Source organism: Nocardia sp. CA-145437 (genome assembly GCF_050956485.1).
In the GTDB taxonomy this organism is placed as follows: domain Bacteria; phylum Actinomycetota; class Actinomycetes; order Mycobacteriales; family Mycobacteriaceae; genus Nocardia.
Genome location: NZ_CP191204.1, coordinates 4,882,178 through 5,337,739 on the forward strand (window position 1 = coordinate 4,882,178; position 455,562 = coordinate 5,337,739).

Genomic DNA, 455,562 nt, shown 5'->3' on the forward strand with positions numbered 1-455,562 from the left:
TGCTGCTGCGCAGCTCGCTGGCCGGGTTCGGGCACTACGCCATCCACCGTGCCCAGAAGGGCATGAACAAGATCTACACGAATGCCTTCGACTTCAATTACGTCGCACTGGCATTCGTGACCGCGGACGGCCACGCCCTGCTGCACCACCCGCACACCCAGAGTGAAGTCGACATCAAGAAGAACGTCTTCACCATGATGATGCGGATCCCGCGGCTGTACCGGGTGCCGATCCACACCCTGCACAAGTTCGGTCACACCGTCACCGGTATGACCTTCCGCCTGCTCGACGTCTGCCGCCTCACCCGCAAGGTGGGCATCAAGGACATGTACGGCACCTGGGGTGGGGCGCTGCCGCACTTCATCGGGTCCTTCGGCGCGCGGTTCCTGCTGCTGGGCGAGCTCATCGCCTTCACCGTGGTGGGCGACTTCTGGGCCTGGGCCCTGCAATTCGTGATCACCCTGTGGGTCTCCACCTTCCTGGTGGTGGCCAGCCACGACTTCGAGGTCGAGACCGAGGAACTCGAGCACAACTCCGAGGACTGGGGCGTCGACCAGATCGAACAAGCCTACGACCTCAAGGTGGTCGGCAACCGCTACCTGGACTGCTTCCTGTCGGCGGGCCTCAGCTCGCACCGCGTCCATCACGTACTGCCCTACCAGCGCAGCGGTTTCGCCAATATCGCCACCGAGGACGTGCTGCGTGAGGAGTCGGCGAAGTTCGGCGTGGAATGGCTTCCCGCCAAGAGCTTCTTCACCGACCGCTTCCCCAAGCAGATCCGCACCTACATCCTCGCGCCGTCCGACGACGCGGTGGAGCGCAAGTGGGGGTTCGTCAAGGAGCACTTCTCGCCGCTCGCCCTGAAGACCTGTGTCGTCTACACCGCGCAGGGCTTCACCGGAATCGGCACGGTCTGAGCCGATTCCGAACACCGCGGCGCGCCGGAACATGCGCCGGCCGCACCGCGCGTTTCACCAAAGAATACGAGGGGAGTCATTCGTGTCCATCACCATCGACGAAGGGGCCGCCCGGCCCGCCGCCCGGTTCGCGGGAGGCGAACCCGGCTACGACTTCGCGCCGACCCCGCTGCCGCCGGCCCCGCCGACCACCGTCGGCGTGATCGAGTCCATCGCCACCGGCGCGCCCGCGCAGATCTTCGCGCAGGCCGACGCCGCCGCCCAGGTCGCCGGGCTGTTCACCGATCCGGCCCAGCAGGCCCGGATCCCGCGGATCTACCAGAAGACCCGGGTCACCACCCGCCACCTCGCGGTGAACCCGATCGACCCCGAATTCCTGTCCTACAGCCGGGAATCGGGCACCATCCGCGACCGCATGAACACCTTCTACGACCACGCGGTGCCGCTGGCCGTGGACGTGGCCGGCCGCGCCGTCGCCCACCTCGAGGACCCGGCCGCCGAGATCGGCATGCTGGTCTTCGCCACCAGCACCGGGTTCATCGCACCCGGCGTGGACGTGGCCGTGGTCAAGCAGCTGGGCCTGTCCCCCACCGTCAACCGGGTCGTCGTGAACTTCATGGGGTGCGCCGCGGCCATGAACTCCGTACGCGCCGCGACGGATTACGTGCGGGCGCACCCGGACAAGAAGGCGCTGGTCATCTGCATCGAGCTGAGCTCGGTCAACGCCGTGTTCGACGACAATGTCAACGACGTCATCATTCACAGCCTCTTCGGCGACGGCTGCGGCGCGGTGGTCATCGGCGCCCGGCAGGCCCACCAGAAGCTGCCGGCCGGATCCATCGTGATCCGGGACAGCTTCAGCTACCTGTTCGACGACGCCGAGGACGGAATCGTGCTGGGCGTCAACGACAACGGCATCACCTGCGAGCTGTCGGAGAACCTGCCGCAGTACATCCTGCGGGGCGTGGACCCGGTGGTGACCGAGGTGCTCGCGCGCCAGGGCCTCACCAAGTCCGACATCGATCTGTGGGCGATCCACCCGGGCGGCCCCAAGATCATCGAGGAGTCGGTGCGCTCGCTCGGCCTCGGCGCCGAAGAGGCCGCCACCAGCTGGGACGTGCTCGCCGAGTACGGCAACATGCTCAGCGTCTCGCTGATCTTCGTGCTCGAGCAGATGGTCGCGCAGTCGGCGTCCCAGCCGATCTCGACGGGCGTGGCGTTCTCCTTCGCGCCCGGCGTCACCCTCGAGGGCGTCGTGTTCGACGTCATCCGTTCCTGACCAGCCCGACCCGTCCAGTCCAGAGAGCCAGCAGTCATGCAACTCATCAGATTCCTCATCTCCATCTCGTGGATGCGGATCGCCGGCGTCATCGCCTCCGGTCTCGTCTGCGGTGCGGCCAATACCTACCTGGTGACATTGATTCGGGGAGTGGTGTCACCGGAACCGCATCCGGGCGTCACCGTCCAGGCGTTCGTCGCGACCGCCCTGGTCATCCTGATCAGCGGCGTGATCTCGCAGGTGCTGCTGATCCGGCTGGCGCAGGACGCCATCTACCGGCTGCGCGCGGACCTGAGCTCCCGCATCGTGTCCGCGCCGCTGGAACACCTGGAGCGGCTGGGCCAGCACCGGCTGATCGCCACCCTCACCGAGGACGTGCGGGCGCTGTCGCAGGCGGTGACGGCCATCCCGAGCATCTGCATCGATCTGGCCACCATCGTGGGCTGCTTCGTGTTCCTCGCGGTGGTGTCCGGGCCGATCTTCGCCACCACGGTGGCGGGCACGCTGCTCGGAATCGCCTGTGTGGAGCTGGTTCTCAAGCGGGTGCGGGCGCTGTACCAGTCCGCGCGGGAGAACGAGGACGGGCTGCTGCGCTCCTTCCAGGCGGTATCGCTGGGCATCAAGGAGCTCAAGCTGCACCGCGGGCGGCGGCGCGACTTCATGGACAAGCACCTGCTCGGCTCCGCGGAGACGTTGCGGGCGCAGAACATCGACGCCGGATCGAAATTCACCGTGGCCCAAGGGTTCGGGCAGCTGCTGCAGCTGGCCACCATGGCGCTCATCCTGTTCGGGCTGGCGCGGGCGCTGGAACTGCCGCAGAACGTGATGGTCGGCTACGTGCTCGTCACCACGTTCCTGGCGATGCCGATGCAGAACTTCATGCACCGCATCCCGGACCTGCTGCGCGGCGACGTGGCACTGGCGAAGATCCGGTCGCTCAATCTGTCCATCCAGACCGCGCACGACGAATCGCGGCTGCCCTACACCGAGCGCGCCGCGGTCACCGCGGCACGGCTCGAGCTCAACGACGTCGGCTACAGCTACCTGACCGAGGCCCCGCCCGCGATCCCGCCGCTGCCCGGCACCGGACCGCACCCCGGCCCGGGTCCCGGGCAGCGCCCCGGCGGCGGCCGGCCGCATCCCGGCGGCCCGCCTCCGGGCCACGGTCCGCAGGGTGTCGACCGGCCGGATGTCAACGGGCACAGGTTCGTCGGCCACGGCGGGCACCCGCTGCCCAACGGCGGACCCATGGCCCCGCCGCAGGCCGACGGCTCCGGCTTCCACCTGGGCCCACTCGATCTGACCTTCGAACCCGGCCAGATCAGCTTCATCGTGGGCGGCAACGGCAGCGGCAAATCGACGCTGGCCAAACTGATCACGGGCCTCTACGTCCCGCAGCACGGCCATCTCACGCTCAACGGCGAGACGATCGACCACACGAACATCGAGTGGTTCCGGCAGAACAGCTCGGCGGTCTTCACCGACTTCCACCTGTTCGAGGACTACCTCGGCTTCGAGGACGGCATCGACGACGAGGTCCGCAAGTACCTGAAGGAGCTTCGGATCGATCACAAGGTGACCGTGGAGAACGGCCGGCTGTCGACGATCGACCTGTCGCAGGGGCAGCGCAAGCGCCTGGCGCTGTTGACCGCGCTGCTCGAGGACCGGCCGATCTACCTGTTCGACGAGTGGGCCGCCGATCAGGAGCCGAAGTTCCGTGACGTGTTCTACCGCGAGATCCTGGTCTCGCTGAAGAACCGCGGCAAGACCGTCATCGTCATCACCCACGACGACCGGTACTTCGACTGCGCCGACCAGCTCGTCAAACTCGACTTCGGGCACATCGCCGAGGTCAAGGAACACGAGCCGCCGCTCGCGGCCGCCGAGTAGGAGCGAAAGACGAAGGCCCCGTACCGATTCCGGTACGGGGCCTTCGCGCTGTCGGACGGTCAGCGCAGCGCGGCGGCCTTGCGGCGCGCCGCGGCGGCCTTCTTGGTGGCCGCGGCCTGAGCCTCGGTCTTCGGGGCGGCCTTCTTCGCGGGCGCCTTCTTGGCCGCCGCCTTCTTCGCGGGCTTCGGCTCGGCGAGGGCGGCCGGCTGCGCCGCGAGCACATCCTTCAGGAACTGGCCGGTGTAGCTGTCCGGCACCGCCCCGATGTCTTCCGGGGTGCCCTGGGCGATGACCATGCCACCGCCGGAACCGCCTTCGGGGCCCATGTCGATGACCCAGTCGGAGGTCTTGATGACATCGAGGTTGTGCTCGATGACGATCACCGTGTTGCCCTTGTCGACCAGGCCGTTGATGACGGTCAGCAGCTTGCGGATGTCCTCGAAGTGCAGGCCCGTCGTGGGCTCGTCGAGGATGTAGATGGTGCGGCCGGTGGAACGCTTCTGGAGTTCGGCGGCCAGCTTCACGCGCTGCGCCTCGCCGCCGGACAGCGTCGGGGCCGACTGGCCCAGGCGGACATAGCCGAGACCGACGTCCACCAGCGTCTTGAGATAGCGGTGGATCGAGGTCACCGGTTCGAAGAAGTCCGCGGCCTCCTCGATCGGCATGTCCAGCACCTCGGCGATGGTCTTGCCCTTGTAGTGGACCTCGAGGGTTTCGCGGTTGTACCGCGCGCCGTGGCAGACCTCGCACGGGACGTACACGTCCGGCAGGAAGTTCATCTCGATCTTCAGGGTGCCGTCACCCGAGCACGCCTCGCAGCGGCCGCCCTTCACATTGAAGGAGAACCGGCCCGGCTGATAGCCACGCACCTTGGCCTCGGTGGTGGCCGCGAACAGGGTGCGGATCTTGTCGAAGACGCCGGTGTAGGTGGCCGGATTCGAGCGCGGGGTGCGGCCGATCGGCGACTGGTCCACCTGCACCAGCTTGTCCAGGTGATCGAGGCCGTTGACCCGGGTGTGGCGGCCCGGCACCTGACGCGCGCCGTTCAGCTTGTTCTGCAGCACGGTCGCCAGAATGTCGTTGACCAGCGTCGACTTACCCGAACCGGAGACGCCGGTGATCGAGGTGAGCACGCCCAGCGGGAAATTCACGTCGATGTCGCGCAGGTTGTGCTCGGTCGCGCCGACCACGGTGAGCTGCTTCTTCTTGTCGATCGGCCGCCGCACCAGCGGCAGGTCGATGCGCTCGCGCCCGGAAAGGTAAGCGCCGGTGAGGGAATCCTTGTCCTTCAGCAGCCCCTCGTAGGGACCCGAGTACACCACCTGACCGCCGTGCTCACCGGCCAGCGGGCCGATGTCGACCACCCAGTCCGAGGCGTGGATGGTGTCCTCGTCGTGCTCGACCACGATCAGCGTATTGCCGAGACTCTTGAGGCGCGTGAGGGTTTCGATCAGGCGGCGGTTGTCGCGCTGGTGCAGGCCGATGGACGGCTCGTCCAGCACGTACAGCACGCCCACCAGGCCCGACCCGATCTGGGTGGCCAGGCGGATGCGCTGCGCCTCACCGCCGGAGAGAGTAGCGGCGGCGCGCGAGAGCGTCAGATACTGCAGGCCGACGTCGAGCAGGAAGCCCAGGCGCGCCTGGATCTCCTTGATCACCTGCGCGGCGATGGCGGCCTGCCGGTCGTCGAGGGTGAGGGTGTTCAGGAAGTGCGCGGCATCGCCGATCGACAGATCCGAGATGTCGGCGATGGAGCGGCGTTCGGTGCCGGCCGACAGCGTGACCGCGAGGATCTCCGGCCGCAGACGCGCGCCGGCGCACACCGGGCACGGGATGTCGCGCATGTACCCGTCGTAGTGCTCCTTCATCGCCTCCGACTCGGTGGCGTCCATGCGCCGCTGCAGGAACGGCATCACACCCTCGAAATCGGCGTAATACGAACGCTTGCGGCCGTAGCGATTGGTGTAGGAGACGTGGACCTGCTCGGAGCTGCCCTCCAGCACCGCCTTGCGGGCCTTGAGCGGCAACTGACTCCACGGCGTGTCCATGGAGAAGCCGACGGCCTCGGCCAGGCCCGACAGCAGGCGGGTGAAGTACTCGGCGGTCTGCCCGCGCGACCACGGGGCGATGGCGCCGTCGGCCAGGCTCAGATCCGGGTCCGGCACAACGAGATCCGGATCGACCTCCTTGCGAATACCCAGACCGGTGCAATCCGGGCAGGCGCCGTAGGGCGAGTTGAAGGAGAACGACCGCGGTTCCAGGTCCTCGATGTCGAGGGGGTGCCCGTTCGGGCAGGCCAGCCGCTCGGAGAAGCGCCGCTCCCGATCGTGGGCGTGCTCGTCGCGGTCCACGAAGTCCAGCACCACGATGCCGTCGGCCAGCCGCAGCGCGGTCTCGATCGAATCGGTCAGGCGCTGTTTGGAACTCGGCTTCACGGCGAGACGGTCGACGACCACCTCGACATCGTGCTTCTCCTGCTTCTTCAGCTTGGGCGGATCGGTCAGCGGATGCACCACGCCGTCGACCCGGACCCGCGAATAGCCCTGCGCGTTCAGCGACTCGAACAGGTCCACGAACTCACCCTTGCGGGTGCGCACCACCGGCGCGAGCACCTGGAACTTGGTGCCCTCCGGCATGGCCAGCACCTGATCCACGATCTGCTGCGGGCTCTGCTTGGCGATCAGGTGACCGCAGACCGGGCAGTGCGGGGTGCCCGCGCGCGCGAACAGCAGACGCAGGTAGTCGTAGACCTCGGTGATGGTGCCGACCGTGGACCGCGGGTTGCGGTTGGTCGACTTCTGGTCGATGGAGACCGCCGGGGACAGGCCCTCGATGAAGTCCACGTCCGGCTTGTCCATCTGCCCCAGGAACTGCCGGGCGTAGGCCGACAGCGACTCCACGTAGCGGCGCTGTCCCTCGGCGAAGATGGTGTCGAAAGCCAGCGAGGACTTTCCGGACCCGGACAGACCAGTGAAAACGATGAGACTGTCACGGGGTAGGTCGAGATCGACCCCTTTGAGGTTGTGCTCCCGTGCTCCGCGCACCGTCAGGCGATCCGCCACCTGGCCATCCTTCCAACGTTCCGGCATCCAGACATACCCCCGACGCCATGCTAGGGGCACCCACCGACAAGTTTGGATACCAGAGCTGAAACGCTGGTCACAGTGTGTTTATTGCGACGGGCGAGGGTGATGTCGCCCGCACCGGCTCAGGCCGACTTCTCGGTGATCGCCCCGGCGGCGCCGGCCGCGCTGGGCAGCGCCCGGCGCACGCAGCTCGCGATCACCCGCGGCTGCCGCGCCCGCTCCCGATCGCGGGCGCGATCCTCGGACCCGGCCGCGGTGACCAGGGCCAGATCGCCGTCGAAGCGGCGGTACAGCAGCCGCCCGCGGCGGACATCGGCGTCGATGAAGAAGAGGTACGGCAGCCCGCCCAGGCACAGCCGGGCCACCGCCTCGTCCTCGAGCAGCATGGGCACGCCGTCACGCGGGCGGCCCAGCGTGCGCACCCCGAGCGGCCCGGTCCAGCAGACCACCGCCTCGGATCCGGTGTCGGCGTCGATGAACAGGTGCGCGTCGTAGTCCATGGCGTCGAGCACGCGCGCGGCCGCCGCGGGTGTGGCCACCTGTAGTCGGCAGTCCTTGCGCCGCACGATCGGCCGCGGCTCGGTGATCGCGGACAGCGACGGCCGCGCGGGATCCGGCCAGGGCCGGGACAATTCGTCCGGCGGGCAGCCCAGTCGCAGGTCCAGCCGTTCCAGTGCGAAGGTGGCGGCGAACCGTCCCGGCCCCGCGACCTGTACCCGGAACGCCTTCCCCAGCGCTCGGACACTCGCCTGCACCAGGGTGGTGCCGTCCTCGGGATCGCCGTGGTCGGGATCGGGCCAGTGCAGGCGTGCCCGCACCGGCCCGCCGACTCCGTGGCGGCGCAATATCCTGCCCAGTCCGCGCACCACCCGGGTCACCTCCCCCGACGGGACGGGCCCGTGCGTGGTCACCACGAAATCCGGATCGATTCCACTCGACCACACATCGAACGCGCCCATAGCCGACCCCGCTCTCCCTGTATCCGACCCGGCAACCGAACTCCATGGCAACACACGTCACCCGGGCCCGACAGTGCCGAAAGTCCCGAAACAGACCACTTTCGGGGAAAAGTCTCCGACAAAAGATCTCGGGCCGCCGATCATCCGGGAGATTAGGGACCTTCGGCGGTATCCCGTTGCCGCGCCGCGAGTTACGTTGGCCGGGACCGTCCGCGCACGCGCGCGGACCGACCGCGCATCACCGACATCCTGGAGGCCGTCGTGATCAAAGTCTTCCTGGTCGACGATCACGAGATCGTCCGCCGCGGTCTGACCGATCTGCTGGAAGAGGACCCCGAGCTGACCGTGGTCGGCGAGGCCGGCGACGTCGCCCAGGCGCTGGCCCGGATCCCGGCGCTGCGCCCCGACGTGGCGGTGCTCGACGTGCGCCTACCCGACGGCAACGGCATCGAACTGTGCCGGGACCTGCTGGCCGACATCGACGATCTGCGCTGCCTGATCCTCACCTCCTACACCGACGAGCAGGCCATGATGGACGCCATCCTGGCCGGCGCCAGCGGCTACGTGGTCAAGGACATCAAGGGCATGGAGCTGGCCAAGGCCATCAAGGAGGTGGGCGCGGGCCGCTCGCTGCTGGACAATCGCGCGGCCGCCGCCCTCATGGCCCGGCTGCGGCGCAGCACCGAATTCGACGGCCCGCTGGCCGGTTTGACCGATCAGGAACGCAAACTGCTCGACCTGCTCGGCGACGGCCTCACCAACCGGCAGATCGCCGAACGGATGTTCCTGGCGGAGAAGACGGTCAAGAACTATGTGTCGCGGCTGCTGGCCAAACTCGGGATGGAACGCCGTACCCAGGCGGCCGTGCTGGCGTCGAAATTGCGTACAGGACAACCACGTTCGGCATGACAACCGCACGGCAACCTCGGCGCGCATAGAATCGCGCTGACGTGGCGTATCCGCCGGACCGCAGGACATACATGCACGACACTCCCCGCACCGGCCCTTACTCGGTGCGTGAAACGCTGTCGCAGCTGCGATTACGCGAGTTGCTCACCGAGGTCAAGGACCGAGTCGAACAGATCATCGACGCCCGCGATCGGATCGACGGGCTGGTCGAGGCGATGTTGCTGGTCACCTCCGGGCTCGATCTGGACCAGACGCTGAGCACCATCGTGCGCGCGGCCACCATCCTGGTCGACGCCCGCTACGGCGCGCTGGCGGTGCTCGGGCACGAACAACAGCCCAGCCAGTTCATCTTCCACGGCATCGACGAGCAGACCCGGGTCAAGATCGGGGCGATGCCCGAGAGCCACGGCGTGCTCGGTCTGCTGCTCGACAAGCCCGAACCGCTGCGCCTGGACGATCTGACCCGCCATCCCGCCGCCGTCGGGTTTCCCGAGCACCATCCGGACATGCGCACCCTGCTGGGCATGCCGGTGCGCATCCGCGGTGAGATCTTCGGAAACCTGTATCTCGCCGAGAAATCCGGCGGGCACCCCTTCACCGAGGACGACGAGGTGCTGCTGCAGGCGCTGGCCGCCGCGGCCGGCATCGCCGTCGACAATGCCCGGCTCTACGAGCAGGCCCGCACCCGGCAGGCGTGGATCGAGGCCACCCGCGACATCGCCACCGAATTCCTGGCCGACACCGAACCCAGCAAGGTGCTCGCGCACGTAGTGGCGCACGCGCGCGAACTCACCGCCTCCCAGCAGGCGCTGCTGGCCGTGGTCGCCGATCCCGAGGAAGCGCCCGAGCGGGTCACCGAGCTGGTGGTGGCGCAGTGGTCCGGGCCGGGCGAGCCGCCCGCCGGGCACGCGGTGCGCACCATCGAGACCGCCGTCGGCCAGGCCCTCACCACCCGCACCCCGCTGCGTTTCGACGACGGCCGCCACATCGACCTGGGCACGCCGATCGCCGATATCGGCCCGGCCCTGGTGCTGCCGCTGCACACCCCCGATTCCACCCTGGGCGTGCTGATCACGCTGCGCTCGGCCGAATCCGCGCCCTACTCGGACGAATTGGTGGAGCTGATCGCCGCCTTCACCGATCAGGCCGCGCTGGCCATGCAGCTGGCGGTGGCACAGCGGCGCATGCGCGAACTCGACATCCTCACCGACCGCGACCGCATCGCCCGCGATCTGCACGACCACGTCATCCAGCGGCTGTTCGCCATCGGGCTGGCGCTGCAGGGCACGGTGCCGCGCGCACGGGTGCCCGAAGTGCAGCGCCGGCTCGCGGACTCGATCAACGATCTGCAAGACGTGGTGGAGGAGATCCGCACCTCGATCTTCGACCTGCACGGCGGCGACGGGCACAGCACCCGGCTGCGCCAGCGCATCGAGCGCGCGGTCAAGCAGCAGACCACCGCCACCGACATCCGGGCGCTCATGCACATCACCGGGCCGCTGTCGGTGGTCGAGCCCGCGCTCGCCGATCACGCGGAAGCCGTTGTGCGCGAGGCCGTCTCGAACGCGGTCCGGCATTCGGGGGCCGACACCATCACCATCGACATCGGGGTGGCCGACGATCTCACCATCGTGGTCGCCGACAACGGCCGCGGGATCCCGGACTCGATCACGCCCAGCGGGCTCACCAATCTGGCGCGCCGCGCCGAGCAGGCGGGCGGGCGGCTGGCGGTGTACCCGCGCCGCGCCGACAGCGGCGACGACGACGAGGACATCACCACCACGGGGACCAAACTGCACTGGTCGGTGCCGCTGCACTGACCGTGTCACGCGACCGCACCGACCGTGTCACGCGATCGCACCGACCGGCGTCACACGATCGGGCCGAGCACCACCGCACTGTTGTTGCCGCCCATGCCGAGCGCGGTCTTGAGGGTGAGGCCGCGGATGCCGGGTTCCACACCGTCCACCAGGCGGGCCCGTGTGGGCGCGACGATCGGCGCGGACACCAGCACACCGCGCTCGTAGCCCATGGCCGCGGCGGCCACCTCGATCCCGGCCGAGGCGGCCTGGCAGTGCCCCGCCAGCGGCTTGAGCGCCGTCACCTGCGGGCGGTCGTCGAAAATCCGGGCCAGCAGCGCGGTTTCGGCCGCGTCGCACTGGGCGGTGCCGGAGGCGTGGGCGCTGAGGCAGGCGATCTCCTCGGGGCGGACGTCCGCCGCGGCGAGGGCGAAGTGCACACAGTCGAAGATCTGCTCGTACGAGGGCTCCACCGAGACGACGTGGTAGGCGTCGCTGGTCATGGCCCCGCCGAGCACCGCCGCGTAGGGGCGGTCGGCGTCGCGGGTGAGCATCAACGCGACCGACGCCTCTCCGAAGACGAAGCCGCGACTGCCCTCCTGGAACGGCCGGCACGCCTCCAGCGGATCGGCGTCGAAGACCGCCGCGCCCAGATTCACGAACGCCTGCACCATGTCCGGGGAGGCCGACAGGTCGGTGGCGACCACCAGAACATCGTCGGCCAGGCCGTGGTCCATCCATAATCGGGCGGTGACCAGGGCCACGTTGAGCGAGGAGCAGGCGGCGCTCACGTTCATGGCCGGGCCGTGGAAGCCGAACTCGCTCATGAGCATCGACACCGGGGTCGAGGGGATCAGCCGCAGATAGTCGCGTGAGCGCCGCTGCCCGCCGTCGACGGTGAAGAACTCCTGCCACTCGTCGAGGTTGCCGAGCACGATCGCGTGCAGCAGTCCGACGGTCCGGCCGGGCCTCCAGCCGCGGCCGCGGGCGTCGGTGACCGCTTCGCGCGCGGAGTCCAGGACCGCGCGGAGGTAGCGGCTCGGCGGTAAGTCCGGATCACCGCCCTCCGGCACGCGGGCAATCCACCCGTGCCGATCGCGTCCGGGCCCGTACCCTGGATGTAGCCGGGCTGCGGATTTGCCGCTCAGCAAACCCTCCCAGAGGGTTTCTCGGCCCCAGCCGTACCCGGTCACGGCACCGATACCGGCAATCGTCATATGATCTTGATGCTGACCGTCGGCAATCGGGACGGGGATAGTGCCAGGCATTTACATCGCTCCTCTCCGGTAATTCATTCAATACGGTCGGCAAGCTGCAGCAGCAAATTTCCAGATAACAGAATGGTGCCGTGCTCCATCGACGTGTTCCGCACCGACGATCAGGGGGTGAACGAAATGGTGGGTAACGATCGGGCAAACCTCCCGGCCGACGCCGAACAGCTGGCCCAGCGCTACCGGTCCCTGGTGGACTACAGCCCGGACGGGATCGTGGTCCACGAACGCGGAATGATCGTCTACGCCAATCCGGCGCTGCTGCGCATGCTGGCGGCCGCAGAACCCGAGGACGTCATCGGGCGGCCCGTCACCGAGTTCGTCGCGCCGCCGTCGGTCGCAGCCATGCTCGACCGCATCCGTCGGCTCACCATCGCCGGCAACGCCTCCGACCCCGCCGAGATGACCCTGCTGCGCTGCGACGGGCACTCGGTGGAGGTCGAGACCGTGTCGGTGCTGACCGCCTGGCACGACCATCTGGCCTATCAGGTCGTCGTGCACGACCTGACCCCGCAGCGCCGCGCCGAGGCCGCCCAGCGGCGCGCCGAGCAGTTCTTCACCTCCGTGGTGTCGCAGCTGGACGAGGGCGTGGTGGTGATCGGCCGCGACGGCCGCATCGAATCCGCCAATCCGGCCGCGCGCCGCATCTTCGGCTACGACGCCGAGGACCTGATCGGCACCCACATCGACGACCTGCCACTGTGCCTGCTCGACGCGAACGCCCAGCCCATGCCCTCGACCTGGTATCCGGTCATCCGCACCCTGGCCACCGGCGAGGACGTGACGCGGTTCGTGTTCGGGCTGGACCGCCCCGACGGGCAGCGGCGCTGGCTCTCGGCCAACAGCCGCCTGCTCAACCCCGAGGACCCGAACTCCCCGGCGGTGTCCTCGTTCAACGACATCACCGAATTCCGGGCCAGCCGAAGGCAATTGGAGTACCAGGCCACCCACGACCCGCTCACCGGGCTGGCCAACCGGTCGCTGGTGCTGTCGAAGCTGGCGGCGGCGCTGGGCACCACCGAGACGCTGCCGGTGTCGAGCGTGCTGTTCATCGACCTGGACGGGTTCAAGACCATCAACGACACCCTCGGCCACGCCATCGGCGACACCGTCCTGCAGATCGTGGCCCAGCGGTTGCAACGCGGGCTGCGCGCCGACGACGTGGTGGGCCGCATCGGCGGCGACGAGTTCCTGGTACTGCTGTCCGGGCGCACCCTGGGCGACGATCTGGACGCCCTCATCGCCCGGCTGCGGCAGGCCACCTCCGAGCCGATCGTCGCGCGCGGACACCGCATCCAGGTCGACGCCTCCGTCGGCGTCACCCATCTGCACGCCGGCGACACCCGCACACCGGAAGCCGTGCTGCACGACGCCGACCTGGCCATGTACCGGGCCAAGCCGCCCAACCACCACAACAGTCCGCTGGCGCGGCGCACCGACAGCACCCACGCCTCGTAACCCGGACACCCACGCCTCGTCACCTGGCGATACGGCGCGGGCAAGCAAGGCGCACTAGACTCGACAACTCTGTTCTCGATGCTTCGCGCGCCGTCCCCGCACGGCGGACGTGGTGAACAAGGAGTTCCGTCTTGCCCGACCTCACCGAGGAGCGTTCTGTGCCCGATTCCGCTGACGCGGCATCTCCGGACCTGGAACGCGAGCAGCAGTACCTCACGAAGCTCTACGAACAGCTCGACGGCATGCGCGCCTACGCCCAGCGGCGGCTGCGCACCGTGCTCCTGGAAACCGGCGGCACCCCGCAGGCGCGCAGTGAGCGCGAGTCGTTCACGCAGCTCTACTCCGAGGATCTGTCCAAGTACGACGCCGCCGAACACGGCCTGTGCTTCGGCCGCATCGACATCGCCCCGGGCGAGAACGACGGCGACGGCGAGAACCGCTACATCGGCCGCATCGGCATCCTCGACGAGAGCGCCGACTACGAGACACTGCTGCTGGACTGGCGCGCTCCCCTGGCCCGGCCGTTCTACCTGGCCACCACCGCCGCCCCCGACGGGGTGACCCGGCGGCGCCACATCCGCTCCCGCAACCGCAAGGTCACCGGGGTCAACGACGAGTACCTGAGCCTCGAGGCCGCCCAGGCGGCGGGGGTGATCGGCGCCGACGGCGGGGTCGGCAGCGAGAGCGCGCTGCTGGCCGCCCTCAACGCCGCGCGCACCGGGCACATGAACGACATCGTCGAGACCATCCAGAGCGAGCAGGACGCGATCATCCGCTCCGAGCACAAGAGCGTGCTCGTGGTGCAGGGCGGGCCCGGCACCGGCAAGACCGCGGTGGCGCTGCACCGCGCGGCCTATCTGCTCTACACCTACCGCCAGCAGCTGGACAAGGCCGGTGTGCTGATCATCGGGCCGAACTCCACCTTCCTCGACTACATCGGGCAGGTGCTGCCCTCGCTCGGTGAGACCGGCGTGCTGCTCTCCACCGTCGGCAACCTGTACCCGGGAGTGCAAGCGACACTGGAGGATTCGCTGCGCGCCGGGGAACTCAAGGGTTCCCTCGACATGCTCGAGGTGCTCAAGAAGGCGGTGCGCGACTGGCAGGACGTGCCGCGCGAGACCATCCCGCTCTACTTCGACGGCCACCAGCTCGAACTCGACCGCAAGATCGTCACCAAGGCCCGCGGCCGCGCCCGCTCCTCGCGCCGCCCGCACAACCTGGCCCGGCCCATCTTCGCGGCCGCGGTGGTGGACGCGCTCACCGATCAGCTCGCCGCCGCCATCGGCTCGAACCCGCTGGGCGGGCGAAACCTGTTGAGCCAGACCGATCTCACCGAGATCCGCGACGAGATGCGCGCCGACGCCGAGATCCAGCGCGCCATCGCCGGACTGTGGCCGATCCTCAGCCCGCAGGAGGTGCTGGGCGGGCTGTGGGCCGACCCCAAACGCCTGGCCAACGCGGCCGGACAGCTCAGCGCGGCCGATCGGGCCGAACTGCGGCGCTCCGACAGCGGCGAGTTCAGCGACGCCGACGCGCCGCTGCTCGACGAACTGGCCGAACTGCTCGGCATCGACGACAGCGAGGAGCGCGAGCGCGCCCGCCGCCGCTGGCGGGCCCAGCTCGCCGAGGCGCAGGACGCCCTCGACATCCTGACCGGTTCCGCGCCACAGGATCTCGAGGACGACCTCGACCCCGAACTGCTCATGGCCTACGACCTCATCGACGCCTCCCAGCTCGCCGAGCGTCAGCAGGTCCGCACCCGCCAGACCACCGCCGAACGCGCCGCCGGGGACCGCACCTGGACCTACGGGCACGTCATCGTGGATGAAGCGCAGGAGCTTTCGGCCATGGCATGGCGGATGGTCATGCGCCGCATCCCGAATCGGTGGATCACCGCGGTCGGCGACGTCGCCCAGACCGGCGATCCGGCGGGCGCCTCGTCGTGGCAGCAGGTGCTGGAACCGTATGTGGCCAAACGCTGGAAGCTCACCGAGCTGACCGTCAACTACCGCACGCCCTCGGAGATCATGGCGGTGGCCGGGGACGTGCTGGCCGCCATCGATCCGGCCGCGCCCGCGCCGCGCTCGGTCCGTGACTCCGGCTTCGATCCGGCCGCGACCCGGGTGACGGCGGGTGAGCTGGCCGACGAGGTCAAGCGGCTGATCGCGGCCGAGGCCGAGCATCCCGGCACCACGGCGGTCATCGTGCCGCACGACCTGGCCGCCGAACTCGGTCACCTGTCGGATGATTCGACGCGGGTGCTCACCGTCCACGACGTGAAGGGCCTGGAATTCGACGCGGTGATCCTGGCCGAACCGCACCGGATCCTGAGCGAATCGCCGCGCGGACTCAACGACCTGTACGTGGCGCTGACCCGCGCCACCCAGCGGCTGGCCGTCGTGCACACCGAGGACCTGCCGGAGGTCCTGCACCGGCTGGCGTGACCCGCCCGCGAACAGCGAAGCGGCCGAGCCCGGTGGGCTCGGCCGCTTCGTAGGAACGGGGGTTCGGGGGCCAGGCCCCCGATTTCCTCCCGGGTGTGGGGCGGCAGCCCCACTCAGCGCACGGTGTGCACGATCAGCACGTCGCAACGCGACTTGCGGGCCACGTCCGAGGGCACCGAGCCGAGCAGGCGACCGGCCAGGGTGTTGAGGCCGCGGTTACCGACAACCAGCAGGTCGGCCTCCACGTCCTTGACCAGGTCCAGCAGCGACTCGACCGGCTCGCCGACGACAGGCTTCTCCACGACGTTCACCGCGCCGAGGGCGACGGCCTTGTCGCGGGCGACGCGCAGGATCTCACTGGTGGGCGCGGAGCCGCGCACCTGGTAGGCCTCGTCCTTCAGCACGTCCGCGGCCGCGGCGACATCGCGGTCGTCGGTCGGGAAGTAGGCGCAGGCGATGTACAGCGTGGCGCCCTCGTCGCCGGCCAGAGCCGCGGCCCGCTCGACGGCGACGTACGACGAGTCCGAGCCATCGGTACCGACGACGATCGTCCGGTAGGCGGTCATTTCTCCTCCAAGTACAAGGGTCGGGGCCGCGGAATCCTCGACAGTGGGGTTTTCACCGCGGCAACTTCGCCTGACAATAGCGGCATAACCGGCGGAAATATTCGATATCGCAACACATCACACTGCGTGGCGGGATCGGCGACTGTGACATTCCCGGCGCTCCCCGAACACGGCCCCGGCTACCAGCGAATTTCCCGGCGATCGCGACGCGGAACACACAATGTCAACAGCCTTGCACGCCTGGGAGATTCGTCACAAGCCCGAAATGTCCGCGGGCCGCTCGTTGTGTCACGTCACAACGAACGGCCCGGGAATCAGTGACTTCGATTTGCCGGTCGCCGCGGATTTCCTAGGAGAGGTCGAAAAGCGGTCCGGTGAGCGTCAATCCGAGATCGTGGCCGACATGGGCGAAGAAGGCGAACAGCATGAGCGACGCGCCCGCCAGCGCGATGTCCTTGTTGAAGTGCACCATCTCGCCCTGCTTCGCCTCGGGATCGGTCTCCTTCCAGAAGGCGTGCATGAGGAAGGCGGTCGGTACCAGGAACAGGATCAGCAGCAGTGCCCCGAGGTCGGCCCAGACGCCCAGCAGCACGCTCAACCCGCCGGCCAGCAGCAGAACACCCGAGGCGGGCACCGCCAGGGTAGGCATCGGTATGCCCTTGAACTGCGCGTACTGCGCCATCGACGCCCGCTGCGCCAGATGCCCGAAGCCCGAGCCGAGGAACAGCAATGCGAACAGGATCCGTCCGATCAACACCAGCACGTCCATGGCCCGCTCCTTCGATGGTCGATATGCCATTGGGTGACATGGCAACCAACCTCATCAGGTCCACCGCTATTCCCGTACCAGCCAGTTTGTCAGGATGGTAGCGAGATGCGGGCGTATTCGAGCGGAGGCATTCCGATCTCCTTGGCGAACTCGTTGGAGAAGTGCGCCTGATCGAAATAGCCGAGCTCGAGGGCCAGCGCGGCCAGGTCCGAGGTGCGGCCCTCGGCCAGCAGGTGCGCGCCGTCCTGCAGCCGATAGCGGCGCAGGACCCACTTCGGGCCCGCCCCGACATAGCGGCGAAAGAGGCGCTGCAGGGTGCGGACCGGGATACCGAAACGCTCGGTGACCTGGTCCACCCGGGTCAGGTCGCGATCGTGCTCCATGGCCTCGATGATCGCCAGCACCTGGCGGTAGGCGCTCTGGTCGCCCTCGACGCCCTGAGCCGCCACCAGGAAATCCTCGATCAGCTCGCGGCGGAGCAGCGGGTCGCCGGTGGCGAGCACGGCCTCGGCCAGAGTGTCGGCGGCGGGGAAGATCTCGGCCGCCGGGACCGAGGTGTCGCTGAGCGCGCCCACATCCAGCCCGGTGAACGCGCCGAAGCCGCCCGCCCGGAACTTCACCCCGAACGTCTCACCCGCCCCGGCCAATTCGCGCACGTACTTGGTGGTCCACACGCCGGTGACGAAGGCGCCGGTGCGTTCGTGGGTGCGCTCGAAGGTCAGGTTCACGCACGGGTACGGCAGCACCTCCGCAGAGAACGGCGGCTCACCCCGGCGATCCCAGCGGACCGCCCAGTACCACTCGACATAGCGCGACACCCGTTCGCCCGCGGGCAGGCGAGCGTGGTTGTTGGCAGCGTTCTGCTGGCGCGGCCGCAGGATGCCCTTGGCGGTCTCCGGCGGCGGCACCGGCCGGGGCGCGAACCGGTTTTCGGGATTGTCAGCGCTGGTCATCGCCGCTGTCGCTTTCTTACAAGACCATCGCGGCCGCGCCGAGGAAGGTAGTAGCCATGAGCGACACAGTGAATCCGATCCCGCAGGACTACCACTCCATCACCTGCTTCCTGGCCGTCCCCGACGCCAATGCGGCCATCGACTTCTACAGCGCCGTGTTCGGCGCGAAGGTGCTGAGCCGCAACGATCTTCCCGACGGCCAGGCCGCGCACGCCGAACTGCTGATCGGCGACTCCACCATCCAGGTCGGCATGCCGATGCCCGACGAGGGCCTGCGCGCGCCCGCCGACGACTGGGTCCACACCAGCGTGGTGCACTACTGCCCCGATGTGGACGCGGTCTCGACGTTGGCCACCGAGAACGGAGCTCGCTTCGTCTCCGCGCCGCAGACCTTCGTCACCGGCGACCGCTACGGCCGGGTCATGGATCCGTTCGGCCACCGCTGGATCGTCATGACCCGCGTCGAGGACGTCTCCCGCGAGGAGGCCGAACGCCGCGTCAACGAATGGATGGCGGAGCAAGCCTGAGCACCGGGAGTGGGTGCGCGGAGTCCCGACGGGCCCCGCGCCCCACACGCCCGTGGAAGCGGGTCGCGTAACCCCTTCCGGCCGAAGCGTTCCCGTCACGACAGACCGGCGGCGTCCATGCCGCGTAGTTCCTTCTTCAGGTCGGCGATCTCGTCGCGGAGGCGCCCGGCCAGCTCGAACTGCAGTTCGCGGGCCGCGTTCATCATCTGCGCGGTCATGTCCTTGATCAGGTCGGCGAGTTCGGCGCGCGGCATGTTCCGCACGTCGCGGCCCTCGTAGACGCCGGCGCTCACCGCGCGTCCGGGCTCGCCCTGGGCGCGGCGACCGCGGCTGGCATTGCGGCCCGAGCCGCCCACCTCGACCTCGGTCTCCTCGGCCTCGCGGTACACCTGGTCCAGAATGTCGGCGATCTTCTTGCGCAACGGTTTCGGATCGATGCCGCGCTCTTCGTTGTAGGCGACCTGCTTGGCCCGGCGGCGCTCGGTCTCGTCGATGGCGTGGCGCATGGAGTCGGTGATCTTGTCCGCGTACATGTGGACCTCACCGGACACGTTGCGCGCCGCGCGGCCGATGGTCTGGATGAGACTGGTGGAGGAGCGCAGGAAGCCCTCCTTGTCGGCGTCAAGAATGGCGACCAGCGACACCTCGGGCAGGTCCAGGCCCTCGCGCAGCAGGTTGATGCCGACCAGCACGTCGTATTCGCCCAGGCGCAACTGCCGCAGCAATTCGACGCGGCGCAGGGTGTCGATCTCCGAGTGCAGATACCGCACCCGCACACCGAGTCCCAGCAGATAGTCGGTGAGGTCCTCGGCCATCTTCTTGGTCAGCGTGGTGACCAGGACGCGTTCGTCGCGTTCGGTCCGCAGCCGGATCTCGTGCACCAGATCGTCGATCTGCCCCTTGGTCGGCTTGACCACCACGTGCGGGTCCACCAGGCCGGTCGGGCGGATCACCTGTTCGACGAACTCACCTCCGGTCTGGCCCAATTCGTACGGGCCGGGGGTGGCCGACAGGTACACCGCCTGCCCGATCCGCTCGGCGAACTCCTCCCAGGTGAGCGGCCGGTTGTCCACCGCCGACGGCAACCGGAAGCCGTACTCGACCAGGTTGCGCTTGCGGGACATGTCGCCCTCGTACATGCCGCCGATCTGCGGCACGGTCACGTGGGATTCGTCGATGACGAGCAGGAAATCGTCGGGGAAGTAATCCAGCAGAGTGGCGGGCGCGGAACCCGCGGGCCGCCCGTCGATATGCCGCGAGTAATTCTCGATACCCGAGCAGAAACCGACCTGCTTGATCATCTCCAGGTCGTATTGGGTGCGCATCCGAAGCCGTTGCGCCTCCAGCAGTTTGCCCTGCTTCTCCAAATCCGCCAGCCGCGTCTCGAGTTCGGCCTCGATGTCGCGCACCGCGCGTTCCATACGGTCGGGACCCGCCACATAATGGGTGGCCGGGAAAATCCGGACCATATCCACCTGACGCACCACATCACCGGTCAGCGGGTGCAGATAGTAGAGCGCCTCGATCTCGTCGCCGAAGAATTCGATGCGCACCGCCAATTCCTCGTACGAGGGGATGATTTCGACGGTATCGCCGCGCACCCGGAAACTACCGCGGGTGAACGACATGTCGTTGCGGGTGTATTGCACGTCCACCAGCAGGCGCAGCAGCCGGTCCCGATCGATCTCGGTGCCCACCTCCAGCTGCACCGACCGGTCCAGATAGGACTGCGGCGTGCCGAGGCCGTAGATGCACGACACCGACGCGACCACCACGACGTCGCGGCGCGAGAGCAGGCTCGAGGTCGCCGAGTGGCGCAGCCGCTCGACGTCGTCGTTGATCGAGCTGTCCTTCTCGATATAGGTATCGGTCTGCGCGATGTAGGCCTCGGGCTGGTAGTAGTCGTAGTACGAGACGAAGTACTCGACCGCGTTGTTGGGCAGCATCTCGCGCAGCTCGTTGGCCAGCTGCGCGGCCAGGGTCTTGTTGGGCGCCATGACCAGGGTGGGCCGCTGCAACCGCTCGATCAGCCAGGCCGTGGTCGCCGACTTACCGGTACCGGTGGCGCCGAGCAGCACCACGTCCTTCTCCCCCGCGCGGATGCGCCGCTCGAGTTCGGTGATGGCGGCCGGCTGGTCACCGGCCGGAACGTGTTCGCTGACCACCTGGAACTGGCTGTCGGTCCGCTCGACCTCACCGATGGGCCGATGCTCCGAATGGGCCAGCGGCAGGTCGTCCGGGATCTCGGTTGCGAAAGCCATGGCACCAGCCTAGGACGGACCACCGACAAGAACACCCAGCCGCTCGCCTGTTCACCGAGGCGGACCCGGCCGTGACCCGGGTCACGATCGGCAGGGCCCCGGGTCACGGTCGGCAGGGCCCCGGGTCACGATCGGACTCGTCGCCGCGCGATGGCTGCCCGCGCGGAGCCCACCCGTCCAATCGCGCGACGGCTCCGAATTCTCTAGTCCGGTACTCATTTCGGTAAAGGACTTCTAATGTCTGAATTGACCGTTACCCCAACGGATTTCAGACCGTCCATGCCGATCGGTGTCGCGTAGATCTCAGTCCGTTCACGACGGTTTGAATCCCAGGTTCCAGGTGTACTCTGAGCTCGCTGGTCGCACGATTCGAGAGAAGGCATGGCGATGACCGGTTTGTTTACGCCACAGCGGAATTCCACCAATGGCGCGCGCCCGCACCGGACGACCGACGACACCCCCGCGGTGTCCCCGCATCGCCCCAGACTCGAGTATTTCAATCTCGCGGATCTGTCGTGGACCGATTATCGCGGGTTTCTGCACCCCGTGGAGCGTTTACAGGCCGAACCGTTCGGTCTGTATATCGAACGGACAGTGGACAATCCGCGGTACCACTACGTCGAGTCCTGGCTGCTGCCCGAACTGTCGCTGCGCGCCACCGTGTATCACCTGCGCCCGGGCCACGATCGGACCCAGACCCACTACCTCGACATCGGCGAGTACGGGCCGTGCGAGGACAAGAAGTGGCGCGCCGAGAGTCATTACCTACACGTGGTGGCCCGGCCCGGCCGCGCGCCCGAACTGCTCGGCATCGACGACCTGCTGACCGCGCACGCGGCCGGGCAGTTCGACACCGCGCAGACCCACCGGGCCATCGAGCGGGCGGCCTCCGTGGTCGACGGCCTCGGCGCCTGCGGGCACGATGTCGACCGGTGGCTCGCCACCAAGGGCGTCACCCTCACCTGGCTCTGACCCCGGGAACGCGAACGCCCGGTCCGGATGGATCCGGACCGGGCGAGGTCTTGCGGGTATCTCCGCCCTCCGACTAGCCGGAGATGCTCGGCAGCAGGCCGTTCAGACCGCCCGACAGACTCGGGAACAGGCTGCTCGAGCCGCTGCTCAGGCCGCAGCCGACGCTGCCGGTGCTGGTCAGCGGGTTGGCCTCGGCCACGTCGACGTCGATCGACTTCGAGATCAGGGTCTGGGTCACGGTCAGCGTGTGCTTGCCCGCGGTGCTCGGAGTCCAGTTGATGGTGACCTTCCCGCTCAGCAGCGAGGGGGTGACCGGGCTGCCCGGCAGCTCGGCGCCGTTGTCACGGAAGGCCACCGACAGCAGCCGGTCGACGTCGATGGACGCGGTCAGCGTGTAGGAGCAGCCGACATTGTGGCTGGTGCCGGAAACCTCGAGGCCGGTCGGCCACGCACCGGCCTGGGGCGCGGCCAGGACGATGGTCCCAGCCACCGCGCCGAAGGTCGTGAGGCCCATGCCGACCCGGCGGGCACGGGTTTTCTGTTCGCTCATGCAGGTATTCCCTTACGGTTGAGGCCCCGCCCACGAAACGGCGGGTCGTCGTGCGCGACGATACAGCGCAACCGAACCATAGCGAAACACGCGCGCTTCAAATAGAGTTTTCGGAATATTCGCCCCGCTCCGCACCGGATTCCAGCAATCTGCGAGCGATGCCACCCCCGCTCCCCTGGACGACCGCCGCTCGACACGCGATGCTGAATGACATGACTCGGGCGCCCGCGGTGGATCTGCACCGACCCAAGGTGGAGTACTTCAATATCGACGAGCTCACCAATATCGATCCCAAGGGTTTCGTGCGGCAGGTGGAGCGCTACCAGGTGGAGCCGTGGGGGCTGTACATGGCCCGCACCTCGGACCATCCCGAGTTCCACTACATCGAATCCTGGCTGCTGCCCACGGTGTCGTTGCGCGCCACCGTCTTCCACTTCACCCCCGCGCATCTGCGCGACCAGGACTACTACATCGACATCGGCGAGTTCGCGCAGGTCGGGCCGAAGCGGTGGAAGTCGGTGGACCACTACCTGGATCTGGTGGTGCGGCAGGGCAGAGAGGTGGAGCTACTCGACGTGGACGAGCTGCTGGCCGCCCACGCCGCCGACTACCTGACCCTGGCCGAGGCCCAGCAGGCCATCGAGTCCGCCACCGCGACCATCGACGGAATCGCCGCGCACGGACACAGTTTCGAGGACTGGCTGGCCGCCCAGGGCATCACACTCACCTGGATGTAGACCGAGAAACCAGGGGCCGTCCGCACCGAGGGGTGCCGACGGCCCTTCTCGTCGGCTAGGCGCCGATGATCAGGTTGACCGTACGACCCGGGTCGGCATTGGCGTGCAGCCGCTCCCCCGCCGCGAGCTCGACGCCCGCGGCCGGCGGATCATTCGCGGCGACCGGCGGAAAACCGATGTCCGCCAAGCGATCCCGGAGCGACTCCGGGTCCACCCCGGCCGCGACCGTGATCCGGATGTCGAGGACGTCGGCCGCGGGCTTGCCGGCCACGGCGGTGGCCCCGACGTGTTCGATGCTCGCCGCGTCGGCCGCGCACGCCAGCGCGAGGCGGGCGATCACCCGCCGCGCCTGCGCGGGCCATTCCGGATTCGCTTCCACCACGGGCAGTTCCGGCCGCGCGGCGGGCGTGCGGGTGCGCAGATTGCGTTCGAAGGGCACGAGGCGCTCGTCCCACAGCCGGTGCACCTCGGCGTCGATCAGGCCGGTCGCGCCATTGTTGTCGAGCAGAACGTCGGCGGTGGCGCGGCGCTGGGCGTCGGTGGCCTGGGCGGCGATGCGGGCGCGGGCGTCGGCCTCGTCGATGCCGCGGAACTCCACCAAGCGGCGCACCCGGGTCTCCTCAGCGGCGTCCACGATGACCACCAAATTCATGAACGGCGCCAGGCCGTTCTCGACCAGCAGCGGAATGTCCTGCACCACAATGCCGTCGGCGGGCGCGGCGGCGATGAGCGCGGCGGTGCGCTTGCCGACCAGCGGGTGGGTGATGCCGTTGAGGGTGGCGCGGGCCTCGTCGGTGGCGAAGGCCTTGGCCGCCAGAGCGGGCCGGTCGAGGCTGCCGTCGGCGGCGAGGATGTCGTCGCCGAACGCGGCGGCCAGGGCGGCCAGGCCCTCGGTGCCGGGGGCGACCACCTCGCGCGCGATGACATCGCTGTCCACGAGCACGGCTCCGCGCTCGGTGAGAATGCGGGCCACGGTGGACTTGCCCGCGCCCATGCCTCCGGTGAGACCGATTCGCAACATTCGACCAGTCTCGCACCGCCGCCGGTTCCGGCGCGTGCCAGGGTTACTCGGCCTGCCACGATTACCCACTCGACCCGGTCGTTTCACCTGCAAGCACAGTCCTTGCCCGTTCCGTGATGCCGGTGAGATCATTTCGCAACTTTTCCGGCCAATCCCGACCGTTTGTCGGCAACATTCCGACACGCCGGGGCACACGCCCCGCAAAATTCGGTGACGCACACTTTTGTTCGGCTATCGTTCGCCGCAGGCGATCTTCAGGCCGGTTAACACGCAAGAGAAGGAACATCAGTGAGCACCAAGAACCTCCAGACGGGTCGCCACCGTCTGGGCCTGGCGGGCAACGTGCATTGCATCGAGATCCCCGCCGTCGCAGCCGCTCTCGCCGAGCACGGACGGTCCTGGCTGACCGCGCTGTTCAGCCCGGCCCGGCACAGCGCGACCGCCAGGCGAAAACAGTCACCCGAGTCCGGCGTCGTCCGCCGCTGGGTGCCTGCCACCGTCGGCTGATTCCGCCGGAATCTCCAGCACCGCTCCCTGATTCGCCACATACATACGCAGTGGCTCGGTCCGAACCGGACCGAGCCACTGCGTTGTGCGCGTGTCTCCTTACGCGGCAGCGGAATTACACGAGGCCGCTGGGCTTGCGCCGAGTGCCGGGATCCTGACGCGGCATGGAGTTCGGCGGCACCGGGTACGGGGTGCCGACGGTCGCGGTCCCGAGGGCGATGTTCGGACCGCACTGCGCGATGGCGTCGTTGACCTTCCGGTCCGCCGGGGCGAACACGGGCTTGGACGCATCGGGGCCGGAACCGAAGTCGAAGGCCGAGGTCATGTCACCGGTGACGCTGCGCCGCCACGCGGTCAGGTTCGGCACGTCGACTCCGAAGCGGCGCTCCAGGAGTCGCAGCTGCGAGGTGTGGTCGAAGGTCTCCGAGGCGACCAGGCCGCCCCGGCTGTAGGGCGAGATGACCAGGCCCGGTACGCGGTAGCCGAGACCGATCGGCCCGGTGATGCCCTCGTGCTTCTTGTCGATCGGCACCGTGACGTACTCCCCCGGCGTGCCCGCGGGCGCGGTCGGCGGGGTGACGTGGTCGAAGAAGCCGCCGTTCTCGTCGTAGCTGATGATCAGCGCGGTCTTCTCCCACACCGCCGGGTTGGAGGTGAGGATGTCGAGCACCTGCATGATGCCGACCGCGCCGAAAGCCGGTGGCAGCGCCGGGTGTTCACAGTTCAGCAGCGACGGGATCACCCACGACACGGCGGGCAGCTGGTTGGCGGCGACGTCGGCGGCGAAGTCCTGCGGATACGCCGGGGCCTTACCGCGCCGGGCCAGTTCGGAATTCGGGTCGGCGGCCTGCTTGAAGCAGCCCATCATGCCGTCCAGGATCACCGACGACAGCGGACCGACGTCCCGGTTGTTGTAGATCTTCCAGCTGACGCCGGCATCGGAGAGGTTCTCCGGCATGGTCCGCCAGCTGTAGGCGTTCTGCGGGATCAGGGTCGGCGTCTCGAGCAGCGGGCCGCCGTTGTGACCGTCGGGGTCGATCGTGGCCGACATCCAATACAACCGGTTGGGGTCGGTCGGGCCGAGCACCGAGCAGTGGTAGTTGTCGAGCAGGGTGAAGGCATCGGCCAGGTCCCAGTGCACCGGAATGTCGGCCTGGGTGTAGTAACCCATTGCGGCGGGCGCGTTTCCGGGGCCGACCGAGGCGATCGACATGGGCATCCAGCCGTCGTTGCGGCCGTCGTTCCACGCCTTGTGCATGGCCGCCCAGCTGTGGTCCGGGTCGTTGATGCACTCACCGTCGAGGCTGGCGCCGCGGGTGGTGTCGAGGCGGAACGGGTTGACGAAGCCGTCCGCGGTGGGGCCGACGCCGGGGGTGTAGCCGTACTGGTTCCAGGCCGGGGACGGGTCGTCGAACCCGCGCACGCCGGACATGGTGCCGAAGTAGTGGTCGAAGGAACGGTTCTCCTGCATGAGCAATACGAAGTGCTCGATGTCGCCGAGGCCGCCCATGCCCGCCGGGTCTGCGGCGTAAGCCTTTTCGATGATCGGTCCGGCGACCGACGCCAGCGCGCCGGCACCGCCCGCTGCCATGGCTTTCGCCAGAAATTCCCGCCTGTTGACTCCGGCGAACACGCCCATGCTCCGGTGGTGCCTTCCCGCTAGAAGTGACAGTGAAGGGACGGCGCCGACACGGATCGGTCGCACGTCCAGTTCGTATCCAACCCGCGCATCATGACAGCGCAGCGAACCGCTGGTAAACGAAAGTCCCCTGGTCGAGGACCAGGGGACTTTCGTTATTATCGCTTAACGCGGATCAGCGAATCAGGCGTTGCCCGACAGCTTCTCACGCAGCGCGGCCAGCTGCGCATCGCTCGCGAGCGAGCCACCGGCCGGCGCGTCCGAGGACGAAGCGGCAGCCTGCGAACCGGACTCCGAGGAGTAGTTCTGCGGTCCACCGTTGGCAGCCTCGGCGGCGGCGTCGGCGGCCATCTTCTCCATCTGAGCGGTGTGCATCTTGTGGCGACGCTCGGCCTCGGCGTACCGGGTCTCCCACTCCTCACGCTGCTTCTCGAAGCCCTCGAGCCATTCGTTGGTCTCGGAGTCGAAGCCCTCGGGGAAGATGTAGTTGCCCTGGTCGTCGTAGCTGTCGGCCATGCCGTACTTCGACGGGTCGAACTCGGCGGTGTAGTCCTCGTTGGCCTGCTTCAGCGACAGCGAGATCCGGCGACGCTCGAGGTCGATGTCGATGACCTTGACCATGGCGTCGTCGCCGACGGCGACAACCTGGTCCGGGACCTCGACGTGGCGCTCGGCCAGCTCGGAGATGTGCACCAGGCCCTCGATGCCCTCTTCGACGCGCACGAACGCACCGAACGGAACCAGCTTGGTGACCTTGCCCGGCACGATCTGACCGATCGCGTGGGTGCGGGCGAACTGACGCCACGGGTCTTCCTGGGTCGCCTTGAGCGACAGGGAGACACGCTCGCGGTCCAGGTCGACGTCGAGAACCTCGACGGTGACCTCGTTGCCGACCTCGACAACCTCGGACGGGTGGTCGATGTGCTTCCAGGACAGCTCGGAGACGTGCACCAGACCGTCCACGCCACCCAGGTCCACGAAGGCACCGAAGTTGACGATGGAGGAGACCACACCCTTGCGGACCTGGCCCTTCTGCAGCTGGTGCAGGAACTCGCTGCGGACCTCGGACTGGGTCTGCTCGAGCCAGGCGCGACGCGACAGGACCACGTTGTTGCGGTTCTTGTCGAGCTCGATGATCTTGGCCTCGATCTCCTTGCCGACGTACGGCTGGAGGTCACGGACACGGCGCATCTCGACCAGCGACGCCGGGAGGAAGCCGCGCAGACCGATGTCCAGGATCAGGCCGCCCTTGACGACCTCGATGACGGTGCCCTTGACGGCCTCGTCCTTCTCCTTGAGCTCCTCGATCGTGCCCCAAGCCCGCTCGTACTGAGCGCGCTTCTTCGACAGGATCAGGCGGCCTTCCTTGTCCTCCTTGGTGAGAACGAGGGCCTCGACCTCATCGCCCACGGAAACGACCTCATTGGGGTCGACATCGTGCTTGATGGACAGTTCGCGAGACGGGATCACGCCTTCGGTCTTGTAACCGATGTCGAGAAGGACCTCATCGCGATCGACCTTGACGATCGTGCCTTCGACGATATCGCCGTCGTTGAAGTACTTGATGGTCTTGTCGATGGCGGCGAGGAAGTCCTCGGCAGTGCCGATGTCGTTGACGGCAACCTGCGGCGAGGTGACAGTGGTGGGCATGTGTTGGGAGGCTCCGGACGGATTGTGGTCGGTAGTGGACATGTGGACTTTCGGTTTTGCTGCGAACAGCGGGCAATGGATCTAACGTTGCACAACGCTGCCGTGGCTGTAACTTCCAAAGACAGCTTGCGGACTCACAGCACGATTATCTGCTCTACGCGGTCTCGAGAAACCGGGTACAGAAGACACTCGCGGAAAACAGCGTACGCGACGGGTGTTGTACCAAGCAAACATGGGTCTCATCGCAAGCCTCGCTAGGGTGTGCCCATGTCCGAAGATCACTCTGCCACCCCCGACGACGTCCGGCACGCCCAGGCCAATGCCCTGCTCGGCACGGTGGGAGTGACCCGCGCCAAGGTCGATTCGGAGTCGAGTCAGCGCGCCAGCCGCAAGTGGTGGGACGCCGACGCGGCGGCCTATCACGAGACGCACGCCGACTTCCTCGGCGTGGACTCCCCCGCCGGCGAGTTCGTGTGGTGCCCGGAGGGGTTGCACGAGGGTGACTGGCATCTGCTCGGTGATATAGAGGACAAGCGGATCCTGGAGATCGGCTGCGGCTCGGCACCCTGCTCGCGCTGGCTCGCCTCGCACGGCGCGCACCCGGTCGGCCTCGATATCTCCCGTTCCATGCTCGACCGCGGTCTGGCCGCGATGGCGGCGGGCGGACCCCGCGTCCCTTTGATCCAGGCGGGAGCCGAGGATTTGCCGTTCGCCGACGAATCGTTCGACCTGGCCTGCTCGGCCTTCGGCGCGGTCCCCTTCGTCGCCGACTCGGCCCGGGTGATGCGCGAGGTCCACCGCGTCCTGCGTCCCGGCGGCCGCTGGGTCTTCTCCGTCAATCACCCCATGCGCTGGATCTTCCCCGACGATCCGGGCCCCGGCGGCCTGCGCGCCACCATCCCCTATTTCGACCGCACTCCTTATGTGGAGGTCGGCCCCGACGGCGAGCCCACCTACGTCGAGCACCACCGCACCATCGGCGACCGCGTCCGCGAGATCGTCGCCGTGGGGCTGATCGTGAAGGACATCATCGAACCCGACTGGCCCGAATGGCTCGACCGCGAATGGGGCCAGTGGAGCCCTCTCCGGGGCGAGATCTTCCCCGGCACAGCTATTTTCGTCACAGAGAAAGCGAACTGAGACCGACGGACCCGACGGCCGGAACGGGACCGAGCCGCGGCGTGCGCGGCTGGTCCCGTCCGGGGGGCTACCGGATCGACAGTGCCGAACCGGTGTCGTGACTATTTGGGTTCGCGGCCCGCTTGTCTGAGAGCCATCCGGAGCGCGTACTCGATCTGGGCGTTGATGCTGCGCAGGTCGTCGGCCGCCCATTTGGCGATGGCGTCGTGGACGGCCGGGTCCAGGCGCAGCAGCACGCGTTTCGGCTCGCGTTTGGCGGCGGACATCAGGCGTAGAGGGTGCCGGCGTTGACCACGGGTGCGGCGGAGCGGTCCCCGCACAGCACGACCAGCAGATTGGACACCATCGCCGCCTTGCGCTCCTCATCCAGGTCGACCACGCCCTGTTCCGCGAGCCGGTCCAGCGCCATGCCGACCATACCGACCGCGCCTTCGACGATGCGGCTGCGGGCGGCGACCACCTGGGCGGCCTGCTGGCGGACCAGCATGGCCTGGGCGATCTCCGGCGCATAGGCGAGGTGGGTGATGCGGGCCTCGATGATCTCGATGCCGGCCAGTTCGGTGCGGGCGCGCAGCTCCGCGGTCAGTTCACCCGCGACCTCCGCGCCGTCGCGCAGGCTCGAGGTGCTCGCGTCGTCGGTCTGGTACGGGTGGGTGGTGGCCAGGTGCCGGACCGCGGTCTCGGACTGGGTGCGCACGAAGTCCTCGTAGTCGTCGACGGCGAAGGCGGCCTTGTAGCTGTCCACCACCTGGTAGACGACGACCGCGGCGATCTCGACCGGGTTGCCGTCCAGGTCGTTGACCTTCAGCTTCTGGGTCTCGAAGTTGCGGATGCGCAGCGAGATGCCGCGGCGGCTGGACAGCGGGGTCACCCAGTGGAAGCCGGACTCGTCGACCGAGCCGATGTAGCGGCCGAAGAACTGGATCACCTTGGCCTGGTTGGGATTCACCGTGATGAAGCCGCTGGCGGCGAGCACCGCGGCCAGGATGGTGACCGCCAGCGCGATGCCGATGACGGTCCGCGCACCTCCGGTGGCGCCGCCGCTGCTCAGCGCGTGCGACTCCAGCACGATTCCGACCACCAGCAGGATGAAGACCCCCAGCAGGAGGAACCCGTTCAACCGGAAGGCCCGACGCATCTCCATGACACTCTCCTAGTATCGAAGTGATATCACGACGATAGCGCGGCCGTGCCGGCGCGGCAAGCGTGAAAGCAGCGTGCACCGCCGCGCAAAGGTGCGGCGGGGCACATGGTTTCGGGTCCCGGCCGATCAATTCGGGCGGATATTGCGGTTGTTGCGGAACAGGTTGGCGGGGTCGTACTTCGTCTTGAGCGCGGCCAGCCGGTCGTAGGTGGCGGGGCTGTACCCGGCGCGGGTCTGCGCCTCGTCGGCCTGGTCACCACTGCCGTAGAGGAAGTTGAGGTTGTGACCGACGGTCCACGGCCGCACCGTCTTTCGCGCCAGCGCCAGCTGATCGCGCACCGCGTCGGCGTTGTCCGGCCGCGGCATGGCCAGCACCCGCGCGATGTACCGCGCGTCGCGGTGGTCCATCGAGATTCCGTGCGGGCCCGGGCGGCTCAGCGCCCCGCCGAGGTGCCGGAATCCGGCCACCGTGGGCAGCGCGGCCTCGGGTCCGGTCGCCGCCAGGAAAGCGTCGGCGGCATCGGCGGGCAGATCCGAGAGCAGCGCGTTGGTGGCGGTGTAGGCGTGCGGGTGATCGGGATCCCGGTAGATGGCATGGCTTTCCGCGTAGGGCATCATCCGCAGGTCGTCGGTCACGCGCTCCCCGACCGCGCGCAGCGGCGCGACGAGGCGCTCGCCCTCGGCCTCGGTGCCGGTGAAGGCGACATTGATGGTCGCCACGTACCGCCCGCGCAGGTGCGGGGGCACCTGCGGGAGGTCGGGGAAGGTCAGCATGGTGATGGCCGAGGTGACGGTCTCGGGCGCCTGCCGGGTCCACCGGCGCCAGGCCTGCAGCGCCGGGGCGACCAGCGCGGTGTCGAACTGCAACTGGCCGCCGTAGACCCGGGTGACGGGCAACAGGTCCAGTTCCAGCGCGGTGACCACGCCGAAGTTGCCGCCGGTGCCCAGCACCGCGCCGAACAGCTCGTCCCCGGGCGTCAGGCGGCGCAGGCGACCGTCGGCGGTGACGATCTCGACGGCCCGCACATGCTCTGCGGCGTAACCGTATTCGCGAGCCAGAATGCCGATGCCGCCGCCGAGGACGTAACCGACCACACCGACCGAGAGCGAGGAGCCGTTCAGCGGCGCCAGTCCGTGCGCGGCGGCCGCCTCGATCAGGGCTCCGGCCCGCACGCCCGCCCCGACGCGGGCGGTGCGCGCGTCCGCGTCGACGCGGATGTCGGTGAGGCGGCGGGTGGTGATGAGCACGCCGCCGTCGGCGGCGACCGACAGGCCGTGCCCGGTGGCCTGCACGGCGACCGGAAGTCCCTGCCGCGCCGCGTATTCCACCGCGGCGCGGACGTCCTCGGCGTGGGCCGCGGCCACCACGACGGCGGGCCGGTGGGTGTAAGCGGTTTGGAATCCGGCGATCTCGGCGTCGTAGCCGGTGTCGCCGGGTTGGAAGACGAGTCCGGTGGTGGCGGGCAGTTCGGTGATCGCTGTCTTCGTCATGCCTCCCACCCTGCTCGCCTCGGAACAATAACTCCAACAGATAGTTCTTCTCGAGGCTAGAATCATCAGTTATGGAGCTGCGTCAGCTGCGCTACTTCGTCACGGTCGCCGAGGAAGCGAACTTCACCCGCGCGGCGGCCCGCCTGCACCTGGCCCAGCCCGGCCTCAGCGCGCAGATCCGCCAGCTGGAACGCGAACTGGGACAACCCTTGCTGGATCGGACCAGCCGCTCGGTCACGCTCACCCCGGTCGGCGAGGCGGTGCTGCCGATCGCCCGCGCGGCCCTCGAACATGTCGAGCGCATCACCCACACGGTGGACGAGTTCACCGGGCTGCTGCGCGGGCATGTGCGGGTCGGCTTGATCTCCGGCGCGGCGGGCGAGGAGATCGACATCGCGCAGGTGTTGTCCGACTTCCACCGCGATCACCCGCAGATCGGCATCTCCCTCACCGAGGACACCTCCGACGCCATGTACGGCGCTCTGCGCCGCGGCGAACTGGACATCGGCCTGCTCTCCATCTCGGAGGATCTGGACCCGAGCATCGGCACAGAGCTCATCTACGAGAGCACCATCGTGGCGGCCGTGCCGGCGGCGGCCGAGGGCTTCGGCGCCCGGATCACCCTGGCCGAACTGTGCGAGCACCCGCTCATCTGCCTGCCCACCGGCACCGGGTTGCGCGCACTAGTCGAAAACGCCTGCGCCGCGGCCTCTCTGGTACCCGATGTGGCGTTCGAGGCCGCCGCACCCCCGCTGCTCATCCGGCTGGCCGCCCACGACCTCGGCATCGCCGTCATTCCGAGAATTCCGGCGGAGGAGGCCGCTCGCCTCGGTATCCGCACCCTGGAGATCGATCCGGCGATGTGCGGCCGCCTGGTGCTGGCGTGGAGCACCGAGCGGCCCCTGAGCCCGGCCACGAAAGTCCTGCTCGGCCAACTCCGTATCGCGCTCGCGAGCTGGAAGTCGCCGGGTCAGGCGAATACGGCTCGCAGACCGCGGTCCCGCACGGCCTGAATCCCGACCAGCGCCAGCAGTACGACACCGGTCACGATGTGCTCGATGGCGTCGCTCCGGTGATTCGGGAAGCTGAACATCACGACACTGTGCGCGAACAGCGCCCAGATCCCGACCACGAATCCGCCTCCGACAGCGGCGATCACGCAGTACCAGGCGGCCCAGCGCTTGCGCAGGGCGGCGAGCAGCGCGGGGGTGAACAGCAGCAGGCCCGCGAGCCCGTGCCAGCCGTTGTAGTCCATGCCGAGAACCGGTGTGGCCGGGGCGTGTTCGCCCATCGCGAAGCTGGGTTCGGTGATCCAGCCCACGATCGCCCACACGATGTGAACGACTCCGACCACGAATACCGCCCCTTGCAGAAAGCTCCCTCGCGCCCGCGCCACCGGACGCTCCCCTGTCGCCGTCATCGCCATGTCGCCGCCTCCCAACGGTGCGACCGAATATCTACTACAAACTGTAGTTGACTTGACGGCTCCGCGTAAGTGCCATCACATAATTACCTAAACTTCCCTATTGCTACTCCACACAGGGAACGTTAGGGTAGTTTTCGTGACCGATCGTCTCTACTCCGTCGAGGAAGTCGCCGAACGCCTCGGCCTGCACGTGCGCACTGTCCGCGGGTACGTGCGCGAAGGAAAGCTGCCCGCCACCCGCATCGGCAAGCAGTACCGCATCACCCGGGCCGATCTGGAAGCCTTCACCGGCCTGCCCGCACCCGAGGCCGGATCGACTGCCCCGCAACGGTATTCGGAGGTGTCCAGCATCGTCGAGGTCGACGCCGCGGATCCCTCGATCGCCGACCGGGTGAGCACGCTGCTGACCGCGGCGGCGGGCACCCACACCGGAGACGGGCAACCGCTGCGGGTGCAGACCTTCTACGACCGCGAACGCGCCCGGCTGAAGGTCATTCTCGTCGGCGGCCTGGGCGATACCGCCCGGCTGCTCGAATACATGGAAGGAGTTCTCGCGTCGTGAACGCGATCTACAAGTCCGAGGCCGGACGGGCCGCCATCCAGGCCCGCTATCAGGAACTGGTGCGCCGCTGGCCGGTCGCGGTGGAGCAGTTGCACATTCCGACCCGGGAGGGCGACACCTTCGTGCTGGCCTCCGGCCCGAAGGACGCGCCGCCGGTGATCCTGCTGCACGGGTCCGGGGCCAACTCCGCCACCTGGCTCGGCGACATCGCCTCCTGGGCAACCGATTTCCGCGTCTACGCCGTCGACATGGTGGGCGAGCCCGGCGGCAGCTCCGAGTCCCGCCCGGTGCTCGGCTCGGACGCGGTCGCGTCGTGGCTCGACGATGTCCTTGCCGGACTGGGCGTTTCCGCGGCGGCCTTCGTCGGCATGTCACTGGGCGGCTGGACCGCCCTGGACTACGCGGTCCGCCGGCCCGACGCCGTCACCAAGCTGGCGCTGCTGTGCCCCGGCGGGATCGGCAAGCAGCGCTTCGGCTGGATCTTCAAGAACCTGCTCGACCACCTGTTCAGCAACCACGACCTGCGCCGCTCGGCCGCCATCGTCACCGGCCTGAACCTCACCGACCACGCCGAGATCCTCGACGACGTGACGCTGACCTTCACCCACTTCAACCCGCGCACCGGCAAACTGCCCATCTTCACCGACGCGCAGCTGAGCGCCCTCCCGATGCCGGTCCTGGTGATCGTGGGCGCGGACGACGTCATGTTCAAGTCCGCCGACACCGCCCGCCGCGCACAGCAATCCATCCCGAACGCGACCACCCGGGTGCTCCCGGGCGTCGGCCACGCCATCCTCGGTCAGACCGCGCCTGTCCTGGAGTTCCTCCGCACATAGCGAATCAGGGAGCCCCCGCACCGAGGGCTCCCTGATCTCGTTGCGGACCTAGAGGATTCGTGAGAGGAACGCCTTGGTCCGGTCCTGCTGGGGGTTGGCGAGCAGCTCGCGCGGATCGCCCGCCTCCACCACCACTCCGCCGTCCATGAAGGCCAGCTGGTCGGCGACCTCGCGGGCGAAACCCATCTCGTGGGTGACGACCACCATGGTCATGCCCGAGGCCGCGAGTTCCCGCATGACACCGAGCACCTCACCCACCAGCTCCGGGTCCAGCGCCGAGGTGGGCTCGTCGAAGAGCATCAGCTTGGGGTCCATGGCCAGGGCGCGGGCGATGGCGACACGCTGCTGCTGACCGCCCGACAACTGGGCGGGGTAGGCGTCGGCCTTGTCCGCCAGGCCGACTCGGGCCAGCAGGTCGCGGGCGCGGGCCACCGCGTCGGCCCGCTTGAGCTTCTTGACCTGGGTCGGCGCCTCGATGATGTTCTCCAGCGCCGTGCGGTGCGGGAACAGGTTGAAGTGCTGGAACACCATGCCGATATCGCGGCGCTGCTTGGCGGCGTCGCGCGGGTGCAGCTCGTAGAGTTTGCCGTTCTTCTCGCGGTACCCGACCAGATCGCCGTCCACGTACAGGCGTCCGGCATTGACCCGCTCGAGATGGTTGATGCAGCGCAGGAAGGTGGACTTGCCGGAACCGGACGGGCCGATCAGGCACAGCACCTCGCCGCGCTTCACCTCGAGGGTGATGCCCTTGAGCACGTTCAGCGCGCCGAAGCTCTTGCACACCCGGTCGGCGCGCACCATCGGCACCGCCGAGGGCGGCAGCGAGCCGTCGATCAGCGGCGTGGATTCCTTGGAGAACGACATCGAATCCTCGGACATGTTCACCTATCCCGTTCCGCCGGCGACCTGCGCCTGGGCCAAGGCGCGCAACTGTTTCGCGGTCAGCTGCCGGGAGGAACCGCGCGAGTAGTACCGCTCCAGGTAGTACTGGCCGATCATGAGCACGCTGGTGACGGCCAGATACCAGGTGGCGGCGACCAGCAGCAGCGGGATCGGCTGGAAGTTCACGCTGTAGATGTCGCGGGCCCGGCCGTAGAGGTCGGTGGTGAGCGGAATGGCCGTTACCAGCGAGGTGGTCTTCAGCATGGAGATGAGCTCGTTGCCGGTCGGCGGGATGATCACCCGCATGGCCTGCGGCAGCACCGTGCGGGTCATGGTCTGCGACCACGACATGCCCAGCGCCACCGACGCCTCGCGCTGCCCCTCGCCCACCGAATTGATGCCGGCGCGCACGATTTCGGCCATGTAGGCGGCCTCGTTGAGCCCCAGGCCGATCATGGCGAAGAAGAACGGCGCCGACCAGTGCTGCACATCGAAGTGCGCCAGCGACGGCCCGAACGGCACACCCACGGTGACGGTCTTGTACAGCGACGGGAACAGGCCCCAGAACACCAGCTGCACATAGACAGGCGTCCCGCGGAAGATCCACAGATACGCCCACGCCACCGAGCGCAGCACCGGGTTCGGCGACAGGCGCATGACCGCCAGCAGCACGCCGAGCACCACGCCGATCAGCATGGCCAGCACGGTCAGTTCCAGAGTCACCAACGCGCCCTGGGCGATTCGCTTGTCACCCAGGTACTTGAAGTAGGTGTTCCAGTGGTAGGCCTCGTTGGTCTTGGCGCCCCAGAGGAACAGGGCCAGGGCGATCAGGATGATCGCGGCGGCGATCCACCGGCCCGGCCGTCGCAGCGGAATCGCCTTGATCGGCTCGGGCTCGGAGCTCTCGACCGGCATCGAGAGGTGGTTCGTGTCCTGCGACATAGGAGGTCAGCTGGCTCCGTTGATGACGGACTTGGTGATCGCGCCCTCCTGGACACCCCAGTTGTCGGCGATCTTCTTGTACTGGCCGTTGTCCATCAGGTACTGCACGGCTTCCTGCAGCACCGGCGCCAGCGTGGAGCCCTTCTTGACCGGCCAGCCGTACGGCGCGGAATCGAAGATCTTGCCCGCGGGCTCGATCTTGTCGCCCGCCTGCTTGATCGCGTACGCGGTCACCGGGGAGTCGGCGGACATGGCGTCGACCTGGCCCTGGACCAGCGCGTTGGCGGCGGCGGACTGCTCGTCGTAGGCGACCTTCTGGATCTCCGGCTTGCCCGCGGCGACGCACGCCTTGGACTTGGCCGGGATCTCATCGGTGTCCTGAACGGTGGTGCGCTGCACCGCGACTCGCTTGCCGCAGGCATTGTCCGGGTCGACGGTCTTGCCCTTCTGCTGGGCCCACTGGCTGCCCGCGGAGAAGTAGGTGACGAAGTCGGCGGTGGCCTCGCGCTCCTTGTTGTCGGTGAAGGAGGACATGCCGAGGTTGTAGGTGCCGGCCTCGATGGAGGGGATGATCTTCTCGAAGTCGGCTTCCTTGTAGTCCGCGTTCAGGCCCAGCACCTTGGCGACCGCGTCCATCAGGTCGACGTCGAAGCCGACGATCTTGCCGCTGGACGGATCCCGGTACTCGTTGGGCTGATACGGAACGTTGACGCCGACGGTCAGCTTGCCGGAGGACTTGATGTCGGAGGGCACCTTGGCCGCGATGGTGTCGACCTTGGCCACGTCGACCTTGGCCACCTCGGGACCGCTGGACTCCGAATTACTGGTACACGCGGTCAGTGCGAGAGCGCCACCGGCGACGACGACAGCGGCTCGCAGGGCACGCCCGCGAAAAGAGTTACGAACAGACACAGCAGTCCTCCACAGTTCGGGTGCGCGACATCCGTGGGTCGCCCGCCGTTTGAAATGTAAGCGAGTGACACCGTCCGCGTCGGCCGGTAACCGAAGATTAATCGGCGACACGCCAGAGCGGGGCCGAACACGCCCGGCCCGGAATGCGCGCTCACCAGCGGTGCAGCCGTGCGCGCACCTGCTCGGTGAATTCGGAGGTAGAGGCTAGCCCACCCAAATCGGACGTTGCAACACCAGCCCGCAACGTATCAGCAACCGAGCGTTCGATGCGGTCGCCGACCCGGCGCAACGCGCTGTAGCGCTGGGTGCGACCCATCCAGTGCAGCATCGCCGCCGCGGAGCCGAACAGCGCCACCGGATTCGCGCGATTACGCCCCGCCAGGGTCGGGGCCGCGCCGTGTACCGCCTGCGCCATGATCTGGGTATCGGAGCAGTTCACCGAGGCGGCCATACCGAGCGAACCGCTCAATTCGCCCGCCAGATCGGACAGGATGTCGCCGAACAGATTCTCGGTGACGATCACGTCGTAGTCGCGGGCCGCGCGGACCAGATGCGCGGCCGCCGCGTCCACGTGCTCGTCGTCGATCTCCACGTCCGGGTAGTCCGCGGCCACCTCATAACAGATGTCGCGGAACATGCCCATGGTCATGGGCAACACATTGGCCTTGTGCACCACGGTCAGCTTCTTGGAACGCTCCGACGCGATCTCGAACCCCAGTCGCGCGATGCGTTCGATCGCGGCCCGGGTGAACACGCCGACCGACAGCGCGACATCCCGCGACGGCTGGAACTCGCCGGAACCGGCGGCCATATTGCGGTCGGCGTAGAGGCCCTCGGTGTTCTCCCGCAGGATCAGCAGATCCATGTCCTGGGCCAGTGCGCGCACGCCTTCGAGGCTGCGGGCCGGGCGGATGTTCGCGTAGAGACCGAAGCGCTTGCGGACCGCGCCCGCGGGCGGCAGGCCGGTGCGGTGTTCGGGCGCGTAGGAGGCGCTGTCGTGCGGGCCCATGATCCAGGCGTCGAGTTCGGCCAGCGCGGCGAGCGTCTGTTCGGGCACCGGGTCGCCGTACTGTTCGATCGCCTCGTGCCCCAGCGGCAGCGGGACCCACTCCACCGGCGGCAGGCCGGTGGTCTCGAAGGCGTCGTCGACCACATGCCGGGTGGCGCGGACGATTTCGGGGCCGATGCCGTCACCCTCCAGCACGCCGAGCCGGATTCGAGTGTCGCTGTCGCTCATGGCAGTCATCCTCGCGCAAGCCCCGCCGCCGTCGTGCTCCGGCACACGCTGCCACGCCTGTTTCGAGACCTGGACGGGGATCGCGCGTAAGTTCAGGACACCATGGTGCAATCGGTGGAACTGGTGCTCGACGAGGCGTCCGAGGCCGCGGTGCGGCGGCAGTGGGCGGCGCTGAGCGAACTCGGCCTGCACACCCCCGGGCCCTGGTACCGGCCGCACATCACCATCGCGGTGGCCTCCGAGATCTGGCCCCGGCTGGACAAGGTCTTGGCGCAGCAGGACTTCCGGCCGTTCCCGGTGCGCCTGGGCGGACTGCTGGTCTTCGGATCCCGTGCCGCCGTACTGGTTCGGGCGGTGGTGCCATCCGAACCGCTGATCTCCTTGCAGCACAGGCTGTTCCGGGTCATCGCCGACTGCCCCGGCATCCCCGGCAATGTCCGGCCCGACAGCTGGACCCCGCACGTCACCCTCGCCCGCCGGCTGAAACCGGGCCAATTCGACGCCGCGCTGGGCGCGGTGGGCTGGGACAAGGACGTGCGGGCTACCGTGGAGGGTATCCGCCGGTGGGACGGTGACCGGCGCGCCGAATGGTCGGTGACCGCCGGTGACCGGCCCGCCCGGTGACGCGGGGAAGATAACCGCAGGGCCCGGTGTTGGACCGGGGACATCGATACGAGAGGAAGCCATGGCCACCCAGACCCTGACCGAACAGAACTTCGACGAGGTAGTCACCGGTAACGACGTGGTTCTCGTCGACTTCTGGGCCTCGTGGTGCGGTCCGTGCCGCAGCTTCGCCCCCACCTTCGAGAAGTCGTCCGAAACCCACCCCGACGTGGTGCACGGCAAGGTCGACACCGAGGATCAGCAGGGACTGGCCGCCGCGGCCAACATCCGCTCCATCCCGACCATCATGGCGTTCCGCGAGGGCGTGCTCGTCTTCGCGCAGCCCGGCGCGCTGCCCCCGGCCGCGCTCGAGGATCTGGTCACCCAGGTGAAGGCCCTCGACATGGACGAGGTGCGCAAGCAGCTCGCCGAGCAGGAATCCGCCAAGTAGCCGCCTCCCGCCGCAGCATCAGCGCCGCGACTCCCGAAGGAGTTGCGGCGCTTCGCTTTTCACGGAGGGATCAGAAGTGCGAGCCGAGGTGGTTGATGCCCGCGATCATGGCGCGGATGGTCGACTCGGCGGCGTCGTCGGCGAGGGCGGCGCCCCAGCCACGGCGGCCGTTGAACTCGCACTGCACGAAGGTGGCGGTGCCGTCCTGAGTGCGGCGCTGATGGAAGGCGAGGATTTCCACCGGGTAGCCCTCGTCGTAGAGCGCCGAGGTGAGCGCGGCCACCGGGCTGCCGGTCGCCACGACGGTGCGCAGGTGGGAGGCGATTTCGAGGGTGGCCGTACCGGCTCGGTCGCCGATCGGCGTCCAGTCGCTGAGCTTGACCGGGCCCATCGGGTCGCAGTAGCGGTCATGGAACTCGGCGGGGGTCAGTCCGGCGCATTCGGCCCGCAGGCTCGCGGGGGCGGCGGCGATGAACATGGCGGTATCCAGGGTGATGGTCATTGAACTAGGTCTTCCCGACTTCTTCCGAAGAATTGACAGAGGGGACCAGCAAAAGAAAGTGTCATCGGCCGCAGCGAGGGGCCGGTCCGAATCAGACCCCGCTACGGCGGAGAACTACGAGTACCCGATCGCCGGCCACATTCGCGGTAAGCGAAATAAGCGCTGCGCGGTCGCGGTCTGCGACATCGAGCGCTGCGCTGCGGCTGTTGGCGGGATTCGGCACGGGGTCGAGCATAGGGGGGCGCTCACGCAATGGCAACCACATTCGTGAGGGACCCACGAGTAACTTCGTCGCAGGTCACCGCCAATGCGACGGGCGCCACACGGCCTCCGGCACGGCCGCGAGCAAACACTGTGGGCCCGGCAAACATCCGATTCGTGAACATCCCCAGGTCGACGCAATTCCGGCAACCCGAACAGCGGGTGGCGAGCGGGTGCCCAAGCGCGCGCGGACGGCGTCCGAGACGCGGACGGCCCGCACCGAAACCCGGTGCGGGCCGTCCGCGTGTCGCGCGACTCGCGAGTGCGTGTCGAGTTCCCTAGTGCGCGGCCGAATCCCAGCTGCGGCCCACGCCCACCGACACCTCCAGCGGCACCGACAGTTCGATGGCATTGGACATGTGCTCGCGCGCAAGCGATTCCAGTTGCTCCCGCTCCCCCGCGGCGACCTCGAAGACGAGTTCGTCGTGGATCTGGAGCAGCATGCGCGATTTCAAGCCCGCCGCCCGGATCGCCTGCTGGGTGTCGATCATGGCGACCTTGATGATGTCGGCCGCGGTGCCCTGGATGGGGGCGTTGAGGGCCATGCGCTCGGCGGCCTCCCGGCGCTGCCGGTTGCTGGAATCCAGATCCGGCAGGTAGCGGCGGCGGCCGAACAGGGTCTCGGTGTAGCCGACCTTGCGGGCCTGATCGACGGCGTCGTGCAGGTAGTCGCGGATGGCGCCGAAACGGTTGAAGTAGATGTCCATCTGGACCTTCGCCTCGTCGGCGCTGATCTTCAACTGCTGGGACAGGCCGTACGCGGACAGACCGTAGGCCAGGCCGTAGGACATGGCCTTGATGCGGCGGCGCAGCTCCGGCTCCACCTCGGCGATCGGGATGTCGAAGGCCTTGGAGGCGACGAAGTTGTGCAGGTCCTCACCCGAGTTGAAGGCCTCGATGAGGCCCTCGTCCTTGGACAGGTGGGCCATGATCCGCATCTCGATCTGGCTGTAGTCCGCGGTCATCAGCGACTCGTAGCCGGGGCCGACGACGAAGGTGTCGCGGATGCGGCGGCCCATGTCGGTGCGGATCGGGATGTTCTGCAGGTTCGGCTCTGTCGAGGACAGGCGTCCGGTGGCGGCGACCGTCTGGTTGAAGGTGGTGTGGATGCGGCCGTCGTCGGCGACCGACTTGAGCAGGCCCTCGACCGTCACCTTGAGGCGGGTGGCGTCACGGTGCTCGAGCAGGTGCTGAAGGAACGGGTGCTGGGTCTTCTCGTACAGCCCCTCCAGCGCGTCGGCGTCGGTGGTGTAGCCGGTCTTGGTTCGCTTGGTCTTCGGCATGTCGAGCTTGTCGAACAGCACCACCTGCAGCTGCTTGGGCGAGCCCAGATTGATTCGCTCGCCGATCTCCGCGTAGGCCGCCTCGGCGGCCTCGGCGACGCGGTCGGCGAACTCGCGCTGCAGCTGCTCGAGCTGAGCGGAGTCGACCGCGACGCCCGCGGCCTCCAGGTCGGCCAGCACGCTCAGCAGCGGCAGTTCCATATCGCGCAGCAGCGCGGTGGATTCGATGCGCTCGAGTTCGGTGTCGAAGGCGTCGGCGAGGTCGTAAACCGCTCGGGCGCGCAGCATCTGGGCGTTGGCGACCTCGGCGTCGACCTCGTCCTCGTCGTCGAGCAGCGACAGCTGGGTCTCCCCGGCATTGTCGACGCGCAGTTCCCGGCTCAGATAGCGCAGGGACAGGTCCTCCAGATTGAAGGTGCGCTGGCCCGGCAGGATCAGGTAGGCGGCCAGCGCGGTGTCGCTGGTGAGCCCGGCCAGCCGCCAGCCGCGACCGCGCAGGGCGTGCATGGCGTTCTTGGCCTCGTGCAGCGCCTTCGGGATCTCCGGGTCGGCGAGCCATGCGCCGAGCGCCTTCTCGTCCTCGGGCGTCAGCGTGTGGACATCGATGTAGGCGCCCTCGCCGTCGGCGGCGGCCAGCGCGACGGCCTGGGCGTCACCGGTGACCGGCGAGCCGTTGCCGACCACGGAAACCCCGTGCCGCGCACCGGGTCCGGCGTGCTCGGCCAGCCAGGCGGCGACGGTGCCCGCCGCCAGCGCGCTGCCGCTGATCTCGAACCCGGACTCGGCCTCGGGCTCCACCGGGGCCAGGGTGTCGAACAGGCGGTCGCGCAGCACGCGGAACTCGAGCTCGTCGAACAGGCGGTGGATCTTGTCCCGATCCCACGGCTGCATGGCCAGCTGCTCGGGGGTGTACGGCAACGGCACCGTCTTCACCATCTCCGTGAGCTGCCGGTTCAGCACGACGCTGGACAGGTTGGCGCGCAACGCGTCTCCGACCTTGCCCTTCACCTTGTCCACCTGGTCGACCAGCGTGGCCAGATCCCCGTATTCGCGGATCCACTTGGTCGCGGTCTTCTCCCCCACGCCCGGAATACCCGGCAGATTGTCACTCGGGTCGCCGCGCAGCGCCGCGAAGTCCGGGTACTGCGCCGGGGTGAGCCCGTACTTCTCCTCCACCGCGGTCGGGGTGAACCGGGTCAGCTCGGAGACGCCCTTCTTCGGGTAGAGCACGGTGACGTCGTCGTTGACCAGCTGCAGCGAATCCCGGTCGCCGGTCACGATGAGCACCTTGAACCCCTCCGGCACGGCCTGCGTGACGAGGGTGGCGATGACGTCGTCCGCCTCGTACCCCTCGATGGCCATCACCGGAATCCCCAGTGCGCCCAGCACTTCCTGGGTGGTCTCCACCTGCCCCTTGAACTCGTCCGGCGTCGTGGCCCGATTGGCCTTGTACTCGGGGTACGCCTCGGTCCGGAACGTCTTGCGGCTCACGTCGAACGCCGCCGCCACGTGCGTGGGCTTCTCGTCCCGCAGCAGATTGATCAACATCGCCGTGAACCCGTACACCGCGTTCGTGGTCTGCCCACTCTGCGTCTTGAAGTTCTCCGCCGGCAGTGCGTAGAACGCCCGATAGGCCAGCGAATGCCCATCCAGCAGCAACAGGGTCGGCTGCTCCCCGGACGGCGACACGGACGCGGCAACAGGGCGCTGATCAGTAGAGGCAGGGGTCACCCGCAAGAGTCTAGGTACCGACCCCGACATCCGTGGGCAGCGGGCATACTCGGCCCGTCGCCCCAGGTCAGCGAAACCGATTTCACCCAGGACCCGCTACCTGGTAGCGTTGCCCCCGCCAAGGGGTGTAGCTCAATTGGCAGAGCAGCCGTCTCCAAAGCGGCAGGTTGCAGGTTCGATTCCTGTCGCCCCTGCTTGAAGGTTCGGGCCGGTCACCGGAAGGTGACCGGCCCGAATGCTTTTCGGGGTGGGTGGGGTCAGCCGACGCCGAGGTAGGCGGACTTGACGGCGGGGTCGGTGAGCAGGGCTCGGCCGTCGCCGGTCTTGGTCACCTCGCCGGTTTCCAGGATGTAGGCGCGGTCGCTGCGAGTCAGGGCCTGCTGGGCGTTCTGTTCGACCAGCAGGACCGTGGTGCCCTGGGCGTTGATGTCGGCGATGATCCGGAAGATCTGCTGGATCACCATGGGGGCCAGGCCCATCGACGGCTCGTCGAGCAGCAGCAGCTGCGGGCGGGCCATGAGGGCGCGGCCGATGGCCAGCATCTGCTGCTCGCCGCCGGAGAGGGTGCCGCCCACCTGACGGCGGCGCTCCAGCAGGCGCGGGAACAGCTCGAAGACCCAGTCCAGGGTTGTCGCGTAGTCCGCCTTGGACGCGAACGGCCGTGCGTGGCACCCCATGTCGAGGTTCTCCTGGACCGTCATGCCCGGGAAGACGCCGCGGCCCTCGGGAGCCTGGATCAGCCCCGCCACCACACGTTCGTGGGCCTTCATGCGGGTGATGTCGCGGCCCTGGAACATGATGCGGCCGCGGGTCAGCGGCAGCAGGCCCGACAGGGCGCGCATGGTGGTGGTCTTGCCCGCGCCGTTCGCGCCCAGCAGGGTGACCAGCTCACCCTGACCGACTTCGAGCGAGATGCCGTGCAGCGCTTGGATTCTGCCGTAGTTCACGACCATGTCCTCGACGGTCAGCAGCGGCTCGCCGGTCGAGGTGGCGGGCGCTGCGGAACCGGGCGCCTGCTTGGTGAGGTCCGGAACCGGTTCGGCGGCAATGCTTCGCGCCTCGGCGGCGTCCTCGGCCGACTCGGCGTCGGCCTCGTCGGGCACGCCCAGGTAGGCGTTGATCACCGCGGGGTCCTGGCGGATCTGCTCCGGCAACCCGTCGGCGATCTTGCGGCCGAATTCCAGCACCACGATGCGGTCGGTCACGCCCATGACCAGTCGCATGTCGTGCTCGATGAGCAGCACCGTGTAGCCGTCGTCGCGGATCTTGCGGATCAGATCCATGAGCGCGGACTTCTCGCTCGGATTGAACCCGGCGGCGGGCTCGTCCAGGCACAGCAGTTTCGGCTCGGTCGCCAGCGCGCGGGCGATCTCCAGGCGGCGCTGATCGCCGTAGGAGAGGTTGCGCGCCTTCTCGACCGCATGCGCCGCGATGCCGACGTACTCCAGCAGCGCCATGCCCCGCTCGAGCGCGTCCTTCTCCTCCTCGCGGTGCCGCGGGGTGCGGAAGAGCGCGCCCGGGACCGAGGTCTTGTGCCGGGCGTCCGCGCCGACGACCACGTTCTCCAGCGCCGTCATCTCCCCGAAGAGCCGGATATTCTGGAAGGTGCGCGCGATGCCCAGCCGGGTGATCTCGTTGCGCTTGGTCTTGGTCAGCGGCTTGCCGTCGAAGTAGACCGTGCCGTCCGACGGGCGGTACACCCCGGAGATGGCGTTGAAGCAGGTCGTCTTGCCCGCCCCATTGGGCCCGATGAGTCCGAGGATCTCGCCGCGGCGGATCTCGAAGCTCACATTGTCGAGCGCGGTGAGGCCGCCGAACCGCATGGTGAGCCCGTCGGTGCGCAAGAGCGGCGCGCCGACCTCGGTCTCGATGTCACGGTGCGGCGCAACGACTTCCGCGACCACCTCGGGGTCCTTGTAGACGGGCAGCACCTCGGTGACGTCGAGCATGCCCGCGCTGGGCTCGACCTCGGGCCGCGCGTACCCGGCCGCCATGTCCTCGTTGTCGAACAGCGCGTCGCCCGGCCCCGTCACTGTCCAGCTCCCGTCGTCTGCGCGGCCACCGCGGGCCGTCGCACCGCCCGATACACCTGCCGCCCGTAGGTCAGCAGTTTCTGCCGCGCCGGGAACAGCCCCTGCGGCCGGAAGATCATCACGACCACCAGCGTGAGACCGAAGAACAGATACTTGTAGTCGCCGAGGGACTGCCCGCCCACGTTCACGCCCATGAACCGGTTGGGCAGGTACACGATCAGGAACGCGCCGACGATCACGCCGAGCTTGTTGCCCTGCCCGCCCAGCACCACCGCGCACAGGAACAGCATCGAGTTGATGACGTTGAACCCCTGCGGATTCACGTACTGCACCTGACCCGCGTACAGCGCGCCCGACAGGCCGCCGATGGCCGCGCCGATCATGAACGCCCACAGCTTGAACTTGAAGGTGGGCACGCCCATGATCTCGGCCGCGTCCTCGTCCTCCCGGATGGCGACCCACGCGCGGCCCACCCGGCTGCGCTCGAGATTGCCGACCAGCATGAGCACGGCGACCACCAGGACGATGCCCAGCCAGTACCACCAGGTGCCGGAGTTGGCCCGGTCCAGCACATTCCAGGTGTGCACGTCACCGAGATTGCCGGAGGAGAAGTAGCCGCCCGGATGGGTGTCGGACTCGCCGACATGCGGGTACTGGATGCGGGACAGGCCGAGGCTGCCATTGGTGATCTCGGGCAGATTGTCGGCCAGCAGCCGGACGATCTCACCGAAGCCGAGGGTCACGATGGCCAGGTAGTCGCCGCGCAGACGCAGCGTCGGCGTGCCCAGGATGAGACCCGAGATCGCGGTCGCCAGGATCGCGATCGGCACACAGGCCAGCCACGCCCACTGCGGATCGAGCCAGCCGCCATTGGTTTGATTCCACGGACTGTTCGGACTGGTCAGCAGGCCGACCGAGTACGCCCCGACCGCGTAGAAGCCGACATAGCCCAGGTCGAGCAGACCCGCCTGTCCGACAACCACATTCAGGCCGATGGCGATCAGCGCGTACATGGCGAACTGCGCCATCACCCCGCCGAAACTGGTGCCGGGCGTGTCCAGCAGTGGCAGCTTGAACAGCGGCAGCGCGGCCATCACGATGACCGCCGGAATGCCGAACGCCCACTGCGCCGGTCGCGAGAGCCCGGCCCACCAGGTGCGGATGGCGTCGCCGACGCCGCGTCCCGCGGGCGAGCCCTGCGGTGCGGGAGCCGTTTTCGTGTCGGTCATGCGCGCGCCCTCCCCAGGCTCTCCCCGAGAATGCCGGTGGGCCGGACCATGAGCACCGCGACCAGCACCACGAACGCGACCACGTCACGCCACTGATCGCCGAAGAGCACCTGGCCGTAGTCCTCGGCCAGGCCGAGCAGCAACCCGCCCAGCAGCGCGCCGCGCAGGTTGCCGATACCGCCCAGCACCGCGGCGCTGAAAGCCTTGATGCCCAGGATGAATCCGCCGTTGTAGATGATGCCGTTGGGGATCTTGAGCGTGTACAGCAGCGCGGCGGCGCCCGCCAGCACACCGCCGATGAGGAAGGTCAGCATGATGACCCGCTCCCGGGAGACGCCCATCAGCGTCGCCGTGTCGGGGTCCTGGGCCACCGCGCGAATGCTGCGGCCGAATTTGGTGCGGTTGATCAGCAGTTCGGTGGTGAGCGCCAGCGCCACCGCGGCCAGCACGATCACCAGCGCGACATTGGTGACCGACGCGCCGAAGAACTTGAACTGCTCGGTGGGCGTCACCAGCTGGATCGGCTGCTGCGCATTGGTGCCGCCGAGCTTGTTGCCGGTGAGCTTGGGCAGGATGTAGTGCACGAATTCCTGCAGGACGAACGACATTCCGATCGCGGTGATCAGGAAGATCAGCGGTTTCGCGCCGCGTTTGCGCAGTGGCCGGTACGCGACCCGCTCCAGCGCCACCGCGGCCGCGCCGGAGACCAGCATGCCGAAGACCATGGCCGCTGCGAGGTAGACCACGGTCAGTCCGACACCCTGGGAGTACGTATCACCGCTCGCCGCGAATCCGAACACCATCAATCCGACCAACTGGCCGAAGGTGCCGAGCATGAATACTTCTGAATGGGCGAAATTGATCAGGCGCAACACACCGTAGACGAGTGTGTAGCCGACCGCGACCAGGGCATAGATCGAGCCGTAGGTCAGTCCTTCGACGGTGAGCCGCCAGAATTGATCGGCGACGCCGGACAGATCGAACTTGATGGACCCGCTCGCGAGGAGGGTCACATCGGCCAAAGCGGGTGCAGACATTCGTTACTTTCCGCTGTCGTGGAAAACAGCGTGTGCCGAAACGAATTCGGCACACGCTGTTCCGATTAACGGTGATCGCTACTTGACCTGATACATCCAGATCAACGCGTTGGCCAATTCACCGGTGGGACCCCACTTGTACTGACGGGCCAGACCCTGGCCGTCGTAGCCGCGCACGTATTCGACCAGGTCGGGGCGGGTGACCTTACCGGCCTCGATGCCCTTGAGCACGATCGTGGTCAGGTCGTAGCCCTCGGTCGAGTAGGTGCCGGGCTCGTAGTTGTTGAACGCCTTGTACGCGGAGGCGAACTTGTCACCGGCCGGACCACACGGGCAGGAGAGCAGCGCGTCCTTGGACTTGCTGCCGGCCTGCTTGGTGAACTCGACGTCCTTGGTGCCGTCGTCAGAGATGAAGGTCGCGGTCACGCCACCGTCGCGCAGCTGGCTGACCAGCGGCGCCGCTTCGGCGTAGTAGCCGGAGTAGAAGATGCCGTCCGGCTTGGCGGAGGCCATCTTCGACACGGTCGCGGAGAAGTCCTTCTGCTTGGCCTTCACATTGGCCGCGCAGCTCGGGTCGGCGATCGGGCCCAGGCCCTCGGTGACCGTCTTGGCCAGGCCGGTGCCGTAGTCGGAGTCGTCGGCGATGACGCAGATCTTCTTGAACTTGCCGGTGCCCTTCAGGTATCCGGCCACGGCCGGGCCCTGGATGCCGTCATTGCCCAGACCGCGGAAGAAGTTGGTCCAGCCGTTGGTGGTGAGGCTGACGTTGGTGGCCGACGGCGTCAGCGACAGCAGGTTGGCCTGGTTGAGGATCGCGCCCGTCGCCTTGGTCTCACCGGAGAAGGTGGGGCCGATCAGCGCCACGATCGACGGGTCGCTGACGATGGTCGGAATGACCTGGGTGGCCTTCTGCGGGTCACCCTCGGTGTCGAATTCCTTGACCGAGACCTGGCAGCCGGGGTTGGCCTTGTTGTGCTGGTCCAGCGCCAGCTTCACACCGCGGATGATGTTGAGGCCGAGGTTGGCGTTGTCGCCGGTCAGCGGGCCAGCCATCGCGATGGTCTGGGGGGCGCACTTGCCCTTGCCGTCACCGGCGGGGTCGGCGGCCGCGCTGGAGTCCGTGACCGGGACCTCCTTGCCCTGCGAGTCCACCTGCACCAGGGGCGAAATGGTCAGATTCGACCCGCCTCCGCCCGAATTGTCCGTCGATTTGCTACTGCAGCCGGCACTGCCCAATGCGAGTACGGCCGCGGCCCCGACGACAAGCATCCTGACCGTGCGACTGTGCCGCATGGTCGACGTGCGCGTCATTGAACCAAGCACGATTCACCTCATGTTCTGTGCGCCCCCGGGGTGACCGAGGAGGGCCGCCCCATCGATCGGCCCGCACAGAAACATAGTCGGGCCACGTTAGGTCCGCATCACATTCGAATCATCCATGTGACATCGCAACTAAAGTGGAACGCCCTGTTGTTACCGCACTGTAAATTTCCTCAGTGCATTAGTGGCAACAACAGGGCGACGACCCGGCAAATGCGACTTACTTCGGCGCGAGGTTCTCCAGCACCACTTCCGCGACCGCCTTCATAGTGGTGCGTCGATCCATGGCGGTGCGCTGAATCCACTTGAACGCCTGCGGCTCGGATAGCCCCTGGGTCTGCATGAGCACACCCTTGGCACGCTCCACCAGCTTGCGCGTCTCGAGCCGGTCGGTGAGGTTCGCAACCTCGCTCTCGAGCGCGGCGATCTCATGGAATCGCGATGCGGCCAACTCGATGGCCGGCACCAGATCCGACTTGGTGAACGGCTTCACCAGGTACGCCATCGCCCCCGCGTCGCGTGCCCGTTCGACCAGGTCACGCTGGCTGAAGGCGGTCAGGATGACCACCGGCGCAACGCGTTTCGACGCGATCTCGGCCGCCGCGTCGATGCCGTCCCGGCGCGGCATCTTCACATCCATGATCACCAGATCCGGACGCAGCTCCACAGCGAGGTCCACGGCCTGCTGACCGTCACCCGCCTCACCCACCACGTGATAGCCCTCCTCGGAGAGCATCTCCACCAGGTCCATCCGGATGAGCGCCTCGTCCTCGGCAACCACCACCCGCTTGGGGGCGGACGCCGCAGCGTCCTTCTTCGAACCGCCCCCTGCTGTCGTTCCCATAGATGAACCCCTGTCGCTTCCGAAATCCGATACCCGATGCACCTCGTCTTGCGCCACCCACACAGGACCAGCACGCACCCGAGTCTCCCAAAGAGTACCGTTCACCCGGCCCTACAACCCACGTACCCAGCGCAAACCGACCAGTATCACAACCTTGTAGTCCCCCGACCCCCTCGATTAGTTGGTTTGCACCACTACCCGCTATCATTTCTCTCCGGTGCGCCGAGTTGGCGGAATTGGCAGACGCGACGGTCTCAAAAACCGTTGCCCGGAAGGGCGTGTGGGTTCGATTCCCACACTCGGCACCAAGGTCGAGGGCCGTTCCGATGATCATCGGAACGGCCCTTTTTCTCTGCTTTTCCATGCGGTCCGCGGCAGCCCGAATCACTCTCCGAGCCAAGAAGTTCCCGCTTGCTCATCGGCCCGATGGTCTCGCTCCCGGAACCGGGACGCTCGGGTCGGCGCGGAGCGGCGGGAGGGCGGCGGCGCAGATCGGGGCGAAGAGGGCGCGGGCGGCGCGGGCGAATTCGGTTCGGGTGCTGCCCAAGTGGCGCAGGGCGGGGCCGTGGTCGAGCAGGACGACCAGGATGGCGGCGTGCAGAATGGTCCACCAGGCTGCGCGGATGAGGGGACGGAACGCCGGCGGGGTCGAGGCGAAGCCCAGGCGTAGGCGGTGGGTGTGGAAGGGGATGTGGCGTTGCTCGTCGGCCAGGATGAGGGCGGCCGTGCGGGTGGTGAGCGGGTCGCGGGCGCCGTCGCGCAGGGTCCGGTAATAGGGGACGGCGATGACCTCGGCGACCGACAGCACCATGAGTTCCAGGCGCAGGCCCAGTCCCCGGCGCAGCCGGACGAAGATCGCGTCGGTCCAATGACCGGATATCGGCTTCTTCCCCGCCGCCCGCAGGAGGTTCAGCAGCAGGCGCGCGTGGTTGCGTTCCTCGGCGACGAACAGCCGGACCGCCGCCGCGTACACCGGATCACCCGCCCCGTCGGCCTTGGCGATGAGATGCGCCCCATCGCCCGACTCCCCCACCTGAAAGCGTCGAATGCTGCGCACGAGGTCGGGATGCAGCGTCACCCCACCGGCGCTGTCGGGATCGCCCGCACGGGCCCGGGCGCGCGCCTTGGCCTCGAATTCCGTTTTCCACCGGGTGAATTCATCCGAGTCGCGCATACGAGCCTTCCGATCTCGACTACTGGGCCGTTCCCGAACCGACTCTAGAAACCGGATGTGCGGACCGGGCGGACACCGAGTGGAGATTCTGTGATGGCGCGCCAGGCGTCGCCGACGATCTCATCGATCGTCGAATGGATTGGCTTCCACCCGGTTTCGGCGGTGATCGTGGACGGGTCGACGATCAGGGTGGGCGGTTCCGAGGCCGGGGGGCGGTGATCGAGGGCGAGGGGCACACCGGTTACCCGCCGGACGGCCGCGGCCACCTCGAGGATTGTCGTGCCGCGGCCGCTGCCGACGGTGTAGCGGGTGGCAGTGCCGGGATGCGGCGGGGTGTGCAGGCTCGCGATGAACGCGCGGGCCGCGTCCTCGACATGGAGGTAGTCGCGGGTGGCGGTGCCGTCGCCGTTCACGGGCAACGGCGAATCGGCTACCGCCGCAGCCACTGCGCGCGGGATCAGGCGGGAGAGGTCGCGGTCGGATCCGCCCGCGATGTTCGACAGGCGCAGAATCACGGCCGACAATTCGCCGGTCCGGGTCGCGGCCTGGATCGCCAGCTCGGCCGCCAGTTTGCTCTGGGCGTAGGGGTGAGGCGGGGCGTCGGGGAGGTCTTCGGTCATGGGCTGGCGGTCCGGGGCCCCGTAGATCGCGGCGGTCGAGGCGAAGACGATGGTGCCGACGGCGGCGGCGGACATGGCTTCGAGCACGGCGAGGGTCGCGGTGGTGTTGGCGCGGAAATAGCGCAGGGGGTCGGCGATCGATTCGCGGGCGCGGGCCAGCCCGGCGAGGTGGCAGACCGCGTCCACGGAGTCGACGGCTCGCGCGAGGGCGGCGGGGTCGAGCAGGTCGGCCGGACGGACCTCGGCCGCGCCCGGGATGACGGTCCCGGGGGTGCGCGCCATGGCGATGGGTTCGTGGCCGGCGGCGTGCAGGGCCGCGATGACGGCGCGGCCGAGGTAGCCGGCGGCTCCGGTGACGAGTACGCGCACCGGGTCATTCTGACAGGGCAAGGGAGACCGGTCGGGATTGATCTCGGGGAAGCGGTGTCGCGGGGGTGGTGTGTCACGCATGATCGGTGAGCCGTAGTCGACACAGCAGTATGGAGGGCGCATGCGAATCCCGATGACCTCGATGGCGAGAGCCGGATGGGCCAGGATCGGCGCGGGGGTGGTGATGGCCGCGCTGGTGGGGGGATGCGGGGCGCAGACCGATGGGCACGCGGTGCCGGAGACGACACCGACGGGGGTGACCACGACGATGCGGGATACATCGAGCACGACGAATTCGGCGAAGACGACAGCGAAGGCGGCCGACGGACTGCCGGCGGCGGCGAACGGGACCGATCTCGGGGCGTGCGCGAAGGGCAACTGCGAAATCCGGGTGGACGGGCCGACCACGATTCCGGTCCCGGGGTTCTCGCGGATCGGGGGCAGCGTGCGGATCGGGGAGATCAGCGCGTTGTCGACCACGGCGTCCACGACCGTATTCGGGTTGCCGGTATCGGGGTCGACCGGCGTCGGCGGCACCATTTTCCTCAATGGCCTGACCGTGAAGATAGTTGCCGTCCAGGGCAGCTCGGCGGTGCTGCGGCTGAGTACGTCCTAGCCGGCGACCCGGGTCGTAGACTCGGGAAGTAATGGGCCGCGTTTCGAACCGCGAGCACGGGAGTGACGTAGACCCGCACAGATCACCGAGAAGTGCGGAGGCCACGAATGCCGGTGAAGAGGATGACCGCGGACCTGTCCGACTATCCGGACCTGGTCGTGATCTTGCTCGGTATGCGCGTGCACAAGCCGCGGGGAATGCTGCGATTGCTGGGAATCGGACCCAAGCTGTACAAATCCCATCACGATCGGCCCGACGGGTTGTTGTCGCACGAGGACGTGGTGTGGTCGATGTGGCCGCCGCATTGGGGCGCCCGGCAGTATTGGCGCGATCTCGACAGCCTGGAACGCTGGACCCGCTCCGAACCGCATCGCGAATGGTGGCAGCGGTTCCTGCGTGATTCCGGTGGCACCGGATTCTGGCACGAGGCCTATTTCGCCAGGGGCGGAATCGATTCCGTCTACGACGATATGGCCGCAGCCACCGGGCTGGGCCGATTCGCGCCCACCGTTCCCGCCCGCGGACGGCTGTTCTCCACCCGCGGCCGCACCCGGGGCACCACATCCGAAATCGCGCCCGCGGTAACGGAATCCGCACTATATGGAACGACCGACAAATAGCGGTCCAGGTATTGATTCGGCGTGCGTGAAAAGGCATGCTGATCTTCCACGCCGAGTCACCCACCGGACGCTCCGGTAAACGAGAGTCGACAGCGAGTGAGCGACATCCGGCCACCGCGTGAACAATGCGGTTGAAACGTGTGATTCGGTCACGGAACTGTTTCGAATCGACAACGGCGGGCATAGGTTGTCCGCATGCACGTCCTGTTCGTCTGCAGCGGAAATGTTTGCCGATCCGTCATCGCCGAACGCCTCACCCTGGCGGTGGCCGCCGACCACGGACTACGAGAGCTCACCGCCGAGAGCGCCGGCGTGCGCGCCCTGGTGGGCTTCCCCGTGGAACCCCTGGCCGCACAGACGATTACCGGCCTCGGCGGTGACGCCTCGAACTTCAAGGCCCGGCGGCTCAAGGCCGAGATGGTGCACCGCGCCGACCTGGTGCTCACCATGACCGAGAAGATCCGCGACCAGGTCCGCGAACTCGTGCCCGCCGCACTCCCCCGCACCTTCACCCTGCTCGAGGCGTACCGGATCGCGAAGGTCAGCGGTGCGCGCACCGTGGTCGGCCTGCACGCCGCGCGCGACGACCTGGCCTATGTCGGCCGCGAGAACATCTCCGACCCGGTCGGGCTGTCCCCGCAACAGTATTGCGATGTCGGCGACAAGATCGCCGAGGCGCTGGTGCCGCTGCTGCTGGCGATGCACGCGCATCAGCATCCGCAGGCCACGCTGCGTCCGCGCAGCGCCGCCGACGGACAGCCGGCGCTGCTGGTGATAGACGGCGGACGCGGCGAATCTCCGCGACCGGCCGCGCCATCACCGCGACCGGCCGCGCAGTCGCCCCATCCGGCACCGCGCCCGGCCCGCCGCGCGGCGGAATCCGCCGGATAGCAGGCGATCCCGGCAAACCGGCCGGTCGGAGTCTGCGTGTCAATACACCTTGCTGCCGCGATGGTCCGGTAAGGGATTACACTCTCGCGCGGAACACTTATCCGTTCCGCCGAACGCCACTGCCGGTGGTTCGACACAAGAACAGGACCAAGGACATGCCGAAGCGCATTTCGGATGTTTCGCTCCATGTTTACGTGACACCTCACACCCTGCGCCGCGTCACCGAGACCGTGTGCCGGGTGGTCGACGAATACGTCGCCGATCGAGATATCTTCGCGTGGCGCTTCACCCTCCCGGTGGAGTGCGACGATCCCGCCCACACGGTGCTCGAAACCCAGTGGCGGCTGGATCATCCCGCCGCCGAGCCGGGCGAGCGCCGCACCTACGAGATCGCGCTCAGCCTCGTCGGGGAAGCCCGCCAGCTCACCAAGGCGGGCATCGCCAAACTGGAGCAGCGGCTGCTGCTGGAACTCTCCGCGGGCGAGCCGATCCCCTACATCGTGCACGCCCTGCAGCGCGAGAACTTCGACCTCGAAGAGAACCGCGAGTTGATCTGACTCGCAGGGCTCTCAGGGGCCCTGAATCCCCCGGGGATTTCGGGACTCGGACCTCGGGACGCACATCGGGCCGCACCCCGAAGGGCACGGCCCGATGTCCGGTGTCCGTATCTCAGCGACGTGCCGGGAAGTGGCGGATCACGCCTTCCTGGACGGTCGTCGCCAGCAGGTCGCCGTTGCGGGCGTAGAAGTGCCCGCGGGCCAGGCCGCGCGAGCCCGCCGCAACCGGCGACTCGGTCGCGTAGAGCGACCAGTCGTCGAAGCGGAAGGGCCGGTGGAACCAGATGGAGTGGTTCACCGTCGCCGCGATGATGCGGTCCCAGCCCCACGACAGGCCGTGCGTGGTGATGATCGAGTCCAGCACCGTGGTGTCGGACGAATACGCCAGCGCCGCAACGTGAATCAGCGGATCGTCGGGCAGCGCGCCGTCGGTGCGCATCCAGACCCGGTTGTGGCCGAGGCTCTCGCCCTTGCCCTTGAGGACCCACGCCGGATCGTTGGTGTAGCGCATCTCGATGGGATGCGGTGCGTCCACGAACATCTGGAGCTTGTCCTCCATGCCCGCGAACGACTCCTCCACGCGCGGAAGGCCTTCCGGCCCCGGCACCTCGGGCAGGGGCGTGCCGTGCTCGAGCCCCTTGCCCCAGTCCTGGAAGGCCGCGAGCATGACGAACAGCTCCTGCCCGTCCTGGTACGCGGTCACCGTGCGGTTGGCGATGGAGCGGCCGTCGCGATGCCGATCGACGTGGTACTCGATCGGCTGCTTCGGGTCGCCGCCACGCACGAAGTGCGCGTTCACCGCGTGGATCGGCCGTTCCGGTCCCACGGTTCGGCCCGCGGCGATGATCGCCTGGGCGACCAGCTGGCCGCCGAACGTGCGGCTCCACACCTTCTCGGGGTGATGTCCGAGGAAGATGTCGGGGCCGTTCTCCTCGAGATCCAGCAGACGCAGCAGCACCCGCAGATCATCCGACAGCCCGGCCCCCTCGGGGTCCACGACGACGTCCGTGGACGTCTCGTCCAGCGACGCACTCAAATTAGTGGTCCTCCTCGCCGATGCGATGCACGTGGATCAGGTTGGTGGACCCGACAGTACCCGGCGGGGAGCCGGCCACGATGACCACGAGATCACCCTTGCTGTACCGCCCGATCGACAACAGCGCGTTGTCGACCTGGTGGATCATCTCGTCGGTCGTGCCCACCGGAGGAACGATGAACGTTTCCACGCCCCACGTCAAGGCCAGCTGACTGCGAATCGCGGACTGCGGGGTGAAGGCCAGCAGCGGCAGCGGAGTGTGCAGGCGAGCCAGACGGCGCACCGTGTCACCGGACTGCGTGAACGCCACCAGCGCTTTGGCATTGAGGCGCTCGCCGATGTCGCGGGCGGCGTAGGAGATGACACCGCGCTTGGTCCGCGGCACGTGGGTCAGCGGCGGAACCCGGGTCGAGGACTCGGACTCCACCGCGTGCACGATGCGGGCCATGGTGCGCACGGCCTCGATCGGGTAGTCACCGACCGAGGTCTCGCCCGAGAGCATGACCGCGTCCGCGCCGTCGAGCACCGCGTTGGCCACGTCGGAGGCCTCGGCGCGGGTCGGGCGCGAGTTGGTGATCATGGATTCCAGCATCTGGGTGGCCACGATGACCGGCTTGGCGTTCTCACGCGCCATCTGCACGGCACGCTTCTGCACCAGCGGCACCTGCTCGAGCGGCAGCTCGACGCCGAGGTCGCCGCGGGCGACCATGATGGCGTCGAAGGCCAGCACGATGGCCTCCAGATTGTCGATGGCCTCGGGCTTTTCGAGCTTGCCGATGACCGGCACGCGGCGGCCCACCCGGTCCATGATGTCGTGCACCAGCTCCACATCGGAGGGCGAGCGCACGAAGGACAGCGCGATGAAGTCCACGCCCAGCTTCAGGGCGAATTCCAGGTCGTCGATGTCCTTTTCGGACAGCGCGGGCACGGACACGTCCATGCCGGGCAGCGAGACGCCCTTGTTGTTGGAGACGGGGCCGCCCTCGGTGACCTTGCAGACCACGTCGTTGTCCTCGACGCGCAGCACGGTCAGACCGACCTTGCCGTCGTCCACGAGCAGTCGGTCGCCGGGCTTGGCGTCCTTGGCCAGGTGCTTGTAGGTGGTGGAGACCCGGTCGTGGTTGCCGATCATGTCGTCGACGGTGATCCGGACTTCCTCGCCGGTGTTCCACACCGTTTTGCCGTCGCCCTCGAACCGGCCCAGCCGGATCTTGGGGCCCTGCAGGTCGGCGAGGATGCCGACCGCGCGACCGGCGGTATCGCTGGCCGCACGCACCTTCTTGTAGTTCTCGGCATGATCGGAGTGCTCGCCGTGGCTGAAGTTCAGGCGCGCAACGTCCATGCCACTTTCGACGAGCTCACGAATCCGGTCCTCGGATGACACTGCGGGTCCGAGGGTGCACACAATCTTCGTTCGTCGCATCACGCGTTCAACCCTAGACCTGTGGTAAGGCTCATGCCGACCCCGGCACACACATATACGGTTCTCGTAAGCACCCGTTCAGCTACTGCCTGGTCACCGTGCGACGTGCCTGGCCAAACGGGTCTCCAAGTGGGTTTGGAAGAATCCCAGGATGAGGCAGACAACCCAGTAATAGATGGCGGCCACGCCGTAGAGGGCGAAAAAATCGAAGGTGGGCGCGGCGGCCATCTGGGCGGTGCGCAGCAATTCGGTGACCAGGATGGTCGACGCCAGCGAGGTGTCCTTCACCAGTGAGATCAAGGTGTTGGACAGCGGGGGCACCGCGATGCGGGAGGCCTGGGGCAGGATCACCAGCCGCAGCGCCTGGGCATAGCGCATGCCGACCGAGTACGACGCCTCCCACTGTCCGTGGGCGACCGAAAGGATCGCGGCCCGAATGATCTCCGCCGCGTACCCGCCCACATTGAGGCTGAACGCGATGATCGCCGCCGGGAACGGCTCGAGCACGATGTCGAACGCGGGCAGGCCGAAGAAGATGATGAACAGCTGCACCAGCAGCGGCGTGCCGCGAATGATCGAGATGTACACGCGTGCGGCCGCCGACAGCGGCCACACGCTCGACATCCGCGCCAGCGCCACGAACAGCGCGATCACCAGCCCGATCGCGAAACTGATCGCGGTCAGCGGCAGCGTCTTGCTCACCGTGGCCTCGAGCATGGGCCACAGGTTGTGCCGGATCAGCGCCCAGGTGGCGTCGTCCATGTCGAAATGCCCCGCGCCGCTTACTTGCTGACGTCGGTGCCGAAGTACTTCTCGGAGATCTTGGCCAGGGTGCCGTCGGCCCGCAGCTCGTCGAGGGCCTTGTTCACCTGATCGGTGAGGGCCTGGGAGTCCTTGCGGGCGGCGAAGGCCTGCTTGGAGGTCTCACCGGTCTTCCCGGCGACCTGCACGATGCCGGCGCCCTGCTGCTTGGCGTAGGCGTTCACCGCGAGGGTGTCGTTGACGGTGGCGTCGGCGCGGCCGGTCTTGAGCAGCTGCACGGCCTCGACGAAGCCGGGGATGGCCTCGACCTTGCAGCCCGCGCCGCGCGCGACCTCGGCCCAGTTGCTGGTCTCGGACTGGGCGCAGGTCTTGCCGGACAGGTCGGCGAGGGCGTGGACGCCGCCATTGCCCGTCTTGGTGACGATGACGCCCTCGGAGACCGTGTAGGGCTGCGAGAGCGAATACTTCTGCTCGCGTTCGGGTTTGACGGTCACCTGGTTGGCGATGAGGTCCACGCGCTTGGATTCCAGGGCCGCGAACAGCGAGTCCCAGGGCGCGGTGGTGAACTCGACCTTCTTGCCGAGCTTGTCGCCGACGGCCTTGATCACGTCGACGTCGTAGCCGGTGAGGCTGCCGTTGTCCTGGTACGTGAAGGGAGAGTAATTGCCCTCGGTGCCCACCTTCAGGGTGTTCGCGTCGTCCTTGCTCGAGCTGCAGGCGACGAGCCCGGCTGCGGCGACGACGGCGAGCAGGGCGGCGGCTAGCTTGTGGCGCACGACGTGGACCTCTCCTCGGGCGTGTGGGTGAACACGCGACAAACAACCGACAAAGGGTACGCCGCGGACCGACCGGGCGGCACGGCAACCATCACGATGCGCGGAAACCTGGATCCGGCTCCGGCCCGATGATATGTGCGAACGGCCGCCACCCGGTAGAGTGACGGCCGCCGATGGGCGGAGTGTCGCGCTCAGTCGCGCAGGGGACGCCCCTGGAGATCGGGCACCTTGCCGGTGAGGATCAGGATGCCGTCGATCAGCGCCCAGATACCGCAACCGCCACAGGTGACCAGCTGCAGCACGCCGATCGTGGTGTAGCCCAGGTAGAAACGGCCGATCCCGAAACCGCCGGCGAGCAGCTGCAGCAGGCCCGCGGTCAGCTTGCTCTTGTCCGACAACGGAACTCCGAACGGATCCCGGCCGAACGGGGCCTCCGGGTCCCCGCCGTAGGGACCGTACGGGCCGGGCGCGGCGAACTGCTGGGGCTGCTGGCCATAGGGCTGACCCGGCTGCGCGAACTGCTGGGGCTGGCCGAACTGGTCACCCGGCTGGCCGAATTGCTGGCCGGGCGCGGCGAACTGCTGGGGATCCGGATAGGGCTGCTGGCCGTAGGGCTGTCCGTACTGCGGGCCCGTGCCGGGCGCGCCGTACTGCGGGCCGTCCTGCGGCGGCTGTTTCTGGAAGGGGTCGGTCACGCAGGAATTATCGCGCGTCGTCGCGGATTCGTTGCCGGGCGAAGCGAATCGACCGCTACATGGCGCTGAGTGTGCGCGCGTAATTCACCTGGTGCATGACCATCGGGAAGGTGGATTCGTTCCGCACCGCGATCATCGCCGAGTGGAACCGGCCCGCGCTGTTCACGGTGACCTGCACGTATCCGGCGACCACCTTCTGCTTGATGAGCAGGAACAGCAACCCGAGGAAACAGAAGGGCAGGAACAGGATCGCCAGCACGATGGCGTACGGCGGGGTCCGCTCCGAGGATTGTGACATATCGGTCGCGGTCCAGATCGCCCCGCGCAGCGGGAAACTGCCGGACGGGGTGGTGATCAGACCCTCCGAGACCGCGATATCGCCGATCGCGATCAGGAACCCGGGCTGTTGCGGCACCGTCGCGGGCATCGGAGCCGGGAGGCCGTACTGCTGCCCCGACGGTCCCGTTCCCGGTGGACCGTACTGTGGCCCACCGGGAACGGGTTGCTGCTGATACGGACCGGTCACTCGCCCCTCCTGGCATGCGTACGGGTCCTCCCGCCGACCCGTTCCCCCTACGGCCGCACCGGCGGCCGTCGATGATGCCCGATTGTCTCCCGAATCACCGCGCCGCGCTAGGGGATTCGCGCGATTCCATGATCAGGAATCGCTCTTGCTGTCCGCCTTGTCCGCGGTGTCGGACTTCTTGGCGACCTCGACCTTCTCCGGCTCCTCGGCGGCCTCCGCCTTGTCGGCGGGCTCCGCTTCGCCGGCGGGCTCGGCCTTGCCGGCGGATTCGGATTCGGCCTGGTCGGCGGATTCGGTCTTTGGGGTGGAGTCGGCGCCGGACTTCTCGTCAGCGGGCTCCTTCGCCGCGGCATCCGTGCCCGGAATCGCGGGTTCGGTCGCGGCGGCCCCGGCCGCTCCATAGGCGCGCAGGGCGCCGAACTGCCACGGCCAGGGGCGTTCCGCGCCCGCCCGCACCTGCGCGGGAGTCTCCCGGCCCTTGGTGGCGAGCAGGAAATAGGCCACGGCGCAGACGAAGACGATCGCCGAGGTGAAGGTGTTCACGCGCAGGCCCGCGATGTGGGTGGCCTCGTCGTCGCGCAGCAGTTCCACGAAGAACCGGCCGAAGCAGTAGATGGCCACGTACAGGGCGAACAGCCGGCCGTGGCCGATGCGGAACCTGCGGTCCACGTACAGCAGGATCGCGACGCCGAGCAGGTTCCACAGCAGCTCGTAGAGGAAGGTCGGCTGCACGACGTGCACCACCACGCCGTTGGAGACGCCGTTCATCGGGTCGGAGCCGCCGTTGGCGTCGAAGCGGTCGAAGATCTCCAGGCCCCACGGGAGGGTGGTCTCGCGGCCGAAGAGCTCCTGGTTGAAATAGTTGCCCAGGCGTCCGATGGCCTGCGCCAGCAGCACGCCCGGCGCGATGGCGTCACCGAAGGCGGGCAAGGGGATCCGATAGTGGCGGCAGCCGATCCAGGCGCCGAACGCGCCCAGCAGCACCGCACCCCAGATGCCGAGCCCGCCCTGCCAGATCGCCCACCAGTGGGCATCGGCCTTGCGATGCGGGCCGAAGTACTTCTCCCAGTCGGTGGCCACGTGGTAGAGCCGACCGCCGATCAGGCCCAGCGGCACCGCGAACATGGCGATGTCGAGCACCGCGCCGGACTCGCCGCCGCGGGCCACCCACCGCTTCTCCCCCAGCCAGATGGCCGCGACGATGCCGATGATGATGCAGATCGCGTAGGCGCGCAGCGGGAACGGCCCGAGGTACCACACGCCGCGAGGCGGGCTGGGAATGTAGGCCAGGACATCGGCGCCGGTGCTCTCGGCAAGGGCTCGTATGGTCACGAGTCCCCACCGTAGCAGTGTTTGATCTGCCCTCCGCTTCGCTCCGGGCGGGTTCGCGGCCCTGGAGGTCTCGTTCTTCCCTCCCTCCGCTCCCCCGCTTCGCTCCTCCGCTCCACTCAGTCCAGAACGAGACGGGCCGCGAACCACCGAGTGATCCGCGGCCAAAAAGAAAGGTGTATACCGAATTCGGTACACACCTCTCGAAAAGGTCCTTCGGCTAGGAAGCGACCGCCGCCGAGCGGACGCCCTGCGCCAGCTCCTCGGTGAGCGCCCGGATCGCGTCCAGGCCCTGCGCCGCCGCCGACACCAGGGCCGAGCCCACGATGACGCCGTCGGCGTAGGAGGCGATCTCGGCGGCCTGCGCGCCGCTGCGCACACCCAGGCCGACGCCGATCGGGATGTCGGAGTGGGCGCGGATGCGGGCGCACAGGGCCGGAGCCATGGACGACACCGCGTCACGCGCGCCGGTGACGCCCATGGTGGAGGCCGCGTACACGAAGCCCTTCGAGGCCTCGAGGGTCTTGACGAGCCGCTCCTCGGTGGAGGACGGCGCGACCAGGAAGATGCGGTCCAGGTTGTGGGTGGAGGACGCCACGAACCAGTCGTCGGCCTCCTCCGGAATCAGGTTGGGGGTGATCAGGCCCAGACCGCCCGCCGCCGCGAGATCGCGGGAGAAGCTGTCCACGCCGTACTTCAGCACCGGATTCCAGTAGGTCATGACGACGGCCTTGCCGCCCGCCTGGGAGATGGCCTCCACGACCTTGAACACGTCGCGCACCCGCACGCCACCGGCCAGGGCCTGCTCGGCGGCGCGCTGGATGGTGGGGCCGTCCATCACCGGATCGGAGTAGGCCACGCCGACTTCGATGATGTCGCAACCGGATTCGACCATCGCCTTGCACGCGTCGATCGAGCCCTGCACATCGGGGTAGCCCGCGGGCAGGTAGCCGATGAGCGCGGCGCGGTTCTCCTCACGGCAGGCCGCGAAGGTGTTGGCGAGACGGGACTGCTGGCTCACTTGTCGTCCCCCTCGGGCTTGTCGAACAGCCCGAACCACTGGGCGGCGGTGTCCATGTCCTTGTCGCCGCGGCCGGACAGGTTCACGACGATGACCTTCTCCGGGCCCAGCTCCTGCCCCAGCTTGATCGCACCCGCGACCGCGTGTGCCGACTCGATGGCCGGGATGATGCCCTCGGCGCGGGACAGCAGCATGAGCGCGTCCATGGCCTCGGTATCGGTAATCGGGTAGTACTCGGCGCGCCCGGTGTCCTTGAGGTAGGCGTGCTCCGGGCCGACGCCCGGGTAGTCCAGACCCGCGGAGATGGAGTGCGAGTCGATGGTCTGCCCGTCCTCGTCCTGGAGCAGGTACGAGTACGCGCCCTGGAACGCGCCGGGGGTGCCACCGGTGAAAGTGGCGGCGTGACGGCCGGTTTCGACACCGTCGCCGGCGGCCTCGTAGCCGATCAGGCGCACGCCCGGATCGTCGATGAAGGCGTGGAAGATGCCGATCGCGTTGGAACCGCCACCGACACAGGCGGTTACCGCGTCGGGCAGCCGGCCGGTGTGGGCCTGGATCTGCTGGCGCGTCTCGATGCCGATGATGCGCTGGAAGTCGCGCACCATGAGCGGGAACGGGTGCGGGCCCGCGGCGGTGCCGAAGCAGTAGTAGGTCTGCTCGGCATTGGTGACCCAGTCGCGCAGCGCCTCGTTGATGGCGTCCTTCAGCGTCTGCGAACCCGTTGTCACACTGATGACTTCGGCGCCGAGCAGGCGCATGCGGGCCACGTTCAGCTGCTGGCGCACGGTGTCGACCGCGCCCATGTAGATGACGCACTCGATGCCCAGCAGCGCGCACGCCGTGGCGGTGGCGACGCCGTGCTGGCCCGCGCCGGTCTCGGCGATGACGCGGGTCTTGTTCATGCGCTTGGCCAGCAGCACCTGACCGAGCACGTTGTTGATTTTGTGAGAACCGGTGTGGTTCAGGTCTTCCCGCTTCAGGAAGATGCGCGCGCCGCCCGCGTGCTGGGCCAGGTTCTTGCACTCGAACACCGGCGAGGGCCGCCCGGTGTAGTCGCGCTGCAGCCGGTCCAGCTCGTCGAGGAAGTTCGGGTCCACCCGGCACTTGTCGTATTCGGCGGTGACCTCTTCGATCACGGCCATCAGCGCCTCGGGCACGTGGCGGCCGCCGTACACGCCGAAGTGGCCGCCCACGTCGGGTTCGTGACTCTTGTGCGCGACACCGTCGCTGGCCTGAGGCAGGCCGAGAGTGTTCTTGCCGGACAGCTTTTCGGTCTGAGTCATCGCTTCTTTCACCGTCCCCGGCGAACCGGTTTCGGGCAGGACGGGTGGGTTCCGGCGGTCACCAGCTCGGCCACCGCGGCGCGCGGGTCGCCGCTGGTCACCAGGCCCTCGCCGACGAGCACGGCGTCCGCGCCCGCCCCGGCGTAGGCCAGCAGGTCGGCGGTGCCGCGAATGCCGGACTCGGCCACGCGGATCACTTCGCTGGGCAGACCGGGCGCGATGCGCGCGAACACATCCCGGTCCACCTCGAGGGTCTTCAGATTGCGGGCGTTCACGCCGATCACGCTGGCCCCGGCCTCGAGCGCCCGGTCGGCCTCTTCCTCGGTGTGCACCTCGACCAGCGCGGTCATGCCCAGCGATTCGGTGCGGTCGATGAGCGCGGACAGCACGTCCTGCTCCAGCGCGGCCACGATCAGCAGGATCACGTCCGCGCCGTGCGCGCGGGCCTCGTGGATCTGGTACGGGCCGACGATGAAGTCCTTGCGCAGGACCGGGATGTCGACCGCGGCGCGGACCGCGTCCAGGTCGGCCAGCGAACCGCCGAAGCGGCGCTGCTCGGTGAGCACGCTGATGATGCGGGCGCCGCCGTCCTCGTAGGCGCGGGCCAGGTCGGCGGGGTTGGGGATGTCGGCGAGCGCGCCTTTGGAGGGGCTGGCCCGCTTCACCTCGGCGATGACGCCGATGCCCTCGGCGTGCAGGGCGGCCTTGGCGTCACGCGGGGACCGCGCCGCCGCGGCGGCCGCTTTCACGGCCTGGAAATCCAGAAGGGCTTCCCGCGCGGCCACGTCCGCACGGACCCCGTCGAGAATCGAGTCGAGTACCGTCATCTGGCTCGAATCCTTTCTGGGGAGACGGACTTGCTGCCTGAGAATCCCCCCAGGCGCTGTCTCACCGCTGCTGATAAAGAGTAAATGGCTATGTTCCCGGTCTTGACGGCGGGGCTGGAAGCGGCGACGCTGCCGCTGTCCGGCCCAGCTCAGTGGCGTTCCCCGCGCGCACCCCCGGAACCCGGATCATCCTGCGCGGCAGAGTGATCGGCGTCGTCGGCGGTCGGATCCAGGCCCTCGTCGAGCGCGTCCCACAGCACGCGGCCCGACAACTGCTCCGTGGACGGCGGCTGTGACCCGGATTCCGCGGGTCCCCGGTCGGCGTGACGCTGGGCAACCTGTTCGGCCGCCGCGGACTTCCGCACGGCCGGGCTGTCGTACTTGCCCGACATGCGGGCCGTCTCGCGGGGCATGCGCACCAGCAGCAGCCCGGCCACGAACGCGGCCACCGCCCCGACCAGCGTCAGCACGGCGGGCAGCGACGCGGTGGTGACGGTTCCGGGGTGCTCCCAGCCCCGCAGCTCGGCCAGCCGGGCGGCCCGGTCACCGGTCCTGCCCTGATGGATCAGCAGGGCGTAGGCGGGCACCGCGGCCACCGCGGCGAGCACCGCCACCACCACACCCACGCCGCGCCGCCACCAGCCGTGGGTGGCGAACACGGCCGCGATGGTGGCCAGCAGGACCAGGGCCAGCGGGGTCAGCGCGCCGAACCAGGTGCTGCCGTTGAGGTGGGCGGTGCGCGGCGGGCCGAGCTCGCTGGTCACCTCGAGGGTCACCCACGTCATCCGCGAAGCCGCCCACAGCAGGGCGGCGGCTATCGCCAGCAGGGCGACGGCCGCGAACGGCCGGGGCCGCTGACGCGCGCCCTCGGCGACCGCGGCGTGGGCATCGGCCTCGGCTTCCCGCGCGTCCGCTTCGGCCGCTCGCGCATCGGCCACCGCCCGCGCGGCGTCCGCGGCGGCCTCCGCCCGGTCTGCCGCACCCGCCCCGCCGGACCGTTGATCAGCTTGTGGCGCAACCGGTTTCCCGGCGACCGCGTCGTCTCCCGATGGCACGGCAGGGGTTTTCGACGGCCGATCGGGGTCGGGCTCGGTCATTGCCCGGCGCCGTTCGGCCGGTAGGCGCGGACCGTCTCCGCGGCGGCGACGGCCTTGAGCACCGCCATGGCCTTGTTGCGCGATTCGACGTCCTCGTACTCGGCGTCGGAGTCGGCGACGATGCCCGCGCCGGCCTGCACGTAAGCGGTGCCGCCCTTGAGCAGTGCGGTGCGGATGGCGATCGCGGTGTCGGCGTCACCGGCGAAGTCGAGGTAGCCGACCACGCCCGCGTACACGCCGCGGCGGGTGGGCTCGAGTTCCTCGATCAACTCCATGGCCCGGACCTTGGGCGCGCCGGAGAGCGTTCCGGCCGGGAAGCAGGCCTGGACCGCGTCGAGCGCGACCTTGCCCGCCCGCAACCGGCCCGACACCGTGGACACCAGGTGCATGACGTGCGAGTACCGCTCGACGTGCCGGTACTCGGTGACCCGCACGGTGCCCGGCTCGCAGACCCGGCCCAGATCGTTGCGGCCCAGGTCGACGAGCATGAGGTGCTCGGCGTTCTCCTTCGCGTCCTCGAGCAGGCCCTTCTCCAGCAGGAGATCGTCCTCCTCGGTGGCCCCGCGCCAGCGGGTGCCCGCGATCGGGTGCGTCGTGGCGACGCCGTCCTTCACCGTGACCAGCGATTCGGGGCTGGAGCCGACGATGGAGAACGCGGTGCCGCCGGAGCCATCCGGGATGTGCATGAGGTACATGTACGGGCTCGGGTTGGAGGCGCGCAGCATGCGGTAGAGGTCCAGCGGGGTGCCGTGGTAGTCCATCTCGAAGCGCTGCGAGAGGACCACCTGGAACGCCTCGCCCGCCTCGATCTCCTTGACCAGGCGGCGCACGCCCGCGCCGAACTCCTCGGAGGTGCGCTGGCGGCGGTAGTCGGGCTCGGGCCGGTCGAAGACCGAGACCGTCGACTCGGCGGGCACGGCCAGGGCCTCGGTCATCCGGTCCAGGCGGGCGACCGCGTCGTCGTAGGCCTCGTCGACGCGCTCATCGGTGCCGTTCCAGTTCACCGCGTTGGCGATCAGGGTGATCGCGCCCTCGTGGTGATCGAAGGCGGCCAGGTCGGTGGCCAGCATCAGGACCATCTCGGGGACCTGGAGGTCGTCGGTGGCCAGGCTGGGCAGCCGCTCGAGCCGGCGCACGGTGTCGTAGCCGAGGTAGCCGACCAGGCCGCCGGTCAGCGGCGGCAGGCCGGGCAGTCGCTCGGTGCGCAACACCCGCAGCGACTCGCGCAGCGCTTCCAGCGGGTCGCCGCCGACCGGCGCGTCGGCCGGGGTCTGCCCGAGCCAGGCGGCCTGGTCGTCGACCACGGTGAGCGCACTGGGACTGCCCGCGCCGATGAACGACCATCGCGACCACGAGCGGCCGTTCTCCGCCGACTCCAGCAGGAAGGTGCCGGGCCGGTCAGCGGCCAGTTTGCGGTAGGCGGACAGCGGAGTCTCGGAGTCCGCCAGCACCTTTCGGATCACCGGGACCACGCGGTGATCGGCCGCGAGCGACCGGAACTGCTCCCGGGAGGTGGTGGTGTCGATTGGCAAACCATGGGCGCCGTGCATTGCCCCATCATTCCAGGCCCACCGGGCGGGATCTAAATCGCTCTCCCCGCCCAGCCGACCGGGCCGCTGCGGCGAATACCTGAAGCGGTCTCACTACGCTCGCGGCGGTAGCACGCGGTATCCCCCATTTTCGAGAGGAGATCAACACAGATGTACCCCTCGCAACCGGTGGCTCCGGAGGGTCCACGGCACGCAGCTCCGCAGATGGCCCCGGGCGTGATGCCCGGCCAGCCGCCTCGGATGATGCATATGAACCCCGGCGGTAAGTACTCCGCCATCTCCTCGTTCGTCACGTACGTGAAGGCGCTGGAGTCGCTGGATCCGGGCAACTTCCCCGATGAGTACGCCGAGCACACCGACCGCATCAAGGAACTGAAGCCGTTCCTGCGCGCCCACGGCATCCTCGACGTGATGAACATCAAGAACCCGGAGGTCGCCGCCCTGATCGGGGCGTGACGCCGCACCGACACCGCGTGTCGGGGGTGGTTGGGGCTCCGGGGGCCGACCCCCGGACCCCCAGGCAGGGACGTTGCCGACAGGCCGGCGGTGAGCACCCGCCAAGCCCCGTGCCCGGCAAGGGATTCCAGCCGGACGGTGACCGCGCCCCCGGATAGCTCGTGCACGATGAATTGGGGGTAGGGTACGAGCATGAAGGTCGGTCAGCTCGCACCCAATTTCGAACTATCGGATCAGTCCGGCACCCCGCGTTCGCTCGAGTCGCTCCTCGCGGACGGCCCGGTGGTGCTGTTCTTCTATCCCGCGGCGAACACGCCGGTGTGCACCGCCGAGGCGTGCCACTTCCGGGATCTGGCAACGGAATTCAAGGCCGCCGGGGCAAGCTGCGTGGGCATCAGCGCGGATTCGGTCGAGGTGCAGTCGGGATTCGCCGAGAAGCAGGGTCTGGGCTATCCGGTGCTCTCGGACCCGGGCGCGAAGGTCGCCGCGGAGTTCGGCGTGAAGCGCGGCCTGCTCGGCGCGATCGTGCCGGTCAAGCGGACCACCTTCGTGATCGACCCGGATCGGACCGTGGCCAAGGTGATCAACAGCGAGATGCGCGCCAACGTGCACGCCGACGAGGCCCTGAAGTTCCTGCGCGAACGCTGAGGAACAGCTCCCGCTCGGCGCCGGCCGCGCGCCCCGTCGCGTCGGTGCTTCGCCCGCCGACAATTCGGACATACGCTGAGCGCATGACTACGGCCGGCACCGAGCAGGAGCGAAAGTCTTCAACCTTCGTCACGTGGCGCAATCGCATCATTGCCGCGGTCGTGACCCTGGCGGTGTTGTGGTTGTCCTATCTGATCCTGGCCGCGTTCATTCCGCGGTGGTGGGCGCAGCGCCTGGGGGAAATGGTCGGTTCGAGTTTCGCCAAGGGCATCTGGTACGGCCTGTTGATGGGCCTGATATGCACGGCGGTGCCACTTTTCCTGTTCCTGGCGGCGGGCCTGTCCTGGCGTAAACGGGCCGGAAAGTTCGTCGCGGGCGGGGCCGCCGTGCTGGCGCTGGTCCTCGCCGTCCCGAATTTGATGACGCTGACCATCGTGTGGGGAAACTCCAATGCCGCGCACGCCGGGGAACGCATTCTCGACGTCGACGCCCCGGGATTCCGCGGCGCCTGTTTGGCGGGCGCGATCATCGCCGCCGTGCTGTTCTTGCTGGTCGCATTTCTCTTGCTGCGCAGGCGATTCCGCCGCCACCGCGCCGACAAGCAGCGAAACGAACCGGAAAAGCCGAGCGTGTCGCCGGAAACTCCGGCAAATCCTCCCGAAGTCGGCACGAACTAATTCCGCGCGCAACACGCGTGATCGATGTCACGTCATTCAGCAACACCGTGACTGACGAGCGAAGTCGTGGCAAACTTTGACGTGCGAGTGACTTGTTCGATGCCGCGACACGGGCTCTCGAACGGTCGGGGACCAACCGTCACTCGGCTGGTACGAGAGGGCGCGCACGGTGACCAAGTCGATGAATCCCCAAGAACTGCGAGCTTGGCGAACCTTGATCGCGCTCACCACCCGACTGCCCGCCGCTTTGGATACCCAGCTGCAACGCGAGTCCGGGATTACCCATTTCGAATACTTCGTGATGGCCTTGCTCTCCGAAGAACCCGATCACCGCTTGCAACTCAGCGACCTCGCGCAAAAGGCAAACGCATCGCTATCACGGCTCTCGCACGTGGTGTCCAAACTCGAGCGGCTCGGCTGGGCGCAACGCGTGGCGCTGACCGGCCGTCGCGGGGCCCAGGCCGTGCTCACCGACGCGGGATATCGCAAGGTCAGCGACGCCGGACCCGGCTATCTGGAGTGCGTGCGCGGCCTGGTGTTCGACGGCCTCGACGCCGATCAGACCGAACAGCTGCTGACACTCGGGGAAACCCTGGTGGCGCAGCTCGACAAGGGCATGACCCGCGGGCTCGGCCGCTCGGGGCGGCCCAGCTCGTATCTGGCTCTGGATCCCGCCGAATCCGACTGAGGCTCAGCCCTCGTCGGACAGCAGCCGATCGCCCTGCGACAGCAGTACGTCGGTGTCGAAGCAGGTGTGGGTGCCCGTGTGGCAGGCCGCGCCCTCCTGGTCGACCAGGAGCAGCACGGTGTCGCCGTCGCAGTCCAGCCGCACCTCGTGCACGTACTGGGTGTGGCCGGAGGTCTCGCCCTTGACCCAGTACTGCTGCCGCGAGCGCGAGTAGTAGGTGCCCTTGCGGGTGTCGAGGGTGCGGGCCAGCGCCTCGTCGTCCATCCACGCCATCATGAGCACGTCGCCCGTGCTCTTCTCCTGGGCGATGGCAGCGAACAGGCCGTCGGCATTGCGCTTGAGGCGCGCGGCGATCGCGGGATCCAGGCCGCTCATCGAACCGTGATTCCTTCCGTGCGCATGGCGTCCTTGACCTCGCCGATGGTGAGATCGCCGAAGTGGAAGACGCTGGCGGCCAGCACCGCGTCCGCACCCGCCTGCACGGCCGGGGCGAAGTCGGCGACCTTGCCCGCACCGCCGGAGGCGATGACCGGCACCGACACCGCGGCGCGCACCGCGCGGATCATGGTCAGGTCGAAACCGGCCTTGGTGCCGTCGGCGTCCATCGAGTTCAGCAGGATCTCCCCGACGCCCAGTTCGGCGCCGCGCACGGCCCATTCCACGGCGTCGATGCCGGTGCCGCGCTTGCCGCCGTGGGTGGTGACCTCCCAGCCGGACGGGGTGGGGTCCTGGCCCGCGGGCACGGTGCGGGCGTCGACCGACAGCACGATGCACTGCGAGCCGAACCGCTCCGACATCTCGCGCAGCACCTCGGGGCGGGCGATGGCGGCGGTGTTCACCGACACCTTGTCCGCGCCCGCGCGCAGCAGCCGGTCCACGTCCTCGACGGTGCGCACGCCGCCGCCGACGGTGAGCGGGATGAAGATCTGCTCGGCGGTGCGGGTGACCACGTCGATCATGGTGCCGCGGTCGCCGGTGGAGGCGGTGACGTCGAGGAAGGTCAGCTCGTCCGCGCCCTGGGCGTCGTAGGTGGCGGCGAGCTCCACGGGATCGCCCGCGTCCCTGAGGTTCTCGAAGTTGACGCCCTTGACCACGCGCCCGGCGTCGACGTCCAGGCACGGGATCACGCGTACCGCGAGTGTCATTTCTCTGCCTCGAATGTCATTGTTCTGCCTCTCCTCGGACCCGATCGGCGGTGTCGGCGATCAGTTCCAGTAGTTCCTCGTGCACGCCGGGCGCGGCGGCCAGCACCGAACCGGATTCGATGGTCCAGTCCGCGCCCAGCAGATCGGTGACGACCCCGCCCGCGGCCCGGACCAGCACCACGCCCGCGGCGTTGTCCCACGGGTGATGTCCGAACACCACGGCCCCGCCCAGAATTCCGGACGCGGTGTAGGCCAGGTCGATGCCGGTGGAGCCGTACATGCGCTGCCGTCCCGACAGCCGCGACAGCGCGCCCAGCAGGTTGAAGCGGAAGATGCCCGGAATCCGGCCCGCCCCATCGATATTGAAGCTGCCGAACCCGATCATGGCGGTGGCCAGTTTGGCCGGGGCCAGCCGCGGCAGCGGGGTGCCGTTGAGCAGCAGCGGCCCGCCGTCGACGGCCGCGTAGCGCTGGCCCAGGATCGGCAGCCAGGTCAGGCCGATGACGGGGACGCCGTCACGCACCAGCGACAGCAGCATCCCGCACATCGGGCTGCCCGCCGAGTAGTTGAAGGTGCCGTCGATCGGGTCGAGCACCCACGCGGTGCCGGAGGTCAGCTGCGGGCCGCCGAATTCCTCGCCGTGCACCGGGATTCCGGTGCGTTCGGCCAGACGCTGCGAGATGGTGCGCTCGAGTTCCAGGTCGAGTTCGGTGGCGAAGTCGTTGCGCCCCTTCTCGACCGCGCTCGGCGCCCCGATGCCCTCGACGAAACGCGGTGCGGCGGAGTCGAGCACCGCGCAGGCGATGCCGAGCAGTTCGGCGAGTTCGGCGGCCATCGGGGGTTATCGAACCGCGGCCAGGGCTTCGGGCAAGGTGAACCGGCCCGCGTACAGGGCCTTACCGATGATCGCGCCCTCGACGCCCTCGTCCACCAGGGTGGCGATGGCGGTCAGGTCCTCGAGCACCGAGATGCCGCCCGACGCGATGACCGGCGCCTCGGCCGCGTTCGCGACCTGGCTGAGCAGATCCAGGTTCGGCCCGGTCAGGGTGCCGTCCTTGGACACGTCGGTGACCACGTAACGCGAGCAGCCGTCGCGTTCGAGCCGCTCGAGCACCTCCCACAGGTCGCCGCCGTCGGTGACCCAGCCGCGGCCACGCAGCCGCCACTCGCCGTCGATGAGCTTCACGTCCAGGCCGACGGCGACCTTGTCGCCGTACTCGCCGATGGCGCGGGCGCACCACTCCGGGTTCTCGATGGCCGCGGTGCCGATATTGACGCGCGCGCAGCCGGTGGCCAGCGCCGCCTTCAGCGACTCGTCGTCACGGATGCCGCCGGACAGCTCGACCTTCACGTCGAGTTCGCCGATGACCCCGGCGATGATGTCGCGATTGGAACCCTTGCCGAACGCGGCATCGAGGTCGACAAGATGCACCCACTCCGCCCCCGCCTGCTGCCAGGCCAGAGCGGCGTCGCGCGGCGAACCATAACTGGTTTCGCTGCCCGCCTCCCCTTGAACCAGGCGCACAGCTTCACCATTGGCGACATCGACGGCAGGTAGCAGCACAAGACTCACGGGGTAAGCCTAGTGGTTGCCCGGTGTCACACCGTTCGCAGGGTGAACCGAGTCGCGGCGGGGCGGCCACCACGCTCGGCGGCCCTCCGTCGCGATTTCACCGCCGGGCGAGCCAGTCCGCGAGCCGGGTCGGGGCGAGTTCCGCGCCGGGGCCCGGCACCAGGCTGTCGGGACCCAGGAGGGTGCCGAAGTATCGGGCCTGCGGGTCGGTGACCACCTCGCGGGGGTCGGATCGGGCGGTCAGCACGGTGCGAATCCACTGGTCGAGGCCGAATTTCTCGGGTCCGCCGACCTCGAGCGCGCCATGGCGAGGCGAGTCCAGCGCGGCCCGCGCGGTCGCGGCGGCGACATCGTCGGCGGCCATCGGCTGGACGCCGCCGTCGGACAGCCGCACCACGCCGTCGACGGTGGCGGAATCGGCTATGCCACCGGCGAATTCGAAGAATTGCGTGGCGCGCACGATCGTGTACGGGAGGCCGGAACTCCGGATCAGTTCCTCCTGCGCCGCCTTCGCTTTCAGGTACCCGGACTCCGGCAGGTCGCCCGAGCCGACCACCGACAACGCGACGTAGTGGCCGACGCCCGCGCTCTGCGCGGCGTCGAGCAGGTTGGCGGTCGAGATGCGGAAGAACGCCATGACGTCGTCGTCGGCGAACGACGGCGAATTGGAGACGTCGACGACGACGTCCGCGCCCTGCAGCGCCTCTTTCACGCCGACACCGGTCACCGTGTCGACGCCCTTGCTCGGTGAGGCCGGAACTGCCTGGTGGCCACTCTCGCCCAAACGGTTGACGACATTCGACCCGATCAGGCCGGTGCCGCCGATGACGACAATCTTCATGTCCGTTCCTTCCGTTGTCGCGTTTGCCTCGGCCTCCACCATCCCACCGAGCGGTTGTTCAGCTGCCTCCGGCGTGCGATTCGAGGATGCGATTGAGGGTCAGGACGAAGTTCGCGCGTTCGGCGGCGGTGAACCCGGGCAGGAGTTCCCGCTGCGCCGCTTCCAAACGTTCGTCGAGCTCGGTGAGGTGGGCTCGGCCGGCACGGGTGAGAGTGAGGGTGTTGCGGCGGCGATCGGCGGGGTCGGGGGTGCGGGTGACCAGCCCGCGGTCGGCGAGGTCGTTGACCGCGGAGACGACGTCACTGCGGTCGATGCCGGTACGGCGTCCGGCATCGGCCTGACTGAGCGGGCCGTGCTCGTCGAGGGTGGCGAGCAGGGCGTAGTGGTAGCGGCGGGAACCGGTGGGTTCCAGGGCCTTCTCGGTGCAGCGGTTGGCGATGATCGCGGCCTGGCCCAGGAGGCGGGTGGGCAGGGCGCGCAACCGGCCGGAGGCTCCTTCGGGCGCGGTGTCCATGACAGCGAATCTACCAACACTTGTTGGGAGCACCCACGATCGGTTACATTGGTGACACCAACGTTGGATCGACCAACAATCTCGTCGAAAGACTCTCACCATGAACGCGATCGACATCAGCACCAGCCGAATCCAGGACCTGGCTGACAAATTCGAGATCACCGAGCTGGTCCACCGCCTCGGCCGCGCCCTCGACGAGGGCGACTGGGCCGAACTCGCCACGCTCTACACCCCCGACGCCACCGCCCAGACCCCGGGCGGCCTGGCCGTCGGCCGCACCGCCCTGGTCACCCAGGCCAGCCGAAACCACTCCCCCGACAAGCACATTCAGCACATCATCACCGGAATCATCGTCGACCTGGACGGTGACACCGCCCGCGTACGCGCCAACCTCCTCGCCGTCTTCGCCTGGGGCCCCGCCCAAGACCCCACCCTCGGCTCCCAACCCCGCCTCACCCTCGGCGAGGTCTACCGCTTCGAGGCCGTCCACACCCCCGACGGCTGGCAGTTCGCCGGCGTCGCCTCCTCCCCCGTCTGGTCCGTCGGCGCCCGCCCGACGCGGGAGTGACCCACCTCACCGGCGGTGCTGTCAGGAATCCGCGCGCTGTCTCGTTCAGAGGGCACGCGAACCAGACAGGAGCGAAATCATGCAGCACCGCATCGTGGTCCTGGGGGCCGGCTACGCCGGCGCCTTCACCGCCGGATACCTGGCCCGCACCCTCCATTCCCGCGACTTCGAGATCACCGTGGTCAACGCGGAACCCGATTTCGTCGAACGCCTGCGGCTGCATCAGCTCGCGGCCGGGCATGCGCTGCCGCACCGGCCGCTGGCGGAGGTGTTCGCGGGCACCGGCATCCGGCTGCGGGTGGCGCGGGTGATCGGTGTCGACGCCGACCACCGCAGCGTCGCCATCGCCGACGCCGAAGGCACACACCGCCTCGAATACGACACTCTGCTCTACGCGCTCGGCAGCACCGCCGCCGTGCACGACGTTCCGGGTGCCGCGGAGCACGCGTTCGACGTCGCCGGGCGGCCGTCCGCGCTGGCTCTACGCGCCCGTCTGGACGAGCTCGGCGAGCACGGCACGGTGCTCGTGGTCGGTGGCAATCTGACCGCGATCGAGACCGCCACCGAGATCGCCGAAGCCCGTCCAGGACTGCGGGTCCAGCTGGCCACCAGCGGTGAACTGGGCGGCTGGCTGGGTCCGAAGGCCCGCCGTCATCTGCTGCGCGCGTTCGATCGATTCGGTATCAGGATCCACGAGCACACCGGCATCGCGCGGGTCGAGGCGCGGCGGGCCGTCGCCGACGACGGGACCGTCTTCGCCTCGGATGCGATCGTGTGGACCGCGGGCTTCGCCGTCCATCCGATCCCCGCCGACAGTGGCCTGGCGGTGGAAGCCAACGGGCAGATCACGGTCGACCGGCAGATGCGGTCGGTCTCGCACCCGGAGGTGTACGTCGCGGGTGACAGCGCCTTCGTCATCGGCGAGAACGGTCGTCCGCTGCCGATGTCGTGCGCGTCGGCGGGATTCACCGGCATGCAGGCGGCGGCCGCGATCCTCGGCGACCGGACCGGGCGCACCGTCAAGGCGACCACCCTGAGTTACGTCGGCAACCACATCAGTCTCGGCCGCGAGGACGCGATCTTCCAGCTGGTCGACGGTGCCGGGCAGGCCAAGCCCGGGGCCCTGTGCGGCCGACCGGCGGCGCTGGTCAAGGCGGTGATCGTGGCGGGCAGCGGCTGGAGCATCAGCCACCCGACCTTCGGAATGCCAAGCCGCACACGCCGCTTGGCGCCGGCCCGCCCGCACCCCGTCGATGTGGTCGCCACCTAGGGTGAAGCTCATGGATGCCGCCACCGTGGCGTGTTTCGAGGCCAGTCGCAACCGGCTGGCCTCCCTCGCCTACCGTCTGCTCGGCTCGGCCGCCGACGCCGAAGACACGGTGCAGGACGCGTTCCTGCGGTGGCAGGCGGCCGACCGGGACTACATCGAGGTCCCCGAGGCGTGGCTGACGACAATCGTCACCAACCTGGCGCTCGACCGTCTCCGCTCGGCGCGGGTCCGCCGCGAACGCGCGGTCGGCGCCTGGATGCCCGAACCCTTGCTCGACGGCGACCCGATGCTGGGCCCCGCCGAAACCGCCGAACAACGCGAATCGGTGACCGTGGCGGTCCTGCTGCTGATGGAGCGCCTGACGCCGCTCGAACGAGCCGTTTACGTTCTGCGCGAGGCCTTTTCCTACACCCACGCCGAAATCGCCGACATCCTCGCCATCACCGAATCCGCCAGTCAGCAGCACGCCCACCGAGCCCGCCGCCGAATCACCGTCTCCGCCGACAACACCGGCGGCGACCCCGCCGCCGCCCGCGGCATCGTCCAGGCTTTCGTCGACGCCGCCACCTCGGGCCGCACCGACCACCTCGTATCCCTGCTCACCGCCGACGCGACCGCCACTTCCGACGGCGCGGGCGGTTCGGCGCCGAAGCTGATCCACTTCCTCACCCCCGAACGCGTAGCCATCGCTGTCCGAGCCGGCTTCACCCCCACACCCGCCAAACTCCGCCAGTTCAATGGCTCCCCCACCATCCACACCGCCGTCCTCAACGGCTGCCCCGCCATGCTCATCACCCTCGCCGACCGAATCCTCAGCGTCACGATCCTGGAACTGCGCGACGACAAGATCGCCGCCCTGCACGGCATCAGCGCCCCCGCCCGCCTCCACCGCCTCACCGAGCGCTGGCGACGCCGCGACCACGACGCACCACTCGTAGAGCTGTGGGGCCGGACTCCCGAGTAGCGCGGCCGTCGTGCCTACCCGTGTCGTGCCACGTCCTCGCACAGGACGCTCGGCCAGCGAGCGAGATCGGCCGGTGTGTGCGCCACCTCCAGGGTGGCCTTCGGCAGCAGGTCCACCAGCGCCTCGGCGGTCGACACCGGATGGGCGGGGTCGTCTATCCAGGCCAGCACCGTGGTCGGCACGTCGATCGCGGCGATCGCCTCGGGGGCGGGCAGGTCGCTCATCGCTGCCCCGCGGAACAGTGCGGGCAGTAGGTGCTCGGCGACATCCGGCACGGTTTCGGGCGTTCCGACGGTGGCCGGCGGGCGAGGCGCGGTGAGATCGGCGCCGAGGAAGGCGGCGAGTCCCTGCTCTTCGATCAACTGGGCGTTCTTGCGGTAGATGTCGGCCTTCGCGGCTCGGGTGCGCCAAGCGGTCGCGGGCACGAGCAGGGTGAGGCCGGCGAATCTGCCGGGATCGCGGACAGCGGCATGCAGCAGTGTCCCGGTACCCATCGACGGACCGACACCGTGCACCTGTTCACCGGGGAACCAGTGGTCGAGCACGTTCAGCAGGTCATCGGCCAGAACCGGCCACCGATAGTCCTCGGGGACGGCACGACCCGTCGAGTGGCCGTGGCCGCGCGCGTCGTACCGCAGCAATCGGGTTCCGCTGAGTCCGCGGCCGAGATCGAGGTCCATCAGGCGGTCGCGGTGACGGCTGGAGGTGAGGCCGTGGAGTTGGACGACCGGGTGGCCACCCTCGTCGCTCAATTCCACGTCGATGTCGGCGCCGGAAACGCGGAAGGTCGGCACGGTGGCTCCAGGGTGCTGGTGAGACGGCGATCGCTCGAGAAGGAGCCTAGGATACCGTCATGCGGCTGACCAACGTCGCGCACCTGCGCCTGCCGTTCGGCCGCCTCCTGGGCTTCGACGTCACCGTGGGGCGGGTGGGCCGGTCTCTTCCCGTGTCCTTCGACCAGCGACGCCATGTCGGCGCCGGCGACCGAGCGGGATCCTGGATGGCGTTGTCCTTCAAGCTCTCCGCGCCGGTACCGCCCGACGAGCTCGCGGCCGCCTGGCTGGCGGTGATCGAGCGGCACGGCACGCTGCGGTCGGTCTTCGTGCCGGGCGCGGACGGCGAGCCTCAGCTGTACGAGGTCGATATCCTCCCCGGCGGCTGGGTCGAGCATGTGATCGCTCCGGGGCAGGCGGTCAATGATGCGCTCCGCGCCGTGCTCGACCGTGCTTGTTCACCGTACGGTCGTCCGTCGCATCGGCTCTGTGTGCTCGAGACCGCGGTCGGGCCGACCGTGGTGGTCGCCGCCGACCACTCGCACGTCGACATGTGGTCGATGCTGGTGATCGCGCGTGACCTGCTCGCCGCGCTGGCCGCGGTACAGCAGGGTCGTTCACCGTCGTTGCCGCCCGTACCCGCCTTCGCGGAGCACACCCGCGCGCTGCGGGACCGCCCGCCGGCGCCCGCCGAGGTGCACCGCCGCTGGGCAGAGGTGCTGGCCGGCAGCGGCAATGTGATGCCACGGTTCCCGCTGTCGCTGGGTGAGGCGACATTGCAGCAGGAGCGCGTGGAGGTGCGCGATGTGCTCGACGTCGACGACAGCGCCGCCTTCTCGGCGCAGGCCCGCGACGACGGCGTCTCGACCTTGGCGCTGGTGGTGGGGGCGATGACCGAGGTGACTCGCGAGCTGGCCGGCACCGCACTGCGGGCGGTGTTTCCGGTGCACAGTCGGTATGACACCACCTGGCACGACTCGGTGGGGTGGTTCATCACCAACTCGGTGCTCGAGTCGGCCGACTCCGATCCCCGTGCCAGTGCCGAGGCGGTGAAGGAGGCCGTCCGGATGGGGTCCTGGCCACTGGAGGACATCCTGCGTCCGTGGGGCGGGATGCCCGAGGCGCCGGGGATGTTCGCGATTTCGTGGCTGGACCTGCGCCGGCTGCCGGTGCGAGTCGACGCGACCGGATTGGAGGCGCAGTACGTCGGCGCGACGATCCGGACCGACGGCGTGATGCTCTGGTTCGTCCTCGACGAGACCGGGCTGCACCTGCGCTGCCGGTACCCGGACACTCCCGAGGCCCGGCGGCATGTCGGCGCCTGGCTGGACACGCTGATCGCCCGGCTGCAGGCACGGGCGCGGGCTTCGGTCGGTGGCCGGCTCCGACTCGGCGACCGGATCTATCGTGTGCAGCGGGCGGCGCGGGCCGACGTTCCGGCGCTGGTCGCACTGCTCTCCGATGACGAGATCGGCCGTGCCCGCGAAGGTTCCGACAGTGCCCGCTACGAGGAGGCGTACGACGCCATCACCAGGGATCCCTCGCATTATCTGGCCGTGGTCCGGGACGAGGGCGACCGGATCGTCGGCACCATGCAGCTCACCATCATTCCGGGCCTGTCCCGCGGCGGCGCCACCCGCCTCCAGATCGAGGGAGTTCGGGTCGCCGCCGCGGAACGCTCTCACGGCATCGGGACCGCGATGCTCGAGTGGGCGCACGACCACGGCAGGCATCGAGGTGCGACACTCGCGCAGGTCACCACGGACCGGGTCCGCACGCGGGCGCACGCCTTTTACGCGCGGCTCGGGTACGACAACAGTCACGTCGGGCTGAAGCGGGCGCTCTGACCGATTCGCCGCGGAACCCGGGGGTTTGGACGAGCGTGGTCGATCAGATCGAGTCGACCCAGTTGCGGAGGAGGTGGGCTCCGGCGTCGCCGGACTTCTCGGGGTGGAACTGCGTCGCGGCGAGGGGGCCGTTCTCGACGGCGGCGAGGAAGGGGACGCCGTGGTCGGCCCAGGTGAGTTTGGCCGGGGCGATCTGGCCGCCGCCGTCATCGGTCCAGCCCCAGTGTTGAGCCGCGTAGGAGTGGACGAAGTAGAAGCGGGTGTCGGCGTCCATGCCCGCGAACAGGACGCTGTCCGCGGGAGCCTTGACCGTGTTCCAGCCCATGTGCGGCAGGATCGGCGCGTTCAAACGCTCGACGGTTCCGGGCCATTCGGCGCAGCCGTCGGTCTCGACGCCGAACTCGACACCGCGCTCGAACAGGATCTGCATGCCGACGCAGATGCCCAGGACGGGGCGGCCGCCGGAGAGGCGTTTGCCGATGATGCGGTCGCCGCGGACGGCGAGCAGGCCGGACATGCAGGCGGCGTAGGCGCCGACGCCGGGGACCACGAGACCGTCTGCGTTCAAGGCGGTTTCGGGGTCGGCGGTGATGATGACCTCGGCGCCGGTGCGGGCGAGGGCGCGGCTGGCGGAGTGCAGGTTGCCGGAGCCGTAGTCGAGCAGGGCGATCTTCTTGGTCACAGCGAACCCTTGGTGGACGGGACCCCGGACACGCGCGGGTCGTATTCGACCGCCGCGCGCAGTGCTCGCGCCACGGCCTTGTATTCGGCCTCGGTGATGTGGTGCTGGTCGCGGCCGTAGAGCACCCGCACGTGCAGGGCGATGCGCGCGTTGAGCGCGATCGACTCGAACACGTGGCGGTTGATCACCGTCGAATAGGACGCGGTCGGGGCGACGCTCGGAATGATGGTGTGCAGCATGTGATCCGGCTCGCCGGTGTGCACGCAGTACGGCCGGCCGGACACGTCGACGACAGCGTGGGCGAGGGTCTCGTCCATCGGGATGAAGCAGTCGCCGAAGCGGCGGATGCCCTTCTTGTCGCCGAGCGCCTGGCCCAGGGCCTGGCCGATGACGATGGCGGTGTCCTCGACGGTGTGGTGGGCCTCGATCTCGATGTCGCCCTTGGCCTGGACGGTGAGGTCGAAGCTGCCGTGCTGGCCGAAGGCGGTCAGCATGTGGTCGTAGAACGGGACGCCGGTGGAGATGTCGGTCTTGCCGGAGCCGTCCAGGTTGAGCTCCACCACGATGCTGGACTCGCGGGTGGTGCGCTCGACCCGGGCGATGCGGTCGGCGGGACGTTCGGTGGTCATCGGGCGATCAGCTCCTCGGACGCCAGTTTCGCGCTGACGCGCAGGAATTCGTCGTTCTCGGCGGCCAGGCCGATGGTGGTGCGCAGGTAGCCGGGGATGCCGACATCGCGGATGAGCACGCCCTCGTCGAGGTAGTGCTGCCAGGCGCGCGCCGCGTCGGCGAAGCGGCCGAACAGCACGAAGTTCGCGTCGGACGGGATCACGTCGTAGCCCAGTTCGGTCAGCGCCGCCATCACGCGGTCGCGCTGCGCGGCCAATTCATGGACGCTGCCGAGGGTTTCGTCGGCGTGCCGCAATGCCGCCCGCGCCGCGGCCTGGGTGACCACGGACAGGTGGTAGGGCAGGCGCACCAGCAGCATGGCGTCGATGACCGCGGGCGCGGCCACCAGGTAGCCCAGCCGCCCGCCCGCGAAGGCGAACGCCTTGGACATGGTGCGGCTGACCACCAGCTTGGTCGGGTACTTGTCGATCAGGCTGATGGCGCTGGGCGCGGAGGAGAACTCGCCGTACGCCTCGTCGACCACCACGATGCCTGGGGCGGCGTCGAGGATGCGCTCCAGGTCCGGGATCGGGATGCTGTGCCCGGTCGGATTGTTGGGGCTGGTCACGAAGACCACGTCGGGGTTCTTCTCCCCCACCGTGAGCACCGCGTAGTCGATGTCGAGGGAGAAGTCGCCGTTGCGCTTGGCCTCGATCCACTCGGTGTCGATGCCCTCGGAGATGATCGGGTGCATCGAGTACGAGGGCACGAAACCCAGTGCGCTGCGGCCGGGTCCGCCGAACGCCTGCAGCAGCTGCTGCAGGATCTCGTTGGAGCCGTTGGCCGCCCACACATTGGCCAGGTCCACCGCGACGCCGGTCTGCCGGGTCAGGTAGGCGGCGAGGTCGCCGCGCAGGCCGACCGCGTCGCGGTCCGGGTACCGGTGCAGGTCGGCGGCGGCCGCGCGCACGGACTCGGCGACATCGTCGACCAGGTCCTGGCTCGGCGGGTGCGGGTTCTCATTGGTGTTGAGCTGGACGGGCACCGTCAATTGCGGTGCGCCGTACGGGCTCTTGCCGCGCAGGTTGTCGCGCAGCGGCAGGTCGTCGAGCGAGATGGTCGAGCCGGGAACGGTCACGGCGCCTGCTTCCAGGCCGGCCTCGGCGCTCACCGCAGCTCTCCGAATCGCGCCTGCACGGCCTGGCCGTGCGCGGGCAGGTCCTCGGCATTGGCCAGTGCGACCACGTGCCCCGAGACGTCCTTCAACGCGGCCTCGGTGTACTCGACGACGTGGATGCCGCGCAGGAAGGTCTGCACGCTCAATCCCGAAGAGTGCCGGGCGCATCCGGCGGTGGGCAGCACGTGGTTGGAGCCGGCGCAGTAGTCGCCCAGCGACACCGGGGACCAGGCGCCGACGAAAACCGCTCCGGCCGAACGCACCCGGGCGGCCACGCCCGCGGCGTCGACGGTCTGGATCTCGAGGTGCTCGGCGGCGTAGGCGTTGACCACGCGCAGGCCCTGCCCGATGTCGTCGACCAGCACGGTGCCGGACTGCTTGCCCGACAGCGCTTCCGCGATGCGGTCGTGGTGCTTGACCACGGCCATCTGCGCGGTGAGCGCCGCGTCCACGGCGGCGGCGAGTTCGACGCTGTCGGTGACCAGGACGCTGGCGGCCAGCACATCGTGCTCGGCCTGGGAGATGAGGTCGGCGGCCACGTGCGCCGGGTCGGCGGTGGCGTCGGCGAGGATGGCGATCTCGGTGGGACCGGCCTCGGCGTCGATGCCGACCAGGCCGCGGCACAGCCGCTTGGCGGCGGTCACGTAGATATTGCCGGGGCCGGTGATCAGGTCGACCGGTTCCAGCTGCGCGCCGTCGGTGTCGATGCCGCCGTAGGACAGCAGCGCCACGGCCTGCGCGCCGCCGACCGCCCACACCTCGGTGACACCCAGCAGCTGCGCGGCCGCCAGGATGGTCGGGTGCGGCAGACCGCCGAACTGGGCCTGCGGCGGGGAGGCCACGACCAGCGACTCCACGCCGGCGGCCTGCGCGGGGACCACGTTCATGACGACCGAGGACGGGTAGACGGCATTGCCGCCGGGCACGTACAGCCCGACCCGCTCGACCGGCACCCACCGCTCGGTGACGGTGCCGCCGGGCACCACCTGGGTGGTCTTGTCGGTGCGACGCTGGTCGTCGTGGACCTTGCGGGTGCGCTCGATGGCGACCTCGAGGGCGGCGCGGACGGCGGGATCCAGCTCGGCGAGGGCCTTGTCCAGTTCCACGGCGGGGACGCGCACCGAGGCGGGCGTCACACCGTCGAACTTGGCGCTGAATTCCAGCGCGGCCTCGACGCCCCGATCGCGGATCGCCTCCACGACGGGCCGCACATGATGCAGCACCGAGTCCACGTCGACGCCCCCACGCGGCAGAGCCGCGCGCAGTTCGGCAGCAGTGGGAGTACGTCCGCGCAGGTCGACGCGGGCGAGCTCGATGCGGCTGGTCATAGCGCTGTGCAGTCCTTGTCTGTGCTGATTCGAGGGGGGTTCGCGACGCAGCCGAAACCGCTTGCGACCAGCTACCAGCCTATCCGGTCACCGCCACCGCTTTCTCCGCGCACCACCCGAGCGCCCGCTATTCGTGGGCGACCGCCGCCGACCCGGTGCTTTCGCCGCGTCCGCCCCGCTCGGCGCGGTCGTCGCCGAAGCGGGTCGCCACCACGTGTTGCTGGGCGAATGTCCAGGCATTCTGGGTGACGAAGTACAGCAGGATCGCGATCGGCATGACCGGTCCGACCACCAGCGCGCCCGCCGGGAACACCCACTGCGAGAGGGTGTTCATGATGCGCGCGGTCGAGGCCGCCGGGCCGTCGGCCGGGGCGGGCTGGCGGGCGATGGCGGCGCGGGCGGTGAAGTGGGTGGCGATGGCGGCGATCACCATGAGCGGAATCGCGACCGCGGCAATGGTTCCGAACTGCGAACCCGCCCCGGACAGCGTGGCCGCCAGCGGCGCGCCGAACAGTTTCGCGTCCAGGAACGACTGGACCTGCCCGGCGCCGAACACGTAATTCTGGGTGTGACCGGGCTGGAAGGACCGCAGCACGTGGTAGAGCCCGATGAACACCAGCGCCTGGCCGATGATCGGCAGGAACCCGGTCAGCACATTGACCCCGGACTCCTTCTGCAACTCCTGCATGGCCAGCGCCTGCTGCTCGCGGTCGCCCGCGTGCTTGCGCTTGATCTCCTGGATCTGCGGCTGCATCTCGGCCAGCTTCCGCGAGAACCGCAGTTGCGCCACGAACGGCTTGATCAGCAGTGCTCGCAGGGTGAGCACCAGGAACACGATGGCCAGCACCCAGGCCAGACCACTGGTCGCGCCCAGCACGGACGCGAAAGCGGTGTGCCACAGCCACAGCACGGCGGACACGGGGTAATAGATGAAATCGAGCACGGGAGAACCTCGCTGCGCGGCGCCCGCACACGCGTGCGGGCGAAGGGAATTCGGGACGCGAAGCACCCGACCCGGCTACGACCGCACGGCCGTACGCGGGTCAGGCCGCGAGAACTCCCGGCGCTCGCGGCCGCGGCCGCCCCGGCGCATCCGGATTGCTCTGCCGCAGAAAGGCTCCCCGCCGCCGCTTCCCGGCCGATTCCGCCGGTCCGGCACTCACCCCGGCCGCCCGCAGCGGCCCGCGCGCGGACAACACCGCCGCGGTCACCGCGACCAGTGCGACCGCGCCGAGCACGATCAGCGAATCGGGATGTGCGGCACCCAGATACAGCACCGCCCACGCGGAGACCACGAGCGCGCACACCAGCAACGCCGCCGTCCGAATCCGCGTGATCATGCGCCCGACAGTACCCGCGTTCCTCCCCCGCGGCACCCTGTGTTTCGCACCGCGGGCGCCCCACGTGTCTCGTTTCAGCGAGCGTTGAGGCGTGCGAGCTTGTCGGGATTGCCGATGGCGCGGATCGCGACCACGTGGTTGTCATGGGACTCCAACGCGATCACGACCATGACCTGGCCCGCGAGTGACACGACCACCCCAGGCTCACCGTTCACCGCCACGACCCGGAAGTCGGCGCCCGCTCCGAACAGTGTTCTGGCGAGCGTGACGCCGACCAGCTCGGCGCCGACCAATGGTCCGAGGGGGGCGCCGGCGACTCGCCCTCCGGAGTCGAATTCGCCGACCACGTCGTGAGCGAGTACCTCCATCAGTGCCGCCAGGTCGCCGGTGGTGCAGGCGTGCGCAAATCTCTCGGCGACCGCGCGCGCCTGTACTGGTGAGACCTCGAACCGAGGCTCAGGGTTGTCGCGCAGCGCGGCTCGAGCACGACTGGCCAGCTTCCGGGCCGCGGCCGGTGAGCGGCCGACCACCTCGGCGATCTCCTCGAAGCTCACTCCGAAGACATCGTGGAGCACGAACGCGACGCGTTCGGCGGGGCTGAGAGCGTGCAGCGCCGCCAAAAGCGCCAGGCGCACGCTGTCGTCGAGGGTGACCTGATCTGCCGGGTCGGGATCGGCGCCGACCGGCTCGACGAGCGGTTCGGGCAGCCACGGCCCGACGTAGCGGGCCCGGGTGCGGTCGGCGCGCAGCCGGTCGAGGCAGACTCGGCCCGCAACGGTGACCAGCCAGCCCTCGACATCGTCGATGCCCTCGCAGCCGTGGCGGGTGAGCCTGGCGAAAGTCTCTTGCACGGCGTCTTCGGCGTCGACGAGGGTACCGAGCATGCGGTAGGAGGCGTCGAGCACCCGCCGCCGGTGCAGGTGCCAAGCCTGCTCGATGATGTCGCTCATACATACCTCCGACGAATGAGCCCGGTGAAGTGTGACCGTCACACACGACCCCGCCGACACGTCCTTAGAGATATGACCCTTACTACCAAACCCGCTCGGCCTGACTGGCTTAGTACGCAGGATTGGCCCCACCCGCTATACGCGTTCGAGCTCGACGGGCGCCGCGTCGTCTACACCGATACCGGCGGTGACCGTCCGGTCCTGCTCATGATCCACGCCGGACTCTGGTCGCTGCTGTGGGCTGATCTGATCAGCCACCTCGAGGACCGGTACCGGTGCGTGACCCTCGATCTGCCTGGAACGGGCCTCTCCGATCCCGGCGAGGCCACGGTCGCATCGGCCGCCCACACGATCACATCATTCATCGACCATCTCGACCTCGACGCCGTGACACTGGTCGTACACGACCTCGGGGGCCTGGCCGCACTCGCCGCTGTCCACGATCGAGTCGACCGCGTGGCCGCACTGGTGGCCATGAACACCTTCGGCTGGCAGCCCCGCGGCATGCTGTGGCTCGCACTGCGATTCTTCGGCTCGGAGCTGATGCGGGAGGTCGACGCATGGCTCGGGTTGCTCGCCTGGGTGAGTGCGACAAGGTTCGGTGTCGGCAGACGATGGAACCGCACCCGTAAGACCGCGTGGCGACGTGGTCTGCGCGACCGCGACCGTCGCCGGTTCTTGCACCGAATGTTTCGCGACGCGGCCCGCGACCGCGCCACCGCCGCACGCGCAGCAAGCACGGTCACCGCACTGGCCGGCCGACCGATGATGACGGTATTCGGCCGACTCGGCGACTACTTCTTCTTCGTCCGCCGTTGGCGGCGTCTGTTCCCGTACCTGACCAGGGTCACTGTCCCCTGGGGGCTGCACTTTCCGATGGCCGACAACCCGCAGCTCGTGGCCGAGGCCATCGACCGCTGGCACCGCAGCCATGTGGGCCGTGCTCAACGGTGAATCCAGATCCCACTGCCCGGAATCCAGGTGGCGTGGCGGTGGTGCGGTGCCTTTGTTGGATGGGAAGCTGAAGTGGCGGGTGGCTGTCGGTTCGCATATGGCAGAACCTCGGCCTCGGGTGCTACGAGTCCGGTATGAGGTGCCCACCCGACATCGGTACTTCAGGGCGTGATCGTCTTCTGAAGTTCACGTCAACCTCTGAGGGCGTACGTGTTTCGGACCCGCAGCGGTTTCGCAGGGGATGACCGCGTCGGGACGATGGGGAGCGCAGGGGCACGGCAGCGCAACCGCTATTCGGCGACGAGGCGGCGGATGATCATGGGCTCGGCGAGGATGCCCTCCAGAACGCCCGCCACGTGCTGGAAGTGGTCGGTGGCGAAGTGCTTCTCGAGGGCGTCGGCGTCCTGCCATTCCTCGACCACGACCATGTGGGCGGAGTCGTTGGGGTTGGTGAAGGGCTGGTAGGCCAGGCAGCCGGGTTCGGCGAGGGACGGTTCGATCATGGATTCCAGGGCGGTGCGCAGGCGGTCTTCGTTTCCGCCGGTGACGCGCAGCTCGGCGACGACGTGCAGGGTCATGGGGAGCTCCTCGGGGTCGGTGTGGGTCTTGGTCGTGGGGTCGGTGGTCGTGGGGTCAGTGGGTGATCGGGCCGTCGCCCGCGCCGGTCGTGCGCAGGGCGCCGGCGATGGCGTCCAGGTCCGCGGGGGTCAGTTCCAGTGTGGCGGCGTCGATCCAGCCGTCGATCTGGTCGGGGGTGCGAGCGCCGACGATCGCACCGGTGACGCCGGGCCAGGTCAGGGTCCAGGCGATGGCGAGGGCGCCGACGGTGGTGTGGTGGGCGGCGGCGAGGGGGCGCAGCGCCTCCACCAGGGCGAGGTTGCGGTCCAGGTCGGTGGTGAACTCGGGAAAGCCCTTGCGCCAGTCGTCGTCGGGCAGGTTCGCGACGCGTTCGGCGGAGAAGGCGCCGGTCAGCAGGCCGGAGTGCTGCGGCTGGTAGACGATGCCGCCGGTGTGATGGGCTGCGGCCCAGGCCAATTCGCCCGCGGCGGCGCGCTTGATCAGGGAGAACTGGGGCTGGATGGCGTCGACGTGGGCGATGGATTCGGCGATTTCGAGCTGTCCGACGTCGTGGTTGGACAGGCCGATGGCGCGGACCTTGCCCTCGGTGACCAGGTCGGCCATGGTCTGCCAGTACTCGTGCAGCGGGGTGACCACGGCGTCGGCCACGCCGTCCGGGTCCGAGAAGTCCAGGGAGGCACCGGTGTCGGGCCAGTGCACCTGGTAGAGGTCGATGCGTTCGACGTCCAGTCGCCGCAGCGAGTCCTCGATCTCGCGACGCACGCTGGCGGCGGCCATGATCCGCCGGGGCGCGGCGGCGCGGTCGTTCTCGTCCCAGACCAGTCCCGCCTTGGTGAAGACGAAGGGCCGGTCGGCTTCGGGCAGGTCGCCGATCGCCTTGCCGACCACTTCCTCGGAGTGGCCGAGCCCGTAGACGGCGGCGGTGTCGATCCAGTTCACGCCCGCGTCGAGGGCGCGGCGCAGGGTGGCGATCGATCCGGCGTCGTCCTGCGCGCCCCAGGCGTAGCGCCAGCCCGCGCCGCCGAGTGCCCACGCGCCGAAGCCGATCCGGCTGACGCGCATGTCGGTGGTCCCGAGCTGACGGGTGGGAAGGGAGGTCATGCTGTGCTCCTCGGGAGTCGGTGTCCGCCGTGGTGTGCGGCGCTGAGCACTACAGTCGTCCGATCCGGGAGCGGCAGACAGTGCGGCGTCTGCCTGGGCACGCCATGACCAGGATGAAACCCGGGGCCCGCGTGGTTACCTGGTTCCATGACCCTGGACCGTCGCGCCGAACTCGGTGAATTCCTGCGCTCCCGTCGCGCCCGGCTGCGCCCGGAGGAGGTGGGCCTGGTCACGCACGGGGCGCGCCGCCGGGTGCCGGGACTGCGGCGCGAGGAGTTGGCGCTGCTGGCCGGGGTGAGCGTGGATCATTATGTGCGCCTGGAGCAGGGACGCAGTCTGCAGTTCTCGGAGTCGGTGCTGGACGCGGTGGCGCGGGCGCTGCGCTTGAATCAGGTCGAGCGCGATCACCTCTATCTGCTGGCCCGCCCGTGGTCGGGTGAGGAGCCGCCCGCCGCGCAGCGGGTGCGCCCGGGTCTGCGGCGGCTGCTCGACGCCGCGCACGACGTGCCCGCCTACATCGTGGGCCGCGGGGTGAGCGTGCTGGCGTGGAATCGCCTGGCGGCGGCCCTGATCGGCGATTTCGGCGCGATCGCCCCCGAGCAGCGCGACTTCCTGCACCTGGTGTTCCTGGACGAGGGCGCGAAGGAGCTCTACGAGGACTGGGACGACAAGGCCGCCGATACGGTGGCGTATCTGCGGGTGGACGCCGCCCGCAATCCCGGAGACCCTCGCATCACCGCGCTGATCGACGAAATGAACTCCGCAAGCCCGGAATTCGCCGCCCTGTGGGAGCGCCACGAGCTCAAGGACAAGACGCACGGCCGCCACATCTATCGGCATCCGATCGTGGGCCGCCTCGATCTGGGCTACGAAACCCTGCGCCTGCCCGACGATCCCGATCAGGCCCTGGTCGCCCATCACGTCGAGCCGGGCTCCCCCAGCGCCGACGCCCTGCGCCTGCTGGCTTCGCTCGCCGCGGATCCGGCCACACAGCACTAGCCGACCCGGGCACGACCTCCGGAAAGCACTGCGCCGCACCGGTGATCCGGTGCGGCGCAGGCGGTTCGAGCGATCGGGCTACTTGGTGTCGCTGTCGATCAGCAGGGAGCCGCCGCTGTCGACGACCCGCAGCGTCACCGACTTGCTGCCGCTGTTCTTGGTGCTCAGGCTGGCCAGCGAGATGTCCACGGAGCCATCGGGATTGTTGCTGTCGGTGCCGCGCGCGCCCTCGATGGTCGAGTAGCGGCTGACCGGGTTGTTCGTCCAGTAGGTCTGGAACGCCGAGGCACTGCCGTACACCTGCTGCGCGGCCGGGGTGAGCCGGGTCCACGCCTCCTGGTACCGCTGCGAGGTGAGGGCGTCGTAGAACTTGTCCACGGCGTCCGCGCCATTGCCCACGCTCACGGTCGAGGCGCTCTTGGTCTGGCCCAGGCCCGAGGGCGTGCCCTTGGTGGAGCTGGCCGAGGTCGAGGCCTTCACCGAGGTGGTGGTCCCGCCCGCACCGGGCGAGTCGCCCGAGCCGGAGTCGCTCATCATGCCGTAGACGATGCCGCCGGCCACCACGACGACCGCGGCCAGCAGGATCCACACCAGCTTCTTCTTGCCGCCCGGCTCCGAATCCGGTTCCGGCGCGGGGTGATTGCGGGTCGGCGGGCCGCCGTTGGGCACCGGCCGCGGCGGCGGGGTCTCGAGCAGCTGGGCCTGGCTCATGGCGCCGGTCGGGATGTCGGCATTGGCCGACGAACGGCGTTCCATCTGCCGGGTCTGCTGGCGCGGCGCGGTGCCGCCCTGCGGGGTGACCGGGCCGGAGCGGCGGCCGGCGAACACCCGGGCGGCCTCGGCGTCCGGGCCGACCTCGGCGAATTCCGCCATGATGTCGCGCACGTCGAGCATGCTCGGCCGGTCCTCCGGCTCGAAGCTGAGCAGGCTGAGCAGCAGGTCCGACAGCGGCCCGGCATTGCGCGGCTCGCTGATCTGGCCGTTGGCCGCGGCGTAGAGCAGTGCCAGCGGATTCGGGTTGGTGCCGTAGGGCGGTTCGCCTTCCAGCGCGTGGAAGAGCGTGGCGCCGAGGGCGAAGACGTCGGCGGCCGGGGTCGGTTCCGCGCCGCGAGCGACCTCGGGGGCGAGGTAGGCGGCGGTGCCGGAGATGAGCCCGGTGGCGGTGAGGGTGACGTCGCCCTTGGACTTGGCGATGCCGAAGTCGGTGATCTTCACCGCGCCGTTGTCGCCGAGCAGGATGTTGCCGGGCTTGACGTCACGGTGCACGATGCCGGCGCGGTGCGCGGCGATCAGCGCGGAAGCCACCTGTTCGCCGATGCGCGCGCACTGCGGCAGCGGCAGCGTGCCCTGCGCGGACAGCACCACGGCGAGGCTCTGCGAGGGCAGGTACTCCATGATCAAGCACGGGTCGCCCTCGTGCTCGGTGATGTCGAAGACGACGATGGCGTTCGGATGCTGGAAGCGGGCCGCGTTGCGCGCCTCGCGCGCGGCACGCTGCTTGACGATGTCCTTGTCCGCATCCGACAGGCTCGGCTGGGTGAGGATCTGCTTGATCGCGACGGATCGCTCCAGCCGCTGGTCGACGGCTCGCCAGACGACACCTGTGCCGCCGCTACCAATCCGTTCGACCAGGCGGTAATGCCCTGCGATCACTTGGCCGGTTTCGATGGCACTACTCCGAGGTTCTTCGAGATGACTGTGACAATGCGGTTGCCCGCGCGTTTCCCCGCATGAGTGTAGCGGGCGACGCGCGGATCGCCGACGTCAGCGTGAGATATGGCGGAGATCTCGATGAGATCTGCGCCGCCCGTCAGCGACCGGCCCGTGACCCCGCTGACGTATGCGCTGGTCGCGACCCATACATGACCAGACATAGACCGATCGGTTTGGTGCGTGTTTGCTCCCACACACCAACCGAGTTCAGCTACTTTTCACCGCCGCGGGCCACTCCGCGCGAACCAACCGGGCGGCGTCGGCGGCATCGAGCTCGATATCGAAGACCTCCGCGAGCACCTTGGGCAGCTCGGCGACCTCGAGCTCGCGCACCTCCTCCGAGCCATCGGGACGGTGCGTGGTCCAGGTGGTGCCGTCGATCTGGTGGTGCACATCGGGCAGGAAGCGCTGCACGAAGGGCCGCAGGGTGAACGGCGAACGCGCCGCGGTCGACACGTAGTGGTTCCCGACCGCGAAATCGACGCGGTACTGCGGGGTGATGGCGAAGGTGTGCCGGTCCACCCAGCCGTCCTTCCCGAACTGGTACAGCGTCCACAGCTCGCCGCCGACCGCGTCGGTGGTCCGCTCCAGCCGGAAACGCCATGCGCCCGCGGCGAATTCACCGCGGTCGGGGGCCAGTTCGATCGGCTCCAGGGGACCCCAGCCGAAACCGACGTCGCACAGCCACAGCCGGTCGTCGTCGGCGGCCTTGACCCGCAGCAGCGCGTGGGTGGCCGGGCGCAGGCCGGTCGCGCCGAGGGTGACCCGGCCGGACATGGCGGTGAATTCGAAGCCGAGCCGCTCCAGCGCGGCCGCGAACAGTCCGACGTTCTCGTAGCAGTAGCCGCCGCGCCGCCGCCGGATCAGCTTGTCCTGCAGCGCTTCCGATTCCAGGGGGATGCCACGGCCGAGGATGATCTCGAGGTTCTCGAACGGGATCGTGGTGGTGTGGGCGCGCACCAGGGCGCGCAGGGTCTCCAGGGTGGGCGTGCGCGCACCGGTGAATCCGATCCGGTCCAGGTAGGCGTCGAGGTCGAGCTCCGCGCCCAGCCAAGTGTAGGTGGGGTCCGCCGGTGTGTTCATCACTGCCTTCCTTCGCGCCCGATTCGCGTGGATCATCTGTCTTCCGAGGTGATCAACGGTAGTGGGCGCGGCTGTGTTCCGACGCGACCGGACCGCCGGGTCAGGCGTGGACGCGCGCGAGGGTACGCAGGCCCTCGCGGTAACTCGGATAGCGCGGCGCCCAGCGCAGTTCGGCCCGGGCCTTGGCATTGGACGGGCGGAGGGAGAAGTCCAGCATCTGGGCCGCCGTCAGCGGGGAGGTGATGCGCATCAGTCGCGGGGGCACCCGCAGCGGCGGGCGCGCGCCGACGGCCTCGGCGGCGGCGTCGAACATGGCCTCCCAGGTGGCGGGCTCGTCGTCCACGATGTTGTACGCCTGGCCGGGAACGCCGCGTTCGAGGGCGGCCACGGTCGCGGCCGCGGCGTCCTCGACGTGCACGAAGCCGGTGTGCCCGGTGGTCGTGCTGGGCAGCGGGAACAGTCGCCGCCGCAGGGCGCGGGTGAAGGACGCGGACGCGCCGGGTCCGTAGAAGACGCCGTAGCGCAGCGCGATTCCGTCGATGCCGGGCGCCCGCCAGGCGTGGCATTCGGCCTCGTGCAGCGCGCCGATGAGGCCGTCGTTGACGTCGCCGGGGATGCGGCCGAAGGGGTCCTGCTCGGTCACCGGCCGCGGGCCGTGGTCGCGCATGCCGTAGCCGAAGATCACCGATTGCGTCAGGTACCGGCGCGCGCCCGCGCGCTGGGCCAGTTCCACCAGGTGCTTGCCGCCGGTCTCGCGTAAGGCGTTGGTGCGCAGCAGGCCCGGCGAGTGGTAGTGGGTGGGCGGCGAGTTCCGGTAGGCGGTGAGCTCGTGGACGACCGCGTCGGCGGTGAGCCGCTCGGTGGCGCGCAACAGCTCCGAGCGGTCCATCACATTGGCGACCAGCGGGGTGGCCCCCAGCGTCCGCGCGACCTCCGCGCCGCGGCCGTCGCGGGTGAGCGCGTACACCTGGTGTCCGCGGGCGCGCAGCGCCATCACCAATGGCCGCCCGATCGCCCCTGTCGCTCCCGCCACCACGACTTTCATTGCGCTTCATCCCGTCTCGCCCTGCCGATGCCGGGCCCGAGCCTAGTGTTCGGCGCGCGATCGTGTGGCACGGCGGTCGGCGCGCGCGGGGCGCGACGGCGGACGCGGTGACCGCTCGCGCGCGGGACCGGTTGTCAGGCGGCGCATTTGGCGTTCGCAGGGGCAGGCGGAGCGGTGTTGACTCCCGCGCCGACGTCGATCGTGTAGTCGTGATCGCCGCCGAGGGGTTCGGTGCCCTGCAGCAGTCGCATGACGGCGCAACCGGATTCGAAGAACACCGGATTGATGCCGTGGTCGCCGGGCACGACGCGGCCGTCGAGATCGCGGCCGCTGACGACGGTGTACATGGACACCCGCTTGCCCGCGAGCGTCAGCGCGGCGCGCATCTCCACCGAACTGATGTAGGGCACCACCGTATCCGCGGTGCCGTGCACCAGGATCGCCCGCTTGACGTCGATGCGGCCGGGCATGAGTACCGGGGAGCGATCGATGTAGGCCTGCGGGCAGGTCAGCGGAATACAGCCGCCCGCATCGCGTTCGATCTCCGGCCGCAGTTGCTTGCCGGCCAGGCCGGCTTCCAGCCAGGCGGTGAGATCCCCGGCGTGGCCGAAGGTGTCGACCCAGTAGTCGTAGGTGCCGGGCGGGGCGTAGGCGGCGGCCAGCCCGCTGGTGACGCCGCCCTGACTCCAGCCCCACAGCACGGTGGGGCCGAGGCCGGGGTGTTCGCCGCGATACCACTGGGTGGCGGCGACGGTGTCGCGCCAGCCCGCCCACACGTTCCACTCCCCTGTACGCCACGGGCTGTTGCCGGAGCGCTGGTCCATGGTGAGCAGGGCGGCGCCGGTGTTCTCGACGATCGAGGCCATGTAGTCGGGGAAGTCGCTCGCGCTGCCGTCGTGGCCGTGCACCGCCACGATGAGCGCCCGGGCTCCGCCCTCGGGTTCGTAGACGCGGCCGGTGGCGGTCTCGCCGTCGACGGTGAGGCTGATCGGCCGCATGGACACGCCGTCGTCGGCCGCGCCCGCGATTCCCGGTAGCCCGACCATCACCGCCGCCACCACGCCCGCGACCGCACCGATTACCCGCAACCCTCGCCGTTGAGCACGCACGTCCGGCATCGTCGCACGTCCGGTCGGTCCGGTCGGGAACCCACGCCGGGCCGGTCGGCGCGCCGGAACCGATGTGGCGGGGTGTGCCCGAATCAGGCTGTCGGCGGCTAGGATTCGACCATGCGTTCGATGGATGCCGCGGAGCGGCGGGCTCGACTCGGGGTGCGGCACCGGCTGGCGTCGACGGAGCGCGGCGAGACGGTCGAGTCGATCGTGCGGTCTCTGGTCGTCTTGCACGCGACCGACCCGGCCACCGTGTACCTGTCCGTCGCGGCGCGCTCGGCGGACCTGGAGACCGGCCACGTGGAGAAAGCGCTCTACGACGACCGGACCCTGCTGCGCATGCTGGCCATGCGGCGCACCATGTTCGTCGCGCCCATCGATCTGGTGCCGGTGCTGCAGGCCGCGGTCGCCGACGCGCTGGCGCACAAGCAGCGCAAGACCTACGGGCGCTATCTCGAACAGTCCGGCGCGGTGCCCGGCAATGTCGTGACGTGGTGGAACGCGGTCGAGTCGAAGACCCACGACGCCTTGCTGGCCCGCGGCGCGGCGACGGGAGCGCAGCTGAGCAAGGAGGTGTCCGAGCTGCGGACCCAGGTGGACACCGCGCCGGGCAAGCCGTACTCCAAGCCCACCAATATCACCACCTGGGTGCTGGTCACGCTCGGTTGCGAGGGCCGGATCGTGCGCGGCCGGCCCAATGGAACCTGGTCCAGCAGCCAATACACCTGGGCGCCCATCGAATCCTGGCTGCCCGACGGGATCGCGGCCATGCCGGTCGAGGAAGCTCGCGCCGAGCTGGTCCGGAAGTGGTTGCGCGCCTTCGGTCCCGCGCCGGTGAGCGATCTCAAATGGTGGACCGGCTGGACCCTGGGCGAAGTCCGCAAGGCGCTGGCGCTGGTGGACACGGTCGAGGTGGACCTGGGCGGGGAGACCGGTCTGGTGCTGGCCGACGATCTGGAACTCACGCCCGCCCCGGAACCGTGGGCGGCGTTGCTGCCCGCGCTGGATCCCACGCCGATGGGCTGGCAATCGCGCGACTGGTATCTGGGGCCGCATCAGCCCGCCCTGTTCGACCGCAACGGCAATATCGGCCCGTCGGTGTGGTGGGACGGCCGCATCGTCGGCGGCTGGGCGCAGCGACCGGACGGCGACATCGCCTGGCGGCTGCTCGAGGATGTCGGCGCCGCCGCCGAGCGCGCCATCGCCGCCGAGGCGGACCGGCTGCGCGGCTGGTACGGCGAGGTCCGCCCGATCCCTCGCTTCCGCACGCCGCTCGAACGCGAACTGTCCGCCTGACCGTCCGGCCCCGCGCGCGGCGCGCCCGATGATCACGGTCGCGCCGAACGCGGTTGCTGTGCGCGAGTATTCGGAGAATTTCTGCGGGCCCCGCCTCGGTGGACTGTTACTGTCGACGATGTTGTTCGCACGATCCGGGCCCGGCTGAACCTTTGGTTCACTCCGCGAACGCGGGAGGTCCACGGGTTCGGCATTTCTTCGGAGTGTGTGTCATGGCGTTCTCGAATCGGCTGGTTTCCCCGGCTGCCCCGCGCACCGATCCGGCCGCCGCCGCGCCCGCCGGATCCTCGGACGCACGGCCCGCACCGCATCTCACCGGGCTGCCGGGAGGGCGCGAGGAGCAGTGGGGTGATGCCTTCCGCGATGCGGCGCTGGGCATGTGCGCGGTATTGTCCGCGACCGACGGCCGCATCGATCCGGCGGCCCGGATGCGGGTCGCGCAGATGGCCGGGGAGCACGAGGTTCTCGGCCGCCGGCCCGCCGAGGACCTGCGCAACCGGTTCGAGGACAACTGCGCCCGGCTCATCATGGATCCGGCGTTCGGCCACGCCTACGTGATGGCCCAGATCGCCAAGGCCACCGAGTTTCCCGACCAGGCCGCCGCCGTGCTGCGCATCGGATTGACGGTGGGGCGAACCGATGGCGAACTCGGAGCACACGCGGCCACGGTGATTCGCGAGGCATGTCAGGTGCTGCGGGTGGACCCGCGCGAATTCGGTGTGTAAAGCCCCCCTGGCTTTTGCTGGACATTGCCCGGAGCCGTCGCGCATTCTTGGATCGTTTGCTGCCCAGCGAGGGGATCCACTCTGCATGGCGATCCAAGGGTTTCTCAATATCCTGCTCGACACCGTCCACCCGAATCGGGGCTGGCGGTACTGCGGATGGTGCGAAGGCACCGGGGCCGCAGGCTATTCCGAGGCGGGTTCGGCCATCCTGTGCACCGGCTGCGGGGGCATCGGCTGGCTCGTCGACCCGCCCCTTCCCCGGGCCTGAACCGGCTCCGAGCAGCGATGCGGCCCCGGGCGAACAGCACCCCGGGGCCGCGTCGACGCAACGGTTGCCGCGCTACATGTCCAGTCCGAGATCGAGCACCCGGACCGAGTGGGTGAGCGCGCCCACGGCCAGGTAGTCGACGCCGGTGTGCGCGTAGTCGGCGGCCATGTCCAGCGAAAGCCCGCCCGAGGACTCGAGTTTGGTGCGCGGCGACCGGGTGTTGCGGCGCTGCACCGCCGCCTGGGTGGCCCACAGCGGGAAGTTGTCCAGCAGTACCAGTTCCACGTCCTCGGCGAGCACGGCGTCGAGTTGTTCGAGGCTGTCCACCTCGACCTCGCACTCGATGTCCGGGTCCAGCTCCCGCACGGCGCGCAGCGCGGCGACCACCGAGCCCGCGGCCACCACGTGATTGTCCTTGATCAGCGCGGCGTCGCCGAGACCCATACGGTGGTTCACCCCGCCGCCGACCCGCACCGCGTACTTCTGCAGTGCGCGCAGGCCCGGCAAGGTCTTGCGGCTGTCGCGGATCCGGCATTCGGTGCCCTCGACGGCGTCGACCCACTGGGCGGTCGCGGTGGCGATGCCGGACAGGTGGCACACCAGATTCAGCAGCGTGCGTTCGGCGGTGAGCAGCCCGCGCGTCGGCGCGACCAGGCTCAGCACGGTGTCGCCCGGCTGGACCCGGGTGCCGTCCGGCACCCGCCCGGTCACCTCGTAGTTGCCCGCCCCCAGCACCTCGTCGAGCACCAGCAGCCCGACGTCGAGCCCCGCGACGGTTCCCGGCTGCCGGGAAGCCATGCCCGCCTTGGCGATCGCGTCGGCGGGCACCGTCGCCAGGGTGGTGATGTCGGGCCCGTACCGCAGATCCTCATCGAGGGCGGTGCGGATGAGCGCGAGCATTTCGTCGCGGTCCAGTCCGGCGTCGAGAGCCATTACTGCACTCCTAGATCGATGCGTTGTCCTCCGCGCCGGGTCCTATCGCCCGGAGCGGCAGTGTTGTTCGCGGCGGCGGCCGTCGGACCCGGTGCTCCGGCGTGGTTCACGACGCGGCCGGGACGGCGACCTCGTCCCACGAGGGGGTCGGCGCGCCATCGGTGACCAGCTTGGGCCGTCCGTCGGAGCCGAGCCGCACGGTGGTGCTGCGCCGCAACTCCTCCCGCGGTTCCGGATAGTCGGAGCGGGTGTGGCAGCCGCGGCTCTCGGTGCGCGCCGCCGCCGCGACGAGCAGCGCCCGGGCGGTCAGGGTGAGCGCCGAATCCTCGAGCTCGCGGAGGACGGTGGCCGCCGAATCGGCGCCGTCCGGCGCGGTCGCGGGGCGGTTCAGCGCCCATTCGACGGTGATCTCGGGGGCGTCGTTGTCTGCGATCAGGCCGACCAGGCGCAGAATGGCGGCGCGCAGGCCGTCGCCGTCGCGGACCACGGCGGCGTGCTCGGTCATCAGCTCCTGCAAGAGCTTCCGGTCCGCGTGCGGGAAACGCAGCGGGCCGACCTCGGTGATCGGCTCCGCCATACCTTCTCGTTCCGCGGCCGCCGCGCCCGCCCGTTCGCCGATCACCAGGCCCTCCAGCAGGCTGTTGGAGGCCAGGCGATTCGCGCCGTGCAGACCTGTGCGGGCCACCTCGCCCGCGGCGTAGAGGCCCGGGACGGTGGTGCGGCCGGAGGTGTCGGTGAGGACGCCGCCGCACTGGTAGTGAGCGGCGGGGGCGACCGGGATCAGGTCGGCGGTGGGGTCGATGCCCGCGGCCAGGCAGGAGGCCGTGATGTTCGGGAAGCGTTGCGCGAAGCCGTCGATCGCGCGGGCGTCGAGATAGACGTGGTCGGCGCCGAGCTCCTGCATGCGGGCCGCGATGGCACGCGAGACCACATCGCGCGGGGCCAGGTCGCCGCGCGGGTGCACGCCCGCGGTCACCGAATTGCCCTGAGAGTCGACCAGCGTCGCGCCCTCGCCGCGCACCGCCTCGCTGATCAGCGGGCGGCGGCCGAGACCGCCGGGGGTGAACAGCACGGTCGGATGGAACTGCAGGAACTCCAGATCCGAGACCAGCGCTCCGGCCCGCAGCGCCAGCGCGATACCGTCGGCGGTCGCGCCCGCGGGGTTGGTGCTGCACGCGTAGAGCTGGCCGAGGCCGCCGGTGGCGAGCAGGACCGCGGGCGTGTGCACGATGCCGAAGCCCTGGTCCGACAGCGCGATCACGCCGCGCACGCCCTCGGGTCCGGTGACGATGTCGAGGACGGCGGCCCCGAAGATCACCGGCAGTCCGGCGGCGTTCAGGGCCCGCTGCACCTCCGCGCCGGTGGCGTCGCCGCCCGCGTGGATGATGCGGCGGGTGCTGTGCCCGCCCTCGCGGGTGCGCGACACCTCGCCGTCGCGGCCCAGGTCGAAGACCGCGCCCAGGTCGGTCAGCGCGTCGACCGCCTGCTGACCGCCCTCGACGATGGACCGCACCGCCTCGACGTCACACAGTCCGGCCCCGGCGACCACGGTGTCGTGCACATGGGATTCCACCGAATCCCCGTGTGGCGCGACCACCGCGATCCCGCCCTGCGCGTACTGGGTCGAGGTGTCGGTGGGTCCGCCCTTGCTCAGGGTCAGCACCCGCAGCCCGTGCCGGGAGGCCGTGCGCGCGGCGGTCAGCCCGGCCACGCCACCACCCACCACGACGAGGTCGGCCTCGGCTTCCCAGGTGACCGAAATCGATGTGTTCACCATTGCTCATCCCTCCCCCGACGGGGCGGGCGTGGCTACTCGCCGCCGCCCGGGTTGCCGATCTCGATCATGCGCTGCACCGAATTGCGGGCCAGGGCGGCGGTTTCGGGATCGACGTGGACCTCGTCGCGGTTCTCCACCAGGCAGCGGAGCAGGGCGGCGGGGGTGATCATCTTCATGTACTTGCAGGACGCGCGGTCGTTGACGGCCTGGAAGTCGATGCCGGGGGCGGCCTTGCGCAGCTGGTGCAGCATGCCGACCTCGGTGGCGACCAGCACCTGGCTGGACTTGGCGGCCTTGGCGGCGTCGATCATGCCGCCGGTGGACAGGATGTGCACCCGGTCGGCCGGGAACTCACCCGCGCCCGCCAGATAGAGAGCCGAAGTGGCGCAACCGCATTCGGGGTGCACGAACAGCTCGGCGTCGGGGTGGGTGCGCGCCTGCTCGTTGAGCTCGTCGCCGTTGATGCCCGCGTGCACGTGGCACTCGCCCATCCAGATGTGCATGTTCTCGCGGCCGGTCACGCGCTTGACGTGCGCGCCCAGGAACTGGTCCGGCAGGAACAGCACCTCGCGGTCGGGGTCGATGGAGGCGACCACGTCGACGGCGTTGGAGGAGGTGCAGCAGATGTCGGTCAGAGCCTTCACCGCGGCGGTGGTGTTCACGTAGGAGACCACCAGCGCGTCCGGGTACTCGGCCTTCCAGGCGCGCAGTTCGTCGGCGGTGATGGAGTCGGCCAGCGAGCAGCCCGCCCGCTCGTCCGGGATGAGGACCGTCTTCTCCGGGCTGAGGATCTTGGCGGTCTCGGCCATGAAGTGCACACCGCAGAAGACGATGGTGTCCTCGGGCGCCTCCGCGGCGATCCGGGACAGGGCCAGGGAGTCGCCCACGTGGTCGGCGATGTCCTGGATCTCCGGCAGCTGGTAGTTGTGCGCCAGGATGGTGGCATTGCGCTCGCGCGCCAGCCGCTTGATCTCCGCCGCCCAGTCGGGGGTGGCGTCGACGCCGGTGTACCCCGACGGCCCGTCGGCGATTCGCTCGGTCAGCGTGCCCACTGCTGCAGCCATGGCATGGCTCCTTCTCTCATGCGCCCGGCAACTTCGCCGATTCGCATCCACACGGTTTTCGACTTAGAATCGAAAACGTGGCCCATCGTAGCACCATCCACGAAACGCTCACCGCCGTGTTCCAGGTTCGTCGCTTCCCGGAAACCATCAGTGCAGGTGAGAGCGCTAGGGACCGGCGCAGCGCGGTCACGGATCGGTGCCCGCCCGGGCAGCGCACCGAACTCGCGGTGCTGTTGTGGGAGCGCGCCCTCGACCCCGCCAAGGACACCTGGTCACTTCCCGGCGGCCGGTTGCGCGACGGCGAGGACCTCGACGCCTCGGCCGCGCGCCAGCTCGCCGAGAAGGTCGATGTGCGCGAGCTGACCCATCTGGAACAGGTGTGGGTGTTCAGCGATCCCGACCGGGTGCCCGGCGACCGCCGCATCGCCTCGGCGTACCTGGGGCTGGTGCCGCTGACCGCCGAACCGGTGCTGCCGCCCGACACCCGCTGGCATCCGGTCTCGAACCTGCCGACCATGTCCTTCGACCACGGCACGGTCGTGCGGCACGCGCGAAACCGGCTGGCCGCCAAGCTCTCCTACACCAATATCGCCTTCGCGCTCGCGCCCGCCACCTTCACCATGTCCACGCTTCGCGAAATCTACTGCGCGGCATTGGGATACGACGTGGACACCACGAATCTGCAGCGCGTTCTGACCCGCCGCAAGGTGATCACGCCCACCGGCAAGACCGCCTCCCCCGGCCGGACCGGCGGCCGTCCGGCCGCGGTCTACCGCTTCACCGACTCCGAGATCCGGGTGACCGACGAGTTCGCGACCTTCCGCCCGCCGGCCTGAGGCCCCCCATTTTTGGTGGCGGCGGCCGGGGTAACCCGAAAAGCGCTGCGCCCGATAGCGGAATGAACAACCAAGATCACTATCGAAGGAGTGCCATGTCCGCATCCGTGCGCATCGGAACCGCCCTCGCCGGGGCCGCCCTGACCGCGGCCGCCGTTTCGATCTCGGGATCCGCGGTCGCGTCCGCCGAGGCCGTGGTGGCCGATCCGAACGCCTACCTCGTGGGCGACACGGTGTACTTCAGCTACGGCAACCTCGCCAGTTGCGCCATCAAGCCCAACGGGGACGTCGGCTGCGACGCCACCGGTTACGATCTGCGCTGGTACGGCCTGCCCGTCACCAACCTCTCCATCGACGCCGCCTTCCTGCCCGCCCACCCCGCGATCGGCCCCATCGGCGTGCACGGCCGTTCCGGCAGTCCCGCCCTCTCCGGCGGCGGCCCCACCCCCGGCTCGAATTCCCCCTACGGCCCCGACGCCACCCTCTCCTACGGTGGCGCGACGTGCAGCGGCAGCGGCTTCCGCGGCGCGATCTCCTGCACCTCCAAGGGACACCACTTCACCTTCGGCTTCGTCACCGACTACAACTGAGCCGCCGCCCCTTACGCTGGCCCGCACCAAGATCTCGACATCGCCGACCCCGGCGCCATCCGCCGATCGGGCTACCACCGCACCATGGGCAGCGGGCGCAGCGGATGGGTGACGGCGTACGCGACACCCCGGCGCGCCAGGAAGGCGTGGAATCCCTCGTAAGGGAGTTGGGCCACAACGGATTCGACGTCGGCGCGGGCCAGCGGACGCCGGAGCAGGCCGTGACTGGCGTCGATCCGGTCAGCGATGCGGAAGGTCTCGACGAGGCGGTCGTCGACGGCGCGGAGCCGGTGATGGTCGAGGACCAGGCGGCGCGCGGTGCCGACATCGGTGATCCCGAAATCGGCGGCGTGCGCGGTGGCCAGGTCGGCCGAGGGGGCGAGATAGTCCCAGGTCCCCGCGGTCCAGACGCCGAGGTCGTGCACGGCCCACGCCAGAGCCGCGACATCGGGGACCGGCTCCCCCAGCAGCAGCCGCTGATAGTTCAGGCTGCGCAGCACGTGATTGCGGTAGGCGGGGAGCGACGCGCCGAGCTGGTCGCGGTGCCGGTCGAGCACGGCATCGACGATCGGATGATCGGTCTGTATCCGCATGGCTCCCCCTGGTGTGTCATCCGGGCTGCAGCGGACACTACACCCGGCATCGCACCGCGGCCCCGCACTCGGGGCCCTGTCGCTGACCTCATCAAGGCCAACCGTCGGCATAGGCTGGGCGTATGCCACGGAGTACTGCGAGCACCGTTGACGACTACCTCGGTGAGCTGGCCGCGGATCGGCGACCGGCCCTGACCCGGCTGCGCGACCTGTGCCGGGGCACCCTCACCGGATTCCACGAGGACATGGACTTCGGCATGCCGGTCTACGAACGTGACGGCATCGCCGAGATCGCCTTCGCCAGCCAGAAGCAGTACATCTCCTTCTATCTCATGCGGAGCGATATTCGCGAGGCCTTCGCCGACCACCTCGACACCCGGAACATGGGCAAGGGCTGCCTGCGATTCCGCACACCCGAGGCCATCGATTTCCCGCTGCTGCGAACGATCCTCGAGGCGACGGCCGCGAGCCGCGGCACCATCTGTTGATCGGGCTACCGGCGCACCCTGGGCAACGGGCCCCGGCGAGCGACCCCCGAAAATCTGGGTCCCCGAAAGTCCTTGTGAAACAACGGTTATTCAAAAATACTTCTCGCCCATGAACATCACGAAGATCGGTCACCACGCCGCGCTGGGGGCCGCGCTCGCGGCTGCGGCGGTGCAGCTTTCCACCGGGTCGGCCACGGCCGCCACGGACACCATCCCGATCTGGTTCGGCGCCGGCGCCGACCCGCTCGCCTGCCAGGCGACCACACTGAAATGCGAAATCGACGTCGAGGTGAACGACGTGACGACGCCCGTCTCGATCGTCATCAACGGCAAGACCATGGTGACCGCCCTGCCCGCGCCCAGCGGGGGCACCCCGGGGCTCGGCTTTCTGGTCTACCAGTGGATTCCCGATACGGCGGGCTCGAACACGATCACCGTCACGCAGGGCAGCCGAACCCACACCGTCACCATCCCCATCATCGACAACAACTCGCCCGAGGCGTTCATCCGGCGCAACCAGGACGCCGTGCGGCGCTTCGCCTGTCAGTCGGGCAGCAGCACGCTCTCGGCATGCTCGAGCGGCGGCGTCAAATGATCAGCTAATCGTCACGGGAACGATCGCGATGCTTGGTGGTGCGCCGGTAGCGGCGGCCGCTCGGAATCGGCTGGGACGCATTGGATCTGCGGAGCTCGTGGCGCTGCCGCCACGCGGTGAGATCCGGGCGCTCGGCCCGCTCGGCGGCAGCGGCCGGTGCGGGCTTGCCCGGCGGTGCGGTCTTCATGGGTTCCCCCCAAGTGGTGCTGATCCGTGGACTCGAACACGGTAGGGGGTACAACGCACGAGATCCAGCGAATATTGCCGGAATCGGAGTCAGCGGGTGGCGGGTTCGGGGGCTTCGAGGGGATGGTGTCAGGACCGGGCGACTCCCCCGAATTCATCGTCGGGGAAGTCGCCCGGGTTCATCGGTGGCGGACCGGCTACGCCGGCATGGTCGCCGCCCGGTCCGGGTCGGTGACCGGGTCCAGCTTTCGGACTCGGATCGTCAGTGCGACCACGATTGCCGCGATTACGAAGAAGCCCGCGCCCCAATAGAATCCGACGTCGTAGCTGTGGATCGCCGCGCGGGCCGGCAGGTCCGGGGTGAAGGGGTGGCTCTGGGCGTAGCGGGTCGAGACCTGTACCGCGATCGTGGTGAGCAGGGCGGTTCCGATCGAGGCGCCGATTTGCTGGACCGCGTTCAACAGGCCGCTGGCCACGCCGGCGTCGCTGTCGTCGATCGCGTAGAGCGCGGTGGCCTGCATGGCCACGAAGATCTGGGCCATGCCGAGCGCGATGATGATCTCGGCGGGAAGCACTGCCGCCCAGTAGGATTGGCCGACGCGCAGCTGTGCCAGGTAGATCAGCCCGCCCGCGCCGAGTTGGGCGCCGGCGAGCATCAGCACCCGGGGTCCGACCTTGGGTAGCAGCTTGCTGGCGACCCCGGCGGAGAGGACGATGCCGAACGGGAAGGGCAGGAACGCGATTCCGGCCTTCAGCGGCGAATAGCCCAGCGTCTGTTGGAAGTAGTAGCTCAGGAACAGGAAGACCGCGTACATGGCGACCGGAACCAGGAGCGCGACCAGAAATGACCCGCCCCGGTTGATTTCACCCGGAATACGGAGGGGCAGTAGTGGATTGGTGACCCTGGCCTCGATGGCGACGAAGGCCAGGAGCAGGAGCACACCGACCACCAGCAGTGCGACGGTGCCGGCCGCGCCCCAACCGGCTTGCGCCGCACGGTTGAACCCGTACACGACGCTCGCCAGTCCCGCGGTCACGACGACCACGCCGGGCAGGTCGTAACCGCCCGCCCGCCGCACGGGCACGTCCCGGACGACGACCAGCACGGCCGCCGCCGCGGTGGCCAGCGCGATGGGAATGTTCACCAGCAGGCACCAGCGCCAGGACGCGTACTCCGTCAATGCTCCACCACCGATGAGCCCGACCGCGAATCCCGCTCCGGATACGCCGCCGAACACCGCGAAAGCCTTGGCCCGTTCCTGTGCCGCGGTGAATGTCACCGACACCAGCGACAGCGCCGAGGGCGCCAGCAAGGCCGCGAACAGACCCTGCAGCGCCCGTCCGGCGAACAGCATGCCGGGACTCATCGCCGCACCGGCCAGCACCGAGGCCGCCGCGAATCCGACCAGGCCGATCAGGAAGATTCGCCGGCGTCCGACATAGTCCGCCAGGCGACCGCCCAGCAGCAGCAGGCCACCGAACATCAGCGTGTAGGCGGTGAACACCCACTGCTTGTCGGCGTCCCGGATGCCGAGGTCGGCCTGCGCGTAGGGCAGCGAGATCGTCACGATCGTCGCGTCCAGGACGACGAGCAATTGCGCGATGGACAACACCAGCAACGCCCACCAGCGACGATCGGACGCCGCGCGTACTTCGGACATCATCACCCTTTACTCATCGGTTTCATGCGACTGCGCGATTGTTGAAGGTCCGCCCGGGCAGGCGGCTCGCCACGAGATCCACCGCGGACCCGAGCACGCCGATCACGAGAATGATGGCCACAACCTGGTTGTAGGCCAGCTGATCTCGGGCATTGAGGATCTGGTAGCCCAGCCCCGACCGCACACCCAGCATCTCCGCGGGAACCAGCACGATCCAGGCGGTGCCGAGCCCCAGGCGCAGGCCGGTGCGGACGTGATCGCGCACGGCCGGAATGATCACGACGCGCAGTTGCTCCACGCGCGTCGCGTGAAAGGACCGGGCCACGTCCAGGAAGCCGCGATCGATCGCGTGCACCCCGGACACGGTGTTCAGCAGGATGGGCCACACGGCCGCGGCCGCGACCAGGAAGTAGACCGGCTGATTGCCGATCCCGAACAGCGCCACCGCGATCGGCGTCCACGACAGCGGAGAGATCATGCGCAGGAACTGCACCACCGGCGTCGACGCCTGTTCGATCCGGGTGTTCAGTCCGATCAGCAGACCCATCGGCACGCCGATCACCGTGGCAATGGCCAACCCGATGATCAAGCGCCACAGGCTGATTGCCGCATCCGATACCAGCACGCCGCGCCGATACAGATCGACGATCGCGGGCAACACCCGTTGCGGGGCCGTCTGACGCAGCAGCGAATGCTCCGCCGACAGCACCGATGTCGCCAGCCACCAGAGCAAGACCGTGACGATGATGGCCGCCACCGCGGGCCACGCCTTGGCGAAGGCCGATCGGGATGCCACGCGGACGGTGGTATCGGAAGGAACGAGGGTCGAAGTCACAGCAGTTCCACCTGTTCAGCTCTCACGAGGTCGGCGGGCAGCCCCAAGGCCTGTGGTCCTCCGTGCGCGGCAATCGAATTCAGCACGAAGGTGTCGTCCACCAGCGCCCGGTGCACCGTGTTCGGATCCAGGTCGTCCAGAAAGCGGCGGTCCCCGTCGACCACCGTGTCGTGCATGGCCTCGACAAGCTTCCGGGTGAAGCTGGGATAGGGGTACGGCTGGAATCCCACCAGGTGCGGTGACCAGTCGGGATGCCGCAATGGGTAGGGCGGTGCGGGGTAGGTGAGCGCGGTGCGCACCGCCGGGAGGGGCTGGGGAAGGTAGCTGCCGGAGGTCAACGCTCCGGCAGCCCGATTCCGGTCCGCACTGATCTGCGCTTGCGCGGAAACCACCGCATCCGTCACCGCCTGCACCGCGGCCCGCCGCTCCGCGATCACGTCGTCCCTGGTGACCAGGACACAGCAGGCGTGGTCACGCCACACGTCGCCCAGGAAGGTGTGGATTCGCCCGATCTTCTTGATCTGCGCGATGGCATTGAACGGGTCGGCCACCGCGTACCCCGCGATCGACCGATTCGCCAGGGCGGGAACCATGTCCGACGGACTCATGACGATGAGTTCGACGGTGCGTTCGGCTCTCGAGGCACTGCGCCGGACCACCGGCGTGATGTCGTGCGCCCGCAGCAGTTGCTGGAGGACGATATTGTGAATCGACCACCAGAACGGGATCGCGACCTGGCTTCCCACCAGCTGTTCGAGATCCGTGATGTCCGGTGCGACAGTGAGTGCCGAGCCGTTGGTGTGATTCCAGCCCAGCACTCGCACCCCGGCCCCCAGCACGCGCTGGAGTTGCAGGGCCATCGGCATCAGCAGATGAGCGACGTCGATCTGCCGGGAGACGAACGCCTCCGCCAGCCCGGCCCAGCTTCGGAACAACACGGGCTTACCACCGCTCACCCTGGAGGAGTAGAGGCCCGCCGAGTGCGCGATCAGCAAGGGCGCCGCATCGGTGATCGGCAGATAACCGATGCGCAGCGCATCCTCGTGCCGCCGCCCCGCGGTCGCCGCGCTGCGGGCGAGGTCCGCCGTACCGAACAGCCCGGCGGCGACGGTGAGTCCCGTCGCCCCGGCCAGCAGGTACCGTCTCGAAATATCTGTCAAGGAACCGCAACCTCGTCCGGGTGGTACTGCTGGAGGATGTCGTCACGCAGCGCCGGAGTATCGCCGCCGGTCCGCACGTCCCGCCATTCCCGGCGGATCCGGCCGTGATCGAGCAGCACGATCCGATCCGACAGCGCGATCGCCTCCTCCACGTCATGCGTGATGAGCACGACCGTGGCCGCGAGTTCGGCGACGAGTTCGGAAAGCCACTGCTGCAGATCGATTCGAGTCGCCGGGTCCAGGGCACTGAACGGCTCGTCGAGCAGGAGCAGCCGCGGCCGGGTCGCGGCCGCCCGCAGCACCGCCACGCGCTGCGCCTGGCCGCCCGACAACTCGTCCGGATAGCGGCCGGCCAGGCCGTCCAACCCGAATCGCCGCAACAGCGTCATCGGATACGCACCGTCGAACTCGTCGCGATGAGCGGTGAATCGTTTCGCCAGCGAGATGTTCTCGATGACGGTCAGCCACGGCAGCAGCAGGGATTGCTGAAACACCACCCCGGTGCGCGGACGACCGCCGTCCGCGCTCCAGCTCACGGTCCCCGAGGTCAAACTCTCCAGCCCGGCCACAACCCGCAGGAGCGTGGACTTTCCGCTGCCGCTCGGGCCGAGCACGGCGAGAAACTCACCGCGCTCGACCTCGATGTCCACGCTGTCCAGCACGAGATGGTCGCCGAACTTCTTCGTTCCGTGTTCGACGGTCAGTTCCCGGACACTAGGCACGTTTCACGCCGGTGAGCCGCGTATACATGCCGCCGTGCACGCTGTCGACGACGACGTCGCTGAGCCCGTCACGGAAGACCCGCTCGAACGGCTCGAGCTTCTTGTAGTGCGAGCCCACGATGAAGGACTTCAGGAAGTTGTAGCCATTGATGGCGGGGTACCCGAATCCACCGGTCCGCGGCAGCGCATCGATGATGCGAACAGTGGTGCCCGGCTTCAGGTTCGCGAGCAGTTCCGCCAGCTTCTGCGACGGGTCCGGAACACAGCTCATCGCGATGCAGCTGAAGACCACATCGACGTCACGCAGCAGCGGCGTGGTCGCGATGTCGTCGACCACGAGCTTGACGTTGTTCCACCCGTTCGCCACGACCCGCTTCTCCGCCTTGGCGAGAATGGCCGCGTTATTGTCCAACCCGACGACCCGGCCCGACGGGCCGATCGCCTCGATCAGCGCCGGGAAGGCAAGTCCGGTACCGCATCCGAGATCGGCCACCGTCTTACCGGACAGGTCCAGTCCGGCGACCAGGGCCGGGTGCAGCTTGTCGATGCCGCCGAGCGACAGGACCCACGCGGTCCGGTCGTAGATGGGCGCCGCAATATCGTACCGCTCTGCCACTTTGATCTAGTCCTCTCTCAGATTTCTTTCCGGCTGAAGGCTTTCAACGTCGCGTCAATCGAACGCGGAAGCCGCCCTTGAATGTCGGTGCCAGACCGGTGTCCTCGCGCATCACGAAGTTCGGCGGAATGTCGACCTTGTACTGGCTCAGGATCAGGGCGACGAGGTAGGGCGCGATCAGGTATCCGAGTTGGGCGCCGGTGCATCGGTGCGGGCCCGCGCCCCACGCGAGGAAGTGCAGCAGGCGTGGCTGATCGACCCGTTTGCTGTGGTCGTAGAACCGATTGGGATCGAAGGTGTCGGGATCGGTCCACCACCGCGGATCGCGGTGGATCGTCGAGATGGGGGCTCCCAGCATCGTGTTCGGCGCGATGTCGAGCCCTTGGAAATTCGCCCCGGAGGCGGTGAATCGCAGCAGGAGCGGAAACCCTTGCATCCGGATCGATTCCTCGAAACAGGCTTTCACCCATCGCAGACTGCGCACCGACTCGATGGTCGGTTGCGACAGATCGACTGTGCCGCACTCTTCCACCAGACGATCGGTCGCCTCGGCGTCGAGGAGGGTGCGAACGACCGTTTGGGTGATGGCGCCGGCGGTGGTGCCGTACGACGCGCTGGTCATGGTGGCGACGTCGAAGCACAGGTCCCAGAAGGTCATGGGGGTCTTCAGCTTCTTGTACCCGAGCACCATGCCGTCCAAGACATCGCCATAGGTTCCCAGCGCCGGTGAGTTCTGCCGCTCGACAACCCGGTTCTTGACGATCCTCGCCGCGGAAAGCACCGTCCACGGCCGAATTTTGTACGGGCCCCACGGACGCACCAGATTCGGCGGATCAGCGATCTTCAGCGTCGATCCGAGGAACTTGGTGAAGGTCGCCATACCCTCGTGCAGTTCCTTCATCTCCTTCGGAGTGAAGTCCTCGGTGTACGTCTGCTTGAGCACGCCGCGCAAGAGGGTCTGAAATATGACTTCTTGCAGATCGGTCACGCCGTCGGCATCGGTCGCCGCGGCGATATTCGCATCCAGGGTCTGCAGGTAGGCATCGACATTGGCCTGAAAGGTGTTCTTCAGGCCGTCCCGCGTGACCAGCGGACTGACGATTCGGCGACGCTCCCGGAAGATCTCGCCCTCGATGAACGACAGCCCGTTCTGCCGTTTCGCCAGCGCCGGATGATAATTTCCGAACTTGCTGTAGTCGCCGGACGTGTCGTCCATCGCCTTGTGCACGTCTTCCGGATTGCCCAGTACGACGAGGTCGCGCAGTGGGAGCTTGATCCGGACGACGTCGCCGTACTGCCGGACCGCCTCGCGCAGGAACTTGTTGCGATCCTTCGAGAACTCCGGGTACGAGCCCATGATGCGATGGCCCGGCGGGCCAGGCAGATGCCCATTCGAGAGACGACGGCTGGTGATGCTGGTGACGGAGTGCACCTTCGGTGCCTCGACATGCGGGCATTGATTGGCCATGGAGAATCCTTCTACTTACGGAAGACGTACGCACGGACCAGGCCGCCGTGGTACCGCGCTCGGTTGTCCAACGTCAGCCCGGCGCTCTCGCAGCGGGAGATCGTGTACTCCGCGCCGCGATCCGATTCCACTTCCTCGGTCATGTGGGCGACGGGATCCAGACCGAATAGTCCTGCGACCCTGCGGATCACGAGCAAGCGGAGCTTCATGAGCTCGAGCAGCAGCTTGTTGTCCGGCAGTGCGAGCTCGATCAGGAGAAAGCGTCCGCCGGCGCGGAGCACCCGGGTCGTCTCCGCGAGCGCGGCCGCCGGGTCATCCATATCGTCGAGTGCGAAGCACATGACGACGGCGTCGAAGGTCGACGACTCGAAGGTCAAAGCCTCCGCGCTGCCGCACATCTGGTCGAACTCGCTGCGGGGGTGCTCCCGCCGCAGCCGCGCCAGCTTGCGTTCGGCGACCTCCAGCATCTGCTCATTGAGATCGACAGCGCTGTAGGAGATCGGGAATCGATACTCCGCGACCAGCGCGGACGCGATCTCGGCCGTCCCCGCGGCGACATCGAGCACCCTCGCACCGGCCTCGAGCCCGAGCATGCGGACCGCCGCGCGGCGCAGCCTCTTGTCGCCACCCAATGTCATCAATGAGTTGACCAGGTCATAGCGCGGGGCTATTTTCGTGAACATTGCCTGAGGCGTGGCAGGACGTGTCCCGACCATTCAAATCCCTCCTCTCCGATCGACTGGGCACTTCATTCGCTTCGCCCGACCCGGCGCATGGCTTGAACAGCCGCGTCGGCGCCGACGGCCTTCACCATCGACCAGGCCCCGGATCTCGCGGATTTGCCGTCCCGGATCCAGCCCGACAGCAGACCCACGACCTGACGAACATGGATGCGCCCGGCCAGCGCGGGGGCCTCCACCGCGGGGATGCGCGCGTCGATGAGCGTCGGGCCGTCGGTGTGCAGCGCGGCTCGGAACGCGGCCCCGAATTCCTCGGATGTCCGCGCCGTCACCCCGGTGAGCCCACAATGCCGCGCGAAGCTCGCGAAATCGAAGGGCGCGAACTCCGAGGAGGTGTCCGGCCAGCCCATGATCCAGCTCTCGAACTTGATGGCCGCGAGCGCGCCGTTGTTGAAAACGACGATGACCGTGGTCGATTCGGCGTTCGCGACATTGCGGAGCTCGGCCAGCGTGATGCCGATCCCGCCGTCGCCGACGATCGCCACCGAGATGTCCTTCGGATTGCGCACCGCGACATCCGCCGCCGCCGGCACCGCGAATCCCATGGTGGCGAACGACGCGGTCCACAGATATCTGGTCGCCGACCGGATGTGGCGGTACGCCCACAGGGTGTTGATGCCGACATCGACGCTCAGGGTGGAGGCCCGATCCGCCTGCGCGAGCTCATGATCGATGATCTGTGACGCTGTCACCGCGAGCAGCTGGCGCGAACTCTCCCGCGGCCCCTTCGATGGGGGCTTGCCGACGCGGACGACAGTGTCCACGTCGACAGGATCATTCGAGGTCCCGATCAACGCCTCCAGCACCTCGCGCGCGTCGCCGAGCAAGCCGATCGATTCCGGCGGGAGGCGGAGGAAGGTCAGCGCGTCGGCATTGATGGAGATCACCGGGCCGTCGCCGGCGAGCTCGAAGGCGGAGCCTCGCCAGGACACACCCACCAGAATCAGGACCTGGCTCTGACGAATGTTCTGCATCGCCACGTCGTGGCCGGATGTGCCGACCAGGCCGTCGCAATGATCCCCGACGACATCCGCGGCCAGCGCGCCCATCGTGCAGTAGAGCGGGGCTCGGGTGCGTGCGGCCAATTCGAGGAGTTCCCGTCGTGCGCCCGCCGCACCGCGACCGACGATGATCGAGACGTTCTCGGCCGCCGCGAGGAGTTCCGCCGCTCGCGCGATCTCGTCGGGTGCGGCCATCGTGCTGCCGGGAAGTCCGATCAATGACGTCGGAATGCTCAGTGCGCCGGCGCTGTTCACGAGCGCCGCGCTGTTGCCTGCCGCCAGCGCCGCATGGGAAACGTGAATATGCGTCACGCCCTTGCCGCCACCGGCGACGGTCAGCAACGCGTCTCGAAGGCGGGTCGAATCCTGCTCGGTGCCGTCCAGCACCACCGATATCGCCGAGATCTCCCCCAGCACGTCGACCGGATCCAGGAACCAGCGGTCGATCTCGAAGGAGATCAGCAGCACCGAGGCGCTGTCGAACGAGGCGTCGTAGAGCCCGTTCAGTTGCGCGAGCAGTTCCGCGGGAGAGGTCACCAGGGCGCAGGCGGTCGTGCCGGCGGCCTTGAACGCTGCGGTCGCCCGCATGGCCGCCGCCTGTGTGTCGGCGACGGTCCGCAGGTCCAGGTCCGGACGCGCGGCACTGGTCAGACCGAGTCGCGCGCAGCTGGTTCGCGTCAGATACACCGAGTCGATGCCACGGTCGGCAATCGCGCCGAGCAGATCGCTCGCGAACTCGACGGCGTCGGCGCGAGGCGTCGTATCGGTGAGCGCCGCTTCCATCTCCAGCGCCGAGGTGAGGATCACCGCGGGACCCTCGGCCTGCCCGGCCGCTGCCAATCGCGACGCCAGCTCGCTCGAGTCGGTCGCCCAGAACACCGGGATTCCGAAGGCTCGCGCCAGATCGCTGATCGTCGCGCCGGATTCCGCGGCGCAGATCACCGTGACGGGAACCGTGTATCGCGCGGCGGTGGACAGCTCCGCGATGTACTGGTCCAGCGACGCGAGTTCGGTCAGCGCGTAGGCGCGATCGCCGGCCGCCAGCGCCAGGCCCATCGACATCGGCAGCGCCGAACCCTCGGCTGCCAGATTCCACGCACTGTGGATGTCCGCGTGCTCACTCAGGTATCGGCGCGACAGTCGTTGTATCGGACCGGGATCGACGGCGACAGCGGCTCCCGCCAGCAGTCGCGCGAGCACGGCCCAGCCCTCGGGCGCATCCGCGTTCTGCGGGATTCCCGACGGCCGCTCCGATGCCGCCGGTGCGCCCCGGCGGCTCGATACCGCCTCGGTCAAGGACTCCAGAATCGCCGGAATATCGCCGGCGATGCCGATCCTGCGGCATCCGGTGTCGAACCCGGAGGTCGCGAGATCGGTGATTTCGATCAGGATCTGCGCCGAGGGGTAGTAGCGCTCCACACCGACGGTCGGCCGGCCGATCAGCACAACGCTGTCGTCAGCCGCCGCGGTTCGCTCATCGTCGACGGGAGATACCAGCGCCTCCGGGATTCCGGATTCGGGCAGCGCCCGCAGCGGAACATCCAGTGCCTGTGCGAGCAACCGGGCCTGCTCGACGGATTTCCCGCTGCCGGAACCCAAGACGATCGGCGTCGGGTTCGCGCAGAGGTGGTCGGCGAGGTCGTCGATGCGCTTCTTGTCGACCCTCGTCGGGCTGCGCCGGTCCAGCCGATACGGGCTCGGCTGTTCCCGCTCGCCGACCGGTGCGATCAGCAGGTCCGAGGGGATGGCGACGTGCGCCGAGGTCTGCTCGAGCCGGATGCCGAGCATGATCTGGTCGAAGACGCCGATCTGGTCGGCCGACATGATGTCCGCCGATCGCCACGTCCCGTCAGCGAACAGTCGCGAGGAATCGATCTCCTGGAACGACTGCGTCCCGATATCACCCAGGTGCACCTGTCCGGAGATCGCCAGCACCGGCACGCGGTCGTAGCGCCCGTCGTAGACGCCGGGCAGCAGATGCGTCGCACCGGGACCGGCCGTGCCGAAGCACACCCCGACGGTGCCCGACCGGCGGGCGTAGCCGACGGCCATCCACGAGGCCGCGCTCTCATGACGAACCGCGATCAGCCCGATCTCCTCTCGCCGACCGACCGCGTCGACAAGGCAATTCACCGATTCCGCGGGCATTCCGAAGATGTAGCGCACATCGTTTCGGACCAATCGATCCACCAGTGCGTCGGCGAACCGTGGCCGGCCCATCAGGTCGGCCCCGAGATGCGGATTCATCTGTGGCATGCGGTTGCCTCCATTCGGCTGTATCCATCCGCGAGGACTTCGACAACGTGATCCATGTGTTCCGGTGCGGGCACGGTGATTCGGACGCCGAGGTCCGGATATTCACGTACCGCGATCCCTGAGCGGGAGAAGCAGTCGACGAGCGGGGCCGGATGCCGCATCGGCACCCACAGGAAATTGCCGTGCGATTCGGGAACGGAAAGTCCGTGCGCGCGAGCCGATTCGATGAACTGCGATCGGCAATGAACGACCCGATCGACCTGATCGGCCAGCTCATCACTGACATCCAGGGATGCGATGGCCGCGGCCACCGCCAGTCGATTCACTCCGAAAGGCATGGCGACGGTTCGGCAGGCGCCGATCAATCCCGCGTCTCCGACCGCGTATCCCACGCGCAGACCCGCCAGACCGTACGCCTTCGAGAAGGTACGCAGGACAACAAGATTCGGGTGTGCGGAAGTCAGCCGGAAGGTCGCCGAGGCATCGACGGTGCGATCGAAGTCGATATAGGCCTCATCCACCACGACGACCGTGTGCCGCGGAACCGCGCTCAGGACCATCCCGATCTCGTCGAGCGACACTCGCTCACCCGTCGGGTTGTGGGGCGAGCAGATCAGGATCGCGGCCGCATCGTCCCCGGCCGCCGCCACCATCGACTCGACCGGCTGCCACCGGCTCTCGGTGCCCCGCACCGGAACCGCCGTTCCACCGGCATCCACCACAACACGCTCGTAGGCATCGAAGGCCGGTACCGCGAAGACAACCCGGCCGCCATCACCGGCGACCCGCCGCATGATGTATCCGAGCACGCCCACACTGCCCGGTCCGACGATGACCTGGTCGGGGTCGAAGCCCGCGAAGCCGGCGATGGCATTCCGCAGCGATCCGTAGGCGGCCGCAGGGTAGTCGGCCGCGCGATCCACTTCGGCCTCAATTGCTTTGCGGACGCTCGGCAATGGAGCGAAAGGCAGTGCATTGTTCGAAAGGTCCAGGGTGACAGCAGAATACTCGGTCTCTTCGTTCGAGCGATACTCGCTCCACATCAGACGACATCCTTCTTTCTGCGGGTATCGAGCTTCAGCGCATCCATCAGGAAAATGATGATCAGCGAGCCCAGCACGATGCTGATCGAGGAAATGGACGGGTCGACCAGCAGAATCCAGGTCGACAGATATCCCGTCGATACCACCATGTCGGCACGCAGCATGTTGTTCGCCGAGTGGGCGTCATCGCGCAGGATCATCCGCGCGCATTGAACGCAGACGATCGGGAACCACACCAGGATCAGCAGGTATTTCGCCGCGAATTGTCCACTGGCCACCAGGAATACCGGTCCCAAGTAGACGGCGATCGTACCCGCCGCGGCCACGATCGCCGCCTGCTTCCGCGTTGGGCTGAGTGTCGCCGAGGTCTTCAGTCCGGCGCTCTTGTCGCCGTAGTAGTCGGGCAGGTTCTTCACCAATCCCTTGGCCGCGAACCAGAGGAACAGATACGCGGCCATGAGGATGAACGGCCAATTCCCGAGCACCGCCGGGCCATGCTTCGCCACCGCGGGAGCCATCAGGAACGGAAAGGCGACATCCAGCGCGAACAGAGCGATCGACGACACCGGCCGCGCCTTCACCCGGAACGGCCGCAAGGAGTACTGGTGCGCGATGACCACGCACACCGCGGTCAGCACAACGAAAATCGGGCTCACCAGCGCCGCCAGCGCCAGCATGATCAGGCATACGGCGTAGGAGCTGCGCAGCAGCCGCCGACGGCCGTAGAGACCGAGCAGGTACAGGCGGGCCGGAAGATTCTCGTTGTCTTCCGCGACATCCGAGTACCCGTTGAACAGATTGGCGACCGCGCTGTACAGGAAGGTGATCGCAAAGCCGATCAGAACATCCAGGTCGATCGACAGGCCCAGCATTTTGCAAGAAAGGCAGAACGCCAGCATTCCCGGCAAGCAGGTGCGCGGGCGAGCGAATGAAAGGAACAGCTCGAGCCGTGCTCGAATTCCTGCCGTCAACCCCTCGGACTCATTTACCCAATCGAGTCTCTCTTCTGCCGGCTTGCCCAGAAATTCGTCAAGTGTCGGTATCGAAATAGCACACCCCATCGATCCTTATACGGCGTATCGCGATTCCAGTGCTGCGAGCCTACAACGGAATCCGATGTAGCCCAAGGGTGTTCAACCGCTACCTTCGTCAGTTGCACAGGCTTTTGTACAACCAAAACGGTGAGCAATTCACGTGATCACCCGCGGGCGGGGTATATCAGACAGTGTCTCGTCACGCAGAGAGGTTGCAATGCTGATCGACTTCGTTCCCGACAAGAATCTGTACCCCTTCGAGTCCCGCTGGTTCGACTCGTCCGCCGGCCGGGTGCACTACATCGACGAGGGCTCCGGACCGACAATCCTGTTCTGCCATGGCGTTCCGACGTGGAGCTTCCTCTACCGCCACGTCGTGAAGGAACTGCGGAGCCGGTACCGCTGCGTCGTCATCGACTACCTGGGCTTCGGATTGTCCGAGCGCCCGGACGATTTCGGCTACACGGTCGCCGAACACACCGCGATCCTCGGCGAGCTGATCGATCACCTCGAGCTCGACGACTTCATCGTGATGGGACACGACTGGGGCGGCCCCATCGGACTGGGCGCCGTCACCACCCGCGCGGATCGACTGCGCGGCATCGTGCTGGGCAACACCACCTTCTGGCCGCCCGAAGCCACGGCGAACCAGATCTTCAGCAGGCTCATCCGCACCCCGATGATGCAGCGCCAAGTCCTCGAGAAGAACTTCCTGGTCGAGCGCGTCCTCCTCGGAGAGCTGGGCCGCAAGCTCACCCCCGCGGAGATCGATCACTACCGCTCGGTGCAGCCCACGACCGAAGCCCGACGCGGACTCGGCGTGATAGCCAAACAGATTCGCGACGCCCGCCCGCTCCTGGAGCAACTCTCCCGAGACGTCCCCGCCATCCTCGCGGACAAGCCAACCCTGCTGGTGTGGGGCATGCGAGACATGGTCTATCGCCCGAAGGGCCACATCCCCCGCATGCGAGCGACATTCACCGACCTGGAGGTAGTCGAACTGCCCCGCGCCCAGCAGTTCATTCAGGAACACGCACCGGACGAGATCGCGACCGCGATCGCCAAGCGATTCCCCTGATCCTGGCGACGAGATCGACGTGGGCGGCGCTACCGATCGGTAGCGCCGCCCACGTCGATCCGGTTCGACTGCCCGGTGTTTCAGCCCGCCCTAGCTCTTCTTACCCGGCGCCTTCATACCCGACTTGAACCCGAGCCCACCCGGCTTGGAGACGGGCGGCTTGGCAGCGCCATTGCCTTCGGACGTTCCGTTGACGTCCGGGGTGCCGTCGCTCTCCGAGGCGGCCGGAGCCGGTGCGGCCGGAGTCTCCGGAGCCGAATCGGCCGGAGCAGCGGGCGCTTCCGCAGCCACGGCGGCGGCCGGGGCCGCAGCACCCGGAGCCTTCGGGCCGGGACGCTTCAGACCGGACTTCATGGCCAGGCCCTTGGGCGCGATGGACGGCTTGGCCTCGGCGGCCGGAGCCTCAGCGGCAGCCGCTGGAGCCCCGGCCGGAGCCGCGGCCTCGGCGGGAGCCGCAGCGGTGGAAGCGGTTTCAGCCTTCGCGCCCGGGGCCTTGGCGGCGCCCTTCATGGCCAGACCCTTACCGCCTGGGGCCTTGAGGCCGCCCTTCATTCCGAGTCCGCCCGGCTTGGCGGTCGGGGCCGCCGGAGTCTCGGCCTCGGGAGCCTCAGCAGCGGAGGCGGTTTCGGCGGCAGCTGTGGCGGTCTTCGCGCCCGGGGCCTTGAGCCCGCCCTTCATGGCCAGGCCCTTGCCGCCGCCCGGCGGCTTCAAGCCACCCTTCATACCCAGGCCGCCACCGGCCGCAGCGGCCTTCGGCGCGGCCTCGGCCGGAGCCTGCGCGACCGCGACCGCGGCCTTGACCGGCTCCGGAGCGGGCTCCGGCTCGGGCTCGGCCTTGGGGGTCTGGATGACCTTCAAGTTCTCGGTCAGGGTCGCGGCGTCCACACGGTTGATGGACTGCAACATCAGCTGCGCGACATCGACGACCTCGACGCCCTGACCGACCTCGCCGCCGTCCTTACGGGCGGTCACACCGTCGGTCAGCATCACCCGGCAGAACGGGCAACCCGTCGCGATCATCGACGGCTCGTTGCCGCCCTTCAACGTGTCGAGCGCCTCGTCGACCCGGTCGATGTTGATGCGCTTGCCGAGCTGCTCTTCCATCCACATGCGCGCACCACCGGCACCACAGCACATGGAACGTTCGGCGTGACGCGGCATTTCGACCAGAGTCGAGCCCGACGCCTCCATCAACTCACGCGGCGCGTTGTAGATCTTGTTGTGCCGGCCCAGATAGCACGGGTCGTGGTAGGTCACGTTCTGCGCGACCGGCGACACCGGCACCAACGCCTTGCCCCGCACCAGACGGTTCAGCAGCTGAGTGTGGTGCACCACCTCGTAAGTGCCACCCACCTGCGGATACTCGTTGTTGAGCGCGTTGAAGCAATGCGCACAGGTCACGACGATCTTCTTCTTGGCCTGCTCGACACCCTCGAACACCGAGTTCAGCAACTCGATGTTCTGCATCGCCAACTGCTGGAACAAGAACTCGTTACCCGCGCGGCGAGCCGAATCACCGGTGCAGGTCTCCTCCTGCCCGAGCACCATGAACTTCGTACCCGCGGTCGCCAGCAACTCCGCGACAGCCTTGGTGGTCTTCTTCGCGCGGTCCTCATACGCACCCGCGCAACCCACCCAGAACAGATACTCGTAGCCGTCGAAGGAGTCCGCGTCCTTACCGAAGACCGGAACCTCGAAGTCGACCTCGGAGATCCAGTTCAGGCGATCCTTGGCGTTCTGACCCCACGGGTTGCCCTTGTTCTCCAAGTTCTTGAACAAACCCGCCAGCTCGGAGGGGAACTCCGACTCGATCAACACCTGATAGCGGCGCATATCGATGATGTGATCGACATGCTCGATATCCACCGGGCACTGCTCCACACAGGCGCCACACGTCGTGCACGACCACAACACCTCCGGATCGATGATGCCGTTGACATCCTCGCCACCGACCAACGGACGCTCCGCCTCCGCGCGCGCCGCCTCGGAAGCCTTGGCCTTGTCACCGGCCAGCAGGTATGGGGCCTTGGCGTAACCATGATCACGCAGCGACATGATCAACAGCTTCGGCGAGAGCGGCTTGCCCGTGTTCCAGGCCGGGCACTGCGACTGGCAACGACCACACTCGGTACAGGTGGTGACGTCGAGGATGTCCTTCCAGGAGAAGTCCTCGAACTTGCCGACACCGAAGGTGTCATTGTCCGGATCAGCGGTCTCCATGTCGATCGGCTTGCCCTTGGACATCATGGGCTTGGCCGCACCCAGGGCGACGTCGCCGTCGGCCTCACGCTTGAAATAGATATTGAAGAACGCCGCGAACCGATGCCACGCCACACCCCAGTCGATATTGCGACTGACCACGACCACCCACACCAGCGCCGCCATCAGCTTGCAGAACGCGAAGACCGAGACCGCCCCGGCGCTCGACGGCAGCACCCTGGCGATATTCATGCTGACGAAGTCGCTGGCGGCGTGCGATTCCCCGGTGTAGCTGATGACGAACGCCTTGACGCCGACCATGCTGATGCCCTCGGCGACCACGATGAACTCGACGAAATACGCCGCGAGGAAGTTCGAGCCGGAGAACCGGGACAGCCGCTCGGGCCGGCGCGGGTGGTTCAACTGCCGAATGATCACCAGCGTCAGCCCGCCGATGATGGTCCCGAGGCCGAGCAGCTCGTCGAGGAGGTGGTAGGCGAGGGTGTCACCGACCCACGGCCACGTGAACGTGGGGCTGAAGATCTGCCCCTGCGCCTGGAAGACCGTGACGAACCCGATCAGGAAGCCGACCATGACGAGCCAGTGCGCCCACCCGACGGTCCGGAACTTCACCATGCGCGTATGCGCGGCGAATTCCTTGACCATGGTGGCGAATCGCGGCAGGAACGGCCCGAACCGGTCGGGGGCCGGCTGCCCCAGCCGGATGGTGCGCACCATCTTGCGTATCGCCAAGACAAACCCAGCCCACGCTGGGACACCGATCAGTATGGAGATGATGCCCAGCGTTATTTGCAGGGGGCTCATGCAGTGGCCTTTCACTTACGAAGGGACGCAATGTCGTTCGTCGGTCGACGCACCATAACACGCTCTAAGTTACTCGTGGGTAACAACACGCGATTACCGCTACTCGCGAGTAGACCGACTGCGCCGCGCGTAGGCGGCCGGGTCGATACCGCGCAGTCTGCACAGCTCGGCGAGCCCACCGGTCAACAGCACGTCCGCGTTCGCCAGTGCGTGCACGGTTTCCGCGCCGAGCACCACCATGAGCTGCCGGATCTGAGCGATCCACGCGTCGATGGCCTCGATCAGCGCGTCGACGCCCGCCGCTTCGAGAATCGACAGGAAGTGTCCCGAGACCCCCACCGCCCGAGCGCCGAGCGCCAGGGCGCGGACGACGTCGAGCGGAGTTCGCACCCCGCCGGAGGCGAGCACGGTGACCCCGCGCAGCGCGGCCACTTCGGCCCCATCGACCAGGCACGCCGGGGTGGACAGGCCCCAGTCGGCCAGCAGGCCGAAGTCGGCTCGACGCCGCCTGGCGTTCTCGATGAGCGCGAAATTCGTTCCGCCGTTGCCTGATACGTCAACGATCCGCACGCCGAGGTCTGCCAGTTGCGTGACCGTATCGGCGCTGATCCCGAATCCGACCTCCTTCACGATCACCGGAACGCCGAGTGATTCGGCGAGGCGGGCGATATTGCGCGGCCAGGCCGAGAAGTCCCGATCCCCCTCCGGCATCACGATCTCCTGGATCGCATTGACATGCACCTGGAGTGCGTCGGCCCGCAACAGCTCCACGGCGCGTGCCGCCATCTCCGGTGTGGCATTGGCATTGACATTGGCGATGACGTAGCCGTCCGGATTCTGCTCGCGCAGCACGCGATAGGTCCCGGCCACCGAGCTGTCCGCCAGATAGGCGCTCATCGAGCCCGACGCGATCGCCAGGCCGGTCTCCCGCGCGGCGATCGCCAGCCCGCGATTCACCTCGCCGGTGCGGGCGCTACCGCCGGTCATGGCGTTGATGTACAGCGGCACCGGCCACGTCGCGCCGCCCACCTCGGTGGCCAGCGAGACGGCCCGCTCCGCGGTGCCCCGCACGGCATGGTGAACGAAGGCGACATCCTCGAACGGGGACGGGCGCTGCCCGGCCAACGACTCCCGATGCTGCGCGACGGCCAGGCGGACATGATCGTCCTTGCGGGTGGCATAGCTCATCTGATGCTCTCTTTCCTCTCGGGTACCCGGAGATTCAGCGGTTCGATTCCGCCGGCTCGCCACCGTTGCCGCAGGGCCGGTACTCGGGCGGGATCGATCAGGGCGATCCCGCAGTCGCCGCCGCCCGCGCCGGAGCTCTTCGCCACCGCGCCGAGTTCCTCGGCCAGACACCGCAATCGAGACAGTTCGGGGCTTTCGATGGCCACCCCGGAGGCCGCGGCCAGATCGCGGAGCAATCGGCCCGCCGCGCTCAGCGCGAGTTCGATCGCGCGATCGTCGCCCGCTCGGCACGCCGTCGCGAGTTGTTCGACACACCGATCGCTGGCGGCGACGAACCGCCGATACACCGAACGATGCTGTCGGGCGGCTTGTTTCATCGCCGCGACCAGGGCGCTCGAACTCGCCGGTCGTCCGACCCAGCCCACCTGCAGCGACAGCTCCCGGGGCGACGGCAACGACCGTGCGGCCAGGTGTTTCCACGGTTGCCGCAGCAGCGCCCCGAGGTCGAGGTCGCGCCGCGCCAGTGCGCTGATCAGTGCCGCGCGATCCGGGGTCCGGTAGTACACCCAGCCGCCCCGCGCCGAGGCCGCGACATCGCCTCCTGAGCAGTGCGGATCCACCGAAAAGACCGACAGCAGAGCCAGTTTCAGTTCGGTGGCGGCATCCAACGGCAACCCGTACGCCCGGGCGGCGGCCCGCACCGCCGCGACGGTCACCGCCCCGGAGGAGCCCAGCCCATATTTGCGTCCGGTCTCGGCATCGTCCAGCTGGGAATCGATATCCAGGGCGAAGCCGACCGGCCCCCGCCCCGCCCCGGCGGCGTAGCGATCGACCATGGCCAAGGCTGCCAGCACATGCGACAGCCCGGCCGCATCGGCCTCCGTCGCCGAGACAGGCTCGAAACCCGCCTCCCGGTGGACGAATTCGATGGAACGTCCCCGGGCATGATCGGTGGTGATCGTCCGGACCGCCGGGCCGATCGACGGCGTCGGAGTCAGGCGCACCCGCACATAGCGATCGACGGCGATCAGCACTGCCGCGCTGCCCGGCTCCAGGACCGCGTATTCGCCCGCGATGTACAGCTTGCCGGGAACGGCGACCGTGATCATCGATGTCCGCTGCCGGAGAGGGCGGCGCCCGGCCCGGCGGTGGTGACCACGACCCGCTCCGCTCCCCCGGCCACCTCGGCGACGGCGGCCGCCACGGCGGCGCTGTCGCGGGAATCGCACAGCACCTTCACGTTCGGACCCGCGTCCATCGTGGCCCACGCGCCGATTCCCGCGGCACGCAACTCCAGCACCCGGTCCAGCACCCGGAAGGTGCCGGGGGCGAAATACCGCACGGCCGGCCGAGCGCCCAGCATGGTCGCATGCATCCCGAGGGCGTTCGCCTCGGCGATTTCCCCGACGGTCGCCAGGTCGCCCTCGCCCAGCGCCCTCCGCATGCGATCCAGGTCCCGGGCGGATTCCTCCACCCACGCCGGGTAGAACGGCGAGGTGGCGACGGTCCGCCGCATGGCTTCCCTGCTGGGAACCGCCTTTTCGCGGGTGTCGACCAGCGCGACCACCAGCGCCGGGTTCAGCAGCGGCGCGTCGATCGGCTCGGCGAAACTGCTCAGATCACCGGACTCGCCGTCACCCGCACCGCGCCACCACACCGCGAAGCCGCCGAAGATCGATCGGGCCGCACTGCCGGACCCGCGCCGCGCGAGCCGGGACAGCGCGCGGGGATCGGGATCCAGCCCGTAGGCGGTCGCGGCGGCCAGCGCCAGTGCGGCGAAACCCGCCGCGGAGGAGGCCAACCCGGCTCCGGTCGGCACGGTGTTCACGGTATCCACCGCGGTAGGCCGACGGTCGCGCGACAGCTCACGCACCAGATCCAGAAACCGCGAGACCCGCTCCGCGAAGGCCTCGGGCGCCGGTGCTCCGGCGAAGGTCACCCGGTCGGCGGCGAGGTCCGGCCGCACCGTGACCGTGGTCGTGGTGGGGAATTCCCGCAGGGTCAGCGACACGCTGGTGGTCATGGGCAGGTGCAGGGCCTCGTCTCGCTTGCCCCAGTACTTGATCAAGGCGATGTTCGGATGCGCGACCGCTGCCACGGAATTCATGCGCGCACCGGTTTCAGCGGAACCTCGAAACAACGATGCGCGCCAGCGGCGAGCAGCGCCGCGCGGGTAGCCGGAGCATCGGTGGTCAGTGCGATGACGCAGCCGCCGAGTCCGCCGCCCGAGAGTTTCGCCCCCAGCGCGCCCCCGGCCAGCGCGGCGGCCACCAGGTCGTCCACGGCCGGACAGCTGACGCCCAATCGCACCAGAATCCGTTGTGTCGCGGTCATGGCACGGCCCAGCGCGGCCAACCGCCCGAGCCGCAGATCCTCGGCGGCACCGAGGGTCAGGTCCCCGGCCTGCTCGAGCAACTCCGCACCCACCGCGCCGAGCTCGCGGAGTCGCCCGCGCACGGTCGCCACCGCCTGCCGAGTGCTCCCGGCTATCCCGGTGTCGGCCACCACCAGGACCGCGCGATCCGCGCTGTCCGCCACCGGAAGTGACCGCGCCACCCCGTCCTGGAACCACAGCGGCCCGCCCGCGCCGATCACCGTGCGCGCGTCGACGCCGCTGGCGTTTCCGTGCGCCAACGTCTCCGACTCCTGAATCAGCGCGAAAAGGGTTTCGCCGGAGAGCTGCCGATCCCACAGATCGGCCACCGCCGCGATGATGGCCGCGGCGACGGCCGCGCTGGAACCCAATCCGCGCTCGCTGGGGATATCGCTGTCCACGGCGACGGCCAGGCCGTCCTCCGGAACCCGGAGATGCGCGCAGACCGCCGCCATCGCCTGCCGCGACACCGCCGTGTCGCCCAGCCGCGCGGCGGTTCCCCTGGATCGATAGGCGGTGGCCCGCACCCCGATCTGCGGCACCGGCAGCGAGATCGCCGGACGGCCGTACAACACCACATGTTCACCGAGCAGAATCAGTTTGGCGGCCGCCCGGCCCTTGCCGAGCGTGCCGCAATCCGAGGGTTTCGCATCCATCCTCATGCCTGAATCGGGTGACATGCCTCGTACATTCGCGAATGCTCGGTGACGGCTCGCAAACGGAACCCTCCCGCGCCGTCCACCTCCAGCACCGTCGACGAACCGTCTTCGGGCAATTCGAAATCCCTTATCGCACGATACCTTTCGTAGGAGATCGACTCCCGTCGCGCGATGGCGTCCTGATTGGACGAGGTCCGCAGCCGTTGCCGGTATCCCGGCACCATCGACAATCCGAAGAACTCCGCGACACATCCCGATCCGTAACTCAGCATCCCGACCGAGCGGCCACTCAAATCCTCGGCGTGGTCGAGCAACGACAACAGGGCCACATACAGCGAGGCCGTATAACTGTTGCCGATCAGGCGGTTGTAGCTGGTGGTGTGTGCGAGATCCGCGTCCAGCCGAGCCATCTGGGCGTCGATACCGTGGATCTCGAGCAGCCGCGCGTGGGCCTTGTAGGCCATTTTCGTGAAGGGCTGGTGATAGCAGAAAGCCGCGAAATCCTCGATCGCACGACCGCCACGAGCCTCGTAGTCCTTCCACGCCTGTTCCGCCGCTTCGAGATACAACGAGACCGACAGCTTGCCGTCGACCATCGGTGTCGAACGGTAATTCGGCCGCCAGAAATCCTGCACATTGGCGGTGTACAGACCCGACGTGGGTTCCAGGACGGCGACGGCCGGATCCGCCGACACCAGCATGGCGACGGCGGCCGCACCCTGCGTGGCCTCGCCCGCGGAATCGACATCGTATGTCGCGATATCGCTGGCGAGCACCAATACCCGCTGCTCGGGGTCGCGATGCACGAGCCCGGCCGCGAACTGCAGCGCCGAGGTGCCGCCGTAACACGCCTGCTTCAATTCCACCGCCCGGGTCGAGGACGACAGTCCCAGCAGATCCTGCACGTAGACCGCGGCCGCTTTGGACTGGTCGATCCCGGTTTCGGTGGCGAGCAGAACGGTGCGAATGTCCCCCGCGTCGTGCTCGGCGATGATCTGCTTCGCCGCCGCGGCGGCCATGGTGACAATGTCCTCGTCCGTCGCCGGTACGGTCTGCGTGGTCTGCCCCAGGCCGACGGTGTACTTGCCGGGATCGACGCCGTGCCGCTCCGCCAGGTCCTCGAGGCTCAGCGCGTAATGCCCGGTCGCCAAGGCGATATCGTGAATTCCGACGGTCAACGCCACGTCAATTCCCTCCATCCGATGGTGAGCGTTCGAAATTCAGGTGTGTCCGCATCAATTCCCCCGAGTTCGTCTGGGCCGCCATCAGCGACAGTTCGCCACACAGGACCGCCGCCGCGGTCACCACGGCGAGACGCCGGGAGTTCTCCCCCGTCGGACGGTCGTCGCGGCATCCCAGCCTGGCCAGATTCGCGGCGGCGAAATCGAGACCCTTTCCGTTGCCGACGGTTCCGACGATGAGGTTCGGCAGCGTGCACGAGAAATAGAGATCACCGTCGCGGTTCTCGGCGTGCGTGATGCCCTGCGAGCCTTCGACGATATTCGCCGCGTCCTGGCCGGTGGCCAGGTAGACGGCCAGCAACATGTTCGCGTAATGCGCGTTCGCGGAACGGATTCCGCCCGCCAGGTTCGTTCCGATCAGGTTCTTCCGGACATTGAGCGCCGCCACCCGCCGCGCGGTCGTATGCAGATCGTTCTCCACCACGGCACGAGGGATCAGCAATTCGGTCACCACGTTCTTCCCGCGGCCCAGGATGCCGTTGACCGCGGACGCCTTCTTGTCGGTGCAGAAATTCCCCGACACGGATTCGTAGCGCAGGCCCGGGAACGTTCGCACGACGTACGCGAGGAGAGCATCGGCGGCCAGGGTCGCCATATTGTGGCCGGACGCGTCGCCGGTGGAGAACTCGAATCGCAGGAACAGCAGATTGCCGGCGATCTGGTGGCGGACCTCCAGCAGTTCGGCGTACCGGCTGCATTCGGACACGATCCGGCGCAGCTCACCCATCGAGTCCGCGAGACTGCGCGCCGCCGCCAGCGCGGTACCGGCGTCGTCGGCCTCGAGCAGCACCGACCGGGTCATCCGCTCGTCGACGAGCGTGGCCACGATGCCGCGCGCGCAGCGCCTGGTGATCTTGGCGCCGCGCGCCACCGATGGCCACAGTGGCGATTCGTATGTGGCCAACGGGATTTCGACCGGCTCGTCCACCACATTACCGGTGATCTTGACCGGCCCCACCCATCGGAGCGGGACGATTGCCGCGTCCATTTCACCCACTGTCGAAAATAGAAGGTCCCGAGCAAGACGATCGGGTGAGCTGTCAGCCGACGAGCAAATCTCTGTGATTGCGATTTACATGTACCGCAACCGAAGTCGGCCACGGTATTACCGCACATGTCGATCGTCACGACAAGGGCCGAACGCGAGTTGCCGATCTCACCGGGAGAGACGCCGCGGGTGTGAGCCGTCACAATTGTGTGAACGCTCACCCCGTACCGGGCGGTAACCTGCGGCAATGCATCGAATCACGCTGTGCAACTGCGGCTTTCACCCAGTTGCACAGCCCCGGGACGGGCGCCGGCGGGCGCGAGTCGGCACCGCCTGGCATGGTGGAGGGCGGGGGGACGATCACAACGGCTGTGTTCGCAATCCCGAGCACCCTTGCCGGAATGATGCACCTGCGGTAATTTTCGATCAGGCCCAGGGGCACAACGCATTTGGAGCATTTCTAGAACGTGAATCGCGTCAAGACATCCCTAGAGATTGTATCGCTGGTCACCGCCGGATCCCCCAGATCCGAGGGTGAGGATCATTCCCACATCGAACGGTTGGTCGAGGCCGAATGGCCGTTGCCGCCAATTCTCGTTCATCGGCCCACAATGCGGGTTATCGACGGATTTCACCGCACCTCCGCCGCGCGACTGAAGGGATTCACACATATTGATGCATATCTGGTGGACGGTTCCGAGGAACTCGCATTCATAGTCGGGGTCCGCGAGAACACAACCCACGGCCTGCCACTGTCACTCACCGATCGGCGGACCGCCGCGGAACGGATCATGCGGACGCATCCGCATTGGTCGGATCGTTCGATCGCTACCACCGCGGGACTGTCGGCGAAGACCGTCGCATCGATCCGGGGCCGCATCCACGACGATTCACGGTCCAGCCATCGCCTGGGCAGCGACGGCCGCCTGCGACCGGTCGACACCAAGTCGGCGCGGCGGACCGCCGCCGAGCTGATCATGGCCCGGCCCGATGCCTCCCTGCGCAGCATCGCCCAAGAGGTCGGGTTGTCCCCCTCGACCGTTCGAGATGTGCGCACCCGACTCAAACGCGGGGAGGACCCCCTCCTCCACACGAACGAAAACCGTAGTCTCACTGCACCATCCGAGCCGGAGAGCAAACTCTCGGAAACTCTCGATCGGCTCAACTCCCCGCTCAATCCCGAGAGGCCCGCCGATCTCGGCGCCCTGCTGGCCGTTTTGTCCAGGGACCCCGCACTACGTATGAGTGCCAGCGGCCGCGACCTCCTGCGGTGGATGCATCAGCGCGCGGTGAAGAGCAGCGATCTCGAGCAGATCGCCGACGCCATTCTCCCCCATACGCGGGACCACATCATCGAATTCGCGTACCAATGCGCGGTCAATTGGTCGAATATCGCACGGGATCTGCAAGGTCGCTCGGACGCAGCGCAGAACAACGAATCACTGGAGTAATCGAAATGTCAAAGATCGCCATTCTCACGAGCGGCATGCAGTACGACATCGTCGGAAAGAATCCGGAGCGTCAGGCTGCCATAGCCGCGGCGACTCCCCATGTGACGGGATTCTTGTCCGCCATGCGGAAACGCGGTTACCCCGTCTTCCACCTGCAGCTTCTCAACGAGCCCGACGATCCCCTCGCCGAGCGGTACGACGGGCGCATCCCCGCCCTGCGAGGCACGGAGGGCGCCGATGTGATTCGCGAGTTCCTCGACCCCGACGACATCATTCAGGAGCGGAGCAAGGACAGCGGTTTCTACGAGACCGATCTGCACGAGCGACTCCAGGCGGTCGGGGTCGAGACCCTGATTCTCATCGGCCTGCAAACCCAGATCTGCATTCAGACGACGGCGGCCGACGCGTTCTTTCGCGGATACATCGTCGGGGTGCCGAGCGACTGCGTCTTCTCCGCCGTCGAAGCCGACCGGCTGCGTGCGCTCGAATGGCTCGAGGGGTACTGCGCCACCGTTGCCGATTCCGAGGAGATCATTCGGACGCTGGATGAGAACGGCGGACTGCCCCGGAAGGAAACCAAGACACCGTGACTCTCGCGACCCAGCAGATTCAACTCGACCACGGCACGGGTGCGACATTGTCGGGCGAACTCGTGGCATTCATCGCGGAAACGTTGGGCGACGTCTACATCGGCGAGATGGAGGACAGCGCCGTCCTCCCCGTCGAGGGCACCCGGATCGCGATGACCACGGACAGTTTCGTGGTCGATCCGCCCTTCTTCGGCAATGGCGATATCGGGAAGATCGCGGTCTGCGGGACCGTCAACGATCTCGCGGTCTCGGGGGCCACCGCGCGCTATCTCACGCTCGGATTGATCCTCGAGACGGGACTGCCGTTCGATCGCCTGTTCCGCGTGCTGACCTCCATTCGGGAGACCGCGCGCGAAGCCGGCGTGCAGATCGTGTGCGGCGATACCAAGGTGGTGCGCGCGGGGGAAGCGGATCAGCTGTACCTCAACACCAGTGGGGTCGGTTTCTTCGCCCGCGAACCCCTGCGGATGGATTCCGTGCGCCCCGGGGACGCGGTCATCCTGTCCGGCCCGATCGGTAATCACACCGTCCATCTGCTGTCGATTCGCGAAGGCCTGGGCTTCGAAAGCCGGGTCCTCAGCGACTGCGCGCCGCTCAACACCATGATCGACCGATTGTTCGCCACCGTGCCCGCCGGGTCGATCCACTCGATGCGCGATGTCACCCGGGGCGGACTCTCCGCGGTGCTGCACGAGTACTCGGGCAAGCTGGACAAGACCATCGTGGTCGAGGCGCCGGCCCTGCCCATCCAGCACGAGACCGCGATGGCGGCGGACATGCTGGGGATCAATCCGCTGCACTGCGCCAACGAGGGTTGCGTGGCGATCTTCATCGATCCCGCGGCGACCGATGCGGTCCTGGCCGCACTGCACGGGCACGAGTACGGACGGCACGCCGTGGCGATCGGTGAAGTGACTGCGCGAGAGGGCGCTTCGGTGCTGTTGCGGGATTCCGCGGGTCGCGAGTCGGCGCTCCAACCGCTGCTCGGCGCAGAGCTGCCCCGGTTGTGCTGAGTCGTCATGACCGAACAAGCAACCTGGCAGATCAGGGTCACCGGTGTCGTTCAGGGCGTGGGCTATCGCCCGTTCGTCTACAAGCTCGCCCATGAACGGCAACTGGCCGGATGGGTTCGCAATGATCCCGAGGGCGTGCTCATCGAGGCGAGCGGCGTCGAGTCCGTGCTGCGGCTGTTCAGCGAGGAATTGGCGAGCAAGGCTCCGGAACTGGCGAGGGTCGACAGCGTGGTCACCCTCGGCAGGTCGGCCGGACGGTCGGAGGCCACCGGCTTCGACATCGTGCACAGCGAGCACACCGGGGCGAAAGTGGCTCTGGTACCGGCCGATACGCACGTGTGCGCCGACTGCCTGGCCGAGCTGCGCGATCCGGCCGACCACCGTTATCGCTACCCGTTCATCAACTGCACGAACTGCGGTCCCCGGTATTCGATCATTCGCGCACTGCCCTACGACCGGTCGCAGACCACGATGCACTCCTTCGTCATGTGCGAGCGATGCGACCGCGAGTATCGGGATCCCATGAGCCGGCGCTTCCACGCTCAGCCCAATGCCTGTGCGGACTGCGGACCTCGCCTGTTCCTCGCCGACCGGCAGGGAACGGTCATCGAGGGCGAGGACGCATTGCGCCGATGCGCAAGGGAATTGACGGCGGGACGGGTCGCGGCGATCAAGAGCGTCGGCGGTTTCCACCTCGCCGTGGATGCGCGCAACGCCGAGTCGGTGGCCTTGCTGCGCGAGCGTAAGCGCAGGGATTCGAAACCCTTCGCCGTCATGGTCCGGGATCTGGCCACCGCTCATCGGATCGTGGAGTTGTCCGCGGCCGAGGAAGCGGTGCTGAGCTCGCCCGCACGGCCGATTCTGCTCGCGCGCAAGCGTTCCGGCGCGGTGCCCGAGAACGTCGCCCCGAGGAATCCGAATCTGGGTCTGATGCTGCCCTCGGCGCCGCATCATCACCTGCTCCTGGACGAATCCGGCCTGGACACGGTGGTCATGACGAGCGGGAACCTCTCCGGCTATCCGATCGCCTATCGCAACCAGGACGCCCTCGGACAGCTCTTCGAGATCGCCGATGTGATCCTCTACCACGACCGTGAAATCGAGATCAGGGTCGACGATTCCGTGGTCCGGTTGTCCGCGCACCCCGAATTGGACGGCCCCCTGCTGACGTTCCTGCGCAGGGCGCGCGGTTACGCGCCGTACCCGGTGGAGGTCGGGCGGCCGCTGACGCCACTGGTCGCCTACGGCGCCGAACTCAAGACGACGGTGGCCCTGTCCGCCGGTTCCCGGGTCTTCCTCAGCCAGCACATCGGCGACCTGAAGAACGACGAAACCTTTGCCTCGCACCGTAAGACGGCGGCGCACCTGGCATCGCTCTACGATCTGCGGCCCGCCGCAGGCGTTTACGACATGCACCCGCAGTTCCGCACCAGCAGTTCCCACGAAGGCATCGGTGAGCCGGGCGAGCCCGTGTTCGTCCAGCACCATCATGCCCATATGGCCGCGTGTATGGCGGAGAATCGGCTCACCGGGCAGGCCATCGGTGTGGTGTTCGACGGGGCCGGCTACGGCACCGACGGCGCCATCTGGGGCGGGGAATTCCTGGTGGGCGGTTTCGACAAGGTCGAGCGGGCAACCCATCTGCGGCGTCTGGCACTGATCGGCGGCGACCGCGCGGTCCACGAACCGATCCGGACCGCGGTGTCGGTCGCCGTGGACACGTTCGGCGATATCGATACCGCCGTCAAGGCCTTCCCGGCGCTCGGTCGGCTCGAGCAGGAGCGTCGGCAGGTGTATTCGACAATGCGGGCGCGAGGCATCAACTCCCCCGAAGTGTCGAGCATGGGCCGGCTCTTCGACGCAGTGGCCGCCCTCCTGGATATCTGCTCATACGCCGAGTACGAAGCCCAGGGCCCGATCGAGTTGGAGGGCCTGCTCGAGCGCAACCTCGACATGGCCGATGGATACGAATTCGACTACACCACAACCGAAGTCGACTTCAGACCTGTCATCCGCGCCATCGCCGAAGACCTGGCCGCCGACCTACCCCTCCCCGAGATCAGCCGCCGATTCCACTCGAGTGTCGTCACCATGGTCCGCCGCCGGTGCCACGACATCTCCCGCCGAACCGGCATCCGCCGGGTGGTGCTCTCCGGCGGCGTCTTCCTCAACGAATTCCTCCAGATCAACTGCCTGACAACGCTCACCCGCGACGACTTCGAGGTCCACACCCACCGCCAAGTCCCCCCGAACGACGGCGGTCTGGCCCTGGGCCAACTGCTGGTCGCCGACTACCGGCACACCATCGGAAACGGCCGCCCGGGGTAATTCAGGCACCGCACTACGTGGTCAGCGGGGGGCGTCGGTTTCGGGGGCTTCGAAGGGGACGACCGGGCCGCGGGGTGCGAGAGGCTGGGGCGCAGCGGAATTGCCGGGGTACGGGCCGTAGAGGATGGCGGAACCGTATGGGGGCGGGGCGATGACGGCCGGTTCGGGACGCGGGCCGCCGAAGGGCAGATATTCGCCGGTGCCCAGATCGTCGGAGGTGCTCAAGGCGGCCAGCAGGAGGATCACGACGGCGGCGGCGAGCGGCTGGGCGATGAGGGCTGCCCAACCCTCCACGGAGGGAGCGAATTCCACGATGGTGTGAATGGGCGGGTGGGTCGGCCGGACGTGACGCTGTTCGGCCACCGCCTCGCCGACCACCTTGGTGAGGAACGCGCCGACCGCGGAACCGAGGATGATGCCGGTCAGCAGGACCGGGCCCCGCACCCGCCGCCAGCGCCAGGCCGCGACCGTGCCGAGCACCCCGAGCACGATGCCGATCAGCACGTAGATGGCGAGCGCGTCGAAACGGTGCAGGCTCTCACCGGTCAGGGCGGTGCCGCGGTCGGGTTCGACCACCAGCAGTTGTTCCGCCGGAGCGAGATACGCCCAGGCCACCCCGGCCAGGGCGCTCACCGCGGCGAGCGCGGCACACACCGCCGCCGCCGCACGCACTTCCCGCATCAATACCTCGACGCGTAGTCCGCCCGGCTCGGCGGCGAATGTGGCTGCCACTAGCGGTGTTCCAGGCTCGTGGAGTCGAGCACCCCGTGGCGCGAGCACTTGGCCCACCAGCCGTCGGGGCTGACCTGCACGATCATGCGGCGACCGCATTGCTCACAGAAGCGCGGCGGCTCCAGGCCCAGGGCCGCAGCGGGGGGTACCGGATCGTCCAGCCCCGGCACGACTCGCTTGCCCGTGAAAGGGTTGTAGCGCTCCTCGATGTCCACGACCACCTCGATGGATCCTTCGCGTATCGAACTCGGCGGGTAGATCAGGTCCAGGGGACAGTCGGCCCCCGTACCCCTACCGTACGAGACGGGTTCGGGGCCTATGCCCCGAACCCCCTTTTTTATCTCAGTGGTTTTCGCTCAGAGGGTTTCGTTGAGCGCCTTGATCGGCATCTTCAGCTCGCCGAGCAGATCGATGTCGGACTCGGCCGGGCGGCCCAGGGTGGTCAGGTAGTTGCCGACGATGACGGCGTTGATGCCGCCCAGGATGCCCTGCTTGGCGCCCAGGTCGCCGAGGGTGATCTCGCGGCCGCCGGCGAAACGCAGGATGGTGCGCGGCATGGCGAGGCGGAAGGCGGCGACGGCGCGCAGCGCGTCGGCGGCCGGGAGCACCTCGAGGTCACCGAAGGGGGTGCCCGGGCGCGGGTTGAGGAAGTTCAGCGGCACCTCGTCGGGCTCCAGCGAGGCCAGGTCGGCCGCGAATTCCGCACGCTGCTCCAGGGATTCGCCCATGCCGAGGATGCCGCCGCAGCAGACCTCCATACCGGCCTCGCGCACCATGCGCAGGGTCTCCCAGCGCTCGTCGTAGGTGTGGGTGGTGACCACGTTCGGGAAGTGCGAGCGCGCGGTCTCCAGGTTGTGGTTGTAGCGGTGCACGCCCATGGCGGCCAGCTGGTCCACCTGCTCCTGGTTCAGCATGCCCAGCGAGCAGGCGACCTGGATGTCGACCTCGTTGCGGATGGCCTCGACGCCGGCGGCGACCTGCGCCATCAGGCGCTCGTCCGGACCGCGCACCGCGGCCACGATGCAGAACTCGGTGGCGCCGGTCTTGGCGGTCTGCTTGGCCGCCTCCACCAGCGAGGGGATGTCGAGCCAGGCGGCGCGCACGGGCGACTGGAAAAGGCCGGACTGCGAACAGAAGTGGCAGTCCTCGGGGCAACCGCCGGTCTTGAGCGAGATGATGCCCTCGACCTCGACCTCGGGGCCGCACCACTTCATGCGGACGTCGTGCGCCAGGCCGAGCAGCTCCTCGAGCCGCTCGTCGCCGAGCCGCAGGACCGCGAGGGTCTGCTCCTGGGTCAGGCCGACGCCGCGCTCGAGCACCTGCTCGCGAGCGATGGCGAGAATGTCATCGCCTGCGTTGGTACCGGCTTCGGTGGTGACGGCTACCTGGGTCATGTCCGCGGGAATCCCTTCGTCCGGCCGTGTGACCGAGCAACTTGAACGGTGTTCAGGGTAGGCTAGCAGCCCGGAACGTGAGCCGGAACACGAGAGGGTCGGAATCTTCAGTGCAACTCCATCGCACGGACGTGGTCGACGGGGCCATCGCCATTCTCGACCAGTACGGGCTGGCGGATCTCACCATGCGCCGCCTGGCCACCTCGCTGCACGTCCAACCCGGTGCGCTGTACTGGCACTTCCCCAACAAACAGGCGCTGCTCGGCGCGGTCGCCGACCGCATTCTCGCGCCCATGGACGAACCGGTCCGGGCCGAGGAATGGTCCAAGCAGATGGCCGAACTCGCGCACCGGCTGCGCGAGAGCCTGCTCGCCTACCGCGACGGGGCCGAACTGGTCTCGGCCACCTACGCGTCCCGCCTCACCACCAGCAAGGGCCGGGAACGACTGGCCAGCGCCGCGATTCGCGCGGGCATGACGCGCGAGGAGGCCGAACTGGCCGCCTACACGCTGCTGTACTACGTGCTCGGGCAGACGGTGGACGAGCAGTCGCGCATCCAGATGGATTCCGCGGGCGCGCTCACCGAGGAGAACTCGCCGCTGTACGACATGCCCGACGCCACCGCGCGATTCGACTTCGGGTTGCAGCTGTTCGTGAGCGGCGTGCGACATCTGCTCGGTTCGCGAATCCGCTGATACGCGCGATCGACCGCGAATCGAGTTTCGGCGCGGGCGGATCGGGGCCGGACCCCGGGATGTACCGACCAGTCGGAACCGGCGAAGGTTCCGGACGGTAGGGTTCCCCTCGTCGATATCGGCGGGTGCGGGAATCCGGTGGGAATCCGGAGCGGTCGCGCCACTGTGAGCACCGGATCCCGGTGCGAGTCAGACCTCCCCCGCCGCGCAACACTCTGGAGAGGCCGCGTCATGCCCGAGGAGCTACCGCGATGAGCCGCGCGCGGACCTCGCTCGCCCTGCCCGTCATGGGGGCGCTGCTGGTCGTGGCCATGATCGTCGCGACGGGCTTCGGCGCGGAGACGATCCCGGTGCGCGAGGTGCTCGGAGTCCTGCGCGACCGGCTGACCGGGACCGCGCACAGCGATCTGGGGCTCGACACCATCGTGTGGCAATTGCGGGTGCCGCGAACCGTTCTCGCCGCCATCGTCGGCGCGGGCCTGGCGGTCGCCGGGGCGGCCATGCAGACCCTGGTCCGCAATCCCCTCGCCGACCCCTACCTGCTGGGCGTCTCCTCGGGCGCGGGCGTCGGCGCGGCGGCGGTCATCACCTCCGGGGTGTTCGCCGGAGCCGGACTCTGGGCGCTCTCGGCGGGCGCGCTCGCCGGGGCCTTCGCCGCCGCGGCCGCGGTCTTCCTCATCGCCGTGGCCCAAGGCGGCCTCACGCCACTGCGTCTCGTGCTCACCGGCACGGTGCTGGGCTCGGCCTTCGCCGCCTTCAGCAGCTACCTGATCTTCCGCAGCAGTGACCCGTCCGCCGCGCAGTCGGTGCTGTTCTGGCTGCTCGGCAGCCTCTCCGGCGCGGACTGGACCCGAATCCTGTTGCCCGGCTGCGTGGTCGCGGCCTGCCTGACGGCCCTGCTGCTCGCCGCCAACTGGCTCGACGCGCTGAACCTGGGCCCGGACACGGCCGCTTCCATCGGAGTTCCGGTGCGCGAGTTGCGCATCGCTCTCTTCGTCCTGCTCGCGGTCCTGGTCGGCGTCCTGGTCGCGGTCTCCGGCGGCATCGGCTTCGTCGGCCTGGTGGTCCCGCACGCCGCCCGCCTGCTGGTCGGGCCGCGCCACCGCGTCCTACTGCCCGCGAGCGCCCTGTGCGGCGCCACCTTCCTGGTCGTCGCCGACGCCGCCACCCGAGTCCTGGTCCGCCCCACCGAGATCCCGGTCGGCGTCCTCACCGGACTCATCGGAGCCCCCGCCTTCCTGCTCCTCATGGGCCGCCGCACCTACCGATTCGGCACCGCATGAGGCCCGGCCACCCGGACAACGCCGCTCCGGAGACCTCCGAGGCCATCGCCGCAGCGGACCGCCGCGACGCGCTCACGACGAGCGGGCCGAGCAGCCGCGACCTCCCGGCCCCGAATGCCCTGGCGCCACGACAGCGCCGGCGTGGGTGGCGGAACAGCGCGATGCGGCGACACCACCCGGCCGCGGAGAGCCCCGGCGCGCTCCAGGTGTCAGCGCTGGCCTGCGCGGCGGGGCGACGCACGGTTGTCACGGACGTCGACTTCACGGTGTCACCGGGCGAAACGGTGGGAATCGTCGGGCCGAACGGTGCGGGCAAGACCACGCTGTTGCGGACGCTGGCGGGTTTGATCACGCCCGCCGCGGGCGAGGTCGTGGTGGATGGCCGTCCGGTGCACCAGGTTTCGGCCCGGGAGCGGGCCCGGCTGGTGGGTCTGGTCGGGCAGGACGAGGTGCCGCCCACCGATCTGCTGGTCGGTGAGCTGGTGGCACTGGGCCGAACGCCGTATCTGCCGCCGTGGGGTGCGGGCGGCCCGGGCGAACGGGCGGCCGTCGAACGGGCATTGCGCCAGGTGGATCTGGCCGGGTTCGAGGCGCGCGCGGTGGGGCGGTTGTCGGGCGGCGAACGGCAGCGGGTGCTGCTGGCGCGGGCGCTGGCGCAGGACACGCCGGTGCTGCTGCTGGACGAGCCGACCAATCATCTGGACATCACCCATCAGCTCGAATTGCTGGCGCTGACCAGGGAATTGGCGCGGACCGTGGTGATGAGCCTGCACGATCTCACCCTCGCGGACCGGTTCTGCGATCGGGTGCTGGTGCTGGACGCGGGCCGGGCGCGCCCCCTGGAACCTCCCGGCGCGGCGCTGCGCCCCGAAGTACTCGCCGAGGTGTTCGGCGTACTGGCACGCCGGGTGCCCGACCCGGACTCGGGCGGCACGCACCTCGTGATCACCGGACGAAAGGCGAACTCGTGAACAAGATCCCGGCACGCACCATCCGGACCGATGCGGCACACGCGGCGCGAGGGGTTCGTCACGACCGGGCGGGCGGCGACCGGCGCCGGACTTCGGCCGTGGTCGCCCGCGGCGCCCGGCGAGCGCTCGCGGTGGCGGCCGTCGCCGGGGCTCTCGCCGCGTGCGGGTCGCCGCAGGCCGCGACCGGCAATCTGACGGTGCGCAATTGCGGTGTGGACCAGCAGTTTCCGTCGCCCGCCCAGCGGATGTTCGTCAACGACGGGAATCTGATCTCCATGGTGCTCGCGCTGGGGGCGGCGGAGCAGACCGTCGCGGTATCGAGCCTGAAGCGGGACGCCGACACGCTGCGCAAGCATTACGGGGACGGAGTCGATCGGCTGAATTCGGTCGCGCCGGACTATCCCTCGCGGGAGACGGTACTCGCGCAGCGGCCGGACGTGATGGTGGCGGGCTGGAACTACGGGTACTCGGAGTCGGCGAATCTGACGCCGGAATCGTTGCGGGCGGCCGGGGTCGCGCCGTACGTGCTCACCGAGAGCTGCCGCCGGCCCGGCGGCGAGCGGGGCGTGGTGGACGCCTGGACCGCGCTGCGCACGGATCTGACCGCGCTGGGCGCGATCACGGGGCGCGCGGACCAGGCCGCGCGGGTCACCGGGGATCTGGATCGCCGACTGTCCACGCTGCTCGCCGCGCCGCAGCCGGAGCGGCGGCCGACGGTGTTCCTGTTCGACAGCGCCTCCGACACGGTCTTCTCCAGCGGGCAATACGGTGCGCCGCAGGCGATCCTGGAGGCGGCGGGCGCGCGCAACGCTCTCTCGGATGTGGCCGACACCTGGACGGCGGTGTCGTGGGAGCGGCTGGCGGCGGCCGACCCGGACGCCATCGTGTTCGTCGACTATCCGCCGCAGACCTTCCAGCAGAAGGTGGATCTGCTGCGCGGCAAGCCGGGCATCCAGAATCTGCGGGCGGTCACACAAGGCCGGTTCCTGAACCTGCCGTACGCGCTGTGGACCAGCGGGCCGTTGAACATCGACGCCGCCGAGCAGGTGCGGGCGCAGCTGGAACGCTGGAACCTGGTGCCCGCCTCGGGAATTCGTCCGGCCGCCGACGACGCGGTGCGCTAGGGCCGACGACGCGGTGCGCCAGGGCCGACGACGCGTGGCGCCAGGCCGACCGCGCCGATCGCTGAGCCGACCACGCGGCACGTCGACGCCGATCGGCTCAGTGGCCGGCCGCGGCCGCCCCGGACTGCTCCCGCCACAGCTGCCGCACGAACGGCACCACCTGCTGGTCGATGACGGTGTTGTACTCCTGCGGCCGTTCGATCGGGTTGGCGTGCCCCGTGGTTCGTGTGGTCACCACCAGCAGGGTCCCGCGCACCCCGCCGACCCGGTCGATGAGCACCTGGTGCGAGTACTCGACGTCCACCACCGGATCGTCGTACGGGTCGTGCGGCCGGATGAACACGATGGCCGGGCGGGGTTTGCCCGCCGCGGGTTTGGCCAGCGCCCGCAGGTCGTCGACCGCGCCGCCCGCCACGATGGCCTTGAACTGCGCCTCGATCAGCCCGTTGCTGGCGGCGTCGGTATTGAGGATCTTGGAGCGCAGCACGTCGTCGACCGCGCGCCGGAACTCGCCGCCGCGGATCACGTAGCGCCCACCGACGAAACGGTCATGGCGCGCATACACTTCCACGACCAGCCGCAGCATCCGGCTCTCCCGCGCCCCGGGCACCCAGCCCATCCAGCGCAGCATCTCCTCGCCCTGGTCGCGGCTCTCGGGCCGCACCGCGTTCAGATCCACCGGCGTGCAGTCCAGGATCACCGCCCGCACCCGGGTGCCGCTGTCCTCGTGCAGGTGCTTGGCGATCTCGAGCGCGATGACCCCTCCCATGCTGTGCCCGGCCAGCACCACGTTCGGCACCTTGGCGGCGTCGGTCACCTTCACGATGAGATCCGCGATCACCTTGGTGTCGATACCGGTGTTGTCGTAGCGGACCGCCCACACCGATCCCAGCCGCGACAGCGACGGCAGCGCCCGCGCGGTGTCCCCGGCGTCGAGCACGCCCAGCCCGACCAGATCGAAGACGGCGGTGTCGGTGGCCTGCAGTTCCGCGGGCGCGGCGATGGGCAGCACCGACGGTTCGGTGCGGGCCAGCCGATCCTGTTCGGGCAGCACGTCCAGGCCGATGTACTCGACGAACGCACCCAGCGCGACCAGCGGAACCAGGCCCAGTCGCAGGGCCAGCAGCCGGGCCCGCCGGAAGCGTCCCCAGCGCGCGCCGAGCCGGGTGGACCGCAGCCGGGCGCGCCGTCGCCGATCGTCGTACTCGGCGGCGCCGGACGGATGCGGGAACCCCGGCAGGGCCATCAATCCACTGTACGAATTTCCGGCTCGTCATCCAGGCTTGTGCCGCGCGTCATCTGCTGATAGCGCGCGCTTCACCCGCGCGTGCCGCGGCGTGGATCAGTGCCCCTCGGCGCGTTCGGCGAGGGTGGCGAGATTGTGCAGGGCCGTGCGGAAGCCGACCTCGTTGTCCTCCGGGGACAGCCCCGGGGGCAGATTGTCGTGCTGAGCGGTGACGCGGGTGCCGCCGGGCGCGTCGTCGAGTGTGTAGGTGACCGTCATCTCGCCGGTCAGTTCCGGATTGTCGGTCTCGAACTCGATGGTCTGCACCACCTCGCGGTCGGGGACGACGCGGGCGAAGACCCCGTGAAAGGTGTCGGTGTGCGGGCTAGTCTTGCCGGCCTCGGTGGGCAGGTCGTAGGTCAGTGAGATGCGGAACCGCCCGCCGACGCGGGCATCGAATTCGTGGACGCGGCTGGTCATTCCGTCGGGCACCATCCAGGTCCGCACCGAATGCGCGTCCAGGAGGGCGCGGAAAACGCTGGGACGCGGAGCACCGACGAACTTCTCGACTCGAGTGGAAGGCACGGGCGCCACCCTACGCCCGATGTGACCAAGATCACGACAGCCCCGGCGCATCCGCGCCCGCGTCCTCCGGCACGACCGGCAGCGTGCGGGTGGCCAGGGTGCCGCCGCCGGGCGCGGGAACCGGTGTCACCGAACCGGAATGGACCGCGGCCACCCACGCTCGTGAGGAATTCGTCAGTCCGGGCGGCCACCGGTCAGGGTCGCAGATACCGATCGGTCCAGTCCGCGTCGAACCAGCCGGGCGCGGCCGCGGTGAACTCGGGTCGGTCCCAGGCCCCGCTTCCGGCGGGCAACGAACCGACCAGGTCGACGCCGGTGACGGCGGGCAGATCGATGCGATTGCATTCGGAGGCGAGATCGGGTGCGGCGGGCCAGGATCCGATGACCAGGCCCGCGCAGTCGACGCCCGCCGCGGCCAGCGTGCGGGTGGTCAGCTCGCTGTGATTGAGGGTGCCCAGCCCGGCGGCGGCCACCAGCAGGACGGGGGCGCTCATCTTCTGGGCCAGGTCCAGCAGGGTGAACTCGCCCATACGCACCAGCAGCCCGCCGGCGCCCTCGACCAGGATCAGGTCGGCGTCGGCGCAGGACTCGATCCCGGCGACCGTCTCGGCCAGGGTGAGCAACGGCTGACCGCAGCGGCGCGCGGCGGTGTCGGGAGCCAGCGGGTCGGGATAGCGCGCGAATTCGAGGGTGCGGGTCACGCCGCTGAGCCGGGTGATGTCGGCCAGGTCGCCGGGTTCGCCGGGCGCCATGCCGGTCTGCGCGGGCTTGACCACCGCGACCTCGGCCCCGGCGGCGCGGGCGGTCGCCGCCAGCGCGGCGGTCACGATGGTCTTGCCGACATCGGTCGAGGTGCCGGTGACGAACAGCAGTGTCGCGGTCATACCGAAACGGCCTCCCGCCCACGGGCTTCGGCCAGGACCTCGCCGAGAACAGTGGCGATGGTGGCCAATTCGGCCTCGGTGAGATCGGCGCGCGCGGTCAGGCGCAGGCGCGAGGTGCCCTCGGGCACCGACGGGGGACGGAAGCAGCCGACGCTGAGGCCGCGCGCACGGCAGGCCTGGGCGGCGTCGAAGGCGACCTGCGCCTCGCCGAGCACGACGGAGACGACCGCCGACTCCGGGTGCCCGACACCGGCGATGCGGGCCAGGTCGGCGGCGCGGTCGAGGACCCGCTGGGCCATCTCGGGCTCGCGGCGCAGCAGTCCCAGCGCCGCGCGGGCCGCGCCGACGGCGGCCGGAGCCAGGCCGGTGTCGAAGATGAAGGTGCGGGCCGCGTCGATCAGATGCGCGCGCACCCGCTCGCTCGCCAGCACCACACCGCCTTGCGCGGCAAAGGCTTTGGAGAGGGTCGCGGTGATGATCAGGTCCGGTTCGCCGGCCAGCCCGCACTCGTGCACCAGGCCGCGGCCGCCGTCGCCGCGCACACCCAGTCCGTGCGCCTCGTCCACGATCAGGACCGCGCCATTGGCCCGGGTGACACGATGTAGCTCGGTCAGCGGCGCCAGGTCGCCGTCGGCACTGAACACCGAATCGGTGAGCACCAGCGCGCGTTCCTCGGTGCGCTGCGACAGCAGCCGATCCACGGCCGCGGGATCCTTGTGCGCCGCGATCTCCACCCGCGCCCGCGACAACCGGCAGGCGTCCACCAGGGAGGCGTGACTGCCCTCGTCCGAAACCACCAGCGCCCCACGTCCGGCCAGCGCGGTGACCACGCCGAGGTTGGCGGCGTAGCCGGAGGCGAACACCAATCCGGCTTCCGCGCCCACGAATTCGGCGAGTTCGCGCTCGAGCTGCTCGTGTTCGACGGTGGTCCCGGTGACCAGTCGCGAACCGGTGGAGCCGGTGCCCCAGTACCGCACCGAGGCGACCGAGCCCTCGACGACCTCGGGGTGGCGCACAAGCCCGAGGTAGTCGTTGGAGGCCAGGTCGATGCTCGCCGCGTCGGAGGTGCGGGGTCGCAGTTCACGGCGCAGTCCCGCGTCCACGCGTTCGGCGGCGCGGGTGTCGAGCCACTTCAAGGGATCGGCAGTCACAGCTCGGAAGCATACTTGAACGCCGTTCAGGAGGCCATGGGTGTCGGTGGACGGCGCTATGCTGGAGGATCGTAAGGAGGCTGCGCGATGCCACGATGGGCAATAGTGGTCGAGCAGACGACCGGCTTCGGCGACTCCAAAACCTGGAGTCCGAAGATCCTCACCGAGGTGGTGGGAACCCGCGAACAAGCTCTCGCCAAGGTCCCTGACCTCGTCTCGAAATTCATTCCCGATCATCCGAAGTTGATCAGCCGCCGCACGATTCTGCGCGACGGCGACACCTTCATGCTGATCGCACGTGGCTGGTCCGATGACTATCACTGCGTGTTCAAGGTCTGGGAAGTCCTGTCAGACAGCGACAATGCAGACAAAGCACGCGAGAAACGGGTCAACCGCTAGGAATTCGGCATCCCGGCGGTCGTTCAGGATCAGGCCGCGGCAGCCGCGAGCATGGCGGCGGTGATCCGGCGGACGTCCTCCGAGGTGCTGATGAACGGGGGCATGGCATAGACCAGGTTGCGGAAGGGCCGCAGCCAGGCTCCCGCGTCGACGGCGGCGTGCGTCGCCGCGCGCATGTCCACCGGGTGGTCGAGCTCGATCACCCCGATGGCACCGCGCACCCGCACGTCGGCGACGCCGGGCAGGTCCCGCGCCGGGGCCAGACCGGAGTTCAGCTCGGCCTCGATCCGGGCGACCTCGCCCCGCCAGTCGCGCGAGAGCAGCAGTTCGATCGAGGCGACCGCCACCGCGCAGGCGAGGGGGTTGCCCATGAAGGTCGGGCCGTGCATGAGACCGCCGTGCGAGCGGCTGATGGCCTCGGCGATCTCCGTCGTGGTCAGGGCGGCGGCCAGGGTCAGGTAGCCGCCGGTGATGGCCTTGCCGACGCACATCACGTCGGGGCGGACGCCGGCCTGGTCGGCGGCGAAAAGTGTTCCGGTGCGGCCGAATCCGGTGGCGATCTCGTCGAAGACCAGCAAGACGTCGTGTTCGTCGCAGAGGCGGCGCAGTTCGGTCAGGTAGCGGGGGTCGTGGAAACGCATGCCGCCCGCGCCCTGCACCACGGGTTCCACGATGACGGCGGCCAATTCGTGGGCGTGCTCGGCGATGGTCCGTTCCAGTTCGGCGACGTACTCCGGCCGGAAGTCCGCGGGGGGCGCGCTCGCGAAGATCTGCGGGACCAGCACGTCCGACCACAGCGAGTGCATGCCGCCCTCCGGGTCGCACACACTCATGGGGGTGAACGTGTCGCCGTGGTAGCCGCCGCGCCAGGTCATCAGCCGATGCTTCCCGGGCCGGCCCAGCGCGCGCTGGTACTGCAGGCACATCTTCACCGCGACCTCGACCGACACCGAGCCGGAGTCGCAGAGGAACACCTTGTCCAGCCCCTCGGGGGTGAGCTCGACCAGCAGTCGCGAGAGCCGCACGGCGGGTTCGTGGGTGAGCCCGCCGAACATGACGTGACTCATCCTGCGCGACTGCGCGAGCAGCGCCGCGTCCAGCACCGGGTGCTGGTACCCGTGCACGGCCGCCCACCAGGAACTCATGCCGTCCACCAGTTCCCGGCCGTCGGCCAGGGTGAGCCGGGTGCCCGACGCCGAGGCCACCACCAGGGGTTCGGTGCCGGCCGGGAAGCCGCCGTAGGGATGCCACACGTGGGCGGCGTCGAGGGCGGTGATTTCGGCGGGCGACAGCGCGGCCGATGCCGTCAGGGGGTCGGTCAATGCCACAGGTGGTCCTTCGAGCAGCGGGCTTGAACGGTGTTCAAGTTACCAGAACCGCCGTACGACCCGGCAGGCGCGGGCCGATAGGGTTCCCGGTATGGCTCCCGCGACTCCCGGCACCACCGGGCTCGGTGTCTGGCCGGGGACCGCCTATCCCCTGGGCGCGACCTACGACGGCGCCGGGACGAACTTTTCCGTGTTCTCCGAGGTGGCCCGGCGGGTGGAGCTGTGTCTCATCGACGCCGAGCACCGGGAGACCCGGATCGAGCTCGAGGAGGTCGACGGGTACGTCTGGCACGCCTACCTGCCCGGGATCGGCCCCGGGCAGCGCTACGGATTCCGGGTGCACGGCCCCTTCGAACCGGCCGAGGGCCTGCGCTGCGATCCGAGCAAACTGCTGCTCGACCCGTACGGCAAGGCGTTCGAGGGCGACTTCGGCACCGCCATCGCGCCCTACAACTACGGGCAGAACTCGCTCGGGCACACCATGACCGGGGTGGTCATCAACCCCTGGTTCGACTGGGCCGACGACCGCGCGCCGAGACGGCCGTACCACGAGACGGTCATCTACGAGGCGCACGTGAAGGGCATGACCGTCACCCACCCCGAGGTGCCGCCGGAACTGCGCGGCACCTTCGCGGGCATGGCGCACCCCGCGATCATCGACCACCTGCGCGGGCTCGGCGTCACCGCCGTGGAACTCATGCCGGTGCACCAGTTCCTCGACGACCGCATCCTGCTCGACCGGGGACTGCGGAACTACTGGGGCTACAACAGTTTCGGCTACTTCGCACCGCACCGCGGCTACGCCGCCGGCGCCTCCCCCGCCGCCGCGGTCACCGAATTCAAGGCCATGGTGCGCGCCTTCCACGCCGCGGGCATCGAGGTGATCCTCGACGTGGTCTACAACCACACCGCCGAGGGCAACGAGTTCGGGCCGACCCTCAGCTTCCGCGGCCTCGACAATGCCGCGTACTACCGTCTGGTGGACGACGATCCGCAGCACTACATGGACTACACCGGCACCGGCAACAGCTTCAATATGCGGCATCCGCACGCGTTGCAGCTGATCATGGATTCGCTGCGGTACTGGGTGCTCGACATGCACGTGGACGGCTTCCGATTCGACCTGGCCGCCACCCTGGCGCGCGAATTGCACGACGTGGACCGGCTTTCCACCTTCTTCGACCTGGTGCATCAGGATCCGGTGGTGAGTCAGGTCAAGCTGATCGCCGAACCCTGGGATGTCGGGGAGGGCGGCTACCAGGTCGGCAACTTCCCGGTCGCCTGGACCGAATGGAACGGCAAATACCGTGACACCGTGCGGGATTACTGGCGCGGGCAGCCGGCCACCCTGGGCGAGTTCGCGTCCCGGCTCACCGGCTCCTCGGACCTGTACGAGGCGACCGGTCGCCGGCCCAGCGCCAGCATCAACTTCGTCACCGCGCACGACGGGTTCACCCTCGCGGACCTGGTGTCCTACAACGAGAAACACAATGACGCCAACGGCGAGGGCAACCACGACGGCGAAACCTACAATCGCTCCTGGAACTGCGGCGTCGAAGGCCCCACCGACGACCCGGAGATCCTGACCCTGCGGGCCCGGCAGCGCCGCAACCTGCTCGCCACCCTGATGCTCTCGCAGGGCACCCCGATGTTGTTGCACGGCGACGAGTTCGGCCGCACCCAGCACGGCAACAACAATGTCTACTGTCAGGATTCGCCGCTGTCGTGGATGGACTGGACTCGCATGGACACCGAGGCCGAGCTGCTCGAATTCACCAGGCGCACCGTCGCCCTGCGCGCGGCGCACCCGGTGTTCCGGCGGCGGCGCTTCTTCGATCCCGCGCCCGCGCCGGACGGGCTCGGTGACATCGCCTGGTTCACCCCCGGCGGCGCGGCCATGACCGACGCCCACTGGGAGACCGGTTTCGCGCGCTCGCTCGCGGTGTTCCTCCACGGCGACGGCATCGGTGAACCGGGCCCGCGCGGGCAGCGCGTCACCGACGACTCGTTCCTGCTGTGCTTCAACGCCCACGACGAGGCCCTCGACTTCACTCTGCCCGACGCCCGGCACGGCGACACCTGGACGGTGGCGCTGGACTGCTCCACCCCGACCGGCGAACCGGCAGGCAGCGACCCGCACGGCGCGTCGTCCACGCTGCAAGTGCCCGCACGCTGTCTCGTCGTGCTGCGCCGTACGGCATGATCGGTAGCGACATGACCAGCTCGCCCGAACACACCACCGGACCCATCGCCCGCCAGATGCCCGTGCGCAGCACCTACCGCCTGCAGCTGCGGCCCGACGCGCTCACCTTCGCCGACGCGCGCGGTATCGCCGAATACCTGCAACAGCTGGGCATTTCGCACCTGTACCTGTCGCCCGTCATGAGCGCGGCCCGCGGCTCCACCCACGGCTACGACGTCACCGACCCGACCACGGTGTCGGCGGGACTGGGCGGGCCGACCGGGCTCAAGGCGCTCGCCGACGAGGTGCGCAGCCGCGGTATGGGGCTCATCGTCGACCTGGTGCCCAACCACGTGTCGGTCGCCGATCCGCGGCAGAACCAGTGGTGGTGGGAGGTGCTGCGGGACGGCAAGGACTCGCCCTACGCCACCTGGTTCGATATCGACTGGACGTCCGGCAACGGCGCGGGCGGGCGGATCGCGCTGCCGGTGCTGGCCGGGGAGAACGATCCGGCCGCGCTGACCGTGGACCGATCCGGGCCCGAACCCATGCTGGCGCTGCACGATATGCGCTTCCCCATCGCCCCGGGCACCGACGGCGAGAACGCGCTGCGCATCCACGACAAACAGCACTATCGGCTGGTCAACTGGAAATCCGGGCTGTGCGGGTACCGGCGCTACTTCACCGTCGGCGGGCTGGCCGCGCTGCGCCAGGAGGACCCGGCGGTCTTCGAGGCCACCCACCGCGAACTGGCCGCCTGGTGCGAGCACGACCTCATCGACGGTGTGCGCGTGGACCATCCCGACGGGCTCGCCGAACCCGCGCAGTACCTGCGGCGATTGCGGCAGCTGATCGGGCCGCAGCGGCTGCTGCTGGTGGAGAAGGTGCTCTCCAACCGTGAGCCCCTCGACGCCACGCTGCCCATCGACGGCACCACCGGCTACGACGCGCTCGCCGACATCGGCGGGGTGCTCATCGACCCGGACGGGGAGAAGCAGCTCACCGATCTGTCGCGGCAGTTCACCGGCCACGGCAGCGACCGGGCCTGGTTCACCGAGCAGGAGCATCGGATTCGCCGCGCGGTCGCCGAGACCATGCTGGTGCCGGAGGTGCGGCGGCTGGTCGCGGCGGTCAAACGCGATGCCCGCGCCGACGTGTTCGACACCATGGCGCTCACCAACGCCGCCATCGAGGTGCTGTCGTTCATGCCGGTGTACCGCACCGACTACGCGCCGCTGGCCGGGATGGTCGGCGCGGTGGTCGCGGAGGTGACGCGCCGCAATGCCGAACTCACCGCGCCGCTGCAGGTGCTGGTGACCGCGCTCGCCGTGGGTGGCGAGGCCGCCACCCGCTTCCACCAGGTGGGCGGGGCGATGAGCGCGAAAGCGGTGGAGGACACCATGTTCTACCGCGCCGCCCGGCTGGTGTCGCTGCAGGAGATGGGCGCCGATCCGGCCCGGTTCGGCTGCTCCCCCATCGAATTCCATCTCGCCAACGCCGAGCGCGCCGCCCGCTGGCCCGCGACCATGACCGCGCTGTCCACCCACGACACCAAGCGCGGCGAGGACGTGCGCGCCCGCATCGGCATGCTCTCGCAGGTGCCCGACATCTGGGCGCGGTCGGTCAGCACCTGGGAGGAGATCGCACCCGGGCCCGACGGCGCGACCACACTGTTCCTGCTGCAGAACATGTTCGGCGTGTGGCCCGCCGACGGACGGCCCGCCGCGAGCGTGCCCGGGCTGCGGGAACGGCTGCACCAGTTCGCGGAGAAGGCAGTCCGCGAGGCGGGCACCCAGTCCTCGTGGGAGGAACCCGATATCGAGTTCGAGACGGCGGTGCACCGCTGGATCGACGCCGTCATCGACGGACCGGTCGGCTCGGAACTCGGGGAATTCGTCAACGATCTCGCCATCCACGCCTGGACCGACTCCCTGGCCCAGAAGCTGCTGCAGCTGTGCGGCCCCGGCATCCCCGACATCTACCAGGGCTGCGAACTGTGGGAGGACTCGCTCGTCGACCCCGACAACCGCCGCCCGGTCGACTTCACCCACCGCTCCCTGCTGCTCCAATCCCTCACCGGCACCCCCGATCTCGACCCCACCGGCGCGGTCAAGATGTGGATCGCCGCCTACGCGCTGTGGCTGCGCCGCGAACGCCCCGACTGCTTCGTCGGCGGCACCTACACCCCCCTGTTCGCCTCGGGCGACCGCGACCACCACCTGCTCTCCTACGCCCGCGGCCGCACCGGCGAAACCCCCGAGATCATCGTCGCCGTCACCCGCCACAGCATCCGCCTCGACGAGGCCGGCGGCTGGGGCGACACCGTCCTCGACCTCCCCCAAGGCCACTGGACCGACCGCCTCACCGGCCACACCTTCTCCGGCCGCGCCCGCCTCGAAAAACTCTTCGCCCGACTCCCGGTCGCCCTGCTGGTGCGCTGACACCCGACCCACCCAGCTACCGCGAGAACCGCGGCGGCCTCGTCGGTCCGCAGCCTCGAAACCGACTGCGCGGCCAGCGGCTCGGGCACACCACAGCCGCAGCCCGCGGAGATCGGCCATACCAGGGCTGCCGAGGTCTGCGATCCGACCACTCCGTAATAGGCGGAGGCGCGCTGCTCGCTCTGGTTCTCAGATACCGACTGTGCGGCAGGGGGGTTGGGGGGTACCGTCGCCGGCGGTGACGGGCCAGGTCATGGCGGCGGAGGTTTGCGGGCCGAACACGCCGTCCTTGGTGACGGCGTGGCGGTCCTGCGCGGCGAGCACGGCGCGCTTGGTGTCCGGGCCGAAAACCCCTTCGGTATCGTTGATCACGGCGCTGTAGCAGGCACGCAGCGCCGCCTGCAAGGTCTGGACACCCGTCAGCGGGCCTTGGGCGGCGTCCTTGGTGGAGAGAATGCACCGTCGACCGCCGTCGGCTGTGGCGGGGACGATGACGTGCAGGCCGGGGGCCACCGGCACCGGAGCGGAGTTCAGGCAGCGCGCGGTAATGGGCGGCGGCGTGGTCGCAGCGCTCGTGCTCCCATCCGACCCGGAATTCCCATGCAGGACACCGGCGATCACGGCCGCCCCGGCCACGGCGCCGACCGCGGCCGTGACAGCGATGCGCCACCAGGCCGATCGGCGCGGCTCATCCGGTCCACCCCGCCCCGAACTCCCGAACCCGCCGGGGTGCTCCGGCTCGTCGTCCCAGAGCGGATCCACGCCTTCGTCGGCCGAATCGCTGACGCGAGTACGTGTCGGATCGGCCTCCGCGTCATCGGTCGACCGCGCCACGCTCCCCCGGGCCCGCGCGGCGCTCGGGTCCGCATGCCGGAGCGGATCGGCGTCCACCGGTGCGTCAGTGCCGACGACCGATGGTCCGGCACCGTTCTCGCCGTGCGGCCCAGCAGCATTCGGGCCCCGGCGGCCGATCGGATCCGCCTCCGGCGGGCCTGCGGTGCTCGCGTCCACGGTCTGCGCCGAATCGGCGGCCAGCAGGCGGGCCATGTCGGCGTCGAGGGACTGCGCGGGTGGCGATTCGGGGCGGACCGGGCTCGATTCGGTGGGGGCGGTGTCGAGTACGGCCGAGCGGACGAGGGGGGCCGGGATCGCCGGGCGGGAGAGCGGGTCGGAGTCGCGCAGGCGCAGGGCGGCTTCCGCGGCGGCGGCCAGGGCGCCGCAGCCGGGGTAGCGGTCGGCCGGTTGCCAGGCGGTGGCCTTGGCCAGCACCACGCCGAGCAGACCGGGCAGGCTCGGATCCGTTGCGGGGATCGGGATCTCGCGCGGAAGGTGGCCGGTGGTGAGCTGGTAGAGGGTGACGGCCAGGGCGTGGACGTCGGCGGGCGGACCGACGGTGCGGCCCGCGCACTGTTCGGGTGGGGCGTAGGGCTGGGAGAAGGCCCAGCGGCCGGTGGCGGTCTGGGTTTCCTCGGCGGCGAGGCTGCGGGCGATGCCGAAGTCGCCGATCAGGACCCAGTCCGCGCCCGCGGTGCCGGTGGTACGGAAGATATTGGCGGGCTTGACGTCCCGGTGGACGACCTGGTGGGCGTGGGCGTAGTCGAGGGCGGCGGCGACGTCGGCGACCATGCGGACCGCGCGGTCGGGGTCGATGCCGAACGGGTTGGCCTCGATGAGATCGGCCAGGTCGCCGCCAGGGACGTACTGCATGGCCATCCACAGCGTGCCGTCCGCGTCGCCGAAGTCCTTGACGTCCACGATGTTCGGGTGTTGCAGATTGGCCACCAGCTGCGCCTCGCGGCGGAACTGGGCGGTGCCCGCGGTGCCGGTCTTCATGGGGGTGAGCAGTTTCAGCGCGACGGGCATGTCCAGCGCCCGATGCCGGGCCAGGTAGACCGTGCCCATCCCGCCCGCGCCGAGCCGGCGCTCGATGACGTATCCGGCGAAGACCGACCCCGCGGCCAGCTCGGTTGCGTCCACCGTCCGCGCACCTCCTCCCGGAGCCCGCCGATTGGAGGAGGATAGCGCCGTCACGCCGGTCCGGCAGCCCATTATCAAGCGGCGGATTCCGCCGACCCGCTCCCCTCGTCGATGCTGACCGGATGCCGGGGCAGTGGAACCAGGTCGATGGACTCGATCAACTCCGGCGGGACCGGACCGGGGCGGCGCTCGCACCAGCGCCGAATATTGGCCGGGCGGTAGCCTTTTCGATCCCCGACGGTGGAGGCCAGGAAGCTGTCCTGGTCGCCGGGCTGCAGCAGTTTGCGCCACGAGTCCCAGTAGAAGCGCGGGCTGCGCCAGGCGGTGGTCATGCGGGCGACATTGAGGATGCGGAAGCCCGGGCTCAGCGAATCGTGCAGGTGCGGGGCATCGAACGGGCAGCCGCGCAACAGGTCGTCGAGTCGATCGTGGTCGAAGGCCAGGCCCTCGGCCTCGGCTTCGGCGATCATCCAGCGCAACGGGATGTCGGACAGGCCGCAGTCGGCGTAGCCGCCGCCGATATCGCAGTGCACGCCCTCGAACCAGACCTGCTTCACCCGGTCGGGCCGGTCGGCGTAGAGCCCGCGCTGCTCGTCGGGGACCTCCCACAGGCAGGGTGAGAAGGCGCGCCGCCGCTCGTCGATGGCCAGTGCCTGCCGCGCGCACCGCACGATGTGCGAGAGCCGCACATCGTGGAAGCGGTGCAGGCGCGCCGTGATGCCGGGGACGCCCATCGCGCCCACGGTGTCGAAGACACCCAGGAAGTTGATGGTCGGGGCCTCGGGGTGGGAGTTCCGGGCGCGGAACTCGGCCCATTCGGGCGGGTCCGGGTCGTCGGCGTGCTTCTTGCGCGTCCGGTAGATCTTCAAGGCCTTGGGGTACCGGCCGCCGATCATGGCCTGGTAGGTCAGGATGCCGAGCCGGTTGATCATCCCGGCCAGGCTGCGGGCGGTGTACGCGCCGCGGCTGAAGCCGAAGATGTAGATCTCGTCGCCGGGTTCCCAGTTCAGGGCCAGCTGCCAGTAGGCGGCCGACAGGTTGGCCTCCAGGCCGAGCCCGAAGGCGCCGCCCATGAGCTTGTCGGACATGAAGCCGCGGGAGCCGGGTCCGGGGACATAGTTGATGCGCTGGCCGACGCGGTTCCCGTCCTGATCCGTCCCGGTCAGCCGGACCGTCTCGGCGATCTTCACGATATTGGACACCGCCGAGTTCGATTCCGCCTGCCAGGTGCCGTCGCAACACACCACGAGTCGTTTCATGAACGTCAGCCTCCCGTTCTGACCGTCCGGTTTCCTGCGTAGCGAACTACTCGAATAATCGCCGCCCCGCCGCACGGCCGTTAACCGTGTGCGCGCCCCAGGAATCCCCGCACCAGCGCCGTCGACACGCTGGGTTCGGCCCGCGATCGGTCATGAATCGTTCACCATCGGCCTGGCACCGTGAGCCCGTGTCCCACCGCAGCGCACCTTTCCGCGCATCATCCACGGCTCGGCGGCGGGATATCCGCCGCACGCCTGAGAACCCCACGGGGGCAACCGGTCCCGTGTGATCCGGACGAGGGGTCGGATCACACGGGTCACCGGGTCAGGTCAGGTACCGGTACGCGGGCGAGTTCGGGTCCAGCCGCTGGCCCTGGATCGGCGAGGCCTCCAGCCGCGCGATCAGCGGCTCCAGGCAGTCCGGGCTGCCCAGTTCGATGCCGACCAGCGCGGCCCCGGTCTCCCGGTTGTTGCGCTTGACGTACTCGAACAGGGTGATGTCGTCGTCGGGACCGAGCACCTCGTCGAGGAAGCGGCGCAGCGCACCGGGCTCCTGCGGGAAGTCCACCAGGAAATAGTGTTTCAGGCCCTGATGCACCAGCGAGCGCTCGATCACCTCGCCGTAGCGGGAGATGTCGTTGTTGCCGCCCGACAGCAGGCACACCACCGTCGAGCCCGGTTCCACGTCGATCTCACGCAGCGCCGCCACCGACAGCGCGCCCGCCGGCTCGGCCACCACGCCCTCGTTCTGGTACAGCTCCAGCATGGCCGTGCAGATCGCGCCCTCGTCCACGTGCATCATGCGGAAAGTGCCCGCGCCGGACTCGGTTTCGGTGCTGGTCAGTAAAGGCAGCGAGGCGTGCGAGCGGACCAGGCCGCCGAAGCGCGACACCGCGGTGTAGGGCACCGCGCCGATCCGGCGCACGGCCGCGCCGTCCACGAACGGATCGATCTCGGGGAGCGTGACCGGGCCGCCCGCCACCAGCGCGGCGGTCATCGACGCCGCGCCCGTGGGCTCGACACCCAGGATCGCGGTCTGCGGCGACCGCTCGCGCAGATAGGTGCCGACCCCGGCCAGGCAGCCGCCGCCACCCACCGGCACGATCACCAGATCCGGTGCGCGGCCGAGCTGTTCGAGGAATTCGGCGGCGATGGTGCCCTGCCCGGCCGCGGTGCGCGGGTCGTCGAAGGGCGGGACCATGGTGGCCCCGGTGCGGGCCACATCGTCGGCGGCGGCCGCGGCGGCCGCGTCGTAGGTGTCGCCGACCGCGATGAGTTCCACGAATTCCGCGCCGTGCACGCGGATCCGGTCGCGCTTCTGCTTCGGGGTGGTGCGCGGCACGTAGATGCGCCCGCGCACGCCCATCGCCTTGCACGCGAAAGCCACGCCCTGGGCGTGGTTTCCGGCGCTGGCGGTGACCACGCCGGCGGCCTTCTCGTCGTCGGTGAGCTGCGCCATCAGGTTGTAGGCGCCGCGCAGCTTGTAGGACCGGACGGCGGTGAGGTCCTCACGCTTGAGGTAGATCTCCGCGCCGGTCAGCGCCGATAGCCTCGGAATCCGCTGCAGCGGCGTCGGCTCGATAATGTTCGAAATTCGCTTGGCAGCCGCGTCGATCTCGTCCGCCGTCAATTCGGGCAGCGGACCGGACACTTTCTCTGCTACAGCAAGCGGATCAGACACCCGAACATGCTAGCCGGGTGCGTGCGTCCCGGTGGAGGCAGCGCCCATTTCGGGGCCGCCTCCGGGATCGGGACGGCGTGTCAGGCGCGTGGCGTGAGGACGAACAGCGGGATCTCCCGGGTCGTCTTCTTCTGATAGGAGTCGTAGTCGGGCCATACCTCGGCGGCCCGCTTCCACCACACCGCCTTCTCGTCGCCGGTGACCTCGCGGGCGTCGTAGTCCTTGACCACGTCGCGGTCACGCAGTTCCACGTGCGGGTCGGCCTTGATGTTCCAGTACCAGACCGGATGCTTGGGTGCGCCGCCCAGCGAGGCGACCACCGCGTACTCGCCGTCGTGCTCGACGCGCATGAGCGGGGTCTTGCGCAGTTTGCCGGACTTGTTGCCGCGGGTGGTCAGCAGGATGACCGGCACACCCTGCAGGGTGGCGCCCGTGGCTCCCCCGGAGTTCTCGTACTTCTCGGCCTGCTCGCGTGCCCAATCGGACGTGCTGGGTTCGTACTCTCCGTGAAGTGGCATACGACCAGCAACGGCCCGGGCTCGTGTGTTGTTCCCGACAGAAAGTTTCGGTTGCCCGAACTTTGGTTCGACGTCTACCCTGACCATATGGCAGTGGTTCACCCTACGGACACCGAACGCGCGGTCGCGCGCGTCGCGGCCGTGGATATCGCCGGGACGGCGTGGCCGGTCTACAAGCTGGAAGCCTTGTTCGCCGGTGTGGTGGTCGCCCTGACCCTCGCCCTGATCACCGGGTCCGCGCAGGCCGCGGTGCTCGGCGCGGCCGTGATCGCGGCCCTGCGGTGGATCGCCGGTTCCATCCGGCGCTGATCTCGATCCGGAATTCCCCGGTTTCGAACCGGACGTCAATCCGTTTGGTCGGCCCACTCATACGGCCCACTTCTACCCATCAACCGGATCGCACCGCTGAATCAGATGGGGGCACCACGCGCGCGGCACTGGCCACCAGTGCCCTGCCCAACGGCAACCTCGGGGCGATCCGCCGGGCAGGGGTGGGTGAACGCCGGCCCGTGCCGGTCAGCCGGCCAGGCAGCCCGGGCCGAGCAGGGCTTTGAGGTCGCCCATGAGGGCCGAGGACGGCGAGACGCGCAGGTTGTCGGCGACCTTCAGTTTGGTGGTGCGGTCGCGGGAACCGACGTGTTTGATGTGCACGTCCGCGGTGCCGGGGTGGCGGGACAGGACGCGCTTGAGTTCGCCGATCTTGTCGGGGGTGCACAGGCGGGTGGGGATCACGACCTGCAGCGGCTTGTCGACGCCGATCGAGGAAAGATCCGGCACCACAAGGTCGTTGGCGATCAGCGAGACCCGGTCGTCGCGGGCGTTGACGCGGGCCTTCACCAGCACGATGGCGTCCTCGGTGACGTCCATGCCGTAGACCGAGTAGGACTGCGGGAAGAACAGCACCTCGATGCCACCGGTCAGATCCTCGAGCTGCGCCGAGGCCCAGGGCAGGCCGTTCTTGTTCACGCGGCGGGTGACATTGGCGAAGATGCCGCCGATGGTGACCTGCGAACCGTCTTTGACGTCGCCTTCGAGGATGGCCGGGATATTGGTGTCCGACTGCGCCGTCAGCACGTGCTCGACGCCGTTGAGCGGATGCCCGGACACGTAGAGGCCCAGCATCTCCCGCTCCAGGGCGAGCTTGTGCTTGGTCTCCCATTCGTCGTCGGGGACCTTCACATTGAAGACGCTCGCGATCGAGTCGTCACCCTCGTCCAGGCCGCCGAAGAGGTCGAACTGGCCGATGGCCTCGGCCTTCTTGGTCGACATGCAGGCGTCGATGGCGTCGGAGTGCACCAGCAGCAGACCCTTGCGCGGATGCCCGAGCGAGTCGAAAGCGCCTGCCTTGATCAGGGATTCGGTGACCTTCTTGGTGCAGGCGATGGCGTCGATCTTGTTCAGGTAGTCGGAGAAGTCGGTGAACTTCGACTTCTCCTTGCGCGCCGCGATGATCGAGGCCACCACGTTCGCGCCGACATTGCGGACCGCGCCCATGCCGAAGCGAATGTCATTGCCCACCGAGGCGAATTCGAGTTCGGACTCGTTGACGTCGGGCGGCAGCACCTGGATGCCCAGGCGGCGGCAGTCGGCCAGATAGACGGCGGCCTTGTCCTTGTCGTCACCGACGGAGGTGAGCAGACCGGCCATGTACTCGGCGGGATAGTTGGCCTTGAGGTAGGCGGTCCAGAACGACACCAGGCCGTAGCCGGCGGCGTGCGACTTGTTGAACGCGTAGCCGGCGAACGGAAGAATGGTGTCCCACAACGCCTTCACCGCGGGCTTGGAGAAGCCGTTGGCCACCATGCCCTCCTCGAAGCCCTCGAACTCGGCTTCCAGGATCTCGGCCTTCTTCTTACCCATGGCGCGACGCAGAATGTCTGCTCGACCCAGCGAGTAGCCGGCGACCTTCTGCGCGATCTGCATGATCTGCTCCTGATACACGATCAGGCCGTAGGTATCACGCAGGATGTCCTTCAGCGGCTCTTCCAATTCGGGGTGAATCGGCTTGACCTCTTGCCGCCCGTTCTTGCGGTCGGCGTAGTCGTTGTGCGCGTTCATGCCCATGGGGCCGGGGCGGTACAGCGCGAGCACGGCGACGATGTCCTCGAAGCCGGTGGGCTGCATACGGCGCAGCAGATCTCGCATGGCGCCACCATCGAGCTGGAACACGCCGAGAGTGTCACCGCGCGCGAGCAATTCGTAGGTGGCGGCGTCTTCCAGCGGCAGGGTGTCGAGGTCCAGGTCGATGCCGCGGTTGGCCTTCATGTTGACCAGGCAGTCACCGATGACCGTCAGGTTGCGCAGACCCAGGAAGTCCATCTTCAGCAGGCCGATGGCCTCACACGACGGGTAGTCCCAGCCGGTGATGATGGCGCCGTCCTGCGCGCGCTTCCACACCGGGATCGCGTCCGTCAGCGGCTCGGACGACATGATCACGGCACAGGCGTGCACACCGGCGTTACGGATCAGACCTTCGAGACCGCGGGCGGTTTCGTAGATCTTGTTGACGTCCGGGTTGGTGTTGATGAGCTCGCGGACCTCGGCGGCCTCTTTGTACCGCTCGTGCTCCGGGTCCATGATGCCCGAGAGCGGAATGTCCTTGGCCATGATCGGCGGCGGCAGCGCCTTGGAGATCTGGTCGGCGATCGCGAAGCCGGGCTGGCCGAACTGCACGCGGGCCGAGTCCTTCAGCGCCGCTTTGGTTTTAATCGTACCGAAGGTGATCACCTGGGCGACTCGGTCGCTGCCCCACTTGTCGGTGGCGTAGCGGACCATCTCACCGCGGCGGCGATCGTCGAAGTCGATATCGATATCGGGCATGGACACGCGCTCGGGGTTGAGGAAGCGCTCGAACAGCAGACCGTGCGGAATCGGGTCGATGTTCGTGATGCCCATGGCGTAGGCGACCAGCGAGCCGGCCGCCGAACCACGGCCCGGGCCGACATTGATGCCGACCGAGCGGGCGTAGGTGATGAGGTCGGCGACGATGAGGAAGTAGGCGGGGAAGCCCATTTCGTTGACGACGCCGATCTCGTAGTCGGCGCGGGTGATGTAGTCGGCCGGAACGCCGTTGGGGAAGCGCCGATCCAGGCCGCGCATGACCTCCTTGCGCAGCCAGCTGGCCTGGGTCTCGCCCTCGGGCACCGGGAAGATCGGCATGCGGTCGCGGTGTGCCCAGACGTCGTCGTAGGACTGGACACGCTCGCCGATCAGGACCGTGTTGTCGCACGCGCCGGGGACTTCCGCGTCCCAGATGGCGCGCATCTCCTCGGCGGACTTGAGGTAGTAGCCGGAGCCGTCGAACTTGAAGCGGGTCGGATCCGAGAGCGTCTTGCCGGTCTGAATGCACAGCAGCGCTTCGTGATTGCCCGAGTCGTGCTCGTGCACGTAGTGGCAGTCGTTGGTGGCCAGCGGCGGGATGCCCAGCTTCCTGCCGACATCGAGCAGGCCCTCACGGACCCGGCGTTCGATGGACAGGCCGTGGTCCATGATCTCGAGGAAGAAGTTCTCGGGACCGAAGATCTCCTGCCACTTGGCGGCGGCCTCGAGGGCCTCGCGCTCGTGGCCCAGGCGCAGGCGGGTCTGCACCTCACCGGACGGGCAGCCGGTGGTGGCGATGATGCCCTCGGCGTGCTCGGCGATGATGTCGGCGTCCATCCGCGCCCACTTGCCCAGCTGGCCTTCGATGGAGGCGAGGCTGGACAGCTTGAACAGGTTGCGCAGACCGGTCGCGTTCTCCGCGACCATGGTCATGTGGGTGTAGGAACCCGAACCGGAGACGTCGTCGCCCTTCTGCGACGGGTCGCCCCACAGCACGCGCTTGGTGTTGAACCGGGACTCGGGCGCGATGTAGGCCTCGATGCCGATGATCGGCTTGATGCCCTGCTTCTTGGCGGAGTTGTAGAACTCCGAGGCGCCGTACATATTGCCGTGGTCGGACATGCCGACGGCGGTCATTCCCAGCCGGGTCGCCTCTTTGAACAAGGGCGTGATCTTCGCCGCGCCGTCGAGCATCGAGTACTCGGTGTGGTTGTGGAGATGGACGAATGATCCCGACGAGGCTGACACCCGGACATACTATGCGGCCCCACCGACGAGTTCCGCAGCCACGCGGGGCCGCCCGCGACGATCGGCGTGGCGGGCCCTGCGTGTCGTGGCGGAGCTCACCCGGACGCCCGCGCGGGCATCGGTTCAGGCGGCGGCGGGCCGGTCGAGGGTAGCGGTGCGGCGCGTCGCGTTGGCGCCCCGCACCGCCAGCGGCAGCACCCATGCCGACGCGATCTGGTCCAGGCTCATGGCCCCGAGGCCCAGCCGGTTGTGGACGAAACCGACAGACAGGCCCAGCCGGGGTTCCGCCCAGCCGAAGGACCCGCCCAATCCGATATGCCCGAAGCCGGCGCGCGCCCCCGGCACCGGCAGCGAGTGATAGCCCATGTGCCACATCATCGGGATGTAGAACAGCGCGCGGTCGAGGTGATAGCTCTCCACACGCCGCATGGCCGCGATGGTCTCCGGCGACAGGAATCGGCGGCCCTCGTGCATGCCGTCGTTGGCGAGCGCTCCGTACACGGTGGCCAGCCCGGTGGCGGTGCACACGCCGTTGCCCGCGCCCAGTTCGGTGTGCAGGATCGGCGGGTCCTCGCCTTCGAGGAGTTGATCCAGGCCGGGCAGGAACAGCGCCCGCGCCGCCGCCCCGACCGCGCCGGGCAGTGAATACGCGCGGCCCAGCGCCAGCGAGACGTAATTGGCGCCGACGGCCGACAGCTTGTTGCCGCTCAGGACCGCGGCGCTGGTCGGCGACCCGGCCGGGGGCAGGCCCAGGTGGATGCCCTCCGCGCCGAGCGGTTCGGCGACCTCGGTGCGGATCAGTTCGGCCATGCCGCGGCCGGTGACGGCGCGGGCCAGCCCGGCGAGCAGCCAGCCGAAGGTGAGCGCGTGATAGGTCGGGACGCCCAGCAGATGATCGGGTTTCGCGGCCGCCAGATGGTCTTCCATCATGCGGTGGTCGAGCACGTCGTCGAGGCCGCGCGCGATCTCGGGCAGCCCGTAGAGCCCGGCGCGGTGGGACAGCAACTGCCGCACCGTGATTCGGCCCTTGCCGTTGGCCGCGAATTCCGGCCAGTAGTGGGCGACGGGGGCGTCGTAGTCGACCAGGCCGCGGTCGGCGAGCCGGTGGATGACGGTGGCCGCGATGCCCTTGGTGGCGGAGAAGACGATGGCCCCGGTATCGGCGTCCCAGGCCCGGCCCGGCGCGGCCTCCCCCGTCCAGATCCGCACCAGCGGTTCTCCGCGCAGGTGCACCGTGAGCGCGCCGCCGGCGCCCGGGTGACCGCCGACCATGCGGGTGAAAGTACGTACCAGCGGGCCGAATTCGGCGGCCGCGTAACCGCCCACCGTGGCGGGCAGGTCGACGAGCCCCGTGGCGTCATTGCTCACGGAATCCACAGTACGAGTGACCAGTCACCGAGGGCAATGATGACACCGGGAGAGTTACTGTCGTTGGCCCAGTGGTTATCCGGGGTGGCCGGGTAGTGACCCCGGCGTTATCGACGCGGGGTTTACCGAGATCAGCGGGGTGACGGCGGCATATCGGTAGGCTGAGGCGCATGCGGAAGCCGTGGTCGATGGTTGCGGCGGCGCTGGTCGTGATCGCCGCGCTGGTCGCCGGATGTTCGTCGTCGAAGCAGGAGAGCGCACCTCCGGTCACGCTGACCGGGCACTGGCACGGCACCATCGAAGTGCCCGATCAGCCGCTGGCGGTGGGAGTCGGTTTCACCGCGGACGGCACGGCCACCATCGATATTCCGGCGCAGGGGGTGGTGGACGGGCCGTTGAGCGAGGTGCGGACCGGACCGGATGCCGTGACCTGGACGATCACCAAGATTCCGGGCAAGCCGTCGTTCCAGGGCGTCTACGACAAGGGCTCCGACAACATCAAGGGGCAGTTCACCCAGTCCGGGCAGTCGTTCCCGCTGACCCTGACCCGCGGCACGGTCGAGGGGCCGCCGCGGCCGCAGGAACCGAAGCCGCCCTACCCGTACAAATCCGAGGACGTCAGCTATCGCAGCGGCGACATCACGATCGCGGGGACGCTGACCGAGCCGCAGTCGGGCGGACCGTTCCCGGCGGTGCTGCTGATCAACGGCAGCGGGGCCAACGACCGCGACGAGGAACTGCTGGGCCACAAGCCGTTCCTGCTGCTCGCCGATACCCTCACCCGCGCGGGCTACGCGGTGTTGCGGACCGACAAGCGCGGTGTCGGGCAGACCGGCGGGCGGCTGAACAGCGCGACCTACAGCGACCTCACCGACGACATCGCCGCCGGAATGACGTTCCTGCGCGGGCGTTCCGATATCGACGCCACCCGGATCGGGCTGCTCGGGCACAGCGAAGGCGGGTATCTCGCGCCGCTCTACGCGCGGCGGCCCGACAGCGGGGTCGCCTTCGTGATCCTGATGGCGGGCCCGGCGGTACCCGGTTCCGAGGTGCTGCTGGAACAGAATCGGCTGATCCTGGCCGCGCAGGGCGCGACGCCCGAGCAGGTCGGCAAGCAGGTCGGGTTCACCTCGACGCTGTCGTCGGTGCTGTGCAAGGGCGATCTGGTGGCCGCCAAGGACTATGTGCGCCAGCACAATGACACCCTCCCCGCGGAGGAACGCCTCTCCGAGGAGGCCATGGACGAGTTGGTGTCGCCGTACATGGCGGCCCTGGTCTGTTACGACCCGGCCCCGGCGCTGTCGGCGCTACGGGTTCCGGTGCTGGCGTTCTACGGCAGCAAGGATCTCCAGGTGCCGGCGGCCCAGAACGAGGGTCCGGCCCGGACGCTGCTGGCCGCGGATCCGGACGCGACCGTGATCGTGTTCGACGGTCTCGATCACCTGATGCAGCCCGCCGACAAGGGCACGCCGGACGAGTACGCCCGGATCGAGACCACCATCGACCCGCAGGTGCTGACCACCGTGACCGGCTGGCTGACCCAGCGCTTCCCGCCCGGCCACTGAACCGCCCGCTCGATTCGCCCGTATCCACCGAAAGAGTGGCGGACGAGCCAACCGATTGCGAGAGTGGTGTCGTGGGATTCTATGAGGATCGAGTCGTGCCCCGGCTGGTCGACCTGTGCTGCGGCGCGAAGAACATGAACGGCGAACGCCAACGGGTCTGCGCCGGACTCCACGGCCGGGTCGTCGAGATCGGCTTCGGATCCGGCCGCAATGTGCCGTTCTATCCGGAGACCGTGAAGTCGGTGAGCGCGGTCGAGCCCGCCGATCTCGGCTGGCATATGGCCGCCGGACGGGTGGCCGCGGCGACGGTTCCGGTGGAACGCGCCGGCCTGGACGGGCAGGCGCTGCCGTTCGCCGACGACAGTTTCGATTCCGCGCTGTCGACGTGGACGCTGTGCACGATTCCCGATGTCGACGCCGCGCTCGCCGAGGTGCGCCGGGTGCTGGTGCCCGGCGGCACATTCCATTTCGTCGAGCACGGACTGGCACCGGATCCGGGTGTCCGGACATGGCAGCACCGGCTGGACCGCCTGGAGCAGGCGGTCGCCGGTGGCTGCCATCTCAACCGCGACATCCCCGGTCTGATCGAAGCCGCCGGCTTCGAGATCCGCGATATCGACCGGTACTACCAGCGGGGCCCCAAACCCTGGGTGGCATTCAATCTGGGCACCGCGGTCGCCCCGTGAGGATTACCGCGGCCAGCCGCCGTACGGAACGGTGATCAATTCCATGTAGTGGCCGACGGGATCGAGGAAATAGATCCCCCGGCCCCCGTCATTGTGGTTGATCTCGTTGACGCCCTGCTGCCGCGGATCGGCCCAATACGTCATGCCGTACTGCTTGATCTTGGCGTACGCCGCATCGAACTCGTCCTCGGAAACCAGGAACGCGTAATGCTGCGGCTGTGGTTCGCCCTCGAAACCCGGTGGCAGATTGGCGAAGTCGAAGGTGACTCCGTTCCCGACGGAAATCGGAATGAACGGCCCGTACGGCTTGCCCACCTCCACCCCGAGGATATCCGCCCAGAATTCGGCGGAAACCCGATTGTCGGTGCACGCGACAATGGTGTGGTTGAACTGGATAGTGATAGGAATTCTCCTGTGTTCGTGGCGATCCCGACCCTGGACCGGTACAAGTCGGCCGACAGGAGCACCGCCACTGATTCGACGGTAACCAGGTGCCCGAGAATTCGCCAAGGGGGGTGTGGCAACCGTCACAGGTGAGGTTCGTGATCGGGGCGGTCATGCGCGCCGGGGCGCGGAGTACTCCTGTTCCGGGCGGCCGGTGCTGCCGTAGCGCAGCTGCATTCGCAGGTCACCGGCGCCGACCAGGTTCGCCAGATAGCGTTGCGCGGTGGCGCGGGAGATGCCGATGGCGGCCGCCACCTGAGCCGCCGACATCGCGACGTCGGCGTCGCGGACCGCTTGCAGCACCAGATCTTTCGTCGGCGAGGCGGCCGCCGCCGCGCCGGTCGACACGCTGGTCGGGGAAGCGGCGGGGCGCAGCGCCGCCAGTGCGGCATCGACATCGGCGGCGGCGACCTCCGGGGCCGAGAGCAGTCGCCGATAGCGCGCGTATCCGGCCAGCCGGGTGGCGAGCACCGCGTGATCGAACGGCTTCACCAGATAGCCCAGGGCGCCGGCCGACAGCGCCGCCCGGACCGTGGCCGATTCCGTTGCGGCGGTGAGCATCATGGCGTCACAGCTCAGCTCGCGGACGAGGTCGACGCCGGAACCGTCGGGCAGGTAGACATCGACCAGTGCCAGATCGAACGTGCCGTCGGCCAGTGCGGTGCGCGCGGCGGCGATCGAGTTCACGGTCGCTCCGACCGCGAATCCCGGTAGCGCGGAGACGATTCCGGCGTGCAGGTTCGCGACGCGGAAGTCGTCGTCGACCACCAGGACGGTCAGTTCTCCTCGGCCCACGCCGGCTCCTCCTCGGTCAGTACGCCCGGCATTCGGGCGATGAACTCCGCGCCCCGCAGCCGGGACTCCCCGTCCACTGCATCGTCGCGTACCCCACCGGGGTCGCCGAGCAGTACATCGCCGCCGCGGGCGCGCGCCACCTGGCGAGCGAGTGCCAGACCCAGGCCGCGTCCGCCGGGTCCGCCACCGGCTTTGGTCGAGACTCCTTCGGCGAAGATCGAATCCGCGAGCTCGGGCGGTACGCCTGCCCCGCTGTCGGCCACCGCGAAGTGCACGGTATCGCCGTCGCGCACCAACTCGACCTCCACCACGGATTCGTGGCCGGGGGCCGGGGCGTCGCTCGCCGCGTCGATGGCGTTGTCGACGAGATTGCCGAGCACCGTCGTGACGTCCACGGGGGCGGCGAGATTCGCGTCGACCCAGGTATTGGGGCCGAGGCGGAGGTGGACGCCCTGTTCGCGGGCGTGGGCGGCCTTGGCGGCCAGGAACGCTTGCAGATACGGGTCTCTGATGGTCTCGATGCCCGGCAGCGTCGTGCCGAGGGGTCCGGATCCCAGCAACTCCTCGACGTAGCGGGCGGCCTCGCCGGGGCGGCCGGTGTGGAGGAGGCCGTTGAGCAGGTGGAGGCGGTTGGCGAATTCGTGGCGCTGGGCGCGCAGGACGGTGCTCATGGTGGAGACGGCGTCGAGCTGGCGGGTGAGGGATTCGACGTCGGTGCGGTCGCGGACGGACAGGACCGCGCCGAGGGCGAGGGTGTCGCGGGTGACGGTGCGGGCGGTGACGACCACGATGCGGTCGCCGACGGCAGCCTGAACCGGGTTGCCGTCGGCGGCGCGGAAGGCTTGCAGGACACGGGGAGTCAGGCCGATAGCGTCGATACCGCTGCCGGGCGCGGGATCGATGCCGAGCAGGCGGCGAGCTTCGTCGTTGACGACGGTGATCCGGGATTTCGCGTCGGCGGCGACGACGCCCTCGCCGATGCCGTGCAGGACCGCGTCCTGCTCGCGGACGAGGTCGGCCAGATCGGCGGGCTCGAGGCCGAGGGTCAGACCGTGCCAGCGACGGGCCAGCAACACTGATCCGGCAATGCCCGCCAGCAGCGCGCCGCCGACCAGCAGACCGGCCCGGCGCAGATCCCGCACCAGTTGTTCGCGCACGGCCGCGGTCGAGATGCCGACGCTCACCTCGCCCACGACCCGGCCGGGACCCGACTGGCCGCCCGGCGGATCCGGTTGCAGAACGGGCACTTTCGCCCGGACCGATTCGCCGAGGGTGCCGTGTTCCTGGATCACGACCTCGCCGCCGCCCAGGGCGCGGGAAGGGTCGGTGCTGACCATCTCGCCCAGGCGGGCGCGGTCAGGGTGGGCCAGGCGGATGCCCGCGTCGTCGGTGATCACGACGAACAGCGCGCCCGTGCGCAGCCGGGCGCTGTCGGCGATCCGCTCGAGTTCCCCGTCGGCCAGTTCCGACCGCAGTCCCGGACCGGCCGGGAGCGGACTGTCGGCGTAATGGGCGACGGCGGCGCGGACCTGCGGGTCGGAGGCGACGGTGCGGGCGATGGCCAGCGCGCGCTGCCCGTATTCGCCGGAGAGGCGGTCGCCGCTGACATAGGCGAAGACGCCGAAGGCCAGGCCGACGGTCAGACCCACCACCGCGATCTGCAGAAGCAGGATCTGCGTCCGGAGCCGGACGGAACGCGGGCCTGGCGAGAACACGACGCCAGTGTAGACAACCCTCCGCAAACAGCTGAGCAGAATGCGCAAAACGGTCGAATCGCTGCTTGTGTGACTTGCGCGCACAACCGGGCAGAGTGTGACCCGGCACACGTAGCTTCGCTTCGACGCCGCAGCGGCGGCACTGGAACGGAGCGGTAATGAGCACAACGACCACGGAGCGCGGTGGCACGACGCCACCGATCGAGCCGGCACCCCTGATCGAGTTGCGCGGCGCGACCAAGCGGTTCCCCGGCAACAACGGCGGCATCCACACCGCGGTGCGCGACCTGAACTTCACCGTCGCCGCGGGCGAATTCGTCGCCGTCGTCGGCCCCACCGGCTGCGGCAAGTCCACCACCCTGTCGCTGGTGTCGGGCCTGGAACCGGCCTCGGCCGGCCGAACCCTGGTGCGCGGCAAAGATGTCCGCGGCATCCCGGACGGCGTCGGCTACATGTTCCAGCAGGATGCGGTGCTGCCGTGGAAGTCGGTGCTCGAGAACGTGGCGCTGGGCCCGAAGTTCCGGGGCGTCGGCAAGTCCGAGGCGCGGGAGCGGGCGGCCCGCTGGGTGCGCACGGTCGGGCTCGGCGGGTTCGAGAACTACTACCCGCATCAGCTGTCCGGCGGTATGCGCAAGCGGGTGGCCCTGGCCCAGACCCTGGTCAACGATCCCGAGATCATCCTCATGGACGAGCCGTTCAGCGCCCTGGACGTGCAGACCCGCCAGCTCATGCAGGACGAACTGCTGCGCGTGTGGTCGGGCTCGGACGGCTCCGAGGGCCGGGAGAAGGGCCGGGCGGCGGTCATTTTCGTGACCCACGACTTGGAGGAGGCCATCGCCCTCGCCGATCGGGTCGTCGTCATGACCGCCGGCCCCGCGACGGTGTGCGGCGATTTCGAGGTCACCCTGGACCGCCCGCGCAATGTCGAGGAGGTGCGGCTCACCGAGGAGTTCCGCGACCTCTACAAGGAGATCTGGGACACGCTGCGCGATCAGGTCGAGGCGGCCCGGACGAAGGGAGCGACCCGTGTCGCTTGAGGTTGTGGACAAGACCACTACCACCGCACCGGAATTCGAGGTGGAGACCGAGGAGCAGATCCTCGCGCGGGTCCGCTCGCAGGCGCGCAGGAACAAGATCCGCACCTGGGGCCTGCGCGCCCTGATCGTGGCCGTGTGGCTGGGTTCCTGGCAGCTCACCGCCACCTACTGGATCGACCCGTTCTTCTACTCCAAGCCCTCGCTGATCTGGGACCGCCTGGTCGAATGGTTCACCGAGGGAACCCAGTTCGGCTCGATCTGGCTGCAGCTGTACACCACCGTGCAGGAAGCGGTGCTGGGCTTCGCCATCGGCACCGTGGCGGGCATCGTGCTCGGCGTGCTGCTGGGCCGCTCCCGCTACTGGGCCGACGTGCTGGCCCCGTTCATCAAGGCGCTCAACGCCGTCCCGCGCATCGTGCTGGCCTCGCTGTTCATCATCTGGTTCGGGCTGGGCTTGCAGTCCAAGGTGGCGACGGTGGTGGTGCTGGTGTTCTTCGCGGTGTTCTTCAACGCGTTCACCGGCGCGCGTGAGGTGGACGGCAATGTCATCGACAATGCCCGCATCCTGGGCGCGAGCCGCCGTCAGGTGCTGGGCTCGATCGTGCTGCCCAGCGCCACCACCTGGATCCTGTCGTCGCTGCACACCGCGTTCGGTTTCGCGCTGATCGGCGCGGTGGTCGGCGAGTACGCGGGCGCCAGTAAGGGTTTGGGCCTGCTGATCAGCAACGCGCAGGGCACGTTCGACGCGGCGGGCATCTACGCGGGCATGATCATCATCACCGTGGTGGCGCTGGTCGCCGAATGGCTCATCGGGCTGGCGGAGAACCGGCTGCTGAAATGGCGGCCGTCGCAGGCCGGTTCGGGACACGGGATCTGAGCCATGAGGTACCGCAAGCATATCGCCGTGATCCTGCTCGCCGTCGGCTCGCTGCTGCTGGCGACCGGCTGCCGCGACTCCCGCACCATTCCGACCGCGAACGGGCGGCCGCAGATCACCATCATGGTGGGCGGCCTGGAGAAGGTCATCTACCTGCCCGCGATGCTGACCGAGCGGCTCGGCTTCTTCCAGGCCAACGACCTCGACGTGCACCTGCTGGGTGAGCAGTCCGGCGCGAACGCCGAGACCGCGCTGCTCACCGGCGACGTGCAGGCCGTGGTCGGCTTCTACGACCACACCATCGACCTGCAGGCCAAGGACCAGTGCCTGAAGACCGTGGTGCAATTCGCGGACGTACCCGGCGAGGTGGAGTTGGTATCCAAGCAGGACGCCGCCGCCGTCCAGTCGCCCGCGGACTTCAAGGGCCGGAATCTGGGTGTCACGTCGCTGGGTTCGTCCACCGACTTCCTCACCCAGGCGCTGGCCGGGCAGGCCGGGCTGGGGACCTCCGACTACACGCGGGTGAAAGTCGGTGCGGGACAGACCTTCATCGCGGGCATGAACCACAACGGCATCGACGCGGGCATGACCACCGATCCGACCGTCGCCAAGATGGTCTCCTCCGGGGACGCCGAGGTGCTGGTGGACATGCGCAACGAACAGGGCACCCGGGCGGCGCTCGGCGGGCTGTATCCGGCCGCGTCGCTGTACATGCGCTGCGAGACCGTGCAGGCGCATCCGGACATCGTGCAGAAGCTCGCGAACGCGTTCGTGGAGACGCTGCGCTGGATCACATCCCACTCCCCCGAGGAGATCGCCGCCAAGATGCCCGCCCAGTACGCGGGCGGCGATCCGAAGCTGTACGTCAAGTCCATCACCGACTCGATCAGCATGTTCAACGGTGACGGCCTGATGAAACGCGAAGGCGCGGAGAACGTCCTGCGCATCCTCGGCCGGTACTCCCGCAATGTGGCGCCCGTCCGGGACCGCATCGACCTGGACGCCACCTACACCAACGAGTTCGTCGGCAAGGCCCAGGGCACACGCCAACCCTGACCGGTCGCCCGGAACCGCACACCGCATGAGGGGGTGTGCGGTTTCGCGCTAGACGGAGGTCTTCGCGGCGCGGCGGGAGCGGCGCAGGGCGTCGGCGGTGAAGATGGCCAGCGCCAGCCAGATCAGCGCGAAACCCGCCCAGCGGGAGGCGGGCATCGGTTCGTGGCCGACCGCGACACCCCAGGTCAGCTGGAGCGCGGGCGTCAGGTACTGCAGGATTCCCATGGTGGACAACGGGACTCGCGGGGCGGCCAGCGCGAACAGCACCAGCGGGACCAGGGTCACCGGCCCGGTCAGCATGAGCAGCCCGGTGTGCCCGGCCGAGGAACCGAACGTCGCATTACCGGTGAGCGCGATGACGATGACCGCGATCACCGCGAACGGCGCGGCCGCCAGCCCCTCCGCCGCCAGCCCGGGCAGCGCGTCCAGCCGGATCACCTTCTTCACCAGACCGTAGGTGGCGAACGAGCAGGCGAGGATCAAGGCGATCCACGGCGGGCGCCCGTAGTCGACGGTCAGCACGATCACCGCGGTCGCGCCCAGCCCGAGCGCGACCCACTGCGGGGCGCGCAGCTTCTCGCGGAAGATGAGGACGCCGAACGCCACCGTCACCAGCGGATTGATGAAATAGCCGAGCGCGCACTGCACCACGTGATGCGAGATGACCCCGTACACGTAGGTGCCCCAGTTCAGCGAGATGGCGGCCGAGGCCACCGCCGCCAGCCGCCAGGTCCGCGCGTCGATCCGCCGCAGCTCCCCGAGCCGCCCGGCGACCAGCAGCGCCAGCAAGGCGACGACCAGGGTCCACAGGATCCGCTCGGCCAGCACCTCCCCCGCGCTCGCGAAGGACAGCAAACCGAAGAACGCGGGAAACAGACCCCACAGGAAGTACGCGCCGATCCCGAAGGCGATCCCGGTGTCCCGCTCCCCGTCGTGCCCCGCGAATCGGCCACGCCACCCGCGCTCGGCCGTCACCATCGCGGCGCCCGCGGCCGGGTGCGGGGCGGGGGACTTCGGATGCTGATGTCCTTCGGCCACCCAATTACGTTAGCGTGCGCAACAAGTCTATTTCGCCGCGATGCCGCCGCGCCGTGCCACCACCGCGCCCGGCCCCGCCGCCGCCACGCACCCCGACCCCGCTGGAAGTCACGCGCCGCCCTGTCCCCCGCAGTCCGTGTCCTCTCCCACCCCCCTTCACGGTGTCCGATTTGTCGGAGTTTGCCTTTGACCTGGCACAGCGCGCATTTTCGACACCGCCGAATTCAGCTACATCTGGGTTAACGGCCCGGAAGGGCTAGCCTGGTCGGCATGTCGATCACCGCGCAGGCAGCGAGTCCGCCGAGCCCACCCGCGCTGGGGCTCACTTCCGCCGAGGTGGAGCAGCGCCGGCGGGACGGGCTGACCAACGACGTGCCGGAACGGGCCAGCCGGTCGGTCAAGGACATCGTCAGGGCGAACGTCTTCACCCGGATCAACGCCATCCTCGGCGTGCTGTTCATCCTGGTGCTGGCCACCGGATCGATCATCGACGGCATGTTCGGCCTGCTGATCATCGCCAACAGCGCGGTGGGCATCATCCAGGAGATCCGGGCCAAGAACACCCTCGACAAGCTGGCCATCGTCGGTCAGGCCAAACCGATGGTGCGCCGCGACGGGCAGGCCACCGCGGTCACGCCGCAGGAGGTCGTGCTCGACGACATCATCGAGCTCGGCCCCGGCGACCAGATCGTCGTCGACGGCGAGGTGATCGAGACCGAACTCCTCGAGGTCGACGAGTCGCTGCTCACCGGTGAGGCCGACCCGATCGACAAAACCCGTGGCGCGCAGATCATGTCGGGCAGTTTCGTGGTGTCCGGCAGCGGCGCGTACCGGGCCACCAAGGTCGGCAAGGACGCCTACGCCGCCAAACTCGCCGACGAGGCCAGCAAGTTCACCCTGGTCAAGTCCGAGCTGCGCAGCGGTATCGACACCATCCTGAAAGTCATTACCTACCTGCTGATTCCGGCGGGCCTGCTGTCCATCTACAACCAGCTGTTCTCCTCCAAGGAATCCTGGCGGCCCGCCGTCAACGGCATGGTCGCCGCCCTGGTGCCGATGGTGCCCGAGGGCCTGGTGCTGATGACCTCCATCGCCTTCGCCGTCGGCGTGGTCCGGCTCGGCGCGCGCAAGTGCCTGGTGCAGGAGCTGCCCGCCATCGAGGGTCTGGCCCGGGTGGACGTGGTGTGCGCCGACAAGACCGGCACCCTCACCGAGAACGGCATGCGGCTGGCCGAGATCCGGCCGGTCGACGACAGCGGACGCGCGGTGGACCCATCGAACGACGGCCGGGCCCCCGAGGAGTTGCGCCGTGTGCTGGCCGCCCTCGCCGCCGACGACCCGCGCCCCAACGCGTCCGTCCTGGCCATCAAGGAAGCGCTGCCGGACGCCCCCGGCTGGCAGTCCACCGGTCTCGCGCCGTTCTCCTCCGCCAAGAAGTGGAGCGGCATGTCCTACGGCGAGCACGGCAACTGGCTGATGGGCGCGCCCGACGTGCTGCTGGACCCGGACACCGAGATCGCCGCCACCGCACAGGAGATCGGGGCCAAGGGCCTGCGCGTGCTGCTGCTGGCCCGAAGTGACCGCCCGGTCGACTCGCCCGACGCGCCCGGCCAGGTCACCCCGGCGGCACTGGTGGTGCTGGAGCAGAAGGTACGGCCCGACGCCAAGGGCACCCTCGAATACTTCGCCTCCCAGCATGTTTCGACCAAGGTCATCTCCGGCGACAACGCGGTGTCGGTCGGCGCGGTCGCGTCCTCGCTCGGGCTGAGCGGCGGCGACGATCCGGTCGACGCGCGCACGCTGCCGACCGACCAGCACGAACTCGCGGACGTGCTCGACGAGAAGACCGTCTTCGGCCGGGTCCGCCCGGATCAGAAGCGCGCCATGGTCGGAGCCCTGCAGTCGCGCGGGCACACCGTCGCCATGACCGGCGACGGCGTCAACGACGTGCTCGCCCTCAAGGACGCCGACATCGGCGTCGCCATGGGCTCGGGCAGCCCGGCGACCCGCTCGGTGGCGCAGATCGTGCTGCTGGACAACAAGTTCGCGACCCTGCCGTACGTGGTGGCCGAGGGCCGCCGGGTGATCGGCAATATCGAGCGGGTCTCCAACCTGTTCCTCACCAAGACCGTCTACTCGGTGGTGCTGGCCTTCCTGGTCGGCATCGCGGGCATCGGGTCGCAGATCTTCCACTACAAGGCGATCGGCTACCCGTTCCTGCCCCGCCACGTGACGATCGCCGCCTGGTTCACCATCGGCATCCCGGCCTTCATCCTCTCGCTCGCGCCCAACAACGAGCGCGCCCGCACCGGATTCGTCGGCCGCGTCATGCGTTTGGCGATTCCGTCCGGCGTGGTGATCGGCGTGATGACGTTCATCTCCTACCTGATCGCCTACCGGGGACCCGACGCCGGGGACACCGCGAAGGTGCAGGCGGGCACGACGGCGCTGATCACGCTGCTGATCATCGCGGTGTGGGTGCTGGCCATCGTGGCCCGGCCGTGGAACTGGTGGAAGATCCTGCTGGTCTCGGGTTCCGTTGCGGGATACCTGATCCTGTTCGCGGTGCCGTTCACCCGGCACTTCTTCAAACTGGATCCGTCCAATGTCGCGCTGACCACCTCGGCGGTCGTGTGCGGCGCGATCGGCGTGGTGCTGGTCGAGGTGGCGTGGTGGCTCAGCGCCAAGTATCTCGGCGACACCCCGCACAACGCACCGGCGGTGCTGGACGAAAACGACTGAATCGCACGGCGTTCCGGAGCGGCGGCGCACCTCGGGGTGTGCCGCCGCTCCGCTGTTTCCAAACTGGTCGCATGGTTTGGCTCGCCGGGTGGTCGGCCGTCCTGGGCAGCGGTCGAAATCGCAGGTACCTTGTGCCCCATGGAGGTCTTGCTGCATCAGCTCGACGCATTCGCCGACGCGCCGTTCTCCGGCAACCCCGCGGCGGTCATGCCGCTGCTGTCGTGGCTGCCCGACGAACTGCTGCAGCGGCTGGCCGAGGAGAACAACCTCGCCGAGACCGCCTTCTACACCTCCGCGCTACCCGCGGAAGCGGGTGTGCCGCCGGACAACTCGCCCGCCTTCCACCTGCGCTGGTTCACCCCGACCGTGGAGGTCGACCTGTGCGGGCACGCCACGATGGCCACCGCCGCCCAGATCCTCGACGACATGCACCCCGGCGCGGACCGGGTGCACTTCTACACCCGCAGCGGATGGCTGCGCGTCGACCGCGACCGCGACGATCTGGTACTGGACCTGCCGTCGGTGGCATCGGTGGAAATCGATGCGCAGGAGGAACTTCCGCACCGGCTCGCCGAGGCGCTCGGCGTGCGGCCGCTGCGCGCGTTCGAGGGCACCGACGTGGTGCTGGTCGTCACCGCCGAACACGAAGTGCGCGAATCCCGCCCGAACTTCGCCGCCTTCCCCGACCTGAAACGCGCCGCCATCCTCACCGCCGAAGGCACCGAGGTGGACTTCGTCTCCCGCGTCTTCGCTCCCGGCCAGGGCATTCCTGAAGACCCGGTCACCGGTTCCGCGCACGCCCAGCTCACCCCGTTGTGGAGCCGCGAACTGGGCCGCACCAGCCTCACCGCCCGCCAGCTCTCCCGCCGCGGCGGCTCCCTGCGCTGCACGCTGATGGGCGACCGCGTCCGCCTGACCGGCCGCTGCCGCCGCTACCTCGACGGCGTCGTCCGCATCCCGGACTGAGAGCCGCCTCCCGGACCGAGAGCCGCGTCCCGGACCGAGAGCCCGCCGGCCGCCCATGCCTCGTGCGGCCAGGTACCGCGCGGCCAGCGGTCCCATCGCGCGTCCGGCCAGGTCACCGCCGGGAGGCCGGGTCAGCGCGCGACGATCTGCCGGGTGAGCGTGTCCAGGTCGTCGGCCCGATAGCCGGGGTAGCCGTGGAGGATCGCCCGCCACTCCGCGGGCACGGCCGACGCGCCCCAGCGGGCCCCGAGCAGGCCGCCCGCGATGGCCGCCGTGGTGTCGGTGTCGCCGCCCGCGCGGACCGCCAGTTCCAGTGCGGCCGAAAGAGTTTCGGCGTGGGTGATCGCCCACCACGCGGTCTGCAGCGCGTGCACCACCCAGCCGTTCTTGGCGAAGTCGGCCGGGACGCCGGTCTCGGCCTTGTCCAGCAGCGGTTCCCAGAAGCCGGTGTCCACCTGCGACAGCGCCTCCCGCAGGCCGTCGTAGGTGCCGAACAGCACCGCGTGGCGGATGGCGAGGGTCCAGAGCTTGCACGCCTGCATGGCCTGCATGTCGTAGTGGGTCAGGGAGCTCACCAGCTTGGCTGCCTTGCCGCACTTCTCGGCGTCGTCGAGATAGGCGAGGGCGACCGGGGCGGTCCGCATGAGCGACCCGTTACCCGCCTTGAGCCCCGGCAGATCGTGCGCCCGCAGCTGCATGGCCCGGCCGGTCCGATCGCGGTGCTCGAGCACCTGCCGCGTCTGGTTCCCGATATCGGCCGGCTTGGAGTCCCACCACGCCACGAATTCGGCGGCCACCGCGTCCAGCCCTTCGGGGCCGCACAGGTCGCCCGCCACCGCCGCCGCGCGGGCCACCGCGACCGCCATGGCGGTGTCGTCGGTCCACTCCCCCGGCGCCCACCGGAACGCGCCGCCGCCCTTCATCCGGATCTCCACGTCGGGACCGGGATGGGTGAACTCGTATCCGGCACCCAGCGCATCCCCCGCCGCGGTCCCCACCAGCACGCCCAGGGCCCGATCAGCCTGCTCCGGCGTCAATTCCATCCGCATTCGCCTCTTCCGCTCCGATGCCGTCGGCATCGATCCGCCACGCGTATCCGATCCACCACGACGTTACCCACCCCGGGGCCACGCCGACCCGGGCATCCGCGGTCTTCACGGGTTCTGGACTACCCTCGGATCCGGAGGTTCTGCCGATGACGAATCAGCGCACCGACCGCTCCGCCCAGTCCGCCGCCGACCCGCGGTCCGCACCGCTGGCCCCCGTCCCGGGCTCCGGACACATCTTCGACGTCGAACGTCGCCTGAGCACCGTCGACACGGACGAGATCCAGAATCTGCGCATCGACGGTATCGCCCGCCACCTGCAGGACGCCGGAGTCGACCATCTGACGCAGATCGGCGCCCTCGAATCCCACCCGCACTGGATCGTGCGGCGCACCGTCATCGATGTGCTGCGCCCGATCATCTGGCCCACCCGGTTACGTGTCCGGCGCTGGTGCTCGGGCATCTCCCCGCGCTGGTGCTCCATGCGCGTCCGCCTCGACGCCGACACCGGCGGCCTCGTCGACACCGAGGGCTTCTGGATCCACATGAACAAGCAGACCATGAGCCCGTCCCGCGTCGCCGACGAGTTCTTCGACCTCATGGCCACCACCACCGACGACCATCGCCTGCGCTGGCGCCAATGGCTCGACACCCCCGCCCCCGCGGCCGACGGCACCCGGTATCCCCTGCGCCGCACCGACACCGATCACTTCCGGCACATCACCAATACCGCGTACTGGCATGCCGTCCACGAATTCGCGGCCGGCACACCCGAACTCACCCGCGGCCCGCACCGCTACATCCTCGAATACAACAAGCCGATCCGCTTCGGTGAACCCCTCGACATCCACGCCGTCGACGCCCCCGGCGCGCTCACGCTCTGGTTCACCGTCGACCAGGAGACGCGCGCCATCGCCCAACTCTGCGCATTGGAGGACGCCTGATGCTCCCCACCCCCGTCTCCGCCGAGGATCTCAATATCTACGGCCGGGCCGACCTGCCCTGGGACCGAGTCCGCAAAGCCCTCGACATGGCGATCGGACTCCCCGAGACGGCCGAATTCCTCGGCACGGTAAGCCCTTCCGGCAAGCCCAGCTCCGCGGGAATCGGCTGCGTCGAATCCGACGGCCATCTCTACTTCACGAGCGGACCGGCCACCAGGAAGTCCCGAAACCTGGCCTCGAACCCGGACTGCACCCTCTCACTCCGCCTCCCCGGAGTGGACCTGGTCCTCTCCGGGGAGGCTCATCGAGTCACGGACACGGCCGAACTCGACCGCGTCACGGCTGTCTACCGCGCGGGCGGATGGCCCGCGGAACGATCGGGAAGCGAGGTCACCGCCCCCTACAGCGCCCAGAGCGCGGGTCCCGCGCCATGGCACCTGTACCGCTTCACCATCCACTCGGCCGTCGGGGTGGCGCTGACCGACCCACACGGGGCAACCCGCTGGCAGTTCGCGCACCGAGGGATGGCGTTGTCACAGGAGCACTCAGATGCACCAGATGACGCTACCGAGGTTGAAGCACAACGCAGCTGATCCGAACGATCCGTTGATCGGAGTGGCGGAGGTCGCCGGTGGCGCCGCAGCAGTGGTGTCGGCGCCGGCCGCGGGTGCGGCCAAGACCAGCAAGGGCGCCGCAAATACAGTCGCCGCTACGGTTTTCATGATCTTTCTAGACATTTTGCTTCCTTACCACGAGCTTTTGTGGTGTCCGCGTCTGCCAGGCTGCGCTGCCGAGCTAGCGGACGTGACCGCGATCGCGTCGCACGCCGAGTCGGCTCTGCGACACCCGATTGGCTCCTCGGTTAAGCAGTAATCCTTGTCAAGCACATGCCGTGTCCCGATCGGAACACGCAGTGAGGCCGGCCGAGAGCTACCGCATCGACCTGACCGAACAGGGCGTCAAGTGGAACGACGCCGAGTAGGAGCTTACTCCTGGCTACCAATCGATTTGGGCGGAGTATGCAGATTTAGTTGATGAAGATTCTGCAAAGTCGAGCGTCCGGGAACCGGTCAGCCGGCGGGGACGGGGCCATCATCGGGGCCCGGGACCGCGGCCTCACGCTGCTCGGGCAGCAGTGGCGAGACAGCGAAGACGGCGGCGGAGGCGTCGGCCGGCAGCGCCTCGACAGCGCGGATTCCGGGACGGGTGGCCACGGTTCGCAGCCGGTCGAGGGAGCCGTGGACGACCACGCCCACGACGCACGCGCAGCCGGCGCGAAGCCGCGCGGCGACGAGGTCCTTGACCTGCGAGGAGCGGGAATCGAAGGTCGGGGTCGATTCCATCTGGGCGACGGCCGATTTCACCGAGGCGACCGCGACGGCCTCACCCGATGGCACGCCGATCGCGATGATGGGTGTCGCGACACGGTCCACCCACACGTGATAGTCGACCTCCGAGATACGCAGGCCCGCACCGAATTCCGGGATCCGGTCGGCGGTGACGCCTGCAGCGAAGGACAGCAGGGCCCAGCGACCTCCGGAGTCGCTGCCCTCCAAGGACTTCCGGGCGCGCGTCAGGTAATCGGACACCGGCTCACCGCTTTCCGGTCCCAGCCGGTCCGTCGCGATGATCCCCGGCCGAGGCGGGTTCGCCCAGCCCAGCACGAGGATCAGGACGACGAGAAGCACCGCCGCCGTGGCGATCCCGGCGCGACGCAGGGTCGGGCCCGCCACGCCGCCCGGCCGCGGTGCATCCACTCGGAGCTCCGATCAGTGCTGACGCAGGACGTCGAGCGCGTGTTCCAGGTCGGCGGGGTATTCGCTGGTGATCTCGACCCAGCGGCCGTCGGCGGGATGGTTGAAGCCCAGCTGGCGGGCGTGCAGCCACTGCCGCTCCAGGCCCAGGCGTTCGGCCAGGCGCGGGTCCGCGCCGTAGGTGAGGTCACCGCAGCAGGGGTGGCGCACGGCCGAGAAGTGGACGCGGATCTGGTGGGTGCGGCCGGTTTCCAGATGGATGTCGAGCAGGCTGGCGGCCTGGAAGGCCTCGACCGTGTCGTAGTGGGTGACCGACGGGCGGCCGTCGGCGGTGACCGCGAACTTCCAGTCGTTGCCGCGGGCGCGGCCGATGGGGGCGTCGATGGTGCCGCTCGACGGATCCGGATGGCCTTGCACCAGAGCGTGATAGCGCTTCTCGACGGTGCGGTACTTGAAGGCGCGCTTGAGCTGGGTGTAGGCGTGCTCGGACTGCGCGACCACCATCACGCCGGAGGTGCCGACGTCGAGGCGGTGCACGATGCCCTGACGCTCGTGGGCGCCCGAGGTGGAGATGCGGTAGCCCATCGCGGCCAGACCACCGACCACGGTGGGGCCGGTCCAGCCGACACCGGTGTGCGCGGCCACGCCGACCGGCTTGTCCACGGCCACGATGTCGTCGTCGGCGTAGAGGATCTTCATGCCCTCGACCGGGGTCGCCTCGACGGTGAGTTCGCGCTTGGGCTCGGGGAATTCGACCTCCAGCCAGGCGCCGGCCGTGAGCCGATCCGACTTTCCGGCCGCGACGCCGTCGAGCTGCACCGAACCGTCCTCGGTCATGGTCGCCACGGCGGTGCGGGACAGGCCGAGCAGCCGCGACAGCCCGGCGTCGACACGCATGCCGTCCAGCCCGTCGGGCACGGGCATGCTGCGAGTCTCCCTCATGCCGCCTTCCCCTCCGAGGTCGTCGCGGGCGCGCGGTGCATGCGGGTGCCGTCGGGTTCGAAACCGAACACCGTCAACGCCACCAGCAGAATCGCGCCACACACGATCGCCGAATCGGCCACATTGAACACCGGCCACCAGCCGACCGCCACGAAATCCACCACGTGACCCTGCAACGGGCCGGGCGCGCGGAACAGGCGATCGATGAGATTGCCGAGCGCGCCGCCCAGCACCAGGCCCAGGCCGATGGCCCACGGCAGCGAGCGCAGGGTGCGGCCGATCCGGATCACGCCGATCACCACGGCGGCGGCGATCAGGGTCAGCAGCCAGGTCATGCCGGTGGCCATGGAGAACGCCGCGCCCGGGTTGCGGACCAGGGACAGCCGCGCCCAGTCGCCGATCAGATAGATCGGCTTGCCGGGGGTGATGGTGGAGACCACGATCGTCTTGGTCAGCAGATCCAGGCCGAGCACCACCGCGGCGAGCACCAGCAGACTGCGCAGGCGCAGCGGCTGCGACGCGGTCGCGGCGGGAGCGCTGTCCGACTCGGCGGCTGCGCCGGCGGGGGAAGCCTCGGCATCGATCGCGGGAACGGTCTCCCCTGGCGACTTGTCTGGTTCCTCAGCGCCCGTTTCGCGCGGCCGGTCGGTACTCACCCTGACATCATTCCTTATCCGCGCCCGGCGACTCCGAACGGTCCGGGCCCGGCGGCTCCGAACCGCCGCGCGGGCCGACCCGGGGCCCGTCCCGGCGAACCGAAACGGCGGCCGCACAGGATCCCAGCTGTTTTTCAGGAACCCGTCGTAACCTGTTCGACGTGACGGTGTTGTCTTCCTCCCCCAGCTCGGCGAACGCCACCGCACCCTGTTCCGGACCCCCGCGACCGCCTCGCCGCGGGAGCGCCCGCGGCCACCGTTCCGGGGTGCTGTTGCTGGTCCTCGCGGTCACCCTGACCGCCTTCGGCGTCGGCTGCAGCGACTCGTCGGAGACCACGGCCGAGGGCGACGGCACCGAGCCGGTGGGCATCAACAAAGAGGTCACCATGCCCATCGAGGCCGTGACCACCACCGTTGTCACCCCGGGCGCCGAACCCCGCTCGCCGCTGCGCCGCACCCTCGAGCCGGGCACCAGCCAGCAGGTGACGTTGAGCACCGAGCACCACATCGAGCAGCAGATCAATCAGCAGGCGCAGCGCGACATCTCCCCGCCCGCGGTCACCATTCCGCTGACCGCGCAGGCCGGGGCCGACGGGGTCGAACTGACCGTCGGCAATGTCACCTCCCCCGACCCGACCCTGGCTCAGGCGTTGACGCACGCCGACGGATCCCACGTCGGTTTCGACGTGAGCGAGCTGGGCGCGATCACCGCACTCAAGCTGGCCCCCAAACCGGCCACCTCCGACGCCGCGCGCGCCGCGCTGGAGCAGTCGTTCTATCAGGCCGTGTACCAGTCCATCGCCTTCCCGACCGAGGCCGTCGGCGTGGGCGCGGTATGGACCGTACGGCAACAGGTTTCCGGGAGCGTCCCGCTCGAGCAGGTGACCACCTGCACCCTCACCGCCCGCGAGGGCAACGAACTCACCATCGAACTGAACGTGGTGCAGAGCCCGAAGTCCGCGGTGTGGCATCTGCCCAACGAGGCCGGCCAGCTCGAGATCGTCGACTACCTGATGCACGGCACCGGCACCATCACCGTGGATCTGGGCCTGCCGCTCCCGGTTTCCGGCCAGGTCGAAGTCGGCGGCAACCAGACCTACCGCGACCCGCGCAGCGCGGTGACCCTGCGCCAGACGCTGCGCACGGAGGTGCAGTGGGGAGCCTGACACGGCTGGCGTTGCTGGCGGGCGCGCTGGCGCTGACCGCCACCGCCTGCGGGAACAGCAAGGACTCCGGGGGCCCGCTGCCCAGTCTGGGCCCGGCCGTGCAGCCGACGCAGTCGCCCGGCGGCGCACCGGTTCTCGACGAGTACACGCTGCGCTCGGATCTGCTGGATCTGACGGCCATGCCCGCGGGGTTCACCGCCCTGGACGACCCGCCGCCCGGTGCGTCGGGCGGCGCGGGCGCGAAGACCGATCCCGCGCAGTGCGCGAAGGTGCTGGAAGCGATCGCGGTGCAGGCGCCCGGCGCGGCGGCGCGCGCGGCGGCCCAGTTCGGCGGAATGAACTTCGCCAGTGTCGACATCGACGCGGCGTCCTATGCGAACGGAGGCGCGGCCCAGGCCTTTTCCGCCGCCCAGTCGCTGCTGACCGGGTGCACGAAGTACGCGGGCACCGATGCCGACAACACCAAGGTCGAATTCCGGCTGGGTGGTTTGAGTCAGCCGCAGGCCGGGGACGGATCGACCGCGTTCCAGGTCCGGACCACCAGCGAGGGACTCACCCTCTACACCGACGTGAGCATCACGCTGGTGGGCTCGACAGTCGTGCAGATCGCCTACTCCGACGCCAAGGAACCCGATCCGCAGCAGCTCAGCGCCATGACGGCGGCCCAGGTCCGGAAACTGCGGGGAGCCGCGGGACCCTAGGTGTCGCCGGTCCCCGGGCCTAGGCTTGGACGCGTCCGACAACAACCTCGACGGGAGGTTTCCGATGTCCGATGTCTCACCCATTCCCGACGGCTATCCCACCGTGTGTCCCTCGCTCGCCTGCAATGGCGCCGCCCGGGCGATCGATTTCTACAAGCACGTGTTCGGCGCCGACGAGCGTTTCCGCATGCCCGGCCCGGACGGCACCATCGCGCACTGCGAAATGCAGTTCGGCTCTTCGGTGATCATGCTCGGTGACCCGGCCCCGGCCATGGGGTTCCTGGATCCCCGCACGGTCGGCGGCACGCCGGTCAACCTTTATGTCTACGTCGACGACGTGGACGCCGCCCATGCCGCCGCCCTGTCCGCGGGCGCGCAGGAGCTCCAGGCCCCGGAGAATCAGTTCTACGGCGACCGCACCTCCGGCATCGAGGATCCGTGGGGGCACCGCTGGACCCTCGCCCTGCACGTCGAGGACGTGGATCCGGAGGAGATGGCCAGGCGCATGGCGGCCATGCAGGGCTGAGTCCCGCCGAAACCGCCAGGGCCGAGCCCCCGAAAACGACACCGCACCCGCTTCCGTCGGGAAGCGGGTGCGGTCGCGGTCACTGCGTGGGGGCCGGAGTCACTGCCAGCCGGTCACATTGATCGGCCCGGGATTCCACAGTCCCGGGTGACTCTCGACGGTCACCGACGGCTTGGCGGTCTGCGCGGAACTGTCGATGCGCTCGAACCGCTGCAGCTCGCCCCAGTCCCGGCGCGGGTCGTTGTCCAGGAAGGTGGCGATGGTGACCGGGCGCAGGAGCATCGAGCTCCAGCCCAGCGCGCCGCCGCCGTCGTGGCTCTGCCACAGCGTGGTCATCGCCGCGCCGCCGCGGTCGGGCAGGATGCGGTACTCGGGCACCTCGGCGATGCCGTCGAGGTGATCGAAGGGCCGCTGGCACGGGAACTGCAGGCCCACTTCCCAATCCAGCAGTACCGGCTTGCTGCTGCCGACGTACTCCTGCAACGTCACCGTGTGCGGGATGCGCGGCGGGGTGAGCGCCACCCACTGCTTGGGGTCGCTGTCGCGATCGGTGGCGACCACGCGAATCGCGGTGGCGGCGGCCGGGATCTCGCTCAACGGCGTCCGCAGGTTGCGCCAGGTCGGGGCGGGACCGATATCGATCGGCGTCACCCGGCCCTGCGCGACGGGCACACCGTCGGCGCCGGGCACACCGTATTCGACCTCGACCGACTGGCCGGGGGTCACGATGCCGTCCTGGTCGACCGAGCGGATGCGGCCCGCGGCGGCGATCGCGATGATGCCGGAGCGGTTCTCGGCCGCGGGCAGCGGGTACCAGCCGGTGGTCAGGGTGGAGATCGCCTCGGAGCTGTTGTAGCTGCCCAGCACCGGGGTGCTCGCATCCAGGCCGAAAGGCAGTGGCGCGGTGGTGGTTCCGTCGGTCGTGCCGCTGCTGCGCCCGCTGACCGCGCTGGCGACGCTGCCGCCGGTGTCGAGGTCGTCGTCGGGGCGCAGATCGGTGGCGACGCCCTGGGGCGTGAAGCCGGTGGCCTCGGCGCCGAAGGCGCTGTGCGGGTCGCCGGTCAGCGGCGCCAGCATGCCCGCGTTGGGCTGCTCCTCCACCCGCACGTCGCGAGCCAGGCCGCACGGCTTGCCCAGCACCGCATCGATATTCGAGCGGGCCAGCGAGTACGCCGGGTACTGCACGACCGCGCCCTTGGCGAGCATGGCCACCTCGAACACGACCATGAACGCGGCCGCGACGGTGAGCGGCGGGATGGCGACGAAACGCCAGCCCAGCTTCGAGATCCGGTGCGGGCCCGGCTTTTCGGGCGCGCGCACATGGAACCAGCCGGCGAGCGCGAGCAGCGCCAGCGCGATGCCCAGGAAGATCTTGGAGACCAGGAACCCGGCCAGCACCACCGGCTTGTCGTTCCAGGAGATCGACCAGTTCGACACGTACCACCAGCCGTTGATGCTGGCGAACGCCGCGGCCAGCGCGAACGCCACCACCGCGGCGAACAGCGCCCGGTTGCGCGGCGAGCGCATCACCTTGGGGCCGACCGCGACCGCGGTGAGCACCGCGACCACACCGGCCAGTCCGGCGTAGATGCCGTTGTGGTGGGTCCACTTGGTGGGGGTCAGCATCATCAGCAGGATGACGCCGACGCCCGTGCCCAGCACGCGCCGGGCGGGGCCCGAGGCGGTGAACGGGATCCGGCCGCCCTTGCGCAGCAGCACCGCCGCGCACACCGCCAGGCCGATCCAGAACACGAACATGCCGAAGCGCCGGGCCAGCGAGCCGTCGATGGTGGGCATGAAAAGGTACTGGTAGCGAATGTATTCGCCGTCCCAGTGCACATCCGGGCCGACCGCGGTGTGCACCCGGCTCATCTCGAACATCGAGGCCAGCGGCTGATCGCAGAACATGACCGCCAGCACCACGGCGCCGGCCGCGGCCACCGGAGCGGCCAGCGACAGGTACGCGCCGAAGCGGGCCTTCAGGATGGTGAGCGCACTCGCGTCGGGCGGGGTCGGCTTACCCAATTCCGTTGCGCGCCGGTTGAGAATCCGCCAGATCGGCCGGATGCCCGCCAGCAGCGGAGCAAAACAGATGATGCCGGACGGGCCGACGGTACAGGTGAACGCGCCGATGGTGACGGCGATGCCGTAGGGCAGCAACCGTCCGGTCGCGATGGCCCGCTCCACCGACACCCAGGTGAGCAGCACACCGAGCGCCACCAGCGGTTCCGGTCGCAGGCCGTTGTTGTAGGCCAGCCACACGGCCAGGAAGCCCAGCGCCCCGGTCCACACCGCGATCCGGTCGCGGCGCACCCGCGCGCCCAGGCGCGGGATCACCTCGCGGCTGAGCACCAGCCAGATCAGCACGCCCGCGACCAGCGCGGGCAGGCGCATCCACACGCTCGCCGGACTGACCTGCGCCATATGGCCGATCAGGTCGTAATACGGTGTGCCGACCGGGGTTTCGGGAACACCGAAGTAGCCGAAGTAGTTGGCCATGTACCCGGCGTGCAGGGACGCGCGGCCCATGCCGAACTGGTAGCCGTCGTCGGAGGTGGTGGCGCCGATGAAGTGCCACAGCACCAGCGTGCCCAGCACCACGGCGTCGACCGGCTTGAACGTCCACCAGTGCGCGGGCAGGAAGCGGCGGCTGCGACGGCCGTCGAGGCGGTCCAACCGGAACAGGGCGCCCAGCGCGACGAGGGTGCCGACGATGGCCGTCCAGATGGCGATCCGCTTGAGCGGGCCCGGGGTGGAGGTGAAGCGGCTGTCCACCGCCGCGGTGACCTTCGCGCCGTCGGAGACGGTCAGATCGCTGAAGATCCCGACCAGCTGCGGCCGGTAGTCACCGTCGAGGGTGACCGGCTCGACCGAGGAACCGGTCAGCGTCGCGGTGGAGGAGGTGAAGTCCGAGTGGACGGTGAGCGCGCAGCCCGCGCCGAGCTGGTCCACGGGCACGCTGAGCAGCGTCTTGTGGTGCAGGATCGCTTCCAGCTTGCCGGGCGTGGTGACGCCGTCGGCGGTGGTCGCCGCGGTGACGCGGGCCACGAATCCGTACTTCTCGAGGTCCGGCGCGCCGTGGGGTCCGGTGGCGGCCAGCGTGCCGCCCTTGGCGCCCAGCTGGGCCACGGCGGCGCAGGGGATGGTGGCGTCGAAGCTCTGCGGCGCGTACGTGATCAGCGGGGCTTCGATGCTTTGCGTCGAATTGCCCTGAGGCCAGGTCAGAGTGGTGTGGTCCACACGCACCGGCAGGAACGGCACCGCCAGCGCCGCGAGCACCGCGATCAGGCCGGCGATCAGGGCGACAGGGCGCGCCCAGCCCCCTCGAGTCCGTCTCTCGGGTTCGGCACCAGCACTCCCGGCGGCATCCGGCCCCGCCTTCTCCAACACGTCCGTCACGACCGCAGATCCTAAGCGGTCCTCATCATCGACCGCCAAGAAGAGGACGAACCCGGCATTCCATCAGGGGAAGCCGGGTCCGTCCCCGACGACTAGCCGCAGGCCGGGGAGGTCTGGTTGACCAGCGAGAGGGCGTTGCAGACCCAGTCCTTCTGGACCTTCCACTTGCCGTCCTCGGCCACGAACGGCACGACGGCCTGCTGCGGCGTGCCACCGTTGACGGCGAACTGGGCGTCGGCGGTGAGGGTGCCGTTGCCGAGGTCGGTCACGTTGGTGACGGTGATGGTGGCGTTGTTCTGGCGGTAGGCCTCGGTGAGGCGGCCGGGCAGGGCCGGGTCGGCCTGCGCGCCCTGCATCATGTCCAGCTTCTGCGAATCCGGAATGTTCGGATCCAGCGCCTTCTGCAGCTCGGCATTCAGGTCCGCCGCGGACGGGGCCGGCGGGTAGTTGTTCTGCGCGCCGGTGACCTTGGAGGTGGTGGCCTTGGTGGGCTTGGTCTCCTTCTTGTCACCGCTGCCACACGCCGACAGCCCGAGTACGGTCACGACAGCCAGCGTGGCGACCGCGATGCGTCCAGTCTTCTGAAGCTTCAACTGCTCGTCCTTTGCGTTCGAGTAGGTCCGTTCGACAAGTGACAGCTACACCCGCGGCGGGCTGCCCGACTGGCGACACTACCAACGCCCGGTCGCGGAAACCGCCTCCGAGGGTGGTGGCGCGGCATTTTCAGGCCGAATCCTCATAATTCGCGCATTCGGGTCTTAACGCCGTCAGCGCAGGCTGCCCAGCGGATCCGCCCTGGTGAGAGCCGGATCCGCGGCGCCGAAGGTGCGTGTGGGACCCGGTCCGGTGGAACGGGTCTCGAAGCGGACCGTCACCACCCCGTGCCCCGCGCCCTGCACCCAGCCGTGGCCGAATTCCGGGTGCTCGACATCCAGTCCCGGATACCAGGTTCCGATCGCGAAGGAGCGAGTTGCGGGTGGTACCAGCGGATCCGGGCCGCCGGGCAGGGCCGGCGTCTGCTCCTCGGCGACCGCGTCGGCGTCCACCGTCTGATCCAGTTCCGGGAACAGCGATTCCTGCCGGATCTCCGACAGCCCGGCGAAACCCACGCCCACCAAACGAATCGCACCGATCTCGGCCGGGTCCAGGGCCGAGCGCTGCGCGGCCGCGGTCAGCGTGACCAGGTCCTCGGTGGCGTAGGGCAGTGTGGAGGATCGGGTCACGATGCTCATATCGGTCTTCTTCAGTTTGAGCACCACCGTGCGCGCCGCCCGCCCGTCTCTGCTCAGCCGCCGGTGCGCCGAGGCCGCCATGGCGTCGATGGCCGGGCGCAGCTGGGCGAGGGTGAGAATGTCGGTCTCGTAGGTGGTTTCGGCGCTGATCTGCTTGGCCTCGGCGCGCTCGGCCACCGGGCGGTCGTCGATCCCGCGTGCCAGCCGGTGCAGCGCCACCCCGATGCTGCCGCCCAGGATCGAGGCCGCCTCCGATTCCGGCAGCGCCGCCAGCGCCCCCACCGTCTCGATTCCCAAGGAGCGCAAACGACTCTCGGCCACCGGCCCGATCCCCCACAGTCTGCGCACCGGCAGCGCGGACAGGAAGCCGTCCTGCTCGACCGCCGGAATCACCCGCACCCCATCGGGTTTGGCCAGGCCGGAGGCGATCTTGGCGAGCTGTTTGCCGCTGCCCGCCCCGACCGAGGCCACCAGTCCGGTGCGTTCGCGGACCGCCGTCCGCAGCTCCTCGCAGAATTCGAGCACCCGCTCCGGCGTCGCCCCCGCCAGTTCCGCCGGTTCCCCGAACGCCTCGTCGAACGACAGCGTCTCCAGCACCGGGATCCGCGACCGCAATGCCTCGAACACCTGCCGGCTGAGTTCCCCGTACACCGCCCCGCGCGGTGGTATCACCACCGCCGACGCGCCGACCAGCCGACGCGCCTGATGCATGGGCATGGCCGACCGCGCGCCGAACACCCGCGCCTCGTAACTGGCCCCGGCCACCACGCCGCGCCCGCCCATGCCGCCGACCAGCACCGGCCGTCCGCGCAGGGTCGGTCGGGTGAGCTGTTCGACCGAGGCGAAGAAGGCGTCCATATCGATGTGCAGCACCCAGCGCCGCTGGCCCCGGCCTCCGGCGGGGCTGAGGGGTTGCCGTGAATCCGCCACGGCCCGCACCGCGCCGCCGCCCGGCGCCGACACCCCAGCACAACCGGCCTCACCAGGCACGATGCCCGGGTTCGCGGGGTCGGCGGAGGTGGTCACACAGGGAAATCTACAAGCGGCTACCGACAGGTACGAGCAGGAACCTGTGTGAGAATTCGTCCATGACGATTCGCAAGGCCGTGATTCCCGCTGCGGGCATCGGCTCGCGCCTGCTGCCGTTGACCAAGGCGATCCCGAAGGAAATGCTCCCGGTGGGCGACAAGCCGGTCATCGAGCACACCGTCCGCGAACTCGTGGCCTCCGGTATCACCGACATCACCATCGTGGTCAGCGGTGGAAAGTCGTTGATCCAGGACCACTTCCGCCCCAATCCGGCGCTGGTCGCGCAGCTGCGCGCCGACGGCAAGACCGCCTACGCCGACGCGGTCGAGGAGGTCGGCGAGCTGGCCCGGGCCGGCCACATCACCTACCTGGACCAGCACGGTCCCTACGGCAACGGCACGCCGGTGCTGAACGCCGCCCGCCACCTGGGCGACGAGCCCATGCTGGTGCTGTGGCCCGACGACGTCTTCGTCGCCGAGGTGCCGCGCGCCCAGCAGCTCGTCGACGCCTACGCCAAGACCGGCGCGCCCGTACTGGCCCTGATGCCGATGGACCCGGCCGAATCCTCGCGCTACGGCGTGCCGGTGGTCGAGGAGACCGAGGGCAACGGCCTGATGCGGATCAGCGGCCTCAAGGAGAAGCCCAAGCCGGCCGACGCGCCGTCCGAGTTCGCCGCCATCGGCGGCTACGTGGTCACGCCCGGCATCATCGCCGAGCTGCGCCGCCAGGTCGACCACTGGTACACCCACCGCACCGGCGAGGTGTACCTGACCGACGCCATCAATATCTTCGCCGCCGAGAACCCGGTGTACGGCCAGGTGATCCGGGGTCGCTGGTACGACACCGGCAACCCGGCCGACTACCTGACCGCGCAATTCGCCTCCGCGCTGGCGCACCCGGAGTACGGTCCACTGCTGCGCGGCCTGGTCGCCGAGTAGGAGAACCGCGACACGCGCTGAACCACAGCGGATCCGCATAGCCCGGCGCACAAGTGCCGTGTGCCACAAGCACGCCGACCCCGATATTGTCGAAACCTGAAACATTGGGGCACGAGTCGGCGATCATGCGCATGGGTCGGGACACCCTGTGGATCGAAGGTCGGTTTTGCTAGGCGGATTGGGCACTCGGGCAGCACTGCTCGCGGCGGCAAGTTGTTCCCTTGTCACTACGTTCACCACGGTCGTGCCCGCGGGCCCGGCCTTCGCCGCCCCTCCCGACCCGATAACCAGCAGCGCCGCACTCGCGGCGACAACGGTGTCCGAGGACGGATCGACGATCGAGAGCTTCGAGATCCACGACGCGCGCAACCTCACCCTGCTGGTGCACTCGGCCGCCATGGACGCCGACATCACCGTGGAGGTGCAGCGGCCCGCCGATCCCTCGCGACCCCGGCCGGTGTTGTACATGCTCAACGGCGCGGGCGGCGGCCAGGACACCGCGACCTGGAAGCGCAATACCGACGCCACCCAGTTCTTCATGGACAAGAACGTGAACGTGGTGATGCCCATCGGCGGCGCGTTCACCTACTACACGGACTGGCGCAGCGCTGATCCCAAACTGGGACAGCCCATGTGGAAGACCTTCCTCACCGAGGAACTGCCGCCGCTGGTGGACGCGGCGCTCGGCACCGACGGCACGCACGCCATCGCGGGCATGTCCATGTCGGGCACCTCGGTGCTGCAGTTGGCCATCGCCGCGCCGGGCCTGTACCGCGCGGTCGCCGCCTACAGCGGGTGCGCGCAGATCTCCGATCCGGTCGGGCAGAAGTTCGCGAACCTGGTGATCAGTATCGGCGGCGGCAATCCGGTGAACATGTACGGGCCGATGGACGATCCGGAGTGGGCCGCCAACGACCCGTACGTGCACGCGGAGGCCCTGCGCGGCATGGAGATCTATGTCTCCAACGGCAGCGGCCTGCCCGGCAAGCACGACAATGTGGCCGATGTGCGCAGCCTGGGCCCGGCCGACGGCGGTCTGCCGCAGCAGATCCTGGTGGGCGGCATCCTGGAGGCGGCCAGCGACTGGTGCGCGCGCAACCTGCGGGCGCGGCTGCGGGACATGAGCATTCCCGCGACCTTCGACATCACCCAGGCGGGCACGCACTCGTGGGGTTATTGGCAGGACGCGCTGCGCGCCTCGTGGCCGGTGCTGGCCAAGGGCATGGGCCTGCCCGACGAGGAATGGGCGCCCGAGACCGAGCGCTCCGACGGAACCAACTGAGCCGGGCCGGGTTCGGGCCTAGCCCGCGTCGGCGGCGTTGTAGCGCACCAGGTATTCCGCCAGCCGCTCCACATCGGCGTCGTCCCAGTCCTGGAAGCGTTCGGTGAAGGCGGCGGCGCGGCTGCGGGCCGCCGCGCGCGCCGCCCGGCGGCCCTCGGCGGTGGCGTGCAGGACCAGGTTGCGGCGGTTCGTCGGATCCACTTCACGTTCCAGGTAGCCGTCGCGTTCGAGGGCGGCCACCTGGCGGCTGACCGTGGATTTGTCGAGGTGGAAGTGACCGGCGAGATCGGCGGCCAGGCAGCCGTTCCGCTCGATCACCAGGTCCAGGATGCTGGAGGCCACCAGCGACAGCTCCGGGTGTAGTTCGCTGGCCCGGCCACGGGCGCGGCGGGCGAAGGCGGTGAGCTCGCGCTGTATGACCTCGATCGCATCGGCGCGGGCGGGGAATGCGGATTCACTCTTCATAGTTGTAGACTACAACCTCACTTGGTTGTATTTACCAACTATTGGAGAAGACTTCATGGCCACCCAACAGATCCGGCACGTCGCCGTCCACCTGCTCACCCCGCTGCTCATGTGCCTCGGCATGGGCCTGGCCTACCTGGGCGCGTTCCACCAGCCCCAGCCCAACCACCTGGCGGTAGCCGTGGTCGGCGACAACGCGCAGGTCAAGGTGCTGGCCCAATCGCTGAAGGACAAGGGCGGCAACGCCCTCGACGTGATCACCGTGCCCACCCGCGACGACGCCGTCGACAAGCTGCGCCACCGCGATCTGGCCGGGGCGTACGTCCCCGACCGCGAGAAGCCCGAACTACTCGTCGCCAGGGCCGGATCCGACACCACCGCCATGGCCGCCGAGGCCGTGTTCGGGCAGGTCGCCGGCCTGCAGAACACGCCGCTCACCGTCACCGACGTCACCACCCCCAGCTCCGGCGACCCCACCGCGCAGGGCATCTTCTTCCTGCTGGTCGCGCTGAGCATCGGCTCCTACGGCAGCGTGGCCGCCATCAGCGCCGCGGGCGCGGGCCTGCCGCTGTGGCAGCGCGGGATCATCGGCCTGATCACCTCGCTGCTGGTGAGCCTGATCGGCCTGGCGCTCGCGGGCCCGGTCTTCCACATCGTCGACCACGATCTGGGCGCGATCTGGGGCATGTCGTGGCTGTACTCGGCGGGCATCCTGAGCATCGGCATCGGCCTGCACACCTTCCTGAAGCGCTGGACCACCCTGGCCATGATGGTGCTGTTCGTGATGCTGAACTTCACCAGCTCCGGCGGCGTCTACAGCCCGTGGCTGCAGAACGACTTCTTCGGCACGCTGCACCGGTTCTGGAACGGCGCGGGGTTCGTGGAGGGCGCGCGCAGTCTGCTCTACTTCGACGGCATCGGACTGGGCAGCCGGATGGCGAGCCTGGCGCTGTGGCTGGCCGCGGGCGTGGCGCTCATGGCCGCCGCGGGCCTCGCCGAGAAGCGGCAGGCCGCGCCGAAGCCCGCCGCGCCCGAGCCCGCCGCGGACGACGCCGCCGAGGAAGAGATGGAGGAGGCCGTCGGGGTCTAGCGAATACCCCACTGCGACAAGGCGGTCCGGATGCCCACCCGGACCGTCTCCGCGTCGCCCACTCCCCCGCTGATGGTCACGCCGTCGCGGGTCAGCAGCAGGGCGCGGGCGGCGTCCTCGACCTGCGGGTGACCGGCGGCGCGCAGGCGCTGGGCCATCAGGTCGCGGAACCAGGCGCGGTACTCGTCGACGACCTTGCGCACGGCGTGGTCGGAGTTCGGGAACTCCACGGCGGCATTGAGAAACGGGCAGCCCCGGAACCCCGGGCCGCGGCTGAGCTCACCGAGCCGCTCGAAGATGCCGACGATGGACTCCGCGCCCGAGCCGGGGATGGCCTCCAAGGTCTCGCGCTGGCGGCCGTATTCGCGGATCAGGTAGGCGACGACCAGATCTTCCTTGGTCTTGAAGTGCCGGTAGAAGGTGGCCTTCGCGATCCCGGCCTCGGCGATGATCCGGTCGATGCCGACCGTGTGGATCCCCTCGGCGTAGAACAGCCGGGTCGCGGTGTCCAGCAGGCGCTCGCGGGCTTCGCTCATGGCTTGACCTGCTCTCCTTCTCCCTGATCGGGGCTATGTATTGACGATAGCAGACAGATCTGTCTACCCTGGGACTCGGACGTGAACAGACAAGTCTGTCTAGGAGATATCAATGCCCGCACTCTTCACCTCATCCGCCACCTCCGTCGGCCGCGAGGGCCGCTCGGTCAGCTCCGACGGCTACCTCGACCTCAAGCTCGCCCAGCCCAAGGAGGCGGGCGGCAGCGGTGACGGCACCAACCCCGAGCAGCTCTTCGCCATGGGCTACTCGGCCTGCTTCGCCGGCGCGCTGCAGGCGGTGGCCCGCAGCCAGGGCGTGAAGCTCGGCGACACCTCGGTGACCGCCGACGTCACCCTGAACAAGGACGACGAGACCGGCTTCGGCATCTCCGTGGTGCTGCACGTGGAACTGCCCGAGGAACTGCAGAACGAGCAGGGCCACGCGCTGGTCGAGGCCGCTCACCAGGTGTGCCCGTACTCCAAGGCCACCCGGGGCAACATCCCCGTGGAACTGGTTGTCGACTGAGGCGATTCAGAAGAATCGTCGAATGGTGTAGATGTCGAACTCGCTCAAGGGCGTCAATCCGACGGGCACACCCCAGTTGTACGCGTTCAAGACGTTGCCGCCGCCCGCGTAGATCCCTTCGTGGGAGGCGTCATCGTTGAGGATCAGCACATCCCCGGGCTGCAGCGCCCCGAACGGCACCTCGAGGCCGACCTCGGCCTGCTGCCAGGTGGTGCGCGGCAGATTGATGCCGACGCTGCGGAAGGCCCACTGCACCAATCCCGAGCAGTCCCAGGCGTCCGGACCGGTACCGCCCCACTCGTAGGGCTTGCCGGTCTGGGTGCCGGCCAGCGCGAGCGCGGCCATGGCCCGCGGGCTCGCGATCGGCAATTGCGCCGAGCCGCTGGCGCTTCCGGAGAACGATCCGGTCCCGCTGCCGGAGGAGGATCCGGACGCGGAGCCCGAGCCCCCCGACCCGGTGTCGGCGTGCGCGGCGCCCGCCCACATCGCCCCTGTCATCGCCATCGCGGCCACCGTCGTGGCCAAGGTTCTGAGCCTGCCGAGCCGCTTGCGAGCCATAGGGGCGCCCCTTCATCGGTGGTACCGCGGAAACAGCTGGGAACAAGGTCTGTTAGCTAGCTGATAGCCGTTCTATCGCACCCGCAACAGCAGCCACAAGGGAACCACGGCTGGCGTGTCTCGAGCCGCCGGTGCCCATCCCGAAGAAACTCCTGGTCAACCGATTCAGACCCCACATAACAAAAAGAGCGCCTCCCCGATCGGGGAGGCGCTCCATGTTTGCTGGAGTCTCACGAAGCGGCCGAGTCAGCGCCGCGCCCACACCGCCAGCCGCTGGTTGGCCTTCATCAACAGCGGAACCAGCAGGTACGCCGAGACCGGAACCACGATCACGGTCAGGATCAGCGTCTTCACGAAGACCGGCAGCCCGCCCATCTCCGGGCCGAGCAGGGCCAGTGCGAGGGTGATGGTCGGGTACACGGCCAGCCAGGTGATCAGCGCGCGCCGGTGCACCGACGGCATGGCGGCGGGGGTGGCGGTGACAGCGGCGGGGGTGGTGATGGTGGTCATTGTTCGCTCCTAGCGACCGTGTTCCCATTTCTCTGGCGAGACGGTCCGTCTCGTCTCATGAAGTAAGTTAGCCCGCCGCCCACACCCTGTCAAGACGAGACGTACCGTCTCGTTTGGCGGTATGCTGGACCCATGCCCCAGCCGCCCAACCCCGAACTGCGCAGCGCCAAGTCGCATCAGGCGATCCTCGACGCCACCTTCGAACTCGCCGTGCGCAACGGCTACGGGAAACTCACCATCGAGGCCATCGCCTCCCATGCCGGCGTCGGCAAGCAGACCATCTACCGCTGGTGGCCCTCCAAGGGCGCGATCGCCCTCGAGGCCATCAACGACCAGGTCGGCTCCGCCACCGACTTTCCCGACACCGGCGACATCGCCGCCGACCTGACCACCCAGATCACCGCCCTGTCGCGCATGCTCGCCGGCGACGCCGGCTGCGTCTACCGCGGTGTCATCGCCGAAGCCCAGAACGACCCGAAGCTCCTCCAGATGGTCCGCGAGACGTTCATCGAGCCCCGCGTTCGCATGGCCGGCCGCCGACTCGAAACCGCCATGCGCGCCGGGCAGATTCGCGACGACCTCCCCCTCCTGACCATGACCAACATGCTCTACGGCCCGGTGTACCTGCGCTTCCTCCTCGGCGCCGGCGAACTACTCGACGTCCCGACCCTGGTCGGTCCCGTCCTCGAGGGCTTGCGGCCCCGAAACTAGACGCACGGCATCAACGGTGTCGGCGTGCTCGTGGAGTCGCTCGTAGCAGGCGACCGAGATGATGACCGCCATCTCGCTGCCGCCGTCGGTGATGATCGCTTCCCCACCTGCGGCTGCCACACCACGCACGATCGCCTCGAGCCGGTTTCGCAGGTCGTCCGGCCGTATCTGTTCGCGTGCTCCATGTTTGATCGTTCGGGGGCCGCCGGGACGCGGATCGGCGCGACACGACAGCGCACCGATACGACAGCGGCACGGACCCGAAGGTCCGCGCCGCTGTCGGGTGAACTCGGTCAGGCCTTGGTGATCGAGACCTTGACGCCGCCGACGATCTCGGACGCGTCCGCGGGGGCCGCGCCGAAAGTCAGTGTGGTGGCCAGGATCTCGCCCGCGATCAGGTCGCGGTGGGTTTCGGCCCAGGCGAGGCGGTCCGCCGGGACGTCGAGGACCACGGTGATGCGGTCGGAGACGTCCAGGCCGAGGGACTTGCGGGTTTCCTGGAGGTCGCGGATGAGGTCGCGGGCCCAGCCCTCGGCCTCGAGTTCCTCGGTGACCACCGAATTCAGCACCACCAGACCGGCATTGCCGGGCAGGGCGGCGGTGGACTCGGGCTCGGCGGCGACCAGGCGCTGGGTGTATTCCTCGGGGAGCAGGGCGATTCCGGCGGCGGTCACGGTGCCGTCGGCGGCCTCGGTCCACTCCCCCGCCTTGACGGCCTTGATCACCGTCTGGACGTCCTTGCCGATGCGCGGACCGGCGGCGCGAGCGTTGACGACCAGTTCGAAGCGGCCGTGGGCGGCCACGTCCGCGGTGAGGTCGACCTTCTTGACATTGACCTCGTCGGCGATCAGATCCACGAAGGGGCGCAGGCGTTCCGCGTCGGCGGCGGCGACGGTGACCTCCGAGAGCGGCAGGCGCACCCGCAGGTTCTGGGCCTTGCGCAGGCTCAGCACCGTGGAGCAGGCGGTGCGGACCTCGTCCATGGCCGACACCAGTTCGGCGTCGTGCGGCAGGACGTCGGCCGCGGGCCAGTCGGCCAGGTGCACCGAACGCTCCCCGGTGAGGCCGCGGTAGATCACCTCGGAGATGAGCGGCAGCAGCGGGGCCGCGAGCCGGGTCGTCACCTCGAGCACGGTGTGCAGGGTGTCGATGGCGTCGCGGTCCTCCTCCCAGAAGCGCGAACGCGACCGGCGCACATACCAATTGGTGAGCGCGTCGGCGAAGGTGCGCAGCTCGTCGCAGGCGGTGGCGATGTCGTAGACCTCGAGCGCGTCGGTCATGACGTCGCGGGTCGCCGCCAACTTGGCCAGGATGTACCGGTCGAGCACGTTCTCCGAGTCGGTGCGCCAGGTGCCGGGCTGCGAGGCGTACAACTGCAGGAAGGTCCACGCGTTCCACAGCGGGCGCAGCGCCTGGCTGACGCCCTCGCGGATACCGCGCTCGGTGACGATCAGGTTGCCGCCGCGCAGCACCGGGGACGCCATGAGGAACCATCGCATGGCGTCGGAGCCGTCGCGGTCGAAGACCTCGTTGACGTCGGGGTAGTTGCCCTTGGACTTCGACATCTTCAGGCCGTCGTCGCCGAGCACGATGCCGTGCGCCACAACGGACTTGAACGCCGGGCGGTCGAACAGCGCGGTCGAGAGCACGTGCAGGTTGTAGAACCAGCCGCGGGTCTGGCCGTTGTATTCGACGATGAAGTCGCCGGGGCTGTGCGGAGCGGCGACGGTGGCGCCGTCAATGGACTCGGTCGAGGTGCCCTCGAACCACTCCTTGTTCTCGAACGGGTAGTGCACCTGCGCGTAGGGCATGGAACCCGACTCGAACCAGCAGTCGAGGACCTCGGGGGTGCGCCGCATCATCGACTTCCCGGTCGGGTCATCGGGATTCGGCCGCACCAGCTCGTCGATCATGGGCCGGTGCAGGTCGTCCGGGCGCACGCCGAAGTCCCGCTCGAGCGCGTCGAGCGAGCCGTACACGTCCACGCGCGGGTACGCCGGGTCGTCGGAGATCCACACCGGGATCGGCGCGCCCCAGTAGCGGTTACGGCTGATGTTCCAGTCGCGCGCGTTCTCCAGCCACTTGCCGAACTGGCCGTCGCGGATGTGCTCCGGGACCCAGGTGATCTCCTTGTTGAGCTCCACCATGCGATCGCGGAACTTGGTGACCGCCACGAACCAGGACGGCACCGCCATGTAGATCAGCGGCTGGCCCGAGCGCCAGCTGTGCGGGTAGGAGTGCTCGATGGTCTCGTGCCGCAACAGCTTTCCGGCGGCCTTGAGGTCCTTGATGATGACCGGGTTGGCGTCGAAGACCATCAGGCCCTCGTACGGCGGCACCATGGAGGTGAACTTGCCGCCCGCGTCGAGCGGCTGCACGATGTCGATCCCGTTGGCGGAGGCGACATCCATGTCCTCCTCACCGAAGGCGGGAGCCAGGTGCACGATGCCGGTGCCGGAGTCGGTGGTGACGTAGTCCGCGTTGAGCACGCGGTGCGCGCGCGGGTGGCCGAGGAAGAAGTCGAAGGGCGGCAGGTAGTTCAGGCCCTCGAGCGCGGCGCCCGAGTGCTCCGACAGCACCTGCGGCTCCTCACCGAACTCACGGGTGTAGTGCGACACCCGCTCGGCGGCAACCACATACCGCTTGCCGTCCTTGCCCTGCACGTGCGCGTAGGTGACGTCCGGGTGCACGGCGATGGCGAGGTTGGACGGCAGCGTCCACGGCGTGGTGGTCCAGATCAGCGCGTTGGCGCCGTCGAGGCCGTGCAGCGGGTGGTCGGCCGGAACCCGCAGCACCATGTCGACGGTGACCGCCGGGTCCTGGCGCATCCGGTAGGAGTCGTCGAGGCGCGCCTCCTGGTTGGACAGCGGGGTCTGCTCGTACCAGCTGTAGGGCAGCACCCGGAAGCCCTGATAGACCAGGCCCTTGTCGTACAGCGACTTGAACGCCCACATGACCGACTCCATGAAGTCGAGGTCGAGGGTTTTGTAGTCGTTGTCGAAGTCGACCCAGCGCGCCTGGCGGGTGACGTAGTTACGCCATTCGTTCGTGTAGCGCAAGACCGAGGATTTACACGCGGCATTGAATTCCGCGAGGCCCATGGCATCGATCTGTGATTTGTCCGTGATACCGAGCTGCTTCTCCGCTTCGATTTCCGCGGGCAGGCCGTGAGTATCCCAGCCGAAACGCCGTTCGACCTTCTTACCGCGCATGGTTTGGAAACGCGGGATCAAATCCTTCACGTATCCGGTCAGCAGATGACCGTAGTGCGGCAACCCATTGGCGAAGGGCGGGCCGTCGTAGAAGACGAATTCCTCTGCCTCGGAACGGTTCTCGATGCTGGCACGGAAGGTGTCGTCGGCGGCCCAGTAGTCCAGGACCCGCTGCTCCAGCTCGGGGAAGGAGACCTGCCCGGTGGTCCGGCTCAGGTCCGCGCGGGGGTATGCGCTTCGGGTGCTGCTGTCGTCCGCCATGGCGGCCTCTCGTCTCCTCGTGCCTGCGTCGTGGGCACGGGGACGATCCCGGCGCTCGGCGCGCCGTAACCGCGGTACCACCCCGCTTGCCCGGACCGCGGGTCTGTGAAAACCCTTGCGAGACCGAGCCTCTCGTTGCGAGCTGTGACGGGCTCACCCGTTCGGTTCTAGTGGGCGATACCCGCTCGGAGCAGGTCCCGCCGTTCTTCCGAAGGCTCCCCGGTGATGGCCGGATCGACGCCGTGGTGCTGTCTCCATACTAGCGGGGCGGGCCCAGGGGTTATTCCCCGGACCCGCCCCGAAGCGAATCGTGTGAGCCGCTAATGCCTGGCGTGCCGTCCGCCCGGTGGCGGCGAGGACGCGTCCTCGTCATCGGACCGCAGCGACAACGCACTGACGAGCAGCAGCACCGCGCCGATCACGCACACGATGATGCAGCCCCATGCCCAGATCACCGAACCGGTGGTCAGTGCGGTCACCAGCAGGCCGAAACCGACAGCGGCGAGCCCGAGTGTCACTGCGAGCAAGTGCACCACCCCCTCGTTGGGCTTCGACGGCGCGGGCCATCGGAGGACTCGAAAGGTTGGCGGCGAGGCCGGATCGCCCGGACGGTCACCCGGAGCGGCCCGGCAACGCTGGCCGTAGTTACGACTTTACTTGCTGCCCTTGAGGAGTGCGCCGTTGCCGGAGGCATCCTGACCGAATTCGCCACCGTCGACCGGGACCGCCGAACCACGGTTCTCCAGCTCCTCCAGCTGCGATTCCAGGTAGGACTTCAGGCGCACGCGGTACTCGCGCTCGAAGGTCTTGAGCTGCTCGATGCGGCTCTCCAGCACGCTGCGCTGCTGGGTGATGGTGGCCATGATCTCGGTGTGCTTGCGCTCGGCGTCGGCCTGCAGGGCGTCGGCCTTCTCCTTGGCCTGGCGCAGCTGGGAATCCGAGCGGGTCTGCGCGTCGGACAGCATGGCCTCGGCCTTCTGGCGCGCGTCGGCGATCATCGCCTCCGAGCGGGTGCGAGCGTCGCTGACCAGGCGCTCGGAGTTGCCTCTGGCGTTGGCCAGCAGCGACTCGGCCTCGGTCTTGGCGTCCGAGGTGAGGCGGTCGGCCATCTCCTGGGCCAGCGAAAGCACCTTGGCGGCCTGCAGATTGGCGTCCGCGGAGGGTGCCTCGGCCTTGACGGCGGCGACCGGGGCCGGGGCCGGCATGGGGGCCGGGGGCACCGGCGGGGCGGCCTTGATGGGCTCCGGCGCGACCGGGGCCTTCACCGGCTGGACCGCGGGGCCGCGGTTCTTCTTGGCGTCGGACAGTTCCGCGTCCAGTTCGGCAACGCGCTGGCGAAGATCCGCGTTCTCCTCGATGAGGCGTGAGAGCTCCTGCTCGACCAGGTCGAGGAAGGCGTCGACTTCATCCTCGTTGTAGCCGCGCTTCCCGATCGGCGGTTTGCTGAACGCGACGTTATGAACATCGGCGGGGGTCAGCGGCATGGAACGATCCCTTCACGCTTCGTATGGAGATCTAGCGGTAGATCTGGGCAAGCATTCTTTCGGCTCATTCTGTCACACCTGAGCTACCGACTGCCCTATCTGGCCCGTGATCGACATGAGGATGAACACGATAAACAGCAGGACCATAATCGACAGATCGAGCCGAATTCCCCCAAGATTCACTGGGGGTATCAAACGCCTCAGAAGTTTCACCGGGGGGTCGGTGATCGTGAAGATCACCTCGAGGATGACCACGACGAAGCCGGTCGGCCGCCAGTCGCGCGCGAAGCTGCGGATGAACTCGACGATGACTCGGCTGATCAGCAGCAGCCAGAAGAGGAACAGCAGGAGGTTCAACACCTGGAACAAGGCCACCGCACCACTCTGCCCGACAAACCGTCATCGGCAAAACAGAAACACGGATCGTGCCGGTCACATCCGGTGTTGACGCGGCATGGCCGCAAGACTCCCCCATGATCCCCCCGCGACCCTCGGTCGCAACCCCCGTGTACGCGGCGCGTTGCGCTGCCGCCGTGCGTGTTCGGCGCGGTGTGCGCCGGCACCGGCTGACGCCGCCGTTCCCCACGGCAGCGGCAGCTGGTTACTTCTGGTTGTAGAAGCCGTTCTCGGCGATGCGGCGGCGTTCCTCGGCGGAGACGTCGACGTCGGCGGGCGAGAGCAAGAACACCTTGGTGGCCACCTTGTCGAATGAGCCACGCAGGGCGAAGGCCAGACCGGCGGCGAAGTCCACCAGGCGGCGGGCGTCGGAGTTGCTCATCTCGACCAGGTCCATGATCACCGGGGTGCCGTCGCGGAAGCGCTCACCGATGATGGCGGCCTCGGCGTAGGTGCGCGGGCGCAGCGTGGTGATCTTGGACAAGGTGCCTCCGTCCTCGAAGATCTGGGGACGGCGGGCCGCCTCGATGCGGCGCTCCTGCTCCCGCAGCTCCTCGATGCGCCGCTCGGCGTCGGTGTCCATCGCCAGCGCGCCGCGGGTGCTCGCACCGCCGCCCATGGACCGGGTGCGGCTGGACGGCGCGGTGTCGATGCGGGTGGGGCGACGCGGGGCGTCGTAGCGGGCGTCGGCGTCGTAGCGGTCGCGCTCGCGGTGATCACGCTCGCGCTCACGCAGCTCGTCGGCGTAGTCGTCGCGACGGGAGGTGCTGTAGGCCGGCTTGTAGGGGGCCTTGTACGACGGCTCGTAGGCCGGCTCGTCGTCGTAACGGTCCTCGCCGTATCGGTCGTAGTCACGCTCGCGTTCGGCGTAGGGCCGGGGACGACGCTGGCCACGCTCATCGGCGCTCCGGGCGGCTCCGCGGTCGTCGACGTAATCGTCTTCGTAATCCTCGAGCGGAACCATCCCGAAGTACGCCTTGAACTTGTGCAGCGTGCTCATCTGGTCGACCTTCCTTCGGCCCCGGTTGGCCTGGGGTGTTGTCCTGCTCAGTCCTCGTCTGTCACCAAGCATATGTTTCAAATGTGACTGGTGAGGTTTCTTTGCTACGCCGAGGTTATCGGTCGCGCGCCCATAAGCGCAGTACCGACACGCACGCACGTACTGCCGTGGCGGATGGCCGACTCCAAGTCGCCGGACATGCCCGCCGACAGTTCTTTCGCATCAGGGTGAACAATCGTTAATACAGAGTGGATGCGGGCCAGTTGCTCGAAGGCCGCGTCGGGCTCCACATCCAGCGGCGGGATCGCCATCAGGCCCGCGAGCTGCAGCGATTCCGACGCCGCGACCTGATCGGCGAGCGCGCGCAGCGCGTCGTCGCGGACGCCGCCGCGGGCCGGATCGGCGTCCAGGGACACCTGCAGCAGCACGCGCAAGGGGGCCGAACGCGCGCCCTCGTCCAGCGCGACCCGTGCACCGGCGTCGAGCGCGCTCGCGAGCCGCTCGCTGTCCACCGAGTAGACCGTATCCGCCCAGCGTGCAACGGCTTTCGCCTTGTTGCGCTGGAGCCGTCCGATGAACTCCCACCGGACCTGGGAGAGGTGTCCCAGCTGCGCCACCTTGCCCGCGGCCTCCTGTTCGCGGGATTCCCCGAACTCCCGGCGGCCCAGGTCATAGAGGATCTCGATATCCGAGGCGGGGAAGAACTTGGTCACCGGCAGCAGCCGCACCGACCCGGGTTCGCGGCCCGCGGCCGTGCACGCTGCGTCGATTCGCTCGATGAGTGCCGACAGGGCGGTTTCGAGCTCGGCGACGCGACCTCCGCCGGACGTGACGTGCGCCGCATCGGATCCCGCTGCGGCGGTGAAACTTTCGGTCATTCTGAAACCCCCTCGGGTGACATCCAAATCACACCGGCGAGTCGGCCTGTCGGCGCGTCGCGGCGGTGGGAGAACAAGGTCTTGTCCTCGATGGTGCATCGCGGGTCCATCGCGACGGCGCCGACACCGGCGGCCTCCAGTTGCCGCCGGATGCCGGCGCGCAGATCCAGGCCGGGCGTGCCCTTGGCGGTGGTGGTCGCGCTGCCCGGCAGATGCGCCTCGACATCGGCGCGCATGGCCGCGGGCACCTCGTACTGGCGGCCGCTGGCGGCCGGGCCGAGGAAGGCCCCGATCCGCTCCGGCTTCGCGCCGACCGACACCATGGCCTCGAGCACCCGCGGCACGATCCCGATGCGGGCGCCGATCCGGCCCGCGTGCACGGCCGCGATCACCCCGGCCTCGTCGTCGGACAACAGGATCGGCACGCAGTCGGCGGTGAGCACCACCAGCGCCAGGTTTCGCTGGGTGGTGACCAGAGCGTCCGTGGCGGGTACCGGCTCGGTGCGCGGACCGTCCACGATCTCGACGGCGCGGCCGTGGATCTGCTCCATCCACACCAGCCGGTCCGGCGTCAGCCCGATGCTCTCCGCGAGCCGAACCCGATTGCGCCGCACCGCCTCCGGATCATCACCGACGTGGTCGCCCAGATTGAACGAGTCGTAGGGCGCTTGCGAGAATCCGCCCGCCCGCGTCGTCACAACCCGTCTGGTCCGGAAAACAGGTGCCGCTGAAGTCATGCCACCGAGGGTAGTAGCCACTGCGGGGCAACCCGGAATCAGACAGCGTCTGCGGCCGGAAACACGAACGCGCCCACCCTCTCGGGCGGGCGCGTTCGAATCGCGTTCCGTGACAGCGGCCGGTGTCAGCCGCGGCGCATGAAGTCCGGCACGTCGACCTCGTAGTCGTCGGCGTCCGGCGGCTGGATGTGGCCGCGGTTGTTGCTCGCCACCGTCGGGTCCACCACGGGCCGGGGCGCGCTGTAGGACGGGGCCGGACCGCGCTCGGCGATCGGCTGCGCGACGGGCGCGGGCTCCGGGCGCGCGGCCGGGGCGGGCTCGACCGCGCGGGCCGGGGTGTATTCGGTACTGCGGCTGACGCTTCCGGCGCTGGCGCTCGCGGTCGAGGTGCTCGACTGGGTGCCGGGGAACCGGCTGACCGCGGGTTCGATGCGGCGGGCGGGCCCGCTGCCGTCGAAGCCGGCGGCGATCACCGTGACCCGGACCTCGTCGCCGAGCGAATCGTCGATCACCGTTCCGAAGATGATGTTGGCCTCGATGTGCGCGGCCTCCTGCACCAGCGAGGCGGCCTCGTTGATCTCGAACAGGCCCAGATCCGAGCCGCCCGCGATGGAGAGCAGTACGCCGTGCGCGCCGTCCATGCTGGCTTCCAGCAGCGGTGAGTTGATCGCCGCCTCGGCCGCCTTCACCGAGCGGCCCTCGCCGCGCGCGGAGCCGATGCCCATGAGCGCCGAGCCCGCGCCGGACATGACCGACTTGACGTCGGCGAAGTCGACATTGATCAGACCCGGGGTGGTGATCAGGTCGGTGATGCCCTGAACACCGTTGAGCAGCACTTCGTCCGCGGAGCGGAAGGCGTCCATCAGGCTCACCGCGGCGTCGCCGAGCTGCAGCAGGCGGTCGTTGGGGATGACGATGAGGGTGTCGCAGGACTCGCGCAGGGCCTGGATGCCGGCCTCGGCCTGGTTGCTGCGGCGCTTGCCCTCGAACGAGAAGGGCCGGGTGACGACACCGATGGTGAGCGCGCCGAGCTTGCGGGCGATGGAGGCCACCACGGGCGCGCCGCCGGTGCCCGTGCCGCCGCCCTCGCCGGCGGTCACGAAGACCATGTCGGCGCCCTTGAGGACTTCCTCGATCTCGTCCTTGTGGTCCTCGGCGGCCTTGCGGCCGACCTCCGGATCGGCGCCGGCGCCGAGACCGCGGGTGAGTTCACGGCCGACATCGAGTTTCACATCGGCGTCCGACATCAACAACGCCTGCGCGTCGGTGTTGACCGCGATGAACTCGACTCCCTTGAGTCCCTGCTCGATCATCCGGTTGACGGCGTTCACGCCGCCGCCGCCGATACCGACGACCTTGATCACAGCAAGGTAGTTGTGCGGGGGCGTCATGGGCTCTCGCCTTCCTTCGATCTGAAACAGCTTGTGTCGTCTTCGGTTACTCGACATATAACGACGCAATGGTCTCGGTCCGATAAACCCTCAACCATAGCTTCAGCGTTATGTCAAGTATCCGACTGGTGCCGAACGGTATTCGCAGCCACCGCGTTACGGGCGCAGGCGCGCCGAAACGAGTGTCAGAATCTTGTGTGATTCGCCTCGTCCGACCCACCCGAGCATCGTATCGTGGACGGTTGCCCTTCGGTCCTGGATCGGGACCGACGGTGCCCTTCCGGCAAACCACCGAAAATTTCGGCGGCCCAATGGGTATCGCTCACTTTACCGTGACCAGATTCGGACTCGAAACATCGAATACCTTGCCCGGCTGGGAAAGCAGGGGTCCGACCACCGCGGCCTTGCGCGAGGAATCCACGGTTCCGCCCCACAGCACCGTGCGACCGTCACGCAACTCCAGGGCAATATCCGAAACCGAGCGGGCCACAACCGCTCCCACGCCGACCTGATCGCGCAGCGGAATCGGAATGGCGGCCATCACCGCCACCGCCGCCTTGGTCACCGGGTCCGTTCCGCCCGGATGCTCGGTCACCAGTTTCGGTACTCCGAGGCCGGGCGGCTCGATGGCGAATTCCACGCTGTCGCAATCGAGCAGATGGGCGCCATCGGGACTGTCGAAATACAGCACCGGGGTTCGCTCGGTGACCGTCACCCGGACCGTGGACGGGAAGACCCGCTGGACCCGGACCGAGCGGACCTTGGGCAGCCGGGAGACCTGTTCGGCCAGGGCATCGGTGTCCAGCCGGAGGATGGACAGGCCGTCGGGCACCTGCAAGGCTTGCCGCACCTGCTCTTCCGGCACCGCGGCCAGTCCGTCGACCTCGACCGTGCGCACCGACAGCATGGGAGTGAACCAGGCGACCAGTCCGAGCGCGATCAGGGCCACCGCACCCGCGAGCAACCCGATCCGCACCCCGCGCGACCGCCAGGCGATCGCGATCCGCGACTCCCGCGGCTCCCGGCCGCGTCTGAGCCGGGCCCGGCGGGCCGCCGCGCGTTCGGCGGACCCGGTGTCGCCGGTGGCCGGTTCGGCGGAATCGGTACCGCGCGTGCCGCTATCGGCCGCGGCCGTGTCGTAGGCGTCGTCCACGGCCGGAACCGTCCGCTCCAGCTCTCCCCCACCCGAGCCCATCGGCGCTCACCGCCCGTGCGAGGGTCGTGCGCGCAGCCCGTCCAGAATCTGGCTGCCCAGCATGGTCACATCGCCCGCGCCCATGGTGATCACCACGTCGCCGGGCCGCGCCAGCGCGCCCACCTGCTTACCGACCCGCGACATATCCGGCTGATAGTGCACGGGTTTGGTGACCGCGCTCGCGACCAGCGCGCCGTTCACACCCGGCAGCGGCTCCTCCCGCGCGCCGTACACGTCGAGCACCACGACCTCGTCGGCCAGCGACAGCGCCGCCCCGAACTCGGTCGCGAAAGTGGCGGTGCGGCTGTACAAGTGGGGCTGGAACACCACGATCACCCTCCCCGGCCGCGACCGCGCGCCGTCGCGCGCCTCCTGCGCGACCAGTTCGGCCGCCGCGGAGAGCACCGCGCGCACCTCGGTCGGGTGGTGGGCGTAGTCGTCGAAGACGCGCACGCCGTTCTCGCGCCCGGTGAGCTGGAAGCGGCGGTGCACACCGCCGAAACCCTCCAGCCCCTGGATGATTTCGCCCAGATCGGCGCCGGTGGCACGGGCGGCCAGCAGCGCGCCGAGCGCGTTGAGCGCCATGTGCCGGCCCGGCACCGACAGCCGCAGGGTGCGCGGCGCGGACTCGTCGGAGAGCTGGAACACCGCGACGCCGCCGACGTCGCGCGGCTCCCACGAGAGCAACCGCGCGCCGACCGTCAGCCCGAGCTCGGCGAAATCACCCGAGCCGTAACCGATCACCTGGATCCCGCGCGGGTCCTCGGCCAGCCGGGCCGCCGAGCGCTGCGCCAGGCCCAGCGAGCCCGGGTCGTCCAGGCACACCACCAGGCGGCCGCCCGATTCGAGCCGGTCGACGAAGTCGTCGAAGACCTGCACGTAGGCCTCGTCGGTGCCGAAGTAGTCCAGGTGGTCGGATTCGATATTGGTGACTACCGCGACATCGGGGGCGTACTGCAGCAGCGAGCCGTCGCTCTCGTCGGCCTCGGCCACGAAGATGCCGCCGGTGCCGTGGTGGGCGTTGGTGCCCGCCTCGTTGAGCTCGCCGCCGACCGCGAAGGACGGGTCGAGTCCGCAGTGCTGCAATGCCACCACCAGCATGGAGGTGGTGGAGGTCTTGCCGTGGGTGCCCGACACCAGCAGCGTCTTGTGCCCCTGCATGAGCGAGGCCAGCACCGCCGGGCGCAGCAGCACCGGCACCCCGCGCCGATGGGCTTCCACCAGTTCGGGATTGGTCTTGGGGATGGCGGCGTAGGTGGTCACCACCGCGGTGGGCCCGCCGGGCAGCAGGTCCAGCGCCGAGGCGTCGTGGCCGATGCGCACCTGCGCGCCGCGCGCCCGCAGGGCCAGCACGCCGCGGCTCTCCTTGGCGTCGGAACCGGACACCATGCCGCCGCGTGACAGAAGAATTCGGGCGATACCGGACATACCGGCACCACCGATGCCGATCATGTGCACGCGCCGCAGATGCTCGGGTAGATCGGTGTGAGCTTCCGCGGTACCCACATCACTGTCCGGCCGCTCCACTGTCACCTCGAATTACCCCGTTCCCTGGCGTGTTTCATCGGATAGTTGGGCTCCCAGGCCCGGGTACTGCGCCACGATTCCGTGGAGCGGCTGGTGCGCCGGGCCGAATCCGAATCTACCGACCGCCGCGAGGATGATTCCGCCGAGCCGCCCCGGCCCCGCCCCGAGGGTAGCGCGCGCTTCTGCGGCGCGGACTTCACCTTCGCGTTCGCCTTCGGCTTGCCGGTCGCCTTGGACTTACCTGTCGCCTTGGACTTGGCGCGGGCGCGCGCGGCCCGGGCGGGCGAGTAGATGTCGGGTTTGGGCAGCCGCAGCAGACGGCTGAACCGGCCGTCCTGCCCGGCGTGCAGCGCCGCCACCGCCTCCGGCTCGTGCCGGGCGGCATTGGCGATGATGCCGAACATGAACAGGGTGATCGCCAGCGAGGAGCCGCCCGCGGAGACCAGCGGCAGCTGCAGACCGGTCACCGGCAGCAAACCCACCACGTAGCCGACATTGATCAGCGCCTGCCCGGTGATCCAGGTGGTGGCCGAGGCGGTCAGCAGCCGGATGAACGGATCCACCGACCGCGAGGCGATCCGCAGGCCCGTGTACACGAACAGCGCGAACAGCCCGAGCACCAGCGCGCAGCCGAGGAAGCCGAGCTCCTCGCCGATGATGGCGAAGATGAAGTCGTTGTGCGCGTTGGGGAGATAGCTCCACTTGGCGCGCGACTGGCCCAGGCCGCGACCCCAGATACCGCCGTCGGCAAGGGAATACATGGCCTGGCGGGCCTGGTAGCCGATGCCCTGCGGATCGTCGCCCGGATTGAAGAAGGCGCGCATGCGGTCCGAGCGATACCCGGCCGAGAGCGCGAGGATGGAGGCCGCCACCACGCCCGACACCGCGATGGTGACGAACATGCGCAGCGGCAGCCCACCGAACCACAGCAGCGAGGTCAGCACGATGCCGAGCGCGATGGTGGTGGACAGGTTCGGCTCGAGCACCACCAGCAGACAGACCAGCAGTCCGGCCGGCACCAGCGGCATGAGAATGTCCTTGTACCCGGCCTTCTCGGACTGCCGCGACGCCAGCAGGTGCGAACCCCACACCACCAGCGTCACTTTCGCGATCTCCGAGGGCTGCACCGACACCACGCCCAGGTCGAACCAGCGCTGCGAACCCTGCACCTTGGTGCCGACGCCGGGAATCAGCACCAGCACCAGCAGCACCACCGACAGCGCGAACACCGGGAACGACAGCTGCCGCATCACCCGCATGGGGATGCGCAACGCGATGTAGAACAGCACCGCGCCGACCGCGGCCAGCACCGCCTGGGTGAAGAACAGCGAATAGGCCGAGCCGCCACCGGCGTAGGACTCCACGCTGGAGGCCGAGAGCACCATGACCAGCCCGAGCACGGTGAGCAGTACCGCGATCGCCACCACCAGGTGGAACGACGCCAGCGGGCGGGCCAGCCACGCAACGAACCATCCGGTTCGTAGACGCTGTGGGCCCTTGTTCCCGACCCGCCGCTCACCTCCTGGCGCGGCCCGCCGCGGTGTCGCCGCTGTCACTCTGTTCTCCCGATGTCCTTCTCGTCCAGGGCCTGCACGGCGGCCGCGAAACTGCGCCCGCGGTGCGTGTAGTCGGCGAACATGTCCAGGGATGCCGCGGCCGGAGCCAGCAGCACGGTATCGCCGCGATGGGCGAAACCGGCCGCCACGCGGACCGCGCGCGCCATCACCGCTTCGGGCTCGATCTCGGTGAAGGGGTCACCCATTCGAGCATCGTCCCCCGAATTCAGCTCCACCACCGGGACATCGGGGGCGTGTCGCGCGAGTGCGGCCGCGATCACGGCCGCGTCCTGCCCGAACAGCACGGCCGCGACCAGGTGTTCGCGGCACTCCTCGATGAGGTCCTCGACGCCCGCGCCCTTCAGCTGACCGCCGGCCACCCAGATCACGTTGGGGTGGGCCAGGATCGACGAACGCGCGGCGTGCGGGTTGGTGGCCTTGGAGTCGTCGACGAACTCCACGCCCGACAACTCGCGCACGAAGGCCGCCCGGTGCGGACCGACCCGATGCTCCTGCAAGCCCTCCTTGACGAACTGCGGGGCCACGTCGATGGACCGGGTGAGCGCGGCCGCGGCCAGCGCGTCGGCCACGCCCGCCGGACCCTGCGGACTGATGTCGCCGGTCTCGGCCAGGATGGCGGCCTTGGTGAAGGCGCGGTCGAGCAGCTTGCCGTCCACCACGCCCAGCTCGCCGTCGGCGGGCACGCCGATGCGGAAGCCGACGGTGCGGCGCGCCTTGGACTTGCGGGCCAGCGCCGCGGCCACCTGATCGTCGAGGCCGACCACGCCGACCCGGCCGGTCAGCGCGCGCGCCTTGGCGGCGGCATAGGCGTCCAGGCCGCCGTGCCAATCCAGGTGATCCTCGGCCACATTCAGCACCACCCCGGCCTCGGGGCGGACCGACGGAGCCCAGTGCAGCTGGAACGAGGACAGTTCCACGGCCAGGATCTGCGGGCCGGGATTGCGGCGCAGCGCGTCCAGGATGGGCAGCCCGATATTGCCGCAGGCCACCGACGGGATGCCGGCGGCACGCAGGATCGAGTGCGTCATCTGGGTGGTGGTGGTCTTGCCGTTGGTGCCGGTGATCACCAGCCACTTGCGGACCGGACCGTAGATACGGGCCTGGTCCACCCACCACGCGAACTCGACGTCACCCCACACCGGGATGCCCTCGGTCACCGCGGACGCCAGCACCGGCGAATCCGGCCGCCAGCCCGGGCTGGTGATGACCAGCGCGAAGCGGCGCAGCGCATCCGGTTCCAGCAGATCCGCGCTGGTGGCGGTGCCCAGACCCAGTTCGGCGGCCTCGGCCAGCGCCTTGGCGCCGCTGTCGGTGACCACCGGCCGCGCACCGATATCGCGCAGCGGTTCGATCAGCGAACGCCCGGAGACACCCCACCCGGCGACCAGAACGTCACGGCCACGCAGGAATTCGAGCATGGGCCCCGGCGACCGCAGGACCCTCGGAGAATGTTCGGCCATTGCTGTCTCACCCTGCCGCAGAGAGGTATTCGCTGTAGAACAGGCCCAGTCCGATCGCCGAGGCCATACCGGCCAGCAACCAGAACCGGATGATCACCGAGGTCTCGGCCCACCCGCTCAGCTCGAAGTGGTGATGGAACGGTGCCATCTTGAACAAGCGATTACGGGTCGCGCGGAACACCGCCACCTGCAGCACCACCGAGGTGGTCTCGGCCACGAACAGCGCGCCGATGACGACCATCAGCAGCTCGGTGCGGGTGGTGATGGACAGGCCCGCGAGCAGGCCGCCCAGCATCAGCGAACCGGTGTCGCCCATGAAGATCTTGGCGGGCGCGGCATTCCACCACAGGAAGCCGATACAGGCCGCACCGCCCGCCGCGCACACCAGCGCCAGGTCGAGCGGATCACGCACCTGGTAGCAGCCCGCCACCGCGTGCGCGGAGCAGGAGTTACGCCACTGCCAGAAGGTGATGATCATGTACGCGCCCAGCACCAGGCTCATCGAGCCCGCGGCCAGACCGTCCAGGCCGTCGGTCAGGTTCACCGCGTTGGACCAGGCCACCACGATGAGGCAGACGAACGCCAGGAACACCACCACGCTCATCGACAGCGTGTTGATGTCGCGGGTGTATGACAGCCGCTTGTCGCCGGGGGTGAGGCCGTGAATGTTCTTGAACTGCAAGGCCAGGACACCGAACACCACCGCCGAGGTGAGCTGGCCGATGTACTTCCCGGCCGCGGTCAGACCCAGGTTGCGCTGCTTGCGCAGCTTGATCAGGTCGTCGGTGAAGCCGACGAAACCCAGCGCGGTGGCCAGGCCCATGACCAGCAGGCCCGAGGCCGAGGGGCCCGGCTCGCCGTAGGTCATGGAGATCAGGTGCGAGCCCAGGTAACCGGCCCACATACCGATGATGATGGCGACGCCGCCCATGGTCGGGGTGCCGCGCTTGGCCTTGTGGCTCTCCGGGCCGTCGACCCGGATCTCCTGGCCGAAGCCCTGCTTGGCGAAATAGCGGATCACCACGGGGGTGAGCAGAATCGAAACGGCCAGCGCGATCGCGGCCGACAAGAGAATCTGGGTCATCGAGCGGCCTCCTGCTCCGCACCGATCAGGTGTTCGGCGACGGTCCACAGACCGACGGACTTGGATGCCTTGACCAGCACCACCGCGCCCGGCTCGAGTTCTTCGTCGAGCAGCGCGATGGCCGAGTCGATATCGGGCACGTGGATGGCTTCCTCACCCCACGAGCCCTCCTGCACGGCGCCCTGGAACATGGCGCGCACCGGACGACCCTGACCGACCACGATCAGCCGGTCCACGTCCAGGCGCACCACCAGGCGGCCGATCTTGTCGTGTTCGAGAACGGATTCCTCGCCCAGTTCACCCATTTCGCCGAGCACCGCCCAGCTGGGCCGCGGCTCGGCCCCGGCGCGGGACATGGTGACCAGCGCCTTGAGCGCGGCACGGACCGAATCCGGGTTGGCGTTGTAGGAGTCGTTGACGACGGTGACGCCGTCGGCGCGGGTGCGCACGTCCATACGGCGGGCCGAGACGGCGGCCGCGCCGGCCAGCGCCGCCGCGACGGTCGCGAGATCCGCGCCCTGGTCGAGGGCGACGGCGGCCGCGGACAGGGCGTTGCCGACCTGGTGCTCGCCGGACACGGCCAGCTGGACGTCGACCGATTCGCCGTTGGCGTGCAGCGTGAATCGGGCGCGCGCCTGCTCGTCGAGCACGACGTCGGCGGCGCGCACGTCGGCCGAGGACGCCAGGCCCACGGTCACCACCCGGGCGGCGGTGCGCCCGGCCATCTTCGCGACCAGGTGGTCGTCGGCGTTCAGCACCGCCAGCCCGGAGACCGGAAGCGCCTCGACCAGTTCACCCTTGGTCTGCGCGATCACCTCTCGGCTGCCGAACTCACCCAGGTGCGCGGTGCCGACATTCAGCACGACGCCGACACCGGGCGGAGCGATCTCGGTGAGCGCCTTGATGTGTCCCGGGCCGCGAGCCGACAGCTCCAGCACCAGGAACCGGGTCTGCGCGTCGGCGCGCAGCGCCGTCCACGGGTGGCCGAGCTCGTTGTTGAACGAACCGGGCGGGGCCACAACGGATCCCAGCGGCGCGAGCACGGCCGCGATCAGATCCTTGGTGGAGGTCTTGCCGGACGAGCCGGTCACCCCGACCACGGTCAGGCTCCCGGCCCGCACCAGCCGGTCCACGCTGGCGCGGGCCAGCGCGGCCAGCGCGTCCAGCACCGCCGCGCCGGAGCCGTCGGTGTCGTGGGCCAGTGCGATGGCGCGGGTGTTCCCGGGGTGGGGCTCCACCACGATGGCGGGCACCCCGACCGGCCGCGCGGCGAGCACCGCGACCGCGCCCTGCGCGACGGCCTGCGCCGCGAAGTCGTGGCCGTCGGCGCGCTCACCCGGCAGCGCCAGGAACAGGTCACCGGAACCGATTCGGCGCGAGTCGAATTCGGCCGAGCCGGTGACCTTCGCCTCGGGATCGGCGACGTCGTGCAGCGTGCCGCCCACGACCTCCGCGATCTCCCGCAAAGTCATCTCGATCATGAATGCGTCAGGTCCCTCGTCTTTTCCGACAGGGCGGCCGCGAGTACCTCACGGTCGTCGAACGGCTGCTTCACGCCTGCAATCTCCTGCCCTGTCTCATGTCCCTTGCCCGCGACCAGCACCGCGTCCCCGGGCCGCGCCCAGTTCACGGCGGCGTGGATCGCGGCCGCCCGGTCCCCGACCTCCCGGACCTCACCGCGTTCCGCGTCCGGCACCTGTTCGGCCCCGGCGAGCACCGCGGCGCGGATGGCGGCCGGGTCCTCGCTGCGCGGATTGTCGTCGGTAATGATGGCCAGGTCGCTGCCGCGCGCCGCCGCCGCACCCATGAGGGGCCGCTTGCCGGCATCGCGATCACCGCCCGCGCCCACCACCACGGCCAGACGTCCCGTCCCCTTCTCGGCCAACCACGTGCGCAGGGTGGCCACGACCGATTCGATCGCGGCGGGCTTGTGCGCGTAGTCCACCACGGCCAGAAACTCCTGACCCCTATCCACCCGCTGCATGCGGCCCGGCACGTCGACCTCGCCGAGCGCCGCTGCGGAAGTCTCGATATCGGCGCCCGCCGCCGCGCAGACCGCGACCGCCAGCAGCCCGTTGGCGATGTTGTACGCGCCCGGAAGCCGCAACCGCACATCCACATTGACACCCGGCCCCGACGCGGTGAATTCCTGGGTGCCGCCGGTCCCGGCGGTCGCCTCGCCCGCGGTCCAGTCGGCCGGCGCGCCCGCGCGGGTCGCCACGGTGCGCACGCGGCCGGTGGTATCACCGGATTCGGCTGCCAGGCAGTCGGATACATCGCCCGCCAAGCGCCGGCCCCACTCGTCGTCCACGCAGATCACCGCCGTGCGCGCGGCCACCGAGGGGCGCGACCCGGCGGCGGTGTCCGGGCCGTCGGGAATGAACAGGCGGCGCTTGGCCGCGAAGTAGTCCTCGAAGTCGGCGTGGAAGTCGAGATGGTCCTGGGACAGGTTGGTGAACGCGCCGACCGCGAAGCTCACCCCGTCCACCCGGCCCAGCGCCAGCGCATGGCTCGACACCTCCATCACCACCGCGTCCACGCCCTGCTCGACCATGACCGCGAACATGGCGTGCAGCTGCGGGGCCTCGGGGGTGGTGAGCGCCGAGGGCACCCGGACCCCGCCGATGCGGGTCTCGATGGTGCCGATCAGCGCGGTGCGCAGCCCCGACGCGGCCAGCCCGGCCTCCACCAGATAGGAGGTGGTGGTCTTGCCGGAGGTGCCGGTGATACCGATGATGCGCAGTTTGCGAGACGGATCACCGTACAGGGCCGAGGACAACTCGCCGAGAATCGTGCGCGGCGCGGCGTGCACCAGCACGGGGACGGCGATCTCGCCGATCAGCTCCGCACCCGCCGGATCGGTGAGGACCGCGACCGCGCCGCGCGCCACCGCGTCGGCGGCGTAGCGCGCGCCATGGGAATGCCCACCGGCCAGACCGGCGAACAGATCTCCCGGCAGCACCGCGTTCGACCGCTGCTCGATACCCGTGACCTGGATGTCCTGCAAACCTGCCGCGGACCCGGCGGGCGTCGCGCCCGTCAGCTCCGAGACCGTGCGCAAGCTGGTCGCCGCCGGTGCGGCGGGCCGGAACACCTGCGGGCTGGACTGCGCGGGCACGAAGCTCCTCTCACGGGCGGGTTTCATATGTAGAAAAGATCCGGACGACCGGATCGACGTGTCAGGTTACCTGTGTTCGATTGCCGTGCGATCGGCACGGCGCAGTTCGGTCACCCGCCGGTGGTGGTATCGGCGGCGGCGTGCGTCACGACCATTCGTTCCCTGCTCTAACTCGCCTGCAGAATCAGCTGTTTGGCGGGCGGTGACGGCGGGATCCGGTCCCGCTGCAGCAGCCACGACGCGATGCTGTGGAACAGGGGCGCGGCCGACCCGCCACCGCTGCCGTCCGAGCTGCGCATGGGCGCGTCGAGCATCATGCCGATCACGTAGCGCGGATTGTCGGCGGGGGCCATGCCCGCGAAGGTGATCCAGTAGCGGTCGCTGGAGTAGCAGCGGCACTTGGGATCGATCTGCTGCGCGGTGCCGGTCTTGCCGGCGATCTGATAGCCCTCGATCGAGGCCGGGCCGCCGGTGCCGGACTGGACGCCGCGCGGATCCTTCTGCACCACGGCCTGGAACATCTGCTGCAGGGTCTTGGCGGTCTGCGGGCTCACCACCTTCACGCCCTCCGGCGGCTCCTCCTCGGTGCGCGCGCCGTCCGGGGCGATCTTGGCCTTCACGATGCGCGGCGGCATCCGCACGCCGTCGTTGGCGATGGCCTGGTACATGCCGGTCATCTGCAGGGTCGTCATCGAAAGACCCTGGCCGATGGGCAGGTTGGCGAAGGTCGAGCCCGACCACTGGTCACGCGCGGGCACCACGCCGCTGCTCTCGCCGGGCAGGCCGACGCCGGTGCGCTGACCCAGGCCGAACTTCTTGAGCATGTCGAAGTAGCGGTCCTCACCGACCCGCTGCGCCAGCATCAGGGTGCCCACGTTCGAGGACTTCCCGAAGACGCCGGTGGTCGTATAGGGGGCGACGCCGTGCTCCCAGGCGTCGTGCACGGTGACCCCGCCCATGAAGATGCTGCCCGGAACCTGGAGCACCTCATCGGGGTTGGTGAGGCCGTACTCGATGGCCGAGGCCGCGGTGACGATCTTGTTCACCGAGCCGGGCTCGTACACCTCCTGCACCGACGGATTGCCCAGATCGGTGGTGGACCAGAAGCGCGGTCCCATCGCCGGATTGAAGGTGTTGTCATTGGCCATGGCCAGCACCTGGCCGGTGTGCACGTCCAGCACCACCGCCGAGGCCGCGCTCGCGCCCGACAGATCCTTGGCCTGCTGCACCTGCTGCTGCACGTAGTACTGCAGATCCGAATCCAGGGTCAGCTCCACGCCGAAACCGTTCACCGCGGGCTGGCGGTCACGCCACGAACCCGGGATCACCGCGCCGTCGGAGCCGCGGTCGTAGGTCATCGAGCCGTCCGAACCGGCCAGCAGGGCGTCCATCGAGGACTCCAGGCCGATCTGCCCGTGCCCGTCCCAGCCGGTCGCGCCGATCACATTGGCGGCCAGCGCGCCACCCGGGTACTCACGCATGTCCTGGCGTTCGAGCCCGACCTCCGGGAACTTCAGCGTGATGTCGGCGGCGACCCGCGGATCCACATTGCGCACCAGATAGACGAACGGCTCGTCGCTCTTCAGCTTGGCCAGGATGTCCTTCGCGGGAGCTTCCTTACCCAGCTTCTCGTGCAAGTACTTGGCGATGGCGGCGAGCCGGTCGTCCGGGTCCGGAGCGGTCTTCGGCTGCTTCTCGCGCTCGTCGGCCAGATCCTTGCGGACCCGCACCGGCTGGAAGGTCAACGCCTTGGCGGCGATGGTGAACGCCAGCGACTTCCCGTAGCGGTCGGTGATCGGCCCCCGGGTGGCGGGATCGGCCAGCTTCACGGTCCGCTGACTGGCCGCCTCCGCGGAGAGCTTCGGCGCGGAAATGCTCTGTACCCACAGCAATTGGATGGCGGCCACGACGATCGCCACCAGCATCACCAGCCGGCCCACCCCGAACCGGAACCGCGTACTCGAATCCAATCCCGGAGCCGGCCGCGGTCTGAACTGCCGGCCCGGCCCCGAACCCGCGCGGCCCGACCCGGACTTCGCCCGTGCGACGGCGGCGCGCCCCCGGCCGGAATCGGAACGGCCCCGGCCGGAATCACGCCCGCGCCCCGCGCGGGTAGGGCTCATCGACCAGCCCCATTCACGGGCATCGTGGTCGGCCGCGACGGTTCGATCACCGCGGCACGCCGTTCGCCTGGACCGCCGGGTTCTGCGGCGTCGGAAGCGGGGACGCCGGAACGGGATTCGCGGCCGAGGTGGTCGGCGGGGCCGGGGTCGTCGTGGGCGGCGCCGCCGGGGTGGTGGGCACCGGGACGACCCGCTCACCCTGCGTCTGCGACTGCTTGGGCGGGGCCGCGGCCGGAGTGGTGTTCAGCGCGGGAGCCGGAGCGCCCTGCGCGGGCTGCGGATTGCCGACCACGGTCACCTGACCGTCGGGCGCGATGATCAGGCGGGCCGGATCCTTGGCCGGGATCATGCCGAGTTCGGCGGCGCGCTGGGCCAATTCGGGCGCCGAGTCGGCCGCGGCCACCTCGCGCTGTAGCGCGTCCCGCTCGTCGGACAGCTTCTGATTGGCGCGGCGCTGATCGCCGAGCTGGTAGCTGTCCTCGGTGGCGCGGGTGGTGAGCAACAGCGTCAAGGCCAGACCGCAGCCCAGCAGCGCGATGATGGTGGCCACGAAGGACATCCGCCCGCGCGGAATGGATTCACTGCGCCGGCCGCGGCGCATCCCGGGCAGCTCCACGCCGCCCTCGCGATTGCGGCGCCGGGCGTAGGCTCGTTGCGCCGCACCCGATTTGACCCGCTCGGCGGCCTGCACCCGGCGGGCCCCCCGGCTCACCTGCGTCTTGATCGTCATAGCGCGGCTCCGATCTCTCGGGTCGCGGCCCGGAACCGCCCGCCGCCCCCGCGCTGCCGCCTCCGCGCCTGACCACTCATGCCCTGTCCTCCCCTGCGATACGTTCCGCCGCCCGCATGCGCACCGGAGCGGCTCGCGGGTTCTCCTCGATCTCCTGCTCGGTCGCCTTCTCCGCACCGCGGGTCAGGATCTTGAATTCCGGTCCCATGCCGGGCAATTCGACCGGCAGGTCCAGGGGGGTGCGCGACGCCGACCGCTTGGCCAGCTCCACCTTCACCACCCGGTCCTCGAGGGACTGATAGCTCATCACCACGATGCGGCCGCCCGGGGCCAGCGCGTCCAGCGCCGCGGGCATCGCCGCCTCGAGCGATTCCAGCTCGCGGTTCACCTCCACCCGCAAAGCCTGGAAGGTGCGCTTGGCGGGATGCCCGCCGGTGCGCCGGGCCGCGGCCGGGATGGTGTCGTAGAGCAGCTCCACCAGCTGGGCGCTCGTGGTGAACGGGGTGCGCTGGCGCCGCCGCAGGATCTCCGAGGCGATCTTGCCCGCGAACCGTTCCTCGCCATAGGTTTTCAGCACCCGGGCCAGTTCGCCGTGACTGTAGGTATTGAGCACGTCGGCCGCGGTGGGGCCGGTGCTGAAGTCCATCCGCATGTCCAGCGGCGCGTCCACCGAGTAGGCGAACCCGCGATCGGCCTCGTCCAGCTGCATGGAGGACACGCCCAGATCCATGAGAATGGCGCTGACCGAACCCTTTTCGGGCAGGCCGGCCTGTTCGAGCGCGGCGGGGATCCCGTCATATCTGGTGTGCACCAGGGTGATCCGGTCCCGGAACGGCGCTAGTCGCTCCCCCGCCAGCCGCAGCGCGGCGGTGTCGCGATCCAGGCCGACGAGTCTGATGTTCGGGTAGGCGCGCAAGAAATGCTCGGCGTGACCGCCGAGACCGAGCGTGCAGTCCAGGTAGACGGCGCCCTCGGAATGCAGTGCGGGACCGAGGATTTCGTCAGCGCGATGCAGGAGAACCGGAACATGGCGGGGGCCGTCATTGCTCTGGTTCACCTAGGACCTCCCGGAATTCACTGCCTCACGTTCATTCGCACGGCCACATCGGATAGCGAGCGACGGCGGGCCTCTTCACAACGACCTTCGAATTAGGGCGAATGCCCCGTGGTCTCTGACCGAAGCACCGCACCTGGCGTTGGGGAAGTACGTCAGGGTCGGTGTCGGGCAGAGGCCGCAGGGCACTCGCCTCGCTCGGGCTAGAAGATCTCGCCCAGCGACTCGTCTCTGGCCTGCGAGTAGTCCTCCTCATGCTCGGCGAGGTAGGAATCCCACGCCGTCTTGTCCCATATCTCGAGGAAGTCGACCGAGCCGATCACCACGCAATCCTTGGAGAGATTCGCGTAGCGGCGATGCTCTGCCGACAGCATGATCCGGCCCTGTGCGTCCGGACGTTGCTCATCGCTGGAAGCCGCCAAGGCCCGGACGAATGCTCGGGCCTGCGGGTTCGATCGGGACGCGGCCGCGGCTCTCCGCGCGAGCGCGGTGAACTCGTCCTTGGGATAAACGGCAAGGCTGTGGTCCTGTCCCTTCGTGACCATCAACCCTCCCGCCAGCTCGTCCCGGAACTTCGCAGGCAACGTCAGTCGCCCTTTGTCGTCCAATCGAGGGGTATAGGTACCGAGAAACACGTCTCGACACCTCCTGCCGGATCACCCTCTCGACTGTCGGCCTCCTGTAGTGCGGGCTCCACATTACCCCACTTTCCCCCACTTTCAATCGAAAGCGCCGGTGATCTCGGTCCCCGCTTGGCGAACTTCGCAGGTCACACCAGCTATCACGATGGTGGGGAAGATTTCGCGCAGTTCCCCCGACACGCGCGACGCGCGCCGGCAGGCACCCGACAACCGCCAGCAAACCCGCAGATAGCGTGCATTTCCGGCACTCGTGGGGCGGGGTGGGGCACCCCCGTGGGGAGGTGTGGGGAATCGTGGCCGCCACCCGACACGCCGATCCCCGACCAACCAGAAACGCCGTGACGCCACACCTCAAATCGGTGTGGCGTCACGGCGTGTCGTGAAGATCTTCAGTTGGTCGATCGTGGTCCGCTACCGCGCGGGTCCGAAAGCACTCGACCGCACGGTAGCCCGGTCAACTGTCCTGTTCGAACCTCTTGCGGAACCGGTCCTCCATCCGCGCGGAGAACCCGCCCTGCTTGCGGGGCTTGCCGCGGCCGGCGCCGGGAGCGCCGCCCTGGCTGGGATGAGCGTCCGAGGCCCGACCGGCCGAACCGCCCATGCGGGGGCCACCGATCAGCAACAGCACACCCGCGCCGAACATGACGATGAAGCCGACGAGACTGATGATCGGGAAGCCGCCGGGCTTGAACGGAGCGGCGATGCCCGCCACCAAGAGAAACAGGCCGAGGACGAACAAGGCCGCCGCCTGGAGTCTGCGCCGACCGGTGGCAGAACGTAACCGCCCGCCCCGAACAGTCGAGGCGAACTTCGGATCCTCAGCATAGAGCGCGCTCTCGATCTGTTCGAGCATGCGCTGCTCGTGCTCGGAGAGTGGCACGGTACCTCCCCCGGCACTAGGTGGTGGCTGTCGCCTCCGGGTAGACGACGGGTAGCCGACCTTGGCGGCTATCTGCCACCAATAATACGAGTTCGATCAGAACCGGACCACCTACTCGCCGATACTCACGCCAGCATTCCGTTCACCCACCCTGAACTGGGCCGAAGCCGCGACGCGGCGGCCAGCAGATCCGCCACGTCGTGCAGGAATGCGCCTACCCGCGAAGCGAACTCGTCGGCGCGGTGGTCGTCGACGGGCCGGGACAGGCCCGCCTCGAGCGCCGCGCGGGTCTCGGACTGGCCGGTGAAATAGTCCGTCCACATGACGAATTCCGGTGCCGCGCGCTGCATCAGGACCCAGGCGTTGCGGGAGCGGGCCCGGGGCGCACGGTCGGCCCCCGTCAGCGCCAGCACCGCGCCCGCCCCGCGTAGCGCGGCCAGGTAGGCGATGCGGAAACGCTCCGCCGGATCGCGTTCTCCCCGTGCCTCCGACAACAGCCCGTCGGCCTTGCGCAGCAGGTCGCCGGCGCGGCCCGGGTGGCCCGGACGTTCAGTTTTCCCGGTCATTTCGCGTACCTCCCCACTCGCACACCCGAATCACATCTATAAGGACAACGCGTCCCGATCAGGCATTTCACCCAACTCGATGATCGAACAGGCATTCGAAGGTTTCTGTTGGGTTTGAATATAGAGAGACCCACCGACAAGTTGAGACGCCCACCGTGGCGCTACTGTCGATCCATCCGTCCGCGCCAACGAGAGTTGCGTCCAGCCGATGACCGCAGTCACCCCCAAACCGACGCCGGCACCCGTCGTGGTCGACCTGTCGGCCGCGACCCTGCGGCACCGGCTGCACGACGCCCTGGCGGTCTACGTCGCGGCGATGGACTATCCCCGCGGCACCGAACACCAGCGCGCACCCATGTGGACCGAGCACACCACCCGCCCCGGATGGCAGGCCGTGGCCGCGGTGCTGCCCGACGACGACGGGCGCCTGGACCTGCGCACCGCGCCCATCGTGGCCATCGCCTACGGCTATCACGGCGCGCCGCACCAGTGGTGGCATCAGCAGGTGTACAGCGGCATGCGGCGCACCGGCTGGCCCGAATCCGGCGCGCGGGAACTGCTTTCGGACTACTTCGAGCTCACCGAACTCCACGTGCACCCCGCCGCGCAGGGCCGCGGACTCGGCGAGATCCTGCTCACCCGGCTGCTGCAGAACCGGCCCGAGCGCACCGTGCTGCTGTCCACCCCCGAGGTGGACCGCGAGGCCAACCGGGCCTGGCGGCTGTACCGGCGCCAGGGGTTCGGGGATGTGGTGCGGCACTTCATCTTCTCCGGCGACACCCGCCGGTTCGCGGTGCTCGGGCGGCGGCTGCCCCTGTGAGCGGGCGCGACAACGGTTCCCGCACAGTCGTAGTCGTCGGATCGGGGCACAACGCGCTGGTCGCGGCCTGCTACCTGGCCAAGGCCGGGCATCGGGTCGAGGTGCTCGAACGCGACACCGTGCTGGGCGGGGCCGTCTCCACCGTCGAACGGTTCCCCGGGCATCTGGTCGATCGGGGGTCCTCGGCGCACATCATGATCCGGCACACCGGGATCATCGAGGAGCTCGAGCTGGCCCGGTTCGGGCTGCGCTATATCGACTGCGACCCCTGGGCTTTCGCGCCCGCGCCCGCCGGGAGCGGGACGGCGCCCATCGTCTTCCACCGTGATCTGGACCGGACCTGCGCGTCCATCGCCGCCGCCTGCGGGCAGCGCGACGCCGACGCGTACCGGCGGTTCGCGACCGTGTGGGGTCCGCGCAGCGCACGGGTGATGCGGGCCTTCTCCGGCACGCCGACCGGCGGGCATCTGCTGAAGTCGTTCTGGGGCATGGATCCCCGCGAGGCGGCCGGGGCCACCGGGCGGGCCAGCGGCGGGGCCCTGTCCCGGGAAATGATGCAGAGCGGAGACGCGCTGCTGGACAGCCTGTTCGACAGCGAACGACTGAAGGCGGCGCTGGCCTGGTTCGGCGCGCAGTCCGGGCCGCCCATGTCCGAGCCCGGGTCCGCGCCCATGGTCGGGTTCGCGGCGCTCATGCACACCCTGCCGCCCGGGCGCGCGGTCGGCGGCAGCGGCGCGCTGAGCGCGGCACTGGTGGCGCGGCTGGAATCCGACGGCGGCGTCGTCTCCCCCGGCGACGCGGTGACCGCCCTGACCCGCCGCGGCGACCGGTGGGGGGTGCGCACCGCGAGCGGGCGAAACCTGTCCGCGGACACCGTGATCGCGGGCAGCCACATCCTCACCACCCTGAACCTGCTGGAACAGGGCGGATTCGACACCGCGACGATCGCCGACTGGCGACGCCGCATCCGGGTGGGACCCGGCATCGGCATGGTGGTGCGCGCCGCGATCAGCGAACTTCCCCGCTATCCCGGAGCCGAGACCGGCGAATCGGCGCACGGGCTGCAACTACTCGTCACCGACCGCCGCGAACTGCGCCGCGCCCACGGCGCGGCCCTGGCGGGCGACCTGCCGCCGCGTCCGGTCGTCCTGGCCATGACCTTCAGCGCCCTGGACCCGAGCATCGCCCCCGCGGGCGAACACCAGGTCACCCTGTGGTCGCAGTGGCATCCCTACGATCTCGCCGACGGCAGCGACTGGTCCGCGCACGCCGAGACCGAGGCCGAGGCCGACCGCATCATCGCCGAAGTCGACGCCCTCGCACCGGGATTCGCCGACTCCATCACCCAGCGCTACGTCCAGACCCCCGCCGACCTGGAACGCGAGATGGGCCTGCTCGGCGGCAACGTCATGCACGTCGAGATGTCCATCGACCAGATGTTCATGTGGCGGCCCCTGCCCGAACTCGCCGACCAGCGCGTCCCCGGCGCCCCGGGCCTCTACCTCACCGGCGCGTCCACCCACCCGGGCGGCGGCGTCTCCGGCGCCAGCGGCCGCAGCGTGGCCCGCATCGTGGAGCGCGACCTACGCCCCCGCCGCCTGTTCTCGTTCCGGCGATGACCGACCCCGCGCTATCGGGCCACCGCTCAGCCGCCGAAACCGTTGCGGCCCAGCCCGCGACCGCGGCGGCGGGGCCGTGGGCGGCCGCGAATCCTGACGGCACTGCCGCGGCGAACCGCCCCGCACGGGTACCGGCCGTCCGACACCGTGTCCGCCCGGGTGGCGGCGCCGTTCGACCGCGCGACGGTGCGTGATGACTGCGCTGGAACAGTTGCGGACGTCGGGCATCGAGCGGGCGACAGTTGTCGCGGCGGTGCCCGCGGTGTTGCTGGTCCTGGTGCAGATCGCTTATCCGCTGGCGGACGGGGTGGGGCGGGATCGGGTGACCGTGGCGGTCGTGCTGCTCTCCGCCGCTACGGCGCTCGTGCACGCGGGAGTCACCCGGAACGTGTGCTGGGCGGCCGGGGTGCTGGTGATCGTGTCGGGGGTGGGGCTGGCGGCGGAGGTTGCGGGGACGGCCACCGGGATTCCGTTCGGCGGCTACGACTATGCGAGCGGGCGGCTGGGGCCCGGGGTGTTCGGGGTGCCCGTGGTGGTTCCGCTGGCGTGGACGGGTGGGCTGTATCCGGTGTGGGTCGTGGCGGGGATGCTGGCGAAGGGTATGGCCGGGCGGGTTTCGCTGACCGCGGCCGGGGCCGTCGGGTGGGATCTGTTCCTGGATCCGCAGATGGTGGCCGACGGGCAGTGGACATGGCGTTCGCCGATTCCCGGGCTGCCGGGACTGGCGGAGATTCCGGTCAGTAACTATCTCGGCTGGTTCGCGGTGGCTGCGGTGATGGCCGGGCTGCTGGCGGGGTGGGATCGGACCGCGCCGGATTCGGGTGCGGCTCGGGTGGTTCCGGTGGCGGTGTTCGGGTGGACGTGGCTGGGGTCGACGCTGGCGCACGCGGTGTTCCTGGGGCTGCCGGTGTCGGCGGTGTACGGGTGCTGCGGGCTCGGGGTGCTGGGGATTCCGCTGGTTCGGGGGCTGAGGGCCCGTCGAATCACCCTGTGGCCCGGGACGCATGGCACGATGTGAGCCGTGCAGCCGAGTCCGAACATGTCGACAGCAGAGGGAACCCTCGAATCCGCCCCACCCCGGCGGCGATCGCGGCGATGGGTACGGACCGTGGCCGTCATCCTGTTCGCGGGGTTGGCGGTCCTGCTGACCGGGTGCCTGCGGGTACAGGTATCCATGGGCGTGTCCTCCAACGACCGGGTGTCCGGGCGCATCGTCGCCGCGGCCGTGCCCCAGCACGAGAAGGACAAGGGCCCGCAGCTCGTGGCCCCCGACGGCCTGTCCGGCAAGGTGCGGGTGGACTCCTACGCGCAGGACGGCTACGTCGGCAGCCAGGTGTACTTCGACGATCTCACCTTCGGTGAGGTGCAGCAGCTCGGCGGCCTGTCCGACCAGACCTCCGGCATGTTCAACCTGGTCTTCGCCCGCACCGGCGACCTGGTCACCCTGACCGGCCGGGTGGACCTGAAGTCGCTGCCGCCGCAGGGTTCCGACGTGCAGCTGACCGTCGCCTTCCCGGCGCGCGTCGCCACCACCAACGGCACCCGCGAGGGCGACTCGGTGGTCACCTGGAAGCTGCCGCCCGGCGATGTCAGCACACTGCGCGCCGAAGTCGGCTACGCGGACCCGAATACGCGGTCCTTCGCCGGCTGGGCGGGCATCGTCGGCGGCATCACCCTCGCGGTGGCGGCGGTGGTCGCGGTGCTGGCGTACATGACCCGCAACCCCGATCCGCCGGCCTACGTGCGTGCCGCGCGCTGGCTGCGCCCGGACCGCACCAACACGCGATAGCACACACCCCATGACTCTCGCCCCGAAGGCGGTGACGGCCGCGAGCGCCGTCGCCGCCTTCGGCGCCTCGGTGGCCCTCGCCAATCGCCTCACCCTCCCCCGGCTGCGGCGCGGCGGGCCCACCGTCATCGAACCGGTCACCGTCTGCGTCCCGGCCCGCGACGAGGCCGACCGGCTGCCCGAGCTCATCGCGGATCTGCGCGCCCAGCCCGATCTGCCGCGCCTGCGGGTCCTCGTGCTCGACGACGGCTCCACCGACGACACCTTCGAGGCGGCGCGCGCGGCCATCCGCGGCGACCACCGATTCCTACTCTCCCGCAACGACACCGATCCGGCGCCCGGCTGGACCGGCAAGACCGCGGCCTGCGCCCGGCTGGCCGAACTCGCCGACACCACCGACGGCGTGCTGGTCTTCCTCGACGCCGACGTGCGGCTCGCGCCCGGCGCGCTGTCGGCCGCGGTCCGGGAACTGCGGTCGGCCCGAACCGATCTGCTCTGCCCGTGGCCCCGCCAGCTCGCGGTCTCCCCCGTCGAACGCCTCGTCCAGCCGCTGCTGTGCTGGTCGTGGGCCTCGACTCTGCCGGTCGCGCCGGCGAATCGGACCCGGCGGCCGTCGATGGCCGTGGCGTGCGGGCAGTTCCTGGTCTTCGACGCCGCCGCCTACCGGGCCGTCGGCGGGCACGCCGCGGTCGCGGACAGCGTCACCGAGGATCTGGCCATCGCCCGCGAGCTGCGGCGCGCGGGCCGGCCCACCACACTGATCGCGGCCGGGCCCCTCGCCGAGACCCGCATGTACCGGGACGCCGCCGAGGTGAGCGAGGGCTTCAGCCGCTGGCTGTGGTCGGCCTACGGCGGGCCCGCGGGCAGTCTCGCGGTCGGTTCGATTGCGGCGCTGGCCTTCTGGGTTCCACCCCTCGCGGCGGTGTGCGGGCGCGGACGCGTGCGCCGGATCGGACTGCTCGGCTATACCGCCGCCGTCACCGCCCGCCTGCTGGCCCGCTCCACCGAGAACGGCGGCCCGGTCGACGCCACGGATGCCCTTGCGGCACTGGCACACCCGTTCTCGGTCGCCGCCTACCTGGCCCTGTCGGCCCGGTCCCACCGCGCACATCGCACCCGCGCGCTGCGCTGGAAGGGCCGGACCGTCGGCTGAGAGTCCCGATCAGGGAACCGGCGTCATCCCGATGGTCGGCAGGAAGAAGCAGGTGGTGTCGCCATTGCGGACCGTGCCGAACATGGCCGCCAGCACCGTGCCCGACCCGGTGTTCACCGGAACCGCGCGGACGCCGCCGACCGGCAGGGCCGCGGTGAAGTAGTCGTGCACGGCCTGTTCGACCATGGGCCGCAACTCGTTCGGGACCTGCGGCGGGATCATGGCATTGAGCACCTGGTTCAGCGGGCCCATCGGCACCAGGCCGCCGTGGCCGGTGGTGGTGTTGAACCAGGCGACCTGCATGCCGGAGGTGTCCGCGCCGTCGGGGGCGATGCCGTAGGGCACGAACGCGAACATGGTCTGGCCCGCCTTGACGGCCGAAAGATCCAGGCCGGGAATGGAGATCGCGTAGTGCGGCCACGGACCCGGGATGCTGCCCGCCATGGCGGGAGCCAGGCCCAGCGTGGTGCCGCCGAGGCAGAACGGCGCGGCGGTCGGGTACAGGAAGGGCTTGATGCCCAAGGTCTGGAGTCCTTCGACGGCCTGACCGTAGGCCGACAGCCAGTCCGTCGGAGCGGACGACGGCCCGGCGGCATCGGACCGGCCGGTGGTGTCCGGACGAGCCGCGCTGTCGGTGCGAGCCGAGGTATCCGGGCGAGCGGTGGCGTCGGCGCGGCCGGTGGTCTCGTTCACCGCGGTGATGGCGGCCAGCGCGGCGGCGGCCTCGGGGCTCACCGCGGCGACGGTGGCGTCGCCGGTATCAGCTTGCGCCGGGGCCGCGGCGGCGGGTCCCGCCAGGGTTGCCGGTCCGGCGGCGGCGAGCACGGCGCAGGCGCTGACAGCGCCGGCCACCCGGACGATGTGGTGGAACACGGACATGAAGGGCTCCCCTCGAGGTCACGAGTCGTGAGGGGACGGTACTCCGCTGACCAGTGCATTCCGTTCATTTGCTCCGGCATGCCGGAGCCGATTCGCGGTGCGAACCGGTCCGTTCAGGCGTTGGCCGGCGCGGCCGAGACCGAATAGCCCAGGTTCGCCAGCACTTCGCTGGTGGCCTTGGCGAAATTCAGGGTGATGAAATGCAGGCAGGGCGCGCCCTCGGAGATCAGGCGTTGCGCCATCTCCGTGGCGATCTGGATGCCCTCGGCCCGGACCGCCGCGCGATCCTCCTCCGGCCCGGTGCCCGCGGCCTTGCGCAGCCGCTCGATCACCTTCGCCGGGAGCGGACGCCCCGACAGCTCCTCCGCGCGCTCGACCGTGCGCAGCGAGGTGACCGGCATGAGCTCGGGAATGATCGGCTTGGCGCCCTCGATCGGATCGGCCGCGATGGCCCGATCCCGCAGGCGCAGATAGTGATCCACGTCGAAGAACATCTGGGTGATCGAATACTCCGCGCCCGCGCGCAGTTTCGACACCAGGAAGCGGGTGTCGTCGTCGAGGTCGGTGGAGCGCGGGTGGCCCTGCGGGAACGAGGCGACACCCACGTGGAAGTCGCCCAGGTCGCGCACGATGCGCACCAGCTCCTCGGCGTACTCGACGCCCTCGGGGTGCTTGAGCCACTCGCCCAGCACGTCGCCCGGCGGATCGCCGCGCAGCACCAGCAGATTGCGGATGCCCGAGTCGGCGTACGCGCCGACGATGGAGCGCAGTTCCGCGACCGAGTGGTCCACCGCGGTCAGGTGGGCGACGGTCAGCAACGTGGTCTCGCGCGCCAGCTCGCCGGTGACCCGGATGGTGCGGTCGCGGGTGGAGCCGCCCGCGCCGTAGGTCATCGACACGAACGCCGGATGCAGCCGTTCGAACTCGCGGGCGGCCCGCCACAGGCGCGCCTCGCCGGCGGCGTCACGCGGCGGATTGAACTCGACCGAGAACGGAACCGACCCATCGGGACGTGGGCCCAGCTGCTGCACCACGGAGCGAGTTCCGGACACATGAGGTGTGCGGGAAACTCGGCCAGGGGTCGAATATCCCCGTACATTGTCGAAACTCACGCCAGTATTTTACGGGTCCGCGCCCGAGCCCCGGACCCCGACCTGTGCCTATCCCAGCAGGTGGGACCAACCGGGCCCGACCGATTCCCGGCCGCGACCCGGTGGTCGGTAGAGTCGGGGCGAACCCCGCGCGCGGACCTGACGCCCGCGCGATCGGGCCGGTCATAGGGGCGTTCGCCATCGTCGCACGCGCGCCGGGACCGATCATCGGGGAATCGCGCTCGCGCCGCGCCGCGCACTCACCAAGGAGGCTCCCCTGTCCGCCGGACCCGGTACCCCCACCCGCCACCCGGTCGGCGCGGGATCGCTCGTCGCCGCCGTGGAGGACCGTCTCACCGCCTTCTTCCGCACCCGGGAACCGATCGTCGAGCCCCTCGGCCCGGTCTTCGTGGACGCGGCCGCGGCCCTGGAGAACTTCGTCATTCGCGGCGGCAAGCGCACCCGCCCCGCCTTCGCCTGGACCGGCTGGCTGGGCGCGGGCCGCAGCCCCGAGGACCCGGACGCCGACGCGGTGCTCACCGCCTGCTCGGCACTGGAACTGGTGCAGGCGTGCGCACTCATCCACGACGACATCATCGACTCCTCGCGCACCCGGCGCGGCTTCCCGACCGTGCACGTGGAGTACGAACAGCGGCACCGGGATCAGCACTGGACGGGTGACGCCGACCACTACGGCGTCAGCGTCGCCGTCCTCATCGGCGACCTGGCCCTGGCCTGGGCCGACGACATGACCCGCGACGCCGGGCTGCCCGCCGACGCCGCCGCCCGCTTCGCCCCGGTCTGGGCGGCCATGCGCACCGAGGTGCTGGGCGGCCAGCTGCTCGACATCCACGGCGAGTCCGCGGGCGACGAGTCGGTGGAGGCCGCGCTGCGGATCAACCGGTTCAAGACCGCCGCCTACACCATCGAACGCCCGCTGCACATGGGCGCGGCGCTGGCCGGGGCCTCCCCCGACGTGATCGCCGCCTACCGCGAATTCGGCACCGATATCGGCATCGCCTTCCAGCTGCGCGACGACCTGCTCGGCGTGTTCGGCGATCCGGCCGTCACCGGCAAGCCGTCCGGCGACGACCTGCGCGAGGGCAAGCACACCGTGCTCATCGCCGAGGCCCTGCAACGCGCCGACGCCACCGCGCCCGCCACCGCCGCGCTCATCCGCACCAGCCTCGGCACCGACCTCAGCGCCGAGCAGGTCGCCGAATTGCGCACGGCCCTCACCGAACTCGGCGCGGTCGACGCCGTCGAGCAGCGCATCGCCTCGCTCACCGAGCAGGCCCTGACCGCCCTGGACGCCAGCACCGTGACACCGGAGGCGGCCCGGCAGCTGCGCGGCATGGCTCTCTCGGCCACCGCGCGGCACTACTGACGCCGGATCCGACCGACAGCACGGGCCGCAGGAGGGTGGCATGAAAACAGTTGCGGGACCGACCGATCGGGTGGTCGTGGTCGGCGCGGGACTGTCCGGGCTGTCCGCGGCGCTGCACCTGCTGGCGGCCGGGCGGCGGGTGACCGTGCTCGAACGCGATGACCGCCCCGGCGGACGGGTCGGGTCCTACAGCGGGCCGGACTACGAGATCGACTCCGGGGCGACGATTCTCACGCTGCCCGAACTCATCGACGAGGCGCTCGGCGTGGTCGGGCACACCCGGGCATCGGTCGGCCTGACGATCCTCGACATGGCCCCGGCCTACCGGGCGCGATTCGCCGACGGCACCCGCATCGGCGTCTACTCCGACGAGGAGCGCATGGCCGAAGAAGTCGCGCGGGTGCGCGGGCCCGCCACGGCCCGCCGCTACCGGCGGTTGCGCGGCTGGCTGAAAGGCGTGTACGAGGCCGAGTTCCGGCAGTTCATGGACACCAACTTCGAGTCGCCCCTGGACATGGTGCGGATTCCGGAGAAGCGGACCGCACTGGCGCGGCTCGTGCGGCTCGGCGCCTTCGGGCGACTCGGCCCCCAGGTCGGTCGCGTGATCCGGGATCCGGACATCGCCCGGCTGTTCAGCTTCCAAGCCCTCTTCGCGGGCATGGCTCCGAACCGGGCGCTCGGTGTCTACGGCGCGATCCCGTACATGGACACCTGCCTGGGCGTCACCTACCCCGAGGGCGGCATGCGGGCCATCGCCGCGGCGCTGGGCCGCGCGTTCACCGCCGCCGGCGGGACCCTCGAACTGAACGCCGAGGTGATCGGCGTCGACTACACGGGCCGCCGCGCCACCGCCGTGCACACCGCCGACGGCCGCGTCTTCGACTGCGACGCCCTGGTGGTGACCGCCGACATCGGGTCGCTGACCCGGTTCGGGCTGCGGCATCGCCGCGGACTGCGGGCCTCCCCGTCCGCGGTAGTCGCGCACGGCACCATTCCCGCCGAGGTGGCGGCCGCCTGGCCGGTGCAGGCGCACCACACCATCGACTTCGGCGCGGAGTGGGACCGGACCTTCGCCGAGATCGCCGCCCGGCGCGGCCGCGGCGCGCTGATGAGCGACCCGTCGCTGCTGCTCACCCGCCCCGCCCTCACCGATCCGACCCTCTACATCGACCGCCCCGAACAGCACATCGACGCCGGGGGCCACCTGCGCGACACGGTCCGCTACGAACCGCTCTCGCTGCTCGCCCCCTGCCCGAACCTGGATGCCGCGCCACTGGCCTGGGACGAACTCGGCCCGCACTACCTGCGCGAACTGCTCCAGATCCTGGAAACGCGCGGCTACCAAGGCATTTCGCGGTACTTCCGGGTCGACCACCTCGACACCCCACGCACCTGGCGGGCCAAGGGCATGCTCGCGGGCACCCCGTTCTCGGCCGCGCACCTGTTCCGGCAGACCGGGCCGTTCCGGACCCGGAACCTGGTGGCCGGTCGCGCGAATGTCGTTCTCGCAGGCTCGGGCACCGTGCCCGGCGTCGGCGTGCCGACCGTGCTGCTTTCGGGCAGACTGGCGGCGGCACGCATCACGGGTGACGTACGACATGCCGGTATCGGATCCGCCGACACCGGGGCGGTGGCGTCCGCGCACACGCACTAGACTGACCGCGTCCTGAACCAACGCGGCTGCCGCCGCTGACCTTTCCGGGGGGAACGACCGCCTATGCCGACCCCCGATATGGACGCAGCCACCCCCGGCACCGGCGCTGTCGCCACGCGTCCGGCCGGCGCCCCGAGCGCCGCCGACGCCGCGGACCCGGACACTCCGTCTCCGAGCGCCCGGATGAGCTGGCAAACCCGGGTGCGCCACGCCGCCGACTTCGCCCGCACCCCCGAGGGACACGCGGCCACGCTCGGCTTCTTCGGCGCCCTGCTGATCACCTTCGGCGGCTTCGGCGCGGGCGGCGTGCGGCGCAGCGACCCGCTGCTCGAGGTCATGCACCTGTCGTGGCTGCGGTTCGGGCACGGCCTGGTGCTGTCGTCGATGTTCGTGTGGCTCGGCGTGATCGCCATGATCACCGCGTGGGTCCGGCTGGGGCGCATCGTGATCGGCGGCCAGCCCGGCGCCGCGGTCACTCTCAACGAACTGCGCGGCATCGTCGGCGTCTGGACCTTCCCGCTGCTGTTCGCGGTCCCCATGTTCAGCCGCGACGCCTACTCCTATCTGGCGCAGGGCGCGATGCTGCGCGACAACATCAACCCGTACCTGTACGGGCCGGTGGAGTTGAAGGCCAACGCCGCGGTCCTGCTCGACAATGTCAGCCCCGTCTGGACCACCACCACCGCGCCCTACGGGCCGGTCTTCCTGCTCATCGGGCGCGCCATCACCACCATCACCGGCGACAACGTGGTGGCCGGAACCATCGCGCTGCGGCTGGTCATGCTGCCCGGGCTGGCGCTCATGGTGTGGGCGGTCCCGCACCTGACCAAGCATCTGGGCGGCAAGCCCACCACCGCGCTGTGGCTGGCCGTGCTCAACCCGCTGGTGCTCGTCCACCTCATCGGCGGCGTGCACAACGAGATGCTCATGGTCGGCCTGATGGCCGCGGGCATCGCGCTGGTGCTCGAACACCATCACGCCGCGGGCATCGTGGTGGTCGCCATCGGCGTGGCCGTGAAGGCGACCGCGGGCGTGGCGCTGCCATTCCTGGTGTGGATCTGGGTGATTCACGAACGCGAACGCCGCGCCGCCCAGCACGAGGGCGAACTGCCGCATCCGCTGCGCACCTTCGCCAAGATCGGCGCGCTGGGTGTGGCGGTGTTCGCGGCCGTGTTCGCCGTCGCCACCGTCGCGACCGGGCTGCGCGATCACCAGATCGGCTGGCTCACCGCGCTGTCGGGCTCCAAGAAGATCATCAACTGGCTCTCGCTGCCGACCATCATGGCCCACGTCGTCACCTGGGTGACGCCGCTGCCGATGGACAAGGTGCTGCCGTGGACGCGCATGCTGTGCGCGATCGCCATGGTCGCCATCCTGGTGTGGGCTTGGTGGCGGTTCAAGAACAGCGAGAAGGAGGCCGTGCTCGGCATTCTGGTCGCGTTCGTGGCCATCGTGATCCTGTCCCCCGCCGCGCTGCCCTGGTACTACTCGTGGCCGCTGGCCCTGGCCGCGGGCTTCGCGCTCTCCACCCGGACATTGCAGGTCCTCGTCGGGCTGTGCACCTGGCTCATGCTGATCTTCCAGCCCGACGGCGCACCCGTGTCCGACTATGTGCACGGCACCCTCGCGATCGTCGCCGCCGTGGTGGCGGCGGTCTCGCTGTGCAAGGTGGATCCGCTGAAACTGCGTGCCGGACGCCCGCATTCCGATCAGCTCGGCGCGCCCGCGCCCAGCCCCGCGTGATGCTGGACCGCGCCTACCGCGACTGCCGCCGCATCGCCGCCGCCCACGGACGCACCTACTTCCTCGCGACCCGGCTGCTGGAACCCGAGCGAAGACCGGCCGTGCACGCGCTGTACGCGTTCGCCCGCCTGGTCGACGACACCGTCGACGCGAGCGACGCGCCCAGCCGCGCCGCCGAATCCGCGGCCCGGCTCGACCGGATCGAACACGAACTGCGGGCCCGCCTGGCCGACGCGCCCACCGCACCGGGCGACAGCCGCGAACAGCGGGTGCTGCTCGCGGTCTCCGACACCATTCGCCGGTACTCGATTGCCGCCGAACACTTCTGGGTGTTCCTCGACTCCATGCGCATGGACATTCCGGGCGCGCCCCAATACCGCGACCGCTACCCCACCATGGGCGACCTCGAGGACTACATGCGCGGCTCGGCGGCCGCCATCGGGCTGCAACTGCTGCCGGTGCTGGGCACCGTCGTCCCGGTCGCCGAGGCCGAACCGGCCGCGGCCGCGCTCGGGGAGGCCTTCCAGCTCACCAACTTCCTGCGCGACGTCGGCGAGGATCTGGGCCGCGGCCGGGTGTACCTGCCCGCCGACGAACTGGCGGCCTTCGGCGTGGACGACGAATTGCTGTTCCACTGCCGCGAATCCGGCCGGACCGAGCCTCGGGTGCGGCGTGCGCTCGCCCATCTGATCGCGGTCAACAGGGGTGTCTACCGTCGCGCGACCCCCGGCATCGAGCTGCTGGCCCCGCGGGTGCGCCCGGCCATCCGGACGGCGGCCACGCTCTACGGCGGCATCCTCGACGAGATCGAGCGCGCCGACTACGCGGTCTTCACGAGCCGCGCGGTCGTCCCCCAGCATCGCCGGCTCCGGGTCGCGGCGCGCGAATTGGTCGCGGCCAGTCCCCTCGGGAACTGACCGCGTCCGCGGTCGATCTATGTCAGAAGGGATCCGCGGCGGCGCGGCGGATCACTTCGCGGGCCAGCGGCCCGTGGATGGCGTCGATGGGACGGCCGGGCAGGGTCTCGTCCTCGGTGTAGATCCACTCGAGGATTTCCTCGTCGGTGTACTTGCCGTCACGCATGACCGTGAACAGACCGGTCAGGTGCTTGGCGACAGCGCCGGTGGAGTCGAAGAACTCCTTCGGGACACCGGCGATACCGTCCCGGCGGACCGCGATGATCTGATGGTCACGCAGCATCTGATGGACCCGGGTCACCACCATGCCCAGCTGCTCGGCCACGTCGGGCAGCGGGATCAGGGTCACCGAATCCGGCAGGACGTCTTCGCTGCAAGGAAAGGCACTCACGCCGACCACGGTAGTCTCTCGCGTCGCCACAGTCGCATCACACCCCGACGCGGCTACCATCGGGTGAGCCGCGCTGGGCGGCATTGACGAAAATCGGAAGGGTCGCAGTTGATCGGCCAGATGCTGGAAGGGCGCTACCGCATCGACGCGCCGATCGCGCGTGGCGGTATGTCCATGGTGTTCCGGGGGGTGGACACCCGGTTGGACCGACCGGTCGCCATCAAGGTGATGGACCCGAAGTTCGCCTCCGACCCGCAATTCCTCACCCGCTTCGAACTCGAGGCGAGAGCGGTGGCCAAGCTCAAACACCCCTCCCTGGTGGCGGTCTACGACCAGGGCGTGGACGGTGACCACCCGTTCCTCATCATGGAACTGGTCGAGGGCGGCACCCTGCGCGAACTGCTGCGCGAACGCGGCCCCATGCCCCCGCACGCGGTGCGCGCCGTCGCCGAACCCGTGCTCTACGCCATCGGCGTGGCCCACGCGGCCGGGCTGGTGCACCGCGACATCAAGCCGGAGAACGTGCTCATCTCCGACTCCGGCGAGGTGAAGATCGCCGACTTCGGTCTGGTGCGCGCCGTCGCCGAGGCCAAGATCACCTCCGACAGCGTCATTCTCGGCACCGCCGCCTACCTCTCCCCCGAGCAGGTCACCAGCGGCAGCGCCGACGCCCGCAGCGACGTCTACTCCGCGGGCATCCTGATCTTCGAAATGCTCACCGGCCGAACCCCGTTCACCGGCGACAACTCGCTCTCGATCGCCCTGCAGCGGGTCGAGAAGGACGTGCCCGCGCCCGGCCGCCTGATCGGCGGCGTGCCCACCGAGATCGACGAACTGGTCGCGCACGCCACCGCCCGCGAACCCATGCACCGGTTCTCCAACGCCACCGAGATGGCCGACGAACTGCGCCGCGTGGCCCGCGAACTGCAACTGCCGGACTACCGGGTGCCCGCGCCGACCGAATCCGCCGAGCACCTCAGCGCCAAGTACCGGGTCGGGCCCACGCCCGCCCCGCGCGGCCCCGTGCATCCCCCGTCGCGGCCGATTCCGGGCGCGGCGGACCAGACCACCCGGTTCCAGGCCGATGCCACCACGAGGCTCCCGGCCGACCCGCCGACCGTGTTCGCGCCACCCCAGCAGCCCCAGCACACCCGGGTCATGACCGCGGCGCGCGAGATCCCGGCCGAGTACCGGCAGCACGACTACGCCCCGCCGCCGGGCCCCCAGCACCCCGGCTCGGATCTGATCGAGGATCGCGGCAAGTCGCGGCGCCGGGTCGTCGTGTGGCTGAGCATCGTGGTCGCGCTGGCGGTGCTGCTGGGCATCGGCGGCTGGTGGCTGGGCGTCGGGCGCTATTCGCCGGTGCCCACGATCGCCGGCATGGACACCCAGAAAGCGGTCTCCACGCTCCAGGACGCGGGCTTCACCACCGAGACCCGCAACAAGCCCTCCGACATGATCCCGGTCGGCAATGTGGTCGGCACCGATCCGCCCGCCGGCACCCGCGTCACCAAGGGCTCCCTGGTCGCGGTGCTGGTCTCCAGCGGCAAGCCGAAGGTTCCGGACGTGAGCCCCGGCCAGGACGTCAGCTCGGTCAACAAGGCCATCAGAGACGCCGGGCTCACCCCCGTGGACGCGGGCGAAGTGGGCAGTAGCGCACCGAAAGGCTCGCTCGCCAAGGTGGATCCGGCGCCCGGCACCGTCCTCCCGGCCAACGGCCAGGTGAAGGTCTACCGCAGCAAGGGATCCCTGCCCGTGAAGGTGCCGGACCTGCGCGGCAAGACGCAGGAGGAGGCCAAGATCGCCCTGCAGAAGGCCGGGCTGACCGTCAGCTCCACTCGCGAGCAGTTCGATCCGAAGATCAAGTCCGGTCAGGTGATCGGCACCGATCCGGCCGCGGGCACCAGCGCCGAATCCGGCACCGGCGTGGTCCTCATCGTCAACAGCGCCCTCGACATGCCGAATCTGCTGGGCGCCAATGTCGGTACCGCGCGCGGCAAGCTCCAGCAAATGGGGCTGTCGGTCACCGTGCGGCAGCTGGCCAGCAATGACAGCTCGATCGTCATCTCGCAGAGCATCGCCCCCGGCGACGCGGTCGAACCCGGTTCCACCGTCACCATCGTGGCGATACCGTAACCGCTCGTAGCGCACGACAGCACTCATAGAGCTCGGAAAACGAAGGAGCCCGAACCGCTTTCGCGGTCCGGGCTCATTTCGTACATCCGCCCTCTAGCGCAGCATCTCCGCGACCAGGAAGGCCAGTTCGAGGGACTGCTGGGTGTTCAGGCGCGGGTCGCACGCGGTCTCGTAGCGCTCCTCCAGGTTGAGGTCCGAGATGTCCTGCGCGCCGCCGAGGCATTCGGTCACGTTCTCACCGGTGAGCTCGATGTGCAGGCCGCCCGGGTGGGTGCCCAGCGCGTGGTGCACCTCGAAGAAGCCCTGCACCTCGTCGACGATGCGGTCGAAGTGGCGGGTCTTGTAACCGGTGGACGCCTCGTGGGTGTTGCCGTGCATGGGGTCGCACTGCCAGATCACCTGGTGGCCGGTGGCCTGCACCTTCTCGATGATCGGGGGCAGCACGTCGCGGACCTTCTGGTTGCCCATGCGGGCCACGATGGTCAGCCGGCCGGGCTCGTTGTTGGGGTCCAGGCGCTCGACGTACTCCACGGCCTGCTGCGGCGTGGTGCTCGGGCCGATCTTGAGGCCGATCGGGTTGGCGATCAGCTCGGCGAACCCGACGTGCGCGCCGTCGAGCTGACGGGTGCGCTCACCGATCCACAGGAAGTGCGCCGACAGGTCGTAGAGCACCGGCTCCCCGGTGACGGGGTGCTCGCTCAGGCGCAGCATGGCCCGCTCGTAGTCGAGCACCAGCGCCTCGTGGCTGGCGTAGAGGCGGGCGCTGGACAGGTTCGGGTCGTTGACCCGGCAGGCCTTCATGAACGCCAGCGCGCGGTCGATCTCGGTGGCCATCTGCTCGTAGCGGGCCCCGGCCGGGGACTGCGCCACGAACTCGCGGTTCCAGTCGTGCACCTTGTGCAGATCGGCCATTCCGGCCGAGGTCAGCGAACGCACCAGGTTCATCGCCGCGGAGGCGTTGGCGTAGGCGCGGACCAGGCGTGACGGGTCGTGCTCGCGCAGCCCGGCGTCGGCGACCAGCGAGTTCACCATGTCGCCGCGGTAGGACTTGAGGCCCAGCGAATCGACGTCGGCGGAACGGGGTTTGGCGTACTGGCCCGCGATGCGGGCCACCTTCACCACGGGCAGGCTCGCGCCGTAGGTGAGCACCACCGCCATCTGCAGCAGGGTGCGGATATTGCCGCGGATGTGGGGTTCGGTGTTGTCGGCGAAGGTCTCCGCGCAGTCACCACCCTGCATGAGGAAAGCCTCGCCGCGCGCTACCTCGGCTAAGCGTAGGCGCAGTTCCTCGACCTCGGCGGGCACGCAGATCGGCGGCACGCTCTCGAGGACGGTGCGCATCTTCTCGGCCTGCTCGGGATCCCAGGACGGCTGCTGCAGGGCCGGTCGGGCGAGCGCCTCGTCGAGACGCCGACGGAGCTCGTCAGGCAGCGGAGGAAGTTCCGGCAAGCGATCGATCGGTACGTCGACGGTCCAGTTCACGGTTTCAGAATACGGATCGCTCTTGTTCGGGCGAAGCACACCCAGGGCTGGGGTCCTCTCACCCGTTACCGGACCCGTACAGTTCGACCGGAACAGACAGAGTCGAGGTGACCGATTGATACGCGTTGACGAGCGGAAGGACCTCCGAAGGTTGCCACCGGAAGCCTTGTCAGCGTTCCGCTTCCGGGTCATACCGGGCGATAATCTCGCGCGCCCAATCGAGCATATCCTCGACTCGCTGCCCAATCGGTTGACCGGTGATCCACAGTTCCAAATTCTCGGGCCGATTGTCGATCTTGTCACCATTGATATGGTGCACGTTTTCGCCTCGATAGAGCTTCCTTCCGAGCACCTGCTCCATAACCAAGCGATGCTCCAGAACCCAACCACCCTCCGGAAGTCTGAGCAGCCGATACCCGAAAGAAGTAATGCGACTACGACCGTCGTGCGTGCTTTTGCGACGTCGACCCGGAGCGCCGCGCCCCGGCGCAGCCTCGACCGAACCCCACCGGCGGATCTGCCTCTGATGAGGAGGGCAGACTCCACTCTTGAGGATGGCCGGGCGCTCACAACCCGAAACCGAGCAGCGGGGATAAACCTCTTGAAGCTTCTTGACATAATGGTGATGACACATGCCGCGCGAGTAACGCTTCCCCACCGGTCGAGAGCAACCGGAAACAATGCACAATGATTCCAACTGAACACCCCCGAAATCGATTTATCGCACCGATCCTCAAGTTACCCGAAAGGACTCTCGCTTGTGAGGTATTTTTACGATTCCGAATTCATTGAGGATGGGGTCGTAATAGACCTGGTGTCCATCGCAGTGGTCTGCGAGGATGGCCGCGAATTCTATGCGATCTCGAACGAATTCAACGCCGACAAAGCAGGTCCTTTCGTCCGGCGGAACGTACTGCCGAAACTCCCGCCCCCGTCCTCGCCGCTGTGGCGTTCGCGTCAGCGCATCCGCGACGACCTCTACAAGTTCCTGGTCCCGCGCCCCGGCGTGGAACCCGAACTGTGGGCCTGGGTCGGCGCCTACGACCACGTCGCACTGTGCCAGCTGTGGGGTTCCATGGTCGACCTGCCCAACGCGCTGCCCCGCTACACCAACGAACTGCGCCAGCACTGGGATCAGCACGGCCGCCCGCCGCTGCCGCCGGTGCCGAAGGACGCGCACGACGCGCTGGCCGACGCCCGCCACAACCTCGCGAAGTTCGAGGCCATCGAAGCCCACCGGCGCCTGCAAGCGGTCTGAGCCGCGATACCGGGCAGACGAAAGGCCCCGGGAGACTTGGTCTCCCGGGGCCTTTTCCGGTTCCAGCCGACGGGACTAGCTCGCCAGGGTCTCCGGGACGCGGTCGGCGTCGGGGCGGCTGCCCGAGGGCACGCCCTTCTTCAGGCTCGCGGCGTAGACGTCCACGTACTCCTGGTCGCCCATCCGCATCAGCTCGTACATGATCTCGTCGGTGACGGCGCGCTCGACGAAGCGGTTGCCGCCCATGCCCTCGTAGCGCGAGAAGTCGATGGGCGCACCGAACTTCACGGTCACCTTGCGCGGCCGCCAGCGGAACGGACCGGGCGGGCACACCTCGTCGGTGCCGATCAGGGCGACCGGGATCACCGGCACTCCGGTCTCCAGGGCGAGGCGTGCCACACCGGTCTTGCCCTTGTAGAGGCGGCCGTCGGGCGAACGAGTGCCCTCGGGGTACAGGCCGACCAGGCGGCCCTCACCGAGCAGCTTGCGCGCGGTGTTGAGCGCCGACTCGGCGGCGTCCGCACCGGAACGATCGATGGGGTACTGGCCGGTGCCGGAGAAGAAGAACTTCTGCAGCCGACCCTTGAGACCGGGGGTGGTGAAGTATTCGGCCTTGGCCAGGTAGGTGATCCGGCGAGGGCTCATCAGCGGGGTGAACAGCCAGTCGGTGAACGACAGGTGGTTGCCGGCCAGAATGGCCGCACCCTTCGGGGGAATGTTCTCGACGCCCTCGACCTCGGGCCGGTTGATGAGATGCATCAGCGGCCCTACCAAGACGAACTTCAGCAGCCAGTAGAACATTGCGTCCTTTCCCCTGTTTTCGATACCCGGGACCGGCCTCATTGCGGGCACCACACTCGCTTGCCTACCCTACCGCTGAGACCTGAGAGCAACCAACCGTGGTGACCGGATTCTCCAATGTCGGGACGAACGTCCCATGCTCCGGAATACGGAACCCGGTGAGCAGGTACGGATCAGCGGCGAGCCGGCGCGACCGGCACGGCGGCGGACTTCGCGAGCACCGCCGCGCGCGCCAGTTCCGCCGCGCCGATCATGCCCGCGGCCTCACCCAATTGGGCGGTGCGGATACGGGCCAGGCGGCGGTGGCGGGCGCCGGTGATGGAACCGGCGTAGTGCTCGCGGGCCTCGTCGAGGAACAGCGGGGCCGAACTGCTGACGCCGCCGGCCACCACGATCAGGTCCGGGTCGAAGATGTCGCTCACGAAGGCCAGGCCCAGGCCGAGCCAGCGCGCGAAGTCCGCCATCACCTCGAGGGCGACCGGGTCGCCGTCCTGGGCCGCGCCCGCCACCCGGCGACCGGTCAGCGAGCCCGGGTCCCGGCCCGCCTCGCGCGCCAGCACCGTGGAACGCTGCGGGTCGGTGGCCAGCAGTTCCAGGGCGGTGTCCACCAGAGCGGTTCCGCTGCAATACCGTTCCCAGCAGCCACGCTTGCCGCACGCGCAGGCCCGGCCGTTCGGGACGACCTGCAGATGCCCGAGTTCCGGTGCGACGCCGTAGCTTCCGCGATACAGCTGGCCGTTGATCAAGAGAGCCGCGCCGATCCCGGTGCCGATGGCCACCAGCACCACATTGCGCCCGCCCGCCGCCGCGCCGAACCGGTACTCCGCCCACAGCGCGGCATTGGCGTCGTGCTCCAGGATCACCGGCAGGCCGAGCCGATCGGTGAGCCGCTGCGCGACCGGGGCGTCCTCCCACGGCAGATGCGGGGCGAAACGCACGGTGGCGCGGTCCTCGTCGACGAAACCCGCCACCGCCAGCCCGACCGCGCCGATGGCGTGGCGGCCGCGCAGTTCGTGCACCGCGCGGGCCAGGCCGTCCTCCAGGGCGCGCGCCGAATGCGGGGTCGGCGCGGTGACGGTGTCGAGGACTTCGCCCGCACCGTCCACCACCGACGCCCGAATATTGGTGCCGCCCACATCGATACCCACGGTCAACGGCACATCCACACCGCCCGTCATGCCTTGATGGTTATGTCGATGGGCACATACTTGCCGCGTGTCGGCCGCCGCCCGGTCTGCGCGGCGCGGCCGGGCGCGGAGGCTTCACGACCGGACGGTCCCGCGGCGGGCCCGCCCGCGTCAGCCGATCGGCCGGGGTCGTCGGCGGGGCGCGCCACCGGCGGCCCGAACGGTTGCGCCGCGGGCCCGACCCGATCGTCCGCACCGTTCGCGGCGCGAAAGCCCGTGCCCGACACCGGGTCCGGGTCCTCGGGTCGGCGCGCGGCACCGGGGCCCGGCCCCATCGGTTCGTCGGACTGGTCGTCGTTGTGGGGGGCCCGGACGCGAGCCGCGGCACGACCCTGCGCGCCCGCGACGAAGCGCGCGAACACCGCCGCGAGGTTCGCGGCCGCGCCGTGGTGGCCGGCGGATTCGGCTGCGCTCGCCGTGGACTCGGATCCCTCGCCCGGCCCGTCCTTCTCGTCGTGTTCGCCGCGGGCGTTCGCGTAGGCGTCGGCGAACGGCCGATCGCCTGCGCCGGACCCGGTTCCGGCCCCGTGCGAATACCGATGCCAGGCTTGATATTCCGGCGATTCCGGATCCAGATCCGGCGGGATCACCGGGTCCACCGGCACCCCCGCGAGCGCCTCGCGCAGCACGGTCACGATGGCGGTGCCGTGTTCGGCGATGGCGGCCACCACGTCGTGGTGCTCGCCGCGCACGATCGCGGCGGCCGCGCACACCGGGCACCAACTGCAACTGGACCATTCGGTGCGCCCGTCGGAGGCGGTGCGGCGCAGCACCGGTTCCACGCGTTCGAGCAGGGCTTCGGCGAGCAGCCGTAGCTCCTCGGCGAATTCGCCGAGGTTCTCGTCCGGTTGGCCGGGGCGCGGGTGGTGCGTGGTCGTCATTTCGGCCAGACCTGCGGGTCGGGCCGGAAGCGGATCACCAGGTGGTCGCCGTCGAGTTCGGCGGCGTCGACCGTGCACCGCCGCAATACCGGGGCCAGCCGCAATCGCCGCCGGACCCCGTCCGCTCCCACGATCAAATCGTCCTCCACTCGTCCCAGCCGCAGCGTCGACGCATCGACCACCGGCAGATGCATGCGCATCGCGAACACCGAAGCCACCCCCGCCCCGGACTCGAGCCTGACCACCGGTTCGGCGGCGACGGGCGGCGCCCCGTCCGCATCTGTGCCAAGCATAGGGACCGGACGCCATCCCACCCAGTTACCACTCGCGTCCACCGCGTAGGACAGTGCGGCCAGCGAGCCCAACCCCACCGGTTCGGTCCCGGCATGCCCCACCACCTGCACCGGAACCTCGCGCAGCCGCTTGCGCAGTTCGGTCACCACGTCGAGTTGCTCACCGCGCCGGTTGAAGTACCACTGCACGGCCGGATGCGGCGGCGCGGCCGGATGCGGCCCCGGCATCTCCGGCAGCACCTTGTTGACCAGCACCGCGTCCAGGCGCAGGCCCAGCAGGGCGGCGGCCGAGCGCACCCGCGCCGATTCGGCCACCGCCACCTGTTCTGCGACGGTCACCAGGCGCGCGCCGGTGCGGGTCCGATCCGCCAGCAGGTCACGGGCTTCGGTCACCGCCTCCACGATCTGCTCGACGGTCACCGCCAGCACCGCCTTGCGGAAGTCGGCGCCGATGGCCTCCATGGTGCGAGAGTGCGCGGGCCACACCCGTTCCAGGTAGCCGAGCAGGGTGTCGGGGGCGGTGACGATGCGCAGCATGTCCGCCGAGGGCGGGCAGTCCAGCACGATCACGTCCCACCGCTTGTCCTTGGCGAACTGCGTGATCTCCAGCAGCGCCAGCAGTTCCTGCACCCCGGGCAGCCCGGTGAGTTCGGCGGGATCCAGTGCGCCCAGATCGAATCCGTGCTCGTGCCCGGCGCCGGAGGCCATCATCAGCACCTGCCGGAACCGATCCTCCAGCAGCGCCAGCGAATCCACCTCGATGACATCGAGGGTCGGCGCGGCGGCGGACCCGACCACCGGCAGCCCCGGATCGGTGGCCTCGGGGTCGCTCGCGAGATCCGGTGCGGCCGTGGCGAACACGGGCAGCGGCACGCTGGCCACCGCCGGTTTCGCGCCGTGCCGCAGCCGGTAGCCGAGCGCGTCGCCCAGGGAGTGCGCCTGATCGAGGGAGGCCAGCAGCACCCGCCGCCCGGTCCGCGCGTAGGCGATCGCGGTCGCGCAGGCGAGGGTGGTCTTTCCGACGCCGCCCTTGCCGATGAACAGCTCGACTCGGGCGGCGGGGCGGGTCGGGCGTTCGGTACCGCCGGCGGTCAGCCTTCGACCCGTTTCTTGAGTTCCTTGAGGGCGGTGTCGGTGATGACCTTCTCCGCCTTGCGTTTGAACATGCCGATCATCGGGATGTTCAGGTCGACGGTCAGCTCGTAGACCACCTGGGTGGTGCCGTCGGGCAGGGCGATCAGTTCGTAGGTGCCGTCCTGCGCCTTCTGCAGTTCCCCGGCGACCAGGCTCCAGCTGACCGCGCGGCCGTCGGGCCGCCAGGTGTAGGCCAGTGTGTAGGTGTCCTTGACGACCCCGGCGTCCAGCACGAAGCGCGCGGTGCGGGCCCGGCCGTCGGGTAGTTTGTCGAGGACCTCGACCGAGCGGGCCGCGGAGACCCATTCCGGATACGACTCCAGGTCGGCGATGACGGCCATCACTCGGTCCGAGGGGGCGTCGATCACGATCGACCGCTGAGTTCGATCGGCCATGGGCGGCAACGCTTCCTTTCTAGTGAGCGGCCGCGGGCGCGACCCCGGCCTTGCGCCCCGCCTCCAGGCGGGCCTTGATCTCGAACGACATGACCTTGCCCGCCACCCGGCGGGTGCGGTTGAGCGCCAGCAGGTCACGCCCGGACATACCGGCGACGCCGCCGCGCGGTTCGGCGTGCATGAAGTAATGCATGAGGACGCCGTCCAGCATCGGCTCGAGCCAGAGTTCCATGGTGCCCTCGGCGCCCCCGCTGACGGTCCACCGGATTCCCTTGTCGCCCCGATCTTCCCGCACGTCCAATTGCAGGTCCGGCCACCACTGACGCCAGCGCCCGCGATCAGCCAAGATCTCGGCGACGGCCTCGCCCGGCGCGGCGATGAAAGTCATATCGGCAACCTGGATACTGCTCACAGTGCTTATCTTGCCCTACGCTTCGCTCCGGGCGGGTTCGCGGCCCCGAAGTCTCGATTCTTCCCTCCTCCGCTCCTCCGCTTCGCTCCCCCGCTCCGTCAGTCCAGAATCGAGACGGCCGCGAACCTTCTGGTGCGGCCTCAGCGCCCAGTACCCATCGCTGCATGGTTCGGGTCCAGCAGCTGCTGTAGTCGCTGACCCATCAGGTCCCAGCGCCACTGCTGCTGCACCCAGGCGCGGCCCGCCGCGCCCATGGCGGCCGCCGCGTCGCGGTCGGAGAGGATGTCGACGATGGCGTCGGCGAGCGACTCCAGCTTGCGGCCGTTGACCACCCGGCCGGTCTCGCCCTCACGCACGGTCTCGGGCGCACCGCCCGAATTGCCCGCGATCACCGGCACTCCCGTGGCCGAGGCCTCCAGGAACACGATGCCCAGACCCTCGACGTCCAGGCCGGCGCCCCGGGTCCGGCAGGGCATGGCGAACACGTCGGCGATGGTGTGGTGGGCGGCCAGCTCCTGCGACGGCACCCGGCCGGTGAACACCACACTGTCGGAAACGCCCAGGGCCGCGACCAGTTCGCGCAGCTTCTGCTCGTACGGTCCGCCGCCCGCGATCACCAGCACCGCGCCCTTGACCCGCTTGCGGATGTCGGGCATGGCCGCGATCAGCGCATCCTGGCCCTTGCGCGGCACCAGCCGCGACAGGCACAGGATGGTCGGCCGGTCCCCCAGCCCATAGCGCGCCCGCAGTTCGGCACGCGCGGCCGGATCCGGCTTGAACACCTCGGCATCCACGGCGGGCGGCAGGTATTCGAGCGCCGACTGCGCCCCGAACGCCGCCGCGAACCGCCGCCGCGTGTACTTGCTGACATAGGTGACGACATCGGTGTGATCGCCGATGACGCGCAGCGCCTGCCGCGCGCCGGGCAGCATCGACCAGCCCACCTCGTGGCCGTGGGTGGAGGCGAGAATCCGTTCGGCCCCGGCCTTGCGCAACACCGGAGACATCAGCGCCAGCGGCGCCGCCGCCCCGAACCACACCCGGTCGCACTGCTCGTCGCGTAGGAGTTTCCTGGCCCGGCGCGCGACCAGCGGCGTCGGCAGCATCAGTGTCGTGGGATGCCGCACCACCTGGAACGGCTGCTGCGCGTCGAACTTCCAGTGGCTGTCGCCCTTCCAGCGCGGCGCGTACACCACCAGCTCGTCGGCGGGCAGCTGCAGGGCGAGCGCGTGCAGATACGACTGAATCCCGCCGGGTCGCGGCGGGAAATCATTGGTAACCAGCAGAGTTCGCCCCATGCCACAAACCTACTGCACCCGCGGATCAGGCGGCTTTACGCGCCCTCGGTCGTACGGCTGGTGAGCCAGGCACGCCACTGGCCGACCAGGTCGGCAGAGGTCGTGCCGAGCGAGTCGCGCAGCACGGCTTCCACGGCGGCCCGGTCCTTCGGCCCGGAAGCCAGCTGCCGGTACAGCTCGACCAGGGTCTGATCGCCGTAGCGGTCGGCGATGAAAGCGCAGGCGGACCAGCCCTGTTCGTAGGCGAGCGAGGCCTTGCCGCTGGACGGTTCGAACATCGCGTCGGCGGGGAGATCGGCGGGCAGGTCGCCGGCGCGGGCGCGGGCGGTGAGGGTCGGGGCGATCTGGGCGATCGGGTGGCGCATGCCGCGGTGCGCCGAATACTCGGCGAAACCCTCGAGCATCCACATCGGCGAACCGTCGACGGTCACCGCACGGCTGGCCATGTGGGTGAGTTCGTGACGCAGCACCGAGCGCAGGCCGTCCGCGCCCAGCCGGCGTCCGGCGTCGGGCCCGAAAACCACGCGCTGCCCGGTCAATTGCGTACCGGGCCGGTACGGGTCGGCGATGGTGGAGGCGGCGACCTCGGCGGGCACGTCACCGGTGGCGCGGGTCAGCGCCGCGAATTCCGAAGGACTGGAGGCGACCACCACGACCGGCGCCCGATTCCAGTCCTGACCCCACAGCGCGGAGACCGCCGCGGTGGATGCCGCGAGTTCGCTCGCCAGCACATCGAGATCGGCGCGCTGGCCCGGATGGCCGAGCACGATGCCGGTTCGGCCCGATCCGGTCGGCACCGGTTCGGCGACCACCTTCCCGTAGGCGTCCATGGACCGCTTCACCAGCGGCACCTGCGGATCGGTGGCCTGGCTCGCGTCCTGGCCCGGCACCACGGCGCGCAGCGTCGGCAGCACCGAGTTCGGCAGCATGAGCAGCGCGCCGCACGCGGCGGTCAGGGCGCTGACCATGACCAGGGTGAGCACGAACTGGAACCGCCGTTTCGCCGACAGCCAGCCGCGGACCTGCCGCAGAGCGCTCATCGCCGCCTCTCGTTCAGTATCGACGAGCCGAATGGAACGGTGTCGAACCCAGCGGCGCGACCTGGACGGGAACGCCGAAAGTCGAAGCGTGCAGCATCAAACCGTTGCCGGCGTAGATGCCCACATGCGAGATGTCCGAGTAGAAGAAGACCACATCACCGGGCTGCAGGTCCTTCTGGTCGACCGGCGTGCCGTATCCGGCTTGCTGCTGCGAGGTGCGCGGCACGCTCTTGCCGACCTGATGGAAGGCCCACTGCACCAGGCCGGAGCAGTCGAACTGGTCCGGTCCGGTGGCGCCCCAGACGTACGGATCGCCGACGCGGGTCAGGCCCGCGGCCAGCGCGCTGGTGCCCGAGCCCGGGACCAAGCCCTTGAGCAGGCTGTCACGATCGAAGCCGGGCGGGAACATGGAGCCTGCCAGCGCGGACTTGTCACCGGCCGAGAGCTGGCCCCACGCGGCGATGACCTGGGCCATCGAGCCTTGCAGCGCAGCGCGTTTGGCCTCCAGGTCCGTACGGACCCGGTCGGCGGCGGCGCTGGCGGCGCGCGCGGAGTCGGCGGCGGCGCGGGCGCCGGATTCGGCGGTGGCGGCCGCGGCGGTGGCCTTCTGATACTGGGCCAGTTGATCATTGGTGCGCGCGCCCACCAGGTCCACGATCGACATCTGGTCGAGCAGCTGCTGCGGCGAATTGCTGACCAATAGCGAGGTGATCCGGTTGGTGCGGCTGCCGAGCAGCGCGGAGGTCGCGGCGCGTTCGATGACCGGTTGGTAGCGGCGGATTTCGGCCTTGGCGGCGTCCAGCGTGGCGGCCGCGTCGGCGGCGCGCTGGTCGGCGGCGTCCGCGGTGGCGGACTTGGCGTCGAGATCGGCCTGGGCGTCGAGCGCCTGCTGATTCATCTGCTCGGACTGCCGGGAGAGATCGATGAGCTTCTGCACCGCGTCCCCGGCGGAGGCCGGTGCGGCCACCGGATCGGCTCCGGCGAAGCCGTAGCCGCCGTAGGTGCCGACCATGAGAGCCCCGACCGTGAAGGCTCCTCCTACCAGTCGCCTGGTCCGCTCACTGTGTGTCCGCTGATGTCGCTGCTGCGCTGCCACCGCTGGTGTCGTCCCGTTCTCTTACCCCGAGCCGGTCAGAAGGTCTCGGTAAGATTACGAAACGGCGACCGCTTGTGTCCAGCAGGCCACGGAAGCATTACGGTCGCCGTTTCCCCCGCGGGTCGTCCGCCCGCGGTCGGCTGGGGGACGAATCCCCCGGTAGGGCCAGGGATCAGATACGCGTGGCGCCCGAGAACGGCATCGACGAGATCGGGGCGACCTTGACGGGCTGACCGGAGGTCGACGCGTGCACGACATTGCCGTCGCCGATGTAGATGCCGGAGTGGCCGCCGCCGTAGAACGACACCACGTCGCCCGGCTCGAGGGCGTCGTAGGAGACCGGGCTGCCCGCGCCGGCCTGCTCGTAGCTGGTGCGCGGCAGGCTGACACCGGCCTGCGCGTAGGACCACTGCACCAGACCCGAGCAGTCGAAGGCGTTCGGGCCCGCGGCACCGTACACGTAGGGGTCGCCGATGCGGCTCATGGCGGCGTCGACCGCGGCCTGACGGACGCTGCGCTGCGGACCCGGAGCCGGGACACCCGGAACGTTGATGCCGGGCAGGGCCGGGATGGTGATCGGCAGGGACTCGGGCAGGCCCGGGATCCCGGCGGGAAGCTGGATGGCGTCGGGCACGTCGATGGTTCCGACGGGGGTGTTGACCGGCTGGGCCGACGCGGGCGTGGCGGGCAGCAGCAGCGCGCTCAGCGTGGCAGCGCCGACGGCACCGGCCGCGGCGGCGCGACGCGCAGTGCGCTGCATGCCCCGGACCTGTCGCTTGACGGTGGTGGTCGCCATGGTGAGGTACTTCCAATCTGCCCCGCGACGCCGCACCCGGTGGTGCGTCGGACTCCGCGAGGTCTCAGGAAGATTACGAGGACATAACGGTGCTTTGTAAAGCCAAGGCCGCCGGCGCGTGACTCAAAATTGTTGCGCACTCGCATTTCGGTGCGACAAACGTCACAACAATCACGAAACGATAACAGCGGCCATTTTTCTGAGAGCGTCCTGAGAGCTACCCGCCGGTAGCAAGCGCCCGCCCAAGGCGCCTCCGACCTTGGCGAATTCCGTATAACTCCAGGTCAGAGCCGTGGTCCGCGACCTGGGGGATTCCCGGACCGACATCCGGCGCGCCCGGGCGCGGGGCACCGGGCCAGCACCCGCCCCGCGCGAGTCCGAACCAACCGCCCTCCCCAACAAAATTGATCCATTTTGCGAATAACTGTGACCCTGGCCACAAAGCTGCATATTCGCTCAATTCGGGGATTTCATCTCGAGAATCGCCATCCCATATTCGATCATTTCCCCAGGTGGCCTCGAAAGATCAACTTCGGGCGGAGTTGTCGGACCCTGCGCCTAGGCTTGCCCCTCGTGTCCGGACAGCTGGCCTTCGATGAGCTCGAAACCCCGCTCTATGACACAACGTTCGTGGTCGTGGACCTGGAGACCACCGGAACCAGCCCCGAGGGCGACTCGATCACCGAGATCGGCGCGGTCAAGGTGCGCGGCGGTGAGGTGCTCGGCGAGTTCGCGACCCTGGTCAATCCCGGCTGCGCCATCCCGCCACAGATCGTGCAGATCACCGGCATCACGACCGCCATGGTGATCGACGCGCCCCGGATCGAGCAGGTGCTGCCCGGATTCCTGGAGTTCGCGCGCGGCGCGGTGCTGGTCGCCCACAACGCCCGCTTCGATCTGGGTTTCCTGAAGGCCGCCGCCGCCAAGTGTGCATTGCCCTGGCCCGCCTTCCAGCACGTGTGCACCGTCCAGCTGGCCCGCCGCGTGCTGCCCAAGGACGAGGCGCCCTCGGCCAAGCTCTGGTACCTGGCCCAGCTGCTCGGCGCGGAGACCCGGCCGACGCACCGCGCCCTCGACGACGCCAAGGCGACGGTGGACGTGCTGCACGCGCTCATCGCCCGGGTCGGCAATCAGGGCGTGCACAGTCTCACCGAGCTGCTCGACTATCTCCCCGAGGTGACCCGCCGTCAGCGCGCGAAACGCGTGATGGCCGCGGACCTTCCGGCGACCCCGGGCGTGTACCTGTTCCGCGGCCCCTCCGACGAAGTCCTCTATATAGGGACGGCGGTGAATCTGCGCCGCCGCGTCCGCAACTACTTCACCGGCTCCGACACCCGCCCGCGCATGCGCGAGATGGTGCAGCTGGCCACCCGCGTCGATCATGTCGAATGCGCGCACGGCCTGGAGGCGGGCGTGCGCGAGCTGCGACTGCTGATCGCCCACACTCCGCCCTACAACCGGCGCTCGAAGTTCCCGCAACGCGCGTGGTGGCTGACCCTCACCGACGAACCCTTCCCCCGCTTCGCCGTCTCGCGCACCCCGACCCGGGATGCGCTGGGCCCGTTCACCTCCCGCACCGACGCCCAGGAGATCGCGGCCACCCTCGCCGAGCAGTCGGGCCTGCGCACGTGCACCACCCGCATCCCGCGGACGGGCCGCCACGATTGCCAGCCCGCCATCGTCGGCGGTTGCCCCGCAGCCGCCGAAAACAGCCCCCTCTATATAGAGGAGTACGAACCGGCGCCCACCGCCGTCCGCGCCCTGTTCACCGGGGTGGACGACGCCCTGCTGCACACCATCGCCGCGAGACTCGAAACACTCTCCACCGCAGAACATTTCGAGGCGGCGGCCCGCCTCCGGGACCGCACGGTCGCGGTGGTCCGCGCCCTGCGCCGCACCCAGCGCCTCACCGCCCTGGCCGCCATCCCCGAACTGATTGCCGCCCACCCCGACGGCGCCGGCGGCTGGCAGTTCGCGATCATCCGCCACGCCCGCCTGGCCGCCGCGGGCACCGCGGTCCGCGGCATCTCCCCGATGGCCGTCGTCGACCGCCTCGCGGCCGCCGCCGAAACCGTCCTCCCCCAACCCCTCCCGGACTCCGGCGGCACCCCCGCCTTCCCCCCCCTGCGCGGCGCCCTCCCCGAGGAGGCGGGCCTGCTGGTCCGGTGGCTCGAACAGCCCGGCACCCGCATCGTCCGCACCACCGACGGGTACGGCGAACCCCGCCTCGGCGCGGGCCCCTGGCTCGCCTGGGCCGACCGCGCCGAGGCCGCGCGCTCGACCCTCGACCCAGCGGACTGACGGGCCGCCGCACCCCATCGCTGCCAGAATGGCGTGATGTACCTGCCCGACGCCGAGCGCTGGAACCACAACATCGAGTACCACCCGCTGCTGGCCGACGCGGTCTCCGGCGCCGAGAACGTCCTGGATGTCGGTTGCGGGGAAGGCATGCTGGCCAGGCGAATCCGCCGCGCGGGCGCGACGGTCACCGGCATCGACCCCGATCCCGCGAGCATCGCCCTGGCCCGGGAGCAGTCCCCGGACGAGGACATCACCTACCTCGAGGCCGACTTCCTCACCCGCCCCTTCCCGCCGGAGTCCTTCGACGGCATCGTCTCCGTCGCCGCCCTGCATCACATGGACACCGTCGAGGCCCTCACCCGCATGCGGACCCTGCTCCGCCCCGGCGGCACCCTGGCCGTCATCGGCATGGCCCGCAGCACTTTCCCCGCCGATCTCCCCTGGGAGGCGGCAGCCCTCCTCACCAGCATCAAAGACCGTCTCTTCCGAGCCCAATGGGCCCACCCCTCCCCCGTCGTCTGGCCCCCACCCCAGACCTACCCCGAAACCCGCCGCACCGCGGCCGAACTCCTCCCCGGCGTCCGCTACCGCCGCCACCTGCTGTGGCGCTTCTCCCTGATCTGGACCAAGCCCGACCCCACTGCAGCCGACTCCACAACCTGACGATGCGAATACTCACCAACGATCCGGCGACACATCGGGATTCGCGCTACGCCTGTTCCAGCACGTCGAACGGGATCGTCGCCTCGACCGGATCATCGAGCAGCAGGACGCGGCGGTGGACGTCGTGGGCACGGTACCGGCGACCGGACCAGTCGAGGCGGTACTCCTCGATTTCCTCGATCCGCTCTTCCTTCTGGTCCAGTCGGACGATCAGGTAGCGGGGGACGCCCGCGATGGCGTATTGGATCCGCTTGTCGGTGATGTCGGCATCGATCGTCGATTCGGAGGTCACTTCGACGATGAGCAGGATGTGGTCCCCGACGGTATTGACGTTGTATGGCTCGCAGTCTCGGATCCAGATATCGGGGTACCGAATGTTCAGGCGGCGATCGGCGGCGGCCGAATCGCTGTCGGCGAAGCGAGCGGCGACATCGGAATCCACCACCATGCACGGCCCTCCGGGACGGCGGGCGGCCTCGAGCAGCCCAGCCAGTCGTCGTACCACCCGGCTGTGGAGCGGGCTCTGCGCCATCATCTGAACAACGCGCCCGTCCACGATCTCGATGTCACCGAGTTCGGCGGTCGCTCCGTCGTCGAACTCCTCGGCTGTCACGCGCTGGGCGTCTTGCTCGTCGGGAGCGCTCATGCCGACCATCATTGCAGCTCGGCTGGTGCCTGGCCAGGAACGGGGAAGGCCCCGAGTCGAATTCGACTCGGGGCCTTCCCTGGTGACGATCCGATCAGTGATCGGTCTGCTTACCGGAGGCGGCGTTCTGGGCCGCTTCCAGCACGGAGAGCATCTTGTGCTCTTCCTCGTGGGCGATGGCGACGTTCTCCGCCTGCTCCGACGCGGGGTCGGGGCGCATGAACGAGCCGGTGCCGGGCTTGCCGGCGGAACCGAGCTTGACCATCTTCTTGGGCACCGGGGCGCCCTGGTACTCCAGCGGGATCGGGTGGCCGTGCGAGTCGACCGGGCCGAGGGGCTGGTGGACCTCGATGTACTCACCGTGCGGCAGCCGCTTGAGGACACCGGTCTCGATGCCGTGCTCGAGCACCGCGCGGTCGGACCGCTGCAGGCCGATGCAGAAGCGGTAGGCCAGGAAGTACGCCAGCGGCGGGGCCAGCAGCAGCGCGATGCGGAAGAACCAGGTGGTGGCGTTCAGCGAGATGTCGAACTTCAGCGACAGGATGTCGTTGACACACGCCAGGGTCAGCACCATGTAGAACGTGATGGCCATGGCGCCGATGGCGGTGCGGACCGGCACGTCGCGCGGACGCTGCAGCAGGTTGTGGCGGGCGGTGTCGCCGGTGAGGCGCTTCTCGATCCACGGGTAGGCGATCAGCACGGTGAACACCAGGCCCATGATGAGGGCGACCCAGAACGGCGCCGGGATCGTGTAGCGACCCAGGTACAGCTCCCACGGCGGCATGAGACGCGCCATGCCGTCGGTCCACATCATGTAGAAGTCCGGCTGCGAACCCGCGGAGACCTGAGACGGGTTGTAGGGACCCAGGTTCCAGATCGGGTTGATCTGGAAGACGCCACCCATGATGGCGACGACGCCCAGGGTGAAGGCGAAGAACGCGCCCTGGTCGGCGGCGAACACCGGGATGATGCGGGCGCCGACGACGTTCTTCTCGGTGCGGCCCGGTCCGGGGAACTGGGTGTGCTTCTGGTACCAGACCAGCGCGACGTGCGCGGCGATGAGCGCCAGGATGATGCCCGGCAGCAGCAGCACGTGCGCGATGTACAGACGCGGGATGATGATGGTGCCCGGGAAGTCACCGCCGAAGATCAGCCAGTGCATCCAGGTGCCGATCACCGGCACGCCCATGGTGATACCACCGAAGGCGGCGCGCAGACCGGTGCCCGACAGCAGGTCGTCGGGGATCGAGTAGCCGAAGAAGCCCTCGAACATGGCCAGGATGAGCAGCAGCGAGCCGATCACCCAGTTGGCCTCACGCGGCTTGCGGAACGCGCCGGTGAAGAAGATGCGGAACAGGTGGATGATGATCGACGCCGCGAACAGCAGCGCCGCCCAGTGGTGCACCTGGCGCACGAACAGACCGCCGCGCACCTCGAAGGAGATGTTCAGCGCGGTCTCGTAGGCCCGCGACATGGTGACACCGCGCAGGGGCTGGTAGGCGCCCTGGTACACGGTCTCCGACATGGACGGGTCGAAGTACAGCGTCAGGTAGATACCCGACAGCAGCAGGATGATGAACGCGTACAGCGCGATCTCACCGAGCAGGAACGACCAGTGGGTCGGGAAGACCTTGTTGATCGATCGCTTGGCGAACGCGGCCAGCCGGTAGCGCTCGTCCATTTCGTTGGCCTGAACGGCCACTTTGCTAGGGCTCATGAACGACGCTCCCAGTAGGCCGGGCCGAGCGGCTCGATGAAGTCGCCGGCGGCGACCAGGTAGCCATCGGCATTGACGGTGATCGGCAGCTGCGGCAGCGCGCGGGCGGCAGGACCGAAGACCGGCTTACCCCATTCGGTCGCCGAGAACTGCGACTGGTGGCACGGGCACAGGATCCGGTTGGTCTGCTGCTCGAACAGCGAGGTGGGGCAGCCGAGGTGGGTGCAGATCTTCGAGTAGGCGAAGTAGTCGCCGTAGTTGAAGCTCTCCTGGCCCTTGCGCTTGATCGCGGTCTGGGCGTCGTGCGGACGCAGACGGATCAGCATGACCGCGTTGCGGATGCCGCGCAGCGACTGCAGGGTCGCGTGCTCGTCACCGCGCCAGGATTCCTTCCAGGGGAAGACGGTTTCCATGGCGCCGCCGTCGAGGTCCTCCGGCTTGACGAGGACGATGTCCTCGGGGCGGCCGGTGTCGCGACGCAGGTAGACGGTCTCGCCCGGGTAGTCCGGGGTCCAGCCCGAGACCCACAGCGGCGACTTGTCGCGCTTGGCCCACGGGTTCTTGATCATGCCGCCGACGAAGACGAACAGCGCGCCGACGCCGACCAGGCCCGCGCCCAGACCCGCGGTGCGGGTGATGAGCTTGCGGCGGCCCAGGGTCGAGGTGTCGGCGGCGTCCTGCAGCTGCGCGACCAGGGTGCGCCGGTCGACCTCCGAGGAGGCGCCGTCGTGGCGGTCCTGGATGGAGATCTCGGCGGGGATGAAGTGCTTGCGGATGAGCACGACCGCGATGCCGATGGCCAGCACGGCGATGCCGAGGGTGAGGCCGTACAGCGGGGTGGTCAGCGTGTACATCGCGTTGCCGTCCTGGTTGCGGCCCTTGTACTCCCAGGGCCAGAACAGGAAGACACCGATCAGCGCGGCACCCGCGAGCGCGGAGATGCCGAACCACAGGGCGACGCGGCGCTCGGCGCGCTTCTCGGCGCGCGTGCCCTCGACCGGCCAGCGGGGGGCGCGGTAGGCGACGTCGACGCCGTCGAGCTCGGTGCCGAGCTTGACCAGCTCGTCACGCGACATGGCGTCGAGCTGCTCATCGGTGGGTTCGGTGGGGTTGTCCCCCATGGTGTTTCGCTCCTGTTCGCTCATGACCGGGAACCGATCCACATCGCGGAGCCGACCAGGACCACGATGCCGACGACCCAGATGGCCAGGCCCTCGGTCGCGGGACCGAAGCCGCCGAGGCCGTAGCCGCCCTCGGACGGGGTCTCCATGCGGTCCTTGATGTAGGCGACGATGTCCTTCTTCTCGTCCGGCGTCAGCTGCCGGTCGGAGAACTTGGGCATGTTCTGCGGGCCGGTCAGCATGGCCAGGTAGATCTGCTGCTCACTGGCTTCTTCCAGCGGCGGCGCGAACTTGCCGGAGGACAGCGCGCCACCCTTGCCGGTGAAGTTGTGGCAGGACGCGCAGTTCATGCGGAACAGCTCGCCACCGCGGCCGAGGTCGCGGCCCTCGATGAGGGATTCCTGGGCGATCTCGCCGTTGGCGTCGCGCACGACGGTGGGGCCGCCACCGTTGGCCTGGACGTAGGCGCTGATCGCGTCGGTCTGGTGCGCGTCGAACTTCGCCGGCTTGCGCACGATCTGCGCCTCGTTGCGGGCGGCGGGCATGCGGCCGGAGGAGACCTGGAAGTAGACCGCGGCCTCACCGACGCCGATCAGGCTCGGGCCGCGATCCTGGACGCCCTGCAGGTTGACACCGTGGCAGGTGACGCAGGAGGTGTCGTAGATCTGCTTGCCCTCGCGGATCAGCGCGGACTGATCCTCGTGCGCGGTCGCCACCTGAGCCTGCGGGGTCAGGGCCGATGCCGCGAAGCCGGCTCCGACGAGGCCCATCAGGAGGACCAGACCGCCGGCCAGCTTCCGGCGAATGCGGCGCTGCTTGCGGGTCTTGGTGGCCTGGCCGATCCCCTCGGGATCTGGCGCTGACGGGGGAGATGAACTCATCTGTGTCCCTTTGGAGTAGACGGAACCGACTTGTACAAGTTTGTGGTTGCCGGGGCGGGGGGCTGACTGCTCCGGCGGGTGTCCGGTGTTAGCGGACGAAGTAGATCGTCGCGAAGAGGCCGATCCAGACGATGTCGACGAAGTGCCAGTAGTACGACACGACGATCGCCGCGGTGGCCTGCGCCGGGGTGAACTTGCTGAGCTTGGTGCGCACCAGCAGGAAGATGAACGCGATGAGACCGCCGATGACGTGCAGACCGTGGAAGCCGGTGGTGATGTAGAACACCGAGCCGTACACCGAGCTGGAGATCGTGGTGCCCTCGTGCACGAGGTTCGTGTACTCGTAGCCCTGGCCGGCCACGAAGAACGCGCCCATGATGAAGGTGAGCAGGTACCAGCGGCGCAGGCCGAACACGTCGCCCTTCTCCGCGGCGAAAACGCCCATCTGGCAGGTGAAGGAGGACAGCACCAGCACCGTGGTCACCGGCACGGCCAGCTTCAGATTCAGCTCGGTCGGCTCCGGCGGCCAGACGCCGTGTGCCTGGGCACGAGCAACGAAGTACATGGCGAACAGGCCGGCGAAGAACATCAGCTCGCTCGACAGCCAGATGATGGTACCGACGCTGACCATGTTGGGCCGGTTCAGCGAATGCACACGCTGGGTAATGGCCGATCCTGGGGTCCCTACTGCGGTCGTCACGCCGGTAAGTATGACTCGTCGTAGTACGACAGGTGTAGGCGGGTACGAAACTTTGTCGTCCGTGTCGGAAAGCCCAGGGCGAGCGTGGCTCTCGCGGGGTACCCGGCGTGTCCCCGCAGAGCCTAGATTGCGCAGGTAAGAGGAAGCTGAGGCCCGTTTCGGGGCCCGCGAGAGGGAGTGGACGTGAAGTCGTGGTGGCGGCGGTGGCGAGCGCGCGGCGGCGCAACACAACTGGATCCGGCGCGCCCGGATCTGGTGGTGGTGGCATCGAGTTTCGATGACGCGGAGGCCTGTTCGGCGGCCCTCGGCAAGGCCCTGGACTGGACGGCGGACCAGCCGGTGGTGCTCAGGCACCATTTGCGCCTGCCCGCGGCCCAGGTGAATGCGGTGCAAGTCATTGCCGCGCAGGGCGGCTATGAAACCGCCTCGGTCTCCGCCGCGGACCCCGCGAAGCTGGTCTTGCAGCGAGTGCAGATCCTCGACGCCGTGCACTGCTCCCAGGAGCGTTCCCGCATGGCGGGCCTGGCTCAGCGTCATGACGGCGACGCTCTGGGCTGGGACGCCCTGCAACCCGCCGAGCGGCCCCGATAGTCGGGGTTCGGGACGAAGCGCCCTGAGAGTCCCGGGAGTCGGGTTCTCGGCACTAGGCTTGCCTCCGAACCACACTGGTGTCCGGGCATCCGGCAACGGGAAGAGAAGGCAATGAGCGCGCGCAGCTGGCGAGAAGTTCTCGGCATCCTCACCGACGGCAACGACCTGTCCTCGGACGAGGCCGCGTGGGCGATGAACGAGATCTTCACCGATAACGCCACCTCGGCGCAGATCGCGGCCTTCGGTGTGGCCCTGAAGATGAAGGGCCCGACCCCGTCGGAGTTGAACGGCCTGGCCGGGGGCATGCTCTCGCACGCGCGCCGGGTGCGCCACGACGGCGCGGCGGTGGACATCGTCGGCACCGGCGGCGACCGTTCGGGCAGCGTGAACATCTCGACCATGTCCTCGATCGTGGTCGCGGCCTCCGGGGTTCCGGTGATCAAGCACGGCAACCGGGCGGCCTCCTCCAAGAGCGGCGGCGCGGACGTGCTGGAGGCGCTGGGCGTGAAGATCGCGCTGGGCCCGGAGTCGGTCGAGCAGTGTGTGCAGCGGACCGGGATCGGTTTCTGTTTCGCTCCGGTGTTCCATCCGTCGCTGCGGTTCGCCTCGCAGGCGCGCGGTGAGATCGGGATTCCGACGGTCTTCAATATCCTGGGCCCGCTGACCAATCCGGCGCAGCCGGGCGCGGGCTTGATCGGCTGCGCGTTCCGGGAGCTGGTGCCGGTGATCGCGGGCGTGTTCGCCGAGCGCGGGGCCTCGGCCCTGGTGGTGCGCGGCAATGACGGCCTGGACGAGATCACCACCGCCGACACCTCCGATGTCTGGGTGGTGGCGGGCGGCAAGCTGCACGAAACCACCATCGACCCAACGACTCTCGGCATCGAGCGGGTGGATCCGTCGGCGCTGAAGGGCGGCGACGCGGTGACGAACGCGGCGATCGCCCGGGCGATGTTCGCCGGGGAGCCGGGTCCGGTGCGGGACGCGGTGCTGGTGAACTCGGCGGCCGCGCTGGTCGCGTTCGACCTGACCGCCGACGACGTGCACGCCGATCTGCACGGCAAGCTGGCCGAGGCCCTGAAGCGGGTGGCGGAGACGGTGGATTCGGGTGCGGCCACCGCGCTGCTGGAGCGCTGGGTGACCGTCTCCAACGAGCTCGGAGCAGACTAGCCGCCTAGGCCGTGGCCTCGATGAACCGGCGCATGGCATCGAAACTCTTGATGCCGGGCGCGGTTTCGAGGGAGCTGGACACGTCGACGCCGAAGGGCCGGTGGGTGGCGATGACCTCGGCGACATTGTCGGGGGTCAGACCGCCCGCCAGCACCACCTGGCCGGGCGCTTGCTCGAGCCAGTCGGGGAATTCGGCGAAGACGCCGGAGCCGTGGCTGGCGTCGTAGAAGAAGTAGCGGCAGCTCCGGCCGGGTTCGGGCCGCTCGGCCGAGCAGTAGGCCAGGTTCGGCAGGTCGGTCCAGTGGTAGAGCTGGATGATGTCGAAGTCGTCGATCACCTCGTCGACTTCGCTCTTGTCGAAGGCGACCACGAACGATTCGATCCGGCCGCGCGCGTAGGCGGCGAGTTCGCGGGCCCGCGCGGGTTCGACGTACCGCTTGCTCTTGGTGGTGCCGACCACGCCGATGGCGGTGTAGCCGAGGTCGACGGCCCAGTCGATCTGTTCTTCGGTGGTCAGTCCGCAGACTTTCACGAACATGGGTTCCTGCCTTTCCCTGGGCGGATTGCTCAGAGTGTCCTGGGAGTTCGAGTCCCTCGGCGCCGCGTGGTCGTTCGGCCGCCCGCGGCGGCGTTACAGTTCCGCTATGCGATACGCGGTGGTGCTACCCGGCCTGGTGGTCGTGCTTCTGGGCCTCGGAGTCTCGGTGAGCGCCGCTCATCCCTCGGCCCGGGCCGAGGCCACCGATGCCGGAGGCCTCTCGGTGGACGGCCACGGCTACGGCGTTCCGTCCGAGTGTGTGACGGTCCGCCACTGGCCGCATCGGCTCGATGTCGCCAATTCGACCAGCTTGCCGGTCAGCGTGTACCTGCTTCCCGGTTGCAAGGGCGGCGTGACGCACGTGATCGAACCGGGCCGGAGCGGCCGGGCGCTGGGCGCCTCGGTGCTGACCCGCTGATCCGGGCGGCTATTCGCCGATCGAGAATCCGGCTTCCACGTCCGCGCGCGAATAGGACTTGAACGCGATGTGGGTGGCGGTGCGCAGCACGCCGGGCGTCTTGTTGATGTGCCCGGTGACGACGTCGGCGATCTCCTCGTGGTCGCGGACCCGGACCTTGGCGATCAGGTCCACATCCCCCGCGCACGAATAGACCTCGGTCACCCCCTTGATGTCGGCCAGTTCCTGCGCGGTCTCCGGAATCCGATCCGGTTCGGCGGAGATCAACACGATCGCGGTAATCATGTGCCCAACTCTAGTGGTTCGCCGAGCAGGTCGGCGGCGGCGCGGTGGATCTTGGCGAGCGCGGACATCAGGTGTTCGCGTTCGTCGGCGGTGAGGTCGGCGGTGACCTTGTCCGACAGCGCCTTCCGGTCGGTTTCGACGGGTTCGCGCAGTTCGCGGCCGTGATCGGTGAGCCAGAGCCGGACCAGGCGGTTGTCCTTGTCGTCGCGGCGGCGGGTGAGCAGTCCGGCGGCGGCCATGCGGGTGGCCATCTTGACCACGGTCGGCGTGGTGACGTTCAGCGCGGTCGCCAGCTCCCCCGGGGTGCGCCCGTCCTGTTCCCACAGTGCGGCCAGGACGTGGTTCTGCCCCAGGTGCAGCCCGAGGCGGCGCATATCGCGATCAGCCAGGGCGCGTAGGACTTTCGAGGTGCGGCCGTGCAGATCGAGGAACTCGGTCACGGAGCCTCCATACGGGTGCGGTCGGGCATTGACGCTCAATCGTTAGCCGTCTAATGTTTTTCACTAGACGGCTAACGATCTGGAGATCTCATGCTACTGCTAACCGGAGCGACCGGGAACATCGGCCGCGAACTCACCCGGATTCTCGATTCCCGCGACACCGATTTCCGCGCCCTGGTGCGCGATCCGGCGCGCGCGGCGACTCTGCCCGCCCGCGCCGAGGCCGCACTCGGCGATCTGGACGACCCGGCCGGCGTCGACCGCGCCATGTCCGGAGTCACCGCTCTGTTCGTACTGGTCCCCGGCATCGGCCTCGACGACACCCGCACCCTGCTGCGCGCCGCCGAGCGAGCGGAGGTGCAGCGAATCGTCCTCATCTCCTCGGCCCACGTCCTGATCGACCCCCTGCCCGCCATGGGCACCTGGCACCGCGACCGCGAGAATCTGGTGCGCGACACCGGAATTCCCGCCACGATCCTGCGCCCCGGCGGCTACATGTCCAATGCCCTGGAGTGGATCCCCCATCTCCGCTCCGGCGACCCGATCCTGGACCCCTCGGGCCCCGGCCGTTTCGCCCCCATCGACCCGGCCGACATCGCCGAGGTCGCGGCCCGCTGCCTGACCGAGCCCGGCCACACCGGGCAGGCCTACCACCTCACCGGCCCGGACGCCCTGACGGCCGCCGAACAGGTCGCGATTCTCGCTCGAATCCTGGACCGGGACATCAAGATTCGCGAAACGACGACACCCGAGGAGGCGGTTGCCGCCCGATACCCCCACGGCGCTCCCCCAGCCCTGGCCGCCGCCATCATCGAAGGCTTCGCACTACTGCGAGCGAATCGCGCCGACGCCCGGACCGACACCGTCACCGAACTGCTCGGCCGCCCGCCGCGCACCTTCGCGGCATGGTGCGAGGCACACCGCGCCGCCTTCACCGACTGACGGACTCCCCGAATTCTCTTGCGCCAGTGGCGGGATTCGAACCCGCGAGGACTGCCATCACACCGGCTGGACCACCCCACGTCCTGCGCGCCAGGGCGTCGGTGGCGACAAGGACAGTAGCCGCCCGCCGCGGAAATCGGTATCGAATTTCCGCGGCGGGTGAGCGGTCACCACTGGCCGGGGGTGTATTCGCCGCCCAGTTGCCCGGAGATGACGTTGAGGCGGTTCCAGGCGTTGATGGTCGCGATCAGGGAGATGAGCGCGCCGATCTGGTCGTCGTCGTAGTGCTTGCGGACCTGGGCCCAGGTGTCGTCGGAGATGGCGGAGGAGGTGTCGGCGAGGCGGGTGCCCTCTTCGGTGAGCGCCAGGGCGGCGCGCTCGGGGTCGGTGAAGACGATGGATTCCTTCCAGGCCGCGATCATGGCCAGGCGGACGGGGGTTTCGCCGGCGTGGGCGGCGTCCTTGGTGTGCATGTCCAGGCACATGCCGCAGTTGTTGATCTGCGAGGCGCGGATCTTGACCAGTTCCTGGGTGGCCTTGGGCAGGCTGGAGTCGTCGATGACGCGGGCGGCGGTGACGATGCGCTTGCTGAACTTGGCGGCGATCTCGTTCTCGTACAGGGCGAAGCGGGTCATCGTTCTCTCTTTTCTGGTGGGTGTTCGTTGGCTTCATGAGGTTGACGACGTGGCTCGCACAGGTGTGACATCGCCTCGCGTGTGAGCCCGGTCACCCCCGGAAAGAGGGGTCTGGCGCGAAATGTGAATCTGGATTTCACCAATTCGCCTCCGCGCGGCGCGATCCCACGCGATCATGAATCGGTAGATTGTGAACCGACCGGTAGTCACATCCCGGCTACCTAGGGGGTTGCGATGCTCGAATCAGGCAGACACCGCCGCGTCCCGTCCGCGGGCCAATGGCAGTGGGTTGTTCCGCAGCTGCGGCGCACCCCGCCCGGCCGACATCATCGGCAGACACCGAACACCTTGCGCACCAAAACCTTACAGGCGCTGCTCCCCGGAGCGACGGTTGTCGCCCTGGCGGCGGTGTCGACCCCGGCGTACGCCGAGGTGGCGAACCCGGCTCCCGCCGAAACGCCCGGCCCGCCGCTCGCGGACTCGGGGACCCAGCCACCGGCCGAGTGGGAGGCTCCGCAACAGGCCGCCTCGGACACCCGGCTACTACCGGGCGACTCGGCGGACCAGCCGCCACAGGTCGATCCGGTGTTCGGCCTGTCCCAGGACCTGCCGGCGACCTTCGACGCGGTCAAGTCCATCAATATTCCGGGCATGGATCTGCCGGGTCTCGATCTGCCCGCGCTGTTCACCCCGGACACCGCGATCGTGGTGCTCGGCTACGGCCTGCTCCCCGACGGCCAGATGCGCCCGGAACTCATGGCCCGCCTCTCCGCCGGCTACGTCTCGGCGCTGCTGTCGCCCCAAGCTCCGGTCATCGTGACCGGCGGCAATCCGCAGAACGGCGTCACCGAGGCCGATGCCATGGCCGACTGGCTGGTCGAGCGCGGCATCGACCGCAACCGCATCCACACCGAGACCAAGGCGAATTCGACGGTCCAGAACGCCGCCTTCTCGGCGCATCTGATGGATGTGATCGGCGCGCACGCCGCGATCCTGATCACCTCCGCGGATCACATCGCGCGGGCGCTGACGAATTTCCGGGCTGCCGGAATTTCGGTGGTGGCCACCCTGACTCCGGATTCCGCGCCGCTGTCGGCGCAGCCGTTCGGGCCGGGCGCGAAGTAGGCCGGTCACGGAAACTCGAAGGCCCGCTGATCGATTCGATCGGCGGGCCTTCGGCGTGCGATGACCTCAGGCGAGGTAGCGGGCGATGCTCTCGGCGACGCAGGCGGGCTTGTCCACGCCCTCGATCTCGACGGTCATGGTGCGCACGGCCTGCACACCGCCGGGAATGTCGGTGACGGTGTCGAGGGTGAGCCGTCCCCGAATGCGGCTGTCGACCAGCACCGGAGTGATGAAGCGAACCTTGTTGAGCCCGTAGTTGATCGCCATGCTCGCCGCGCTGACGGTCATGATCCGCGCGGTCATCGGCACCACCAGCGACAGGGTGAGGAACCCGTGAGCGATGGTGCGGCCGTAGGGTCCGGCGGCGGCGCGGGCGGCGTCGACGTGGATCCACTGGTGGTCGTCGGTGGCGTCGGCGAAGGTGTCGATGCGGCGCTGGTCGACGGTGATCCAGTCGCTGACGCCGAGTTCGGTTCCGGCGGCGGCGCGGAGCGTGTCGAAGTCGCTGAAGTCGATCATGGTCCTGCCCTTCAGAGGTATCGCTGCTTCAATTCGCGCTTGAGGATCTTGTGGGTCGGACCCATCGGCAGTTCGGTCACGAACTCCACGCGGCGCGGATACTTGTACCGGGCCACATGCTCTTTCGCGTAGGCGATGACGTCCTCTGCCGTGAGCGGCCCCGAGGGCACGACGACCGCCAGGATCTCCTCGCCGTAGTTCTCGTCCGGCACCCCGATCACCGCGACCTGCGCGATATTCGGATGCCGCAGCAGCGCGGCCTCGACCTCGGTCGGGTACACGTTGAACCCGCCGCGGATGATCATCTCCTTGATCCGGTCCACGATCCGCAGGTACCCGTCCTCGTCCTTGACGCCGAGGTCGCCGGTGCGGAACCAGCCGTCCACCATGACTTCCGCGGTGGCGTCGGGCCGTCCGGTGTAGCCGCCGAACACATTGTGGCCCCGGATCACGACCTCGCCGATGGTTCCGGCGGGCCGCAGGTCGATGCGGTTGCGCACGGCGGCGTCGGCGATCTCGACGTCGACGCCCCACACCGGGTGCCCGACGGTCCCGGTCTCGGGACCGAGCAGCGGCTGGTTCACCGTCGCGGTGGGTGAGGTCTCCGACAGCCCGTAGCCCTCAAGAATGTGTGCGCCGTACACCTTCTCGAACTCTTCGATGATGACCGGCGGCATGGCGGCCCCGCCGCTGATGCACAGCCGCAGCTCCGGCAGCGCGGTCGCGTCCCGCGCGGCGTCGAGCAGGCCGTGGTACATGGTCGGCACGCCATGGAAGGTGTTGACGTTCTCCCGCACCATGAGCTCGATGGCCTGTGCCGCATCGAATCTCGGCATGAGCACCAGGGTCGCGCCGAGCCGCCAGTGCGAGTTCATGGACACGGTCTGCCCGAACACGTGGAACAGCGGCAGCGCCCCGAGCGCGATGTCCTCGCGCTTGACCTCATTGGCGTCGAAGGCGTTGACCGTCGCGCACATGACCATATTGAGGTGGCTGAGTTCCGCGCCTTTGGGGCGGCCGGTGGTGCCACTGGTGTAGAACACGACGGCGGTGTCGAGCGGACTGCGGGCGACGAAAGCCGGAATCGCCTCGCCGGAAAGCTCTTTCGGGCTCACGCAGTCGATGCCGGCGCGCGCGGCCGCCTCCTTGCCGACGGCCTCGACCATCGGATGACACACCATCAGCTTGGCCCCGCTGTCGCGCAGCACGTACTCGGCCTCGTCGGCGGTGAGCAGCAGATGCACCGGCACCACGGTCGCGCCCGCCGCCAGGATGGCGAAGTACGCGCGCGGGAAGTCGGCGGTGTTGGGTCCCATGAGCGCGACCCGGTCCCCCGGCCGAACCCCGAGTTCGATGAGCGCCCCGGCCTGTTCGCGGGCTTGCCGCCACAGGTCGCGGAAGGTGATGCGCTGGTCGCCCTCGACGAGAGCGAGGTGGTCGGGCCGCCGCCACGCCGGTTCGGCGAGGATGCTGGCCAGGGAGAGAGTCGCGTTCATGGAGACCTCGGGTTCGATCGGGTCGGGGTGCGGGCCTAGAGCCCCATGTCCTTGGCGATGATCATCTTCATGACTTCGCTGGTGCCGCCGTAGATCCGATTCACGCGGTTGTCGGCGTAGAGGCGGGCGATGGGGTATTCGTTGATGAACCCGTAGCCGCCGTGCAGCTGCAGGCAGCGGTCGATGACGCGGTGGGCGACCTCGGTGCAGAACAGCTTGGCCGAAGCGGCGTCGGCGGCGGTGAGGGTGCCGTTGTCGAGGGCGTCGAGGGCGCGGTCGACCACGGCCTCGGCGGCGTCGACCTCGGCCTGGCAGGCGGCGAGCTCGAACTTGGTGTTCTGGAAGCCGGCGACCGGCTGACCGAACACGTTGCGCTGCTGGGTGTATTCCTTGGCGAACCGGATGGCGGCCTTGGCCTGCACGTACGCGCCGACGGCGATGGAGGCGCGTTCCTGCGGCAGGTTCTGGCCCAGGTAGGAGAAGCCCTGGTGCTCCTCGCCCAGCAGGTCCTCGACCGGCACCTCGACGTCGGTGAAGTTGAGTTCGGCGGTGTCGGAGACCTTGAGGCCGAGCTTGTCGAGCTTGCGGCCGACGGTGTAGCCCGCCGACTTGGTGTCGACCGCGAACAGCGAGATGCCGTGGCGGCGATCGCTTTCCGTGGGCGCGGCGGTGCGCGCGCACACGATGACGCGGTCGGCGAGCACACCGCCGGTGATGAAGGTCTTGGACCCGTTGAGCACGTAGTGCGTGCCGTCCTCGGACAGCTTGGCGGTGGTGCGCATGCCGGCCAGGTCCGAGCCGGTGCCGGGCTCGGTCATGGCGATGGCGAACATGGTCTCGCCGGACACGAAGCCGGGCAGCCAGCGCTCCTTCTGTTCCTGGGTGGCCAGGTTCAGGATGTAGGGCAGGCACAGCCCGACGTGCACCCCGGACCCGCCGAGCGATACCGCCGCCCGCGCGCATTCCTCGATGAGAATGGCTTGGAACTTGAACGATTCGATGCCCGCGCCGCCGAATTCCTCGGGCACCTCGATGCCGAAGACGCCGAGTTCGCCCAGCTTGTAATAGAACTCGCGCGGCGCGATGCCCTGCTCGTACCACTGGTCGTACACGGGCACGACCTCGGCTTCGAGGAAGGCCCGCACGGTCTCGCGGAAGGCTTCGTGGTCCTTGTCGAAAACTGTTCTCTGCATGGGAAACTCTCCGGACTAGAGACGGCGTCCGCCGTCGACGTAGATGGTCTGGCCCGTGACGAACGAGGCGTCGTCGGAGACCAGGAACGACACCACGTTGGCGATGTCGGCGGGTGTACCGACGCGGCGCAGCGGGGTGATCTTGGCGGCCTCGGCGCGGAACTCCTCCGGCGAGACCCCGACACGAGCGGCGGTGGCGTCGGTCATCTCGGTGACGATGAATCCGGGCGCGACGGCGTTGACATTGATGCCGAACGGCCCCAATTCCATGGCGAGCGTGCGGGTCAGGCCCTGGATGCCCATCTTGGCGGCCGAGTAGTTGGCCTGCCCGCGGGCGCCGAGGGCGGACACGCTGGAGGTGTTCACGATCTTGCCGGACTTCTGCTTCACCATGTACTTCTGCGCCTCGCGGGTGCACAGGAAGGCGCCCTTGAGGTGCACGGACATGACCAGGTCCCAGTCGTCGACCGACATCTTGAACAGCAGGTTGTCGCGCAGCACGCCCGCGTTGTTGACCAGCACGTCCACCGAGCCCAGTTCCGCGGCGACGCGTTCGAACGCGGCGGCGACCTGGGCTTCGTCGGTGACGTTGCAGCCCACCGCGATCGCGGTCCCGCCCGCGGCGGCGATGGCGTCCACGGCGTCCGTGCAGGCGGCTTCGTCGAGATCGACGATGGCGACGGCGAATCCGTCGGCGGCCAGGCGGGCCGCGGTGCCCGCGCCGATTCCGCGGGCGGCGCCGGTGACGACTGCGACTTTCGACATCTGGGTATCTCCCTGGGTGAGTGGTCAGTTGAAGGCGTTCACGCCGGTGAGGGCGCGGCCGATGAGCAGTTTCTGGATCTGGCTGGTGCCCTCGTAGAGGGTGAGGACACGCGCGTCGCGCAGGTACTTCGCGACCGGGTACTCGTCGATGTAGCCGTAGCCGCCGAACACCTGGATGGCGTTGTTGGCGGCCTTCACCGCGGCCTCGCTGGCGAAGAGTTTGGCGACCGAGGCCTCGGTGCCGAACGGCTTGCCCTTCTCCACCAGGTCCGCGACCCGCCAGGTGAGCAGCCGCGCCGCCTCCACGTCGACGGCGATATCCGAGATCAGTTCCTGGACCAGCTGATAGGCGGCGATCGGCTTGCCGAACTGCTCGCGCTGTCCGGCGTATTTCACCGATTCCTCGAGGCAGCCGCGCGCGACGCCGACGCATCCGGCGGCCACGCCCATGCGGCCCTTGTCGAGGGCGGCCATGGCGATCTTGAAGCCTTGGCCGAGGTCGCCGAGCCGGTTGGCGTCGGGCACCCGGACCTGGTCGAGGACCAGTTCGGCGGTGGCCTGGCCGCGCAGCCCGAGCTTGCCCTTGATCTCGGTGCGGGTGAAACCGGGTGCGTCGGTGGGCACCAGGAACGCGGTGACGCCCTTGGGGCCGGGTCCGCCGGTGCGCGCGAAGATGATGGCGACGTCGGCCCAGGTGCCGTTGGTGATGAAGATCTTGGTGCCGGACAGCAGCCAATCGTCGCCGTCGGCAACGGCTTTGGTGATCAGGCTGCCCGCGTCCGAGCCGGTGCCGGGTTCGGTGAGGCCGAAGCAGCCCAGCGCCTGCCCGGCGCACAGCCGCGGCAGCCATTCTCGTTTCTGCGCCTCGGTCCCGTAGGTCTTGATCGACTTCGATACCAGGCCCAGTGACACCGACACGATGCCGCGCACCGAGCTGTCGCCGCGGCCGAGTTCCTCGAGCAGCAGGCAGTAGTCCAGGGCGGTGCCGCCGGAACCGTCGTACTCCTCGGGGATCTCGATGCCGAGGAAGCCCATGTCGCCGAGTTTTCCGACGATGGCGGTGTCCACCGATTCGGCCCGGTCCCAGGCGGCGGCGTACGGGACGACTTCCTTGTCGACCCAGGCGCGGGCCAGTTCGCGCAGTTCGCGCTGCGACTCGCCGAGTTCGAAGTCCATGGTTGCGATAGCTCCTAACCAAACGTTGTTAGGTTTATGACTCGACGGTATCCTAACAGCGTTCGGTTTATCAAGGATCCGGTGATAAGTTCGAGAGCCACCGGAGCGCCGGTGTCGCCGGACCCCAGGAGGTGAGCCGCATGGCCAGGCCGAAAGTGCCGCTGCTGAGCCGCGAACGCATTCGCGACGCCGCGCTGACCCTGATCGACCGCGACGGCCTCGCCGAACTGTCCATGCGCAAGCTCGCCGCCGAGCTGGGAGTGCAGGCCGCTTCGCTCTACACCCACTTCCCCACCAAGGACGCCGTCCTCGACGACATCGGCGGCATGCTCATGTCCCGAGTCGACGCGTCGTCCTTCGATCGGGGCTGGCGTATCGGCATCACCCACTGGGCCCACTCCTACCGCGACGCCCTGGTCCGCCACCCCAATTTCGTCGCCTACCTGGCCGCGGGTCCCGGCACCCGCGACGAGAACCTGCGCACCGCCGACGCCGTCCACGGCGGCCTGGTCGCCGCGGGCTGGCCCCCGCGCGACGCCACGAATATCGGTGCGGCCACCCGCTACCTGGTCATGGGCGCCACCATGGGCTCGTTCTCGCGTGGCTTCGTCGACGACGTGCAGGTCTACCGGGACCGGTATCCGCACCTGGAGCAGGCCCACCTCTTGCGCGCCAAAGCCGACGAGATCGACGCGGAGAGTTTCGAATTGGCCCTGTCGGCGTTCCTCGACGGCCTGCAACTGCGCTTCGACGCGATCGAGCGGGAGCGCGCCCGCCGACGGCAGTCGCGCTCGCATCCCCGCGCCGACCAGAGATGAGACCCGCAGGAGTTTCACTCTGCGGGACAGTTCTGGTCGATTGTCCGAATTCGCTGCGGAAGTGCCGCGCCCCCGCTAACCTGCCGCGCATGTCTGGAACTCGTGCATGGGTGGCCGCCGTCGCGCTGGCCGCACTCCCGCTGGCCTCGGCCGCCCCGGCGACGGCCGCCCCCGTGGTGAACAAGGTCGTGGTGATCGGCATCGACGGCACGCTGTGGAGCGAGGTGCAGGCGGCGAACGCGCCGAACCTGGGCCTGCTCGCCGCGCAGGGCACCCTGGCCCGGACCTCGATAGCCCCGCACACCACCATGTCCTGCGTCTCCTGGGCGACGGCACTGACCGGCGTGTGGGACACCAAGCACGGCATCAAGGACAACGACGCCACCTGCAACCCCGCGCCTTTCGCGCAGTATCCGACGGTGTTCACGCAGTTGGAGCGCTACAAGCCGAGTCTGGCGACGGCGTCGCTGGGCACCTGGGACAAGATCGGCATGATCGCGCGGACCGGAAGTCCGGCGGCGGACAAGGTGTCGGTGACGCAGGTCGACCCGACGGGCGCGGGAGTCTGTGAGACGACGGCGGATTCGGCCGCGGCGGCGAAGGTGGTGTCCTCGATCACCGACGACGGCGCCGATTTCACCTTCACCCACCTCGATCAGGTCGATATCGTCGGCCACACGCTGCGCGGGGTCTGGCCGCAGGCCTACCGTGACGCCATCGGCCGGGTGGACACGCTGGTCGGCAATATCACCAAGGCGGTGGACGACCGGGCCCGCACGCACGCCGACGAGCGCTGGACGATTCTGGTGACCACCGATCACGGCCACAAGCCCGAGGGCGGGCACGGCGGTCAGAGCGCTTACGAGACAGCGAGTTTCGTGATCGCGCGCGGCCCGGACTTCACCGCGGGCGCCCAGAACAACGGCTACGCGCTGGCCGACATCACCCCGACGGTGCTGGATCTGCTGGGCGCTCCGGCCGATCCGAACTCCGACGGCCGGTCCATGCGGCTGGGCGGTTCGGGCGATCCCGCCGCGACCCCGCCGAACACGCCCGCCCTCGATTCCGGGCTCACCGGTTCGTCGTCGGGTTCGGCGCAGATGCTGATGGTGAACAACCCGCTGTGCCTGGTCGCGAGCGGCTCGGCCGGTGGCTCCTACGGCAAGTAGGCCGCTCGACGTCGACAAGCCGGTCCCGGGTTCGGTTCCCGGGACCGGCTTTCGCGTGGGTGGGTGATCAGGAGATGAGCCCCGCCGCGTCCGCGTACCCCGCGGGGGCGGGCTCCTCGGCGGGCCCGTACACCATGTGCACCACGCCGGTCTTGAACGGCGTGGCCGAGATCAACCGCAGCGGAACCGAATTCCCCTCGTCGAACAGCCGCACCCCGCCGTTGCGCAGGGCCACCGGATGCACGAGCAGGTGCAGCTCATCCACCAGTCCGGCGGCGAGCAGCTGCACCACCACCGACGGCGAGCCGCTCATCGCGATGTCTCCGCCCTCCTCCGCCTTGAGCGCCGCGACGCCCTCGATCAGGTCGCCGCGCAGCTGCTCGGAGTTCCGCCACGTGAATTCCAGTTCCTTGTGCGAGACCACGACTTTCCGCATATCGCCGAGCGCCTTCGCGAACCCGGCGTCCTCGCCGCCCGCGGCCTCCCGCTCGGGCCACGCTCCCGCGAATCCTTCATAGGTGGTCCGCCCGAACACCAGGGTGTCCGCCCCGGCGACCTGAGCCGAAACCGCTTCCCCCATCTCGTCATTGAAGTAGGGGAAGTGCCAGTCCTGGGGCTCCGCGACGATTCCGTCGAGTGAGATGAACAGTCCCGCCGTTACCTTGCGCATCAGTGTGCTCCTTGCCGATCAGTGGTCGAATGTCTCGCGCGCTTACCTGATACGACGGCGTCCCGGCCCGAATCTCATCGCTCCCTGCCCAATTCACCCCGATTCCTCCCCGCGCGCCCCACCGCCGCCACCACGCCGCCCATCCCATGGTGCGCCCGCTCCCGCCCCTCATACGGTTGAATCCCGACTTGTGGAGCCCACCGTGAAGCGCCTGCTCTTCCTGGCGGCAGCGATCATCTTCGCCGCATCCACCTACACCTACGCCATCTCCCCCGGCCACTACGGCGCGGTCATCGCCGCCGGCGCCGTCCTCACCCTCTGGTTCGTCGGCAAGGCCATGGACTCCTGAACCGTTCGGCTATCGCTGCCGGCGCACGATCTCGTTGATCCAGATGGGTGCGTACGGCGAGGTGCAGTGGGGCGGGGTCGGATAGTCCTTCAGAACCTCCAGGCGTTCGCCGATGTCGATGGCGCGGGCACGCAGGTCCGGGTGCGCGATGCCGATCTGGGCCAGGCAGGTGTTCATCGCCCACTGCAGGCGATCGGGGGCGGCCTTCATCTCGGCGTCGATGGTGTCGAGGAGGGTGGATAGATCGAGGCCGTCGGGGCGTTTGGTGACGCGGTCGGCGGTGAGGGCCCACCCGGCGCTGGCTACGACCGGGTCGGGGTCGTTCATCCAGGCCAGGCGCAGTACCTCGGTGTTCGAGTTCTTCTTCACGAGGTAGCCGACGAGCCAGTCGTGGACCTTGGGGGTGCGTGCTTCGCGGAGCATGGTGTCGAGGTCGGCGCGGTCGTACTGCTTGGGGCGGGAGAGGAGGATCGCGAGGAGTTTGGCGGCGCTGTCGCCGGTCTTCCAGAGTTGGCGGGCCAGGTCCTCGCGGGGGCCGAGACGCTTGGCGAGGGCGCGCAGCTTGGTGAGGTTGACGCCGTGGTCGTCGCCGTGTCGCTCGTTGACGGCGCGGGCCTTGGGGTCTTCCAGGGCGGCCAAGTCGGCCAGCACGGCGGTCAGGGTCGGCTCGGGCACGGAAGTGCTGGTCACGCGACTCACGATAGCGCCGATCGTGATCTCCGAGCGCGAACGGGTATGCGGCAGGTAGTCCTGCTCGACCCTGGTTGGGAGGTTGTCATGACCGCTGATCCACAGCGGGCGAAGCGTCCGGTGAGTGCGGCGCTGGCCGGACCCTACGGCCATCCGTTCCATCCGATCCTGGTCACCGTGCCCATCGGGGCGTGGGTGGCGAGCGTGGTGTTCGACCTGGCCTCCCATGTGGCCGGGGATTCGGACGCACTGGCCTACGGCGCGCGGTGGCTGATCGCCATCGGCGTGCTGGGCGCACTGGCCGCGGCGACCGTCGGGTTCCTGGATTTCCTGGCCATTCCGGCCGGAACCCCGGCGTTCCGCATCGGGTTGACGCATCTGAGCCTGAACCTGGCGGTGACCGTGGCGTTCGCCCTGAACTTCTGGTGGCGGGGCACGCCCGACGGCGCGGTGCCGATCGGGCCACTGGTGTTGTCGCTCGTGGCCCTGGCGACGTTGTCCGTCTCCGGCTACCTCGGCGGCAAACTCGCCTACCGCTACGGCGTCCGGGTCGCCGACGAGTCCACCCAGGCGGAGGGTTTCCGCCGCTGAATTCCCATCCCTCGCATTCGACAGGAGTTCGTCATGGCCATCGCGGCACTGATCACCTGGCTGCTCACCGCAACCGGCGGCTTCGTCCTGCTCGGCACCTGGATCGCCAAAGGCGGTGTGCGCGAACCGCGTACCAGCCATCTGCCCGCGCCCGTCGTCTTCGGCCATTTCCTGCTGGCCGTGATCGGGCTGGTGCTGTGGATCATCTACCTGGTCGTCGATTCCGATGCCCTGGCCTGGGTCGCCTTCGGCTTCCTGGTGCCGGTGGCGGCGCTCGGGTTCGTGATGCTGCTGCGCTGGCTCCCGGTGTTCCGGGAGTCGCGCACGCTCGCCGCGGAACCGGCTCCGGTATCGATCCCCGCGCGGGAACCGGCCGAACGACATTTCCCCGTACTGGTCGTCGGCGGCCACGGCGTGTTCGCCGTGATCACCGTCGTCCTGGTGCTGCTCACCGCACTGGGGGTGGGAGCGAGCTGAGAAAACCATCAGGCGTGCGCGGTCTTTCCGCCGTCGATCACCAGTTGCGCACCGGTGAGGTAGGGGAACTCGGGTGACGCCAGGGTCAGCGCGAAGGCCGCGATCTCCTCCGCCGTGGCGAGCCTGCCCAGGCCGGGCACATTCGATGCCGCCCACTGCTTCATCGCCACCCGGTACGCGTCGTCGGGTAGGTGGCCTATCGGGCTGGCATTGCGGACGAGGTCGGTGTCGGTGGTACCCGGAACCAGGGCATTGACCCGAATCCCCTGGCCCGCGTAATCCAGTGCCGCGGACTGGACCAGCCCGACCAGACCGCGTTTGCTCGCCGTGTAGGCGGCACGGCCGGAATCGGTGGCCAGCGCATTGCTCGACGCCGTGACCACGATCGTTCCGCCGCCACGGCGGATCAGGTGCGGGACTTCGTATTTCATGGCCAGGAAGCTGCCGCGCAGATTGGTGTTCACGACGCGGTCGAACTCGTCGGCGGAGTACTCGTGCAGCGGCTTCTGGATGGTGATGCCCGCGTTGTTGAAGGCGACATCGAGTCCGCCGTAGCGCTGTACGGCGGCGTCGACGAAATCGCGGACGTCGGATTCGATCAGCACGTCGGCGTGGATGTAGGTGGCTTCGCCTCCCGCCGAGCGGATCTCGCGCTCGACGGCGCGGCCCCGGTCGACGCGGCGTCCGCAGAACGCGACGCGGGCGCCCTCGGCGGCGAACAGCCGGGCCGCAGCGGCGCCGATTCCGGAGGTCGCTCCCGTGATCACGACGACCTTGTTCTCGAACCGTCGCGCCGAGGGCCGCAGGTGCGGTGGATTCGCGTCGGACGCGAGCGCGACTCCGCTCGCGACGCCCGCGGCCGCGCCGGCCACCAGTCCCCCGGCCACCGCGCCCAGGACCCGTCTGCGGCTGGGACCGCGCTGCGGTGACCGCGCCGCCGGGTCATCCGGCTTGCCCGTCTTCGCGTCGTCGTCGGCCGGATTGTCGTTGATGCTCATGCCTTTCACCCTCGCGGCCGAACCGGCGTGAGGGATCCGACCACGGGCCCCTCCGATCGGCCCGATGTCGGAGACCGATCTCCTCCCTGCGGAGGAATCGCCGGTCCTCACCGGTACGCCATGATGGGAGCGTGGTTGGTTCCTCCGGCGTGACCCGAAGTGCCGAGTCGCTGCTCGGCGAGCGCATGCTGCCGGTCCGGCTCGCCGTGCTGACAGTGCTGGCAGTGGGTTGTCTGCTGCTGCTCGGGAATGAGCCGACTGTCTTCGACTGGGCGACAGGCCTGCTCGCGGTGCTGGCGACGGCCCACGGGGTGCGCCGCCCGATGACGGCCTCGCTGCTGACGACCGGGTTGCTGGTCCTCGGCTTCGAATTCGGCCATACCGGACCGATTGTCGCGAAGGTCGCGGCGGCCTTCGCGCTCGCGGAACTGACCGCTCGCCGTGGCGGCGGTCGTTCCTGGCCGGCGGCGGTCGGACTGGGTGCGGCGTACCTGCTGCATCCGGTCGGCGGAACAGCGGTGATGGTGTATCGCGCGGTCGTCATGGCCGTATTGCCACTGTTCATCGGCGGTCTGCTGCGCGCCGCGTGGGCCCGCGCCGAAGAGTCCGCCCGCGAGGCGGACGCACTCGAACAGCGCCGGGCGAGTGAGATCGCCGCGGCCCGGGAGACCGAGCGGACCGCGATCGCCCGCGAACTCCACGACCTGATCGCCCATCACGTCTCCTCGACCGTGCTGCGGGTCGGAGTCGCCCGCCACGCGGTGCCCGACGCGCCGCCCGCACTGCTGGAAGTCCTCGACGACATCCATTCGACCGGCAAGCAAACCCTCACCGATCTGCGGAAATTGGTGACGATCCTGCGAGACCCCGCGGGTGACGGCGCATCCTTCCTGGCTCCGGCGGACCTGCCCGCCGCGCTCACCGAGACGGTCGAGCGCGCCCGCCGCGGTGGTCTGGCCGTCACCGCGAACGTGGCCGAGGACGTCACGGCGGTGGACGCGTTGCGCGCGCTGACCGTGCTGAGACTGACGCAGGAAGGGCTGGCCAATGTCGTCAAACATGCCGGGCCGGAGACCACCGTGTGGATGACCGTCTCCGTGGACGCCGCCGGTGACCTCGATTTCACCTTGCGGGACAACGGCTCTCCACGAACCGACCGGCCCCGGCTACCGGGCGGGGTGGGCCTGATCGGGCTGCGTGAACGCGTCGAGCTGCTCGACGGCGAATTCGGCGCGGGACCGAACGGCTCCGGCTGGCGGATCACCGCCCGCCTCCCCCGCCGCATCGGTACGGCCGCATGACGATCCGGGTCCTCATCGTGGACGATCAGCAACTGGTCCGCGCGGGCCTGCGCATGCTGTGCCACACCGCCGACGACCTCGAAGTGATCGGTGAGGCTTCCGGCGGTTCGGACGCCGTGCGGCTGGCCGCCGCCACCGCACCCGATGTCGTCCTGATGGACTTGCGCATGCCCGGCATGGACGGAATCCGCGCGACCGAACGAATCCTGGCCGCCCGCCCGTCCGCCCGGGTGCTGGCCCTGACCACCTTCGACGACGACGATCACCTCTACCCGGCGCTGGAAGCCGGAGCCTGCGGATTCCTCGTCAAGGACGCCGCCCCCGCCGACCTGCTCGACGGCATCCGCCGCGCCGCGATCGGCGAACGCCCGTTCTCCCCGGACGTCCTGCACCGCCTGGTCGAATCCGCGGTGGCCGCGCGCTCCGACGGCGAACTCGCCACTCCCCCGGACCTGTTCCCGCTGACTCGCCGCGAAGCGGACGTGCTGGCCCTGCTCACCGAGGGCCTGTCCAACGCCGAGATAGCGGCACGCCTGGTGCTCGGCGTGACCACCGTCAAAACCCACGTCACCAACCTGATGGCGAAAACCGGCTCCCCCAACCGCGTCCGCCTCGCCATCTACGGCCTCCGCCACGGCGCACCCTGAGGCCCCTGTAAAGGAACTCGGGCCCCGAGCTGAGTTCAGCTCGGGGCCCGCAGGATTCGCAGCTTACTTCAGTCGCAGGCTGCCGAAGAGGCCTTCCTTCTCGGAGTTCGGCCCGGCGGTGAAGTACAGGGCGTCGGCGTCGCCGAGGCTCTCACCGTTGCCGAACATCAGACCCCACAGGCCGTCGATCTCGGCAGGCTTGCCGTCGGCGTCACGCAGGTAGTCGACGAACTTGCCGGACTGGTCGTCGAGGGCGAGGATGTGGCCGGCGCCGGCGAAGTTGCCGATCAGCAGCTTGCCGGACAGCGGTCCGAAGCCCTGCGGGGCGACGACGACGGCCCACGGCGCGTTGAGGCGGCCGTCCGCGTCGATGGTGCGAACCAGCTTGCCGCTCTTGTCGAATTCGGCGACCTGGCCCTTCTTGGCCTTGTTGCCTTCCTTCTTCTCCTGGTCCTTGTCGAGAGAGTCCTCTTCGCCGACCTTGAGCTTGTTCGGGTCGCCGCCCTCGGAGCCGGTGATGGCGTAGGTGACGAACACCCGGTCGCCGATGGTGGCGACGTTGAAGGGGGCCGGGTCGCCGACCTTGATCTTCTTGCCCTTGGTGGCGTCGGCCGGGTCGACCGCGTCACCGGTGGCGAACGGGTTGGCGAAACCGGTGGTGGGCACCAGCTTCCAGTCCTTGTCGAAGGTGCGGACCTGCGGGTCCTTGCCGAAGTCGGCGGCCAGCAGCTTGGTGCCGGACGGGTCGAGGGCGATGCCCTTGAAGTTCATGCCCTGGGCGCTGCCGTCGTATTCGAGGACGGCGGGGCCGTCGTGGCGGACGATGGCGCCGCCCGCGCCCTGCTCGGTCCAGCCGGAGATCTTGCCGGAGTCGGTGGCGAAGATGAATCGCGCGGAGCCGGTGAGCTTCTCGTCCTTGCCGTCGTAGCTGACGGGCTGGTCCTTCACCAGGAAGATGTCGGAGGTGATGGGGGCCGGGTTGAAGACGACGCCGGTGGTCTTACCCTCGCCCTCGTCGCCGTCCTCGTCCGGGATGGAGTCGGCGCCCGGGATGGTGACCAGCTTGAGCTGGTCCTGGAACATCTTCTGGTACTTGGCGTCCGGGGACTTGGTGACGTCGCCGACGTACTGGAAGGAGTAGCCGCCCGCGCCGACCCAGAAGTGGCCGCCCGCGCCCTTGGGCCGGTCCGCGATGCCCCAGGCGTTGATGAAGTTGGGGTCGGTGAACTGGGCCTTGTCGGAGGCCTTGTTGGAGGCGATGTTGACCTGGGCGTAATGGTTGCCGTCGAGGGCCTTGACGTCGTCGGAGTCCGACTTCGTGCTGCTGCACGCCGCCGTCACGACCAGCGCCGCGCCCAGCGCGGACAGCCGCAGCAGGGTCTTGCGGCCCGGGGTACCGCTCGCTCGTCCGTTCATGTCAGTCCTTCCAACGAAACGCCCAGGTTCGGCGTTAGGTGACGCTAACCATAACTGGATGAAGCGGCCCTGTCGTTAGGGGACCCTCATTTCTATTCGGAAGTGATATTCGCGCCGGTCCGGGGCGCGCGGAGCAGTCCGCGAGCCGTGTCGGAACCGTCCAGAACGCGGGTGACGCGGCTGGTGATCCGCCAGCCTTCGGGGGTGCGGGCGAGCCGGAAATGGTTGGCCCCGGCACGCCAGACGAAGAACTCGCCGTCGCGGTGGCGGATCAGGAGGGATTCGCACACCGCTTCGGCGGTGTCGCCGTCCAGGGTGACCGCCGCCGGGCCCAGGAAATGCGCCGATCCGGCCGCGATCAGTGATTGGTGCGCGGTCGAGCCGACCATGGCGCGCACGTCGTCGCGGCTGCGCATGTGCCAGCCCTCGACGTCGTATTCGCCGTCTTCGGTCCACAATTCGGCGACCTCGTCGGCGACCCCGGCGTCCACGAGCGGGCCGTAGGAGGCGATCAGGCGTGTGATGGCGAGCTCGTCCTCGAGGCGCAGCAGCCGGGCTTCGAGGGCGGCGAGGCGCTCGTCGGTCATGAGAGTCCTTCTTCTACCGGCTTCTACCGGAGATGGCGGTCGACGAGTTCGCGGAGTGCGGCGAGTTGCTCGCAGTAGTGGCCGGCGTCGGCGGCGCGCACGGTGCAGGTCAGGTGGGTGGCGCCCGCGTCGCGCAAGGCGGTCAGCCTGCGCAGCGAATCCGCTTCGTCGCCTTGCGGATCCAGCGGGGCGCCGGGCGAGAGCACGATGTCGAAGCCCTCGGGGACGGTGACGGTGGCGAGCATGTCGGCGATCTGTTCGGCCTTCAGCCCGAACGGCACCCACCCGGTGCCGAGCGTCACCGCCCGGCGCAGGGACCGGCGGGTGCGGCCGCCGACCCAGATCGGCACGGCGTGGTCGATCGCATGGGGTTCGATGACGAAGTCCTCGGCTTCTCGACGACCCCAGGCCCGTTTCAGACGCGCCAGGGCCGCGTCGGCGAGCGCGCCCCGGTCCTCCCAGGCCGCGCCGAGCAGCGCGAATTCCTCGGCGAGAGAACCGACTCCGACGCCGAGCACCACGCGGCCATTGCTCAGCCGGTCGAGGGTTCCGTAACTCTTGGCCAGCGCCAGCGGATGGTGGTATCCGAGCACGAGCACCGAGGTGGCGAGCCGGATCCGGCTGGTGTGCGCGGCCAGGTAGGACAGCGTCGCGAGCGGATCCCAGTAGGTCGCGCCCCGCAGCGCGGCCGCCGCGGCGGGCACCCCGACGTGGTCGGCGCAGGTGAGGTGGTCGAATCCGAGTTCGTCGGCGGCCCTGGCGATCCGGGTGAGTTCCTCCGCCCCGGCGGTGGCCTCCCACGGCGACGCGATCCCCGGTACTTGCACGACGATGGGCGTGGACAGCCCGAGCTTTATCGTCATCGGGTCACCCGCTCGGGCAGGCCCATGAGCCGACGCATGCCGCGATCGGCGCGCAGCACCGCGGTCGCCCGATCCGGATCGTTGCGCTGCGCGGCCCCGGCCTCGTTGCCGGACATGATGTGGACCGGCCCGCGTCCGAGATTCGAGAGTCCTTCGCGTGCCACGTCATCGGGTTCGGACACCGCCATGCCCGGCACGTCGAAGTTGAGTCCGACTCGCTCCATGGCGGGTGTCCGCGTCACGCCGAGCACCAGTTCCAGGACGTCGACCCCGTATTCGCCGAGTTCGAGCCACAGGCTTTCGGCGAAGATCCGGCCGAACGCCTTCACCCCGCCGTACACGGTGTGGTGCTGCGACCCCAGATACCCGGCCAGCGAACCGACCATCAGGATTCCGCCCCGCTCACGGGTTTTCATCCGCGCCCCGAAGTGGTGGATCAGCCCGAGCGGCGCGGTGATGTTCAAATCGATGACCCGCTGGAACGCGGTGAGATCCCCGTCGACGAACGGCGCGCTGTGGGTATTGGCCCCGGCGTTGAGCACCAGCAGCCCGACCTCCACGTCCTCGACCGCGGCCACGATCCGCCCGACGGCGGCCGGGTCGGTCAGATCGGTTGCGAGCGTCCGCACCTCGACCCCGAGCTCCCGGCATTCCGCGGCCGTGGCCTCCAGCGGTTCGGCCCGCCGGGCAACCAGCAGCAGCGCGATCCCCGCTCGCGCGAGCTCCTTCGCGAACGACCGCCCGACCCCCTCCGATCCCCCGGTGATGACCGCCCACGGCCCGTAACGCTGCGGATCCACACCGCTCATTGCGACTCCCTCACCTGTGAGACCGAACTCGATACTCTCCAGTTCTACAAACTTCCGCCCAAAAAAACTAGAGTGAATTCTAGTTATCGGACAGAAGGTGGTTCCATGCCGCGCATCCAGGACTCCCGCGCCCCCGGCCGCGTCTCGACGGCCCGGCAACTGGAACGCCAGCGCGCCATCCTCCGCTCCGCCGCCCGCCTGGGCGCCGAGCACGGCCTCGAACGCGTCCAGATGAGCGAGGTAGCCCAGTCCGCGGGCGTCGCCCTCGGTACCCTCTACCGCTACTACCCGTCCAAACACCACCTGTTCGCCGGCGTCCTCGACGGCGCGGTCCGCGAACTACCCCACCCCGCCCCGGTTCCCGGCGACCCGATCGCGGGCGCGTCCGAGTTCCTGGCCACCGCCGTCGACGAACTCCTCCGCCACCCCCACCTGGCCCGCGCCATGATCGTCTCGATGAACGCGGTCCGCGCCGAAGGCCACGCACTGCGCGCCGAACCCCCCGCCGCGGCTTCCTCGGCCGCCGCAGCCGCCCTCGAAACCGACCACGTCATGCCCGAGCGCATCCTCTCCGCCGCCGGCATCACCACCCCCACCGACGATGACCGCCGCCTGACCCGCCTCCTCGAACAGTGCGTCTACGGCATCCTCACCTGGACCATCGCCGGCCGCCTGACCACCCCTCAAGCCGTTTCCGACGTCCACCGCGCCTGCACCCTCCTCCTGGCCCCCTGGCGCGAATCCCGCTGACCCCCAATCTGTTCGCCCCAGGAAATTCGGGGCGGTAGCGTTCCCCAACCCCTCGCCCAGCGATTCAGGAGAACGAAGACGACATATACCCGCCCCGGCCACCGAATCGGCTGGGGCATAACAGGACTGGCCGCCGCCAGGGCTGTCGTCGCCAGCGCTCCCGCGGCGTCCGCCGATGTCCAGAGACTCTCGATCCACCCGGCCGATCAGACCATCGTGGCGAGAACCAGCTCACCGCCGGGCGTCCACCGCCGCCCGGCCCTCCCCGCACAGGTCGCATGTGCCCCTCGGTGTGTCGGAGATCGTGGATATCGTTCGCCCGAGTGCTGACCGAGCGCTACGGAGGAACGGGGAAGAATGAGTTCGACAACATCGCTGACCTATGTGATCGACGTCAGCGACGAGCCCGCCGTCGCCGGTGACCGCGACACGATCGGCGGCTGGCCGGTCCTCGATGCGGACCAACCCTGGCCGGTCTGCGACTGCGGCGCCCGAATGGCCCTGTATTTCCAGGTCCGAATCCCTGACGACGTCCCACATTTCGGCGGCGACCAACTCCTGGTCTTCCAATGCCCCCTGGAAAGCGACGCGTGCTTCTCCACGGCCGATCCCCAACTGCCGGAACGATTCTGGGACAAACCGCCCGCGAACCCCCACGCCTTCTGGCGAATCCTCCTGCAGCGCAACGGCGCCCCCGCCCAAACCCCGGACCCCTTCCTGCGGCCGAGTCGCCTGACCTTGCACCGCTACGAAGATGTCGACCACCACAACGAAGATTCCCCGCTTCAGGACTTCAAGGTCGGCGGCGCACCGTACTGGGTACAGGACGCCGAACACTACCGCTGCCGCTGCGGAGCCGACCTGACCTTCCTCTGCCAGATCCCAGAAGACTTCGGCTTCGACGACCACCTCCGCGACGACCTGGACGACTCCGCCGACTACCCCGCCGCATTCGACGACGGCCTACTCCTGGGCAACATGATCTACATCCTGGCCTGCCCCGCCCACTGCCACCCAGCCGCCGCCTACCCGGTCTGCCAGAACTGATCCGCAGATCGCCCTACCGAGTTCGCCCCGAGATCGTCAAGGCACGGAAAGACATGTCCCGCTCGCTCGTCCTCACAATTCGGGGCATGCATGGCACCGCATTGCTGACGTAGGTTGCTGGAGTGTTCCTCGAAGGTTTTCGCCCCTCCAATCTCGTACGTCGTTGGGGGGCGACACTTTTCTCTGCCTACACTCCCTCATCGGCGCATGCGCGACTCCTCTTCCGCAGAATCAAAGTCATTCGCGTTACCGCCCCGCCCGTCATACTGACGATGACGACAGTCCTCCTGACCGGATGTGGCTCTTTCGATCGAGGCCACGATCAGGCCGAGCACGACAGCTGGTCACGCAAGATCGAGACTGCCGTCCGGGCCCTTCCGGGGGTAACCGATGCATCACACCGGTTCGACCATTACAAGGGCAAACACTTCACCTCCAATCTCGACGTGCGGCTCAGCGACGACGCGACCGGGGTCGAGGCTGCGGCCGTGGTGAGTGTCGTGGGCGCTCAACCGGTTCCGCAGCGTTTCCACGGCGACCCGATACAGCTCACCATCAAGCGGATGACGGATTCGTTCTCCGCATACTGGATGTTCGGCCGGGACGTGAGCTCTGAATCGAACGCAGCGGTCACCTGGTCGCGACTATGGGCACCCGGCACCGAGGTGCACTGGGACTCGAGCGGCGGCTTCGCAGACCGCATAACCAACACCATCGACGTCCGGGCGGGCTCCGAGAGCGAACCGCACCGGGCCACCGCGGCGATGCGCCGAATCATTCGGGACTTCCCCGAATTGGCATCGAACAACTGGGTCGTATCCACCATTCGCGAGCGTGAGCGCGATCGCGGGTTCACCAATCACTCCGAACGGAGCCCCGGGTCGTACCCGATCCCCCACGATCGCCACACTCCCCAGCAAAACCCCACCCCCCGATTCCCCTCCAACGACGAACTCGACCTGTGGCAGTGGTTCCTGACCGATCAACCCATCCCGTTCTTCGTTCGAGTGTCGGTCTACGACCCGCCCCTCGAAGGCCGCACTCTGGACGTCACCGTATACCCGCCCGTGGGTACGGAATTCAGCGCCGCGCAGACTACTCGACTCGCCGAACTGCACCTTCCCTACCTGGCCGGCTCCCGCGCAACGGTCGACTACACGATCCACACGCCCAACGGCCCCTCCTACTCCATGGGCCCTTTCTTCGAGGTCGTGGTCGGCGGCTGCCAGATACCCGGGCACGACGTTCTACCGGAGTCGCAGCCCTACGTGCGTCGGTACGAACACTGCTGATCCGCGCCGGTAACCGCCGACACACCACCGCCACCATGTGCCACTCGCCTTTCGGCAGTTCCGTGGGTTCGGCAGGGCGAGAGGGGCACGCCTCGTTGATCTTTCGCGCACACCGTCACGTCATTCTCCAGGATGAGATCGCGTGAGTCCCATTCCCACCCGGTCCAGCATCTGGCCGAGTCCGCGAGGAAGAATCTGTCGTCCGTCCAGAACGGGTCGGCATTCCCTGATCGAGTAGCGGCCGCGCAGAGATCCGCCCGACACAAGTACCCGTCGATCCAGACCCACCATCAGTACGACCGCACGCGGCGCCGCAAGGGCTGAATGCCGTTGGCAACCCCCGGTAATTCGGGGCAGGGCCAGATACCGAAATCACCACGTTTCACTCATTGCGAACGGTAGCGTTCGGCGATCCCGGAGCTCGGGAACCGAACCAGGAGAACGATGACCACGCGTACCAACCTCGGCCGCAGAATCGGCTGGGGCACAACAGGACTGGCCACCATCATGGCCGTCGCCGGAGTCGGCGCGCCCACCGCGTCCGCCGATGTCCACACGCTCGCGATCTATCCCACCGGTCAAACCTATTACGTCGGAAGCTCCTACGAACTGGTCGCGTCGACCATGCCGACGGGCGGGCTGCGATGGGTGACCCTCTACGACAACGGCCAGTGCATCGGCGGCATGTGGACGAAGCCGAAAGAGAACGTCGATTCCGTCAGTCTGATCGCGAAAGTGAACTGGGTCCCATCGACGATGGGCCACCACGTCCTCACCGCTGACGACAGCCGGACCACCAAGACGTTCGAAGTCGACGTCCTGGCCGCACCCGCGGGAACCGTCCCCGCCACACCCACCCAACCCAGCGGGTGCGGTCCGCTGGAACGCTTCCTCAACTCCGGCAGCAGCAACGCCGGCAGCAGCGGCTAGACCGCCGAACGAGCCTGCCGCCCGCCCATCCCGACCGGATCCGGCAAGCTGCAGCGGTTGCCCACTGCGGGCAACGGCACCGGCAGCGCCGCTATCGGCCGCTGAGACACCGCGGGCCGGACACGACACCGTGTCCGGCCCGGGGCTTGTCTCGGGTCAGAGCTCGAATTCGGCTCGGACCTGGTCTTCGGTGAGGCCGTAGTCGGCGAGCGAGTACTTGTGGACCGGTTTGCGGTCGCCGGACTTGCTCTCCTCGTCGAGCGCGGTCATCGAGGACCGCGCCGAGTCGGTGTAGTCCAACCCGAACTTCGAGTAGATCTTCTCGACGGTGGCGAACGGGTCCGCGCGCAGTTCGTCGAATTCGATGTCCAGGAACTGATCCGGGTTGTAGCGGGCACGGGCGGCGTTGAACTCGCGCAGGCCGCGCGACCACAGCTCCAGCTGCGACGAACCGATCTTCTCGCCCACGAAAGTGGTGGACCAGCCCGCGGTGGCCTGCTCGGACAGGCTGCACGAGGAGCCCACGATGGTGACCGGGTCGCGGTGGGTCTGAATGATCAGCGCATCCGGGTACACCTTCATCAGGGCGTCCAGGGCGAACAAGTGGCTGGGGTTCTTGAGAACCCAGCGCCGTTCGTCGCCGAGCCCGATCAGCTGCAGGTTCTGCTTGTGCCGGGTGTAGGCGTCGGTCCAGTCCTGCTTGCGCAGCCACTCCGAATACGTCGGCAGGTAGGCCAGCGATTCGTAGGAGATGGATTTCACCGTCTGGCGCAGCAGCTGCCAGCACTCCTCCACCTCGGCGGCGGTCATGTAGTGCACGCCCATGAATTCCGGATTCTCGATCCGGTGCTGGGCGAAGCCCTTGTCGACGGCCTGGTAGACGGGGTTGTCGGCCCAGGTGTCGCGGGGCGGCCGCGGCTGCGGGAAGTCGGCGAGCCACATTTCCAGGGCCTGGTGCTGCGGGTCGGCGGCGAGCAGGCGGTGCAGGGCGGTGGTGCCGGTGCGGGGCAGGCCGGTGACGAAAATCGGTCGGGTGACCTTGGTTTCGGCGTACGCCGGGTTCGCCTTCCAGCTGGCTTCGCTCAGCGCGCGGGCGACCAGCGCGCCGCGCAGGAAGTAACGGCTCATCTTGGAGCCGATCTCGGTGAGTCCGGCGTCGCGCTGGTAGGAATCCAGCAGCACGCCCAGAGCCTCGTGGTGGTCGTCGGACCCGAAGTCGGTGAGCCCGCAGACCTTGGTGGCCGAGGCGTGCAGATCCTCGACGGTGCCGACGTTGGTACGTCCGGTCATGGTGATGAAACTCCTTGCTCAGACGTGGTATTCGCCGCAGTTGACGTCGATGGTCTGCCCGGTGACGGCGTTCGCGAACGGCGACATCAGGTAGACGATGGTCTGCGCGATCTCATCGGGCAGCGGCAGCCGCTTCAGGTCGGACTTGGAGGCGGTCTGCTGGTAGACCTGCTCCTCGGTGATGCCGTACTTCTTGGCGATCTCCGCGAAATACCACTTCAGCTGGTCGGTCCAGATGTAACCGGGCAGCACGCTGTTGACGCGAATGCCCTTCTCCCCCAGCTCGGTCGCCAGGGTCTGCGACATGGCCAGCAGCGCCGCCTTGGCGATCTTGTAGCTGCCGTAGCGGGGTTCGCTGTGCCGCAGCACCATGGAGTTGACCATGACGATCGACCCCTTGGTCTCGGCCAGCCCGGGCGTGAACGCCTGCGTCATGCGCAGATTGCCGAGCACGGTCAGGTCCACGCTCTCGCGGATCTGCTCGAAGTCGGTGCGCGCCAGCGGCTTCATCGACGGCACCTTGAACGCGTTGTTCACCAGCGCGTCGACCCGGCCGAACGTCTCGAGGGTCTGCTTGGCGAGGTTCTCGACGGTCGCCTCATCGGTGATATCGGTGGGCACGCACAGGGTTTCCGCGCCGCCCTCGGCCGCGATCTCGTCGGCGACCTCCTTCAACCGTGATTCGGTGCGCGCCGCCAGCACCACCTTGGCGCCGGCCGCGGCGGCCTCCAACGCGATGGAACGGCCCAGTCCGGGCCCGATTCCGCTGACCACGACGACCTTGCCGTCCAGCAGTCCGGTCTTCAGACGGCTCATCCCAGCATCCTTTCCGCGAAGGCGCGCTGACGTGCGGCGATCCGCTCACGCCACCCGGCCTCGTCGATTCGATTGAGTTCATGGTGCGGCAGGCTCTCCGCCACCTTGTCGAACGGCACCAGTTCGATGGTGGGCCCGTCCTCGGGCGTCATCGTCCGCGAGACCCGCTGCCAGCGGAACTGGAGAATGCCGAGCTTGCGCCCGGTGGTCTCGATCCAGTTGGCGACGCCCGGATTCCGCGCCGACACCACCATGCGGATCATCCCGTCCGGATCCACCTGCGCCTGCCGGTGATTCAGCGAGGTCTGGTGGTTGACGTAGTCGAGGGAGATGTACCAGCGACTGCCGAGCTGGAATCCCTGGTACGGCGCATCGGATTTCGGCACGGTGATGATGAGCGCCTGGTCGTCCTCGAGCTCGAAGTGCCCGACCGAGGAGTACTGGGTGCTCAGCCCGCCCGGCGTAAGCCGCGGTTCGGTCAGCGTATTGACCGGCAGGTTCAGGTAGAACCACTTCGGGAAGTTGAACCAGGTGTGCACCCGGGTGAGCAGCATGCGCCCGGCCGCCCGGTACCGCTTACGCAGCTGTTCCACGCCCGCTTCGACCGGCGCGGTGCCGATGGTGTCCACCCGCTCGATGCGAATGGTGCCCTTGCGCTCCGCGTTCCAGTCGCCGTACACCTCGCGCACGGCCAGCATGGACGCGCCCTCGGCGAGCACGAAGTAGTTCGGTTCCGGGTTCTCCTTGGGCGGCCCGAAACGCAACTGGTAGCTGCCGTCCGCGTTGATCTCCAGCCGCCGGTCGTCGAACGCGTCGTCGCCATTGGGCACATCGGAGGCGGTGTAATCGCCCTTGAGTACCTGGAAACTCAGGTCGACGGTGCTGCCGCGCACGCCGGTGAGCAGGTATTCCGCACCCGGCTCGATATTGGCGCTGTAGTACAGCGTGTCCGGATTATCCAGGCCCATCTTGGTGTAGGGCCCGGTCGCGGTGACCAGGTACGGGTGCGAGGTGCCGTGCGCCCGGGACAATTGCAGCACCGCGGCGATACCGGCCTGCAAATAGTCGTATCCTTCGGCCAGGTCGTGCGGGTCGCGGATGAAATCCGCACCGGCGATGAGCTTCTCGGCCTCCGCGACGGCCGCCAGGAACGGTTCCGTGAGCGGCGGTTGGGCCTTGTCGATGTCTGTCATCAGCTGTCAGCGATCCCTAGTGTCTCTCGAATTCGATGGGCGATCTCGGCCGGCGTCCCGTCCGAGGGGGTGATGGTGAGGTCGGCGAACTCCGGCCGCTCGTACGGCGAGCTGACACCGGTGAATTCGGGCAGTTCCCCGGCGCGGGCCTTCCGGTACAGGCCCTTCGGGTCCCGCAGTTCGCACTCTTCCAGGGGCGTGTCGACGAAGATCTCCCGGAACGGAAGATGCTTGGCGTCGTGCAGTTTCCGCGCCTCGCGTCGTTCGGCGCGGAAGGGGCTGATCAGCGAGACGATGGCGACCACGCCCGCGTCGGCGAACAGTGCCGCCACCTCGGACACGCGGCGGATGTTCTCGCGGCGGTCCTCATCGGTGAAGCCCAGGTTCTTGTTCAGCCCGTGCCGCAGATTGTCACCGTCGAGCAGGTAGGCGGGCTGCCCGGAGGCGATGAGCTGACGCTCCAGTTCCACTGCGATGGTGGATTTCCCGGAGCCCGACAGCCCGGTCAGCCACACCGTCGCGCCGGTGCTGAGCCGCTGCCCACGCTCCACGGCGGAGCTGTGCCACACCACGTTCGAGGCCTTGTGCCCGACCTTCGGCGCGCCCGTGGAGCGTCCGGTGATCATGCCCGCGGCCACCGTCTGGTTGGTGGTCTCGTCGATGAGGATGAAGCTGCCGGTGGCCCGGTTCTCACGGTAGGGATCGAACAGCAGCGCCTGCCGGCTCTTGAGGGTGAGGCGCCCGATGTCGTTGAGCCCCAGCGTTTCCGCGTCGGTCTGCCGGTGCAGGGTGTTCACGTCGAGCCGGTAGTCCAGGTCGGTCACCTCGATTTTGGAAGTCTGGGTGGCGGTCCGGATCGAGTACGAGGCGCCCGCGCGCAGTTCGGTGTCGTCGGAGAACCAGCACACCATGGCGTCGAGTTCGCGATCGGTGTGCGGCTGGTTGCCGGGCCGGGCGAGCATATCGCCACGGCCGATGTCGATCTCGTCGTCGAGGGTCAGTGAGACCGCCATGCCGGTGAACGCCTCGTCCACCTTGCCGCCGCCCGGCCCCCAGATCTGGTTGACGTGGCTGGTGCGCCCCGAGGGCAGCACCACGACCTCGTCGCCGGGCTTGAAGATGCCGCCCGCCACGGTGCCCGCGTAACTGCGCTGGGTCTCCCCGTGCGGCCGGATCACGTACTGCACCGGCAGCCGGTTGTCGATCAGGTTGCGGTCGGAGGCGACGTGCACTTCCTCCAGGTGCCGCAGCAGCGGCGGCCCCGGATACCAATCGGCGGTGTTGGCCGAGGAATCGACCACATTGTCGCCGAGCAGCGCCGACACCGGCACGAAACTCAGGTCGCCGACATCGAGTTTGGTGGCGAAATCCGCGAATTCCGAACGGATCTCCTCGAACCGCTGCTCGGACCAGTCGACCAGGTCCATCTTGTTCACGCACAACACCAGGTGCCCGACGCCCAGCAGCGAGGACAGGAAGGCGTGGCGGCGGGTCTGCTCGGAGACGCCCTTGCGCGCGTCGACCAGGATCAGGGCCAGGTCCGCGGTGGACGCGCCGGTCACCATGTTCCGGGTGTACTGCACGTGCCCGGGGGTGTCGGCGATGATGAACTTGCGTCGCGGCGTGGTGAAGTAGCGGTAGGCGACGTCGATGGTGATGCCCTGCTCGCGCTCGGCGCGCAGGCCGTCGGTGACCAGCGACAGGTCGGGCCCGTCGCCGCCGCGCGAGAGGCTGGCGCGCTCGATGGCGTCGAGCTGATCGCTGAACAGGCTCTTGGAGTCGAACAGCAGCCGCCCGATGAGGGTCGACTTGCCGTCGTCCACACTGCCGGCGGTGGCGATCCGTAACAGGTTGCGGCGCATCAGAAGTAGCCCTCTCGCTTGCGGTCTTCCATGCCGGACTCGGAGATCCGGTCGTCGGCGCGGGTGGCGCCGCGCTCGGTCAGGCGGGTGGTCGCGGTCTCGGCGATCACCTCGACTGGGTTGGACGCGCCGGATTCCACGCAGCCCGTGCAGTCGGCGTCGCCGAGGGTGCGGAACCGGACGGTCGCCTCGAATCGCCGCTCGTCCGCGCCGAATTCCAGGAATCGGTTCTCCGCCAGCAGCATTCCGTCGCGCTCCACCACGGTGCGGCGGTGCGCGTAGTACAGCGACGGCAGTTCCACCTCGGCCTGGTCGATGTACTCCCAGATGTCGAGTTCGGTCCAGTTGGACAGTGGGAACACACGAATGTGCTCGCCCTTGCGGTGCCGCCCGTTGTAGAGGTTCCACACCTCCGGCCGCTGCGCGCGCGGATCCCACGCGCCGTACTCGTCGCGGAAGCTGAACACCCGCTCCTTGGCGCGCGCCTTCTCCTCGTCACGCCGCGCGCCGCCGAAGACCGCGTCGAAGCGGTGCTCGCGAATGCTGCGCAGCAGGGTGGCGGTCTGCAGCCGGTTGCGGGTCTCGCCCGGGCGTTCGGTGACCCGGCCCGCGTCGATATCGTCCTGCACCTTGCCGACCAGCAGCTGGGCGCCCAGCCGCGCCGCCGTGCGATCCCGGAAGTCGATGACCTCGTCGAAGTTGCGCCCGGTGTCGATGTGCAGCAGGGCGAACGGCAGCGGCGCGGGCCAGAACGCCCGCCGCGCCAGTTCCAGCATGACCGCCGAGTCCTTGCCGCCGGAGAACAACAGCACCGGCCGCTCGAAGGTGGCCGCCACCTCCCGAATGATGTGCACCGATTCCGCCTCCAAGGCGTTCAGGTGCGACAGCTCATATCCCGTGCGCATCTCTCGTCCCATTCGCCGCGTCTGTCGAACCGGTCGGGTTCTCACTAACCCTTGCGGTGTCGAATATTCGACGCTATTGTTCGATAATGTGACACCGACGATAAGTCGGTACCGGGCGACGGTCAATACCCGTGCCCGAATTGGCGCGCACCGTCATCGCCGGAATCGGCCGCCGCCCCGCCGGGATCGGCCCGCGACACCGCCTGGACCGGCCCGGTCAGGGTCACTCCGCTGTGCGTGACCGATACACCGACCGATACGATTTCCACGCGCCCCTCCCGCACCGCGGGACCGACACCCGCAGGAACCGAGTTGCCTGAATCCACCACCGCACCAGTGGCTTCCACCCCCGCGACGGTGACCGAACCCTGCGCGTCGCCCCCGACCCACCGCGTCGTGCAGGCGATCGAACTGCTGTCCCGGCACTCCGGTGAGCGCCTGTCCCTGGCGGCGATCGTCCGCGCCACCGGCATGTCCCGCGCCACCGCGCACGCCGTGCTCACCCAGCTGTGCGCCGACGCCTGGGCCGTCCGCGACCCCGAGGGCAACTACAGCCTCGGCCTGGGCCTGCTCGCCGTGGCCCGCCGCGCCGACACCGCCTTCCCCGTCCGCAGCCTCGCCCTCGGCGCGATGCACACCCTCGCCGCCGACAGCGGCGTACCGGTGTTCCTCGCCGAGCGGGAATTCCACAGCGGCTCACGCACCGCCGCGTCGGCGAAGCCCGGGCCCGGTGAGGCCGCGCTGGACACGATCGTCATCACCGAGGTTCTCGGGACTCCCTCCGCCCCCTGGATCCGCCCGGCCCGCCGTATGCCCTTCGCCCCGCCGGTGTGCCGCGAATTCGTCGCCTGGGCACCGGAATCCGAGCGCGCCGCCTGGCTGGCCGCCGCCGACCCCGCCCACCGCGACCGCCTCGCCGCCGTCCTGAACGCCATCGCCTCCCGCGGCTACTCGGTGGAACGCCTCGCCGACGACTCCGCGCCCATGCTGGAAGCCCTGGGCGCCCTGCGTCATTCCCCCGTCACCGACCCCCTGCGCCACCGCCTCAGCGCCATGATCGCCGACCTCATCACCATCGACTACCTGCCCGACGAACTGGGCGACCAGAACGCCGTCGTGTCCGTCGCCGCCCCCATCTTCTCCCCCGACGGCCCCGTGATCGCCTCCATCGTCGCCTGCCCCGACACCAATCTCTCCGCCGCGGGCCTCGGTGACCTGGCCACCGCCACCATCGCCGCCGCCGACACCGTCACCGCCTCCCTCCGCAGCTGACACCCGCGCGCCACCGACACCGCGCGGATCTCCTCCCGCCATCGCGAGACGGCCCACACCGGGTCGGTGCGGGCCGTCGAATCAGACTGCAAACGTCAGCGATTCGCGAGTTCCGAGAGCTGGAAGGCCAGCTTGAAGCGGAACGCGGGGATGCGGGCGAGGGTGCTGATCACCAGGTTTCGGATCATGCGGGCGGGGCGGGCACGGAGAGTGGCCATGCGGGTGACCCGGTCGGTGAAGGCGACGACGCCGAGAGCGACTGGGCGACGGGTCGTCTCGTAGTCGTCGAGGAGCGAGGCGGGGGCGCCCGCGACCACGGCGGCCAGCAGGCGACCGAGGACGACCGCGTCCTGGATGCCGGTGTTCATGCCCTGGCCGCCCGCGGGGCTGTGGACGTGGGCGGCGTCGCCCGCCAGCAGGACGCGGCCCGCGCGGTAGTGGTCGGCGACGCGGTGATGGACACGGAAGCGTGAGCTCCAGATGATCTCCTCGACCTTCGCGTGAGCGCCCGGGCGGCGGGCGTCGACCAAACCCTGCACGTAGGCGAGGTCCTGGTGCTCGGGAGCTTCGGCGACGGTGGCGACGATGCGGAAGCGGTCGGGCCGCGCGTCCGGCAGCGGGGCGATGACGGTGACACCCTCGGGCGAGAGTTGCAGGCAGACCTCGTCACGCGGCTCCGGCCAGGTCATGCGGACGTCGGCGAGGACGAAGGATTCGGGGTAGGTGGCGCCGGTGAAACCGATCCCGGCCGCCTCCCGCACCTTGCTGTGCATACCGTCCGCGCCGATGACCCACTCCGCGCGAACGGAATTCGCGACGCCGTCGGCATCGGTGAAGGTGACCGTGACGCCGTCCGCGTCCTGCGTGAGCCCGGTGACCTCGGCGTGCCGGACCACCCGCACGCCGACCTTCTCCAGCCGCGCCAGCAGGATCGCCTCGGTGGATTCCTGACCGAGCATGACGGTGTAGGGGTGTTCGGTGGGCAGCCCCGCGAAGGAGACGCGGGCCAGCGTCCGATCGCCGTCGCGCATGACGAAGTTCGGCACCACGAGCCCCTGCTCCAGCAGTCGCTCGGTGACCCCGAACTCCTCGAGCACCTCCAGCGTGCGAGCGTGCACCACCACCGCACGCGAGGTGTTGGCGCCCTCGGCGAGCCGATCGAGCAGCACCACGTCCACGCCCGCGTCGGCGAGCGCGATTCCGGCGGTCATGCCGGCGGGGCCGGCACCCACGATGACGACCTGGGCGGTGGCGGGCACTGCGTTCATGACAACTCCCCAATCTCTGCCAACACTCGTTGGCCAACGTCTGTTGAATTAGACGGTACGACCCGGTCGGCACCATGTCAACAGTTGTTGGCCAACGATTGTTGGCAACTTTTCAGCGGTCGGTCGCCGCGGCCAGGGAATGGAAGATGCTCGCCGTGCGGCTGTGCGGGGTCGCGCAGTAGACGATCACCCGCTGATCGGTGTCGGAGATGTGCAGCACCTGGCACTGGAAATCCAGCGGACCCAGTTCCGGATGCCGGATGCGTTTGCGATGCGTGCGGCGCACCTCCACATCGTGCGCGCCCCACATGTCGGCGAAACGCGGTGAGGTGCCCAGCAATTCGGTGACCAGCGCGGCGAGCGCCGGATGGCCCGGATACCGGGCGTAGGCCGCGCGCAGGTCGGCGATGAGGGCGCGGGCGAAATCCCGGGTGTCGGCTTCGGCCCACTGCGGGTGGTCGACGGCCTCCCGGAACATCCAGCGGATCATATTGCGCTCGTGGCCGGGCACGGTGTCGAGATCGCCGACGAACGGGGTGGCGGCCCGGTTCCAGGCGAGCACCTCGTAGGTGGCGTCCACCACGTAGGCCGGGGTGGCGAGCGCGTCGAGAATGGTCCGGACCGCCTGCGGCACCGTCTTGTTCGGCCCCGCCACCACGGGCGGCGCCTCCCCCGCGATCCGGAACAGGTATTCGCGTTCGTCGGCGGTCAGCATGAGCGCGCGCCCGATCGCCGCCAGCACCTGCCGCGAGGGTCTCGCCCCGCGCGCCTGCTCCATCCGGATGTAGTAGTCCACCGAGATCCCGGCCAGCTGCGCCACCTCCTGACGCCGCAGGCCGGGCGCGCGGCGGTTCAGGCCCAGGGGCAATCCGACGTCGGCGGGTGTCAGCCGGTTGCGCCGGGCCTTGAGAAAGGCCGCGAGCTCGCTACGGTCAGCCATGACTCCAGTGTGGGCCGGTATTCCCGTCCAGGGTGGTACAAACCGGTCCTCCCTCGGAATCCGCTGCCGCGCGAGGCTTTTCCCATGAGCGGAACAGCATTCATCACCGGAGCCAACAAGGGCATCGGCTACGAGACCGCCCGGCAGCTGGCCGCGCGCGGCATGACCGTCCTGATCGGCGCGCGCGACCCCGGACTCGGGCAGGCCGCCGCGGACACGCTGCGGGCCGAGGGCGCGGACGCCCACTTCGTCCAGATCGACGTCGCCGACGAGGATTCCGTCGCCCGCGCCGCCACCCGCATCGAGTCCGAGTTCGGCAGGCTCGACGTGCTGGTCAACAACGCGGCCATCACCGGCGGCCTGGAAGGCGACGGCAAGGCGTCCTCGGGCACCCTGGCCACCCTGCGACACGTGTACGACACCAACGTCTTCGGCCTGATCGCGGTCACCAACGCGCTGCTGCCGCTGCTGCGGCGCGCGGAGGCCGCGCGAATCGTCAACGTGTCCAGCGAAGTCGGCTCCCTGGCCGCACGCACGGATCCGGACGGCCCGCTGTCACTGATGCCGTCCGCGATTCCCTACACCGCGTCCAAGACCACCGTGAACATGGTGACGGTCCTCTACGCGCAGGAACTGAAGGACACCCCGATCAAGGTGAACGCCGCCAACCCCGGCTACACCGCCACGGATCTCAACGGCCACAGCGGTTTCCGCACCCCCGAACAGGGCGCGGAACCCAGCGTGTACCTCGCGACGCTGCCCGCGGACGGACCCACGGGCACCTTCTGGGGGCACGTCTTCGGTAGCGAGGAGTACGCGCGCCTGGACTGGTGAGCGCTACCAGCTGCCGGTAGACGGCGGGTCGCCGCGGTGCCACATATCGTTGCGGTCACGCATGCAGCGCGGCAGCCACCATTCGTGCTGTTGCTTGCAGTGGTGGATGAACCAGGCGTCGCCCTGGTCGCCGCCGCGATCGCGGTCCGGGCTCTGGTCCTCGTACCGGGTGGCGGCGGGGCCCGCCGCCGGTGCGGCCTGGGCCGCGGCCAGGCCCGTCACCAGTGGCGCCGTCACCAGCACGGCCGCCAGCGCGGCCGCGGGAGTTCTTGCGAACATATGATCACTTCTTCGTATTACGGAGTGCACCAATACGATCCATGACCAAATCCCCCAGCCCTTCCCGGCGTGGACCGCGACGACCATTGAACGCCGCCCGCGTCACACCGCAAGGGCCACTGTTATCCACTTTCAGCGGATCTTCCGCTGTCGACCGTGATGAACCGTCTATCCGACTGGACGCCCGGTCGCCTTCTCGTGCAGCAGCAGAAGCGAATACGCGGCAACGGTTTGCGCGTCCACGATCGCCCCCGCCCGGATCATGTCCTCGAACTCGTCGCGGGTGAACCACCCCGACTCCATGTCCATCTCCGACGGCTCCCGCTCGTGCTCCCCCTCGGTCAGCTCGGTCGCCAGCACCACGGTCCCGTAATGCGTACTGGTCCCCGGCGCCGGAGCCACCTTCCCCAGCACCGTCAACTCCCCGGCCCGCAGCCCGGTCTCCTCCCGCAACTCCTGCCGAGCCACCGCGACCAGATCACTCTCCCCCGCCACCGCCCCACCCGGGAACTCCCAGCACCGCCGCTGCAACGGATACCGGAACTGCTCCACCAGATGGAACCGCTCCCCGTCCCACGGAATCACGATCGCGAAGTCCGACTTCCGGATGAAGGCGTAGATCGACTCCTCTCCATCGGCCTGCCGCACCACGTCCTCCCGCACCGTGATCCACCGATTCGAATACACCTCACGACCGCTCACCGTCTCCATGCCCCGATCCTCCCTCATCCGAACCGAGATCAGCGGAGTGCGGCGATCGCGGCTACTACCCGGCCGGCGGGCCGCCGGAACGGTGCGGGCATTGTGGGAGATCGCTCTCGATCAACCCGATCTCTCGGCCGCCGAGCTCGAGCTCACCGGCACCCGCATCGCCTGGCCGAGAACGCACCGCGCACACCGCAGGTCGAGGCCGTGCTCGCGCTCTACGAGCGGCGCGTGGGCGCCGCGCGTCAGAGCTGGCGGGCGGGGGCCAGTGCGTCGCGGGCGTCCATGAGGGCGAAGCCGAGCAGGTTCTCGCCGCGCCACAAGGACGGGTCGGCGGCGTCCGGATTCTCCGCGCCCAGGCCGATGCCCCAGATGGTGTCGCGGGGTGCGGCTTCCACCAGGACCTTCTCGGTGGTGGCGAGCAGGAAGTCGCGCAGCGCGTCGTGCTGGCCGAATTTGGCGATGCTGCCGCGCAACACGATGTCGAAGCGGTGGGCTTCCCAGGTGTCCTGATCGAAGCCGGAGATGGCGCGGCCCAGGCGTTTCGCGTCCGCGGGGGTGTCGCTGGCGAGGATGCGGGTGCGCATGTCCTCGTCGCCGAACAGACGGGCCTTCTCGGCCATCATGAAATGTTCGGCGCTGGAGTAGGTCTGGCCGTCCACGGTGAAGTCGACGGGCCACCACTGGCTGAGCACCCATTTGCCGACCTCGTGCCCGGGGGTGCGGGTGTGCCCCCAGAAGAAGAGGAACTCCGGTCTCGCTCCGGCCGCCATATCCGCTGTCAGCTGCGCCCTGTCCACGCCGCGACCCTAGCCGACCCAGATGACACAGTCGTGAAGAAATCCCGCCACACCGGCGACGCGCCGCGGCCGTGGCCGGGCGGAGCGCCCTCGCGCCGACGTGTACGTCGCCGGGGCGGCGGTTCTGCCATGTCCGTCGCGCTTCGTCCGAATCAGCGGGCCAGCGCGCGCAGTTGGGTCATGATCTCGGCGGGCGGATGGTCGTGGACGCGGAAGCGGGGCGGGTCGTACTCGCCGGCGAGTTCCAGTGGCACCAGCCCGGACACGTCGTCCCAGGCCACCCGGAAGACATCGCCCTCGCCGGTGACGAAGCAGATGAAGTCCGCGGCGGGCAGCAGATTCGTGGTGCCGTCGGTCCAGGAGGTCATGGTGTACTCGCTGCCGTCGGGCGCGCGCACGTGCAGCAGTTCCATGATCGCGCCCTCGCGGTCGTCCTCGGCGCGCAGCCTCTCGGTCTGCGACCGGTACGCGCCGACCGCGAGTTGCGCCTGCGCGTGCCGGATCTCCGCGTACGCCGGATGGTCCTCGTCCACCCGCAGCGGCATCAGGTCGCCGTTGTCGTCCACGGTGTAGGGCACCGCCGACAGCGGGCGCAGCGCGGCCTCGTGCCGTTCGGCGGCCAGCTCCAGCAACTGCGGCAGCGCCTCGGGCGTCGCCCCCAGCACCACCAGCATGCCCAGATGGCCGGGCAGGAAGAACAGTGGCGTGCCGCCGGTTCGGGTCCGCACCCCCGCCAGCCAGCCCGCCACCAGGGGTAGGGAGCCGACGTAGTTCTCGCCGGCGTCGTCGGCGAAGTCCAGCACCCGCACGCCCTGCCCCGGATCGAAGGCGGTCAGCGTGCTCATGGCCAGCTCGGTGAGATTGGCGTGCGCGACCGCGTACACCTGCTCGTCGTCCACGCCCCAGCGCGAAAGATCCTGCCGGGTCACGAATTGCACGGTGCTGGGCAGATCGATCACCACCAGCTCCGACAGGTACGGCAGCGCGGGCCGCGTGAGCACCAGATCGCGGCCGTTCACCCCCGCGACCTGCACCGCCCCGTAGCCGGCCCGCCGCAGCACCGGCCGCAGCTTGGGCGCCACTTCGTCCCACCCCTCGGGGGCGTCGGGCGGCAGCAGCAGGGTGTCGACGGCCTCGAACAATTCGGCGCTGATCTTCCCGTCGAACCGGCGATACAGTGTGTCCAGATTCAGCTTCGCCGCGTACCCGTTGGTCAGCCGGTAGGCGATCTCGAACGCCTCCGCGTCGAACTGCGCGAACTCCACCGCGTCGTACCCCCGCACCTGCTCCAAGATCTTCTTGCCGAACCGATTTCGCGGCGACCCGAAAACCCCACCCAGGAAACTCATGGGCCGGACTCTACGCGCGAGCGCAATTCGCGCGGTTGTGGTTAGCTGTAGCGCCATGAGCACGCCCGTCTCCACCCACCCCGACGAGTTTCTGCCCCGCGACACCGCGGATGTGGTTCGGACCGTTCGGGATTCACGTCGTTCGACGAAACCGCTGATCATCCGGGGTGGGGAACGTCCGGACGAGGAGTTCGGACTGCCGGTGCAGGGCACCACTCTGAGCATGCGGAAGATGAACCGCGTACAGGTGGTCGACGCCGATGCCAGGACTGTGCGGGTGCAGGCGGGGGCACGGCTGTCCGACATCGACCGCACCCTGGGCGCGCACGGGCTCGGGCTGCCCATCGTGGGTGACCATCGCGACATCACGGCGGGCGGGTTCGCGGCGGTGGGCGGGCTGTCGGCGGCGTCGCATCGCTTCGGCATGTTCTCCGACAATGTCGCCGAGCTCGAATACGTCGATCAGGACGGGCGTTTCGGCACCTGCGGGCGCACCCACCACGCGGAGCGCTTCCGCAAGATCCTGGGCGGCGGCGGGCGCACCGGCATCATCACCGCGCTCACCCTCGAGGTGACCGGCGTGGACAAGGACCGCACCTGGCTCACCACCGACGCGCACCGCTTCCTGGACTTCGACACCTGGGTGGAGCACTCCTACCGCGAGATCCAGTCCCCGGGCGACTCCATGCTGCAGGTGGGCCGCTGGATCGACACCGCGCCGCTGAAGGTCGCGCGCCCGGTCGGCACCGGCACCGTGCAGCTGGGCACGGTCCGCTTCGGCCAGTGGTCGAGCCTGCACCCCACCACCCCCAATCTATCGCTGCGCGCCCGGCGTGAGGTGGGTGCGCGCGCCCGGAAGTCGCTGGGCGCCATCGCCGCCTCGGCGGGCGGCCGCGCCGGCATGCCGGTCCGCAATGCCGCGGCGGGCGCGCTCATGTTCGCTCCGAAGGTGCTGACCCTGCGCGACGCGGAGTATCTGGCCGACACCGTGATCAGCTCCTCGGAGCGCGGACCGGCCTACCGCATCTCGCTTTTCGCGCCCATGTCCAACTACGCGCGGGTCTTCCACGGCCTGCACGACCTGTTCTCCGGGCATCGCGAGCGCACCGGCTGCTTCACCGTGATCTCGGCCATGACCTACGGTGTGCGCTCCCGTTACCTGCGCGAACTCGATGACGAGGACCACGGCTTCATCACCTTCACCTGCCGGTTGCGCCCGGCGGCGCTGCCCTCGGAACTGTTGCGGGACATCGTGTCCGGAATCGACGAGATCTGTGTGTCCGAACGCGCCCGGCGTTATGACCCGACCGAATAGAATGTGTTCCGCCGCTCACCCAGCAATCGCGTAGCGCAAATCAGCTATCGGTTGGCAGCCGGGAGACGCGGCAGTATCGATACTGTCGGCGGGGTATCGGTGCATGGTTCATGCTCAATCCTCAGATGAAGGTTGCCTGTCCCATGATCGAATTCCGTGCTGCCCGCCGCCTCCGTACCGCCGGTGACCCCGAGGGCGAACGCCCGCTCGAGGGCAAACGCGTGGTCATCACCGACGCCACCTCCGAGATCGGCCGAGAAACGGCCCGACTACTCGGTTTTCACGGCGCGGAGGTCGTCCTGGTCGCCCGCACCGGCGCCCAGCTGGTCGAAGACTGCGCCACCATCATCGAATCCGGGGGCCGCGCCCACTGGTACCGCTGCGACATCGCCGCCCTCGGCGATGTCGACCAGCTGGTCGAGTGGCTGCTCACCGAATTCGACACCGTCGACGTGCTGGTCAACAACACCGGCCGCCCGGCCCGCCGCCCGATCCTGCAATCCTTGGACCGCTTCCGCGACTACCAGCGCATGATGGCCGCCTACTACTTCGGCCCGCTGCGCCTGACCCTGGGCCTGCTCCCCGCCATGCTCGCGGGCGGCTCCGGCCACGTGGTGAACGTCGGCCCGTGGAGCCCGGAGACCGGGGCCGCGCCCAACTTCGCCTCCTACGCCTCCGCCCAGGCCGCCTGGACCACCTTCGGCCAGTGCGCCGACGCCGAACTCTCCCCGCGCGGCATCCACGTCTCCACGGTCCAGTACCCGATCTTCAACGACGCCACCAGCGCTCGCGTACACGCCGAATACGGGGCCATCGATCCGGCCGAGGCCGCCCGCTGGATCGAGACCGCCATCCGCAGCCGCCCGTCCCAGCTGCCACCGCGGTTCCCGCGCGCCCTGCTGGGTCTGGCGTCGATGTCGCCGCGCACCACCCGCCTCAAGCACGCGCTCGGGATCTGAACACCCCCCGACAACTCCCCCGAACAGCAAAGCGCCCCATCCGAATTCGGACGGGGCGCTTCGAGTTGTGTTCCGGATCAGTGCTTTTCCGGGCCCAGGTGGTACTCGAAGACCAGACCGGCGACCGCGCCCAGGACGCAGACCACGCCGATGCCGATCAGCCAGAACTGGAAGAACGCCAGACCCAGCGCGGTGACCGAACCCGCGGCGGCCAGCAGGATGGGCCAGAACGAGCCGGGCGAGAAGAAGCCCAGGTCGCCGGCGCCGTCCACGATCTCGGCCTCCTCGTAATCCTCGGGACGCAGGTCCAGACGACGGGCGACGAAGCGGAAGTAGGTGGCCACGATCAGGGCCAGACCACCGGTCAGCACGATGGCGGTGGTACCCGCCCACTCGACGCCGGTGCGGGACTGGCCCGTGAAGTAGCCGTAGATCACGGCCACGATCACGAAGAAGACCGTGAGCAGTTCGAAGATGCGAGCTTCGACCTTCATGTCAGTTCATCCTCACTTGGCGTCGGCGAGCTCGTTGCCGCGCGCCTTGCGGTCGGTGTTGAACGGCTTGGTGGAGGTCGCCACCGGCGACTGACCGATCGCGGAGAGCGCCTCGCCGTTGGTCTTGTGGTCCTTGATCCGCGCGTCCATGTACTTCTTGAAGTCGTCCGGCGAGACGACCCGGATCTCGAAGTTCATCATCGAGTGGAAGGTGCCGCACATCTCGGCGCAGCGGCCGACGAACGCGCCTTCCTTCTCGATCTTGGTGATCTGGAAGACGTTGTCCGAGTTGTTCTGCTTCGGGTTCGGCATCACGTCGCGCTTGAACAGGAACTCCGGCACCCAGAACGAGTGGATGACGTCGGCCGCGGCCAGCTGGAACTCGATGTTCTTGCCCGAGGGCAGCACCAGGACCGGGATCTCGTTGGAGGTACCAACGGTCTCGACCTTGTCGTAGTGCAGGTAGGAGATGTCGTTCGCGGGCAGGCCGTTGTTCGGGCCCGGCTGCGGGTGGCCATCCTTGGTCGCTTCCTTGTAGCGATCCTTGATGTCCTCGTTCATGTCCTGGCGCTCGGTGTCGACACCGTCCCAGACCGGCGAGCCGTCCTTCAGGTCGACCTTCTGGTAGCCGAACTTCCAGTTCCACTGGAACGCGGTCACGTCGACCACGACGTCCGGGTTCTCGACCTTCTCGTGCACGTAGTTCTGCACGACGACGGTGAAGTAGAACAGCACGGCGATGATCACGAACGGGATCGCCGTGTAGCTCAGCTCCAGCGGCACGTTGTAACCGGTCTGCCGCGGGAACTCCGGGGAGTTCGCCTTCTTGCGGTGGAACGCGATGGTCCAGAAGGTCAGGCCCCAGACCAGCACACCCATCGCCAGCGCGGCGAGCACGGACCAGGTCCACAGCTCGCGCATCCTGGTGGCCTGCGGCGTGATGCCCGAGGGCCAGCCGAATCGAAGCCAAACGTTGTCGATCGAGCAGCCGGAGACGAGCATCGCGGTCATCCCCAAGGACACCGCCAGCCCGGCCCGCCGAAGGATGCGGCCCCGCCGACCCTGGGCGGGTCGTGCCCCTATCGCCTCGCTCGCCTTGTGCGCCACGCTCAACGCCTTCCTGGTCGTCATTCCGACACCGCGCCGCCCGGGCTCCCTTCCGCCGGACGACACATAATCAGCACAGTTCGGGAGCTCGGGGAAGGGTACACGCGAACGCGCAACCGACCCTGAGAGTTTCCCAAGTACTACGCAGCGTAGACCAACAATGGCCCCCCGTTGCGACGGGGTCCTGTCCGACACTCCGGAAACCTCATATGCAGTGGATATGGGCTCTGGCGGCGGGATCTGCACGGGTACGGCATACTCGGGCAGTAGGTTTCGCGTGCAGCGTGCCCGTGCGGGTACGCCCCAATCCTTATGACTCCGGAAAGAGGTTCTCGGCGCAGTGTGTGGTCTGCTCGGATTTCTGACAGCTGGCACGGCTACTACTCCGGACGGGCGGACGGTCGAGACCACCGCTGCACAGGTGTACGAGGCGCTGCACTGCCAGCGCCACCGCGGCCCGGACGAGCGCGGCACCTGGAACGACGAGCGCATGATCTTCGGCTTCAACCGCCTGTCGATCATCGATATCGAGCACTCGCACCAGCCGCTGCGCTGGGGTCCGCCGGAGAACCCCGAGCGCTACGCCATGACCTTCAACGGCGAGATCTACAACTATCTGGAGCTGCGCGCCGAGCTGAAGGAAGCCCACGGGGCCGAGTTCGGCGACCAGCCGATGTTCCGCACCGAGGGTGACGGCGAGGCCATCGTGGCCGCCTTCCACTACTGGGGCGCCAAGGCCGCGAGCCGGCTGCGCGGCATGTTCGCCTTCGCCATCTGGGACACCGAGCTGAGCAAGCTGTTCCTGGCCCGCGACCCGTTCGGCATCAAGCCGCTGTTCATCGCCACCGGCGCGGGCGGCACGGCCTTCTCCAGCGAGAAGAAGAGCCTGCTGGACCTGCTCGCCGAGCTGGAGCTGTCCGACGCCCTCGACCCGCGCGCGCTCGAGCACTACACGGTGCTGCAGTACGTGCCCGAGGCCGAGACGCTGCACAAGGACATCCGCCGCCTGGAGTCGGGCTGCTACGCCTGGGTCGAGCCCGGCCGCGCCCCGCAGGTGACCCGCTACTTCAACCCGCAGTTCCGGGTGCAGAAGTTCGCGGCGGGCTCGGAGGCCAAGCGCTACAAGGAGATCGCCGAGGCGCTCGAGGACTCCGTCGCCAAGCACATGCGGGCGGACGTCACCGTCGGCGCGTTCCTGTCCGGCGGCATCGACTCCACCGCCATCGCCGCGCTGGCCATCCGCCACAACCCGAACCTGCTGACCTTCACCTCGGCGTTCGAGCGGCAGGGCTACTCGGAGGCCGACGTGGCCGCCGAGACCGCCGAGGCCATCGGCGCCAAGCACTACATCCGCATGGTCTCCCCCGAGGAGTACGCGGCCTCCATTCCCGAAATCGTCTGGTACCTCGACGAACCCGTCGCGGACCCGGCACTGGTTCCGCTGTACTTCGTGGCCAAGGAGGCCCGTAAGCACGTCAAGGTGGTGCTCTCCGGCGAGGGCTCCGACGAGCTGTTCGGCGGCTACACCATCTACCGGGAACCGCTGTCGCTCAAGCCCTTCGAATACCTGCCCAAGCCGCTGCGCAAGCTGGCCGGCAAGGTGTCGGACCGGATTCCGGAGGGCACCCGCGGCAAGAGCCTGCTGCACCGCGGCTCGCTCACCCTGGAAGAGCGCTACTACGGCAACGCCCGCAGCTTCAACGACGCCCAGCTGCGGTCGGTGCTGCGCGAGTTCCGGCCCGAGTGGACACACCAGGACGTCACCGCCCCGATCTACGCCATGCAGGGCTACCACTGGGATCCGGTGGCGCGCATGCAGCACCTGGACCTGTTCACCTGGCTGCGCGGCGACATCCTGGTCAAGGCCGACAAGATGACCATGGCCAACTCGCTGGAACTGCGCGTCCCGTTCCTGGACCCCGAGGTGTTCAAGGTCGCCGAGAAGATCCCGGTCGACCAGAAGATCACCAAGGAGACCACCAAGTACGCGCTGCGCCGGGCGCTCACCGACATCGTGCCGCCGCACGTGCTCAACCGGGCCAAGCTGGGCTTCCCGGTGCCGCTGCGGCACTGGCTGCGCGGCCCGGAGCTCTACGACTGGGCACGCGCCCAGATCACCGAGTCGGGCACCGACCACCTGCTCAACAAGCAGGCCATCCTGGCCATGCTGGAGGCGCACCGCACCGGTCCGGTCGACCACAGCCGCCGCCTGTGGACGCTCATCGTGTTCATGATCTGGCACGGCATCTTCGTGGAGAACCGGATCAAGCCCGAGATCCAGGAGCCGACCTACCCGGTCAACCTCTGACCGCACGCGACACACCGGAGCGCCACGCCCGTGGGGGGCGCTCCGGTCCGCGTCGCCGCAGTACGGTGCTGGCCATGAGCTACCCGTTTGCACCTCGCTCGCGTCGCCGGATGCTCGCACTGGGCGCCCGGACGCTCGGCATCGGCGCCGCGGCCGCCCTCGGACTGGCCGCCTGCGGCACCTCGGACAACGGATCCGCCGCCACCGGATCCGCCTCGGCCTCCAACGACGCCAAGGACATCGCCGCGGACGCCTACGTGTTCGGCTACCCGCTGGTCCTGATGGACGTCACCCGCGAAACCGGGGGCCCGGCAAACCAATTCGTGCACCAGAACCCGCCCACCCCCGAGGTGAGGCAGGTCGTGCGACTCAACCTCGACACCCTGTACTCGCAGGCCTGGCTGGACCTTCGGCCCGAACCGATGGTGTTGCAGGTGCCCGCGATCGAGACCGGCCGGTACTGGCTCATGCAGTTCCTCGACGCCTGGTCCAATACGGTGCACGATCCCGCCAGCACCAATCCGCGCGTCAAGAACGCGCCGGAGCAGCCGCCCTACACCTATCTCGTCACCGGACCCGGCTGGAAGGGAACCGTGCCCGAGGGCATGACCCAGCTGGCCATGCCGACCGGCACCACCTGGCTGCTCGGCCGCATCGAATACCAGGGCGAGGCCGACGTCGAGCATGTGCGGGCGCTCCAGCACCGGTTGAAGCTCGCCCCCCTCAGCGTCTGGAATTCCGGTGGAGTGCAGGGCGGTCCGGGCGCCTTGGCCGCGAGCGCCGACGCACCCGCCCAGATGGTGGGGGCCATGGACGGGCCCACGTTCTTCGCGCGCATGTGCGCGGTCATGGCGGCCAATCCGGCCGACGAGGACGCCGTCGACGCCATGAAGCGCTTCGCCACCATCGGCATCACCCCGGGCGGGGCGGCCACCGTACCCGCGGACGTGCTCAACGCGGGCCTCGCCGACGGCCGTCGCGCGCTCACCGCCTACCGGGATCCCAAGTCGCAGTACCAGAACGGGTGGCTCTTCAATCTGGAAGTCGGCGCGTACGGCACCGACTATCCGCTGCGCGCCCAGGTGGCCGCGCTCGGCCTGGGCGCGAATCTGCCCCGGGACGCGGTGTATCCCACGATCGACGCGAACGCGGACGGCGACAGCCGATTCCGAGTCACCTTCGCCAAGGATCAGCTGCCGCCGGTGGGGGCGTTCTGGTCACTCACCGCCTATGACGGCGAGTCCTACCTGGTGCAGAACCCCGCGCACATCTATTCGGTCGGCCACCTGGTCCCGCTCTCCCCGGCCGAGGACGGCACCATCACGATCGCGGTGCAGAACGCCGATCCCGGGTCGGAGGTTCCGGCCGGGCACTGGCTGCCGATCCCGGAGTCCGGGCGGTTCTCTCTCACGCTGCGGCTGTACGCACCGAAGGACAGCGTGCTGAACGGGAAGTGGGAGATCCCGAAGCTGGAGAAGCTGTCCTGACCCACCGCGCGCCCGCCGTCAGTCGGCGGGCGCGTGGTGGGCGCGGGCGAGGCGGGCGCGCGCACCCGCGATGATGGTGATGATCATGACCGTCATGACCTGGAGCGCGGTCAGGCTGACCGCCGGTTGCGGCGGATCCGGCGCGACGAAGTCGACCGGGGGCGGAGGCGGTGGGATCGGCGCTGGGGCGGGCGGAACCGCCTCGGGAAGTGGGGCCACGACGGGCGCGGCGGCGGGGACCACCGCGGGGGCGGCCGGCGGGATCAGCAGGGGGATACCGGGTTCCGGCGCCATCGGGACGGGCAGCAGTAGCATGCAGGTCAGCAGGGCGCTGCCGGTGGCGGCGCTGCCGACCACCACGCTGCCCGCCCCGGCTGAACCCGGACCGACCAGTCCGCTGGAGCCGGGGATGAAGCCGGGGCCGATCAGGCCCGAACCCATACCGCTGCCGGTGAGGATGCCCAGCCCCAGTGCGGCACTGCCGACCACGGCGCTGCCCGCGCAGGCGGTGAGGACGCTGCCGGAGTCGAGGCCGAGCAGGCCACCGAGGGTGTTGGGGATGGCGATCGGAGTCGCGGGCGGTTCGGGTGGCACGAGATCCGGTGCCCCCGCGGTCGTTTCGCGTGGGATGTCCGGGCTGCTGCTACCGAGATCCAAGGCGGTCATCGGATTCCGGCCCGCGGGGTTGCCGGTGACGACCCGGCCGCCCGGCCGGCCCTGATTGCCGGAATAGCTACTGCCGGTACCCAACCCGAGCGCGCTGCCGGTGGGCGCGTCGATCGGCGCGGCGGTGTCACCCGCATCCGGCGCTCCCCCGCCCGCGCTGCCGCTGATGATCTCCCCGATCGACGGCGGCCCCGGGTCGGCGGCGGCGACATCGGGATGGAGGGCGAGCAGCGCCGCGGCCACCGGGACCGCTGTCACCGCCGCGAATCCTCGTGCTGTTCTGCGGTTTCCGTTCACGGGTGCCTCCGAGAAGCCGAGCTGGTTACGCGGTCGCGACGGTCAGCGGGGACTGCCGCCGCTGGACGGCGTTTCCGCGGCGATGTGCTGGAAGCGCGCGAGGGCGAGTTCGTAAGCGTCCTTGGCGACGTGATTGCCGCCGGAGAAGGGCCGATCGAGCTGATAGACGGCCACGATGACCGCGCCGATCACCAGACCGAACAGACCGGTCATCAGGATGCTGCGCTTGGTGACCACGACACCGGAGAACACGGTGCCGAACAGCAGCATGCCGGTCGCGAACCACAGGGCCACGTAAAGGAATCCGGGCAGTCGGTACCCCGCGTCCAGACCGCGGTCGTAGCGGGCGTCGATGATCGCCTCGACCGCGGTGGCCGCCTTGTCCTGGGTGGCCTTGGCGTCCGGGTCGGCGGCGGGCGCGGCGTCCACGGCCTCACGCAGATCGTCCAGGGTGGACTGCGCGGCCGGGCTCAGGCGGCGCTGCTCGTCCATCACCTTCCACTCGTCGCCGACCACCTGCTTGGTGTACGCGGTCACCAGGGCCTGAATCTGCTTGCGGTCCTGTTCGGGCATGCCGTTGGCGGTCTCGTAGACAGTGACCAGCGCCTTGCCCTCGGCCACCGTGTGCGCGTGCGAGGTGTCGTACTGCTGCCACAGGATCACCACCACGAAGGCCACGATCGCGGCGAAGAACATGTTGACCATGTCCAAGGTCATGGAGCCCGCGCCCGAATCGTCGCCGTGCCGCCAGGACCTCGGGCGCACCCGGTCCCCCAGCACGAAGATTCCCACCGCGATGCCCGCGAAGAGTGCCAATATCCCCAGCTGCAACAGAATTCCGAGCATTTCGCGACTCCGTTTCCGGCCGGGTGCATGCGATCAGAAGGTATTCGCGGCCACGGGTCGGTCGGATTGTGAACAGAGGACGAACTGTTATACGAGTGTCCGAATCCCAACCCCGCCAAGGCCGGAACTCGTTGCCCGGCCTACCTTCAGCGGCCGAACGACAACACCGCTACGGCCAGGGTGACACTCAATTCCAGTGCGGCACCGATCACATCGCCGTTCAATCCCCCGAACCGCCGCACACAATGCCGCACCAGCACCATGGCTCCCACCAGCCCCAGCACCACCGCCACCGGCCCCTGCCAGTGATTACCGGTCGCGAACGCCGCTGCGGCACAGGCGATCACACCCCACCCGTACCCTGTCACCGGCGATTGCGTCCCCGCCACCAACGCCCCGAACCCGGCCCCCGGAGCCGCCTCGATCCCGCGCCGACACGCCAGCACCACCGCGACCCGCCCGACGGCGACGGCCAGGACAACCGCCGCCCACCGCCCCTGCTCGGCCAGCGCCCCCAGCGAAACCGCCTGAATGGCAACAGCGAACACCAACGCCGCCACCCCGAACGGCCCCGCCCCGCCACTCTTCATGATCTCGCGAGCCCGCTCCGGCGGACCGTAGCTCCCGAGCCCATCCATGGTGTCGGCCAGCCCGTCGACGTGCATCCCGCGCGTGATCAACGCGAGCCCGGCCACCACGACAAACCCGGCCAACAGCCCCGAGGCCCCGAGTTTGCCCAGCCCCCAAAGCAATCCGGCCGCCCCACCGCCGAGCAACACCCCGACCACCGGAGCCCACCCGATCGCCCGAGCGGCAACCGACCGGTCGACTTCATCCGGCCCTCGAACTGGCAGCACCGTCAGCCAGGACACCGCCAGCCGAAGCCCGTTCACCGATCAGGCCTCAGCGGCTTCCGCGTCGGCGTCGGCGGTGCTGACTCCGGCTTCGGCGAAGGTGGCCATCTCGCCGAGGGTGGCGACGGCGGCGCGCAGCAGCGGGAGGGCGGCGACCGCGCCGGAGCCTTCGCCCAGGCGCATGGTCATGTCGACCAGCGGCTCGAGGTCGAGACGCTTGAGGGCGATGGTGTGGGAGGGCTCGCTGGAGCGGTGGCCCGCCACCCACCAGGCGCGGGCCCCGGGGGCGAGCTGGTCGGCGACCAGGGCGGCCGCGGTCACCACGACGCCGTCGAGGATGACCGGAGTCCGGCGGGCCGCGGCGCGGGCCAGGAAGCCCGCCATGGCGGTCAGGTCCGCGCCGGAGGCGGTGCGCAGCAGGGCGACCGGGTCCTTGAGCACGGGGCGGGCGCGCCACATGGCGTCGCGGATGGCGGCGGTCTTGCGGATCCAGCCCGCATCGTCGACGCCGGTGCCGCGGCCGACCGCCACCACCGGCTCGGTGTCGGTGATGGCCGCGATCAGCACGGTGGCGGGCGTGGTGTTGCCGATGCCCATGTCGCCGGCGATGAGAAGGTCGGCGCCGGAATCGATTTCCTCGTCGGCGATGCTCGCGCCGGCCGCCAGCGCCGCCTGCACCTCGGCCTCGGTCAGCGCGTCCTCGCGGTCGATGGAGCCGCTGGAGCGCCGCACCTTGTGCCGCGAGATCTCCGGCGCGGTGTCGCCGTCCACGGAGATGTCGGCCACCCGCACGGTGGCATCGGCCAAGCGCGCCATCACATTCACGGCCGCGCCGCCGTGCACGAAGTTGGCGACCATCTGCCCGGTCACCTCGCTCGGGTACGCCGACACACCATGCTGCGCCACGCCGTGATCCCCGGCGAACACCACCACGCGGGCCCGCTCGAACTGCTTGGGCGGGCACACGCCCTGGCAAGCGGCGACCCAGTTGGCCAGCTGCTCCAGCCGGCCCAATGCCCCTGCGGGCTTGGTCAATTGCGCCTGCCGCTCCTCGGCGGCCGCCCACACCAGCGGATCGGGTCCGGTCACGGGTCCGAACGAGATGCGGGCGGGCTTGGTCAGCACCGGCGCGCTCTGGGCGCCGTCGTCCACCGGGCCCGCGACCGCAGGGTCACCGGTCTCGCCGTCAGCGGACGCGCCGCCCGCCGTGGCGGCCGCAGCAGCGACGGCGGCGGTCCCGACGGCCGGAGACGCTGCGCTCGCCGAGCCGAGTTCCGAACCGCCGGTTGCACTTTCGACAGAATCTTCCGGTCGGCGAGTCCCGCCATCAGCGGCGGCCGAGCCAACGGCATCCGCCGAAACAGGCTTCACCGCAACCGAATCCGTTCCGATCGTCGACGAAGTCGCCATGGCGAGTGATGAATCCGTTCCGGCGGCATCCGACAGCGCGGCGGCGGAGACCACCGCGCGGTCGGGCTTGACCCGCACCGGCTGCCCCGCGACCACGAGGAAGACCTCGTCGCACACCTCGGCGAGGCGCTGGTTCAGGGTCCCGATCTCGTCACGGAACAGACGCCCGGAGGCGGTGGCGGGAATGACGCCGAGCCCCACCTCGGGGCTGACGATGATCAAGCGCTGCTCATAGCCGGAGACAGCGGCGACGAGCGCGTCGATGTCCGGGCCGACGGTGCCGCGCGGCGATTCCCAGGCGGCGCGGGCGTCGATGCGCCCGGTCAGCCAGGTGCCGAGGTCGTCGACGAGGGTGGCGGCGGCGGGCTCGCCCAGCGCGGCGATCGGATCGCCCTCCACGATGGTCCAGGTCGCGGGCCGCCGGGCCCGGTGCGCCGCAATGCGTTCGGCGAAGTCGGCGTCGGCGGGGTCGACCATGGCGGTGGCGACGTATCGCACCGCCTCCGACGCGACGAGCTGTTCCGCGAAGGCCGACTTGCCGGACCGGGCGCCACCGAGCACCAGGGTCCGCAGCGGCCGATCGGTTGTCTGAGCAGTGTGCGACACGTCAGCACGGTATCAACTGCGCCGGTGCTCCGGCCGAGTAGGCACGGCCATCCCGGATGCGGGAGTCAGTAGTTCTTCTCGTTGTGCACGCACTGCACCTTCAGGTCCTTGGCGGTATACGACCAATCGGTCCCCTGCGAGCAGTCCGAGCCGTGCGCCACGCTGGCGATGATCTTGCCGTCGTGCTGCTTGGAGCAGGCCACCACCTTGTCGTGGTTACCTGTCGCCCCGCCGACGATGCACTCCCCCACCGCGGTGCGCGGATCCGTGCATCCCGTCGTCGCCGACACAGCCAGCACCGCCAGCGGCACCGCCGCGATCATCACTGCCCACCGCATGAGTGCGCATCGTAACGGCCCGGGCCCGCTCAGGAGACCCTGGCGCCGAACCGCCGCCGATACTCCACCGGCGCGATCCCCACCAACCGCTGGAAGTGATGCCGCAGCAGCGCCCCCGACCCGAATCCGCAACGGTGGGACAGCGATTCGAGGTCCAGGTCGGTGTCTTCCAGGAGCTGTTTGGCCAGCAGCACCCGCTGCCCGGTCAGCCATTTCACCGGCGTGGTCCCGGTCTCGGCGGCGAAGCGCCGCGCGAAGGTGCGCGTCGACATGGAACTGCGCGCCGCCAGCGATTCCACCGAGTGCTGCAGGTCCAGATGCTCGCCCATCCAGTGCAGGGTCTCGCTGAGCCCCTCGGATTCGCAGGCCACGACGGGCCGCTCGATGAACTGCCGCTGTCCGCCGTCGCGCTGCGGCGGGACCACCATGCGCCGGGCGATGGCATTGGCGACGCTGCTGCCCAGTTCGCGGCGCACCAGGTGCAGGCAGGCGTCGATGCCCGCGGCGGTGCCCGCGCTGGTGATGAGATTGCCCTCGTCGACGAACAGCACGTCCGGGTCGACGGTGGCGAGCGGGAACTGTTCGGCCAGCAGGTCGACGTAATGCCAGTGGGTGGTGCATGTGCGCCCGTCGAGCAGTCCGGCCGCGCCCGCCAGGAACGCCCCCGAGCACACGGTCAGCACCGTGGCCCCGGCCGCGGCGGCGTCGCGCACGGCGTCGATGACCCGAGCGTCGATCTTCGCCGCGCCGTCGCGGATCGGAAAGGCCGGAATGGCAACCAGATCCGCGTCGCGCAGTTCTTCGAGCCCGTAGTCGGGGGTGACGTGGATGCCCGGTGAGCTGGACTTCAGCGGTTTCCCGGGTTCGAGCCCGCAGACCCGGAAGTCGAAAAGGGGCAGGCCCTGCGCGGTCCGGTCGAGCCCGAAAACCTCACAGACCACGCCGAATTCGAACATGGCGAGGTTGTCGTTGAGGACGACGGCGACCTTGGAGAGCATGTCCCGATCCCATCTGGCCGGATTTTTGCGAACTATGTCATAACAGCCACTGTTGGCCGAAAGTTCCCTACTGAAAACTTACTGCCATGGATGCACTGTCCGCAATCGTCGCAGCCGGAACCGCGATCACCGCGCTCGGCACCCTGACCTTCGGCCTCATGGCCGCAGACACCACCGCACACCTCGACGAGGAAGAGGCCCGCGCATGACCGCCATCACCTCCGGACACGGCCACTACCGCTCCGCGACCGCCACCTCCCGCGTCGGCCACGCCGTCCGCCGGATCACCGCCCTGTTCGCCGCGGCCGGCCGTGCCGTCCCGCTGCACCGCGAGAACACCTGGGAATTCGCCGGCTCGACGAACGTGGTCGATCGAGACCACGCCCGCGTCGCGATGGAATTGCGTGCGCTCTCGGCCTACCGAGAGCACAACTGATCGCTAGACCGCGTCGCCCGGGTTCACCTGCGGCTTCGGCGCGCGCATGCGCCGCACCTGCGAGGCGCGCACGAAGGCGTACCAACCCAGCGAGAACGAGGAATCGGTGCTGTCCGGGAAGCGCTCCCGGACCCGGTTGCTCACGATCCGACCGAGCACCACGCCCTCGATGATCATGAACAGCATCATCACCAGCATGGCCAGCGTCACGATCGCCTGCAGCGCGGGCGAGAGGATCATGCTCAGGATCAGCACCAGCGCCAGCGGCATGAACAGGCCGAGCAGGTTGCGGCGGGCGTCGACGATGTCGCGCACGTACTTCTTGACCGGGCCCTTGTCGCGCGGCAGCAGGTACTGCTCGTCACCTGCGAGCATGCGGGCGCGGCGGTTGTTGACGTCGGCGCGCCGCTCGGCCGAGGTCGCCTTGCGCTCCTCCTTGGTGCCGCGCAGCGCCTTGCGGCGGGCCCGGGCCTCCTTGGCGGTCTTGGGCGCGGGCGCGATCGGACCGCGGCGGCGGCCCTGCGCCTCGCGGCGCGTCGGGGTCGGACGCCCTTTACCCAGGGTGACGGTCGTGTCCGCCACCGCGGCACCGGCGTCGGTGCTGGTGCTGTCGGAGGTGGGGGTGGACTCGCCACGGCGCAGGAACTTCACGCCGACCAGGCTAACAATCCCGCCTCCCCGGGTCTTCAGCGCCCAGCTGAGAGCCGTTTTCCGGCATGCGTGCGGGCCGGCGGTCGAGAGCCGGCCCGATTCTGGACGTCCCCGGCGAGTTACCCTCGCCACCCGAAATCAGTTGTCACCTCGGCACACCCCCGGAGCTATTTGTCAGCGACGACGCAGCCTGACCGTTCCGGCGAATAAGCGCCGCGTAGGATAGGGAATAGTCGCCCGCCGACGGGTGTTGACAGGCTTCGAGCCATACCCTCACGGGCTGGCCCACACGCCACCACAAATGGGTCCCTTAGGAGAGTTCATGACTGTTGAGAACGAGACCACCACCCATGGTGCGACTCTGACCGAGGCCGCCGCCCTCAAGGCGAAGGCGCTGCTGGACCAGGAAGGCCGCGACGACCTCGCCCTTCGCATCGCGGTTCAGCCCGGTGGCTGCGCGGGCCTGCGCTACCAGCTCTTCTTCGACGACCGCACCCTCGACGGCGACCTGGTCGTGGAGTTCAACGGTGTGAAGCTCGCGGTCGACCGCATGAGCGCTCCCTACATCCAGGGCGCCTCGATCGACTTCGTCGACACCATCGAGAAGCAGGGCTTCACCATCGACAACCCGAACGCCACCGGCTCCTGTGCCTGCGGCGACAGCTTCAACTGAGCTAGCCCCCGAGTTAGCCCCGCGCAGCGCGGAACATCTCCCGGGATGTTCCGCGCTGTCGCGTGTCCGGTTATTTTCTTATGTGCGGACCATTTTCGGGACGCCTCCCCCACTCGAAGGATTCACCCGTGACCATCGCCGTGTCCGCGTCCATCGCGACCGATCACCTCATGCGCTTTCCGGGCAAGTTCTCCGATGTGCTGCTGGCGGATCAGCTGCAGCACGTGTCGCTCAGCTTCCTCGTCGATGATCTGGTGATCCGCAAGGGCGGCGTCGCGGGCAACATCAGCTACGCCATGGGCGTGCTGGGCCGCACCCCGCTGCTGGTGGGCGCGGTCGGCCAGGACTGGGGCGACTACCGGAAGTGGCTGGAGGACAACGGCGTCGACTGCTCCGCGGTCCGCGTGTCCGCGACCGCGCACACCGCGCGCTTCGTCTGCACCACCGACGAGACCATGGCGCAGATCGCGTCCTTCTACCCCGGCGCCATGGCCGAGGCCCGCGAGATCGACATCACCGAGCTGGGCGCCGACCGCGAACTGGAGCTGGTGCTGATCGGCGCCGACGATCCGGAAGCCATGCTGGCCCACACCGACCAGTGCCGCGCCGCCGGAATCCCGTTCGCCGCCGACCCCTCCCAGCAGCTGGCCTTCCTCGACGGCGAGACCATCCTGCGCCTGATCGACGGCGCGGACTACCTGTTCACCAATGAGTACGAGTGGGGCATCCTGCTGCAGAAGACCGGCCTGTCCGAGGCCGATGTCGCTGAGCGCGTGGGCATCCGCGTCACCACCCTGGGCTCGAAGGGCGCCAAGATCGTCGACCGCGACGGCTCCGAGCTGTTCGTGGACGTGGTCCCCGACATGGCCAAGGAGGACCCGACCGGCGTCGGCGACGGCTTCCGCGCGGGCTTCCTGACCGGCCGCTCCGCGGGCCTGTCCCTGGAGCGCTCGGCCCAGCTGGGTTCGCTGGTCGCGGTGCACGTGCTGGAAACCGTTGGGCCGCAGGACTGGACCCTGGACCACGATGTGGCGATGAAGCGCCTGCGCGAGGCGTACGGCGCCGAGGCCGCGAACGAGATCGAGCCCATCCTGCGCTGACGGCCACCGCGCCGCCGACAGCCGACAGCCGCACGCTGATCCGATCAGCGTGCGGCTGTCCGCACTACCGGCCGCCGGTCCGGATCGCCGCGGTCCCGTTGCCGGTCCGGGTTCGGACGAACGCGTCGCCCGCAATACGCTGTGAGGCATGTCCTCCGACGACCGTCTGTACTTCCGCCAGTTGCTCTCCGGCCGCGACTGGGCCGTGGGCGACCCGATCGCCACCCAGATGCGCAACTTCGCCTACCTGATCGGTGATCGGGATACCGGCGAATGCGTGGTCGTCGACCCCGCCTACGAGGCGGCCCAGCTGGTGGAGATCGCCGAGGCGGACGACATGCGGCTGACCGGAGTCCTGGCCACCCACCACCACCCCGACCACGTCGGCGGCTCGATGATGGGCTTCACCCTGCGCGGCGTGAAGGAACTGCTGGAGAAGACCGAGGTGGCCGTCCACGTCAATGCCGAGGAACTGCCGTGGGTGGCCAATGTCACCGGCATCGCCCCCTCCGAGCTCACCGGCCACTCCCACGGCGACAAGGTCGCGGTCGGCGGCTTCGAGATCGAACTCCTGCACACCCCCGGCCACACCCCCGGCAGCCAGTGCTTCCTCTTCGAGGACCGCCTCATCGCCGGCGACACCCTCTTCGTCGACGGCTGCGGCCGCACCGACTTCCCCGGCGGCGACTCCGACGCCATGTTCCGCAGCCTCCGCTACCTCGCGGACCTGAAGTCCAACCCGACGGTCTTCCCCGGCCACTGGTACTCGGAGGAGCCCAGCGCCTCCCTGTCCCACATCCGCGACCACAACTACGTCATGCGCCCCCAGACCCTCGAGCAGTGGCACATGTTCATGCCCAGCTGACCCTCCCGCCGAGTGGCACACCCTGGAGGCATTTCCGGACAAATCCCCTCCACCATGTGCCACTCGGCGAGGCATACGGGAACGCCCGCCCCGAAACTGGTTCGGGGCGGGCGTTTTTCGGCGCGGGGGGCGTCAGGCCATGGTGCGGAGCCAGCCGTGGCTGTCGGCGAAGGTGCCGCGCTGGATGCCGGTGAGGGTGTCGCGGAGGGCCATGGTGACCTCGCCGGGGTCGCCGGTGCCGATGGTGAATTCGCCCTCGGCGGAGCGGACCGAACCGACCGGGATGACGACAGCCGCGGTGCCGCAGCCGAAAACCTCGGTGATCTCACCGGATTCGACGCCCTCGCGCCATTCCTCGACGGAGATCTTGCGCTCCTCCACCTTGTAGCCGGAGTCGGCGGCCAGGGTGATCAGCGAGTCGCGGGTGATGCCGGGCAGCAGGGAGCCGGACAGTTCCGGGGTCACCAGCCGCGCGTCGGAGCCACTGCCGAACACGAAGAACAGGTTGTTGGTGCCCATCTCCTCGACGTAGCGGTGCTCACACGCGTCCAGCCACACCACCTGGTCGCAGCCCTTCTCCGAGGCCTGCTGCTGGGCGAGCAGGGAGGCGGCGTAGTTGCCCGCCACCTTGGCCTCGCCGGTGCCGCCGGGAGCGGCGCGCACGAATTCGGTGGACAGCCACACCTTGACCGGCTTCAGCCCGCGCGGGAAGTACGCGCCGGCCGGGCCGCCGAGCAGCAGGTACTTGTAGGCGGAGGCGGGCTTCACGCCCAGGCCGACCTCGGTGGAGAACATGAACGGCCGCAGGTACAGCGCGTCCTCGCCGCCCGCGGCGGGCACCCAGTCACCGTCGACCTCGAGCAGCTGGCGGATCGATTCGACGAACAGCTCCTCGGGCAGCTCCGCCATCGCCATGCGGGCAGCCGACCGGCGGAAACGCGCGGCATTGGCGTCGACGCGGAAGGTCGCGATGGAGCCGTCGGCCTGCCGGTACGCCTTGAGACCCTCGAAGATGGCCTGGCCGTAGTGGAACACCATGGTGGCCGGGTCCATGGCCATCGGCCCGTAGGGCTCGACGCGGCCGTTGGTCCACTGTCCGTCCACATAATCCAGCGACACCATGTGATCGGTGAAGTACCGCCCGAACCCGGGCTCCGCGAGAATCTCCTGGCGCCGCTCCGCCGAAACGGGCGCGGGATGCGGGACACGGGTGAATTGCGCGGCAAGTGTCATGACCGGGAGTCTAATTCGCCGCCCTCGACACGCGGGTGCGGGCCCTTACGGACCGTTCACCATCCCGCCGTCGCCGCGACCGCTGGATAGGGTGGACGGCGTGTATCCGGAGCCTCCGCTGACGCAGCCGCCCCGTTCCAACCGTCCCCTGGTCATCGCGTTGATCGCCGTGAGCGTGCTGGGCCTGGTCGCCATCCTCGCCGTCGCGGCCCTCACCCCCGCCCACACCATCCCCGGAACCGCCCTCCCCGCGGACGACTACGGCCCCCAGGACACTGCCACCCACACCACCGCGCCGACCACCACGACCACGACCGGCGCCGCCAAATCCCAGATCGCGGCCCTGACCCCCGGCTGGCAGACCGCGTACTCCATCAACCGCAACGCCGGCTACGACGCACCCCAGGACTGGACGGTCCCGACCCCGACCACCATCGTCGGCTACGAGGGCGGCGGCGGCCGCGTGGTCATGAGCGGCGCGGCGGAATGGCAGCCCAAGTCCTGCGACGGCCATCACACCAAAGCCCTCGCGGGCGTGACCGGCTCCACAATGGGCGACACCGCCGCCGCGGCCAAGGACATCGCAACCAGCTGGGCCAAGGTCGTCGGCTCCAACGACGACCGCCCCAACTCCACCTACACCCTCTCCCCCGCCGAAACCCTCACCGTCCAGGGCAAACCCGCCGCCCACGTAACCGCCACCCTGGCCAACCCGGGCCCGAACGACTGCTCCCACCCCGCAGTTTCGGTCGTCCACGCCATCGCCGTGCCCGGCAACAAAGGCCAATCCGTGGTGATGGTCATCTACGCCGACCAGAACGTCGACGGCGCGGTCACCGACGACACTCTTCGCCAGATGTACAACACGCTCCGCCCGGCGGGGCTGGCCGTCGCGGACTGCAAACAGGACAACGAGGTCGTCGGCACCTGGTGCGGGTGAGTTCACCCGGACGCCGAACGATGAACGCCGCAGCCGGTTGTCTCGACTGCAGCGTTCATCGCTACGAGCGAAGCTCCTTCAGGCAGTGCGGGTTTCGACGAACGGCGGGCGGATGACCTCGCAGCGAAGGCGGCGGCCACGGACGTCGACCTCGACCTGGTCGCCCGGCTCGAGGCCCGCGGCGGTGTCGAGCAATGCCAGCGCGATGCCGACCTTGAGCGTGGGCGAGAAGGTGCCGGAGGTGGTTTCGCCGACCTGCTCGTCACCGCGCATCACGGCCTGGCCCTGACGCAGCACGCCCTTGTCGATCGCCTTGAGCCCCAGCAGGGTTCGGCGCGGACCGGCGGCCTTCTCGGCGTCGAGCGCCTCTTTGCCCCAGAATTCCGGCTTCTTCCAGCCGACCGCCCAGCCGGTACGGGCCTGCAGCGGCGAAATGTCCACGGACAGTTCGTGTCCGTGCAGCGGGTACCCCATCTCGGTGCGCAGCGTGTCGCGCGCGCCCAGTCCGGCGGGCTGGCCGCCGGCGGCCTGCACCTCGCTGGTCAGCGCCCGGAACACGGCCTCGGCGTCCTCCCACTTGGGCAGCAGCTCGTAACCGTGCTCGCCGGTGTACCCGGTGCGGCACACCCGAATCGGGCGACCGTCCCACTCGGCGTCGGCGTAGGCCATGTACTCCATGTCGGTGGGCAGCCCCAGCTTGGCCAGCACCTCCGTCGACCGCGGCCCCTGCACCGCGAACACGGCGTACCCGCGGTGCTCGTCGGTGATGGTGATCCCCTCGGGCGCGACCTTCTGCATCTCGGCCACCACCGCGGCGGTGTTCGCCGCGTTCGGCACGAGGAAGATCTCGTCGTCACTCACGTAATACGCGATGAGGTCGTCGATGACCCCGCCCTCGGGCGTGCAGCACAGCGTGTACTGCGCCTTCCCGGGCCGAATCCGGTTCAGATCATTGGTGAGCGCCGAGTTCACGAACGCCGCGGCCCCCGCGCCCTTGACCGTCGCCTTCCCCAGGTGGCTGACGTCGAACAGCCCGACGGTGGTCCGCACGGCGGTGTGCTCACCGACCGTCCCCGCGTACGAAACCGGCATCTCCCACCCCCCGAACGGAGCGAAGGTGGCGCCCAGCTCGACATGGACGGCGTGGATGGGTCCCTGCAGCAGCTTCTCGTCGGTCACCGCCGCAGTTTATCGGTCGGCCGATAGCGGGGTGACATCGGAACCGACCGCCTGCAACGCTCGATCGCCACCGGTCAGCGGCTCGGACACGATCGCGCCCGCTGCCGGGGGTTCGGACACGATGGCGGCTGCTGCCGGGCCGGGCCGCGCGCCGAGGCGGGCGACGAACGCGGCCTCATCCATCACCTCGATTCGCTGACCCCGTATCCGCAGTTCCGCGACCCGCCGAGCCTTGCTCGTCGTGAACGCGGCGGCGTCGGCGCCGCGGAAGCCGTCACCGATCACAAGTCCGGTCGTGCGGCGGGTGACGTTGCGGGCGGGGGTCGCCCCGCACGCGGCGATGGCGTCCCAGGCCTGCTGACGGTTCATTGCCGCGAGATCACCGGTGAAGACGATGATCTCGCCGTACAGCGGATGGGTCGGATCGGTGCCGGTGACGGTCGGCAGCACCAATTCCTCACGGGCGAACCAGGATCGGCGGGGTGCGCGCTCGGCGGCGACGGGCTCGGTCCGCAATGGCCGAGGCGTCCGTTCCGTCCGCTGCGGCCGGTCGACGACCATCCGTTCGAGGGCCGCGAGCGAGTCGGTGCCCGCCCGGTTGGCCAGGGCGATCACGATGTCGGCGGCCGCGGCGGCGTCGGCGGCTGCGTCATGGTGGTTGGTGAAGTCGATGCCGAGCGCGTCCGCGACGTGCGGCAGACGGTAGCTGTCGAGGGCGAGGTGACGGCGGGCCAGCGCGAGACTGCAGCTGTAGGTCCAGGTGGGCGGATGAATACCGCTGTGGGCGCAGGCTTCCCGGATGGCGCCGCTGTCGAAGCCCGCATTGTGAGCAATGACAGGAAGGTCACCGATGAGGCCCACCATTTCGGGCCACCGGTGCGCGAACTCCGGCTTGTCGGCGACCATCGCCGCCGAGATCCCGTGCACGCGAATGTTGTGCCAGTTGAAGAAGTCGAGCCCCGCGGGCGGCCGGCACAGCCACGACGCCTCCTCGGCACGACGACCGTCCCGCACGACGGTGACCCCGACCGCGCAGATACTCCCCCGTGAGGAGTTGGCGGTCTCGACATCGATGGCGGCGAACGAAAGTCCCGCCATGCTCACCGCACCGCGAGCGGCAGCGACCGCGCCTCGGGCCCACCGAGCTCGACCAGGAACGGCCGGGCCAGCCGCAGCGACTCGAACGCCGCCCAGGCATCAGCCAATTCCGCGACCTCACGCGCCAACGTCAGCACCGGCCGAATATGGTCGTCCACCACGTCGACCTGATACCGCGTCAACGGCACCCCATCGGCCGCCGCGATCACCGGCCACTGCGGCCGCGTCAGCTTTCCGCCCGCGTCCTGATGCTCGGTGAACCGCGCATCCGCGGATTCGACTGCCGCGCGGACGGTTTCAACTGTCGCGTCGATGTCGACGATCCGCGCACTCCCAGCATCCACTGCCGCGTCGCCTTTCGCCATCGCGACCGGGTATCCGCTCGTGAGACTCTCGATCTCCGCCACGCACGACCGATCCAGCACCCAAGCGCCCGATAGCCGCGACTCCCCCACCGCCGCGCCCACATTCACATGCCAGATGACCATCCGTTCCCCGCCCGCGCCGAGCACCGCGAGGGAATGAAGGTCGGAGGAGGAAGCCATAACGCTCCACGGTCGTGGCGAACAGGTCCCGCGCTACGTTAGAGCATCCCGCCGACAGATTTCCGTGAACCCCCACGCGAATCATCAACGGAGCCAAACAGTTCCGACCGACCGGTGTTCCACTACGCAACTCGGCCCGCACCCGACCCGCTGCCCACGGTGAATCAGCATGCGCAGAAAGCGGCCTCCGATCGTCGAACGATCAATGCCCGACTCACCGCCGGTCGACCGAGCACGGCCGCGCGCCGCGGCCGTGCCTCGATGAGCCGTTCCGCCGACTCCAGCCCGAGATCAGACCAGTTCGGGAACGCGCAAATGCGCCAAGGCCAGCTCGAATTCGCGGACGTCGACAGCCTCGACGCGCGCCTGCCGAGCGGCGTCCACTCGCAACGCGGCCGACGCCATCCGATTGCGTTCCATCGCCTCGGCACTGTCGTACACACTGCACGACACAGCACGCCCCGACGCCCAGTTCACCATCAGGCTCGCACTGCAAAATCCATCGAGCTGCTGCTCCATACCGGGCAACGTATGCCCCCGATACACGTCGATCGCACTGTCGATCCTGCTGGGATCAGTCTTCACCCAGGTGACCCGCGCACACGCACCCTCCGGCGTCACATGCGCCCGATGCATGGCCGCGATCTCCCATTCCTCGACCACCGGACTCCCGCCGAATATCTCCGCCGCACGATTACGAATCGGATTCACCCGCGCGGCGCTCGCCCGCAGCGCCTCCTCGGATTCCCACGAGCTGGTCACGATGCACCGCCCGGTATGCCGATCAACCAGCAACGAAAGCCCGACACACCCCGGAATCCCCTCAATCCCCGGCATGACCTCGTCCCGCACATGCGCGATCCCGGATTCCAAAGCAGACAATTGCGCCTGAAGCGTGGTAGACCGTGCGTACACGACCCACCTCCTTTCTCCACAGAGGCAGCGCCCGGCGGCGCCACCGGCACACTTCACAGTGCCCCCTCCTGATCACCAGAGCAATAGCCGATGGCTATTTCGCAGCAATCGAACGGCCTCACCGGCCATGACCCCAGAACCAAGGGGCTTTACTCGGCAGCCAGGTTGTGACCTCGCCGAGGATTGCCGCGCACGGCTAATTGAGGCATGTCCGGGTGGCGCGGTCGTATCATTTACCCGTTGGCCGCTCCCACAAGCTATTGCCGAGGTCGGATATCGACCACCGTCGATCGCACAGTGAGGATCTCGCAGATGGCAAGCTCGATTGAGCCCTATCAGGCAGAGGCGTCCGTCGCCGATTCGTCGACCTGCCCCGGATCACAATGCCAGTTCACGTTTCCAACGGTTCCCGCCGGGAAGCGATTGCATCTCACCAGCGTTTCCGCACAACTCGGCCAGGTCTCCGACGTCATTGTCCTCGAGGGTGCGGGGGTGTCGTACTTCGTGACCAAGTTCCACCCCGACCTCGGTTACCTCACCACCCCGGTGTCGCTGTACTACGGGGCCGGGCAAACGCCGACGGCGCGCGTGTTTGCACCGAATCCGGATCAACACACGTCGCTGATCATCACCCTGGTCGGTGAACTCGAGAAGCTGTAGCCGAATCGAGTTGTCCCCTGGGCAACCGCTAGCGCGAAGCCGTCACGCCGGACAGCCTGTCGTGGTCCCTTGGGCAGCGATTCCGCTTGCGTTGACGGCGAATCGGCCGCATTCCTTGCCATCGAAGGTGCCGTGTTCGACCCATTCGGTCAGTGCTGCCGCGACGGTGCTGTGAGGGCCGAGCCAAGTCTGCGCGGTTTGCCCATACGGGATGGTCGCATCATTGTGGTCGTCGCAGCGGGCGTCGGCACAACCCTCGCTGTGCATGAAATGTCCGCCGCATTCGATCTTCACCATCACTTTGTTCGCGACGCCGGTGAGCGAGTCGAAGATGTTGTCGGCGTTGGCCGGTGGGTTGGTCAGGTCGTCCGAGCCTTGCAGGATCAGCGTCGGCACCGTGAAGGTGGCCGCGACGGTGGGATTCCAGCCGTAGTTGGTGAACGTCGGCAGCCGGTACACCCCGCTCGGATGGGCAGGATCGCTACCGCCCCAGGTCTTGCCGAGCGGATCGAGGTCGAGCACCTGCCGTTGCAGATCCTGTGGTCCGCCGACCGGCACGCGGCCGGTGCAGACGGATTCACGATCCGGCGGCACGCCGTCCCAGCCGCCCGTGCGACCGATCGCGAGCGGGAACGACGTGGACCGCTCCAACTCGGGCAGGTCGGCTTCCTCGGTGGGGAGGTTGACGTCGCCGGGCACACCGGGCAGGCGGTTGAAAACCGATGCCACCAACAGGATTCGACTGACCTTGCGGTTGGCGTGTTCCCCGAGCCGGTACAACGCACGGGCCACGCGCGCCCCACCGAGCGAGTAGCCCAGCACGGCGACTTTGTCCGCCCGCGGCCGAGCCTTGGCGATGGCGTCGTCGATTACCTGCAGGATGTCGCGCGCCCAGACGTCGGTGGTGGCGAAGTAATGGCCGCTGGTGTGCTTGCGCATTTCGCCGTGCAGCGGATTCACGCCGAGCCCATCGATCGGCGGATTCTTGCCGTCGCCGAGATAGCGGGCCTGCTGGTTGAGCGGGAAGATGGCCGCATTCCGGGTCCGGTCGCACCCGACTTCCGGTGTCGCACAGCTGTTGTCGGCACCGTACGCCGGAAGACTGGCGTTGGCAGGATCGTCGAGGCCATCGGGGAATCGGGTCGATTTGCCGTAGCCGAGCAGGTCGGGCGCGAAGGTGTCGATCCCGGACCGAGCGAGGGCTTCCTGAAGGCTGAACGCCCCACCACCGGGGTCTTGCGAGGTCGGATGACGCAGGTCGAAGGTGGACGACCCGGGGATCGAGCGACCGTGCACGAGCACCATCGCCGTAGTCTGCACACCTGGGCACCTGCCGTGCGCATAGGCCGGCGTCACGCGATGCACTCGGATCGTGGCAGGACGGCCGTCGAACATCGCATCCGGCATCAGGTGCGGCGGCATCGTGAAATCCAGTGTGTAGTCGGATGCCTCGACCCCCGTCGGGACCCGATCGCACGTGGGTGCGGCCTGCACAAGAGGCGCCGACCCGACGTGGATCGACCCGGCTAACACCGCGGCGAATACCGCAGCGGCGAGCGAACTTCGCGGTGCGCTCATCGAATACATTCCTGTCCGGGGTCAACAATGCTCGATTGAGCCAGGATCGTAGCTGGTCAGGGTGCGCAGACCGGGGATGCCGGGCGGCGCGGCAACAAGCTCGTCGACAACCGGGTGCGGTCCCCAGCTGCCAGCCGGGGAGGTCGACCCGATAGTCACTCATGCTTGTGACGGGATCCGACGCCAGCTGCTGCACTTTTGGAACAAAAGTGCAGTAATCGAAGACGTTGGCAAACTTTTATACAAATAAAGTATGGTAATGGCAGAGTAGTGAAGGGCTGGAATGTTCTCGGACAGTGAGGGTTTGATTTCTCAGGCTGTTTTGTTCCGTGCGAACCAGGCGGACTCTACTTCGTTCGGCGTGCGGTAGTCAATCGCGGAGTGGAGTCGAATCTGGTTGTACCGTAACTCGATATAGGCGGTGATGTCACGGCGGGCGTGTTCGCGGGTCCGATAGTGGGTGCGGTGGACGCGTTCGTTTTTCAGGGTGGCGTTGAACGACTCGGCCCAGGCATTGTCGAAACAGGTTCCGGTGCGTCCCACGGAATGTCGGAGGCCGAGTTTCCGAACGGCTCGACGGAATTCGGTGGACAGGTATTGGGTGCCGCGGTCGCTGTGGAAGATGGTGTCCCCGGCTCGGATCGGGAGATTTCGTGCCGCCATGTTCAGGGCTTCGACAACGAGTTCGGTCTGCATGTGGTCGGCCATGGCGTAGCCGACTACTTTCCTGGAATAGCAATCCAGGACGGTGGCCAGATAAAGCCAGCCCTGGCGGGTGCGGATGTAGGTGATGTCGCCGACCAGTTTGCGGGCCGGCGCGGTGGCGGTGAAATCACGGCGAACCAGATCCGGGTGGCCGAGCTGGTCGGCGGCAAACGGTGGTGGGGGCCGGAACGGGCGCGGCTGACAGGCAACCAACCCCAGTTCACGCATGATTTTCCGGATCGTATCCGGGTCTGCCGATACCTTCCGGCGGGCCAGCGCGGCGTGGACACGTCGATACCCGTAGGTGCCGTCGGAATGGGTGAAACACGACCGGACCTCGACCTTCAACCTCTCCCGGTGGCGGTCGGTGGCCGAGGGCGCCCGGTGACGCCAGGCGTAATAGCCCGACCGCGACACCCCGGCCCACCGGCACATGTCAGCGATCGCGTGATGGCCTTCTTCGGAAGCGACGAACGCATATTTCGCCGCTACAGGTACTTCTTCGCGAAGAAGGCCACTGATTTTCCCAGAAACTCGTTCTCCTCCCGCAGTTTCCGGTTCTCCTCCTCCAACACCCGCAACCGCGACCGCTCATCGGTCGACAAATCCGACCCGGTCTCACCGCTCTCGACCCGGAAGGCGTGAACCCAATTCCGGATCGTCTGCTCGGTCACCCCGCAATCACGCGCCACATCGCCGAACGACCGCCCCTTGTCCAGCACCTCCCGAGCAGCCGACTCCCGGAACTCCGGGCTGAACTTCCGCGATTTCCTCTGCGCCACAAGCCACTCCGTTCAGTCACCCAATCCTAGATTGGGACACTGTCCGAAGAACATCAGGCACCTCAGTAGGTCGACTTTTGCCAAGGAGACCGTATGGACTGGCCACCGCACCGGACCGAAGAGCGCGTCTGGACCTCGCGCCGCCGCCAAGGTTCGAAGGCGGACCGAACCCTCGATCGGATCGCTGTCAGCCGCCGCACCATCGATCACCGATAGCGAAATTCGGCGCAGCCTTGCGGCCGCGCCCCGACCGTAGAAGTCGGATAGCTGAATTAAGTTGTATGCCTTGACAATACAATCATCAGCTCTTCAAATCCCACGTGCCTGAAGCAGCCGCCACAGCCCGATAGCAGAGCCGCGTGGATCCGCCACCACCTCATCTCTCGACAGTCCCCAACCAGACGTACTCGCGCGCCCTGGTGATGGCGACGAATCGCTGGTTGATCACCAAACTCGGCACGGTCACGAGCCGCGTCAGTGAGCAGTTCCGCGGGAAGAGCCTTCGCGAAGAAGGGATGCAAGACTGCACGGAAGTCGAGCCCCTTGGCGCGGTACACGGTGCCGATCTTGATCATGTCCTCGTCGGCACCGGTGTAGTCCTCGAGGTTCCGGAACGGCACCCGCCACCGACGCAACGATCCTGGCTGGCCCGTTGTAGTGCTTCGCTACCAGTGCCCGCTGTTAGCGCCACCGGCGTCTTTCACAGTGCTCTATCCCGATCGCCACGGCAATAGCGGGTGGCTATTTGGTGGCCAGGCGGATCTCGAGCAGGTCATCAGCTCCGCGGTCGATATGGGTGTGGAACCGGCGGCTGATGCGAGTGAGCGTTTTGACCAGCCAATCGGCATCGGCCCGGGATGCAGGTTCGAGCTGCATGCGGCGAATCCGCATGGGCAACATCCGAATTCCGGTCGGCTGCCCGCCGGGCTCGACCGAAACCAGGAAGAGCAGCCGCAGTTCGGGACGGTAGGACCCATATCCGGAGATGCCTTCGTAGTCGTCGATGACATCACCACAGCCATAGAAGATCGGTTGGCCATGGTAGATCTCGACAGGGCGAGGATGGTGGGATGAATGCCCATGCACGATGTCGACGCCGGCGTCGATGAGCCGGTGGGCGAACTGGATTTCGCTCCGCCCGATCCCGTAGCCCCAGTTCGGGCCCCAATGCATCGACACGATCAGAATATCGCCGGGACGCTTGTACGCGACCGCTTGCGCCGCGACATGGTCGGCGACATCACGGCCCGCCGGATCACCGAACAGCCACACTCCCGGCCGATCGTGCCGCGCGGCCCACGCCCGCGGGACGCCGCTGCTGGTGCTGGCGACCGAGACGATAACCACCCGCCGCCCGGCCGGCTCCACTACCTGCGGGCGGCATGCCGCGTCGATGCTCGCTCCCGCCCCGGCCGCGCGGATGCCCGCCGCGTCGAGCGCGTCGAGCGTGTCGAGCAGACCACGGTTTCCGAAGTCGAGGATGTGATTGTTGGCCAACGCGCACGTGTCGGGCCGAAACGCTTTCAGCGTCGCGATATTGGCGGGGTTCATCCGATAATGGATGCCCTTGGCGGGCGCGAATACGCCGTCGCTGGTGATCGAGGTTTCGAGGTTTATCAGCCGGACGTCGGGCGCCAGTTGGTCGAGCATCGGCCCGACGTCGCCCCACGGCCAGTCGAAGTCGACCGGGTACGGTATCGGCCCGTTCGCCTTCTCGGCCAACTCGACGTAGCGACAGGCGTCCTCGACCCACGATTCGTGCAAGAGCGGATCACCCGGATGCGGCAGGATCTGATCGACGCCACGACCGAGCATCACATCACCGCCAAGCAGCACGGTGACCGGACTCTGTTGCGATGGACTACTCGTCTGCGTCATCGATTCGCCCCTAGAACACGGCCTGCCCAAGAGCTGTCTACCTGTCCGTGACGACGGATGTAATGGCCATTGTAGCGGCGGGGATACCGCTCCGAAGACCTTCGCTTCTGGGCAGGGTCCGGGCGAAAGCGCAGAATCTATCTATCGCACGAATCGATTCGCCCGAATAGCGGCGGCTTATCGGGCCGCATGAGCGGAAGGCATCGTTATGAAGGTCCGAAGTGATTCATTCGACGCTGATGCGCGCATTCCGGGCACGTTCGCCTACGGCGTACCGGATGCCGTGCACCATGTCCGGGCGGGCGCCAATCGCAACCCGCATCTGGCGTGGGATGAGGTGCCCGCGGGAACACAATCCTTCGCGGTCGTGTGCTGCGACCCCGACGTGCCCAGCACCGGCTCGGACGTGAACGTCGAGGGGCGAACGGTGCCGGAGGAATTGCCGCGCAACGACTTCTACCATTTGGCGTTGTTCGATATCCCAGCCGACGTGCGGCAGATCGCCGCAGGCAGCCTCCAGACCACACACAATCCGACCGCACCCCATAACGCGCGGTACGGCCTCAACGACTTCAGCAGTGCGGGAAACGATCATTACGGCTATGACGGCCCCTGCCCGCCCTGGAACGACCAGCGCCTCCATCACTACGTGTTCACCGTCAGCGCCCTGGATGTCGAACGGCTGCCGCTGCGACAGGCGGTGACCGGGAAACAGCTACGCCAAGCGATGACCGGCCACGTCCTGGGGCAGGCCGACCTCGTCGGCACCTACACACTCAACTCCGCCCTGAGCTCGAACTGAGTGGCACAAGCGCATGTCATACCGAAGCGACTGCCGGTTCCAAGCTCGGACCGGAGGGCCGCGGGGAGGAGCGCTGTGGACGGCAGCCGTTTTGCTGGACGACCAGGCGTTGTGATGGCCGATCAGGGCAGCTGAATCTTATGCTCATGGTTCGCGACAGCTTCCTGGAGCCGGAACCGCGACAGTGTGTGCGGCCCACACTCGCAGGCAGCGGGCAACGCGTCATCGACAAAGCCATCACCGGCAAGCAGATCCGTATACCGGGTGCCATGCCCGTTAGCGCTGTGCGCAGCATCGACGAAATCACGCGACCCATGCGCGCGCGGCCCGGTCGCCGACTGATACACCGCGCCGGCCGGTGTATCGAACACCGCCGCCACACGATGACCACAACCGCACCGCACCTGCGTCAACGTATGCCCCGCCCGGTCCGTCAGCGAGTCCAGCGTGTTCTGGGCCAGCCGTCGTCGTTCCGGTGCGGTCAGAATCGAAACTTTTGCCATCAATCCACGATCACCTTCGAAGGTCTCAGCAGCAAGACCCAAATGGCCGAGAGAAGGGGTGATCGGCCCCGTTATCGCTTCGCAATCTTGTCGGGCGTCTGCCCGCGAGTGGTGAGGAGATTCTGATCGTCCGTGAGCTGGACCGAACCCTTGATCGCGATACGTGTTTGCACACAGCTGGTCGTCCTGCCAGAAGCCGGAGGATCACCGCCACCTTCACACGACTGCCCACCAGCACTTCGCGGACGGAGCCATGGATTCCCCTCTGCCGGATGATGTTTCACTCGCGCTGCGGTCGGTGCCGCGCGACGCAGGATGAACCCGAGCCGGGCCCTACCGAAACTCCGCCCTCCTACTTGATCATGGGCGACACTTGTGAGTGCCCACGGCAAGGGGAGGCTCTATGGCACTGATCGCACGTTATCAACCGGGAGCGATCGGCCGGCCGTTCGTGAACCGGCAGGCGGCGCTCGCCCGTTTCGACCGACTGCTGGCTGACGCGTCCGAGACTCCGAAAGTCCTGTTGCTCACCGGCGTCGGCGGAATCGGTAAGTCGCGTCTACTGGCTGAGTTGCGCTCGCGGGCCGCCGACAAGCACCCCACCGCCATGGTCGATTTCCAGGTGCCCAGCCACCGGCAATCGATCGAGGCACTGGCCGTGCTGCGATCCCAATTCGGTTCTCGGAAAATCAAGTTCCACCGCTTCGACATCGCCTACACGGTGCTGTGGCAGCGGCTGCACCCACATCTGCGCGTGAGCTTCGAGTCGATGACGTTCGCGGAGAACAGCGAGGTGCTCACCGAAATCCTGAACGACGCCACGGGGATTCCAGTGTTCGGCACCGCGGCTCGCCTGGTCGAGCTGGGGACACGAAAGGCCAAGCGGTCCTATCGCATTCGACATGATTAGGTTCTCCAGGAGCTTGACAAGCTCACGCTGAGTCAACTCGAAGATGCGGTTTCGTACCTGTTTGCAGCTGATCTCGCCGAGAGCACCGCAGACGAGCTGCCGTATGTCGCGTTCTTCGATGCGTACGAGGCGCTCGTCGGCGGCATCGACCGAGTCGGGCGGGCCGCTGTATCTGATGCCTGGCTTCGTGACGTCGTATCTCAGCTGGACAAGGGGCTGGTGGTAATCGCCAGCCGGGAACCCCTCGGCTGGCAGCGGCATGATCGCGAATGGAACGACCGGATCGACACGGTGGCCGTCGATGACCTGTCGATGGCCGACCGGCACCGCCTGCTCGATGCGTCGGGCGTGCTCGATCCGGCCGAGCGCGAAGCGATTGCCGCAGCCAGTGCCGGCGTCCCGTTCTACTTGCACCTCGCTATCGACGCCCGAGCTTATGCCGGTACCTCACCTGATCCGGTCTCACCCGAGGCGATCCTGGAGCGATTTCTCCAGCATGTTGCACCAGACGAGTTCAGGACGCTGGAGTTGCTGGGCCTCCCCCGCGTCTTCGACAACGGGATATTCACAGCCATCACAACAGCTTTCGGGCTCCCTGCGCACATCTCGGCCTGGAAGTCATTGATCAGCTATTCGTTCGTTCACGCCGCTGACCAGGATCAAGCTGCCCACCGGTTCCAGCTGCATCAGCTGATGGTCACCGCGTTGCGCCGACACCTGGACGACGAGGTGGCCGCTACGCTTCATAATGTGCTGCACAGCCTCTGGCGGGACCGAGCAGAATCCGGATCGGACCGGGTCGCCGCGCTGCGCGAAGCCTGTTACCACGGGGTGCGCGCCGGAACGTTGACCGCCGTCGCGCTGCTCGACTACGTGGACCGCATCGCGGCCGCGGGCGGCAAACAAGGGATCGACGCCGTCCTCGTCGATCTGAACGAGTATCTCGCTGACGGCAACCGATCCGACACCACCGAATTTCGTGAACTGACACAATGTTTGGCCGCCGAGGGCGCGATCCTTCTCGGGGATGCCAATCGAGCCGACGAACTGACCGCCGCGATCGCCACAGAGTCCACCGGACCGGTCGCCGAGCGTTTGACGCTGGCCGCGGCCAATGCCCGCCGCATCCTCGGCCGCACCGACGACGCGCTGGACATCTACACAACGCTGTGGTCGGCAGGATCCGGTCAAGTGCGGCTGGATGCCGGATTGTGGGCCGCCGACCTGCACATGCGCCAAGGCCGATTCGTTCAGGCCCTCGAACTCTGCGACCAGCTCGATGAACTCGCCGATGCCGACGACCACGAATTCCTCGGCGACATAGCCCGATTACGGCACCTCACCTACCGAATGTCCTTCGACACCGATGCGGCAGCGCGTTACCTGGCTGACGCCGATACCCACTACGAGGCAGCGGAAAGCATTGTCGGACAGGCGAACATCGCAACCAACCGCGCCGAACTGCTGGCCCTGACGGACCCCGCCGCCGGCATCGCCGCCGCGGCCGACGCCATAGCAATCCAACGCGACCTCGGCGCCCTCCACGAACTCGGAAAGGTACACACTGCTCTCGGGATCGCCTACCTGGCACTCGCCGATCTCGAAGCCGCCGACCGCGCGTTCGCCGACGCCTGCGAAACACTCGACCGCGCGGGATACCGCTCCGGCCGGGCCCGAGCCGAATTGTTCCGCGCCGGCTTGCACGCCCGCCGCGGCGACCGTGCGGCGGCTGTCACCGGGGCTCGCTGGGCAGTCTCCGAACTCGAGGCGGCCAACGTCTACCCGGCACTCGTCCTGCTCGCCCGAGCCGTGCTCGCCTTGTTCGGATGGTCCGATCCCGCAGTGTCCCTGGCCGCGGCGCGAGCAGTCACCCGAATCCAACCCCCGACGCCCGACCAGGACCTCGACCACGCTGCCCAGGTCATCTTCGCAAAGGTCCTCGGCCTGGATCCCGCCGCCTACTACCGCGAAGCCATCACCCGAACCGACGCCGCGGCCGGGTATTACAACCACAACGTACGAATCGATTCCCCTTCCGGCCCGGTCAACGTCCGAATCCCGGTCGCCGGCGCGGACATGATGGACCTGCACGTGTGGCCCGAGGTCGAAATCCTGCGCGCCATCGAACCCTTCGTGACCGCGGCGCCCCGAGTCCGCTGGGAGTGCACGGATCCGACCTACCAGATCCAAGACCACATCGAGGGCGAGCTACTCGACGACATCGCACCGCGCGGCCAAGCCGTACCGTCCTTCGTCCCCCGAGAAGTCGCCCGGCTCTTCGGCGATCTCCGCCTGATCCCGCGCGCACTTCTGCCGCACTCACACCAATCAGACCTGTCGGACGATCCCCTCACCTTCGCGAGCCGACTCTCCGATGTGACCCACGGAGTATTCCGCGACAACCGCGACCGCTACGCCAGGCTCTACCAAGCCCTCGAAATCCCGCCCGACCCTTTCGCCACCATCGAGACAGGCTGGCGCACACTCGAATCCCGACCATTCCGACTGCTGCACGCCGACGTCCACCACAAGAACATGATCATCCGCGACGGTCGAGAAGTCGTCTTCCTCGACTGGGAACTGGCCCTGTACGGCGACCCGCTCTACGACGTGGCTTCCCACCTCCACAAGATGGGCTACCAGCCGGATGAGCAGGTGTCCTTCCTGGAACAGTGGGCAGCCGCTGAGCCCGCGGCATCAACCCCCGGCTGGGAGTCAGACCTCCAGACCTACCTGAACCACGAGCGGATCAAGTCCGTCATCGTCGACGCAGTCCGTTACTCCAAAGTCCTGGCAGACGGCAGCCGATCCCCGGACCAAGAAGCCGCCTTGATTACGAACCTGATCGTCAAACTTTGCTTGGCTCAACAGGTTTGGGGCCGAGAGCGCAACTTCGACCCAGTCTTCGTCGACTCAGCTCTACGAGCCGGCGCCTAGGGCCGATCGAACCTGCCCGCTTTCACCGCGCGGGTGAAGCAATCCCAGGTCGGCCCATCGAAAACCAACACTGGGCTCGACTCGCCCAACTTCGAGTCCCGTACGCCCACACCGCCTCCCCCGAGGTGCGCGGCTTCTACGCATGCATCCTGTTGCGCTGATCTGCTGCTCTTGAACCAGACCACATCGGATCGAGCAATCATCCGTCGTACTCCTTCGCTGCCTGCACCAGCATGTCCCGTGTGTCCTGTTCATCCAACGCATGCCGTTTGATTTCCACAAGGGCGCTCCGATAGCTGTCGATTTCGCTGCCCTTCTCCAGGTAGAGAGCGCCGGTATAGCCCTCGACGTACACGACTGGCGGCTCAACCCACTTGGTACGCAGTTCAGGCGATGTTCGCGTGGGGAACTCCAGCAAGACGAACGGTCCAGTCTGCAATCCGAGGTGCGAACCAACCCGCTGCGGCACAACGCGGATCGAGACATTCGATGAAGCACCGAGCGTCACGAGATGACGTAGCTGGTCAGCCATTACCGCCTGACCGCCAACGTGATGGTGCAGCACAGCCTCAGACAGCAGCGCGGTTGTGACAAAGTCGGCCTCGCGCAACCGCTCCTGCCGCTTCACGGTCATCGCCACCCGCTGTTCGACCGCCGCAGTGGGCATCCCAGGAAACACCGTCCAGATCATGGCCCGCCGGTACTCAGGTGTCTGAAGAAGCCCGGGCAACAGCGTGAGCTGCCAGGTGGTCAGCCTCCGCGCAGCCTCTTCTAGCCCGAGGTACAGGTCGAAATGCACTGGTACACAATCACCGTACGAATGCCACCAACCGGTGCGCTGAGCTTCTTCGACCAGCCCCAACAGAGCCGCCGCATCGTCGTCCGATGCCTCATACAGCCGGCACAACGCCTCGATGTAAACCACCTTCAGCTTGACCGACTGCCCGCCCTCCATCCTCCACATGGTCTGCGGCGAAACCTCAATAGCCTTGCACGCCTGCGTCATACTCACTCCCGCCTTCTCCCGCATGCTGCGCAACTGGCGACCCAACATCCGGCGGGGAACGGTCGAACCGGTCATTCCGTTAGCCTCACTATCTGCTCAGCATCGTTTTGGAATGGCATCTTCCTGAGTTCTGGAAGTTTGAGAACAGTCCGGGAAACCACGGCACTGAAATCTTCCAGCATCGCCAGGCTCCGCGTCTACTGGGAATCGTTCACCCAAGAACCCAATCGGCCCGCGACGGGCGAACTCTCCCAAATATTTCGATTCACGCGAGGAGGCCATAATGCCTTGGGACGCATGGGCTCTGCTGTCGATCACTGCCCTCTGCATCGCCGTCATCCTCTGGTCCTGCTGGGGCTTCTACTCGGACAGCCACTCGGGAACCCCCAACACCCTTCGGCTTCCGCTCATCGGCGGCGGATACGTCGATGTCCCCGATCCAGCCGGACATCCCACCGGAAGGCACCGCTCCCACTACCGAAGGGCGACCAACCCATGAACCCCGCCGAAGTGGCCGTCCTGGCCGCACTCCACCCCGACAACGCTCTCACCGCAGTACAGATCCAACAGATATCAACCCTGACCAGCTGGCGCACTCGAAATGCTCTCGCCCAGCTCGAATCCCGCGGCCTGATCATCGCCAGCCGCCCGCGAGGACGCTGGCGGATCACAGGTCGCGGCCGGGCGATCCTGGCTGCTAAAGGACGCAGATTCGGTTGACAGAAGCAGCATGCATGCCGACCCTCGCAGCGTCCGCCATACGCTGTTATCGCCTCCATTCGCTGCCCGCAATGGTCGACCCGTCGGCAACGTCGACCAGGGTCAGCAGCCTGCCTCGTCACAACTGTGGTAGCTCGCGAGGACCTGAAAGCCGCCGTGGCTGAACCAATTTCGATGGTCATTGATCATCACCGAACGGCATCTCTATCGCAAATATGGCAACGTTGAGCAGGTTTGGGGCGTCAGATGCGCGCCGCCTTGTCAGCAGCGAAAACAAGATTAAGCCGCAATCGCTGGGTTATGAGCCAACCGGAAACGGTCCTAGACGTGTCATCATGTGCCGTCGCATCCCGTTAGGTGCTGGTCATCGGGATCCCAGCAGTCCGCAGAGTCCGCGTGGTCCCACCTGTATCGAATGGTCACATCCCGTCGTGATGCCAAATTTGATGCCAAATTTCCGGCCCGGACCAATGATTTCGTCGCGTGCGATCCATGACCGTTCGCCACGATCGGCGATCGAGATGCCTTCCGTCACCCCGACATTAGCGAATTCGGCCATGGCGGCAGAGGTGCGCCGTTCCACCGCAGTTCGTCGCGCCACGGCCGGTGTACACAGCAGGAACGCGGCCAGGATGTTCAGGCTGTCCGCTGTGCGAATTCGGGACCGGACGGCCCCTCTGCGGCTGGTACAGAAATGGCCCGATACCGTCCTGCCGTTGAGAATCACAAACCGCTGTCGGTACCTGGTGCTTGACAGGGGCGGGGTTGGTCCCACACGGGCCCAAGGCCCCACAGAATCCCGTTTGAGCTGGTCATCGGGTGTGTCATCTGTCCGTGCTGTCCACGTCGTCCCAGCCGTCTGGTTGGATCCGCTGTGTCCGGTTGCCAAATCCGTTGCCAACTTTACAGATTCGACCGCGAAGCCACGCCGGTGCCATGCTGCCATCGCTCGGGTGCGATGGCAGCATGGCTAAAATGCGCTCTCAGCGCTATTCGACGGCGAGTCTGGACGACTCCTCGGTCGTAACCTGCGAATACGACAACTCCGCAGCATCAACTTCCAGCTCGTCAGGACTCAAGCCCAACTCTTCGCCGACGGACTGGAACTCGGCCAACGCCGCCTGGAGGTCATCGATGATCTCCTGGACTAGAACCTCCGGAGATGGCAGCGAATCCGCGTCACTCAGAGACTCGTCCTTGAGAAATTTCAGGTCGAGATTGATTTTTCCGCGAGCAATAATTTCGTCATAGGTGTACGACTTGAAGCGCTCCGACTCGACACGCTCCGACCACGGCCTGCCGGGCCGGTAGCAGGCCACGAACTCATCGAGATATTCACGACGCAGCGGATTCTGCTTCATCGTGAAATGTTGGTTAGTTCGGAAGTCGTACACCCAGAGCTTCTTCGTTGCGGGAGTCGCATCGGGCTTGGGCTTGCGCTTGTCAAAGAACAGAACGTTGGCCTTGACGCCGTTGGCGTAGAAGATCCCGGTCGGCAGGCGGAGAAGCGTGTGAACGTCGCACGTGCGGAGAAGTTTCTCCCGGATCGCTACTCCCGCGCCTTGTTCGGTCAGCACGTTGTCTGGCAACACGACGGCGGCTCTTCCGTCGGTATCAAGTAGTGTGAAGATGTGCTGCAGGAAGTTCAGTTGCTTATTTGTGGTGCTGGTCCACAGGTCTTGGCGGGTCTCGCTGTAGTTTGCGCCGCTGATAGTTCCCACACCGAACGGGGGATTTGCTAACACAACAGAAGCATGTCGAGCAGGGCTCTTTGCGAGCGAGTCCCTCACCTCGATCACCGGATTACCATTGGGTAAACCGAGATCATGGAGCAGCATATTCATGAGCGCCAACCGCGCAGTCTCTGCCACCAACTCAACACCAGTAACACCCTGATTCCTCAACCGACGCTGCTCTTCGTCGGTCATCGAGTTTCCGTAGTGTCGATTTATGTACGTCGCCGCCGCGATCAGAAACCCACCAGTCCCGCAGGCCGGATCCACGATGGTGTCAGACGGCTCCGGTTGTATGCACTCAACAATCGCGTCAATGACCGGACGTGGCGTGAAGTACTGGCCAGCTCCCGTCTTACGATCCTCCGCACCTCGCTGGAGCAACCCCTCGTAGGCATCGCCCTTCACATCGACACCAGTCATGTTCCACTGGTGCTTGTTAATCAGATCCTTGACGAGCCTTTCCAGAACCGCCGGCTCCTGTATCTTTGACTGCGCGCCTTTGAAAATTGCGCCAATCATTCCCGGCATCCCGCCGAGCCCCGTCAGGATCTCCACATAGCGATCTGCGAGATCGTGGCCACTCTTATGAACCAGACTATTCCAATCGAAGCCGTTATCTTCGATCTCCAATTTGTTGAATGGCCAATCCTTGCGTTCTTGGACCATCTTCAAGAAGAGCAGGTAGGTGAGCTGCTCGACATAATCTAGAGTGGAAACGCCAGAGTGTCGCAGGAGTTCACAGTACGACCACAGCCGGTTTACAAGAACCCTGGTTTCGTCTTCAGCCCTGACATCGACGCTAGGAATCATCACAATGGCAGCTCTTCCTGGATAGCCAATAACGCAGGGCTCTGACCCGCTGGAACAAATTCGCGATCCCGACCGGAAAGCACCATTCCCCTTCTTCCATCCATGACCTCGCCCCGAATTTCTGCGAGGGCTATTTCCACCAGCCCTTCACGTCGATCCCGGACCGCCAATTCCCCCTTGAACGCGGCGGCCAGAATGGAAATTCGAAGAGCTTCTGCCTTCTTCTCAATATCATTCACCGAACTTTGAATTCGAGAGAGTCGATCCACCACCCCTTCTATCTGACTGACTATCTGGCGCTGAAGCTCGACCTGCGCGACGGGGATTAGGATATCTTCCACTTTCGCCTTGTTCAGCGCAGGCTGATTCCCACCCGACGCTGCACGTCGATTGTGTTCATACCTAGAAAAGAGGTACCAGTAGACAAACTCTGACAAGTACCCCGATTCCGACACACGGATAGAGGCGCAATTCTGATTGTGTGCAGCGTGGATGTCAAGGATTGCCACTTGGCCACGCGTCTTTCCCTCTCCGATCATAGCTAGGAGAACCGTCCCCGGAGGATGGAGCCGAGTCTCACGACGACCTAGACCCTCCTCCGAAATTTTCTCCCTGGTGTCCGATATTCGACCGAAGGACACCTCCCCACTGGATACCCAGGGGATGTCGCCTTCCCAAAGATCCGAGCGCGATCGGCTTGGAGTTGTACCAACCGCCACCTTAAACAGGTCGCCGATTCTCTTCTTCTCAGTTAATTCGTTGAAATTTCTGTCGACTGTACTGTCAACGCATTGCTTGATCTTGCGCTTCACATCATCAATGGAAGACATTGCAGCATCGACACGGTCTAGGAAAGCGTCGAGTGTTGAAACTATTCGACGCTGCTCAGCAAGAGAAGGAACAGGAATTTTCAGGTTTGCAAGGTAGTTCTTTGGAACCCGCCGAAGCCCGACAGCGCCGGTCATAGACTCCGCCGCTCGTTTCCTCACTCCGGGTTGGAGAAGGTAGTACATGAGGTATTTTGGCTCAATGGCCCCAAGGCTCCGCAATACGTACAGCTCCGTACTTCCCACTCCTTTGCCGTTATGGAGACCATCGGCAAGGGCGATCTTGCCGTTCTCCATACAAGGAGTCACCTTTGCAAACAGAACGTCATTATCTTCAAACGGAGTCAGCGACTTTCGATCGCGATAGCGAATTGTCTCCGATGGGTCCATACGACCGGTTTCCGCCTCCACGGCGGCCATCGGCACCTTAGATACCAGCTCATCATCGTCCGCGGGTACCGAGTAATTGCGCGGGTTGACCTCGCAAAGATCCCCAAGCGTTGCTACTGTCCAACCAGCTGGCAGTCCGTCCGTCACGCAGATAGCTCCCGGTTCAACTCGTTCAAGTATTGGACAGCGGCTTCTTCCCCGAAGTCGCGGAGGTAGCCGCCAGTCCCGCCTCGTTGGGTGAAGGGTGTGGCGTCAAGGCTAGCTTCATCGAAGCGGGCGTTACGTGCGATTGACTCGGCGATTTGCTCTAGCCACCAACGCTGTTCAGGGTTGAACTCAGCGCCGGCCTGCTCCTGCCGGGACACCCAGCTGGCGAAGCGCTCCCGGATGATCTCACTGAAGGGATGCAGCTCGCTGTCTTCACCGAGCTCGTACCGAATGATCGAGATCAGATCAGTGACCCCATGACGCGTCCCGGGCGTCGAGGCCGTGATCTCCATGGCTTCGTACGCCTGCCAGAGGATATCAGGTGTCCACTGCTGCGGCGGGCGCTCCAGGCGGCGACCGAGTTCCTTGAGCTGCGCGAAGACTTCCCGCGGCTGGACCCCGGGGTCCTTGTAGGCCAGATGGAAGGCAAGGATTTCGTCCTGGTGTTTTTTCATGTAGTCGCGGAAGGAGTTGACCTTCTCCTCCGCATCGTCCTTGGTCATGATGACAGCACCTGCGTGAAGAATAGTGTCCATCGTGACTTCGTCATACACGATGTCCGCAGCGCGACGGATCTCAAGGATGCGGCTGCGCAGCTCGGGGTTCGCTGCCAAAGGGGCAATGGATTCGCGAGCCAAGTCCCATACTGCTTTCTCGCCGCCGCGCTGTTTCGCAGCTTCCTGGGCGTCGACACTGACGGCGTCCACCATGCGTCGGGTAATCGCAGTCAGTGGCTGCCCGGCGAGCTTCTCAAGCTCAGCCCTGTCGTCGTCTGCGATCTGCTGATTCAGCTTCGCCAGACGCGCAGCCAGCGTGGAGACCTCGTCCGGCGAGACTGTGGCATTGCCAACCTTGCGCAGCAACTTCTCAAGGGACTGCTGACGGGTCGCGTCCTTGTCCATGGGCGCGACGTCGAGCTGCTTGTGCTCGGTCACCCCGATCGCATCGACGATCATGAAATGAGTCTTCGACTCGACATCCGGAGAAACCTGCTGGAGTTCAGCGCGCTTGAGCGTGCGGGCACCGCGGCCCTTCATCTGCTCGAAGTAGGCCCAAGACCGCACGTCGCGGAGGAAAATCAGGCACTCCAGCGGCTTGACGTCGGTGCCTGTGGCGATCATGTCTACCGTGACCGCGATCCGCGGGTTGGCGTCGGTGCGGAAAGCATTGATCAGATCGTGTGCTTTGAGCGCCTTATGGGTGATCTTCTTACAGAAGTCGTTGCCACGGCCGAACTCGGTGCGCACAATCTCAACGATGTCATCGGCATGCTGGTCGTTTTGCGCAAAGATCAGGGTCTTGGGCACCATACGCTCAGACTCAGGAATCTTCTGACGCTCCGGAAAGATCTCCGTGTACAGCTTGTCTCGGAAGGTCCTTATGACCTTGCGGATCTGGTCCTTGGTGATGACCGATGAACCGACCTGAGACGCCCGGTATGTGAAGTCGTCTTCCAGTTCTTCGTACTTCTGCTTGCGAGTACGCCGCTCAACCTTGGGGACCACAATGCCCGATGGGATCGTCGCTCCCTGCTCGGTGACCTCGGTACGGATGCGATATACCTCAAACGGGACGTTCACCCCGTCCGCTACAGCCTGATCGTAGGTGTACTCAGATACGAGGTTGCCCTCGAAGAACCCGAAGGTCTGCGCGACGGGCGTCGCGGTGAGACCCACGAGGTGGGCATCGAAGTATTCGATGACCTGGCGCCACTTTCCATAGATGGAGCGGTGACATTCATCGACGATAATCAGATCGAACGTCTCCGGGGGAATCTCCGGGTTATAGCGCACCTCGATCTGGCGGTCAGGCTGGTAATCATCCTCCGGAGATTCCGCCTCATCATCCAATGATGGCAGTGACTGGTTCGTGAGAGCCATCCACAATCGCTGGATGGTGGAAACAACGACCTTGGTCGAGTCGTGCATCTCCTCGCCAGTCACCAACCGCTGGACGTTGTACACCTCGGGGAACGCGTTGTTAGTACAAGGGATCAGGTAGTTATCGAACTCGCCTTTTGCCTGAGCCCCGAGGTTGTTCCGATCAACCAAAAAGAGAATCTTGCGCGCCTTGGCGAATTCGGCCAACCGGTACGAGAACGTGACCGCGGTGTACGTCTTGCCCGCTCCAGTAGCCATCTGGATCAGGGCACGCCTCTTGCCCATCGCATGTGAACGCTCAAGCCCCGTAACAGCCTCCACCTGAGCCGGCCTCAGTGTCTCGATGTCGAGGTTCGGCATTCTGAACCGCATCTTGGCACGCAACGACGGTGCCTGCGGATCCTCCTCGGCCTCGCGCATCCACAAGGCGAGAGTCTCCGGCCGATGGAAGGAAAAGACATTCCGCGACCGAGAGTCCGGGTCCAAGGTGTTGCGGAATCGGGTGCGACCCCCATCGCTCACGTACCGGAAGGGCAGTTCGTCGCGTCGCCACGCGGCCATCTTCTGCGAAGATTTGAGGTTGGTGACGTAATCGTCGGCCTGATCTTCGGCGGCGCTGAGGTCGACGCCCTCCCTCTTAGCCTCGATTACTCCAACGAGCTGCCGATCGATGTATAGCAGGTAGTCCGCACGTCCCTTGGCTACCGTCATTTCACGCACTGCGACACCCTGCTTAGCATAGAGGTTCAGCGTCGCGGCTTTATTGTCCTGGACTGACCAACCAGCTTCGGTGAGCATCCGATCCAGCTCGACACGGACTTCGGCTTCGGTCAGCGGTTCGCGAGCTGCCTCCTGGGCACGCCCCAGCCAGACATCTCGTTGCAGGGCGTCCGGTATTGCAGTAGCCCGCGAACCAAGTGCCTGCTCGACCGGTTGCGCTGCGGCGTCGCCAAGCGCCGACAGCAACCCGGCCAGGCGCTCATGCTCTGCCTGTGCAGCCGCCAGGTCTGCTTCCATCGCGTGGCGAGCTTGCTCCAGCGCCCCCGCTTCGCTGACCGCGGTCTGGTAGTTCAGCTTTGTTTGAGCAAGCTGATCGCAGACTTGCTTGTAGTCCTCGTTGAGCTGAGTGAGCGCTTCACGTTCAGCTACAGAAACCGGTTGCGCCTGGACCGGCGGTCTGGGGGGTACCCAAGCCCGGGGCTCGCGTGTTCCTGTCAGCAGTCGGTCGAACCAGACTCCAAGCTGAAAGCACGTTCTGACAGCATCGAACGCAGCTCGCTGTTCAGCGTATCCGGAGTGAACAGCCTGGTTGCCGAGACTCCTGATGCGGTCGAAGGCTGGCCGTACGCCACCGTGGAGTACGCCCGCCCGGTCGAGAGCATGAAGCCGATCTACTTGCCGGTCACCGGAGGGTCTCAGCTTGAAGCGTCGGATGAGGTCCCCTGCGAGGGCCTCACCGAACTGCCGAGATTTGACCAGGGCGATGTTGGGATCAGTGAAGATGACATTCTCTGCACCGGCTCCGTACAGCACCAGGAGATCCAGGTGATCAAGCAGAAAGCCAAAGTTCGACGACGCCACCGCGAGCTGCGCGATCCTCGGATCAACCCGTCCGTCAGCCACTCGCCCCGCCCTCCAGATCATTCAGCGCCTAAACGCAAGCTCTCTCAGCCTGCCAGAGGAGGGAAGATTCGCGCCAGTCACGACCCTTCGGCTGTAGGTAGCCAGCTGGGCGGCGCGCAGGCACCCCATCACCCTATCCGGATCACCCAGCCACACGGGGAACCGCCCTCTGCGATCGGCTAACGAGTCGCCATGGCGGACAGGAGACCTCAGGGCCCCGGTCGCATTGTCGAGGCGTTTGCCCGAACAAGCATTATTACGCGAATCCCACTGTGCTGAACTATAATTCGTGGCCAGCTTCACACTCTGTCGATCGGGAGGGGACGCGCATTGTCGCGGATCGATGCACCACCGGCTTTGGTCGATCGTATTGATGAGATGTCCCTACTAGTGGGCTGTGTCGATCGTGCTGTGCAGGCTGGTGAGGGCGCGGTGGTGGTGCTGCGGGGTGAGGCCGGCGTCGGCAAGAGCACTCTGTTGACGACCTTCCTTGAGCGCGCCGCCGAACAGCAAGCAGGGGCGGGCCTGCTGACCGGATACGGGCAGGCGATGTTGAACTCGCTGGCCTCGGACTCGTTTCAACCCGTGCGGGAGTGCCTGCGGTCGTTGACCGCGGCCGTGCAGCGGTCGGGCTCGCGCTCCGCGTTGGAGCGGGTGGTGTCGTCGTTCCGCACGAACGCCCCGGACTGGATCGAGTCCGTGCCGGTGGTCGGCCAGTTGCTGGCGGCCGGGGTGCGCACGGGTCAGACATTTATGGAGTCCGGTCGGGACGGGCTGGAAATGGACAGCCGGTTGGATCAGCTGGTCCGGCTGATCCAAGATCTCGTCAGCGAGAGCCCGTTGCTGATGGTCCTCGACGATCTTCATTGGGCCGACACCGCCACGATCGATCTGTTGATCACTATTGCGCTTCGGGTCGAGGGTCCGCTGATGTTGGTGCTTGCGTATCGGCCGGATCAGGCGCGGTCGGCGGAGCAGACACATTCGTTGCAGCGCGCGGTGTTTCGGCTGTGCCGCTATCGCCCCGAAGCCAGGATTGTCGATCTGGCGCGGTTGTCCAGCAGTGATACCGAGGCGTTGGTGCGTCAGGCGGCGACGGACAGATTGATTGCCCCGCACGTGATGTCGCGGATCGTTCGGTTGAGCACGGGTAATCCGCTGTTCGCCGAGTCGCTGGTTCGAGTCGGTGAGCATGGTGATGGGGCGGCGCCGGTGCAGATCACTGCTGTGCTCGAGGAGCGGCTGTCGTATCTGACCGAAGACGATCAACGGCTGTTGGAGACCGCGGCCCTGGTCGGCTACAGCTTCGAGGTCGACTATGTGGCTCGACTGGTGAAGCGCGGGACGTCGATGACGTCTACGAGCGCCTAGACGTTCTCTACGGCCAGCATGGGCTGGTGCGGCCGGCCGAGCCGCGCGGAGAGTACGACCGATACATCATCCACCATCCTTTGTTCACGCAGATCCTGCGGGAACGGGGCGCGGCCAACCCGCCACGCTGGCGACGCCAGCACGTCCGGTTACTCGAAATCCTCGACGCCGAATCGGACTGGGACGACGAGATGACCGTCCGGGCCGCCGCTGCGGCGGTCACCGCGCGTAACCGGGCACATGCCGGGGAGCTGGCGATGGCGCGACGGCAATTCACGCTGGGGGCGGTGTCGAAGGCACAGGAGTTGGCGCGGATCGCTGTCGAACAGGCTCCGTCTTTTCCGGCGTACGCGCTGCTGGCCGAATGTCTTTCTGCCGAAGGCGATCACGTCGGTGGAACCGATGCCTGGGCCGCAGCCCTGTCCCTTCTAGGTGCAAGGCCCGCAGCACCAACTTCGGAGACGCACGTACGCTTGTTGTGGGGGCGGAACCGGCGAATGCCGAACCGGTGGACTGAAGCCAGCCAGGTGCTCGACGGTCGACGTGGGCGGCAGTTTCGAAATCGCGCACCAGAATCTAGTCGACCCATCCCAAGCCTACGATGGCAGGAACAGTCGGCATCGCTTCGGTAACCAGTACCGCAGATTGTGCTCGCTTCTCGTCACGGCCCTTGATCAGCTTCTCGAACGATGCCGTGTTGCGCTGCTAGGTTGCCGCGCACTCCCACGTCGGTCAGGGCATCTTGTTCGCGCGCCCAGGGCGGTTCGGACGCAATCGCGCGTTCGATCCCCATATGTCGGAGCTTGCTGGCATTCTCGAAAGAGCAACTGCGGCAAGGGGGATCATGAATACCGTGCCACCGAACTGGTATCCCGACCCTCAGAACGAGGGCCTTCTGAGGTATTGGGACGGGACGGCGTGGATCGGCGGCCCGGTGCCAGTTCCTGCCGTGGACAGTGCCGAGCCGACCGGGCATAGCACTGTGCAGGCTGAGAAGGTCCCACTGTTCGGCACCCGAGCCTACGCGAAACGCCAATCACAGGAGCTGGCTGACGCACTCACCGAAAATCAAAGACTGCGAGCACAGTTGGCGAACCTCGGAGGACTCGAGGTCGCCGAGCTGCAGCGCCTGCGCGACGGGCTCGCGGCGCAGGTCACCGACCAGCAGACGCTGTTGGACACCGTGCGCAAGCAAGTGATCGTCACTCGCGAGGAGCAGGTGCTTCAAGAGATCGGCATCTACGAATACCGGCATCCTTTATCGGACTCGGTCACCTACCGCGATGCGCTCAAAGATCTGCAAGGCCAGATCAAAGACATGGCGCGCCGGGACGGCGGCGCGATCGAAGCATGGAAGACGTGGAGCGTCGAAGGGTCGGACGCCGCCGGCCGCAAGATGATTCGCGAATACTCGATGCTGATGCTGCGGGCCTACAACGCCGAGGCTGACAACCTCGTCCGTAGTCTCAAGCCCTACAAGCTGGATCCGGCACTCGACCGTCTCGACAAGATCGCTACCACCATCGAACGGACGGGGGCGACGATGCAATTGCGCGTAGCCCCGGCATATCATCGGCTCCGCCGACGCGAGCTGGAGTGGACCGCTGACCATCTCCAGAAGCTCGCCCAACAGAAGCAACGCGAGCGCGACACACGCGACAAGCTGCGCGAGGACCGAAAAGCACACGAGGAACTTGCCCGCGACCGAGCAAAGCTCGAAAAGCTGCAACAGCAGGACCGTGACGCCCTCGCCTCACTCGAGGTCGCAGGCAAGTCCGATACCGTGGATGCGGACGACCTGCGTGACCGGTTGGAGGACCGGGAGCGAAAGCTCACCACCATCGCCAACCAGGAGAATGACCTTCGCATCGGCTACGTCTACGTCATCTCCAATGTCGGTGCGTTCGGCGAGGGTGTCGTCCAGATCGGCATGACTCGTCGCCATGACCCGTACGAGCGGATCCGTGACCTGAGCAACTCATCGGTGCCGTTCAAATATGACATCCACACAATTTTCCTTGCCGACGACGCGGCCGGAATCGAAGCCGAGTTGCACCGCCGTCTGGCAGACAAACGCGTCAACGGGGTCAACCAACGCCGCGAGTTCTTCTACGCCACCCCTGCGGAAGTACGTGAGCGCCTGCAGGAACTGACAGACGAGCTCCTTGTATTCGACGAGCTTGCCGAGGCCGTGGAATTCCGTCAGAGTCCCGCTGACCCCCGCAAAAAGGACCAGCGATGATCTTGCGCGACAGAGGGCTTCGGCATCAGAGCCCGACAGTCGGACATGTCGATTTGGGTCGGGTTCTGCCTGCCTTCGTCATCGCTGTCCTCACAACGGCGCGGACTGGAACATGGAGTGGAGATGAGTCAATCGGACGAGTTTCCTGTGCACGGCGGGCCTTCACCCGGCAGGATGGATGTCATGCCGGAAGCTAAGGGCCAGTTGACGATCCGCTCCCACGGCAGCGCCGATGATCTGTTCCAGCTCCTCGAATGGTTCAATGACGACGACCAACTGCGAGGCCGAGTGAGACTGCCCGCGAATCGGATTCGGCCGGGTCAGATGGGTGACCTTTACGATGTGCTTGTCGTGGCTGTTGGTGCGGGCGGCATCGCCCCCGCCCTGGCCCGGTCGCTGACCGCGTGGTTCACCGCGCGCCGATCCGATATCGCCGTCACCCTCAAGCTCGACGATCACACCGAGATCACCCTGGACGCCAAGCGAATCCAGACCCCAGAGATCACCCAGGCCTTGCAGAGCATGCTCGAACGGTCCCACGACTCCCAGTGACACCGGCATCGAGTCGCAGCGGGTGGCGTGCCGCTCTGATCGGAGTGAGCCGGTACGTCGATCCCGAATTCCCCGATATTCCGGCCGCCCTCAACAACGTCACAGATCTCGCCCGGCTGCTGACTGCGGCGACCGGCAGTGCTCTCGCTGAACACCAGTGCAACGTCCTGACCGATCCCGAGCACAACACGCAGGTCGGCAAGGCTGTCGCAGCCGCAGCGCGGGAAGCCGGGGATGTGCTGTTGGTGTATTTCGCCGGACACGGCGTGGTGGATCGGCGCGGGCGGCTGTATCTGGCGCTGTCCGGTACCAGTCGCGACGAACCCGAGTGGAGCTCAGTACCGTTCACGACGCTGCGCGATGAACTCGCGTCGAGTCCAGCCCGCGCACGCGTCCTGATCTTGGACTGCTGCTTCTCGGGACGAGCGTTCGAGGCCATGGGTACGTCCTCCTCACTCGTTGACGGACAGATCGACATTCAGGGCACCTACACCATCGCCTCCTCGGCCAGGAACGAACCGTCAGTCGCGCCCGAGGGGCATCGCCACACCGCCTTCACCGCAGCCCTGCTCAGCACCGCCACCCACACCGGGCTCACTCTCGATCAGCTATACCGCAAGGTCGACCATGCCCTGCACCGCGACGGCTACCCCCGCCCCCAACGACGAACCGTCAACATCGCCGGGGAACTTCGTCTGTTCACCCCACCCGCGCTCCGATCAGCACCTGGTGACAACGCCACGATCACACCGATGCGCGACCAACTCACCACCGCCGATGACAACGCCGATGCGCTTTTCGAGGACGGCCGGCGCTTCGCCGATCAAGACGACCTCCCCCAGGCGGAGAGCTCGTGGCGGCAAGCAGCAGCGCAGGGACATACCGGCGCGATGAACAATCTAGCCAACCTGCTCGATGCGCAAGGCCTAGCCCGTGAAGCACACGAGTGGTACCGCCAAGCCGCCGAGCGCGGCAACGTCATTGCCATGGGCAATCTGGCAAGCCTTCTACACCAGATGAAACGGGTAAGCGACGCCGAACTCTGGTGGCGCCGCGCAGCGGAGTCCGGCAACACCGACGCCATGTACAACCTCGCCCTCCTGCTCGACAAATCTCGGCACCTCGGCGAGGCCCTCACCTGGTACCAACGAGCCGCCGAAGCCGATCACCCCGACGCGATGCACAACCTCGCGATTCGACTGCGCTACCGCGGACAACTCCCCGAAGCCACTATCTGGTGGCAACGCGCCGGGCACCGCAGGGCACAACGCGCAAGCGAGAAGCTGCACGGACCGGTCTCGCGTCGGCAATCACGCTGAACGGGTGGTACCCCCAAATGAGAATGCCGTGATCGACAGGCAGATCCCCACACCCGCGTAAGTGCTCGAGCCCTGCACGGTGGACATGCCGGTCGCCGCGATCGCGGCATTCTGTGTACCCAGTCGATTCGCCCACAGCGCGGGCACAAGTTGTCGTCGTTCATGCGCGTTCCCCACCATCTGGCTGCGCATTCCCTTGACACTGGACCGATTTCCGCCCAGCAATGTCGCCATAGCCACATCCGAATTTATGTAAGGGTCCCTCAATTCGAGGCCGCTGTGCAATGTTGGACCGTCTCGGTTCCAGCGGCCGAGATGCGGCGTTCCGACGGCATCTTCGCTCGGAGACCCCGCGGAGATCGCGGATCGACAGCAGCTCCTGAACTACACCGAACCACCCCGCTGACTCTCCTCCGGACAGGTCGCACATTCGGCGGCAGTCCAACTAGTCCGGGGACATGTGGTATTCGACCTGGTCGTCAGGGATTTCGATTCCGTGGCGACTGAGGTTGTCGAGGAGTTGGTGGGTGAAGCGGCGGGGTGGGCGGTAGTGGGTGCTGTGGTCGGAGATGAGATGGAGGTGGCCGGATTTGGCGGAGAGTTCGCCGGCAGCGGCTACTGGGGCGCCGGACAGGAAGCTGGAGTGGTGGAACTGGCCGAGGATGTGGTGAGGAGAAGAGTAGAGGGCGCCGTCGGCGTCCATGACGAAGATGGCTCGGCCGCCCTGGGGGGTCCAGAGGGTTCGGGACGTGGTGGTGTCGAAGGGGGCGCCTTGGGCGTCGTACAGGAGGCCGTTGGTGATGGTCAGCTTGTAGGGGGCGCGTTCGGAGGGGGTGAGGTAGCGGACGTGAGTGCCGTTCCAGCGGGTGTTTCCTGGGAGGTGCTCGCCTATGAACTCGGGGCGGAGTGGGGTTGTTTCGTAAGGCACGGGAGCTGAGGGGGTCGACAGGACGGTCACTTTGGAGGGGTCGAGGGATGAGGACGACAGGATCTCCCGGACTATCGCGGCGGCGTTGGGGTTGTTCTCGCGCGCTACCAGAGCGGTCGCGTTTCGGTCGCGCCAGCCGGGCCAGATGAAGCCCACTTCGGTGCCGGACTTCAGGCGGAGGAGCAGTACCTCGCGGTTGTAGCCTGCGGGCTTTCGGAACATCTTTCCGACGATGGGCTGGATGTCGATCCAGGACAGGTCGATTCGGGCGATGGGGTCGAGGTGGACGAACTCTGACCACCTTTCGAGCGGGACCTCGCGGTAAGAGCGGTCGGGCCATGGGCGCATGGAGTCGAGGTCGGCGACTACACGGGTGAGGAAGTGGCGCTTTTCTGCTTCGGTGAATGGGGCGTGGACTACTGGGTCGAGGGCCGTGTTGGAGTCGAGGGCCGCGGTGAGGGCTTGGTGTTCTTCCTCGACCGTCAGATCCCAGAGGGGTTGGTGGACAAGCCATTCTGCGGTGCGACGGGCCTCGGTGTCGCCGAGGGTACTGGCGAACTGGGTGCGGTACAGGACGGCGGTGACGACTGCACGCCATGGCTCGGTCATGTCGAATCCTCTCTTGCTACTTCGGGGCTCGCAGGTCGATCTGGGTGGGATCTATTCGGAGGCCTTCGCTGCGAAGTTGGTCGATAACCTGGTTCGAGAATGTTTGGGCGGGGCGGTAGTGGCCACTGGCGTCGGTGATGAAGCGAAGTTCGCCGTTGACCACTTCGAACTCGCCTGCACCGGCAACCGGGGCGCCGGAAAGGAAGCTGGAGTGGTGGAATTCGCCGGGGGCATGGTACTTCGAGGCGTAGAGGGCACCGTTCTCGTCCATGACGAAGATCGCTCTTCCGCCGTTGAAGTGGGTAGCTGAGGTGGTGGTGTCGAACAGGGCGCCGGTGGCGTCGTAGAGCTTGCCATCGTGGATGGAGAGTTGGAAGCTCTGGCGTTCTTCGGGGGTGAGGTAGCGAACGGATTGTCCTGGCCAGATCGAGTTTCCGGGGAGGTTTTCGCCCTTGTAGTGGGGGTTCATCGGGGTGGTCCTGAGTTTGGGAACAGAGCCTGTTCGGCGGCCGAAGACTGCCAGTCTCGCTGCGGCCTCCTGGACCCACTTGGCGACCTTTGCCGTGAGGGCTCGGACTCGGTCGGCCATGACGCCGACGACCCGCGCGGATTCCCTTGCCTTGGTGGCCAAGCCGGCGATGATCGACGCGATGCGGGCTGCTTTGACGGCTACTCGGGCGGCCCAGGCGGTATTGCCGATGTACTCGGACAGGCCCGCGGTCACCGGAGCCAATAACGCCAAGCCGATTTCTACCGCGGCGGTTTCGAGGCCCAGGTCTTTCAGCTCTTCGAGGATTTGGTGGTGGGCCTCGTCGAGGTGGTGGGCGTAGTCGCCGCAGGCGGTACCGATCTCGGCGCTGATGGCGGCAAGGTCGGTCAGGTCGGATTGGCGGGTTCGGGCCGCCTCGATCGCGGCGGGGATTTCCTCGGACTGCTGGTTGGCGAGGAGGTCTATGGCCTTCGGGATCGTGTCGGCCAGGGTGTGGAAGTTGGTGGCCGTGGTGGACCAGGCGGACTGGGCGGCAAGGAGTTCGGACTGGTGGCCGTTGGGCCACATGGCGCCGACGGCGTCCTTGATGATCGACCAGCCGAAGGGTTCGGGGATGCCGTCGCCGGCCGCGGAGGGAGCCTCGTCGGGGAGGCAAGATGGCGGGGTCAGGGCGGGTGGTGGAGGGGGTTCCACCTCGTTGTGGTCGGCTGCGGACTCCCCTGCCTGGTGGTTGTAGGCACCGACCACGATCAGGTCTCGGACTTGTGCCGCGGCGGCGGCCAGTTGGGCGGAGGCTTGCAGGGCCGAGTTCGCGGCTTGGTCGTACGCGGCGGACCATTCTTGGCCGATGGTGTCGCTGCCGGCCATGCCGGCGTTCGCGCGGAGGACGGTCAGCAGGCCGGAGTGGGTTTCGATCGCGTCGGACTCTAGGGTGCCGAAAACCTCTCCGGCGGAGCTGTATTCGCCTGAGCGGCAGACGATCAGCGGGACCGTGGGAGGCGGGCTCATGGCCACATGGACGCGTTGGTGGATCCCACCGTTCCGTAGGCGGTGTGGGCGGCGGAGAGCTTCTCGCGCAGGGCTCGCAGGGCCTCGCGCATGAGGGCGGCCGCGGCTACACGGTCATCGTGGGCGGCGCGGTGGGCGGTGGCGGCTTCGCCGGACCAGTCCACGTGGAGCTCGGCTACGCACTTCTCGATCGCGGCTATCCGGGCCTCGATCGAGGACTCCAGTTTGGCTGTGCCGTCGATGAGTTGTTGCAGACCACCCAGGTCGACCCGATAGTCCGCCACTAGACCACCTCGGGCAGGTCGAGGCCCGAGCCGGCTTGCGCGACCGCCTCCGCTCGGTGGTGGTCAATCCGGGTGTGTTCCGCGGCCGCCTGGCGGAGGAGGGTGGCGTCGGTGGCGAAGGAGGTGAGAATCCGGTGGGCGCCGGATTCCCAATCGGTCCACGGGGTCTCGTGTGAGGCCGCGGCGTCACCTTGCCAGTCGCCGCCCAGGAACGAGCGGACCAGCCGCATGTGTGCGGTCAGGTCGTCCACGAGGTCCTGGGCCGCGCGGTCCAGCCAATCCGCGGCCGCGCGCATCGCGGCCGGGTCGATCTTCAGTGTCCCCACCATCCGCACGAAGGTAGTGACGGAAGGCGGTGGTGGGGTGCGAGATTCGAACTTCGCGCACTCGGGGTGGGGCTAGCCCGCGTGCATCCACTCGGAGGTGAAGCGGGGGCGCGGGCGGTGGTAGGAGAGGATCGAGGTGGGGGTGGTGTGGCGGCGGATGATGACCTCGAGGGCCTGGGGGAAGGTGGGGGCTACGAGGTCGAGGGAGAGGACGCCGTCGGAGACGATTCGGCCGTCGTCGAGCATCAGGAGGAAGGTGGTGCCGGCGGTGTTGGCGGCCAGGGGGGTCATGCGGTGGCCCAGGGCGCGTTCGAAATCGGCGTAGCGGTCGTACATGCCGCTGGCTACGTCGATGGGGTCGAAGAATAGGGGGTCCGCGGTCCAGAGGGCGCCGGGGAGATCCGGGGGCTGGAGGGTCAGGTTGCCGAAGCCTTGGAGGATGCTCGCAGCGGGGCGGGAGACGTGGAAGCCCTCGGCTTCCAGCTGGTCGGTCCAGCCGGTGATGTCGATACGACGGGAAGGGGTCCAGCCCGCTGCGGTGAGGGCTCGGCACGTCACTGGATTCGGCCAAAAGTAGCGCATAGTGGATATTCGGCGCTGGAAGTTCTTGGGCACGTATCGATTTGATCGAGATACGCCAAAGGCCCCCAGCTATTGCTGGGGGCCTTCGCGAATGATGTTCCGGCGGTGTCCTACTCTCCCACACCCTGTCGAGTGCAGTACCATCGGCGCAGGTGGCCTTAGCTTCCGGGTTCGGAATGGGACCGGGCGTTTCCCCACCGCTATAGCCGCCGTAACTCTATGAAACTGTCACACAGAGAGCCAAACCCGGCACCCGCGAACGGGATTCGGATCTGTCTGCTCAGTGATCTGTGTGTTGTTTCAGATACTGCACAGTGGACGCGTAGCTTCTTTGTTGGTAAGTCCTCGGCCTATTAGTACCAGTCACCTCCATGCGTTACCGCACTTCCAGTTCTGGCCTATCAACCCAATGGTCTGTTGGGGGCCTTACCCCCTCGAGGGGGTGAGAAACCTCATCTTGGAACAGGCTTCCCGCTTAGATGCTTTCAGCGGTTATCCCTTCCGAACGTGGCCAACCAGCCGTGCTCCTGGCGGAACAACTGGCACACCAGAGGTTCGTCCGTCCCGGTCCTCTCGTACTAGGGACAGCCTTCCTCAAGTTTCTAACGCGCGCGGCGGATAGAGACCGAACTGTCTCACGACGTTCTAAACCCAGCTCGCGTGCCGCTTTAATGGGCGAACAGCCCAACCCTTGGGACCTACTCCAGCCCCAGGATGCGACGAGCCGACATCGAGGTGCCAAACCATCCCGTCGATATGGACTCTTGGGGAAGATCAGCCTGTTATCCCCGGGGTACCTTTTATCCGTTGAGCGACACCGCTTCCACTTGCCGGTGCCGGATCACTAGTCCCGACTTTCGTCCCTGCTCGACCTGTCGGTCTCACAGTCAAGCTCCCTTGTGCACTTGCACTCAACACCTGATTGCCAACCAGGCTGAGGGAACCTTTGGGCGCCTCCGTTACATTTTGGGAGGCAACCGCCCCAGTTAAACTACCCACCAGGCACTGTCCCTGAACCCGATCAGGGTCCGAGGTTAGAGGTCCAATACGATCAGAGTGGTATTTCAACGATGACTCCACGAACACTGGCGTGCCCGCTTCACAGTCTCCCACCTATCCTACACAAACCGTACCGAACACCAATACCAAGCTATAGTGAAGGTCCCGGGGTCTTTTCGTCCTGCCGCGCGTAACGAGCATCTTTACTCGTACTGCAATTTCGCCGAGTCTGTGGTTGAGACAGCTGAGAAGTCGTTACGCCATTCGTGCAGGTCGGAACTTACCCGACAAGGAATTTCGCTACCTTAGGATGGTTATAGTTACCACCGCCGTTTACCGGGGCTTAAATTCTCAGCTTCGCTCCGAAGAGCTAACCGGTCCTCTTAACCTTCCGGCACCGGGCAGGCGTCAGTCCGTATACATCGTCTTACGACTTCGCACGGACCTGTGTTTTTAGTAAACAGTCGCTTCTCACTGGTCTCTGCGACCCAACCCAGCTCCCACCGCAAGGGTGTTCACCAGACCGGGCCCTCCTTCTCCCGAAGTTACGGAGGTATTTTGCCGAGTTCCTTAACCACAGTTATCTCGATCGCCTTAGTATTCTCTACCTGACCACCTGTGTCGGTTTGGGGTACGGGCCGTGTACCAACTCACTAGAGGCTTTTCTCGGCAGCATAGGATCACTGAATTCGCCTCAATCGGCTACGCATCACCTCTCAGGCTACATGTCTGGCGGATTTGCCTACCAGACGCCCTACAGGCTTACACCAGGTATTCCATCACCTGGCCCAGCTACCTTCCTGCGTCACCCCATCGCTTGACTACTACACCCAGGGTCCCGTGCAGCAATTCTCCCTCTCGCCCGAAGGCTCGATAAGAGAACATTTGGACGGTTAGCACAGATGATTCGCCATTGGGCGCGGATACACGGGTACGGGAATATCAACCCGTTGTCCATCGACTACGCCTGTCGGCCTCGCCTTAGGTCCCGACTCACCCTGGGCGGATTAACCTGGCCCAGGAACCCTTGGTCATTCGGCGGACGAGTTTCTCACTCGTCTTTCGCTACTCATGCCTGCATTCTCACTCGCATGGCCTCCACGGCTGGATCACTCCGCCGCTTCCCTGGCCATACGACGCTCCCCTACCCACCCAGACGACTGGCCCGAAGGCGATCTGTATGTCTGAGTGCCGCGGCTTCGGCGGTGTACTTGAGCCCCGCTACATTGTCGGCGCAGAATCACTTGACCAGTGAGCTATTACGCACTCTTTCAAGGGTGGCTGCTTCTAAGCCAACCTCCTGGTTGTCTTCGCGACTCCACATCCTTTTCCACTTAGTACACGCTTAGGGGCCTTAGCCGGCGATCTGGGCTGTTTCCCTCTCGACTATGAAGCTTATCCCCCACAGTCTCACTGCCGCGCTCTCACTCACCGGCATTCGGAGTTTGGCTGACTTCGGTAAGCTTGTGGGCCCCCTAGGCCATCCAGTAGCTCTACCTCCGGTGAGAAACACGCGACGCTGCACCTAAATGCATTTCGGGGAGAACCAGCTATCACGGAGTTTGATTGGCCTTTCACCCCTACCCACAGCTCATCCCCTCAGTTTTCAACCTAAGTGGGTTCGGGCCTCCACGACGTCTTACCGTCGCTTCACCCTGGCCATGGGTAGATCACTCCGCTTCGGGTCCATAGTGTGCGACTCAGGGCGCCCTATTCGGACTCGCTTTCGCTACGGCTCCCCCACACGGGTTAACCTTGCCACACACCGATGACTCGCAGGCTCATTCTTCAAAAGGCACGCCATCACCTATTACAGCTCTGACGGATTGTAAGCGCACGGTTTCAGGTACTATTTCACTCCCCTCCCGGGGTACTTTTCACCTTTCCCTCACGGTACTAGTCCGCTATCGGTCACCAGGTAGTATTCAGGCTTATCGGGTGGTCCCGACAGATTCACAGCAGATTTCACGGGCCCGCTGCTACTCGGGAGTTGCTCACATGAGCCGTTGAGTTTTCGCTTACAGGACTCTCACCCTCTACGGTTGGCCATCCCAGACCAATTCAGCTAACACAACGGTTTCTGACTCATGCTCAGATCGGCAGATCTGAGAAGAACAATCCCACAACCCCGCATGGACAACGACTGCCGTCTATCACATCCACACGGTTTAGCCTCTTCCGCTTTCGCTCGCCACTACTCACGGAATCACTGTTGTTTTCTCTTCCTGTGGGTACTGAGATGTTTCACTTCCCCACGTTCCCTCCACACGCCCTATATATTCAGGCGCGGGTAACACGACATCACTCGTGCTGGGTTTCCCCATTCGGAAATCCTCGGATCTCAGCTCGTTTGACAGCTCCCCGAGGCTTATCGCAGCCTACTACGTCCTTCATCGGCTCCTGGTGCCAAGGCATCCACCGTACGCTCTTACACACTTACTAACAAAGATGCTCGCGTCCACTGTGCAGTTCTCAAACAACACACAAGATTGATTCTGTATCTCAGCACCAGCCGGAACCCATGTTCCGCGGTATGACTGAAGAACCAGTCTCGTCGTTTTTTGCCTGGAAAGAACGTCTGTTCTTTCAGGACCCAACAGTGTGTCGATATATCTGCTCTGCCGGCCACATGGGACCGAACTTGATGAGAAGAGGTTATCAGTGTTCCACCCATGAGCTTCCGCGGTCCCACGATTGGGGACTCAAACGGTCTCTGCCACAACCACATTCACCTGTGTGAAGCGTCGTGGAGAAGTGCTCCTTAGAAAGGAGGTGATCCAGCCGCACCTTCCGGTACGGCTACCTTGTTACGACTTCGTCCCAATCGCCAATCCCACCTTCGACAGCTCCCTCCACAAGGGTTAGGCCACTGGCTTCGGGTGTTACCGACTTTCATGACGTGACGGGCGGTGTGTACAAGGCCCGGGAACGTATTCACCGCAGCGTTGCTGATCTGCGATTACTAGCGACTCCAACTTCACGGGGTCGAGTTGCAGACCCCGATCCGAACTGAGACCGGCTTTAAGGGATTCGCTCCACCTCACGGTATCGCAGCCCTCTGTACCGGCCATTGTAGCATGTGTGAAGCCCTGGACATAAGGGGCATGATGACTTGACGTCGTCCCCACCTTCCTCCGAGTTGACCCCGGCAGTCTCTCACGAGTCCCCGCCATTACGCGCTGGCAACATAAGATAAGGGTTGCGCTCGTTGCGGGACTTAACCCAACATCTCACGACACGAGCTGACGACAGCCATGCACCACCTGTACACCGACCACAAGGGGGGCCATATCTCTATGGCTTTCCGGTGTATGTCAAACCCAGGTAAGGTTCTTCGCGTTGCATCGAATTAATCCACATGCTCCGCCGCTTGTGCGGGCCCCCGTCAATTCCTTTGAGTTTTAGCCTTGCGGCCGTACTCCCCAGGCGGGGTACTTAATGCGTTAGCTACGGCACGGATCCCGTGGAAGGAAACCCACACCTAGTACCCACCGTTTACGGCGTGGACTACCAGGGTATCTAATCCTGTTCGCTACCCACGCTTTCGCTTCTCAGCGTCAGTTACTTCCCAGAGACCCGCCTTCGCCACCGGTGTTCCTCCTGATATCTGCGCATTTCACCGCTACACCAGGAATTCCAGTCTCCCCTGAAGTACTCTAGTCTGCCCGTATCGACTGCAAGCTTGCAGTTGAGCTGCAAGTTTTCACAATCGACGTGACAGACCGCCTACAAGCTCTTTACGCCCAGTAATTCCGGACAACGCTCGCACCCTACGTATTACCGCGGCTGCTGGCACGTAGTTGGCCGGTGCTTCTTCTACAGGTACCGTCACTTGCGCTTCGTCCCTGTCAAAAGAGGTTTACAACCCGAAGGCCGTCATCCCTCACGCGGCGTCGCTGCATCAGGCTTTCGCCCATTGTGCAATATTCCCCACTGCTGCCTCCCGTAGGAGTCTGGGCCGTGTCTCAGTCCCAGTGTGGCCGGTCACCCTCTCAGGTCGGCTACCCGTCGTCGCCTTGGTGGGCCGTTACCCCACCAACAAGCTGATAGGCCGCGGGCCCATCTCGCACCAGTAAACCTTTCCAACAACCCCCATGCAGAGGCTGCTCATATCCGGTATTAGACCCAGTTTCCCAGGCTTATCCCAGAGTGCGAGGCAGATCACCCACGTGTTACTCACCCGTTCGCCGCTCGTGTACCCCGAAGGGCCTTACCGCTCGACTTGCATGTGTTAAGCACGCCGCTAGCGTTCGTCCTGAGCCAGGATCAAACTCTCCGTTGAAGACTCTAGACACGCTCCGAAGAGCGAATCAGAAGTATCTCGAACCAGAGTCCGAAAACCTAGCAAAACAGTCGGCCGGAAAATTGACCGACTTAAATGTCCGACCCCATCACACGGGGGGTGTGAGGCCGGAACCAAATTTCAAAATTTGGCACTGACATTCATCGACACACTATTGAGTTCTCAAAGAACACACGCACAAGCCATCGATCCGAGCGGTAAGCCCGTTCGACTAGCTAGGCAACTTTTCAAGCTTAGCCCCGGCCATGCAGCAGAACCAAATCCGCTGGTCAGGTGGAACTAGTGTGATCATCAGGCGCTCCTCGTCCAACCTCGTTTCCCAGGCCCTTGGGGCTCCGGGTCGGTGTCCGTGTCGCTCTGACCTGGAATAAGTTACGTGGTGCGTCGAAGCAAAGTCAAATCGCCTCTCTACCTGCGGTTTTCCGGCGACTACGCGGAGGACCGCGGGGGCTTCCAGCCTTCGAGGATGCGGCGGCTGTGGGAACGGAACATCGCTACCGAGACTTTGTTCGGGATCGCGAGGAGTGCGGCGTCGCGCAAGGCGGCGAGAGTGGCCGAGCCCGGGGAGGTCATGCGGGTTCCGTGTCTGGACAGAAAGCTCATCCGGGCGACCCGGCTGCGGCGGGCGGCGGAATAGCGGGCGAGATCCGGTGCGCAGGCCGCCAGAGTGACGGCGTCCTCCAATGCCATGCCCGCTCCCTGGCCCAGGGTTGGGCGCATCGCGTGGGCCGCGTCCCCGATCAGGGCCACGCGGCCATTCCACAGGTGGCGTGGGACATCGATTTCGAGCAGTTCATCGGTCACCACGGTCGAGCGGTCGGTGACGGCGATGAGTTCCGGCAGCGGATCGGGCCAGTCGGTGAAGTAGTCCAGGTCCGCGATGCTGGGACGGCCCGCGGTGAAGACATAGGTGCGGTCGCCCGCGATCGGCACCACTCCGGCTTCGCCATGCCGGCCCAGGATCACGCCCACGGGATCGGGCGCGGGAAGGTCGAGGACCCATCGCCACGCCGCGATGCCGGTCCGCTGCACCGGGCGCTCCTGCGGCCACAGCCGGCTCCGGACCACGCTGTTGACGCCATCCGCACCGACGACCAGGTCGTATGGGTCGGCTCCGGTGGCGGTTTCGACCCGCCCGTCCGCGTGGACGTCGATAACCCGGGTAGCTGTGCGGACGCAGTCCGCGGGCACCGCGGCGGCGAGGATCGCGATCAGGTCGGCGCGGTGCAGGGCGACCACTCCGCCGGTGAAGTCACTGATGCGTGCGTCCACCAGGACCCGCCCGCGATCGTTCCGCGCGAAGCCACGTCGATCCGGCAGGGTCCCCGCTCTCACCGCCTCACCCACCCCGAGCAGGTCCAAGGCATTCAAGGCATTGGCCGCGAGGACGATTCCCGCGCCCACCTCGGTGAACTGGGGCGCGCACTCGTAGACGACGACCTCCCAGCCCGCCGCGCGCAGTGCGATCGCGGCGGCCAGGCCGCCGATTCCGCCCCCGACAATCCCGGCCCTGCCCTTGGCTTCGGCCATGATCCCTTCCTGAACGTAGGCGTGGCGCGATCGTAAATCTCCGATTCATCCCGAAGTCGTAGGAGTGCGCTGGATCGCGGCACCGAATACCTCCCGACCGGAAATCGAGTGGAGGGCAAGCGGTATGGGTGGACAGGCGGATCGCACCGGGGTGTCGCGGGCGGTGGAGGCGGCGGTGGAGGCGGCCAAGCGGGGTGACGTGATCGCGGCTCGGCAGTTGCTGACGCTGGCCGACCAGCTGGCGGCCGAGGCGCTCGCGCGCGAGACGGCGCGGGCGAATCGGCTGGGGCGGCTGCGGGTTCCGCGGATACCGGGGCTGCCGCGGCGCTGAGAGGACGTGGGCCCTAGGCCCTTCCGCCCGACCGGTCCGCCCTCCGACGGAGACACGCATGGCCCCGGCCGGGGGTGGGCGTTGGCCGACCACGGAACCGGATGAACCACCAGAGAACCGGACGACCAGTTCGGCGTTGCGTTGAGCATTCACGGGCATTCCCCCAGCAAGAATGGTCGAAGTGCGCCGTCTGACGGGGATCGTGCGTCATCTCGGCCGAGCCCAGAGAGGATGGCTCGGGTTTCACGACCCGGGTCCGGACGAAGGAGTCGGCGTGAATTCATCGGTGGGGTCGCGAACCTCGGACGATCAGGAGCGCGGGGCCGACAGCCTGGTCTACGTCGTGTTCATCACCGCGGCGGCCGCGATGGGTGGATTCCTGTTCGGCTACGACAGTTCCGTCATCAATGGCGCGGTCGAGGCCATCCGCGATCGGTACGACATCGGGTCGGCGACGCTGGCGCAGGTGGTGGCGATCGCGTTGATCGGCTGCGCGGTGGGCGCGGCCATCGCCGGGCGGATCGCGGATCGGATCGGGCGTATCTGGGTGATGCGGATCGCGGCGACGCTGTTCACGGCGAGCGCGATCGGGTCGGCGTTGCCGTTCGCGCTGTGGGATCTGGCCATGTGGCGTGTGATCGGCGGGATCGGGATCGGGATGGCCTCGGTGATCGGGCCCGCCTATATCGCCGAGGTGTCGCCGCCGGCGTACCGCGGACGGCTGGCCTCGTTCCAGCAGGCGGCCATCGTGATCGGCATCGCGACCTCGCAGCTGGTGAACTTCGCGATCCTGAAGATGGCGGGCGGTGAGCAGCGCGGGAGTATCGCGGGGCTGGAGGCCTGGCAGTGGATGCTCGGCGTGATGGTGATTCCGGCCGGGCTGTACGGGCTGTTCTCCTTCACGATTCCGGAGTCGCCGCGGTATCTGATCTCGGTCGGCAAGATCGAGAAGGCGAAGCAGGTGCTGGCCGAGGTCGAGCGCGGCACGGGCGATCTGGACGCCCGGGTCGCGCAGATCGAGCAGGCCATGCACAGCGAGCACCGGTCGACGTTCAAGGATCTGCTGGGCGGGAGGTTCGGGTTCCTGCCGGTGGTGTGGATCGGTATCGGGCTGTCGATGTTCCAGCAGCTGGTCGGCATCAATGTGGTCTTCTACTACTCGGCGACGCTGTGGCAGTCGGTCGGCATCGATCCGTCCAGTTCGTTCTTCTATTCGTTCACCACCTCGATCATCAATATCGTCGGCACCGTGATCGCCATGCTGCTGGTCGACCGGATCGGGCGGAAACCGCTGGCGCTCATCGGCTCCGCGGGCATGGCCGTCGCGCTGGGACTGGAGGGGTGGGCGTTCTCGGCCAAGACCGGGTCCGGTGACAGCGTGTCGTTGCCGCACGCGCAGGGCATTGTCGCGCTGGTCGCGGCGCACTGCTTCGTGCTGTTCTTCGCGCTGTCGTGGGGTGTGGTGGTGTGGGTGCTGCTGGGTGAGATGTTCCCGAACAGGCTGCGCGCGGCCGCGCTGGGTGTGGCGGCGTCGGCGCAGTGGATCGCCAACTGGGTCATCACCGCCAGCTTCCCCAGCCTCGCGGACTGGAACCTGTCGGGGACGTACGTCATCTACACGCTGTTCGCACTGCTCTCGATTCCGTTCGTGCTCAGGTTCGTTCCGGAGACCAAGGGCAAGGCGCTGGAGGAGATGGGCTGACACCCGCGCGAGGCGGCCGGGCTATTTCAGGATCTTGGTGATCTGGCCCGCGCCGACGGTCCGGCCGCCCTCACGGATGGCGAATTTGAGGCCGACCTCCATGGCGATCGGCTGGATCAGCACGACTTCCATGGAGACATTGTCGCCGGGCAGCACCATCTCCACTGCCGTCGGCAGGGTCACGACGCCGGTGACATCGGTTGTGCGGAAGTAGAACTGGGGGCGGTAGTTGTTGAAGAAGGGGGTGTGACGGCCGCCCTCCTCCTTCGACAGGATGTACGCCTGACCCTCGAACTGCGTGTGCGGGGTGACCGAACCGGGCTTGATGACGCATTGGCCGCGTTCCACATCCTCGCGGCGGACTCCGCGCAGCAGCAGGCCCACGTTCTCCCCCGCCTGGCCCTCGTCCAGGAGTTTCCGGAACATCTCGATGCCGGTGACGGTGGTCTTGGTGGTTTTCGGGCGGATGCCGACGATCTCGACCTCGGCATTGACCTTGAGCACGCCGCGCTCGATGCGGCCGGTGACGACGGTGCCGCGGCCGGTGATGGTGAAGACGTCCTCGATGGGCATGAGGAACGGTTTCTCCACCTCGCGGGCGGGGGTGTCGATCCAGTCGTCCACGGCGGCCAGCAGTTCGGTGATCGTCGCGCCCCACTCCCCCGCCGGATCGGACAGCGCCTGGAAGGCGGAGACCCGCACGATGGGGCTGTTGTCGCCGTCGAACTCGTACTCGCTGAGCAGTTCGCTCACCTCGAGTTCGACCAGCTCCAGGATCTCCTCGTCCTCCACCATGTCGCACTTGTTCAGCGCCACCACGATTTTCGGGACGCCGACCTGCCGGGCCAGGATCACGTGCTCCTTGGTCTGCGGCATCGGGCCGTCGGTGGCGGCGACCACCAGGATCGCGCCGTCCATCTGGGCGGCGCCGGTGATCATGTTCTTGATGTAGTCGGCGTGCCCGGGGCAGTCGACGTGCGCGTAATGCCGGTTCTCCGTTTGGTATTCGACGTGCGCGATGGAGATGGTGATGCCGCGCTGGCGTTCCTCGGGGGCCTTGTCGATGGCCTCGAAGGGCGTGAAGGGATTCAGGTCCGGATATCGGTCGTGCAGGACCCGAGTGATGGCCGCGGTGAGGGTGGTCTTGCCGTGGTCGATATGGCCGATGGTGCCGACATTGACATGCGGCTTCGTCCGCTGGAATCTCGCCTTCGCCACTGGAACCTCCTGCGCGCCCGTCGGTTCCAGGGTAGGGAGGACGGGGGCCGGAAGAGCTGAAAACCGGGCGAAACAGACGTCGAGGACCGTTGACGAAAACCCGTCTCGACCAGAGGTTTTCCGCGAATTCGCCGAGCGGTCAGCGGCCGCCTGGCTCACCGGCGGAAGTCGGCGGGGTGGGCTCGGCCGAGGTGGCCTGTTCCTTCGGGACACAGACCCACCGGCCGTCGGCGGTCAGACCCCACTGGGCGACGATGCGGCCGTCGGAGCAGTCGTCGCCGACATTGTGCTCGGGCTGGACGGAAGTCGGCGGTATCGACGGCAGCGTGGTGACGGTGGTCGGCGTCGGGGCCGGACTGGTGTCGGAGCAACTCATCAGCACGCAGCTGTAGGACACGGCCGCTACCAGGGCGACAGCCGACCCTGCCATACGCGCCTTCATCAGTGACGCCATAGGACGACCCTTTCGTGCCGAGACGATTCGGGCAAACAGCAATCACAGAGCAATCTATCGTGCGGTCCGCGCCCAACCGGCTGCGGCCGGAGCGGCGCAGTAACGTGGGCAGCTATGACAGCTGTTGCAGATCGTTCGCTCGGGCCGGAACTCGCCCGCACCGAGGGCATCGGGGAGGCCGATGTCCTGGTCATCGGACTCACCTCGTCGGAGGACGGGCCGGTCATCGCGCCCGCGGACGCGTTCGAGGATGTGCTCGACGGCGACACCCGCGACGCCCTGCTGAGCGCGCTGCGGGCGGTCGGGGCCAAGGGCAAGGGCGAAGAGGTCACCAAGGTGCCCGCGCCCGCCGGGCTGGGCGTGGACTTCGTGCTGGCGGTCGGGCTCGGGGCAGTGGACAAGCTCGACGCCGAGCAGGTGCGCAAGTCAGCCGGCGCGGCCGGGCGGGCGCTCACCGGGGTCGCCACCGCGGTCACCACGCTGTCGGGCCTGGATCTGGCCGCCGCGGCCGAGGGGTTCTACCTGGGCGCGTACCAGTTCACCGCGTTCAAGTCCGCCAAGAGCGCGCCCAAGCCCGAGGACCAGCCGGTGCAGCGGGTCGAGTTCCTGGTGCCCGCACCGGGATTCGGCGAGGAGGAACTGTTCCGGGCGCAGGCCATCGCCGAAGCCGTCGCCACCGCACGCGATTTCGTGAACACCCCGCCCAGCGACCTGTTCCCGGCCGAATTCGCCAACCGCGCGGCCGAACTGGCCAAGGCCGCCGGTCTCCAGGTCGAGGTTCTCGACGAGACCGAACTCGAATCCCAGGGCTACGGCGGCATTCTCGGCGTCGGCAAGGGCTCCTCGCGGCCGCCGCGCCTGATCCGCATCACCTACGCGGGCGGCGACCCCAAGGTGGCGTTGATCGGCAAGGGCATCACCTTCGACACCGGCGGCATCTCCATCAAGCCCGCGCAGTCCATGGAGAACATGACCTCCGACATGGGCGGCGCGGCGGCGGTCATCGCCACCACGCTGCTGGCGGCGCGACTGAGCCTGCCGCTCACCGTCATCGCCACCGTGCCCATGGCCGAGAACATGCCCTCGGCCACCGCGCAGCGGCCCGGTGACGTGCTCACCCAGTACGGCGGCACCACCGTCGAGGTCATCAACACCGACGCCGAGGGACGCCTCATCCTGGCCGACGCGCTGGTGCGCGCGGGCGAGGACGAGCCGGACTACGTCATCGACGTCGCCACGCTCACCGGTGCGCAGATGGTGGCGCTGGGCACCCGCACCCCGGGCGTCATGGGCACCGACGCCTTCCGCGACCGGGTGGCGCGCATCTCGCAGGCCGTCGGCGAGAACGCCTGGGCCATGCCGCTTCCCGCGGAACTGCGCGCCGACCTGAACTCCAAGATCGCGGATCTGCAGAACGTCGCGCCGCACCGCTGGGGCGGCATGCTGTCGGCGGGGCTGTTCCTCAAGGAGTTCGTGGCCGAGAGCGTGCAGTGGGCGCACCTGGATGTCGCCGGGCCCGCCTACAACACGGGCGGACCGTTCGGTTACATCGGCAAGGGCGGCACCGGTGTCCCGGTCCGCACGCTGATCGCCACGCTCGAGGACATCGCCGCGGAGTAATCGCGCCCCTGGTCGCGACACGAGTTCCTGTGACAAAACGCCCGCCCCGCTGCACAGCGGGGCGGGCGTTCGCGTCAGCGCTCAGCGCGGGGTGCACAGCAACAGCGCGGCCCTGAAGCTGCCCAGTCGGAACAGCCGCAGATCCAGCATCAGCTCGGGACCGGCAGGAGACCGTGCAGGTCCGCAGACCAGCGTCACCCCCCGGGAATGGTCGCGGCACCGACGTGTCGCCGCCGGCCTCGATCGTGTTGGCGGCGGTGCTGATCGAGCACGCGCCCCGAACAGCTTGCGGCCCAGGGTGTCCACGGGGCTCAGGCCCATTGGGCGGTGCGGCGTTCCAGGATGCGGCGGCGGGCGTCGTAGTCGCGCATGCGCTGCGGGTAGCCGACGCGACGGGCGTCGTAGACGGGAATGCCGAGGGCGCCCGAGAGGCGCTGCGCTCCGCGTTCGCCGACCACGCGACGGGTCCATTCGCCGTCATGCGCGACGAGCAGCACCGTGACATCGGTGACCGTGGTGCGCGGCTCGACGAAAGCCTCCACGCCGTAATGGTTTCGCGTCCAGGCCACGAGATGGCCCATGTCGGCCGGATCGGCCTCGCCTCGGCGCGCGGTACCGCTGTGCCCGAACAGATCCAGGAAACCCATTCCCGTCAACCTCCTCCCCGGCTTCGGAAAACCGCCGGATACTTCGATAGTGCGCAGCTCACGGCCGCTTCGCCAGACCATCGGCCATTTCCATAGCAGCTGCACAGAATCCCTTCAGAATCGACTCAGCGGGGGTGCGCGGTCCGGTCAGCGGCACGCCGGAAAGGCCGGGACGGCGCAAACGTGATACGTGTCATGGCATCCCGCTATTTCACCCGCGCGCCGTGGCGTTCGACGCTCACGCCGGGAAATGTGGCGTAGAGAGGTCGGCACAACCGCCGCCCTGTGACACGCCGCACCCGGACGAGTGCAAGGATGGGTGGCTGGAACAAGAACCAACACGGATCTCCGGTGCCATCACCCTGCGGTGGCCGTCCGGGACGACACCGCGACCCGCGGTGCCACGCCCGCGGAGAGACGAACTGTTTAACCCGACGAGCAGTCAGAGGAGTCAACGGACATGACCTTCTCCGTCCAGATGCCAGCTCTTGGTGAGAGCGTCACCGAGGGCACCGTCACCAGGTGGCTGAAGAAGGAGGGAGACACGGTCGAGGTCGACGAGCCGTTGCTCGAGGTCTCCACCGACAAGGTCGACACCGAGATCCCGTCCCCGGTCGCCGGCGTTCTCGTGAAGATCGTCGCCCAGGAAGACGATGTCATCGAGGTCGGCGGCGAACTCGGCGTGATCGGCGAGGCCGGTTCCGCTCCGGCCCCGGCCGCCGCCCCGGCTCCCGCCGCGGCCCCTGCCCCGGCCCCCGCGCCGGCGGCTCCCACCCCGGCCCCGCAGCCGGTCGCCGCCGCACCCGCCCCGGCTCCGGCCGCCGCGCCCGCCCCCGCCGCTGCCGCCTCCGGCACCCCGGTCAAGATGCCGGAGCTCGGTGAGTCCGTCACCGAGGGCACCGTCACCCGCTGGCTGAAGCAGGTCGGCGACCAGGTCGCCGTGGACGAGCCGTTGCTCGAGGTCTCCACCGACAAGGTCGACACCGAGATCCCGTCCCCGGTCGCGGGCACCCTGCTGGAGATCTCCGCGCAGGAAGACGACGTCATCGAGGTCGGCGGACAGCTGGGTGTCATCGGCAGCGGCGCCCCCGCGGCCGCCCCGGCCCCGGCGCCCGCTCCGGCCCCCGCCCCTGCGCCCGCCCCCGCTCCGGCTCCGGCCGCCGCGGCTCCCGCGCCCGCCCCGGCCGCTCCGGCCCCGGCTCCCGCGCCGAAGACCGCCCCGGTTCCGGCCGCGGCGACCCCGGCCGACGAGCCCTCCAGCAACGGTGGCCCCTACGTCACCCCGCTGGTGCGAAAGCTGGCCGCGGAGAACAACGTTGACCTCGCCGCCGTGACCGGCTCCGGGGTCGGCGGCCGCATCCGCAAGCAGGATGTGCTCGCCGCCGCGGAGGCCAAGAAGGCTCCCGCGCCCGTGGCCGCCGCGCCCGCCGCCGCTGCTCCGGCCGCCCCGGCCGCTGCCGCCGCCGCGCCGCGTCCGTCGCTGTCGCACCTCACCGGCACGGTCCAGAAGGCCAGCCGCATCCGGCAGATCACCGCGGCCAAGACGCTCGAGTCGTTGCAGACCACCGCGCAGCTCACCCAGGTGCACGAGGTCGACATGACCAAGATCGCGTCCCTGCGCAACCGCGCCAAGGCCTCGTTCAAGCAGCGCGAGGGCGTGAACCTCACGTTCCTGCCGTTCTACGCCAAGGCCGTCATCGAGGCGCTGGCCGTGCACCCGAACATCAACGCCTCCTACAACTCGGAGACCAAGGAGATCACCTACCACTCGGTGGTCAACCTGGGTATCGCGGTCGACACCGAGCAGGGTCTGCTCTCGCCGATCATCCACAACGCCAACGACCTGTCGCTGGCCGGACTGGCGCGCGCCATCGCCGATATCGCCAACCGCGCCCGCACCGGCGGCCTCAAGCCGGACGAGCTGGCCAACGGCACCTTCACCATCACCAACATCGGCTCGAACGGCGCGCTGTTCGACACCCCGATCCTGGTGCCGCCGCAGGCCGCCGAGCTGGGCACCGGCGCGATCGTGAAGCGCCCCATGGTGATCAGCGACGACGGCAACGAGTTCATCGGTATCCGGTCGATGGCCTATCTGCCGCTCACCTACGACCACCGCCTCATCGACGGCGCCGACGCGGGTCGCTTCGTGACCACGATCAAGCACCGTCTGGAAGAGGCCGCGTTCGAGGGTGACCTGGGCCTCTGAGGCCGGAACGGAGACGGGTCGGGGGTTGGATCGGATGAAGATCGTGGTCGCCGGTTCGTCCGGACTGATCGGGACGGCACTCGTCGCGGCCCTGCGCCGCGACGGGCACGAGGTCACCCGCCTCGTGCGCCGTCCCGTGCATGCCCGCGACGAATTCACCTGGGATCCGGTCCGTTCCAACCTGGACGAGCGCGCGCTGCGCGGTGCGGACGCCGTGGTGAACCTCTGCGGCGCGAGCATCGGGCGGCGGCGCTGGAACGGAAGCTACAAACAGGAGCTGCGCGACAGCCGCATCGTCCCCACCGACGTGCTGGCCGCCGCGGTCGCCGCCGCGGGAGTGCCGACGCTGGTCAACGCCAGCGGCGCGCACTACTACGGCGGCGAGACCGGCGACCGGGTCGTCACCGAGAGTTCCCCCGCCGGAACAGGATTCCTGGCCCGGCTCTGCGCCGACTGGGAGGCCGCCGCCGAGCAGGCCGCCGACGCCGGGGTGCGCACGGTGCTGCTGCGTTCGGCGGTGGTGCTGGCGCGGCACGGCGGCATGCTCGGAATGCTGTACCCGCTCTACTATCTCGGGCTCGGCGGGCGGCTCGGCAGCGGGCGGCAGTACGTCCCGTGGATCTCGCTCGACGACGAGGTGGGGGCGATCGTGTACGCGCTCACCCACGAGAACCTTTCCGGGCCGGTCAATATGTGCGGTCCCGCGCCGGTCACCAATGCCGAGTTCACGCGGGCGCTGGGGCGGGTCATGCATCGGCCGACGCCGTTGATGGTGCCCGCGTTCGCGTTGAAGCTGGCGGTCGGCGAGTTCGCGGACGAGGCGATCCTGCACGGGCCCAGGGCGATTCCCACCGCGCTGGAGGAAGCCGGGTACCAGTTCCAGCACCCGACCATCGGCGCGGCGCTGACCGCGACACTGGGCCACGCGGGCTGACGCCCGGAGCTTCCCGGCCGATACCGGGCGCGGTGCGCGTCACAGCAACCGCGCCGATACCGTGGACCCCGTGACCAATCAACTGTCCGACGTGGTGGTGCGGGACGCACGCGAGAGCGATCTGCCGGACATCCTGGTGATCCACAACAACGCCATCGCCGAGACCACGGCCATCTGGGATACCGAACTGGCCGACATCCACGAGCGCGAGGCCTGGTTCGCGGCGCGGACCGGCGCCGGCCATCCGGTGCTGGTCGCCGAGATCGGCGGCAAGCTGGCGGGGTACGCGAGTTACGGGCAGTTCCGGCCCAAGTCGGGCTACCGGTTCTCGGTCGAGAACTCGGTGTACGTGTCAGATATATTCCATCGCCGCGGCGTGGCCACCGCGCTCATGCGGGCGCTGCTGGCACGCGCCGAGAGCGGCGAGGTGCACGCCATGATCGCGGCGATCGAATCGAGTAACCGCACGTCGATCGCCCTGCACGAGAAATTCGGCTTCACCACCGTCGGGCGGTTGCCCGAAGTCGGGCACAAATTCGGGCGCTGGATGGACCTGACGCTCATGCAACGGACCTTCCCCGAAGGAGTAGCGTCGCCATCGTGAGCGAGAGCACTACGGCCACCGCGGCGTTACCCCGCGCGGTGTCGGCTCGCTTCGACAGCACACCCCTCGCGGTCGAAGATCTGGGCCTGATCGACTATCAGCGAGCCTGGGAATTGCAGCGGTCCATCGCGGACGAACGCGCCGAGGGCATCGGGCAGGATCGACTGCTGCTGCTGGAACACCCCTTCGTCTACACCGCCGGACGCCGCACCGAGCCACGGGATCTGCCCGTGGACGGCAGCCCGGTCATCGCGGTCGACCGCGGCGGGAAGATCACCTGGCACGGGCCGGGGCAATTGGTCGGCTACCCGATCGTGCGGTTGGCCGAACCGGTCGATGTCGTCGCGTACGTGCGCCGCCTCGAGGAGGCGCTGATCGCCGTGTGCGCGCGGCTCGGACTGGAAACCGGTCGGGTGGAAGGCCGTTCGGGCGTGTGGGTCCCGGCGAACCAGTTCCTGCCCGAGCGCAAGGTCGCGGCCATCGGTGTGCGCGTGCAGCGTGGCGTCGCCCTGCACGGCATCGCGCTCAACTGTGATTCCAGCCTGGACGGTTTCGACGCGATCGTGCCCTGCGGCATCCGCGATGCCGGGGTCACCACCCTCAGCCGCGAACTCGGCCGTGACGTCACCGTCGCCGAGGTGCGGCCGCTGGTCGCCGACGCGATCACCCGCGCCCTCGACGGCGAGTTGACGGTGACCGACCACACCGTGTCCCGTTGCGCCGCAGCCGCCGCCGAATGCCCCGAACCAGTTCCCGCGGCGCGCGACGAAGCGCCCGTCAAGGCCGAATGACCACAAGCGTAGGGTGAACCAAGTGACCTCCGTCGATACCCCGACACCTAACGATCCGGCCGCACCCAACGGCCGCAAGCTGCTTCGCATCGAGGCCCGCAACGCCGAGACCCCGATCGAGCGCAAACCCTCGTGGATCCGCACCCGCGCCACCATGGGCCCCGAGTACACCGAACTCAAGGGCCTGGTGAAACGCGAAGGGCTGCACACGGTCTGCGAGGAAGCCGGGTGTCCCAACATCTTCGAATGCTGGGAGGACCGCGAGGCCACCTTCCTCATCGGCGGCGAGCAGTGCACGCGGCGCTGCGACTTCTGCCAGATCGACACCGGCAAGCCCGCCGCCCTCGATCGCGACGAGCCGCGGCGCGTGGCCGAGAGCGTGCAGGCCATGGGGCTGCGCTACTCCACCGTCACCGGCGTCGCGCGCGACGATCTCGAGGACGGCGGCGCGTGGCTGTACGCCGAGACCGTGCGCGCCATCAAGCGGCTCAACCCGCACACCGGCGTCGAACTGCTGATCCCCGACTTCAACGCGGTGCCCGAGCAGCTGGCCGAGGTGTTCGAGTCGCGGCCGGAGGTGCTGGCCCACAATCTGGAGACGGTGCCGCGCATCTTCAAGCGCATCCGTCCCGCCTTCCGCTACGAGCGGTCGCTGGCGGTCATCACCGCGGCCCGCGAGGCCGGGCTGGTCACCAAGTCCAACCTGATCCTGGGCATGGGCGAGACCCCGGAGGAAGTCACCCAGGGCCTGCGCGACCTGCACGAGGCGGGCTGCGACATCATCACCATCACCCAGTACCTGCGGCCCTCCCCGCGGCACCACCCGGTCGACCGCTGGGTGAAGCCGGAGGAGTTCGTCGAGCACTCCCGGGCCGCCGAGGAGATGGGCTTCGCCGGTGTCATGGCCGGTCCGCTGGTCCGGTCCTCGTACCGCGCGGGCCGCCTCTACGCCCAGGCCATGCGTCACCACGGCCGCGAGATCTCCCCGGAGATGGCGCACCTGGCCGAGGAGGGCAGCGCCGCGCAGGAGGCCACCAGCGTGCTGGCCCGCTTCGGCTCCTAGCGCACCCGACGCACCGCAGACCGCGCGCCGCGACCCACGAGGGACGCGGCGCGCGGTCGCGTCCGGGGGACCGCTGCTCCGGGTGACGCGGACGTGAAGGCCGCGCGGCCTCCGGCGAAACGCCGGTAGACGAGTTATCCCGCGATTCGTGGACGGGAGCGCGCCGCTGGTGGGAAGCTCGAAGGACCGCAATGATCGACCCACGGAGCGAGCCATGGTCGAGCGAACGATTTCAGCGCACGGTGTCAACGGCAAGGCAGTCGTGGCCGAACGGCCCGGCGACATCCGCAATGTGGTGCTGGTCGGGCACAGCGGGTCGGGGAAGACCACGCTGGTCGAGGCGCTCGCGGTGGCCGCCGGGGCGGTGCCCAGAGCCGGGCGCGTCGAGGACGGCACCAGCGTCTCCGACTACGACGACATCGAGCAGCGTCAACACCGGTCGGTGCAACTGTCGGTGGTGCCGATGGGGTGGGAGAAGGTCAAGGTCAATCTTCTCGACACCCCCGGATACGCCGATTTCGTCGGGGAGCTCAGGGCCGGTCTGCGAGCAGCGGACGCGGCCCTTTTCATTCTCTCCGCGGCCGCCGGGGTCGAGGGCGTCAGCGGGCCCACGCTGGCGCTGTGGGAGGAGTGCGCGAGCGTCGGCATGCCGCGCGCCATCGTGCTCACCCACCTGGACACCGCACGGGCCGATTTCGAGGACATGACCGAGACCTGCCGCCAGATCCTCGGCGGCGGGCGCGCGGAATCCATACTGCCGCTGCATCTTCCGGTGTACGGGCCCAAGAACCCCGACGGGCACCGGCCGGTGACCGGGCTGATCGAACTGCTCACCCAGCACGTCTACGACTACGCGACCGGGGAACGCGTCGAGGCGCCCGCCTCCGCCGAACAGCGCGAGCAGATGCAGGAGGCCCGCAACCGGCTCATCGAGGGCATCATCGCCGAGAGCGAGGACGAGACCCTCATGGACCGCTACATCGGCGGGGAGGAGATCGACCTCGCCTCGCTGGTCGCCGACCTGGAGAAAGCGGTCGCGCGCGGGAGCTTCCACCCCATGCTGATCGCCGCTCCCCCACCCGAGGGCGCGCGCCAGGGGCTCGGCACCGTCGAGATCCTGGACCTCATCACCCGCGGATTCCCCACGCCCGCAGAGCATCCGGTGTCCGCGACCGGCAGCGGCGGCAAGTCCGCGGCGCTGGCCTGCGATCCGGACGCGCCGCTGGCGGCCGAGGTGATCCGCACCGCCTCCGACCCGTACGTGGGCCGGCTGTCGCTGGTGCGGGTGTTCTCCGGCACCCTGCACGCCGACGACACCGTGCACGTGTGCGGGCACGGCACCGGCACGAACGGCGATCACGATGCCGACGACCGGGTCGGCGGGGTGTCGGCGCCGTTCGGGAAACAGCAGCGGCCGCTGCCGCAGGCCATCGCCGGGGACATCGTGTGCGTGAGCAAACTGACGCACGCCGAGACCGGGGACACCCTGTCCGCCAAGGACAGCCCGCTCATCATCGAGCCGTGGGCCATGCCGGATCCGCTGCTGCCGGTCGCCATCAAGGCGCACGGCAAAGCCGACGAGGACAAGCTCTCCCAGGGGCTGTCGCGACTCGTGGCCGAAGACCCCACGGTCCGGGTCGAACAGAATCCCGACACCCACCAATTGGTGTTGTGGTGCCTGGGCGAGGCGCATCGCGAGGTGGCGCTCGAACGGCTGCGGTCCCGGTTCGGGGTGCAGGTCGACGTCGTCGACCACAAGGTGGCCCTGCGCGAAACCTTCGCCACCCAGGCGGCCGGGCGCGGGCGGCATGTGAAGCAGTCCGGCGGACACGGGCAGTTCGCGGTCTGTGAGATCGAGGTGGCCCCGCTGCCGGAGGGTTCGGGCATCGAGTTCGTGGACAAGGTGGTGGGCGGAGTCGTTCCGCGCCAGTTCATCCCGTCGGTGGAGAAGGGTGTGCGCGCTCAGGCCCTGCGCGGGGTGGCGTCCGGATATCCGCTGGTCGACGTGCGGGTGACGCTCTTCGACGGCAAGGCGCATTCGGTGGATTCCTCCGACGCGGCCTTCCAGACCGCGGGCGGCCTGGCCTTGCGGGAAGCCGCCGCCACCGCCCGCATCAGCGTGCTCGAACCCATTGCCGAAGTGCTGGTGGTGGTTTCGGACACCTACGTCGGCCCGGTGCTCGGCGACCTGTCGAGTCGCCGCGGCCGGGTCCTGGGCACCGAACCGGCGGGGTTGGGCCGCACCGCGATTCGGGCCGAAGTCCCCGAGCTGGAGCTGAGCCGCTATGCCGTGGATCTGCGGTCACTGGCCCACGGCGCGGCGAGTTTCACCCGCGCCTACGCGCGCCACGAACCGATGCCGCACCAGCTGGCCGACAGTCTGCGGGAGCAGGCCAAATCCGGCCACGCCTGACCGTCAGGACTCCTCCGCGCCGACCCGCGCGGGCAGCGGCAGCGCGGCCAGGGCCGTCATGAAGAAGTCGAGGCCGAAGCCGTAGTGCCGATCGGCCTCACAGGAGGTCAGCGCGTCGGCGGCCTGCACGATCCGCGGATAACGCTGCCGCGGAAGGGTTTCCAGCCGGAGGCGCTTGCGGCGGATCATCTCGGCATTGTCGTCGGCGGACTGCTGCGGCGCCGGAGCGCCGGGCTCGCCCAGCACCAACATGACGGCGGTGCGCAAGGTGTTGCCGCAGATCGCGGCGGCGGAGTCGACGTCCAAGCCGTATTCGGTGAGGATCTCGAGCGCGGCCTCGGTGGCATCCAGGAATCCGGGACTCGGGTCGTTGTCGCGGGACACCTGGAACAGCGGCACCAGGGTGCGGTGCCGGCGCAGCACCGTCACCAGTGATTCGGCCAGGGCGCGGAACTGTTCCAGCAGCGGGCGCGACCGGTCGCGGGTGGTGTCGACCTGTTCCCACAGCCGGTCGACGACGCCGGCCAGCAGTTCGTCCTTGTTCTTGAAATGCCAGTACAGCGCCATCGGGGTGACGCCCAGTTCCTGGGCCAGTCGCCGGATGGTCAGCGCGTCGAGGCCCTCGGCGTCGGCCAGCGCGATCGCGCCGTCGGCGACGGTCTCCCGGCTCAATCGGTTCTCCGCTTTTGCCACTTGACAAATATACAACGTACAGGCTTTCCTGTACCACGTACATGTACAACGTATGCGAATGATGTACAGGAACAACGCATAGGAGTTTGCGGTGCCACTATTGCCCCGCCGCTGGTGGGCCCTGATCGGGGTTTCCCTGGCGACCTTCATGACATTTCTCGACAACAACGTGGTCAACGTCGCGCTGCCGTCCATCCAGAGCGACCTGGGGCTGTCCATCTCGGGCCTGGAATGGGTGGTGAGCAGCTACATCCTGGTCTTCGCCGGGCTGATGCTGGCCGGCGGACGACTCGCGGACCTGTTCGGCCGCCGCCGGATGTTCCTCGGCGGACTGGCCGTGTTCACCCTCGCCTCACTGCTGGCCGGACTCGCCGACAGCCCGGCCATGCTCATCGGGGCCCGGGTGCTGCAAGGCGTCGGCGCTGCCGCCGCGATCCCCCCGACCCTCGCCATCATCGCCGGACTGTTCCCCGAGGACGCCGAACGCGCCAAGGCGGTCGGCGTGTGGAGCGCCATCGGCGCGCTGGCCCTGGCCCTCGGGCCGTTCACCGGAGGCGTCCTCAGCCAGCACGTGGACTGGAGCTGGATCTTCCTGATCAATGTGCCCTTCGGCGTCATCACCTTCGCGCTCACCGCGCTGACCCTCGACGAAACCCGCGAACGGGTGCGGCACCGGCTCGACCTGCCCGGACTGGTGACCTCCGCGCTCGCGCTGTTCGCGGTCACCTACGCCCTGATCGAAGGACACAACCGCGGCTGGACCTCCTGGGTGATCGTGGGCTGTTTCGCGATCGGCGCGGCCGCGCTCGCGGCGTTCGTCGTCATCGAATCGCGCCGGCCGGACCCGATGGTGGATATGTCGATGTTCCGCTCCCGCGCCTTCAGCGGCGGCATCGCCGTGATGATGCTGTGGGGTTTCGGGGTGATGGGCATCTACTTCTTCACCGCGATGTATCTGCAGAACGTGCTCGGCTTCTCACCCACCGCGGCGGGGGCGGCGTTCATTCCGATGGCGGTCGCCATGGTGCTGGTGTCGCCGCTCGCCCCGCTGGCCGCGCGGCGGCTGGGCACGAACGTCACCGTGGCACTGGGGGTGGCGGGCATCGTCGGTGCGCTGCTGGATATTTCGACGATCGGCGAGCACGGGCACATCCTCGACCTGATGCCCGCGTTCATCGGGTTCGGCATCGGATCGGGCCTGCTCATGACGCCGTTGAACACGGCGATCATGGACCGGATGCCGCCAGCCATCGCGGGCGCGGCGGGGGCGGTGGTCAATGCGAGCCGCGAGATCTCGGCGCTGCTCGGCGTCACCATCGTCGGTGCGATCCTCACCACTCGCGCGGCCACCGTGGCCGGGCAGGGCGCGGCTCCGATGCACGCCTTCCTCGAGGGCTATCGCCTGGCGATCATCGTCGCGGGCGTCATTGTCGCCGTGGGTATTCCGCTGGCGCTGATCACCTTGCGGACCCCGCGCGAGCAAGCGCCCGAGGCGGCGGCCCCCGAACCGATCGGGGCGGCGGCCTGACGCCACGAGCACCGCATCGGCCGGCAGGACTCCGGCCGATGCGGCGGCTCCGGCCGACAAGCACTCGCGCCGACCGCGATTCGGGCCATCGGGCACCGACCGGTCGCGTCACTGTCCATCCCATCGCGAACCGGGCGTACCCGGCGATTAAGCTGGACCGCATGGCAGCAGGCAAGGGCGGTAATCCGTCGAAGGAAGCGAAGGCCGCGGCGAAGGCGGCGCGCAAGCAGGCGTCGAAGGACCGTCGCAAGCAGCTCTGGCAGGCGTTCCAGATGCAGCGCAAGGAAGACAAGCTGCTGCTGCCGCTGATGATCGGCGCGCTGGTCGGCGTGACCGTGCTGTTCCTGGTGATCGGCCTGATCTTCGGTCTGCAGTGGTTCCTGCTGCCGATCGGTCTGGTGCTGGGCGTGCTGGCCGCGTTCATCATCTTCGGGCGCCGGGTGCAGAAGAACGTGTACGCCAAGGCCGAGGGCCAGGCCGGCGCGGCCGCCTGGGTGCTGGACAACCTGCAGGGCAAGTGGCGGGTCACCCCGGGTGTCGCGGCCACCACCCAGCTCGACGCGGTGCACCGCGTGGTCGGCCTGCCCGGTGTGGTGCTGGTCGCCGAGGGCTCGCCGCAGCGGGTGAAGTCGCTTCTGGCACAGGAGAAGAAGAAGGTGTCGCGGCTGGTCGGCGACACCCCGATCTACGACATCGTGATCGGCAACGAGGAGGGCCAGGTTCCGCTCAAGGAGCTGGAACGCCACCTGCGCAAGCTGCCGCGCAATATCGACGCGGCGCGCATGGACAATATCGAGGGACGTCTGTCGGCCCTCGCCACCCGCGGCGGCCCGGCCCTGCCCAAGGGCCCGCTGCCCAACGGCGCGAAGATGCGCGGCGTCCAGCGCTCGATCCGCCGCCGCTGACCACTCGAAAGTAAAGGCCCGCATCCCCAGGATGCGGGCCTTACCCTTTCGCCGAGTGGCACAGGGTGGCGGGGAAATCGGACGAATCCCCTCCAGGGTGTGCCACTCGGCGGAACGGTCAGCGGAGGTGGCGGGAGAGGAAGCCGATGACGTCGGGGGTGACGGTGCTCCAGTACTCCTCGGTGTGGGTGCCGGGGGTGATCAGGCCGACCTCGGGGCGGGCGGTGGCGATGAAGCGGCGGCAGCCCTCGATGAAGCGGTCGCGGTCGCCGCACCACAGGCCGACGGGGGCCGGGCCGAGCTTGTCGAGGTTGCGTAGCGGGTCGAGGGCCGCCCACTGGTCGGCATTGGTGAATGCGTTCCGTTTGGCCATTTCGGTCCACGAGGTGAGCAGACCCGGCGACATGGTGGCTACCGCGTTCAACGGGCGGTTCCGCTCGGCGCGGCGACGCGCGTAGACCAGGGCGCCGAAGCCGCCCATGGAGGTTCCGGTGCAGGCGAAGGGTTGTCCGTCCTTACCCGCGAGGCGGCGCTGGGCGAGCCAGCCGGGGACCTCGTCGAGCAGCATGGCCATCGGGTCGTCGCCGGTGCCGTGGTCGTGCCAGTAGTTGTCGCCGCCGTCGAGGGCCACGAAACCGAAGGCCGGGGTGAGGCGGGTGGCGACCGCGGCGGCCAGCAGGTCGGCGATATTGCCGACGGCGGCGTTGCGGGCGGTGCCGTGCAGGCCGTGCAACAGCAGCGAGATGGGGATGTTGTCGGCGGAGACGCCGGGCGGCAGGATCGTGACCAGGTCGACCTCGCACCGGCGGGCCTTCGAGTAGACGCGTTCGGTGCTGATGATCGGGGCGACGCCCATGGCCGTCTGGCCGATATCCTCGGCGTGCTGGGTGCGCTGGACGCCGTCGGCTTCGGTGGAGGCGTTCACTCCGGCCGCGACGGCCGCACCCGCTGCGGCCAAACCAACCAGTCCGGTGGTCGCGAGCAGAGACCGGCGGCTCAGGGTCCGCGCGGCCGCCCGGTAGTCCTCGACCATCGATCCCTCCATCGGCACAGCAACAGCTACCGCCCGGACGACGGCCAGGTGGCTGCATCAGGGCAAATCGCCGCCACCATACCGATCGAAAGCAAACAGCGGTGAACATTTGGCAACGCCTTGCAACACACTGCACCAACAGCATCGCAGGTAACGCGGCTGATCCGCGCCGACTCGACGCGGCGTGATGTGTTCGAATCACCCCGAGCACAAAACTGTGACCGGAATCGACAGATCCGTGATCGGGGCCGGTGAACGCGGTGACCGCGCGGGGGTCAGCGGCTGTAGACGAGGGCGGTGCCGGTGGCGCGGTCGTGCATGCCGCGGCCGTCGCTGTCGGTGAACAGCGCGGGGATGACAAACAGCAGGATGAGCTGCCGGCCCAGCGCGCGGACGAAACCGACCGGCGCGTCAGCGTCCACTCGGCTGACCTTGATCTTCAGGAAGTACTGGCCCGGCGTGAACCCGAACAGTGTGACCGCGATGATCCCGAGCGCGAACCACACCACCAGGGTCGGCGTCGACAGCGCCTGGGTGACGACCTCGAAATGCGAAGGCGGCTGCTGCCCCTTCGGGATGGTCATCTTCGACAGGATCTTGTCCGCGTCCGGTCGCACGATGATGGCGGCCAGGCCCATGGAGATGAACCAGTCCACCAGCACGGCCAGCACGCGGCGGGTGAAGGGGGCGAGCGCGCCGGGGCCGGAGGCCGGGAGGCCGAGTTCCTTGCCCTGGTAGTCACCGAGCGGGTTGTCTCCGGATTCGGCGTTCGGTCCGGACAGCCATGAGCCGGTGATGCGTGCCATGGACTCAGCTTATGCGCCGCCCGTGGACGGGTCGCCGACGCCCGTCGATCGGCGGACGAGCGGGGAATCGTATATGTTGCCTGCACGATTCCGGCGGCTGCCGCAACTGTTCGGCGACCCCGGTTGCCAGGTGGATGCCCGGCGGTGAGGATTGTCACGCTGACCGGGTCGCACGCGGTAAGGACCCTAACTTTTCAGAGTCTTAACAGCCGGTTCCGGCAGGTCGGTGGCAGGATATCGGTGCTGGTCGAGCATTGCTCGGCGACCGCTGCGGCGTCCACGCGAACCCGGGGGCACCGCCGAACCCCCGGCCAGCAGTGCGTGTAACACTGGCGAAACACAGCCTTGATTGCAGGGAAACACCGCATCCATACCGTGTGGTCGCGACGAACCCATGCAGTCACCACTGGCTGGGAACCGATCCGTAAGGAGTACTAAGTGGCGTTCAGCACGGCCGACGAGGTCATCAAGTACATCAAGGAGGAGGAGCTCGAATACGTCGATATTCGCTTCACCGACCTCCCCGGTGTGCAGCAGCACTTCTCGATCCCGGCGAAGGCGTTCACCGCTGATCTCGCCGAAGAGGGCCTGGCGTTCGACGGTTCGTCCGTCCGCGGCTTCCAGTCGATCGACGAGTCGGACATGCTGCTGCTGCCCGATTACAGCACCGCGCGGGTCGACCCCTTCCGTGCCGCGAAGACGCTGAACATGAACTTCTTCGTGCACGACCCGTTCACCCGTGAGGCGTACTCCCGCGACCCGCGTAACGTCGCCCGCAAGGCCGAGGAGTACTTGGCCGCGACCGGCATCGCCGACACCTGCTACTTCGGTGCCGAGGCCGAGTTCTACATCTTCGACTCGATCCGTTACGACTCGGCGATGAACGGCTCGTTCTACGAGATCGACTCGGTGTCGGGTTCCTGGAACACCGGCGCGGAGTACAACGCCGACGGCACCCCGAACCGTGGTTACAAGGTTCGCAACAAGGGTGGTTACTTCCCCGTCGCGCCGTACGACCACTACGTCGACCTGCGCGACAAGATCTCGACCAACCTGCAGAACGCGGGCTTCGAGCTGGAGCGCGGCCACCACGAGGTCGGCACCGCCGGTCAGGCCGAGATCAACTACCGCTTCAACACCCTGCTGGGCGCCGCTGACGACCTGCAGCTGTTCAAGTACATCGTGAAGAACACCGCGTGGCAGGAGGGTAAGACCGTTACCTTCATGCCGAAGCCGCTGTTCGGCGACAACGGCTCGGGTATGCACGCCCACCAGTCGCTGTGGAAGGACGGCAAGCCGCTGTTCCACGACGAGGCCGGCTACGCGGGCCTGTCGGATCTGGCGCGTCACTACATCGGCGGCATCCTGCACCACGCCCCGTCGCTGCTGGCGTTCACCAACCCGACCGTGAACTCGTACCACCGTCTGGTGCCGGGCTACGAGGCCCCCATCAACCTGGTGTACTCGCAGCGCAACCGTTCGGCCGCGATCCGTATCCCGATCACCGGCTCGAACCCGAAGGCCAAGCGCATCGAGTTCCGCGCGCCGGACTCCTCGGGTAACCCGTACCTGGCCTTCGCCGCCATGATGATGGCCGGCCTGGACGGCATCAAGAAGAAGATCGAGCCGATGGCTCCGGTCGACAAGGACCTCTACGAGCTCCCGCCGGAGGAGGCCAAGAACATCCCGCAGGCCCCCACCTCGCTGGCGTCGGTCATCGACCGCCTCGAGCAGGACCACGACTACCTCACCGAGGGTGGCGTGTTCACCACCGACCTGATCGAGACCTGGATCGACATCAAGCGCACCCAGGAGATCGCCCCGGTCAACCTGCGCCCGCACCCGTACGAGTTCGAGCTGTACTACGACGTCTAAGTCGAAGTAGCGCAAGCGCTCTCGGAAGCCCCATCCGCCTCGGCGGGTGGGGCTTTGCGCGTTACCGGCGGTGGCAGTGGACCCGGACGAGCACGGTGTCGTCGGGCAGTGTCTCGAGGTAGTTTTCGAGATCGCCGGGTGGTATGGGGCAGGCGGGCCGGTCTGCGGGGGACGTGTTCTGGTCCCAGTCCTTGTGTCGGCAAACGCCGCTCGACTCGATCCACCAGCCATCCAAGGTGAGCACATCGGGCTCTGCGACATTGTGTGTCGCGACGTCCAGCAAGGCCTTCGGGCCGCCCGCGCATTCGCCTCGGTTGGGGGGCAGCACGATGCCGAACTGGTTGGGACCGTCGTGGATCAGCCGAGGATCATCCTCATGACCCGGTCGGACATAGAACCCGGCTCCGTCTCCGCCGCTCCGAAGCCGCCAGGTGCTCCACATGTCTCGCTCCGGAAACCCCTGGTGCATCTCGAACGGAGCGAGGGCTCTCGTGATCGCGGCCTGCACGTCATCGATCGCATCCGGCGGCAGGCAGACCGTCACCGAGATTTGCGCCAAAACGACTCCCCTCCTGGAGTACCGAGCGCCTCAGGTTACCGCTCGGAATCGACACTCCGGGTGGTCAGTGGGACTCCGGTTCTTTGCGCGGGTAGAATGGTTGCGCGAGAGTTACTGGGGTGCAAGGGTGTTCAGGGTGGTCCAGTGCGGGTCCCGGTGGGTGGGGATGGATGGCCGGTGGGCGGGAGGACCGGTGGGTAACCGCGCGGGGCAGGCGTAAGCACCCCTACCGTCGCCGCCGTGAACATCAAACGATTTGCACGACTTCGTATTTCAATGCTCGTTGTGACTGCCGCGGCCGGGGCGCTGCTCGGGGGCGGGGTGGCGGGGGTGCCGTCGGTGGCTCTGGCCGCGCCGCCGGTCATGCACACCGAGGCGACTCGGATCACGCTGCAGGGGGCCGTCAATGTGCGTGATATCGGGGGGTATGCGACCTACACGGGGGATTCGACCAAGTCGGGGAAGGTGATTCGGGCGGATGCGCTCGGGAAGCTGACCGACGCCGATGTGCAGCAGCTGGGGGCGCTGGGGATCAAGTCGGTGATCGACTTCCGGACGCAGGCCGAGGTGGGGGCGCAGGGCGCGGATCGGGCGATTCCGGGGGCCGCCGCGGTGTCCCGGCCGATCAACGACGGGGGCATGTATTTGAAGATGGTGCAGGCCATCGGGTCGAAGGATCCGGCGGTGCAGCAGGCGGCGCTGGGTGACGGCAAGGCCGAGCAGATGATGCGCGACATGTATCAGAGCTTCCTGACGCCGGATTCGATGGCGAAGTTCGGGCAGACGATCAAGGACATCGCGGCCTCCGGTGGCGCGACGCTGTATCACTGCACCGCGGGCAAGGACCGCACCGGGTGGATGACGTATGTGATGCTGCGCGCCGTGGGTGTGCCGGAAAGCGTTGCCCGCCAGGACTACCTGCTGTCGAACCAGTACCGGTCGGCCGCGGATGCCGCGCAGCGGGCGCAGTTGAAGCAGGCGGGCATCATGCAGAACCCGGATCTGCTGATCCCGTTGCAGGTCGTCAGCGACGAGTACCTGAACAACGCGATCGACAAGATGAACGAGCAGTTCGGTGATTTCGGCAAGTTCCTCACCAAGGGGCTGGGCATCGACGCCGCGACCATCGTGAAGCTGCACAAGACCCTGGTGGGCTGACCCTCACCCGTTCCGGCCCCGTCGTACCGCGTGCGGCGGGGCCGTCGCGTGTCCGGCTATCGCCGGGAACTCAAGGCGGACAGGTCCAGCGCGGTCGTCTCCGCCCACGCGCTGGCGCGCAGGTCGCCGGGATCGCCGACGCCGAGGGCCTCGTGCAGGCCGCGGGTGGCGGAGCGGGCGAGGTCCTCGAAGGCGGTGCGGGTGATCGGCCAGCGCAGGGTGCGCCGCCAGTTCTCGATTTCGCGTTGCAGGGCGGGAGCGGTCCAGCCGAGGTCGCGCAACAATTGGGCGGCGGCCTCCGAAATCGGTTCGGGCAAATAGTAGTTACCGGTGAGTTCGGCGGAGAGATTGATGTCGAACTGCTGGAATTGCACGTATCGATTGCCGGTGGCGACGAGGGTGAGGGTGGCGCGGGACGGCAACCCGGCGAGGAAGGTGGCCAGCCTGCGTGCGAACACGTCCCAGTCGGTGGTGACTATTCGTTCGCGCTGGCCCTGGATGCCCATCCCGGCCGATCATACGCCGTCCAAAGCAACAACCGGACGAATTACCGTGCCGCCCAGTCCGATCACGGAAATATTGGCGACTTCGATCAGCTCGGACAATCATGGACATCGCCAACCCCGCGACGGTGTAAAGGAGCAGAAGAAACCATGTCCTCGGAATTCTCCAGCAGCCCTGACTATTTCGAGGTGCGCCCGGTCGGCCACGTCCGCTCGCGGCTCACCGACCGCGCCGGGGCGCCGCGCCAGGCGGATGAGGACGCGCCGCCCGCGGAGGTGGTGCTGGCGCCCGAATTCGCCGCGGCCGCGGCCGATCTGCGGCCGGGGATGCGGGTCGTGCTGCTGACCTGGTTGCACGCGGGGAGCCGGGAGGTGCTGGCGGTGCATCCGCGTGGGGATCGTTCCCGTCCGGCGACGGGTGTGTTCGCGACCCGGTCCCCCGACCGGCCGAACCCGATCGGGCTGCACGAGGTGACGCTGACCGCGGTGACCCCGGGCGTGCTGGGAGTGGCGGGGCTGGAGGCGATCGACGGGACGCCGGTCCTCGATATCAAGCCCGTGCTGGGCGGGGTCGACACCCGCTGACCGGCCCGGATGGGACGGGCGGGCGACCCCCGGGAGTAGGTTGAGTGCCATGGCGGCACCCAGGCATCCGATCCCGGCGGTCGGCACGCAGCGGCTGGCCGCGGCGTGTCAGGCCGAGGTGCCCGCGTTGACCAAGCGGTTGATGGCGGCGATCTTCACCGACAACCCGGGCTGGACGGATTACACGGCGGTGCCGCGGGCGGATCTGCGGGACGGCTGCCGCCGGTATCTGACGCGGATTCTGGATCTGCTGGGCGGGTTGCCGCCGAATCCGGACGGCGACGATGTGGCCGCGGCGATCGGCAGGCGGCGCGCCGAGCAGGGGGTGCCGCTGGAGGCGATGCTGCGGACGTTCCGGCTCGGCGGCCAGATCGTGTGGGAAGCGTTGCTGGACAAGGCCGATGACATCGGGTCGGCGGAGACCCGGCAGGTCGGGTCGGCGATGTGGGCGGTGGTGGACGGCATGTCGTCGGCGCTGGTGACCTCGTATCGGAACACCGAGCTGGATCGGGTGCGCAGTGATGAGCGGCGCCGGCATTCGCTGATCGAGGACCTCCTCGCCGGGCGTGCCCACGACGCCACGTTCGCGGCGCGGGCCGGGCGGGAGCTGAATCTGCCCGCGCACGGCGCGTATCTCGTAGTGGTGGCGCGCGGTGAGGGCGGGCCACGGCTGCACATGGGCGCGGAGGCGGCGCTGGGGGTTTCGGGGGTGCGCTCGGTGTGGCACGAGCGCGTGGATTCGACGGTCGGGCTGGTGTCGCTGGAGCATCGGGACAGTTCGGTTGTGCTGCAACAGCTTCGGCCGTTGATCCGAGGCCGGGCGGGGGTCTCCCCCGCGGTCGCCGGGCTGGCGGGCATCGATACCGCGCACGGGTTGGCGGTGCTGGCGCTGGATACCGTGCCCGGGGACGCGGCCGGGCTGCTGATCTCGCTGGACGAGCGCTATCCGGAGGCGCTGCTGCTGCGCTCCCCCGATCTGACCGATCTCCTGGTCTCCCGGACCCTCGGCCCGATCCTGGAATTGCCGCCGAAGGAACGCGACATTCTGCTGCGGACTTTGGCCGTCTGGCTCGCCGAGAACTGCTCCGCGGCCAATGCCGCACCCAAGTTGCACTGCCATCGGAACACGGTCATCAACCGGTTGCAGCGCATCACCATGCTGCTCGGCCGGCCCTTGGAAGGCCAGCGCGCCTACCTGGAACTTTCGCTCGCGCTGGCCGCCCTGGAATTGCCCGGGACCACCCGCGGCTGAGCCGCCGAAAGCACGCTACTCACGGGTACAAATTGTGCTCTCCGCCCAGTTGCGCACAAACATATATGGGCTTCGAGTGCATTGATTGTGCAAATGGGGACCGACAGACTCGTTCGCAATGACTCGCATCACAACCGATGGCGGGTCGAGTTATCGAGAACGAGGAGCACCACGAGTGCCGGAATTCGATCTTCTGGTGATCGGTGGCGGTCCCGGCGGGTACGTCGCCGCCATCCGCGCCGCTCAACGAGGCCTCACCGTCGGCCTGGTCGAGAAGGAACGCCCGGGCGGCGTCTGCCTGAACTGGGGCTGCATCCCGACCAAGGCGATGCTGCGCTCGGCGGAGGTCTTCCACACCATCGCGCACGCCGCCGAATTCGGCATCTACGCCGATAATCTGCGCTTCGACTACGCCGCGGTGCGGCAGCGCAAGGACGGCATCGTCAAGGAACTGACCGACGGGGTCGCGGGCCTGCTCGAGGCCAATGGCGTCACCGTCATCGAGGGCCACGCCCGCTTCACTGGCCCGACCACAGTCGAGGTCGTCGAGGCCGGTCCGTCGCCGATCTTCGAGGGCGGCCCGCGCTACGCCGCCGCCCCGACCGCCAATGCCGTGCGCACCGTCAGCGCGAAGGACGTCATCGTCGCGACCGGTTCGGTCCCGGCCGTACTCCCGATCCCGGGCGCGGACCTGCCCGGCGTCATCACCTCCGACGGCGCGTTCGGTCTCACCGAGGTGCCCGAGCGCCTGGTCGTCATCGGCGGCAGCGCCGTAGGCGCGGAGTGGGCCAACCTGTTCCACGAGTTCGGCGCGGACGTCACCGTGGTGGAGATGCAGGATCGCCTGGTTCCGTTGGAGGACAAGGAGATCGGCGCCGCGCTGGTCCGCTCGTTCACCAAGCGGGGCATCACGGTGCTGACCGGCGCGACCGTCACCGCCATCGCCCAGGGCGATGCGGGTCTGACCGTCACGGTCGGCGGAGACAAGCCGCAGGAGCTGCCCGCGGACGTGGTGCTGGTCGGCGTCGGCCGCCGCCCCAATACCGCCGGGCTGGGCCTGGAAGTCGCCGGAATCGCCACCGACGCACGGGGTTTCATTCCGGTCGACGAGCACCTGCGCACCGGCGTCGAGCACGTCCACGCGATCGGCGATGTCACCGGTAAGGCGCTGCTCGCGCACGTGGCCTCGCATCAGGGCCTGGTCGCCGCCGACACCATCGCCGGTCACGCCGCCCACATCGACTACAACGTGATCCCGGCCGCGACCTTCACGCATCCGGAGATCGCGAGCGTCGGCCTCACCGAGGACGCCGCCAAGGCCGCGGGCCACGACATCGTGGCCGCCAAGTTCCCGTTCGCGGCGCTGGGCCGGGCCAAGTCCTTCGGCGATCAGGAGGGCTTCCTCAAGATCGTCGCGGGCAAGAAGCACGGCGAAGTGCTGGGCGTGCACATCATCGGCCCGTCGGCCAGTGACCTGATCACCGAAGGGGCCCTGGCGATCTCGCTGGAGGCGACCCTCGACGAGCTGGCCGAGACCATCCACGCCCACCCCACCCTCGGCGAGATCGGTATGGAGGCCGCCCTGGTCGGGCTGGGCCTGCCGATTCACGTCGCGCCGCCCCGGAAGCGTTGAGGAGTTCCGTCATGACCACGACCACTGCAGCGGAGCTGACACAGACCACCGCGCCGCGCAAGCCGGCGCGCAAGGCCGCCCGCCCGGCCGACCAGACCCCGGACGTCGCCGTATCCGGCACCGAAACCCTGCTCGGCGGAGCCGATTTCGGCGGCACCGACGCCGCGACCCTGCGCGAGCTGTACGGCGAGATGCTGTTCATCCGCCGCTTCGAGGAGCGCACCGCGCAGGCGTATCAGCAGGCCAAGATCGGCGGCTACTGCCACCTGAACCTGGGTGAGGAAGCCACCGTCGTCGGTGTCGGGCGGGCCATGCGTCCCACCGACTACCTGTTCACCAATTACCGCGAGCACGGCTACGCGCTGGCCAAGGGCATCGAGCCCGGCCGCGTGATGGCCGAGCTGTACGGCCGCTCGACCGGCACCTCCAAGGGCTGGGGCGGGTCGATGCACATGTACGACACCGAGACCCGGCTGCTCGGCGGGTACGCCATCGTGGGCGGCCAGGTGCCGCTGGCGATCGGCGCGGCGCTGGCCATCGACTACCGCGGCGGCGATGACGTCGTGGTGTGCCAGATGGGTGAGGGCACCACGAACATCGGCGCGTTCCACGAGTCGCTGAACATCGCGGCGCTGTGGAATCTGCCCGTGGTGTTCCTGGTGATCAACAACCAGACCGGTATGGGCACCACCGTCGAGAAGTCCTCGGCCGAACCGGATCTGTGGAAGCGCGCCGCCTCGTACCGCATGCGCGGTGAGCGGGTGGACGGCACCGATGTGCTGGCCGTGCGCGAGGTCGCCGCCGATCTCATCGAGACCGCCCGCCGCGAGGGCAAACCCGCGCTGCTGGAGGCCGTCTCCTACCGGCTCAAGGGCCATTCGGTGGTGGACCCGGCCAAGTACCGCGCCGAGGACGCCGTCTCCACCGCGGTCGCGCACGACCCGATCGTGTTGTGGCACAACCGTCTGCTGGAGGCGGGCGTGCTGAGCGAGGAGTCGGCCGCCGCCATCGAGGCCGATGTGAAGGAGCGCGTGCGCGTCGCGGTCGATTTCGCCGACCAGTCCCCGCATCCGGACCCGGCCACCCTGTTCGATTACAACTACGCGACCCCGGTCGCGGGCGATTCCCATCGCCTGCCCGGTGATCCGCTCTTCACCGCCTAAGGACATCACCGTGGCTGTCATGACCTACCGTGAAGCGCTGCGCGAGACCCTCCGCGAGGAGATGCGGCGCGACGACGACGTGTTCCTCATCGGCGAGGAGATCGGCGTCTTCGAAGGCTCGTACAAGATCACCGCCGGCCTGCTGGCCGAGTTCGGTGAGAAGCGGGTGCGCGACACCCCGATCGCCGAAGAGGGTTTCGTCGGCGCGGCGATCGGCGCCGCCATGCTGGGCCTGCGCCCGGTCGTCGAGATCATGACGATCAACTTCTCGCTGCTGGCGCTGGACCAGATCGTCAATCACGCCGCCAAGATCTACGGCATGTTCGGCGGGCAGACCGCCGTGCCCATGGTCATCCGCACCCCCGGGGGCGGCGGCCAGCAGCTGGGTGCGACGCATTCGCAGAACATCGAGCTGTACTACGCGTTCGTGCCCGGGCTGAAGGTGGTCGCGCCGTCGACGCCCGCCGACGCGGCGGCGCTGATGAAGGCCGCGATCGCCGACAACGATCCGGTGCTGTTCCTGGAGAACCTGTCGCTCTACAACACCAAGGGCGAGGTCCCCGAGGACCTGCCGCCGGTCGAGATCGGCAAGGCCGCGGTCACCCGCGAGGGCACCGACATCACCCTGATCGGCTACTCCCGCATGGCGAACGTCTGCACCCAGGTCGCCGAACAGCTTGCCGCCGACGGCATCTCGGCGGAGGTCATCGACCTGCGCAGCCTGCGCCCGCTGGACCGCGACACCATCATCGCCTCGGTCAAGAAGACCGGCTGCGCCGTCATCGGCGAGGACGACTGGCTGACCTACGGCATCGGCGCGGAGATCGCGGCGTCCATCTCCGACGGCGCGTTCGACTACCTCGACGCCCCCGTCCGCCGGGTCGCCATGGCCGAGGTGCCGCTGCCCTACGCCAAGCCCCTGGAGAAGCTGGCGCTGCCCTCGCCCGAGTCGCTGTACCGGGCCGCCACCGAAACCCTTGCCGCCGTGGGCAAGCGCCGCTGAGATCCGGAAGGAACCATGTCCGAAGTAACCATGCCCCGGCTCTCCGACACCATGGAGGAGGGCGTCGTCGCGGCCTGGCTCAAGCAGGTCGGCGATCAGGTCAAGGCCGGCGAGATCCTGGCCGAGATCGAAACCGACAAGGCGCTCATGGAGCTCGAGGCCTATGAGGACGGGGTGCTCGAGCGGATCATCGCCGAAGCCGGTGCGCGCGTGCCGATCGGTGAGGCCATCGCGATCCTGGGTGACGGGAGCGGGTCCTCCTCCGCTCCGGCCCCGGCCGCGCCCGCCGCCGCCCCCGCCGCGGCTCCGGCCCCCGCCGCTCCTGCCGCGCAGGGCAATCCGGCCGCCGTCGGCGGAAACGGCGGCGCCCCCGCCGTTTCCGCCGACGGCGAGCGCAAGAAGTCGTCTCCGCTGGCCCGCAAGATCGCCAAGGAGCTGGGCGTCGACATCACCGCCGTGACCGGAACCGGCCCCGGCGGCCGCGTCACCAAGCTGGATGTCGAAACCGCGAGCAGCACAGTCGCTCCGGCCGTGCCCGCCGCCGCCCCGGCTCCCGCCGCACCCGTCGCCCCGGCCACCGGCGACTACGACGAGATTCCGCTGACCACCATTCAGCGCGTCTCGGCCCAGCGCCTGACCGAGTCCATGCAGCAGGCGCCGCACATCTACCTGACCAGCGCCATCGACGTGACCGAGCTGCTGGCCTTCCGCGCGCAGATCAACACGACCCTGGAGGAGACCGGTTCCGGCAAGGTCAGTGTGAACGACCTGCTGGTGAAGGCGGTCGCCACCGCGCTGCGCCTGGATCCGTCGGTGAACGTCTCGTTCGCGGGCGACAAGCTGTTGCGGCACAAGGCGATCAATATCGGCATCGCCGTGGCGACCGACGCGGGCCTGTTCGTGCCGGTCATCCATGACGCGGACCGCAAGTCGGTGTCGGCCATCGCGGCGGAGGGCCGGGAGAAGGCCGATCGCGCCCGCGACCGGAAGCTGAAGGGCGAGGACATGTCCGGCGGCACCTTCACCATCTCCAACCTGGGCATGTTCGGCATCGAGCAGTTCACCGCCGTGATCAACCCGCCGGAGTCGGCGATCCTCGCGGTCGGCGCCGCGCAGGACGAGTTGAAGCTCGATGGCGAGAAGGTGGTGTCGCGCAAGATCCTGCGCGTCACGCTGTCCGCGGATCACCGTTCGATCGACGGTGCGGTCGCGGCGAAGTTCCTGCGGCAGTTGAAGGAACTCATCGAGCACCCGCTGCGCATCGTGACCTAGTCACCCCCAGACCGTCGTCCGATTTTCTGATCCAGGATCGGACGGCGTCGCCCGCCGTGCGCCGAACTCACCCGGTGGCGGGCGGAATCGCCGGATGGCGTGGACCGGTTTTACCCGGCCGGTCCCCGTCATCCGGCTTTTCACGTCCGGCCGCCAGTTCGACGACCAGCAGGGCGGCCAGGGCGGCGAGCACGGTCATGATGACCACCGCCGCGGTCGGGTAGGACCAGAACGTCAGCGTGGTCGCCGCGGTGGCGATGACGGCGATCCGCAGCGGGACCCGGTAGCGGGCCGCGATGACTCGGATCGCCGGTGAGTTCCGCGCGACCCGGTGCGCCTGCGCGGCCAGCATGATCGCCACGGCCAGTGCGAACATCGCTCGCACGATGGTGTCCAGCGGTGCCAGGAACGCGTCGATCACCACCGCGGCGGCGCGTGTGGGCAGCACATCGGCCGGCACCGCGTCCAGGTAGGCCGATCGTGCGAGGCCGATGGCGACCGCGAGCAATGCCATCGCCAGCGCCAGCGTCACACCCAGCCAGGCGAGGGCGCGCCGCCGGGCGCCGCCGGGCGCGACCCAGATCGCGCCGGCCGCCACGAGCACCGTGATCCACGGCAGCACATCGGCGACGCGATCGAGGACGGTCACCCACCGCCGCGCCTCGACCAGTTCGGGAGACCGGAAGATCACGACCGACCGGTCGATCGACGGCACCTCTTCGGCGAATGTGAAGCCCCGTTCGGTCAACTCGGTTCGGACGCTGTCGATGAGCGGGCCGAGTGCCACGCTCACCGCGCCGTTCTGATCCATGCCGACGGCCTCCGGGGCCTCGCCGGTCAGCACGGCGACCAAGCCCCGGTGCGCCTGCCGGTTCGCGTCGATCCACACGGCCTCGAATCGATCGGACGCCAGAACGGATTCGGCCGTGTCTCGCACCAGACCTCGCGTTTGCCGGGTAGCCAGTGGAGCCAGCCCGGTCACGGCACGCGGAACGCGTGAGTTGCTGTCCGCCAACGCCGCCAGGGCCTGGGCGGTGACGGATTGGACGTCGACGCGATCCATGATCGCGTCGGTGGCGCGATCGGCGAGAACCTCTCGTAGCGCGGGGTCGGCAGGCAGGGGTGTGACGGTCTGGACGTAGCGGTCGGTGTCGAGGAGCTCTCGGTGCGCGAATCCGGCAAGGACCGATGTGATCGCCAGGACGGCGAACAATGTCAGCAGAACGCCCGCGGCCGTCCACCGTAATGCGTTACGGCGTGGGCGTTCGGGTTCGGAAGCCGCCATGACTGTCCCGCCTCGATCGTGCGATGGTCAATTCGGGCCGTGCAGAAAACGTCCGATCACGGTCTCGTCCAAGGCGAAAGCCCTGATGATCGCGGCAGCGCCCACGATCACCACCGACATCACGAAAAGCCAACTGACAGAAGTGAAAGCGAGCCCCAGGGGCCCGAAGTGCCGCTGGGCGTTGGCCGTGATTCTCGGCAGCACGACCCGCCCGGCCAGATGCACGACGGTCAACCCGGTCGCGGTCAGCAGCCCGGTCGCCCAGGCCACGCGCCCGGTCAACGCACCCTTCGTGAGCAGGAACGGCGTGAACGCCCACACCAACGTCCAGATGACGACCTCGCCGGCCAGCACGAGCGGCCACCCGACATAGCTGACGCGCGCGAGGTTCTGGGTCTGCCCGACCAGCGCGACCGCCAAGGCGACCGCGAACAGTGCCGCGAACCACCGCCACGCATCCCGTGGACCGATCGAATTCACCTGCCACACCGCCCCGTAGACACGTCCGAGCGCGCGGGCGAACGACGTGCCGCTGAATACGACCATCAGCAGGCCGACCACGCCGAACGCGGCCAGCGACGAATCCGACACCTGCGCCGCGTCACCGACGGGCAGCGCCGCGAGATCGAACCCGAACTGGAAACGGATCGCGCCGGACGCGGAATGCCAGCCACTCAGGGCCGTTGCCGCCATGATGACCGGCAATACCGACGTGAAGATCTGCGCGGACAACGCCAGCGAGCGATCGACGAGCTCGATCTCGAACAGGCCCTGGACCACCCGCCAGGCGGTCCGGCCCCAGGACGTGCCGCGCAACCAACCGGCGGCGGTGTCGATCACCGCCGCAGCCGTTCTCGGCATCGGGTCCACGACGGGCTCAGCCGTTCGGCCTGCCTTCGGACACCGTCGATCGGGTGCGGTCGCCGGGTCCGGACAACCGGAAGTCCTCGCTCACCTCGGTCATCTCGCTCCTAACGCGGGGATTCGTCAGTAGGGATATTCGGGTATCGCATCGTCCTTCATGGCTTCGAACCGAGGCCCGGGCCGGAATCGATCGTATCCCGTTCGATCGTGACGGTTGCCACTCCACCGACATGATGAGAAGATCCGGTAGTAACTCTCTCATCCTGTCGGCGGGTGACAGCCGTCAGGAACGGTCGATCAAAGGAGATCCACCATGACCGCCGCCGTCGCGCTCGCCGAGGGATCCGGAGCAGCCCGCCCCGACCGCCGCCCGTTCGAACCCGGTAGCCGCATGTGGGACGACGTCGGTCTGCTCACCTTCTCCCTCACCGCCGGCTCGGCCTTCCTGCTCCAGACCATGGAGCCGACGATCGCCGCGGTGGTGGACGAGCACTCCACCTTCCGCACCGACCCCATGGGCCGCGCCCTGCGCAGCATCGCCTCGGTCATGATGTGGGTCTACGGGGGCGACGAGGCCCTCGCCGAAGCCGACCGCCTGCGCGCCATGCACGCCACCCTCAACACCACCGACGCCGCGGGCGTCAAACACAAGGCGCTGGCCTCGGCCCCGTGGGCGTGGGTCCTGCACACCGGCGTCTTCGCGTTCACCGAGGGCAACAAGTACTTCTCACGCGAGAAGCTCACCGACGCCGACAAGGAGGCGTACTACCAGGAAACGGTGCAGCTCATGCGCAATTTCTCGGTGGCCCCCAAGGAAATCCCGGCCTCCTACGCCGAGTGGGAGCCCTGGTTCTGGGATCAGGTCGAGAACCACCTGACCACAACGAATGTCGCCTACGACTACCTGAAGGTGATTCGTAAGATCGCGCCGCCCAAGCAGATCCCCGCGCCCCTGCACCCGGTCTGGCGCGCGGTGACCACTCCGGTGGGCCGCCTCCAGTACTTCTTCACCGTCGGCACCACCCCCGCCAGCATTCGCGAGAAGCTCGGCCTGGAGTGGACCGCCAATGACGAACGCGCCCTGCGACTCCTGGGCTGGGCCATCGGCCGCACCGTCCCGAAACTGCCCGAGCGCGTCCGCTACTTCCCCATCGCCTACGAGGCCCGCCGCCTCGAACGCGACCGCGCCCGCCTGCGCACGATGATCAATCTGCGCCCGATCTGACCGTCACCCGCGCCGGGAACCAGCGGCGGATGGCGACCGCACCCGCGGTCGCCACCGCTCCCAGCGCGACCCCGGCGGAACCGAGTGTGGCTGCCGCGCCGATGATTCCGACCGCGATCGGGCCCGCGAACATGCCGAGGTCGTGGGTCAGCCGCCAGGCGCCGAGGAATTCGGCCCGCGATGACGGTGGGGCGACATCGGAGCCGACGGTCATGATCAGACCGTTGCCGAGACCGTTGGCGATGCCCAGGATCACGGCGATCACACACAATCCGGAGGCCGTCGTGGCCAGGGGCAGCGCGGTGTAGCCGAGCGCGAACAGCAGCAGCGAGGGTGTCCCGGTCGCGCGCCGCCCGTACCGGTCCAGCCAGATGCCGGACGGATAGGACAGCAGGACGTCGACCGCTCCGGCGACCCCGAAGATCAGCCCGATGACCGGGGCGCTCATTCCGATGTGAGCCGCCCACAGCGGCAGCAGCGCCACGCGAGCCGCCCGCGCCGCGCCGGTCGCCAGCGCTCCGAACCCGAGTGTGCCCAGCACACGGCGGTTTTCGGTCACCACCGCCCGCAGCCCGCGCCGGATCTGCTCGGGTCCCTCGTCGATATCGCGCACCGACATCATCAGCGTCCCGCCGACGAGGATCGCCGCCAGTTGCAGCCACATCGCGCCGGTCACCCCGAGCGTGTGCGTCGCGCCCGCGCCGATCAAGGGCCCGGCGAACACCCCGAACCGCTGTGAGCCCGCCAGCAGGGACAGGGCCCGCCCGCGGTCGCTCTCGGGCACGACGGCCACCAGATAGGTCTGCCGCGCCAGCCCCCACAGCGCCGAGGCCGCTCCGGTGAGCAGCATCCCCGCGGCCAGCCACCCCAGATTCGGCGCGACGATGGCCAGCACCACACCGGCCGCGCCGCCTGCCGACGCCGCGGCGACCGCCCGCCGCTCACCGACCCGGGCGATGAGCTGTCCCGCGGGCAGATCCGCGAGCAGCTGCCCGAACCCCGAGAGCGCCACCACGATTCCCGCCGCCCCGGCGCTCGCGCCCAGTTCGAGCGCGCGCAGCGGATACATCGGGGCGGCCGCTCCGCCACCCATCCCGAACACCGCGGTCGGCACGAACACCTGCCAGGTCAATTCCCGTAGCCGCACCACCCGCGTATCGATATCGGCGACGCCCTCACCACTCATCGAACCCGAACCCTGAACAACCCCACAGCACGATCCCGGCTACAACCACGTCCGCATCGAACCAACCGGCGCCGTGGCGGAACACCCTTTTCCTGTCGCTGATTCCAACCCCGGGAACCGTCGACCGGCCGAGGAGATGCTCGTCGCGGTGAGCCTGCCGGTCGCCGAGATCGCCCAGCGCCTGGGCTATCTCGAGATGTCGAGCTTCTCGCAGCCGATACTGTGCTGGAAGGACATCGGCCCGTGCGCTTTCCGCCAGCTGCAACCCGCCTGAGCGCTATCGGGTCGCAGCGGGTGCGCGATCCAGTTGTTTGCGGTCGTAGTAGCCGGTCACGATCAGGCCCACCAGCAGACCGATCAGCAATCCGAACAAGGTCTTCCAGCACGCGTGACTCAATCCCGCCGAGCCGTCGCCGTTGAAATAGAGGATGGCGCGCACACCGAGGTACACCTGGTGCATCGGCTCGAATGCGGCCAGCCAGGCCATCGGCCTCGGGATCGCCTCGATCGGCACCGTGCCGCCGGAGGAGGGCAGGCCGAGCACGATGAACAGCACCAGGTTCACCAGCAGGCCCATGGTGCCCAGCGCGGACACGATCGACAACGCGGTGACGCCGACCGCGATGATCGCGAAGGTGCTGTAGAGGAACAGCAGCAGCGGCCGGTCCATGGGCATGCCCAGCCACTGACCGACCCCCATGTAGATGCCCGCCACCACGGGCGCGACACCGGCCATGACCGCCCATTTGAGGAACAGCGTGCGCAAACGGGAGATCGGCACGGAGGGATTGTGCACATACCAGGGTCCGAACTCGGTGGGCGCGAAACCCAGTGCGGCGTCGACCATTCCATTGATCACCATGGCGCCCGTGAAGCCCGCCAGCAGGATCATCACGGTGTAGAAGAAGGCGGTCAGACCGCCGCCGGTGCCGCCCGGCAGCGGATGGAACGGCGTGACCGTCACCTCGATCGGCGCGGCCAGCATGAGCTTGCTCAGGCCCGGCAACGTGGACACGCCGCCGGAGGGCTGCAACCGGGTGTTCACGGTGCCGGTGAGCTGTCGGCCGACAGTGTCGTTGGCCTGCTTCAGCGCCGTCGCCGCGAGGTTCTGCATCACCTGCGATCCGAAGGTCCCGGTACGCGGATTGGTGAACACCGTGATCTGCGGGCGGGTGACATCGCCGGGCACGGCGCTGGCGGCCGCGAAGATGCCCAGCCGCTTGGTGAAATCACTGGGGATCACGATCGCCCCGTACACCTTGCCCGTGTTCAGCTGCTGCTGCGCCTCGCTGATGCCCAGTACCCGCAGATCGAACTTGTCGGCCGGAATCTGTTGTACCAGTGCGTCATTGATCTGCTTGCCGACATTGGTGGGCTGCCCGCCGATCACATCGCCGGAGTCCTGATCGACCAGCGCGACGGGAAAGTCGTGCAGATGCTTCGACGGATCCACCACATACGCCAGGTACATGGTGGCCAGCAGCGCCATCAGCAGCGACACCACGACCGCCGGGGCCAGCCACACCCGGGGACTCTTGCGCGGCAACGATTCGGGAGCGGTTTCCTCTACATTCGCCATGGGGTACCCGACTCTCTGTGATTCAGGGGTTGGTGCCGGTGACGTCGCGCACGAACGCGTCGACGGCCTCCTCCATCTGGGTGAGTCCGGGCTCCTCGAGCGGATAGTGCCCCGCGTTCTCGAGCATCACCAGCTTCACCGGAACCTTCTTGATCGGGTCGAGCACGGGTTTGCTCAATTCCAGCGGCGTCCAATGATCCTCGGCGGGCTGGGTGTGCAGGATCGGGCAGACGTCGAAATCGGCGGGTTCGATATCCGGGACATAGGTGCGGTAATCGTCGAGGAATTTCATCGACGCCGCATTGCCGGCCGAAGTCTTGTCCGCCAGAAAGACTTTCATGGCGTCCGCGTTGTTGCACAGCGCGCTCATCTTCGAGGCGAGGCTCATCGGGAACTCCAGGCCCTTCATCGGCGAACGGGCCAGGGCCTCGACGCCCTTCATGCCCACCGTGGCGCTGAATTTGTAGCGCGCGGTCGCGATCCACACGTCCCGATTGCGCTGGTCGAGGAAGGTCAGGCCGACGATTCCGTGCACGGCGCCGCGCGGTGCGTGCGCTGCGACGTGGTAGGCGACCATACCGCCGGCCGACAGCCCATAGAGCACGATCGGGCGATCGTCGCGCGACTTCTCGTATGCGAGATAGTCGGTGACCATCTGGATCCACTGGCCATACCCGTAAGTGCCGCCGGGGCGGACCTGTGTCATGCCGTAGCCGAGATTGTCGACAGCGGTCACTTCCCAGCCCTGGTCGGCCAGCGGTTTACCGATAATGAGGTTCATCTGCCGCCCGTTGGTGCCGACGCCGTGATGCAGGATCACTTTCGCCGGGGCCTCGGGATTCAGATATTGATCGAGGTGGATATTGTTGCTCTCCCATTCCCAGAAATCCTCGGTGGGGAGGTCCGCTTCGGACATGAGCCGGAGCCGGGGCGGGAGGAACTCCTGGAGCTTCCACCACGCGGATTGATCGTGGTACAGAGTGTCGCGCCCAGTTTTGCGCTTCATCGAAAACCCCTCATGCAAGAGCAGTTTGCGAACCGTTCGATCTCCACTGTGGCCAGCGCATCCAGGGCGGCCAATGGTCGGCCCCTCGCCGATGGAGCCTACAGAACAATACCTACTACACGTCTATACGATCGCCGCCCAGGAACGGTTCTTGGTCCGGAAACTCGCGGCCAACACCACTGAATGACCGACGCCGCCGGCCACCGTGCACCCAGGTTCCTGGGGCTGGTCAGGGGCGCGCACAACCACCAAGGTCACTATGGTGAGCATGCGGATGGTGGTGTGGCGCGCGGTGGTCGGCGTGCTGTTGGTGATAGGGGCGGTAGTCGCGCCGGGGCAGGCGAGCGCGGGTCCGGGGTATCAGTGGCGGGAGGAGTTCATCACCGCGCCCGACGGGACGCGGTTGCACGCGGACGTGCTGCGGCCGGTGGGGCTCGGGGACGACGTGCGGACGCCGGTGGTGATGACGGTGAGTCCGTATCGGTCGCATGAGGCGCGGCTGACCGAGTTGCGGCCCGGCGGCGGGCCCTCGACCGGCGACCTGCCGGTGCCGATGCTCCTGGCCGCCGGATACACCTACGTGATCGTGGACCTGCGCGGGTTCGGCGGATCCAACGGGTGCCCGGATTTCGGGGGGCCGGGTGAACGTTCGGATGTGAAGACCGCGGTGGATTGGGCGGCGGCACAGCCGTGGTCGACCGGGCGGGTCGGGTTGTACGGGGTGTCCTACGAGGGGTGGACCGGGCTCATGGGGCTGGCCGAGAAGCCGGCGGGCCTGGCGGCGGTGGCCTCGTTCGAAGTCGTCGCCGACCCCAACGCGTATCTGTACATGCAGGGCATCGCGTGGAAGTTCTCGCTGAAACCGATCAGTGAACAAGGTTTCCGGCCCGGGGACATCGCCGGATTCGAGCACCTGCTGATCGCGTCGACGCCCGCGCACCCCAATGACTCGGCCGAGTACAAGGCCAACGCGTCGTCCATCGACCCGGCCTGCTACCAGCAGTATCTGGCCGACACCAGCAACCACGACGCGAGCACGCCGTTCTGGCGCGACCGCGATCTGGTGGAGAAGCTGCGCGGCAACACCATTCCGCTGTTCCTCGGCCAGGGTTTCGTCGACTACAACACTCGCGCCGACCGGGTCTTCCAGCTGTGGAACGGGCTCGGCCCCGGCGAGCACAAGGCCATGTTCGGGCAGTGGGGGCACCGCGATTGCAGCGAGAAGTGCGGTGCCACACAGTTCTCCTCGGAACTGCTGGCCTTCTTCGACCGGCAGGTGGCGGGCAAGGATGTGACGGTGCCCGGCCCGCGCGTCACGGTCGGGCAGTTCGACGGCCGCTGGCGGGCGGAGGCGGCGTGGCCGCCGGCCGACAGCCGCACCCTCGACATCGACCTGCGCACCGGACGGTATACCGATCGCGGTCTGCTGCCCGGCGCGGACCGGGAGATATGGACCGTCTCCCCACCACTCGCCCAGGATCAGCAGCTGTCCGGTGCGCCCACCGCCACGCTCACCCTGGACGGTCCCGCCGCGGCCAGCGTCACCGTCGAGGTCTACGACATCGGACCCGACAATCGGGCCACCGTGATCACCCGCGGCATCGCACCGGTCACCCCGACCACGCAGGTCCGGCTCCTCGCCCAGGACTGGCCGATTCCCGCCGGACATCGCATCGGCATCCGCGTCACCGACGTGGTCGACGACGTGTGGGCGCATCAGCCGGCCAACGCCCCCGTCACCGTGACCGCCGCCCAACTGCACCTGCCGCTGCTGTCCGGAATCCGCACCCCGGACCTGCCCGGCGACCTCAGCGAGGCGATTCCGAAGTGGCGAAACGAGAAGACGGTCTCCCTGATCGCCGATGTGGTGAACAATGCCACTGTGGCCGTGACCTTCCCTCCCCGGACCGGCGGTTAGCCCATGACCAGCACCCCGACCCACGCGCCCACCGTCGACGACGCCACCGCCGAGCGGCTGGCGGGGGCGCTGCGCTGCCGCACCGTCTCCCACGAGGACCACAGCCGCATCGACCCGGCCGAATTCGATCGGCTGCTCGACCATCTCGGACAGTCCTTCCCGTTGGTCCACACTCATCTCGAGTGGGAGAGCTTCGGGCACAGCCGCCTCTACCGGTGGGCAGGCAGCAGCGCGCAGGGCGGGAGCCTCACCGGCGCGAACGGTCCGGCGACCGGCGACGCGGCGGGAACCCCCGTGCCCGGCGTGGAGTCATCCGCGGGTGAGCTATCGACCATCAGAGAGCCCCGAGCGGCCCGAGGGCCGACCAACGGCGAACACGCGACGACCGGGCAGCCGACCGATGGCGGGCACGCGGCGGCCACGGGGCAGACCGGCGACGGGCGTGAGGCCGCGGCGGCGATTCTGCTGGCGCACATGGATGTCGTGCCGGTCGACGACCACGACGGTTGGCCTCATCCTCCGTTCGGCGGCGTCGTGGACGACGAATTCATCTGGGGCCGAGGCGCGATCGACGACAAGAGCCGGATGATGGCCATTCTCGAGGCGATCGAACATGCGCTGCGGGACGGCATTCGACCGAGGCAGACCATCTACCTCGCGTTCGGCCACGACGAGGAGATCTTCGGGGCCGAGGGCGCGGGGCGGATGTCGCGGCGGTTGCGGGACGCGGGGGTGCGGGCCCGGCTGCTGGTGGACGAGGGCGGCGTGATCACCGTCGGCGTCGCCGAGGGCATCGACGTGCCGGTAGCCACGATCATGGTGGGCGAGAAGGGGTTCGCGACCGTGCGGCTCTCGGTCACCGACGTGGGCGGGCACTCGTCCATGCCGGGGCGGCAGACCGCGGTCGGACGGCTGGCGCGGGCGGTGGCGCGGATCCAGGACCACCCGTTCCCGCTGCGACTCACACCGGTCGCCGTCGACATGCTCACCCGGGTGCGGAAATTCGTGACCGAACCGCGGCGCACCCTGCTCGGGCTGGTCAATGTGGCCGGGCCGATCGCGGCGCGGGTGCTGGCCGCCCGGCCGCAGACCGAGGCGCTGGTGCGGACCACCACCGCCCCCACCGTGATCAGCGGCGGGGTCAAGTCCAACGTGCTCCCGCAGCGGGCCGAGGCGTACGTGAACTTCCGTATCCTGCCCGGTGATTCGGTGGCCGGGGTGCTGGCGCACTGCCGGAAGGTGGTGCGCGACAACGGCGTCACCATCGAACTCGACGGCACCTGCTCCGAGCCGTCGGCCGATCCGAGCGCCGGACCGGATTTCGACGTCGTCGCCGATGTCGCGCGCGCGGTGGTGCCGGGGCTGGCCGTCACCGTCGGCGTGGTCCCGGCCGCCACCGACTCCCGCTACTACGACGATCTGGCGCGGACCCGCTGCAACTTCGCCCCGATCATGCTGTCCGCCGCCGACCTGGAACGCATCCACGGCACCGGCGAACGCATCTCCCGCGCCAACTATGCCCGATTGATCCGGTTCAACCGGCTGCTCATCGACCGCATCGCCGCCTTCTGACCGGCACCACAGTCCTCGGAGCCGGGGCGGCGACGATGCTCGATCATGCCCGTCGCCACGCGCTTACCGGTGCCCGCCCCATCACGCGGCCGATGAGCGAGAATGGCTCCGCCGGTTGGCGACATTTCGGACGCACACCGTGGCGGCCGAAACCGCGACCCGGCACCCTTGCCCTCGTAGGTACGTGACGACCTCGACTCGAAGGAGCGGCGATGACCCGCACGGAGACCGGTGAATTCCAAGGCGCGGGCGGCCGCGTGTTCTGGCAGGCGTGGCTGCCCGACGGGGAGCCTCGCGCCGTGGCGGTGATCGTGCACGGGTATGCCGAGCATTCCGGGCGATACGCGCACGTCGCGCAACGGCTCACCGAATCCGGGTTCGCCGTCTACGCGCTCGACCACACCGGCCACGGCAAGTCCGAGGGCGCCCGCGCCAATATCGGCTCGCTCGACACCGCCGCCGACAATGTGCGCACCATGCTCGCCACCGCCACCGGCCGCCACCCGGGACTGCCGAAATTCGTCATCGGCCACAGCATGGGCGGGCTCACCACCGCCTACTTCGCCACCCGCGACCAGCCCGAGGTCGACGGCCTGGTGCTGTCCGCCCCCGCGATCGACATCGAGGCCGGCAATGCCGTGCAGCGCCTGGCCGCGCCGCTGGTGGCCAAGTACCTGCCGAATGTGCCCGTCGTGAAACTGGATTCGACGCTGGTCAGCCGCGACCCCGAGGTGGTGCGCGCCTACGACGACGACCCGCTGGTGCATCACGGCGGCGTGCCCGCCCGCACCGCCGGGGAGATGCTGCGCGCCGGGGAGTACGTCAAGGCGCACCTGGATCGCCTGACCGCGCCGCTGCTGGTCCAGCACGGCACCGCTGACGGCCTCGCCTCACCCACGGGCACCGACAAGGTGGAACGCGACGCCGCGGCCAAGGACAAGACGGTCATCCGCTACGACGGGCTCTACCACGAGATCTACAACGAGCCCGAGCAGGACAAGGTGCTCACCGACGTGGTCAACTGGCTCGAAGCGCACTTGCCCAGCGCCTGACCGGGTTTCACCGGAGCCCGACCGGGCTCACTTGTAGGTCTTCAGGCAGGCGTCCTCACCGTCGAGGACGCCGGTCCGGAACGCCTCCAGCCGGACGAAACCACTGGGCACCACCGCGCCGTTGACGTCGGCCGCGGCCAGACCGTCCATCAGCAGTCCGGAGATGGCGGCGTCGAGATCGGTCGCGGACAACTGCAGATCGCTGCCGGGGCGGCTCAGCTCGGTGCTGTAGGCCCCCGAGAAGCAGGCGGCGCGCAGCCCGGCGGATTCGGCTCCCGAGATGCCGAGCCGGCGGGCCTGCTGGACGGCGATCATGTAGCGCGAGACGAAGACGACGAAGGCGTTGTAGTCGCCGCCGACGGTCGCGGAGAACAGGTCGCCGGTGTCGCCGGTGGCCGCGCGCTTGGCGAGGCTCGGGATGTCGGTGCCGATCACATTGGTGGCCGGGCAGTACGAAACAGGCTGGGTGACGGTCACTGTCGGGCAGCTGCGGGTGATGCCGCCGTAGTCGAAGACGGGCGCGGGCTGGATCGGGTAGGTGCGGGTCAGCGACTGCGCCACCAAGGCCAGATCCGGCTGGTCCACCGGCAGCTGGCGATCCTTGTCGCCCGGCTGGAAGCTCGTCGGCAGGGTGCCGCGGCGCTGCTTCAGTTCGGCGCGGGTGATGCCCTTGCACGCGGTCGCGCCGTCGGTGTAGCCGATCTGCACGGCGGTGACCCGCTCGAACGCCGTACCGTGCTCGTCCCGGGACGCGCCCGGCTCGCGGTCACGGAAGGAGATCACCGCGGCCAGGACGCCATTGAGGCCGTCGGTGGTATTGAGGGTGAAATGGCGCGAATTGCCTTCGGCCACCGAGCGCAGGAAGACGCCGGCGAAGCAGTCGGCCTGCTGTTCACGGACCACGGTCGGGGTGAAGAAGCCGTTCAGCTTGGCCTGCGCCTGGATCGAATGGCCGTACTCGTGGGCGAGGACCATGACCACCGCCATCGGGCCGAACTTCTTCACCAAGCCCGGCAGCAGGGTGCCGCGGTCGAACCCGATGGTCTTGTCGACACTACAATAGGCGGCGTTGACCTCCTGAAAGGTACTGCCGCGGCAGAATTCGACGGCCTGGGCGCGCGGGGCGGTGGAATCCCAGGAAATGAACCGGGTCACCGGTTTGAACACGCCCGGAAAAGTCTTGGCGTACTGGCCGTTCCAATAGTCGGCGATATCCGCGATGGCATTGAGGGCCAGTTTGTCGACCGCGCCGCCGTCCCCGTTCTCGGCGGCGAGGTTCGCGTCCGGCACCCCGGAGCGGGGTCCGCTGGGCCCGGCGGCCGAGGTCTGGCCCGCCACCACCCATGGGTTGTCCGTCACCGGTGCCGACACCTGCTGCGAGGCAGGGCTTTTCGACGCCGAGCAGCCGGTCAGGGCCACCCCCGCGACCGCCAGCAGTACGACCAGCCCCCGCCGAATCCGCGACGTCCCCATCTCGCCTCCCACACCACTCGGGACAAGTATCCACCGAGATATCGCGCGAAGTCCCCGGTCCCGCAACGACAGTTCGTGACACAGTCGAGGATCATGAGCGACTATCGCGGCCTCAATCAGGCCAATTGGAACGATCGGGCCCCGCTGCACGCCGATTCCCTCGACTACCACTTCGACGACTTCCGGACCGACCCGTCCTTCCTCAGCCATGTGGTGCGCTTCGATCTGCCACGGCTCGGCGACATTCGCGGGGTCGACGCGGTGCACCTGCAATGCCACATCGGCACCGACACGCTGTCACTGGCCCGGCTGGGCGCGACCGTGACCGGACTGGACTTCTCCCCCGCCTCGCTGGCCGAGGCTCGCAAGCTGGCCGACGCCGCCGCGACGCCGATCGAGTACGTCGAATCCGATATCTACGACGCGGTATCCGCGCTCGGCGGGAGGCGGTTCGGGCTGGTCTACACCGGCGTCGGCGCGCTGTGCTGGCTGCCCGACATCCGCCGCTGGGCCGCGACCGTGGCCGCGCTGCTGCGGCCCGGTGGCCGCCTGTTCCTGCGGGAGTACCACCCGGTGCTGTGGTCGATCGACGAGACCCGCACCGACGCCCTGACGATCGGCTACCCGTATTTCGAGACCGCGGAGCCCATGGTGTTCAACGACGAGACCACCTACGTCGAAACCGATTCCACGGTGGCCAACACCATCACACACGAGTGGAACCACGGCCTCGGCGAGATCGTCGAAGCCCTGCTGCAGGCCGACCTCACCCTCACCCAGCTCGTCGAACACGACAGCGTCCCCTCGAACCCGTTGCCCGGCCGCATGGTCCACGACGACCAGTGGGAATGGCGTCTGATCGACCACCCCGAACGCCTGCCCCTCAGCTACACCCTGCAAGCCCGCAAAGGCTGACCGCTTCCCCAGGGAACCGGCACCGGCCCTCCCGCGTCCAAGCACTCGGAAGCCGGACGACGGGAGGGACGCCGATGGAACCGGAAGCCTTGCGGCGCAGCGCCCGCCTGAGCCAATCGGGCGCCGAACACGACCAGGCCCGCCTCACCGACCGCACCGCCGACCCCGATTACATCGACCACGTCGAAGACTTCACCCGGTTGTCCCACCAGCAGATCCACGACGCCGTCCAAGCCATGAACCCCGGCGACATGCACACCGCCGCCGATACCTGGGTCACCATCGCCGACAGCATCTTCGGCGCCGTCACCACCCTCCACGCCACCAGCCACACCGCCCTCGCCGAAAGCATGACCGGCCACCTCGCCGACGCCGCCGCGGCCGCTGCCCGCCGCTTCGTCCAGGACGCCACCGACACCGCCGAGATCGCCCACAGCACCGGCCACCGCATGATCGCCGCCGCCTTCGGCGCCGAAGCCCTCCGCAAAACCGTGCCCCCACCGGTGACCGACGGTGCCCGATCCGACCGAGACGAGCAATACCAGCTCGCCCTCGCGGCCCTGGACGCCAACTACACCCCGATCTATCCGCCGGCAGGCTCAGGAATCCCCGCCTTCTTCACGATCACCGCACCGGGCGCGGCCGACGGCTCCGGGAACAGCAGTGGCGCAATGGATCCGAGTCCCGCCTCCGATACGCGAGCCATTACCACGCCAGGGTCCACGCCTGACCTGGACGCGTGGCGCAACCCGGCAGACCCCGACACCCACCGCCCGCAGGCAGGCGAGGAGACCGCCTCGGCGACCAATTCCCCATTCGCACAGCGCATCCCCCAGGATCAAGCCACTGCCGACGACCCGGACGCGCTCCATCGAAGCGCGACCGACCCCGGCACGGATCGGTGGCGACCGGACACCGATCCCGATCACCGCTCGCCCACACCATCGACCACCACCGGCACCCACCCCACGGCCACCCTCCCGACCTCGACGACGCCAACCGACGATCCCGCCCCGGCAGGGCACCCCGCCTCCCCCACCGGCTCACCATCGAACCGCTACTCCCCCAACCCCTTCCCCGACCTCGCCCGCAGCTTCCGCGGCCCGACCGTGCCCGAGCCGACCACCCAGCCCCGCCCCGTCACACCACAGGTTCGCCCCGAATCTCCCAGCACCGCCATGCCCCCGGGCATGTTCGCTCCGGACACCCGCCCGACCACCCCCGAATCGGCCCACACCTGCCCACCCTGGCTGATTCGCAACCGCGAGAACGAACTACTCGGCAGCCCACTCCCGCACGTCCAACCCACCCTCGGAGCCGAATTCCCCTCCACCCGAATCGCGCCCACCCCGGACGACCTCGACTGACCCGCAGGCCGAGGATGCCCTCCCCCGAGGTGGAGACAGGGGAGACCGCGGAGGGACGGCCGAGGATCGCGTCGATGTCTTGATCTCCGACCATCCGGCACCCAGGGGTGTCCTACGGCGGCGGCATCCACCCCGTCTGATCGCTCAGCTGAACGGTGCAGCGTCGACGGCGCAACCGGTTCCGGCCGGCGGCAGTTCGGTGCTGAACAGGTAGTCGCGTTTGACGCGCTCGGCGCAGGTGCTGGCCACATACATGCTGCTGTGGCCCATGCCCTCGATCGTCACGACCTGCGCCCGCGCCAGCTGAGCGGCTCCGGTGACCGCGCCCTGCAAAGGCGTCGCCGGATCGAATCTGCTGTTCAGCACCAGGATCGGTGCGGCGGTGCGGCGATTCCACGGGCCGGTGTAGCGGTCGGCGTCACGAGCCTGCCAGAACGCGCACGCCATCATGTCGAAGACGCCGATCCGGCCGAAGTACGGAACCCGCACATCCTCGGTGATCGCGGTGCGGCTGTAGATGCCGAGATCGGTGGGGACGGCGCTGTCCACGCACTGGGTCGCGTAGAAGGCCTCGGTACGATTGCCGGTATAGGACTCTCGATCTGCGATGGGCACAATGCCCGGCCACGAGGTGCCCGCGTCGAACAGCATCTGCAACAGCGTCGCGAGCTGCGGATAGGTGTCCGGGCGCGAAAGGTTCGCCGCCGCATTGACTATCGACGAATAGGTGAAGATCTCTCCCGCCGCCCGAATCGGCGCCAGCCGCGCCCGCTCCGCGAGCACCGGCCACTTCAGTGCGGGATCACCGGCCGAGAACGCACACTTCGGACCCGCCGCGGCGCAATCACGCAGGAACGCATCGAATGTCGTGGCGATACCCGCGGCCACATTCTGGCGGGTATCCACCGGAACCGTATCGCCTTGTCCGCCATGGCCGTTCACACTGCCGTCGAAATCCATCGACCCGTCGAACACCATGGCCCGAACCCGGCCGGGGAACATGTTGGCGTAGGTCGCGCCGACCAGGGTCCCGTAGGAAATACCGTGATAGGTCAGATGCGCGTCACCGACCGCGCGCCGCAGCAGCTCCAGATCCCGCGCGGTATTGGCGGTCGAGGCGTGGTCGAGAACCGGCCCGGCCAGCGCGCGGCAGCGGTCGGCCAACTCCCGGTTCCGGCCATAGAAATCCGCCTCCCCGGCCTGGTCACCCGGCATGTCCGGGAAGGATCCGAGAAACGCGAGCTGCTCGGTGGTGTTCGGAAAGCACCGGGCCGCCGCACTCCGCGCCACCCCGCGCGGATCCCACGACACGATATCGAACCGCTCCCGCAGCTCGGCCGAGAACAACCACGGCCACCGCGCCCGCTCCCGTAGCCGATCCACCCCCGACGGCCCCGGCCCACCGAAGTTGACGAACAGCGTCCCGATCCGGCTACCGGGATCGGTGGCAGGCAATTTGATCACCGCCAGCTCGATCCGATCCTCCTGCGGCCGGTGATAGTCCAGCGGCACCGCGGCAGTCGAACACTCGAACCCCTCGGCACAGTCCGCCCATCGCAGCACCGGCGTTACGGCTGCCTCCGCGAGCGAATCCTCAGAGGGATCCGCCCCTTCGGCCGTCGGCACCCCCACCAACCCCGCGAACACCACCATGCAGGCCACAACCCGAAAGCGCCGAAGCCCACTGCGCCCCAAACCCAAACCCACTGACGACACCTTCCGAACACCAACGACCCAACGCCCGCCCCACCCTGCCACACAACCTGATCCACATGAAGCACCGCGTCGGAGCTGAAAATCCTTGGCAGATCACCGAATCCGATGGTGCGGTCGGCGGGCAGGCGGGCTGAGGCTGCACCGCGGGCGCACCCGGCGACCGGGCGCGGTGCACCGATGACGACGTGGGCCTCACTACCGCAGCGGCTGGCCGCTGATGAATGTCTGCACGCGAGCACTTCCCCTTCGAGCGACGATTTCCGCCGTGACGGTCACATTGCTGCTCGGGCCGGTTGGATAGGAAGAGTCTGCGGGCCTATCCACCCGGCTACCGAGCACGATGCGCCGCTCGGAGTCGGTGAAGCGGGGCATCGATTCCGGAGTCGTCCACGGTTGACCCCGGTCGGATGATCCGACGTGAGAATGCGGCACGATAACCGTACCCGGATTCCCGCCACGCTCCCCGATCGGATCACCCGCACCGCACCGTATCGAGATCCTGGGCGGGAGCGGCCCGAATACCGCGCTGATGGCACGAATCGAGAGTGTCCAGGCACGGAAAGTCACCGATATCTCGAAATTAGCTGCGTGATCGGGATTGTCGTGCAGAATGCTGGTCACAACCGGCCCGACCGGTCGGTGAACCTTAATGGGGTGAAATGACTGATCTCATGGGATCGACCGTGCACGAACTGCTCGCGCAGGTCCTGGCACGCTACGGCAGCATCGACGTCTTCATCGCCCGCCTGCACGTTCTGCTGGACACACCCACAGTCGTGCTTCCCGCGTCGGCGTCCTCGGCCGGTGGCCGGCACCGACTCGCACAGCCCACCGGCGCCGTGCTTATGACTACCGGGACTCTCACCCCGCCTACGTGGCTGAAATCTGTCAGGAATCCCTGACAGCGGGACACGGCCTCACATGCGTAGATTTCCTGCGAATCCCGATACCGAGACTGGCGCGCGGCGTACTTTGACTATGCCAGACCCTGCGGTCGACGAGCCGGCCCTGTCACCTCACGTGATGACGGGGACACGTGGCGCTAGTGCGGAACTTCCGGACGAAGGGGCGACTCATGGCAGCCGATGTCGATTTTTGCGTCGTGGGTGCGGGTTTCGCGGGATTGACCGCCGCACTGCGGCTGAAGCAGGCCGGCCGCTCGGTCGCTGTGCTGGAGGCGCGTGACCGGGTCGGAGGTCGCACCTTCACCGAGTTCCTGCCGGACGGGACCTGGATCGATCGCGGCGGCGCGTGGGTCGGCCCCGGGCAGGACCGCATCAAGGCCCTGATGGCTGAATTCGGCGTGACCGAATACAAGGAGTATGTCGACGGCGACGCGATGATGATCGTCGACGGCAAGAAGCACCGTTACTCCGGCACCATTCCCTGGGCGATGAGCCCGTGGGCGATCGCCAACCTCGGAGCCGGCCTGTTCGAGGTCGGGCAGATGTGCAAGTCGATCCCGTTCGACGCTCCGTGGGAGGCCGAGAAGGCCGGCGAGTGGGATCGAATCTCCCTGGGGGAGTGGCTGAATCGAAATATCCACTCCCATCAGGCGCGCGAGATGCTCGACATGGCGTTCGCCGGCATCTACACCTCGGCCGCCTCGGAGGTGTCGTTGTTGTGGGCGCTGCACCAGATGGGCTCGGGCGGCGGGCCGGTGTTCGTCATCTCCAGCAAGGACGGCGCCCAGGACGCCAGGGTGCACGGCGGTATGGGTGCGATCTATGGGCCGATGGCCGCCGAACTCGGTGACGCGCTGCATCTTTCGAGACCGGTGGACCTCATCGCGCAGGACGAGGACGGCGTCAGCGTCCACTCCGAGCGGCTCACCGTCCGCGCTCGGCGCGCGATCGTCGCCGTGCCTTTGGCCGTCGCCACGCAAATAGCGTACGAGCCACTGCTTCCCGTCGACCGCACCTTCCTGCACCGGCGCATGCCCAGTGGTGCCGTCTACAAGATCTCGGTCGTCTACGACACCGCGTTCTGGCGCGCTGACGGCCTGTGCGGACAGTCGGCCGCGCCCGGCAGCCCGGCCACTCTGACCATCGACGCCTGCACGGACACCGGCACTCCCGGCATCATGTGCGTGATTACCGAAGGTCCCGCGGCTCGCAAGCTCGGGCTACTCGATCCGGCGGAGCGCAAGGCCGTGGTGATCAACGAACTGGTCGACCGGTTCGGGGCGAAGGCCTCGTCCCCGGTGAGCTACCACGAGCAGAACTGGACGGTCGAGCGCTACTCCGGCGGCGGAATGATCAGTCATGCGCCACCGGGTGTGCTCACCGAGTTCGGTCACGCGCTACGCACCCCCTGCGGGCGGATCCACTGGGCCGGGACTGAGAGTTCGGCGATCATGTGCGGCTGGATCGACGGTGCGGTGCGGTCGGCGGAACGCGCCGCCACAGAGGTCATGGCCGCCGAAGGCGGTGTGGCGAGGTAGGTTTCAGCACCGCGCCCGCCAGCGGGCGATCTCGCGGCCGATCCCTGTGCACGCTGGGCGGTCGAAGATCGGTTTCAGCGGATCCGTCACGAACACCGCAGTTCGTGACGGTCTTTGCCGTGCCCCCAAGACTTGGGCGATCTCGAGTCCATGCGCTGCGGTATCTTCCATACGATCGCCGCACCCTGGTCGGCGCGCAGAGGAAGCACGCCACTTGTTCAACAAATCCTTTGCGGCCGCCGCCCTCTCGGCGAGCGCCGCTGCCGTTCTTGCGACACCGCCTGCCGCCGCCGACCCGGTCAACTGGGGCGCCGTTTCCCTCAGCGCGTGGGGCAACGTCTACGCGTTTTCGGTCAACCACCCGACGGAAGCCGACGCCATTCGAGCCGCCGACCGAGCATGCAAGGGTCAAGGCATCATCGACTGCCGGATGATGGTGACGTTCGCGAACGGCTGCGGTGCAATCGTGACGAGTCCGCTCGCGATCGTCGCAGGGTTCCCGATCGTGGGCTTCGGTAAGGGGGCGACCCCGGGGGAGGCATACGCGGACGCCACCCGCAACCTCCCCACCGGCACCGGAAGCGTCGGCGCGTTCAATCGCGAACATGCCTGCACCCAGCCTTGATCTAGTTCCAGCACAGGTCCTCGGCAGTAGCGGACGTTCTGCACCGCACCGGGATCCGGCCGCCGGCGCCCGGCGCTGGCCGGTTGGGTCAACGCGGTATGCGCCATGAGCGTGCGCTCTGCACCGCACCAGGCTCCGAGTGACGCTCTCAGCTGGCCTTCTTGACGGGAGGAAGGTACTTGCCGAGGGTTGCGGGATCCTTGGCGTCGGCAGTGGGGAGGTAGATTCGGTAGTTCAACCGGAACAGTCCGCTGGGTGCCGAGGGCAGCCAGTTGCTCGCGTGGTCTGCCGGTTGCTGGTTCTGGATGTAGATGTCGAGTGATCCATCGGGATTCTTGGTCAGGCCCGGCGTGCGGTCACCGATGGAGTAGCGGTTGATCGGGTTCTTCACCAGCTGAAAATCAGCGCCGTACATGGTGATCGACCAGAATCCGTTCGGCAGCGTGGGTGGGAGCTGGTCGGCGTTGAAGTGCAGCACGTATCGCTGTGATCCGTCGAGCAGGTTTGCGTCGCCGTCTTCGTAGGTGCTGAAGTACTCGGCCTCGTCGCGGTCGTGAACGAACAATCCTTCCAATGCTCCGGCGGCACGGTCGAAATAGTTGACTCCGTAGGTTCCTGGTTCGAGGTTGTTCCAGCGGGTGGGGTACGGGGTGCCGCGGTACTTCACCTTCCAGGACATGACTTGGGGACCGTCGACGGCCGCGCGTGCCAATCCCTTTCGCATCGGTTCGCTGAGAGCGTTGACGTCCATGGGCTTGCCGAGGGTGATCCCACCGCGGCGAAGTAGTTCGATGGCTGCTTCGTTGCCCGGTGCCGGTGGGTTTTCGGCCGCCAGATCGGCGATCGCCTGGAAGATCGCCAGATCGCCGTCGTAGTGCGGGCGCTTGCCCAGGTCTGGGACGGTCACCTGGCCGTGTTTGGCCGGATCGCTCCAGTTGGACAACGCGGTCGTAGTGAACTTCTCTTGCAGCGCATTGACTTCGGCGAGATCGGAGACGTTTTCGGGCAGCACGCCGATGCGAATCGCGACCATCGCGCTGTTGTTGGGTAGCCGATGCTCGATCACGCCGGGCGGTAGTTCGCCGTGCCAGTTCGGTCCTACGAAGGCGTGGTCGCCGCCCTTGCCGCCGGTCGCACGGGTTCCGATATAGAAGACATTGTTGGTGTAGGCGTCGGCGACCTCGACCGACCAGTATCTGTCCATGATGTCCGGGGCCGTCAGGATCATCGGCTCATCGCGAAGTTCCATCCCCACACCGCTGTAGACGGTGTCGTTGTTCGGCGTGTACGGCATCTTGTCGTCCGCCGTAGCAAGGGTTTTCATGTGGCCGATCTGGTTCAGCGGAGCGGCCGGCGCGTACGCCTTGGCCTTCTCCAACGCCACCGGATCCAGCCGCAGCGCGCGCTCCCGCTCCGAGATCGTCAGCGGGAGTCCGAACACGTAGTTCTGAATGCCGACCGAGTAGGCCCAGTTCTCCTCGGCCTTGGCATCCGCTGCCCGAGTGTCCGAACTCTGGGGCGAGGCGTTGTCACCCTGGTGATTCGTGCCGGTCGAACATCCCAGCACCATGGCAGACACCCCCAACAGCACCATCGGTACCCGAACATAAACCGATAGCCGTCGCAGCGGGCGGGGAAGATCAACGTGGCGTGCACTCATGGGGCAATGATGACACCACTGAGCGAACTTATAGCAACACTTGAGGGGCTGAGTTACGAAGCGGGTCAGCGCTTGCGGGGAAGTACGCCGCCGCGGCGTTCGGCGGCCTGCAGTAACTGCAGCACCGCTACCCCGGCGACGACGATCCCGATCAGGTTGACGCCGAGTTGAGCGAGCGAGCTCAGTGCGGCATGCCATTTTCCCGCGAAGGCCGCGACCGCCGCCAATCCGGCGGCCGGCACAGTCGTCACCGAGATGAACACCCCCACCAGCACGGCGGAGGTGGAGGTGACCACGGCCAGCATCCCCGCTACCCCAGCCAGCAGGGCGACCACCAAGGAGAACGGACCGACCTGGTAGATGAAGTCGAAGGCATGGGCGCTCTCGACGTTGCCGACCCCGATCCAGCCGAGGCGGACCCACAACAGCGTGGCCAGCACGGTGATCGCCATCGCGGCCGGAAACGAAATGGCCAGGGTGCGTGCCGAAGCCCGTACCAGCCGCGCATCGCGGCGCACCAACCCCACCGAAAGCGCTGCCAGCGGCCGGAATTCGGGCCCGACCACCATCGCGCCGACCAAGGTGAGTGGCGACGCTGTCGTCACCCCGACCGCCGACAGCAGAATCGCGATCGTCAGAAACGCGAGGAAGGTGGGCGTGAAGCGGGCCCCTTCGCGCGCCTGCGCGAGCAACTGCTCCCACACCACTGCTTGGTCCGGCGGCCGCGGCGCGGCGGCGGCGGCCCGTTGCCCTGCGCCGGACAGCATGATTCCCGTCGGCGCGAACGAGATACTGCCCGTCCGAGCAAGATCCAGCGCGCTCAGCGCGGCGACCGCGGCATTGACGGAGCCACGCGCCAGATCGGCTTCGATCACATCGCCGGGCGGATCCACGGCCTCACCGCGCGCGAGCGTCACATGGGTGGCACCGGGCTCCGCGACCAGGATGCGCAGCACGTCGCCGCTCCGCTCACTCGGAGAAACGATGCGCAGATGCAGCACGGTGTGGCCTCCTTCGGCCCGGCGGTGGGCTGAGTTCAGCGGCGGTGGCAGCCCGGTTCATTTCCAGCAACCATAGCGGCAGTGGGGCCGAATACCGCTCCGCCCCGGGCTGACGCGCGACGGCCTGCCCCGGTGGGATCGGAGCAGACCGTCGGGTGAGTGTTGCGGGGTTTTACTTGGCGATCTTGGCGCGGAACGGTCCGCCGATGCTGTTGAACAGCAGGTCGCCGTTGGGGAGTGCTTCGATGATGGCGTAGGCGCCGTTGCCGAGGTTGGATTGGCCGAAGATGGTGCGGTGCACGGTTTCTCCGGTCTTCCAGTCCAGGCCGGTGACTTCCCAGCCGTCGGCTTTGCTGTAGCCGTTGACGAACACAATCCCAGTGGTGCTGGAGATGGCTGGGACCATGGAGGTCGAGGCGACATCGCCACGTGCCCACACCGAGTTCCAGCGGTGCCCGGCGGGGTCCCACTCGAAGCGTTGCATGCCGTGCGGCGGGGGATCGACCGGGCCGTTGGCGAGGACGTCGATAAGCCGGTCGGGTTCGCCGCCGCTACCGATGTTCTGGACCACGAACGCGCCGTACCCGTTGACCACGACCGACTGTTCGGATTGCACGAACTCCGGTAGCGGGTCGGGCAGGCCCGCGGTCACCTGGACCTGGTCGGCGATGCGGTTGGACTTGGTGCCCGGCTTCTGCTGGAACCCTTCAGGGATCTTGTTGCGCCAGAACGCGACCAGATGCATCTGGTCCGCGCCGTCGGTGATCACGACCAGCTCATCGGATTTGCCGTCGAATCCCATCAGGGTGGGGGTCGAGCCGGTGCCGGTGCCGAACTTCACCGCCGGGGGCCGGCGACCGGTGTCATAGGGCGAGGACCACGCGCCGTCGGCTTCGTCGGTCGAGAGTTTCGACCCGGTCCACACGATCTTGCGCATGATCTTGTTGGAGGCGATGTAGATGCCGTTGTGCTCGTCGATGGACATCGAGTTCGACACGGTCTCGTCGTCACCGAAACGCACCCGCTGCGGGGCGGCGTCGAGGTTGGTGCGGTCGAAGGCCAGCAGCCCACGGGTGGCGGCCACGACCAGGTGGCCGTCGTAGGTCAGATTCACCCCGACCACGTTTTCCGGCAGGCCCGTGGCGGTGGTGCCGGTGCCCAGGAACGGCTTCAGGTCGAGGTGCTTGATCACCTGGACGCCGTCCTCGGGCTTGTCGTTGTTCACGAGCCCGAACACGTACAACTGAGAATCGTTGGTGGTGTAGTAGACGCGATTGTCCTTGTCCACCAGGCTGTAGACGCCGTTGGCGATACGGGTCCAGTTCGCCGCGCCCCAGTCCTGATTCACCGCGTCCTGGATCTGGGCGACGTCGGTGAAGTTCTGATTCAGCACCGCGTCCAAGGCCGGCGCGGGGATCGGCGCGATGCCGGGGGCGTCCATTCCCGCGACTTCCTTGAATCCGCCGCCGGAGACGTCGACGTACCGCACGCCCGCGGACGAGGAGATCCACCGATACTTCGGGTCGGTGCCGGCCAGGGTGATGATGCTGACCGGTCCCACCGTGACGCGCGGCATCTGCGCCGGATCGATGTGGAAGGTGCCCCGCGGTACCGGGTCGTCGAAGGTATCGGTCTGGCCCGAGTCCAGGTGGGTGACCGCGTACTTGTCCGCGGCCAGATAGGGATTACGCGCCGGGCCCTGCCCTGCGGCGGCCGCCGGAGAAGAAGTGCCCGACGAGCCGCTGTCACCCGAATCCAAAGAGTTGCTGCTGCAGGACGAAACCGCCAGTGCCGCGGCCAGAGCCACTGCGGCGGCAACGGGGCCCGTGCGCAGATATCGAGGCGAACTCACCGGTGCATCACTCCTGTCCCTCGCGGCCGAAGGGACGCGAAATTGCAGTTGGAAAGCCAGAAACCGCTGCAGCCCGCCCGGCGAGGGCCAACTACCCACAGCCGGTCGAAACGAACAGAAGTCTCCGAGTTCAGCGAACGTAACACGCCTTTCCAGCAGGCCAGGAAATTGATTGCCACTGTGTTGCCAATGGCTCTCGACTCTCGGGGGCGCGTCCGCGAACGCGGGTCTTCCCGGAGTGCACGCCTTTCGGCATGAGCGTGCGTTCCGCACCGCAGTGGGCGAGTCCGAAGCATCCGGAAACAACAGTGGTGCAATGCCTCCGATATGCGAACCAGCACCCGCTCCGGTCCCGAATCTCCCAGCACCGCCATACCGCCGGGCATGTTCGCTCCGGGCGCCCGAACAACCGACCTGCTGTGTACATGGTCCGCCCACAGGCTAGGGACTGGAATTCGCGGCATCCCAACCGAATCCGGCATTCGAAGAACGATGTGATCATCATCCGACGGGTACGCCGATCCTCCCGTCGCCGCCCTAGGGTGTCCTCATGGGGAGAGATGACATCCTTACCGGGTTCCGCCAGGAGGCGAAGGCACTGGTCCACGTGGCATCAGGGCTCTCCGAAACCGATTTCGCCAAGCCGACACCCTGCGCACCGTGGACGGTCACCGAGTTGCTCGCCCACGTGGTCGCCGGGATCGAGCGCGTGACCGACGGCCTGACCGTCCCCGAACCGGCCACGGCTCCCCTCAACGCCGTCAACTACTACAACCCGCGAATCTTCGACGCGCAGGCCAATATCGAACGCGTGGCCCTCGCCCAGCGGAGCGCCACCGCCTACCCCTCCGGCCGAGCCGTCGCCGCCGCACTCGACGCCGCCTGGCCGCTGGTCCACGACTCCGCCCGCCGCGAACCCGACGACCGCCGACTGATGACCCGCTGGAGCATCGGCATGGGCCTCACCGACTTCCTCATCACCCGCGTAGCCGAACTCGCCCTCCACGGCCTGGACCTCGCCACCGCCCTCGACCGCGCCCCGTGGACCACCCCGGAAGCCGCCACCATCGTCACCACCCTGCTCCTGGTCTCCGGCAACCCCGACGACCTCGCTCCGCTGGGCTGGGACCCCATGACCTACCTCGCCAAGGCCAGTGGCCGCACACCACTGACCGTGGACGAGGCAGCCCACGTCGAACAGGTTGGCGTGGAATGGATTCCACTCGGCTGAGCCGCGTCCCCGCGTCACCGGTCCCAGATGCGACTGCCGAGGAATGCGTCCCACTCGGCGCCGTCGAAGAACAGTTCCGGGCCACCAGGATTCTTCGAGTCGCGAACACCGACCGCTTCGCCAGCGAAGCAAACCTCCACGCAGGTTTCGGAGGCCTTCGACCGGGTCGATTTGAACCATCCAGCCTGCGGAACCGCTTTCGAGGTAGACCGCCGGTGCGTCCACGACGTTGCTGATCAGCGCCGGGAACTGGACCAGGGTGAATGGCTGGTCGTGGGTCAACGAAGTTGCGGACTACTCGCGGGTCCTTCGATCCCGGGTAAGAGAGAGGAGGTGATCATGGATGAACCGGCGCAGTTGCTGGGTGTACAAGGAAACTATTCGCTGGTCAGGTGGGAAGGCCGCAAGTTTCCCGGTCTGAGCATCCAGGGCGATAGCCTTCATATCCTGCGGGAGGTCTTGGAGGAGGCCGAATCAGAGCTGACCTGCGGAAGTCTCGAGGACGCCTTGTTCGCGCTCAGGGAGGCGTTGGACACCGTGATCGCGATGGATCTCTCGTACCAGGAAATGATGGGGCAGCGAAACCTACCGCTGCCCTACTTCTACTGATTCCTCATGTCGCTATTCGCCGCCGAAGACGCGTTCCACCACCGTTTTCGCGCGTCGAGTGACGCGCATGTAGTGGTCGAGGAATTCGCTGCCGTCGTCATTGGGCCAACCCGCGACGCGGGCTACCGCCGACAGGAGGGTGCCGGGGCCGGGGAGTTGGTCGGCCGGTTTGCCGCGGACCAGGACCAGGGCGTTGCGGGCCTTGGTGGCGGTGAGCCAGGCGTCGCGGAGGAGGTCGGCGTCGGCGGTGTCGATGAGTTCGGCGCGTTCGATGGCGTCGAGGGATTGGAGGGTGGAGGTGTTGTGGAGTTCGGGGACCTCGTGGGCGTGGAGCAGCTGGAGGAGCTGGACGGTCCATTCGATGTCGGCCAGTCCGCCGCGGCCCAGTTTGGTGTGGGTGGCGGGGTTGGCTCCGCGCGGGAGGCGTTCGGAGTCGACGCGGGCCTTGATGCGGCGGATCTCGCGGACGCCCTCGGGTGACATGCCGCCCTCGGGGTAGCGGACCGGATCGATGGTGCGCAGGAAGCGGACTCCGAGTTCGGGGTCGCCCGCGACCTGATGCGCGCGCAGCAGCGCCTGGACTTCCCACGGCTGCGCCCACTGCTGGTAGTAGGCGGCGTACGCGGCCAGGGTGCGGACCAGCGCGCCGTTGCGGCCTTCGGGGCGCAGACCGGCGTCGACCTGCAGCGGCGGGTCGGTGCTGGGCGCGCCGAGCAGGCGCTGCACCTGTTCGGCCACGCCGACAGCCCATTTCACGGCGACGGTCTCGTCCTCGCCGGGCCGCGGATCGCAGACGAACAGCACGTCGGCGTCGGAGCCGTACCCCAGTTCCATGCCGCCGAGCCGCCCCATGCCGATGACAGCGAAGTCCGCGGGAGCGGGTCTGCCCAGTTCGGCTTCACTGGCCCGGATTACGGCCTGCAGCGCGGCTTCCAGGGTGGCGATCCACACCGAGGACAGCGCCTCGCACACCTGCTGGACATCGAGCATGCCGAGCACGTCAGCGGAGGCGACGCGGGCCAGTTCGTGCCGGCGCAGCGAGCGCGCCGTGGCGACCGCGCGCTTGGGATCGTCGTAACGCCGTGCCCCGGACAGGATTCCGCGCGCCACATCGGAGGGCTTGGTGGCCAGCAGCAGCGGCCCGCGCGGCCCGTCGGCGTACATGCGGATGGTCTCGGGCGCGTTGATCAGCAGGTCCGGCAGGTACGCCGAGGAGCCCAGCACGATCATCAGCCGTTGCGCGATGGCCCCTTCGTCGCGCAGTTCGCGCAGGAACCAGATCTCGTTGTCGAGGCCCTCCGACACCCGCCGGTAGGCGAGCAGGCCCGCGTCGGGATTCGGTGTCTCGCCGAGCCATTCGAGCAGGGTGGGCAGCAGCAGCGCCTGGATGCGGCCCTTGCGCCCGACCTCACCGGTCAGCGCCTTGAGGTGGCCGAGCGCGTTCTCCGGGGCGACGTAGCCCAGCGCGGCCAGCTGCCGCACGGCCGCCTCGGGGCTCAGGCGCAGCTGGGCGGCGTCCATGCGCGCCACCGAGTCCAGCAGCGGCCGGTAGAAGAGCTTGGCGTGCAGCCGCCGCACCCGCACCGCGTTGCGTTTGATCTCACTGGTGAGAACCCCGACCGCGTCCTGGCGGCCGTCCGGGCGCATGTGCGCGGCCCGCGCCAGCCAGCGCATGCCCTCCTCGTCCTCGGGGGCGGGCAGGGTATGGGTGCGCTTGAGCTTCTGCAGCTGCAGGCGGTGTTCGAGCAGCCGCAGGAATTCGTAGGAGGCGGTGAGGTTGGCGGCGTCGTCGCGGCCCACATAGCCGCCCGCGGCCAGCGCGCCCAGCGCCTCCACGGTGCTCTGCACGTGCAGCGACTCGTCGGCCTTGCCGTGCACCAATTGCAGCAGCTGGACGGCGAATTCGACATCGCGCAGACTGCCGTGCCCGAGTTTGAGCTCGCGTTCGCGCAGGTCAGCGGGCACCAGGTCCTCGACGCGGCGGCGCATGGCCTGCACGTCGGCCACGAAGTCGGGTCGCTCGTTGGCGGCCCACACCATGGGCATGAGGGCCTTCTGATACTCGCGACCGAGGTCGAGATCACCGGTGGCGGGCCGCATCTTGAGCAGCGCCTGGAATTCCCAGGTGCGCGCCCAGCGCTTGTAGTACGCGATGTGTGAGTCCAGGGTGCGGACCAGCGCGCCCGCCTTGCCCTCGGGCCGCAGCGCGGCGTCGATCTCGAAGAACGCGGCGCTGCCGACGCTCATCATCTCGGCGGCGAGCCGGGTGGCGGTGGTGTCTGCCGGTTCGGCGACGAAGATGACGTCCACGTCGGAGACGTAGTTCAGTTCCCGCGCACCGCATTTGCCCATGGCGATGACGGCCAGGTGCACCGGCACCTCACGGTCCTGGCACACCCGCGCGACCGCGACCGACAGCGCCGCGGTGAGCGCGGCGTCGGCCAGATCGGTGAGGTGCTGCCCCACCTGCTGGTACGGCAGCACGGGTTCGTTCTCGACGGTGGCGGCCAGGTCGATGGCGGCCAGCAGCATGAGCTGATCGCGATACCGCTTGCGCAGCAAGGCGATCGCCTCGGGCCCGGAGATCCCCGCCCGGTACATCATGGGCCCGGCCGCGGCCCCGTTCTCCGGGACGGCGTGCACGGCGTCCAGCAGATCCGCCAGCACTTCCGCGCGGCTGGGCAGCGTGGGCCGCCGCAGCAGCCGCCACGCGCCCGGATCGGCCACCAGGTGATCGGCGAAGGCGCTGGAGGAGCCGATCAGCGCGAACAGCCGCCCGCGCAGCGCGGAGTCGCGGCGCAGTTCGGAATCCACGGCGGCCCAATCGCTCCCGAGCTGCTCCCGCAGCCGGATCAGCGTCAGCAGCGCCAGATCGGCGTCGGGGGAACGCGACAGCGCCCACAGCAGGGGAACGCTGTCCACGTTGTCCCATGCCAACTCTCGCAGAGAGGCGGCGGCCGACGGCTCGAGCAGACCGAGCCGCCCGACACCGGGCACAGCGGAACGAGCAGTCGGAGGCCGAACCATGTCCTTCAAATTACAGGTCGCGCCCACCAGACATGCCACCCATCCCGCCCAAACCAGACACTGTGTCCAATCCGCCTCCAGTCCGCGACGCCAGCGAGTGGCCGCGGTGACGTGCCGATCAGGGCATGAGAGTGGCGGCGGGAGACACGAATCGGGCCGCAATCGCGAGGATTGCGGCCCGATTCGGGTGATTCGCCGGGGTCAGAGCCCCAGGTATTCCTTCAGCTCGTAGGGCGTCACCTGCGCGCGGTAGCCCGCCCATTCGCGGCGCTTGTTGCGCAGGAAGAAGTCGAAGACGTGCTCGCCCAGGGTCTCGGCGACCAGTTCGGACTTCTCCATCGCCTTGAGCGCCTCGTCCAGGGACGCGGGCAGCTCGCGGAAGCCCATGGCGCGACGCTCGGCCGAGGTCAGCGACCACACGTCGTCCTCGGCCTCCGGCGGCAGCGTGTAGCCCTTCTCGATACCGCGCAGGCCCGCGGCCAGCAACACCGCGAAGGCCAGGTACGGGTTGCAGGCGCTGTCAGGGCTGCGGATCTCGACGCGACGCGACGCCGACTTGTTCGGGGTGTACATCGGGACGCGCACCAGCGCAGAACGATTCGAGCGACCCCAGGAGGCGGCCGTGGGGGCCTCGCCGCCGTGGATGAGGCGCTTGTAGGAGTTCACCCACTGGTTGGTGATCGCGGAGATCTCGTGCGCGTGCTCGAGGATGCCCGCGATGAAGGCGCGCGCGGTCTCGGACAGGTTGTCCGGGTCGTCGGGGTCGGCGAAGGCGTTCTGCTCGCCCTCGAACAGCGACATGTGGGTGTGCATGGCCGAACCCGGGTGGTCGGCGAACGGCTTGGGCATGAAGCTCGCGCGCACGCCCTCGTCGATGGCCACTTCCTTGATCAGGTAGCGGAAGGTCATGACGTTGTCGGCCATGGACAGCGCGTCGGCGTACCGCAGGTCGATCTCCTGCTGGCCGGGCGCTCCCTCGTGGTGGCTGAACTCCACCGAGATGCCCATGGACTCCAGCGAGTCGATGGCGTGGCGGCGGAAGTTGGGGGCCTCGTCGTGCACGGCCTGGTCGAAGAAACCGCCGTTGTCGGCGGGGATCGGCGCGGTGCCGTCGTGCGGGCCCGGCTTGAGCAGGAAGAACTCGATCTCGGGGTGCACGTAGCAGCTGAAGCCCAGATCGGCGGCCTTGTTCAGCTGGCGGCGCAGCACGTGCCGGGGGTCGGCCCACGACGGCGATCCGTCGGGCATGGCGATATCGCAGAACATGCGCGCCGAGTGCTGGTGGCCCTTCGAGGTGGACCACGGCAGCACCTGGAAGGTGGACGGATCCGGCTTGGCCACCATGTCGGCCTCGGAGACCCGGGCAAACCCCTCGATGGCCGAACCGTCGAAGCCGATACCCTCCTCGAACGCACCCTCGAGCTCGGCGGGCGCGATCGCCACGGACTTGAGATATCCCAGGACATCGGTGAACCAGAGACGCACGAAACGGATGTCCCGCTCTTCGAGCGTCCGGAGCACGAATTCCTTCTGACGGTCCATGACCGCGAGCGTAGGGTCCCGGAGTTAAATCCGTGTTACATACGCCGACAGATTCAACTCTCGGAACTGTCAGCAGCGACGACCCCGAACCGCGCGGAGATATCGGCGCGCGGCCCGGGCGTCAGCGATCAGCAGGTGAGGCCCTGGGCGGGCTGCTTCAGGTCCACGAGATAGTCGATGACCGGGTCGTCGACGCATTTCACACCGGACAGCGACACCGTGTGGCGTGTCCCGTTGAAGGTGATGAGCGAGGCGCCGAGCTGCTGGGCCAGGTTCACGCCCGCCTGATACGGGGTGGCCGGGTCCTCGGTCGTGGAGATCACCACGACCTTGGGCAGGTTCGGGATCGAAATCTTGTGCGGGGTGCTGGTATTGGGGACCGGCCAGATGGCGCACAGTTCCAGCGGGGCGGCATCGCTGCCGTGGCCGTCGTCGAGGAAGGGCGCGACGCGGCGGTAGTCGGCGTCCTGCTTGGCGGCGACGGCGCGGTCGGTGATGGCCGGGTCGTCCACGCAGCGGATGGAGTTGAAGGCGTCGGCGCTGTTGTCGTAGCTGCCGTCATCGTGGCGGCCGTCGTACATGTCGGCCAGCGCGAGCAGCGTGTCGCCGCTGCCCTGGGCCAGTTCGCGCAGGCCCTTGGTGAGGGCGGGCCACAGGCGGTTGGAGTACAGGGTCTGCTGGACGCCGGTGATGGCGTCGCCGTAGTGCAGGCCGCGACCGTCCTGGGTGGGCACCGGCTTGTCCCACAGCGGGTCGACGAGGGCGCGGAACTTCTTGGTGGCCTGACCCGGGTCGTCGCCGAGCGGGCAGTTGGTCTTCTCCTTGGCCGCGCAGTCCGCCGCGTAGGCGTCGAACGCCTTCTGGAAGCTGGCCGCCTGCGCCACCGACTCCTTGACCGGATCCTGTTCCGGATCCAGCGCGCCGTCGAGGACCAGGGCGCGCACCTTGTCGGGGAACTTCTCGGCGTAGGCGTAGCCCAGGCGGGTGCCGTAGGAGTAGCCCACGTAGCTGAGCTTGGGGTCGCCGAGCGCGGCCCGGATCACGTCCATGTCCTGCACGACCTCGCGGGTGCCGACATGGCCGAGGAACTCCTTGCCGGTGCGCTCCACGCACTTGCCGGCGAAGTCCTTGTTCTCCGCCTCGAGCGCGGCGATGCCGGCGGGCGAGTTGTCCCGGTTCGGCTCGGCGCGCTGGGCGTCGTTCTCGGCGTCGGTCCGGCATGTGATCGCGGGCTGCGACGCGCCGATACCGCGCGGATCGAAGCCGATCCGGTCGAAGCGGTCGGCCAGCGCGGTGCTGTCGCCGAGAGTGACCATGCTCAGGCCGGTCACGCCCGGTCCGCCGGGGTTGAACAGCAGCGAACCGATCTTGGCGCCGTTCGCCTTGACCCGCGAGATGGCGATCTTGGCGGTGGCCCCGCCGGGATTGGCGTAGTCGACCGGCACGGTCACCCGGGTGCACTCGGCGTCGCGCGGCATCTGGTCTTCGCTGTACTCGCGGCAGCTGCCCCAGTTCAGGGTCTGGTTGTAGAAGGTTTCCATCCCCACCGGTGCCGACGCGGTGGGATTGCCGTCCACCACGCTGGTGCACGCAGCCGCGGTCATCGCCAACGCCGTCGCCATGAGCACGACCCGGCCGGTTCGCATCAACGCCATCCCACGATCGTGCCATGTCACGGTTTCGGCCATGGTGGAGGTTCGGTGCGGGTCCTCCCCGGTCCGTGGGCGTTCGCACGGAAAGTCCCCAGGCGGCTCTCAGAAACCGCATGCTTAATGGGAGAGAACCGGGGGGCTCTACGTACGAGGGGATGCCATGTCCGTGCAACCGCATTCGCCGAATCGGCCCACCACCCGCTCGTCCCGCCCCCGCGCGCTGCGGGTCGCCGCGGCGGCGGTGGTCGCGCTGACCGCCACGCTGGGACTGGTCGCGTGCGGGCCCTCGACCCTGCCGGGTGCGCCGATCGCGGAATCGCCGGGCGGGGTGACGAAGAGCCAGCCCATCGACTTCACCACCGCCCCAGCCGATCTCGACGCGGCCGCGCGAAATGTGGTGCCGGGCATCGTGGATATCGACACCGAACTGGGGCTGCAGAACGGCGAGGGCGCGGGGACCGGCATCGTGCTCGGCTCGGACGGCATCGTGCTCACCAACAATCATGTGGTGGAGGGCGCGACCAAGATCTCGGCGACCGATCTCGGGAACGGGCAGACCTACGAGGCCACCGTGGTCGGATTCGACCGCAGCGAGGACATGGCCGTCATCAAACTGACCGGGGCGTCCGGATTGCAGACCGCGCCGCTCGGCGACTCCGACAAGGTGGCGGTCGGCGACCCCGTGGTGGGTGTCGGCAACGCCGGCGGCCGCGGCGAGCCCACTCCCGCCCAGGGCACGGTGACCGCACTGAACCGGTCCATCACCGCCAGCGACGACACCACCGGCAGCTCCGAGCAGCTGACCGGCCTCATCCAGGTCGCCGCGAATATCGAACCCGGCGACTCCGGGGGCCCGCTGGTCGACGCGACCGGCAAGGTGATCGGCATGGACACCGCCGCGTCCAAGGGATTCCGGTTCAGCATCGGCGGCGGTCAGGGCTTCGCCATCCCGATCAACAAGGCCGCCGGGGTCGCCAAGCAGATCCAGGCGGGCCAGAGTTCGGACCGCATCCACATCGGCGACACCGCCTTCATCGGCGTCTCGGTGACCTCCGCCGGGGGCGGCGCGCAGATCCGGGGCGTGGTGCAGGGCGGGCCCGCCGATCAGCTCGGGCTGGCTGCCCGCGACGTCATCACCGGCCTCGACGACCACACCATCACCACGGCCACCGACCTCACCGCGACCATGGACCTGCACCACCCGGGCGACACCGTCACGTTGAAATGGACCGACGCGAGCGGGCAGAACCGGTCCGAGCGCGTCCAGCTGGCGAAGGGACCGGTCGGCTGAGATGTGAGCAATTGCATCGCTGGGGTGAGCGGCCGCAATGGCAGACTGAGGACGTCAGAACAACCCGGGGACCCGACAGGGCCTCGAGGCAACGACGAAAGGGACGATGATGTCCGTATCCGAGGCGGAAACCCCTGTGTACGGTTCGGCGCCGACAACTCCCGCAAAGCGGAAGACGCGAGTGCAGCACCTGCAGCAGATGAAGCAGGCTGGGGAGCGCTGGTCGATGCTCACCGCCTACGACTACTCCACCGCTCGGCTCTTCGAAGAGGCCGGGATTCCGGTCCTGCTGGTCGGCGACTCGGCCGCCAATGTGGTGTACGGCTACGACACCACCGTGGCGATCACCGTCGACGAACTGATCCCGCTGGTGCGCGGCGTCGTGAAGGGCGCTCCGCACGCGCTGGTCGTGGCCGATCTGCCGTTCGGCAGCTACGAGTCCTCCCCCGAACAGGCGCTGGCCACGGCCGTGCGGTTCATGAAGGAGACCGGGGCGCACGCGGTGAAGCTGGAGGGCGGCGAGCGGGTGGCCGACACCATCCACACGCTGACCGCCGCCGGCATTCCGGTGATGGCGCACATCGGATTCACCCCGCAGAGCGTCAACACGCTGGGCGGATTCCGGGTGCAGGGCCGCGGCGACGGCGCCGAGCAGCTCATCGCCGACGCCATCGCGGTGCAGGAGGCCGGGGCCTTCTCCGTCGTGATGGAGATGGTGCCCGCCGAACTGGCCGGGCAGGTCACCCGCAAGCTGACCATTCCGACCGTCGGCATCGGCGCGGGCGCGGAATGCGATGCGCAGGTGCTGGTCTGGCAGGACATGGTGGGCTACACCGGCGGCAAGACCGCCAAGTTCGTCAAGCAGTTCGCGGATGTGGGCGGGCAATTGCGTACCGCCGCAGCCACTTACGCCGACGAAGTGCGGCGCGGGGTGTTCCCCGGCCCGGAGCACAGCTACTGAGCCGTCCGGCCACGCGCTGATCGAGGACGCCCCCGCGCTGATCGCGGGGGCGTTTCGCTGCGTGCTGGGCCGATACGGAGACGCGGTGAGCCGATACCGGGACGTGGTGGGCCGATACCGGGACGCGGGCGGGCGAGGTCACCCGCCGACGCCCCACCCGGCGCATTCCATAGCTTCCGGCTATCTCCCAGCCTTCGGGCCCCGTCATCTCGGTCCACTGCCCGATTTTGGTGGCAGACTCGAAAGCCAACGAGCTGGAACGACCAAAGGGAATTCATGGATCGTGGAACGAGTCGCTGGATCCGCCGCACCTCGCTGCTGGGCGCGGCGTTGGCCGCCATCGCGCTGACCGCGGGGTGCGGGGACAACACCACCACCGGACCGTCGCAGCCCCAGGGCTCCGGCTCGCCGCTCACCACCGCGCAGTCGACCGTGCCGAGCACCGGTGCACCGTTGAACATTTCCGAGGATCAGGCCAAGCAGCTGTGCGACATGCTGCGCCCGCAGCTGTCGGACTGGCGGGTGCAGGGTCCGACGCTGGGCAAGATCGCGTTCAACGCGACCGTCGCCCAATGGGCGGTGCAGAACGGCCTGTTCATTCCCAGCGAGCGGGGCGTGGTCGACCGGGTGACCACCAAGAGCTGTTCCGATGTGCGTGATCAGACGCTGTCGGCGCTGGAGATCCCGAACATGGCCGCGGGGCTGGTGGCGGGCTGATGCGGACCCTGTACCCGGCGATCGAGCCCTACGAGCAGGGCAAGCTGGACGTCGGCGACGGTCAGTCGCTCTACTACGAGGTGAGCGGCAATCCGGACGGCAAGCCCGCCGTCTTCCTGCACGGCGGACCGGGCGGCGGCACCGCGCCCTACCACCGGCAGTTCTTCGATCCCGAGGCGTACCGGATCGTGCTGTTCGATCAGCGCGGCTGCGGGCAGTCGACGCCGCACATCGCCGACGGGGCGAGCCTCGAGCACAACACCACCTGGGACCTGGTCGCCGATATCGAAAGGCTGCGAACGCATCTGGGCATCGAGCGGTGGCTGGTGTTCGGCGGGTCGTGGGGGTCGACGCTGGCGTTGAGCTACGCCCAGACCCACCCCGACCGAGTCACCGAGCTGGTGCTGCGCGGCATATTCCTGTTGCGGCGCAAGGAAATCGATTGGTACTACAATGGCTCCGCGGGGTACGTGTACCCCGACGAGTGGGAGAAGTTCCTGGCGCCGGTGCCGGAAGCCGACCGCGGGCGTGACCTCGTCGAGGTCTATCACCGCCTGCTGCACTCCCCCGATGCCGCTCTCGCCACCGACGCGGCCGTCGCGTGGTCCACCTGGGAGGGTGCCACGAGTTCCCTGCTGCCCCAACCGGATCGGGTCGCCGAGACCGCCGATCCGCGCTTCGCGCTGGCCTTCGCACGCATCGAGAACCACTACTTCGTCAACGGCGGCTTCCTCGACGAGGGACAGTTGCTGCGCGACATCGACCGCATCGCCCACATTCCCGGCGTCATCGTGCAGGGCCGCTACGACGTCGTGTGCCCGGCCACCAGCGCCTGGGATCTGCACCGGGCCTGGCCCGGCTCGGAACTGCACCTGGTGGCCGACGCCGGCCACGCGGCCCTCGAACCCGGCATCACCCACCATCTGGTGGAAGCCACCGACAAGTACAGGACGTAGATGAGCACCACAGCCGGTCCCGCCTTGGTCGACGCAGTAGCCGCCGATGTGGACCGGCTGTGTACGGCCGAACCCGATGTGCGCCAGGACCTTCCGGACTCGGTGCACAAGATGCGGGTGGCCACCCGGCGGCTGCGCAGCGTGCTGAAGTCCTACCGGCGGATACTGCGCCGGGCACCGGTCACCGAGATCACCGACGAATTGCGCTGGCTGGCGGGATTACTCGGGGTGGCCCGGGACGCGGAGGTGCGCGCCGAACGCTTCACCGAGTTGCTCGCCGCCACCGGGGCGTTGGCCGAACAGGCTGTGCCGACAGATGAGAAAGCCATTCATCACCAAGGTTTCGCACAGCGACTCATCACCGAGGAACGCGACACCTATGCCGGAGCCCACCGCGCGGTGGTCACCGCATTCGGCGACCGCCGCTACGCCACACTGATCAGCGATCTGCGGGAGTTGATCACCGACCCGCCGCTGAAGGACTCCCGGGCCGGCAAGCCCGCCGAGCCCGTCTTCACCAAGGTGCTGCGCCGCGATCTCCGCAAGCTGCGCCACCTCGTGCACGCCGAGCACGGGCTGTCCGGGGACGCGCGCATCGAGCGCCTGCACGATATTCGCAAGGCCGCCAAACGATTGCGCTACTCCGCCGAGGCCGCCACCGCCGTCCTCGGCAAACCCGCCGAGGACCTCGGCAAGAAAGCCAAACACCTCCAGGGCGTGCTCGGCGACCACCGTGACGCCGTGGAAGCCCTGAACACGATCCGCACCCACGCCGTCGACGCCGACTACACCTACCAACACCTCTGCGACGCCGAGGCGGCAGCAGCCGCCCAGGCCCTAGACCAGTACCCGGACGCCGTCGAATTCGTCCACCACCACCCACTGAGCTGACCCGGACGAGCGGTTCGCCCCCGCGAAAGGCAGTCAGAGCAAGTCGATCTCGGTGAGATCGATCTCCAGCTCGAACGGAACGGTCAGCTGAAGCCGATCATGGTGGATTCCGGTGAGCGCGTAGGTATTCGTGGCCGGGTCGAGCTCATAGACGTAGACAACCGGCCGCCCGTCCGTATTCTCCACGCGCCAGAAATGCGATATTCCAGCCTTCGCGTAGAGCTGCGGTTTGCGTGGTCATGACGTCGAGTATGGCATCGAAAGCGCTGGTCCAGTGGCGTAGCTGAAGGTGACGGTGCGGGTGACGGGGTCGGCCTCGGTGAGGCGGACCTGGACGTTCTCGCCTTCGGGTGGGGCGCCGGTGCACTTGGCGAGGACGGGTGGGTCGGCGATGAAGATCTCGGCGGGGCGGGTGCCGTTGGCCTCGCGGAGCACGACGGCGTCGAAGTCGGTGTGCAGGCGTGGGGACAGGACGGTGGCTTCGGTGAGGTCCAGGCAGGCGCGTTCGACCTTGCCGGCGAGGGCGTCGGTGCGGCGCATGGTGTCGACGGCGGTGGTGAGTTCGTCGACGACCCAGTGCGGCACCGCGGTTTTCGCGCACAGGGCCAGGCAGATCTCGGTGGCGTAGCGGTCGGCCAGGCGGCGCAGCGGGGCGGTCACGTGTGAGTACGGGGCCCCGATCGCGCTGTGCCGCAAGGTGTCCGGGTCCTGGCCGTTCAGGATGGTGTAGGAGGCGCCGCGCAGCAGGCCGGTGGCCTCCGACATGAGCACCAGGGCGGCGGGGGTGTTGCAGTCCAGTTCGGCCAGCATGCGGCCCGCGGACTCCTCGGGCGGCCACGGCACGCCGACCGCGGCGGCGGTGCGGCGCATGGACTCGATGGCGGCCGGGGCGGGCGGCGGCATGGTACGCAGCAGACCCGGCGGCTCGGGGTTGCCGGAGCCGTTCGAGTTATGTCCGTCGAGCATGATTCGGGCCGCGCACATACCGGTCAGCAGAGAGATCTGCTCGTTCCAGTCGTCGGCCGCGGTGCGCGGTTCCAGCGCCAGCTGCCAGTGGTCGATCCCGGTTTGCTCGGCGTCGCGGACCACGGTCTGATCGGGCAACCGCAGCGTGATCGCGCCCCGCTCGATGCCGGCCGCGATGCGCAGCCGCCCGAAATCGGGCAGCGCGGCGATCGACGGGTGCAGGCGGCCGTTGTCGGCGTCGGCCTGCACGCCCTGATAGTCGAGGCGGGCGCGGGAGCGGACCAGCGCGCGGGTCACCGAGAACCGCACCGGTTCGGCGTGCGCGTCGCATTCGATGGTCCACAGCGCGGCCGGGCGGTCGACGTCGGGCAGCAGGCTGGCGAGGCCCTCGCTCAGCACCGGCGGGTGCAGCGGGACGGTGCCGTCGGGGAAGTAGAAGGTCTGGCCGCGGGCCAGGGATTCGCGGGCCAGCGGCCCGCCGGGGACGACCACCGCGGCGACGTCGGCGATGGCGTAGTGGAGCAGGAATCCGCCGCTCGGGGTGCGTTCCAGGCAGACGGCCTGGTCCAGATCCATGGCACCCGGGGGATCGATGGTGACCAGCGGGATCTCCCGCCGGTCGGCTCGGGCGCCCGCGAACGCGTCGACCGCGTCGCGGGCCTCCGAGACGGCCTCGGACGGGTAGTCCGAGGCCAGTCCGAACTCGGTTCGGACGGCGCCGAAGTCCACCGGCGCCGACACGATCCGTTGATGCAGTTCCACTGCGGAGACTGGCCCTACTGCAGGGCCAGCATCGTGCCGTTCAGCTCGTTGAACGGACCGTACACGGTGAACACCACGCGGCCGCCCGGGTACTGCGACGACAGCAACGCGGCCGAGTCCAGGGCTTCCCCGAACGACGCGGCCGACGGATGCGGCAGGCCGGCGATGACCTGTCCGAAGTGGTTCTGCGCCACCCACTGCGTGTCCGCCGCGGTGAGATCCACCTGAATCCCGCCCGGCAGCGGCGTCACGGCCACCGCGGAGGCAGAACCGGCACCCAGCACAGCGGAAGCGGCAGCGGCGAGAAACGCTCCCACTGCCAGTTTGCGAGCAATTCGCATTGAGACGAGACCTGCTTTCCGACGATTGTTGAGCCCTTGTCCCGTCGCGGACCGCTACGGAACTTTCCAACGCGCAACACTTTATGACGTCGATCACGTTCGGTGCCAGTTCAAGGCCGATAACCCGCCCGACACGCCGAGCCGCGCCGGTACACACCGTGGGGCGCGCCGCCATTCTCATCCACGCGGAGCAGATGCGCAGGGAAACGGGCGAGCGGTGTCGATCACGCCGCCCGCCCGCCGGTTTTCCCGCGGCCGCACCGCTCGCCGCGCGGACCGCCTACCTACCGCGCAGACCGCCCGGGAACTTGGCACTGAAGAGTTTGAATCCATACGCGATGGCGAACAGCACCACGATGGCCGCCGGTTGAACGACACCAGCCATGACTTACTCCCTCATCTCTTGCGACGCGTCGGGCTCCTCCGGCGCGGTCTCGGCCGGCGTCCGGCCGCTGCGTTCGAGGAAACGCAGCAGCTCCACCGGGAACGGCAACACCAGGGTCGAATTCTTCTCCGCCGCAACCTGAACCACGGTTTCCAGGAATCGCAGCTGCAATGCGGCGGGGGCGTCGGACATATTGGCGGCGGCCTGGGCCAGCTTCCGCGAGGCCTGCAATTCGCCCTCCGCGGAGATGACGCGGGCGCGGCGTTCGCGTTCGGCCTCGGCCTGGCGGGACATGGAACGCTTCAGGGCGTCGGGCAAGGCGACGTCTTTGATCTCGACGCGGTCGATGTGCACGCCCCAGTTCAGAGCGGGCGAGTCGATGAGCAATTCCAGGCCCTTGTTGAGCTGCTCCCGATTCGACAGCAGATCGTCGAGTTCGCTCTTGCCGATGATCGAACGCAGCGACGTCTGCGCCACCTGCGCGACCGCGAACAGATAGTCCTGCACCTCGATGAGGGCGCGCATGGGATCGATGACCCGGAAGTAGACGACCGCGTCCACCCGGACGGTCACATTGTCGCGGGTGATGCCCTCCTGCGCGGGCACCGGCATCGTGACCACCTGCAGGGAAATCTTGGACATCTTGTCCACGCCGGGAATCAGCAGCCGCAATCCGGGCTCCCGCACGGCCCGCACCCGCCCGAGCCGGAACACAACGCCCCGCTCGTATTGCGTGACCACCCGTACCCCGGCCGCCAGGCCGATTCCGGCGATCACGACGATGGCGGCGAGCCATCCGATCAGCAGATACAGAACATCCATGGCGAGCTCCGCGAAAATATCTCCGCGCCATCGGAAATCCGACGGTGTGCCTTCCATGATGGCACCGGGAGATCGCCCCCGCGACGCCAAATTCTCGCCGACAGATCACCCCCAGTTCGCGGCCGTCCCGATTCTGGACTGACGTAGCGGAGGAGCGGAGGAGGGAAGAATCGGGACCAGAGGCCGCGAACCGCCCCGCAGCGAAGCGTAGGGGCAGAAAAATACGGGCGGACGAGTCGGTCTGTAAGCCGGATCCTGTCCCCGACGTCGAAACGCCGGGTGGCGACCATCCATCTGGACACACCGTTGCCGGGTGCCTCGAGCGGTCCACCCGCAGGCTCGGGCGAGCAGCCCTCGAACACCTGCGCAGCCGCACTCTCGCGAGTGCGGCCTTCGACCTTGCTCCGGGCGGGGTTTACCTAGCCGCGCCGGTCACCCGGCGCGCTGGTGCGCTCTTACCGCACCGTTTCACCCTTACCGGCGGTGCACTTCTCGCGAAGTGCGGCCCGCCGGCGGTTTGTTTTCTGTGGCACTGTCCCGCGGGTTGCCCCGGGTTGCCGTTAACAACCGCCCTGCTCTCCGGAGTCCGGACTTTCCTCGGCGACAGGCTGCGGCACACGCGTTGCCCGTTCCTCTCGCCGCGGCCGCCCGACCGACTCGTCCGCGGCCACCAGGGTACGGTAGGGCGTCATGGAGCGTGTCGAGGTGGGGTTCCCTTCGGGTGTCGAACAGTGCGCCGGCTGGCTGTATCTCCCGGATGGACCGCCGCGTCCGCGCCCGCTGGTGGTCATGGGGCACGGGCTGGGGGCGGACCGCGAAATGGGGTTGGATCGGTACGCGCGACGGTTCGCGTCGGTGGGAATCGCGGCTCTGGCCTTCGACTATCGGCATTTCGGGGCCAGCGGGGGCGAGCCCCGGCAGATGATCAATATCGCGCGGCAGCGTGAGGACTGGCATGCGGCGATCGCGTTCGCCCGCACCATCCGGGGGATCGACGCTACGCGAATCGCGTTGTGGGGCAGTTCTTTCGGCGGCGGGCACGTGCTCGCTGTCGCTCCTGACGACCACTACATCGCGGCGGTGGTGGCGCAGTGCCCGTTCACCAGCGGCTGGTCCTCGGCGCTGACGAAGGGGCCGTTCAGTCTGATCAAGACCGGGACGCTGGCGGTGACGGATCAGGTGGTGGGGCCGATCATTCGGCGCCCGATCACCGCGCGGCTGGCGGGCAAGAAGCACTCCGCGGCGTTGATGAGCGCGGCCGACGTACCCGCCGGATTCGGGCGGCTCGCCGAGGAGAGCGCGCAGTACCGGCCGAAGGTGGCGGCGCGGATCGGGCTGTCGACGCTGTTCGACAATCCGACGCGGCACGTCAAGGACATCAAAGCGCCTGTGCTGTACGCGATCTGCGACAACGACACGGTGGCCCCGGCGGGCCCCACCGTGAAGGCGGCCGAGCGGACCAAGCACGCCACCGTGAAGCGTTATCCGATCGGCCATTTCGACATCTACTTCGACGACTGGTTCGAGAAGGCCGTCTACGACCAGACCGAGTTCCTGATGGCGACCCTACGTCCGTGAACCGAACCCCCTGCGGCACCGGGGGTTACCGGTCTCCTCAGAGATACGACGTGTCGTTGACCAGGCGCACCGACGAACCGCCGTCGGGATAGAACTCCGCGATCGACAGCGACGCCAGATCCAGGTGCAGCCGGTAGAGCAGCGACGGACCCACTCCGAGCGCTAGTTGCAGCAGCGTCTTGATCGGCGTGACATGGCTGACCACAAGCACATTCGCGCCCGGATACAAGGCCACCAGATCCCGCCGCACCGACTCGACCCGCTCACGCACCTGATCGAAGCTCTCACCGCCCGGCGCGGGGATCGACGGATCGCCCAGCCACTGGCCGTGCAGCTCCGGATCCTGTTCCCGGGCTTCCAGGAACGTCATTCCCTCCCAGGCCCCGAAGTCGGTCTCGGTCAACCCTTCCAGCACCCGCACCGGCAGCCCGAGCGCCTTTCCGGCCGCCTCCGCGGTCTCCCGCGCCCGACCCAGCGGCGAGCACACGATGGCCTCGATCCCGCCTTTGCGCGCGAGCATGGCCGCCGCGTTCGCGGCCTGCTGCCGCCCGAGCTCGGTCAGCGGCGGATTGCCGCGGCCCGAATACCGGCGCTCCACCGACAATTCCGTCTGCCCGTGCCGGAGCAGCAGCAGCCGGGTCGGCCGCCCGATCGCCCCGGTCCAGCCGGGTGCGGGCGTGGCGGCGGATGCGGGACTGTCCACGACCCCGCCCGCCACGGCGGCGGCGACCTGCCCGAGCGTGCCCTGGCCGCTCCCGGAATCGCGTTCGGCCGCCGTCGAATTCGACGCGTCCGATCCGAGTTCGGCCGGGCGGCCGAGCGCCTGGCCCGACTCCCGCAGCGCCGTGCGGACCTCGGCGACGGTGTCGGCGTCGTCCATCGCCTCGTTCGCCAGCCGGTCGGCGTGCGAGTTCTCCTTGCGCGGAATCCACGCGAAGCTCACCCGATCGAACCCGGCCACCAGCCGCCGCGCCCGATCGGCGAGCGGAATCATGGCCTCGTGCTTGACCTTCCAGCGCCCCGACATCTGCTCGACGACCAGCTTGGAGTCCATGCGCACGGACACCTCCCGCGCACCCAGCTCGGCGGCCGCCTCCAGACCCGCGATGAGCCCCCGGTATTCGGCGACATTGTTGGTGGCGACGCCGAGGAATTCCTTGCGCTCGGCCAGGACGCGCGCACGATCGGAGTCCCAGACCACCGCGCCGTACCCGGCGGGGCCGGGATTGCCGCGCGAGCCGCCGTCCGCTTCCACGATCACCATGTCCACCAACGCTGTTCACCTTCCGTGCAGGTTCGAGAATCCGCCGGCGGGTCACCCCGCCGTGGCGTCGAGGCCCGTGCCGCGCGGCGCCTGGTTCGCGGGTCGGCCGCCGCGCCGCCTCACCGTGTCATCGCCTCGGGGATCCGGTGCGGGCCAGGCGTCGATCCTGTCGCGTCGCCGTGCTGGTTCGCGGTATTCGGGCTGTCGTGTCGTGTGCCGGTCCCCGCCGGGCGGCACAGGCGCCGCACGCCGGTGAGCGCGCGGCGGTCGGGTCAGAGCCCGGAGTGCTTGGTGCGCACCAGGATCGCGCCGCATTCGGGGCAGCGGACCACGACGTCGGGGGCGGTCTGGGAGATGCGGGAGATCTCGCCGCGGTCCAGTTCGATGCGGCAGGCGCCGCAGCGGCGCGCCTGGAGCAGGGCCGCGCCGACGCCGTAGGTGGCGCGCTGCTTGTCGTAGGTGGCGATCAGGTCGGCGGGGAACGATCGGGTCAGGGCTTCGCGGTCGGAGTCGCAGCGCTGCTGGGCGACGTTGAGGTCGGCCAGGGCGCTGTCGCGCAGGCGCTCGGCGTCGACCAGTTCGGCCTCGGCCTGGTCCAGGTTGGCCCCGGCGTGGGCGTGCGCGGCGGCAGCGGCCTCGCGGCGCTCCATCACCTCGATCTCGTCGTCCTCGAGGACCTTGCGGCGGCGTTCCAGGCTGGTCAGCTCGTGCTGCAGTTCGGAGAGCTGCTTGGCTCCGACCGACCCGGCGGTGAGCAGGCCGCGGTCGCGCTCCTCGCGCTTGCGGACGGCCTCGATCTCGCCTTCCAGCTTGCGGATGTCGCGGTCGAGGTCGTCGATCAGGATCTCGGCCTTCACCGCCTCGTCCTTGCGGGTGCCGCGCTCCGCGGCCAGCCGATCCACTTCCTGCTGCTCGGGCAGCACCTTGCGGCGATGCTCGATCCGCGTCAGCTCGGCGTCGACGGCGGCGAGGTCGAGCAGCTTGGCCTGGATCGATGGTTCGGCATTCAACGCGAAGGTCTCCTGGACGCTATGGACGAAATTCAAGACTCCCACCGTACCGCCCCGGCGGGGTCCGAAACGCCAAGCCCGCCCCGAGCAGGACAAACGATCACGCGGACCGGGCCGGGCCGGAAAATCGCCGGGGCGGCCGGGGTCGGCCGGGTCGCGCGCGGACGGGCTCAGCAGTCGGACTCGCCGAGGGTCCAGGGGTCGGTGCGCAGGGTGGAGACGCGGGTCTCGAGCCCGGGCAGGGCGTGGCGGACCACACCTTCGGCCTGGCCACACCAGGGGAACTCGGTGGCCCAGTGCGCGGCGTCGATCAGGGCCGGGCCACCCGCGCGCAGGTGTTCGTCGGCGGGGTGGTGGCGCAGGTCGGAGGTGACGTAGGCGTCCACGCCGAGGCGGGAGACCTTGCCCAGGAAGGAATCTCCCGCGCCGCCGCAGACGGCGACGGTGCGGATGACGCGGTCCGGGTCACCGGCGGCCCGCACGCCCCAGGTGGTCGCGGGCAGGGCGGCGCGCACGCGAGCGGTGAACTCGCGCAGGGTTTCCGGGGCCGGCAGCTCGCCGACACGGCCGATGCCCAGCCCGGACGGCAGGTCGGCGCGTTCGGTGACGTGATAGGCGGGTTCCTCGTAGGGGTGGGCCGCGTGCAGGGCGGCCAGGATCGCGGCCCGCCGCGACGGCGAGGCCACCACCTCGAGGCGATCCTCGGAGACCTCGTGCAGCTCGCCGACCACGCCCAGGGCCGGGTTGGCTCCCTCGAGGGGCCGGAACTGGCCGGTGCCCGCGACCGTCCAGGCGGCGTCGGAGTAGGCGCCGATCCTGCCCGCGCCCGCCGCGAACAGCGCGTCCAGCACGGCGTCGCGGTGCGTGACCGGCACCTGCACCACCCACTTGTCCAGGGCGGTCAGCGGTTTCGGATCGAGCGGCCCGGTGACGGTGAGCCCGATCGCCGCCGCGAGCGCGTCGGAGACGCCCGGATCAGCGGAGTCGGCGTTGGTGTGGGCGCTGAACAGCGCGCAGCCGGAGCGGATGAGCCGGTGCAGCAACGCGCCTTTCGGGGTGTCGGCCGCGACCGTGTCCACCCCGCGCAACAGCAGCGGATGATGCACGACCAGCGCCTGCGCGCCCCACTCGATGGCCTCGTCCACGACCGCGGCCGTGGCGTCGACGGCGAACAGCACCCGCGAGACCGCGTCCCGCGGGTCACCGCACACCAAGCCCACCGAATCCCAGGACTCGGCCAGTCCGGGCGGGTACGCCGCTTCCAGCGCCGCGATGAGATCCGACAGCCGCACCGTCGTCACAACCGAACCTCCTGCTCGATCCTGCCTGCCACGATCACAACCCCACGTCGCGAATGGCCGCGACGAGCCGGTCCACCGCCTCCGTGGGCCGCACCGCGACCCGCAGGAAACCCGTTTCCAGCCCGGGGAACGTATCACCGCGGCGTACCGCGATCCCCTTGTCCGCGAGACGCTTTCGCAACAGTTCCGCGTCCGGCACCCTGATCAGCAGAAACGGGCCCGCCGCGGGCTCGTGCACCTCGACGCCCAGTTCCCGCAGCCGCGGGATCATGGCGGCGCGATCGGTGGCGATGCGCTCGGCCATCCGCCGCGCCTGCGCGACCGCGGCCGGTTCGCTCACCGCCGCAATGGCTTCCAGCTGCAAGGTGCCCAGCGGCCAGTGCGCGCGGCCGTGATTCAACGGCGCCAGCACCTCCGGCGCGCCGAGCGCGTACCCGCAGCGCAGTCCGGCCAGCGCCCACGTCTTGGTGAGGCTCCGGAACACCAGGACATCCGGATGGCTCTCTCCGGCGAGGGATTCCGACTCGCCCGGCACCGCGTCGGCGAACGCCTCGTCCACCGCCACGATGCGTCCGGGCCGCCGCAGCGCCCGGATGCTGTCCGCCGAGTGCAGCACGGAGGTCGGGTTCGTGGGGTTGCCCACCACCACCAGATCCGCGTCCTCCGGCACCACGACACCGTCGAGCGAGTACGGCGGCTCCAGCATCACCCGCGCCACCGGCGCCCCGGCCTCGCGCAACGCCAGCTCCGGCTCGGTGAACGACGGATGGATCACCGCCGCCAGCCGGGACACCAGCCGCGGCAGCATCGCGAACCCCTCGGCCACCCCGGCCAGCAACAGCACCTCGTCGACCGACCGCCCATGCCGCGCGGCCACCGCTGCCCGCGCCGCCCGCTCGTCCGCCTCCCCCGGATACCGCCCCAGCTCCCCCAGCCGTCCCGCCAGCCGGTCCCGCAGCCATTCCGGCGGCGCGCTCCCCTGAACGTTCACCGCGAAATCCACCATGCCCGGCCGCGCGTCCACGTCCCCGTGGTGCCGCAGCCTGGCATGGTCGAAATCCTGGAACTCGGTGTCGTCCGGCACAGCCGTCCACCCTACGTGGCCGCCGTCCGCGCTTACCGGCCAGAATGGCTGTCGTGGGCGACCTGCATGTGACGTTTATCTGCACCGGCAATATCTGCCGGTCCCCGATGGCCGAGAAGATCTTCGCCGCGCATCTCGAGCGCGCGGGATTGGCGGATCGGGTGCGGGTGAGCAGTGCCGGGACCGGGAGCTGGCATGTCGGGGACGAGGCCGACTACCGGACCGATCGGGAGCTGAGCGCGCACGGGTATCCGACCGGGCACACCGCCGCGGTGATCGGGGCCGACCACCGCGACGCCGATCTGGTGGTGGCGCTCGACACCGGGCACGAGCGGGACCTGGCCCGGCTGGGGGTGCCGTCGGACCGACGGCGGCTGCTGCGCAGTTTCGACCCCGACGCGGACGGTCGCTCGGTGCCGGACCCGTACTACGGCGACCAGTCCGATTTCGCAGTGGTGCGCGAACAGATCGAGGCGGCCGTGCCGGGGATGCTGGACTGGGTGCGCGAACAGCTCGGCGAGGATCCGCGGGCCGGAGGCCGGGACGCATGAGTTCACTGCTGCGCCGCCTCACCTTCCTGCTGCGCCCGAGCTGGCTGATCCTGGCCGTGGTGGTCGCCGGTTTCGCCTACCTGTGCTTCACCGTGCTCGCGCCGTGGCAGCTGGGCAAGAACACCCGCACCTCCGATCGCAACGACCGCATCGCCGCGTCGGTGCACGCCGACCCGGTGGACGTCGCCGGGCTGCTGTCGGGCGACGGCAAGAACACCGAGTGGCGGCGCGTCACCGCCAATGGCAGCTACGTCCCGGACTCGACGGTCCTGGTGCGCTTGCGCCACCTCGACGGGCAGCCCGCCTACACCGTGCTCGCCGCGTTCCGGCTCGACGACGGCCGCACCCTGCTGGTCGACCGCGGCCAGATCGCGGCCGCGCAGGGCGGCACCCGCCCGCCCGCCATCGCCGACCCGCCCACCGGGCCGCAGCACCTCGAGGCCCGTATCCGCGCCTCCGAGGGCGTCATCGAGAAGAAGCCGCCGACCACCGAAGACGGTTTCCGGCAGGTGTACACGACCGACACCGCCCAGGAGGCCACCGTCCTCGGCCTCCCCCTCACCCCCATCCCCACCGACGGCCTCGGCGGCTACCTCCAGCTCGACACGGGCCAGCCGGGCGCCTTCACCCCCGACGCCCTCCCCCAGCTCGACGCCGGGCCCTACCTCTCCTACGGCCTGCAATGGCTGGCCTTCGGCGTCATGGCTCCCCTCGGCCTCGGCTACTTCGTCTGGGCCGAGATCCGCGCCCGCCGCCGGGAAAAGACCGAGGCCGACGCCCAACCCGCCACCCCGGCCGAACAGGTCACCGAGGTGACCGCGACGACAGACGACACCGCCGAATCGCCCACTCCCTCGCCGACCGCCAAACCCAACGATCCGGCCCCGATCAAGGCGAAGCCCACCGCCAACGAGGCCCGCCTCGCCGACCGCTACGGCGGCACCCGCCGCTGACTCCGGCCGAGCGCCGCCGACCGCGACCGCGCCGCAGCATCCCGAGGCTCCTGAACTCCGCACGGTGTCCGAGCGCGCGAATCCAGGGTGCACGGCCATCGGGGCGTCGGCACCTGGGCCATCGTTGTGTTCGTGCTGGGCGCACGATCTCCCGCCAGGACGGTCGCCTGACGGTGTGCACGGCGGCCGGGGCCCGGGCGTGCCGCCGGCTCGGCTAGCCTCGCCGGGTGCGTATGGGGACTGCCGCTGCGGCCGGGTTGCTGCTCGGGTTCGGGCTGGATCGGATGCTGGGCGATCCTCGCAGGGGGCATCCGGTGGCCGGGTTCGGTTCGGCGGCAATGCGGGTCGAGCAGCTCGCCTATCGGGACGATCGGGCCGCGGGAATCGTGCACGAAGTGGTGCTGGTCGGCACCGTGACGGGACTCGGAATCGGGTTGCGGCGCGCCGTCTCCCGGGCCGGGGCGAAACACCGCGCCTCGCGGCCGAGTTCGAGCGGCATCGCTCGGACGCTCGGCGAGGTGGCGCTCACCGCCGCCGCGACCTGGACCGTGCTGGGCGGGACGACCCTCGCCAAGACCGGACGGGACATGGCGGATCGCCTCGAGTCCGGGGACATCGAGGGCGCGCGGGTGTTGCTGCCGTCGTTGTGCGGTCGCGATCCCGAGGCGCTCGACGCCGACGGGCTGGCTCGCGCGGCGCTCGAATCGATCGCGGAGAACACCTCGGACGCGACTGTCGCGCCGCTGTTCTGGGGCGCGGTGGCGGGCGTTCCGGGGCTGCTGGCCTACCGGGCGATCAATACGCTCGACGCGATGGTCGGCTATCGCAACGAGCGGTACGAGCGGTTCGGCTGGGCCGCCGCGCGAACCGATGACGTCGCCAATCTCGCGCCTGCCCGGGTGAGCGGTCTGCTCACGACCGTGCTCGCACCGGTGATCGGGGGTCGTCCCGCCGCCGCCTGGCGAGCGTGGCGTCGCGATGCGGGCAAGCATCCGAGCCCGAATGCCGGTGTGGCGGAAGCCTCCATGGCGGGCGCGCTCGGCGTGACGCTCGGCGGCCGCACCGAGTACCGGCACGGCATCGAGATGCGGCCGACCCTGGGCGACGGTCCGGTCCCCCGGGTTCCTGATCTGCGGCGCGCGGTCCGCTTGTCCGAGGCCGTTCAGGCCGCGACGGCGGTCCTCGCCGCCACGGCCGTCTACCTGCGGCGACGCTGACCCGTCACCGCGAATTCGCGAACCGCGCGGTCGCCTTCGCTAGATTTTCCAGGGGAATGTCACAGCCCGGCGACCTGTCTCGTCGGTCCTGTGAACGGTCCGCCCCACCGGGCGGGCGTGAGCGAAGGCGAGGGTTGCGATGAGTGGTGACGGACGGAACGGACCCGATCAGGCCGAGCTGGCGCGGCAGTTCGAGGAGCATCGCGGCTATCTGCGGCGGGTCGCGTACAGCACGCTCGGCAGTCTCAGCGACGCCGACGACGTGGTGCAGGAGGCGTGGCTGCGACTGGTCCGGTACTACGAGACCAGCCCCGAGGACGCGCAGATCGAGAATCTGCGCGCCTGGCTGACCACGGTCACCGGGCGGCTGGCCCTCGACTATCTGGGCTCGGCGCGGGCGCGGCGCGAACAGTATGTGGGCGAATGGCTCCCGGAGCCCGAGGTCACCACCTGGGACGACCCGGCCGACCGCATCTCGCAGGACGAGCGGGTCACCACCGCGCTGCTGGTGGTGCTGGAATCGCTGTCGCCCGCCGAGCGGACCGCGTTCGTGCTGCAGGACGTCTTCGGCATGACCGGCCCCGAGGTGGCCGAAGTCGTGGGCCGCACCCCGGCCGCGGTGCGCCAATTGGCCTCGCGCGCCCGCAAACACGTGGAGAACGGCACTCCCCGCTTCCCCGCCAGCGCGGACGAGCACGAGAAGGTGGTGTCGGCGTTCGCGGTGGCGTGGCGTTCCGGCGACCTGAGCGCGCTGCTGGGTGTGCTCGACACCAATGTCACCTTCACCTCCGACGGCGGCGGCAAGGTGCAGGCGTTCCTGCACCCGATGCACGGCGCGGACAAGGTCGCCGCGACACTGCTCGGGTTCCTGGAGTTCGCGTCGAAGGTCGGCGGCGCGTGGGGTCGCCCGGTACTGGTCAACGGCCGTCCCGGCCTGGTGGTGTTCGACGGCAAGAACACCGGCGTCTTCTCGTTCACCATCGACGAGGGCCGGATCACCAAGATCGACGTGGTGCGCAACCCGGACAAGCTGCGCGACCTCCCGGCCGACGGCGCGGGACCCGATTGGGCGCTGGGCTCGTCCGAGTCCTGAGCGACGGACACCGCGGGCCCGCAACCGGATTCACCCGGTCCCGGGCCCGCCGCCGGGTCAGGACGAGGTGTAGGTCGCCGGCCCCAGGCCGTGCGCGGCCGCCACCTCCGGCGAGTACAGCCGCCCGGCGTCCGCCGTGAGCCCTTGCGCGAGACCGGGATCCGCGGCGCACGCGCCCGACCAGCCCAGGTTCGCGATGGCGCGCGCGTACGGCAGCGTCACATTGGTGAGCGCCACGGTGGACGTGTGCGGGACCGCGCCCGGCATGTTCGCGACGCAGTAGAACAGCGTGTCCGCCACGTGGAACGTCGGCTTCGCGTGCGTGGTCGGATGCGAGCTCTCGAAGCAGCCGCCCTGATCGATGGCGATATCGACCAGCACCGCGCCCGACTTCATCCGCGCGACCAGACTGTCGGGCACCAGTTTCGGGGCCCGCGCACCCGGCACCAGCACCGACCCGATCACCAGATCGGCGGCCAGCATGGCCTTCTCGACCTCCGCGGTATTCGATCCGATGGTGGTGATCCGCCCGCCGAACCGGGCGTCGAGTTCCCGCAATCGCGCGATATTGGTGTCCAGCACCGTGACCCGCGCCCCCATGCCGACCGCGACGGTCGCCGCGTTGCTGCCCGCCACACCCCCGCCCAGCACCACCGTGTCCGCGGGCCGCACGCCCGGCACCCCGCCGAGCAGCAGCCCGGACCCGCCCTGCGGCGCCATCAGGTGATACGCCCCGACCATGCCGCCGAGCTTGCCCGCCACCTCGCTCATGGGCGCGAGCAACGGCAGGGTGCCGTCGGCGGCGCGCACGGTCTCGTAGGCGATGGCGGTGATACCCGAGCGCAGGATGGCGTCGGTGCATTCGCGGGAGGCGGCCAGGTGCAGGAAGGTGAACAGCACCTGCCCCGCCCGCATGCGCGAATACTCCTCGGCGATGGGCTCTTTCACCTTCAGCACCAGTTCGGCCGCGTCCCAGACGTCGTCGGCGGTGGGCGCGGTGCGGGCGCCCGCCGCGAGGTAGTCGGCATCGTGGAAGCCGGACCCGAGGCCCGCTCCGGCCTCGATCAGCACCTCGTGGCCGTCCCGCACCAGTTCCCCGGCGCCGGCCGGGGTGAGGGCGACGCGGTACTCCTGCTCCTTGACCTCCCGTGGAACCCCGATTCTCATACCGCCATCGTTCCCCGCCCGGGGCCGCGCCGCCATCAGCGCCACGGCCCGAATTCGGCGGCAGTCATCCGCGGGCGACCGGGGCGGGGAGGTCGAGGGTCAGGGTCTCGCCGGGGCTCGGGATGCGGAGGCGGTCGGCCTGTCCGGCGAGCATGAAGCGGTGGGTCAGGTAGTCGAGGTGCTCGGAGAAGTGCGCCCAGCCCTCGGCGTGCACCGGCACGATCAGCGCGTCACCCAGCGCCAGGGAGGCCTTGGCGGCGGTGCGGCCGTTGAGGGTCAGATCCAGATCGCCGAAGCGGTCGACGTTCGCCGCGCCCACATTGAGGATGGCGATGTCGATGCGCCCGAAGCGGTCCGCGATCCGCTGCACGTTCTCGACCGAGGCGTTGTCGCCGGAGACGTACACGGTCGGCAGCCCGTCGGCCTGCAGGACGAACCCGGTGACCACACCGGTGAGCGGCTCGCAGCCCTCCGGCCCGTGCAGCGCGGGCACGCCGGTGACGGTCACCGCGCCGATCCGCGCCGACTCCCAGTTCGCGAGTCCCCGAACGCCTTCCATGCGCTCGGCGGCGTCGGGGGTCGACAGCACGTGCTCGACGCTCGGCAGCAGCGCGCGACCGGCGGCGTCGAGGTTGTCGGCGTGCTGGTCGTGCGAGAGCAGCACCACGTCGATCGGGCCGATCTGCGCGACCGGGACGGCGGGTCCGGCCAGCTTGTAGAGGGTGACCGGGCCGGGGTAGTTGCCGGGCTCGTCGAAGGTCGGGTCGGTCAGGAAGGTGAGGTCGCCGTAGCCGAAACGCACGGTGGGACCGCCGATGTGGAGGATCTCGAGGGCGGCGGCGGTGTCGATCTTGTTCGTCATGGCATCGAGTGTCGTCCGTGGGACCGAGCGCCGACAGTGGCCCGAAGGCCGCGCATCGATAAGATCGGGCCATGAGTGCCGAGCACACCGTCGCCGTTCTGGCGCACGACGGGATCAGCCCCTTCCACCTCTCGGTCCCCACCCTGGTGTTCGGCCGGATCGGCGCGGGCGGCCCCGACCACAGCCCCTACCGCGTGGTGGTGTGCGCCGAGCAACCCGGAACCTTCGCCACACCCGCGGGATTCGACATCGTCGTCGGCCAGGGCCTGGAGGCGGCCGAGACCGCCGACACCTTCGTGATCCCCGCGTGGGACCGCGATCGCCCACTGCCCGAACCGGTTCGCGACGCCCTGCACCGAGCACACGCCCGCGGCGCCCGGATCGTCGGCCTGTGCCTCGGCGCGTGGGCGGTGGCGGCCAGCGGCCTGGCCGACGGCCGCGAGATCACCACCCACTGGTCGGCGGCCACCGAGCTGGCCCGCGCCTATCCGGCGGTGCGGGTGCGGGCCGACCGGTTGTGGACCGACGACGGCGACCTGATCACCTCCGCCGGCACGGCCGCGGCGCTCGATTGCTGCCTGCATCTGGTGCGCACCGATCACGGCAGCAGGATGGCGGCCGAGCTGGCGCGCAGTCTCGTCCTGGCCCCGCATCGCAGTGGCTCACAGGCGCAGTACATTCCGGTCGCGGTGCCGGAGTCGGTGGACGAGGATCCGATCGAGCACGCCATGGTCTGGGCCCGCACCCATCTCGACGAGCCCGTGGATCTGGACGGCTGGGCGCGCACGGCGCTCATGTCGCGGCGCACCTTCACCCGGCGATTCCGCGACCGCACCGGCGCGAGCCCGCAGCAGTGGCTGCTGCAGCAGCGCGTCGATCACGCCCGGCTGCTGCTGGAATCGACCGACGACACCATGGATCGCGTCGCCGCCGATTCCGGCCTGGGCACCGGCGTCAATCTGCGCCATCACTTCCACCGGCTGCTGGGCACCACCCCCGCGGCCCACCGCGCTCTGTTCCGCCGCTAAGTTCGCCCCATGAGGATTCAGCTGGGTGAGCACGCGCCGCAGATCGACGAGACCGCGTGGATCGCGCCCAACGCCACCGTGGCAGGCCGGGTGCGGCTGGAAGGCGAAGTGAGCGTCTGGTATTCGGCGGTGCTGCGCGGGGACATGGACCAGATCACCGTGGGTGCGCGCAGCAATATCCAGGACGGCTGCGTGCTGCACGCCGATCCCGGCTTCCCGTGCACCGTGGGCGAGGGTGTCTCGGTCGGGCACAACGCGATTCTGCACGGCTGCACCGTCGGCGATGACGTGCTGATCGGGATGGGCGCGACGGTGCTCAATGGCGCGGTGATCGGCGAGGGCAGCCTGATCGCGGCCAACGCGCTGGTGCCGGAGGGCGCGCAGATTCCGCCGGGGTCGCTGGTGGCGGGCGTCCCGGGCAAGGTGCGCCGGGAGCTGAGCGAGGCCGAGCGCGATCACATTCGCCTGAATGCGGCCGCATACCTGCACAACTCGGCGCTGCATCGCCAGGGTCAAGAGGTGTGACTGAAGGGGGCGTGTGAGAAGCCCCACACTGATCAAGTGACCAGTCAGTCCGCTGCTAGCATCGGCGGATGCGTTCCCGGCGGCCCGTGCTGTGCCGCCGCTAGCCGGGTGCGCGCTCGGGGCTAGCAGGAGGTTTCACGGTGTCGTACAAGCACGACGGTATGCACCGACAGCGCATCAGCGTGGCCGACATCGCCGCGCAGCCAGGGGGATTCGAGGCGCTACAACGCCGCGTCCACGAACTGCGTTCCAGCGGCATCGATTTCGCGGCCAATGCCATCGAGAGCGAAATGGCCGCCCTCGACGTCCGCTGACCGGACCGGGCGTTCACTGATCGGACGGGGTACGAACCGCGACCCCGCGGCAATGAGATACTTTCGGATCGGCCTGTGCGCTACCGCGCCTCGGCCGTTCACCGCGCTGTCGCGGGGTCGTCCACCCGATCGACTGGAGACTCGATGCCGTCCGTTCCCACCATCCTGCAACGCATTCTCGAGAAGCCGCGGACCGAAGGCGAACAGCTACTGGAAAGCGCGCTGTCGGCGTTCCTGGACTTCGGGATCAAGCGAACCAGCATGGGGGAGATCGCCCGTCGCGCCGGGATCAGCCCCGCCACCCTGTACCGGCGATTCGAATCCAAGAACGATCTGGTCGCCGCGGTCGGCGTGCGCGAGGCGCAGCTGTTCATCGCCGAGATCGACGAGCGGGTGCGGATCGCCGCGGGCGGCAAGTCCGGGCAGGCGCAGCTGGTGGAGGTGTTCGCGGCGTTCATCATTCAGCTGGCCAACAACAAGCTGCTGCGGCGGCTGCTGCGCACCGAGCCGGAGACCATTCTGCCGCGGCTGACCACCGAGGCCGGGCCGGTGCTCGCGGTCGGGCGCACCTATCTGGCCGAGAAACTGCGCGCGCTACAGGCTTCCGGGGATGTGCCGGACTTCGACGCGGATCTGGTGGCGGAGGTGTTCGCGCGGCTGGGGCAGTCGCTGGTGCTGACACCGGACGGGCTGATCCCGCTCACCGACGAGACGGCGGCCCGCGAGTTCGCGCGGCGCACCGTGCTGCCGATGATCGGCGTGCAGCCGATCTGAGCCGGTCCCGACACGGGCGGAAAGTCGTTCGATCGACGCGGGGAGTTCCGGCACACTGGCGACCATGCAGTTGCGTTCCGCTCTCCGCTCCGCCCGCAGCCGGGTCGCCACATGGTTGCCGCTGCGGCGGGTGGTGAAGATCTGCGCCGTGATCGCGGTGCTGGGGTTCACGGTGCTGGTCGCGTCGGATCTGTGGATCCGGATGGCGCACCGGAAGTACGAGTACAGCGTGGAGAGCGCCCCGTCCGCCGATGTCGCCATCGTGCTCGGCGCGGAGGTCAAGGCGAACGGGAAGCCGTCGGGCTACCTGAAGGCCCGCCTGGACCTGGGCCGGCAGCTGCTGGAGGCCGGGAAGGTGAAGGCGCTGCTGCTCACCGGAGACAACGGCCGCTCCACCTACGACGAGCCGACCGCCATGCGCGCCTACCTGATCGAGCAGGGCGTGCCCGCCGCCAAGATCGCGCTCGACTACGCCGGATTCAGCACCCACGAATCGTGTGTGCGCGCCCACGACATCTTCGGCGTCACCTCCGCCATCGCGGTCACCCAGGATTTCAGTCTGCCCCGCACCATCGCGCTGTGCCGCGCGGCCGGGATCGATACGGTCGCGGTCGGTGACGACACCATGCCGCACACCATGGTTTATCGCCAGAATTGGCTGCGCGAGCAATTGGCCGACACCAAGGCCGTCTATTCCATTCTCCTGCACCCCGAGCCGACATTCCGTGGCGCACAGGAGAGTTCGGTCCGCGACGCGATGGCCGCGGACCCGCAGCCCTGACCGGTCAGATATTCCCGGCCAGCGATCCCGCACTACCCGCCGCACCCGCGGCCACCGCACTACCCGTCATGAGACCGACCGCGGCGAGAACCAGAGCCCACATATGTAGAACCTTTCGAGAGCGAAATTGAAGACGCCTCGAAAAGTAGTGCGGCCCACCATGTCCCGACGAGAGCCGAACCCGGATTCTGCGCCGACTCCATGGCGATACCCAGCACCTTCCCAGTACCCGATCGAGCCCCGATGTGATAAGCGCGGATATCACGCGCCGCACCGCCGCCACAAGCGCTCCGACACACACAAACAGGATCTAACGCGTGACCGTCGAGAAACGAGTCATGTGGCAGCATCCCGTTATAGGTTGCTCGTCGGTGACTGCGAGCGGGAATCGGCGATGAGCATGCAGTGGGAAGGCGGGCATCGGTGACCGGAAACGGCGACCGGCTGGCGGATGACATCTCGATTCCCAGCTTCGGCCAGGCCTTACGCCGCCTCCGCGACGAACGCGGCTTCTCCCGCGAACACCTGGCATACTCCGCCGGCGTCAGCGCCAGCTACGTCACCCTGCTCGAGAAGGGCGAACGCGGCAACCCGACCCGGTCCGTGGTCGAAGCCCTGCTGCGCTGCCTCGACACCAAGGCGCCGCTGACCCCCACCGACCGCCGCCACCTCTTCGACCTGGCGGGCCTGCGCGTGGACGACGCCCCCACCTCCGAGGACCTGTACGACTCCCTCACCCCCGACCAACGCGAGGCCCTGGCCCTGTTCCACCCCGCCCTCGCCGCCTACATCGCCCCCGGCGGCGACGTCCTCGACGCCAACGACGCGTGGTACGCCGCCTTCCCCGGCCTCCGCGAGGACCGCAATATCTTCCACTGGCTCTTCGGCAACCCGATAGCCAAACTCGTTGAACCCGACTGGAAAACCGAGGCCCGCCTCTACGTCCAATGGCTCCGCATGACCGTCGGCCGCCTCCCCGACGACCCCTCCCTCACCACCCTGGTCTCCGATCTGGCCCGCTACCCCCACTTCCGCCACTACTGGTCCGAAGGCACGGTCGACTTCACCCCACCCGTCCGCACCCTCCGCCTCCGAAACCCCAACTCCGGCACAATCCGCGAATACAACGTCCAAGTGGGCCCCATCCAAAGCGAAACCTACCCCGACCGAATAGTCCTATTGCTCTGCCTCCCCCTCTGAGACGATTCGGCTCGCATTCGAAAAGCGAAGGCGGGGCAGGCGCCGATCGGCACCTGCCCCGCCTTCGTCATGAGACCGGTTGTCCTACCGCGAATTACGCGGGGACTTCGCTGCGGTCGCCGCTCCACAGGGTGTGGTACTTGCCTTCGGCGTCGATGCGCTCGTAGGTGTGGGCGCCGAAGAAGTCGCGCTGGCCCTGGGTCAGCGCGGCCGGGAGGCGCTCGGCGCGGAGGCCGTCGTAGTAGGAGAGGGAGGAGGCGAAGGCCGGGACCGGGATGCCGAGCTGGGTGGCGACGACCACCACGCGGCGCCAGCTGTCGATGGCCGTCTCGATGGCCTCGCGGAAGTAGGGGGCCAGGATCAGGCTCGGCAGCGCCGGGTCGGCCTCGTAGGCGTCCTTGATGCGGTTGAGGAAGCGGGCCCGGATGATGCAGCCGCCGCGCCAGATGGTGGCCAGGTCGCCGGGGTGCAGGTCCCAGTTGTATTCGGCGGAGCCGGCGGCGATCTGGTCGAAGCCCTGGGCGTAGGCGACGATCTTGGAGGCGTAGAGGGCCTGGCGGATCGCCTCGGTGAATTCGGCGACATCGGTGGGCTTCTCGCCCAAGACGCCGGAGGCGAGGCCCTTGGCGGCGGCGCGCTGGGAGCGGGAGCCGGACAGGGCGCGAGCGAAGACGGCCTCGGCGATACCGGTCACGGGGATGCCGAGGTCGAGGGCCGACTTGACGGTCCAGCGGCCGGTGCCCTTCTGCTCGGCGGCGTCGACGATCACGTCGACCAGCGGCTTGCCGGTCTTGGCGTCGACCTGGTTCAGCACCTCGGCGGTGATCTCGACCAGGTAGCTCTCCAGGTCGCCGGAGTTCCACTGGGTGAAGACGTCGGCGATCTGCTTGGCGTCGAAGCCCAGCGCGTCACGGAACAGGTTGTAGGCCTCGCCGATCAGCTGCATGTCGGCGTACTCGATGCCGTTGTGCACCATCTTCACGAAGTGGCCGGAACCGTCGGGGCCGATGTGGGTGCAGCAGGGGACGCCGTCGACCTGCGCGGCGATCGACTCCAGCAGCGGGCCCAGCGACTCGTAGGACTCCTTCGGGCCGCCCGGCATGATCGCGGGGCCGTTCAGGGCGCCCTCCTCGCCACCGGAGATGCCGGCGCCGACGAAGTTCAGGCCGCGCGCCTTCATGGCCGCCTCGCGGCGGATGGTGTCGGTGTAGAGGGCGTTGCCGCCGTCGATGATGATGTCGCCGGGCTCCATGGCCGCGGCCAGCTCCTCGATGACGGCGTCGGTGGCGTCGCCCGCCTTCACCATGATCAGCACGCGGCGCGGCTTCTCCAGCGCGGCCACGAACTCCTCGACGGTCTCGGTGCGCACGAAGTCGCCGTCACCGCCGTGCTCGGCGAGCAGGGCGTCGGTCTTGCCGATGCTGCGGTTGTGCAGGGCCACGGTGTAGCCGTGCCGGGCGAAGTTGCGGGCGATATTGCTACCCATGACCGCCAGGCCGGTCACGCCGATCTGGGCGCGCGCTTCCGAGGTCGCCATGAAACAGCCTCTCCGTTCAGATGTCGATGACCGCACGAAGTCTCCTCGGCGGCGGCATCAGCGGATGCGTCCACGACGCCATACCTTTTCTACCGCACGCCCGATTCCGGGCTGAGCGCGGCTTCGGGGCGCGCGGCCCAGGCCGAGCCGTGCGACCCGGCCGGCCGACGCGGCCGCGTACCCCGCCGCTCGCGCGCCACCGCATCGGGCACGGGTGCGGCCGGACTCGACGATCGGGCTCCGGCACCGGGCGCGGGCGAGCAGCATCCGTACCCGACCGCGACGTCGCAGCGGACCGCGTCGGACTCACAGACCACACCGTCCAGCACCGACCGCCACCACCGATGCGCGGGCCGAAAACACCTGGCCGACAAGAACGATCCACCGATACAGTGCCCGAATGACACGTTTGAATCAGATTGTCGCCGTCGAGAAAGGGATCAAGTCCCGCACCTTCTCCGAGCTCACCGAGGCCCATCACAAGCTGGCCAAAAACCCGTTGCTGAGCGGTATTTCGCGTACCTACCGCCCCAAGGACGAGGAGGGCGAGCAGCTGCCGCCCGAGTCGACGCGCGTCCAGGTGAGATCCGAGGAAGTCCTGCACTCCACGGCGGAAATCCTGACCAAACTGTTCGATGTGGTGGCCACCAAGGATTGGGCGAACTGCGCCGCCACCGCCGACGTGGTCGTCGACGGCCGCACCCTGGTCGAGAACGCGCCCATCACCTACCTGCTGTTCCTGGAGAAGCAGCTGGTGGACCTGCACACCTTCGTCCGCAAGCTGCCGGTGCTGGACGCCGCCGAGTCGTGGGAGTACGACGCCGCCGCGGACTGCTACGCGACCGAGCCGGTACAGACGGTGCGCACCAAGAAGATTCCGCGCAACCACGTGAAAGCCGAAGCGACGGACAAGCATCCGGCGCAGGTCGAGGTGTATCACGAGGACGTGGTGGTCGGCTATTGGCGGACCATCCGGTTCTCCGGCGCGCTGCCCGCCAAACGCGTCAACGAGCTCGTCGAGCGCGTCGAAAAGCTCCAGCACGCGGTGAAATTCGCGCGCGAGGAGGCCAACAACGCCGAAGTCACCCAGCGCAAGCTGGGCGAGAACATCTTCGGATATTTGTTTGGCTGAGTAGCGGGGCGGCGACTACAGTCGGCAGTGCGCAAGGAGCGCAAGCTGAAACAGAAGTTCAACTGTGACAGGCACAGCGGCCCAGTGGAGGTTCGAATCCTCCTCCCGCCACTCACGGCGGGATAGCCCAACCGGCAGAGGCACCGCGCCTTCAAACTCACACTATCGCTCCAGTTTCAGTATTCGCCGCCGAACGCCGAATCGAAGGAACGGCTTGTCAGCGTGAAGGTTGCGGGTTCAACTCCTGCCGGCCCAGCCACCAATGGGCTGTAGCTCAATCGCAGAGCGTCACGTTAACTTCAGACTCAACCCGTTCTCCACCGTGTCGGCGTGCCGCAATTGGGCGGCCACCGAGACCCCGGGGCAGGCTAGGCCCCGGGGTTTCCCTACAGCAGTGCGGGCGCGACCCACTTCGAGAGATAGTCGCGTAGCTCCGCGCCCCGGCGCGGCGGGCGGCCCGGATCGATGACGAACGACTGCACGATGCGCAGCATGTGCTCGACGAGTTCGTCCAGATCACTGTCGGAGATCCCCGCGCCCGCCCAATCGACCGAGAAGCGTTCCAGCAATGAACGCCCGAAAGATCGTGCGGTATCGGACGTTACGCCCGCCGAGAAGGCGCTGGCCCGCCCCGGACGCAACAGCAGGCCGAGGTATTTCTCCTCCGGCAGGCGTTCCAGGGTGTAGGCGATGCCCTCCACGACCGCGGTCGCCGGATCGCGAATCTCGACCAGCCGCTCGGCCAGCACGTCCAGGAAATGTTCCGTTTGCGCGATGGCGGTCGCCGTCAAAAGCGTTTCCGCACTGGGGAAATAGCGGTACACCGTCTGCCGGGTGACGCCGAGGTCGCGGGCCACCTCCGCGATGCTGAACTCGTCGCCGGAGCGGTCGATGGCGCGGCGGGCGGCGGCCACGATGCGGTCGACGGCCTCCGCGTCGTCGGCGGGCGCTGATCCGGACCATCCATGCGTACGCACGCCTTGACCATACACATGGTGCTGACTGTATGGTCGAGGGGCGTGAAAGGAATCCCATGACCACCACCCCGCCGCGGCCCCCGCAACTCGACTCCCCGGTCCTGCCCAAGATCTTCAAATACACCGGCCGCGCGCAGGTCTGGATCTACCGGCGCACCGGCGGCCGGATCGGCGGGAAATGGCGCATCGGCGCGGGCTTCCGCAAACCGGTGCCGACGCTGCTGCTCGAACACCGCGGCCGCAAGTCCGGCGCCGTCTACACGGTCCCGCTGCTGTACATCGGCGACGGCACGGACACCATCGTGGTGGCCTCGCAGGGCGGACTGCCGAAGCACCCGCAGTGGTACCGCAATCTGCGCGCGAACCCGGACACCCACATCCAGATCGGCCGCGACCGGTTCGCGGTGCGCGCCCACACCGCCGACGCCGAGCAGCGCGCCCGGCTCTGGCCGCGACTGGTGGAGGCCTACGCCGACTTCGACACCTACCAGGCGTGGACCGAGCGCGAAATCCCGGTCGTGATCCTGACCCCGATCAACTAGCCGAACCAGTGGGCAGCCCGACCGTGGCGACGATGAGTCCGGGATGCGCCACGGAATCCAGTATGCCCACCTGGATCCGGTACAGCTTCAGCTCGCCCGTGCCCCGATCACGCAACCGCATGGTCCGCACGGGCGGGGCGAACCCGACGTCACCGGTGGACCAGAACCGCCGGAACTCCGCGAACTCGCCGAGTTCGCGCATGAGATCACCGAACACGGTGGGATCCGTCAGCGAGCCGACACTCCCGCGCAGCCAGCTCACCGACTTCCGCACGTCGGCCTCCCAATCGGCCATCACCCGCCGGGCCGCCGGATCGGCGAACATCCACCGGTACAGATTCCCGTTCTCGGCCAACCCCGGAAATGCCTGCGCCCATTCGATGTTCCCGGCCAGCACATTGCCCCGGGTGTCGTAGAACGCGGCCAGCTTGGGCCGGTGCATGGCGAGCATGCGCAGCGCGTCGGCGCTGATCGATCTCCTCAACTCCGCGACCGTCGGATATCCCGAGCCGGTGAGCCCGGCCAAATCGTAGAGATAGCGGCGCTCGGTGTCCGACAACGGATTCCGCTGATTCATGCATCGGACGAGCGCGTCGACCACGGCCTGGGCGGGCTTGACTTTCCCACCCTTCTCCAACTGCGTGACATAACTGGCGCTGACCCCGGCCGAGAATGCCAGCCGCTCCCGGGAAAGTCCGCGCTGGTCGCGCAACCGCCGCAACACATCACCGAATGTGGGCAGCGTGATGCCCTGATGTTCCCCGATATTCGTTGCCCGGATACTCATATCCGCCGGTTCCCTCCTGCCCCGTAGCGAATCGACGGCTCAGCGTCCGCGACCACTGCCAGAACTTCTCCCGGACGGAATACTCCCACATAATCGGCCTGGAGTCCGACCCGCCGGGCGGCGCGTCGATTGATAGCAATGGGGAATCGGCTACCGGCCCGCGAATTAACCTCGGTGAAATCGGCGCGGCACAATGGAATTGGATTTCGCCCGCGCGCCGCCACGCCGGACAATGGGAACAGGTGTCAATTTATCCCATCCGTCCGGTTCTCGGCGTTTCCCGCGCAATCAGTCTCGAGACCGGCCCCCACCTTTGGTATGTTCTGCTCGACGTGCCGCCCCGGCACCGACCATGCGGTGGAGAAATCGTCCGAACGATTCGAACAAGGGGTGTGGACTTTGTCCATTCGAGTAACCCGAGCCTTCAGAACGGCGAGCAGCGCGCTCGCGGCGGTGGCGACCGCGGCCGGAATCCTCACGGCCACTGGCGCACCCGGCGCACAGGCCGCGCCGGCGGATTGCCCCAACCTCAATGTGATCGCCGTCCCCGGCACCTGGGAAACCTCTGTCGACGATCCGAAACAGGGCATGCTCTCCCAAGTCACGCGCGGCCTGCCCGGCTCCGTGCGCACCGACTACGTCAGCTATCCGGCCACCGCCTTCCCCTGGGACGGCGAGGTCTACGGCCGCTCCAAGCACGAGGCCGTGAGCAATGCCCGCGGGCTCATCGCCGCCATGGCCGCCCGGTGCGCGGCAACACGTTTCGCGCTGATCGGCTACAGCCAGGGCGCGGACGCGGCGGGCGACCTGGCCTCCGAGATCGGCACCGGCCTCGGTGTCGTCCCGCCCGATCGGGTGGCCGCCGTCGGACTGGTCTCCGATCCGCGCCGCTCCCCCACCGACGCCCTGATCGGCCCCCATGTGGCCGGCACCGGCGCGGGCGGCGCGCGGGCGGGCGGCTTCGGCTGGCTCAGCCCGCGGGTCCGCACCTTCTGCGCGGCGGGCGACCTGTACTGCTCGGTCCCCACCGACGACCTGGCGGGCCGCTCGGCCGGGCTGCTCACCCAGCTCACAGCCCAGGACCCGGTCCAGATTCCCAGCTATGCGATGACCTTCCAGTCCATCCTGTCCGAGGCGCTGGTCCAGGGCGGCACCGCCATCATCAACGCGCCGGGCGACAACCCGGCGGGCGAGCAGTGGATCAAACAGGTCCAGGACTTCCTGGACTCGGGCGTGCACCAGTCGTATCCGCGGTACGTCGTCGACAGCAACGGCACCACCGCCACCATCTGGCTCCGCAACTGGCTGGCCGAGACCGCGGGCGAAACGCCCTGATCCCTGGCGGTTCCGGTGGGCCGGACCAGCTACTCCGGCCCACCACCCACCGATCGTTCCAACGCGCCGTGCAGCCATTGCTGCGCGGCGCCGGTCGTCAGGGCACCGTCACTTCTGCGGTCAGGCTCCAGTAGCGCAGGGTCCGTTCGTCGGAATCGATTGCGCCGGACACGCGACACCGTCCAGCAGCGCCCGCCGATGCGTGATGCGCTCCTGGCCCGACCGCCACAGCTGCCGCGAAACCTCCTGATACAGGCCGGGATCCCCGACCGCGGTGACCAAATCCGCGAAGGCCCCGCGGCATCCCGCGCGACATCCCCGGTCGACGCGGCCCGGGTGTCGCTCGATCGGATCTGCGCGGCGGGCACTTTCGGGATTCGCGAGACCTTGGCCCGGCAACGGCTCATCGCGACCGACACCGCATGGAGTGCGGGCGGCGGCCTTCCGGTGCGAGCGCCGATCGGCGAGTTGCTGCTGCTGGCCACCGGCCGTTCGCGGCCATGAGTTCGTCGTTGGTCGTTCGTTGGTAGCCGCCCGCATTCTCGGTGTACTCGCCCCTCGAATACGAAGGAACCGCACCGATGATCGCCACCCACGCCCGTACCGCCGCCCGCGCCGCACTCGCAGCGGCCGTCGTCGGTTCCGCCAGTTTCGGATTGTTCGGCAGCCTCACCGTCGCCAACGCGGGCGGCGACTACGGGCCCGACACCTGCCAGGAAGGCTATGTGTGGCGGGAGGCCAACTCGGCCGACCACGTGTGCGTCAGCCCCGGCACCCGGGATCAGGCGCGGGCCGACAATGCCGCGGCCGCGGCCCGGAAGGCGGGCGGCGGCGCGTACGGGCCCAATACCTGTGTGAACGGGTACGTCTGGCGGGAGGCCTACACCGGTGACGTCGCCTGCGTCACCCCGGCCGTGCGGCAGCAGGCCAAGGACGACAATGCCGCGGCGGCCGCCCGCAAGGCATCGCTGAACATCTGGCTGACCACCTACACCGCGGGCAACAAATGCGACGGCGACGTGTGCACCGCGGTCTCCGATGCCGGAGCACAGTTCAAGATCAACGGTGATCACTTCAACACCGGGACGGTCACGCTGATCGTGAATCGGAACAACGGCACCCGGCTGGCCACCTACACGGTGAAGGCCGGGCCGCACAACGGCTACGCGGGCGCCTCGTTCGGCTACCAGACCACGATGTGGGATCCGAAGTCCGGCTTCCACGCGCCCTGCACGGGCGGCGACGACTCCTACATCCAGGCCTACGATCCGACCTCGCAGCGCTGGTCGGAGCGGCTGTCGTTCAAGCACGACTGCCACTGACCGGGGCCGTGCGGGATCATCTCGGTGGTCCCGCACAGCAGTGAGCACACTCCGAAAAAATCGGAAACAAGTTCATTTAAAAACAGCCCGGCCGGTACCCCACTCGAGGTACTTTCCTGCCGAGTCCGTCACCGGACCGGAAGGGTTGAAACACGTGTTCATTGGGCAAATCGGGTCGACCGCGATCCTTGCGGCCGGAGATTCGGCCGACTCCTCCGGCTTCTCCGCCGGCAGCCTCCTGATCCCAGCGGCCGGCGTGGTCCTGCTGATCGTGGGGCTCGTACTGCGCAACCGGTCGAAGACGACCCCCGTCGCAGCGGAAGAGGGCGGCCTGCCCACCGCGTCATCCGGCCTGCCCAAGCACACGGGCACCATCGTCGCCGTCGCCGGCATCCTGATCCTGGCGCTCGGCCTCGTCGCGGGCCTCACCAAGTCCGGCACCATCTCGGCCAAGGATCCCGAACTGGCCGTGGGCAACTGCGTCACCGCCACCGACTACCGCGGCGCCCAGATCGGCAAGATCAAGCCGACCGCCTGCGAGGACAACTCCGCGGTCTACGAACTGGCCGCCTCGGTGAAGAACGGCGCCACCTGCCCCGACGGCAAGTTGCGCGACGCCGGCTACTTCGTACTCACCAATGGCAACAGCTCGCTGTGCTTCGCCCCCAACGTCAAGGTGGGCAGCTGCTACAGCATGCAGCCCGACGTCAACCAGATCGCGCCCATCGACTGCGCGGCCAAGAACGGCACCGCCATCACCGTCCAGATCGGCGGCCGTTTCGACGGCACCACCGACACCAACCAGTGCGCCATCCCGGCCGGCGCGACCGTGACCCCGCAGCCCGCCCGCGTGGTGTGCTGGCAGCCGGTCACACCGGTCAGCTAGTCGACACACAGCGAAGGGCCCCGGCGGTCACACCGCCGGGGCCCTTCGTCACATCCGGGGACTAGCCCGCCGCGACCGCGACGCTCTCCGCGCCCACGCGCGGGTAGGTCGGGTACTCGATGCCCGAGATGTACTGCACGGTCCGCACGACCTGGCACGAGTAGCCGAACTCGTTGTCGTACCAGAGGTAGAGGATCGCGGTGTCGCCGTCCACGATGGTGGCGTTGGCGTCCACGATCGATGCCGCGCGCGAGCCGATGAAGTCACTCGAGACCACATCGGTGGCCGCGGTGAAATCGAGGTTGCGGCTCAACGGGCCCGACAGCGACATCTCGCGCAGGTACTCGAGCACCTCGTCCTTGGAGGTCGCGCGCTCGAGCTGCAGGTTCAGGATCGCCACCGAGACATCCGGGGTGGGAACGCGAATCGAGCTGCCGGTGATCTTGGCCTTGAAGTCCGGCATGGCCTTCTTGACCGCGGACTGCGCGCCGGTCTCGGTCAGCACCAGGTTGAACGGCGCGGAACGACCGCGACGGTCGGAGCTGTGGTAGTTGTCCAGCAAGTTCTGGTCATTGGTGAACGAGTGCACCGTCTCCACGTGGCCGCGCACGATGCCGAACTCGTCCTCCATCGCCTTCAGCGGCGGGACGATCGCGTTGGTGGTGCAGGACGCGCAGGAGTAGATGGTCTGCGACAGGTCCAGCTCACGGTGGTTGACCCCGTGCACGATGTTCGGGACGTCGCCCTTGCCGGGCGCGGTCAGCACGACCTTCGAGATGCCCGGGCGCAGGTGCTGTTCCAGGCCCGCGCGGTCACGCCACTTGCCGGTGTTGTCGATCAGGATCGCGTTGTCGATCCCGTACTCGGTGTAGTCGATCGAGGTCGGGTCGTTGCTGTAGATGAACTTGATGGCGTTGCCGTTGGCGATGATCGTGTTGTTCTCGGCATCGACCTTGATGGTGCCGTTGAACTGGCCGTGCACCGAGTCGCGGCGCAGCAGCGACGCGCGCTTGACCAGGTCGTCCTCGCCGCCCTTGCGGACCACGACGGCCCGCAGGACCAGGCCGTTGCCGGAGCCGACCTTCTCGATGAGCAGGCGCGACACCAGGCGGCCGATGCGGCCGAAGCCGTACAGCACGACATCGCGCGGGCCCTGCGCCTCGGCCTTGTTGCCGTCGGTCACCTCGGCGAGCACGTCGGCGGTGAACTCGGGGACCGACAGGCCGCGCTCGTCGGCGCGGTAGGCCATCACCAGCCGGCCCAGGTCGATCTTGCTGGGGCCCAGGTCGAGCGAGCGCAGCGCCTCCAGGAAGGGCAGCGTCTCGTCGATCGACAGTTCCTCGCCCTCGATCTGCCGCGCGAACCGGTGGGTCCGCAGGATGCTGATCACCGACTTGTTCACCAGTGACCGGCTGTGCAGCAGAATCGTCACCCCCTTGTCCCGATACAAGCTGCCGATGATCGGAATCATCGCCTCCGCCGCAGCCTCGTGAGCGTTCCAGCGGTCAAGATGGTCGGTAGTCAACACAAGTCCTCGGGGTTTCCTCGATCTGCACGTGGTGTCGACTCTATCCAGCCCCGAAGTCGCACAATCCTCGGCTACCCGCATGTGAGATCCACGTCGCCCTCACGAGGGGAACGGTCGCCGTGACGCACGACGGCGGTCGCGGGGCGAGGACCGCCCCGCGACCGCCGTCGCGACTCCGACGCTAGTGCGAGGAGATGCCCGCCGAGAGGGTGCTGAGGACACCGTCCGCGTACCCGCCGCCGAACGCGCTGCCCAGGCTCGCGCCCAGGGCGGTCAGGCCCACCGACCCGGTGCCCACCGCGTTGCCGAGCTCCGAGGCCGAACCGGACGTGACGGGCAGGTCCACCGGGGCGGCCGGGGTCAGCGGAATCCCGTCCGCCGCAGCCGTTCCGATGCCGGCCCCGAGCAGCGCCGCCGACGCGATGCCCACAAGAATCGTTCGTTTCATAAACTGTCCCTCTTATCCAGGTTGTCGGAGCGGGACGCGGTCGTCCCACTCCGCGGGCCAGAGCATATGAAATATCGCTAATTCACATGGGCGTTTTGGACCGTTTGGTATCCCAGCCACAGTCGATCCCGGACGGCGGTTGTGAATAGTCCCGATTAGCGAATAAATCGCCGGGAAGCACTGGGACGACACGATTTCCGCGAACCACAGCGTTGGCGGTATGAACACCCGACGCGGGATCTTTGCCGATGACAACCAATACGACCCCGGGCACGAAAAAGCCCGGGCCTGGGCCCGGGCTTTTCGGAGTGGACTCGAACTCAGCGCGTCACGAGGGTCCTCAGCGCGTCACGATGGTCGCCGAACCGTGGCCGAACAGGCCCTGGTTCACCGCGATGCCGGCGCGGGCGTTCTCCACCTGACGGCCGTCGGCCTGCCCGCGCAGCTGCCAGGTGAGCTCGCAGATCTGCGCGATGGCCTGGGCGGGGATGGCCTCGCCGAAGCAGGCCAGACCGCCGGAGGGGTTGACCGGGACGCGGCCGCCCAAGGTGGTTGCGCCGCTGCGCAGCAGCGCCTCCGCGCCACCGACCTCGCACAGGCCGATGTCCTCGTACCAGTCCAGCTCCAGGGCGGTGGACAGGTCGTAGACCTCCGCCATCGACAGGTCCTCGGGGCCCATACCGGCCTCCTCGTACGCGGCGTGCGCGAGGGAGGACCGGAAGGTGTGCGGCGGCGGCTCGACGGCCAGGGCCGAGTCGGTCGCGAAGTCCGGCAGGTCGAGCACGGTCTTCGGGAAGACCGGGGTGACCGTCGACAGGGCGCTGATCCGGACCGGGTCGGCGATGCCGTGCTTGCGCGCGTAGTCCATCGAGGTGAGGACCAGGGCCGCGCCGCCGTCACTGGTGGCGCAGATGTCCAGCAGCCGCAGCGGATCCGAGACGATGGCCGAGGCGGCGATCTCCTCGACCGACACCTCCTTGCGATAGCGCGCGTACGGGTTGTTCAGACCGTGGCGGGCGTTCTTCACCTTGACCGCGGCGAAGTCGTCGAGCGTGGCGCCGTGCAAGGCCATGCGGCGGCGGGCGTACAGCGCGAAGTAGATCGGGTTGGTCGCGCCGAGCAGGTGGAAGCGCAGCCAGTCCGGATCGTCGCGGCGTTCGCCGCCGACCGGCTGGAAGAAGCCCTTCGGGGTGGTGTCGGCGCCGATCACCAGCGCCACATCGGTGAGCCCGGCCAGGATCTGGGCGCGCGCGTTGGCGATGGCCTGCGCACCGGACGCGCACGCGGCGTAGCTGCTCGAGATGCGCGCGCCGGACCAGCCCAGCGCCTGGGCGAAGGTCGCGCCCGCGACGAAGCCCGGGTAGCCGTTGCGGATGGTGTCCGCGCCGGCGATGTACCCGACGTCCTCGTGCTTGATTCCGGCGTCGGCGAGCGCGGCGCGGGCGGCGACCAGTCCGTACTCGACGAAGTTGCGTCCCCACTTGCCCCACGGGTGCATGCCCGCGCCGAGGACGGCGATATCGCGATTCGTGTCAGTCATTGACCGGCCTCCACTTCCACACCGTGTGCTCCGCCTCGTCGTCCTCGTACAGGGTGCCGATGGCGAGTTCGACGGGCATGCCCACGGCCAGGTCGTCGACGGTGAACCCGCGCACGACCTGTCCGAGAATGACCATCTTCTCGACCTCGAGCTCGACGGCCGCGATCACGTACGGCTCGAACGGGTCACCCGAGACGTACGGGGCGGGCGGCTTGTACCGGGCATCCGCGTACGACCAGATCCGGCCACGGGTGGAGAAGAGGTAGTCCTCCAGCTCGGAGCCGTCTTTCGGGCCCGCGCACCGGGGGTTCCGGCAGGCGAGGGTGTTCTTCGGGAAATACGGTGTGCCGCACTCCTTGCAGCGGCTGCCGCGCAGCCGCGCCACACCGTCATCCGCAGTGAACCAGTCGGCCACGGCGGGGCGTTGTTCTTTCTGCACAAGCCCGACGGTATAGGAACACGTTCTACTTTGGGGGCGAATTCCCCACGCGCGATCCGCCCCCGGAGGTACGGTGAACCCTCGGATTGAGGAGTAACCCACCGCGATGGCCACCAAAGCTATTGACCCGCAGTCGATCCGCAACGTGACGCTCATCGGCGACCCCGCCGACACCACCCGACTGCTGCACCGCCTGCACGGCTCCGCCCACCCCGCCCCCGAGCTGCGCTGGTCCGCCGACCGAGCCGATCACACGATCCGCCTGTGCGAGGTCTCCAGCCACGCCCCCATCCCGATCCTGCAACGCGCCATCCGCGTCGCCGACAGCGTCATCGCCGTCGTGAACGCCGCCGAAACCAACGCGCCCCGCCTGGAGACGATCCTCCAGATCGCCGACGACCACCAGGTCGCGCGCCTCTGCCTCGTCACCTCCCTGGATCACGCCTCCGCCAACTTCCCCCGCTGCCTGCGCACCATCGCCGACATCCGCGGCGCCATCCCCCTGCCCCTCCAATTCCCGCTGGGCGCCGGCCCCACCTTCGAAGGCGTCATCGACCTCCTCCCCCTCTGGGCCCTGGAACCCCTGGCCGCCGAAATCTACGGCCCCCATTGGAAGTCCGCCGAACACGGCTACCGCGCCCTGATCCGCACCCTCACCGTGGACACCGAGAACTCGACTCCCACCGAGCTCACCCTCGACCACCTGCACCACCGCATCCGCTCCCTCACCCGCCTCGGCGACGTGGTCCCGATCCTGTGCAGCGCCGCCCCCCGAAGCAACGACACCGCCCCGCTTCTGGACGCCATCGTGCGCTACCTCCCCTCCCCACTCGACGTGTGCCAACCGGAGCACGCACTCGATTACTGATCGGGTCAGATCCAGACCGGTGCCACCGGAATCGTATCGGCGCCGTCGGCCACCAGATCGGCGTTTTCAGCGGGCACGCGGCCGCTGAGCCAGGCGAGCAGGTCGGCCTGCGTGCCGGTGACGCCGATCCGGTCGCGGGTCTCCGCAGCTCCCGGGTCGCGGGCGAACCCACTGTCGGTCGCCCGCAAGCGCAGCGCGGGACAGTCCGTACCGCGCCGATCGAGGGCATCGGCGATGTCGTCGAGGATCCATCGAGCCGCGGCGACAGGAATATCCGGGAACGAATACCCCGCGTCGAGATCGACATGGTGGATCTCCAACTCGCGCAGCCGCATCGGGATCAATGTCTCCGCCGTGCGCAGTTCTCCGGTGCGCGGACGGACCTGGCGCTGCCACCCCACTTCGGACAACGCGCGCACCGCGTCGGCGAACCGAACCCCGTTGTCGACGAGATCGGTCATCAGTTCGGAGACCGATCGTCCAGCACCGGCCTCGATGTCAGCAGCTCGCGCTTCCATGCTCGGGTATTGCGGGACTTCGATTCCGGTCCGGGCCCAACTCAGCAGCCGCATCAAGCTGTCGCCCGCGCGGCAGACATGGGTGATGACATGTCCGCGCGTCCACGGCGGGATCAATGTCTCAGCGTGAACCTGATCGTCGGTGAGCCGACCTACCGTCGCGATGAATCGTTCCGTCGATGCCGCGATCGGTTCGAGCCATCCGGTCCTGGTATTCGACGTGAACGCTTCTGCCAATTCCAGTCCTATTTCGAGTAATTCGCGTTACTGGCACCCAATTATGTTGCCCTCGAGCCACTTTGCACCGGTAGCCTCGCTCGGTCAAGGCGGGAGGGAATGATATATGAGGGGCCTCGCACAGCATTCCGGGTCCGCGGGTACCGGCATTACCGCCCGGACCGACCCATCCGCAGCCCGAGTCGCACCCTGGTCGGGCCACCGCACCGGCCACTCCATTTTTGCGTAAGCTGAAGTCGGATTCGCCGTGTTCGAGAAGGTATGACTATGCGTAGAGCAACGGCGCTCCTCGCCGGACTACTGATTACCATCCTCTTCCCCATCGCCCCCGCGATGATTCCCCAGGCTGGCGCGGACAGCTGTACCGGGACCTGGACCATCGGAATCGGTGGTGGTGACAGCGTCCAGTCGGCATTCGCCCCCTATACCGACCGGGTCATCATCTACAGTTCCGCCGCCCCGGCAGCGGCGCTCGACGAAGTCGACCGGCTCTTCTGGTCGCACCGTGCAGAATGCCCAGGCGACCACATTCGCTTGATTGGACACAGTCAGGGCGCGGCGATATTGCACGCGTGGATTACGGCGCACCCGAACGCCGCCAACACGAACGCCATTCTCCTGGCCGACCCCAAGCGTGCCCCCGGTCCCGGCGAAGGCGGGCTGTCCGCGACGCCCGGCAATTCGCTCGTCGGCTACCCCCTCTCCGGCGTGGACGATTGGTTCGGGAGCGTCCCGGTTCTCAGCGTCTGCAACCACGACGACCCGATCTGCGACACCTCGGCCGATTGGCAGGGTTACGCCGCGGGAGCCCACATCCGCTACGACTTCGACGTCCACGACTACGGCAACTGGGATTCCGGAGTCTGGTACCGGTAGCCGACGGGCTCCGACTGCCGTGCCGAGGAAAAGGTGGGCCCCCGTTTCGGGGCGATACCGATTAACCTCGCTGGCGCACAACGGTTCGGCTCAGAAGGTGGCACTAAGTGATCGGTACGCGGGCGAAGCTCGATGAACTGGCAAAGATCCTGGAGATCGCGGCGGAA

General features: G+C 68.4%; 422 protein-coding genes, 2 tRNA genes, 3 rRNA genes, 1 other RNA gene, 3 pseudogenes and 1 riboswitch (2 of these 432 only partly in view). Of the genes and pseudogenes, 175 read left to right on the plus strand and 256 right to left on the minus strand.

What is annotated here, in order from left to right; genetic code table 11:
- From ACQPYY_RS22750 to ACQPYY_RS22760, 3 genes are all read left to right on the plus strand, one after another.
- A protein-coding gene (locus ACQPYY_RS22750) for a fatty acid desaturase (RefSeq protein ID WP_433594707.1) crosses the window boundary here: on the plus strand, positions 1–917 show its 3' portion. Its footprint begins 475 nt before the window's first position; 917 of the gene's 1,392 nt are visible here — the last part of the coding sequence; its start codon lies off the left edge, out of view; it ends in the stop codon at positions 915–917.
- An 82-nt stretch (positions 918–999) separates the two neighbouring features.
- Entirely contained in the window at positions 1,000–2,196 is a 1,197-nt protein-coding gene (locus ACQPYY_RS22755; protein ID WP_379106827.1) for a type III polyketide synthase, read from the plus strand.
- Positions 2,197–2,232: 36 nt separating this feature from the next.
- Complete coding sequence (locus ACQPYY_RS22760) at positions 2,233–4,086, plus strand: ATP-binding cassette domain-containing protein (protein ID WP_433590922.1); 1,854 nt, start codon at positions 2,233–2,235, stop codon at positions 4,084–4,086.
- A gap of 59 nt (positions 4,087–4,145) precedes the next feature.
- Here ACQPYY_RS22760 and uvrA read toward each other — a convergent pair whose 3' ends face one another.
- On the minus strand, positions 4,146–7,148 hold the full coding sequence (gene uvrA / locus ACQPYY_RS22765; protein WP_433590923.1) for an excinuclease ABC subunit UvrA: 3,003 nt from the start codon (positions 7,146–7,148) through the stop codon (positions 4,146–4,148).
- Positions 7,149–7,294: 146 nt separating this feature from the next.
- Entirely contained in the window at positions 7,295–8,131 is an 837-nt protein-coding gene (locus ACQPYY_RS22770) for a sigma 54 modulation/S30EA ribosomal C-terminal domain-containing protein (RefSeq protein ID WP_433590924.1), read from the minus strand.
- 261 nt (positions 8,132–8,392) lie between these two features.
- On the opposite strand from ACQPYY_RS22770, the gene ACQPYY_RS22775 reads away from it, so the two are divergent.
- On the plus strand, positions 8,393–9,040 hold the full coding sequence (locus ACQPYY_RS22775; RefSeq protein ID WP_357097132.1) for a response regulator transcription factor: 648 nt from the start codon (positions 8,393–8,395) through the stop codon (positions 9,038–9,040).
- 71 nt (positions 9,041–9,111) lie between these two features.
- Complete coding sequence (locus ACQPYY_RS22780; RefSeq protein ID WP_433590925.1) at positions 9,112–10,860, plus strand: GAF domain-containing sensor histidine kinase; 1,749 nt, start codon at positions 9,112–9,114, stop codon at positions 10,858–10,860.
- Positions 10,861–10,910: 50 nt separating this feature from the next.
- On the opposite strand, the gene ACQPYY_RS22785 is transcribed toward ACQPYY_RS22780, so the two are convergent.
- Positions 10,911–11,912 (minus strand): beta-ketoacyl synthase N-terminal-like domain-containing protein, encoded by a 1,002-nt coding sequence (locus tag ACQPYY_RS22785; RefSeq protein ID WP_433590926.1) that lies wholly within the window; start codon positions 11,910–11,912, stop codon positions 10,911–10,913.
- Between the two features lie 321 nt (positions 11,913–12,233).
- Between ACQPYY_RS22785 and ACQPYY_RS22790 the strand changes: the two genes are divergently transcribed.
- Both ACQPYY_RS22790 and ACQPYY_RS22795 read left to right on the plus strand, forming a co-directional pair.
- Entirely contained in the window at positions 12,234–13,568 is a 1,335-nt protein-coding gene (locus ACQPYY_RS22790) for a diguanylate cyclase domain-containing protein (protein ID WP_433590927.1), read from the plus strand.
- 158 nt (positions 13,569–13,726) lie between these two features.
- Positions 13,727–16,012, plus strand: a complete 2,286-nt coding sequence (locus tag ACQPYY_RS22795; protein WP_379106841.1) for a HelD family protein — start codon at positions 13,727–13,729, stop codon at positions 16,010–16,012.
- Between the two features lie 113 nt (positions 16,013–16,125).
- Here the strand turns inward: ACQPYY_RS22795 and ACQPYY_RS22800 are convergent, their stop codons facing one another.
- The 3 genes from ACQPYY_RS22800 to ACQPYY_RS22810 form a co-directional block, all read right to left on the minus strand.
- Positions 16,126–16,578, minus strand: a complete 453-nt coding sequence (locus ACQPYY_RS22800) for a universal stress protein (RefSeq protein WP_357097823.1) — start codon at positions 16,576–16,578, stop codon at positions 16,126–16,128.
- 349 nt (positions 16,579–16,927) lie between these two features.
- Positions 16,928–17,347: a DoxX family protein gene (locus tag ACQPYY_RS22805; protein WP_379106843.1), complete on the minus strand. Its 420-nt coding sequence runs from the start codon at positions 17,345–17,347 to the stop codon at positions 16,928–16,930.
- 89 nt (positions 17,348–17,436) lie between these two features.
- On the minus strand, positions 17,437–18,300 hold the full coding sequence (locus tag ACQPYY_RS22810; RefSeq protein WP_433590928.1) for an AraC family transcriptional regulator: 864 nt from the start codon (positions 18,298–18,300) through the stop codon (positions 17,437–17,439).
- A gap of 56 nt (positions 18,301–18,356) precedes the next feature.
- Here ACQPYY_RS22810 and ACQPYY_RS22815 point away from each other — a divergent pair, with 56 nt between their 5' ends.
- The gene (locus ACQPYY_RS22815) at positions 18,357–18,827 is read left to right on the plus strand and encodes a VOC family protein (RefSeq protein WP_433590929.1); all 471 of its coding nucleotides are present in this window, start codon (positions 18,357–18,359) and stop codon (positions 18,825–18,827) included.
- 95 nt (positions 18,828–18,922) lie between these two features.
- Here ACQPYY_RS22815 and uvrB read toward each other — a convergent pair whose 3' ends face one another.
- Positions 18,923–21,088: an excinuclease ABC subunit UvrB gene (gene uvrB, locus ACQPYY_RS22820; RefSeq protein ID WP_433590930.1), complete on the minus strand. Its 2,166-nt coding sequence runs from the start codon at positions 21,086–21,088 to the stop codon at positions 18,923–18,925.
- A gap of 387 nt (positions 21,089–21,475) precedes the next feature.
- On the opposite strand from uvrB, the gene ACQPYY_RS22825 reads away from it, so the two are divergent.
- Entirely contained in the window at positions 21,476–22,060 is a 585-nt protein-coding gene (locus ACQPYY_RS22825) for a DUF402 domain-containing protein (protein WP_433590931.1), read from the plus strand.
- 73 nt (positions 22,061–22,133) lie between these two features.
- Here ACQPYY_RS22825 and ACQPYY_RS22830 read toward each other — a convergent pair whose 3' ends face one another.
- Positions 22,134–22,610, minus strand: a complete 477-nt coding sequence (locus ACQPYY_RS22830) for a hypothetical protein (RefSeq protein ID WP_379106854.1) — start codon at positions 22,608–22,610, stop codon at positions 22,134–22,136.
- A 212-nt stretch (positions 22,611–22,822) separates the two neighbouring features.
- On the opposite strand from ACQPYY_RS22830, the gene ACQPYY_RS22835 reads away from it, so the two are divergent.
- Entirely contained in the window at positions 22,823–23,347 is a 525-nt protein-coding gene (locus ACQPYY_RS22835; RefSeq protein ID WP_357097843.1) for a DUF402 domain-containing protein, read from the plus strand.
- Positions 23,348–23,423: 76 nt separating this feature from the next.
- Here ACQPYY_RS22835 and coaE read toward each other — a convergent pair.
- Positions 23,424–24,368, minus strand: a pseudogene (gene coaE, locus ACQPYY_RS22840) (dephospho-CoA kinase); the annotation flags it as partial.
- A gap of 288 nt (positions 24,369–24,656) precedes the next feature.
- Between coaE and ACQPYY_RS22845 the strand changes: the two are divergent.
- On the plus strand, positions 24,657–24,875 hold the full coding sequence (locus ACQPYY_RS22845) for a hypothetical protein (protein ID WP_433590932.1): 219 nt from the start codon (positions 24,657–24,659) through the stop codon (positions 24,873–24,875).
- Between the two features lie 115 nt (positions 24,876–24,990).
- Here ACQPYY_RS22845 and ACQPYY_RS22850 read toward each other — a convergent pair whose 3' ends face one another.
- Together ACQPYY_RS22850 and rpsA are read right to left on the minus strand one after the other, a co-directional pair.
- Complete coding sequence (locus ACQPYY_RS22850; RefSeq protein ID WP_433590933.1) at positions 24,991–26,514, minus strand: phospholipase C; 1,524 nt, start codon at positions 26,512–26,514, stop codon at positions 24,991–24,993.
- Positions 26,515–26,697: 183 nt separating this feature from the next.
- Positions 26,698–28,164: a 30S ribosomal protein S1 gene (gene rpsA, locus ACQPYY_RS22855; protein WP_357285909.1), complete on the minus strand. Its 1,467-nt coding sequence runs from the start codon at positions 28,162–28,164 to the stop codon at positions 26,698–26,700.
- Positions 28,165–28,431: 267 nt separating this feature from the next.
- Between rpsA and ACQPYY_RS22860 the strand changes: the two genes are divergently transcribed.
- Positions 28,432–29,304 (plus strand): class I SAM-dependent methyltransferase, encoded by an 873-nt coding sequence (locus tag ACQPYY_RS22860; protein WP_433590934.1) that lies wholly within the window; start codon positions 28,432–28,434, stop codon positions 29,302–29,304.
- Between the two features lie 101 nt (positions 29,305–29,405).
- On the opposite strand, the gene ACQPYY_RS22865 is transcribed toward ACQPYY_RS22860, so the two are convergent.
- The 3 genes from ACQPYY_RS22865 to ACQPYY_RS22875 all read right to left on the minus strand — a co-directional run bounded on the left by ACQPYY_RS22865 (position 29,406) and on the right by ACQPYY_RS22875 (position 31,939).
- Positions 29,406–29,570 (minus strand): hypothetical protein, encoded by a 165-nt coding sequence (locus tag ACQPYY_RS22865; protein WP_357097856.1) that lies wholly within the window; start codon positions 29,568–29,570, stop codon positions 29,406–29,408.
- Positions 29,570–30,448, minus strand: a complete 879-nt coding sequence (locus ACQPYY_RS22870) for an SPFH domain-containing protein (protein ID WP_433590935.1) — start codon at positions 30,446–30,448, stop codon at positions 29,570–29,572. The genes ACQPYY_RS22865 and ACQPYY_RS22870 overlap by 1 nt, the downstream gene beginning before the upstream one ends.
- Positions 30,449–30,574: 126 nt before the next feature.
- Positions 30,575–31,939, minus strand: a complete 1,365-nt coding sequence (locus tag ACQPYY_RS22875) for an FAD-binding oxidoreductase (protein ID WP_433590936.1) — start codon at positions 31,937–31,939, stop codon at positions 30,575–30,577.
- 71 nt (positions 31,940–32,010) lie between these two features.
- On the opposite strand from ACQPYY_RS22875, the gene ACQPYY_RS22880 reads away from it, so the two are divergent.
- Positions 32,011–32,952 (plus strand): LysR family transcriptional regulator, encoded by a 942-nt coding sequence (locus ACQPYY_RS22880; protein WP_433590937.1) that lies wholly within the window; start codon positions 32,011–32,013, stop codon positions 32,950–32,952.
- On the opposite strand, the gene ACQPYY_RS22885 is transcribed toward ACQPYY_RS22880, so the two are convergent.
- Positions 32,910–33,293: a DUF4383 domain-containing protein gene (locus ACQPYY_RS22885; protein WP_433590938.1), complete on the minus strand. Its 384-nt coding sequence runs from the start codon at positions 33,291–33,293 to the stop codon at positions 32,910–32,912. The genes ACQPYY_RS22880 and ACQPYY_RS22885 overlap by 43 nt on opposite strands.
- A gap of 208 nt (positions 33,294–33,501) precedes the next feature.
- On the opposite strand from ACQPYY_RS22885, the gene ACQPYY_RS22890 reads away from it, so the two are divergent.
- Both ACQPYY_RS22890 and ACQPYY_RS22895 read left to right on the plus strand, forming a co-directional pair.
- On the plus strand, positions 33,502–33,927 hold the full coding sequence (locus tag ACQPYY_RS22890) for a helix-turn-helix domain-containing protein (RefSeq protein WP_379106871.1): 426 nt from the start codon (positions 33,502–33,504) through the stop codon (positions 33,925–33,927).
- Positions 33,924–34,763: an alpha/beta fold hydrolase gene (locus ACQPYY_RS22895; RefSeq protein ID WP_433590939.1), complete on the plus strand. Its 840-nt coding sequence runs from the start codon at positions 33,924–33,926 to the stop codon at positions 34,761–34,763. The genes ACQPYY_RS22890 and ACQPYY_RS22895 overlap by 4 nt, the downstream gene beginning before the upstream one ends.
- 48 nt (positions 34,764–34,811) lie before the next feature.
- On the opposite strand, the gene ACQPYY_RS22900 is transcribed toward ACQPYY_RS22895, so the two are convergent.
- From ACQPYY_RS22900 to ACQPYY_RS22915, 4 genes are all read right to left on the minus strand, one after another.
- Positions 34,812–35,564 carry an amino acid ABC transporter ATP-binding protein gene (locus ACQPYY_RS22900; RefSeq protein ID WP_379106979.1) on the minus strand — a complete coding sequence of 251 codons (753 nt, stop codon included), beginning with the start codon at positions 35,562–35,564 and terminating at the stop codon, positions 34,812–34,814.
- An 84-nt stretch (positions 35,565–35,648) separates the two neighbouring features.
- Entirely contained in the window at positions 35,649–36,587 is a 939-nt protein-coding gene (locus tag ACQPYY_RS22905) for an amino acid ABC transporter permease (RefSeq protein WP_379106875.1), read from the minus strand.
- Positions 36,588–36,593: 6 nt separating this feature from the next.
- Positions 36,594–37,499 carry an ABC transporter substrate-binding protein gene (locus ACQPYY_RS22910; RefSeq protein ID WP_379106877.1) on the minus strand — a complete coding sequence of 302 codons (906 nt, stop codon included), beginning with the start codon at positions 37,497–37,499 and terminating at the stop codon, positions 36,594–36,596.
- A gap of 151 nt (positions 37,500–37,650) precedes the next feature.
- Complete coding sequence (locus tag ACQPYY_RS22915; protein ID WP_379106879.1) at positions 37,651–38,736, minus strand: isocitrate/isopropylmalate dehydrogenase family protein; 1,086 nt, start codon at positions 38,734–38,736, stop codon at positions 37,651–37,653.
- A 102-nt stretch (positions 38,737–38,838) separates the two neighbouring features.
- Between ACQPYY_RS22915 and ACQPYY_RS22920 the strand changes: the two genes are divergently transcribed.
- Together ACQPYY_RS22920 and trxA are read left to right on the plus strand one after the other, a co-directional pair.
- Entirely contained in the window at positions 38,839–39,360 is a 522-nt protein-coding gene (locus ACQPYY_RS22920; protein ID WP_379106881.1) for a 2'-5' RNA ligase family protein, read from the plus strand.
- A gap of 61 nt (positions 39,361–39,421) precedes the next feature.
- On the plus strand, positions 39,422–39,790 hold the full coding sequence (trxA, locus tag ACQPYY_RS22925) for a thioredoxin (RefSeq protein WP_357097888.1): 369 nt from the start codon (positions 39,422–39,424) through the stop codon (positions 39,788–39,790).
- Between the two features lie 70 nt (positions 39,791–39,860).
- Here the strand turns inward: trxA and ACQPYY_RS22930 are convergent, their stop codons facing one another.
- A complete protein-coding gene (locus ACQPYY_RS22930) occupies positions 39,861–40,292 on the minus strand; it encodes a 2-keto-3-deoxygluconate kinase (protein ID WP_379106883.1) in 432 nt (143 codons plus the stop codon).
- Between the two features lie 539 nt (positions 40,293–40,831).
- Positions 40,832–43,567 carry a DNA polymerase I gene (gene polA, locus ACQPYY_RS22935; protein ID WP_433590940.1) on the minus strand — a complete coding sequence of 912 codons (2,736 nt, stop codon included), beginning with the start codon at positions 43,565–43,567 and terminating at the stop codon, positions 40,832–40,834.
- Positions 43,568–43,688: 121 nt separating this feature from the next.
- Here polA and ACQPYY_RS22940 point away from each other — a divergent pair.
- A tRNA-Trp gene (locus ACQPYY_RS22940) sits at positions 43,689–43,761 on the plus strand.
- Positions 43,762–43,824: 63 nt separating this feature from the next.
- Here the strand turns inward: ACQPYY_RS22940 and ACQPYY_RS22945 are convergent.
- From ACQPYY_RS22945 to ACQPYY_RS22970, 6 genes and pseudogenes are all read right to left on the minus strand, one after another.
- Entirely contained in the window at positions 43,825–44,520 is a 696-nt protein-coding gene (locus ACQPYY_RS22945) for an ABC transporter ATP-binding protein (protein WP_379106981.1), read from the minus strand.
- A gap of 138 nt (positions 44,521–44,658) precedes the next feature.
- Positions 44,659–45,561: pseudogene (locus ACQPYY_RS22950) on the minus strand (ABC transporter ATP-binding protein); the annotation flags it as partial.
- Between the two features lie 35 nt (positions 45,562–45,596).
- Entirely contained in the window at positions 45,597–46,829 is a 1,233-nt protein-coding gene (locus ACQPYY_RS22955; protein ID WP_433590941.1) for a branched-chain amino acid ABC transporter permease, read from the minus strand.
- Entirely contained in the window at positions 46,826–47,866 is a 1,041-nt protein-coding gene (locus ACQPYY_RS22960) for a branched-chain amino acid ABC transporter permease (RefSeq protein ID WP_357285862.1), read from the minus strand. The genes ACQPYY_RS22955 and ACQPYY_RS22960 overlap by 4 nt, the downstream gene beginning before the upstream one ends.
- Positions 47,867–47,944: 78 nt before the next feature.
- Positions 47,945–49,159 (minus strand): branched-chain amino acid ABC transporter substrate-binding protein, encoded by a 1,215-nt coding sequence (locus ACQPYY_RS22965; RefSeq protein ID WP_379106984.1) that lies wholly within the window; start codon positions 49,157–49,159, stop codon positions 47,945–47,947.
- Between the two features lie 247 nt (positions 49,160–49,406).
- The gene (locus ACQPYY_RS22970) at positions 49,407–50,030 is read right to left on the minus strand and encodes an ANTAR domain-containing response regulator (RefSeq protein WP_357097904.1); all 624 of its coding nucleotides are present in this window, start codon (positions 50,028–50,030) and stop codon (positions 49,407–49,409) included.
- A 221-nt stretch (positions 50,031–50,251) separates the two neighbouring features.
- On the opposite strand from ACQPYY_RS22970, the gene ACQPYY_RS22975 reads away from it, so the two are divergent.
- Positions 50,252–50,338, plus strand: a tRNA-Leu gene (locus tag ACQPYY_RS22975).
- A 107-nt stretch (positions 50,339–50,445) separates the two neighbouring features.
- Here the strand turns inward: ACQPYY_RS22975 and ACQPYY_RS22980 are convergent.
- Positions 50,446–51,204 carry a ferritin-like domain-containing protein gene (locus ACQPYY_RS22980; RefSeq protein ID WP_433590942.1) on the minus strand — a complete coding sequence of 253 codons (759 nt, stop codon included), beginning with the start codon at positions 51,202–51,204 and terminating at the stop codon, positions 50,446–50,448.
- Positions 51,205–51,248: 44 nt separating this feature from the next.
- Positions 51,249–52,733: an NAD-dependent epimerase/dehydratase family protein gene (locus ACQPYY_RS22985; protein ID WP_433594708.1), complete on the minus strand. Its 1,485-nt coding sequence runs from the start codon at positions 52,731–52,733 to the stop codon at positions 51,249–51,251.
- 183 nt (positions 52,734–52,916) lie between these two features.
- On the opposite strand from ACQPYY_RS22985, the gene ACQPYY_RS22990 reads away from it, so the two are divergent.
- From ACQPYY_RS22990 to ACQPYY_RS23000, 3 genes are all read left to right on the plus strand, one after another.
- Positions 52,917–53,429: a monooxygenase family protein gene (locus ACQPYY_RS22990; protein WP_433590943.1), complete on the plus strand. Its 513-nt coding sequence runs from the start codon at positions 52,917–52,919 to the stop codon at positions 53,427–53,429.
- Between the two features lie 195 nt (positions 53,430–53,624).
- Positions 53,625–54,320 carry a low molecular weight phosphatase family protein gene (locus ACQPYY_RS22995; RefSeq protein WP_433590944.1) on the plus strand — a complete coding sequence of 232 codons (696 nt, stop codon included), beginning with the start codon at positions 53,625–53,627 and terminating at the stop codon, positions 54,318–54,320.
- A gap of 194 nt (positions 54,321–54,514) precedes the next feature.
- Positions 54,515–54,877 (plus strand): hypothetical protein, encoded by a 363-nt coding sequence (locus tag ACQPYY_RS23000; RefSeq protein ID WP_357097919.1) that lies wholly within the window; start codon positions 54,515–54,517, stop codon positions 54,875–54,877.
- Positions 54,878–54,989: 112 nt separating this feature from the next.
- Here ACQPYY_RS23000 and ACQPYY_RS23005 read toward each other — a convergent pair whose 3' ends face one another.
- From ACQPYY_RS23005 to ACQPYY_RS23060, 12 genes are all read right to left on the minus strand, one after another.
- Positions 54,990–55,874 carry an acyl-CoA thioesterase gene (locus ACQPYY_RS23005; protein ID WP_379106988.1) on the minus strand — a complete coding sequence of 295 codons (885 nt, stop codon included), beginning with the start codon at positions 55,872–55,874 and terminating at the stop codon, positions 54,990–54,992.
- A 40-nt stretch (positions 55,875–55,914) separates the two neighbouring features.
- Positions 55,915–57,339: a pyruvate kinase gene (pyk, locus tag ACQPYY_RS23010; protein WP_379106899.1), complete on the minus strand. Its 1,425-nt coding sequence runs from the start codon at positions 57,337–57,339 to the stop codon at positions 55,915–55,917.
- 90 nt (positions 57,340–57,429) lie between these two features.
- Positions 57,430–58,098: an amino acid ABC transporter permease gene (locus ACQPYY_RS23015; protein ID WP_433590945.1), complete on the minus strand. Its 669-nt coding sequence runs from the start codon at positions 58,096–58,098 to the stop codon at positions 57,430–57,432.
- Positions 58,099–58,118: 20 nt separating this feature from the next.
- Positions 58,119–58,874, minus strand: a complete 756-nt coding sequence (locus ACQPYY_RS23020; protein WP_433590946.1) for a transporter substrate-binding domain-containing protein — start codon at positions 58,872–58,874, stop codon at positions 58,119–58,121.
- A gap of 191 nt (positions 58,875–59,065) precedes the next feature.
- Positions 59,066–59,569, minus strand: coding sequence for an NINE protein (locus tag ACQPYY_RS23025; protein WP_433590947.1), 504 nt, complete (start codon positions 59,567–59,569; stop codon positions 59,066–59,068).
- 55 nt (positions 59,570–59,624) lie between these two features.
- Complete coding sequence (locus ACQPYY_RS23030; RefSeq protein WP_433590948.1) at positions 59,625–60,095, minus strand: hypothetical protein; 471 nt, start codon at positions 60,093–60,095, stop codon at positions 59,625–59,627.
- Positions 60,096–60,227: 132 nt separating this feature from the next.
- Positions 60,228–61,427, minus strand: a complete 1,200-nt coding sequence (lgt, locus tag ACQPYY_RS23035) for a prolipoprotein diacylglyceryl transferase (RefSeq protein WP_433590949.1) — start codon at positions 61,425–61,427, stop codon at positions 60,228–60,230.
- A 217-nt stretch (positions 61,428–61,644) separates the two neighbouring features.
- Positions 61,645–62,445, minus strand: coding sequence for a tryptophan synthase subunit alpha (trpA, locus tag ACQPYY_RS23040; protein WP_379106910.1), 801 nt, complete (start codon positions 62,443–62,445; stop codon positions 61,645–61,647).
- The gene (trpB, locus tag ACQPYY_RS23045; RefSeq protein WP_379106912.1) at positions 62,442–63,728 is read right to left on the minus strand and encodes a tryptophan synthase subunit beta; all 1,287 of its coding nucleotides are present in this window, start codon (positions 63,726–63,728) and stop codon (positions 62,442–62,444) included. Before trpB ends, trpA begins: the two co-directional genes overlap by 4 nt.
- A gap of 8 nt (positions 63,729–63,736) precedes the next feature.
- The gene (trpC, locus tag ACQPYY_RS23050) at positions 63,737–64,555 is read right to left on the minus strand and encodes an indole-3-glycerol phosphate synthase TrpC (protein WP_213560553.1); all 819 of its coding nucleotides are present in this window, start codon (positions 64,553–64,555) and stop codon (positions 63,737–63,739) included.
- Positions 64,556–64,704: 149 nt separating this feature from the next.
- Positions 64,705–65,652, minus strand: a complete 948-nt coding sequence (locus ACQPYY_RS23055; protein WP_433590950.1) for a TIGR02234 family membrane protein — start codon at positions 65,650–65,652, stop codon at positions 64,705–64,707.
- Positions 65,649–67,202 (minus strand): anthranilate synthase component I, encoded by a 1,554-nt coding sequence (locus ACQPYY_RS23060; protein ID WP_379106916.1) that lies wholly within the window; start codon positions 67,200–67,202, stop codon positions 65,649–65,651. The genes ACQPYY_RS23055 and ACQPYY_RS23060 overlap by 4 nt, the downstream gene beginning before the upstream one ends.
- Before the next feature lie 240 nt (positions 67,203–67,442).
- On the opposite strand from ACQPYY_RS23060, the gene ACQPYY_RS23065 reads away from it, so the two are divergent.
- The 4 genes from ACQPYY_RS23065 to ACQPYY_RS23080 all read left to right on the plus strand — a co-directional run bounded on the left by ACQPYY_RS23065 (position 67,443) and on the right by ACQPYY_RS23080 (position 69,671).
- Complete coding sequence (locus ACQPYY_RS23065) at positions 67,443–67,658, plus strand: hypothetical protein (protein ID WP_433590951.1); 216 nt, start codon at positions 67,443–67,445, stop codon at positions 67,656–67,658.
- 192 nt (positions 67,659–67,850) lie between these two features.
- Entirely contained in the window at positions 67,851–68,306 is a 456-nt protein-coding gene (locus ACQPYY_RS23070) for a peroxiredoxin (RefSeq protein ID WP_433590952.1), read from the plus strand.
- Positions 68,307–68,389: 83 nt separating this feature from the next.
- A complete protein-coding gene (locus ACQPYY_RS23075; protein ID WP_379106922.1) occupies positions 68,390–68,983 on the plus strand; it encodes a permease in 594 nt (197 codons plus the stop codon).
- 181 nt (positions 68,984–69,164) lie between these two features.
- The gene (locus tag ACQPYY_RS23080) at positions 69,165–69,671 is read left to right on the plus strand and encodes a MarR family winged helix-turn-helix transcriptional regulator (RefSeq protein ID WP_379106990.1); all 507 of its coding nucleotides are present in this window, start codon (positions 69,165–69,167) and stop codon (positions 69,669–69,671) included.
- A 3-nt stretch (positions 69,672–69,674) separates the two neighbouring features.
- On the opposite strand, the gene hisI is transcribed toward ACQPYY_RS23080, so the two are convergent.
- The 6 genes from hisI to ACQPYY_RS23110 all read right to left on the minus strand — a co-directional run bounded on the left by hisI (position 69,675) and on the right by ACQPYY_RS23110 (position 73,744).
- The gene (gene hisI / locus ACQPYY_RS23085; RefSeq protein ID WP_433590953.1) at positions 69,675–70,046 is read right to left on the minus strand and encodes a phosphoribosyl-AMP cyclohydrolase; all 372 of its coding nucleotides are present in this window, start codon (positions 70,044–70,046) and stop codon (positions 69,675–69,677) included.
- The gene (gene hisF / locus ACQPYY_RS23090; protein ID WP_357097965.1) at positions 70,043–70,816 is read right to left on the minus strand and encodes an imidazole glycerol phosphate synthase subunit HisF; all 774 of its coding nucleotides are present in this window, start codon (positions 70,814–70,816) and stop codon (positions 70,043–70,045) included. The genes hisI and hisF overlap by 4 nt, the downstream gene beginning before the upstream one ends.
- 16 nt (positions 70,817–70,832) lie before the next feature.
- Positions 70,833–71,651 (minus strand): inositol monophosphatase family protein, encoded by an 819-nt coding sequence (locus tag ACQPYY_RS23095; RefSeq protein ID WP_379106926.1) that lies wholly within the window; start codon positions 71,649–71,651, stop codon positions 70,833–70,835.
- A 6-nt stretch (positions 71,652–71,657) separates the two neighbouring features.
- Positions 71,658–72,389 carry a bifunctional 1-(5-phosphoribosyl)-5-((5-phosphoribosylamino)methylideneamino)imidazole-4-carboxamide isomerase/phosphoribosylanthranilate isomerase PriA gene (priA, locus tag ACQPYY_RS23100; RefSeq protein ID WP_357097970.1) on the minus strand — a complete coding sequence of 244 codons (732 nt, stop codon included), beginning with the start codon at positions 72,387–72,389 and terminating at the stop codon, positions 71,658–71,660.
- 97 nt (positions 72,390–72,486) lie between these two features.
- Entirely contained in the window at positions 72,487–73,230 is a 744-nt protein-coding gene (locus ACQPYY_RS23105) for an SDR family oxidoreductase (protein ID WP_433590954.1), read from the minus strand.
- 58 nt (positions 73,231–73,288) lie between these two features.
- Positions 73,289–73,744, minus strand: a complete 456-nt coding sequence (locus ACQPYY_RS23110; protein WP_379106930.1) for a MarR family winged helix-turn-helix transcriptional regulator — start codon at positions 73,742–73,744, stop codon at positions 73,289–73,291.
- 100 nt (positions 73,745–73,844) lie between these two features.
- On the opposite strand from ACQPYY_RS23110, the gene ACQPYY_RS23115 reads away from it, so the two are divergent.
- From ACQPYY_RS23115 to ACQPYY_RS23125, 3 genes are all read left to right on the plus strand, one after another.
- The gene (locus ACQPYY_RS23115) at positions 73,845–74,312 is read left to right on the plus strand and encodes a nuclear transport factor 2 family protein (RefSeq protein WP_433590955.1); all 468 of its coding nucleotides are present in this window, start codon (positions 73,845–73,847) and stop codon (positions 74,310–74,312) included.
- Positions 74,313–74,391: 79 nt separating this feature from the next.
- On the plus strand, positions 74,392–75,582 hold the full coding sequence (locus ACQPYY_RS23120) for an NAD(P)/FAD-dependent oxidoreductase (protein WP_433590956.1): 1,191 nt from the start codon (positions 74,392–74,394) through the stop codon (positions 75,580–75,582).
- Between the two features lie 10 nt (positions 75,583–75,592).
- Positions 75,593–76,546 carry a sigma-70 family RNA polymerase sigma factor gene (locus ACQPYY_RS23125; RefSeq protein ID WP_433590957.1) on the plus strand — a complete coding sequence of 318 codons (954 nt, stop codon included), beginning with the start codon at positions 75,593–75,595 and terminating at the stop codon, positions 76,544–76,546.
- A 14-nt stretch (positions 76,547–76,560) separates the two neighbouring features.
- Here the strand turns inward: ACQPYY_RS23125 and ACQPYY_RS23130 are convergent, their stop codons facing one another.
- Entirely contained in the window at positions 76,561–77,340 is a 780-nt protein-coding gene (locus tag ACQPYY_RS23130) for an alpha/beta fold hydrolase (protein WP_433590958.1), read from the minus strand.
- A 59-nt stretch (positions 77,341–77,399) separates the two neighbouring features.
- Between ACQPYY_RS23130 and ACQPYY_RS23135 the strand changes: the two genes are divergently transcribed.
- Positions 77,400–79,166, plus strand: coding sequence for a GNAT family N-acetyltransferase (locus ACQPYY_RS23135; RefSeq protein ID WP_433590959.1), 1,767 nt, complete (start codon positions 77,400–77,402; stop codon positions 79,164–79,166).
- 43 nt (positions 79,167–79,209) lie between these two features.
- Here the strand turns inward: ACQPYY_RS23135 and hisH are convergent, their stop codons facing one another.
- From hisH to sigJ (ACQPYY_RS23170), 7 genes are all read right to left on the minus strand, one after another.
- The gene (gene hisH / locus ACQPYY_RS23140) at positions 79,210–79,848 is read right to left on the minus strand and encodes an imidazole glycerol phosphate synthase subunit HisH (protein WP_433590960.1); all 639 of its coding nucleotides are present in this window, start codon (positions 79,846–79,848) and stop codon (positions 79,210–79,212) included.
- Positions 79,845–80,477 carry an imidazoleglycerol-phosphate dehydratase HisB gene (gene hisB / locus ACQPYY_RS23145; protein ID WP_379275685.1) on the minus strand — a complete coding sequence of 211 codons (633 nt, stop codon included), beginning with the start codon at positions 80,475–80,477 and terminating at the stop codon, positions 79,845–79,847. The genes hisH and hisB overlap by 4 nt, the downstream gene beginning before the upstream one ends.
- Positions 80,474–81,628 carry a histidinol-phosphate transaminase gene (locus ACQPYY_RS23150; RefSeq protein ID WP_433590961.1) on the minus strand — a complete coding sequence of 385 codons (1,155 nt, stop codon included), beginning with the start codon at positions 81,626–81,628 and terminating at the stop codon, positions 80,474–80,476. Before ACQPYY_RS23150 ends, hisB begins: the two co-directional genes overlap by 4 nt.
- Positions 81,625–82,962 carry a histidinol dehydrogenase gene (gene hisD, locus ACQPYY_RS23155; protein ID WP_433590962.1) on the minus strand — a complete coding sequence of 446 codons (1,338 nt, stop codon included), beginning with the start codon at positions 82,960–82,962 and terminating at the stop codon, positions 81,625–81,627. The genes ACQPYY_RS23150 and hisD overlap by 4 nt, the downstream gene beginning before the upstream one ends.
- A gap of 127 nt (positions 82,963–83,089) precedes the next feature.
- Positions 83,090–83,905: a membrane protein insertase YidC gene (yidC, locus tag ACQPYY_RS23160; RefSeq protein ID WP_433590963.1), complete on the minus strand. Its 816-nt coding sequence runs from the start codon at positions 83,903–83,905 to the stop codon at positions 83,090–83,092.
- 100 nt (positions 83,906–84,005) lie between these two features.
- Positions 84,006–84,302, minus strand: coding sequence for a DUF6412 domain-containing protein (locus ACQPYY_RS23165; RefSeq protein WP_357285781.1), 297 nt, complete (start codon positions 84,300–84,302; stop codon positions 84,006–84,008).
- Positions 84,303–84,376: 74 nt separating this feature from the next.
- Complete coding sequence (gene sigJ / locus ACQPYY_RS23170; RefSeq protein WP_433590964.1) at positions 84,377–85,252, minus strand: RNA polymerase sigma factor SigJ; 876 nt, start codon at positions 85,250–85,252, stop codon at positions 84,377–84,379.
- A gap of 72 nt (positions 85,253–85,324) precedes the next feature.
- On the opposite strand from sigJ (ACQPYY_RS23170), the gene ACQPYY_RS23175 reads away from it, so the two are divergent.
- Positions 85,325–86,206 (plus strand): alpha/beta fold hydrolase, encoded by an 882-nt coding sequence (locus tag ACQPYY_RS23175; RefSeq protein WP_433590965.1) that lies wholly within the window; start codon positions 85,325–85,327, stop codon positions 86,204–86,206.
- Between the two features lie 290 nt (positions 86,207–86,496).
- On the opposite strand, the gene ACQPYY_RS23180 is transcribed toward ACQPYY_RS23175, so the two are convergent.
- Both ACQPYY_RS23180 and ACQPYY_RS23185 read right to left on the minus strand, forming a co-directional pair.
- A complete protein-coding gene (locus ACQPYY_RS23180) occupies positions 86,497–86,784 on the minus strand; it encodes a putative quinol monooxygenase (RefSeq protein ID WP_433590966.1) in 288 nt (95 codons plus the stop codon).
- A gap of 55 nt (positions 86,785–86,839) precedes the next feature.
- Positions 86,840–87,886 (minus strand): aldo/keto reductase, encoded by a 1,047-nt coding sequence (locus ACQPYY_RS23185; RefSeq protein WP_433590967.1) that lies wholly within the window; start codon positions 87,884–87,886, stop codon positions 86,840–86,842.
- 147 nt (positions 87,887–88,033) lie between these two features.
- Here ACQPYY_RS23185 and ACQPYY_RS23190 point away from each other — a divergent pair, with 147 nt between their 5' ends.
- A complete protein-coding gene (locus ACQPYY_RS23190; protein ID WP_433590968.1) occupies positions 88,034–88,885 on the plus strand; it encodes a helix-turn-helix transcriptional regulator in 852 nt (283 codons plus the stop codon).
- Between the two features lie 78 nt (positions 88,886–88,963).
- Here the strand turns inward: ACQPYY_RS23190 and ACQPYY_RS23195 are convergent, their stop codons facing one another.
- The 4 genes from ACQPYY_RS23195 to ACQPYY_RS23210 all read right to left on the minus strand — a co-directional run bounded on the left by ACQPYY_RS23195 (position 88,964) and on the right by ACQPYY_RS23210 (position 93,835).
- Positions 88,964–90,538, minus strand: a complete 1,575-nt coding sequence (locus ACQPYY_RS23195; protein WP_379106289.1) for a serine/threonine-protein kinase — start codon at positions 90,536–90,538, stop codon at positions 88,964–88,966.
- 267 nt (positions 90,539–90,805) lie between these two features.
- Positions 90,806–91,681: an arylamine N-acetyltransferase family protein gene (locus tag ACQPYY_RS23200; RefSeq protein ID WP_433590969.1), complete on the minus strand. Its 876-nt coding sequence runs from the start codon at positions 91,679–91,681 to the stop codon at positions 90,806–90,808.
- 100 nt (positions 91,682–91,781) lie between these two features.
- Entirely contained in the window at positions 91,782–92,726 is a 945-nt protein-coding gene (locus ACQPYY_RS23205; protein WP_433590970.1) for an NAD-dependent epimerase/dehydratase family protein, read from the minus strand.
- 134 nt (positions 92,727–92,860) lie between these two features.
- A complete protein-coding gene (locus ACQPYY_RS23210; RefSeq protein WP_433590971.1) occupies positions 92,861–93,835 on the minus strand; it encodes an alpha/beta hydrolase family protein in 975 nt (324 codons plus the stop codon).
- 120 nt (positions 93,836–93,955) lie between these two features.
- Here ACQPYY_RS23210 and ACQPYY_RS23215 point away from each other — a divergent pair, with 120 nt between their 5' ends.
- Together ACQPYY_RS23215 and ACQPYY_RS23220 are read left to right on the plus strand one after the other, a co-directional pair.
- Positions 93,956–95,134: a winged helix DNA-binding domain-containing protein gene (locus tag ACQPYY_RS23215; protein ID WP_433590972.1), complete on the plus strand. Its 1,179-nt coding sequence runs from the start codon at positions 93,956–93,958 to the stop codon at positions 95,132–95,134.
- A gap of 212 nt (positions 95,135–95,346) precedes the next feature.
- Positions 95,347–95,859, plus strand: coding sequence for a tellurite resistance TerB family protein (locus ACQPYY_RS23220; RefSeq protein ID WP_379106301.1), 513 nt, complete (start codon positions 95,347–95,349; stop codon positions 95,857–95,859).
- Between the two features lie 340 nt (positions 95,860–96,199).
- On the opposite strand, the gene nadC is transcribed toward ACQPYY_RS23220, so the two are convergent.
- The 3 genes from nadC to nadA form a co-directional block, all read right to left on the minus strand.
- Positions 96,200–97,060, minus strand: coding sequence for a carboxylating nicotinate-nucleotide diphosphorylase (nadC, locus tag ACQPYY_RS23225; protein WP_433590973.1), 861 nt, complete (start codon positions 97,058–97,060; stop codon positions 96,200–96,202).
- A gap of 106 nt (positions 97,061–97,166) precedes the next feature.
- A complete protein-coding gene (locus ACQPYY_RS23230) occupies positions 97,167–98,837 on the minus strand; it encodes an L-aspartate oxidase (RefSeq protein ID WP_433590974.1) in 1,671 nt (556 codons plus the stop codon).
- 32 nt (positions 98,838–98,869) lie between these two features.
- Complete coding sequence (nadA, locus tag ACQPYY_RS23235) at positions 98,870–99,901, minus strand: quinolinate synthase NadA (protein WP_357285739.1); 1,032 nt, start codon at positions 99,899–99,901, stop codon at positions 98,870–98,872.
- A 77-nt stretch (positions 99,902–99,978) separates the two neighbouring features.
- Between nadA and ACQPYY_RS23240 the strand changes: the two genes are divergently transcribed.
- Complete coding sequence (locus ACQPYY_RS23240) at positions 99,979–100,737, plus strand: NUDIX hydrolase (protein WP_433590975.1); 759 nt, start codon at positions 99,979–99,981, stop codon at positions 100,735–100,737.
- 95 nt (positions 100,738–100,832) lie between these two features.
- A complete protein-coding gene (locus tag ACQPYY_RS23245) occupies positions 100,833–101,327 on the plus strand; it encodes a hypothetical protein (RefSeq protein ID WP_379106312.1) in 495 nt (164 codons plus the stop codon).
- A gap of 71 nt (positions 101,328–101,398) precedes the next feature.
- Here ACQPYY_RS23245 and ACQPYY_RS23250 read toward each other — a convergent pair whose 3' ends face one another.
- Positions 101,399–101,920, minus strand: coding sequence for a hypothetical protein (locus ACQPYY_RS23250; protein WP_379106314.1), 522 nt, complete (start codon positions 101,918–101,920; stop codon positions 101,399–101,401).
- Between the two features lie 122 nt (positions 101,921–102,042).
- On the opposite strand from ACQPYY_RS23250, the gene ACQPYY_RS23255 reads away from it, so the two are divergent.
- The gene (locus ACQPYY_RS23255) at positions 102,043–102,408 is read left to right on the plus strand and encodes a DUF1801 domain-containing protein (RefSeq protein ID WP_433590976.1); all 366 of its coding nucleotides are present in this window, start codon (positions 102,043–102,045) and stop codon (positions 102,406–102,408) included.
- A 109-nt stretch (positions 102,409–102,517) separates the two neighbouring features.
- Positions 102,518–103,003 (plus strand): hypothetical protein, encoded by a 486-nt coding sequence (locus ACQPYY_RS23260; RefSeq protein WP_433590977.1) that lies wholly within the window; start codon positions 102,518–102,520, stop codon positions 103,001–103,003.
- 4 nt (positions 103,004–103,007) lie between these two features.
- Here the strand turns inward: ACQPYY_RS23260 and ACQPYY_RS23265 are convergent, their stop codons facing one another.
- The 11 genes from ACQPYY_RS23265 to ACQPYY_RS23315 form a co-directional block, all read right to left on the minus strand.
- Positions 103,008–103,190 carry a hypothetical protein gene (locus tag ACQPYY_RS23265; protein ID WP_379106319.1) on the minus strand — a complete coding sequence of 61 codons (183 nt, stop codon included), beginning with the start codon at positions 103,188–103,190 and terminating at the stop codon, positions 103,008–103,010.
- A gap of 196 nt (positions 103,191–103,386) precedes the next feature.
- Positions 103,387–104,850: an MFS transporter gene (locus tag ACQPYY_RS23270; RefSeq protein WP_433590978.1), complete on the minus strand. Its 1,464-nt coding sequence runs from the start codon at positions 104,848–104,850 to the stop codon at positions 103,387–103,389.
- A 22-nt stretch (positions 104,851–104,872) separates the two neighbouring features.
- Positions 104,873–105,685, minus strand: a complete 813-nt coding sequence (locus ACQPYY_RS23275) for an ABC transporter permease (RefSeq protein WP_433590979.1) — start codon at positions 105,683–105,685, stop codon at positions 104,873–104,875.
- Positions 105,682–106,845 carry an ABC transporter substrate-binding protein gene (locus ACQPYY_RS23280; protein ID WP_433590980.1) on the minus strand — a complete coding sequence of 388 codons (1,164 nt, stop codon included), beginning with the start codon at positions 106,843–106,845 and terminating at the stop codon, positions 105,682–105,684. The genes ACQPYY_RS23275 and ACQPYY_RS23280 overlap by 4 nt, the downstream gene beginning before the upstream one ends.
- Positions 106,842–107,507: an ABC transporter ATP-binding protein gene (locus tag ACQPYY_RS23285; RefSeq protein WP_433594709.1), complete on the minus strand. Its 666-nt coding sequence runs from the start codon at positions 107,505–107,507 to the stop codon at positions 106,842–106,844. The genes ACQPYY_RS23280 and ACQPYY_RS23285 overlap by 4 nt, the downstream gene beginning before the upstream one ends.
- Positions 107,508–107,559: 52 nt before the next feature.
- The gene (locus tag ACQPYY_RS23290) at positions 107,560–108,183 is read right to left on the minus strand and encodes a class I SAM-dependent methyltransferase (protein WP_357285707.1); all 624 of its coding nucleotides are present in this window, start codon (positions 108,181–108,183) and stop codon (positions 107,560–107,562) included.
- 43 nt (positions 108,184–108,226) lie between these two features.
- Positions 108,227–109,651: a cytochrome P450 gene (locus ACQPYY_RS23295; protein WP_433590981.1), complete on the minus strand. Its 1,425-nt coding sequence runs from the start codon at positions 109,649–109,651 to the stop codon at positions 108,227–108,229.
- Positions 109,652–109,662: 11 nt separating this feature from the next.
- A complete protein-coding gene (locus ACQPYY_RS23300) occupies positions 109,663–110,334 on the minus strand; it encodes a class I SAM-dependent methyltransferase (protein WP_433590982.1) in 672 nt (223 codons plus the stop codon).
- 65 nt (positions 110,335–110,399) lie between these two features.
- Positions 110,400–113,648 carry a thiamine pyrophosphate-binding protein gene (locus tag ACQPYY_RS23305; RefSeq protein WP_433590983.1) on the minus strand — a complete coding sequence of 1,083 codons (3,249 nt, stop codon included), beginning with the start codon at positions 113,646–113,648 and terminating at the stop codon, positions 110,400–110,402.
- Positions 113,636–114,691 (minus strand): pyridoxal phosphate-dependent aminotransferase, encoded by a 1,056-nt coding sequence (locus ACQPYY_RS23310; protein WP_433590984.1) that lies wholly within the window; start codon positions 114,689–114,691, stop codon positions 113,636–113,638. The genes ACQPYY_RS23305 and ACQPYY_RS23310 overlap by 13 nt, the downstream gene beginning before the upstream one ends.
- Positions 114,691–115,752, minus strand: a complete 1,062-nt coding sequence (locus ACQPYY_RS23315) for a UbiA family prenyltransferase (protein ID WP_433590985.1) — start codon at positions 115,750–115,752, stop codon at positions 114,691–114,693. The genes ACQPYY_RS23310 and ACQPYY_RS23315 overlap by 1 nt, the downstream gene beginning before the upstream one ends.
- 190 nt (positions 115,753–115,942) lie before the next feature.
- Between ACQPYY_RS23315 and ACQPYY_RS23320 the strand changes: the two genes are divergently transcribed.
- On the plus strand, positions 115,943–116,803 hold the full coding sequence (locus ACQPYY_RS23320; RefSeq protein ID WP_379106342.1) for a haloalkane dehalogenase: 861 nt from the start codon (positions 115,943–115,945) through the stop codon (positions 116,801–116,803).
- Positions 116,804–116,893: 90 nt separating this feature from the next.
- Here the strand turns inward: ACQPYY_RS23320 and ACQPYY_RS23325 are convergent, their stop codons facing one another.
- From ACQPYY_RS23325 to ACQPYY_RS23355, 7 genes are all read right to left on the minus strand, one after another.
- A complete protein-coding gene (locus ACQPYY_RS23325) occupies positions 116,894–119,827 on the minus strand; it encodes a (Fe-S)-binding protein (protein WP_433590986.1) in 2,934 nt (977 codons plus the stop codon).
- 99 nt (positions 119,828–119,926) lie between these two features.
- Positions 119,927–121,015 (minus strand): type 2 isopentenyl-diphosphate Delta-isomerase, encoded by a 1,089-nt coding sequence (gene fni, locus ACQPYY_RS23330; protein ID WP_433590987.1) that lies wholly within the window; start codon positions 121,013–121,015, stop codon positions 119,927–119,929.
- Positions 121,012–122,124, minus strand: a complete 1,113-nt coding sequence (locus ACQPYY_RS23335; RefSeq protein WP_433590988.1) for a phosphomevalonate kinase — start codon at positions 122,122–122,124, stop codon at positions 121,012–121,014. Before ACQPYY_RS23335 ends, fni begins: the two co-directional genes overlap by 4 nt.
- On the minus strand, positions 122,121–123,122 hold the full coding sequence (mvaD, locus tag ACQPYY_RS23340) for a diphosphomevalonate decarboxylase (RefSeq protein WP_433590989.1): 1,002 nt from the start codon (positions 123,120–123,122) through the stop codon (positions 122,121–122,123). The genes ACQPYY_RS23335 and mvaD overlap by 4 nt, the downstream gene beginning before the upstream one ends.
- Positions 123,119–124,045 carry a mevalonate kinase gene (gene mvk / locus ACQPYY_RS23345; RefSeq protein ID WP_433590990.1) on the minus strand — a complete coding sequence of 309 codons (927 nt, stop codon included), beginning with the start codon at positions 124,043–124,045 and terminating at the stop codon, positions 123,119–123,121. The genes mvaD and mvk overlap by 4 nt, the downstream gene beginning before the upstream one ends.
- Positions 124,046–124,047: 2 nt before the next feature.
- Positions 124,048–125,247: a hydroxymethylglutaryl-CoA synthase gene (locus tag ACQPYY_RS23350; protein ID WP_433590991.1), complete on the minus strand. Its 1,200-nt coding sequence runs from the start codon at positions 125,245–125,247 to the stop codon at positions 124,048–124,050.
- Positions 125,234–126,277 carry a hydroxymethylglutaryl-CoA reductase gene (locus ACQPYY_RS23355; RefSeq protein WP_379106358.1) on the minus strand — a complete coding sequence of 348 codons (1,044 nt, stop codon included), beginning with the start codon at positions 126,275–126,277 and terminating at the stop codon, positions 125,234–125,236. Before ACQPYY_RS23355 ends, ACQPYY_RS23350 begins: the two co-directional genes overlap by 14 nt.
- A gap of 467 nt (positions 126,278–126,744) precedes the next feature.
- On the opposite strand from ACQPYY_RS23355, the gene ACQPYY_RS23360 reads away from it, so the two are divergent.
- From ACQPYY_RS23360 to hypF, 4 genes are read left to right on the plus strand one after another with little or no spacing between them, the layout of a single operon-like run.
- Positions 126,745–127,728 carry a ParB/RepB/Spo0J family partition protein gene (locus ACQPYY_RS23360; RefSeq protein ID WP_379106361.1) on the plus strand — a complete coding sequence of 328 codons (984 nt, stop codon included), beginning with the start codon at positions 126,745–126,747 and terminating at the stop codon, positions 127,726–127,728.
- A 5-nt stretch (positions 127,729–127,733) separates the two neighbouring features.
- Complete coding sequence (locus ACQPYY_RS23365; RefSeq protein WP_433590992.1) at positions 127,734–128,318, plus strand: cysteine hydrolase; 585 nt, start codon at positions 127,734–127,736, stop codon at positions 128,316–128,318.
- The gene (gene hypE / locus ACQPYY_RS23370) at positions 128,315–129,331 is read left to right on the plus strand and encodes a hydrogenase expression/formation protein HypE (RefSeq protein ID WP_433590993.1); all 1,017 of its coding nucleotides are present in this window, start codon (positions 128,315–128,317) and stop codon (positions 129,329–129,331) included. Before ACQPYY_RS23365 ends, hypE begins: the two co-directional genes overlap by 4 nt.
- 6 nt (positions 129,332–129,337) lie before the next feature.
- Positions 129,338–131,659: a carbamoyltransferase HypF gene (gene hypF / locus ACQPYY_RS23375; RefSeq protein WP_433590994.1), complete on the plus strand. Its 2,322-nt coding sequence runs from the start codon at positions 129,338–129,340 to the stop codon at positions 131,657–131,659.
- Between the two features lie 21 nt (positions 131,660–131,680).
- On the opposite strand, the gene ACQPYY_RS23380 is transcribed toward hypF, so the two are convergent.
- From ACQPYY_RS23380 to bioB, 3 genes are all read right to left on the minus strand, one after another.
- Positions 131,681–132,391, minus strand: a complete 711-nt coding sequence (locus ACQPYY_RS23380; protein WP_433590995.1) for a DUF2567 domain-containing protein — start codon at positions 132,389–132,391, stop codon at positions 131,681–131,683.
- The gene (locus ACQPYY_RS23385) at positions 132,391–132,606 is read right to left on the minus strand and encodes a hypothetical protein (protein ID WP_213561023.1); all 216 of its coding nucleotides are present in this window, start codon (positions 132,604–132,606) and stop codon (positions 132,391–132,393) included. The genes ACQPYY_RS23380 and ACQPYY_RS23385 overlap by 1 nt, the downstream gene beginning before the upstream one ends.
- 141 nt (positions 132,607–132,747) lie before the next feature.
- The gene (gene bioB / locus ACQPYY_RS23390) at positions 132,748–133,785 is read right to left on the minus strand and encodes a biotin synthase BioB (RefSeq protein WP_357095183.1); all 1,038 of its coding nucleotides are present in this window, start codon (positions 133,783–133,785) and stop codon (positions 132,748–132,750) included.
- A 110-nt stretch (positions 133,786–133,895) separates the two neighbouring features.
- Here bioB and ACQPYY_RS23395 point away from each other — a divergent pair, with 110 nt between their 5' ends.
- The 4 genes from ACQPYY_RS23395 (at position 133,896) to ACQPYY_RS23410 (ending at position 137,858) form a co-directional block, all read left to right on the plus strand.
- Entirely contained in the window at positions 133,896–134,480 is a 585-nt protein-coding gene (locus ACQPYY_RS23395; protein WP_379106372.1) for a TetR/AcrR family transcriptional regulator C-terminal domain-containing protein, read from the plus strand.
- Positions 134,481–134,563: 83 nt separating this feature from the next.
- Positions 134,564–134,697, plus strand: a riboswitch (cobalamin riboswitch).
- Between the two features lie 34 nt (positions 134,698–134,731).
- Positions 134,732–135,763, plus strand: a complete 1,032-nt coding sequence (locus ACQPYY_RS23400; RefSeq protein WP_379106374.1) for a FecCD family ABC transporter permease — start codon at positions 134,732–134,734, stop codon at positions 135,761–135,763.
- On the plus strand, positions 135,760–136,734 hold the full coding sequence (locus tag ACQPYY_RS23405) for an ABC transporter ATP-binding protein (protein WP_433590996.1): 975 nt from the start codon (positions 135,760–135,762) through the stop codon (positions 136,732–136,734). The genes ACQPYY_RS23400 and ACQPYY_RS23405 overlap by 4 nt, the downstream gene beginning before the upstream one ends.
- Before the next feature lie 98 nt (positions 136,735–136,832).
- Positions 136,833–137,858: an ABC transporter substrate-binding protein gene (locus tag ACQPYY_RS23410; protein ID WP_433594710.1), complete on the plus strand. Its 1,026-nt coding sequence runs from the start codon at positions 136,833–136,835 to the stop codon at positions 137,856–137,858.
- A gap of 97 nt (positions 137,859–137,955) precedes the next feature.
- On the opposite strand, the gene ACQPYY_RS23415 is transcribed toward ACQPYY_RS23410, so the two are convergent.
- The 5 genes from ACQPYY_RS23415 to ACQPYY_RS23435 form a co-directional block, all read right to left on the minus strand.
- Complete coding sequence (locus ACQPYY_RS23415) at positions 137,956–139,104, minus strand: alpha/beta hydrolase (protein WP_433590997.1); 1,149 nt, start codon at positions 139,102–139,104, stop codon at positions 137,956–137,958.
- 96 nt (positions 139,105–139,200) lie between these two features.
- Entirely contained in the window at positions 139,201–139,668 is a 468-nt protein-coding gene (locus tag ACQPYY_RS23420) for an SRPBCC domain-containing protein (protein WP_379106380.1), read from the minus strand.
- Positions 139,669–139,699: 31 nt separating this feature from the next.
- A complete protein-coding gene (locus ACQPYY_RS23425; RefSeq protein WP_433590998.1) occupies positions 139,700–139,822 on the minus strand; it encodes a hypothetical protein in 123 nt (40 codons plus the stop codon).
- A gap of 40 nt (positions 139,823–139,862) precedes the next feature.
- Entirely contained in the window at positions 139,863–140,552 is a 690-nt protein-coding gene (bioD, locus tag ACQPYY_RS23430; RefSeq protein WP_433590999.1) for a dethiobiotin synthase, read from the minus strand.
- Positions 140,549–141,703, minus strand: coding sequence for an 8-amino-7-oxononanoate synthase (locus tag ACQPYY_RS23435; protein WP_433591000.1), 1,155 nt, complete (start codon positions 141,701–141,703; stop codon positions 140,549–140,551). The genes bioD and ACQPYY_RS23435 overlap by 4 nt, the downstream gene beginning before the upstream one ends.
- A 105-nt stretch (positions 141,704–141,808) precedes the next feature.
- Between ACQPYY_RS23435 and ACQPYY_RS23440 the strand changes: the two genes are divergently transcribed.
- Positions 141,809–142,102 (plus strand): hypothetical protein, encoded by a 294-nt coding sequence (locus ACQPYY_RS23440; protein ID WP_379106386.1) that lies wholly within the window; start codon positions 141,809–141,811, stop codon positions 142,100–142,102.
- A gap of 29 nt (positions 142,103–142,131) precedes the next feature.
- Here ACQPYY_RS23440 and ACQPYY_RS23445 read toward each other — a convergent pair whose 3' ends face one another.
- On the minus strand, positions 142,132–143,424 hold the full coding sequence (locus tag ACQPYY_RS23445; protein WP_433594711.1) for an adenosylmethionine--8-amino-7-oxononanoate transaminase: 1,293 nt from the start codon (positions 143,422–143,424) through the stop codon (positions 142,132–142,134).
- A gap of 97 nt (positions 143,425–143,521) precedes the next feature.
- Between ACQPYY_RS23445 and glgX the strand changes: the two genes are divergently transcribed.
- Together glgX and treY are read left to right on the plus strand one after the other, a co-directional pair.
- Positions 143,522–145,633 (plus strand): glycogen debranching protein GlgX, encoded by a 2,112-nt coding sequence (gene glgX, locus ACQPYY_RS23450; protein WP_433591001.1) that lies wholly within the window; start codon positions 143,522–143,524, stop codon positions 145,631–145,633.
- Positions 145,634–145,689: 56 nt separating this feature from the next.
- On the plus strand, positions 145,690–148,053 hold the full coding sequence (gene treY / locus ACQPYY_RS23455; RefSeq protein ID WP_433594712.1) for a malto-oligosyltrehalose synthase: 2,364 nt from the start codon (positions 145,690–145,692) through the stop codon (positions 148,051–148,053).
- Positions 148,054–148,242: 189 nt separating this feature from the next.
- On the opposite strand, the gene ACQPYY_RS23460 is transcribed toward treY, so the two are convergent.
- From ACQPYY_RS23460 to ACQPYY_RS23475, 4 genes are all read right to left on the minus strand, one after another.
- Entirely contained in the window at positions 148,243–150,030 is a 1,788-nt protein-coding gene (locus ACQPYY_RS23460; protein WP_433591002.1) for a protein kinase domain-containing protein, read from the minus strand.
- A gap of 74 nt (positions 150,031–150,104) precedes the next feature.
- Positions 150,105–151,289 (minus strand): DUF2235 domain-containing protein, encoded by a 1,185-nt coding sequence (locus ACQPYY_RS23465; RefSeq protein ID WP_433591003.1) that lies wholly within the window; start codon positions 151,287–151,289, stop codon positions 150,105–150,107.
- A gap of 325 nt (positions 151,290–151,614) precedes the next feature.
- Positions 151,615–152,970, minus strand: a complete 1,356-nt coding sequence (gene ilvA, locus ACQPYY_RS23470) for a threonine ammonia-lyase IlvA (RefSeq protein ID WP_433591004.1) — start codon at positions 152,968–152,970, stop codon at positions 151,615–151,617.
- A gap of 80 nt (positions 152,971–153,050) precedes the next feature.
- Positions 153,051–153,488 (minus strand): nitroreductase family deazaflavin-dependent oxidoreductase, encoded by a 438-nt coding sequence (locus tag ACQPYY_RS23475; protein WP_379106395.1) that lies wholly within the window; start codon positions 153,486–153,488, stop codon positions 153,051–153,053.
- A gap of 87 nt (positions 153,489–153,575) precedes the next feature.
- On the opposite strand from ACQPYY_RS23475, the gene ACQPYY_RS23480 reads away from it, so the two are divergent.
- Positions 153,576–153,797, plus strand: a complete 222-nt coding sequence (locus ACQPYY_RS23480; protein ID WP_379106397.1) for a hypothetical protein — start codon at positions 153,576–153,578, stop codon at positions 153,795–153,797.
- A gap of 207 nt (positions 153,798–154,004) precedes the next feature.
- Here ACQPYY_RS23480 and dnaE read toward each other — a convergent pair whose 3' ends face one another.
- Both dnaE and ACQPYY_RS23490 read right to left on the minus strand, forming a co-directional pair.
- Complete coding sequence (gene dnaE, locus ACQPYY_RS23485) at positions 154,005–157,556, minus strand: DNA polymerase III subunit alpha (RefSeq protein ID WP_433591005.1); 3,552 nt, start codon at positions 157,554–157,556, stop codon at positions 154,005–154,007.
- 123 nt (positions 157,557–157,679) lie between these two features.
- Entirely contained in the window at positions 157,680–158,924 is a 1,245-nt protein-coding gene (locus ACQPYY_RS23490) for a serine hydrolase domain-containing protein (protein WP_433591006.1), read from the minus strand.
- A gap of 170 nt (positions 158,925–159,094) precedes the next feature.
- On the opposite strand from ACQPYY_RS23490, the gene ACQPYY_RS23495 reads away from it, so the two are divergent.
- Positions 159,095–160,489, plus strand: coding sequence for an alpha/beta hydrolase family protein (locus ACQPYY_RS23495; protein ID WP_433591007.1), 1,395 nt, complete (start codon positions 159,095–159,097; stop codon positions 160,487–160,489).
- A 71-nt stretch (positions 160,490–160,560) separates the two neighbouring features.
- Positions 160,561–161,175, plus strand: coding sequence for a class I SAM-dependent methyltransferase (locus ACQPYY_RS23500; protein WP_433591008.1), 615 nt, complete (start codon positions 160,561–160,563; stop codon positions 161,173–161,175).
- Positions 161,176–161,178: 3 nt separating this feature from the next.
- Here ACQPYY_RS23500 and ACQPYY_RS23505 read toward each other — a convergent pair whose 3' ends face one another.
- The 3 genes from ACQPYY_RS23505 to ACQPYY_RS23515 all read right to left on the minus strand — a co-directional run bounded on the left by ACQPYY_RS23505 (position 161,179) and on the right by ACQPYY_RS23515 (position 164,129).
- Positions 161,179–161,577, minus strand: a complete 399-nt coding sequence (locus tag ACQPYY_RS23505; protein ID WP_433594713.1) for a VOC family protein — start codon at positions 161,575–161,577, stop codon at positions 161,179–161,181.
- Between the two features lie 153 nt (positions 161,578–161,730).
- Positions 161,731–162,414, minus strand: coding sequence for a response regulator (locus ACQPYY_RS23510; RefSeq protein ID WP_433591009.1), 684 nt, complete (start codon positions 162,412–162,414; stop codon positions 161,731–161,733).
- Entirely contained in the window at positions 162,396–164,129 is a 1,734-nt protein-coding gene (locus ACQPYY_RS23515) for an ATP-binding protein (protein WP_433591010.1), read from the minus strand. The genes ACQPYY_RS23510 and ACQPYY_RS23515 overlap by 19 nt, the downstream gene beginning before the upstream one ends.
- Before the next feature lie 158 nt (positions 164,130–164,287).
- Here ACQPYY_RS23515 and ACQPYY_RS23520 point away from each other — a divergent pair, with 158 nt between their 5' ends.
- The 3 genes from ACQPYY_RS23520 to ACQPYY_RS23530 are packed head-to-tail and all read left to right on the plus strand — an operon-like array spanning position 164,288 to position 167,099.
- A complete protein-coding gene (locus ACQPYY_RS23520; protein WP_379106411.1) occupies positions 164,288–165,166 on the plus strand; it encodes an ABC transporter ATP-binding protein in 879 nt (292 codons plus the stop codon).
- On the plus strand, positions 165,156–166,043 hold the full coding sequence (locus tag ACQPYY_RS23525; protein WP_433591011.1) for an ABC transporter permease: 888 nt from the start codon (positions 165,156–165,158) through the stop codon (positions 166,041–166,043). Before ACQPYY_RS23520 ends, ACQPYY_RS23525 begins: the two co-directional genes overlap by 11 nt.
- 3 nt (positions 166,044–166,046) lie before the next feature.
- On the plus strand, positions 166,047–167,099 hold the full coding sequence (locus tag ACQPYY_RS23530) for an ABC transporter substrate-binding protein (RefSeq protein ID WP_433591012.1): 1,053 nt from the start codon (positions 166,047–166,049) through the stop codon (positions 167,097–167,099).
- Between the two features lie 48 nt (positions 167,100–167,147).
- Here ACQPYY_RS23530 and rarD read toward each other — a convergent pair whose 3' ends face one another.
- Positions 167,148–168,077, minus strand: a complete 930-nt coding sequence (rarD, locus tag ACQPYY_RS23535) for an EamA family transporter RarD (RefSeq protein ID WP_433594714.1) — start codon at positions 168,075–168,077, stop codon at positions 167,148–167,150.
- A gap of 330 nt (positions 168,078–168,407) precedes the next feature.
- Between rarD and ACQPYY_RS23540 the strand changes: the two genes are divergently transcribed.
- Positions 168,408–170,879 carry an HAD-IC family P-type ATPase gene (locus ACQPYY_RS23540; protein ID WP_433591013.1) on the plus strand — a complete coding sequence of 824 codons (2,472 nt, stop codon included), beginning with the start codon at positions 168,408–168,410 and terminating at the stop codon, positions 170,877–170,879.
- 138 nt (positions 170,880–171,017) lie between these two features.
- The gene (locus tag ACQPYY_RS23545) at positions 171,018–171,845 is read left to right on the plus strand and encodes a PhzF family phenazine biosynthesis protein (RefSeq protein ID WP_433591014.1); all 828 of its coding nucleotides are present in this window, start codon (positions 171,018–171,020) and stop codon (positions 171,843–171,845) included.
- Positions 171,846–171,976: 131 nt separating this feature from the next.
- Here the strand turns inward: ACQPYY_RS23545 and ACQPYY_RS23550 are convergent, their stop codons facing one another.
- Positions 171,977–172,888: an ADP-ribosylglycohydrolase family protein gene (locus ACQPYY_RS23550; protein ID WP_379106421.1), complete on the minus strand. Its 912-nt coding sequence runs from the start codon at positions 172,886–172,888 to the stop codon at positions 171,977–171,979.
- A 152-nt stretch (positions 172,889–173,040) separates the two neighbouring features.
- On the opposite strand from ACQPYY_RS23550, the gene ACQPYY_RS23555 reads away from it, so the two are divergent.
- Genes ACQPYY_RS23555 through ACQPYY_RS23565 form a run of 3 tightly spaced genes read left to right on the plus strand, consistent with a single transcriptional unit; the run spans position 173,041 to position 174,708 of the window.
- Positions 173,041–173,835: an acyl-[acyl-carrier-protein] thioesterase gene (locus tag ACQPYY_RS23555; protein WP_433591015.1), complete on the plus strand. Its 795-nt coding sequence runs from the start codon at positions 173,041–173,043 to the stop codon at positions 173,833–173,835.
- The gene (locus ACQPYY_RS23560) at positions 173,835–174,428 is read left to right on the plus strand and encodes a pyridoxamine 5'-phosphate oxidase family protein (protein ID WP_433591016.1); all 594 of its coding nucleotides are present in this window, start codon (positions 173,835–173,837) and stop codon (positions 174,426–174,428) included. Before ACQPYY_RS23555 ends, ACQPYY_RS23560 begins: the two co-directional genes overlap by 1 nt.
- Positions 174,409–174,708 (plus strand): hypothetical protein, encoded by a 300-nt coding sequence (locus tag ACQPYY_RS23565; protein WP_433591017.1) that lies wholly within the window; start codon positions 174,409–174,411, stop codon positions 174,706–174,708. Before ACQPYY_RS23560 ends, ACQPYY_RS23565 begins: the two co-directional genes overlap by 20 nt.
- Before the next feature lie 197 nt (positions 174,709–174,905).
- Here ACQPYY_RS23565 and ACQPYY_RS23570 read toward each other — a convergent pair whose 3' ends face one another.
- From ACQPYY_RS23570 to lspA, 3 genes are read right to left on the minus strand one after another with little or no spacing between them, the layout of a single operon-like run.
- Positions 174,906–175,592, minus strand: a complete 687-nt coding sequence (locus ACQPYY_RS23570) for a hypothetical protein (RefSeq protein WP_433591018.1) — start codon at positions 175,590–175,592, stop codon at positions 174,906–174,908.
- A gap of 12 nt (positions 175,593–175,604) precedes the next feature.
- On the minus strand, positions 175,605–176,531 hold the full coding sequence (locus ACQPYY_RS23575) for an RluA family pseudouridine synthase (RefSeq protein ID WP_433591019.1): 927 nt from the start codon (positions 176,529–176,531) through the stop codon (positions 175,605–175,607).
- Complete coding sequence (gene lspA / locus ACQPYY_RS23580; RefSeq protein ID WP_433591020.1) at positions 176,528–177,187, minus strand: signal peptidase II; 660 nt, start codon at positions 177,185–177,187, stop codon at positions 176,528–176,530. The genes ACQPYY_RS23575 and lspA overlap by 4 nt, the downstream gene beginning before the upstream one ends.
- A gap of 266 nt (positions 177,188–177,453) precedes the next feature.
- Here lspA and ACQPYY_RS23585 point away from each other — a divergent pair, with 266 nt between their 5' ends.
- The 3 genes from ACQPYY_RS23585 (at position 177,454) to ACQPYY_RS23595 (ending at position 179,580) form a co-directional block, all read left to right on the plus strand.
- Positions 177,454–178,353: a hypothetical protein gene (locus tag ACQPYY_RS23585; RefSeq protein WP_433591021.1), complete on the plus strand. Its 900-nt coding sequence runs from the start codon at positions 177,454–177,456 to the stop codon at positions 178,351–178,353.
- Complete coding sequence (locus tag ACQPYY_RS23590; protein ID WP_433591022.1) at positions 178,341–179,054, plus strand: hypothetical protein; 714 nt, start codon at positions 178,341–178,343, stop codon at positions 179,052–179,054. The genes ACQPYY_RS23585 and ACQPYY_RS23590 overlap by 13 nt, the downstream gene beginning before the upstream one ends.
- A 64-nt stretch (positions 179,055–179,118) precedes the next feature.
- A complete protein-coding gene (locus tag ACQPYY_RS23595) occupies positions 179,119–179,580 on the plus strand; it encodes a VOC family protein (protein WP_433591023.1) in 462 nt (153 codons plus the stop codon).
- A gap of 99 nt (positions 179,581–179,679) precedes the next feature.
- Here the strand turns inward: ACQPYY_RS23595 and ACQPYY_RS23600 are convergent, their stop codons facing one another.
- The 3 genes from ACQPYY_RS23600 to ACQPYY_RS23610 form a co-directional block, all read right to left on the minus strand.
- A complete protein-coding gene (locus ACQPYY_RS23600) occupies positions 179,680–182,979 on the minus strand; it encodes an arabinosyltransferase domain-containing protein (protein ID WP_433591024.1) in 3,300 nt (1,099 codons plus the stop codon).
- A gap of 92 nt (positions 182,980–183,071) precedes the next feature.
- A complete protein-coding gene (locus ACQPYY_RS23605) occupies positions 183,072–183,572 on the minus strand; it encodes a hypothetical protein (RefSeq protein ID WP_357287392.1) in 501 nt (166 codons plus the stop codon).
- Positions 183,573–183,746: 174 nt separating this feature from the next.
- Positions 183,747–185,069, minus strand: a complete 1,323-nt coding sequence (locus ACQPYY_RS23610) for a DNA polymerase IV (RefSeq protein ID WP_433594715.1) — start codon at positions 185,067–185,069, stop codon at positions 183,747–183,749.
- Positions 185,070–185,299: 230 nt separating this feature from the next.
- Between ACQPYY_RS23610 and ACQPYY_RS23615 the strand changes: the two genes are divergently transcribed.
- Positions 185,300–186,178: a UTP--glucose-1-phosphate uridylyltransferase gene (locus ACQPYY_RS23615; RefSeq protein WP_357095085.1), complete on the plus strand. Its 879-nt coding sequence runs from the start codon at positions 185,300–185,302 to the stop codon at positions 186,176–186,178.
- Positions 186,179–186,374: 196 nt separating this feature from the next.
- Positions 186,375–187,460, plus strand: coding sequence for an alpha/beta hydrolase (locus tag ACQPYY_RS23620; RefSeq protein WP_433594716.1), 1,086 nt, complete (start codon positions 186,375–186,377; stop codon positions 187,458–187,460).
- A gap of 18 nt (positions 187,461–187,478) precedes the next feature.
- On the opposite strand, the gene ACQPYY_RS23625 is transcribed toward ACQPYY_RS23620, so the two are convergent.
- Positions 187,479–187,925, minus strand: a complete 447-nt coding sequence (locus tag ACQPYY_RS23625; RefSeq protein ID WP_433591025.1) for a MarR family winged helix-turn-helix transcriptional regulator — start codon at positions 187,923–187,925, stop codon at positions 187,479–187,481.
- Between the two features lie 55 nt (positions 187,926–187,980).
- Here ACQPYY_RS23625 and ACQPYY_RS23630 point away from each other — a divergent pair, with 55 nt between their 5' ends.
- On the plus strand, positions 187,981–189,015 hold the full coding sequence (locus tag ACQPYY_RS23630; RefSeq protein WP_433591026.1) for a hypothetical protein: 1,035 nt from the start codon (positions 187,981–187,983) through the stop codon (positions 189,013–189,015).
- Here ACQPYY_RS23630 and ACQPYY_RS23635 read toward each other — a convergent pair.
- Entirely contained in the window at positions 189,012–189,551 is a 540-nt protein-coding gene (locus ACQPYY_RS23635; protein ID WP_433591027.1) for a TetR/AcrR family transcriptional regulator, read from the minus strand. The genes ACQPYY_RS23630 and ACQPYY_RS23635 overlap by 4 nt on opposite strands.
- Before the next feature lie 112 nt (positions 189,552–189,663).
- Between ACQPYY_RS23635 and ACQPYY_RS23640 the strand changes: the two genes are divergently transcribed.
- Positions 189,664–190,077, plus strand: coding sequence for an organic hydroperoxide resistance protein (locus tag ACQPYY_RS23640; protein WP_433591028.1), 414 nt, complete (start codon positions 189,664–189,666; stop codon positions 190,075–190,077).
- A gap of 6 nt (positions 190,078–190,083) precedes the next feature.
- Here the strand turns inward: ACQPYY_RS23640 and ACQPYY_RS23645 are convergent, their stop codons facing one another.
- Both ACQPYY_RS23645 and ACQPYY_RS23650 read right to left on the minus strand, forming a co-directional pair.
- The gene (locus tag ACQPYY_RS23645) at positions 190,084–190,635 is read right to left on the minus strand and encodes an NlpC/P60 family protein (protein ID WP_379106447.1); all 552 of its coding nucleotides are present in this window, start codon (positions 190,633–190,635) and stop codon (positions 190,084–190,086) included.
- Positions 190,636–190,881: 246 nt separating this feature from the next.
- Positions 190,882–191,145 (minus strand): hypothetical protein, encoded by a 264-nt coding sequence (locus tag ACQPYY_RS23650; protein ID WP_433591029.1) that lies wholly within the window; start codon positions 191,143–191,145, stop codon positions 190,882–190,884.
- A 132-nt stretch (positions 191,146–191,277) separates the two neighbouring features.
- On the opposite strand from ACQPYY_RS23650, the gene ACQPYY_RS23655 reads away from it, so the two are divergent.
- Positions 191,278–191,856, plus strand: a complete 579-nt coding sequence (locus tag ACQPYY_RS23655; protein ID WP_433591030.1) for a TetR/AcrR family transcriptional regulator — start codon at positions 191,278–191,280, stop codon at positions 191,854–191,856.
- Here the strand turns inward: ACQPYY_RS23655 and ACQPYY_RS23660 are convergent.
- The 22 genes from ACQPYY_RS23660 to ACQPYY_RS23765 all read right to left on the minus strand — a co-directional run bounded on the left by ACQPYY_RS23660 (position 191,797) and on the right by ACQPYY_RS23765 (position 217,170).
- Positions 191,797–192,153 carry a type II toxin-antitoxin system prevent-host-death family antitoxin gene (locus tag ACQPYY_RS23660; protein ID WP_433594717.1) on the minus strand — a complete coding sequence of 119 codons (357 nt, stop codon included), beginning with the start codon at positions 192,151–192,153 and terminating at the stop codon, positions 191,797–191,799. The genes ACQPYY_RS23655 and ACQPYY_RS23660 overlap by 60 nt on opposite strands.
- Entirely contained in the window at positions 192,150–195,329 is a 3,180-nt protein-coding gene (gene ileS, locus ACQPYY_RS23665) for an isoleucine--tRNA ligase (protein ID WP_433591031.1), read from the minus strand. Before ileS ends, ACQPYY_RS23660 begins: the two co-directional genes overlap by 4 nt.
- A gap of 320 nt (positions 195,330–195,649) precedes the next feature.
- Complete coding sequence (locus tag ACQPYY_RS23670; RefSeq protein WP_357287461.1) at positions 195,650–195,856, minus strand: hypothetical protein; 207 nt, start codon at positions 195,854–195,856, stop codon at positions 195,650–195,652.
- 126 nt (positions 195,857–195,982) lie between these two features.
- Positions 195,983–196,813, minus strand: a complete 831-nt coding sequence (gene wag31 / locus ACQPYY_RS23675) for a DivIVA-like cell division protein Wag31 (protein ID WP_379106458.1) — start codon at positions 196,811–196,813, stop codon at positions 195,983–195,985.
- 72 nt (positions 196,814–196,885) lie between these two features.
- Complete coding sequence (locus tag ACQPYY_RS23680; protein ID WP_213560475.1) at positions 196,886–197,188, minus strand: YggT family protein; 303 nt, start codon at positions 197,186–197,188, stop codon at positions 196,886–196,888.
- A gap of 226 nt (positions 197,189–197,414) precedes the next feature.
- A complete protein-coding gene (locus ACQPYY_RS23685; RefSeq protein WP_357287422.1) occupies positions 197,415–198,209 on the minus strand; it encodes a cell division protein SepF in 795 nt (264 codons plus the stop codon).
- Positions 198,210–198,313: 104 nt separating this feature from the next.
- Positions 198,314–199,087, minus strand: a complete 774-nt coding sequence (locus tag ACQPYY_RS23690; RefSeq protein ID WP_433591032.1) for a YggS family pyridoxal phosphate-dependent enzyme — start codon at positions 199,085–199,087, stop codon at positions 198,314–198,316.
- Complete coding sequence (gene pgeF, locus ACQPYY_RS23695; protein WP_433591033.1) at positions 199,084–199,824, minus strand: peptidoglycan editing factor PgeF; 741 nt, start codon at positions 199,822–199,824, stop codon at positions 199,084–199,086. Before pgeF ends, ACQPYY_RS23690 begins: the two co-directional genes overlap by 4 nt.
- A gap of 125 nt (positions 199,825–199,949) precedes the next feature.
- Positions 199,950–201,215 carry a cell division protein FtsZ gene (gene ftsZ, locus ACQPYY_RS23700; protein ID WP_379106466.1) on the minus strand — a complete coding sequence of 422 codons (1,266 nt, stop codon included), beginning with the start codon at positions 201,213–201,215 and terminating at the stop codon, positions 199,950–199,952.
- 322 nt (positions 201,216–201,537) lie between these two features.
- Complete coding sequence (locus tag ACQPYY_RS23705; RefSeq protein WP_433591034.1) at positions 201,538–202,410, minus strand: cell division protein FtsQ/DivIB; 873 nt, start codon at positions 202,408–202,410, stop codon at positions 201,538–201,540.
- 6 nt (positions 202,411–202,416) lie between these two features.
- Positions 202,417–203,862, minus strand: coding sequence for a UDP-N-acetylmuramate--L-alanine ligase (murC, locus tag ACQPYY_RS23710; protein WP_379106658.1), 1,446 nt, complete (start codon positions 203,860–203,862; stop codon positions 202,417–202,419).
- A gap of 77 nt (positions 203,863–203,939) precedes the next feature.
- On the minus strand, positions 203,940–205,493 hold the full coding sequence (gene ftsW / locus ACQPYY_RS23715) for a putative lipid II flippase FtsW (RefSeq protein WP_433591035.1): 1,554 nt from the start codon (positions 205,491–205,493) through the stop codon (positions 203,940–203,942).
- Positions 205,490–206,932 carry a UDP-N-acetylmuramoyl-L-alanine--D-glutamate ligase gene (gene murD, locus ACQPYY_RS23720; RefSeq protein WP_379106660.1) on the minus strand — a complete coding sequence of 481 codons (1,443 nt, stop codon included), beginning with the start codon at positions 206,930–206,932 and terminating at the stop codon, positions 205,490–205,492. The genes ftsW and murD overlap by 4 nt, the downstream gene beginning before the upstream one ends.
- Positions 206,933–206,981: 49 nt before the next feature.
- Entirely contained in the window at positions 206,982–208,058 is a 1,077-nt protein-coding gene (mraY, locus tag ACQPYY_RS23725; RefSeq protein WP_357287437.1) for a phospho-N-acetylmuramoyl-pentapeptide-transferase, read from the minus strand.
- The gene (locus ACQPYY_RS23730) at positions 208,055–209,539 is read right to left on the minus strand and encodes a UDP-N-acetylmuramoyl-tripeptide--D-alanyl-D-alanine ligase (RefSeq protein WP_433591036.1); all 1,485 of its coding nucleotides are present in this window, start codon (positions 209,537–209,539) and stop codon (positions 208,055–208,057) included. Before ACQPYY_RS23730 ends, mraY begins: the two co-directional genes overlap by 4 nt.
- Positions 209,536–211,203, minus strand: a complete 1,668-nt coding sequence (locus tag ACQPYY_RS23735) for a UDP-N-acetylmuramoyl-L-alanyl-D-glutamate--2,6-diaminopimelate ligase (protein WP_433591037.1) — start codon at positions 211,201–211,203, stop codon at positions 209,536–209,538. Before ACQPYY_RS23735 ends, ACQPYY_RS23730 begins: the two co-directional genes overlap by 4 nt.
- A gap of 140 nt (positions 211,204–211,343) precedes the next feature.
- The gene (locus ACQPYY_RS23740; protein ID WP_433591038.1) at positions 211,344–213,299 is read right to left on the minus strand and encodes a peptidoglycan D,D-transpeptidase FtsI family protein; all 1,956 of its coding nucleotides are present in this window, start codon (positions 213,297–213,299) and stop codon (positions 211,344–211,346) included.
- 46 nt (positions 213,300–213,345) lie between these two features.
- Complete coding sequence (locus ACQPYY_RS23745) at positions 213,346–214,029, minus strand: hypothetical protein (RefSeq protein WP_379106480.1); 684 nt, start codon at positions 214,027–214,029, stop codon at positions 213,346–213,348.
- Between the two features lie 76 nt (positions 214,030–214,105).
- Positions 214,106–215,086, minus strand: coding sequence for a 16S rRNA (cytosine(1402)-N(4))-methyltransferase RsmH (gene rsmH, locus ACQPYY_RS23750; RefSeq protein ID WP_433591039.1), 981 nt, complete (start codon positions 215,084–215,086; stop codon positions 214,106–214,108).
- 200 nt (positions 215,087–215,286) lie between these two features.
- Positions 215,287–215,718 (minus strand): division/cell wall cluster transcriptional repressor MraZ, encoded by a 432-nt coding sequence (gene mraZ / locus ACQPYY_RS23755; protein WP_213560465.1) that lies wholly within the window; start codon positions 215,716–215,718, stop codon positions 215,287–215,289.
- Positions 215,719–216,178: 460 nt separating this feature from the next.
- Complete coding sequence (locus ACQPYY_RS23760; protein ID WP_357286701.1) at positions 216,179–216,604, minus strand: DUF3040 domain-containing protein; 426 nt, start codon at positions 216,602–216,604, stop codon at positions 216,179–216,181.
- 125 nt (positions 216,605–216,729) lie between these two features.
- A complete protein-coding gene (locus tag ACQPYY_RS23765) occupies positions 216,730–217,170 on the minus strand; it encodes an SAV_6107 family HEPN domain-containing protein (protein WP_357095020.1) in 441 nt (146 codons plus the stop codon).
- A gap of 208 nt (positions 217,171–217,378) precedes the next feature.
- On the opposite strand from ACQPYY_RS23765, the gene ACQPYY_RS23770 reads away from it, so the two are divergent.
- The 5 genes from ACQPYY_RS23770 to ACQPYY_RS23790 all read left to right on the plus strand — a co-directional run bounded on the left by ACQPYY_RS23770 (position 217,379) and on the right by ACQPYY_RS23790 (position 222,551).
- Positions 217,379–217,990 carry a GNAT family N-acetyltransferase gene (locus ACQPYY_RS23770; RefSeq protein WP_357095017.1) on the plus strand — a complete coding sequence of 204 codons (612 nt, stop codon included), beginning with the start codon at positions 217,379–217,381 and terminating at the stop codon, positions 217,988–217,990.
- Positions 217,987–219,609: a phytoene desaturase family protein gene (locus ACQPYY_RS23775; RefSeq protein WP_433591040.1), complete on the plus strand. Its 1,623-nt coding sequence runs from the start codon at positions 217,987–217,989 to the stop codon at positions 219,607–219,609. The genes ACQPYY_RS23770 and ACQPYY_RS23775 overlap by 4 nt, the downstream gene beginning before the upstream one ends.
- A gap of 193 nt (positions 219,610–219,802) precedes the next feature.
- Positions 219,803–220,627: a carotenoid biosynthesis protein gene (locus ACQPYY_RS23780; RefSeq protein WP_433591041.1), complete on the plus strand. Its 825-nt coding sequence runs from the start codon at positions 219,803–219,805 to the stop codon at positions 220,625–220,627.
- 21 nt (positions 220,628–220,648) lie between these two features.
- Complete coding sequence (locus ACQPYY_RS23785; protein WP_379106492.1) at positions 220,649–221,398, plus strand: LppM family (lipo)protein; 750 nt, start codon at positions 220,649–220,651, stop codon at positions 221,396–221,398.
- A gap of 10 nt (positions 221,399–221,408) precedes the next feature.
- A complete protein-coding gene (locus ACQPYY_RS23790) occupies positions 221,409–222,551 on the plus strand; it encodes a glycosyltransferase (protein ID WP_379106493.1) in 1,143 nt (380 codons plus the stop codon).
- 9 nt (positions 222,552–222,560) lie between these two features.
- Here ACQPYY_RS23790 and ACQPYY_RS23795 read toward each other — a convergent pair whose 3' ends face one another.
- Positions 222,561–223,430, minus strand: a complete 870-nt coding sequence (locus ACQPYY_RS23795; protein ID WP_433591042.1) for a hypothetical protein — start codon at positions 223,428–223,430, stop codon at positions 222,561–222,563.
- A 113-nt stretch (positions 223,431–223,543) separates the two neighbouring features.
- Positions 223,544–224,542: a methylenetetrahydrofolate reductase gene (locus ACQPYY_RS23800; protein WP_357094999.1), complete on the minus strand. Its 999-nt coding sequence runs from the start codon at positions 224,540–224,542 to the stop codon at positions 223,544–223,546.
- A gap of 214 nt (positions 224,543–224,756) precedes the next feature.
- On the opposite strand from ACQPYY_RS23800, the gene ACQPYY_RS23805 reads away from it, so the two are divergent.
- The 4 genes from ACQPYY_RS23805 to ACQPYY_RS23820 all read left to right on the plus strand — a co-directional run bounded on the left by ACQPYY_RS23805 (position 224,757) and on the right by ACQPYY_RS23820 (position 230,222).
- Positions 224,757–225,908 (plus strand): polyprenyl synthetase family protein, encoded by a 1,152-nt coding sequence (locus ACQPYY_RS23805; RefSeq protein ID WP_379106663.1) that lies wholly within the window; start codon positions 224,757–224,759, stop codon positions 225,906–225,908.
- A 40-nt stretch (positions 225,909–225,948) separates the two neighbouring features.
- On the plus strand, positions 225,949–227,562 hold the full coding sequence (crtI, locus tag ACQPYY_RS23810) for a phytoene desaturase family protein (protein WP_433591043.1): 1,614 nt from the start codon (positions 225,949–225,951) through the stop codon (positions 227,560–227,562).
- Between the two features lie 78 nt (positions 227,563–227,640).
- On the plus strand, positions 227,641–229,305 hold the full coding sequence (locus ACQPYY_RS23815) for an alpha-(1->6)-mannopyranosyltransferase A (protein ID WP_433594718.1): 1,665 nt from the start codon (positions 227,641–227,643) through the stop codon (positions 229,303–229,305).
- Positions 229,305–230,222: a phytoene/squalene synthase family protein gene (locus ACQPYY_RS23820; RefSeq protein WP_433591044.1), complete on the plus strand. Its 918-nt coding sequence runs from the start codon at positions 229,305–229,307 to the stop codon at positions 230,220–230,222. Before ACQPYY_RS23815 ends, ACQPYY_RS23820 begins: the two co-directional genes overlap by 1 nt.
- A gap of 22 nt (positions 230,223–230,244) precedes the next feature.
- Here ACQPYY_RS23820 and ACQPYY_RS23825 read toward each other — a convergent pair whose 3' ends face one another.
- Positions 230,245–230,613 (minus strand): Rv2175c family DNA-binding protein, encoded by a 369-nt coding sequence (locus tag ACQPYY_RS23825; protein ID WP_433591045.1) that lies wholly within the window; start codon positions 230,611–230,613, stop codon positions 230,245–230,247.
- A 108-nt stretch (positions 230,614–230,721) separates the two neighbouring features.
- On the opposite strand from ACQPYY_RS23825, the gene pknB reads away from it, so the two are divergent.
- Positions 230,722–232,749: a Stk1 family PASTA domain-containing Ser/Thr kinase gene (pknB, locus tag ACQPYY_RS23830; RefSeq protein WP_433591046.1), complete on the plus strand. Its 2,028-nt coding sequence runs from the start codon at positions 230,722–230,724 to the stop codon at positions 232,747–232,749.
- Positions 232,750–232,842: 93 nt separating this feature from the next.
- Here pknB and ACQPYY_RS23835 read toward each other — a convergent pair whose 3' ends face one another.
- Positions 232,843–234,231 carry a class II 3-deoxy-7-phosphoheptulonate synthase gene (locus ACQPYY_RS23835; RefSeq protein WP_357094978.1) on the minus strand — a complete coding sequence of 463 codons (1,389 nt, stop codon included), beginning with the start codon at positions 234,229–234,231 and terminating at the stop codon, positions 232,843–232,845.
- Positions 234,232–234,400: 169 nt separating this feature from the next.
- Positions 234,401–234,592 carry an HNH endonuclease gene (locus ACQPYY_RS23840; RefSeq protein WP_433591047.1) on the minus strand — a complete coding sequence of 64 codons (192 nt, stop codon included), beginning with the start codon at positions 234,590–234,592 and terminating at the stop codon, positions 234,401–234,403.
- A 399-nt stretch (positions 234,593–234,991) separates the two neighbouring features.
- On the opposite strand from ACQPYY_RS23840, the gene ACQPYY_RS23845 reads away from it, so the two are divergent.
- Entirely contained in the window at positions 234,992–235,489 is a 498-nt protein-coding gene (locus ACQPYY_RS23845) for a polyadenylate-specific 3'-exoribonuclease AS (RefSeq protein ID WP_433591048.1), read from the plus strand.
- Between the two features lie 75 nt (positions 235,490–235,564).
- Here ACQPYY_RS23845 and ACQPYY_RS23850 read toward each other — a convergent pair whose 3' ends face one another.
- The 10 genes from ACQPYY_RS23850 to ACQPYY_RS23895 form a co-directional block, all read right to left on the minus strand.
- Positions 235,565–236,290 (minus strand): lysophospholipid acyltransferase family protein, encoded by a 726-nt coding sequence (locus tag ACQPYY_RS23850; protein WP_357094972.1) that lies wholly within the window; start codon positions 236,288–236,290, stop codon positions 235,565–235,567.
- 173 nt (positions 236,291–236,463) lie between these two features.
- A complete protein-coding gene (locus ACQPYY_RS23855) occupies positions 236,464–237,468 on the minus strand; it encodes an ROK family glucokinase (RefSeq protein WP_433591049.1) in 1,005 nt (334 codons plus the stop codon).
- The gene (locus ACQPYY_RS23860; protein WP_433591050.1) at positions 237,465–238,358 is read right to left on the minus strand and encodes a hypothetical protein; all 894 of its coding nucleotides are present in this window, start codon (positions 238,356–238,358) and stop codon (positions 237,465–237,467) included. Before ACQPYY_RS23860 ends, ACQPYY_RS23855 begins: the two co-directional genes overlap by 4 nt.
- Complete coding sequence (locus tag ACQPYY_RS23865) at positions 238,355–239,746, minus strand: ArsA family ATPase (RefSeq protein ID WP_379106668.1); 1,392 nt, start codon at positions 239,744–239,746, stop codon at positions 238,355–238,357. Before ACQPYY_RS23865 ends, ACQPYY_RS23860 begins: the two co-directional genes overlap by 4 nt.
- The gene (locus ACQPYY_RS23870; protein WP_357286651.1) at positions 239,743–240,180 is read right to left on the minus strand and encodes an SRPBCC family protein; all 438 of its coding nucleotides are present in this window, start codon (positions 240,178–240,180) and stop codon (positions 239,743–239,745) included. Before ACQPYY_RS23870 ends, ACQPYY_RS23865 begins: the two co-directional genes overlap by 4 nt.
- A gap of 19 nt (positions 240,181–240,199) precedes the next feature.
- Positions 240,200–240,592 (minus strand): polyketide cyclase / dehydrase and lipid transport, encoded by a 393-nt coding sequence (locus ACQPYY_RS23875; protein ID WP_357094963.1) that lies wholly within the window; start codon positions 240,590–240,592, stop codon positions 240,200–240,202.
- 140 nt (positions 240,593–240,732) lie between these two features.
- Complete coding sequence (locus ACQPYY_RS23880; protein WP_433591051.1) at positions 240,733–241,890, minus strand: glycosyltransferase family 4 protein; 1,158 nt, start codon at positions 241,888–241,890, stop codon at positions 240,733–240,735.
- Positions 241,891–241,925: 35 nt separating this feature from the next.
- Complete coding sequence (locus ACQPYY_RS23885) at positions 241,926–242,930, minus strand: peptidase MA family metallohydrolase (RefSeq protein WP_433591052.1); 1,005 nt, start codon at positions 242,928–242,930, stop codon at positions 241,926–241,928.
- Positions 242,931–242,943: 13 nt separating this feature from the next.
- Complete coding sequence (locus ACQPYY_RS23890) at positions 242,944–243,942, minus strand: NlpC/P60 family protein (RefSeq protein WP_379106520.1); 999 nt, start codon at positions 243,940–243,942, stop codon at positions 242,944–242,946.
- Between the two features lie 256 nt (positions 243,943–244,198).
- Entirely contained in the window at positions 244,199–244,822 is a 624-nt protein-coding gene (locus ACQPYY_RS23895; protein ID WP_433591053.1) for a C40 family peptidase, read from the minus strand.
- Positions 244,823–245,395: 573 nt separating this feature from the next.
- Between ACQPYY_RS23895 and ACQPYY_RS23900 the strand changes: the two genes are divergently transcribed.
- The gene (locus ACQPYY_RS23900) at positions 245,396–247,123 is read left to right on the plus strand and encodes a DEDD exonuclease domain-containing protein (RefSeq protein WP_433591054.1); all 1,728 of its coding nucleotides are present in this window, start codon (positions 245,396–245,398) and stop codon (positions 247,121–247,123) included.
- A gap of 36 nt (positions 247,124–247,159) precedes the next feature.
- Positions 247,160–247,786, plus strand: a complete 627-nt coding sequence (locus ACQPYY_RS23905) for a class I SAM-dependent methyltransferase (RefSeq protein ID WP_433591055.1) — start codon at positions 247,160–247,162, stop codon at positions 247,784–247,786.
- Between the two features lie 46 nt (positions 247,787–247,832).
- Here the strand turns inward: ACQPYY_RS23905 and ACQPYY_RS23910 are convergent, their stop codons facing one another.
- The 5 genes from ACQPYY_RS23910 to ctaE form a co-directional block, all read right to left on the minus strand.
- Positions 247,833–248,432 (minus strand): Uma2 family endonuclease, encoded by a 600-nt coding sequence (locus ACQPYY_RS23910; protein WP_433591056.1) that lies wholly within the window; start codon positions 248,430–248,432, stop codon positions 247,833–247,835.
- A 94-nt stretch (positions 248,433–248,526) separates the two neighbouring features.
- Positions 248,527–250,149 carry a cytochrome bc1 complex cytochrome b subunit gene (gene qcrB / locus ACQPYY_RS23915; protein WP_433591057.1) on the minus strand — a complete coding sequence of 541 codons (1,623 nt, stop codon included), beginning with the start codon at positions 250,147–250,149 and terminating at the stop codon, positions 248,527–248,529.
- Positions 250,146–251,294, minus strand: a complete 1,149-nt coding sequence (qcrA, locus tag ACQPYY_RS23920) for a cytochrome bc1 complex Rieske iron-sulfur subunit (protein ID WP_433591058.1) — start codon at positions 251,292–251,294, stop codon at positions 250,146–250,148. Before qcrA ends, qcrB begins: the two co-directional genes overlap by 4 nt.
- On the minus strand, positions 251,291–252,151 hold the full coding sequence (qcrC, locus tag ACQPYY_RS23925) for a cytochrome bc1 complex diheme cytochrome c subunit (RefSeq protein WP_357286623.1): 861 nt from the start codon (positions 252,149–252,151) through the stop codon (positions 251,291–251,293). Before qcrC ends, qcrA begins: the two co-directional genes overlap by 4 nt.
- A gap of 88 nt (positions 252,152–252,239) precedes the next feature.
- On the minus strand, positions 252,240–252,851 hold the full coding sequence (ctaE, locus tag ACQPYY_RS23930; protein WP_357286621.1) for an aa3-type cytochrome oxidase subunit III: 612 nt from the start codon (positions 252,849–252,851) through the stop codon (positions 252,240–252,242).
- A 177-nt stretch (positions 252,852–253,028) separates the two neighbouring features.
- On the opposite strand from ctaE, the gene ACQPYY_RS23935 reads away from it, so the two are divergent.
- Positions 253,029–253,442 (plus strand): hypothetical protein, encoded by a 414-nt coding sequence (locus tag ACQPYY_RS23935; protein WP_433591059.1) that lies wholly within the window; start codon positions 253,029–253,031, stop codon positions 253,440–253,442.
- Between the two features lie 111 nt (positions 253,443–253,553).
- The gene (gene trpD / locus ACQPYY_RS23940; protein WP_433591060.1) at positions 253,554–254,609 is read left to right on the plus strand and encodes an anthranilate phosphoribosyltransferase; all 1,056 of its coding nucleotides are present in this window, start codon (positions 253,554–253,556) and stop codon (positions 254,607–254,609) included.
- A 4-nt stretch (positions 254,610–254,613) separates the two neighbouring features.
- Here trpD and ACQPYY_RS23945 read toward each other — a convergent pair whose 3' ends face one another.
- Positions 254,614–255,147, minus strand: coding sequence for a phosphoribosylanthranilate isomerase (locus ACQPYY_RS23945; RefSeq protein WP_433591061.1), 534 nt, complete (start codon positions 255,145–255,147; stop codon positions 254,614–254,616).
- 106 nt (positions 255,148–255,253) lie between these two features.
- On the opposite strand from ACQPYY_RS23945, the gene ACQPYY_RS23950 reads away from it, so the two are divergent.
- Positions 255,254–255,565 (plus strand): hypothetical protein, encoded by a 312-nt coding sequence (locus ACQPYY_RS23950; RefSeq protein WP_433591062.1) that lies wholly within the window; start codon positions 255,254–255,256, stop codon positions 255,563–255,565.
- A 9-nt stretch (positions 255,566–255,574) separates the two neighbouring features.
- On the opposite strand, the gene ACQPYY_RS23955 is transcribed toward ACQPYY_RS23950, so the two are convergent.
- The gene (locus ACQPYY_RS23955) at positions 255,575–255,850 is read right to left on the minus strand and encodes an Lrp/AsnC family transcriptional regulator (protein ID WP_213560441.1); all 276 of its coding nucleotides are present in this window, start codon (positions 255,848–255,850) and stop codon (positions 255,575–255,577) included.
- Positions 255,847–256,290 carry a MarR family winged helix-turn-helix transcriptional regulator gene (locus ACQPYY_RS23960; RefSeq protein ID WP_433591063.1) on the minus strand — a complete coding sequence of 148 codons (444 nt, stop codon included), beginning with the start codon at positions 256,288–256,290 and terminating at the stop codon, positions 255,847–255,849. The genes ACQPYY_RS23955 and ACQPYY_RS23960 overlap by 4 nt, the downstream gene beginning before the upstream one ends.
- 90 nt (positions 256,291–256,380) lie before the next feature.
- Here ACQPYY_RS23960 and ACQPYY_RS23965 point away from each other — a divergent pair, with 90 nt between their 5' ends.
- Positions 256,381–257,232 (plus strand): NAD(P)H-binding protein, encoded by an 852-nt coding sequence (locus ACQPYY_RS23965; RefSeq protein WP_433591064.1) that lies wholly within the window; start codon positions 256,381–256,383, stop codon positions 257,230–257,232.
- Positions 257,233–257,399: 167 nt separating this feature from the next.
- Here the strand turns inward: ACQPYY_RS23965 and ACQPYY_RS23970 are convergent, their stop codons facing one another.
- Positions 257,400–257,867, minus strand: coding sequence for a carboxymuconolactone decarboxylase family protein (locus ACQPYY_RS23970; protein ID WP_433591065.1), 468 nt, complete (start codon positions 257,865–257,867; stop codon positions 257,400–257,402).
- A 348-nt stretch (positions 257,868–258,215) separates the two neighbouring features.
- On the opposite strand from ACQPYY_RS23970, the gene ACQPYY_RS23975 reads away from it, so the two are divergent.
- Positions 258,216–258,992, plus strand: coding sequence for a YdcF family protein (locus tag ACQPYY_RS23975; protein WP_433591066.1), 777 nt, complete (start codon positions 258,216–258,218; stop codon positions 258,990–258,992).
- A gap of 66 nt (positions 258,993–259,058) precedes the next feature.
- Here ACQPYY_RS23975 and ACQPYY_RS23980 read toward each other — a convergent pair whose 3' ends face one another.
- From ACQPYY_RS23980 to ACQPYY_RS24000, 5 genes are read right to left on the minus strand one after another with little or no spacing between them, the layout of a single operon-like run.
- On the minus strand, positions 259,059–259,511 hold the full coding sequence (locus tag ACQPYY_RS23980) for a MaoC family dehydratase (protein ID WP_433591067.1): 453 nt from the start codon (positions 259,509–259,511) through the stop codon (positions 259,059–259,061).
- Positions 259,512–259,522: 11 nt separating this feature from the next.
- Positions 259,523–261,007 (minus strand): long-chain-fatty-acid--CoA ligase, encoded by a 1,485-nt coding sequence (locus ACQPYY_RS23985; RefSeq protein ID WP_433591068.1) that lies wholly within the window; start codon positions 261,005–261,007, stop codon positions 259,523–259,525.
- A 35-nt stretch (positions 261,008–261,042) separates the two neighbouring features.
- Positions 261,043–262,200, minus strand: coding sequence for an acyl-CoA dehydrogenase family protein (locus ACQPYY_RS23990; protein WP_433591069.1), 1,158 nt, complete (start codon positions 262,198–262,200; stop codon positions 261,043–261,045).
- A 15-nt stretch (positions 262,201–262,215) separates the two neighbouring features.
- Entirely contained in the window at positions 262,216–262,965 is a 750-nt protein-coding gene (gene fabG / locus ACQPYY_RS23995; protein ID WP_433591070.1) for a 3-oxoacyl-ACP reductase FabG, read from the minus strand.
- A gap of 24 nt (positions 262,966–262,989) precedes the next feature.
- Positions 262,990–264,141: an acyl-CoA dehydrogenase family protein gene (locus ACQPYY_RS24000; protein ID WP_433591071.1), complete on the minus strand. Its 1,152-nt coding sequence runs from the start codon at positions 264,139–264,141 to the stop codon at positions 262,990–262,992.
- A 140-nt stretch (positions 264,142–264,281) separates the two neighbouring features.
- Between ACQPYY_RS24000 and ACQPYY_RS24005 the strand changes: the two genes are divergently transcribed.
- Both ACQPYY_RS24005 and ACQPYY_RS24010 read left to right on the plus strand, forming a co-directional pair.
- Positions 264,282–264,959, plus strand: a complete 678-nt coding sequence (locus tag ACQPYY_RS24005) for a TetR/AcrR family transcriptional regulator (RefSeq protein ID WP_379106565.1) — start codon at positions 264,282–264,284, stop codon at positions 264,957–264,959.
- An 89-nt stretch (positions 264,960–265,048) separates the two neighbouring features.
- Positions 265,049–266,128, plus strand: coding sequence for an alkaline phosphatase family protein (locus ACQPYY_RS24010; protein WP_357286571.1), 1,080 nt, complete (start codon positions 265,049–265,051; stop codon positions 266,126–266,128).
- A 67-nt stretch (positions 266,129–266,195) separates the two neighbouring features.
- Here the strand turns inward: ACQPYY_RS24010 and ACQPYY_RS24015 are convergent, their stop codons facing one another.
- Positions 266,196–266,798, minus strand: a complete 603-nt coding sequence (locus tag ACQPYY_RS24015) for a dihydrofolate reductase family protein (protein WP_433591072.1) — start codon at positions 266,796–266,798, stop codon at positions 266,196–266,198.
- A 202-nt stretch (positions 266,799–267,000) separates the two neighbouring features.
- On the opposite strand from ACQPYY_RS24015, the gene ACQPYY_RS24020 reads away from it, so the two are divergent.
- The gene (locus tag ACQPYY_RS24020; RefSeq protein ID WP_357286567.1) at positions 267,001–267,147 is read left to right on the plus strand and encodes a hypothetical protein; all 147 of its coding nucleotides are present in this window, start codon (positions 267,001–267,003) and stop codon (positions 267,145–267,147) included.
- Between the two features lie 9 nt (positions 267,148–267,156).
- Here the strand turns inward: ACQPYY_RS24020 and ACQPYY_RS24025 are convergent, their stop codons facing one another.
- Positions 267,157–267,837: a DNA alkylation repair protein gene (locus ACQPYY_RS24025; RefSeq protein ID WP_433591073.1), complete on the minus strand. Its 681-nt coding sequence runs from the start codon at positions 267,835–267,837 to the stop codon at positions 267,157–267,159.
- A gap of 87 nt (positions 267,838–267,924) precedes the next feature.
- On the opposite strand from ACQPYY_RS24025, the gene ACQPYY_RS24030 reads away from it, so the two are divergent.
- Positions 267,925–268,428 (plus strand): DUF2231 domain-containing protein, encoded by a 504-nt coding sequence (locus ACQPYY_RS24030; RefSeq protein WP_379106573.1) that lies wholly within the window; start codon positions 267,925–267,927, stop codon positions 268,426–268,428.
- Positions 268,429–268,461: 33 nt separating this feature from the next.
- Entirely contained in the window at positions 268,462–268,905 is a 444-nt protein-coding gene (locus ACQPYY_RS24035; protein ID WP_379106575.1) for a hypothetical protein, read from the plus strand.
- Between the two features lie 8 nt (positions 268,906–268,913).
- Here ACQPYY_RS24035 and ACQPYY_RS24040 read toward each other — a convergent pair whose 3' ends face one another.
- Positions 268,914–269,903 carry an SDR family NAD(P)-dependent oxidoreductase gene (locus tag ACQPYY_RS24040; RefSeq protein ID WP_433591074.1) on the minus strand — a complete coding sequence of 330 codons (990 nt, stop codon included), beginning with the start codon at positions 269,901–269,903 and terminating at the stop codon, positions 268,914–268,916.
- A 149-nt stretch (positions 269,904–270,052) separates the two neighbouring features.
- Here ACQPYY_RS24040 and ACQPYY_RS24045 point away from each other — a divergent pair, with 149 nt between their 5' ends.
- Positions 270,053–271,204: a sensor histidine kinase gene (locus tag ACQPYY_RS24045; protein WP_433591075.1), complete on the plus strand. Its 1,152-nt coding sequence runs from the start codon at positions 270,053–270,055 to the stop codon at positions 271,202–271,204.
- Positions 271,201–271,851, plus strand: coding sequence for a response regulator (locus ACQPYY_RS24050; protein WP_433591076.1), 651 nt, complete (start codon positions 271,201–271,203; stop codon positions 271,849–271,851). The genes ACQPYY_RS24045 and ACQPYY_RS24050 overlap by 4 nt, the downstream gene beginning before the upstream one ends.
- 63 nt (positions 271,852–271,914) lie before the next feature.
- Here ACQPYY_RS24050 and ACQPYY_RS24055 read toward each other — a convergent pair whose 3' ends face one another.
- The 4 genes from ACQPYY_RS24055 to ACQPYY_RS24070 all read right to left on the minus strand — a co-directional run bounded on the left by ACQPYY_RS24055 (position 271,915) and on the right by ACQPYY_RS24070 (position 275,526).
- Complete coding sequence (locus tag ACQPYY_RS24055) at positions 271,915–273,267, minus strand: TIGR03118 family protein (protein WP_433591077.1); 1,353 nt, start codon at positions 273,265–273,267, stop codon at positions 271,915–271,917.
- Between the two features lie 92 nt (positions 273,268–273,359).
- Positions 273,360–273,854, minus strand: a complete 495-nt coding sequence (locus ACQPYY_RS24060) for a nuclear transport factor 2 family protein (protein ID WP_433591078.1) — start codon at positions 273,852–273,854, stop codon at positions 273,360–273,362.
- A gap of 23 nt (positions 273,855–273,877) precedes the next feature.
- A complete protein-coding gene (locus ACQPYY_RS24065) occupies positions 273,878–274,711 on the minus strand; it encodes a TIGR03619 family F420-dependent LLM class oxidoreductase (RefSeq protein WP_433594719.1) in 834 nt (277 codons plus the stop codon).
- Positions 274,712–274,713: 2 nt separating this feature from the next.
- Positions 274,714–275,526: an SDR family NAD(P)-dependent oxidoreductase gene (locus ACQPYY_RS24070; RefSeq protein ID WP_433591079.1), complete on the minus strand. Its 813-nt coding sequence runs from the start codon at positions 275,524–275,526 to the stop codon at positions 274,714–274,716.
- Between the two features lie 105 nt (positions 275,527–275,631).
- On the opposite strand from ACQPYY_RS24070, the gene ACQPYY_RS24075 reads away from it, so the two are divergent.
- The 4 genes from ACQPYY_RS24075 to ACQPYY_RS24090 all read left to right on the plus strand — a co-directional run bounded on the left by ACQPYY_RS24075 (position 275,632) and on the right by ACQPYY_RS24090 (position 279,545).
- On the plus strand, positions 275,632–276,276 hold the full coding sequence (locus tag ACQPYY_RS24075) for a TetR family transcriptional regulator (RefSeq protein WP_433591080.1): 645 nt from the start codon (positions 275,632–275,634) through the stop codon (positions 276,274–276,276).
- Between the two features lie 357 nt (positions 276,277–276,633).
- The gene (locus ACQPYY_RS24080) at positions 276,634–277,323 is read left to right on the plus strand and encodes a hypothetical protein (RefSeq protein ID WP_433591081.1); all 690 of its coding nucleotides are present in this window, start codon (positions 276,634–276,636) and stop codon (positions 277,321–277,323) included.
- A 122-nt stretch (positions 277,324–277,445) separates the two neighbouring features.
- Complete coding sequence (locus ACQPYY_RS24085) at positions 277,446–278,615, plus strand: hypothetical protein (protein WP_433591082.1); 1,170 nt, start codon at positions 277,446–277,448, stop codon at positions 278,613–278,615.
- Between the two features lie 444 nt (positions 278,616–279,059).
- Positions 279,060–279,545 carry a hypothetical protein gene (locus ACQPYY_RS24090; protein ID WP_433591083.1) on the plus strand — a complete coding sequence of 162 codons (486 nt, stop codon included), beginning with the start codon at positions 279,060–279,062 and terminating at the stop codon, positions 279,543–279,545.
- 156 nt (positions 279,546–279,701) lie between these two features.
- On the opposite strand, the gene ACQPYY_RS24095 is transcribed toward ACQPYY_RS24090, so the two are convergent.
- The 6 genes from ACQPYY_RS24095 to ACQPYY_RS24120 all read right to left on the minus strand — a co-directional run bounded on the left by ACQPYY_RS24095 (position 279,702) and on the right by ACQPYY_RS24120 (position 285,880).
- Positions 279,702–280,841 carry a sulfotransferase family protein gene (locus ACQPYY_RS24095; protein ID WP_433594720.1) on the minus strand — a complete coding sequence of 380 codons (1,140 nt, stop codon included), beginning with the start codon at positions 280,839–280,841 and terminating at the stop codon, positions 279,702–279,704.
- 12 nt (positions 280,842–280,853) lie between these two features.
- Positions 280,854–281,651 carry an SDR family oxidoreductase gene (locus ACQPYY_RS24100; RefSeq protein ID WP_433591084.1) on the minus strand — a complete coding sequence of 266 codons (798 nt, stop codon included), beginning with the start codon at positions 281,649–281,651 and terminating at the stop codon, positions 280,854–280,856.
- Positions 281,648–282,844, minus strand: a complete 1,197-nt coding sequence (locus ACQPYY_RS24105) for a hypothetical protein (RefSeq protein ID WP_433591085.1) — start codon at positions 282,842–282,844, stop codon at positions 281,648–281,650. The genes ACQPYY_RS24100 and ACQPYY_RS24105 overlap by 4 nt, the downstream gene beginning before the upstream one ends.
- A complete protein-coding gene (gene cysC / locus ACQPYY_RS24110) occupies positions 282,844–284,706 on the minus strand; it encodes an adenylyl-sulfate kinase (RefSeq protein ID WP_433591086.1) in 1,863 nt (620 codons plus the stop codon). The genes ACQPYY_RS24105 and cysC overlap by 1 nt, the downstream gene beginning before the upstream one ends.
- Complete coding sequence (gene cysD, locus ACQPYY_RS24115) at positions 284,706–285,611, minus strand: sulfate adenylyltransferase subunit CysD (RefSeq protein ID WP_357094822.1); 906 nt, start codon at positions 285,609–285,611, stop codon at positions 284,706–284,708. Before cysD ends, cysC begins: the two co-directional genes overlap by 1 nt.
- Positions 285,612–285,733: 122 nt before the next feature.
- On the minus strand, positions 285,734–285,880 hold the full coding sequence (locus tag ACQPYY_RS24120; RefSeq protein WP_433591087.1) for a hypothetical protein: 147 nt from the start codon (positions 285,878–285,880) through the stop codon (positions 285,734–285,736).
- A 67-nt stretch (positions 285,881–285,947) separates the two neighbouring features.
- Between ACQPYY_RS24120 and ACQPYY_RS24125 the strand changes: the two genes are divergently transcribed.
- Entirely contained in the window at positions 285,948–286,883 is a 936-nt protein-coding gene (locus tag ACQPYY_RS24125; RefSeq protein WP_433591088.1) for a helix-turn-helix domain-containing protein, read from the plus strand.
- 95 nt (positions 286,884–286,978) lie between these two features.
- On the opposite strand, the gene ACQPYY_RS24130 is transcribed toward ACQPYY_RS24125, so the two are convergent.
- Positions 286,979–288,151 (minus strand): FAD-dependent monooxygenase, encoded by a 1,173-nt coding sequence (locus tag ACQPYY_RS24130; RefSeq protein WP_433591089.1) that lies wholly within the window; start codon positions 288,149–288,151, stop codon positions 286,979–286,981.
- 112 nt (positions 288,152–288,263) lie between these two features.
- Positions 288,264–289,091, minus strand: coding sequence for a helix-turn-helix transcriptional regulator (locus tag ACQPYY_RS24135; protein WP_433591090.1), 828 nt, complete (start codon positions 289,089–289,091; stop codon positions 288,264–288,266).
- Between the two features lie 84 nt (positions 289,092–289,175).
- Here ACQPYY_RS24135 and ACQPYY_RS24140 point away from each other — a divergent pair, with 84 nt between their 5' ends.
- On the plus strand, positions 289,176–289,925 hold the full coding sequence (locus ACQPYY_RS24140) for an SDR family oxidoreductase (RefSeq protein WP_433591091.1): 750 nt from the start codon (positions 289,176–289,178) through the stop codon (positions 289,923–289,925).
- A gap of 3 nt (positions 289,926–289,928) precedes the next feature.
- Here ACQPYY_RS24140 and ACQPYY_RS24145 read toward each other — a convergent pair whose 3' ends face one another.
- The 4 genes from ACQPYY_RS24145 to ACQPYY_RS24160 form a co-directional block, all read right to left on the minus strand.
- Positions 289,929–290,204: a hypothetical protein gene (locus tag ACQPYY_RS24145; protein WP_433591092.1), complete on the minus strand. Its 276-nt coding sequence runs from the start codon at positions 290,202–290,204 to the stop codon at positions 289,929–289,931.
- A 168-nt stretch (positions 290,205–290,372) separates the two neighbouring features.
- Positions 290,373–290,915, minus strand: a complete 543-nt coding sequence (locus tag ACQPYY_RS24150) for an NUDIX domain-containing protein (protein WP_379106637.1) — start codon at positions 290,913–290,915, stop codon at positions 290,373–290,375.
- 239 nt (positions 290,916–291,154) lie between these two features.
- Entirely contained in the window at positions 291,155–291,709 is a 555-nt protein-coding gene (locus ACQPYY_RS24155; RefSeq protein ID WP_379106639.1) for an NADAR family protein, read from the minus strand.
- 152 nt (positions 291,710–291,861) lie between these two features.
- Complete coding sequence (locus tag ACQPYY_RS24160; RefSeq protein WP_433591093.1) at positions 291,862–293,058, minus strand: hypothetical protein; 1,197 nt, start codon at positions 293,056–293,058, stop codon at positions 291,862–291,864.
- Between the two features lie 55 nt (positions 293,059–293,113).
- On the opposite strand from ACQPYY_RS24160, the gene ACQPYY_RS24165 reads away from it, so the two are divergent.
- Together ACQPYY_RS24165 and ACQPYY_RS24170 are read left to right on the plus strand one after the other, a co-directional pair.
- Positions 293,114–294,373 (plus strand): FAD-binding oxidoreductase, encoded by a 1,260-nt coding sequence (locus tag ACQPYY_RS24165; protein WP_379107634.1) that lies wholly within the window; start codon positions 293,114–293,116, stop codon positions 294,371–294,373.
- Positions 294,374–294,516: 143 nt separating this feature from the next.
- Positions 294,517–295,332: an SDR family NAD(P)-dependent oxidoreductase gene (locus ACQPYY_RS24170; RefSeq protein WP_433591094.1), complete on the plus strand. Its 816-nt coding sequence runs from the start codon at positions 294,517–294,519 to the stop codon at positions 295,330–295,332.
- A 77-nt stretch (positions 295,333–295,409) separates the two neighbouring features.
- Here ACQPYY_RS24170 and ACQPYY_RS24175 read toward each other — a convergent pair whose 3' ends face one another.
- Both ACQPYY_RS24175 and ctaC read right to left on the minus strand, forming a co-directional pair.
- The gene (locus ACQPYY_RS24175) at positions 295,410–295,826 is read right to left on the minus strand and encodes a cytochrome c oxidase subunit 4 (protein ID WP_357286489.1); all 417 of its coding nucleotides are present in this window, start codon (positions 295,824–295,826) and stop codon (positions 295,410–295,412) included.
- Between the two features lie 12 nt (positions 295,827–295,838).
- Positions 295,839–296,837 carry an aa3-type cytochrome oxidase subunit II gene (gene ctaC, locus ACQPYY_RS24180; protein ID WP_357095242.1) on the minus strand — a complete coding sequence of 333 codons (999 nt, stop codon included), beginning with the start codon at positions 296,835–296,837 and terminating at the stop codon, positions 295,839–295,841.
- A gap of 436 nt (positions 296,838–297,273) precedes the next feature.
- Between ctaC and asnB the strand changes: the two genes are divergently transcribed.
- On the plus strand, positions 297,274–299,241 hold the full coding sequence (gene asnB, locus ACQPYY_RS24185; protein WP_433591095.1) for an asparagine synthase (glutamine-hydrolyzing): 1,968 nt from the start codon (positions 297,274–297,276) through the stop codon (positions 299,239–299,241).
- 74 nt (positions 299,242–299,315) lie between these two features.
- Positions 299,316–300,728: a DUF1254 domain-containing protein gene (locus ACQPYY_RS24190; RefSeq protein ID WP_433591096.1), complete on the plus strand. Its 1,413-nt coding sequence runs from the start codon at positions 299,316–299,318 to the stop codon at positions 300,726–300,728.
- An 18-nt stretch (positions 300,729–300,746) separates the two neighbouring features.
- Here the strand turns inward: ACQPYY_RS24190 and ACQPYY_RS24195 are convergent, their stop codons facing one another.
- From ACQPYY_RS24195 to ACQPYY_RS24220, 6 genes are all read right to left on the minus strand, one after another.
- Positions 300,747–301,652 carry a hypothetical protein gene (locus ACQPYY_RS24195; protein ID WP_433591097.1) on the minus strand — a complete coding sequence of 302 codons (906 nt, stop codon included), beginning with the start codon at positions 301,650–301,652 and terminating at the stop codon, positions 300,747–300,749.
- 81 nt (positions 301,653–301,733) lie between these two features.
- The gene (locus ACQPYY_RS24200) at positions 301,734–302,537 is read right to left on the minus strand and encodes a DUF4239 domain-containing protein (RefSeq protein WP_433591098.1); all 804 of its coding nucleotides are present in this window, start codon (positions 302,535–302,537) and stop codon (positions 301,734–301,736) included.
- A 146-nt stretch (positions 302,538–302,683) separates the two neighbouring features.
- Positions 302,684–303,430 carry an adenosylcobinamide-GDP ribazoletransferase gene (locus ACQPYY_RS24205; RefSeq protein WP_433591099.1) on the minus strand — a complete coding sequence of 249 codons (747 nt, stop codon included), beginning with the start codon at positions 303,428–303,430 and terminating at the stop codon, positions 302,684–302,686.
- Positions 303,431–303,433: 3 nt separating this feature from the next.
- The gene (gene cobT / locus ACQPYY_RS24210; RefSeq protein ID WP_433591100.1) at positions 303,434–305,407 is read right to left on the minus strand and encodes a nicotinate-nucleotide--dimethylbenzimidazole phosphoribosyltransferase; all 1,974 of its coding nucleotides are present in this window, start codon (positions 305,405–305,407) and stop codon (positions 303,434–303,436) included.
- 65 nt (positions 305,408–305,472) lie between these two features.
- Positions 305,473–305,745 carry a hypothetical protein gene (locus ACQPYY_RS24215; RefSeq protein WP_433591101.1) on the minus strand — a complete coding sequence of 91 codons (273 nt, stop codon included), beginning with the start codon at positions 305,743–305,745 and terminating at the stop codon, positions 305,473–305,475.
- Positions 305,746–305,774: 29 nt separating this feature from the next.
- Positions 305,775–306,743, minus strand: a complete 969-nt coding sequence (locus tag ACQPYY_RS24220) for a helix-turn-helix domain-containing protein (RefSeq protein ID WP_433591102.1) — start codon at positions 306,741–306,743, stop codon at positions 305,775–305,777.
- Positions 306,744–306,829: 86 nt separating this feature from the next.
- On the opposite strand from ACQPYY_RS24220, the gene ACQPYY_RS24225 reads away from it, so the two are divergent.
- A complete protein-coding gene (locus tag ACQPYY_RS24225; RefSeq protein ID WP_379107649.1) occupies positions 306,830–306,952 on the plus strand; it encodes a hypothetical protein in 123 nt (40 codons plus the stop codon).
- Positions 306,949–307,179, plus strand: coding sequence for a hypothetical protein (locus ACQPYY_RS24230; protein WP_379107650.1), 231 nt, complete (start codon positions 306,949–306,951; stop codon positions 307,177–307,179). The genes ACQPYY_RS24225 and ACQPYY_RS24230 overlap by 4 nt, the downstream gene beginning before the upstream one ends.
- 3 nt (positions 307,180–307,182) lie before the next feature.
- Here ACQPYY_RS24230 and ACQPYY_RS24235 read toward each other — a convergent pair whose 3' ends face one another.
- On the minus strand, positions 307,183–307,830 hold the full coding sequence (locus ACQPYY_RS24235; protein ID WP_379107651.1) for a DUF3043 domain-containing protein: 648 nt from the start codon (positions 307,828–307,830) through the stop codon (positions 307,183–307,185).
- A 322-nt stretch (positions 307,831–308,152) separates the two neighbouring features.
- On the opposite strand from ACQPYY_RS24235, the gene ACQPYY_RS24240 reads away from it, so the two are divergent.
- The 3 genes from ACQPYY_RS24240 (at position 308,153) to ACQPYY_RS24250 (ending at position 310,468) form a co-directional block, all read left to right on the plus strand.
- A complete protein-coding gene (locus ACQPYY_RS24240) occupies positions 308,153–308,503 on the plus strand; it encodes a HesB/IscA family protein (RefSeq protein ID WP_040815950.1) in 351 nt (116 codons plus the stop codon).
- Positions 308,504–308,631: 128 nt separating this feature from the next.
- Positions 308,632–309,603 (plus strand): carbohydrate kinase family protein, encoded by a 972-nt coding sequence (locus tag ACQPYY_RS24245; RefSeq protein WP_433591103.1) that lies wholly within the window; start codon positions 308,632–308,634, stop codon positions 309,601–309,603.
- Between the two features lie 148 nt (positions 309,604–309,751).
- Positions 309,752–310,468, plus strand: a complete 717-nt coding sequence (locus tag ACQPYY_RS24250; RefSeq protein ID WP_357286453.1) for an MBL fold metallo-hydrolase — start codon at positions 309,752–309,754, stop codon at positions 310,466–310,468.
- Positions 310,469–310,600: 132 nt separating this feature from the next.
- Here the strand turns inward: ACQPYY_RS24250 and ACQPYY_RS24255 are convergent, their stop codons facing one another.
- A complete protein-coding gene (locus tag ACQPYY_RS24255; RefSeq protein WP_433591104.1) occupies positions 310,601–311,701 on the minus strand; it encodes a branched-chain amino acid aminotransferase in 1,101 nt (366 codons plus the stop codon).
- Positions 311,702–311,801: 100 nt separating this feature from the next.
- Between ACQPYY_RS24255 and ACQPYY_RS24260 the strand changes: the two genes are divergently transcribed.
- The gene (locus ACQPYY_RS24260) at positions 311,802–312,641 is read left to right on the plus strand and encodes a hypothetical protein (protein WP_433591105.1); all 840 of its coding nucleotides are present in this window, start codon (positions 311,802–311,804) and stop codon (positions 312,639–312,641) included.
- Positions 312,642–312,719: 78 nt separating this feature from the next.
- Here the strand turns inward: ACQPYY_RS24260 and gcvT are convergent, their stop codons facing one another.
- The 4 genes from gcvT to ACQPYY_RS24280 all read right to left on the minus strand — a co-directional run bounded on the left by gcvT (position 312,720) and on the right by ACQPYY_RS24280 (position 316,378).
- Positions 312,720–313,820, minus strand: a complete 1,101-nt coding sequence (gcvT, locus tag ACQPYY_RS24265) for a glycine cleavage system aminomethyltransferase GcvT (protein ID WP_433591106.1) — start codon at positions 313,818–313,820, stop codon at positions 312,720–312,722.
- Positions 313,821–313,829: 9 nt separating this feature from the next.
- A complete protein-coding gene (locus ACQPYY_RS24270; RefSeq protein ID WP_433591107.1) occupies positions 313,830–314,918 on the minus strand; it encodes an exonuclease domain-containing protein in 1,089 nt (362 codons plus the stop codon).
- A 2-nt stretch (positions 314,919–314,920) separates the two neighbouring features.
- Positions 314,921–315,463, minus strand: a complete 543-nt coding sequence (locus ACQPYY_RS24275; RefSeq protein WP_433591108.1) for a hypothetical protein — start codon at positions 315,461–315,463, stop codon at positions 314,921–314,923.
- Positions 315,464–315,754: 291 nt separating this feature from the next.
- Positions 315,755–316,378, minus strand: coding sequence for an antibiotic biosynthesis monooxygenase family protein (locus tag ACQPYY_RS24280; RefSeq protein ID WP_433591109.1), 624 nt, complete (start codon positions 316,376–316,378; stop codon positions 315,755–315,757).
- Positions 316,379–316,675: 297 nt separating this feature from the next.
- On the opposite strand from ACQPYY_RS24280, the gene ACQPYY_RS24285 reads away from it, so the two are divergent.
- Positions 316,676–317,038, plus strand: coding sequence for a hypothetical protein (locus ACQPYY_RS24285; RefSeq protein ID WP_433591110.1), 363 nt, complete (start codon positions 316,676–316,678; stop codon positions 317,036–317,038).
- Between the two features lie 42 nt (positions 317,039–317,080).
- Here the strand turns inward: ACQPYY_RS24285 and ACQPYY_RS24290 are convergent, their stop codons facing one another.
- From ACQPYY_RS24290 to ACQPYY_RS24300, 3 genes are all read right to left on the minus strand, one after another.
- Positions 317,081–318,616, minus strand: coding sequence for an alpha/beta fold hydrolase (locus ACQPYY_RS24290; protein WP_433591111.1), 1,536 nt, complete (start codon positions 318,614–318,616; stop codon positions 317,081–317,083).
- 312 nt (positions 318,617–318,928) lie between these two features.
- A protein-coding gene (locus ACQPYY_RS24295) for an IS3 family transposase (RefSeq protein ID WP_433590723.1) occupies positions 318,929–320,103 on the minus strand; the annotation gives its coding sequence in 2 pieces (ribosomal slippage) (positions 318,929–319,839 and positions 319,839–320,103; 1,176 coding nt in all).
- A gap of 741 nt (positions 320,104–320,844) precedes the next feature.
- Positions 320,845–321,981, minus strand: a complete 1,137-nt coding sequence (locus tag ACQPYY_RS24300; RefSeq protein ID WP_433591112.1) for a CapA family protein — start codon at positions 321,979–321,981, stop codon at positions 320,845–320,847.
- A gap of 208 nt (positions 321,982–322,189) precedes the next feature.
- Here ACQPYY_RS24300 and ACQPYY_RS24305 point away from each other — a divergent pair, with 208 nt between their 5' ends.
- The gene (locus tag ACQPYY_RS24305; protein WP_433591113.1) at positions 322,190–322,783 is read left to right on the plus strand and encodes a YbhB/YbcL family Raf kinase inhibitor-like protein; all 594 of its coding nucleotides are present in this window, start codon (positions 322,190–322,192) and stop codon (positions 322,781–322,783) included.
- Positions 322,784–322,905: 122 nt separating this feature from the next.
- Here ACQPYY_RS24305 and ACQPYY_RS24310 read toward each other — a convergent pair whose 3' ends face one another.
- Complete coding sequence (locus tag ACQPYY_RS24310; protein WP_433591114.1) at positions 322,906–323,286, minus strand: hypothetical protein; 381 nt, start codon at positions 323,284–323,286, stop codon at positions 322,906–322,908.
- A gap of 403 nt (positions 323,287–323,689) precedes the next feature.
- On the opposite strand from ACQPYY_RS24310, the gene ACQPYY_RS24315 reads away from it, so the two are divergent.
- Together ACQPYY_RS24315 and ACQPYY_RS24320 are read left to right on the plus strand one after the other, a co-directional pair.
- The gene (locus ACQPYY_RS24315; protein WP_433591115.1) at positions 323,690–324,196 is read left to right on the plus strand and encodes an AAA family ATPase; all 507 of its coding nucleotides are present in this window, start codon (positions 323,690–323,692) and stop codon (positions 324,194–324,196) included.
- 219 nt (positions 324,197–324,415) lie between these two features.
- A complete protein-coding gene (locus tag ACQPYY_RS24320; protein ID WP_433591116.1) occupies positions 324,416–327,133 on the plus strand; it encodes a phosphotransferase in 2,718 nt (905 codons plus the stop codon).
- Here ACQPYY_RS24320 and ACQPYY_RS24325 read toward each other — a convergent pair.
- From ACQPYY_RS24325 to ACQPYY_RS24345, 5 genes are all read right to left on the minus strand, one after another.
- Positions 327,130–327,336: a DUF397 domain-containing protein gene (locus ACQPYY_RS24325; RefSeq protein ID WP_433591117.1), complete on the minus strand. Its 207-nt coding sequence runs from the start codon at positions 327,334–327,336 to the stop codon at positions 327,130–327,132. The genes ACQPYY_RS24320 and ACQPYY_RS24325 overlap by 4 nt on opposite strands.
- Complete coding sequence (locus ACQPYY_RS24330) at positions 327,333–328,214, minus strand: helix-turn-helix domain-containing protein (protein WP_433591118.1); 882 nt, start codon at positions 328,212–328,214, stop codon at positions 327,333–327,335. The genes ACQPYY_RS24325 and ACQPYY_RS24330 overlap by 4 nt, the downstream gene beginning before the upstream one ends.
- A gap of 1,634 nt (positions 328,215–329,848) precedes the next feature.
- Positions 329,849–331,405 (minus strand): N-6 DNA methylase, encoded by a 1,557-nt coding sequence (locus ACQPYY_RS24335; RefSeq protein WP_433591119.1) that lies wholly within the window; start codon positions 331,403–331,405, stop codon positions 329,849–329,851.
- Complete coding sequence (locus tag ACQPYY_RS24340; protein ID WP_433591120.1) at positions 331,405–332,769, minus strand: restriction endonuclease subunit S; 1,365 nt, start codon at positions 332,767–332,769, stop codon at positions 331,405–331,407. Before ACQPYY_RS24340 ends, ACQPYY_RS24335 begins: the two co-directional genes overlap by 1 nt.
- Complete coding sequence (locus ACQPYY_RS24345; RefSeq protein WP_433591121.1) at positions 332,766–336,332, minus strand: DEAD/DEAH box helicase family protein; 3,567 nt, start codon at positions 336,330–336,332, stop codon at positions 332,766–332,768. Before ACQPYY_RS24345 ends, ACQPYY_RS24340 begins: the two co-directional genes overlap by 4 nt.
- A gap of 330 nt (positions 336,333–336,662) precedes the next feature.
- On the opposite strand from ACQPYY_RS24345, the gene ACQPYY_RS24350 reads away from it, so the two are divergent.
- The 5 genes from ACQPYY_RS24350 (at position 336,663) to ACQPYY_RS24370 (ending at position 341,816) form a co-directional block, all read left to right on the plus strand.
- Positions 336,663–337,703 (plus strand): AAA family ATPase, encoded by a 1,041-nt coding sequence (locus ACQPYY_RS24350; RefSeq protein ID WP_433591122.1) that lies wholly within the window; start codon positions 336,663–336,665, stop codon positions 337,701–337,703.
- Between the two features lie 26 nt (positions 337,704–337,729).
- Positions 337,730–338,335, plus strand: a complete 606-nt coding sequence (locus ACQPYY_RS24355) for a hypothetical protein (RefSeq protein WP_433591123.1) — start codon at positions 337,730–337,732, stop codon at positions 338,333–338,335.
- Positions 338,336–338,547: 212 nt separating this feature from the next.
- On the plus strand, positions 338,548–339,945 hold the full coding sequence (locus tag ACQPYY_RS24360) for a DUF4041 domain-containing protein (protein ID WP_433591124.1): 1,398 nt from the start codon (positions 338,548–338,550) through the stop codon (positions 339,943–339,945).
- Between the two features lie 183 nt (positions 339,946–340,128).
- Positions 340,129–340,497, plus strand: coding sequence for an effector-associated constant component EACC1 (locus ACQPYY_RS24365; protein WP_433591125.1), 369 nt, complete (start codon positions 340,129–340,131; stop codon positions 340,495–340,497).
- Positions 340,494–341,816, plus strand: a complete 1,323-nt coding sequence (locus tag ACQPYY_RS24370) for a caspase, EACC1-associated type (RefSeq protein ID WP_433591126.1) — start codon at positions 340,494–340,496, stop codon at positions 341,814–341,816. Before ACQPYY_RS24365 ends, ACQPYY_RS24370 begins: the two co-directional genes overlap by 4 nt.
- Before the next feature lie 445 nt (positions 341,817–342,261).
- Here the strand turns inward: ACQPYY_RS24370 and ACQPYY_RS24375 are convergent, their stop codons facing one another.
- The 9 genes from ACQPYY_RS24375 to ACQPYY_RS24415 all read right to left on the minus strand — a co-directional run bounded on the left by ACQPYY_RS24375 (position 342,262) and on the right by ACQPYY_RS24415 (position 352,875).
- Positions 342,262–343,353, minus strand: coding sequence for a hypothetical protein (locus ACQPYY_RS24375; protein ID WP_433591127.1), 1,092 nt, complete (start codon positions 343,351–343,353; stop codon positions 342,262–342,264).
- Positions 343,354–343,369: 16 nt separating this feature from the next.
- Positions 343,370–344,857: a hypothetical protein gene (locus ACQPYY_RS24380; RefSeq protein WP_433591128.1), complete on the minus strand. Its 1,488-nt coding sequence runs from the start codon at positions 344,855–344,857 to the stop codon at positions 343,370–343,372.
- Positions 344,848–345,135 carry a WXG100 family type VII secretion target gene (locus ACQPYY_RS24385; protein WP_433591129.1) on the minus strand — a complete coding sequence of 96 codons (288 nt, stop codon included), beginning with the start codon at positions 345,133–345,135 and terminating at the stop codon, positions 344,848–344,850. Before ACQPYY_RS24385 ends, ACQPYY_RS24380 begins: the two co-directional genes overlap by 10 nt.
- Complete coding sequence (locus ACQPYY_RS24390; RefSeq protein ID WP_433591130.1) at positions 345,135–345,464, minus strand: WXG100 family type VII secretion target; 330 nt, start codon at positions 345,462–345,464, stop codon at positions 345,135–345,137. Before ACQPYY_RS24390 ends, ACQPYY_RS24385 begins: the two co-directional genes overlap by 1 nt.
- A gap of 69 nt (positions 345,465–345,533) precedes the next feature.
- On the minus strand, positions 345,534–346,019 hold the full coding sequence (locus ACQPYY_RS24395) for an SUKH-3 domain-containing protein (protein WP_433591131.1): 486 nt from the start codon (positions 346,017–346,019) through the stop codon (positions 345,534–345,536).
- A gap of 121 nt (positions 346,020–346,140) precedes the next feature.
- A 5S ribosomal RNA gene (rrf, locus tag ACQPYY_RS24400) occupies positions 346,141–346,257 on the minus strand.
- A gap of 119 nt (positions 346,258–346,376) precedes the next feature.
- A 23S ribosomal RNA gene (locus tag ACQPYY_RS24405) occupies positions 346,377–349,484 on the minus strand.
- Positions 349,485–349,807: 323 nt separating this feature from the next.
- Positions 349,808–351,324: ribosomal RNA gene (locus ACQPYY_RS24410) — 16S ribosomal RNA — on the minus strand.
- Together the 16S, 23S and 5S rRNA genes form the textbook arrangement of a ribosomal RNA operon.
- Positions 351,325–351,774: 450 nt before the next feature.
- Positions 351,775–352,875, minus strand: a complete 1,101-nt coding sequence (locus ACQPYY_RS24415; RefSeq protein ID WP_433591132.1) for an FAD-dependent monooxygenase — start codon at positions 352,873–352,875, stop codon at positions 351,775–351,777.
- 124 nt (positions 352,876–352,999) lie between these two features.
- On the opposite strand from ACQPYY_RS24415, the gene ACQPYY_RS24420 reads away from it, so the two are divergent.
- The gene (locus ACQPYY_RS24420) at positions 353,000–353,206 is read left to right on the plus strand and encodes a hypothetical protein (protein WP_433591133.1); all 207 of its coding nucleotides are present in this window, start codon (positions 353,000–353,002) and stop codon (positions 353,204–353,206) included.
- Positions 353,207–353,480: 274 nt separating this feature from the next.
- Positions 353,481–354,908 (plus strand): sugar porter family MFS transporter, encoded by a 1,428-nt coding sequence (locus ACQPYY_RS24425; RefSeq protein ID WP_379095667.1) that lies wholly within the window; start codon positions 353,481–353,483, stop codon positions 354,906–354,908.
- Between the two features lie 21 nt (positions 354,909–354,929).
- Here ACQPYY_RS24425 and tuf read toward each other — a convergent pair whose 3' ends face one another.
- Together tuf and ACQPYY_RS24435 are read right to left on the minus strand one after the other, a co-directional pair.
- Positions 354,930–356,126 (minus strand): elongation factor Tu, encoded by a 1,197-nt coding sequence (tuf, locus tag ACQPYY_RS24430; protein ID WP_379280407.1) that lies wholly within the window; start codon positions 356,124–356,126, stop codon positions 354,930–354,932.
- A 139-nt stretch (positions 356,127–356,265) separates the two neighbouring features.
- The gene (locus ACQPYY_RS24435; protein ID WP_433591134.1) at positions 356,266–356,580 is read right to left on the minus strand and encodes a hypothetical protein; all 315 of its coding nucleotides are present in this window, start codon (positions 356,578–356,580) and stop codon (positions 356,266–356,268) included.
- 114 nt (positions 356,581–356,694) lie between these two features.
- On the opposite strand from ACQPYY_RS24435, the gene ACQPYY_RS24440 reads away from it, so the two are divergent.
- Positions 356,695–358,200 (plus strand): leucyl aminopeptidase, encoded by a 1,506-nt coding sequence (locus ACQPYY_RS24440; protein ID WP_433591135.1) that lies wholly within the window; start codon positions 356,695–356,697, stop codon positions 358,198–358,200.
- 311 nt (positions 358,201–358,511) lie between these two features.
- On the opposite strand, the gene ACQPYY_RS24445 is transcribed toward ACQPYY_RS24440, so the two are convergent.
- Positions 358,512–358,847: an oxidoreductase gene (locus ACQPYY_RS24445; protein ID WP_357288750.1), complete on the minus strand. Its 336-nt coding sequence runs from the start codon at positions 358,845–358,847 to the stop codon at positions 358,512–358,514.
- A 460-nt stretch (positions 358,848–359,307) separates the two neighbouring features.
- Between ACQPYY_RS24445 and sucB the strand changes: the two genes are divergently transcribed.
- The 6 genes from sucB to ACQPYY_RS24475 all read left to right on the plus strand — a co-directional run bounded on the left by sucB (position 359,308) and on the right by ACQPYY_RS24475 (position 366,861).
- The gene (sucB, locus tag ACQPYY_RS24450) at positions 359,308–361,056 is read left to right on the plus strand and encodes a 2-oxoglutarate dehydrogenase, E2 component, dihydrolipoamide succinyltransferase (protein WP_433591136.1); all 1,749 of its coding nucleotides are present in this window, start codon (positions 359,308–359,310) and stop codon (positions 361,054–361,056) included.
- A 34-nt stretch (positions 361,057–361,090) separates the two neighbouring features.
- Positions 361,091–361,990, plus strand: a complete 900-nt coding sequence (locus ACQPYY_RS24455; RefSeq protein WP_379095657.1) for a TIGR01777 family oxidoreductase — start codon at positions 361,091–361,093, stop codon at positions 361,988–361,990.
- Positions 361,991–362,060: 70 nt separating this feature from the next.
- Positions 362,061–362,594 (plus strand): N-acetyltransferase family protein, encoded by a 534-nt coding sequence (locus ACQPYY_RS24460; protein WP_433591137.1) that lies wholly within the window; start codon positions 362,061–362,063, stop codon positions 362,592–362,594.
- 38 nt (positions 362,595–362,632) lie between these two features.
- Entirely contained in the window at positions 362,633–363,385 is a 753-nt protein-coding gene (lipB, locus tag ACQPYY_RS24465) for a lipoyl(octanoyl) transferase LipB (protein ID WP_379095905.1), read from the plus strand.
- 22 nt (positions 363,386–363,407) lie between these two features.
- Positions 363,408–364,448, plus strand: a complete 1,041-nt coding sequence (gene lipA, locus ACQPYY_RS24470; RefSeq protein WP_379095654.1) for a lipoyl synthase — start codon at positions 363,408–363,410, stop codon at positions 364,446–364,448.
- Positions 364,449–364,662: 214 nt separating this feature from the next.
- The gene (locus ACQPYY_RS24475) at positions 364,663–366,861 is read left to right on the plus strand and encodes an elongation factor G-like protein EF-G2 (protein ID WP_433591138.1); all 2,199 of its coding nucleotides are present in this window, start codon (positions 364,663–364,665) and stop codon (positions 366,859–366,861) included.
- A 3-nt stretch (positions 366,862–366,864) separates the two neighbouring features.
- Here ACQPYY_RS24475 and ACQPYY_RS24480 read toward each other — a convergent pair whose 3' ends face one another.
- Positions 366,865–367,554 carry a TetR/AcrR family transcriptional regulator gene (locus ACQPYY_RS24480; protein ID WP_379095648.1) on the minus strand — a complete coding sequence of 230 codons (690 nt, stop codon included), beginning with the start codon at positions 367,552–367,554 and terminating at the stop codon, positions 366,865–366,867.
- A 91-nt stretch (positions 367,555–367,645) separates the two neighbouring features.
- Between ACQPYY_RS24480 and ACQPYY_RS24485 the strand changes: the two genes are divergently transcribed.
- Complete coding sequence (locus ACQPYY_RS24485) at positions 367,646–369,082, plus strand: MFS transporter (protein WP_379095645.1); 1,437 nt, start codon at positions 367,646–367,648, stop codon at positions 369,080–369,082.
- 161 nt (positions 369,083–369,243) lie between these two features.
- A complete protein-coding gene (locus ACQPYY_RS24490; RefSeq protein ID WP_357288771.1) occupies positions 369,244–369,987 on the plus strand; it encodes a DUF4191 domain-containing protein in 744 nt (247 codons plus the stop codon).
- A gap of 118 nt (positions 369,988–370,105) precedes the next feature.
- Here the strand turns inward: ACQPYY_RS24490 and ACQPYY_RS24495 are convergent, their stop codons facing one another.
- Positions 370,106–371,020, minus strand: a complete 915-nt coding sequence (locus ACQPYY_RS24495) for an alpha/beta hydrolase (protein ID WP_433591139.1) — start codon at positions 371,018–371,020, stop codon at positions 370,106–370,108.
- Positions 371,021–371,295: 275 nt separating this feature from the next.
- Positions 371,296–371,826, minus strand: a complete 531-nt coding sequence (locus ACQPYY_RS24500; protein ID WP_379095639.1) for an RDD family protein — start codon at positions 371,824–371,826, stop codon at positions 371,296–371,298.
- A 438-nt stretch (positions 371,827–372,264) separates the two neighbouring features.
- On the opposite strand from ACQPYY_RS24500, the gene glnA reads away from it, so the two are divergent.
- A complete protein-coding gene (gene glnA / locus ACQPYY_RS24505; RefSeq protein WP_379095637.1) occupies positions 372,265–373,701 on the plus strand; it encodes a type I glutamate--ammonia ligase in 1,437 nt (478 codons plus the stop codon).
- Positions 373,702–373,762: 61 nt separating this feature from the next.
- On the opposite strand, the gene ACQPYY_RS24510 is transcribed toward glnA, so the two are convergent.
- Entirely contained in the window at positions 373,763–374,260 is a 498-nt protein-coding gene (locus tag ACQPYY_RS24510) for a hypothetical protein (protein ID WP_433591140.1), read from the minus strand.
- Positions 374,261–374,536: 276 nt separating this feature from the next.
- On the opposite strand from ACQPYY_RS24510, the gene ACQPYY_RS24515 reads away from it, so the two are divergent.
- On the plus strand, positions 374,537–375,418 hold the full coding sequence (locus ACQPYY_RS24515) for a tyrosine-protein phosphatase (protein WP_433591141.1): 882 nt from the start codon (positions 374,537–374,539) through the stop codon (positions 375,416–375,418).
- A 56-nt stretch (positions 375,419–375,474) separates the two neighbouring features.
- Here ACQPYY_RS24515 and ACQPYY_RS24520 read toward each other — a convergent pair whose 3' ends face one another.
- Positions 375,475–375,924: a TY-Chap domain-containing protein gene (locus ACQPYY_RS24520; protein ID WP_357288802.1), complete on the minus strand. Its 450-nt coding sequence runs from the start codon at positions 375,922–375,924 to the stop codon at positions 375,475–375,477.
- A gap of 147 nt (positions 375,925–376,071) precedes the next feature.
- Between ACQPYY_RS24520 and tsaA the strand changes: the two genes are divergently transcribed.
- The 6 genes from tsaA to ACQPYY_RS24550 all read left to right on the plus strand — a co-directional run bounded on the left by tsaA (position 376,072) and on the right by ACQPYY_RS24550 (position 382,829).
- The gene (tsaA, locus tag ACQPYY_RS24525) at positions 376,072–376,506 is read left to right on the plus strand and encodes a tRNA (N6-threonylcarbamoyladenosine(37)-N6)-methyltransferase TrmO (protein WP_433591142.1); all 435 of its coding nucleotides are present in this window, start codon (positions 376,072–376,074) and stop codon (positions 376,504–376,506) included.
- 49 nt (positions 376,507–376,555) lie between these two features.
- A complete protein-coding gene (locus ACQPYY_RS24530; RefSeq protein WP_433591143.1) occupies positions 376,556–377,758 on the plus strand; it encodes a PucR family transcriptional regulator in 1,203 nt (400 codons plus the stop codon).
- A 175-nt stretch (positions 377,759–377,933) separates the two neighbouring features.
- Positions 377,934–379,391, plus strand: a complete 1,458-nt coding sequence (gene lpdA, locus ACQPYY_RS24535; protein ID WP_433591144.1) for a dihydrolipoyl dehydrogenase — start codon at positions 377,934–377,936, stop codon at positions 379,389–379,391.
- An 11-nt stretch (positions 379,392–379,402) separates the two neighbouring features.
- Positions 379,403–380,554, plus strand: a complete 1,152-nt coding sequence (gene pdhA, locus ACQPYY_RS24540) for a pyruvate dehydrogenase (acetyl-transferring) E1 component subunit alpha (RefSeq protein WP_433591145.1) — start codon at positions 379,403–379,405, stop codon at positions 380,552–380,554.
- Positions 380,555–380,573: 19 nt separating this feature from the next.
- Positions 380,574–381,557: an alpha-ketoacid dehydrogenase subunit beta gene (locus tag ACQPYY_RS24545; protein WP_357288816.1), complete on the plus strand. Its 984-nt coding sequence runs from the start codon at positions 380,574–380,576 to the stop codon at positions 381,555–381,557.
- Positions 381,558–381,572: 15 nt separating this feature from the next.
- A complete protein-coding gene (locus ACQPYY_RS24550; protein WP_433591146.1) occupies positions 381,573–382,829 on the plus strand; it encodes a dihydrolipoamide acetyltransferase family protein in 1,257 nt (418 codons plus the stop codon).
- A gap of 67 nt (positions 382,830–382,896) precedes the next feature.
- Here ACQPYY_RS24550 and ACQPYY_RS24555 read toward each other — a convergent pair whose 3' ends face one another.
- Complete coding sequence (locus ACQPYY_RS24555; RefSeq protein WP_433591147.1) at positions 382,897–384,114, minus strand: hypothetical protein; 1,218 nt, start codon at positions 384,112–384,114, stop codon at positions 382,897–382,899.
- A 27-nt stretch (positions 384,115–384,141) separates the two neighbouring features.
- Positions 384,142–384,975 carry a hypothetical protein gene (locus tag ACQPYY_RS24560; RefSeq protein WP_433591148.1) on the minus strand — a complete coding sequence of 278 codons (834 nt, stop codon included), beginning with the start codon at positions 384,973–384,975 and terminating at the stop codon, positions 384,142–384,144.
- A 316-nt stretch (positions 384,976–385,291) separates the two neighbouring features.
- On the opposite strand from ACQPYY_RS24560, the gene ACQPYY_RS24565 reads away from it, so the two are divergent.
- Complete coding sequence (locus ACQPYY_RS24565) at positions 385,292–386,203, plus strand: oxygenase MpaB family protein (RefSeq protein WP_433591149.1); 912 nt, start codon at positions 385,292–385,294, stop codon at positions 386,201–386,203.
- Here the strand turns inward: ACQPYY_RS24565 and ACQPYY_RS24570 are convergent.
- A complete protein-coding gene (locus ACQPYY_RS24570) occupies positions 386,184–387,389 on the minus strand; it encodes an MFS transporter (RefSeq protein WP_433591150.1) in 1,206 nt (401 codons plus the stop codon). The genes ACQPYY_RS24565 and ACQPYY_RS24570 overlap by 20 nt on opposite strands.
- A 136-nt stretch (positions 387,390–387,525) precedes the next feature.
- Between ACQPYY_RS24570 and ACQPYY_RS24575 the strand changes: the two genes are divergently transcribed.
- Complete coding sequence (locus ACQPYY_RS24575) at positions 387,526–387,663, plus strand: hypothetical protein (RefSeq protein ID WP_433591151.1); 138 nt, start codon at positions 387,526–387,528, stop codon at positions 387,661–387,663.
- Between the two features lie 3 nt (positions 387,664–387,666).
- Here the strand turns inward: ACQPYY_RS24575 and ACQPYY_RS24580 are convergent, their stop codons facing one another.
- Together ACQPYY_RS24580 and ACQPYY_RS24585 are read right to left on the minus strand one after the other, a co-directional pair.
- Positions 387,667–388,968: a YhgE/Pip domain-containing protein gene (locus tag ACQPYY_RS24580; RefSeq protein WP_433591152.1), complete on the minus strand. Its 1,302-nt coding sequence runs from the start codon at positions 388,966–388,968 to the stop codon at positions 387,667–387,669.
- A 22-nt stretch (positions 388,969–388,990) separates the two neighbouring features.
- Positions 388,991–389,884: an alpha/beta hydrolase gene (locus ACQPYY_RS24585; protein ID WP_433594721.1), complete on the minus strand. Its 894-nt coding sequence runs from the start codon at positions 389,882–389,884 to the stop codon at positions 388,991–388,993.
- 349 nt (positions 389,885–390,233) lie between these two features.
- On the opposite strand from ACQPYY_RS24585, the gene ACQPYY_RS24590 reads away from it, so the two are divergent.
- The 3 genes from ACQPYY_RS24590 (at position 390,234) to ACQPYY_RS24600 (ending at position 394,516) form a co-directional block, all read left to right on the plus strand.
- Positions 390,234–391,892, plus strand: coding sequence for a CocE/NonD family hydrolase (locus ACQPYY_RS24590; RefSeq protein WP_433591153.1), 1,659 nt, complete (start codon positions 390,234–390,236; stop codon positions 391,890–391,892).
- A 3-nt stretch (positions 391,893–391,895) separates the two neighbouring features.
- Complete coding sequence (locus tag ACQPYY_RS24595) at positions 391,896–393,464, plus strand: M20/M25/M40 family metallo-hydrolase (RefSeq protein WP_433591154.1); 1,569 nt, start codon at positions 391,896–391,898, stop codon at positions 393,462–393,464.
- 212 nt (positions 393,465–393,676) lie between these two features.
- On the plus strand, positions 393,677–394,516 hold the full coding sequence (locus tag ACQPYY_RS24600) for an alpha/beta hydrolase (protein WP_433591155.1): 840 nt from the start codon (positions 393,677–393,679) through the stop codon (positions 394,514–394,516).
- Positions 394,517–394,543: 27 nt separating this feature from the next.
- Here ACQPYY_RS24600 and ACQPYY_RS24605 read toward each other — a convergent pair whose 3' ends face one another.
- Positions 394,544–395,989 carry a metallopeptidase gene (locus ACQPYY_RS24605; protein WP_433591156.1) on the minus strand — a complete coding sequence of 482 codons (1,446 nt, stop codon included), beginning with the start codon at positions 395,987–395,989 and terminating at the stop codon, positions 394,544–394,546.
- Between the two features lie 90 nt (positions 395,990–396,079).
- On the opposite strand from ACQPYY_RS24605, the gene ACQPYY_RS24610 reads away from it, so the two are divergent.
- Together ACQPYY_RS24610 and ACQPYY_RS24615 are read left to right on the plus strand one after the other, a co-directional pair.
- Positions 396,080–396,904 (plus strand): class I SAM-dependent methyltransferase, encoded by an 825-nt coding sequence (locus tag ACQPYY_RS24610; RefSeq protein WP_433594722.1) that lies wholly within the window; start codon positions 396,080–396,082, stop codon positions 396,902–396,904.
- A gap of 74 nt (positions 396,905–396,978) precedes the next feature.
- The gene (locus ACQPYY_RS24615) at positions 396,979–398,271 is read left to right on the plus strand and encodes a hypothetical protein (protein ID WP_433591157.1); all 1,293 of its coding nucleotides are present in this window, start codon (positions 396,979–396,981) and stop codon (positions 398,269–398,271) included.
- A gap of 144 nt (positions 398,272–398,415) precedes the next feature.
- On the opposite strand, the gene ACQPYY_RS24620 is transcribed toward ACQPYY_RS24615, so the two are convergent.
- The gene (locus ACQPYY_RS24620; RefSeq protein WP_433591158.1) at positions 398,416–399,783 is read right to left on the minus strand and encodes an alpha/beta fold hydrolase; all 1,368 of its coding nucleotides are present in this window, start codon (positions 399,781–399,783) and stop codon (positions 398,416–398,418) included.
- Between the two features lie 863 nt (positions 399,784–400,646).
- Between ACQPYY_RS24620 and ACQPYY_RS24625 the strand changes: the two genes are divergently transcribed.
- The 3 genes from ACQPYY_RS24625 (at position 400,647) to ACQPYY_RS24635 (ending at position 403,055) form a co-directional block, all read left to right on the plus strand.
- A complete protein-coding gene (locus ACQPYY_RS24625; RefSeq protein ID WP_433591159.1) occupies positions 400,647–400,889 on the plus strand; it encodes a hypothetical protein in 243 nt (80 codons plus the stop codon).
- Between the two features lie 173 nt (positions 400,890–401,062).
- The gene (locus ACQPYY_RS24630; protein ID WP_433591160.1) at positions 401,063–402,430 is read left to right on the plus strand and encodes a flavin monoamine oxidase family protein; all 1,368 of its coding nucleotides are present in this window, start codon (positions 401,063–401,065) and stop codon (positions 402,428–402,430) included.
- A gap of 214 nt (positions 402,431–402,644) precedes the next feature.
- Positions 402,645–403,055, plus strand: coding sequence for a DUF4189 domain-containing protein (locus ACQPYY_RS24635; protein ID WP_433591161.1), 411 nt, complete (start codon positions 402,645–402,647; stop codon positions 403,053–403,055).
- Positions 403,056–403,203: 148 nt separating this feature from the next.
- On the opposite strand, the gene ACQPYY_RS24640 is transcribed toward ACQPYY_RS24635, so the two are convergent.
- The 3 genes from ACQPYY_RS24640 to ACQPYY_RS24650 form a co-directional block, all read right to left on the minus strand.
- Positions 403,204–404,625, minus strand: a complete 1,422-nt coding sequence (locus tag ACQPYY_RS24640; protein WP_433591162.1) for a DUF1254 domain-containing protein — start codon at positions 404,623–404,625, stop codon at positions 403,204–403,206.
- Between the two features lie 155 nt (positions 404,626–404,780).
- Complete coding sequence (locus ACQPYY_RS24645) at positions 404,781–405,716, minus strand: DUF389 domain-containing protein (protein ID WP_433591163.1); 936 nt, start codon at positions 405,714–405,716, stop codon at positions 404,781–404,783.
- 172 nt (positions 405,717–405,888) lie between these two features.
- A complete protein-coding gene (locus ACQPYY_RS24650) occupies positions 405,889–407,568 on the minus strand; it encodes a hypothetical protein (RefSeq protein WP_433591164.1) in 1,680 nt (559 codons plus the stop codon).
- Between the two features lie 550 nt (positions 407,569–408,118).
- Here ACQPYY_RS24650 and ACQPYY_RS24655 point away from each other — a divergent pair.
- Positions 408,119–408,799, plus strand: coding sequence for a maleylpyruvate isomerase N-terminal domain-containing protein (locus ACQPYY_RS24655; protein ID WP_433591165.1), 681 nt, complete (start codon positions 408,119–408,121; stop codon positions 408,797–408,799).
- A 14-nt stretch (positions 408,800–408,813) separates the two neighbouring features.
- Here ACQPYY_RS24655 and ACQPYY_RS24660 read toward each other — a convergent pair.
- Positions 408,814–408,972, minus strand: a pseudogene (locus ACQPYY_RS24660) (DUF397 domain-containing protein); the annotation flags it as partial.
- A 166-nt stretch (positions 408,973–409,138) separates the two neighbouring features.
- Here ACQPYY_RS24660 and ACQPYY_RS24665 point away from each other — a divergent pair.
- Entirely contained in the window at positions 409,139–409,408 is a 270-nt protein-coding gene (locus tag ACQPYY_RS24665) for a DUF6959 family protein (RefSeq protein ID WP_433591166.1), read from the plus strand.
- Positions 409,409–409,420: 12 nt separating this feature from the next.
- On the opposite strand, the gene ACQPYY_RS24670 is transcribed toward ACQPYY_RS24665, so the two are convergent.
- From ACQPYY_RS24670 to ACQPYY_RS24680, 3 genes are all read right to left on the minus strand, one after another.
- On the minus strand, positions 409,421–412,435 hold the full coding sequence (locus ACQPYY_RS24670; RefSeq protein WP_433591167.1) for a bifunctional [glutamine synthetase] adenylyltransferase/[glutamine synthetase]-adenylyl-L-tyrosine phosphorylase: 3,015 nt from the start codon (positions 412,433–412,435) through the stop codon (positions 409,421–409,423).
- Between the two features lie 201 nt (positions 412,436–412,636).
- Positions 412,637–413,977, minus strand: coding sequence for a glutamine synthetase family protein (locus ACQPYY_RS24675; protein ID WP_213560277.1), 1,341 nt, complete (start codon positions 413,975–413,977; stop codon positions 412,637–412,639).
- Positions 413,978–414,105: 128 nt separating this feature from the next.
- On the minus strand, positions 414,106–415,623 hold the full coding sequence (locus ACQPYY_RS24680; RefSeq protein ID WP_433594723.1) for an alpha/beta hydrolase: 1,518 nt from the start codon (positions 415,621–415,623) through the stop codon (positions 414,106–414,108).
- Positions 415,624–415,789: 166 nt separating this feature from the next.
- On the opposite strand from ACQPYY_RS24680, the gene ACQPYY_RS24685 reads away from it, so the two are divergent.
- From ACQPYY_RS24685 to ACQPYY_RS24705, 5 genes are all read left to right on the plus strand, one after another.
- A complete protein-coding gene (locus ACQPYY_RS24685) occupies positions 415,790–416,920 on the plus strand; it encodes a S1C family serine protease (RefSeq protein ID WP_433591168.1) in 1,131 nt (376 codons plus the stop codon).
- Between the two features lie 109 nt (positions 416,921–417,029).
- Positions 417,030–417,881: a 3-methyl-2-oxobutanoate hydroxymethyltransferase gene (panB, locus tag ACQPYY_RS24690; protein ID WP_433591169.1), complete on the plus strand. Its 852-nt coding sequence runs from the start codon at positions 417,030–417,032 to the stop codon at positions 417,879–417,881.
- 276 nt (positions 417,882–418,157) lie between these two features.
- Positions 418,158–418,598: a hypothetical protein gene (locus ACQPYY_RS24695; protein WP_379095345.1), complete on the plus strand. Its 441-nt coding sequence runs from the start codon at positions 418,158–418,160 to the stop codon at positions 418,596–418,598.
- Positions 418,598–419,554 (plus strand): prolyl aminopeptidase, encoded by a 957-nt coding sequence (pip, locus tag ACQPYY_RS24700; RefSeq protein WP_379095342.1) that lies wholly within the window; start codon positions 418,598–418,600, stop codon positions 419,552–419,554. Before ACQPYY_RS24695 ends, pip begins: the two co-directional genes overlap by 1 nt.
- Positions 419,555–420,445 (plus strand): CHAD domain-containing protein, encoded by an 891-nt coding sequence (locus tag ACQPYY_RS24705; protein WP_379095340.1) that lies wholly within the window; start codon positions 419,555–419,557, stop codon positions 420,443–420,445. It abuts the gene before it with no gap.
- Between the two features lie 33 nt (positions 420,446–420,478).
- On the opposite strand, the gene ACQPYY_RS24710 is transcribed toward ACQPYY_RS24705, so the two are convergent.
- From ACQPYY_RS24710 to rnpB, 5 genes are all read right to left on the minus strand, one after another.
- Positions 420,479–420,631, minus strand: coding sequence for a hypothetical protein (locus tag ACQPYY_RS24710; RefSeq protein ID WP_379095338.1), 153 nt, complete (start codon positions 420,629–420,631; stop codon positions 420,479–420,481).
- A 51-nt stretch (positions 420,632–420,682) separates the two neighbouring features.
- A complete protein-coding gene (locus tag ACQPYY_RS24715; RefSeq protein ID WP_433591170.1) occupies positions 420,683–422,173 on the minus strand; it encodes an RNB domain-containing ribonuclease in 1,491 nt (496 codons plus the stop codon).
- A 14-nt stretch (positions 422,174–422,187) separates the two neighbouring features.
- Positions 422,188–422,514, minus strand: coding sequence for a hypothetical protein (locus ACQPYY_RS24720; RefSeq protein ID WP_379095332.1), 327 nt, complete (start codon positions 422,512–422,514; stop codon positions 422,188–422,190).
- A 388-nt stretch (positions 422,515–422,902) separates the two neighbouring features.
- On the minus strand, positions 422,903–423,721 hold the full coding sequence (locus ACQPYY_RS24725; RefSeq protein ID WP_433591171.1) for a slipin family protein: 819 nt from the start codon (positions 423,719–423,721) through the stop codon (positions 422,903–422,905).
- A gap of 228 nt (positions 423,722–423,949) precedes the next feature.
- Positions 423,950–424,381, minus strand: an RNA gene (rnpB, locus tag ACQPYY_RS24730) — RNase P RNA component class A.
- A gap of 30 nt (positions 424,382–424,411) precedes the next feature.
- Here rnpB and ACQPYY_RS24735 point away from each other — a divergent pair.
- Positions 424,412–425,299, plus strand: coding sequence for an alpha/beta hydrolase (locus ACQPYY_RS24735; RefSeq protein WP_433591172.1), 888 nt, complete (start codon positions 424,412–424,414; stop codon positions 425,297–425,299).
- Positions 425,300–425,336: 37 nt separating this feature from the next.
- On the opposite strand, the gene ACQPYY_RS24740 is transcribed toward ACQPYY_RS24735, so the two are convergent.
- The 4 genes from ACQPYY_RS24740 to cobC form a co-directional block, all read right to left on the minus strand.
- Positions 425,337–426,569 (minus strand): bifunctional RNase H/acid phosphatase, encoded by a 1,233-nt coding sequence (locus tag ACQPYY_RS24740; RefSeq protein WP_379095892.1) that lies wholly within the window; start codon positions 426,567–426,569, stop codon positions 425,337–425,339.
- A gap of 266 nt (positions 426,570–426,835) precedes the next feature.
- Positions 426,836–427,573 (minus strand): zinc ribbon domain-containing protein, encoded by a 738-nt coding sequence (locus ACQPYY_RS24745; protein WP_379095889.1) that lies wholly within the window; start codon positions 427,571–427,573, stop codon positions 426,836–426,838.
- 170 nt (positions 427,574–427,743) lie between these two features.
- Positions 427,744–428,874: a Nif3-like dinuclear metal center hexameric protein gene (locus ACQPYY_RS24750; RefSeq protein WP_433591173.1), complete on the minus strand. Its 1,131-nt coding sequence runs from the start codon at positions 428,872–428,874 to the stop codon at positions 427,744–427,746.
- Between the two features lie 34 nt (positions 428,875–428,908).
- Positions 428,909–429,958: an Rv2231c family pyridoxal phosphate-dependent protein CobC gene (gene cobC, locus ACQPYY_RS24755; protein ID WP_433591174.1), complete on the minus strand. Its 1,050-nt coding sequence runs from the start codon at positions 429,956–429,958 to the stop codon at positions 428,909–428,911.
- A 44-nt stretch (positions 429,959–430,002) separates the two neighbouring features.
- On the opposite strand from cobC, the gene ACQPYY_RS24760 reads away from it, so the two are divergent.
- The 4 genes from ACQPYY_RS24760 (at position 430,003) to sigJ (ACQPYY_RS24775) (ending at position 433,772) form a co-directional block, all read left to right on the plus strand.
- Positions 430,003–430,509 (plus strand): low molecular weight protein-tyrosine-phosphatase, encoded by a 507-nt coding sequence (locus ACQPYY_RS24760; RefSeq protein ID WP_433591175.1) that lies wholly within the window; start codon positions 430,003–430,005, stop codon positions 430,507–430,509.
- An 8-nt stretch (positions 430,510–430,517) separates the two neighbouring features.
- Complete coding sequence (locus ACQPYY_RS24765; RefSeq protein ID WP_433594724.1) at positions 430,518–431,462, plus strand: SURF1 family cytochrome oxidase biogenesis protein; 945 nt, start codon at positions 430,518–430,520, stop codon at positions 431,460–431,462.
- Between the two features lie 233 nt (positions 431,463–431,695).
- Positions 431,696–432,679 carry a cobalamin biosynthesis protein gene (locus ACQPYY_RS24770; protein WP_433594725.1) on the plus strand — a complete coding sequence of 328 codons (984 nt, stop codon included), beginning with the start codon at positions 431,696–431,698 and terminating at the stop codon, positions 432,677–432,679.
- A 139-nt stretch (positions 432,680–432,818) separates the two neighbouring features.
- Positions 432,819–433,772: an RNA polymerase sigma factor SigJ gene (gene sigJ, locus ACQPYY_RS24775; protein ID WP_379095316.1), complete on the plus strand. Its 954-nt coding sequence runs from the start codon at positions 432,819–432,821 to the stop codon at positions 433,770–433,772.
- 57 nt (positions 433,773–433,829) lie between these two features.
- On the opposite strand, the gene ald is transcribed toward sigJ (ACQPYY_RS24775), so the two are convergent.
- Positions 433,830–434,939 (minus strand): alanine dehydrogenase, encoded by a 1,110-nt coding sequence (ald, locus tag ACQPYY_RS24780; protein WP_433591176.1) that lies wholly within the window; start codon positions 434,937–434,939, stop codon positions 433,830–433,832.
- Between the two features lie 64 nt (positions 434,940–435,003).
- A complete protein-coding gene (locus ACQPYY_RS24785; RefSeq protein WP_433591177.1) occupies positions 435,004–435,801 on the minus strand; it encodes an MBL fold metallo-hydrolase in 798 nt (265 codons plus the stop codon).
- Between the two features lie 71 nt (positions 435,802–435,872).
- Here ACQPYY_RS24785 and ACQPYY_RS24790 point away from each other — a divergent pair, with 71 nt between their 5' ends.
- The 6 genes from ACQPYY_RS24790 (at position 435,873) to ACQPYY_RS24815 (ending at position 440,423) form a co-directional block, all read left to right on the plus strand.
- A complete protein-coding gene (locus ACQPYY_RS24790; RefSeq protein ID WP_433591179.1) occupies positions 435,873–436,829 on the plus strand; it encodes a GlxA family transcriptional regulator in 957 nt (318 codons plus the stop codon).
- A 9-nt stretch (positions 436,830–436,838) separates the two neighbouring features.
- Positions 436,839–437,354, plus strand: coding sequence for a gamma carbonic anhydrase family protein (locus ACQPYY_RS24795; protein ID WP_357096816.1), 516 nt, complete (start codon positions 436,839–436,841; stop codon positions 437,352–437,354).
- Between the two features lie 140 nt (positions 437,355–437,494).
- A complete protein-coding gene (locus ACQPYY_RS24800) occupies positions 437,495–437,668 on the plus strand; it encodes a hypothetical protein (protein ID WP_213560258.1) in 174 nt (57 codons plus the stop codon).
- 144 nt (positions 437,669–437,812) lie between these two features.
- Complete coding sequence (locus tag ACQPYY_RS24805) at positions 437,813–438,442, plus strand: TetR/AcrR family transcriptional regulator (RefSeq protein ID WP_433591180.1); 630 nt, start codon at positions 437,813–437,815, stop codon at positions 438,440–438,442.
- A gap of 64 nt (positions 438,443–438,506) precedes the next feature.
- Complete coding sequence (locus ACQPYY_RS24810) at positions 438,507–439,223, plus strand: SanA/YdcF family protein (protein WP_433591181.1); 717 nt, start codon at positions 438,507–438,509, stop codon at positions 439,221–439,223.
- 423 nt (positions 439,224–439,646) lie between these two features.
- The gene (locus ACQPYY_RS24815) at positions 439,647–440,423 is read left to right on the plus strand and encodes a helix-turn-helix transcriptional regulator (RefSeq protein ID WP_433591182.1); all 777 of its coding nucleotides are present in this window, start codon (positions 439,647–439,649) and stop codon (positions 440,421–440,423) included.
- A 94-nt stretch (positions 440,424–440,517) separates the two neighbouring features.
- On the opposite strand, the gene gndA is transcribed toward ACQPYY_RS24815, so the two are convergent.
- A complete protein-coding gene (gene gndA / locus ACQPYY_RS24820) occupies positions 440,518–441,960 on the minus strand; it encodes an NADP-dependent phosphogluconate dehydrogenase (protein ID WP_433591183.1) in 1,443 nt (480 codons plus the stop codon).
- 400 nt (positions 441,961–442,360) lie between these two features.
- Here gndA and ACQPYY_RS24825 point away from each other — a divergent pair, with 400 nt between their 5' ends.
- Positions 442,361–443,092 carry a hypothetical protein gene (locus tag ACQPYY_RS24825; protein ID WP_433591184.1) on the plus strand — a complete coding sequence of 244 codons (732 nt, stop codon included), beginning with the start codon at positions 442,361–442,363 and terminating at the stop codon, positions 443,090–443,092.
- A gap of 386 nt (positions 443,093–443,478) precedes the next feature.
- Here ACQPYY_RS24825 and ACQPYY_RS24830 read toward each other — a convergent pair whose 3' ends face one another.
- A complete protein-coding gene (locus ACQPYY_RS24830) occupies positions 443,479–444,069 on the minus strand; it encodes a TetR/AcrR family transcriptional regulator (protein ID WP_433591185.1) in 591 nt (196 codons plus the stop codon).
- 56 nt (positions 444,070–444,125) lie between these two features.
- Here ACQPYY_RS24830 and ACQPYY_RS24835 point away from each other — a divergent pair, with 56 nt between their 5' ends.
- On the plus strand, positions 444,126–444,611 hold the full coding sequence (locus ACQPYY_RS24835; RefSeq protein ID WP_433591186.1) for a nitroreductase family deazaflavin-dependent oxidoreductase: 486 nt from the start codon (positions 444,126–444,128) through the stop codon (positions 444,609–444,611).
- Here the strand turns inward: ACQPYY_RS24835 and ACQPYY_RS24840 are convergent.
- Positions 444,604–445,398: a helix-turn-helix domain-containing protein gene (locus ACQPYY_RS24840; RefSeq protein ID WP_433591187.1), complete on the minus strand. Its 795-nt coding sequence runs from the start codon at positions 445,396–445,398 to the stop codon at positions 444,604–444,606. The two genes, ACQPYY_RS24835 and ACQPYY_RS24840, sit on opposite strands and share 8 nt — an antisense overlap.
- A 399-nt stretch (positions 445,399–445,797) precedes the next feature.
- On the opposite strand from ACQPYY_RS24840, the gene ACQPYY_RS24845 reads away from it, so the two are divergent.
- From ACQPYY_RS24845 to ACQPYY_RS24860, 4 genes are all read left to right on the plus strand, one after another.
- Positions 445,798–446,733 carry a cutinase family protein gene (locus tag ACQPYY_RS24845; protein WP_433591188.1) on the plus strand — a complete coding sequence of 312 codons (936 nt, stop codon included), beginning with the start codon at positions 445,798–445,800 and terminating at the stop codon, positions 446,731–446,733.
- Between the two features lie 198 nt (positions 446,734–446,931).
- Positions 446,932–447,237 (plus strand): hypothetical protein, encoded by a 306-nt coding sequence (locus ACQPYY_RS24850; protein ID WP_433591189.1) that lies wholly within the window; start codon positions 446,932–446,934, stop codon positions 447,235–447,237.
- Between the two features lie 77 nt (positions 447,238–447,314).
- On the plus strand, positions 447,315–448,055 hold the full coding sequence (locus ACQPYY_RS24855) for a hypothetical protein (RefSeq protein ID WP_433591190.1): 741 nt from the start codon (positions 447,315–447,317) through the stop codon (positions 448,053–448,055).
- Between the two features lie 154 nt (positions 448,056–448,209).
- On the plus strand, positions 448,210–448,941 hold the full coding sequence (locus tag ACQPYY_RS24860) for a hypothetical protein (protein ID WP_379095273.1): 732 nt from the start codon (positions 448,210–448,212) through the stop codon (positions 448,939–448,941).
- Positions 448,942–449,002: 61 nt separating this feature from the next.
- Here the strand turns inward: ACQPYY_RS24860 and ACQPYY_RS24865 are convergent, their stop codons facing one another.
- The 4 genes from ACQPYY_RS24865 to ACQPYY_RS24880 form a co-directional block, all read right to left on the minus strand.
- Complete coding sequence (locus tag ACQPYY_RS24865) at positions 449,003–450,466, minus strand: glyceraldehyde-3-phosphate dehydrogenase (protein ID WP_433591191.1); 1,464 nt, start codon at positions 450,464–450,466, stop codon at positions 449,003–449,005.
- Between the two features lie 184 nt (positions 450,467–450,650).
- Positions 450,651–450,917 (minus strand): hypothetical protein, encoded by a 267-nt coding sequence (locus ACQPYY_RS24870; protein WP_357278285.1) that lies wholly within the window; start codon positions 450,915–450,917, stop codon positions 450,651–450,653.
- Positions 450,918–451,257: 340 nt separating this feature from the next.
- The gene (locus ACQPYY_RS24875) at positions 451,258–452,457 is read right to left on the minus strand and encodes a lipid-transfer protein (protein ID WP_433591192.1); all 1,200 of its coding nucleotides are present in this window, start codon (positions 452,455–452,457) and stop codon (positions 451,258–451,260) included.
- A complete protein-coding gene (locus tag ACQPYY_RS24880; RefSeq protein ID WP_433591193.1) occupies positions 452,450–452,896 on the minus strand; it encodes a Zn-ribbon domain-containing OB-fold protein in 447 nt (148 codons plus the stop codon). Before ACQPYY_RS24880 ends, ACQPYY_RS24875 begins: the two co-directional genes overlap by 8 nt.
- A gap of 106 nt (positions 452,897–453,002) precedes the next feature.
- Between ACQPYY_RS24880 and ACQPYY_RS24885 the strand changes: the two genes are divergently transcribed.
- On the plus strand, positions 453,003–453,764 hold the full coding sequence (locus tag ACQPYY_RS24885) for a GTP-binding protein (RefSeq protein WP_433591194.1): 762 nt from the start codon (positions 453,003–453,005) through the stop codon (positions 453,762–453,764).
- 5 nt (positions 453,765–453,769) lie between these two features.
- On the opposite strand, the gene ACQPYY_RS24890 is transcribed toward ACQPYY_RS24885, so the two are convergent.
- Complete coding sequence (locus tag ACQPYY_RS24890) at positions 453,770–454,519, minus strand: maleylpyruvate isomerase family mycothiol-dependent enzyme (protein WP_433591195.1); 750 nt, start codon at positions 454,517–454,519, stop codon at positions 453,770–453,772.
- Between the two features lie 267 nt (positions 454,520–454,786).
- On the opposite strand from ACQPYY_RS24890, the gene ACQPYY_RS24895 reads away from it, so the two are divergent.
- Positions 454,787–455,395 (plus strand): cutinase family protein, encoded by a 609-nt coding sequence (locus ACQPYY_RS24895; protein ID WP_379095256.1) that lies wholly within the window; start codon positions 454,787–454,789, stop codon positions 455,393–455,395.
- A 107-nt stretch (positions 455,396–455,502) separates the two neighbouring features.
- Positions 455,503–455,562, plus strand: partial view of an acyl-CoA carboxylase subunit beta gene (locus tag ACQPYY_RS24900; protein WP_379095253.1) — the 5' portion only. Its footprint extends 1,494 nt past the window's final position; 60 of the gene's 1,554 nt are visible here — the first part of the coding sequence; its start codon is at positions 455,503–455,505; its stop codon lies beyond the right edge, outside the window.

Excerpts from the sequence above, each read along its gene's own strand:
- ACQPYY_RS22760 (WP_433590922.1), top strand. The coding sequence starts at position 2,233 with ATGCAACTCATCAGATTCCTCATCTCCATCTCGTGGATGCGGATCGCC.
- ACQPYY_RS22770 (WP_433590924.1), bottom strand. The coding sequence starts at position 8,131 with ATGGGCGCGTTCGATGTGTGGTCGAGTGGAATCGATCCGGATTTCGTG.
- ACQPYY_RS22780 (WP_433590925.1), top strand. The coding sequence starts at position 9,112 with ATGCACGACACTCCCCGCACCGGCCCTTACTCGGTGCGTGAAACGCTG.
- ACQPYY_RS22790 (WP_433590927.1), top strand. The coding sequence starts at position 12,234 with ATGGTGGGTAACGATCGGGCAAACCTCCCGGCCGACGCCGAACAGCTG.
- ACQPYY_RS22800 (WP_357097823.1), bottom strand. The coding sequence starts at position 16,578 with ATGACCGCCTACCGGACGATCGTCGTCGGTACCGATGGCTCGGACTCG.
- ACQPYY_RS22805 (WP_379106843.1), bottom strand. The coding sequence starts at position 17,347 with ATGGACGTGCTGGTGTTGATCGGACGGATCCTGTTCGCATTGCTGTTC.
- ACQPYY_RS22810 (WP_433590928.1), bottom strand. The coding sequence starts at position 18,300 with ATGACCAGCGCTGACAATCCCGAAAACCGGTTCGCGCCCCGGCCGGTG.
- ACQPYY_RS22815 (WP_433590929.1), top strand. The coding sequence starts at position 18,357 with ATGAGCGACACAGTGAATCCGATCCCGCAGGACTACCACTCCATCACC.
- uvrB (WP_433590930.1), bottom strand. The coding sequence starts at position 21,088 with ATGGCTTTCGCAACCGAGATCCCGGACGACCTGCCGCTGGCCCATTCG.
- ACQPYY_RS22825 (WP_433590931.1), top strand. The coding sequence starts at position 21,476 with ATGACCGGTTTGTTTACGCCACAGCGGAATTCCACCAATGGCGCGCGC.
- ACQPYY_RS22830 (WP_379106854.1), bottom strand. The coding sequence starts at position 22,610 with ATGAGCGAACAGAAAACCCGTGCCCGCCGGGTCGGCATGGGCCTCACG.
- ACQPYY_RS22835 (WP_357097843.1), top strand. The coding sequence starts at position 22,823 with ATGACTCGGGCGCCCGCGGTGGATCTGCACCGACCCAAGGTGGAGTAC.
- ACQPYY_RS22850 (WP_433590933.1), bottom strand. The coding sequence starts at position 26,514 with ATGGGCGTGTTCGCCGGAGTCAACAGGCGGGAATTTCTGGCGAAAGCC.
- rpsA (WP_357285909.1), bottom strand. The coding sequence starts at position 28,164 with ATGCCCACCACTGTCACCTCGCCGCAGGTTGCCGTCAACGACATCGGC.
- ACQPYY_RS22860 (WP_433590934.1), top strand. The coding sequence starts at position 28,432 with ATGTCCGAAGATCACTCTGCCACCCCCGACGACGTCCGGCACGCCCAG.
- ACQPYY_RS22865 (WP_357097856.1), bottom strand. The coding sequence starts at position 29,570 with ATGTCCGCCGCCAAACGCGAGCCGAAACGCGTGCTGCTGCGCCTGGAC.
- ACQPYY_RS22870 (WP_433590935.1), bottom strand. The coding sequence starts at position 30,448 with ATGGAGATGCGTCGGGCCTTCCGGTTGAACGGGTTCCTCCTGCTGGGG.
- ACQPYY_RS22875 (WP_433590936.1), bottom strand. The coding sequence starts at position 31,939 with ATGACGAAGACAGCGATCACCGAACTGCCCGCCACCACCGGACTCGTC.
- ACQPYY_RS22880 (WP_433590937.1), top strand. The coding sequence starts at position 32,011 with ATGGAGCTGCGTCAGCTGCGCTACTTCGTCACGGTCGCCGAGGAAGCG.
- ACQPYY_RS22900 (WP_379106979.1), bottom strand. The coding sequence starts at position 35,564 with ATGGTGCGCGCCGACCGGGTGTGCAAGAGCTTCGGCGCGCTGAACGTG.
- ACQPYY_RS22905 (WP_379106875.1), bottom strand. The coding sequence starts at position 36,587 with ATGTCGCAGGACACGAACCACCTCTCGATGCCGGTCGAGAGCTCCGAG.
- ACQPYY_RS22915 (WP_379106879.1), bottom strand. The coding sequence starts at position 38,736 with ATGAGCGACAGCGACACTCGAATCCGGCTCGGCGTGCTGGAGGGTGAC.
- ACQPYY_RS22920 (WP_379106881.1), top strand. The coding sequence starts at position 38,839 with ATGGTGCAATCGGTGGAACTGGTGCTCGACGAGGCGTCCGAGGCCGCG.
- trxA (WP_357097888.1), top strand. The coding sequence starts at position 39,422 with ATGGCCACCCAGACCCTGACCGAACAGAACTTCGACGAGGTAGTCACC.
- ACQPYY_RS22930 (WP_379106883.1), bottom strand. The coding sequence starts at position 40,292 with ATGACCATCACCCTGGATACCGCCATGTTCATCGCCGCCGCCCCCGCG.
- ACQPYY_RS22945 (WP_379106981.1), bottom strand. The coding sequence starts at position 44,520 with ATGGTCGTGAACTACGGCAGAATCCAAGCGCTGCACGGCATCTCGCTC.
- ACQPYY_RS22955 (WP_433590941.1), bottom strand. The coding sequence starts at position 46,829 with ATGACCGACACGAAAACGGCTCCCGCACCGCAGGGCTCGCCCGCGGGA.
- ACQPYY_RS22960 (WP_357285862.1), bottom strand. The coding sequence starts at position 47,866 with ATGTCTGCACCCGCTTTGGCCGATGTGACCCTCCTCGCGAGCGGGTCC.
- ACQPYY_RS22965 (WP_379106984.1), bottom strand. The coding sequence starts at position 49,159 with ATGCGGCACAGTCGCACGGTCAGGATGCTTGTCGTCGGGGCCGCGGCC.
- ACQPYY_RS22970 (WP_357097904.1), bottom strand. The coding sequence starts at position 50,030 with ATGGGAACGACAGCAGGGGGCGGTTCGAAGAAGGACGCTGCGGCGTCC.
- ACQPYY_RS22980 (WP_433590942.1), bottom strand. The coding sequence starts at position 51,204 with ATGCGCGACTCGGATGAATTCACCCGGTGGAAAACGGAATTCGAGGCC.
- ACQPYY_RS22985 (WP_433594708.1), bottom strand. The coding sequence starts at position 52,733 with ATGGTGCCGCCGACGCCGGTCGACCCCGATACCGGCAACCCGAATACG.
- ACQPYY_RS22990 (WP_433590943.1), top strand. The coding sequence starts at position 52,917 with ATGCCGGTGAAGAGGATGACCGCGGACCTGTCCGACTATCCGGACCTG.
- ACQPYY_RS22995 (WP_433590944.1), top strand. The coding sequence starts at position 53,625 with ATGCACGTCCTGTTCGTCTGCAGCGGAAATGTTTGCCGATCCGTCATC.
- ACQPYY_RS23015 (WP_433590945.1), bottom strand. The coding sequence starts at position 58,098 with ATGGACGACGCCACCTGGGCGCTGATCCGGCACAACCTGTGGCCCATG.
- trpB (WP_379106912.1), bottom strand. The coding sequence starts at position 63,728 with ATGACTCAGACCGAAAAGCTGTCCGGCAAGAACACTCTCGGCCTGCCT.
- trpC (WP_213560553.1), bottom strand. The coding sequence starts at position 64,555 with ATGACGGTACTCGACTCGATTCTCGACGGGGTCCGTGCGGACGTGGCC.
- ACQPYY_RS23055 (WP_433590950.1), bottom strand. The coding sequence starts at position 65,652 with ATGACCGAGCCCGACCCCGATCGGCCGTCGAAAACCCCTGCCGTGCCA.
- ACQPYY_RS23060 (WP_379106916.1), bottom strand. The coding sequence starts at position 67,202 with ATGCACGGCGCCCATGGTTTGCCAATCGACACCACCACCTCCCGGGAG.
- ACQPYY_RS23065 (WP_433590951.1), top strand. The coding sequence starts at position 67,443 with ATGATGCATATGAACCCCGGCGGTAAGTACTCCGCCATCTCCTCGTTC.
- ACQPYY_RS23070 (WP_433590952.1), top strand. The coding sequence starts at position 67,851 with ATGAAGGTCGGTCAGCTCGCACCCAATTTCGAACTATCGGATCAGTCC.
- ACQPYY_RS23075 (WP_379106922.1), top strand. The coding sequence starts at position 68,390 with ATGACTACGGCCGGCACCGAGCAGGAGCGAAAGTCTTCAACCTTCGTC.
- ACQPYY_RS23080 (WP_379106990.1), top strand. The coding sequence starts at position 69,165 with ATGAATCCCCAAGAACTGCGAGCTTGGCGAACCTTGATCGCGCTCACC.
- hisI (WP_433590953.1), bottom strand. The coding sequence starts at position 70,046 with ATGAGCGGCCTGGATCCCGCGATCGCCGCGCGCCTCAAGCGCAATGCC.
- hisF (WP_357097965.1), bottom strand. The coding sequence starts at position 70,816 with ATGACACTCGCGGTACGCGTGATCCCGTGCCTGGACGTCGACGCCGGG.
- ACQPYY_RS23095 (WP_379106926.1), bottom strand. The coding sequence starts at position 71,651 with ATGGCCGCCGAACTCGCCGAACTGCTCGGCATCGCCTGCGCGGTGCTC.
- ACQPYY_RS23105 (WP_433590954.1), bottom strand. The coding sequence starts at position 73,230 with ATGAAGATTGTCGTCATCGGCGGCACCGGCCTGATCGGGTCGAATGTC.
- ACQPYY_RS23110 (WP_379106930.1), bottom strand. The coding sequence starts at position 73,744 with ATGGACACCGCGCCCGAAGGAGCCTCCGGCCGGTTGCGCGCCCTGCCC.
- ACQPYY_RS23115 (WP_433590955.1), top strand. The coding sequence starts at position 73,845 with ATGAACGCGATCGACATCAGCACCAGCCGAATCCAGGACCTGGCTGAC.
- ACQPYY_RS23120 (WP_433590956.1), top strand. The coding sequence starts at position 74,392 with ATGCAGCACCGCATCGTGGTCCTGGGGGCCGGCTACGCCGGCGCCTTC.
- ACQPYY_RS23125 (WP_433590957.1), top strand. The coding sequence starts at position 75,593 with ATGGATGCCGCCACCGTGGCGTGTTTCGAGGCCAGTCGCAACCGGCTG.
- ACQPYY_RS23135 (WP_433590959.1), top strand. The coding sequence starts at position 77,400 with ATGCGGCTGACCAACGTCGCGCACCTGCGCCTGCCGTTCGGCCGCCTC.
- hisB (WP_379275685.1), bottom strand. The coding sequence starts at position 80,477 with ATGACCACCGAACGTCCCGCCGACCGCATCGCCCGGGTCGAGCGCACC.
- hisD (WP_433590962.1), bottom strand. The coding sequence starts at position 82,962 with ATGACCAGCCGCATCGAGCTCGCCCGCGTCGACCTGCGCGGACGTACT.
- ACQPYY_RS23165 (WP_357285781.1), bottom strand. The coding sequence starts at position 84,302 with ATGATCACGCGGATTCGGACGGCGGCGTTGCTGGTGTGCGCGCTCGTG.
- sigJ (WP_433590964.1), bottom strand. The coding sequence starts at position 85,252 with ATGAGCGACATCATCGAGCAGGCTTGGCACCTGCACCGGCGGCGGGTG.
- ACQPYY_RS23175 (WP_433590965.1), top strand. The coding sequence starts at position 85,325 with ATGACCCTTACTACCAAACCCGCTCGGCCTGACTGGCTTAGTACGCAG.
- ACQPYY_RS23180 (WP_433590966.1), bottom strand. The coding sequence starts at position 86,784 with ATGACCCTGCACGTCGTCGCCGAGCTGCGCGTCACCGGCGGAAACGAA.
- ACQPYY_RS23185 (WP_433590967.1), bottom strand. The coding sequence starts at position 87,886 with ATGACCTCCCTTCCCACCCGTCAGCTCGGGACCACCGACATGCGCGTC.
- ACQPYY_RS23190 (WP_433590968.1), top strand. The coding sequence starts at position 88,034 with ATGACCCTGGACCGTCGCGCCGAACTCGGTGAATTCCTGCGCTCCCGT.
- ACQPYY_RS23200 (WP_433590969.1), bottom strand. The coding sequence starts at position 91,681 with ATGAACACACCGGCGGACCCCACCTACACTTGGCTGGGCGCGGAGCTC.
- ACQPYY_RS23205 (WP_433590970.1), bottom strand. The coding sequence starts at position 92,726 with ATGAAAGTCGTGGTGGCGGGAGCGACAGGGGCGATCGGGCGGCCATTG.
- ACQPYY_RS23215 (WP_433590972.1), top strand. The coding sequence starts at position 93,956 with ATGCGTTCGATGGATGCCGCGGAGCGGCGGGCTCGACTCGGGGTGCGG.
- ACQPYY_RS23220 (WP_379106301.1), top strand. The coding sequence starts at position 95,347 with ATGGCGTTCTCGAATCGGCTGGTTTCCCCGGCTGCCCCGCGCACCGAT.
- nadC (WP_433590973.1), bottom strand. The coding sequence starts at position 97,060 with ATGGCTCTCGACGCCGGACTGGACCGCGACGAAATGCTCGCGCTCATC.
- ACQPYY_RS23230 (WP_433590974.1), bottom strand. The coding sequence starts at position 98,837 with ATGGTGAACACATCGATTTCGGTCACCTGGGAAGCCGAGGCCGACCTC.
- nadA (WP_357285739.1), bottom strand. The coding sequence starts at position 99,901 with ATGGCTGCAGCAGTGGGCACGCTGACCGAGCGAATCGCCGACGGGCCG.
- ACQPYY_RS23245 (WP_379106312.1), top strand. The coding sequence starts at position 100,833 with ATGTCCGCATCCGTGCGCATCGGAACCGCCCTCGCCGGGGCCGCCCTG.
- ACQPYY_RS23250 (WP_379106314.1), bottom strand. The coding sequence starts at position 101,920 with ATGCGGATACAGACCGATCATCCGATCGTCGATGCCGTGCTCGACCGG.
- ACQPYY_RS23255 (WP_433590976.1), top strand. The coding sequence starts at position 102,043 with ATGCCACGGAGTACTGCGAGCACCGTTGACGACTACCTCGGTGAGCTG.
- ACQPYY_RS23260 (WP_433590977.1), top strand. The coding sequence starts at position 102,518 with ATGAACATCACGAAGATCGGTCACCACGCCGCGCTGGGGGCCGCGCTC.
- ACQPYY_RS23265 (WP_379106319.1), bottom strand. The coding sequence starts at position 103,190 with ATGAAGACCGCACCGCCGGGCAAGCCCGCACCGGCCGCTGCCGCCGAG.
- ACQPYY_RS23270 (WP_433590978.1), bottom strand. The coding sequence starts at position 104,850 with ATGTCCGAAGTACGCGCGGCGTCCGATCGTCGCTGGTGGGCGTTGCTG.
- ACQPYY_RS23295 (WP_433590981.1), bottom strand. The coding sequence starts at position 109,651 with ATGGCCAATCAATGCCCGCATGTCGAGGCACCGAAGGTGCACTCCGTC.
- ACQPYY_RS23300 (WP_433590982.1), bottom strand. The coding sequence starts at position 110,334 with ATGTTCACGAAAATAGCCCCGCGCTATGACCTGGTCAACTCATTGATG.
- ACQPYY_RS23305 (WP_433590983.1), bottom strand. The coding sequence starts at position 113,648 with ATGCCACAGATGAATCCGCATCTCGGGGCCGACCTGATGGGCCGGCCA.
- ACQPYY_RS23310 (WP_433590984.1), bottom strand. The coding sequence starts at position 114,691 with ATGTGGAGCGAGTATCGCTCGAACGAAGAGACCGAGTATTCTGCTGTC.
- ACQPYY_RS23315 (WP_433590985.1), bottom strand. The coding sequence starts at position 115,752 with ATGGGGTGTGCTATTTCGATACCGACACTTGACGAATTTCTGGGCAAG.
- ACQPYY_RS23320 (WP_379106342.1), top strand. The coding sequence starts at position 115,943 with ATGCTGATCGACTTCGTTCCCGACAAGAATCTGTACCCCTTCGAGTCC.
- ACQPYY_RS23325 (WP_433590986.1), bottom strand. The coding sequence starts at position 119,827 with ATGAGCCCCCTGCAAATAACGCTGGGCATCATCTCCATACTGATCGGT.
- fni (WP_433590987.1), bottom strand. The coding sequence starts at position 121,015 with ATGAGCTATGCCACCCGCAAGGACGATCATGTCCGCCTGGCCGTCGCG.
- ACQPYY_RS23335 (WP_433590988.1), bottom strand. The coding sequence starts at position 122,124 with ATGATCACGGTCGCCGTTCCCGGCAAGCTGTACATCGCGGGCGAATAC.
- mvaD (WP_433590989.1), bottom strand. The coding sequence starts at position 123,122 with ATGAATTCCGTGGCAGCGGTCGCGCATCCGAACATCGCCTTGATCAAG.
- mvk (WP_433590990.1), bottom strand. The coding sequence starts at position 124,045 with ATGGATGCGAAACCCTCGGATTGCGGCACGCTCGGCAAGGGCCGGGCG.
- ACQPYY_RS23350 (WP_433590991.1), bottom strand. The coding sequence starts at position 125,247 with ATGGAGGGAATTGACGTGGCGTTGACCGTCGGAATTCACGATATCGCC.
- ACQPYY_RS23355 (WP_379106358.1), bottom strand. The coding sequence starts at position 126,277 with ATGGACGCGGCAATCGTCCCGCTCCGATGGGTGGGGCCGGTCAAGATC.
- ACQPYY_RS23365 (WP_433590992.1), top strand. The coding sequence starts at position 127,734 with ATGTCAAAGATCGCCATTCTCACGAGCGGCATGCAGTACGACATCGTC.
- hypF (WP_433590994.1), top strand. The coding sequence starts at position 129,338 with ATGACCGAACAAGCAACCTGGCAGATCAGGGTCACCGGTGTCGTTCAG.
- bioB (WP_357095183.1), bottom strand. The coding sequence starts at position 133,785 with ATGACCCAGGTAGCCGTCACCACCGAAGCCGGTACCAACGCAGGCGAT.
- ACQPYY_RS23400 (WP_379106374.1), top strand. The coding sequence starts at position 134,732 with ATGAGCCGCGCGCGGACCTCGCTCGCCCTGCCCGTCATGGGGGCGCTG.
- ACQPYY_RS23405 (WP_433590996.1), top strand. The coding sequence starts at position 135,760 with ATGAGGCCCGGCCACCCGGACAACGCCGCTCCGGAGACCTCCGAGGCC.
- ACQPYY_RS23415 (WP_433590997.1), bottom strand. The coding sequence starts at position 139,104 with ATGGCCCTGCCGGGGTTCCCGCATCCGTCCGGCGCCGCCGAGTACGAC.
- bioD (WP_433590999.1), bottom strand. The coding sequence starts at position 140,552 with ATGACCGCGACACTGCTGTTCGTCACCGGCACCTCGACCGATGTCGGC.
- glgX (WP_433591001.1), top strand. The coding sequence starts at position 143,522 with ATGGCTCCCGCGACTCCCGGCACCACCGGGCTCGGTGTCTGGCCGGGG.
- treY (WP_433594712.1), top strand. The coding sequence starts at position 145,690 with ATGCCCGTGCGCAGCACCTACCGCCTGCAGCTGCGGCCCGACGCGCTC.
- ACQPYY_RS23465 (WP_433591003.1), bottom strand. The coding sequence starts at position 151,289 with ATGAAACGACTCGTGGTGTGTTGCGACGGCACCTGGCAGGCGGAATCG.
- ACQPYY_RS23475 (WP_379106395.1), bottom strand. The coding sequence starts at position 153,488 with ATGCCACTTCACGGAGAGTACGAACCCAGCACGTCCGATTGGGCACGC.
- ACQPYY_RS23480 (WP_379106397.1), top strand. The coding sequence starts at position 153,576 with ATGGCAGTGGTTCACCCTACGGACACCGAACGCGCGGTCGCGCGCGTC.
- ACQPYY_RS23495 (WP_433591007.1), top strand. The coding sequence starts at position 159,095 with ATGCGGAAGCCGTGGTCGATGGTTGCGGCGGCGCTGGTCGTGATCGCC.
- ACQPYY_RS23520 (WP_379106411.1), top strand. The coding sequence starts at position 164,288 with ATGAGCACAACGACCACGGAGCGCGGTGGCACGACGCCACCGATCGAG.
- ACQPYY_RS23530 (WP_433591012.1), top strand. The coding sequence starts at position 166,047 with ATGAGGTACCGCAAGCATATCGCCGTGATCCTGCTCGCCGTCGGCTCG.
- rarD (WP_433594714.1), bottom strand. The coding sequence starts at position 168,077 with ATGGTGACGGCCGAGCGCGGGTGGCGTGGCCGATTCGCGGGGCACGAC.
- ACQPYY_RS23540 (WP_433591013.1), top strand. The coding sequence starts at position 168,408 with ATGTCGATCACCGCGCAGGCAGCGAGTCCGCCGAGCCCACCCGCGCTG.
- ACQPYY_RS23545 (WP_433591014.1), top strand. The coding sequence starts at position 171,018 with ATGGAGGTCTTGCTGCATCAGCTCGACGCATTCGCCGACGCGCCGTTC.
- ACQPYY_RS23550 (WP_379106421.1), bottom strand. The coding sequence starts at position 172,888 with ATGGAATTGACGCCGGAGCAGGCTGATCGGGCCCTGGGCGTGCTGGTG.
- ACQPYY_RS23555 (WP_433591015.1), top strand. The coding sequence starts at position 173,041 with ATGACGAATCAGCGCACCGACCGCTCCGCCCAGTCCGCCGCCGACCCG.
- ACQPYY_RS23560 (WP_433591016.1), top strand. The coding sequence starts at position 173,835 with ATGCTCCCCACCCCCGTCTCCGCCGAGGATCTCAATATCTACGGCCGG.
- ACQPYY_RS23575 (WP_433591019.1), bottom strand. The coding sequence starts at position 176,531 with ATGAGGGAGACTCGCAGCATGCCCGTGCCCGACGGGCTGGACGGCATG.
- ACQPYY_RS23595 (WP_433591023.1), top strand. The coding sequence starts at position 179,119 with ATGTCCGATGTCTCACCCATTCCCGACGGCTATCCCACCGTGTGTCCC.
- ACQPYY_RS23610 (WP_433594715.1), bottom strand. The coding sequence starts at position 185,069 with ATGGACGCCTTCTTCGCCTCGGTCGAACAGCTCACCCGACCGACCCTG.
- ACQPYY_RS23615 (WP_357095085.1), top strand. The coding sequence starts at position 185,300 with ATGACGATTCGCAAGGCCGTGATTCCCGCTGCGGGCATCGGCTCGCGC.
- ACQPYY_RS23625 (WP_433591025.1), bottom strand. The coding sequence starts at position 187,925 with ATGAAGAGTGAATCCGCATTCCCCGCCCGCGCCGATGCGATCGAGGTC.
- ACQPYY_RS23630 (WP_433591026.1), top strand. The coding sequence starts at position 187,981 with ATGGCCACCCAACAGATCCGGCACGTCGCCGTCCACCTGCTCACCCCG.
- ACQPYY_RS23635 (WP_433591027.1), bottom strand. The coding sequence starts at position 189,551 with ATGAGCGAAGCCCGCGAGCGCCTGCTGGACACCGCGACCCGGCTGTTC.
- ACQPYY_RS23640 (WP_433591028.1), top strand. The coding sequence starts at position 189,664 with ATGCCCGCACTCTTCACCTCATCCGCCACCTCCGTCGGCCGCGAGGGC.
- ACQPYY_RS23645 (WP_379106447.1), bottom strand. The coding sequence starts at position 190,635 with ATGGCTCGCAAGCGGCTCGGCAGGCTCAGAACCTTGGCCACGACGGTG.
- ACQPYY_RS23650 (WP_433591029.1), bottom strand. The coding sequence starts at position 191,145 with ATGACCACCATCACCACCCCCGCCGCTGTCACCGCCACCCCCGCCGCC.
- ACQPYY_RS23655 (WP_433591030.1), top strand. The coding sequence starts at position 191,278 with ATGCCCCAGCCGCCCAACCCCGAACTGCGCAGCGCCAAGTCGCATCAG.
- ileS (WP_433591031.1), bottom strand. The coding sequence starts at position 195,329 with ATGGCGGACGACAGCAGCACCCGAAGCGCATACCCCCGCGCGGACCTG.
- wag31 (WP_379106458.1), bottom strand. The coding sequence starts at position 196,813 with ATGCCGCTGACCCCCGCCGATGTTCATAACGTCGCGTTCAGCAAACCG.
- ACQPYY_RS23685 (WP_357287422.1), bottom strand. The coding sequence starts at position 198,209 with ATGAGCACGCTGCACAAGTTCAAGGCGTACTTCGGGATGGTTCCGCTC.
- ACQPYY_RS23690 (WP_433591032.1), bottom strand. The coding sequence starts at position 199,087 with ATGACCGAAAGTTTCACCGCCGCAGCGGGATCCGATGCGGCGCACGTC.
- pgeF (WP_433591033.1), bottom strand. The coding sequence starts at position 199,824 with ATGACTTCAGCGGCACCTGTTTTCCGGACCAGACGGGTTGTGACGACG.
- ftsZ (WP_379106466.1), bottom strand. The coding sequence starts at position 201,215 with ATGACGCCCCCGCACAACTACCTTGCTGTGATCAAGGTCGTCGGTATC.
- ACQPYY_RS23705 (WP_433591034.1), bottom strand. The coding sequence starts at position 202,410 with ATGGGCTCGGGTGGGGGAGAGCTGGAGCGGACGGTTCCGGCCGTGGAC.
- murC (WP_379106658.1), bottom strand. The coding sequence starts at position 203,862 with ATGATCGGCATCGGTGGTGCCGGTATGTCCGGTATCGCCCGAATTCTT.
- murD (WP_379106660.1), bottom strand. The coding sequence starts at position 206,932 with ATGCTCGAATTCCTGCGTGGCCGTGACGTTCTGGTCGCCGGGTGGGGT.
- mraY (WP_357287437.1), bottom strand. The coding sequence starts at position 208,058 with ATGACCCAGATTCTCTTGTCGGCCGCGATCGCGCTGGCCGTTTCGATT.
- ACQPYY_RS23730 (WP_433591036.1), bottom strand. The coding sequence starts at position 209,539 with ATGATCGAGATGACTTTGCGGGAGATCGCGGAGGTCGTGGGCGGCACG.
- ACQPYY_RS23735 (WP_433591037.1), bottom strand. The coding sequence starts at position 211,203 with ATGAAACCCGCCCGTGAGAGGAGCTTCGTGCCCGCGCAGTCCAGCCCG.
- ACQPYY_RS23740 (WP_433591038.1), bottom strand. The coding sequence starts at position 213,299 with ATGAGCCCTACCCGCGCGGGGCGCGGGCGTGATTCCGGCCGGGGCCGT.
- ACQPYY_RS23745 (WP_379106480.1), bottom strand. The coding sequence starts at position 214,029 with ATGACGATCAAGACGCAGGTGAGCCGGGGGGCCCGCCGGGTGCAGGCC.
- ACQPYY_RS23765 (WP_357095020.1), bottom strand. The coding sequence starts at position 217,170 with ATGACCGGGAAAACTGAACGTCCGGGCCACCCGGGCCGCGCCGGCGAC.
- ACQPYY_RS23770 (WP_357095017.1), top strand. The coding sequence starts at position 217,379 with ATGACCGCAGTCACCCCCAAACCGACGCCGGCACCCGTCGTGGTCGAC.
- ACQPYY_RS23780 (WP_433591041.1), top strand. The coding sequence starts at position 219,803 with ATGACTGCGCTGGAACAGTTGCGGACGTCGGGCATCGAGCGGGCGACA.
- ACQPYY_RS23785 (WP_379106492.1), top strand. The coding sequence starts at position 220,649 with ATGTCGACAGCAGAGGGAACCCTCGAATCCGCCCCACCCCGGCGGCGA.
- ACQPYY_RS23790 (WP_379106493.1), top strand. The coding sequence starts at position 221,409 with ATGACTCTCGCCCCGAAGGCGGTGACGGCCGCGAGCGCCGTCGCCGCC.
- ACQPYY_RS23795 (WP_433591042.1), bottom strand. The coding sequence starts at position 223,430 with ATGTCCGTGTTCCACCACATCGTCCGGGTGGCCGGCGCTGTCAGCGCC.
- crtI (WP_433591043.1), top strand. The coding sequence starts at position 225,949 with ATGAAAACAGTTGCGGGACCGACCGATCGGGTGGTCGTGGTCGGCGCG.
- ACQPYY_RS23815 (WP_433594718.1), top strand. The coding sequence starts at position 227,641 with ATGGACGCAGCCACCCCCGGCACCGGCGCTGTCGCCACGCGTCCGGCC.
- ACQPYY_RS23820 (WP_433591044.1), top strand. The coding sequence starts at position 229,305 with ATGCTGGACCGCGCCTACCGCGACTGCCGCCGCATCGCCGCCGCCCAC.
- ACQPYY_RS23840 (WP_433591047.1), bottom strand. The coding sequence starts at position 234,592 with ATGGAGCAGGTGCTCGGAAGGAAGCTCTATCGAGGCGAAAACGTGCAC.
- ACQPYY_RS23850 (WP_357094972.1), bottom strand. The coding sequence starts at position 236,290 with ATGTTCTACTGGCTGCTGAAGTTCGTCTTGGTAGGGCCGCTGATGCAT.
- ACQPYY_RS23855 (WP_433591049.1), bottom strand. The coding sequence starts at position 237,468 with ATGACGGGCGGTGTGGATGTGCCGTTGACCGTGGGTATCGATGTGGGC.
- ACQPYY_RS23860 (WP_433591050.1), bottom strand. The coding sequence starts at position 238,358 with ATGACGACCACGCACCACCCGCGCCCCGGCCAACCGGACGAGAACCTC.
- ACQPYY_RS23870 (WP_357286651.1), bottom strand. The coding sequence starts at position 240,180 with ATGGCCGATCGAACTCAGCGGTCGATCGTGATCGACGCCCCCTCGGAC.
- ACQPYY_RS23880 (WP_433591051.1), bottom strand. The coding sequence starts at position 241,890 with ATGGGGCGAACTCTGCTGGTTACCAATGATTTCCCGCCGCGACCCGGC.
- ACQPYY_RS23885 (WP_433591052.1), bottom strand. The coding sequence starts at position 242,930 with ATGAGCGCTCTGCGGCAGGTCCGCGGCTGGCTGTCGGCGAAACGGCGG.
- ACQPYY_RS23890 (WP_379106520.1), bottom strand. The coding sequence starts at position 243,942 with ATGGTCGGCACCTACGGCGGCTACGGCTTCGCCGGAGCCGATCCGGTG.
- ACQPYY_RS23895 (WP_433591053.1), bottom strand. The coding sequence starts at position 244,822 with ATGGCGACCACCACCGTCAAGCGACAGGTCCGGGGCATGCAGCGCACT.
- ACQPYY_RS23905 (WP_433591055.1), top strand. The coding sequence starts at position 247,160 with ATGTACCTGCCCGACGCCGAGCGCTGGAACCACAACATCGAGTACCAC.
- ACQPYY_RS23910 (WP_433591056.1), bottom strand. The coding sequence starts at position 248,432 with ATGAGCGCTCCCGACGAGCAAGACGCCCAGCGCGTGACAGCCGAGGAG.
- qcrB (WP_433591057.1), bottom strand. The coding sequence starts at position 250,149 with ATGAGCCCTAGCAAAGTGGCCGTTCAGGCCAACGAAATGGACGAGCGC.
- qcrA (WP_433591058.1), bottom strand. The coding sequence starts at position 251,294 with ATGAGCGAACAGGAGCGAAACACCATGGGGGACAACCCCACCGAACCC.
- qcrC (WP_357286623.1), bottom strand. The coding sequence starts at position 252,151 with ATGAGTTCATCTCCCCCGTCAGCGCCAGATCCCGAGGGGATCGGCCAG.
- trpD (WP_433591060.1), top strand. The coding sequence starts at position 253,554 with ATGAGCGCGCGCAGCTGGCGAGAAGTTCTCGGCATCCTCACCGACGGC.
- ACQPYY_RS23945 (WP_433591061.1), bottom strand. The coding sequence starts at position 255,147 with ATGTTCGTGAAAGTCTGCGGACTGACCACCGAAGAACAGATCGACTGG.
- ACQPYY_RS23950 (WP_433591062.1), top strand. The coding sequence starts at position 255,254 with ATGCGATACGCGGTGGTGCTACCCGGCCTGGTGGTCGTGCTTCTGGGC.
- ACQPYY_RS23955 (WP_213560441.1), bottom strand. The coding sequence starts at position 255,850 with ATGATTACCGCGATCGTGTTGATCTCCGCCGAACCGGATCGGATTCCG.
- ACQPYY_RS23965 (WP_433591064.1), top strand. The coding sequence starts at position 256,381 with ATGCTACTGCTAACCGGAGCGACCGGGAACATCGGCCGCGAACTCACC.
- ACQPYY_RS23970 (WP_433591065.1), bottom strand. The coding sequence starts at position 257,867 with ATGACCCGCTTCGCCCTGTACGAGAACGAGATCGCCGCCAAGTTCAGC.
- ACQPYY_RS23980 (WP_433591067.1), bottom strand. The coding sequence starts at position 259,511 with ATGATCGACTTCAGCGACTTCGACACGCTCCGCGCCGCCGCCGGAACC.
- ACQPYY_RS23985 (WP_433591068.1), bottom strand. The coding sequence starts at position 261,007 with ATGAACGCGACTCTCTCCCTGGCCAGCATCCTCGCCGAACCGGCGTGG.
- ACQPYY_RS23990 (WP_433591069.1), bottom strand. The coding sequence starts at position 262,200 with ATGCAGAGAACAGTTTTCGACAAGGACCACGAAGCCTTCCGCGAGACC.
- fabG (WP_433591070.1), bottom strand. The coding sequence starts at position 262,965 with ATGTCGAAAGTCGCAGTCGTCACCGGCGCCGCCCGCGGAATCGGCGCG.
- ACQPYY_RS24000 (WP_433591071.1), bottom strand. The coding sequence starts at position 264,141 with ATGGACTTCGAACTCGGCGAGTCGCAGCGCGAACTGCGCGAACTGGCC.
- ACQPYY_RS24005 (WP_379106565.1), top strand. The coding sequence starts at position 264,282 with ATGGCCAGGCCGAAAGTGCCGCTGCTGAGCCGCGAACGCATTCGCGAC.
- ACQPYY_RS24010 (WP_357286571.1), top strand. The coding sequence starts at position 265,049 with ATGTCTGGAACTCGTGCATGGGTGGCCGCCGTCGCGCTGGCCGCACTC.
- ACQPYY_RS24015 (WP_433591072.1), bottom strand. The coding sequence starts at position 266,798 with ATGCGCAAGGTAACGGCGGGACTGTTCATCTCACTCGACGGAATCGTC.
- ACQPYY_RS24030 (WP_379106573.1), top strand. The coding sequence starts at position 267,925 with ATGACCGCTGATCCACAGCGGGCGAAGCGTCCGGTGAGTGCGGCGCTG.
- ACQPYY_RS24035 (WP_379106575.1), top strand. The coding sequence starts at position 268,462 with ATGGCCATCGCGGCACTGATCACCTGGCTGCTCACCGCAACCGGCGGC.
- ACQPYY_RS24040 (WP_433591074.1), bottom strand. The coding sequence starts at position 269,903 with ATGAGCATCAACGACAATCCGGCCGACGACGACGCGAAGACGGGCAAG.
- ACQPYY_RS24050 (WP_433591076.1), top strand. The coding sequence starts at position 271,201 with ATGACGATCCGGGTCCTCATCGTGGACGATCAGCAACTGGTCCGCGCG.
- ACQPYY_RS24055 (WP_433591077.1), bottom strand. The coding sequence starts at position 273,267 with ATGAACGGACGAGCGAGCGGTACCCCGGGCCGCAAGACCCTGCTGCGG.
- ACQPYY_RS24060 (WP_433591078.1), bottom strand. The coding sequence starts at position 273,854 with ATGACCGACGAGCGCCTCGCCGCCCTCGAAGCCCGGCTGCTGCGCCTC.
- ACQPYY_RS24070 (WP_433591079.1), bottom strand. The coding sequence starts at position 275,526 with ATGAGCGGTGTGGATCCGCAGCGTTACGGGCCGTGGGCGGTCATCACC.
- ACQPYY_RS24075 (WP_433591080.1), top strand. The coding sequence starts at position 275,632 with ATGCCGCGCATCCAGGACTCCCGCGCCCCCGGCCGCGTCTCGACGGCC.
- ACQPYY_RS24080 (WP_433591081.1), top strand. The coding sequence starts at position 276,634 with ATGAGTTCGACAACATCGCTGACCTATGTGATCGACGTCAGCGACGAG.
- ACQPYY_RS24090 (WP_433591083.1), top strand. The coding sequence starts at position 279,060 with ATGACCACGCGTACCAACCTCGGCCGCAGAATCGGCTGGGGCACAACA.
- ACQPYY_RS24100 (WP_433591084.1), bottom strand. The coding sequence starts at position 281,651 with ATGAGCCGTCTGAAGACCGGACTGCTGGACGGCAAGGTCGTCGTGGTC.
- ACQPYY_RS24105 (WP_433591085.1), bottom strand. The coding sequence starts at position 282,844 with ATGACAGACATCGACAAGGCCCAACCGCCGCTCACGGAACCGTTCCTG.
- cysC (WP_433591086.1), bottom strand. The coding sequence starts at position 284,706 with ATGCGCCGCAACCTGTTACGGATCGCCACCGCCGGCAGTGTGGACGAC.
- cysD (WP_357094822.1), bottom strand. The coding sequence starts at position 285,611 with ATGCGCACGGGATATGAGCTGTCGCACCTGAACGCCTTGGAGGCGGAA.
- ACQPYY_RS24130 (WP_433591089.1), bottom strand. The coding sequence starts at position 288,151 with ATGAACGCAGTGCCCGCCACCGCCCAGGTCGTCATCGTGGGTGCCGGC.
- ACQPYY_RS24135 (WP_433591090.1), bottom strand. The coding sequence starts at position 289,091 with ATGGCTGACCGTAGCGAGCTCGCGGCCTTTCTCAAGGCCCGGCGCAAC.
- ACQPYY_RS24140 (WP_433591091.1), top strand. The coding sequence starts at position 289,176 with ATGAGCGGAACAGCATTCATCACCGGAGCCAACAAGGGCATCGGCTAC.
- ACQPYY_RS24145 (WP_433591092.1), bottom strand. The coding sequence starts at position 290,204 with ATGTTCGCAAGAACTCCCGCGGCCGCGCTGGCGGCCGTGCTGGTGACG.
- ACQPYY_RS24150 (WP_379106637.1), bottom strand. The coding sequence starts at position 290,915 with ATGGAGACGGTGAGCGGTCGTGAGGTGTATTCGAATCGGTGGATCACG.
- ACQPYY_RS24160 (WP_433591093.1), bottom strand. The coding sequence starts at position 293,058 with ATGAGTTTCCTGGGTGGGGTTTTCGGGTCGCCGCGAAATCGGTTCGGC.
- ACQPYY_RS24165 (WP_379107634.1), top strand. The coding sequence starts at position 293,114 with ATGAGCACGCCCGTCTCCACCCACCCCGACGAGTTTCTGCCCCGCGAC.
- ACQPYY_RS24170 (WP_433591094.1), top strand. The coding sequence starts at position 294,517 with ATGATCGAATTCCGTGCTGCCCGCCGCCTCCGTACCGCCGGTGACCCC.
- ACQPYY_RS24175 (WP_357286489.1), bottom strand. The coding sequence starts at position 295,826 with ATGAAGGTCGAAGCTCGCATCTTCGAACTGCTCACGGTCTTCTTCGTG.
- ctaC (WP_357095242.1), bottom strand. The coding sequence starts at position 296,837 with ATGACCGCGATGCTCGTCTCCGGCTGCTCGATCGACAACGTTTGGCTT.
- ACQPYY_RS24190 (WP_433591096.1), top strand. The coding sequence starts at position 299,316 with ATGAGCTACCCGTTTGCACCTCGCTCGCGTCGCCGGATGCTCGCACTG.
- ACQPYY_RS24200 (WP_433591098.1), bottom strand. The coding sequence starts at position 302,537 with ATGCTCGGAATTCTGTTGCAGCTGGGGATATTGGCACTCTTCGCGGGC.
- ACQPYY_RS24215 (WP_433591101.1), bottom strand. The coding sequence starts at position 305,745 with ATGCGGTGGGCAGTGATGATCGCGGCGGTGCCGCTGGCGGTGCTGGCT.
- ACQPYY_RS24220 (WP_433591102.1), bottom strand. The coding sequence starts at position 306,743 with ATGCTCTCCAAGGTCGCCGTCGTCCTCAACGACAACCTCGCCATGTTC.
- ACQPYY_RS24225 (WP_379107649.1), top strand. The coding sequence starts at position 306,830 with ATGGATGCACTGTCCGCAATCGTCGCAGCCGGAACCGCGATCACCGCG.
- ACQPYY_RS24230 (WP_379107650.1), top strand. The coding sequence starts at position 306,949 with ATGACCGCCATCACCTCCGGACACGGCCACTACCGCTCCGCGACCGCC.
- ACQPYY_RS24240 (WP_040815950.1), top strand. The coding sequence starts at position 308,153 with ATGACTGTTGAGAACGAGACCACCACCCATGGTGCGACTCTGACCGAG.
- ACQPYY_RS24250 (WP_357286453.1), top strand. The coding sequence starts at position 309,752 with ATGTCCTCCGACGACCGTCTGTACTTCCGCCAGTTGCTCTCCGGCCGC.
- ACQPYY_RS24255 (WP_433591104.1), bottom strand. The coding sequence starts at position 311,701 with ATGACACTTGCCGCGCAATTCACCCGTGTCCCGCATCCCGCGCCCGTT.
- ACQPYY_RS24270 (WP_433591107.1), bottom strand. The coding sequence starts at position 314,918 with ATGGCGGGACTTTCGTTCGCCGCCATCGATGTCGAGACCGCCAACTCC.
- ACQPYY_RS24275 (WP_433591108.1), bottom strand. The coding sequence starts at position 315,463 with ATGGCTTCCTCCTCCGACCTTCATTCCCTCGCGGTGCTCGGCGCGGGC.
- ACQPYY_RS24290 (WP_433591111.1), bottom strand. The coding sequence starts at position 318,616 with ATGAGCGCACCGCGAAGTTCGCTCGCCGCTGCGGTATTCGCCGCGGTG.
- ACQPYY_RS24300 (WP_433591112.1), bottom strand. The coding sequence starts at position 321,981 with ATGACGCAGACGAGTAGTCCATCGCAACAGAGTCCGGTCACCGTGCTG.
- ACQPYY_RS24305 (WP_433591113.1), top strand. The coding sequence starts at position 322,190 with ATGAAGGTCCGAAGTGATTCATTCGACGCTGATGCGCGCATTCCGGGC.
- ACQPYY_RS24310 (WP_433591114.1), bottom strand. The coding sequence starts at position 323,286 with ATGGCAAAAGTTTCGATTCTGACCGCACCGGAACGACGACGGCTGGCC.
- ACQPYY_RS24315 (WP_433591115.1), top strand. The coding sequence starts at position 323,690 with ATGGCACTGATCGCACGTTATCAACCGGGAGCGATCGGCCGGCCGTTC.
- ACQPYY_RS24325 (WP_433591117.1), bottom strand. The coding sequence starts at position 327,336 with ATGATTGCTCGATCCGATGTGGTCTGGTTCAAGAGCAGCAGATCAGCG.
- ACQPYY_RS24330 (WP_433591118.1), bottom strand. The coding sequence starts at position 328,214 with ATGACCGGTTCGACCGTTCCCCGCCGGATGTTGGGTCGCCAGTTGCGC.
- ACQPYY_RS24335 (WP_433591119.1), bottom strand. The coding sequence starts at position 331,405 with ATGATTCCTAGCGTCGATGTCAGGGCTGAAGACGAAACCAGGGTTCTT.
- ACQPYY_RS24360 (WP_433591124.1), top strand. The coding sequence starts at position 338,548 with ATGAATACCGTGCCACCGAACTGGTATCCCGACCCTCAGAACGAGGGC.
- ACQPYY_RS24365 (WP_433591125.1), top strand. The coding sequence starts at position 340,129 with ATGCCGGAAGCTAAGGGCCAGTTGACGATCCGCTCCCACGGCAGCGCC.
- ACQPYY_RS24375 (WP_433591127.1), bottom strand. The coding sequence starts at position 343,353 with ATGACCGAGCCATGGCGTGCAGTCGTCACCGCCGTCCTGTACCGCACC.
- ACQPYY_RS24390 (WP_433591130.1), bottom strand. The coding sequence starts at position 345,464 with ATGGTGGGGACACTGAAGATCGACCCGGCCGCGATGCGCGCGGCCGCG.
- ACQPYY_RS24415 (WP_433591132.1), bottom strand. The coding sequence starts at position 352,875 with ATGGCCGAAGCCAAGGGCAGGGCCGGGATTGTCGGGGGCGGAATCGGC.
- ACQPYY_RS24420 (WP_433591133.1), top strand. The coding sequence starts at position 353,000 with ATGGGTGGACAGGCGGATCGCACCGGGGTGTCGCGGGCGGTGGAGGCG.
- ACQPYY_RS24435 (WP_433591134.1), bottom strand. The coding sequence starts at position 356,580 with ATGGCGTCACTGATGAAGGCGCGTATGGCAGGGTCGGCTGTCGCCCTG.
- ACQPYY_RS24440 (WP_433591135.1), top strand. The coding sequence starts at position 356,695 with ATGACAGCTGTTGCAGATCGTTCGCTCGGGCCGGAACTCGCCCGCACC.
- ACQPYY_RS24445 (WP_357288750.1), bottom strand. The coding sequence starts at position 358,847 with ATGGGTTTCCTGGATCTGTTCGGGCACAGCGGTACCGCGCGCCGAGGC.
- sucB (WP_433591136.1), top strand. The coding sequence starts at position 359,308 with ATGACCTTCTCCGTCCAGATGCCAGCTCTTGGTGAGAGCGTCACCGAG.
- ACQPYY_RS24455 (WP_379095657.1), top strand. The coding sequence starts at position 361,091 with ATGAAGATCGTGGTCGCCGGTTCGTCCGGACTGATCGGGACGGCACTC.
- ACQPYY_RS24475 (WP_433591138.1), top strand. The coding sequence starts at position 364,663 with ATGGTCGAGCGAACGATTTCAGCGCACGGTGTCAACGGCAAGGCAGTC.
- ACQPYY_RS24490 (WP_357288771.1), top strand. The coding sequence starts at position 369,244 with ATGGCAGCAGGCAAGGGCGGTAATCCGTCGAAGGAAGCGAAGGCCGCG.
- ACQPYY_RS24495 (WP_433591139.1), bottom strand. The coding sequence starts at position 371,020 with ATGGTCGAGGACTACCGGGCGGCCGCGCGGACCCTGAGCCGCCGGTCT.
- ACQPYY_RS24500 (WP_379095639.1), bottom strand. The coding sequence starts at position 371,826 with ATGGCACGCATCACCGGCTCATGGCTGTCCGGACCGAACGCCGAATCC.
- ACQPYY_RS24515 (WP_433591141.1), top strand. The coding sequence starts at position 374,537 with ATGCTCGTTGTGACTGCCGCGGCCGGGGCGCTGCTCGGGGGCGGGGTG.
- ACQPYY_RS24520 (WP_357288802.1), bottom strand. The coding sequence starts at position 375,924 with ATGGGCATCCAGGGCCAGCGCGAACGAATAGTCACCACCGACTGGGAC.
- tsaA (WP_433591142.1), top strand. The coding sequence starts at position 376,072 with ATGTCCTCGGAATTCTCCAGCAGCCCTGACTATTTCGAGGTGCGCCCG.
- ACQPYY_RS24530 (WP_433591143.1), top strand. The coding sequence starts at position 376,556 with ATGGCGGCACCCAGGCATCCGATCCCGGCGGTCGGCACGCAGCGGCTG.
- pdhA (WP_433591145.1), top strand. The coding sequence starts at position 379,403 with ATGACCACGACCACTGCAGCGGAGCTGACACAGACCACCGCGCCGCGC.
- ACQPYY_RS24545 (WP_357288816.1), top strand. The coding sequence starts at position 380,574 with ATGACCTACCGTGAAGCGCTGCGCGAGACCCTCCGCGAGGAGATGCGG.
- ACQPYY_RS24550 (WP_433591146.1), top strand. The coding sequence starts at position 381,573 with ATGTCCGAAGTAACCATGCCCCGGCTCTCCGACACCATGGAGGAGGGC.
- ACQPYY_RS24555 (WP_433591147.1), bottom strand. The coding sequence starts at position 384,114 with ATGGCGGCTTCCGAACCCGAACGCCCACGCCGTAACGCATTACGGTGG.
- ACQPYY_RS24560 (WP_433591148.1), bottom strand. The coding sequence starts at position 384,975 with ATGCCGAGAACGGCTGCGGCGGTGATCGACACCGCCGCCGGTTGGTTG.
- ACQPYY_RS24565 (WP_433591149.1), top strand. The coding sequence starts at position 385,292 with ATGACCGCCGCCGTCGCGCTCGCCGAGGGATCCGGAGCAGCCCGCCCC.
- ACQPYY_RS24570 (WP_433591150.1), bottom strand. The coding sequence starts at position 387,389 with ATGAGTGGTGAGGGCGTCGCCGATATCGATACGCGGGTGGTGCGGCTA.
- ACQPYY_RS24575 (WP_433591151.1), top strand. The coding sequence starts at position 387,526 with ATGCTCGTCGCGGTGAGCCTGCCGGTCGCCGAGATCGCCCAGCGCCTG.
- ACQPYY_RS24580 (WP_433591152.1), bottom strand. The coding sequence starts at position 388,968 with ATGGCGAATGTAGAGGAAACCGCTCCCGAATCGTTGCCGCGCAAGAGT.
- ACQPYY_RS24585 (WP_433594721.1), bottom strand. The coding sequence starts at position 389,884 with ATGTCCGAAGCGGACCTCCCCACCGAGGATTTCTGGGAATGGGAGAGC.
- ACQPYY_RS24590 (WP_433591153.1), top strand. The coding sequence starts at position 390,234 with ATGGTGAGCATGCGGATGGTGGTGTGGCGCGCGGTGGTCGGCGTGCTG.
- ACQPYY_RS24595 (WP_433591154.1), top strand. The coding sequence starts at position 391,896 with ATGACCAGCACCCCGACCCACGCGCCCACCGTCGACGACGCCACCGCC.
- ACQPYY_RS24600 (WP_433591155.1), top strand. The coding sequence starts at position 393,677 with ATGACCCGCACGGAGACCGGTGAATTCCAAGGCGCGGGCGGCCGCGTG.
- ACQPYY_RS24605 (WP_433591156.1), bottom strand. The coding sequence starts at position 395,989 with ATGGGGACGTCGCGGATTCGGCGGGGGCTGGTCGTACTGCTGGCGGTC.
- ACQPYY_RS24615 (WP_433591157.1), top strand. The coding sequence starts at position 396,979 with ATGGAACCGGAAGCCTTGCGGCGCAGCGCCCGCCTGAGCCAATCGGGC.
- ACQPYY_RS24625 (WP_433591159.1), top strand. The coding sequence starts at position 400,647 with ATGACTGATCTCATGGGATCGACCGTGCACGAACTGCTCGCGCAGGTC.
- ACQPYY_RS24630 (WP_433591160.1), top strand. The coding sequence starts at position 401,063 with ATGGCAGCCGATGTCGATTTTTGCGTCGTGGGTGCGGGTTTCGCGGGA.
- ACQPYY_RS24640 (WP_433591162.1), bottom strand. The coding sequence starts at position 404,625 with ATGGTGCTGGGATGTTCGACCGGCACGAATCACCAGGGTGACAACGCC.
- ACQPYY_RS24655 (WP_433591165.1), top strand. The coding sequence starts at position 408,119 with ATGGGGAGAGATGACATCCTTACCGGGTTCCGCCAGGAGGCGAAGGCA.
- ACQPYY_RS24665 (WP_433591166.1), top strand. The coding sequence starts at position 409,139 with ATGGATGAACCGGCGCAGTTGCTGGGTGTACAAGGAAACTATTCGCTG.
- ACQPYY_RS24670 (WP_433591167.1), bottom strand. The coding sequence starts at position 412,435 with ATGGTTCGGCCTCCGACTGCTCGTTCCGCTGTGCCCGGTGTCGGGCGG.
- ACQPYY_RS24675 (WP_213560277.1), bottom strand. The coding sequence starts at position 413,977 with ATGGACCGTCAGAAGGAATTCGTGCTCCGGACGCTCGAAGAGCGGGAC.
- ACQPYY_RS24680 (WP_433594723.1), bottom strand. The coding sequence starts at position 415,623 with ATGCGAACCGGCCGGGTCGTGCTCATGGCGACGGCGTTGGCGATGACC.
- ACQPYY_RS24685 (WP_433591168.1), top strand. The coding sequence starts at position 415,790 with ATGTCCGTGCAACCGCATTCGCCGAATCGGCCCACCACCCGCTCGTCC.
- panB (WP_433591169.1), top strand. The coding sequence starts at position 417,030 with ATGTCCGTATCCGAGGCGGAAACCCCTGTGTACGGTTCGGCGCCGACA.
- ACQPYY_RS24695 (WP_379095345.1), top strand. The coding sequence starts at position 418,158 with ATGGATCGTGGAACGAGTCGCTGGATCCGCCGCACCTCGCTGCTGGGC.
- pip (WP_379095342.1), top strand. The coding sequence starts at position 418,598 with ATGCGGACCCTGTACCCGGCGATCGAGCCCTACGAGCAGGGCAAGCTG.
- ACQPYY_RS24705 (WP_379095340.1), top strand. The coding sequence starts at position 419,555 with ATGAGCACCACAGCCGGTCCCGCCTTGGTCGACGCAGTAGCCGCCGAT.
- ACQPYY_RS24720 (WP_379095332.1), bottom strand. The coding sequence starts at position 422,514 with ATGCGAATTGCTCGCAAACTGGCAGTGGGAGCGTTTCTCGCCGCTGCC.
- ACQPYY_RS24725 (WP_433591171.1), bottom strand. The coding sequence starts at position 423,721 with ATGGATGTTCTGTATCTGCTGATCGGATGGCTCGCCGCCATCGTCGTG.
- ACQPYY_RS24735 (WP_433591172.1), top strand. The coding sequence starts at position 424,412 with ATGGAGCGTGTCGAGGTGGGGTTCCCTTCGGGTGTCGAACAGTGCGCC.
- ACQPYY_RS24760 (WP_433591175.1), top strand. The coding sequence starts at position 430,003 with ATGGCTGTCGTGGGCGACCTGCATGTGACGTTTATCTGCACCGGCAAT.
- ACQPYY_RS24770 (WP_433594725.1), top strand. The coding sequence starts at position 431,696 with ATGGGGACTGCCGCTGCGGCCGGGTTGCTGCTCGGGTTCGGGCTGGAT.
- sigJ (WP_379095316.1), top strand. The coding sequence starts at position 432,819 with ATGAGTGGTGACGGACGGAACGGACCCGATCAGGCCGAGCTGGCGCGG.
- ald (WP_433591176.1), bottom strand. The coding sequence starts at position 434,939 with ATGAGAATCGGGGTTCCACGGGAGGTCAAGGAGCAGGAGTACCGCGTC.
- ACQPYY_RS24785 (WP_433591177.1), bottom strand. The coding sequence starts at position 435,801 with ATGACGAACAAGATCGACACCGCCGCCGCCCTCGAGATCCTCCACATC.
- ACQPYY_RS24790 (WP_433591179.1), top strand. The coding sequence starts at position 435,873 with ATGAGTGCCGAGCACACCGTCGCCGTTCTGGCGCACGACGGGATCAGC.
- ACQPYY_RS24795 (WP_357096816.1), top strand. The coding sequence starts at position 436,839 with ATGAGGATTCAGCTGGGTGAGCACGCGCCGCAGATCGACGAGACCGCG.
- ACQPYY_RS24805 (WP_433591180.1), top strand. The coding sequence starts at position 437,813 with ATGCCGTCCGTTCCCACCATCCTGCAACGCATTCTCGAGAAGCCGCGG.
- ACQPYY_RS24810 (WP_433591181.1), top strand. The coding sequence starts at position 438,507 with ATGCAGTTGCGTTCCGCTCTCCGCTCCGCCCGCAGCCGGGTCGCCACA.
- gndA (WP_433591183.1), bottom strand. The coding sequence starts at position 441,960 with ATGGCGACCTCGGAAGCGCGCGCCCAGATCGGCGTGACCGGCCTGGCG.
- ACQPYY_RS24825 (WP_433591184.1), top strand. The coding sequence starts at position 442,361 with ATGACACGTTTGAATCAGATTGTCGCCGTCGAGAAAGGGATCAAGTCC.
- ACQPYY_RS24835 (WP_433591186.1), top strand. The coding sequence starts at position 444,126 with ATGACCACCACCCCGCCGCGGCCCCCGCAACTCGACTCCCCGGTCCTG.
- ACQPYY_RS24840 (WP_433591187.1), bottom strand. The coding sequence starts at position 445,398 with ATGAGTATCCGGGCAACGAATATCGGGGAACATCAGGGCATCACGCTG.
- ACQPYY_RS24850 (WP_433591189.1), top strand. The coding sequence starts at position 446,932 with ATGCGTGATGCGCTCCTGGCCCGACCGCCACAGCTGCCGCGAAACCTC.
- ACQPYY_RS24855 (WP_433591190.1), top strand. The coding sequence starts at position 447,315 with ATGATCGCCACCCACGCCCGTACCGCCGCCCGCGCCGCACTCGCAGCG.
- ACQPYY_RS24870 (WP_357278285.1), bottom strand. The coding sequence starts at position 450,917 with ATGAAACGAACGATTCTTGTGGGCATCGCGTCGGCGGCGCTGCTCGGG.
- ACQPYY_RS24875 (WP_433591192.1), bottom strand. The coding sequence starts at position 452,457 with ATGACTGACACGAATCGCGATATCGCCGTCCTCGGCGCGGGCATGCAC.
- ACQPYY_RS24885 (WP_433591194.1), top strand. The coding sequence starts at position 453,003 with ATGGCCACCAAAGCTATTGACCCGCAGTCGATCCGCAACGTGACGCTC.
- ACQPYY_RS24895 (WP_379095256.1), top strand. The coding sequence starts at position 454,787 with ATGCGTAGAGCAACGGCGCTCCTCGCCGGACTACTGATTACCATCCTC.